This is a genomic window from Microbacterium trichothecenolyticum (genome assembly GCF_041938625.1).
GTDB lineage: Bacteria > Actinomycetota > Actinomycetes > Actinomycetales > Microbacteriaceae > Microbacterium > Microbacterium trichothecenolyticum_D.
Genome location: NZ_CP169427.1, coordinates 2,842,266 through 3,301,709 on the forward strand (window position 1 = coordinate 2,842,266; position 459,444 = coordinate 3,301,709).

Annotated in this window: 398 protein-coding genes, 6 tRNA genes, 2 pseudogenes and 1 riboswitch (2 of these 407 running past the window's edge); of the genes and pseudogenes, 185 read left to right on the top strand and 221 right to left on the bottom strand. The window is 69.8% G+C overall.

Features of this window, described 5'->3' with window-relative positions; translation table 11 throughout:
• A protein-coding gene (nhaA, locus tag ACEYYH_RS13295) for a Na+/H+ antiporter NhaA (protein ID WP_374974838.1) crosses the window boundary here: on the bottom strand, positions 1–99 show its beginning. It extends 1,062 nt beyond the left edge of the window; 99 of the gene's 1,161 nt are visible here — the first part of the coding sequence; it begins with the start codon at positions 97–99; the stop codon falls past the left edge of the window.
• A 174-nt stretch (positions 100–273) separates the two neighbouring features.
• Here nhaA and ACEYYH_RS13300 point away from each other — a divergent pair, with 174 nt between their 5' ends.
• Entirely contained in the window at positions 274–2,946 is a 2,673-nt protein-coding gene (locus ACEYYH_RS13300; RefSeq protein ID WP_374974839.1) for a phosphoenolpyruvate carboxylase, read from the top strand.
• A gap of 60 nt (positions 2,947–3,006) precedes the next feature.
• On the top strand, positions 3,007–3,177 hold the full coding sequence (locus tag ACEYYH_RS13305; protein ID WP_374974840.1) for a hypothetical protein: 171 nt from the start codon (positions 3,007–3,009) through the stop codon (positions 3,175–3,177).
• 66 nt (positions 3,178–3,243) lie between these two features.
• Here the strand turns inward: ACEYYH_RS13305 and ACEYYH_RS13310 are convergent, their stop codons facing one another.
• Entirely contained in the window at positions 3,244–3,843 is a 600-nt protein-coding gene (locus ACEYYH_RS13310; protein ID WP_374974841.1) for a gamma carbonic anhydrase family protein, read from the bottom strand.
• A gap of 165 nt (positions 3,844–4,008) precedes the next feature.
• On the bottom strand, positions 4,009–7,635 hold the full coding sequence (gene mfd / locus ACEYYH_RS13315; RefSeq protein ID WP_374974842.1) for a transcription-repair coupling factor: 3,627 nt from the start codon (positions 7,633–7,635) through the stop codon (positions 4,009–4,011).
• A gap of 90 nt (positions 7,636–7,725) precedes the next feature.
• Here mfd and ACEYYH_RS13320 point away from each other — a divergent pair, with 90 nt between their 5' ends.
• Positions 7,726–8,382 (top strand): hypothetical protein, encoded by a 657-nt coding sequence (locus ACEYYH_RS13320; protein ID WP_374974843.1) that lies wholly within the window; start codon positions 7,726–7,728, stop codon positions 8,380–8,382.
• A gap of 156 nt (positions 8,383–8,538) precedes the next feature.
• On the opposite strand, the gene pth is transcribed toward ACEYYH_RS13320, so the two are convergent.
• Both pth and ACEYYH_RS13330 read right to left on the bottom strand, forming a co-directional pair.
• Positions 8,539–9,123: an aminoacyl-tRNA hydrolase gene (pth, locus tag ACEYYH_RS13325; RefSeq protein ID WP_374974844.1), complete on the bottom strand. Its 585-nt coding sequence runs from the start codon at positions 9,121–9,123 to the stop codon at positions 8,539–8,541.
• 121 nt (positions 9,124–9,244) lie between these two features.
• Positions 9,245–9,880 carry a 50S ribosomal protein L25/general stress protein Ctc gene (locus tag ACEYYH_RS13330; RefSeq protein WP_374974845.1) on the bottom strand — a complete coding sequence of 212 codons (636 nt, stop codon included), beginning with the start codon at positions 9,878–9,880 and terminating at the stop codon, positions 9,245–9,247.
• Positions 9,881–10,160: 280 nt separating this feature from the next.
• Between ACEYYH_RS13330 and ACEYYH_RS13335 the strand changes: the two genes are divergently transcribed.
• Positions 10,161–10,283 carry a hypothetical protein gene (locus tag ACEYYH_RS13335; RefSeq protein WP_262927523.1) on the top strand — a complete coding sequence of 41 codons (123 nt, stop codon included), beginning with the start codon at positions 10,161–10,163 and terminating at the stop codon, positions 10,281–10,283.
• A gap of 24 nt (positions 10,284–10,307) precedes the next feature.
• Here the strand turns inward: ACEYYH_RS13335 and ACEYYH_RS13340 are convergent, their stop codons facing one another.
• A complete protein-coding gene (locus ACEYYH_RS13340; RefSeq protein ID WP_374974846.1) occupies positions 10,308–11,045 on the bottom strand; it encodes a FadR/GntR family transcriptional regulator in 738 nt (245 codons plus the stop codon).
• 150 nt (positions 11,046–11,195) lie between these two features.
• Here ACEYYH_RS13340 and ACEYYH_RS13345 point away from each other — a divergent pair, with 150 nt between their 5' ends.
• From ACEYYH_RS13345 to gndA, 3 genes are all read left to right on the top strand, one after another.
• Positions 11,196–12,599 (top strand): GntP family permease, encoded by a 1,404-nt coding sequence (locus ACEYYH_RS13345; RefSeq protein ID WP_374974847.1) that lies wholly within the window; start codon positions 11,196–11,198, stop codon positions 12,597–12,599.
• Positions 12,596–13,132, top strand: a complete 537-nt coding sequence (locus ACEYYH_RS13350) for a gluconokinase (RefSeq protein WP_374974848.1) — start codon at positions 12,596–12,598, stop codon at positions 13,130–13,132. Before ACEYYH_RS13345 ends, ACEYYH_RS13350 begins: the two co-directional genes overlap by 4 nt.
• Before the next feature lie 324 nt (positions 13,133–13,456).
• Entirely contained in the window at positions 13,457–14,917 is a 1,461-nt protein-coding gene (gene gndA, locus ACEYYH_RS13355) for an NADP-dependent phosphogluconate dehydrogenase (protein WP_374978224.1), read from the top strand.
• 94 nt (positions 14,918–15,011) lie between these two features.
• On the opposite strand, the gene ACEYYH_RS13360 is transcribed toward gndA, so the two are convergent.
• On the bottom strand, positions 15,012–16,355 hold the full coding sequence (locus tag ACEYYH_RS13360; protein ID WP_374974849.1) for an FAD-binding oxidoreductase: 1,344 nt from the start codon (positions 16,353–16,355) through the stop codon (positions 15,012–15,014).
• Positions 16,356–16,455: 100 nt separating this feature from the next.
• Here ACEYYH_RS13360 and ACEYYH_RS13365 point away from each other — a divergent pair, with 100 nt between their 5' ends.
• Positions 16,456–17,445 carry an SDR family oxidoreductase gene (locus tag ACEYYH_RS13365; protein WP_374974850.1) on the top strand — a complete coding sequence of 330 codons (990 nt, stop codon included), beginning with the start codon at positions 16,456–16,458 and terminating at the stop codon, positions 17,443–17,445.
• Between the two features lie 16 nt (positions 17,446–17,461).
• On the opposite strand, the gene ACEYYH_RS13370 is transcribed toward ACEYYH_RS13365, so the two are convergent.
• Together ACEYYH_RS13370 and ACEYYH_RS13375 are read right to left on the bottom strand one after the other, a co-directional pair.
• Positions 17,462–18,187, bottom strand: coding sequence for an ABC transporter ATP-binding protein (locus tag ACEYYH_RS13370; RefSeq protein ID WP_374978225.1), 726 nt, complete (start codon positions 18,185–18,187; stop codon positions 17,462–17,464).
• A 65-nt stretch (positions 18,188–18,252) separates the two neighbouring features.
• On the bottom strand, positions 18,253–19,728 hold the full coding sequence (locus tag ACEYYH_RS13375; protein ID WP_374974851.1) for an ABC transporter permease: 1,476 nt from the start codon (positions 19,726–19,728) through the stop codon (positions 18,253–18,255).
• Positions 19,729–19,899: 171 nt separating this feature from the next.
• Here ACEYYH_RS13375 and ACEYYH_RS13380 point away from each other — a divergent pair, with 171 nt between their 5' ends.
• Positions 19,900–20,628, top strand: a complete 729-nt coding sequence (locus ACEYYH_RS13380) for a response regulator transcription factor (protein WP_374974852.1) — start codon at positions 19,900–19,902, stop codon at positions 20,626–20,628.
• 239 nt (positions 20,629–20,867) lie between these two features.
• Positions 20,868–22,265: a sensor histidine kinase gene (locus tag ACEYYH_RS13385; RefSeq protein ID WP_374978226.1), complete on the top strand. Its 1,398-nt coding sequence runs from the start codon at positions 20,868–20,870 to the stop codon at positions 22,263–22,265.
• A gap of 116 nt (positions 22,266–22,381) precedes the next feature.
• On the opposite strand, the gene ACEYYH_RS13390 is transcribed toward ACEYYH_RS13385, so the two are convergent.
• The 8 genes from ACEYYH_RS13390 to ACEYYH_RS13425 form a co-directional block, all read right to left on the bottom strand.
• Positions 22,382–23,944 (bottom strand): FAD-dependent oxidoreductase, encoded by a 1,563-nt coding sequence (locus tag ACEYYH_RS13390; protein ID WP_374974853.1) that lies wholly within the window; start codon positions 23,942–23,944, stop codon positions 22,382–22,384.
• Positions 23,945–23,949: 5 nt separating this feature from the next.
• Entirely contained in the window at positions 23,950–24,504 is a 555-nt protein-coding gene (locus ACEYYH_RS13395; protein ID WP_374974854.1) for an MOSC domain-containing protein, read from the bottom strand.
• Positions 24,501–25,427, bottom strand: a complete 927-nt coding sequence (locus ACEYYH_RS13400; protein WP_374974855.1) for an FAD:protein FMN transferase — start codon at positions 25,425–25,427, stop codon at positions 24,501–24,503. Before ACEYYH_RS13400 ends, ACEYYH_RS13395 begins: the two co-directional genes overlap by 4 nt.
• A gap of 12 nt (positions 25,428–25,439) precedes the next feature.
• Entirely contained in the window at positions 25,440–25,934 is a 495-nt protein-coding gene (locus ACEYYH_RS13405) for an FMN-binding protein (protein WP_374974856.1), read from the bottom strand.
• A 77-nt stretch (positions 25,935–26,011) separates the two neighbouring features.
• A complete protein-coding gene (locus tag ACEYYH_RS13410) occupies positions 26,012–28,786 on the bottom strand; it encodes a cation-translocating P-type ATPase (protein ID WP_374974857.1) in 2,775 nt (924 codons plus the stop codon).
• Positions 28,787–28,841: 55 nt separating this feature from the next.
• Positions 28,842–29,876, bottom strand: coding sequence for a ribose-phosphate diphosphokinase (locus tag ACEYYH_RS13415; protein ID WP_374974858.1), 1,035 nt, complete (start codon positions 29,874–29,876; stop codon positions 28,842–28,844).
• Positions 29,851–31,323 (bottom strand): bifunctional UDP-N-acetylglucosamine diphosphorylase/glucosamine-1-phosphate N-acetyltransferase GlmU, encoded by a 1,473-nt coding sequence (gene glmU / locus ACEYYH_RS13420; RefSeq protein WP_374974859.1) that lies wholly within the window; start codon positions 31,321–31,323, stop codon positions 29,851–29,853. The genes ACEYYH_RS13415 and glmU overlap by 26 nt, the downstream gene beginning before the upstream one ends.
• 1 nt (position 31,324) lies before the next feature.
• A tRNA-Gln gene (locus ACEYYH_RS13425) sits at positions 31,325–31,396 on the bottom strand.
• A 99-nt stretch (positions 31,397–31,495) separates the two neighbouring features.
• Between ACEYYH_RS13425 and ACEYYH_RS13430 the strand changes: the two genes are divergently transcribed.
• On the top strand, positions 31,496–31,999 hold the full coding sequence (locus ACEYYH_RS13430) for a MarR family winged helix-turn-helix transcriptional regulator (RefSeq protein WP_363433678.1): 504 nt from the start codon (positions 31,496–31,498) through the stop codon (positions 31,997–31,999).
• Between the two features lie 7 nt (positions 32,000–32,006).
• Here ACEYYH_RS13430 and ACEYYH_RS13435 read toward each other — a convergent pair whose 3' ends face one another.
• Entirely contained in the window at positions 32,007–33,824 is a 1,818-nt protein-coding gene (locus tag ACEYYH_RS13435; RefSeq protein WP_374974860.1) for an ABC-F family ATP-binding cassette domain-containing protein, read from the bottom strand.
• 118 nt (positions 33,825–33,942) lie between these two features.
• Between ACEYYH_RS13435 and ACEYYH_RS13440 the strand changes: the two genes are divergently transcribed.
• The 4 genes from ACEYYH_RS13440 (at position 33,943) to ACEYYH_RS13455 (ending at position 38,892) form a co-directional block, all read left to right on the top strand.
• A complete protein-coding gene (locus ACEYYH_RS13440) occupies positions 33,943–35,628 on the top strand; it encodes an FAD-dependent oxidoreductase (protein WP_374974861.1) in 1,686 nt (561 codons plus the stop codon).
• On the top strand, positions 35,625–35,915 hold the full coding sequence (locus ACEYYH_RS13445; RefSeq protein ID WP_374974862.1) for a metal-sensitive transcriptional regulator: 291 nt from the start codon (positions 35,625–35,627) through the stop codon (positions 35,913–35,915). Before ACEYYH_RS13440 ends, ACEYYH_RS13445 begins: the two co-directional genes overlap by 4 nt.
• A 41-nt stretch (positions 35,916–35,956) precedes the next feature.
• Positions 35,957–36,118, top strand: a complete 162-nt coding sequence (locus tag ACEYYH_RS13450) for a hypothetical protein (protein ID WP_181911906.1) — start codon at positions 35,957–35,959, stop codon at positions 36,116–36,118.
• Positions 36,119–36,240: 122 nt separating this feature from the next.
• A complete protein-coding gene (locus tag ACEYYH_RS13455) occupies positions 36,241–38,892 on the top strand; it encodes an AMP-binding protein (protein ID WP_374974863.1) in 2,652 nt (883 codons plus the stop codon).
• Here ACEYYH_RS13455 and ACEYYH_RS13460 read toward each other — a convergent pair.
• From ACEYYH_RS13460 to ACEYYH_RS13485, 6 genes are all read right to left on the bottom strand, one after another.
• Positions 38,867–39,988, bottom strand: a complete 1,122-nt coding sequence (locus tag ACEYYH_RS13460) for an ABC transporter ATP-binding protein (protein WP_374974864.1) — start codon at positions 39,986–39,988, stop codon at positions 38,867–38,869. The two genes, ACEYYH_RS13455 and ACEYYH_RS13460, sit on opposite strands and share 26 nt — an antisense overlap.
• Complete coding sequence (locus ACEYYH_RS13465; protein WP_374974865.1) at positions 39,985–41,460, bottom strand: ABC transporter permease; 1,476 nt, start codon at positions 41,458–41,460, stop codon at positions 39,985–39,987. The genes ACEYYH_RS13460 and ACEYYH_RS13465 overlap by 4 nt, the downstream gene beginning before the upstream one ends.
• Positions 41,461–41,537: 77 nt before the next feature.
• Positions 41,538–42,590, bottom strand: a complete 1,053-nt coding sequence (locus ACEYYH_RS13470) for an iron ABC transporter substrate-binding protein (RefSeq protein WP_374974866.1) — start codon at positions 42,588–42,590, stop codon at positions 41,538–41,540.
• A 93-nt stretch (positions 42,591–42,683) separates the two neighbouring features.
• Positions 42,684–44,054, bottom strand: coding sequence for a GNAT family N-acetyltransferase (locus tag ACEYYH_RS13475; protein ID WP_374974867.1), 1,371 nt, complete (start codon positions 44,052–44,054; stop codon positions 42,684–42,686).
• Positions 44,055–44,117: 63 nt separating this feature from the next.
• A complete protein-coding gene (locus ACEYYH_RS13480; protein ID WP_116196535.1) occupies positions 44,118–45,044 on the bottom strand; it encodes a 4-(cytidine 5'-diphospho)-2-C-methyl-D-erythritol kinase in 927 nt (308 codons plus the stop codon).
• Positions 45,041–46,108: an aldo/keto reductase gene (locus ACEYYH_RS13485; protein ID WP_374974868.1), complete on the bottom strand. Its 1,068-nt coding sequence runs from the start codon at positions 46,106–46,108 to the stop codon at positions 45,041–45,043. Before ACEYYH_RS13485 ends, ACEYYH_RS13480 begins: the two co-directional genes overlap by 4 nt.
• A 174-nt stretch (positions 46,109–46,282) precedes the next feature.
• Between ACEYYH_RS13485 and ACEYYH_RS13490 the strand changes: the two genes are divergently transcribed.
• Positions 46,283–47,869, top strand: coding sequence for a stealth conserved region 3 domain-containing protein (locus ACEYYH_RS13490; protein WP_374974869.1), 1,587 nt, complete (start codon positions 46,283–46,285; stop codon positions 47,867–47,869).
• On the opposite strand, the gene ACEYYH_RS13495 is transcribed toward ACEYYH_RS13490, so the two are convergent.
• Entirely contained in the window at positions 47,817–48,737 is a 921-nt protein-coding gene (locus ACEYYH_RS13495) for a phosphodiesterase (protein ID WP_374974870.1), read from the bottom strand. The two genes, ACEYYH_RS13490 and ACEYYH_RS13495, sit on opposite strands and share 53 nt — an antisense overlap.
• 118 nt (positions 48,738–48,855) lie before the next feature.
• Positions 48,856–49,716, bottom strand: coding sequence for a 16S rRNA (adenine(1518)-N(6)/adenine(1519)-N(6))-dimethyltransferase RsmA (gene rsmA / locus ACEYYH_RS13500; protein ID WP_374974871.1), 861 nt, complete (start codon positions 49,714–49,716; stop codon positions 48,856–48,858).
• 91 nt (positions 49,717–49,807) lie between these two features.
• On the opposite strand from rsmA, the gene ACEYYH_RS13505 reads away from it, so the two are divergent.
• Both ACEYYH_RS13505 and ACEYYH_RS13510 read left to right on the top strand, forming a co-directional pair.
• Positions 49,808–51,271 carry a sugar porter family MFS transporter gene (locus tag ACEYYH_RS13505; protein ID WP_374974872.1) on the top strand — a complete coding sequence of 488 codons (1,464 nt, stop codon included), beginning with the start codon at positions 49,808–49,810 and terminating at the stop codon, positions 51,269–51,271.
• A 91-nt stretch (positions 51,272–51,362) separates the two neighbouring features.
• Positions 51,363–52,667 (top strand): MFS transporter, encoded by a 1,305-nt coding sequence (locus ACEYYH_RS13510; protein WP_374974873.1) that lies wholly within the window; start codon positions 51,363–51,365, stop codon positions 52,665–52,667.
• 152 nt (positions 52,668–52,819) lie between these two features.
• Here ACEYYH_RS13510 and ACEYYH_RS13515 read toward each other — a convergent pair whose 3' ends face one another.
• The 4 genes from ACEYYH_RS13515 to ACEYYH_RS13530 form a co-directional block, all read right to left on the bottom strand.
• Positions 52,820–53,332 (bottom strand): NUDIX domain-containing protein, encoded by a 513-nt coding sequence (locus tag ACEYYH_RS13515; RefSeq protein WP_374974874.1) that lies wholly within the window; start codon positions 53,330–53,332, stop codon positions 52,820–52,822.
• 19 nt (positions 53,333–53,351) lie between these two features.
• The gene (locus tag ACEYYH_RS13520) at positions 53,352–54,263 is read right to left on the bottom strand and encodes a TatD family hydrolase (protein WP_374974875.1); all 912 of its coding nucleotides are present in this window, start codon (positions 54,261–54,263) and stop codon (positions 53,352–53,354) included.
• The gene (gene metG / locus ACEYYH_RS13525) at positions 54,263–55,843 is read right to left on the bottom strand and encodes a methionine--tRNA ligase (RefSeq protein WP_374974876.1); all 1,581 of its coding nucleotides are present in this window, start codon (positions 55,841–55,843) and stop codon (positions 54,263–54,265) included. The genes ACEYYH_RS13520 and metG overlap by 1 nt, the downstream gene beginning before the upstream one ends.
• A gap of 102 nt (positions 55,844–55,945) precedes the next feature.
• On the bottom strand, positions 55,946–56,986 hold the full coding sequence (locus ACEYYH_RS13530; protein WP_374974877.1) for a LacI family DNA-binding transcriptional regulator: 1,041 nt from the start codon (positions 56,984–56,986) through the stop codon (positions 55,946–55,948).
• 175 nt (positions 56,987–57,161) lie between these two features.
• Between ACEYYH_RS13530 and ACEYYH_RS13535 the strand changes: the two genes are divergently transcribed.
• The 5 genes from ACEYYH_RS13535 to ACEYYH_RS13555 all read left to right on the top strand — a co-directional run bounded on the left by ACEYYH_RS13535 (position 57,162) and on the right by ACEYYH_RS13555 (position 65,917).
• Positions 57,162–59,180 (top strand): beta-galactosidase, encoded by a 2,019-nt coding sequence (locus tag ACEYYH_RS13535; RefSeq protein WP_374974878.1) that lies wholly within the window; start codon positions 57,162–57,164, stop codon positions 59,178–59,180.
• 41 nt (positions 59,181–59,221) lie between these two features.
• Positions 59,222–60,448 carry an extracellular solute-binding protein gene (locus ACEYYH_RS13540; protein ID WP_374974879.1) on the top strand — a complete coding sequence of 409 codons (1,227 nt, stop codon included), beginning with the start codon at positions 59,222–59,224 and terminating at the stop codon, positions 60,446–60,448.
• A 157-nt stretch (positions 60,449–60,605) separates the two neighbouring features.
• On the top strand, positions 60,606–62,225 hold the full coding sequence (locus ACEYYH_RS13545) for an ABC transporter permease subunit (protein ID WP_374974880.1): 1,620 nt from the start codon (positions 60,606–60,608) through the stop codon (positions 62,223–62,225).
• Positions 62,225–63,145: a sugar ABC transporter permease gene (locus tag ACEYYH_RS13550; protein WP_374974881.1), complete on the top strand. Its 921-nt coding sequence runs from the start codon at positions 62,225–62,227 to the stop codon at positions 63,143–63,145. Before ACEYYH_RS13545 ends, ACEYYH_RS13550 begins: the two co-directional genes overlap by 1 nt.
• 42 nt (positions 63,146–63,187) lie before the next feature.
• Positions 63,188–65,917 (top strand): glycosyl hydrolase 53 family protein, encoded by a 2,730-nt coding sequence (locus ACEYYH_RS13555; RefSeq protein WP_374974882.1) that lies wholly within the window; start codon positions 63,188–63,190, stop codon positions 65,915–65,917.
• Positions 65,918–65,933: 16 nt separating this feature from the next.
• Here the strand turns inward: ACEYYH_RS13555 and rsmI are convergent, their stop codons facing one another.
• The gene (rsmI, locus tag ACEYYH_RS13560) at positions 65,934–66,752 is read right to left on the bottom strand and encodes a 16S rRNA (cytidine(1402)-2'-O)-methyltransferase (RefSeq protein WP_374974883.1); all 819 of its coding nucleotides are present in this window, start codon (positions 66,750–66,752) and stop codon (positions 65,934–65,936) included.
• A gap of 23 nt (positions 66,753–66,775) precedes the next feature.
• On the opposite strand from rsmI, the gene ACEYYH_RS13565 reads away from it, so the two are divergent.
• The gene (locus ACEYYH_RS13565; RefSeq protein WP_374974884.1) at positions 66,776–68,371 is read left to right on the top strand and encodes a dolichyl-phosphate-mannose--protein mannosyltransferase; all 1,596 of its coding nucleotides are present in this window, start codon (positions 66,776–66,778) and stop codon (positions 68,369–68,371) included.
• A gap of 7 nt (positions 68,372–68,378) precedes the next feature.
• On the opposite strand, the gene ACEYYH_RS13570 is transcribed toward ACEYYH_RS13565, so the two are convergent.
• The 3 genes from ACEYYH_RS13570 to ACEYYH_RS13580 are packed head-to-tail and all read right to left on the bottom strand — an operon-like array spanning position 68,379 to position 71,617.
• Complete coding sequence (locus tag ACEYYH_RS13570) at positions 68,379–70,229, bottom strand: thioredoxin domain-containing protein (RefSeq protein ID WP_374974885.1); 1,851 nt, start codon at positions 70,227–70,229, stop codon at positions 68,379–68,381.
• A 28-nt stretch (positions 70,230–70,257) separates the two neighbouring features.
• The gene (locus ACEYYH_RS13575; protein ID WP_374974886.1) at positions 70,258–71,094 is read right to left on the bottom strand and encodes an aldo/keto reductase; all 837 of its coding nucleotides are present in this window, start codon (positions 71,092–71,094) and stop codon (positions 70,258–70,260) included.
• 10 nt (positions 71,095–71,104) lie between these two features.
• Positions 71,105–71,617, bottom strand: coding sequence for an ArsR/SmtB family transcription factor (locus tag ACEYYH_RS13580; protein WP_374974887.1), 513 nt, complete (start codon positions 71,615–71,617; stop codon positions 71,105–71,107).
• 672 nt (positions 71,618–72,289) lie between these two features.
• On the opposite strand from ACEYYH_RS13580, the gene hrpA reads away from it, so the two are divergent.
• Complete coding sequence (gene hrpA / locus ACEYYH_RS13585; protein WP_374974888.1) at positions 72,290–76,216, top strand: ATP-dependent RNA helicase HrpA; 3,927 nt, start codon at positions 72,290–72,292, stop codon at positions 76,214–76,216.
• Positions 76,217–76,245: 29 nt separating this feature from the next.
• Positions 76,246–77,187, top strand: a complete 942-nt coding sequence (locus ACEYYH_RS13590) for a zinc-binding alcohol dehydrogenase family protein (RefSeq protein WP_374974889.1) — start codon at positions 76,246–76,248, stop codon at positions 77,185–77,187.
• Positions 77,188–77,213: 26 nt separating this feature from the next.
• Here ACEYYH_RS13590 and ACEYYH_RS13595 read toward each other — a convergent pair whose 3' ends face one another.
• Positions 77,214–78,065 carry a sulfurtransferase gene (locus tag ACEYYH_RS13595; protein ID WP_374974890.1) on the bottom strand — a complete coding sequence of 284 codons (852 nt, stop codon included), beginning with the start codon at positions 78,063–78,065 and terminating at the stop codon, positions 77,214–77,216.
• A gap of 116 nt (positions 78,066–78,181) precedes the next feature.
• On the opposite strand from ACEYYH_RS13595, the gene ACEYYH_RS13600 reads away from it, so the two are divergent.
• From ACEYYH_RS13600 to ACEYYH_RS13645, 10 genes are all read left to right on the top strand, one after another.
• On the top strand, positions 78,182–79,552 hold the full coding sequence (locus ACEYYH_RS13600) for an O-acetylhomoserine aminocarboxypropyltransferase/cysteine synthase family protein (RefSeq protein WP_374974891.1): 1,371 nt from the start codon (positions 78,182–78,184) through the stop codon (positions 79,550–79,552).
• Between the two features lie 42 nt (positions 79,553–79,594).
• The gene (locus ACEYYH_RS13605; RefSeq protein WP_374974892.1) at positions 79,595–80,587 is read left to right on the top strand and encodes a Gfo/Idh/MocA family protein; all 993 of its coding nucleotides are present in this window, start codon (positions 79,595–79,597) and stop codon (positions 80,585–80,587) included.
• Between the two features lies 1 nt (position 80,588).
• Entirely contained in the window at positions 80,589–81,464 is an 876-nt protein-coding gene (locus ACEYYH_RS13610) for an NYN domain-containing protein (RefSeq protein ID WP_116196510.1), read from the top strand.
• 56 nt (positions 81,465–81,520) lie between these two features.
• The gene (locus ACEYYH_RS13615) at positions 81,521–82,723 is read left to right on the top strand and encodes an ROK family transcriptional regulator (RefSeq protein WP_181911903.1); all 1,203 of its coding nucleotides are present in this window, start codon (positions 81,521–81,523) and stop codon (positions 82,721–82,723) included.
• Between the two features lie 9 nt (positions 82,724–82,732).
• Positions 82,733–83,830, top strand: a complete 1,098-nt coding sequence (locus tag ACEYYH_RS13620) for a sugar ABC transporter substrate-binding protein (RefSeq protein WP_374974893.1) — start codon at positions 82,733–82,735, stop codon at positions 83,828–83,830.
• 57 nt (positions 83,831–83,887) lie between these two features.
• Positions 83,888–84,817, top strand: coding sequence for an ATP-binding cassette domain-containing protein (locus ACEYYH_RS13625; RefSeq protein WP_374974894.1), 930 nt, complete (start codon positions 83,888–83,890; stop codon positions 84,815–84,817).
• Positions 84,814–86,061 carry a sugar ABC transporter permease gene (locus ACEYYH_RS13630; RefSeq protein WP_374974895.1) on the top strand — a complete coding sequence of 416 codons (1,248 nt, stop codon included), beginning with the start codon at positions 84,814–84,816 and terminating at the stop codon, positions 86,059–86,061. Before ACEYYH_RS13625 ends, ACEYYH_RS13630 begins: the two co-directional genes overlap by 4 nt.
• Positions 86,062–86,359: 298 nt before the next feature.
• Positions 86,360–87,430 (top strand): sugar ABC transporter substrate-binding protein, encoded by a 1,071-nt coding sequence (locus tag ACEYYH_RS13635; RefSeq protein ID WP_374974896.1) that lies wholly within the window; start codon positions 86,360–86,362, stop codon positions 87,428–87,430.
• An 88-nt stretch (positions 87,431–87,518) separates the two neighbouring features.
• Positions 87,519–88,328: an ATP-binding cassette domain-containing protein gene (locus ACEYYH_RS13640; RefSeq protein WP_374974897.1), complete on the top strand. Its 810-nt coding sequence runs from the start codon at positions 87,519–87,521 to the stop codon at positions 88,326–88,328.
• The gene (locus tag ACEYYH_RS13645) at positions 88,325–89,599 is read left to right on the top strand and encodes a sugar ABC transporter permease (protein WP_374974898.1); all 1,275 of its coding nucleotides are present in this window, start codon (positions 88,325–88,327) and stop codon (positions 89,597–89,599) included. Before ACEYYH_RS13640 ends, ACEYYH_RS13645 begins: the two co-directional genes overlap by 4 nt.
• Before the next feature lie 57 nt (positions 89,600–89,656).
• On the opposite strand, the gene ACEYYH_RS13650 is transcribed toward ACEYYH_RS13645, so the two are convergent.
• From ACEYYH_RS13650 to ACEYYH_RS13660, 3 genes are read right to left on the bottom strand one after another with little or no spacing between them, the layout of a single operon-like run.
• Complete coding sequence (locus ACEYYH_RS13650; protein WP_374974899.1) at positions 89,657–90,364, bottom strand: NAD-dependent deacylase; 708 nt, start codon at positions 90,362–90,364, stop codon at positions 89,657–89,659.
• Positions 90,361–90,981 (bottom strand): hypothetical protein, encoded by a 621-nt coding sequence (locus ACEYYH_RS13655; RefSeq protein WP_374974900.1) that lies wholly within the window; start codon positions 90,979–90,981, stop codon positions 90,361–90,363. The genes ACEYYH_RS13650 and ACEYYH_RS13655 overlap by 4 nt, the downstream gene beginning before the upstream one ends.
• A gap of 60 nt (positions 90,982–91,041) precedes the next feature.
• Entirely contained in the window at positions 91,042–92,574 is a 1,533-nt protein-coding gene (locus ACEYYH_RS13660) for a CitMHS family transporter (RefSeq protein WP_374974901.1), read from the bottom strand.
• Between the two features lie 170 nt (positions 92,575–92,744).
• On the opposite strand from ACEYYH_RS13660, the gene ACEYYH_RS13665 reads away from it, so the two are divergent.
• Together ACEYYH_RS13665 and ACEYYH_RS13670 are read left to right on the top strand one after the other, a co-directional pair.
• Complete coding sequence (locus ACEYYH_RS13665) at positions 92,745–94,394, top strand: ATP-binding protein (RefSeq protein WP_374974902.1); 1,650 nt, start codon at positions 92,745–92,747, stop codon at positions 94,392–94,394.
• Positions 94,391–95,044 (top strand): response regulator, encoded by a 654-nt coding sequence (locus tag ACEYYH_RS13670; protein WP_374974903.1) that lies wholly within the window; start codon positions 94,391–94,393, stop codon positions 95,042–95,044. The genes ACEYYH_RS13665 and ACEYYH_RS13670 overlap by 4 nt, the downstream gene beginning before the upstream one ends.
• Before the next feature lie 53 nt (positions 95,045–95,097).
• On the opposite strand, the gene ACEYYH_RS13675 is transcribed toward ACEYYH_RS13670, so the two are convergent.
• The 5 genes from ACEYYH_RS13675 to ACEYYH_RS13695 form a co-directional block, all read right to left on the bottom strand.
• On the bottom strand, positions 95,098–96,705 hold the full coding sequence (locus ACEYYH_RS13675; RefSeq protein ID WP_374974904.1) for a PxKF domain-containing protein: 1,608 nt from the start codon (positions 96,703–96,705) through the stop codon (positions 95,098–95,100).
• A gap of 112 nt (positions 96,706–96,817) precedes the next feature.
• Positions 96,818–98,350, bottom strand: a complete 1,533-nt coding sequence (locus ACEYYH_RS13680; protein ID WP_374974905.1) for an ATP-dependent DNA ligase — start codon at positions 98,348–98,350, stop codon at positions 96,818–96,820.
• A 92-nt stretch (positions 98,351–98,442) separates the two neighbouring features.
• Positions 98,443–99,420 (bottom strand): epimerase, encoded by a 978-nt coding sequence (locus ACEYYH_RS13685; RefSeq protein ID WP_374974906.1) that lies wholly within the window; start codon positions 99,418–99,420, stop codon positions 98,443–98,445.
• Complete coding sequence (locus ACEYYH_RS13690; protein WP_374974907.1) at positions 99,417–100,181, bottom strand: LLM class flavin-dependent oxidoreductase; 765 nt, start codon at positions 100,179–100,181, stop codon at positions 99,417–99,419. Before ACEYYH_RS13690 ends, ACEYYH_RS13685 begins: the two co-directional genes overlap by 4 nt.
• On the bottom strand, positions 100,178–101,053 hold the full coding sequence (locus tag ACEYYH_RS13695; protein WP_374974908.1) for an LLM class flavin-dependent oxidoreductase: 876 nt from the start codon (positions 101,051–101,053) through the stop codon (positions 100,178–100,180). The genes ACEYYH_RS13690 and ACEYYH_RS13695 overlap by 4 nt, the downstream gene beginning before the upstream one ends.
• A gap of 113 nt (positions 101,054–101,166) precedes the next feature.
• Here ACEYYH_RS13695 and ACEYYH_RS13700 point away from each other — a divergent pair, with 113 nt between their 5' ends.
• Complete coding sequence (locus ACEYYH_RS13700) at positions 101,167–101,886, top strand: DUF72 domain-containing protein (protein ID WP_374974909.1); 720 nt, start codon at positions 101,167–101,169, stop codon at positions 101,884–101,886.
• Between the two features lie 109 nt (positions 101,887–101,995).
• Here the strand turns inward: ACEYYH_RS13700 and ACEYYH_RS13705 are convergent, their stop codons facing one another.
• Positions 101,996–104,554, bottom strand: coding sequence for an ATP-dependent Clp protease ATP-binding subunit (locus tag ACEYYH_RS13705; protein WP_374974910.1), 2,559 nt, complete (start codon positions 104,552–104,554; stop codon positions 101,996–101,998).
• A 169-nt stretch (positions 104,555–104,723) separates the two neighbouring features.
• On the opposite strand from ACEYYH_RS13705, the gene ACEYYH_RS13710 reads away from it, so the two are divergent.
• Positions 104,724–105,095, top strand: a complete 372-nt coding sequence (locus tag ACEYYH_RS13710; RefSeq protein WP_374974911.1) for a VOC family protein — start codon at positions 104,724–104,726, stop codon at positions 105,093–105,095.
• 83 nt (positions 105,096–105,178) lie between these two features.
• Here ACEYYH_RS13710 and ACEYYH_RS13715 read toward each other — a convergent pair whose 3' ends face one another.
• Positions 105,179–105,643, bottom strand: a complete 465-nt coding sequence (locus tag ACEYYH_RS13715; protein WP_374974912.1) for a DUF3817 domain-containing protein — start codon at positions 105,641–105,643, stop codon at positions 105,179–105,181.
• A 64-nt stretch (positions 105,644–105,707) separates the two neighbouring features.
• Entirely contained in the window at positions 105,708–106,127 is a 420-nt protein-coding gene (locus tag ACEYYH_RS13720; protein ID WP_374974913.1) for a MarR family winged helix-turn-helix transcriptional regulator, read from the bottom strand.
• An 89-nt stretch (positions 106,128–106,216) separates the two neighbouring features.
• Here ACEYYH_RS13720 and ACEYYH_RS13725 point away from each other — a divergent pair, with 89 nt between their 5' ends.
• Positions 106,217–107,320, top strand: a complete 1,104-nt coding sequence (locus ACEYYH_RS13725) for a class I SAM-dependent methyltransferase (RefSeq protein ID WP_374974914.1) — start codon at positions 106,217–106,219, stop codon at positions 107,318–107,320.
• Positions 107,321–107,333: 13 nt separating this feature from the next.
• Here the strand turns inward: ACEYYH_RS13725 and ACEYYH_RS13730 are convergent, their stop codons facing one another.
• Entirely contained in the window at positions 107,334–108,035 is a 702-nt protein-coding gene (locus ACEYYH_RS13730; protein ID WP_374974915.1) for a hypothetical protein, read from the bottom strand.
• 302 nt (positions 108,036–108,337) lie between these two features.
• Here ACEYYH_RS13730 and ACEYYH_RS13735 point away from each other — a divergent pair, with 302 nt between their 5' ends.
• Genes ACEYYH_RS13735 through ACEYYH_RS13835 form a run of 21 tightly spaced genes read left to right on the top strand, consistent with a single transcriptional unit; the run spans position 108,338 to position 135,296 of the window.
• Complete coding sequence (locus ACEYYH_RS13735; RefSeq protein ID WP_374974916.1) at positions 108,338–109,978, top strand: phage tail sheath family protein; 1,641 nt, start codon at positions 108,338–108,340, stop codon at positions 109,976–109,978.
• A gap of 17 nt (positions 109,979–109,995) precedes the next feature.
• Entirely contained in the window at positions 109,996–110,517 is a 522-nt protein-coding gene (locus ACEYYH_RS13740) for a phage tail protein (protein WP_374974917.1), read from the top strand.
• A gap of 9 nt (positions 110,518–110,526) precedes the next feature.
• Positions 110,527–111,267 (top strand): hypothetical protein, encoded by a 741-nt coding sequence (locus ACEYYH_RS13745; RefSeq protein ID WP_374974918.1) that lies wholly within the window; start codon positions 110,527–110,529, stop codon positions 111,265–111,267.
• Positions 111,264–111,959 (top strand): hypothetical protein, encoded by a 696-nt coding sequence (locus tag ACEYYH_RS13750; RefSeq protein WP_374974919.1) that lies wholly within the window; start codon positions 111,264–111,266, stop codon positions 111,957–111,959. Before ACEYYH_RS13745 ends, ACEYYH_RS13750 begins: the two co-directional genes overlap by 4 nt.
• Entirely contained in the window at positions 111,956–113,281 is a 1,326-nt protein-coding gene (locus tag ACEYYH_RS13755) for a DUF4255 domain-containing protein (protein ID WP_374974920.1), read from the top strand. The genes ACEYYH_RS13750 and ACEYYH_RS13755 overlap by 4 nt, the downstream gene beginning before the upstream one ends.
• Positions 113,278–115,143, top strand: a complete 1,866-nt coding sequence (locus ACEYYH_RS13760; RefSeq protein WP_374974921.1) for an ATP-binding protein — start codon at positions 113,278–113,280, stop codon at positions 115,141–115,143. Before ACEYYH_RS13755 ends, ACEYYH_RS13760 begins: the two co-directional genes overlap by 4 nt.
• Positions 115,140–115,397, top strand: a complete 258-nt coding sequence (locus ACEYYH_RS13765; RefSeq protein WP_374974922.1) for a hypothetical protein — start codon at positions 115,140–115,142, stop codon at positions 115,395–115,397. Before ACEYYH_RS13760 ends, ACEYYH_RS13765 begins: the two co-directional genes overlap by 4 nt.
• Positions 115,397–118,642, top strand: coding sequence for a DUF4157 domain-containing protein (locus tag ACEYYH_RS13770; RefSeq protein WP_374974923.1), 3,246 nt, complete (start codon positions 115,397–115,399; stop codon positions 118,640–118,642). The genes ACEYYH_RS13765 and ACEYYH_RS13770 overlap by 1 nt, the downstream gene beginning before the upstream one ends.
• Positions 118,639–119,139 (top strand): hypothetical protein, encoded by a 501-nt coding sequence (locus ACEYYH_RS13775; RefSeq protein ID WP_374974924.1) that lies wholly within the window; start codon positions 118,639–118,641, stop codon positions 119,137–119,139. Before ACEYYH_RS13770 ends, ACEYYH_RS13775 begins: the two co-directional genes overlap by 4 nt.
• Complete coding sequence (locus ACEYYH_RS13780; protein WP_374974925.1) at positions 119,136–120,821, top strand: DUF4157 domain-containing protein; 1,686 nt, start codon at positions 119,136–119,138, stop codon at positions 120,819–120,821. The genes ACEYYH_RS13775 and ACEYYH_RS13780 overlap by 4 nt, the downstream gene beginning before the upstream one ends.
• 10 nt (positions 120,822–120,831) lie before the next feature.
• The gene (locus ACEYYH_RS13785) at positions 120,832–121,476 is read left to right on the top strand and encodes a hypothetical protein (protein WP_374974926.1); all 645 of its coding nucleotides are present in this window, start codon (positions 120,832–120,834) and stop codon (positions 121,474–121,476) included.
• A 1-nt stretch (position 121,477) separates the two neighbouring features.
• A complete protein-coding gene (locus tag ACEYYH_RS13790) occupies positions 121,478–121,852 on the top strand; it encodes a hypothetical protein (protein WP_374974927.1) in 375 nt (124 codons plus the stop codon).
• Entirely contained in the window at positions 121,845–122,984 is a 1,140-nt protein-coding gene (locus ACEYYH_RS13795) for a hypothetical protein (RefSeq protein ID WP_374974928.1), read from the top strand. Before ACEYYH_RS13790 ends, ACEYYH_RS13795 begins: the two co-directional genes overlap by 8 nt.
• Positions 122,981–123,508: a phage baseplate assembly protein V gene (locus ACEYYH_RS13800; protein ID WP_374974929.1), complete on the top strand. Its 528-nt coding sequence runs from the start codon at positions 122,981–122,983 to the stop codon at positions 123,506–123,508. Before ACEYYH_RS13795 ends, ACEYYH_RS13800 begins: the two co-directional genes overlap by 4 nt.
• A gap of 16 nt (positions 123,509–123,524) precedes the next feature.
• Positions 123,525–123,842 carry a hypothetical protein gene (locus ACEYYH_RS13805; protein ID WP_374974930.1) on the top strand — a complete coding sequence of 106 codons (318 nt, stop codon included), beginning with the start codon at positions 123,525–123,527 and terminating at the stop codon, positions 123,840–123,842.
• Positions 123,839–124,213 (top strand): GPW/gp25 family protein, encoded by a 375-nt coding sequence (locus tag ACEYYH_RS13810; RefSeq protein WP_374974931.1) that lies wholly within the window; start codon positions 123,839–123,841, stop codon positions 124,211–124,213. The genes ACEYYH_RS13805 and ACEYYH_RS13810 overlap by 4 nt, the downstream gene beginning before the upstream one ends.
• Complete coding sequence (locus ACEYYH_RS13815) at positions 124,210–126,933, top strand: putative baseplate assembly protein (RefSeq protein ID WP_374974932.1); 2,724 nt, start codon at positions 124,210–124,212, stop codon at positions 126,931–126,933. The genes ACEYYH_RS13810 and ACEYYH_RS13815 overlap by 4 nt, the downstream gene beginning before the upstream one ends.
• Positions 126,930–129,479 (top strand): putative baseplate assembly protein, encoded by a 2,550-nt coding sequence (locus ACEYYH_RS13820; protein ID WP_374974933.1) that lies wholly within the window; start codon positions 126,930–126,932, stop codon positions 129,477–129,479. The genes ACEYYH_RS13815 and ACEYYH_RS13820 overlap by 4 nt, the downstream gene beginning before the upstream one ends.
• Entirely contained in the window at positions 129,476–131,653 is a 2,178-nt protein-coding gene (locus ACEYYH_RS13825; protein WP_374974934.1) for a hypothetical protein, read from the top strand. Before ACEYYH_RS13820 ends, ACEYYH_RS13825 begins: the two co-directional genes overlap by 4 nt.
• A gap of 21 nt (positions 131,654–131,674) precedes the next feature.
• A complete protein-coding gene (locus tag ACEYYH_RS13830; protein ID WP_374974935.1) occupies positions 131,675–134,893 on the top strand; it encodes a DUF6519 domain-containing protein in 3,219 nt (1,072 codons plus the stop codon).
• A gap of 13 nt (positions 134,894–134,906) precedes the next feature.
• Positions 134,907–135,296 (top strand): hypothetical protein, encoded by a 390-nt coding sequence (locus tag ACEYYH_RS13835; protein WP_374974936.1) that lies wholly within the window; start codon positions 134,907–134,909, stop codon positions 135,294–135,296.
• Between the two features lie 289 nt (positions 135,297–135,585).
• Here ACEYYH_RS13835 and ACEYYH_RS13840 read toward each other — a convergent pair whose 3' ends face one another.
• Genes ACEYYH_RS13840 through ACEYYH_RS13855 form a run of 4 tightly spaced genes read right to left on the bottom strand, consistent with a single transcriptional unit; the run spans position 135,586 to position 139,939 of the window.
• Entirely contained in the window at positions 135,586–136,803 is a 1,218-nt protein-coding gene (locus ACEYYH_RS13840) for a glycoside hydrolase family 1 protein (RefSeq protein ID WP_374974937.1), read from the bottom strand.
• Positions 136,804–136,843: 40 nt separating this feature from the next.
• Positions 136,844–137,737 carry a carbohydrate ABC transporter permease gene (locus tag ACEYYH_RS13845; protein WP_374974938.1) on the bottom strand — a complete coding sequence of 298 codons (894 nt, stop codon included), beginning with the start codon at positions 137,735–137,737 and terminating at the stop codon, positions 136,844–136,846.
• Position 137,738: 1 nt separating this feature from the next.
• Positions 137,739–138,659 carry a carbohydrate ABC transporter permease gene (locus ACEYYH_RS13850; RefSeq protein WP_374974939.1) on the bottom strand — a complete coding sequence of 307 codons (921 nt, stop codon included), beginning with the start codon at positions 138,657–138,659 and terminating at the stop codon, positions 137,739–137,741.
• Positions 138,656–139,939: an extracellular solute-binding protein gene (locus ACEYYH_RS13855; protein ID WP_374974940.1), complete on the bottom strand. Its 1,284-nt coding sequence runs from the start codon at positions 139,937–139,939 to the stop codon at positions 138,656–138,658. Before ACEYYH_RS13855 ends, ACEYYH_RS13850 begins: the two co-directional genes overlap by 4 nt.
• A gap of 163 nt (positions 139,940–140,102) precedes the next feature.
• Between ACEYYH_RS13855 and ACEYYH_RS13860 the strand changes: the two genes are divergently transcribed.
• Positions 140,103–141,101 carry a LacI family DNA-binding transcriptional regulator gene (locus ACEYYH_RS13860; RefSeq protein ID WP_374974941.1) on the top strand — a complete coding sequence of 333 codons (999 nt, stop codon included), beginning with the start codon at positions 140,103–140,105 and terminating at the stop codon, positions 141,099–141,101.
• Between the two features lie 68 nt (positions 141,102–141,169).
• Here ACEYYH_RS13860 and ACEYYH_RS13865 read toward each other — a convergent pair whose 3' ends face one another.
• From ACEYYH_RS13865 to ACEYYH_RS13920, 12 genes are all read right to left on the bottom strand, one after another.
• Positions 141,170–142,741 carry an amino acid permease gene (locus ACEYYH_RS13865; RefSeq protein WP_374974942.1) on the bottom strand — a complete coding sequence of 524 codons (1,572 nt, stop codon included), beginning with the start codon at positions 142,739–142,741 and terminating at the stop codon, positions 141,170–141,172.
• 58 nt (positions 142,742–142,799) lie between these two features.
• Positions 142,800–143,600 (bottom strand): FadR/GntR family transcriptional regulator, encoded by an 801-nt coding sequence (locus ACEYYH_RS13870; protein WP_374974943.1) that lies wholly within the window; start codon positions 143,598–143,600, stop codon positions 142,800–142,802.
• Positions 143,601–143,672: 72 nt separating this feature from the next.
• On the bottom strand, positions 143,673–144,686 hold the full coding sequence (locus ACEYYH_RS13875; RefSeq protein ID WP_374974944.1) for a LacI family DNA-binding transcriptional regulator: 1,014 nt from the start codon (positions 144,684–144,686) through the stop codon (positions 143,673–143,675).
• A 2-nt stretch (positions 144,687–144,688) separates the two neighbouring features.
• On the bottom strand, positions 144,689–145,594 hold the full coding sequence (locus ACEYYH_RS13880) for a carbohydrate ABC transporter permease (protein ID WP_374978227.1): 906 nt from the start codon (positions 145,592–145,594) through the stop codon (positions 144,689–144,691).
• Positions 145,595–145,602: 8 nt separating this feature from the next.
• Positions 145,603–146,484: a carbohydrate ABC transporter permease gene (locus ACEYYH_RS13885; RefSeq protein ID WP_374978228.1), complete on the bottom strand. Its 882-nt coding sequence runs from the start codon at positions 146,482–146,484 to the stop codon at positions 145,603–145,605.
• A gap of 73 nt (positions 146,485–146,557) precedes the next feature.
• Positions 146,558–147,895: an ABC transporter substrate-binding protein gene (locus tag ACEYYH_RS13890; protein ID WP_374974945.1), complete on the bottom strand. Its 1,338-nt coding sequence runs from the start codon at positions 147,893–147,895 to the stop codon at positions 146,558–146,560.
• Between the two features lie 54 nt (positions 147,896–147,949).
• On the bottom strand, positions 147,950–149,422 hold the full coding sequence (locus tag ACEYYH_RS13895; RefSeq protein WP_374974946.1) for a family 43 glycosylhydrolase: 1,473 nt from the start codon (positions 149,420–149,422) through the stop codon (positions 147,950–147,952).
• 174 nt (positions 149,423–149,596) lie between these two features.
• The gene (locus ACEYYH_RS13900) at positions 149,597–150,502 is read right to left on the bottom strand and encodes a carbohydrate kinase (protein WP_374974947.1); all 906 of its coding nucleotides are present in this window, start codon (positions 150,500–150,502) and stop codon (positions 149,597–149,599) included.
• Positions 150,499–150,804, bottom strand: coding sequence for a putative quinol monooxygenase (locus ACEYYH_RS13905; protein WP_374974948.1), 306 nt, complete (start codon positions 150,802–150,804; stop codon positions 150,499–150,501). Before ACEYYH_RS13905 ends, ACEYYH_RS13900 begins: the two co-directional genes overlap by 4 nt.
• A 61-nt stretch (positions 150,805–150,865) precedes the next feature.
• Entirely contained in the window at positions 150,866–151,666 is an 801-nt protein-coding gene (locus ACEYYH_RS13910) for an ATP-binding cassette domain-containing protein (protein WP_374974949.1), read from the bottom strand.
• Positions 151,663–152,697: an ABC transporter permease gene (locus ACEYYH_RS13915; protein ID WP_374974950.1), complete on the bottom strand. Its 1,035-nt coding sequence runs from the start codon at positions 152,695–152,697 to the stop codon at positions 151,663–151,665. The genes ACEYYH_RS13910 and ACEYYH_RS13915 overlap by 4 nt, the downstream gene beginning before the upstream one ends.
• Before the next feature lie 78 nt (positions 152,698–152,775).
• On the bottom strand, positions 152,776–153,888 hold the full coding sequence (locus ACEYYH_RS13920; RefSeq protein ID WP_374974951.1) for a substrate-binding domain-containing protein: 1,113 nt from the start codon (positions 153,886–153,888) through the stop codon (positions 152,776–152,778).
• 116 nt (positions 153,889–154,004) lie between these two features.
• Between ACEYYH_RS13920 and ACEYYH_RS13925 the strand changes: the two genes are divergently transcribed.
• Positions 154,005–155,072: a LacI family DNA-binding transcriptional regulator gene (locus ACEYYH_RS13925; protein ID WP_374974952.1), complete on the top strand. Its 1,068-nt coding sequence runs from the start codon at positions 154,005–154,007 to the stop codon at positions 155,070–155,072.
• Between the two features lie 243 nt (positions 155,073–155,315).
• Complete coding sequence (locus ACEYYH_RS13930) at positions 155,316–158,750, top strand: GH32 C-terminal domain-containing protein (RefSeq protein WP_374978229.1); 3,435 nt, start codon at positions 155,316–155,318, stop codon at positions 158,748–158,750.
• Positions 158,751–158,923: 173 nt separating this feature from the next.
• Here ACEYYH_RS13930 and ACEYYH_RS13935 read toward each other — a convergent pair whose 3' ends face one another.
• From ACEYYH_RS13935 to ACEYYH_RS13960, 6 genes are all read right to left on the bottom strand, one after another.
• Positions 158,924–159,970: a LacI family DNA-binding transcriptional regulator gene (locus ACEYYH_RS13935; protein WP_374974953.1), complete on the bottom strand. Its 1,047-nt coding sequence runs from the start codon at positions 159,968–159,970 to the stop codon at positions 158,924–158,926.
• A gap of 47 nt (positions 159,971–160,017) precedes the next feature.
• Positions 160,018–161,430, bottom strand: a complete 1,413-nt coding sequence (locus ACEYYH_RS13940) for a right-handed parallel beta-helix repeat-containing protein (protein WP_374974954.1) — start codon at positions 161,428–161,430, stop codon at positions 160,018–160,020.
• Positions 161,431–161,455: 25 nt separating this feature from the next.
• Complete coding sequence (locus ACEYYH_RS13945) at positions 161,456–162,292, bottom strand: carbohydrate ABC transporter permease (protein WP_374974955.1); 837 nt, start codon at positions 162,290–162,292, stop codon at positions 161,456–161,458.
• The gene (locus tag ACEYYH_RS13950; RefSeq protein ID WP_374978230.1) at positions 162,289–163,143 is read right to left on the bottom strand and encodes a carbohydrate ABC transporter permease; all 855 of its coding nucleotides are present in this window, start codon (positions 163,141–163,143) and stop codon (positions 162,289–162,291) included. The genes ACEYYH_RS13945 and ACEYYH_RS13950 overlap by 4 nt, the downstream gene beginning before the upstream one ends.
• A 179-nt stretch (positions 163,144–163,322) precedes the next feature.
• Complete coding sequence (locus ACEYYH_RS13955) at positions 163,323–164,720, bottom strand: ABC transporter substrate-binding protein (RefSeq protein WP_374974956.1); 1,398 nt, start codon at positions 164,718–164,720, stop codon at positions 163,323–163,325.
• A gap of 253 nt (positions 164,721–164,973) precedes the next feature.
• Positions 164,974–165,438 (bottom strand): MarR family winged helix-turn-helix transcriptional regulator, encoded by a 465-nt coding sequence (locus ACEYYH_RS13960; RefSeq protein ID WP_374974957.1) that lies wholly within the window; start codon positions 165,436–165,438, stop codon positions 164,974–164,976.
• A 116-nt stretch (positions 165,439–165,554) separates the two neighbouring features.
• On the opposite strand from ACEYYH_RS13960, the gene ACEYYH_RS13965 reads away from it, so the two are divergent.
• Positions 165,555–166,793: an MFS transporter gene (locus ACEYYH_RS13965; RefSeq protein WP_374974958.1), complete on the top strand. Its 1,239-nt coding sequence runs from the start codon at positions 165,555–165,557 to the stop codon at positions 166,791–166,793.
• A 40-nt stretch (positions 166,794–166,833) separates the two neighbouring features.
• The gene (locus tag ACEYYH_RS13970) at positions 166,834–167,253 is read left to right on the top strand and encodes a heme-binding protein (protein ID WP_374974959.1); all 420 of its coding nucleotides are present in this window, start codon (positions 166,834–166,836) and stop codon (positions 167,251–167,253) included.
• 420 nt (positions 167,254–167,673) lie between these two features.
• Here the strand turns inward: ACEYYH_RS13970 and ACEYYH_RS13975 are convergent, their stop codons facing one another.
• The gene (locus ACEYYH_RS13975) at positions 167,674–167,958 is read right to left on the bottom strand and encodes a hypothetical protein (protein ID WP_374974960.1); all 285 of its coding nucleotides are present in this window, start codon (positions 167,956–167,958) and stop codon (positions 167,674–167,676) included.
• A 157-nt stretch (positions 167,959–168,115) separates the two neighbouring features.
• Between ACEYYH_RS13975 and ACEYYH_RS13980 the strand changes: the two genes are divergently transcribed.
• Positions 168,116–169,495, top strand: a complete 1,380-nt coding sequence (locus ACEYYH_RS13980; protein WP_374974961.1) for an FAD-binding oxidoreductase — start codon at positions 168,116–168,118, stop codon at positions 169,493–169,495.
• On the top strand, positions 169,492–170,832 hold the full coding sequence (locus ACEYYH_RS13985) for a class I SAM-dependent methyltransferase (protein ID WP_374974962.1): 1,341 nt from the start codon (positions 169,492–169,494) through the stop codon (positions 170,830–170,832). Before ACEYYH_RS13980 ends, ACEYYH_RS13985 begins: the two co-directional genes overlap by 4 nt.
• Before the next feature lie 196 nt (positions 170,833–171,028).
• Here the strand turns inward: ACEYYH_RS13985 and nrdF are convergent, their stop codons facing one another.
• From nrdF to nrdH, 4 genes are read right to left on the bottom strand one after another with little or no spacing between them, the layout of a single operon-like run.
• Positions 171,029–172,003 (bottom strand): class 1b ribonucleoside-diphosphate reductase subunit beta, encoded by a 975-nt coding sequence (nrdF, locus tag ACEYYH_RS13990; protein ID WP_109210305.1) that lies wholly within the window; start codon positions 172,001–172,003, stop codon positions 171,029–171,031.
• Positions 172,004–172,058: 55 nt separating this feature from the next.
• A complete protein-coding gene (gene nrdE, locus ACEYYH_RS13995; RefSeq protein ID WP_374974963.1) occupies positions 172,059–174,212 on the bottom strand; it encodes a class 1b ribonucleoside-diphosphate reductase subunit alpha in 2,154 nt (717 codons plus the stop codon).
• Positions 174,197–174,643, bottom strand: coding sequence for a class Ib ribonucleoside-diphosphate reductase assembly flavoprotein NrdI (nrdI, locus tag ACEYYH_RS14000; protein ID WP_116196299.1), 447 nt, complete (start codon positions 174,641–174,643; stop codon positions 174,197–174,199). The genes nrdE and nrdI overlap by 16 nt, the downstream gene beginning before the upstream one ends.
• Before the next feature lies 1 nt (position 174,644).
• Complete coding sequence (gene nrdH / locus ACEYYH_RS14005; protein WP_116196298.1) at positions 174,645–174,878, bottom strand: glutaredoxin-like protein NrdH; 234 nt, start codon at positions 174,876–174,878, stop codon at positions 174,645–174,647.
• Between the two features lie 404 nt (positions 174,879–175,282).
• Here nrdH and ACEYYH_RS14010 point away from each other — a divergent pair, with 404 nt between their 5' ends.
• Complete coding sequence (locus tag ACEYYH_RS14010) at positions 175,283–176,491, top strand: MFS transporter (protein WP_374974964.1); 1,209 nt, start codon at positions 175,283–175,285, stop codon at positions 176,489–176,491.
• A 6-nt stretch (positions 176,492–176,497) separates the two neighbouring features.
• Here the strand turns inward: ACEYYH_RS14010 and ACEYYH_RS14015 are convergent, their stop codons facing one another.
• A complete protein-coding gene (locus tag ACEYYH_RS14015; RefSeq protein WP_374974965.1) occupies positions 176,498–176,902 on the bottom strand; it encodes a pilus assembly protein CpaE in 405 nt (134 codons plus the stop codon).
• 66 nt (positions 176,903–176,968) lie between these two features.
• On the opposite strand from ACEYYH_RS14015, the gene ACEYYH_RS14020 reads away from it, so the two are divergent.
• Entirely contained in the window at positions 176,969–177,727 is a 759-nt protein-coding gene (locus tag ACEYYH_RS14020) for an alpha/beta fold hydrolase (RefSeq protein WP_374974966.1), read from the top strand.
• Positions 177,728–177,748: 21 nt separating this feature from the next.
• Here ACEYYH_RS14020 and ACEYYH_RS14025 read toward each other — a convergent pair whose 3' ends face one another.
• Entirely contained in the window at positions 177,749–178,756 is a 1,008-nt protein-coding gene (locus tag ACEYYH_RS14025; protein WP_374974967.1) for a TIGR00341 family protein, read from the bottom strand.
• Here ACEYYH_RS14025 and ACEYYH_RS14030 point away from each other — a divergent pair.
• The 4 genes from ACEYYH_RS14030 to ACEYYH_RS14045 all read left to right on the top strand — a co-directional run bounded on the left by ACEYYH_RS14030 (position 178,755) and on the right by ACEYYH_RS14045 (position 182,305).
• The gene (locus ACEYYH_RS14030; protein ID WP_374974968.1) at positions 178,755–179,957 is read left to right on the top strand and encodes an acyl-CoA dehydrogenase family protein; all 1,203 of its coding nucleotides are present in this window, start codon (positions 178,755–178,757) and stop codon (positions 179,955–179,957) included. The two genes, ACEYYH_RS14025 and ACEYYH_RS14030, sit on opposite strands and share 2 nt — an antisense overlap.
• Positions 179,958–179,960: 3 nt before the next feature.
• On the top strand, positions 179,961–181,232 hold the full coding sequence (locus tag ACEYYH_RS14035; protein WP_374974969.1) for a DUF445 domain-containing protein: 1,272 nt from the start codon (positions 179,961–179,963) through the stop codon (positions 181,230–181,232).
• A gap of 75 nt (positions 181,233–181,307) precedes the next feature.
• On the top strand, positions 181,308–181,658 hold the full coding sequence (locus tag ACEYYH_RS14040) for a gamma-glutamylcyclotransferase family protein (RefSeq protein ID WP_374974970.1): 351 nt from the start codon (positions 181,308–181,310) through the stop codon (positions 181,656–181,658).
• A gap of 176 nt (positions 181,659–181,834) precedes the next feature.
• Positions 181,835–182,305 carry a histidine phosphatase family protein gene (locus ACEYYH_RS14045; protein WP_374974971.1) on the top strand — a complete coding sequence of 157 codons (471 nt, stop codon included), beginning with the start codon at positions 181,835–181,837 and terminating at the stop codon, positions 182,303–182,305.
• 106 nt (positions 182,306–182,411) lie between these two features.
• Here ACEYYH_RS14045 and hutI (ACEYYH_RS14050) read toward each other — a convergent pair whose 3' ends face one another.
• The 3 genes from hutI (ACEYYH_RS14050) to hutH form a co-directional block, all read right to left on the bottom strand.
• Entirely contained in the window at positions 182,412–183,668 is a 1,257-nt protein-coding gene (gene hutI / locus ACEYYH_RS14050) for an imidazolonepropionase (RefSeq protein WP_374974972.1), read from the bottom strand.
• Between the two features lie 12 nt (positions 183,669–183,680).
• A complete protein-coding gene (locus tag ACEYYH_RS14055; protein ID WP_374974973.1) occupies positions 183,681–185,414 on the bottom strand; it encodes a urocanate hydratase in 1,734 nt (577 codons plus the stop codon).
• A gap of 88 nt (positions 185,415–185,502) precedes the next feature.
• The gene (hutH, locus tag ACEYYH_RS14060; protein ID WP_374974974.1) at positions 185,503–187,104 is read right to left on the bottom strand and encodes a histidine ammonia-lyase; all 1,602 of its coding nucleotides are present in this window, start codon (positions 187,102–187,104) and stop codon (positions 185,503–185,505) included.
• 52 nt (positions 187,105–187,156) lie between these two features.
• On the opposite strand from hutH, the gene ACEYYH_RS14065 reads away from it, so the two are divergent.
• Complete coding sequence (locus tag ACEYYH_RS14065) at positions 187,157–187,942, top strand: IclR family transcriptional regulator (RefSeq protein ID WP_374978231.1); 786 nt, start codon at positions 187,157–187,159, stop codon at positions 187,940–187,942.
• A 93-nt stretch (positions 187,943–188,035) separates the two neighbouring features.
• On the opposite strand, the gene ACEYYH_RS14070 is transcribed toward ACEYYH_RS14065, so the two are convergent.
• Positions 188,036–188,512 carry a YbaK/EbsC family protein gene (locus tag ACEYYH_RS14070; RefSeq protein ID WP_374978232.1) on the bottom strand — a complete coding sequence of 159 codons (477 nt, stop codon included), beginning with the start codon at positions 188,510–188,512 and terminating at the stop codon, positions 188,036–188,038.
• 15 nt (positions 188,513–188,527) lie between these two features.
• On the bottom strand, positions 188,528–189,325 hold the full coding sequence (locus ACEYYH_RS14075; RefSeq protein WP_374974975.1) for a methyltransferase domain-containing protein: 798 nt from the start codon (positions 189,323–189,325) through the stop codon (positions 188,528–188,530).
• Between the two features lie 192 nt (positions 189,326–189,517).
• Here ACEYYH_RS14075 and ACEYYH_RS14080 point away from each other — a divergent pair, with 192 nt between their 5' ends.
• From ACEYYH_RS14080 to ACEYYH_RS14090, 3 genes are all read left to right on the top strand, one after another.
• Entirely contained in the window at positions 189,518–190,594 is a 1,077-nt protein-coding gene (locus tag ACEYYH_RS14080; RefSeq protein ID WP_374974976.1) for a Glu/Leu/Phe/Val dehydrogenase dimerization domain-containing protein, read from the top strand.
• Positions 190,595–190,771: 177 nt separating this feature from the next.
• Positions 190,772–192,364, top strand: a complete 1,593-nt coding sequence (locus tag ACEYYH_RS14085) for an AMP-binding protein (protein WP_374974977.1) — start codon at positions 190,772–190,774, stop codon at positions 192,362–192,364.
• A 79-nt stretch (positions 192,365–192,443) separates the two neighbouring features.
• The gene (locus ACEYYH_RS14090) at positions 192,444–193,256 is read left to right on the top strand and encodes a ZIP family metal transporter (protein WP_374974978.1); all 813 of its coding nucleotides are present in this window, start codon (positions 192,444–192,446) and stop codon (positions 193,254–193,256) included.
• A 91-nt stretch (positions 193,257–193,347) separates the two neighbouring features.
• Here the strand turns inward: ACEYYH_RS14090 and ACEYYH_RS14095 are convergent, their stop codons facing one another.
• Complete coding sequence (locus tag ACEYYH_RS14095) at positions 193,348–194,592, bottom strand: glutamyl-tRNA reductase (protein ID WP_374974979.1); 1,245 nt, start codon at positions 194,590–194,592, stop codon at positions 193,348–193,350.
• Positions 194,593–194,609: 17 nt separating this feature from the next.
• Here ACEYYH_RS14095 and hemE point away from each other — a divergent pair, with 17 nt between their 5' ends.
• Both hemE and ACEYYH_RS14105 read left to right on the top strand, forming a co-directional pair.
• The gene (hemE, locus tag ACEYYH_RS14100) at positions 194,610–195,668 is read left to right on the top strand and encodes a uroporphyrinogen decarboxylase (protein WP_374974980.1); all 1,059 of its coding nucleotides are present in this window, start codon (positions 194,610–194,612) and stop codon (positions 195,666–195,668) included.
• Positions 195,661–196,863: a protoporphyrinogen/coproporphyrinogen oxidase gene (locus ACEYYH_RS14105; RefSeq protein ID WP_374974981.1), complete on the top strand. Its 1,203-nt coding sequence runs from the start codon at positions 195,661–195,663 to the stop codon at positions 196,861–196,863. The genes hemE and ACEYYH_RS14105 overlap by 8 nt, the downstream gene beginning before the upstream one ends.
• A gap of 16 nt (positions 196,864–196,879) precedes the next feature.
• On the opposite strand, the gene hutI (ACEYYH_RS14110) is transcribed toward ACEYYH_RS14105, so the two are convergent.
• From hutI (ACEYYH_RS14110) to ACEYYH_RS14150, 9 genes are all read right to left on the bottom strand, one after another.
• On the bottom strand, positions 196,880–198,055 hold the full coding sequence (gene hutI, locus ACEYYH_RS14110; RefSeq protein ID WP_374974982.1) for an imidazolonepropionase: 1,176 nt from the start codon (positions 198,053–198,055) through the stop codon (positions 196,880–196,882).
• Complete coding sequence (locus tag ACEYYH_RS14115; RefSeq protein WP_374974983.1) at positions 198,052–199,359, bottom strand: formimidoylglutamate deiminase; 1,308 nt, start codon at positions 199,357–199,359, stop codon at positions 198,052–198,054. The genes hutI (ACEYYH_RS14110) and ACEYYH_RS14115 overlap by 4 nt, the downstream gene beginning before the upstream one ends.
• Complete coding sequence (locus ACEYYH_RS14120) at positions 199,356–200,555, bottom strand: allantoate amidohydrolase (RefSeq protein ID WP_374974984.1); 1,200 nt, start codon at positions 200,553–200,555, stop codon at positions 199,356–199,358. The genes ACEYYH_RS14115 and ACEYYH_RS14120 overlap by 4 nt, the downstream gene beginning before the upstream one ends.
• Entirely contained in the window at positions 200,552–202,204 is a 1,653-nt protein-coding gene (gene hutU / locus ACEYYH_RS14125) for a urocanate hydratase (protein WP_374974985.1), read from the bottom strand. Before hutU ends, ACEYYH_RS14120 begins: the two co-directional genes overlap by 4 nt.
• Positions 202,205–202,254: 50 nt before the next feature.
• Positions 202,255–203,169, bottom strand: a complete 915-nt coding sequence (locus ACEYYH_RS14130) for an ABC transporter substrate-binding protein (RefSeq protein ID WP_374974986.1) — start codon at positions 203,167–203,169, stop codon at positions 202,255–202,257.
• Between the two features lie 74 nt (positions 203,170–203,243).
• The gene (locus tag ACEYYH_RS14135) at positions 203,244–203,987 is read right to left on the bottom strand and encodes an ABC transporter permease (protein WP_374974987.1); all 744 of its coding nucleotides are present in this window, start codon (positions 203,985–203,987) and stop codon (positions 203,244–203,246) included.
• Positions 203,984–204,634 (bottom strand): ABC transporter permease, encoded by a 651-nt coding sequence (locus ACEYYH_RS14140; protein ID WP_374974988.1) that lies wholly within the window; start codon positions 204,632–204,634, stop codon positions 203,984–203,986. Before ACEYYH_RS14140 ends, ACEYYH_RS14135 begins: the two co-directional genes overlap by 4 nt.
• Positions 204,631–205,701 carry an ATP-binding cassette domain-containing protein gene (locus tag ACEYYH_RS14145; protein ID WP_374974989.1) on the bottom strand — a complete coding sequence of 357 codons (1,071 nt, stop codon included), beginning with the start codon at positions 205,699–205,701 and terminating at the stop codon, positions 204,631–204,633. Before ACEYYH_RS14145 ends, ACEYYH_RS14140 begins: the two co-directional genes overlap by 4 nt.
• Positions 205,702–205,710: 9 nt before the next feature.
• Positions 205,711–206,370, bottom strand: coding sequence for an IclR family transcriptional regulator (locus ACEYYH_RS14150; RefSeq protein ID WP_374974990.1), 660 nt, complete (start codon positions 206,368–206,370; stop codon positions 205,711–205,713).
• Between the two features lie 87 nt (positions 206,371–206,457).
• On the opposite strand from ACEYYH_RS14150, the gene ACEYYH_RS14155 reads away from it, so the two are divergent.
• The 7 genes from ACEYYH_RS14155 (at position 206,458) to ACEYYH_RS14185 (ending at position 213,548) form a co-directional block, all read left to right on the top strand.
• Complete coding sequence (locus tag ACEYYH_RS14155; RefSeq protein WP_374974991.1) at positions 206,458–207,966, top strand: aromatic amino acid lyase; 1,509 nt, start codon at positions 206,458–206,460, stop codon at positions 207,964–207,966.
• 3 nt (positions 207,967–207,969) lie between these two features.
• Positions 207,970–208,533 (top strand): HutD family protein, encoded by a 564-nt coding sequence (locus ACEYYH_RS14160; RefSeq protein ID WP_374974992.1) that lies wholly within the window; start codon positions 207,970–207,972, stop codon positions 208,531–208,533.
• 159 nt (positions 208,534–208,692) lie between these two features.
• Positions 208,693–209,376 (top strand): hydrogen peroxide-dependent heme synthase, encoded by a 684-nt coding sequence (gene hemQ, locus ACEYYH_RS14165; RefSeq protein WP_374974993.1) that lies wholly within the window; start codon positions 208,693–208,695, stop codon positions 209,374–209,376.
• Complete coding sequence (gene hemC / locus ACEYYH_RS14170) at positions 209,373–210,290, top strand: hydroxymethylbilane synthase (protein ID WP_374974994.1); 918 nt, start codon at positions 209,373–209,375, stop codon at positions 210,288–210,290. The genes hemQ and hemC overlap by 4 nt, the downstream gene beginning before the upstream one ends.
• A 53-nt stretch (positions 210,291–210,343) precedes the next feature.
• Complete coding sequence (gene hemB, locus ACEYYH_RS14175) at positions 210,344–211,270, top strand: porphobilinogen synthase (protein ID WP_374978233.1); 927 nt, start codon at positions 210,344–210,346, stop codon at positions 211,268–211,270.
• Entirely contained in the window at positions 211,267–212,601 is a 1,335-nt protein-coding gene (locus ACEYYH_RS14180; protein WP_374974995.1) for a glutamate-1-semialdehyde 2,1-aminomutase, read from the top strand. The genes hemB and ACEYYH_RS14180 overlap by 4 nt, the downstream gene beginning before the upstream one ends.
• A 32-nt stretch (positions 212,602–212,633) precedes the next feature.
• Complete coding sequence (locus tag ACEYYH_RS14185) at positions 212,634–213,548, top strand: O-acetyl-ADP-ribose deacetylase (RefSeq protein ID WP_374974996.1); 915 nt, start codon at positions 212,634–212,636, stop codon at positions 213,546–213,548.
• A gap of 48 nt (positions 213,549–213,596) precedes the next feature.
• Here the strand turns inward: ACEYYH_RS14185 and ACEYYH_RS14190 are convergent.
• From ACEYYH_RS14190 to galU, 4 genes are all read right to left on the bottom strand, one after another.
• Positions 213,597–213,669 (bottom strand) — tRNA-Ala (locus ACEYYH_RS14190).
• Between the two features lie 65 nt (positions 213,670–213,734).
• Positions 213,735–214,760: a large exoprotein gene (locus tag ACEYYH_RS14195; protein ID WP_116197071.1), complete on the bottom strand. Its 1,026-nt coding sequence runs from the start codon at positions 214,758–214,760 to the stop codon at positions 213,735–213,737.
• A 137-nt stretch (positions 214,761–214,897) separates the two neighbouring features.
• Positions 214,898–215,527: a GNAT family N-acetyltransferase gene (locus ACEYYH_RS14200; protein ID WP_374974997.1), complete on the bottom strand. Its 630-nt coding sequence runs from the start codon at positions 215,525–215,527 to the stop codon at positions 214,898–214,900.
• Between the two features lie 23 nt (positions 215,528–215,550).
• On the bottom strand, positions 215,551–216,438 hold the full coding sequence (galU, locus tag ACEYYH_RS14205; protein WP_374974998.1) for a UTP--glucose-1-phosphate uridylyltransferase GalU: 888 nt from the start codon (positions 216,436–216,438) through the stop codon (positions 215,551–215,553).
• Positions 216,439–216,518: 80 nt separating this feature from the next.
• Here galU and ACEYYH_RS14210 point away from each other — a divergent pair, with 80 nt between their 5' ends.
• Genes ACEYYH_RS14210 through mscL form a run of 3 tightly spaced genes read left to right on the top strand, consistent with a single transcriptional unit; the run spans position 216,519 to position 217,917 of the window.
• On the top strand, positions 216,519–217,115 hold the full coding sequence (locus ACEYYH_RS14210; protein WP_374974999.1) for a 5-formyltetrahydrofolate cyclo-ligase: 597 nt from the start codon (positions 216,519–216,521) through the stop codon (positions 217,113–217,115).
• Positions 217,116–217,134: 19 nt separating this feature from the next.
• Positions 217,135–217,434, top strand: coding sequence for an FmdB family zinc ribbon protein (locus tag ACEYYH_RS14215; protein WP_374975000.1), 300 nt, complete (start codon positions 217,135–217,137; stop codon positions 217,432–217,434).
• Between the two features lie 45 nt (positions 217,435–217,479).
• Positions 217,480–217,917, top strand: coding sequence for a large conductance mechanosensitive channel protein MscL (mscL, locus tag ACEYYH_RS14220; protein WP_374975001.1), 438 nt, complete (start codon positions 217,480–217,482; stop codon positions 217,915–217,917).
• Positions 217,918–217,923: 6 nt separating this feature from the next.
• Here mscL and ACEYYH_RS14225 read toward each other — a convergent pair whose 3' ends face one another.
• Together ACEYYH_RS14225 and ACEYYH_RS14230 are read right to left on the bottom strand one after the other, a co-directional pair.
• A complete protein-coding gene (locus tag ACEYYH_RS14225; RefSeq protein ID WP_374975002.1) occupies positions 217,924–218,142 on the bottom strand; it encodes a hypothetical protein in 219 nt (72 codons plus the stop codon).
• Positions 218,129–221,914, bottom strand: a complete 3,786-nt coding sequence (locus ACEYYH_RS14230) for an AAA family ATPase (protein ID WP_374975003.1) — start codon at positions 221,912–221,914, stop codon at positions 218,129–218,131. The genes ACEYYH_RS14225 and ACEYYH_RS14230 overlap by 14 nt, the downstream gene beginning before the upstream one ends.
• Before the next feature lie 175 nt (positions 221,915–222,089).
• Between ACEYYH_RS14230 and ACEYYH_RS14235 the strand changes: the two genes are divergently transcribed.
• The 3 genes from ACEYYH_RS14235 (at position 222,090) to ACEYYH_RS14245 (ending at position 224,330) form a co-directional block, all read left to right on the top strand.
• Complete coding sequence (locus tag ACEYYH_RS14235) at positions 222,090–222,689, top strand: methylated-DNA--[protein]-cysteine S-methyltransferase (protein WP_374975004.1); 600 nt, start codon at positions 222,090–222,092, stop codon at positions 222,687–222,689.
• Between the two features lie 228 nt (positions 222,690–222,917).
• Positions 222,918–223,799, top strand: coding sequence for a LuxR C-terminal-related transcriptional regulator (locus ACEYYH_RS14240; RefSeq protein ID WP_374978234.1), 882 nt, complete (start codon positions 222,918–222,920; stop codon positions 223,797–223,799).
• Between the two features lie 177 nt (positions 223,800–223,976).
• Positions 223,977–224,330, top strand: a complete 354-nt coding sequence (locus tag ACEYYH_RS14245) for an Lsr2 family protein (RefSeq protein ID WP_374975005.1) — start codon at positions 223,977–223,979, stop codon at positions 224,328–224,330.
• 44 nt (positions 224,331–224,374) lie between these two features.
• Here the strand turns inward: ACEYYH_RS14245 and pntB are convergent, their stop codons facing one another.
• On the bottom strand, positions 224,375–225,790 hold the full coding sequence (pntB, locus tag ACEYYH_RS14250; protein WP_374975006.1) for a Re/Si-specific NAD(P)(+) transhydrogenase subunit beta: 1,416 nt from the start codon (positions 225,788–225,790) through the stop codon (positions 224,375–224,377).
• Positions 225,787–227,352 carry a Re/Si-specific NAD(P)(+) transhydrogenase subunit alpha gene (locus ACEYYH_RS14255; protein ID WP_374975007.1) on the bottom strand — a complete coding sequence of 522 codons (1,566 nt, stop codon included), beginning with the start codon at positions 227,350–227,352 and terminating at the stop codon, positions 225,787–225,789. Before ACEYYH_RS14255 ends, pntB begins: the two co-directional genes overlap by 4 nt.
• A 280-nt stretch (positions 227,353–227,632) precedes the next feature.
• Between ACEYYH_RS14255 and ACEYYH_RS14260 the strand changes: the two genes are divergently transcribed.
• From ACEYYH_RS14260 to ACEYYH_RS14285, 6 genes are all read left to right on the top strand, one after another.
• Positions 227,633–228,625: a phosphodiester glycosidase family protein gene (locus ACEYYH_RS14260; protein WP_374975008.1), complete on the top strand. Its 993-nt coding sequence runs from the start codon at positions 227,633–227,635 to the stop codon at positions 228,623–228,625.
• 4 nt (positions 228,626–228,629) lie between these two features.
• On the top strand, positions 228,630–229,766 hold the full coding sequence (locus tag ACEYYH_RS14265; RefSeq protein ID WP_374975009.1) for a glycosyltransferase: 1,137 nt from the start codon (positions 228,630–228,632) through the stop codon (positions 229,764–229,766).
• On the top strand, positions 229,763–230,398 hold the full coding sequence (locus tag ACEYYH_RS14270; RefSeq protein WP_374975010.1) for a DUF4956 domain-containing protein: 636 nt from the start codon (positions 229,763–229,765) through the stop codon (positions 230,396–230,398). The genes ACEYYH_RS14265 and ACEYYH_RS14270 overlap by 4 nt, the downstream gene beginning before the upstream one ends.
• The gene (locus ACEYYH_RS14275; protein ID WP_374975011.1) at positions 230,395–231,252 is read left to right on the top strand and encodes a polyphosphate polymerase domain-containing protein; all 858 of its coding nucleotides are present in this window, start codon (positions 230,395–230,397) and stop codon (positions 231,250–231,252) included. The genes ACEYYH_RS14270 and ACEYYH_RS14275 overlap by 4 nt, the downstream gene beginning before the upstream one ends.
• Entirely contained in the window at positions 231,204–232,973 is a 1,770-nt protein-coding gene (locus ACEYYH_RS14280) for a carbohydrate-binding domain-containing protein (protein WP_374975012.1), read from the top strand. The genes ACEYYH_RS14275 and ACEYYH_RS14280 overlap by 49 nt, the downstream gene beginning before the upstream one ends.
• 154 nt (positions 232,974–233,127) lie before the next feature.
• Positions 233,128–233,409 carry a Fe-S cluster assembly protein HesB gene (locus ACEYYH_RS14285; RefSeq protein WP_374975013.1) on the top strand — a complete coding sequence of 94 codons (282 nt, stop codon included), beginning with the start codon at positions 233,128–233,130 and terminating at the stop codon, positions 233,407–233,409.
• 66 nt (positions 233,410–233,475) lie between these two features.
• Here ACEYYH_RS14285 and ACEYYH_RS14290 read toward each other — a convergent pair whose 3' ends face one another.
• The 3 genes from ACEYYH_RS14290 to ACEYYH_RS14300 form a co-directional block, all read right to left on the bottom strand.
• Positions 233,476–234,519, bottom strand: a complete 1,044-nt coding sequence (locus tag ACEYYH_RS14290; protein ID WP_374975014.1) for a glutathione synthetase — start codon at positions 234,517–234,519, stop codon at positions 233,476–233,478.
• A 75-nt stretch (positions 234,520–234,594) separates the two neighbouring features.
• Positions 234,595–235,809, bottom strand: coding sequence for a flavohemoglobin expression-modulating QEGLA motif protein (locus ACEYYH_RS14295; RefSeq protein ID WP_374975015.1), 1,215 nt, complete (start codon positions 235,807–235,809; stop codon positions 234,595–234,597).
• Positions 235,806–236,609: an N-formylglutamate amidohydrolase gene (locus ACEYYH_RS14300; RefSeq protein WP_374975016.1), complete on the bottom strand. Its 804-nt coding sequence runs from the start codon at positions 236,607–236,609 to the stop codon at positions 235,806–235,808. Before ACEYYH_RS14300 ends, ACEYYH_RS14295 begins: the two co-directional genes overlap by 4 nt.
• 134 nt (positions 236,610–236,743) lie before the next feature.
• Between ACEYYH_RS14300 and ACEYYH_RS14305 the strand changes: the two genes are divergently transcribed.
• Positions 236,744–236,815 (top strand) — tRNA-Arg (locus ACEYYH_RS14305).
• A 209-nt stretch (positions 236,816–237,024) separates the two neighbouring features.
• Here ACEYYH_RS14305 and ACEYYH_RS14310 read toward each other — a convergent pair.
• The 4 genes from ACEYYH_RS14310 to ACEYYH_RS14325 all read right to left on the bottom strand — a co-directional run bounded on the left by ACEYYH_RS14310 (position 237,025) and on the right by ACEYYH_RS14325 (position 242,711).
• Positions 237,025–238,155, bottom strand: coding sequence for a tyrosine-type recombinase/integrase (locus ACEYYH_RS14310; RefSeq protein WP_374975017.1), 1,131 nt, complete (start codon positions 238,153–238,155; stop codon positions 237,025–237,027).
• A 327-nt stretch (positions 238,156–238,482) separates the two neighbouring features.
• Positions 238,483–238,803 carry a hypothetical protein gene (locus ACEYYH_RS14315; RefSeq protein WP_374975018.1) on the bottom strand — a complete coding sequence of 107 codons (321 nt, stop codon included), beginning with the start codon at positions 238,801–238,803 and terminating at the stop codon, positions 238,483–238,485.
• A gap of 66 nt (positions 238,804–238,869) precedes the next feature.
• Positions 238,870–239,961, bottom strand: a complete 1,092-nt coding sequence (locus ACEYYH_RS14320; RefSeq protein WP_374975019.1) for a DNA cytosine methyltransferase — start codon at positions 239,959–239,961, stop codon at positions 238,870–238,872.
• Positions 239,962–240,107: 146 nt separating this feature from the next.
• A complete protein-coding gene (locus tag ACEYYH_RS14325; protein WP_374975020.1) occupies positions 240,108–242,711 on the bottom strand; it encodes a sigma-70 family RNA polymerase sigma factor in 2,604 nt (867 codons plus the stop codon).
• A gap of 163 nt (positions 242,712–242,874) precedes the next feature.
• Here ACEYYH_RS14325 and ACEYYH_RS14330 point away from each other — a divergent pair, with 163 nt between their 5' ends.
• The 4 genes from ACEYYH_RS14330 to ACEYYH_RS14345 all read left to right on the top strand — a co-directional run bounded on the left by ACEYYH_RS14330 (position 242,875) and on the right by ACEYYH_RS14345 (position 251,309).
• Positions 242,875–245,706, top strand: coding sequence for a DUF1156 domain-containing protein (locus ACEYYH_RS14330; RefSeq protein ID WP_374975021.1), 2,832 nt, complete (start codon positions 242,875–242,877; stop codon positions 245,704–245,706).
• On the top strand, positions 245,707–249,105 hold the full coding sequence (locus ACEYYH_RS14335; RefSeq protein WP_374975022.1) for a DUF499 domain-containing protein: 3,399 nt from the start codon (positions 245,707–245,709) through the stop codon (positions 249,103–249,105).
• Positions 249,105–250,631 (top strand): ATP-binding protein, encoded by a 1,527-nt coding sequence (locus ACEYYH_RS14340; RefSeq protein ID WP_374975023.1) that lies wholly within the window; start codon positions 249,105–249,107, stop codon positions 250,629–250,631. The genes ACEYYH_RS14335 and ACEYYH_RS14340 overlap by 1 nt, the downstream gene beginning before the upstream one ends.
• 216 nt (positions 250,632–250,847) lie before the next feature.
• Complete coding sequence (locus ACEYYH_RS14345; protein ID WP_374975024.1) at positions 250,848–251,309, top strand: very short patch repair endonuclease; 462 nt, start codon at positions 250,848–250,850, stop codon at positions 251,307–251,309.
• Here the strand turns inward: ACEYYH_RS14345 and ACEYYH_RS14350 are convergent.
• From ACEYYH_RS14350 to ACEYYH_RS14360, 3 genes are read right to left on the bottom strand one after another with little or no spacing between them, the layout of a single operon-like run.
• Positions 251,306–254,359 carry a Z1 domain-containing protein gene (locus tag ACEYYH_RS14350; protein ID WP_374975025.1) on the bottom strand — a complete coding sequence of 1,018 codons (3,054 nt, stop codon included), beginning with the start codon at positions 254,357–254,359 and terminating at the stop codon, positions 251,306–251,308. The two genes, ACEYYH_RS14345 and ACEYYH_RS14350, sit on opposite strands and share 4 nt — an antisense overlap.
• A complete protein-coding gene (locus ACEYYH_RS14355; protein WP_374975026.1) occupies positions 254,356–255,336 on the bottom strand; it encodes a PD-(D/E)XK motif protein in 981 nt (326 codons plus the stop codon). The genes ACEYYH_RS14350 and ACEYYH_RS14355 overlap by 4 nt, the downstream gene beginning before the upstream one ends.
• A gap of 34 nt (positions 255,337–255,370) precedes the next feature.
• Positions 255,371–256,648, bottom strand: a complete 1,278-nt coding sequence (locus tag ACEYYH_RS14360; protein WP_374975027.1) for a hypothetical protein — start codon at positions 256,646–256,648, stop codon at positions 255,371–255,373.
• A 347-nt stretch (positions 256,649–256,995) separates the two neighbouring features.
• Here ACEYYH_RS14360 and ACEYYH_RS14365 point away from each other — a divergent pair, with 347 nt between their 5' ends.
• Complete coding sequence (locus ACEYYH_RS14365) at positions 256,996–259,737, top strand: AAA family ATPase (protein ID WP_374975028.1); 2,742 nt, start codon at positions 256,996–256,998, stop codon at positions 259,735–259,737.
• 362 nt (positions 259,738–260,099) lie between these two features.
• On the opposite strand, the gene ACEYYH_RS14370 is transcribed toward ACEYYH_RS14365, so the two are convergent.
• Positions 260,100–260,288 carry a hypothetical protein gene (locus ACEYYH_RS14370; RefSeq protein WP_374975029.1) on the bottom strand — a complete coding sequence of 63 codons (189 nt, stop codon included), beginning with the start codon at positions 260,286–260,288 and terminating at the stop codon, positions 260,100–260,102.
• 140 nt (positions 260,289–260,428) lie between these two features.
• Positions 260,429–262,099, bottom strand: coding sequence for an AIPR family protein (locus tag ACEYYH_RS14375; protein WP_374975030.1), 1,671 nt, complete (start codon positions 262,097–262,099; stop codon positions 260,429–260,431).
• Between the two features lie 492 nt (positions 262,100–262,591).
• Between ACEYYH_RS14375 and ACEYYH_RS14380 the strand changes: the two genes are divergently transcribed.
• Positions 262,592–263,311, top strand: coding sequence for a hypothetical protein (locus ACEYYH_RS14380; protein ID WP_374975031.1), 720 nt, complete (start codon positions 262,592–262,594; stop codon positions 263,309–263,311).
• Positions 263,272–263,685, top strand: coding sequence for a hypothetical protein (locus ACEYYH_RS14385; RefSeq protein WP_374975032.1), 414 nt, complete (start codon positions 263,272–263,274; stop codon positions 263,683–263,685). The genes ACEYYH_RS14380 and ACEYYH_RS14385 overlap by 40 nt, the downstream gene beginning before the upstream one ends.
• A 335-nt stretch (positions 263,686–264,020) precedes the next feature.
• Here ACEYYH_RS14385 and ACEYYH_RS14390 read toward each other — a convergent pair whose 3' ends face one another.
• The 4 genes from ACEYYH_RS14390 to ACEYYH_RS14405 all read right to left on the bottom strand — a co-directional run bounded on the left by ACEYYH_RS14390 (position 264,021) and on the right by ACEYYH_RS14405 (position 266,727).
• Positions 264,021–265,103, bottom strand: coding sequence for an LPO_1073/Vpar_1526 family protein (locus tag ACEYYH_RS14390; RefSeq protein ID WP_374975033.1), 1,083 nt, complete (start codon positions 265,101–265,103; stop codon positions 264,021–264,023).
• Positions 265,100–265,354: a hypothetical protein gene (locus ACEYYH_RS14395; protein WP_374975034.1), complete on the bottom strand. Its 255-nt coding sequence runs from the start codon at positions 265,352–265,354 to the stop codon at positions 265,100–265,102. The genes ACEYYH_RS14390 and ACEYYH_RS14395 overlap by 4 nt, the downstream gene beginning before the upstream one ends.
• Before the next feature lie 89 nt (positions 265,355–265,443).
• Complete coding sequence (locus tag ACEYYH_RS14400) at positions 265,444–265,917, bottom strand: hypothetical protein (RefSeq protein WP_374975035.1); 474 nt, start codon at positions 265,915–265,917, stop codon at positions 265,444–265,446.
• Positions 265,918–266,547: 630 nt separating this feature from the next.
• Positions 266,548–266,727 carry a helix-turn-helix domain-containing protein gene (locus ACEYYH_RS14405; RefSeq protein ID WP_374975036.1) on the bottom strand — a complete coding sequence of 60 codons (180 nt, stop codon included), beginning with the start codon at positions 266,725–266,727 and terminating at the stop codon, positions 266,548–266,550.
• Positions 266,728–266,846: 119 nt separating this feature from the next.
• Between ACEYYH_RS14405 and ACEYYH_RS14410 the strand changes: the two genes are divergently transcribed.
• The 4 genes from ACEYYH_RS14410 to ACEYYH_RS14425 all read left to right on the top strand — a co-directional run bounded on the left by ACEYYH_RS14410 (position 266,847) and on the right by ACEYYH_RS14425 (position 271,567).
• Entirely contained in the window at positions 266,847–267,491 is a 645-nt protein-coding gene (locus ACEYYH_RS14410; protein ID WP_374975037.1) for a hypothetical protein, read from the top strand.
• A gap of 419 nt (positions 267,492–267,910) precedes the next feature.
• Positions 267,911–269,185: a hypothetical protein gene (locus ACEYYH_RS14415; RefSeq protein ID WP_374975038.1), complete on the top strand. Its 1,275-nt coding sequence runs from the start codon at positions 267,911–267,913 to the stop codon at positions 269,183–269,185.
• 1 nt (position 269,186) lies between these two features.
• A complete protein-coding gene (gene tatA / locus ACEYYH_RS14420) occupies positions 269,187–269,399 on the top strand; it encodes a twin-arginine translocase TatA/TatE family subunit (protein ID WP_374975039.1) in 213 nt (70 codons plus the stop codon).
• Between the two features lie 32 nt (positions 269,400–269,431).
• On the top strand, positions 269,432–271,567 hold the full coding sequence (locus ACEYYH_RS14425; RefSeq protein WP_374975040.1) for an alpha-L-fucosidase: 2,136 nt from the start codon (positions 269,432–269,434) through the stop codon (positions 271,565–271,567).
• 7 nt (positions 271,568–271,574) lie between these two features.
• On the opposite strand, the gene ACEYYH_RS14430 is transcribed toward ACEYYH_RS14425, so the two are convergent.
• From ACEYYH_RS14430 to ACEYYH_RS14460, 7 genes are all read right to left on the bottom strand, one after another.
• Positions 271,575–272,762 (bottom strand): mandelate racemase/muconate lactonizing enzyme family protein, encoded by a 1,188-nt coding sequence (locus tag ACEYYH_RS14430; protein WP_374975041.1) that lies wholly within the window; start codon positions 272,760–272,762, stop codon positions 271,575–271,577.
• Positions 272,759–273,388, bottom strand: coding sequence for a bifunctional 4-hydroxy-2-oxoglutarate aldolase/2-dehydro-3-deoxy-phosphogluconate aldolase (locus tag ACEYYH_RS14435; RefSeq protein ID WP_374975042.1), 630 nt, complete (start codon positions 273,386–273,388; stop codon positions 272,759–272,761). Before ACEYYH_RS14435 ends, ACEYYH_RS14430 begins: the two co-directional genes overlap by 4 nt.
• Positions 273,381–274,388 carry a sugar kinase gene (locus ACEYYH_RS14440; protein ID WP_374975043.1) on the bottom strand — a complete coding sequence of 336 codons (1,008 nt, stop codon included), beginning with the start codon at positions 274,386–274,388 and terminating at the stop codon, positions 273,381–273,383. The genes ACEYYH_RS14435 and ACEYYH_RS14440 overlap by 8 nt, the downstream gene beginning before the upstream one ends.
• Positions 274,378–275,271, bottom strand: a complete 894-nt coding sequence (locus ACEYYH_RS14445) for an SMP-30/gluconolactonase/LRE family protein (protein ID WP_374975044.1) — start codon at positions 275,269–275,271, stop codon at positions 274,378–274,380. The genes ACEYYH_RS14440 and ACEYYH_RS14445 overlap by 11 nt, the downstream gene beginning before the upstream one ends.
• Positions 275,255–276,157 (bottom strand): carbohydrate ABC transporter permease, encoded by a 903-nt coding sequence (locus tag ACEYYH_RS14450; RefSeq protein WP_374975045.1) that lies wholly within the window; start codon positions 276,155–276,157, stop codon positions 275,255–275,257. The genes ACEYYH_RS14445 and ACEYYH_RS14450 overlap by 17 nt, the downstream gene beginning before the upstream one ends.
• On the bottom strand, positions 276,154–277,002 hold the full coding sequence (locus ACEYYH_RS14455) for a carbohydrate ABC transporter permease (RefSeq protein ID WP_374975046.1): 849 nt from the start codon (positions 277,000–277,002) through the stop codon (positions 276,154–276,156). Before ACEYYH_RS14455 ends, ACEYYH_RS14450 begins: the two co-directional genes overlap by 4 nt.
• A 126-nt stretch (positions 277,003–277,128) precedes the next feature.
• The gene (locus tag ACEYYH_RS14460) at positions 277,129–278,562 is read right to left on the bottom strand and encodes an ABC transporter substrate-binding protein (protein ID WP_374975047.1); all 1,434 of its coding nucleotides are present in this window, start codon (positions 278,560–278,562) and stop codon (positions 277,129–277,131) included.
• A gap of 130 nt (positions 278,563–278,692) precedes the next feature.
• Here ACEYYH_RS14460 and ACEYYH_RS14465 point away from each other — a divergent pair, with 130 nt between their 5' ends.
• Both ACEYYH_RS14465 and ACEYYH_RS14470 read left to right on the top strand, forming a co-directional pair.
• Complete coding sequence (locus ACEYYH_RS14465; protein WP_374975048.1) at positions 278,693–279,625, top strand: dihydrodipicolinate synthase family protein; 933 nt, start codon at positions 278,693–278,695, stop codon at positions 279,623–279,625.
• Positions 279,622–280,368, top strand: coding sequence for an SDR family NAD(P)-dependent oxidoreductase (locus ACEYYH_RS14470; RefSeq protein WP_374975049.1), 747 nt, complete (start codon positions 279,622–279,624; stop codon positions 280,366–280,368). The genes ACEYYH_RS14465 and ACEYYH_RS14470 overlap by 4 nt, the downstream gene beginning before the upstream one ends.
• Here the strand turns inward: ACEYYH_RS14470 and ACEYYH_RS14475 are convergent.
• Positions 280,357–281,157 carry an IclR family transcriptional regulator gene (locus ACEYYH_RS14475; protein ID WP_374975050.1) on the bottom strand — a complete coding sequence of 267 codons (801 nt, stop codon included), beginning with the start codon at positions 281,155–281,157 and terminating at the stop codon, positions 280,357–280,359. The genes ACEYYH_RS14470 and ACEYYH_RS14475 overlap by 12 nt on opposite strands.
• Positions 281,158–281,301: 144 nt before the next feature.
• On the opposite strand from ACEYYH_RS14475, the gene ACEYYH_RS14480 reads away from it, so the two are divergent.
• The 5 genes and pseudogenes from ACEYYH_RS14480 to ACEYYH_RS14500 all read left to right on the top strand — a co-directional run bounded on the left by ACEYYH_RS14480 (position 281,302) and on the right by ACEYYH_RS14500 (position 287,660).
• A complete protein-coding gene (locus ACEYYH_RS14480; protein ID WP_374975051.1) occupies positions 281,302–281,919 on the top strand; it encodes an SGNH/GDSL hydrolase family protein in 618 nt (205 codons plus the stop codon).
• 115 nt (positions 281,920–282,034) lie between these two features.
• Entirely contained in the window at positions 282,035–286,042 is a 4,008-nt protein-coding gene (locus tag ACEYYH_RS14485; protein ID WP_374975052.1) for an NEW3 domain-containing protein, read from the top strand.
• A 650-nt stretch (positions 286,043–286,692) separates the two neighbouring features.
• A complete protein-coding gene (locus tag ACEYYH_RS14490) occupies positions 286,693–287,142 on the top strand; it encodes a hypothetical protein (RefSeq protein WP_374975053.1) in 450 nt (149 codons plus the stop codon).
• Positions 287,139–287,312 (top strand): annotated as a pseudogene (locus ACEYYH_RS14495) (DnaJ domain-containing protein); the annotation flags it as partial. The gene ACEYYH_RS14490 and the pseudogene ACEYYH_RS14495, both read left to right, overlap by 4 nt.
• Before the next feature lie 141 nt (positions 287,313–287,453).
• Positions 287,454–287,660 carry a hypothetical protein gene (locus ACEYYH_RS14500; protein ID WP_374978295.1) on the top strand — a complete coding sequence of 69 codons (207 nt, stop codon included), beginning with the start codon at positions 287,454–287,456 and terminating at the stop codon, positions 287,658–287,660.
• Positions 287,661–287,739: 79 nt separating this feature from the next.
• Here ACEYYH_RS14500 and ACEYYH_RS14505 read toward each other — a convergent pair whose 3' ends face one another.
• Together ACEYYH_RS14505 and adhP are read right to left on the bottom strand one after the other, a co-directional pair.
• Positions 287,740–289,710, bottom strand: coding sequence for an ABC1 kinase family protein (locus tag ACEYYH_RS14505; RefSeq protein ID WP_374975054.1), 1,971 nt, complete (start codon positions 289,708–289,710; stop codon positions 287,740–287,742).
• Between the two features lie 9 nt (positions 289,711–289,719).
• Positions 289,720–290,760: an alcohol dehydrogenase AdhP gene (gene adhP / locus ACEYYH_RS14510; RefSeq protein ID WP_374975055.1), complete on the bottom strand. Its 1,041-nt coding sequence runs from the start codon at positions 290,758–290,760 to the stop codon at positions 289,720–289,722.
• A 259-nt stretch (positions 290,761–291,019) separates the two neighbouring features.
• Here adhP and ACEYYH_RS14515 point away from each other — a divergent pair, with 259 nt between their 5' ends.
• From ACEYYH_RS14515 to ACEYYH_RS14525, 3 genes are all read left to right on the top strand, one after another.
• Positions 291,020–292,372 carry an MBL fold metallo-hydrolase RNA specificity domain-containing protein gene (locus ACEYYH_RS14515; protein WP_374978235.1) on the top strand — a complete coding sequence of 451 codons (1,353 nt, stop codon included), beginning with the start codon at positions 291,020–291,022 and terminating at the stop codon, positions 292,370–292,372.
• 125 nt (positions 292,373–292,497) lie between these two features.
• Positions 292,498–292,701, top strand: coding sequence for a hypothetical protein (locus ACEYYH_RS14520; protein ID WP_374975056.1), 204 nt, complete (start codon positions 292,498–292,500; stop codon positions 292,699–292,701).
• A complete protein-coding gene (locus tag ACEYYH_RS14525) occupies positions 292,698–293,672 on the top strand; it encodes a CPBP family intramembrane glutamic endopeptidase (RefSeq protein ID WP_374975057.1) in 975 nt (324 codons plus the stop codon). Before ACEYYH_RS14520 ends, ACEYYH_RS14525 begins: the two co-directional genes overlap by 4 nt.
• Before the next feature lie 21 nt (positions 293,673–293,693).
• Here the strand turns inward: ACEYYH_RS14525 and ppsA are convergent, their stop codons facing one another.
• A complete protein-coding gene (gene ppsA / locus ACEYYH_RS14530; protein WP_374975058.1) occupies positions 293,694–296,105 on the bottom strand; it encodes a phosphoenolpyruvate synthase in 2,412 nt (803 codons plus the stop codon).
• A gap of 139 nt (positions 296,106–296,244) precedes the next feature.
• Here ppsA and ACEYYH_RS14535 point away from each other — a divergent pair, with 139 nt between their 5' ends.
• The 3 genes and pseudogenes from ACEYYH_RS14535 to ACEYYH_RS14545 all read left to right on the top strand — a co-directional run bounded on the left by ACEYYH_RS14535 (position 296,245) and on the right by ACEYYH_RS14545 (position 298,033).
• Positions 296,245–296,724 carry a universal stress protein gene (locus tag ACEYYH_RS14535; protein ID WP_374975059.1) on the top strand — a complete coding sequence of 160 codons (480 nt, stop codon included), beginning with the start codon at positions 296,245–296,247 and terminating at the stop codon, positions 296,722–296,724.
• A gap of 199 nt (positions 296,725–296,923) precedes the next feature.
• Positions 296,924–297,295 (top strand): annotated as a pseudogene (locus ACEYYH_RS14540) (wax ester/triacylglycerol synthase domain-containing protein); the annotation flags it as partial.
• A gap of 75 nt (positions 297,296–297,370) precedes the next feature.
• Positions 297,371–298,033, top strand: a complete 663-nt coding sequence (locus tag ACEYYH_RS14545) for a WS/DGAT domain-containing protein (protein ID WP_374978236.1) — start codon at positions 297,371–297,373, stop codon at positions 298,031–298,033.
• Between the two features lie 27 nt (positions 298,034–298,060).
• Here ACEYYH_RS14545 and ACEYYH_RS14550 read toward each other — a convergent pair whose 3' ends face one another.
• Positions 298,061–298,831: an SDR family NAD(P)-dependent oxidoreductase gene (locus tag ACEYYH_RS14550; RefSeq protein WP_374975060.1), complete on the bottom strand. Its 771-nt coding sequence runs from the start codon at positions 298,829–298,831 to the stop codon at positions 298,061–298,063.
• 187 nt (positions 298,832–299,018) lie between these two features.
• Here ACEYYH_RS14550 and ACEYYH_RS14555 point away from each other — a divergent pair, with 187 nt between their 5' ends.
• Together ACEYYH_RS14555 and ACEYYH_RS14560 are read left to right on the top strand one after the other, a co-directional pair.
• Positions 299,019–299,423 carry a TM2 domain-containing protein gene (locus ACEYYH_RS14555; RefSeq protein WP_374975061.1) on the top strand — a complete coding sequence of 135 codons (405 nt, stop codon included), beginning with the start codon at positions 299,019–299,021 and terminating at the stop codon, positions 299,421–299,423.
• 100 nt (positions 299,424–299,523) lie between these two features.
• Positions 299,524–301,470, top strand: coding sequence for a heavy metal translocating P-type ATPase (locus ACEYYH_RS14560; protein WP_374975062.1), 1,947 nt, complete (start codon positions 299,524–299,526; stop codon positions 301,468–301,470).
• 27 nt (positions 301,471–301,497) lie between these two features.
• Here the strand turns inward: ACEYYH_RS14560 and ACEYYH_RS14565 are convergent, their stop codons facing one another.
• On the bottom strand, positions 301,498–301,923 hold the full coding sequence (locus ACEYYH_RS14565) for a pyridoxamine 5'-phosphate oxidase family protein (RefSeq protein WP_374975063.1): 426 nt from the start codon (positions 301,921–301,923) through the stop codon (positions 301,498–301,500).
• Between the two features lie 137 nt (positions 301,924–302,060).
• On the opposite strand from ACEYYH_RS14565, the gene ACEYYH_RS14570 reads away from it, so the two are divergent.
• Entirely contained in the window at positions 302,061–303,776 is a 1,716-nt protein-coding gene (locus ACEYYH_RS14570; protein WP_374978237.1) for a GAF domain-containing protein, read from the top strand.
• Positions 303,773–304,420, top strand: coding sequence for a response regulator (locus ACEYYH_RS14575; RefSeq protein ID WP_374975064.1), 648 nt, complete (start codon positions 303,773–303,775; stop codon positions 304,418–304,420). The genes ACEYYH_RS14570 and ACEYYH_RS14575 overlap by 4 nt, the downstream gene beginning before the upstream one ends.
• Positions 304,421–304,474: 54 nt before the next feature.
• Here the strand turns inward: ACEYYH_RS14575 and ACEYYH_RS14580 are convergent, their stop codons facing one another.
• Both ACEYYH_RS14580 and ACEYYH_RS14585 read right to left on the bottom strand, forming a co-directional pair.
• Positions 304,475–304,957: a hypothetical protein gene (locus tag ACEYYH_RS14580; protein ID WP_374975065.1), complete on the bottom strand. Its 483-nt coding sequence runs from the start codon at positions 304,955–304,957 to the stop codon at positions 304,475–304,477.
• Positions 304,958–304,960: 3 nt separating this feature from the next.
• Positions 304,961–305,809 (bottom strand): universal stress protein, encoded by an 849-nt coding sequence (locus ACEYYH_RS14585; protein WP_374975066.1) that lies wholly within the window; start codon positions 305,807–305,809, stop codon positions 304,961–304,963.
• Positions 305,810–306,023: 214 nt separating this feature from the next.
• Here ACEYYH_RS14585 and ACEYYH_RS14590 point away from each other — a divergent pair, with 214 nt between their 5' ends.
• Positions 306,024–306,587: a flavodoxin family protein gene (locus ACEYYH_RS14590; RefSeq protein ID WP_374975067.1), complete on the top strand. Its 564-nt coding sequence runs from the start codon at positions 306,024–306,026 to the stop codon at positions 306,585–306,587.
• On the opposite strand, the gene ACEYYH_RS14595 is transcribed toward ACEYYH_RS14590, so the two are convergent.
• On the bottom strand, positions 306,582–307,097 hold the full coding sequence (locus ACEYYH_RS14595; protein ID WP_374975068.1) for a universal stress protein: 516 nt from the start codon (positions 307,095–307,097) through the stop codon (positions 306,582–306,584). The genes ACEYYH_RS14590 and ACEYYH_RS14595 overlap by 6 nt on opposite strands.
• Before the next feature lie 146 nt (positions 307,098–307,243).
• Here ACEYYH_RS14595 and ACEYYH_RS14600 point away from each other — a divergent pair, with 146 nt between their 5' ends.
• A complete protein-coding gene (locus tag ACEYYH_RS14600; RefSeq protein WP_374975069.1) occupies positions 307,244–307,570 on the top strand; it encodes a hypothetical protein in 327 nt (108 codons plus the stop codon).
• 468 nt (positions 307,571–308,038) lie between these two features.
• Here ACEYYH_RS14600 and ACEYYH_RS14605 read toward each other — a convergent pair whose 3' ends face one another.
• On the bottom strand, positions 308,039–308,962 hold the full coding sequence (locus ACEYYH_RS14605) for a LysR family transcriptional regulator (RefSeq protein WP_374975070.1): 924 nt from the start codon (positions 308,960–308,962) through the stop codon (positions 308,039–308,041).
• Between the two features lie 59 nt (positions 308,963–309,021).
• Between ACEYYH_RS14605 and ACEYYH_RS14610 the strand changes: the two genes are divergently transcribed.
• Together ACEYYH_RS14610 and ACEYYH_RS14615 are read left to right on the top strand one after the other, a co-directional pair.
• Complete coding sequence (locus tag ACEYYH_RS14610; RefSeq protein WP_374975071.1) at positions 309,022–310,773, top strand: L-aspartate oxidase; 1,752 nt, start codon at positions 309,022–309,024, stop codon at positions 310,771–310,773.
• Between the two features lie 117 nt (positions 310,774–310,890).
• Positions 310,891–311,220 (top strand): hypothetical protein, encoded by a 330-nt coding sequence (locus ACEYYH_RS14615; RefSeq protein ID WP_374975072.1) that lies wholly within the window; start codon positions 310,891–310,893, stop codon positions 311,218–311,220.
• Positions 311,221–311,229: 9 nt separating this feature from the next.
• On the opposite strand, the gene ACEYYH_RS14620 is transcribed toward ACEYYH_RS14615, so the two are convergent.
• From ACEYYH_RS14620 to ACEYYH_RS14635, 4 genes are all read right to left on the bottom strand, one after another.
• Positions 311,230–314,646 (bottom strand): error-prone DNA polymerase, encoded by a 3,417-nt coding sequence (locus tag ACEYYH_RS14620; protein WP_374975073.1) that lies wholly within the window; start codon positions 314,644–314,646, stop codon positions 311,230–311,232.
• A gap of 12 nt (positions 314,647–314,658) precedes the next feature.
• Positions 314,659–316,368 carry a DNA polymerase Y family protein gene (locus ACEYYH_RS14625; RefSeq protein WP_374975074.1) on the bottom strand — a complete coding sequence of 570 codons (1,710 nt, stop codon included), beginning with the start codon at positions 316,366–316,368 and terminating at the stop codon, positions 314,659–314,661.
• Position 316,369: 1 nt separating this feature from the next.
• Complete coding sequence (locus ACEYYH_RS14630; RefSeq protein ID WP_374975075.1) at positions 316,370–317,173, bottom strand: hypothetical protein; 804 nt, start codon at positions 317,171–317,173, stop codon at positions 316,370–316,372.
• A gap of 70 nt (positions 317,174–317,243) precedes the next feature.
• Positions 317,244–318,143: an EamA family transporter gene (locus ACEYYH_RS14635; RefSeq protein ID WP_374975076.1), complete on the bottom strand. Its 900-nt coding sequence runs from the start codon at positions 318,141–318,143 to the stop codon at positions 317,244–317,246.
• A 40-nt stretch (positions 318,144–318,183) separates the two neighbouring features.
• On the opposite strand from ACEYYH_RS14635, the gene ACEYYH_RS14640 reads away from it, so the two are divergent.
• A complete protein-coding gene (locus ACEYYH_RS14640; protein WP_374975077.1) occupies positions 318,184–318,708 on the top strand; it encodes a MarR family winged helix-turn-helix transcriptional regulator in 525 nt (174 codons plus the stop codon).
• A gap of 26 nt (positions 318,709–318,734) precedes the next feature.
• Here ACEYYH_RS14640 and ACEYYH_RS14645 read toward each other — a convergent pair whose 3' ends face one another.
• The 4 genes from ACEYYH_RS14645 to ACEYYH_RS14660 all read right to left on the bottom strand — a co-directional run bounded on the left by ACEYYH_RS14645 (position 318,735) and on the right by ACEYYH_RS14660 (position 322,627).
• On the bottom strand, positions 318,735–319,232 hold the full coding sequence (locus ACEYYH_RS14645) for an HNH endonuclease (protein ID WP_220289569.1): 498 nt from the start codon (positions 319,230–319,232) through the stop codon (positions 318,735–318,737).
• Positions 319,233–319,597: 365 nt separating this feature from the next.
• Entirely contained in the window at positions 319,598–320,338 is a 741-nt protein-coding gene (locus ACEYYH_RS14650) for a M23 family metallopeptidase (RefSeq protein WP_374975078.1), read from the bottom strand.
• A 498-nt stretch (positions 320,339–320,836) separates the two neighbouring features.
• Entirely contained in the window at positions 320,837–321,538 is a 702-nt protein-coding gene (locus tag ACEYYH_RS14655; protein WP_116196185.1) for a metal-dependent transcriptional regulator, read from the bottom strand.
• A 315-nt stretch (positions 321,539–321,853) separates the two neighbouring features.
• Positions 321,854–322,627, bottom strand: coding sequence for an endonuclease domain-containing protein (locus tag ACEYYH_RS14660; RefSeq protein ID WP_374975079.1), 774 nt, complete (start codon positions 322,625–322,627; stop codon positions 321,854–321,856).
• 326 nt (positions 322,628–322,953) lie between these two features.
• On the opposite strand from ACEYYH_RS14660, the gene serC reads away from it, so the two are divergent.
• Positions 322,954–324,069, top strand: a complete 1,116-nt coding sequence (serC, locus tag ACEYYH_RS14665) for a phosphoserine transaminase (protein ID WP_374975080.1) — start codon at positions 322,954–322,956, stop codon at positions 324,067–324,069.
• Here the strand turns inward: serC and ACEYYH_RS14670 are convergent.
• Positions 324,045–324,719, bottom strand: coding sequence for a TetR/AcrR family transcriptional regulator (locus tag ACEYYH_RS14670; RefSeq protein WP_374975081.1), 675 nt, complete (start codon positions 324,717–324,719; stop codon positions 324,045–324,047). The genes serC and ACEYYH_RS14670 overlap by 25 nt on opposite strands.
• Before the next feature lie 202 nt (positions 324,720–324,921).
• On the opposite strand from ACEYYH_RS14670, the gene ACEYYH_RS14675 reads away from it, so the two are divergent.
• From ACEYYH_RS14675 to ACEYYH_RS14700, 6 genes are all read left to right on the top strand, one after another.
• Entirely contained in the window at positions 324,922–326,568 is a 1,647-nt protein-coding gene (locus tag ACEYYH_RS14675) for an ABC transporter substrate-binding protein (protein WP_374975082.1), read from the top strand.
• Between the two features lie 75 nt (positions 326,569–326,643).
• Complete coding sequence (locus ACEYYH_RS14680) at positions 326,644–327,468, top strand: ABC transporter ATP-binding protein (RefSeq protein WP_374975083.1); 825 nt, start codon at positions 326,644–326,646, stop codon at positions 327,466–327,468.
• Positions 327,465–328,274, top strand: coding sequence for an ABC transporter ATP-binding protein (locus ACEYYH_RS14685; RefSeq protein ID WP_374975084.1), 810 nt, complete (start codon positions 327,465–327,467; stop codon positions 328,272–328,274). Before ACEYYH_RS14680 ends, ACEYYH_RS14685 begins: the two co-directional genes overlap by 4 nt.
• On the top strand, positions 328,271–329,350 hold the full coding sequence (locus tag ACEYYH_RS14690) for an ABC transporter permease (RefSeq protein ID WP_116196179.1): 1,080 nt from the start codon (positions 328,271–328,273) through the stop codon (positions 329,348–329,350). The genes ACEYYH_RS14685 and ACEYYH_RS14690 overlap by 4 nt, the downstream gene beginning before the upstream one ends.
• Before the next feature lie 2 nt (positions 329,351–329,352).
• Positions 329,353–330,405 carry an ABC transporter permease gene (locus tag ACEYYH_RS14695; protein WP_374975085.1) on the top strand — a complete coding sequence of 351 codons (1,053 nt, stop codon included), beginning with the start codon at positions 329,353–329,355 and terminating at the stop codon, positions 330,403–330,405.
• Complete coding sequence (locus ACEYYH_RS14700; RefSeq protein WP_374975086.1) at positions 330,402–332,759, top strand: glycoside hydrolase family 3 N-terminal domain-containing protein; 2,358 nt, start codon at positions 330,402–330,404, stop codon at positions 332,757–332,759. Before ACEYYH_RS14695 ends, ACEYYH_RS14700 begins: the two co-directional genes overlap by 4 nt.
• A 70-nt stretch (positions 332,760–332,829) precedes the next feature.
• On the opposite strand, the gene ACEYYH_RS14705 is transcribed toward ACEYYH_RS14700, so the two are convergent.
• Both ACEYYH_RS14705 and ACEYYH_RS14710 read right to left on the bottom strand, forming a co-directional pair.
• Complete coding sequence (locus tag ACEYYH_RS14705) at positions 332,830–333,792, bottom strand: DUF3027 domain-containing protein (protein ID WP_374975087.1); 963 nt, start codon at positions 333,790–333,792, stop codon at positions 332,830–332,832.
• Positions 333,776–334,159 (bottom strand): cold-shock protein, encoded by a 384-nt coding sequence (locus tag ACEYYH_RS14710; protein WP_056369550.1) that lies wholly within the window; start codon positions 334,157–334,159, stop codon positions 333,776–333,778. The genes ACEYYH_RS14705 and ACEYYH_RS14710 overlap by 17 nt, the downstream gene beginning before the upstream one ends.
• Before the next feature lie 195 nt (positions 334,160–334,354).
• On the opposite strand from ACEYYH_RS14710, the gene ACEYYH_RS14715 reads away from it, so the two are divergent.
• Genes ACEYYH_RS14715 through ACEYYH_RS14725 form a run of 3 tightly spaced genes read left to right on the top strand, consistent with a single transcriptional unit; the run spans position 334,355 to position 338,054 of the window.
• Positions 334,355–334,618 (top strand): multidrug ABC transporter ATPase, encoded by a 264-nt coding sequence (locus tag ACEYYH_RS14715; RefSeq protein ID WP_116196176.1) that lies wholly within the window; start codon positions 334,355–334,357, stop codon positions 334,616–334,618.
• Between the two features lie 5 nt (positions 334,619–334,623).
• Entirely contained in the window at positions 334,624–336,351 is a 1,728-nt protein-coding gene (locus tag ACEYYH_RS14720; RefSeq protein WP_374975088.1) for a helicase-associated domain-containing protein, read from the top strand.
• 47 nt (positions 336,352–336,398) lie between these two features.
• On the top strand, positions 336,399–338,054 hold the full coding sequence (locus ACEYYH_RS14725) for a DNA repair helicase XPB (protein WP_374975089.1): 1,656 nt from the start codon (positions 336,399–336,401) through the stop codon (positions 338,052–338,054).
• Positions 338,055–338,111: 57 nt separating this feature from the next.
• On the opposite strand, the gene ACEYYH_RS14730 is transcribed toward ACEYYH_RS14725, so the two are convergent.
• Together ACEYYH_RS14730 and ACEYYH_RS14735 are read right to left on the bottom strand one after the other, a co-directional pair.
• Positions 338,112–339,998, bottom strand: a complete 1,887-nt coding sequence (locus tag ACEYYH_RS14730; protein ID WP_374975090.1) for a bifunctional metallophosphatase/5'-nucleotidase — start codon at positions 339,996–339,998, stop codon at positions 338,112–338,114.
• Positions 339,999–340,137: 139 nt separating this feature from the next.
• Complete coding sequence (locus tag ACEYYH_RS14735) at positions 340,138–341,010, bottom strand: alpha/beta fold hydrolase (protein WP_374975091.1); 873 nt, start codon at positions 341,008–341,010, stop codon at positions 340,138–340,140.
• A gap of 75 nt (positions 341,011–341,085) precedes the next feature.
• Here ACEYYH_RS14735 and ACEYYH_RS14740 point away from each other — a divergent pair, with 75 nt between their 5' ends.
• Positions 341,086–341,634, top strand: coding sequence for a TetR/AcrR family transcriptional regulator (locus ACEYYH_RS14740; protein ID WP_374975092.1), 549 nt, complete (start codon positions 341,086–341,088; stop codon positions 341,632–341,634).
• 18 nt (positions 341,635–341,652) lie between these two features.
• Here the strand turns inward: ACEYYH_RS14740 and ACEYYH_RS14745 are convergent, their stop codons facing one another.
• Genes ACEYYH_RS14745 through folE form a run of 4 tightly spaced genes read right to left on the bottom strand, consistent with a single transcriptional unit; the run spans position 341,653 to position 345,116 of the window.
• On the bottom strand, positions 341,653–342,360 hold the full coding sequence (locus tag ACEYYH_RS14745; protein WP_374975093.1) for a pyrimidine reductase family protein: 708 nt from the start codon (positions 342,358–342,360) through the stop codon (positions 341,653–341,655).
• Positions 342,360–343,268: a dihydropteroate synthase gene (gene folP, locus ACEYYH_RS14750; RefSeq protein WP_374975094.1), complete on the bottom strand. Its 909-nt coding sequence runs from the start codon at positions 343,266–343,268 to the stop codon at positions 342,360–342,362. The genes ACEYYH_RS14745 and folP overlap by 1 nt, the downstream gene beginning before the upstream one ends.
• Positions 343,265–344,485 carry an NAD(P)/FAD-dependent oxidoreductase gene (locus ACEYYH_RS14755; RefSeq protein ID WP_374975095.1) on the bottom strand — a complete coding sequence of 407 codons (1,221 nt, stop codon included), beginning with the start codon at positions 344,483–344,485 and terminating at the stop codon, positions 343,265–343,267. Before ACEYYH_RS14755 ends, folP begins: the two co-directional genes overlap by 4 nt.
• 28 nt (positions 344,486–344,513) lie before the next feature.
• Positions 344,514–345,116: a GTP cyclohydrolase I gene (gene folE / locus ACEYYH_RS14760; protein WP_374975096.1), complete on the bottom strand. Its 603-nt coding sequence runs from the start codon at positions 345,114–345,116 to the stop codon at positions 344,514–344,516.
• A 102-nt stretch (positions 345,117–345,218) separates the two neighbouring features.
• Here folE and ACEYYH_RS14765 point away from each other — a divergent pair, with 102 nt between their 5' ends.
• From ACEYYH_RS14765 to ACEYYH_RS14780, 4 genes are all read left to right on the top strand, one after another.
• Positions 345,219–345,908 carry a helix-turn-helix transcriptional regulator gene (locus ACEYYH_RS14765; RefSeq protein ID WP_374975097.1) on the top strand — a complete coding sequence of 230 codons (690 nt, stop codon included), beginning with the start codon at positions 345,219–345,221 and terminating at the stop codon, positions 345,906–345,908.
• A 63-nt stretch (positions 345,909–345,971) separates the two neighbouring features.
• Positions 345,972–346,664 carry a response regulator transcription factor gene (locus tag ACEYYH_RS14770; RefSeq protein WP_116196168.1) on the top strand — a complete coding sequence of 231 codons (693 nt, stop codon included), beginning with the start codon at positions 345,972–345,974 and terminating at the stop codon, positions 346,662–346,664.
• Between the two features lie 148 nt (positions 346,665–346,812).
• Positions 346,813–348,447 (top strand): sensor histidine kinase, encoded by a 1,635-nt coding sequence (locus tag ACEYYH_RS14775; RefSeq protein WP_374978238.1) that lies wholly within the window; start codon positions 346,813–346,815, stop codon positions 348,445–348,447.
• A 140-nt stretch (positions 348,448–348,587) separates the two neighbouring features.
• On the top strand, positions 348,588–348,875 hold the full coding sequence (locus tag ACEYYH_RS14780) for a WXG100 family type VII secretion target (RefSeq protein WP_116196166.1): 288 nt from the start codon (positions 348,588–348,590) through the stop codon (positions 348,873–348,875).
• A gap of 83 nt (positions 348,876–348,958) precedes the next feature.
• On the opposite strand, the gene groL is transcribed toward ACEYYH_RS14780, so the two are convergent.
• From groL to ACEYYH_RS14805, 5 genes are all read right to left on the bottom strand, one after another.
• Positions 348,959–350,578 carry a chaperonin GroEL gene (groL, locus tag ACEYYH_RS14785; RefSeq protein ID WP_374975098.1) on the bottom strand — a complete coding sequence of 540 codons (1,620 nt, stop codon included), beginning with the start codon at positions 350,576–350,578 and terminating at the stop codon, positions 348,959–348,961.
• Positions 350,579–350,767: 189 nt separating this feature from the next.
• Positions 350,768–350,968 carry a cold-shock protein gene (locus ACEYYH_RS14790; protein ID WP_045298154.1) on the bottom strand — a complete coding sequence of 67 codons (201 nt, stop codon included), beginning with the start codon at positions 350,966–350,968 and terminating at the stop codon, positions 350,768–350,770.
• 130 nt (positions 350,969–351,098) lie between these two features.
• On the bottom strand, positions 351,099–351,668 hold the full coding sequence (locus ACEYYH_RS14795; protein ID WP_374975099.1) for a LytR C-terminal domain-containing protein: 570 nt from the start codon (positions 351,666–351,668) through the stop codon (positions 351,099–351,101).
• A 68-nt stretch (positions 351,669–351,736) separates the two neighbouring features.
• Positions 351,737–351,985, bottom strand: a complete 249-nt coding sequence (locus tag ACEYYH_RS14800; protein ID WP_045298149.1) for a DUF3263 domain-containing protein — start codon at positions 351,983–351,985, stop codon at positions 351,737–351,739.
• A gap of 9 nt (positions 351,986–351,994) precedes the next feature.
• A complete protein-coding gene (locus ACEYYH_RS14805) occupies positions 351,995–353,017 on the bottom strand; it encodes a DUF2332 family protein (protein ID WP_374975100.1) in 1,023 nt (340 codons plus the stop codon).
• 133 nt (positions 353,018–353,150) lie between these two features.
• Between ACEYYH_RS14805 and msrB the strand changes: the two genes are divergently transcribed.
• Entirely contained in the window at positions 353,151–353,567 is a 417-nt protein-coding gene (gene msrB, locus ACEYYH_RS14810) for a peptide-methionine (R)-S-oxide reductase MsrB (protein WP_374975101.1), read from the top strand.
• Positions 353,567–354,112 (top strand): nitroreductase family protein, encoded by a 546-nt coding sequence (locus ACEYYH_RS14815; protein WP_374975102.1) that lies wholly within the window; start codon positions 353,567–353,569, stop codon positions 354,110–354,112. The genes msrB and ACEYYH_RS14815 overlap by 1 nt, the downstream gene beginning before the upstream one ends.
• Positions 354,113–354,133: 21 nt before the next feature.
• On the opposite strand, the gene pucL is transcribed toward ACEYYH_RS14815, so the two are convergent.
• The 10 genes from pucL to ACEYYH_RS14865 all read right to left on the bottom strand — a co-directional run bounded on the left by pucL (position 354,134) and on the right by ACEYYH_RS14865 (position 361,632).
• A complete protein-coding gene (gene pucL, locus ACEYYH_RS14820) occupies positions 354,134–355,033 on the bottom strand; it encodes a factor-independent urate hydroxylase (protein WP_374975103.1) in 900 nt (299 codons plus the stop codon).
• Position 355,034: 1 nt separating this feature from the next.
• Entirely contained in the window at positions 355,035–355,361 is a 327-nt protein-coding gene (uraH, locus tag ACEYYH_RS14825) for a hydroxyisourate hydrolase (RefSeq protein WP_374975104.1), read from the bottom strand.
• Positions 355,358–355,507 carry a 2-oxo-4-hydroxy-4-carboxy-5-ureidoimidazoline decarboxylase gene (locus ACEYYH_RS14830; RefSeq protein ID WP_374978239.1) on the bottom strand — a complete coding sequence of 50 codons (150 nt, stop codon included), beginning with the start codon at positions 355,505–355,507 and terminating at the stop codon, positions 355,358–355,360. The genes uraH and ACEYYH_RS14830 overlap by 4 nt, the downstream gene beginning before the upstream one ends.
• A 24-nt stretch (positions 355,508–355,531) precedes the next feature.
• Complete coding sequence (gene bcp / locus ACEYYH_RS14835; RefSeq protein WP_374975105.1) at positions 355,532–356,020, bottom strand: thioredoxin-dependent thiol peroxidase; 489 nt, start codon at positions 356,018–356,020, stop codon at positions 355,532–355,534.
• 41 nt (positions 356,021–356,061) lie between these two features.
• The gene (locus ACEYYH_RS14840) at positions 356,062–356,976 is read right to left on the bottom strand and encodes an HpcH/HpaI aldolase/citrate lyase family protein (RefSeq protein WP_374975106.1); all 915 of its coding nucleotides are present in this window, start codon (positions 356,974–356,976) and stop codon (positions 356,062–356,064) included.
• 360 nt (positions 356,977–357,336) lie between these two features.
• Positions 357,337–358,149 (bottom strand): bifunctional allantoicase/(S)-ureidoglycine aminohydrolase, encoded by an 813-nt coding sequence (locus ACEYYH_RS14845; RefSeq protein ID WP_374975107.1) that lies wholly within the window; start codon positions 358,147–358,149, stop codon positions 357,337–357,339.
• A complete protein-coding gene (locus tag ACEYYH_RS14850; RefSeq protein ID WP_374975108.1) occupies positions 358,146–359,420 on the bottom strand; it encodes an aldolase in 1,275 nt (424 codons plus the stop codon). The genes ACEYYH_RS14845 and ACEYYH_RS14850 overlap by 4 nt, the downstream gene beginning before the upstream one ends.
• Positions 359,421–359,551: 131 nt before the next feature.
• Entirely contained in the window at positions 359,552–360,499 is a 948-nt protein-coding gene (locus tag ACEYYH_RS14855; protein ID WP_374975109.1) for a DMT family transporter, read from the bottom strand.
• A 74-nt stretch (positions 360,500–360,573) separates the two neighbouring features.
• A tRNA-Thr gene (locus ACEYYH_RS14860) sits at positions 360,574–360,649 on the bottom strand.
• Between the two features lie 38 nt (positions 360,650–360,687).
• Positions 360,688–361,632, bottom strand: coding sequence for a DsbA family protein (locus ACEYYH_RS14865; RefSeq protein ID WP_374975110.1), 945 nt, complete (start codon positions 361,630–361,632; stop codon positions 360,688–360,690).
• 224 nt (positions 361,633–361,856) lie between these two features.
• Between ACEYYH_RS14865 and ACEYYH_RS14870 the strand changes: the two genes are divergently transcribed.
• On the top strand, positions 361,857–362,960 hold the full coding sequence (locus ACEYYH_RS14870) for an ABC transporter ATP-binding protein (protein ID WP_374975111.1): 1,104 nt from the start codon (positions 361,857–361,859) through the stop codon (positions 362,958–362,960).
• Between the two features lie 74 nt (positions 362,961–363,034).
• On the top strand, positions 363,035–364,342 hold the full coding sequence (locus ACEYYH_RS14875; RefSeq protein WP_374975112.1) for a DUF4032 domain-containing protein: 1,308 nt from the start codon (positions 363,035–363,037) through the stop codon (positions 364,340–364,342).
• 9 nt (positions 364,343–364,351) lie between these two features.
• On the opposite strand, the gene ACEYYH_RS14880 is transcribed toward ACEYYH_RS14875, so the two are convergent.
• The 3 genes from ACEYYH_RS14880 to cysS are packed head-to-tail and all read right to left on the bottom strand — an operon-like array spanning position 364,352 to position 367,524.
• Positions 364,352–364,993, bottom strand: a complete 642-nt coding sequence (locus ACEYYH_RS14880) for an NAD(P)-dependent oxidoreductase (RefSeq protein WP_374975113.1) — start codon at positions 364,991–364,993, stop codon at positions 364,352–364,354.
• Between the two features lie 60 nt (positions 364,994–365,053).
• Complete coding sequence (rlmB, locus tag ACEYYH_RS14885) at positions 365,054–366,049, bottom strand: 23S rRNA (guanosine(2251)-2'-O)-methyltransferase RlmB (RefSeq protein WP_374975114.1); 996 nt, start codon at positions 366,047–366,049, stop codon at positions 365,054–365,056.
• Positions 366,049–367,524 (bottom strand): cysteine--tRNA ligase, encoded by a 1,476-nt coding sequence (gene cysS / locus ACEYYH_RS14890; RefSeq protein WP_374975115.1) that lies wholly within the window; start codon positions 367,522–367,524, stop codon positions 366,049–366,051. The genes rlmB and cysS overlap by 1 nt, the downstream gene beginning before the upstream one ends.
• A 124-nt stretch (positions 367,525–367,648) precedes the next feature.
• Here cysS and ACEYYH_RS14895 point away from each other — a divergent pair, with 124 nt between their 5' ends.
• Entirely contained in the window at positions 367,649–368,578 is a 930-nt protein-coding gene (locus ACEYYH_RS14895; RefSeq protein ID WP_374975116.1) for a DMT family transporter, read from the top strand.
• Positions 368,579–368,634: 56 nt separating this feature from the next.
• Positions 368,635–369,102: a GNAT family N-acetyltransferase gene (locus ACEYYH_RS14900; protein ID WP_374975117.1), complete on the top strand. Its 468-nt coding sequence runs from the start codon at positions 368,635–368,637 to the stop codon at positions 369,100–369,102.
• A 96-nt stretch (positions 369,103–369,198) separates the two neighbouring features.
• Here the strand turns inward: ACEYYH_RS14900 and ispD are convergent, their stop codons facing one another.
• Positions 369,199–370,401 (bottom strand): 2-C-methyl-D-erythritol 4-phosphate cytidylyltransferase, encoded by a 1,203-nt coding sequence (gene ispD, locus ACEYYH_RS14905; RefSeq protein ID WP_374975118.1) that lies wholly within the window; start codon positions 370,399–370,401, stop codon positions 369,199–369,201.
• 106 nt (positions 370,402–370,507) lie between these two features.
• Positions 370,508–370,990, bottom strand: a complete 483-nt coding sequence (locus ACEYYH_RS14910; protein WP_045298114.1) for a CarD family transcriptional regulator — start codon at positions 370,988–370,990, stop codon at positions 370,508–370,510.
• 145 nt (positions 370,991–371,135) lie between these two features.
• Here ACEYYH_RS14910 and ACEYYH_RS14915 point away from each other — a divergent pair, with 145 nt between their 5' ends.
• A complete protein-coding gene (locus ACEYYH_RS14915) occupies positions 371,136–371,603 on the top strand; it encodes a DNA modification methylase (protein WP_116196146.1) in 468 nt (155 codons plus the stop codon).
• 67 nt (positions 371,604–371,670) lie between these two features.
• Here the strand turns inward: ACEYYH_RS14915 and ACEYYH_RS14920 are convergent, their stop codons facing one another.
• Positions 371,671–372,354, bottom strand: coding sequence for a response regulator transcription factor (locus ACEYYH_RS14920; protein WP_116196145.1), 684 nt, complete (start codon positions 372,352–372,354; stop codon positions 371,671–371,673).
• The gene (locus ACEYYH_RS14925) at positions 372,351–373,736 is read right to left on the bottom strand and encodes an ATP-binding protein (RefSeq protein ID WP_374975119.1); all 1,386 of its coding nucleotides are present in this window, start codon (positions 373,734–373,736) and stop codon (positions 372,351–372,353) included. The genes ACEYYH_RS14920 and ACEYYH_RS14925 overlap by 4 nt, the downstream gene beginning before the upstream one ends.
• Positions 373,737–373,901: 165 nt before the next feature.
• Between ACEYYH_RS14925 and phoU the strand changes: the two genes are divergently transcribed.
• Complete coding sequence (gene phoU, locus ACEYYH_RS14930; protein WP_374975120.1) at positions 373,902–374,582, top strand: phosphate signaling complex protein PhoU; 681 nt, start codon at positions 373,902–373,904, stop codon at positions 374,580–374,582.
• Positions 374,583–374,686: 104 nt separating this feature from the next.
• Here the strand turns inward: phoU and ACEYYH_RS14935 are convergent, their stop codons facing one another.
• Positions 374,687–375,436 carry a phosphoglyceromutase gene (locus ACEYYH_RS14935; protein ID WP_374975121.1) on the bottom strand — a complete coding sequence of 250 codons (750 nt, stop codon included), beginning with the start codon at positions 375,434–375,436 and terminating at the stop codon, positions 374,687–374,689.
• A gap of 69 nt (positions 375,437–375,505) precedes the next feature.
• Between ACEYYH_RS14935 and ACEYYH_RS14940 the strand changes: the two genes are divergently transcribed.
• Positions 375,506–376,324 (top strand): class I SAM-dependent methyltransferase, encoded by an 819-nt coding sequence (locus ACEYYH_RS14940; RefSeq protein WP_374975122.1) that lies wholly within the window; start codon positions 375,506–375,508, stop codon positions 376,322–376,324.
• Positions 376,325–376,342: 18 nt separating this feature from the next.
• Here ACEYYH_RS14940 and ACEYYH_RS14945 read toward each other — a convergent pair whose 3' ends face one another.
• The 4 genes from ACEYYH_RS14945 to ACEYYH_RS14960 form a co-directional block, all read right to left on the bottom strand.
• Positions 376,343–377,455, bottom strand: a complete 1,113-nt coding sequence (locus ACEYYH_RS14945) for an aromatic acid exporter family protein (RefSeq protein WP_374975123.1) — start codon at positions 377,453–377,455, stop codon at positions 376,343–376,345.
• 11 nt (positions 377,456–377,466) lie between these two features.
• Positions 377,467–378,573, bottom strand: a complete 1,107-nt coding sequence (locus ACEYYH_RS14950) for a YgfZ/GcvT domain-containing protein (protein WP_374975124.1) — start codon at positions 378,571–378,573, stop codon at positions 377,467–377,469.
• Between the two features lie 14 nt (positions 378,574–378,587).
• The gene (locus tag ACEYYH_RS14955) at positions 378,588–379,190 is read right to left on the bottom strand and encodes an FABP family protein (protein ID WP_374975125.1); all 603 of its coding nucleotides are present in this window, start codon (positions 379,188–379,190) and stop codon (positions 378,588–378,590) included.
• Between the two features lie 135 nt (positions 379,191–379,325).
• Positions 379,326–379,625, bottom strand: coding sequence for a hypothetical protein (locus ACEYYH_RS14960; protein ID WP_374975126.1), 300 nt, complete (start codon positions 379,623–379,625; stop codon positions 379,326–379,328).
• Positions 379,626–379,765: 140 nt separating this feature from the next.
• On the opposite strand from ACEYYH_RS14960, the gene ACEYYH_RS14965 reads away from it, so the two are divergent.
• The 4 genes from ACEYYH_RS14965 to ACEYYH_RS14980 all read left to right on the top strand — a co-directional run bounded on the left by ACEYYH_RS14965 (position 379,766) and on the right by ACEYYH_RS14980 (position 384,208).
• Positions 379,766–380,464, top strand: a complete 699-nt coding sequence (locus ACEYYH_RS14965; protein ID WP_374975127.1) for a DNA-binding response regulator — start codon at positions 379,766–379,768, stop codon at positions 380,462–380,464.
• Positions 380,465–380,553: 89 nt separating this feature from the next.
• Positions 380,554–382,719, top strand: coding sequence for an RNA degradosome polyphosphate kinase (locus ACEYYH_RS14970; RefSeq protein ID WP_374975128.1), 2,166 nt, complete (start codon positions 380,554–380,556; stop codon positions 382,717–382,719).
• Positions 382,716–383,654 carry an NUDIX domain-containing protein gene (locus ACEYYH_RS14975; protein WP_374975129.1) on the top strand — a complete coding sequence of 313 codons (939 nt, stop codon included), beginning with the start codon at positions 382,716–382,718 and terminating at the stop codon, positions 383,652–383,654. Before ACEYYH_RS14970 ends, ACEYYH_RS14975 begins: the two co-directional genes overlap by 4 nt.
• The gene (locus tag ACEYYH_RS14980) at positions 383,654–384,208 is read left to right on the top strand and encodes a chemotaxis protein CheY (RefSeq protein ID WP_374975130.1); all 555 of its coding nucleotides are present in this window, start codon (positions 383,654–383,656) and stop codon (positions 384,206–384,208) included. The genes ACEYYH_RS14975 and ACEYYH_RS14980 overlap by 1 nt, the downstream gene beginning before the upstream one ends.
• On the opposite strand, the gene ACEYYH_RS14985 is transcribed toward ACEYYH_RS14980, so the two are convergent.
• Genes ACEYYH_RS14985 through ACEYYH_RS14995 form a run of 3 tightly spaced genes read right to left on the bottom strand, consistent with a single transcriptional unit; the run spans position 384,171 to position 390,290 of the window.
• Positions 384,171–385,505: a M1 family metallopeptidase gene (locus ACEYYH_RS14985; RefSeq protein ID WP_374975131.1), complete on the bottom strand. Its 1,335-nt coding sequence runs from the start codon at positions 385,503–385,505 to the stop codon at positions 384,171–384,173. The genes ACEYYH_RS14980 and ACEYYH_RS14985 overlap by 38 nt on opposite strands.
• Positions 385,502–389,449 (bottom strand): Pls/PosA family non-ribosomal peptide synthetase, encoded by a 3,948-nt coding sequence (locus ACEYYH_RS14990; protein ID WP_374975132.1) that lies wholly within the window; start codon positions 389,447–389,449, stop codon positions 385,502–385,504. Before ACEYYH_RS14990 ends, ACEYYH_RS14985 begins: the two co-directional genes overlap by 4 nt.
• A 1-nt stretch (position 389,450) precedes the next feature.
• On the bottom strand, positions 389,451–390,290 hold the full coding sequence (locus ACEYYH_RS14995) for a hypothetical protein (RefSeq protein ID WP_374975133.1): 840 nt from the start codon (positions 390,288–390,290) through the stop codon (positions 389,451–389,453).
• A gap of 240 nt (positions 390,291–390,530) precedes the next feature.
• Here ACEYYH_RS14995 and pstS point away from each other — a divergent pair, with 240 nt between their 5' ends.
• From pstS to pstB, 4 genes are all read left to right on the top strand, one after another.
• Positions 390,531–391,643, top strand: a complete 1,113-nt coding sequence (pstS, locus tag ACEYYH_RS15000; protein WP_374975134.1) for a phosphate ABC transporter substrate-binding protein PstS — start codon at positions 390,531–390,533, stop codon at positions 391,641–391,643.
• Between the two features lie 74 nt (positions 391,644–391,717).
• Positions 391,718–392,662 (top strand): phosphate ABC transporter permease subunit PstC, encoded by a 945-nt coding sequence (pstC, locus tag ACEYYH_RS15005; protein ID WP_374975135.1) that lies wholly within the window; start codon positions 391,718–391,720, stop codon positions 392,660–392,662.
• Position 392,663: 1 nt separating this feature from the next.
• A complete protein-coding gene (gene pstA / locus ACEYYH_RS15010; RefSeq protein WP_374975136.1) occupies positions 392,664–393,773 on the top strand; it encodes a phosphate ABC transporter permease PstA in 1,110 nt (369 codons plus the stop codon).
• Positions 393,774–393,804: 31 nt separating this feature from the next.
• On the top strand, positions 393,805–394,584 hold the full coding sequence (pstB, locus tag ACEYYH_RS15015) for a phosphate ABC transporter ATP-binding protein PstB (protein ID WP_374975137.1): 780 nt from the start codon (positions 393,805–393,807) through the stop codon (positions 394,582–394,584).
• A gap of 57 nt (positions 394,585–394,641) precedes the next feature.
• On the opposite strand, the gene ACEYYH_RS15020 is transcribed toward pstB, so the two are convergent.
• The 7 genes from ACEYYH_RS15020 to ACEYYH_RS15050 form a co-directional block, all read right to left on the bottom strand.
• Positions 394,642–395,529, bottom strand: coding sequence for an aminodeoxychorismate lyase (locus ACEYYH_RS15020; protein WP_374975138.1), 888 nt, complete (start codon positions 395,527–395,529; stop codon positions 394,642–394,644).
• A 419-nt stretch (positions 395,530–395,948) separates the two neighbouring features.
• Complete coding sequence (locus tag ACEYYH_RS15025; RefSeq protein ID WP_374975139.1) at positions 395,949–396,587, bottom strand: DNA-directed RNA polymerase subunit beta; 639 nt, start codon at positions 396,585–396,587, stop codon at positions 395,949–395,951.
• A gap of 106 nt (positions 396,588–396,693) precedes the next feature.
• Complete coding sequence (locus ACEYYH_RS15030) at positions 396,694–397,101, bottom strand: VOC family protein (protein WP_374975140.1); 408 nt, start codon at positions 397,099–397,101, stop codon at positions 396,694–396,696.
• A gap of 59 nt (positions 397,102–397,160) precedes the next feature.
• Complete coding sequence (locus ACEYYH_RS15035; RefSeq protein ID WP_045298308.1) at positions 397,161–397,508, bottom strand: helix-turn-helix transcriptional regulator; 348 nt, start codon at positions 397,506–397,508, stop codon at positions 397,161–397,163.
• A 115-nt stretch (positions 397,509–397,623) separates the two neighbouring features.
• Complete coding sequence (locus ACEYYH_RS15040; protein ID WP_374978240.1) at positions 397,624–398,457, bottom strand: anti-sigma factor domain-containing protein; 834 nt, start codon at positions 398,455–398,457, stop codon at positions 397,624–397,626.
• Positions 398,457–399,059 carry an ECF RNA polymerase sigma factor SigK gene (gene sigK / locus ACEYYH_RS15045; protein ID WP_374975141.1) on the bottom strand — a complete coding sequence of 201 codons (603 nt, stop codon included), beginning with the start codon at positions 399,057–399,059 and terminating at the stop codon, positions 398,457–398,459. The genes ACEYYH_RS15040 and sigK overlap by 1 nt, the downstream gene beginning before the upstream one ends.
• Positions 399,060–399,092: 33 nt before the next feature.
• Positions 399,093–400,814 (bottom strand): cytochrome c biogenesis protein CcdA, encoded by a 1,722-nt coding sequence (locus ACEYYH_RS15050; RefSeq protein WP_374975142.1) that lies wholly within the window; start codon positions 400,812–400,814, stop codon positions 399,093–399,095.
• A 219-nt stretch (positions 400,815–401,033) separates the two neighbouring features.
• Between ACEYYH_RS15050 and ACEYYH_RS15055 the strand changes: the two genes are divergently transcribed.
• Both ACEYYH_RS15055 and ACEYYH_RS15060 read left to right on the top strand, forming a co-directional pair.
• A complete protein-coding gene (locus ACEYYH_RS15055) occupies positions 401,034–401,684 on the top strand; it encodes a fasciclin domain-containing protein (protein WP_374975143.1) in 651 nt (216 codons plus the stop codon).
• Between the two features lie 196 nt (positions 401,685–401,880).
• Positions 401,881–403,326, top strand: a complete 1,446-nt coding sequence (locus ACEYYH_RS15060) for a serine/threonine-protein kinase (RefSeq protein WP_374975144.1) — start codon at positions 401,881–401,883, stop codon at positions 403,324–403,326.
• Between the two features lie 6 nt (positions 403,327–403,332).
• On the opposite strand, the gene ACEYYH_RS15065 is transcribed toward ACEYYH_RS15060, so the two are convergent.
• The 6 genes from ACEYYH_RS15065 to ACEYYH_RS15090 form a co-directional block, all read right to left on the bottom strand.
• Positions 403,333–403,644 (bottom strand): hypothetical protein, encoded by a 312-nt coding sequence (locus ACEYYH_RS15065; RefSeq protein ID WP_374975145.1) that lies wholly within the window; start codon positions 403,642–403,644, stop codon positions 403,333–403,335.
• A gap of 600 nt (positions 403,645–404,244) precedes the next feature.
• Entirely contained in the window at positions 404,245–404,547 is a 303-nt protein-coding gene (locus ACEYYH_RS15070) for a hypothetical protein (protein ID WP_374975146.1), read from the bottom strand.
• On the bottom strand, positions 404,544–404,993 hold the full coding sequence (locus ACEYYH_RS15075) for a GNAT family N-acetyltransferase (RefSeq protein WP_374975147.1): 450 nt from the start codon (positions 404,991–404,993) through the stop codon (positions 404,544–404,546). The genes ACEYYH_RS15070 and ACEYYH_RS15075 overlap by 4 nt, the downstream gene beginning before the upstream one ends.
• A gap of 27 nt (positions 404,994–405,020) precedes the next feature.
• Positions 405,021–405,686: a DNA alkylation repair protein gene (locus ACEYYH_RS15080; protein WP_374975148.1), complete on the bottom strand. Its 666-nt coding sequence runs from the start codon at positions 405,684–405,686 to the stop codon at positions 405,021–405,023.
• On the bottom strand, positions 405,679–406,269 hold the full coding sequence (locus ACEYYH_RS15085; protein ID WP_374975149.1) for an isochorismatase family protein: 591 nt from the start codon (positions 406,267–406,269) through the stop codon (positions 405,679–405,681). The genes ACEYYH_RS15080 and ACEYYH_RS15085 overlap by 8 nt, the downstream gene beginning before the upstream one ends.
• Complete coding sequence (locus ACEYYH_RS15090; protein ID WP_374975150.1) at positions 406,266–408,647, bottom strand: MMPL family transporter; 2,382 nt, start codon at positions 408,645–408,647, stop codon at positions 406,266–406,268. Before ACEYYH_RS15090 ends, ACEYYH_RS15085 begins: the two co-directional genes overlap by 4 nt.
• 94 nt (positions 408,648–408,741) lie before the next feature.
• Between ACEYYH_RS15090 and ACEYYH_RS15095 the strand changes: the two genes are divergently transcribed.
• On the top strand, positions 408,742–409,698 hold the full coding sequence (locus tag ACEYYH_RS15095; protein ID WP_374975151.1) for an EamA family transporter: 957 nt from the start codon (positions 408,742–408,744) through the stop codon (positions 409,696–409,698).
• 28 nt (positions 409,699–409,726) lie between these two features.
• Here ACEYYH_RS15095 and ACEYYH_RS15100 read toward each other — a convergent pair whose 3' ends face one another.
• Positions 409,727–410,122, bottom strand: coding sequence for a hypothetical protein (locus ACEYYH_RS15100; RefSeq protein ID WP_374975152.1), 396 nt, complete (start codon positions 410,120–410,122; stop codon positions 409,727–409,729).
• Positions 410,123–410,180: 58 nt separating this feature from the next.
• Positions 410,181–410,253: transfer RNA gene (locus ACEYYH_RS15105), tRNA-Thr, on the bottom strand.
• A 258-nt stretch (positions 410,254–410,511) separates the two neighbouring features.
• Between ACEYYH_RS15105 and ACEYYH_RS15110 the strand changes: the two genes are divergently transcribed.
• The 3 genes from ACEYYH_RS15110 to ACEYYH_RS15120 all read left to right on the top strand — a co-directional run bounded on the left by ACEYYH_RS15110 (position 410,512) and on the right by ACEYYH_RS15120 (position 413,192).
• On the top strand, positions 410,512–411,414 hold the full coding sequence (locus ACEYYH_RS15110) for a MetQ/NlpA family ABC transporter substrate-binding protein (protein WP_374975153.1): 903 nt from the start codon (positions 410,512–410,514) through the stop codon (positions 411,412–411,414).
• 88 nt (positions 411,415–411,502) lie between these two features.
• Positions 411,503–412,540: a methionine ABC transporter ATP-binding protein gene (locus tag ACEYYH_RS15115; protein ID WP_374975154.1), complete on the top strand. Its 1,038-nt coding sequence runs from the start codon at positions 411,503–411,505 to the stop codon at positions 412,538–412,540.
• The gene (locus ACEYYH_RS15120) at positions 412,533–413,192 is read left to right on the top strand and encodes a methionine ABC transporter permease (RefSeq protein ID WP_220289706.1); all 660 of its coding nucleotides are present in this window, start codon (positions 412,533–412,535) and stop codon (positions 413,190–413,192) included. Before ACEYYH_RS15115 ends, ACEYYH_RS15120 begins: the two co-directional genes overlap by 8 nt.
• A 74-nt stretch (positions 413,193–413,266) precedes the next feature.
• Here ACEYYH_RS15120 and ACEYYH_RS15125 read toward each other — a convergent pair whose 3' ends face one another.
• The 9 genes from ACEYYH_RS15125 to ACEYYH_RS15165 form a co-directional block, all read right to left on the bottom strand.
• Complete coding sequence (locus tag ACEYYH_RS15125) at positions 413,267–414,826, bottom strand: alpha/beta hydrolase (protein ID WP_374975155.1); 1,560 nt, start codon at positions 414,824–414,826, stop codon at positions 413,267–413,269.
• Positions 414,823–416,007 carry a DNA polymerase III subunit delta' gene (locus ACEYYH_RS15130; protein ID WP_374975156.1) on the bottom strand — a complete coding sequence of 395 codons (1,185 nt, stop codon included), beginning with the start codon at positions 416,005–416,007 and terminating at the stop codon, positions 414,823–414,825. Before ACEYYH_RS15130 ends, ACEYYH_RS15125 begins: the two co-directional genes overlap by 4 nt.
• 57 nt (positions 416,008–416,064) lie before the next feature.
• On the bottom strand, positions 416,065–416,706 hold the full coding sequence (gene tmk, locus ACEYYH_RS15135) for a dTMP kinase (RefSeq protein WP_374975157.1): 642 nt from the start codon (positions 416,704–416,706) through the stop codon (positions 416,065–416,067).
• The gene (gene topA / locus ACEYYH_RS15140) at positions 416,703–419,420 is read right to left on the bottom strand and encodes a type I DNA topoisomerase (RefSeq protein WP_374975158.1); all 2,718 of its coding nucleotides are present in this window, start codon (positions 419,418–419,420) and stop codon (positions 416,703–416,705) included. The genes tmk and topA overlap by 4 nt, the downstream gene beginning before the upstream one ends.
• 67 nt (positions 419,421–419,487) lie before the next feature.
• Entirely contained in the window at positions 419,488–419,844 is a 357-nt protein-coding gene (locus tag ACEYYH_RS15145) for an Rv3654c family TadE-like protein (protein WP_374975159.1), read from the bottom strand.
• Between the two features lie 7 nt (positions 419,845–419,851).
• Complete coding sequence (locus tag ACEYYH_RS15150; RefSeq protein WP_374975160.1) at positions 419,852–420,184, bottom strand: TadE family type IV pilus minor pilin; 333 nt, start codon at positions 420,182–420,184, stop codon at positions 419,852–419,854.
• The gene (locus tag ACEYYH_RS15155; RefSeq protein ID WP_116196112.1) at positions 420,184–420,426 is read right to left on the bottom strand and encodes a DUF4244 domain-containing protein; all 243 of its coding nucleotides are present in this window, start codon (positions 420,424–420,426) and stop codon (positions 420,184–420,186) included. The genes ACEYYH_RS15150 and ACEYYH_RS15155 overlap by 1 nt, the downstream gene beginning before the upstream one ends.
• A gap of 110 nt (positions 420,427–420,536) precedes the next feature.
• Positions 420,537–421,628: a type II secretion system F family protein gene (locus ACEYYH_RS15160; protein ID WP_374975161.1), complete on the bottom strand. Its 1,092-nt coding sequence runs from the start codon at positions 421,626–421,628 to the stop codon at positions 420,537–420,539.
• The gene (locus ACEYYH_RS15165; RefSeq protein ID WP_374975162.1) at positions 421,613–422,812 is read right to left on the bottom strand and encodes a TadA family conjugal transfer-associated ATPase; all 1,200 of its coding nucleotides are present in this window, start codon (positions 422,810–422,812) and stop codon (positions 421,613–421,615) included. The genes ACEYYH_RS15160 and ACEYYH_RS15165 overlap by 16 nt, the downstream gene beginning before the upstream one ends.
• Positions 422,813–423,235: 423 nt before the next feature.
• Between ACEYYH_RS15165 and acs the strand changes: the two genes are divergently transcribed.
• A complete protein-coding gene (gene acs, locus ACEYYH_RS15170; RefSeq protein WP_374975163.1) occupies positions 423,236–425,227 on the top strand; it encodes an acetate--CoA ligase in 1,992 nt (663 codons plus the stop codon).
• A 122-nt stretch (positions 425,228–425,349) separates the two neighbouring features.
• Here the strand turns inward: acs and ACEYYH_RS15175 are convergent, their stop codons facing one another.
• Together ACEYYH_RS15175 and ACEYYH_RS15180 are read right to left on the bottom strand one after the other, a co-directional pair.
• Entirely contained in the window at positions 425,350–425,817 is a 468-nt protein-coding gene (locus ACEYYH_RS15175) for a RidA family protein (protein WP_374975164.1), read from the bottom strand.
• 2 nt (positions 425,818–425,819) lie between these two features.
• Complete coding sequence (locus ACEYYH_RS15180; RefSeq protein ID WP_374975165.1) at positions 425,820–426,035, bottom strand: hypothetical protein; 216 nt, start codon at positions 426,033–426,035, stop codon at positions 425,820–425,822.
• A gap of 109 nt (positions 426,036–426,144) precedes the next feature.
• Between ACEYYH_RS15180 and ACEYYH_RS15185 the strand changes: the two genes are divergently transcribed.
• The 6 genes from ACEYYH_RS15185 to ACEYYH_RS15210 all read left to right on the top strand — a co-directional run bounded on the left by ACEYYH_RS15185 (position 426,145) and on the right by ACEYYH_RS15210 (position 432,738).
• A complete protein-coding gene (locus tag ACEYYH_RS15185; RefSeq protein WP_374975166.1) occupies positions 426,145–428,958 on the top strand; it encodes a transglycosylase domain-containing protein in 2,814 nt (937 codons plus the stop codon).
• Positions 428,958–429,890: a metallophosphoesterase gene (locus tag ACEYYH_RS15190; RefSeq protein ID WP_374975167.1), complete on the top strand. Its 933-nt coding sequence runs from the start codon at positions 428,958–428,960 to the stop codon at positions 429,888–429,890. Before ACEYYH_RS15185 ends, ACEYYH_RS15190 begins: the two co-directional genes overlap by 1 nt.
• Before the next feature lie 108 nt (positions 429,891–429,998).
• On the top strand, positions 429,999–430,253 hold the full coding sequence (locus ACEYYH_RS15195; protein ID WP_374975168.1) for a hypothetical protein: 255 nt from the start codon (positions 429,999–430,001) through the stop codon (positions 430,251–430,253).
• Positions 430,250–431,815, top strand: coding sequence for a hypothetical protein (locus tag ACEYYH_RS15200; RefSeq protein ID WP_374975169.1), 1,566 nt, complete (start codon positions 430,250–430,252; stop codon positions 431,813–431,815). Before ACEYYH_RS15195 ends, ACEYYH_RS15200 begins: the two co-directional genes overlap by 4 nt.
• Positions 431,816–431,833: 18 nt before the next feature.
• Positions 431,834–431,907 (top strand) — tRNA-Pro (locus ACEYYH_RS15205).
• A gap of 54 nt (positions 431,908–431,961) precedes the next feature.
• On the top strand, positions 431,962–432,738 hold the full coding sequence (locus tag ACEYYH_RS15210) for an HAD-IIB family hydrolase (protein WP_374975170.1): 777 nt from the start codon (positions 431,962–431,964) through the stop codon (positions 432,736–432,738).
• A gap of 146 nt (positions 432,739–432,884) precedes the next feature.
• Here the strand turns inward: ACEYYH_RS15210 and ACEYYH_RS15215 are convergent, their stop codons facing one another.
• Positions 432,885–434,270, bottom strand: a complete 1,386-nt coding sequence (locus ACEYYH_RS15215; RefSeq protein WP_374975171.1) for an alpha-hydroxy-acid oxidizing protein — start codon at positions 434,268–434,270, stop codon at positions 432,885–432,887.
• An 18-nt stretch (positions 434,271–434,288) separates the two neighbouring features.
• Entirely contained in the window at positions 434,289–435,038 is a 750-nt protein-coding gene (locus ACEYYH_RS15220; protein ID WP_374975172.1) for a FadR/GntR family transcriptional regulator, read from the bottom strand.
• 136 nt (positions 435,039–435,174) lie between these two features.
• Between ACEYYH_RS15220 and ACEYYH_RS15225 the strand changes: the two genes are divergently transcribed.
• The gene (locus tag ACEYYH_RS15225) at positions 435,175–436,005 is read left to right on the top strand and encodes a DUF1295 domain-containing protein (protein WP_374975173.1); all 831 of its coding nucleotides are present in this window, start codon (positions 435,175–435,177) and stop codon (positions 436,003–436,005) included.
• Positions 436,006–436,029: 24 nt separating this feature from the next.
• Here the strand turns inward: ACEYYH_RS15225 and ACEYYH_RS15230 are convergent, their stop codons facing one another.
• The 5 genes from ACEYYH_RS15230 to ACEYYH_RS15250 all read right to left on the bottom strand — a co-directional run bounded on the left by ACEYYH_RS15230 (position 436,030) and on the right by ACEYYH_RS15250 (position 443,126).
• Positions 436,030–436,677 carry a thymidine kinase gene (locus tag ACEYYH_RS15230; protein WP_116196099.1) on the bottom strand — a complete coding sequence of 216 codons (648 nt, stop codon included), beginning with the start codon at positions 436,675–436,677 and terminating at the stop codon, positions 436,030–436,032.
• 65 nt (positions 436,678–436,742) lie between these two features.
• Positions 436,743–438,770, bottom strand: a complete 2,028-nt coding sequence (locus tag ACEYYH_RS15235; protein ID WP_374975174.1) for a DUF2207 domain-containing protein — start codon at positions 438,768–438,770, stop codon at positions 436,743–436,745.
• Positions 438,771–438,826: 56 nt separating this feature from the next.
• Positions 438,827–440,341 (bottom strand): malate:quinone oxidoreductase, encoded by a 1,515-nt coding sequence (locus tag ACEYYH_RS15240; RefSeq protein WP_374975175.1) that lies wholly within the window; start codon positions 440,339–440,341, stop codon positions 438,827–438,829.
• Between the two features lie 136 nt (positions 440,342–440,477).
• Positions 440,478–441,548, bottom strand: a complete 1,071-nt coding sequence (locus ACEYYH_RS15245; RefSeq protein WP_374975176.1) for an aspartate-semialdehyde dehydrogenase — start codon at positions 441,546–441,548, stop codon at positions 440,478–440,480.
• A gap of 291 nt (positions 441,549–441,839) precedes the next feature.
• Positions 441,840–443,126 carry an aspartate kinase gene (locus tag ACEYYH_RS15250; RefSeq protein WP_374975177.1) on the bottom strand — a complete coding sequence of 429 codons (1,287 nt, stop codon included), beginning with the start codon at positions 443,124–443,126 and terminating at the stop codon, positions 441,840–441,842.
• A 142-nt stretch (positions 443,127–443,268) separates the two neighbouring features.
• On the opposite strand from ACEYYH_RS15250, the gene ACEYYH_RS15255 reads away from it, so the two are divergent.
• Entirely contained in the window at positions 443,269–443,757 is a 489-nt protein-coding gene (locus tag ACEYYH_RS15255) for a hypothetical protein (protein WP_374975178.1), read from the top strand.
• Between the two features lie 3 nt (positions 443,758–443,760).
• On the opposite strand, the gene ACEYYH_RS15260 is transcribed toward ACEYYH_RS15255, so the two are convergent.
• From ACEYYH_RS15260 to ACEYYH_RS15270, 3 genes are all read right to left on the bottom strand, one after another.
• Positions 443,761–444,690, bottom strand: a complete 930-nt coding sequence (locus ACEYYH_RS15260; RefSeq protein ID WP_374975179.1) for a DMT family transporter — start codon at positions 444,688–444,690, stop codon at positions 443,761–443,763.
• A gap of 171 nt (positions 444,691–444,861) precedes the next feature.
• Entirely contained in the window at positions 444,862–445,455 is a 594-nt protein-coding gene (gene recR, locus ACEYYH_RS15265; protein WP_116196093.1) for a recombination mediator RecR, read from the bottom strand.
• Between the two features lie 3 nt (positions 445,456–445,458).
• Positions 445,459–447,738, bottom strand: coding sequence for a DNA polymerase III subunit gamma and tau (locus ACEYYH_RS15270; RefSeq protein ID WP_374975180.1), 2,280 nt, complete (start codon positions 447,736–447,738; stop codon positions 445,459–445,461).
• Between the two features lie 155 nt (positions 447,739–447,893).
• Positions 447,894–447,988: riboswitch (TPP riboswitch) on the top strand.
• On the opposite strand from ACEYYH_RS15270, the gene thiM reads away from it, so the two are divergent.
• The 3 genes from thiM to ACEYYH_RS15285 all read left to right on the top strand — a co-directional run bounded on the left by thiM (position 447,979) and on the right by ACEYYH_RS15285 (position 450,937).
• The gene (gene thiM / locus ACEYYH_RS15275; protein ID WP_374975181.1) at positions 447,979–448,797 is read left to right on the top strand and encodes a hydroxyethylthiazole kinase; all 819 of its coding nucleotides are present in this window, start codon (positions 447,979–447,981) and stop codon (positions 448,795–448,797) included. Its footprint overlaps the riboswitch before it by 10 nt.
• Entirely contained in the window at positions 448,794–449,465 is a 672-nt protein-coding gene (gene thiE / locus ACEYYH_RS15280; RefSeq protein WP_374975182.1) for a thiamine phosphate synthase, read from the top strand. The genes thiM and thiE overlap by 4 nt, the downstream gene beginning before the upstream one ends.
• A complete protein-coding gene (locus ACEYYH_RS15285; RefSeq protein WP_374975183.1) occupies positions 449,465–450,937 on the top strand; it encodes a bifunctional hydroxymethylpyrimidine kinase/phosphomethylpyrimidine kinase in 1,473 nt (490 codons plus the stop codon). The genes thiE and ACEYYH_RS15285 overlap by 1 nt, the downstream gene beginning before the upstream one ends.
• Positions 450,938–450,987: 50 nt before the next feature.
• Here the strand turns inward: ACEYYH_RS15285 and ACEYYH_RS15290 are convergent, their stop codons facing one another.
• Both ACEYYH_RS15290 and ACEYYH_RS15295 read right to left on the bottom strand, forming a co-directional pair.
• Positions 450,988–451,938 (bottom strand): asparaginase domain-containing protein, encoded by a 951-nt coding sequence (locus ACEYYH_RS15290; protein ID WP_374975184.1) that lies wholly within the window; start codon positions 451,936–451,938, stop codon positions 450,988–450,990.
• Entirely contained in the window at positions 451,935–453,470 is a 1,536-nt protein-coding gene (locus tag ACEYYH_RS15295) for an amino acid permease (protein WP_374975185.1), read from the bottom strand. Before ACEYYH_RS15295 ends, ACEYYH_RS15290 begins: the two co-directional genes overlap by 4 nt.
• Before the next feature lie 166 nt (positions 453,471–453,636).
• On the opposite strand from ACEYYH_RS15295, the gene ACEYYH_RS15300 reads away from it, so the two are divergent.
• Positions 453,637–455,043, top strand: coding sequence for an aspartate ammonia-lyase (locus ACEYYH_RS15300; RefSeq protein WP_374975186.1), 1,407 nt, complete (start codon positions 453,637–453,639; stop codon positions 455,041–455,043).
• On the opposite strand, the gene ACEYYH_RS15305 is transcribed toward ACEYYH_RS15300, so the two are convergent.
• From ACEYYH_RS15305 to ACEYYH_RS15320, 4 genes are all read right to left on the bottom strand, one after another.
• Entirely contained in the window at positions 455,000–455,719 is a 720-nt protein-coding gene (locus tag ACEYYH_RS15305) for a FadR/GntR family transcriptional regulator (protein WP_374975187.1), read from the bottom strand. The genes ACEYYH_RS15300 and ACEYYH_RS15305 overlap by 44 nt on opposite strands.
• Positions 455,720–455,788: 69 nt before the next feature.
• Positions 455,789–458,314 carry a glycoside hydrolase family 65 protein gene (locus tag ACEYYH_RS15310; RefSeq protein ID WP_374975188.1) on the bottom strand — a complete coding sequence of 842 codons (2,526 nt, stop codon included), beginning with the start codon at positions 458,312–458,314 and terminating at the stop codon, positions 455,789–455,791.
• Complete coding sequence (locus tag ACEYYH_RS15315) at positions 458,311–459,042, bottom strand: HAD family hydrolase (RefSeq protein WP_374975189.1); 732 nt, start codon at positions 459,040–459,042, stop codon at positions 458,311–458,313. Before ACEYYH_RS15315 ends, ACEYYH_RS15310 begins: the two co-directional genes overlap by 4 nt.
• A 99-nt stretch (positions 459,043–459,141) precedes the next feature.
• On the bottom strand, positions 459,142–459,444 hold the final stretch of the coding sequence (locus ACEYYH_RS15320) for an acetate/propionate family kinase (RefSeq protein WP_374975190.1). Its footprint extends 945 nt past the window's final position; the window shows 303 of its 1,248 coding nt (coding positions 946–1,248); its start codon lies beyond the right edge, outside the window; the stop codon is at positions 459,142–459,144.

The following is a 459,444-nucleotide window of genomic DNA, read 5'->3' on the forward strand; positions in this document are numbered from 1 at the left end:
GACGGCGGGTCCCCACGCCGAGTTGGCGACGAACAGGCCGAGACCGGCCGCGATCAACAGGATGATCGCCGGGAAGCGGGCGGAGCGGAGAAGCGACATCTGGCCTCCGTGAGGGGATCGCGGGTCGACGAGGACGTGCCGACCAGACTTCCCGGCGCTCCAGGGGCCAGTGTAGCGAGCAGATCGCCGGCGCTGCCGAGCGACTCCTTCGCCCGATCGTCACACAACGTCGACCGTCACTTCGGGGAAACACCGCGCCGTTAGCCTGGACAGATGCGTGAACTCACCCACACCGAAGCGATCGATCTCGTCGGGCGGTACGAGGCGGAGCAGGCGATCCCCGAGCAGATGCGCGGCGACGTCCGCATGCTCGGGACGCTCCTCGGTCAGGTGCTCAGGGAGAGCGGATCGCCGGGACTGTACGAGGATGTGGAGCGCCTGCGCACCGCCACGATCCAGGCGTACACCGACGAGACGCCCGAGGCCTTCGCCCGCGCCGCCGCCATCGCCGACTCCTTCACGATCGCCCGCGCCGACGAGGTCGCCCGGGCGTTCACCGCCTACTTCCATCTCGTGAACCTCGCCGAGGAGCACCAGCGCGTGCGCGTCCTGCGCGAGCGCGACGGACGCCCCGACCGCGAGCAGGCGACCGACTCGGTCGCCGCCGCCTTCGTGCGCCTGGCCGCCGAGGTCGGCGACGACACCGCGTTGGAGCGCCTGCAGAGCATGCGGTTCCACCCCGTCTTCACCGCGCACCCGACCGAAGCGCGCCGCCGGGCGGTCTCGACGAGCATCCGCCGTCTCGCCACCCTCCTCGAAGAGCACGACGCGTCGCTGCGCGGCGGCGCCGACGAGCGCCGCGCCGAGCGGCGGATGCTCGAGGAGATCGACACCCTCTGGCGCACCGCGCCGCTGCGGCCCGAGAAGCCGGCTCCGACCGACGAGGTGCGCGCCGTGATGGCCGTGTTCGACGACACGCTCTACACGGCGGTCCCCCACGTGTACCGCCGCGTCGACGACGCCCTGCAGGGCCCCGCCGCCGGCGGCCGCGCCCCCGTCGTGCGCCCGTTCGTGCGCGTCGGCTCGTGGGTCGGCGGCGACCGTGACGGTAACCCCTTCGTGACGGCATCCGTCACCCGCAAGGCCTCCGCGATCGCCAGCGAGCACGTCCTGATCGGCCTGGAGCGCACGACCAGCCGCATCGGGCGCACGATGACGCTCGATGCCTCGACCACGCCGCCGAGCGATGCCCTGCTCGCGCTGTGGCGGCGCCTCAAGGCCGCCGACGAGGACGCCGCCAAGGACATCGCCAAGCGCAGCCCCGACGAGCCGCACCGGCGCATCCTGCTGCTGATCGCGCGCAAGATCGAGGCGACGCGCGCGCGTGACGCCGACCTGGCCTACCGCGACCCCGAGCACCTGATCGCCGATCTGCGCGTCGTGCAGGACTCGCTCGTGCAGGCCGGCGCACCGCGCCAGGCCTACGGCCACCTGCAGCAGCTGCTGTGGCAGGTCGAGACCTACGGCTTCCACCTCACCGAGCTCGAGGTGCGCCAGCACTCGGCCGTGCACGCCAAGGTGCTCGCCGAGCTCGAGTCGGGCGCGCCGCGCAGCGAGCTCGCCGAAGAGGTGCTCGACGTCGTGCGCACGGTCGGGTTCCTGCAGGAGCGCTACGGCCCGCGCGCCGCCGGCCGCTACATCGTGTCGTTCACGCAGTCGGCCGACGACCTTGCGAACGTGCACAAGCTCGCCGCGTACGCGGTCGGGCCCGACGGCACACCCCCGGTGCTCGACGTCATCCCGCTGTTCGAGACGTTCGCCGACCTGCAGGCCGCGCCCCGCATCCTCGCCGAGATCGTCGAGCACCCCGAGTTCGCCGCGCGCCTGGAGGCCACCGGTCGACGTCTCGAGGTCATGCTCGGCTACTCGGACTCCTCGAAGGACGTCGGCCCCGTCGCCGCCAACCTCGCGCTGTACGAGGCACAGGCGAAGATCGCGGCCTGGGCCGAAGAGAACGGCATCGAGCTCACGCTCTTCCACGGCCGCGGCGGCGCGCTCGGCCGCGGTGGCGGGCCCGCGAACTCGGCGATCATGGCGCAGCCGCCGCACTCGGTCGACGGCCGCTTCAAGCTCACCGAGCAGGGCGAGGTCATCTTCGCCCGCTACGGCGACCCCGCCATCGCGATGCGCCACATCGACCAGGTCGCCGCGGCGATCCTGCTCGCCTCGTCGCCCTCGAACGAGGAGCGCAACCGCGCGGCGGCCGACCGGTACGCCGACGTCGCCGCGACCATGGACGCGGCATCCCGCGAACGCTTCTTCTCGCTCGTGAAGGCTCCCGGCTTCGCGCCGTGGTTCGCCCGGGTGACGCCGATGGAGGAGATCGGCCTCCTGGCCCTCGGCTCGCGTCCGGCGCGCCGCGGCCTGTCGGTCGAGTCCCTCGAAGACCTGCGCGCGATCCCGTGGGTGTTCGCGTGGACCCAGGCCCGCATCAACCTCGCGGGCTGGTTCGGCCTGGGCACGGCGCTCGAAGCCGTCGGCGACGAGGCGCTGCTGCAGCAGGCGTACCAGGAGTGGCCGCTCTTCCGTACGCTCATCGACAACGTCGCCATGAGCCTCGCCAAGACCGACGACCGAATCGCCCTGCACTACCTCGAGCTCGGAGACCGCGACGACCTCGCGACGCTCGTGCGCGACGAAATGCACCTCACGCGCGACTGGGTGATCCGCATCACCGGCGGCACCGAGCTGCTCGGCAACAAGCCGGTGCTGCAGCGGGCCGTCAAGATGCGCAGCCCCTATGTCGACGCCCTGTCGCTCCTCCAGCTGCGCGCGTTGCGGGCGCTGCGCGAAGCCCCTGAAGGCGCCCCGGTCGACCCCGATCTTCAGCGCCTGCTGCTGCTGTCGGTGTCGGGCGTCGCCGCCGGTCTGCAGAACACCGGCTGACCCGGACGCCGCCGCGCGTCGCAACCGGGATCGCCGAGAACCCGGCGTACCGTGGCGCCCATGGCACGGAACGTCGTCGCCGAAGTCTGTCCCTGGTGCGGCTCGCTCGATGTGCGGGCGAACGAACCGCGGTGGTTCCGGATCGAGTGGGAGCGTCGGGGCCATCTCGACGACGGCTGGGTCGACCACCTCGAGTTCTGCTGCCGCGATTGCGGCCTCGCCTGGGACTGACGCCGGAGATTGAGGGATGCTGCGGCCCGCAGCATCCGTCCTCCTCGTCGTCCGCGCGGGCGGACGTCAGTCCACCGGGCGGTCGGCGGCGTGGCGCGCGAGGCTGCGTCCGTAGCGCTCGGTGAGCTGCACCATGAGGTCGGGCGTCTCCCGGTCGAGGCCGAAGACGTAACCCGGGAAGTCGAGCTCGCGCTGCGCGGCCCAGATCTCTTCGTGGCGGTCGGGTGGCAGGATCTGCACTGGGTCGCCCACGGCGACCCAGCCGATCGGCACGGTCGACTCTGCGGGGAGCGTCGTGCGCAGGTGCACGACCGCGTTGATGCGCACCTCGCTGCGCGCGCCGATGTGCGCACCGTTGAAGACGCGCGTGCCGGTCGCGAGGAAGACCTCCTCCTCGACGACCGCGCCCGAGATGCTCGCCATCGGGCCGACGAGCACGTGGTCGGCGATGTGCACCGGGTTCGTCGCGGTGGCGCGGATGAGCGCGTTCTCCATCACGATGACGTTCGCGCCGAGGGTGATGGCGCCGCCTTCCGCCGTGATGACGGCGCCGTGGAGGATCTGGCAGTCGGCGCCGATCTCGACGTCCCCGCTGATCACCGCGGTCGCCGCGACGACCGCGTCCGGATGGATCCGGGGCTGTGCCCCGAGGTGCTCGAACCGCATCGTTGGTGCCTTCCGCCGTCGTGGATGGGGCCAGCGTAGCGCCGTCATACGTCCGGGCGACGCCGCCGGCCGTAGGTAGTGTGAAGGAGCGCCGCCCCCGCGCATCGCTCCACCTCTCCTGATCTCAACGATGCAGGAGTGTGGGCGGGGACGCCGGGGGACGCCTCAGGCGCCCGCTGCGGCCTGGGCCGCGGCATCCGGCTTCTTCTCGGGCCACAGCTGGTCGATGAGCTGCGCCACCCACGTGATGAGCTCGTCATCGCCGAGCGGCTCGCCGCCGGCCGATGGCAGCGGCACGACCATCGCCTCTCCCCCGGCGACGAGCTTCGCCTTGGGGTGCAGGCGCTGCAGGCGCACGCGCATCGAGTCCGGCAGGTTCGCCGGGGCGACCCGCAGGTTCGGACCCATCGCGACGACGTCCGCGAGACCGGCCTGGCCGGCGCGGCGCCGCAGGCGGGCGACCGCGAGCAGCCCTTCGACCTCCGACGGCGGCTCGCCGTAGCGGTCGGTGAGCTCCTCGATGACGAGATCGATCGCGTCGTCGTGCGCCGTGACGGATGCCGCGGCCGAGAGCTTCTGGTACGCCTCGAGGCGCAGCCGCTCGCTGTCGATGTACGACTCCGGGATGCGTGCCTGGACGGGCAGCTCGAGCCGGAGCTCGGTAGGCCCCTCGGTCTCTTCGCCGCGGAAGGTCGCGACCGCCTCGCCGATCATGCGGAGGTACAGGTCGAAGCCGACTCCGGCGATGTGGCCGGCCTGCTCGGCGCCGAGGAGATTGCCGGCGCCGCGGATCTCGAGGTCCTTGAGCGCCACCTGCATGCCCGATCCGAGGTCGTTGTTGACGGCGATCGTCTCGAGCCGGTCGGCGGCCGTCTCGCTGAGCGGCTTCATGTCGTCGTAGAGGAAGTACGCATAGGCGCGCTCGCGCGCACGGCCGACGCGCCCGCGCAACTGGTGCAGCTGACTCAGCCCGTACTTGTCGGCACGGTCGATGATGATCGTGTTGGCGTTGGAGATGTCGAGGCCGGTCTCGACGATCGTCGTGCACACGAGCACGTCGAAGCGCCGCTCCCAGAACGCGTCGACGACCTCCTCGAGCGCGTGCTCCCCCATCTGGCCGTGCGCGACGGCGATGCGGGCCTCGGGCACGAGCTCCGAGAGCTCGGCCGCGACGCGCTGGATCGACTGCACGCGGTTGTGCACGAAGAAGATCTGCCCCTCGCGCAGCAGCTCGCGGCGGATCGCCGCGGCGATCTGCTTGTCGTTGCGGGGGCCGACGTAGGACAGGATCGGATGCCTGTCTTCGGGCGGCGTCTGCAGCGTCGACATCTCGCGGATGCCGGTGACGGCCATCTCGAGGGTGCGCGGGATGGGCGTCGCGCTCATCGCCAGGATGTCGACGTTCGTCTTGAGCTTCTTGAGCTGATCCTTGTGCTCGACGCCGAAGCGCTGCTCCTCGTCGATGATCATGAGGCCGAGATCCTTGAAGAGCACCTTCTCGGTGAGGATGCGGTGGGTCCCGATCACCATGTCGACGGTGCCGTCGGCGAGGCCGTCGACGATCTCGCGCGCCTGCTTGTCGGTCTGGAACCGAGAGAGCGCCTTGACCTTGACCGGGAAGCCGGCGAAGCGCTCGGTGAACGTCTCGAGGTGCTGCTTGACCAGCAGCGTCGTCGGCACGAGCATCGCGACCTGCTTGCCGTCCTGGATCGCCTTGAATGCGGCGCGGACAGCCACCTCGGTCTTGCCGAACCCGACGTCGCCGGACAGGAGCCGATCCATCGGGATCGGCTTCTCCATGTCGGCCTTGATCTCGTCGATCGTCTGCAGCTGGTCGGGCGTCTCGGCGAACGGGAACGCCTCCTCGAGCTCGCGCTGCCACGGCGTGTCGGGTCCGAACGCGTGCCCCTTGGCCGCCATCCGCGCGGAGTAGAGCTTGACGAGCTCGACGGCGATGTCGCGCACCGCGCGGCGCGCCTTGCTCTTGGCCTGCGCCCAGTCGCTGCCGCCCATCTTCGACAGGCTGGGCGCCTCGCCGCCGACGTACCGCGACAGCAGGTCGAGCTGGTCGGTGGGCACGAACAGCTTGTCGCCGGGGTAGCCGCGCTTGGACGGCGCGTACTCCAGCACGAGGTACTCGCGCATGCTCTTGACCGCGTTGCGGCCGCCGCTGGAGACCTCGCGCTGCTGCAGCTCGACGAACTTGCCGATGCCGTGCGTCGCGTGCACGACGTAGTCGCCCGCAACGAGCTTGAGCGGGTCGACGACCGCCTTCCGGCGCGACGCGAGCTTCTTGACGACGCGCGTGTCGCCGCCGATCGTGCGGCCGTAGAACTCCGACTCGGTGAGCACCGCGAGCTTGGCGTCGGGCGCCTCGAACCCGCGCTCCAGCCCGCTGAGCACGACGTGCGCGATGCCGGGCTCCGGCGCGTGCATCACCTCGTCGACCTTCCGCGCCGCGATGCCTCGCTCGGCGAGGACGTCGCGCGCGCGTTCCACGAGACCGGCACCGGACGCCGCGACCACGACGCGCCAGCCGTCCGCGAGCAGCTCCCCGACATGCGCGGTCGCGCCCTCGACGTTGCCTTGGAAGGACGGCACCGCAGAACCCGGCACGCGGATCGCGGCAGCGGCCTCGAGCGCGACGTCGATGTCGTCGTCGATGAGGCCCTCGGCCGCGGCATCCGCGTGTCCGGAGTCGAAGGCGCTCAGCGTCCACCAGACGCCGCTGCGGTCACGGGCCGCCTCACGCAGCTGGGGCAGGGTCAGGAAGTCGCCCGCACCCAGGTCGATCGGCGTGCTCGCACCGGCGGTCGCCGCGCTCCATGCGGCGTCGAGGAACTCGCGGTTGGTCTCACCCAGCGTGATCGCGCGCGTCACGGCGCGCTCGGGGTCGACCAGCGCGACCGCCGCCCCTTCGGGCAGGTAGTCGACGAGCGTGACGAGGCCGTCGACGACGGCCGGCAGCAGCGACTCCATGCCCTCCACCGGGATGCCCGCGGACATCTTCTCGAGCATGCCCGCGAGTCCGGGGAATTCGTCCTTGAGCTGGCGGGCGCGGGCGCGCACCGCATCCGTCAGCAGCAGCTCGCGGCTCGGCAGGAGGGTGACCTCGCGCACCTCTCCCGGCAGCGAGCGCTGGTCGGCGACCGAGAACGCGCGCATCTCGTCGACCTCGTCGCCGAAGAACTCGACACGGTACGGGTGCGGCGCGGTGGGCGGGAAGACGTCGAGGATGCCGCCGCGCACAGCGAACTCGCCACGCCGCGACACCATGTCGACGCGGTGGTACGCGAGGTCGACGAGGCGTGTCGACACGTCGCCGAGGTCGTGGCCCCGGCCGCCCACGACGAGCTCGATCGGGTCGACCTCGGTGAGACCCGCGGCCAGGGGCTGGATCGCGCCGCGGACGGACGCCGTGATGACGAGCGGGGCGGCGGCGTCCCAGCGGGCGATGCGGGTGAGGATGTCGAGTCGCGCGCCGACCGTCTCGGCGCTCGGGCTCAGGCGCTCGTGCGGCAGTGTCTCCCACGCCGGGAAGTGCAACACCTCGGCGCCCGGCAGGAGGGCCCCCAGCGCGGGACCGAGCGACTCGGCCCGGCGCCCGGTCGGCGCGACGACCAGCACGATGGGCGGCTTGCCGGCGGCGCGCCGCCGATCGAGCAGAGCGGCGAGGAGCGGAGCGTCGAGTCCTTCGACGAGCGAGAAATCGGCATCGATGGATGCCGCGGCCAGCGCGTCCCGGAAAGGCTCAGCCTGTTCGAGGGCGCGCACGATCCCGGGAACTGTCACCGCACGAGTCTACGACGCAGGACCGACAGCGAGCTTCGCCGCCGACCGTCAGGTCGGGCTCGGGTGGGAACGGGCTCCTAGGATGAGGCTGTGAGCCGGCCCGACGCATCCCCCGCGCCCCAGAACCCGCCCGCCCCACCTGCGGCGTGGGCACCGCCCTCGGCGGCGCCGTTCGGGACACCGACGAGCGAGGGTCCCGCGCCGGGGCATCCGGGCGCCGCGGCGGGCATCCCGCCGGGGTGGTCCGCTCCCCCGGCCGGTGCGTACGCGCCCCCGCCCGGATACGCGCCGCCCGCGGGCTATCCCGTGGTCCCGGCCGCCGTCGGCGGTGCGGCGTATGGTGCGGCTGCACCCGCGAAGCGCAGCGGCGTGCTCGGGATGACAGCCCTCGTCCTCGCGCTCGTGGCGACGGTCGGTGCGAGCCTCGTCGGCGCGATCGCGAGCTTCAACATCGGGCTGGGCGCCGGCCGCGAGATCTCCTCGCGGGCGTTCACCGGGGATTTCGACTGGGGCGTGCTGACACCCGTGCGCGATTGGGTGCTGCTCGGCGAGGTCTCGTTCTGGGTCGGCACCGCGCTCGGCGTATGGGCGCTCATCCAGGGCATCGTGGCGATCGTCACGTCGCGCGGCCGCGGCGCCGGGATCGCCGCCGTCGTCATCGCCGCGCTCGGCCCGATCGCCTTCGGCGCCGTCGTGCAGGGCTTGCTCACCGCGGGCCTCGCCGCCGGGACCGGCATCGGCGGCTGACCCGCGCGGCGGCCGGGTCGCAGCATCCGTCCCTCCCGCTCCTCATTCGAGGACGTGAGCCGGGGTGCGGAGCGGAAACGGCGCGATCGGTCCGCATCTCGGCTCTCGACCTCGGGTGAGGATGCGGGAAGGCCCAGGTTGCCCTCGCGTGAGGCCTCAGACGCGGGGCGCGTGATGCTTCTGCTGGGTGGCGAGCAGACCCTCGGCGACGAGCTGCTCGACCGCGTCCGCGGCGTCGCCGAGGAGGATCGGGAGGTTCTTGCGCTCGGTGGCGCCGAACGGGTCGAGCACCCAGTCCGCCGCGTCCTGGCGACCGGGAGGACGCCCGATGCCCACGCGGACGCGCGGGAACTCCGGGGTGTCGAGGGCCTTCGCGACGTCCCGCACGCCGTTGTGGCCCCCGTGGCCGCCGCCGATCTTGAGCTTGATCGTGTCGAACGGGATGTCGAGCTCGTCGTGCACGACCACGACGTGGTCGGCGTCGATGCCGTAGAACTTCGCAAGCCCGGCGACCGGGCCGCCCGAGACGTTCATGAAGGTGTTGGGCTTGGCGAGGATGAGCTTCGGCCCGCCGGGACGCAGCCACGTCTCGACGACACGAGCGTTCGCCTTGTGCGCCTTGAACGATTCGCTGCGGCGGCCGGCGAGCTCGTCGACGACGAGCTGCCCCACGTTGTGCCGCGTGAGCTCGTAGCGCGGGCCGGGGTTGCCGAGTCCCACGATCAGCCACGTGTCTGCCATGTCATCCATCCTGCCCGAGCCCACACCGCGGCGGCGGCGCAGACCCCCTCGTGAAGCGCAGCGAGGGGGTGCGGAATCCGCACCCCCTCGCCGCACAGCGATCCGATCGCTCGGCGTCCGATTACTCGGCGGCGGCCTCCGCGGCCTCCTCCGACTGCTCGGCGGCGATCTCGGCGTCGGCCTCGGCGATCTCCTCCTCTGCGGCGATCGCCGCAGCGGGGACGGCGATGGCGACGACGAGCAGCTCGGGCTCGGCGGCCAGCGTCGCGCCCTTCGGGAGCTTGAGCTCGGCGGCGGTGATGTGGGTGCCCTCCTCGAGGCCCTCGACGTCGACCTCGATGTGCTCGGGGATGTGGGTGGCCTCGACCTCGAGCGCAACCGACGTGGCATCGAGGTTGACGATGGTGCCGGCGACGGGCTCGCCCAGGACGACGACGGGGACGTCGACCTGGATCTTCTCGCCCTTCTTCACCACGAGGAGGTCGATGTGCTCGATGATCTGGTGCACCGGGTCCTTCTGGACGTCCTTGACGAGCGTGAGCTGCGAGGTGCCGTCGAGGTCGAGCTCGAGCACCGCGTTGGCGCGGCGGATGAGGAGTGAGACCTGGTGGCCGGGCAGGGCGACGTGCACCGGGTCGGTGCCGTGGCCGTAGATGACGGCGGGGATCTTGCCGGCGGCGCGGAGGCGGCGGGCGAAGCCCTTGCCGAAGTTCTCGCGGACCTCGGCCTGGACCTTGGTGTCGGGCTCGGTCGACATGGTGTTCTCCTTGCGGGCACGGGGCCCTTGTCTGCGGCGGCGCGAAGCCGTTCCGAATCGGCCTGCGCGGTGGCGGGCCCGGGTATTGGGGATGTCTTCGACTCGAACGCGCACGCGTGAGGAAAGCCCGGGGGCCGGCATCACCGCGTCGATCACGGATGCCGCAGCTCGCCGAGACCGACGGGCGCGAGGCATCCCTCGCCGAAGTTCGGACAAGAGTCTACCAGCGCCCCCGCTACGATGAGGAACGCACCTGCTTCCCGCTCCCACGGAGGACCCCATGGACTACGGCTTCGCTAGCCACGCTCTTCTCTGGCTCATCGGCGCCATGGCCGCCGTCGGCGCCCTGGGCACGGTGCTCGCGTTCTGGAGCCTCGGCCGCCAGGGCTACCGCAAGGACTGAGAGCCCCCGCCCGGGTCTGGAGCGCTACCGCTCCCCCGGCACCTCGGCGAGGTCCTCTCCGACGGCCTCATCCATCGCGGCATCGGATTCGCTGACGATCCGCGTCATCGCCTCGAACGCCGCATCCGCTTCCCCGCTCGCGACCGCGAACGCGACATCGCGATGCCAGCGCACCGCGTCGGGGTTCGCCTCATGCGGCATGAGCGCGTGGCGCGTACGACCCTCGAGCACCGCCTGGACGACTCCGCCCAGCACCCCGAGCATCGGGTTTCCGGACGCGCTGAGCAGCGTGCGGTGGAACCGCACGTCGGCGTCGAGGTACTCGGCCTCCGCCGCCTGCTGGTCGTGACGCGCCATGCCCAGCGCGGCGGCCACGAGCGCCTGGCGCTGGGCATCGGTCGCGTTGGCCGCCGCCAGACGGGCAGCGAGCGGCTCGACCGCGCCACGCAGCTCGCTCAACTCATGCAGCTGCCGAGCGCGCCCGGGCCCGTCGAGCCGCCACGCGATGATCTCGGGGGCGTAGACGTTCCAGTGCTCCACCGGCAGCACCTCGATACCCGCCTTGCGTCGCACCTGCACCAACCCGAGTGATTCGAGGACTCTCACCGCTTCGCGCGCCGCGGAGCGGGAGGCACCCGAGGCTTCGGCCAGCTCGGTGGTCAGCAGGCGCGATCCGGCGGGATGCTCGCCGTGCACGATCGCGGCGCCGAGCCGCTCGACGAGGGCGTCGTGAACAGGGCTGCCGTGCGGCGTGTCGGCCATGGTCCGATTGTGCCGCACCGCACCCGTTTCATCCGACATTCACGCACCAGTCAGTTTTTAAGTCGTACATATTGACAGTCAACGGTGATCACGTCAGACTAAACAGCATCCTCGGGTCAAAGACTGACCCCGTTTCGATCAAGGACGCTCATGGATATCACCGGACTTCTCTCGCTCCCGGCGGCCCCCGCCGCCGAAGTGACACCCGTCGGCCCGCCGTGGCAGCTGCTCACCGCCGCCGTCATCGGCATAGCGATCATCGTGGTGCTGATCACCTGGCTGAAGGTGCACCCCTTCCTGGCCCTGATGATGGGTGCCATCGCGACCGGCATCATCGCCGGCTTCGAGCCCGGCAAGACGATCGTCAGCTTCACAACGGGCTTCGGCGCGACGATGGGCGGCGTCGGCATCCTCATCGCCCTGGGCGCGATCTACGGCAAGCTGCTGGCGGACTCCGGCGGCGCCGACCGCATCGTCGACACCCTCGTCGCCCGCGCCACGCCCCGCACCCTCCCCTGGATCATGGGCTTCATCGGCGCGATCATCGGCCTGCCGATGTTCTTCGAGGTCGGCCTCGTCCTGCTCGTGCCGGTCATCATCCTGGTCGCACGCCGCTCGGGCCTGCCGCTGATGAAGATCGCGATCCCCACGCTCGCGGGTCTGTCCGCGATGCACGGGCTCGTGCCGCCGCATCCCGGTCCGCTCGCGGCGATCGACATCCTGGGCGCCAACCTCGGCCTCACCCTCGCGCTCGGCGTGCTGGTCGCCATCCCCGCCGTGATCGTCGCGGGTCCCCTGTTCTCGGGTCTCGCCGCGCGGTGGGTGCGCGTTCCCGTGCCCGACCTGTTCGTCACCGCCGAGGACGAGGGCGAGCAGCAGACGCGGCGTCCGTCGTTCGCCGCCACGCTCGTGAGCATCCTCCTGCCGGTCGTGCTCATGCTCGCCCGCGCGATCGCCGACATCGTCGCCCCGGGCTCGACCGCACCCGCCAAGGCCGTCATCGACTTCCTCGGCACGCCCGCGATCGCCCTCCTCATCGCCGTGATCGTCGGCTTCTTCGTGCTCGGCGGCGGCGCCGGGTTCGACCGCGCCGAGATCGCGAAGTCGGTGGGTTCGTCGCTCGGCCCGATCGCCGGCATCCTGCTCATCGTCGGCGCGGGCGGCGGGTTCAAGCAGGTGCTCGTCGACACCGGCATCGGCGACGTGATCGCGAACCTCATCGCCGAGTCGGGACTGTCGATCCTCTTCCTCGCATGGCTGGTCGCTGCCGTCATCCGCGTCGCGACCGGCTCCGCCACCGTCGCGACGATCACCGCGGCCGGCATCCTGCAGCCTCTCACCGAGGGCCTCGACCCGGCGATGTCGGCACTGCTGGTACTCGCGATCGGCTCGGGATCGGTCTTCCTCTCCCATGTCAACGACGCGGGCTTCTGGCTCATCAAGGAGTACTTCGGTCTCAGCATCCCTCAGACGCTCAAGAGCTGGACGGTTCTCGAGTGCCTCATCTCGGTGGTCGGCCTGATCGGCGTGCTCATCATCGGAGTGTTCGTATGAGCCGGCAGAACGGGACACGGATGCTGTCGACCCCGCCGATCCTGGTGCTGATGGGCCCGTCCGGCACCGGCAAGTCCACCGTGGGGGCCATGCTCTCCGGCCGGCTGGGGTGGCCGTTCCAGGAGGGCGACGACCTCCACCCGGCCGCCAACGTCGACAAGATGCGGCGCGGTCACGCGCTGACCGACGAAGACCGGATCCCGTGGCTCGAGCTCGTCGCGGCGTGGATCGACGAGCGCCGCGCGGCGGGCGAGCCTGGGATCGTCACCTGCTCGGCACTCAAACGCAGCTATCGCGACATCCTCCGCCGCGACAACGTCACGTTCGTCAACTTCACGGGAGACGCCGCGGTCGTGCGCGACCGCATGATGCGGCGACAGGGGCACTTCATGCCCCCTGCGCTGCTCGACTCGCAGTTCGCCACGCTCGAGGCGCCCGGGCCCGACGAGCAGGCGATCGACGTCGACATCGCGCTGGCCCCCGAGGACCAGGCGGCGCTCGTCGCGTCGGCACTGCGCCTCGAAGGTTCGTGACGCTCGGCCGAGACCGACAACCCTCCCGGGCTAGGCTCGTCACGTCAGCCGCGAGCCGCGACACCCGGACCCGCTCACAACCGACCGCAGCGCCGCGTGAGCACTCGGCCATGCCGTGTAACACGGACGCGCCAGACTTTAGGCTGAAAAGACGACTTAACCCCAGGAGTGCGTGTGTCTTCCCACAATCCTTCAGCGACGGGCAACCCGAGCCAGACCAAGATCTCGACGGATCAGGACCAGGCGCCTGACGAGGCGACGCAGGCGCACGAGGCCGCACCGGCACCCGAGGACGTCGCCCGTCCGACCCCGGAGCCCGAGGGCCTGGAGGGCGTCGCCGCCGTCGCGACGGCGAACATCGGCGTGGTGGGCCTTGCGGTGATGGGATCGAACCTCGCCCGCAACCTCGCCTCGCGTGAGGGTAACACCGTCGCGGTGTACAACCGCAGCCGCTCCAAGACCGACGAGCTGACCGCCGCGCACCCGGAGGCCGAGTTCGTGCCGGCGTTCTCGTACGAGGAGTTCGCCGCGTCGCTGCAGAAGCCGCGCGCCGCGATCATCATGGTCAAGGCCGGCCGCCCCACCGACGCCGTCATCGACTCGCTGGTCGAGGTGTTCGAGCCGGGCGACATCATCGTCGACGGCGGCAACGCGCTGTTCACCGACACCATCCGCCGCGAGAAGGCCGTCCGCGAGACCGGCATCAACTTCGTCGGCGCCGGCATCTCCGGCGGCGAGGAGGGCGCGCTCAACGGCCCCTCGATCATGCCCGGCGGCTCTGACGAGTCGTGGGTCACCCTCGGCCCGATCCTCAAGTCCATCGCCGCGGTCGCCGAGGGCGAGCCGTGCGTCACGCACGTCGGCCACGACGGCGCCGGCCACTTCGTGAAGATGGTGCACAACGGCATCGAGTACGCCGACATGCAGCTCATCGCCGAGGCGTACGACCTGATCCGCCGCGGCACCGGCAAGAGCCCGGCCGAGATCGCCGAGGTCTTCGCCGAGTGGAACGGCGGCGAGCTCGAGTCGTACCTCATCGAGATCACCGCCGAGGTGCTCCGCCAGGTCGACGCCGCCACCGGGCAGCCGCTCGTGGACGTCATCCTCGACCAGGCCGGCGCCAAGGGCACCGGCGCCTGGACCGTGCAGACCGCGCTGTCGCTCGGTGTGCCCGTCTCGGGCATCGCCGAGGCCACCTTCGCCCGTTCGCTGTCGTCGCACCCCGAGCAGCGCGAGGTCTCGCGCGACCTCCCCGGCCCCGAGGAGGGCCTGAAGGTCGACGACGCCGACGCGTTCATCGAGGACGTGCGCCTGGCCCTCTACGCGTCGAAGATCGTCGCGTACTCGCAGGGCTTCGACGAGATCCGCGCCGGCGCCGCCGAGTACGACTGGACCATCGACCTCGGCGCCGTGTCGAAGATCTGGCGTGCCGGCTGCATCATCCGCGCCCAGTTCCTCAACCGCATCGCCGACGCCTACGACGCCCAGCCCGAGCTGCCCGTGCTGCTCACCGCGCCGTACTTCGTCGAGGCCCTCGGCCGCGCCCAGGGCGCGTGGCGCCGGATCGTGTCGGCCGCCGCGGGCGCCGGCATCCCCGCCCCCGCGTTCTCGTCGTCGCTGTCGTACTACGACGGCCTGCGTGCCGAGCGCCTGCCCGCCGCCCTCATCCAGGGCCAGCGCGACTTCTTCGGCGCCCACACGTACAAGCGCATCGACAAGGACGGCACCTTCCACACCCTGTGGTCGGGCGACCGCACCGAGATCGAAGCCGAAGACACCCACTGACGTTTCGAGCGAGCGTCTGAGGGCGGATCCCCATCACGGGGATCCGCCCTCGGCGTCTCAGCCCACGTCGTTGTCCCGCGGGATCGGCTCGGGATCAGCCGGCGTGGCCGTCCGGACCGGGCTTGACGTTGTGGTTGCGGCAGAACACGTTGCCGGGGTCCCACTCGCGCTTGACGGCCGCGAGGCGGGCCATGGTCGCCGGCGGGTACATCCGCTCGGCGAACGACGCCTCGGTCGAGACGGTGAAGTTGCCGTACACGCCCGAGCCCTTCGCCTCGATGGCATCCCACTCTTCGACGACCTGCGCCCGCATCGCGTCATCGAGCATGCCCGGGACGTCGAACGCGCCGGCCATCGCGAACCACGTCGCGTCGCGCGCGGGGAACGCCGAGTCCTCCTGCGAGACGTCGCCGTACGCCCCGCCCAGTGAGCGCAGGAAGGCGACGGATGCCGGGTGCTGCTCGCGGAACGACACGAGCCGCTCGATCGCGTCGTCATCGAGCACCGGCAGCAGCGTGTTGCCGCCGATGAACCCGGGCATCGGCTGCTCGGGGTCGAACTCGGGGGCTTCGAGCAGCACGTCGGGGTATTCCTGCACTCCGAACTCCCGTTCGGTGATCCCGGGTGCGCCCGCCAGCGGCGCCAGTGCGCGCCGCGCCGCGTCTTCGTCGGTGCCGATCCAGACCGCCGTGATCGAGGCGCCCGCCGGCGCGTTCGGGTCCATCGGGGGCACGTCCATGTACGTGATGGTGAGGTCGCGCGGAGCATCGGCCATCATCTCGCGCAGCACGTGGATGATCGGGCGGGCGTCACCGTCGACCCCGTACACCGCGTGCACAACGCCGTCGAGCCGATGGGCCTCGAAGTCGAACCGGGTCACGACGCCGAAGTTTCCGCCGCCGCCGCGGAGGGCCCACAGCAGCTCTGGGTGCGAGGCGTCCGTCGCCTCCACCACGTCGCCGCGCGCCGTGACGAGCTGCGCGCCCACGAGCTGGTCGGACGCGAGGCCCCACGCGCGCACCATCCAGCCGATGCCGCCGCCCAGGGTGAGGCCGCCGACGCCGACCGACGCGGTGTCGCCCGAGCTGATGCCCAGCCCGCGCTCGGCGAGGGCGTGGGCGACCGAGCCCCAGTGCGCGCCCCCGCCGACGCGCACCCGCGTGCCCTCGACCTCGATGTCGTCGAGGGCGGAGATGTCAAGCGTGAGGCCGCCGGGCACGCCGCCCCAGGCGCTGTGGCCACCGCAGCGGATCATGATATCGAGCCTCTCGGCCGAGGCATAGCGGAGTGCGCCGCGCACGTCGTCGACGGTGGCGGCGCGGATAACGGCGGCGGGCGAGCCGATGCCGGAGTGGAAGCGGCGGGCGGATTCCCATTCGGAATCGCCCGGACGGATGACGGTGCCGACGGAACCGGCGCTGAGGTCGTCGTTGCTCATGACGGCCACGCTAGGGGGCATCGCCGACATCGGCCAGGGTCCCCCGCCGTCAGCGACGCCACGCCGCGGCACGCCGGCGGACGGGCGTAGGCTCGCGAGGGTGACGAGCATCCTCTACATCGGCGGTACCGGAACCATCAGCGCGGCGTGCGTACGCCGCTCCGTCGCACGGGGGCACGACGTCGCGGTCCTGAACCGCGGCAGCGCCCGGCGCCCGCTCCCGCCGGAGGTGGAGCTCATCGAGGCCGACATCCGCGACCCCGCTGCCGTCGGGGCCGCGATCGGCGACCGTCGGTTCGACGTGGTCGCGGAGTTCCTCGCTTTCACGCCCGAGCACGTCGCGAGCGACCTCGATCTCTTCGAAGGCCGCACCGGCCAGTACGTCTTCATCAGCTCGGCGTCGGCGTACGAGAAGCCGCCGCGCCGCCTTCCCGTGACGGAGTCCACGCCCCTGCGCAACCCGTTCTGGCAGTACTCGCGCGACAAGATCGCCTGCGAAGACGTGCTTGTCGCCGCCCACCGCGAACGCGGTCTGCCGGTCACGATCATCCGTCCGTCGCACACCTACGACGAACGGCTGCTGCCCACCATGGGCCACTGGAACGACATCGCCCGCATGCGCGCGGGGCGCCCGGTGATCGTCCACGGCGATGGCACGAGCCTGTGGACGATCACGCACGCCGACGACTTCGCGGTCGCCTTCACGGGTCTGCTGGGCAACCCGGCCGCGATCGGCGAAGCCTTCACGATCACCGGTACGCACGCGCCCACGTGGAATCAGATCTACGGCTGGCTGGCCGACGCCGCGGGCGTCGCCTCCCCCGACTTGGTGCACGTGGCGTCCGACACCATCGCCGCATTCGATCCCGAGCTCGGTCCGGGCCTCATCGGCGACAAGTCCCACTCGATGGTGTTCGACGTGTCGAAGGTGACGCAGCTCGTCCCCGAGTTCCGCACCACGGTGACGTTCGACGAGGGCGCACGCCGCATCCTCGCGTATTACGACGCACACCCCGAGGCCCAGGAGATCGACGAGGGCCGCGACGCGGTGTTCGATCGCATCGCGGCCCATGCCCGCTCGGCGGGCTGATCGGCGGTGAGACCGATCAGCGCGTGATGTCGCGCACCGTGCCCTTGTCGAGGCGCAGGCGGCGGCGGGCGCGTCGCGCGACGGCCGAGTCGTGCGTCACGACGACGAGCGTGAGCCCCTCGTCGTTGAGCGCCTGGAGCACGGCAAGGATCTCGTCGCGCATGCTCTCGTCGAGGTTGCCGGTGGGCTCGTCGGCGAGGAGCACGCGCGGGCGCTTGACGATCGCGCGGGCGATCGCGACGCGCTGCTGCTGACCGCCCGACAGCTCGCCGGGACGGTGGTCGGCGCGCTCGGCGAGGCCGACGTGCGTGAGCGCCTCGGTGACGCGCGCGCTGCGTTCTTCCTTCGACAGCCCCAGCGGCTCGAGCGCCATATCGACGTTCTCGTGCGCGGTGAGCGTCGGAATGAGGTTGAAGCCCTGGAACACGAACCCGATCTCGTGCGCGCGGATGCGGCCGAGCTCACGGTTGTTCGCGGTCGCGATGTCGATCTCGCCGAGATGCACGGATCCGGTCGTGGGTCGGTCGAGCGCGCCCAGCAACTGCAGGAGCGTCGACTTGCCGCCGCCGGTCGGTCCCTGGATGGTGACGAAGTCGCCCGCGTCGACGGTGAGGTCGACCCCCGCGAGCGCCTTCACCACCCGGCCCTTCTGCGCGTAGGTGCGGGTGACGCCCTCGAGGCGGTACTGCGCCGGGGGCGCAGCATCCCCCGTCGATTGCGGCTCGGTGTCGATCATGGTCATGACGTGCTCTCCCGTCGGTGAGGTGGCTTCGGGCTCAGTGGGGGTGATGTCGGACATGAGAGGCCTCAGCCGACCGATCGGAGCGCCTCGGCGGGGCTCAGCCGAGCCGCGCGCCAGCCGCCGAACGCGCCGGCGACCAGGCCGCCGAGCACCGCGATGCCGACCGCAGCGACCACCACCCACAGGGTGATCGGGGCCGAGAGCACGATGTCGGTGCCCGCGGACGGCATGGCGTCGGCGAACGCACCGCCACCACCGCCCATCGGCCCGCCCTCGCCGGCGGGGCCGAAGGTCTGCGCCGTCGGCGCGGTCGAGATCGTCGGCGAGATGAGGTTGATCGTGAGGATGCCGCCGAGGCCGATGACGAGCCCCACCACACCGCCGATCGCGCCCTGCACGACCGACTCGCCGGCGACCTGGCCGACCACGCGGCCGTTCGACCAGCCGATGGCCTTGAGCGTGCCGAACTCACGGGTACGACGCGAGACGCCGGAGATCGTGAACAGCACCGCGAGCACCAGCGCGACGGCCAGCACGATGATCGAGAGCCACGTGCCCAGGTTGGTGATGAGCGATGAGGCGCTCGAGAGCGAGCCCGACACGCTCGAGGCGAGGTCCGCCTGCGAGCTCACCGTGGCATCGGGCAGCTCTTCCTGCAGCGCCGCCTGCACCGAGGCGATGGCGTCGGCAGACTCGGCTTGCACGTACACCGTGGAGACGACGTCGCCGGCGCCGGAGAGCTCCTGCGCGACATCCAGCGGGATGTATACATTGGAGGCCGTGTCGGCCTCGTCCGAGGTCGATGCGACGATTCCGACGACCTCGAAGTCCTGGCCGCCGACGTCGATGGTGTCGCCCACCGCGAGCTCCGCCGTCGAGGCGTAGGTCGCGTCGAGCACGGCGACGTACGCGCCCGCGTCGTTCGTCTCGAGACCTCGGCCGTCGGAGACCTCCACGGCCGACAGCGGGCCGACGGCGTCCGCCGACGGGTCGATTCCGAGAGCCGTGAACGAGTCGACGTCGAACGACCCGCCGCCGAAGCTGCCGCCTCCACCGCCCTCGCCCTGCTGCGGGGGCTGGCCCTGCGCGGTGCCGGAGTCGGTCGAGTCGTCCGGACGCTGCGGCAGCTCCCCGGAGAACGTGGAGTTCGTCAGGCTCAGCGCGCCGGATGCGGCCGAGACGCCCTCTACTCCGGCGACCGTGTCGACGGTCGCCGCGTCGAGCGTGCCGCGCATGAAGTCGGTCATGAGCCGCGACTGGCTCAGCTCGGTCGTGCCGTCGTCATTCGTCGATCCGCCGTCCTCGCCGAAGTCGAAGCGCGCGCCGCCGCCCTGGCCGGGTTCCGCCTGTGCCCCGGTGACCGTGAGGTCGGTGCCGACTCCGTACACGGACTCCAGCGCCTTCGCCTGCGCGGCGCTCACACCGGCGGCGAGGGAGTTCACGATCATCACGAGCGCGATCGCGATCGCGAGGCCGGCGGCCACGATGATCGTCTGCTTCTTGCGGCCGGCCAGCTCCCGCCGCAGATAGGTCATGTACATGGATCTCCTCTTGGCGGGCGAGTGCCGCCGTCGACAGGACGCTACGGACCGGCGTGATGCGCATCTCCAGCGCCGGCTATGAGTCGCTTATGACCGCGAGAAGGGCGACTCACAGCCGGCGCATAGCGGGCTCCATAGGAATCGCATAGGAAGGGCCTCACAATGGGACGCATGACCAACCCCGCCCCGGCCCTCCTGCGTCCCGACGGCTCGAACCTCCGCGTCCTCGTGGTCGACGACGAGCAGATGCTCACCGACCTGCTGTCGATGGCGCTGCGCATGGAGGGATGGGAGGTGCGCACCGCGGGCTCCGGCTTCGAGGCGCTCCAGTCGGCGCGCGAGTTCGAGCCCGACGCCATGGTGCTCGACATCATGATGCCCGACCTGGACGGCATGGCCGTGCTGCAGCGGCTGCGGCAGTCCGGCGACGATGTGCCGGTGCTGTTCCTCACCGCGAAGGACGCCGTGACCGACCGGGTCGCGGGGCTGACCGCCGGCGGCGATGACTACGTCACCAAGCCCTTCAGCCTCGAAGAGGTCGTGGCGCGGCTTCGCGGGCTCATGCGCCGCGCCGGCACCGCGCACGCCGCGGGGGCCGAGCCGATCCTCCGCGTCGGCGACCTCACCCTCAACGAGGACAGCCACGAGGTCGAGCGCGCGGGCGCCGAGATCGAGCTGACCGCCACCGAGTTCGAGCTGCTCCGCTACCTCATGCGCAACCAGCGCCGCGTGGTCTCGAAGGCGCAGATCCTCGACCGCGTCTGGAACTACGACTTCGGCGGCCGCTCGAGCGTCGTCGAGCTCTACATCTCGTATCTCCGCAAGAAGATCGACGCCGGCAACGATCCCCTCATCCACACCGTGCGCGGCGTCGGGTACATGATCAAGGCGCCGCAGTGACGTCCGACGGGAAGAAACCCACGACGGGGACGGGAACGGATGCCTCGGCCGGCGCGACCGCGCCGGTCGAGGCAGAGCCCGCGCGCCCCGACCCCGCAGAGAGCGCGCCCGCGCCGTCTGGCGAGGGCGCGGGGACGGTGTCCGCCGCCGAGGACCCGCACGAAACGCTCCCCCGCCGCGCGCCGTGGACGCTGCAGCGCCGGCTCATCGTGACGGTCGTGAGCATCACGTCGCTGATCATGGTGCTCGTCGGCGTCGCGACCAGCGCCATCCTGGGCACCGTCCTCGAAGACGGACTCGCGAGGGACCTGAAGTCGCAGGTCGCGCGGACGGCGAACGGCGTGCACAGCTACGTCATGGCCGGCATGACGGCGGAGGAGATCCTCGCCGAGCAGCCGCTGCCCCCGGGCACGCTGCTGGTGGTGGAGACGTCGCCGGAACCGCCCTCCGCCGCGTACATCGACGACGACAGCTCCGTGGTCGCCCTCACCGACGCCCAGATCGAGCAGCTCATCGAGAGCATCCCCGAGGAGGGTCCGCTCGTGGTGACGGTGGACGGCGTCGGCACGTTCCGGGTCGAGGGCGAACGCGTCGGTCCGTCGTCCATCGTCGTGGTGGGCCTCTCGCGCGACGACGTGGCATCGACGATCGGACGGATGCTGACGACCATCGGTCTCCTCACGGCGGGCGGTCTGCTCCTCCTCGCCGTCGCCACCGCGTGGACGATCCGCAGGGGCCTCGCCCCCCTGCGCGCGGTCGCCGACACCGCGGCGCGCGTGTCGGCGCTGCAGCTCGACCAGGGCGAGGTGTCGATCTCCGAGCGCGTCCCCGCGCGCGAGGCCGATCCGCGCACGGAGGTCGGCCGCGTGGGCGCCGCCCTCAACACGCTGCTCGACCATGTGGACGAGTCGCTCTCCGCGCGCCAGCGCAACGAGGAGCGCATGCGCAGCTTCGTCGCCGACGCCAGCCACGAGCTGAGAACGCCGCTCGCGTCGATCCGCGGGTACTCCGAGCTGTCGCTCACGGCGCTCAGCCGCGGTCAGAGCACGGCCCTGGAGACGACCGAGGCGTCGCTGGAGCGCATCCAGGCGCAGTCGCTGCGCATGACCTCGCTCGTCGAGGACCTCCTGCTGCTCGCGCGCCTCGACGAAGGCCAGGAGCTCGTCTACGGCACCGTCGACCTCACGCGTCTCGCGATCGACGCCGTCGGCGATGTCACGCCGACCGGACCCGACCACGAGTGGGTGCTCGAGGTGGGCGACGAGCCCGTCCTCATCGCCGGCGACACCGGGCGCCTGCACCAGGTCGCGGCGAACCTGCTCGCGAACGCCCGCACGCACACGCCGGCCGGTACGACGGTGACCGTCAGCGTCTCGCGCAACGGCAGCGATGCCATCCTCCGCGTGCACGACGACGGCCCCGGCGTCGATCCGTCCCTCAAGGGCGAGCTGTTCGAGCGCTTCTCCCGCGCCGACCGCTCGCGTGCCCGTCAGACCGGCGGCACCGGCCTCGGCCTCTCGATCGCCCGGGCCATCGTGGATGCCCACGGCGGCAGCATCCGTGTCACCAGCGAACCCGGCGACACGACCTTCGAGGTGCGCCTCCCAGCTCGGCCCGCGGACCCGGTGGCCTCCTGACGAGGCCCGCTCCCCGCGAAGGTGCAGCTGGTCGCCGAGAGGTAGGGAACCAACCGCCCTCTCGTCCGCCAGCTGCACTCTCGCGGGATTCCGACGCCGGCTGAGCGAGTGCCGGGTCAGTAGCCGCTGAAGGCGTCGGTCGTGATCGAGCGGGCCTTCTCGAGCGCGGGGGCGAGCTCGGCGATCAGACCCGCCGGGCCGGAGATGTACGCGTGGCGCGAGGCGATGTCGGGGACCATGCGCACGAGGCCGTCGGCGTCGAGGCGCACGCCCTGCGCCCACACCCAGTGGGCGGGGAGGTCGGCGGGCCGGTCGCGCGTGAAGACGACGACGCGGGCACCGGATGCCTCGATCTCGTCGCGGTACGCCAGCTCCGAGGAGTCCGACGCGACGTAGACCAGGACCACGTCGCGGTCGACGCCCTTCGCGGTCGCCTGGCCGAGCTGTGACACGAACGGCGTCACGCCGATGCCGGCCGCGACCATCAGGATCGGTGCCGCGTCGCGCTTGGGAAGCAGGAAATCGCCCCACACGCCGGTGATCGCGAGCTCGTCGCCCGGCTCCACCAGTGCGAGGGCCTTCTTGTACGAGCTCAGTGCCTGCGGAGTCTTTCCCTCCTTGAAGGCCACCTTCACGAACGGCAGGTCGGCGGGCGCCGACGCGATGCTGAACTCGCGGCGTGTGCCGCGCGCGTCAGGGTGGCGGTGGGGCACCTCGAGCTCGAGGTACTGGCCGGGCAGGAACGCGAGCCGGTCGTGCACGCGGAAGGTGAGCTCCTGGACGGTCGGAGTCGGCTCGGAGCGCGCGACCAGCGTGAGCCGCACCGCGGTGCGGACGGCGAATGCGAAGGCGACCAGGTTGCCGATGAGGAGCGCGCGCTCCTGCCCGAGGGTGATGTCGCCGATCGCGATCGGCCACCCCGCCAGCACGCCCACGACGCCCGCGACCACGAACTGCTGCCACCGGCGCGGCGGGAGAGTCAGGGGCTCGGAGAGCATGAACGCCCCGAGGAAGAGGAATGGCGACGACCAGAGCACCGGCCACAGGAGGTCGAGCGCCTCGATCTCGAGGCCCGCCTCCTGGTACTGCACCGAGGTGCGGACGACGGCGACCGCCACCGCGACCACGAGGAACACCAGGATCACCCGCACCTTCTCTGTGCGCACGAGCACGGCGAGGCCCAGCAGGATCACCGGCGCCGCGAGCGCGGGGGTGCCCACCCACCACGACGACGAACCGAGGTCGGGCCACGCGAGGCTGAGCAGGGTCAGGACCGTCGCGCCGACCGCCGCGGGGTTGAAGATGTGACGCCCGCGCCACGCCAGCACGTACTTCGACAGCGAGGCGACGGCGGCGGCGATCGCGATCCCGACGAGGGGAACCAGCTCGTACGTCGGCCGGAGCACGAACAGCAGGATGTGCGCCGTGATGAGCGAGGATTCGAGGCGCCAGGGAAGGTTCAGCACGCGCTGGGCGGCAGCATCCACCCCCACGCACACGGCCGAGAGCACGAGGAGCGTCGCGATCAGCTGCAACGGGTCCGGCCCGACGAGTCCGAAGAACGACAGCAGCACCGCCACGACGGCGAGCGCGGCGAGCGCGAAATAGGCGAGACGGTACATCGACATGCGGCCGAGCACCGCGAAGACGCGGTTCCAGAGGGCGGTGAGCGATCCCATGCGCGTCACACCGGCTGGAGGGGCTCGAAGCGACCCGCAGGCGGGAGGACACGGATGCTGTCGCCCGGGCGGACGACTCCACCCGTGAGCACGACGGACATGACGCCTGCCAGGCGCACGGTGGCGCCCCTGTCGTCGACGTGGACCAGTTCTTTCATGAGCCCTTCCGAGAGTCCGTTGATCTGCGCGCAGGGGTTGCGGAGCCCGGTGATCTCGATCACCGCGTCCTCGCCGAGCTCGATCCGTGTGCCGCGTGCGAGGTCGAGCAGATCGATGCCGGCCGTCGTGATGTTCTCTCCCAGCGCGCCCGGTGTCACCACGTGCCCGCGCGCCGCCACCTCGGCGAACAGCTCCGCGTGGATGAGGTGCACCTGCCGGAGGTTGGGCGTCGTCGGGTCCCGCCTGATGCGCGAGAGGTGCTGCACGGTGACGCCGGCGTGGCTGTCGCCCTCGACGCCGATCCCGGCGATCAGGGTGATGCTGTCGCGCGCCGGTTTGCTGAAGCGATGCGCGTCGTCGCGGGAGACGCCGACGACGTGTCCGGGGAGGGGCTCGGTCACCGTTCTAGGCTATTCGGTCGCGAAACCGGCGCGGTTCCGGGTCCGGCGGTCGTTCGCACGAACAGGTCGGCGCGGCAGCCGCGCGACCACTCGACGCGGCCGTCCGTGGTCATGCGCACCCACTCCACGCCCCAGTCGTGGGCGAGGCGCGGGCCGCCGTCGAAGAACAGGGCGGTCGCGATCGCGTCGGCCGTCATCGCGTCCGGCGCCATCGCCCACGTCGCGGCGATCGTCCTGACAGGCTGCCCGGTGCGCGCGTCGAGCACGTGATGCAGCGTCGCGCCCGCCGCCGACGGCCACGCGCGCCGGTTGATCGCCGACGCGCAGAGCGCCGCATCCGTCACCTCCCAGACGCCGACCGCGCGGTGCGAATCGAACGGATGCTCCAGCCCGATGCGCTGCGGACGCCCTCGCACGGCGAGGTCGCCGCCGGCGTCGACGGTGAGGTCCCCCGACTCGGTGAACGACAGGATGCCGAGCACGAGGTCGACCAGACGGCCCTTGCCGAGTGCGCCGACGTCGACCATCGCGGGTTCGGTGAGCGCGAGGCGTCCGCCCTGCCAGGTGAGCCGCTCGCGCCAATCGACGGGGGCGGCGACCGGGTCGGCGTCGTGGAACGAGTACCTCGCGTCATAGCCGAGCGCGTCGAGCGAGGCGCCGACGAGCGGGTTCACCGCTCCCCCGGTCGCGTCCGACACCCCGGCGAGGGCGTCGAGCATGGGTACGGCGTCCTCGGGGGCCGGGATCGATCCCCCGGTGCGCGCCAGAGCTGTCACGTCGGAGTCGTCACGGAACCGCGACCACGCCCGGTCGAACGCGTCGATCCTCGCCGTCACCTCGCGCCGCACCGCCCCGGGCACCGGTCGTTCGGTGACGATCTCCCACGTCGTGCCGATGGCGTCGAAGCGCCACGACGCCGGCACCGGGGTCACAGGCTAGCTCGCCGCTTCGGACTTGATCGCCTGAATGGCCTCGTTGAAGCCGTTGCTGGTGAGCGAGGACCCGGCGACCCGGCTGACCTGAATGTCGTCGATGTCCTCCCCGACGACGACGTCCGCGATGCCGCCGATGAACTGCCCCTGGTACTGCTCCGACTCGCGCTTCTGCGGGTCGCCGGTCACCTCGACGGCGGTGATGACGTCGTTCTCGAGGGTCACGGTGACGCTGATGGTCTCGACCGACTCGGGCGTCGCATACGAGCCCTCGGCCGTGTAGGTGCCGTCGGCGTACGAGCCGGTGCCGGTGTCGGTGCCCGTCGAGCCGGTGTCGGTCGAGCCCGTGTCGCTCGACGACGATCCGGTGTCCGTCGTGGTCGGCTCCTCGGCCTCGGAGGCGGTGGGCGCGCAGCCGGCGAGAAGGGCGATGCCGGCGACGGCGGTCAGGGCCGCGCCGGCGCGGACGGGGCGGGAAGCGAGTGCGGTGCGGATCATGATGGTCCTCCTGGCTCGGGTCGGGCTCGTGGGCGTCGACGCGGATTCTGCGTCGGATCGGATCCTTTCAAGCCCGCCTATGAGCCGCCTTTGAGCGACGCCGCAGAGCGCGATGAGACCCGCCGCGCACGAAGCACCGCCTTCAGCACCTCCACGGCGAGGAAGATGCCGATCGACACCACGATCGGGAGGATCCAGGATGCCGCGGACAGCGGTCGCGACTCGAACAGCACGTTCATGAACGGCACGTAGGTGTAGATCAGCTGCAGCACCACGAGCGCGATCGCCGACCACCACACCACGCGGTTGCCCCGCAGCACGTCGATCGTCAGGCTCGAGCGGGTCAGGAACCGGCAGTTGAAGAGGAACGCGAGCTGCCCGAACGCGAGCATGAGAACCGCCTCGGTGCGCGCCACCTCGATGTCGGCCCCGGTCGCCGCCACACCGTAGAAGACCCCCATCGCCGCGCCGCCGATGAGCAGCGAGACGATGAGGATGAAGCCGAGCTCGCCGCGGTTGATGATCGGCCCGCCGGTCGCGCGAGGCGGACGCCCCATGATGCCGCGCTCGGCGGGCTCGTACGCGAGGGCGAGCGAGAGCGTGACGGCGGTGACCATGTTCACCCACAGGACCTGCACGCTGGTGAGCGGCAGCGCCAGGCCGAACACGACCGCGACCAGGATCACGAGGGACTGCGCGCCGTTCGTCGGCAGCAGGAAGACGATCGACTTGCGCAGGTTGTCGTAGATGCGCCGGCCCTCGGCGATCGCGCTGCGGATCGTCGCGAAGTTGTCGTCGGCGAGCACGAACTCCGCCGCTTCCTTCGTCGCCTCCGTGCCCTTGATGCCCATCGCGATGCCGACGTCGGCGCGGGTGAGAGCCGGGGCGTCGTTGACGCCGTCCCCGGTCATCGCGACGACCTCACCGTGCGACTGCAGCGCGCGCACGATGCGGATCTTGTGCTCGGGGCTGGTGCGCGCGTACACGTCGACGTCGCGCACCACCTCGCGCAGCTGCTCCTGGCTGAGCGCCTCGAGCTCGGCACCCGTGAGCACCTCGGCGTCGGCGCCCGCGAGCCCCATCTCGTGGGCGATCGCCAGGGCGGTGCCGGCATGGTCGCCGGTGATCATCTTCACGCGGATGCCGGCGGTGTGGCAGTCGGCGATGGCCTCGATCGCCTCGGGCCGAGGCGGATCCACGATCCCCCACAGGCCGATGAACTCGAGGTCGACCACATCGTCGAGTGCGAACTCCTCGGTCGTCGGACGCACCGGCTTGCGCGCCGCCGCCAGGACCCGCAGGCCCTGTCCGCTGAGCGCGGCGACGGCCGCGTCCCAGCGGGCGAGGTCGAGCGGCTCCGACCCGTCGGCGCCGCGCTGCGTCAGCGAACGCTCGAGCAGGCGATCCGGAGCACCTTTGACGAGGATCGCCCGGGACACCTCGCCGGCCTCTCCCCCGGAGCGCGCGCCCTCGTTGAGCGTCGCCATGAGCTTGTTGGCGGAGTCGAAGGGGATGACGGCGACCCGGCGCCCGCCGGCGCTGCCGACCCCGCCCTTGATCGCGACGGCCTTGAGGGCCCCCTCGGTGGGCTCCCCGACGAGGCTCCACGTGCCGTCGTCGCCCTGCACGATGTGCGCGTCGTTGCACAGCGTCGCGATCGCGAGGATGGCGGCCAGATCGCCCCGGGGCGCAGCATCCGTCTCCACACCGCCTACCGGCACGATCGCGCCCTCCGGTGCGTAGCCGAGCCCGGTGACGTCGTAGGTCGCGAGCGGGGTGACGATGTGGCGCACCGTCATCTCGTTGCGGGTGAGCGTGCCCGTCTTGTCGGAGCACACCGTCGTGACCGAGCCCAGGGCCTCGACCGCGGGGAGCTTGCGCGTGATCGCGTTGTGGCGGGCCATCTGCTGCACGCCGATGGCGAGCGTGATCGTCACGAGTGCCGGCAGCCCCTCGGGGATCGCGGCGACGGCGAAGCCGATGGCGGCCGAGATCAGCTCGTCGAACGGCATCCCGTGCAGGAAGCGGCCGATCATCAGCATGATCGCGGCCATGCCGAGGATCACGACGGTGAGCACGCGGCCGAAGCCGTCGAGCTGGCGGGTGAGCGGCGTGGCCAGCGCGTCGGCCTCGTCGGCGAGGCTCTGGATGCGACCGAGCTCGGTCGTCGGCCCGGTCGCGGTGACGACGCCCCGGCCCTGCCCGGCGCTCACGATCGTGCCCGAGAACGCCATCGATCCGCGGTCGCCCACGCCCGCTTCTACGGCGACCGGATCGGTCGTCTTGGAAGACGGCACCGATTCCCCGGTGAGCGCGGCCTCGTCGATGCGCAACTGGTGCGCCTGCAGCAGTCGCAGGTCGGCCGGGACCTTGTCACCGGGCATGAGCCGCACCACATCGCCGGGTACGAGATCGGCGGCCGGCACCGTGACCCAGCCGCCGTCGCGCCGCGCGCTGGCGTCGGCCGACAGCATCCCGCGGATCCCCGCGAGCGCCTTCTCGGCCCGCCCCTCCTGCACGTAGCCGATGACCGCGTTGATGATGGCGACCACCATGATCACCCAGAAGTCGAGCCAGTCGCCCATGAGCGCCTTGATGACGGCGGCGCCCAGCAGGATGTAGATCAGGGTGTCGTTGAAGTGCGCCAGGAACCGCAGCCAGCCCGGCTTCCGCGCGGGTTCGGGCAGCCGGTTCGGGCCGGCGAGCTCGAGCCGTTCCACCGCCTCAGCGGTGCGCAGACCCCCGGCGTCCGCCTCGAGGTGCGCCAGCACGTCGTCGGCGGGGATCGCCCAGGGGCGCGCGACCGTCAGCCGCGCCTCGGTCAACGGTGCGGAGTCCAGCGGCTGCGACATCTTGCTCAGTCCTTCCGTCGCCGCCGCGGACCGGTGCATCGACCCGCTGCCGGCGTCAGGCTGCCCCGTCGAACATGCTGGTGACGGAGCCGTCCTCGAACACTTCGTGGATCGCACGTGCGAGCAGGGGTGCGATAGGCAGAATCGTAAGCGTCGAGAAGCGCTTCTCGGCGGGGATCGGCACCGTGTCGGTCACGACGACCTCGTCGACCGCCGGGCTCTGCAGGCGCTGGGCCGCAGGATCGCTGAAGATCGCGTGGGTCGCCGCGACGATGACCTTGACGGCGCCGTTCGCCTTGAGCGCCTCGGCGGCCTTGACGATGGTGCCACCCGTGTCGATCATGTCGTCGACCAGGAGGCAGACACGCCCGTCGACGGCGCCGACGATCTCGTTGACGGTGACCTGGTTCGCGACGTTCGGGTCGCGCCGCTTGTGGATGATCGCGAGCGGCGCACCCAGGCTGTCGGACCACTGGTCGGCGACGCGCACACGGCCGGTGTCGGGCGAGACGACGGTGAGGCGCTCACGATCCTCGGCGCTGAGCGTGTTCTCGAAGTACTCGAGCAGCACCGGCTTGGCGAAGAGGTGGTCGACGGGGCCGTCGAAGAAGCCCTGGATCTGCGCGGCGTGCAGGTCGACGCTCATGACGCGGTCCGCACCCGCGGTCTTGAAGAGGTCGGCGACGAGGCGGGCGCTGATCGGCTCGCGGCCGCGTCCCTTCTTGTCTTGCCGGGAGTACGGGAAGTACGGAGCGACGACGGTGATCCTCTTGGCCGACGCGCGCTTGGCGGCGTCGAGCATGATGAGGGTCTCCATCATCCACTCGTTGACCGGCGGGCCGAAGCTCTGGATGAGGAACAGGTCGCAGCCGCGGATCGAGACCTCGAAACGCGTCAGGATCTCGCCCGACGCGAACGTGCGGTACTCGGTCGGCACGAGCTCCGTGCTCAGCTGCGCAGCGACCTCGGCCGCGAGCTCGGGATGCGAGCTTCCTCGTGCGACCACGAGGCGCTTCTTCGTCTTTGCGACGAGTCCCGGGGCGATGTCGTTCGCCCGGTCGAGCTCAACGGTCTTCTTCTTGCGCGCCATCGTCCGCCTTCTGTGCGCTGCGGGCCCTGGCGGCGACATCCGCCGCTCCGGTACCCGGCCTGTTCTTCTCGACCCACCCCTCGACGTTGCGCTGAGGGGCGACGCTGAGAGCGAGGGCACCGGCGGGCACATCCTTGCGGATGACCGCCCCGGCCCCGGTCTTCGCGCCGTCTCCGATCCTAACGGGCGCCACGAAGACGTTGTGCGAGCCGGAGTGCACCTCGTCGCCGATCTCGGTGCGATGCTTCGCCAGGTCGTCGTAGTTCGCGGTGATCGCGCCGGCGCCGAGGTTGACGTGCTTGCCGATCGTGGTGTCGCCGATGTACGACAGGTGCGGCACCTTGCTGGCCTCGCCGATCGTCGAGTTCTTGGTCTCGACGAAGGTGCCGATCTTGCCCTTGTCGCCGAGGTACGTGCCCGGCCGCAGGTACGCGAAGGGACCCACGGTGGCCTTCGCGCCGATCACGGCGAGCGTCGCGTCGGTGCGGGTGACGGTGGCGTCCTCCCCCACTTCGCAAGTGACGAGGCTCGTGTCGGGGCCGACGACCGCACCGCGTGCGATGACGGTCGCGCGCAGGATGTGCGTGTTCGGCAGTACCGTGACGTCGGGCGCGAGCTTCGCGTCGACGTCGATCCACGTCGTCGCGGGGTCGATGACCGTGACACCCTCGAGCTGCCAGCGCCGCACGGTGCGCGCGTTGAGCACGCGAGCCGCCTCGGCGAGCTGCACGCGGTCGTTGACGCCGAGGGCGGCGGCGGCATCCGGAGCCGTCTGCGCCGCTACGAGGAGGCCGTCGCCGCGCAGCAGCGCGACGACGTCCGTCAGATACTTCTCGCCCTGCGCGTTCGCGGTGCCGACGAGCGCCAGCTCGGCGCGCAGCGCCTGGATCTGGAAGACGTACACCCCCGCGTTGATCTCGGTGACGGAGGCCTCGTCCGCGGTGGCGTCCTTCTGCTCGACGATGCGCGACACGGCGCCGTCGGCGTCGCGGATCACGCGGCCGTAGCCTGTGGCGTCGTCGAGCGCCGCGCTGAGCACGGTCGCGGCCACGGCGCGGTCGCGGTGCGTCCGCACGAGCGCCGCCAGGGTGTCAGCCTCGAGGAGCGGCACGTCGCCGCTCAGCACCAGCACGTCGCCCGCGAAGTCGCCGAGGGCGTCGAGCGCCACCTCCACCGCGCGGCCGGTGCCGGGGATCTCGTCCTGGTCGACGACGACCACGCCCGGCACGGCCTCCACCACCGCGTCGGCGACGAGGTCGCGCTCGTGGCGGACGACCACGACGACGCGCTCGGGCTGGAGCGCGATCGCGGTGTCGAGCACGTGCCCGACGAGCGGGCGCCCGCCGATGCGGTGCAGCACCTTGGGCACCGAGGACTTCATGCGGGTGCCCTGCCCTGCGGCCAGGACGATGACGGCCAGTGCGCTGTCGCGGGTCGTGTCGGTCATGCTCCGCCGCCAGGACTCGAACCTAGACCTCACAGCTCCAAAGGCTGTCGTGCTGCCATTACACCACGGCGGACCGCGGCGCTCCCGGGTGCCGGGCGCGCCCGTCAAGTCTGCCAGATGCCCCGTGCGCGCCTGTCCGCGTGCGGGATCATCCGCTCGGGATAATGGGGGCATGACGGCGCAGAGCGACGAGGTGGACCGCATCGTCGAGGCGTGGACCACCCAGCGCCCCGACCTCGACTTCTCACCCCTCGGCGTGCTGTCGCGCGTGGACCGGCTGTCGCGGCACCTCGACCGGGCCCGCCGCGACGCGTTCAAGCGCAGCGAGCTCGAGCCGTGGGAGTGGGATGTGCTGTCGGCGCTGCGTCGGGCGGGCGAACCGTTCCAACTGAGCCCGAAGCAGCTGCTGCAGCAGACCCTTGTCTCGAGCGGCACGATGACGAACCGCATCGACCGGCTCGTCGGCCGCCGACTGGTGCGCCGGGAATCCGATCCGGACGACGGCCGCAGCATCCTGGTCACCCTCACCGACGAGGGGAAGATCCGGGTGGATGCCGCGATCACGCGTCTCGTCGACGCCGAGGCGCTCCTGCTCGAGGGACTGTCGCGCGGCGACCGCGACCGGCTCGCCGCCCTGCTGCGCAAGCTCAGCCTCGGCTTCGACGCCGCCGACTGATCCCGGGTCAGCCGATCTGCTCGGTGAGCTCGAACCAGCGCTCCTCGACGCCGTCGCGCTCCTTCTCGAGCTCGCCGATGCGGGCCATCTCGGCGCCGAGGCCGACGTAGTCCGACTGGTCGTGGTCGGCGAGCGCCGTCTTCGCGGCGCCGATCTGGGTCTCGAGCTTCTCGAGGCGGCGCTCCAGCGACGCGACCTCCTTCTGCGCGGCGCGCAGCTCCTGCCCCGAGAGGGACGGCGTGGTGGAGGGAACGGATGCTGCGGCCGCAGCATCGGTCGCCTTCGACGTCGTCGTGGGCCCAGCCGACTTCTCGCGCTCGCGCAGGCGCAGGTACTCGTCGACGCCGCCGGGGAGGTGGCGAAGGTGGCCACCGAGGATCGCGTACTGCTGGTCCGTCACGCGCTCTATGAAGTACCGGTCGTGCGACACGACGAGGAGGGTGCCGGGCCACGAGTCGAGGAGGTCCTCGATCGCGGCGAGCATGTCGGTGTCGAGGTCGTTCGTCGGCTCGTCGAGGATGAGCACGTTGGGCTGCTCGAGGAGGATGAGCAGCAGCTGCAGGCGGCGCTTCTGGCCACCCGAGAGGTCCTTGACGGGCGTCGAGAGCTGCGCGCTCTGGAACCCCATGCTCTCCAGCAGCTGACCGGGGGTGAGCTCCTGCGCCTTGGAGCCGCTGCCGAACGTGTAGGTCGTCCGCAGCCGCGAGATGACGACGCGCACCGGGTCGCCGAGGTGCTCCTCGAGCTCGTCGAGGCGCTGCGTGAGCGTGGCGACCTTGACGGTCTTGCCGCGCTTCACGCGTCCGCCGGTGGGCTCGACGTCGCCCGCGACGAGGCCGAGCAGGGTCGACTTGCCGGCGCCGTTGACGCCGAGGATGCCGGTGCGCTCGCCCGGCGCGATGCGCCATTCCACGGGATGCAGCACCTCGCGCCCGTCGTACGACACCGACGCGTCGAGCAGGTCGACGACGTCCTTGCCCAGGCGCGAGACCGCGAGCGAGCGCAGCTCGGTGGCGTTGCGGATCTCGGGCACGTCGGCGATGAGGACGTTCGCGGCGTCGATGCGGAACTTCGGCTTCGACGTGCGCGCGGGCGCACCGCGGCGCAGCCACGCGAGCTCCTTGCGGGCGAGGTTCTGACGGCGCTGCTCGATGACGGCCGTCTGCCGGTCGCGCTCGACGCGCTGCAGGATGTACGCCGCGTAGCCGCCCTCGAACGGCTCGACGATGCGGTCGTGCACCTCCCACGTGGTGTTGCACACCTCGTCGAGGAACCACCGGTCGTGCGTGACGACGAGGAGCCCGCCCTGGTTCGCCGGCCACCGGCGCTTGATGTGCTCGGCGAGCCACGCGATCGCCTCGACGTCGAGGTGGTTCGTGGGCTCGTCGAGGAAGAGCACATCGTGATCGCCCACGAGCAGGGCCGCGAGCGACACCCGTCGGCGCTGGCCGCCGGAAAGACCTGCGACGGGACCGTCCCACGCGAGGTCGCCGAGGAGGCCCGCGATCACGTCGCGCGTGCGCGCGTCGCCCGCCCACTCGTGATCGGGACGGTCGCCCACGACGGCTGCACGGATCGTGAGGGCGTCGTCGAGGGTGTCGGCCTGGTCGAGCACGCCGACCCGCACGCCGCCGCGGACGGTGACACGCCCGCCGTCGGGCTGGAGCCTGCCGGCGAGCATCGCCAGCAGGCTCGACTTGCCGTCGCCGTTGCGACCGACGACGCCGATGCGGTCGCCCTCGTCGATGCCGAGCGACACCCGGTCGAAGACGACCTTGGTCGGGAACTCCAGGTGCAGGGCCTCGGCCCCCAGAAGATGTGCCATGTCCCCTCAAGGCTAGGCGACCGGCCAGGACCGCTCCTGACGATTTCGCTTTTGATACCCCCTGGGGTATCTTTGCGTCATCGGATTTATACCCCCTGGGGTATCGAGAGGAGATGCCATGCGGATTGTGATCGTCGGTGGAGTCGCCGCCGGGATGAGCGCGGCGGCACGCGCGCGCCGTCACGACGAATCGGCCGAGATCGTCGTGCTCGAACGCGGCGAGGAGGTGTCGTTCGCCAACTGCGGCCTGCCGTACCACGTCAGCGGCGAGATCGAGAAGGCGTCCTCGCTCCTCCTCCACACCCCCGCGTCGCTGCGCGCGGCGCTCAACCTCGACGTGCGCACGCGCCACGAGGTGCTCTCGCTGGACCCCGACGCACGCACCGTCACCGCGCAGTCGCCGGAAGGCCTCGTGACGCTGTCGTACGACGCGCTCGTGCTCGCGCCGGGTGCCGCGCCCGTGCGCCCGCCGATCCCCGGCATCGACTCGCCTCGCGTGCACACGCTGCGCACAGTGCCGGATGCCGTCACCTTGCGCGAGCGCGTCACCGGCGGCGATCGCCGCGCCGTGGTGCTGGGTGCGGGGTTCATCGGCATGGAGGCGGCGGAGGCGCTCCGCGCGGCCGGCCTGGAGGTCGACCTCGTCGAACGCGCCGACCATGTGCTGCCGCCCCTCGAGCGGGAGCTCGCGACCCTGGTGCGCGGCGAACTGGCCGGGCTCGGCATCCGTGTCCACGACGGGGTCGCCGCCACCCGCATCGAGAGCCGCGCTGACGCAGACACCGTGCACCTCGACGACGGCACGACGGTCGCCGCCGATCTCATCGTGCTGTCGGTGGGCGTCGCCCCTGACACCGGGTTCGCGCGGGACGCGGGCCTGGAGACCGCACGCGGCGCCATCCTCGTCGACGAGCGCGGTCGCACCTCCGCCCCCGGCGTGTGGGCCGCGGGCGATGCCACCACGAGCCCCACCGCCGTGACCGGCGCGGTCGCGCCCGTCGCCCTCGCCGGCCCGGCGAATCGCGCTGGCCGCCTTGTGGCCGACGACATCTTCGGCATCGCCGATGCGCGCCGGATCCCGGCTTCGTTCGGCACCGCGATCGTGCGCGTGGGTGCGCTGACCGCCGGGCTCACGGGCGCGAACCGCGCGGCCCTCGACGCCGCCGGCATCCCCTACCGCACGCTCCACCTGCACCCGAACCAGCACGCCGGCTACTTCCCCGGGGCCACCGCACTGCACCTCGTCGTCCACATCGGCGCCGAGGACGGGCGCCTCCTGGGCGCCCAGGCCGTCGGCGCGGACGGGGTCGACAAGCGGATCGACGTCATCGCCACCGCGATGCGCGCCGGGCTCGCGGCAACCGATCTCATCGATCTCGACCTCAGCTACGCGCCCCCGTACGGGCAGGCCAAGGACGCCGTCAACCTCGTCGGCATGGTCGCGGAGAACGTGCTCGCGGGACGCCTGAGACTGTGGCACGCAGCCGATCTCGAAGACGTCCGCGCCGACGCGCTCGTGCTCGACGTCCGGTCGGCGACCGAGTTCGCGACCGGACACATCCCTGGTTCGCTGAACATTCCGCATACCCAGCTGCGCCAGCGGCTCGACGAGGTGCGCGACGCCGCCGACGGCCGGCCGGTGCGCGTGCTGTGCGCGGCAGGCGTCCGCTCGAACATCGCCCACCGCATCCTCGCGAACAACGGGTTCGACTCGGCGTCGCTGTCGGGCGGCATCCAGACGCTCGAGCACTGGTACGGTGCCCGCATCGATCGGATCCTCACCCGCGAAGGAGCTCCCGCATGATGATCACCGGCACCCCCGAAGAGCAGGCCGCCACCCGGAAGCGGATCGCCAATCGGCTGAAGCGCGCGCACGGCCAGCTGGCCGGCGTCATCGCGGCGGTGGAGTCGGATGCCTCCTGCCGCGACGTCGTCACGCAGCTTGCCGCCGTCACCAGTGCGCTGGATCGCGCGGGCTTCGCCATCGTGTCGGCGGCGATGCGGGACTGCGTCGCCGACCCCGACGGCGCCGCAGAGGCCGAGGGCCTGACTGCCGACGAGCTCGAGAAGCTCTTCCTCGCGCTGGCCTGACGCCGGTCGCGGGATCATCCGAATCGAAAGGAACGACATCAATGTGCAGCAGAATCACGTGCACCACGTGCGGCAAGGCCACCTGGGCAGGATGCGGCCAGCACGTCGAGCAGGCGCTCGCCGGCGTGCCGCAGACGCAACGGTGCCAGGGACACGAGCCCGCGCCGCGGCGCGGCTTCTTCGCGGCGCTGCGCGGTCGCTGAGCGGGTGCCATCGGGCGTCACAGTTCGGGCGTCGGCAACCGGACAGGTTAGGCTAGGCATACCTTGCAGCAGCGCCGGCGACTCCCCTCGCGCCGGCGCGTCAGGAGAAAGCCCCCGCCTCTATGACCGCGACGGCGCCCGCCCTCGGCCTGTCCCTCCTCGGAGGAGACCCCGACCACACGGCGCTGATCGCCGACGGCACGCGGATCGACTACGCAGAACTGCGCGATCGGGTAAGACGGCGCAGGGACGAGCTCGGCGACGTGCGCCGTCTCGTGATGATCGCCGCGGGCAACGCCGTCGAGCCGATCGTCACCTACCTCGCCGCGCTCGAGGGCGGACACCCGGTGCTCTTGGTCTCCCGCGACGAGGACGAGGCCGCCCTCGCGCATCGTGCGTCGCTGATCGCGCGGTTCGACCCCGACGTCGTCGCGCACGACGGGACGGCCGGCTGGACGCTGGACGAACGCCGCCCCGGGAGCCGTCACGAGTTCCACCCCGACCTCGCCGTCCTCTCGAGCACGTCGGGCTCCACCGGCTCGCCGAAGCTCGTGCGGCTCTCGGCCGAGAACGTCCGCAGCAACGCGGCGGCGATCGCCGAGTACCTCCGGCTGAGCCCGGCTGAACGCGCCGCGACCACGCTGCCGCTGCAGTACTGCTACGGGCTGTCGGTGGTCAACAGTCACCTGCTGACCGGAGCGAGCCTGCTGCTCACCGAGCGCTCCGTCGCCGACGAGGAGTTCTGGAACCGGGCACGCACGCACGGCGTCACCTCGTTCGCCGGTGTCCCCTACACGTTCGAGCTGCTCGAGGCGCGAGGCTTCGACGGAGGCGACCTGCCGTCGCTTCGCTACCTCACCCAGGCGGGCGGGCGTATGACTCCCGACGCGGTGCGGCGCTTCGCACATCTCGGGCGCGAGCGTGGGTTCGAGCTGTTCGTGATGTACGGGCAGACCGAGGCGACGGCGCGCATGGCGTACCTCCCACCCGACCTCGCGATGACACATGCCGGCGCCATCGGTCGTCCCATCCCCGGCGGCGCGTTCCGGATCGACGCCGTCGACGGTGCCGAGTCGGGCGAACTGGTGTACGAGGGACCGAACGTCATGATGGGCTACGCCCACTCGCCCGAGGACTTCGCGCTCGGGCGCACCGTGGCCGAGCTCCGCACCGGCGACGTGGCCCGCCTGCGCACCGACGGGCTGTACGAGATCGTCGGCCGGTTGAACCGCTTCGTGAAGGTGTTCGGCCTGCGTCTCGACCTCGACCGCGTCGAGCACCTCCTCGCCGACGAGGGGATCGAGGTGCGCGCGGCGAGCGCCGACGAACGGCTGCTGGTGTTCGCGACGTCCGAACGCGCGGCCGCCCGTGCGCGCGAGCGCGCCGCCGCCCTCACGGGGGTGCCGGCGCGGATGATCGGTGCGTACGCGGTGACCGAGTTCCCCCGCACGTCCAACGGCAAGCGCGACTACGCGGCGCTGGTGCGCTTCGCCGACGTGCACGACCGCACCGCGACCAGGGCAGCGGCGGGCCGCGCTGCTGCGGCCACCGTCACCGCCGAGACCGTGCGCGACCTGTACGCGACGCTGCTCGGCGAGCCCGATGCGGGCCTCGACGACTCGTTCGCCGGGCTCGGCGGCGACTCCCTGAGCTACGTCGAGGTCTCGCTGCGCCTCGAGGACATGCTCGGCGCCCTCCCCCGGGACTGGCCGACGCGCACCCCGCGTGAACTGGCGGCATCGCCCTCGCAGACGCCTGTCCCGACAGCGGAGCCGGATGCCGCGTCCGCGCGTGGTGCGACGGCAACGGCCGTGCGCCCCTGGCGTCGCCGGCTCGCGTGGACACGCCTCGAAACGCCGGTCGTGCTGCGGGCGGCGGCGATCTTCCTCATCGTCGCGACCCACGCCGACCTCCTCGCCCTGAAGGGCGGGGCGCATCTGCTCCTCGCCGTCGCGGGCTACAACCTGGCCAGATTCCAGCTGGCGCCCATCGCGGGCGCTGCACGCCTGCGGCGCCTGGGGCGCAGCGCCGCCCAGCTGGCGGTACCGGCGGTGCTGTGGGTGGGCGCGGTGGCGCTGGTCACCGGCCAGTACGCGCCGACGACCGTCGCGCTCGTGAACAACCTCGTCCCCGGCGACGGTCGGTGGAACGAGCAGTGGCAGTTCTGGTTCCTCGAAGCGATGCTCTGGTCGTTCGCCGGTGCGGCCGCGCTCTTCACCGTGCGCCGCGTCGAGCGGATCGAGCGTCGGGCGCCGTTCGGGTTCGCGCTCGTCGTGCTCGCGGTCGCTCTCGCGGCCCGCTTCGCGATCGCCGGACCCAGCGCCGAGTACGTGGAGCGGTACTCCGCCCCGGTCATCCTTTGGCTCGTCGCGCTCGGATGGCTCGTGGCGCGCGCGGACACCACCGCGAGGAGGATCCTGGTCTCCGTGGTCGCCGTCGCGGCGACGTTCGGGTTCTTCGGCGAGCCGTGGCGCGAGGCGGTCGTCGCGGGCGGGATCCTCGCCCTCGTGTGGATCAGGGCGATCCCGCTCCCCCGCCTCGCGGTGCCGCTGGTGGTGACCGTGGCCGGGGCGTCGCTGTTCGTCTACCTCACGCACTGGCAGGTGTACCCGCCGTTCGAGCAGAGCGCGCCCTGGTTCGGGACGCTGCTGTCGTTCGTGGTCGGCGTGGTCGCGCACCGACTCTATGTCGGCGGGAGCGCCCGTGCCGCAGCCGGGTGGGCGCGGGTTCGCCGCGCCGCTGCGCCGCTCAGCGTGCGGCTGCGCCGCGCGTGACGACGCTCCCCGTCACGGCGGCGTCGCCCGACGCGGCGTAGAGCACGACGCCGCCCTCGACGATCACGCGCACGGCCGTCCCGGGCGCGAACGCCGCCGCACGGTGCTGGGGCACCCGGTACATGAACTCGGCCTCGAACTCCCCGGTGCCGACGCGGAGCCGCAGGTCGGCGGTCGACCCGGCGGGACGCAGCGCGACGACGGTGCCGTTGGCCACCGGAGCCAGCGTGGCCGCCGCCCCGTGCGCGGCGGCGGCCACGCGAACCTGCGCCGGGCGCACCATCGCCCGCACGCGCGACGCTCCGCCGGACAGGTCGTGCCGCACGGCCAGTCGGCCGAACCCGCACTCGACGCCGTCCGCGTCCGCGCGCGCCGGAACCACGAGCGCGTCGCCGAGGAACAGCGCGACGCTCGCATCGATCGGCGCGTCGTACACCGCCATCGGGTCGCCGGACTGCACGAGACGACCGCCGACGAGAACGCCGACCTGGTGGCCGAACGACAGGGCCTCGTGCTGATCGTGCGTCACGAGCACCGCGGTGACGCCGCTGCGCTCCAGCACGTCGACCACCGCGTCGCGCGTCGCCGACCGAAGGCCCGTGTCGAGCGCGCTGAACGGCTCGTCGAGCAGGATCACCCCGGGATTCTGGGCGAGCGCGCGAGCCAGAGCGACCCGCTGCTGCTGACCGCCCGACAGCTCGTGCGGCATGCGGGCGGCGAGATCCGGATGCAGGGACGCCAGCTCGAGCAGTTCGCGCACCCGGTCGGCACGGCCGGGTCCGCGCGGGAGCCCGAACGCGATGTTGCGGGCCACCGAGAGGTGCGGGAACAGTGCGCCGTCCTGCGCGACGTAGCCGATGCCGCGCCGGTGGGTGGGAACCGTCCTGCCGTCCCCCGACAGCTCGCGATCACCCAGCCTGATCACCCCGGCGTCGGGGTCGACGAACCCCGCGACCAGGCGCAACAGAGTCGTCTTGCCGCTTCCCGAGGCGCCGACGAGCGCCAGGCGCGTGCCGCGGGGAACCTCGAGCGACACGTCGCGCAGCACCTCGGTGCCGCCGTACGCCTTCGACACGCCCTCCAGCCGAAGAGTCATCTGAGGGTCCTCCCCGTCGCGTGCGTGAACATGAGGGCGACCGCCGGCACCGACAGGAGCACCAGCAGCACCGCGTACGGTGCGGCGGTCGGATAGTCGAGAGCGGATGCTGCAGACCAGAAGCTCGTCGCGACCGTCGAGGTGCCGGTCGGGGCGAGCAGCAGCGTCGCGGTCAGCTCGTTCGCCGCGCCGAGGGCGACGAGGGCCGCACCCGCGCCGATCGCGGGGAGCAGCAGCGGCACGGTGACCCGGAGCCGAGCGGCGGCGGGCGACACCGCGAGAGCGCGCGCGGCCTCCTCGAGCGACTCGGGCACCTGCGCGAGGCCGGCGCGCAGCGGCACGAGCGCCCGCGGCAGGAAGATCACCACGTAGGCGGCGACCACCGTGAACGCCGTCTGATAGAGCGACGGCGCGAAGGCGAGCGTGACAGCCACGAACGCGAGCGCGACGATGATCGCCGGGAGGCTGCTGGCGAGGTACGCGGCACCTTCGAGGAGCCGCGACAGCCGGCTCGGGTAGCGCACCGCGAGCCACGCGAACGGCAGGGCGACGGCGATCGTGCAGAGCGCGCCCGCGAGCGCCAGGCCCAGCGTCTGGAGCGCCGCGATGCCGACGTCGCCGAAGGCCGCAGCATCCGCCCTCGTGAGCCACCGGACCACGCTCGTCAACGGCACCACGAGCGCGCCCGTCAGCACGGCGGCGATCATCGCCAGCGCCGGCACGGTGAGCCTCCCGAGCCGGAGGACCTCAGCCGGATGCGGCGAACCGCCGCCGACGCGGGCGTAGTGGGCGCGGCCGCGGGCGGCCGACTCGGCGCCCAGGAGGATCAGGCACAGCACCGCGAGCACGAGGCCGAGTGCGGCCGCGTTGGGTCCGGCGAACATGCTCTGGTAGGCGACGACGATGGCCGTGGTGAACGTGTCGAAGCGCACGAAGGCGAACGCGCCGTACTCGGCCAGCAGGTGGAGCGCGACCACGAGCGCCCCGCCGAGCACCGCCAGTCGCAGCTGCGGCGCGACGACCCGGAAGAACACCGCCCACGAGCCCATTCCGAGCGAGCGGGCGGATTCCTCGAGCGCCGGGTCGAGACCTCTGATCGCGGCGAGAGCGGGCAGGTACACGAGCGGGAAGTACGCCAGCGTCGCGACCAGCACGGCCGCCCACAGCCCGTTCATGGACGGGATGGCGCTCGCCCAGCCGTAGCTCGCGACGAACGCCGGAATCGCGAGCGGTGCGGCAAGTGCGACCTTGAAGACCCCGCGACCGGGGAGCGTCGTGCGCTCGACCAGCCATGCGCCGCCCACACCGAGGACCACGGTCGCGGGTACGCCGATCACCACCAGCAGCACGGTGTTGACCAGCAGCTCGGCGACCTTCGGCCGGAAGACGAGGGCCGACAGTTCGTCCCACCCCATCGCGAACGCCGCCTGGACGACGTACCCGATCGGGATCAGCGCGCCGAGCGCGAGCACCGCGACGACGACGACGAGCCCGGCGGGCGGGCGCCTCTCGTTCGTCCCGCGCGCGGGTGTTCGCGTCTGGAGCTGGGTCAGAGGAGTCCGGCTTCCGTCATGAGTTCGATGACCGCCGGCCCGTTGAGGGTCGACGGGTCGATCACCGGCGCGTCGAGCTCCGCGAGCGGGGGCAGCTCGGCCTTGGCCGCCACGTCGGAGGCGACCGGATACTCGAAGCTGTACCCCTCGCCGAGGATCTTCTGCCCCTGCTCGCCCGCGATGAACGCGAGGAACTGCTGCGCCTCGTCGGCGTGGGGCGCGTTCTCCAGCACGCCGCCGCCCGAGACGCTGACGAAAGCGCCGGGGTCCTGGTTGCCGAAATAGTGCAGCGTGGTGTTCGCGCTGTCTTCGGCGGCGGCATCCTGATCGCGGAACCAGTAGTAGTGGTAGATGATGCCCACCGGCACCTCGCCGGCGTTGACCGCCTTCATCGTGACGATGTTGTTGCGGTACTCGACCGCGTTCTCGGCCATGCCCTCGAGCCAGTCGCGAGCGCCGTCCTCACCCTGGGTCGCGAGCACGGCCGACACGATCGCCTGGAAGTCGGCCTTCGCGGGCGCTGCGCCCCACTTGCCCTTCCACTCGGGGTCGGCGAGGTCGAGAAGGGATGCCGGGAGCTCGCTCTCCGAGATCAGCTCGGGGTTGTAGACCAGCACGGTCGAGCGTGCCGCGATCCCCGTCCAGAGGCCGGACGCCGGACGGAACTGCTCCGGCACCAGCGCCAGCGTCGACTCGTCCATCGGGGCGAAAAGGCCGGCATCCTCGACGAGCGACATCGCCGGCGAGTTCTCGGTGAGGAACACGTCGGCCTTGGACGCCGTCCCCTCCTGCACGAGCTGATTGGCCAGCTCGCTGTCGTCGCCGTTGCGGAGCACGACCTCGATGCCCGTCTCGGCCGTGAACGCGTCGGCCCACTCCTCGGTGAGCTGCTCGTGCTGGGCGTTGTAGACGACCAGGGCGTCCGGATCGGCGGCCGCGTCGTCACCGGCTCCGCCGCCGGCGCAGCCGGCGAGGGCGAGACCCGCGAGCAGGACCGGTGCGACGAGGAACGCGCGCAGGCGCGCGGAAGACGGGAGGCGTGAAGGCATGGGGAACCCCTCGGGAACAGACAGGTAAGGCTAGCCTAAAGCACCCGGCCTTCGTGTTTCATCCGGTTCCCTCCCCTGCGGCGGCCGGACCGCTCAGTACCAGATGCTCAGGCCCGGCGCCGTGTGCCAGCCCAGCACGCGGGTCGCCATGGCGAGGGCGTTCTCGGATGCCTCGGCCGCGGCATCCGTCACCGTCACGCGCCCTGCGGCAGCCAAGGTCGCGAGGGAGACGCCGCCGAGGTATGTGGCCGACAGCTCCGCCACGCCGAGGGTCACCGACACGCCGTCGACCACCTCGTCGCCGAGGCTGCGCACACGCCCGGCGCCGGACTCGTCGACCTCGAGGAGGTAGCGGCCCGCCGCGATGCCGAGCGGGTCGGACACGTCGAGCACCAGCGTGCCCGGGCCGCCGTAGCGGCGCGTCTCGAGGGCCGCGACGACGTCGAGGATCCGCACGTACTGGTGGTCGCGCACGCTGATCTTGACAGCGCGCTGGTCGGCGATCATCCACAGCAGCGGCTCGTCGACCGACAGCTCGCCCGCGTGCACTTCGGCGACGAGGTCGAGCTCGAGCAGGAACCGCCACAGCGCCGCGTACGCATCATCCGTCTCGGTCAGCAGGTAGTGGACGGCGACCGTCGCCTTGGTGAAGTCGTCGTGGTTCTCGCGCACCGCGTACACCACTGCACCGCGCACCTCGCCGTCGGCGTCGGTGTACTGCACCGCCCGCTTCTCGGCGGTCTTCTCGGCCGCCGGATTGGTCCCGGCGAACCCGTCCCAGTGACTGCCCGGGACGTCGATCTCACCTGCCCGGCGGTGCCGCACCCGCTCGTGCAGGGCCGGCATGAGCTCGCGCACGCGCTCACGGCTGATGAAGTCGATGCGCCCGGCGGGCTGTGGGCCGATCCATCCGGCGCGCTTCGTCTCGATCCGCCACGACGCGCCGGCCGCGGCGGGCGCGAACCCGTAGCGCCCGTAGAGCGGCGACTCGCTGACCGTGAGCATCGCCATCGGGATGCCGGCCGCGTGCGCCGCGCGCAGCTCTCCCTCGAGCATCGCCCGCGCGACGCCCTTGCGCCGGTGCGTCGGCGCGACGGTGACCGCCGAGATGGCGCACGACGGGATCATCGCCTCGCCGGGCACCGTGAGCTCGCCGAGCCACGACGCGATGGTGGCCACCGGCGCGTCCATCGGCGACTGCGGGTCGAAGACGCCCGTGAGCCGCCGGTAGCCGCTGCGCTCGCGCGACGCCGTGATCTGCTCCGCGGTGCGCTCGCCGTCCTGGAATCCGCGCGCGACGGACTGCAGCCAGCCGGCGTACTCGTCGCTGTCGACGGCGAGGCGCTGGTACTCCAGTCCGCTCGCGGCGAGACGCGCCGCGGATTCGCCGTCGACAGGCCCGGCGCGGAACGCGGCGCGCTCGGTCTCGCCGACGCGCCCGTAGGTCGTTTCGCGCGTGCTCATCTGATCTTCCTCTCTACGCCCCCGAGGGGCTCAGGGTGATGTGCGGCCGGCAGACGAGCCGCGTCAGGTGACCACGCGCGCGCCGGCGACCGGTCCGTGCACGTGGAGCGCCTCGTACCCGGCTGCCGACAGCGTGATCTGCAGTTCGAGCGCCGACTCGGGGTCGACCGTCAGGAACGCCAGCGTCGGCCCTGACCCCGACACCATCCCCGCCAGCGCGCCGGACTCCTCGCCGAGCTCGAGCACGTCACGCAGCTCGGGGCGCAGCGAGAGCGCCGCGATCTGCAGGTCGTTGCGCGTGTGCTCGGCGAGCGCGATCGGGTCGGCGGCCCGCAGCGCCTGGAGCACGCCGGGCGCGACCGCGGGCACGCGAGCGCCCGAGACGATGTCGGGCCGGGCGCGCAGCTCATCGAGATGCGTGTAGACCTCGGGGGTCGACAAGCCCGCGTCCGACGGCACCACGACCCAGTCGAAGCGTCCCTTCGCGAGCGCAGGGCTCAGCTGGTCGCCGCGCCCGGTGCCGACTGCCGTACCGCCCATCAGCGCGAAGGGCACGTCGGCACCGAGCCGGGAGGCGAGCTTGTGCAGCTCGGCCGTGCCGAGCTCGGCCCCCCAGAGCGCATCGCAGGCTACGAGGGCGGCCGCAGCATCCGCCGATCCACCGCCCATGCCCCCCGCGACCGGCACGTGCTTCACGATGTCGAGGTGCACGCCGCCCGTGTGACCGATGCGCTGGGCGACGAGCCGGGCCGCGCGCACCGCGAGATTGCGGTCGTCGGCCGGAACTCCGGACACGTCGACGGTCCCCGAGACGGCGACCGTGAACTCGTCGGAGGGCGAGGCCCACACGTCCTCGTACAGAGACACCGCCTGGTACGCCGACGCGACGTCGTGGTAACCGTCGTCGTGCACGCCGCCGACCTCGAAGAAGAGGTTGAGCTTGCCCGGCGCCCGCACGCGGACGCCCTCGGCGGCGAGGGCCTGACTCACCGGTTCGCCGATTCCGCCCAGAGGTCCACGTCGATGCCGTCCGACAGGGCGTCGATCCGCTCCTCCTCCTCGACGGTGAAGGCCGGACCCTCGAGCGCCTTGAGGTTCTCATCGAGCTGCGCCGGGCGCGACGCGCCGATGAGCGCGGAGGCCACCACGGGGTCCCGCAGCACCCACTGGATCGACATCTGGGCGAGGGTCTGCCCGCGCTCCTTCGCGATGACGTCGAGCGACCGCAGCGTCGACAGGCCCCTCTCGCTCAGCGAGCCGTTCGGCAGCGACCCGCGCTGCTGCGCCCGCTCGGCCGAGCCGTCGCCCAGGTACTTGTCGGTGAGCAGCCCCTGCGCCAGCGGCGTGAACGCGATCGCGCCCATCCCCTCCTGCTTCAGCACTCCGGTCAGGCCGTCCTCGACCCAGCGGTTCAGGATCGAGTAGGCCGGCTGGTGGATCACCAGCGGCGTGCCGAGCGAGCGGGCGACGGATGCTGCCACCGCCGTGCGCTCGGCGCTGTAGGACGAGATGCCGACGTAGAGGGCCTTGCCCTGGCGCACCAGGGTGTCGAGCGCTCCCACGGTCTCTTCGATCGGGACGTCGGGGTCGACGCGGTGCGAGTAGAAGATGTCGACGTAGTCCACACCCATCCGCTTCAGTGACTGCTCGGCGCTCGAGATCAGGTACTTGCGCGAGCCGCCGTTGCCGTACGGGCCGTGCCACATGTCGTAGCCGGCCTTGGACGAGAGGATGAGCTCGTCGCGGTACGGCGCGAAGTCCTCGCGCATCATGCGGCCGAAGTTCGTCTCGGCGGTGCCGTAGGGCGGACCGTAGTTGTTCGCCAGGTCGAAGTGGGTGATCCCGCGGTCGAAGGCGTGGCGCAGCAGCGCCCGCTGGTTGTCGAACGGGATGTTGTCGCCGAAGTTCCACCAGAGTCCGAGCGACACGGGCGGAAGCGTCAGCCCGGAGGTGCCGACCCGGCGGTAGTCCGCGCCGCTGTAACGGTCGGCGGCGGCGGTGTAGGGGCGGTGGAGGTCTCCTCCACGGGACAGGTAGCGCGCGTCTTCGGTCACCGGTCCAGGCTAGCGAGGTCGGCCATTGCGCGCAGGAGGAGTGCCAAGGCACATCGGCGCCCCCCGTGTCAAGGGTCTACGTCCGAAACGTCGTCGTAACGGACGCTCCCTATCGTGGCCACACCGGGGAACGCTCACATCCGAGCACCCCCCGACGGACGAAAGGAGGACCGCATGACCCTGCTGTCCGCACTGCCGCGCGCGACGGACCCGTGGAGCGTGCTCATCGAGCGAGGCGACGTGGTCGTCGATCGCGGCATCCTTCATCTCGTCCACGACGACGTCGCGCCGCACCAGGCCCGCGAGGCAGATCTGCTGCTCGTGGCCGATGCCCTCACCGAGGCGGGCGTCGAAACGCTCCTGGTGCGCCACGACCTGCGGGTGCCCGCCCTCGTCGTCGACGTCCGCGATCGCGAGGCCGCGCAGGCCGCCCTCGCCGCCGTCTGCACGCGCGAGCCGCTGTACCTGAAGGCCAAGGGCCGCGCACCGATCCTCGCGTGCGACGCGCCGCCCGTCGCCGACGCTCCCGCGGCCGTGCGCCTCTACCGTCCGCGCGTCACCGGCTCGGGCGCCCTCCGCTACGGTGCGGCGCTCGGTGTCCACGTGGAGTTCTGGAGCTTCGGCGCCGAGGTCGTCGAGGCTCCGCGGGACAACGCGCTGCTGCGCCGTCGAACGCCGGCGAACGACATCGCCTACACGACCGTCGAGCGCCACGGACGCACCTGGCGCACCATCGCCGGCATGTTCGACCTGCACCCGCTCGAGGTCGCCGACGACGTCGACATCGTGTTCTCGTGGGTCGACGGATCGTCGAGCGACTTCCAGCGTCAGCGCGCGGCGCAGCTCGCGGAGTACGTCGTCGGCGACGGCGACGACGGCCCGGCGCGCTACCGCCACGTCGACGAGCTGCGCTACGCGCTGCGCAGCGTCCACATGTACGCGCCGTGGGTGCGTCGCATCTACATCGCCACGGACTCCCCCGCGCCCGCGTGGCTGCTCGATCATCCGAAGGTGACGATCGTGCGCAGCGAGGAGTTCTTCGCCGATCCGTCGGTGCTGCCGACGCACAACTCGCACGCGGTCGAGGCGCAACTGCACCGCATCCCGGGCATCGCGGAGCACTTCCTCTACTCGAACGACGACATGTTCTTCGGGCGGGCGGTCGAGCCCGAGATGTTCTTCACCCCCGGCGGGGTCACGAAGTTCGTGGAGTGCGGGGTGCGCATCGGAGCCGGCGACCCCGCCCTCCATCGCAGTGGTCACGACAACGGTCTGAGGGTCAACCGCGCACTGCTCAAGGAGCGGTTCGGTCGCACCATCGTGCGCGACCTCGAGCACTGCGCGGCACCGCTGCGGCGGAGCGTGATGGCCGAGCTGGAGCAGGCGTTCCCCGACGACTTCGCCCGGACCGCGGCATCCCGCTTCCGCTCCGCGACCGACATCTCGGTGACCAACAGCCTCTATCACTACTACGCGCAGCTCACGGGGCGGGCCGTCGTCACGCGCGCCCCGCGTGTCCGCTATGTCCAGACGACGCTCGCGGCGGGACTGCGGCGCATGGAGCGTCTCGAGGAGCGCTGCGACGTGGACATGTTCTGTCTCAACGACGGCGGAGATTCCGAGGTGCCGGAGGAGCTCCGGGTGCGCGCCATCCGCGGCGCTCTGGAGCGCATGTTCCCGGTCCGGGCGCCCTGGGAGCGCGACGAGCTCAGCGCAGCACGGCGATCGGCTCGGTCGGCGCATCCTTCCGCACGCCGCTGAGGGGCGCGATGCCGGCCGAAAGGAGCCGGCGCTGCGCCTCTTCGGCATCGATGTGCTCGAGCGTGCGGGGCGCGTCGACCGGCACCACCGAATGCACGACGGTGTCGTCGTACACGTGCACGAGGTTGAACGCCTGCGCGCCGTCCTGCGGACGCGTGCCGCCGACGGGCACGGTGAGGTCCTGGGCGTAGCAGGTCGAGGACGCCACCGACACGGGAATCCCGGCGAACGTCGCGAACGTCGAGTAGTGCAGGTGCCCGGCGATGATCGCCCGCACGTCGGTGCCGCGCAGCACCGCGGCCAGCCGACGCTGGTCGCGCAGCTCGACGCTCGCCGCGAGCGGCAGCACGCTCGGCACGGGTGGGTGGTGCATCGCCAGGATCGTGCCGAGGGGCGCCGGCGTCGCGAGCTCGGCGGCCAGCCACGAGAGCTGCTCGTCGCGCAGCTCGCCGTGGTGGTGGCCGGGCACACTCGTGTCGAGCGTGATCACGCGGAGTCCGTCGAGCTCGTCGACCCGGTCGACGGGACGCGCGTCGGAGACCTCGTCGTACAGCCCCGCGCGGAACGCCCCGCGCTCATCGTGGTTGCCCATGACCCACAGCACACGCGTGCCGATGCGCTCGGCGAACGGTTCGACGAGCGCGCGCAGCGCGGCGTATGCGCCGGGCTCGCCGAGGTCGGCGAGGTCGCCGGTGACGACGATCGCGTCGGGGCGGATGCCGCTCGACTCGATGACGCCGATGGTCGCGGCGAGGTGGGCGGCCGCGTCGACGGAATCGAACAGGCGCGGCGTCGCCGGGGCGCGCAGGTGCGTGTCGCTCAGGTGCAGCAGGATGCGTTCAGGGGCCGGATACTCGGCGGTGCGCATGTCGGGTCACTCCGGTCCGCCGCGAGGCGAGGTGCCCTGGAACCGGGACGACGGACGATGGAATGTTACCGGCATGTTTCGTGCGCCAGCCGACGGCACGGTGAAGATCCGCTGAATTTCAGCTTTCGCGGACGCGTCCCACGGCCTCCGCGATGCGCACGTAGTCGTCGATCGAGAGGTCCTCGCCGCGAGCGGTGGGTGCGACCCCCGCGCTCTCCAGGACCACGGATGCTGCGGCCGCCGTGCCGCCCAGCACCCCGGCCGTCGCCTGCCGGAGCATCTTGCGCCGCTGCTGGAACGCGGCATCCACGATCGCGAACGTCCGCTTGCGCAGCTCCTCGTCGCCGCGGGGCTCGGCGGCCCGGTGGAAGCCGACGAGCACACTGTCGACGTTCGGGACCGGCCAGAACACCTGACGCGACACGGTGCCGGCGAGGCGCCACGGTCCGTACCACGCGGCCTTGACGCTCGGCGCGCCGTAGACCTTCGACCCGGGCGGCGCGGCAAGGCGCTCGCCCACCTCGGCCTGGACCATCACGACGCCGCGGTCGAGCGCCGGGAAGTGCTCGAGGAAGTGCAGCAGCACGGGCACGCTCACGTTGTAGGGCAGGTTCGCGACGAGCACCGTCGGGTCGCCGGGCAGCTCGGTGACGCGCAGCGCGTCGGCGTCGACGACCGTGAGCGCGCCGTCCGGAACGCCGTGGGCGGCCGCCGTGGCGGGCAGGCGCTCCGCCAGGCGGTGGTCGATCTCGACGGCGGTGACGGATGCCCCGGTCTCGAGGATCGCGAGGGTGAGCGACCCCAGACCCGGTCCCACCTCGACGACGCGATCGCCCGGCTGCACCTCGGCGACGTGCACGATCTTGCGGACGGTGTTGGCGTCGACGACGAAGTTCTGCCCGAGCTTCTTGGTCGGAGTCACGTCGAGTTCGGCGGCCAGCGCGCGGATCTCGGCCGCACCGAGGAGTGTCACGGGCATGCGCCCCACTGTACCGATGGTCGTCGCGGTCGCCCGTCCGGCCCCGCGCGCCCCCTGCCGCGGCGGCGACCCGAACGCTAGCGTGACCAGCATGAATTCGACCGGCTCGATCCCCGCAGACGCGTTCTCCCTCCGCAGTCCCTATGGGCGACGAGCGATCGGGCTCTCGGTCGCGGCCGCGGTCGGCGGATTCCTCTTCGGGTTCGACTCGTCGGTCATCAACGGCGCCGTCGACTCGATCTCGAAGGACTTCGCGCTCAACGACGTCATCACGGGATTCGTCGTCGCGATCGCGCTGCTCGGCTGCGCGGTCGGCGCGATCATCGCCGGCAACCTGTCCGACCGGTGGGGACGCCTGCGGGTCATGTTCCTCGGCGCCATCATGTTCTTCGTCAGCTCGATCGGCGCCGGCCTCGCCTTCTCGGCGTGGGACCTCGCCCTCTGGCGCGTCGTCGGCGGCCTGGGCATCGGCATCGCCTCTGTCGTCGCGCCGGCCTACATCGCCGAGATCGCTCCGCGCCAGATCCGCGGCGGACTCGCCTCGCTGCAGCAGCTCGCGATCACGATCGGCATCTTCGCGGCGCTCCTCTCGGACGCGCTGCTGGCCAATGCCGCAGGCGGCGCCGACAGCGTGCTGTGGCTCGGACTCGAGGCGTGGCGGTGGATGTTCCTCGTGGGCGTGATCCCGTCGGCGGTCTACGGCATCCTGTCGTTCACGGTGCCCGAGTCGCCGCGTTATCTGCTGTCGAAGGGCCGCGTCGACGAGGCCCGCGAGATCTTCGCGCGCCTGATGCCGCCCGCCGACCTCGACCAGACGATCCGCGAGCTGCAGAACGCCATCGAGACCGACCGCAAGAACGCCGGCGTCTCGATCCGTGGACCGGTGCTCGGGCTTCAGCGCATCGTCTGGGTCGGCATCATCCTGTCGGTGTTCCAGCAGTTCGTCGGCATCAACGTGATCTTCTACTACTCGACGAGCCTCTGGCAGTCCGTCGGGTTCGACGAGAGCGACTCCTTCACGATCAGCGTCGTGACCTCGATCACGAACGTGCTCGTCACCCTGATCGCGATCTTCCTGGTGGACCGCGTGGGCCGGAAGCCGATCCTCCTCACCGGATCCGTCATGATGACGCTGTCGCTCGGGCTCATGGCCATCTCGTTCCTGTTCTCGACGACAGACGCCGAGGGCGCCGTCGTGCTGCCTGCACCCTGGGGCCCCATCGCGCTCATCGCCGCGAACGTGTTCGTCGTCGGGTTCGGCGCGTCGTGGGGTCCGCTGGTGTGGGTGCTCCTCGGCGAGATCTTCCCGAGCCGCATCCGCGGCAAGGCGCTCGGCGTCGCCGCCGGTGCGCAGTGGATCGCCAATTTCCTCATCACGATCTCGTTCCCGGCGATGTCGGCCTGGTCGCTGCCCCTCACGTACGGCATGTACGCCGTGTTCGCGGCGCTGTCGTTCATCTACGTGGCCTGGCGCGTGCCCGAGACCAAGGGCATGGACATCGAGCAGACCGAGACGCTGTTCGTCCACCCGAAGGTCGCGCCGACCGCCCGGTGAGACGACAGTGAGCGGACGAGACGCCGGGTGAACCCCGGGGGTCTCGTCCCTCGGGTGTCGCCGGTCCGGCGCCCGCTCGTAGGATGGCGGGATGCCTTCGCTCGGGGAACTGATCGCACCACGTCGCCTCGGGACCGACTTCCGGTGGCTGCTCGCGTCGTCGTGGACGAGCAACCTCGGCGACGGCATCGCGCTCGCCGCCGCGCCGCTGCTGATCGCCTCGCTCACGTCGTCACCGGTCCTCGTCGCCGCCGGCGCCATGATGCAGTTCCTGCCGTGGCTCCTCTTCGGACTCCTCGCCGGTGCCGTCGCCGACCACCACGACCGGCGCCGGCTGGTGATGCTCGCCAACGGCCTGCGGGCGGTGATCGTGGCGGTGCTCGTGGCGTTCCTCGTCACGGGGCAGGCCACCGTGTGGCTGGTTCTGGCCGTGGCGTTCCTCTACGGCACCGCCGAGGTCTTCGCCGACTCGGCCGGCAGCACGCTGCTGCCGATGCTCGTGAGGCCCGCCGACCTCGGCATCGGCAACGCCCGCATGCAGGCCGGCTACCTCGTCGCCAACCAGCTCGCCGGGCCGCCGCTCGGCGCCTTCCTGTTCGCAGTGGGGTCGTTCTGGCCGTTCGTGCTGCAGGTGCTGTGCGTGGCGCTGGCGGTGCTGCTCATCTCCCGGATCGCGCGCACGCCGGTGCCCGAACATCCGGACTCCGGCCGCGGCACGAAGGCCCACGCCATCCGCGAGGGACTGCAGTGGCTGCGTCACAACCCACCGGTGCGCACGCTCGTCATCATCATCCTGGTCTTCAACGTCACGTGGGCGGCCCCCTGGGGTGTGCTCGTGCTCTACGCCACCGAGCACCTGGGCATGGGGCCCGTCGGCTACGGCGCCCTCACGACGGCGGCAGCGCTCGGCGGCATCATCGCGGTCTTCAGCTTCGGCCGGCTCGAGAAGCACGTGTCGTTCTCGACGCTCATGCGGGTCTGCCTGTCGCTGGAGGTCCTCATGCACCTCTCGTTCGCGCTCACCACGTCACCCGCGGTGGCCTTCGTCATCATGTTCGGCTTCGGCCTCTACGCGTTCGTGTGGGGCACGATCTCGACGACCGTGCGCCAGCGCCTCGTCCCCATGGAGCTGCAGGGGCGGATCGCCTCGGTGAACATGGTCGGCGTCTTCGGCGGCCTCGTGGTCGGGCAGTTCATCGGCGGTATCCTCGCCCAGCTCTTCGGCCTGACCGCGCCCTGGTGGTTCGCCTTCGCCGGCTCGCTCATCACGCTGCTGCTGGTGTGGCGCTCGATCTCGCACATCGCGGCCGCGAAGCCCGTGCTCGACGCGGATGAGGCGGCAGACGTCGCCGGCGAGGACGAGCCCGGCGCCGGCGGCAAGCCCCTCATCGACTGACCGTACCTCCGCGCGGCGCCGGTCGCACGCCCGTACGCGATTCGTCGAGACAAGGGATTCCCGCCGAGACCGGGGACGGCGCCCCCGGTTTCGGCGGGGATCCCCGGCTTCGGCAAGACGGACGGATGGATGCTGCGGCTCAGGACGCGTCGTTACGCCCGGACGAGTGCGCCCAGGCGTACGCCGAGCTGCTCGAGCCGCGGCGTCCACGGGCCCGCCATCTCGCCGGCCGCGCCGCGACGCATCGCCTCCGCGAGCGGCACCCACGCGCTCTCGCACACCTCGTCGGGGTCGAGTGCGAGGATCGGGTCGCCCGCCACCCGCGCGACGTAGAAGTCGAACAGCGCGGTCCGCTCGGGGAGGCGGCCGACCAGCCGCAGGTCCGAGGTGAGGACCCGCACGCCGGTCTCCTCCTGCAGCTCGCGCACGGCCGCCTGCCCGCTCGTCTCCCCCGTCAGGGCGCTGCCGGCCGGGAACTCCCACGTGAGACCCCAGTCCTTGGCCTCCGCCCGCCGGGTCAGCAGCACGAGCCCGTCGCCGCGCACCACGCACACCGACGCCACGATATGGAAGAGCCCCTCGGGGAACGTGGGATCGCCACGGCGGTGGGTCCGGCCGATGCGTGCGCCCGCAGCATCCGTGAGGTCCCACAGCTCGTCGTCCACCGCAGCCTCCCGCGTCAGCTCAGTCCTCGAACGCCCCGTAGACCTCGAGAGTGTTCGCCGCGATCTGCGCGCACAGCTCGTCGACATCGACGCCCAGCTCGGCCGCCATGTATCGCACTGTCACGGGAATCAGGTACGGCGCGTTGGGGCGACCGCGGTGCGGCGTCGGCGTGAGGAACGGGGCATCCGTCTCGACCAGGATCCGCTCGCGCGGGATCACCGCGAGCGCGTCGCGGAGGTTCTGCGCGTTGTTGAACGTCACGTTGCCGGCGAACGAGAGGTAGTACCCGCGCTCGCCCGCGATGCGGGCCATGTCGGCGTCGCCCGAGAAGCAGTGGAACACCGTGCGCTCGGGGGCGCCGACGCGCTCGAGAGTCTCGAGCACAGCCTCGTGCGCGTCGCGATCGTGGATCTGCATCGCGATGCCGTGCGTCTTCGCCAGGGCGATGTGGGCCTCGAAGCTCTCGAACTGCGCGGGCCGGCCGTCCTCGTCGGTGCGGAAGAAGTCCAGCCCGGTCTCGCCGATCGCTCGCACGCGCGGCTGCGCGGCCAGCTCGTCGATCACCGCGATGGCCTCGTCGAGGCGGCCGGCCGCCTTGTACGCGGGTGCCTCGTTCGGGTGGATGGCGACCGCCGCCAGCACGCGGGGATGGGATGCCGCCGCCCACGCCGACCACCGGCTCGAGTCGATGTCGCCACCGGCCTGCACCACGCCGACCACCCCGACGGAACCCGCACGAGAGAGCTGCTCGTCGAGCGACAGGCCGACGCCGTCCTCGATCTCGAGGTGGGCGTGGTTGTCGTACACCGGCACCGCGAGCGGCTCGGGGGCCGCCGGGTACGTGACGTCGCGCGACCCCTTCTCTCGGATGCGCACGTACTGCGACGGGTCGGAACCCGCGTCGGGATACGGAACCGGGGGTGTCGCCATCAGACCGACTGCTCGACGCGCGGGAACAGCGGCGCGAGGCCGTTCACCGAGGACCCCGGCTTCAGCACGCCCCAGGCCCCTGCCTCGCGGATCGGCTGGTCCTGCAGTCGGCCGATCGACTCGGCCGCGCCGAGCGCGATCCACAGCTTCTCGGTCGAGACCGGCATCACCGGCGACAGCAGCACCGCGAGGGCGCGCAGGCCCTCGGCGGCGGTGTAGAGCACCGTGCCGAGGCGTCCGCGCTGGGCGTCGTCCTTGGCGAGCGCCCATGGCTCGTTCTCGGTGATGTACAGGTTCAGCGCGTCGACGATCGTCCAGATCGCATGGATCGCCTCGTCGATGCGGAACCGCTCGATCGCGGCGTCGGCGTGGGCGGCAGCATCCGCCACCGTCTGCTGAATGTGCAGGTCGGCCTCGGTGTAGGCGCCCGCCGGGGGCACGACGCCCTCGTAGTACCGCTCGATCATCGCCGTGGTGCGCGACGCGAGGTTGCCGAAGCCGTTCGCGAGCTCGGCCTGGTAGCGGGCCGAGAGGTCCTCCCAGGAGAACGAGCCGTCCTGGCCGAACGCGATCGCCGACAGGAAGTAGAAGCGGTAGGCGTCCGAGCCGAACACGTCGGTGATCTCGGTCGGCGCGATGCCGGTGAGCTTCGACTTCGACATCTTCTCGCCGCCGACGAGCAGCCAGCCGTGCGCGAAGACGCCGCGCGGCACCTCGAGCCCGGCGGCCATCAGCATCGCCGGCCAGATGACCGCGTGGAAGCGCAGGATGTCTTTTCCGACGATGTGGTACGCCGGCCAGCGGCGCGCGAACTCCTCGGGGTCCTCGCCGTAGCCGATGGCCGTGGCGTAGTTGAGGAGCGCGTCGACCCACACGTAGATGACGTGCGACTCGTCCCACGGGAGCGGGATGCCCCAGTCGAACGCCGAGCGCGAGATCGACAGGTCCTTGAGTCCGTTCTTCACGAACGACACGACCTCGTTGCGCGCCGACTCGGGGCGCACGAAGTCGGGGACGCTCGAGTAGAGCTCCAACAGCTTGTCCTGGAACTCGCTGAGCTTGAAGAAGTAGTTCTTCTCCTGCAGCAGCTCGAGGGGCTTCGAGTGGATCACGCAGACCTTGAGGCCCTCGAACGCGCCGGTTCCGTCGACGATCTCGGACTCGGGCTTGAACTCCTCGCAGCCCACGCAGTACAGCGCCTCGTACTCGCCGGCGTAGATGTAGCCGCGGTCGTAGATCGCCTGCACGAACTGCTGGACGCGCTCCTCGTGGCGCTGCTGCGTCGTGCGGATGAAGTCGTCGTTGGCGACGTCGAGCGTCTTCAGCAGGGGGAACCACGCCTCGGTGACGAGCTTGTCGACCCACTCCTGCGGCGTCACGCCGTTCGCCGACGCGGCACGCATCATCTTCTGGCCGTGCTCGTCGGTGCCCGTCAGCATCCAGGTGTCGTCGCCCGCCTGGCGGTGCCAGCGCGCGAGGGTGTCGACCGCCACGGTGGTGTAGCCGTGGCCGATGTGGGGCACGTCGCTCGGATAGTAGATCGGCGTCGTGATGTAGAAGGACGAGGGGCCGGAAGTCACCCGACGAGTCTAGTCAGCGCGGACGCCCCGGCCGCCGCTGTGACCGGACGCCGCCGTCCGGACCTTCCGGGGTGCACGAACGTAACACTCGGGCGTGTCGGGTCAGGCGCTCTCGCGGATCACCAGCGTCGTCGGGAGGGTGATCGGCGCGGGGTGCGCGCCGCCGATCGCCTCGAGCAGCGTCGACACCATCTCGGTGCTCAGGCGCTCCCAGGGCTGACGCATCGTGGTGAGCGCGGGCTCATGCGTGGCGGCGAGACCGGAGTCGTCGAATCCGGCCACCGCGATGTCTTCGGGGACGCGCAGGCCCGCCTTGCGCAGGGTCGCGATCGCTCCGGCGGCCATCATGTCGCTGGCGGCGAAGACGGCGTCGATGTCGCGGGTGCGCTCGAGCAGACGCGCCATCGCGACGGCGCCGGACTCCTGGCTGTAATCCCCCTCCTCGACGAGGGCCGGGTCGAAGTCGTCGCCCATCTCCTCCTGAAAGCCGACGAGCCGGAACTTGCCGCCCGGCGTGTCGTGGGGTCCGGCGATCATCGCGATGCGCCGGTGCCCGCGCCCACGGAGGTAGCGGGTCATCTCGCGGGCCGAGCCGATCTCGTCCACCGAGACCGTCGGCACCTGGGCTTCATGACCGAGCGGGATGCCGCAGCACACCGTGGGCACGCCGGCTTCGAGCAGTTCGTCGACCAGCGGATCGGATTCGTGGGACGAGATGAGCAGGACGCCGTCGACGTGGCCGGCGCTCACGAAGTGGGCGACGTTGGCGCGCTCCGCCGGCGTGCCCGCGACGAGCAGCACCAGCGTCATCGCCCGCTGGGCGAGGGCCTCAGCGGCACCGCGCAGGAGGAGCGCGAACGTCGGGTCCTGGAAGAGCAGGTGCTGCGGCTCGGTCAGCAGGAACGCGAGCGAGCCCGCACGCCCGGTGGCGAGGCTGCGCGCCGCATGGTTCGCGGTGTAGCCGGTGCGCCGGATCGCCTCTTCGACGGCCACCCGGGCGTCGGGCGACACCCAGTGCCCGCCGTTGATCACCCGCGACACGGTGCCGCGCGACACGCCCGCGGCCGCAGCGACGTCGCGGATCGTCGGTTTGCGCCGCACGGACGTCGTCTCCTCCACGACGAGCGACTCTACCCCCGCCATGGCCCGGAACGTGCGACGACACGGTGCGGACTGTGACCGGTCACAGTTCCGTAACGGTTCCCGAGCGGAGCCTGCGCCGAAGCATCCGTCCAGGTAAGACTGTGACCGGTCACAGCCACCGACGTGACCGTCCCGCACTGCAGCACGACCCCTGCACCGACCCGATGGAGCGTCCATGACCTCGCCCGACCGCTGGCCCGAGATCCGGGGCATCGCCTACGGAGGCGACTACACCCCCGAGCAGTGGCCGCGAGAGGTGTGGCGCGAGGACGTCGGGCTCATGCGCGAGGCCGGCGTCAACCTGGTCAGCGTCGGCATCTTCGCGTGGGCCCTCCTCGAGACGAGCGAAGGCGTCTTCGACTTCGCGTGGCTCGACGAGCTGCTGGACCTGCTGCACGAGAACGGCATCTCGGCCGACCTCGGCACGCCCACCGCGTCTCCCCCGGCATGGTTCTTTGCGAACCACCCCGACGCCCGCGTCGTCTCGCGCGACGGCGTCACGATGGGCTTCGGTGCACGCGGCATGGCCTCGCACGCGTCGACCGCCTACCGCGAGGCGATCGTGCGCATCGCCTCCGCGCTCGCCGAGCGCTACGGCTCGCACCCCGCCGTCGTGATGTGGCACGTGCACAACGAGTACGGCGTGCCCGTCGGCGAGGATTACTCCGCGCAGTCGGTGCGTGCCTTCCGCGACTGGCTGCGCGAGAAGTACGGCACGCTCGACGCCCTCAACGCGGCGTGGGGCACGACGTTCTGGGGCCAGCGCTACGGCGAGTGGGAGCACATCGGAGCCCCGGCCGCGGCGCCGTCGGTCGTCAACCCGGCGCAGCGCCTCGACTTCGCGCGCTTCACCGACCACCAGCTGCGCGCCTGCTTCATCGCCGAGCGCGATGCGATCCGCGCCCACGCGTCGCAGCCGATCACCACGAACTTCATGGCGAACCAGAGCTGGACCACCGATCTCTGGGCATGGGCCCGCGAGGTCGACATCGTGTCGGACGACCACTACCTGTGGGCGGCCGACTGCGAGGGCGAGATCGGACTGGCGATCGCCGCGGACCTCTCCCGCTCGGTCGGCGGCGGCGCGCCGTGGATCCTCATGGAGCACTCCACGTCGGCCGTCAACTGGCAGCCGCGCAACGTGGCGAAGCGTCCGGGCGAGATGGCTCGCAACTCGCTGACCCACCTCGCGCGGGGCGCCGACGCCATCCTCTTCTTCCAGTGGCGCGCCTCACGCTCCGGCGCCGAGAAGTTCCACTCGGCGATGATCCCGCACGCCGGCACCTCCTCCCGCGTGTGGCGGGAGGTCGTCGAGCTCGGCGACGCGCTCGGGCGCCTCGACGAGGTGCGCGGTTCGCGCGTCGCCGCCGACGTCGCGATCCTGTGGGACTTCGAGTCGTTCTGGGCGCAGGACCTCGAGTGGCGCCCGTCGGTCGACGTGTCGCACGCCGAGCAGATCCGCGCGTTCTACGAGCGGCTCTGGCGCGACGGCATCACGGTCGACTTCGCCCTCCCCGGCCAGGACCTCTCCGGGTACAAGCTCGTGCTCGCCCCCGCGCAGTACCTGCTGAGCGCCGCGGACGCCGCGAACCTCACCCGCTACGTCGAGGACGGCGGCACGCTGGTGGTGTCGTTCTTCTCGGCCGTCGTCGACGAGAACGACGCCGTGCATCCAGGCGGCTTCGGCGCGCCGCTGCGCGATGCGCTCGGCGTCACCGTCGAGGAGTTCCTGCCGCTGCGCGAGGGCGCCCGTCACGCGGTGCGGTGGTCGGGTTCGGCATCGGCCACCCTCCACGCCGACGCGTGGCAGGAGGACCTCGTCCTGCACGGCGCGGAGGTAAAGGCGACCTACCTCGACGGCCCGGGCGCCGGCAACGCGGCGGTCACGCGTCATGCGCACGGCACCGGGCACGGCTGGTACATCAGCACCCGATTGGATGCTGCGAGCCTCGGCACCTTCATGACGGACGTGTACGCCGACGCCGGCGTCGCCCCCTCGGGTCACCCCGCAGGCCTCGAGGTCGTCGTGCGGCGCGGCGACGACGCGGACTACGCGATCGCGGTCAACCACCGCGACGACGATGCCCCGTTCGCGGCATCCGGTGTCGAGCTCCTCACCGGCGCGGTCATCGACGGCGACTTCCTCGTGCCCGCGGGCGGCGTCGCCGTCGTGCGCATCGCGCGCACCCCCTGACCCACCGAACCCTGCAACACCACATCACCGAAAGGGAAACCATGCGAAAGCAGATCGCACTCGGAGCGCTGGCGCTCACGGCAGCGGTCGTCCTCGCCGGCTGCGCCGGCGGAGGCTCGTCCGACAGCGGCGACGAGGCCGCGGACAGCAGCGCCGAGCTCGTCGTCTGGACCGACGAGGAGCGTCAGACGGCGGTCAAGGACGCCGCGAAGGCCTTCGAAGAGGAGACCGGCGCCACCGTCAAGATCGTCAAGAAGAACTTCGAGGACCTCCGCAACGACTTCATCGCGCAGGTGCCGACCGGCGAGGGCCCCGACATCACCGTCGGCGCGCACGACTGGCTCGGCGCACTCGCCGCCGGTGTCGTCGACACGATCGACCTCGGCGACAAGGCGTCGGAGTTCGAGAGCGTCGCCCTCGAGGCCATGACCTACGACGGCCAGCTGTACGCCCTCCCCTACTCGCTCGAGACCATCGCACTCGTGCAGAACGTCGACCTCGTCGGCGCCGAGGCTCCCGCGACGTGGGACGAGATGATCCAGAAGGGCGTGGCGTCCGGCGCCGAGCGTCCGTTCGTCATCAACACCGCAGGCGAGACCGGCGACGGCTACACGATGTACGGCTTCCAGACGTCGTTCGGCGCCCCGGTGTTCGTGCAGGACGCGTCGGGCTCGTACACGACGGACGTCGGCATGGGCGGCGCCGCGGGAGAGGCCTTCGCGACGTGGCTCGGCGCGAACGGCACCGCCGGCACCGGCTGCATCTCGACGACCGTCGACTACGACATCAACAACGAGCTGTTCAACAGCGGCCAGGCGCCCTACACGATCCAGGGCCCGTGGGCGATCAGCGCCTACACCGACGTCGCGAACATCGCCGTGAACCCGATCCCGTCGGCCGGCGGCGAGACGGCGGCGCCGTTCGTGGGCGTGCAGGGCTTCTACCTCAGCTCGCAGTCGAAGAACGCGCTGCTCGCGCAGGAGTTCCTCGTCAACTACCTCGGCACCGAAGAGGCGCAGCGCGCCCTCTACGAGGCCGACCCGCGCATCCCGGCGTGGTCGACGCTGGCGACCGAGGTCTCGTCCGACCCGATCATCGCGGGCTTCCTCGCGTCGGCCCAGAACGGCGTCCCGATGCCGAGCATCCCCGAGATGGGCTCGGTCTGGGACCTGTGGAACGCGGCGCAGTCGCAGATCATCAGCGGCGCCGACCCCGTGTCGACGTGGAACACGATGGTCCAGGACGTCCAGACCGCGGTCGAGGGGTGATCGCGGCCGCCTGAACCCGGTCACCGACTGGTGGCCGACCTGCTCCGGGAGGCGGGCGAGTGCCTCTCCCCGCCTCCCGGATCCCACCCTCTTCCCCGGATCGACCCGTCGATCCCCCTCACGCCCGGCGATGAGGCCCCGTGACAGGAGCAGACGCATGACGGTGGACGCACCCACCATCCCCCCGGCGCCGGCGCAGACGCCGCCGCGCGAATCGCACGCCCGCCGCTGGCGCGGCCCCGGCGGGGGCTTCCTCGCGAAGCTCGCCCTGATGGCCCTTGTCAACGCCTTCGGCGTGATGACCCTGCTGAGCGCCTTCCGCGTCGAGTCGTGGGTCGTGTTCTCGGCGACGCTCGTGCTGCTTCTCGCCGCCGACATCGTCTACTTCACCCGGCGGGCGCTGCCGCTGAAGTACCTGCTGCCGGGTCTGGTGTTCCTGCTCGTCTTCCAGGTCTTCATCTTCGGCTACACCGCGTACATCGCGTTCACGAACTACGGCACCGGCCACGCCGGCACCCAGGAGCAGGCGGTCGAGGCCGCGCTCATCCAGGGCGAGCGCCGCATCGAGGATTCCCCCACCTACGCGCTCTCGGTCGTCGAGCGCGCAGGCGGGCTCGGCTTCGCGATCGTGGACGAGAACGGCGACGTTCTCGTCGGCTCCGCCGAGCAGCCCCTCGAAGAGGCTCGTGACGCCGAGGTCGGCAGCACCGGCGCTCCGTCGGAGGTCTCCGGCTGGGACGTCGTGCCCCGCGCCACCGTCATCACCGACGCCGCCCTGCAGGAGCAGATCGCGGGCCTGCGGGTGCCCGTGTCCGAGGACCCCAACGACGGCTCGATCCGCACGCGCGACGGCTCTTCGGGCGCCGTCTACGAGTCGACTCTGGTGTGGGATGCTGCGTCCCAGACGATCACCGACTCCACGACGGGCACCGTGTACACCGCGAACGACAAGGGTTCGTTCGTCGCCGAGGACGGCTCGGCCCTCCCCACCGGCTGGTATGTCAATGTCGGCTTCGAGAATTTCTTCCGCCTGTTCACCGACCCGGCGCTCGCGCAGACGCTGCTGTCGGTCACGGTCTGGACGTTCGTGTTCGCGACGCTGTCGGTCGTCCTGCCGTTCGCACTCGGCCTCCTGCTCGCGCTGATCTACAACGACGCGCGACTGAAGGGCCGGCGGTTCCTCAGGACGTTGTACATCCTCCCGTACGCCTTCCCGGCGTTCATGTCGGCGCTGCTGTTCCGCGGCATGTTCAATGCCGAGTTCGGCGTGATCAACGACCTCTTCTTCTTCGGCGCGAACATCAACTGGCTCGGCGATCCGTGGCTCGCACGCGCCGCGGTCGTGTGGGTGAACCTGTGGCTCACGTACCCGTACTACTTCCTGGTGTGCACCGGGGCGCTGCAGGCCCTCCCGCAGGACACGCTCGAGGCGGCATCGCTCGACGGCGCGGGCCGTTCGCGCCAGCTGCGCTCGATCATCCTGCCGCTGGTGCTCGTGGCCACCGCACCGCTGCTGATCTCGTCGTTCGCGTTCAGCTTCAACAACTTCACCGTCATCTACATGTTCAACAACGGCGGGCCGGCGATCCCCGGCGCCCCGTACGCGCTCGGCGCCACCGACATCCTGATCTCCGCCATCTACGACATCTCCGGGGTGTCGGGCGGCGCAGCGGACTACGGCCTCGCCAGCGCCCTGTCGATCCTCGTGTTCGCCGTCGTCGGGGGCATCTCGGCGATCGCGTTCCGCCAGACCCGCAAGCTCGAGGAGTTCCAGTGATGTCCACCGCCACCGATGTCGCCGCGGGATCGACCATCCGCACTCCCGGCGTGCCGAGCGACCGCCGCTCGGCACGCCGGCGGCGCTGGCTGCTCGACGTCGGCTGGAAGTACCTGCTCGCCGTCGTCGTGGTCTTCTACGCGATCTTCCCGCTGGTGTACGTGCTGTCGGCGTCGCTCAACCCGAACGGCACGCTCGCCGCCAGCAACGCGCTGTTCAGCGTCATCGACCTGTCGAACTACGCGGCGCTCGGGGGGACGAGCTTCTGGATCTGGGCCGGCAACACCCTCCTGATCGGCGGCATCGCGTCGGTGGGCGCCGTGCTCATGGGCGCCGCAGCAGCATACGCGTTCTCGCGCTTCCGGTTCTCGGGCCGCCGCGCGGGTCTCACCGGCCTCCTCATCATCCAGATGTTCCCGCAGGCTCTCGCGTTCGTCGCGATCTTCCTGATGCTGCTGGGGCTCGGCGAAGTCGTGCCGGCGCTCGGCCTCAACTCCAAGATCGCGCTCATCTGCGTGTACCTCGGCGGCGCGCTCGGCGTGAACACGTTCCTCATGTACGGCTTCTTCAACACCGTGCCGATCGAGATCGACGAGTCCGCCAAGATCGACGGCGCCTCCCACGCGCAGATCTTCTGGCGCCTCATCTTCCCGCTGGTCACGCCCATCCTCGCGGTGGTCGCCCTCCTCGCCTTCATCGCGGCGTTCGGCGACTACATCATCGCCAAGATCGTCCTCGTCTCGGAGGAGAACTGGACCCTCGCGGTCGGCATGTACCAGTGGGTCTCGAACCAGCTCGCCTCCAACTGGGGTCTGTTCGCGGCGGGTGCCGTGATCGCCGCGATCCCCGTGCTCGTCCTGTTCCTGTCGCTGCAGCGCTACATCGTCGGCGGCCTCACCGCGGGGTCCGTCAAGGGCTGATCCCCAGCCCTCCCCGAAGATCAACGTCGATCGGAGAACACCGTGTCTCACCACCCCAGACCCGCGCGCCTCGCGGCGGTCGCAGCATCCCTCGCTTTGGCCATCACCGGCGTCGCGTCGGCACCCGCCGCCGCAGACGACGGGCCGGTCGAAGCCGGCATCACCGTGCCGAAGGTCGAGAATCTTCCCGCGGACTTCATCAGCGGGGTCGACGTGTCGTCGGCGATCGCGCTCGAGGAATCCGGTGTCGTGTTCCGCGACGCTGCCGGGCAGCCCGCCGACCTGTTCGACGTGCTCGCCGACGCCGGAGTCACCGACGTCCGCGTGCGGGTGTGGAACGACCCGTTCGACGCGGCCGGCAACGGCTACGGCGGCGGCGACAACGACGTGGCGCACGCCGTCGCGATCGGCAAGCGGGCGACGGATGCCGGACTCGGCGTCCTCGTCGACTTCCACTACTCCGACTTCTGGGCCGACCCCGCGAAGCAGCAGGCGCCGAAGGCGTGGGCGTCGATGACGGTGGCGCAGAAAGCCGTCGCGGTGACCGACTTCACGACGCAGGCGCTCGAGGAGCTCGAGGCCGCGGGCGTCGACGTGCAGATGGTGCAGGTCGGCAACGAGACGAACAATGCGGTGGCGGGCGTCAGCGGCTGGGACGGCATGGCGCAGATCTTCTCCGCCGGCTCTGCGGCGGTGCGGGCGGTCTTCCCCGGCGCCCTCGTCGCGGTGCACTTCACGAACCCCGAGACGAGCGGGCGCTTCGCCGGGTACGCCGCGAACCTCGCCTCCCGCGGAGTCGACTACGACGTGTTCGCGTCGAGCTACTACCCGTACTGGCACGGGTCGCTCGGAAACCTCACTTCCGTGCTGAAGAACGTCGCCGATGTGTACGGCAAGAAGGTCATGGTCGCCGAGACCTCGTGGGCGTACACGCTCGAGGACGGCGACGGCCACGGCAACGTCATCGACCTCCCTTCGGAGGCCACGCAGTACCCGGTGAGTGTGCAGGGGCAGGCGACGGCGGTGCGCGATGTCATCCAGGCGGTCGCGAACGTCGGCGCCGCGGGAATCGGCGTCTTCTACTGGGAGCCCGCCTGGCTGCCGGTCGGCCCGCCCTCGGCGCTCGATGCGAACAAGGCGCTGTGGGAGGCGCACGGCTCGGGCTGGGCCTCGAGCTACGCCGGCGAGTACGACCCGGACGACGCGGGCCGGTGGTACGGCGGCTCCGCGTGGGACAACCAGGCGCTCTTCGCGCACGACGGCACGCCGCTGGAGTCGCTCAGCGTGTTCGCGTACGCCCGCACCGGCGCCGTCGCGCCGCGCGAGGTCACCGCGGTGGCCCCCGTCGAGCTCGGCGTCACCGAGGGGGATGCCGTCACCCTGCCGTCGACCGTCACGGTGTCGTACAACGACGGCTCGTCCGAGACGCAGCCGGTCACGTGGTCCGACGCGGCGACATGGATCGACGGCCCCGGTACCTACGCGATCGGGGGCACGACCTCGGCGGGTCTCGCGGCGACCGCCACGGTCGTCGTCTCGCAGAAGAACCTGCTGCGCAGCCCCGGGTTCGAGGGTGACAACAGCGCGTGGACGAAGACCGGTACAGCGCTCACGATCGGCGCATGGGACGACCCGCACTCCGGCGCGCGGTCCGCGCACTTCTGGGCCTCGGGACCCTTCTCCTTCACGTTGACGCAGCGAGTGGACGCCGTCCCCGTCGGGTCGTACGTCGTGCGCGGCGCACTGCAGGGCGACGGAGAGGACGCCGCGAGCAGCGTGCGCCTGAGCGTCTCGAGCGGGTCGGCCGAGGCATCCGTCCCCTTCTCGATGGACGGCTGGCGTACCTGGTCGATGCCGACGACGGCGCCGATCGACGTGGCAGCCGGCGACAGCGTGACGGTCACCGTCACCGCGTCGCTCAACGGCGGAGCGTGGGGCACCATCGACGACCTCGAGCTGGTGCGGGCCGCACCGACCGGCGTCGACACCTCCACCCTCGCCGCGGACCTCGCCGCGGCCGAGGGGATCGACGGGTCGGCGTACACGGCGACGACCGCGGCGGCGCTGCAAGCGGCGATCGAGCGGGCGCACATCGTGCTGTCGGCGGATGCTCCGTCCGGCGCCGCCGTCGACGGCGCGGCGATCGCGCTCGCCGACGCCGTCGACGGGCTCGTCGTGCTCGACACCGCCGCGAAGGCACCGGGCCGCGGCATCCTGTCGCACGACAACGGCTGGGACACGGGCCTGAAGGACGGTTCGTACACCGTGCGAATGAACCTGTGGTGGGGCGAGAACGGCACGAAGCTGCGGGTGTTCGAGAACGGCGAGCGCATCGCCACGCTGGCGCTCGCGTACGGCGGCGTCGGCGAGCAGTCGGCCGAGATCCCGGTGACGGGCAGGAGGAACGGCGTCTATGTCTACACCGGCGAGCTCGTGAACTCGCGGGGCGCGACCGCCCTGGTGCCGGTGACGGTCACCGTGGCCGACGCCGCGCCGGGCACGCCCGTGCTGAGCCACGACAACAAGGACGGCGACGGCACCTACACGCTGACCGCCGACCTGTGGTGGGGCACGAATGCGACGACCTACCGCTTCTACGAGGGCGACACCCTCATGGGCGAGGGCGCGCTCGTCGCGTCGACGCCTGGCGCGCAGCGCGCAACGTTCTCCGTCACGACCGCCACGCGCGGCACGCACACCTACCGTGTCGTCTTCGCGAACGACGCCGGCGCGACCACGAGCAAGGACCTCGCGGTCACCGTGCGGAAGTGACGGCGGGGCGAAGGCGCTACCCGCGGACGGAGAGCGCGGCCTGATAGAGCTCGCGGCTGGAGTGTCCGGTGAGGCCGGACACTTCGGCCGCGGCCTCCTTCAGACGCGTGCCGCTGCGGACCAGCTCGAGCACCTGCGTGACGGCGTCGGGGAAGGCGACACCGCGTGCAGGCGCCCCCTCGACGACGATGACGAGCTCGCCCCGGACGCCGGGCTCGGCCCAGGCGGCGAGTTCGGCGAGTGTGCCACGCGCCACCTCTTCGTGGAGCTTCGTCAGCTCTCGGCACACGGCGCCACGACGATCCGCGCCGAACCCGGCGGCCATGTCGGCGAGCGTCGCCGCGACGCGCGACGGCGCCTCGAAGAACACCATGGTGCGCGGCTCGGAGCCGAGTGCGCGGAACGTCGCAGCTCGCTCCCCCGCCTTGCGCGGGACGAAGCCCTCGAACGTGAAACGGTCGGTCGGCAGTCCCGACACGGCGAGCGCGGTCACGACGGCGCTCGGACCGGGAATCGCCGTCACGTCGACGCCGGCCGCGGCGGCCGCCGCGACGAGACCGTAGCCGGGGTCGCTCACGGTCGGCATGCCGGCGTCGCTCAGCACGAGCACGTCCTGCTCGCGCGCGAGCTCCACGAGCTCGGGCGCCCGCTCCTTCTCGTTGTGGTCGTGCAGCGCGATGAGGCGCGGGCGGTTCGCGATGCCGAGGGCGGCCAGCAGCCGCTGCGTCGTGCGAGTGTCTTCGGCGGCGACGACGGTCGCCTCCTCGAGCGCCTCGACGAGACGCTTCGAGGCATCTCCCAGATTGCCGATCGGGGTCGCCGCGAGGATGATCACGCCCTCAGCCTAAACTTGACCGGGTGACGGATGCCCCGCGGCTCGAGGCCGGCCAGCCTGCCGCGCCGCTCCCCCCGGCACGACCGAGCCTCTACGACCGCTTCGCCCGCCGGCTGAGCGAGGACGCGCGCGCTCGGCGACTGTATGGATGGCTCGGTCCCGCGATCGTTCTGGTCATCGCGGCGGTCCTGCGTCTGTGGAACCTCGCCGCCGCGCACGACCTGATGAACCAGTTCGACGAGACCTACTACGTCAAGGACGCCTGGACACTGCTCAACCTCGGGTACGAGGCATCCTGGCCCTCCGGCGCCAACGACAGCTTCCTCTCGGGCGACGTGGACGTCTTCACCAACGACCCGTCGTTCGTCGTGCACCCACCCCTCGGCAAGTGGATCATCGCGCTCGGCATGGCGGTGCTCGGCCCCGAGTCCGGCTGGGGCTGGCGCATCACGACGGCGCTGCTCGGCGTCGCATGCGTACTCGTGCTCATGCTCATCGCGAAGCGCCTCACCCGCTCGACCACGTTCGCCGTCGTCGCGGGCCTGCTCATGGCCGTCGACGGGCTCGCGATCTCGATGAGCCGCATCGCGCTCCTCGACACGTCGCTGACGTTCTTCGTGCTGCTCGCCTTCCTCTTCGTGCTGCGCGACCGCGAGCGCACCATGACGCGCATCGCCGAGACCGTCGCCGCCCGCTACGACGGCGACGCGGCGCCGGGCGTGAAGCAGGTGCAGTGGGGCCCGGTGCTCTGGAACCGGCCGTGGGTCATCGCGGCGGGCGCCGCCCTCGGCGCCGCGAGCGCCGTGAAGTGGTCGGGCGCATGGGTGCTCGCCGGCCTCGGGGTCTATCTCGTGGTGACGGACGCGCTCGCCCGGCGCCGGGCGGGCGTCCTCTTCTGGCCGACGGATGCCGTGCGCCAGGGCCTCGCGACCTTCACGCTGTTCGTCCCGGTCGCTCTGGCGGTGTATCTCGCGTCCTGGACCGGCTGGCTCGTCACCGAACGCGGGTACGACCGCCAGGCGGGCGGCAATGCCCTCGAGAGCCTGTGGCTGTATCACGTCGCCATGTACACGTCGACGGCGGGGATCATGTCCGGGCATTCCTACGCGAGCCCGGCGTGGCAGTGGCCGCTGCTGTGGCGCCCCACGGGCGTCTACTACCACCACGACGCGTTGGGCGTGAACGGCTGCACCGCCCCGAGCGGCTGCGTCGACGTCATCTCGACGATGCCGAATCCGCTGATCTGGTACGCCGGCGTCGCGGCCGTGCTGTACCTCGCCTACCGCTTCGTCGTCGTGCGCGACTGGCGCTACGCGCTCGTGCTCACCGGGATCGCGGTCACCTACGTGCCGTGGCTGTTCCTCCCCCAGCGCACGATCTTCCAGTTCTACACGGTGCTCGTCCTGCCGTTCATGCTGCTCGCGCTGACGTTCGCCCTGAAAGACATCGCCGGACCGCCATCGGCGGACTCCTACCGCCGGCTCACGGGCCAGCGGCTCGTGCTCGTGTTCCTCGCCGTCGCGCTTGCACTGTCGGCGTTCTGGTACCCGATCATCTCCGCGATGACGGTGCCCTACGACTTCTGGCACCTGCACATGTGGCTGAACAGCTGGGTGTGACCGCGCCTCACGCCGTCAGGTCGGCGGCGTCGGTGACGGGGAGCCGGCACGCGAAGTCGCGGCAGTCGTAGGCGGTGGGGCGCCCGTCGCGCTGCCCCTTCTCGGCGAACAGCTCGAACCCCGCCTCGGCCCACGTGAGCGCCTGTTCCGGCGACACGATGCTCACGACATCGGCACGGATGCTGCGCGCCGCCGTCGCGAGCGCGCCTCGGGCGTCGTCCGTGACGACCACGACCTGCCGCGGAGGTTCGGCGATGCCCGCGGCGACCCGCAGGAGCGCGCCGTACGCGAGCGGCTGCGCAAGGGCGGCGGGAGCGTGGGCGGAGACCAGACGCTCGGCGGTCACCCGGTAGGTGTCACCCGCGCCCAGCACCCAGAGTGCCGCGGCCGCCTCCGCGACCGACGCAGCGCCAGACGGCTCGTCGGCGTCGGAGGCGGCGTCCGGTGCTCCGATCCCCTGCTGCGACAGCACCGGGTCTCCCCCGCCCGGAACCGCGACCCGGCCGTCGGCGCCGACGCAGGCGTCGACGAGGTCTCTGGCCCGCACGGCGTAGGCGACCTCGCCGGTGGCGACGGCGAGGGCGAGGAGGCCCGCGGCGAGTTGCCCGTGGTCCGCGAGCGTCGCATGGGCCCGCGACGCCACCTCGTCGAGCGAGGCGCGCAGCAGGCGTCCGTCCGCGGTGAGGTTGACGTCGAGCACGGCGTCGGCCGCCCACCGGGCCGCCTCGATCCAGGATGCCTCTGCCAGCCGCGCGCCCGCGCGCGCGAGTGCGCCGATCGCGAGGCCGTTCCAGCCGCTCACCACCTTGCCGTCGACGGCCGGAGGCGCGAGACCGGCCCGGTCCGCGGCATCCCGTGCGTAATAGCCGCCCTCGCTGCGAACGCCGTCGATCCACGACTCCGAGTCCTGTGCGGCGCCGAAGCCGCCGCCGGGCTGCTGCAGCACGTCCCGCAGGAAACCCGCGATGCCGCGAGCCACGTCTTCGCGGGACGGAACCGCGTCCATCGCGACGTCGAGCAGCTGCGCGTTGTCGGTCAGCATGCGCTCGTAGTGCGGCACCGTCCAGTCGGGTCGGGTCGCGTACCGGAAGAATCCGCCCTCCGCGGCGTCGCGGAGCGGCGACGCGGCCATCGCCGTGAGCGCACGGTCGGCGACCACGGATGCCTCGGCCGCCTGCTCGCGGACGACCCGCGTCTGCAGGAAGCGCAGCGCCGTCGCGACGGGGAACTTCGGGGCGCCCGCGGCGGGGTCGCCGAACCCGCCGTGACGCGGATCCTCCCGGTCCGAGAGCGCGTGGGCCGCATCGACCAGGTCGGCGGCGGACGGCGTCGTCGCCTCCGAGGCGGGCGAGGAGTCGCGGACCTCCGCGAGGGCCCGGGCGACAGCATCCGCCGTCTCGTCGATCTGATCGCGCCGCCCGGTCCAGGCCTCGTGGACGGCGGCGAGCACCTGCCGGAACGCGGGCATGCCCACACGGGGCTGCGGCGGGAAGTACGTGCCGGCGTAGAACGGCCGCCCCTCGGGCGTCGCGAACACGGTGAGCGGCCAGCCGAGGCTCGACGTGAACGCCGAAGCCGCCGCCATGTAGGCGGCGTCGACCTCAGGATGCTCCTCGCGGTCGACCTTGATCGACACGAACCCGGCATCGAGTTCGGCCGCCGTCGTCTCGTCTTCGAACGACTCCCGGGCCATCACGTGGCACCAGTGGCACGTCGAGTAGCCGATCGACACCATCACGGGCACGTCGCGGCGCCGCGCCTCGGCGAACGCCTCCTCGCCCCACGGAAACCACGCGACCGGATTGCCCGCGTGGGCTCTCAGGTACGGGCTCGTCGCTTCCGCGAGACGAGGGTTCACGGCATCCGCTCCCGCCGCTCGTGGGCGGTCAGTTGACCTCGTCGGGGTGCGCGCTGACGCGACCCGTGCCGTCGCCCGGCTCCATCGCGTCGATGGCGGCGATCTCGTCGGCGGTGAGTTCGAAGTCGAAGACGTCGAGGTTCTCCTCGAGCCGCTCGCGACGCACCGACTTCGGGAAGACGATGAAGCCCTTCTGCAGGTGCCAGCGCAGCACCGCCTGGGCCGGCGTCTTGCCGTGCGCCTTGGCCGCCGCGGCGACCGGCGCGGCGCCGAACAGGTCGTACTTGCCCTGGCCGAGCGGACCCCACGACTCGATCTTCACGTCGTGGGCGGCCGCCCAGTCGGTGATGTCGCGCTGCTGGTGGGCGGGGTGAAGTTCGATCTGGTTCACGGCCGGCATGACTCCCGTGGCCGACACGATCTTGTCGAGGTGCGCCACCAGGTGGTTCGAGACGCCGATGCTGCGCGTGAGACCCGCGCCGCGCAGCTCGATGAGCTTCTCCCACGCGTGCAGGTAGTTGTCGTGCGCGGGTGTCGGCCAATGCACCAGGTACAGGTCGACCTGCTCGAGCCCGAGCTTGGCGAGGCTCTCGGCGATCGCGGCGTTCGGCTCGTCGCCGTCGTGGCGGTCGTTCCAGAGCTTGGTGGTGATGTACAGCTCGTCGCGCGCGATGCCGCTCGCCGCGATGGCCGCGCCCACGCCCTCTTCGTTGCCGTAGATGGCGGCGGTGTCGATGTGGCGGTAGCCGACCTCCAGCGCCTCGGCGACGGCCCGCTCGGTGTCGGCCGGCGGCACCTTGAAGACGCCGTAGCCGAGCTGAGGAATCGTGTTGCCGTCGTTGAGGGTCACGCTGGGGACTGTCATGGTTCCCAGCCTAGAAGTCGAACTCGACCGCGGGGTCGTCCTGCGCGTGAGGTGGCGAATACGTGATCTCGATCGGCACGCGCAGCGGTGCGATGTCATCGGGGCTTCCGCAGGTCTGGAACGTGCGCTGCATACCCCTTCGGCCACGCCGGGGCGGCTTTCCCGGTCCGCGAAATGGAACCGGCGGGTAGGAAGGCAGAACTGCGAGCGGGTCGTACTTCTGGCCTGTATCGGGATTCCATCCGATCGCCCGGTTCAGTTTCGACCGTAGGTCTGCCACGGAAGCCTCGAGGCTCTCGAAGCCCCTGCGGTCGAGGCGGTACCACCGCCATTTCTCCTCCGCGCGCACGTCGACGTACCCCGCTTTGCGCAGCAGTCGCAAGTGCTTGGATACTGCGGTTCGGCTGATGCGGAACTCGACTCCCACCACATCTGCCAGCTGACCGGAAGTGTGCTCCCCACTGGCGAGGATCTCGATGAGGCGGCGCCGCACGGGTTCGGCCAGAGCTTCGAAGGGGTCCACGCATCGACGTTATGGTCGCCGCGGCCGAAGATCCTCGACGCGTGGTTGTTCTGTGGAAGGGATCCCGGTCGGCTGCGCCGGGGAGGAGTCTCCCGCCGTCACCTGCGCCACGAGCAATCGAAGAACCCGCGAACCCGGTGATCGCCCTGCGCGGGAGGTGAACATCTCCCTTTCAACTCGATGAACTTCCGGCTCACACGACACCACGGCGACGAATAGCCAGTGAACTTTCGGCTCACACGGGCCCAGAACCTCAACTGGCGCGCTTCGGAGGACCTCCGACGTACGTGCAGGGATACTGCGACCGGTCCTGCAACGTGCGGTCGGGCGCTCAACCCACAGCGGATGGCGGCCGCTACGACCCGGGTCCCGATTCATGTGAGCCGGAAGGTCGTCGTGGTTCGGAGGACGACCTACAGGCACGTGAGCCGATAGTTCATCGTGTTTCAACGTGGGCCTGCCAGTCGTGTGAGCCGGAAGTTCATCGTGTTTCAACGAGGCCTGCCAGTCGTGTGAGTCGGAGGTTCATCGTGGTCTCAAAGAGCCTGCCAGTCGTGTGAGCCGGAAGTTCATCGTCGTTTTCGGGAGGTTGCTGCCGGCGGTCCCCGGGACGACGTACAGCCCGGGTGGGGATCGCCCGGCGACCACCCGGACGGGATACGATCGAAGGCTATGTCCGCGCCCGAACCCGTCATCTCGTTTCCGCCGGAGCTCCCCGTCAGCGCCGCGCGCGATGAGATCGCGCGCGCCATCCGAGCCCACCAGGTGGTCATCGTCGCGGGCGCCACCGGTTCGGGCAAGACGACGCAGCTGCCGAAGATCGCGCTCGAGCTCGGACGCACGCGCATCGCGCACACCCAGCCGCGCCGGATCGCAGCACGCACGATCGCCGAGCGCATCGCGGAGGAGCTGCAGGTGCCGCTGGGCTCGACCGTCGGCTACAAGGTCCGCTTCACCGACAAGGTGTCGGACGACACGCGCATCGCGCTGATGACGGACGGGATCCTCCTCAACGAGATCCATCGCGATCGGCTCCTGCGCCGGTACGACATGGTCATCGTCGACGAGGCCCATGAGCGCTCACTCAACGTCGACTTCCTCCTCGGGTATCTGCGACGGATCCTGCCCAAGCGCCCCGATCTCAAGGTCGTCATCACGAGCGCGACGATCGACCCGGAGAGCTTCGCGAAGCACTTCGCGAAGCCCGACGGCACGCCGGCACCCATCATCGAGGTGTCGGGTCGCACGTATCCGGTCGAGATCCGCTACCGCCCGCCGGCGCGGCCCGCGAAGGGCGAGGACGAGTCCGACGACGTCGACGGCATCACCGCCGCCCTCCGCGAGCTCGACCGCGAATCCGCCGGCGACGTGCTCGTGTTCCTCCCGGGTGAGGCCGAGATCCGCGACGCCGCGGACGCCGTCCGCGGCATGTACGCGAAAGATGCCGCGCCCACCGAGGTGCTCCCCCTCTACGGGCGCCTCTCCGCGGCCGAGCAGCACCGGGTGTTCGAGCGGTCGCAGGTGCCCGGCATCCGTCGCCGTGTCATCCTCGCGACGAACGTCGCCGAGACCAGCCTCACGGTGCCGGGGATCCGGTACGTCGTCGACACCGGCACGGCGCGCATCTCGCGCTACAGCAACCGCAGCAAGGTGCAGCGCCTGCCGATCGAGGCGGTGTCGCAGGCCTCTGCGCAGCAGCGGTCGGGCCGCGCCGGCCGCACGAGCGACGGCATCGCGATCCGGCTGTACGCCGAGGATGACTTCGACACCCGGCCCGAGTTCACCGAGCCCGAGATCCTGCGCACCAGTCTGGCCTCGGTCATCCTGCAGATGCTGTCGCTGGGCTTCGGGGACATCTCGTCGTTCCCGTTCCTCACCCCGCCGGATTCGCGCGGTGTGAAGGCGGCACTCGACCTTCTCGTCGAGCTCGGGGCGGTCCGCATCGGGCGCGACCATCCGACACTCACCGACCTCGGCCGCGAGATCTCGCGGCTGCCGATCGACCCGCGGTTCGCCCGCATGCTCGTCGAAGCCCGTCGCACCGGCGTGCTGCGCGACGTGCTCGCGATCGTCGCGGGGATGTCGATCCAGGATGTGCGCGAGCGCCCCGAAGACCGCCGCGAAGAGGCCGACCGCCTGCACGCGCGGTTCACCGACCCGTCCAGCGACTTCCTCAGCCTGCTGAACCTCTGGAACCACCTGCAGGAGAAGCAGGCCGAGCTCGGCTCGAGCGCGTTCCGGCGCCTGTGCCGTGCCGAGCACCTCAACTACGTGCGGGTGCGCGAATGGGCCGACGTGCACCGTCAGCTCAGCGCGCTCGTGAACGCCCCGCGCAAAGCGGCGCCGGGCACTGCCGACCCCGACGAACTCCACAAGGCGATCCTGTCGGGGCTGCTCTCGCACCTCGGCATCATCGATGACCGCACCACGAGCACCGCGACGCGCGGCCGCCCCGGTTCCGACCGCGCCGATCAGCGTCGCGGCGCCGAGTACCTCGGCTCGCGCGGCACGCGTTTCGCGATCTTCCCGGGCTCCGGACTCAAGAAGAAGCGGCCGACCGCCGTCATGGCCGCCGAGGTCGTCGAGACCAGCCGCCTGTTCGCGCGCACCGTCGCGGCGATCGACCCGGCCTGGGCCGAACCGCTCGCGGGCGACCTCGCCAAGCGGTCGCTCAGCGAGCCGCATTGGTCGAAGGCGTCGGGAGCAGCGTCCGCCTACGAGAAGGTCACGCTGTTCGGGCTCGAGATCGTGCCGAAGCGCCGGGTGCAGCTCGCCCGGTTCGACCGGCCGTTCGCGCGCGAGCTCTTCCTGCGCCACGCGCTGGTGGAGGGCGAGTGGGACTCGTCGCATCTCGACAAGAAGCTCACGGCGTTCGAGCGCCGCAACCTCGAGCTGCGGCGACGCCTCGAGAAGATCGAGGAGCGCGAGCGCCGCCGCGACATCCTCGTCGGCGACGAGGCGGTCTTCCGCTTCTACGACGCCCGCATCCCGCGGGACGTCTTCGACGCGCGCTCCTTCGAGGCCTGGTGGAAGGATGCCTCGGCCCGCACGCCGCGCCTGCTCGACATGACCGAGGCCGACCTCGTCGACGAGGCGTCGCGCGGCGACGAGCGCGACTTCCCCGCGCGCTGGACGCAGGGCGACCAGGTGCTCTCGCTCGCCTACCGGTTCGAACCGGGCGCGGCCGACGACGGCGTGACGGCCGTCGTGCCGCTGGCGCTCCTCGCCCAGCTCCGGCCGGACGGCTTCGACTGGCAGGTGCCGGGGATGCGCGACGAGCTCATCACGGCGCTGCTCCGGTCGCTCCCGAAGGCGATCCGCCGGCACGTGGTGCCCGCCGCGGACTGGGCGGCGACCTTCGCCGCCGACCTCGCCGGTCACGGCCCGGAAGCCCACGACGGCCTGCCGCCGATGCCGCTCCGCGACGCCCTGGCGACGCGCATCCAGCGCGTCGCCGGCCAGCCGGTCACCGCCGCCGACTTCGAGATGGAGCGGGTGCCCGGTCACCTGCAGGTCTCGTTCCGCGCCGTCGACGAGCGCGGGCGCGCTGTCGGCTCCGACCGCGATCTCGCCGGGCTGCAGGCGCGGCTCGCCGACCGGGCGCGGGCGTCCGTGTCCCGTTCGCTCACGGCACCCGCCCCCGCGAGCGGACGCGGCCCCCGCCCGGGGAAGGGTCCCGCGCCCCGCCCCGGCAGCACGCCCGGCACCGCGCAGCAGCCCGAGTCGACGTTCGCCGAGCGCACCGGACTCACCGACTGGACGTTCGGCGACCTGCCGGACGTCGTCGACACGAAGGTCGCGGGCGGTGTCGTGCGCGGCTACCCCGCGATCGTCGACGAGGGCGCCTCGGTCGCGCTGCGCATCGAGACCACGCCGGAGGCAGCGGCCCGCGCGACGAAGGCCGGCGTTCGGCGACTCGTGCTGCTGTCGGTCGCATCGCCCTCGGCGTATGTGCTCGAACACCTGACGTCCGCCGAGAAGCTCGCGCTCGCAGCATCCCCGTATCCGTCCGCGAAGGCGCTCATCGAGGACGGCCGCGTGGCGGTGGCGGATGCCGTCATCGCGCGCACCGCTCCCGACGCCGCGGTGCGCACGCGCGCCGGCTTCGAGGCGGTGCGCGACGCGCTCTCGGCCGTGGTGGTCGACGAGCTGTTCCAGACCGTGTCGCTGACCGCCCGCATCCTCACCGCCGCCCGCGACGTGGAGCGCGCGATGCGCGGCGCGAACTCGCTGACGCTGCTCGGCGCGCTCAACGATGTGAAGGGCCAGCTCGCCGGCCTGGTGTTCCCCGGCTTCGTCTCGCGCACCGGCATCGCGCGGCTCGCCCAGCTGCCGCGGTACCTGCGCGGCGCGCTCGACCGCGTGCGCACCCTCACCGACAACCCCGGCCGCGATCGTCAGCGCATGACCGAGTTCGAGCGGGCCGCCACCGTGTTCGCCGAGGCGGGTGGCGTCATCCCGCCCGCTGATGACGCCCCGGGTCCGCTCGCCCACGCCCGGTGGCTCCTCGAGGAGTACCGTGTGAGCCTGTTCGCGCAGTCCCTCGGCACGGCCGAGCCCGTATCGCTGCAGCGGATCCAGAAAGCCTTGAGGGAATAGCCGCCTCGACGACAGGAGTTGCCCCCGTCATGACCACTGCGATCGCGTACACCGAGTTCGGGGACCCCGAGGTCCTTCACGAGATCCCCGTCCCCGAGCCGGTACCCGCTGCCGGTCAGCTCGCGATCCGCGTCACGGCGGCCGGCGTCAATCCGATCGACGCCAAGCTCCGCTCGGGCCGGCGGCCGTCGGCCGAGATCACCGACCCGCGACGCGTCGGCGCAGACGGCGCAGGGGTCGTGACCGGCGTCGGCGAAGGCGTCGACGGCTTCCGCGTCGGCGATCCCGTCGTCTTCGCGAGCACCATCGGTGCGTACGCGACCGACCTCACGGTGCCCGCCTCCCACGTGTTCCCGCGGCCGCCCGGGGTGAGCGCGGCCGAGGGCGCCGCGCTCGGCATCCCGGTGGGCACGGCGTATCAGGCGCTCCGCTCGCTCGCGGTGGGCCACGGCGACACCGTGCTCGTGCACGCCGGGTCGGGCGCGGTCGGCCAGGCACTCATCCAGTTCGCCGTGCTGTGGGGCGCGACCGTCGTCGCGACGTCGTCCGAGGGCCGCTTCGACCGCGTCCGCGAGCTCGGCGCGATCCCGGTCGCCTATGGTGCGGGGCTCGCCGATCGCGTGCGCGCGGTCGCTCCCCAGGGCGTGACCGTCGCCATCGACGCCGCCGGCACCGACGAGGCCCTCGACACCTCGCTCGAGCTGGTCGCCGACCGTCAGCGCATCGCGACGCTTGTACGGGGGCGGGATGCTGCGACCCTCGGCATTCGCGCCTTCTCGGGCGGCTCGCCCGAGCCTCTCACCGCGCAGCAGCAGGTGTGGCGCACCGAGGCCGTGCCGGTCGTGCTCGCGCTCATCGCCGCGGGGCGCTTCTCGGTCGAGCTCGGCCCGTCGTTCGCGCTCGCCGACGCCGCCGACGCGCATCGCGCGCTCGAGTCGGGCGTGGCAGGCAAGATCACGCTCGTCCCGTGACCCGGTCGGGCCGGTGACCGCGCCCGTCACACCGAGCCGGTGACCTCCGCAGGCGCCGAGCCGGTCGCGACCGGCCTGCCGGGCGTGTTCGACCACTGGCTCCACGAGCCGGGGTAGATCGTCAGCTCGAGCCCGGCGCGCTCTGCCGCGAAGACCGCCTGCGCGGCGGTGACGCCCGATCCGCAGTACGCCGCCGCGGTCACACCGTCGCCGACGCCGACCGTGGCGAACAGAGCGCGCAGGGTCGCAGCATCCCGGAATCGGTCGCCGTCCATGTACGCACCGGTCGGGAGGTTCACGGCGCCGGGGATGTGGCCCGCGATCGGGTCGATCGGCTCGACCTCGCCGCGGTAGCGCTCGGCGGCGCGCACATCGATGAGCACGCCCGACGCGGCGAGCGCGGCGGCCTCGTCGATCGAGAGCACGGGCTCGGCGATGGGGGCGAGCGTCACGGCGCCCGGTGCGGGGGTGACGGGTCCGGACTCGAGTGGCAGACCCGCCGCGGTCCAGGCGCCGAGGCCCCCGTCGAGGATGCGCACGTCGGCGATGCCGGAGCGGGTCAGCAGCCACCAGGCGCGGGAGGCGCCGAGGGCGCGATCGTCGTCGTACACGACCACGGTGTCGCCGTCGTCGATGCCCCAGCGGCGCGCGGCCGCCTGCAGCGCCCCGAGCGGCGGGAGCGGATGCCGCCCCTCGTCGGCCCGGCCGTGCTGCGAGAGTTCGGTCTCCATGTCGACGTACACGGCGCCCGGCACATGGCCCTCGAGGTGCTCTGCCGTGCCGTCCGGGCGGTCGAGCCGGTAGCGCACGTCGAGCACGCGCACCGGGGCCGACCGGAGGAGGTCGTCGAGTTCTGCAGGGGTGATCAGCTGCGCCACCCGACCCATTCTCGCGTGCCCGCGCGCTATCGGCTCCTGGGCGGCTCAGGGCCGCCGGCGCAACAGTTCGACACACGAAACACCGCCGCGGGCGCCTCGGCTCGACAATGGTGGGCATGCCTGAACAGACTCGTCCTGCCGCCCCTCGCTCGTTCGCGACGGCGCAGGTGCAGGCCGGGTTCGACTCCGGCATCGCGGAGAACACCGCCATCCCGTCCATCCACCAGTCGAACGGGTTCGAGTTCCGCTCGCTCGCCGAGGCACGCGACCTCTTCGCGCTGCGCAAGGACGGCAACATCTACAGCCGCGCGGCGAACCCGACGGTGCTCGTGTTCGAACGCCGCGTCGCCGAGCTCGAGGGCGGCATCGCCGCAGCGGGTGTGGCATCGGGCCAGGCGGCCGTGGCCGTGGCTCTGCTGGCTCTCGCGAAGCAGGGCGAGCACATCGTCGCCGCCCGGCAGCTGTACGGGGGCACCGTCGACCTGCTGCAGGACACCTTCGCCGACTGGGGCATCGAGGTGACGTTCGTCGACCAGGACGACCTCGACGCGTGGCGCGCCGCCGTGCGTCCGACCACGCGGGCACTCTTCGCCGAGTCGATCTCGAACCCGATCGCGCAGGTGCTCGACCTCGGTGCCGTCGCCGCCGTCGCCAAGGAGGCCGGCGTGCCCCTGGTGATCGACAACACCGTCGCGACGCCGTATCTGCAGCGCGCGAAGGACTTCGGCGCCGATATCGTCGTGCACTCCGCCACCAAGTTCCTCGGCGGCCACGGCACGTCCCTCGGCGGCGTTGTCGTCGACCTCGGCACCTTCGACTTCACCGCTCAGCCCGCGCGCTGGCCGCAGCTGACGCAGACGTACCCGCGTGTGCCGGACGGCAGCCTCGTCGAGCGCTTCGGCGAGACCGGGTCCCCATACATCGCGCTCGTCAAGACCAAGTACGTCCACGACCTCGGCCCGTCGCTCTCGGCCTTCAACGCCTTCCAGCTGCTGCAGGGCCTCGAGACGCTCGACCTGCGCATGGAGCGCCACACCGCGAGCGCGCTCACGGTCGCCCGGTTCCTCGAGTCCCACCCGGCCGTCTCGCGCGTGCACCACCCCGGCCTGGAGTCGAGCCCGTGGCATGCGCAGGCCGAGGCGTACCTCCCTCACGGGGTGAGCTCGGTGTTCGCGTTCGACCTCCCCGCGACGGGCGACCCCGAGGCGGACTTCCGGCTGGTCGAGGAGTTCATCTCACGCCTGCAGGTGATCCGCTTGGTCGCGAACATCGGCGACGCGCGCAGCCTCGTCGCGCACCCGTCGTCGATGACGCACAGTCACATGTCGCCGACGCAGCTCTCCGAGGCGCACATCGGCCCGACCACGGTGCGCCTGTCGATCGGCCTCGAGGACGCCCGCGACCTCGTCGACGACCTGGCCCGTGCTCTGGACCAGCTCGCCCTCACCGCCGACCGCGCAGACCTCGCGGAGAGCCTCGCCCGCTAGTCGTCCGGGCGCCGGCGGTATCGCGCCGCTAGCCTCGTGTTCATGACTTCGCCCTCCTCCCCCCGCTGGGGGATCCTCGGACCGGGCGGCATCGCCCGAGCCTTCACCACCGACCTGCGCACCGCGGGGCTCGACGTCGCCGCCGTGGGTTCGCGGCGCCGCGAGACCGCCGAGGCGTTCGCCGCCGACTTCGGGATCCCGCACGCCCACGGCTCGTACGAGGAGCTCGTCGCCGATCCCGACGTCGACATCGTCTACATCGCGACACCGCACCCGATGCACGCGGCGAACGCTCTGCTGGCACTCGAGGCGGGCAAGCACGTGCTGGTCGAGAAGGCGTTCACCCTCAACGCCGCAGAGGCCGCGGCGGTGCGCGACGCGGCGGCGGAGCGCGGTCTCCTCGCCATGGAGGCGATGTGGACGCGGTACCTTCCCCACATGGTGCGCATCCGCGAACTCGTGGAGGCGGGCGCCCTCGGCGAGGTCCGTGCCGTCACCGCCGACCACACGCAGCGCCTGCCCTCCGATCCCGAACACCGGATCAACGCGCTGGAGCTCGGCGGTGGCGCCCTCCTCGACCTCGGGATCTACCCCGTGTCCTTCGCGTGGGACATCCTCGGCGAGCCGCTCTCCATCGCCGCGGCGGCCCGCATCGGCGACGCGGGATCCGACACGGAGGTCGCGACGATCATGACGCACGCCTCTGGCGCCCTGTCGACCTCCCTCTCCGCTTCTCGCGGCGCCGGCCCCAACACCGCGACGATCATCGGCACCGAAGCCCGCATCGACATCGACAGCGTCTGGTACTCGGCCACGTCGTTCCGCCTCGTCGGCCCTGACGGCGCGGTGCGCGAGGAGTTCCGCTCCGACATCGAGGGCCGTGGCATGCAGTACCAGGCGCTCGCCGCCGAGCGGTACCTCGCCGAAGGCCGCACCGACTCGGACGTCCTGCCGATCGACGAGTCCGTCGCGATCATGGCCACCCTCGACGAGATCCGCGATCTCGTCGGCGTCCGCTACCCCGGTGAGGAGTGACATGCCCGACCTGCTGAGCCCGCGCGTCGCGGTGTACCTGGACTTCGACAACATCGTGATGTCGTGGTACGACCGCGTCCACGGCAAGAACTCCTACTCCCGCGACCGCCAGAAGATCGCGACGGATGCTGCGAACCCCGAGATCGCCGAGCGCCTCGCCGCCGCGACGATCGACGTCGGCGCCATCATCGACTACGCGACGTCGTTCGGCACGCTGGTGCTCACCCGGGCGTACGCGGACTGGTCGGCGCCCGTGAACGCCGAGTACCGGTCGCAGCTGGTGGCCCGCGCCGTCGATCTCGTGCAGCTCTTCCCCGCCGCGGCGTACGCGAAGAACGGCGCCGACATCCGCCTGGCGGTGGACGCCGTCGAAGACATGTTCCGCCTCCCCGACCTGACGCACGTCGTGATCGTCGCCGGCGACTCGGATTACGTGCCCCTCGCGCAGCGGTGCCGTCGCCTCGGGCGCTTCGTCGTCGGCGTCGGCGTGGCGGGCTCCACCGCCAAGTCCCTCGCCGCGGCGTGCGACCAGTTCGACTCGTACGACGCACTCCCGGGTGTCGCGGCTCCGTCGTCGGGGAAGAAGGACGCTGAGCCCCCGCGTGCGTCCGGCAGTCGGCGCGCCAGGAAGGCCGCGGTCGACCCGACCGAGTCGCTCCTCGAGCGCGCGCTGCGCCTGGAGAGCGACAAGGAAGGCGTGGAATGGCAGCACGCCTCGGCGGTGAAGAGCCTCATCAAGCGACTCGACCCGTCGTTCAGCGAGAAGGCCCTCGGCCACAAGAGCTTCTCGGAGTTCGTGAAAGCACACCCGGGCGTCGCCGAGGTCGACGAGTCGGGCAACATCGTCCTCATCCGCCTCGCCGCCGATCGGCGCTGACTTTCCGTGAACCCATAGCCGACCTGGGAAATCGGCTGTGGGATACAGTGTGACCTGTGGCACGCCGTCAAGCCCCCCCGGGCTCGCAGACCTCGCTCCGCGAGGCCAATCGCGCGCGCGTCATCGAGTCGCTGAAGCGCCACGGCCGGCTCACTCAGATCGAGCTCGCCGGCAGCACCGGCCTCTCACCCGCCACGGTCTCGAACATCGTCAAAGAGCTGACGGCGTCCGGCCTCCTGCACACGTCGTTCACGACGAGCAGCGGCCGTCGCGCGACCCTCGTGTCGCTCGCCCGCCGCCTCGGCCTCGTCGCGGGCGTGCACTACAGCTCTCGGCAGCTCCACATCGCGATCGCCGACACCGCGCGCACCATCGTGACGCAGTCCTCGCTGCCGCTCCCCCTCGACCACCGCCACGACTCCGAGCTCGACCGCCTCGCGCTGCTGCTCGGCGACATGATGGAGTCCCTCGGCGGGTCCATCTCCGACCTGCTCGGCGTGGGGCTCGCACTTCCCGCGCCCATCGATCCCCGCACCGGCATGGTCTCGACCCCGGGGCTGCTGCGGGGCTGGGAGAACGTCGACGTCGCCGAGAGCCTCGCGATCCGCATCGGCCGCCCCGTGCACGTCGACAGCGAGGCGAACCTCGGCGGGCTGGCCGAGGCCCGCGAGGGCAACGGACGCTCCGCCGCGTCGTCGGTCTTCATCCGCGTCGGGCACACCATCAGCGCCGGGCTCATCGTGAACGGGGACCTGTTCCGCGGCGTCAACGGCAAGGCCGGGCAGATCGGCCACGTGACGCTCGACGAGAACGGCCCCATCTGCCGCTGCAGCAATCGCGGATGCCTCGAGACCTACGCCGGCGGACCCGCGCTGCTGTCGCTCTTCCCGCCGAGCGAGGGCATGCACCGCCTCGGCGACCTGCTGCACGCCGCCGAAGCCGGCGACGGCGCGGCACGCCGTGTGATCGCCGACGCCGGCCGCCACATCGGAATCGCCGCCGCGAGCCTGTGCAACCTCTTCGACCCCGAGCTCATCGTCGTGGGCGGCGAACTCGGCCAGGCCGGCGAGATCCTCATGGCACCCATGCGTCACTCGCTCGAGCGCACCGCGCTCCCGTCCGCCGACGGCCTGCCCGAGATCGTGGGCGCTTCTTTCGGCGAGTGGGCCGAGACGCGCGGCGCCATCGCGATCGCCCTCGACCACGTCACGGTCGACGCCCAGCTTCCGACTGCACCGTCGCTGCCCATCACCGCATAGGCTCGTCCGATGCCCCGTACGCGACTGGATCGGCCGCGACGGCGCCCGAACGGGCGTCGCGCGGTGGCGGCAGCATCCGGTCTCCTCCTCGCGGCAGCGATGCTGCCGGCCTGCTCCGGCGCGCCGGCGCCGGGCGGGACCCCCTCCGACGACACGATCGCGCTGCTGCTGCCCGACGCGAAGACCGCGCGCTACGAGACGTTCGACCGCCCGATGTTCGAGGCCCGCGTCGCGGAGCTCGGCGACTACGACGTCCTCTACGCCAACGCCGATCAGGACGCCGCGAAACAACAGCAACAGGCGGAGTCCGCCCTGACGGCCGGTGCCGGCGTGCTCGTGCTCGACCCCGTCGACGCGAACGCCGCCGTCAGCATCGTGAGCGCCGCGAACGCGAAAGGCGTGCCCGTCATCTCGTACGACCGCCTCATCGCCGGCGGCGACCTGGCGTACTACATCTCGTTCGACAACGAGAAGGTCGGCGTGCTGCAGGCCACCGCGTTCGTGGAGGGCGTGCAGGCGGAGGACGAGGGCAGCGGCATCCTGATGGTCAACGGCTCCCCCACCGACAGCAACGCCGCACTGTTCAAGCAGGGCGCGCACAGCATCATCGACGACAGCGGCCTGCGGGTGCTCGCCGAGTACGACACGCCCGGCTGGAACCCCGAGAAGGCGCAGGAGTGGGTGTCGGGCCAGATCGCTCAGCACGGCGGCGCCATCGCGGGCGTCTACGCGGCGAACGACGCGACGGCGGGCGGCGCGATCGCGGCGCTGCGGGTCGCGAATGTCGATCCCCTGCCGATCGTGACGGGCCAGGACGCCGAGCTCTCGGCGATCCAGCGCATCCTGACGGGCGACCAGTACATGACCGTCTACAAGGCGATCAAGCCGCAGGCCGAGCTCGCGGCCGAGGTCGCGGTCAAGCTGCTGCACGGCGAGGAGGTCACGGCCCCGCTCGAGATCCAGGGCACGCCGGCCACGCTCTTGGATCCGGTCGCCGTGACGATCGACGACATCATGGACACCGTCGTCGCCGACGGGTTCTGGACCGTCGACGACATCTGCACCCCGGCGTACGCGGATGCGTGCGAAGCGGCGGGCATCGGGTAGGGTCCTGACTCTGACAGGGGTCGGCTGGGGATCGATGAGGACGAGGCGAGGATGTCGATGACGCACCCGCGGGCGGGACGCCCGCGCGAACGCGTGCTGACGATGCGCGGCATCGGCAAGCGCTTCGGCGCCGTCAAGGCGCTCACCGACGTCGACTTCTGGGTCAACGAGGGCGAGGTGGTCGCCCTCGTCGGCGACAACGGCGCCGGCAAGTCCACACTCGTCAAGGTGCTCGCGGGCGTGCATCCGCCCGACAGCGGGTCCATCGAGTTCGACGGCGAGCCCGTCGGCATCGACACGCCCGCCGACGCGCAGGAGCTCGGCATCGAGACGATCTTCCAGGACCTCGCCCTGTGCGACAACCTCGACGTCGTCGCCAACCTGTGGCTCGGTCGCGAGCTGCGCGACGGTGCGACGCTCGACGAGGTCGACATGGAGCAGCGCACCTGGACGCTGCTGCGCGAGCTGTCGGCGAAGATCCCGTCGGTGCGCGTGCCGGTCGCCTCGCTCTCCGGGGGCCAGCGCCAGACCGTCGCGATCGCGCGATCGCTCATCGGCGAGCCCCGCGTGGTGATCCTCGACGAGCCGACCGCGGCGCTGGGGGTCGCGCAGACCGCCGAGGTGCTGAACCTCATCGAGCGGCTGCGCGAACGCGGCCACGGCGTGATCCTCATCAGCCACAACATGGCCGATGTCATGGCCGTCGCCGACCGTGTCGTCGTGCTGCGCCTCGGCCGCAACAACGGCGTGTACAACGTCGCCGACGTCACGAGCGAGACCCTCATCGCCGCCATCACGGGCGCGGTCGATCACTCGGCTGCGCGGCGCGCATCGGAGCGGACGGATGCTGCGAACCCTCCGTCGCCCGTCGGCCCGCCGCCCGACGAGCCGCCGCTCGACGAGCACACCGCGGGCGGAACGGTCATCCGCATGCCCCGCGCAGGGTCGCGCCGCACCTCTCGTCCCCGCGGGGACGGGACCCGATGAGCCGCCACGGCGACGAGCGCCTCGCGGAGACCGCCGCGGAGGAACGGCTGCTGAGCGGCAGTGGCATCCGTCACGCCCTCGAGGCGTTCGTGGCGCGGGTGCGCGGCGGTGACCTGGGCGCTCTGCCTGTCGTGCTCGGGATCGCCGTCATCTGGACCGTCTTCCAGCTGCTGAACCCGGTGTTCCTCTCGAGCGAGAACCTCGTCAACCTCACGATGCAGTGCGCCGCGATCGGCACCATCGCCCTCGGCGTCGTGCTCGTGCTGCTCGTCGGCGAGATCGACCTCTCGGTCGGGTCGGTGTCGGGCCTCGCCGCGGCGGTGCTGGCCGTGACCTTCGTGCAGCTGCAGTGGAACCTCGTCCTCTCCCTCATCGCGGGGATCGCGATCGGCTGCCTGGTCGGTCTGCTCTACGGCTACCTCTACACGCGTTTCGGTCTTCCGAGCTTCGTCATCACGCTCGCGGGCCTGCTCGGGTTCCTCGGGCTGCAGCTGTGGGTGCTGGGCGAGACCGGATCGATCGCGATCCCGTTCGACTCGTGGCTCGTGCAGTTCGCGCAGCAGATGTTCCTGCCGGCGTGGGCGTCCTACGTCGTGGCGGTGCTCGCGGTGGCCGCCTTCGCGTGGTCGCTGGTCCGGCGGGCGCGGCGACGCGCAGCGGCGAACCTCGTGAGTCAGAGCTATGCCGAGATCGCCGTCCGCAGCGGTGTCATGCTCGCGTTCCTGCTCGTCGCCACGTGGTACCTGAACCTGCACCGGGGCGTCGGCGTGATGTTCCTGTTCTTCCTCGGACTCGTGGTCGCGATGAACTTCGCCCTCACCCGCACCCGCTGGGGGCGTGCGGTCTACGCGGTCGGCGGATCGGTCGAGGCCGCGAGACGTGCGGGGATCCGCGTGGACCGGATCTACCTGTCGGTCTTCGCGATGTGCTCCACCCTCGCCGCCGTGGGCGGCATCCTCGCCGCTGCGCGGCTCGCCTCGGCGAACCAGAGCTCGGGCACCGGCGACGTGAACCTCAACGCGATCGCGGCCGCCGTCATCGGCGGCACCAGCCTGTTCGGCGGACGCGGGTCCGCGTTCTCGGCACTCGTCGGCATCGTCGTGATCCAGTCGATCTCGTCGGGCCTGACGCTTCTCAACCTCGACTCCTCGGTGCAGTTCATGGTCACCGGCGTCGTGCTCGTGCTCGCGGTGATCGTCGATTCCCTCTCACGCCGCACCCGCGCGGCGACCGGTCGCGCCTGAACGCACGTCGGACTTCCCCTGGGTTCACTTGGCGAACGCTCCCAGGCGAGGTCCAGGATGACACCGAGCATTCCCTTGGCGAATTGACCGGTCTGGGGATGATTTTCGAGCACTCTGCATGGTAAGCGTTCTCTCAGACGCGGAAGCGGCACCACCCCTGGCGCATCTCTCTCGGCGTTGCCAAAGCGTTATGTTCAAGACTTGACGATAAGAATCGCTGTCATCGATGATCGCTTCAGCGCGATGAACACCAGGGACGATCCTGGGACTCGCTCGCTTCAACGACGAAAGGCGAATGATGAAGAAGTCTTCGATCCTCGCCGTGGGCGCCCTCACGGGCGCCGCCGCGGTGATGCTGGCCGGCTGTGCCGGCGGCGGTGGTGGATCCACCGAAGACGGCGGTGACGCCGAAAGCACGCGGGCGTGCGTGATCCTCCCCGACGCGGCGTCCTCGGCCCGCTGGGAGAACCTCGACCGCCGGTACCTGCAGGAAGGGCTCGAGGCCGCCGGCTTCGAGGCTGACATCCAGAACGCCCAGGACGATGTCGAAGCGTTCGCGACCATTGCGGACCAGCAGCTCACGCAGGGCTGCGGCGTCATGATGCTCGTCGACATCAACGGGGCGGCCGTAGCGGTCGCCGAGAGGGCGACGGCGGAAGGCATCCCGGTCATCGCGTACGACCGCTCTTTCGAGGGGTCCGACTACTACGTGTCGTTCGACAACGTCGAGGTCGGCCGGCTGCAGGGTCAGACGGTGCTGAACGGACTCGAGGCCGCGGGCAAGGACCCCGCCACCGCCACGGTCGTCTACATGGGTGGCGACCCGACGGACAACAACGCCGGTATGTTCAAGGAGGGCGCGGTGGAGGTCATGGAGGCGGCTGGAATCACGCCCGCCGCAGAGCCTCCCGGGGTGTGGGACGGCGCTCAGTCGCAGACCAACTTCGAGCAGGCGCTGACCAGCCTGAACGGCGTCGTCGACGGCGTGTGGGTCGCCAACGACACGAACGCCGCCGGTGTGATCAAGGTCCTCCAGGACAACAACCTGACCGGTGTGGCCGTCTCCGGACAGGACGCCGATGTCGCCGGCCTTCAGAACGTCCTCCTCGGCTGGCAGACAGCGACCGTGTGGAAGCCGATCGAAGAGCTCGCAACGCAGGCTGTCGACCTCGCGGTGGCGCTGCTGAACGGCGAGACGCCGGAGGCCGATGCGGAACTCGAGGACGGCACACCGTTCTTCCAGTCGACGCCCATCCTCGTCGGCCCGGAACAGGTCAAGGACGTCATTGCGTCGGGCCAGACGGCGTACGACGAGGTCTGCACCGCCGATGTGCTGGCCGCATGCGAGCAGTACGGAGTGACCGAGTAACTCAGTCGTCACCGCCAAGGGGCGTCGCGTCTTACGGCGCGGCGCCCCCGGTGCGACGATGACAACGGCAGATCTCAAGGAAGCGAGCATGTCAGATACCCTCACGGCGACGCAGCCGATCATCGAACTGATCGGCGTCAAGAAATCGTTCGGCCCGGTCAGCGTCCTCAAGGGCGTCGACCTCAAAGTCCATCCGGGGCGGGTCACGGCCCTCGTCGGCGATAACGGCGCCGGCAAGTCCACGCTCATCAAAGGCCTCGCCGGCGTACAGCCGTACGACGAAGGCGAAGTGCGCATAGACGGCGTGCACCGCGACCTTCACGCGCCGCGTGACGCCTCGTCCCTCGGCATCGAGGTCGTTTACCAGGATCTCGCCCTGGCCGACAACCTCGACATCGTGCAGAACATGTTCCTCGGGCGCGAAGAGACCGCGTACGGCACCTTCGACGAGGGGCGCATGGAGAAGGAGGCGTCCGACACCCTTCGGTCGCTCTCGGTACGCACCGTCCGCTCGGTGCGGCAGAAGGTATCCTCCCTCTCCGGCGGACAGCGGCAGACCGTGGCGATCGCCCGTGCGGTACTGAAGAAGGCACGCGTGGTGATCCTCGACGAGCCGACCGCGGCCCTGGGCGTTGCACAGACTGAGCAGGTGTTGAACCTCGTGAAGCGGCTCTCCGAGCAGGGCGTCGCCGTGATCCTCATCAGCCACAACCTGGCGGACGTGTTCGAGGTCGCCGACGACATCGCGGTCCTCTACCTGGGCCAGATGGTTGCGCAGATCGACACGAAGGACACGAACCGCGACGACGTCGTCGGCTACATCACCGGCACGAAGACGCTCGGCGGAATCTCGATCCTGAACACTGAGACGATTCGCACCGAAGGAGGCGCGCAATGACCGGCAACGCGACGACCCGGACGCAGGCAGCGCCCGATCCCGTGGCCAGCGACCTGATCGGAAGCGGTGTCGAAGGGGGTCTCCGCGACCAGGCAGCGGCGTGGTGGCAGCGTGTGCGCAGCGGCGACATGGGCGCCCTGCCCGCGGTCGGCGGACTCATCGTCCTCGGCATCCTGTTCTCGCTGCTGAGCGACTTCTTCCTCACCGAGCGGAACTTCGCGAACCTCCTCAACCAGGCCGCCACGCTCGTCGTGCTGGGTATGGCTCTCGTGTTCGTGCTCCTGCTCGGTGAGATCGACCTCTCGGCCGGCGTCACCGGCGGTGTCGGCATGGCGTTGTTCGTCGTGCTCTACACGGTGTGGGGACTGCCTTGGCCGCTCGCTCTGCTCATCGGCTTCGGTTTCGGCTTCCTCACCGGCGCGCTCATCGGTTTCTTCGTCGCCCGGATCGGCATCCCCTCATTCGTGGTCACGCTGGGTCTCTTCCTGGGCTTCCAGGGCCTCGCACTGACCATCATCGGAGCCGGTGGTCTCTACCGGATCGAAGTTCCCGAGCTCATCGCGTTGCAGCGTGCGAACCTCCCCACATGGGCCGGCTGGCTGCTGCTGGGCGTGATCCTCGCCATCTCGGCCGGGACGGCGTTCTGGGACCGCGCGCGGCGGCGGCGTGCGGGCGTGCCGAACCGTACGATCTCGCTCCTCTTCATCAAGCTCGCGGTCATCGCAATCATCGGAGGCACGGTGGTGTACGTGCTCAACCAGGACCGCGGCCAGTCCGTCGTCGAGGTCTCGGGCGTGCCTCTCGTGGTGCCCATCGTCCTGACCATCCTGTGGATCGGCACGTTCGTGCTCGACCGCACGAAGTTCGGCCGCTACATCTACGCGATCGGCGGAAACGCCGAAGCCGCGCGTCGCGCCGGCATCAAGGTCCGCTGGATCAAGTGGTGGGCGTTCGTGATCTGTTCGAGCCTCGCGGTGGCGTCGGCGCTGCTGAGCGTGTCGCGGGTGGGCTCGGTGGACGCCACCGTCGGCCGCGACATCGTGCTGTCGGGCGTGGCCGCGGCGGTCGTCGGCGGCGTCAGCCTGTTCGGCGGCAAGGGTCGCCTCATGCACGCCGCGATCGGCGCGTTGGTGATCGCCACGATCACCAACGGCCTAGGCCTGCTGAACCTTCCGGCGGGCATCAACTTGCTCGTCACCGGTGGCGTCCTGATCCTCGCAGCGACCGTGGACGCGCTGTCGCGGCTGCGGTCGGGCGGCGTCCGGACGTAGCGGACGAGTCACGACCGAAGGCGCCGGGCGGCAGCATCCGCCCGGCGCCTTCGTGTGTCATCCGCGCCGGGCGCGCTGCGCGATCGTCTCCTCCACCCAGGCCGGCACGAGCTCGCTCGCGAGACCGGCCCGCGCGTCGTCGAAGGGGACGGCGGGGTCGCTGGGCTCGAGGTTGAGCTCCACCGTGCGCGCCCCGAAGGCGGACGCGAGCGCGACGTAGCCCGCCGCCGGGTACACCGCCCCCGACGTGCCGATCGAGACGAACACGTCGCACGCGACGACCGCCTGCTCGATGCGGTCGAGCTCGTACGGCATCTCACCGAACCAGACCACGTCAGGGCGCAGCATCCGTTCTCCGCATTCCGGGCACGCGGGGCGGTCGATGAGGTCGGCGTCCCAATCGGGCCGGGATCCGCATGCGAGGCAGAGCGCGCGTCGCAGCTCGCCGTGCATGTGCACGAGGTTGCGGCTGCCGGCACGCTCGTGCAGGTCATCGACGTTCTGCGTGACGACGAGCAGGTCGTCGCCGATCGCCCCTTCGAGGCGGGCGAGCGCGCGATGGGCGGCATTCGGGACGACGGATGCCACCGCCCGGCGTCGCGCATCATAGAACGCCTGAACGAGATCGGGGTCGCGGTCGAACCCCTCCGGCGTCGCGACGTCGTCGATGACGTGCCCCTCCCAGAGGCCGTCAGCGCCGCGGAACGTGGGCACACCGCTCTCGGCCGAGATGCCGGCCCCGGTGAGCACGACGATCCGGGTCATCGCGCCGTGCCGGGCGCGACATGCGACAGCACGCGCTCCCAGACGTCGGCGAGGATCAGCCGCGCCTCGAGGTCGTCCGTCTTCGGCACCATCTCGACCCGCGCCGATGCCAGGTGATCCTTGAACCAGCTGGCCGCGCCCGACGCGGCGGTCGGATCGGCCTGGCCGTTCATGAGGAGCGTCTTGGCCGCGATGCGCTCGAGGAGCTCGGCGACCTCGCTCGCGCCGAGCTCGGACTCGGGCCGGGGAACGGCGACCAGTGCCAGCCGATCGACGCCGTCGCCGAGATGCGCCGCGATCATGATCGCGAGCTCGCCGGCCTCGCCCACTCCCACGAGTCCGATCGGACGCCCGTGCGCCTCCTCCGCGATGAACCGCGCGATGACGCTCGCGGTCGCCTCCGCCGGGGTCGCCCCGCGGTATGCCGCGGGATCGTCGATGTCGTCGACGGTGAGCCCCACCGCGACGATCCTCGCGTCGCGCCGTGCGGTGACATCCGGGCGAGGATCCGTCAGGGTCGAGACCCCCGAGCGGAGCAGGACGACCGTCCGCTCCGCACCGGGCGCCCCGAAGCTGCGGTTCTCGTACGAGGCGTCGGGGGCGGGTCCCTTGGTCATGGCGAAATCCTACGAGCCCGTCGTTGCGGGCTGGGTGTGGAGCGACCCAGAGCGCGCGGCTCAGGCCATGAGCGGGATCGCACCCACCAGCACACCGACCGCCAGCATCGCGAGCGACACGATCGTGGCACGCCACAGCACCTTCTTGTGGTGGTCGCCGAGGTTGACGCTCGCGAGCGACACCAGCAGCAGGATCGCCGGCACGAGCGGGCTCTGCAGGTGCACCGGCTGGCCGGTGATCGAGGCCCGCGCCATCTCGACCGGGGCGATGCCGAAGTGCTCGGCGCTCTGCGCGAGCACCGGGAGGATGCCGTAGTAGAACGCGTCGTTCGACATGAAGAACGTGAACGGGATGGAGAGGATGCCGGTGATCACGGCGAGGAACGGACCGAGGGAGGCGGGGATCACTGTCGTGATCCACGTGGCCATGGCGTCGACCATGCCGGTGCCGTTCAGGACGCCGACCAGCACACCGGCCGCGAGGACCATCGACACGACACCGACGATGCTCGGTGCGTGCGCGACGATCTCGTCCGCCTGGCCCTTGAGCTTCGGGAAGTTGACCACCAGCGCGATCGCGGCGCCGACCATGAAGACGTACGCGAGCGGGAAGACGTCGAGCACCAGCAGCACCATGACCGCGAGCGTGAGAGCCAGGTTGAACCAGATCAGCTTCGGCCGCAGCGTCGCGCGGTTGGGGTCGAGCATGGTGTCGGCCATCGCCGTGTCTTCCCGGTCGACGACCGCCGTCGCGGCGGGGACGCCGCCGCGGCCGCCCGCGAGGGTCACGATGTTTCCGGTGCGCAGCGTGGCACGGGCGCCCGGCTTCAAGTCGGAGCCGCGGAAGATGCGGGGGCCGGCCGGCGAGCCGCCGTCGCCGAGACGCGAGGTGTCGACGCTGCCGATGCGCTTGCGCTCCGAGAGACCGAGGAACCACGCGAAGGTCAGCGCGATCACGAGGCCGGCCGCGAGCGACGGCAGCATCGGCACGAAGATGTCGGTGGGCTGCAGTCCGAGCGCCGTCGCCGCGCGCACTGTCGGTCCGCCCCACGGCACGATGTTGAGCGTGCCGTTCATGAGGCCGGCGACGCACGTGAGCACGACAGGGCTCATGCCCAGGCGAAGGTAGATCGGCAGCATCGCCGACGTCGTGATGATGAAGGTCGTCGACCCGTCGCCGTCGAGCGACACCGCGCCGGCGAGGATCGCCGTTCCGAGCACGACCTTCGCCGGGTCGTCGCCGAGCAGCCGGGTGATCGCGCGGATGAGCGGGTCGAACAGCCCGACGTCGATCATGATGCCGAAGTACATGATCGCGAACATGAGCAGGGCCGCCGTGGGGGCCATGCTGCCGATGGCGTCGATGATCATGTCACCGAGGCCGAGTCCCGCGCCGGCGAACAGCCCGAACACGGTGGGCACGATGATGAGCGCGACCATCGGGGTGAGTCGCCGCGTCATGATGAGCGCCATGAAGACGAGCACCATCGTGAATCCGAGGGCGACCAGCACCCACTCAGGAGGGACGAAGGCCGTCGCGTAGGTGTCCTCGGCCGCGGCGGCCTGGAGGAGGAACGGTGCTGCCGCGTTCATGTCGACTCCTTCGTCGTAAGGTGCATCAGGTCTCACACCGGTCGCGGTGCGTTCGAGCGAGGTTAGGCGGGAGCCGGGCGCGACCGCGCGGTAAGTCGCATTCCCTCACGTTGTGCGCGTAGCGTGTGTTCTGCGCATTCTGCTCATGCGCGGCCGTCCCAGGAGGTGGCATGCGATTCGCGACACGTCTGCTGCTCGTGCAGCTGGCGACAGTCACCGCCGTCGTCGCCGTGTGCGCACTCGTCTTCGGATGGCTCGGCGTGCGTCAGCTGCGGGCCGAGTCTGAGACGGCAGCCCTCAACATCGCCCGCACCGTCGCCGAGGACCCCGACGTGAAGTCCGCGGTCGCCGCGTTCTCAGCGGACCCGGGAACTCCGGATGCTGCGGACCTCCGTGACGGTCCCCTGCAGCAGATCGCCACCGACGTCGCCGAGCGGACGGACGCGCTGTTCGTCGTCATCACCGATGATCACGGCATCCGTCTCGCCCACCCGAATGATGACCTGCTCGGCCAGGTCGTCTCGACGCCTTTCGCCGAGGTGCTCGACGGAAACGAGGTGATCGACTGGGAGGTCGGCACGCTCGGCGAGTCCGCGCGCGCGAAGGTGCCCATCTACACCGAGGACGGCGGCGCCGCGGTCGGAGAGGTCAGCGTCGGCTTCGAGCGCGCGAGCGTCTTCGACGACCTCCCCGCGCTCCTCACGACGATCGCCGCCGCGGCCCTCGGTGCCGTGGCGCTGGCAGCGTTCGCGACCCTGCTGGTGCGGCGGCGCTTCGAGCGCCTGACGCTCGGGCTCCAGCCAGAGGAGCTCATGGCGCTCGTGCAGAACCAGGCCGCGGTGCTCGAGGGCGTGGGCGACGGGGTGGTCGCACTGGATCCCGACGGTGTCATCCGCGTCTGCAACGAGGCGGCGGAGCGGATGCTGCGCCTCGATGATCCCGTCGGCCGCCGGTTCGACGCACTGGCGCTGCCGGACGACGTGGTACGCGCCGTGCGCGAGGGCGCGACTGCGGCGGAGGCCGTCGTCGGCGACCGCGTGCTCTACCTCGACACCCGCCCGGTGCGCCGCGACCACCGCGCACTGGGCGAGATCGTCGTGGTGCGCGACCGCACCGACGTCGAGGCCCTCGCCGGGCGGCTCGAGACCGTGCGCGCGATGACCGAGGCGCTGCGCGTGCAGCGGCACGAGTTCGCGAACCGCCTGCACGTCGCCTCGGGGCTGATCGACGCCGACCGCGTCGACGAAGCACGCGCGTTCCTCGCCGATCTCACCGAGCGCGGCGCGGTCGACTTCGCGGTCGCCGGGCTCGAGCGCGTGCCGGATGCGTTCCTCCAGTCGCTCGTCGGCGCGACGGGCGCGGCCGCCCGAGAACGCGGGGTGACGCTACGGGTCTCCGAGGACACCCTGCTGCTCAGCGAGGTCGCACTCCCGGAGGACGTCGCGGCGATCCTCGGCAACCTCGTGGGCAACGCGGTCACCGCCGCGGTCGCAGGGTTCGAGCCCCGCTGGGTCGAGGTCGCGCTGCTCGGCGACGGTGACGAACTCGTCGTCACCGTCGCCGATTCGGGTGGCGGCATCCAACCGATCGGGAGCGACCCGTTCGGGCGCGCCGGCTCTCGCGAAGACGACCCGGCCAGCAGCGATGAGGTGCACGGGCACGGCTTCGGTCTGCCGCTGTGCCGCGATCTCGCCCGTCGGCACGGCGGCGATGTCTGGTTGATCGACGCGGGCGGCGACGGCGCGGGGGCGGTGTTCGGGGCCCGACTTCCCGGCGCGCTGCGCCGCGACACCGTACAGCCTCGAGAGGAGAACGCATGACCCAACCCATCCGCGTGCTGGTCGTGGACGACGACTTCCGCGTAGCCGGACTGCACCGCGACGTCGTCGCATCCCGCGCCGGATTCACCGCGCTGGACTCCGTGCACTCGCTCGGTGTCGCGCGGCAGGCCGTGCGCACCCACGCCCCCGACCTGCTGCTCGTCGACGCGTTCCTCCCCGACGGCGACGGCGTCGAGTTCGTCGCCGCGGTCGACGTCGACGCGTTCGTGCTGTCGGCGGCGACGGATGCTGCGACCGTGCGTCGCGCGCTCCGCGCCGGTGCCCTCGCCTACCTGACGAAGCCGTTCGACGCCCGCATCCTCGCCGAGCGCCTCGACCGCTACGCGCGCATGCGCAACCTCCTCACCACCGACCGCCCGCTCGAGCAGGAGCAGATCGACCGCGCCCTGACGATCCTGCACGCCTCTGCGGATGCGACATCGGTGTCGCGCACCGCGACCGAGCAGGTGATCCTCGAGGGACTCGGCGATGGCGAGGCATCGGCGGCGGAAGTCGCCGAGCGCGTCGGGATCTCGCGCGCAACGGCGCAGCGCCATCTCGCCGCGCTGGCCTCGAGAGGGCAGGTCGAGGTGCGACTTCGCTATGGGTCGACCGGACGCCCCGAGCACCGCTACGCGGCCGTTCGATGAAGACGAAGGGCCCGGATCGCGGAGATCCGGGCCCCTGCCTGCTGGAAGCGGGTCTACTTCAGCTTGAAGTCGGCGGTGATGGTTGTGTAGCTGTCAGCCGCCAGCATGGTGACGCGGTAACAGCTGCCTGCACCGGACTTCGGCGTCTGCCAGTTCTGGATGAACTGGCCGGCCGTCGTGTCGTATCGGAGCACGGTCTGACCGGTGGTCACGAGCTCGATGTCGTCCGCCGGAGTGGACGCAGCCGGGCACACGATGCCCTTCACGGTGAATCCCTTCACCGCCGAGACGTTCGTGAGCTCGGACGATCCAGCGAACAACTCGAACTTGAGCGGCACCGTCGACCCCGCCTTCACCGTATTGAGCACGCCGCCCATGTCGACCGGCTGGAAGAACCCTTTCGACGTCCACGGGTCGACCGTGTAGGTGTACTCGCCGGGTTCGGTGGTCGAGACGTTATCCCGAGTGTCCGTCGCGGTCGCCGTCAGTTCGTGCGTGCCGACCGCCGTGCTGAACCCCGAGACCAGGCAAGCGACTTCGCCGTCGACCAGGTCGAATGCCGTGCAGCTCGGCTGCGGGATGACCTCGCCGAACACGTAGTGCCCACCGTTGACGGGCCCTGCGGTCCACGTGATTTCGGGCGGCGTCTTGTCGGTGATCTCCACGCTGAACGTGGACGATCCGGTGTTGCCCGCCGCATCAGTCGCGGAGCACGTGACAGTCGTGATGCCCACCTCGAAGCCGGTGCCGGACTCCGGGCTGCAGGCAGCGACGAGCCCGGAGGTTACTGCCTCCGTCACCGTCGGGCTCGCCCACGTGACACCTGTCGTGGGGCCGGTCGCCTCGCGGACGACATCCGGCAGATCCTCGACAACGGGATCCGTCGTGTCCTGCACGAGGACATCGAACGTCCCCGTGCTCTTGTTTCCTGCCGCATCCGTCGCCTCGCACGACACTGTGGTCGTACCGAGCGGGAACGTCGCACCCGACGCCGGCTGGCAGGTGACGAGCGGTGCCGCGGGTGCGGTCTCGTCGGTCGCCGTCGCCTCGTACGTCACCACGGCCCCTGCTGCACTGGTGGCCTCGACGGTCATGTTCTCGGGAAGATCAAGAATCGGCGCAATCTTGTCCGTCACGCTGACGCAGGTGACGCCGGCCGTCCAGTTGACCGTCACCGAAGAGTTGCCCTCGACCTTCTGCGTCGTGCTGCCGAACTTCTCGCCGGAGTAGGCGAAATGTACTTTCCCCTGTCCAGCCTCGGTCTTCGCCGGCAGTGTCACCTGTACGGCGACCGTGTCCGTCCCGATGCGGTTCTGCCTGTTCACAGACCAGGTGTCGTCAACGTCCAGGCTGGTGTCAGGCATCGACACCGTCATGCCCTGCTCGGCCGATGTGAACGACACCGTGACCTCGCCGCCGTCGGCGAACCGGTTCTGATCGCCGCCGTTGCCACGGGCGGCGAGCAGGACAGTGAAGGTCCTGCTTGTGTCGGTACAGGCGGCGCCGATATTCGCGGCTTGGCCGTCTGGCCCCGCGATCGGCACGACGCCGTCTCCGTCGACGATGATCTGGTCCGCCACAGCCGCTGAAGCCCCACCTGCAACGAGCAGGAGGGCGACCCCGGCTGCGGCGAGCGCGCGAAAAGCACTCGATCGCATCATGGATCGATCCCCATTTCTCCCCACCGGTCACGGCTTCCTTGCCGGACTCGGTCCCGAGCGTCATGTTAGGGGTGAAACGGTCTACATACCTATACCGCGAGGGAACCGCTGATCAACTCCTGAGCAGAGCGCGCAGCGACTCGATCGTGTCGGCTTCGTCCGGGCGCTTGTCAGGGCGATACCCCTTCACGCGCGCGAAGCGCAGCGCAACCCCGCCGGGATACCGAGACGACCGCTGCACGCCGTCGATCGCGATCTCGACCACGGTCTCAGCGCGCACGTGCACGGCGTACGACGAGCGGTGCGTCTCGATGGTCGGGAAGTGCTCGGTCTGCCACCGCAGCGTCGCGTCGGTGAGTCCTTTGAACGTCTTGCCCACCATCACGAATCCGCCCGGCTCGCCGAAGGCGCCCTCGGGGTCGCGCGCGCCCAGATGCAGGTTCGACAGCTGCCCGGTACGGCGGCCCGATCCCCATTCCACGGCGAGCACGACGAGGTCGTACGTGAGCACCGGCTTGACCTTGAGCCAGCTCTTGCCGCGTCGCCCTGCGGCGTAGCGCGCGTCCAGTGCCTTCACCATCACGCCTTCGTGCCCCGCCGCGAGCGCCTGGCGCGAGAACTCCTCGGCCTCAGCGGGGTCGTCGGTGACGACGCCCGGCATGCGCGCGTCGCCGACGGCACGGTCGAGCAGCTCGAGCCGCGTGGAGAGCGGCTCGTCGATCAGGTCGCGGCCGTCGAGATGCAGGATGTCGAAGAACCACGGCCGCAGCACTGTCGCCGCGGCATCGTCGCCCATCGACCCGAATCGCGACATGGTGTCTTGAAACGGCCGCGGGCCGCCGTCCTCGTCGAGCGAGAGCGTCTCGCCGTCGAGGATCACCCGCTCGGCAGGCAGGGCCCGCACTGCCTCGACCAGCTCCGGCACGCGGTGCGTGATGTCGGCGAGGCTCCGCGTGAAGACGCGCACGTCGTCGCCGTCGCGATGCACCTGGATGCGCGCACCATCGAGCTTGAATTCGACGGATGCTGCCACCCCGAGCGTCTCGAGCGCCTCTGCGGTCGAGCCCGCCGTCGCGGCGAGCATCGGCAGCACGCCGCGCCCCACCTCGAGTCCCACTGCGGCGAGTTCGTCGGGCGTGCCCGTGAGCGCGACCCACGCCGTCGCGCCGAGGTCACCCGACAGCATCGCCGCCCGGCGGACGACGGACGCCTCCCGCTCGGAGCCCTTCGCGATGGCGTCGAGGAGCACGCCCTCGAGGGCGCCGGTGCGCAGTTCGCCGATCATGACCCGCGCGAGGAAATCCCACTCCGCCGCGGTGGCGGCGGCCGCGAGCGCGTCGAGCTCGGCTCTTCGAGCGACCACCGAGCCGGCGCCGTCGGCCGCGGCCAGGCGGCTCAGCGATGCGTCGACATCGAGCAAGGTCAGCGTCGGTTCGTCCGCGTGCGTGACCTCGAGGCCTATGAGACTCCGCCAGCCGACCCCGAGTCGCCCCTGCCGCGGGTTGGCGGTGAGCAACCCGATAGCAGGAGCGATCTCGTCAGGCTCGAGCCCGCGCAGCAGCGCCGCGAGCACGGCAATCTTGGCCAATCGCGACGACGTCGCCGCCACCTCTCCCGTCGCGGTCACCAGCTCGTTCAGCAGCACACCGGCATTCTGGCACCGGCCCCCGACACGTGTCGCGGGCTTGCCGAGAGGTTCGCGCCGCGACGGCGCGACGACGTGCGATACGCCCGATCTCAGCGCGCGACCGTCCGCAGCGCGGATTCGAGATCGGTGTGCACGAACTCGTACCCGGACGACAGCAGCACGTGCGGAGAGACCCACCGGCTCTTGAGCACGAGCTCGGGTTCGGTGCGCAGCACCGCCATCGCCGGCTCGAGCATGAAGCGGTAGGCGGGAAGCCCGATCGGCTGCCCGACGACGCGTCGCAGCGTCGCCATCAGCGTGCGGTTGTCGCTCGGCACCGGAGCGGCGAGGTTCACGGGCCCGGCGATCTCGTGTCGGTCGCGCGCGAAGTGCACCGCGCCGACGACATCGTCGAGGTGGATCCAGCTGAATCGCTGCCGCCCGGCCGATCGATGCCAGGACGGCCGCCCGTTCCCGGTGGGATGCGCACCGATTCCGCGGTAGCGGCGGTGCGCCCACCACCACCCGTCGTACTGCGGGCCGCCGAGACCGAGTCGCGCAAGCCGGAGCAGCGTGCGCGTGGCGGGGCCGTCGCCGACGACGATGGCCATTCGCAGCGCGACCCGACGCGTCGCGGGCAGGTCGCCGGCGAAGAACTCGTCTTCCCAGCTCCGTGCGACATCGACGGAGAAGCCTTCACCGAGTTCGCCGTCGATCTCGGTCTGCGGCCGGTCCATCGCGTAGCGGTAGATGGTGCCGGTGCTCGCGTTGAGCCACACCGGGGGCGGGGTCGTGGCATCCGTCACCGCCTCACGCAGGATCCTCGTCGTCTCGACGCGCGATCGCAGGATCTCGTCGCGGTTCGCGTCGGTGTAACGGCAGTTGACCGACTTGCCGGCGAGGTTCACGAGCACCGCGGCACCCTCGACGAGGGCACGGATGCTGCTGCCGTCGTCCCACGTCGCGTCGGCGTCTGACCGGCCGATGGTGCGCACGTCATATCCCTCTTCGGTGAACGAGCGCACCAGCGCCTCGCCGACGAAACCCGAGGCGCCGGCGACCACCGCGACCGGTCGTGCGGCCGTCACGCGCTGGCCTCGGCGACGGCGTCGATGAAGCGGAGGTGTTCAGCGAGGCTTCCCGAGGCGGTGATGGCCCGCAGGACCACCTCGTCGGCGGCGGCACGATAGGCGGCGATCCGGTCACGGAGCACTGCGGGGCGGATGACCGTATTCGCCGCCTCGATACCCAGCCGCGCGAAATTCGCCGCGTAGGCGGGGTACCCGGCGTAGCGCCGCGCCTCCTCGTCGAGCACGGCGGTCGCGGCCGGGTCGGCCGCCGTCCGTACGTACAGCGCGACGTGCGCCGTGCTCGCGAGCTCGTGGGCGTGCCGAGCCTGGTCGGCTGCGATCTCGGGCGTGAGCCAGCTGAGCAGCAGTCCGTCGGACTCCGTGGCCCCCGCGCGCCTCATCTTCGGGCCGAGCGCGCCGACCACGACACGAGCCTCGGTGCGCGAGCGGAGGGCGGCGGCAGCATCCGTCACGCTGTCCACCGCCCCGGCACGGATCTGCCCCGAACCGATTCCGAGAACGAGGCGATCGGCGGGAAGTCTCGCGGCACCTCCGATGATCTCGTCGGGTGTGCGCCGGTCGATGGGCAGCACTCCCGTGGCGAGGACCAGCCGCTCCGTCTCAGCCGCGGCGGCGCCGAGTGCCTCCAGCGCGTCGTGCCCCGGGGTGTCGTTCACCCAGAGTGCGTGCATCCCTGCGGCCTCGGCGGCCGCGGCGACGCGCGCGGCGACCTCCGTGCCTGCTGCGGCCGCGACCCCGATCGAGAGCGCCGCCGTCATGCGGTACTCCCACGGACGATACGGGACACCTCAGCGGCCGCCCGGTAGAACTCGGCGATGTCGCCGCGCGACGAGGGCAGCAGCACCAGGTCGTCGACGCCGGCGTCGAAGAAGCGCTGCGCGCCTGCGGCGACCTCCGCGGGGTCGCCCCACAGTGCACGCTCCTCTGGTTCGGGCTTGTCGCCGACATCCGCGAGGGCGCGGGCTTCGGCATCCGCACCGAAGGCGGTCACGACATACGCGACGATGTCGTGGCCGTCGCCCCGCCCGGCTGCGGCACGGGCCTCGCGGATGGCGGCGGTCGCGATGGCGTACTCACCCGCGGTGTGCCCGCTGTCGAGGACCGTACCGTCGGCGACCTCACCGCTCAGCCGCAGCGTCTTCGGGCCTTCAGCTGCCGTGTACACCACGGGCGGCGTCACCGGCGGGTCGTTCAGGCGCACGTCGCGGAGCGTGACGTACCGGCCGTCGACACTCAGCTCGTCGCCGGCGAGGAGGCCTCGTAACGCCGGCACGTACTCGCGCATCAGAGTGAGCGGCGAGGCGACACGCGCGCCGACCTGCCCCATCCAGTCGAGCACGCCGTGGCCGACCCCCGGCAGCAGCCGGCCGGGGAAGAGTCTCTCGACCGTGGCGATCTCCATCGCGGTCGCGGCGACATTGCGCAGCGGCATGGGCGCGATGCCGATGCCGATCCGCAGCGCTTCGGTCCATGCGAGCGCCGCTCCCACGGTCGCGAAGGCGGACTGCCGGAAGCAGTCCTCCCAGATCCACAGCTCGGGCAGTCCCTCCGATTCAGCGGCGAGCACCGCGGCGCGGAACTCCTCGGGGGTGTGCGTGTACGGGTTGAAGATCGCACCGATGCGGGTCATGCACCCACTCTGTCAGCGCCCGACGACACGCGCACGTCGCCGTGGGCTAACGCGTACCTCGCCCCCGCGGAACCCCTTCGCCCCGGCCGCGCCTCGTCGACCACGGTGGAGCGATGGCGCGCATCGGAACATCCGGATGGGTCTACCCGCACTGGCGAGGCGTGCTCTACCACGGCCCGCAGAGCCGCTGGCTGGATGAATACCTCGCTGAGTTCGACGTCGTCGAGCTCAACGGCAGCTTCTACCGCTGGCCCGCGGATGCGCGCTTCGCCGCCTGGCGCGAGCGCCTGCCGGAAGGCTTCGAGATGGCGGTGAAGGCCCCCCGCGGTCTGACCCACGCTCGGCGGCTGCTCGAGCCGGAGGTGTGGATCGCGCGCGTGACCCGCGGACTCCACGAGCTCCGCGGGCGCCGTGGACCTCTTATCGTCCAGCTGCATCCGGGCCTGGAGCGCGACGACGCCCGGCTCGACTACTTCCTGTCCGCACTGCCGGACTGGACGCGGCCGGCCATCGAGTTCCGGCATCCGTCATGGACCGACGAGGCCGTCTTCTCGATCCTCGAGCGCCACGGCGCGGCTTACTGCATCATGAGCGGCGCCCACCTGCCGTGCATCCTGCGCGCCACGGCGCCGCTCGTCTACGTGCGTCTGCACGGCCCCGACCCCGAGCATCTCTACGGCGGCTCGTACTCCGACGACGACCTCGGCTTGTGGTCTGAGCGCATCCGTGAATGGGAGCGCGACGGCCACGAGGTGCACGCCTACTTCAACAACGACGGGGGCGGCAACGCGGTGCGCAACGCGCGCACATTGAAACGGATGCTGCCGTCCTGACGCCATGCGAAGGGCGCCGTGCACGGAGCACGGCGCCCTTGCCTCTCACCTGTCACGAAGCGCCGGCGTGACCGCCAGATCGTGACAGGTGAGCAGGGTCGAGACTCGATCAGGCAGCCACGGCGAAGGGCGAACCCGCCACCACGGACAGCGCGTCGGCCGCAGCATCCACGGTCACCGTCCCGCCGTCGGCGAGCGCACCCGTGACGAACAGGTCGGCGATGCGGTCGTCCACCTCGCGCTGGATGAGGCGGCGCAGCGGCCGGGCGCCGTACTCGGGTTCGTAGCCGTTGTCGGCGAGCCAGGCCACCGCGGAGTCGGTCACGACCAGCGACACCTCGCGCTTCGCGAGCCGCGCGTCGGACGCGCCCAGCAGCAGTCGCACGATGCTCTGCAGCTGCGGCTTCTCGAGCTTGCGGAACAGCACGATCTCGTCGATGCGGTTGAGGAACTCAGGCCGCATCGCCTCGCGCAGCTTGCCGAAGACGCGGTCCTGCAGGTCCTTCTCCGAACCGAAGCCGGTGGCCCCTCCCCCGTCGGCGAGGAAGCCGATCGCGCCACCGCGCGACGCGAGGAACTCCGAGCCGAGGTTCGAGGTCATCACGACCACCGTGTTGCGGAAGTCGACCGTGCGGCCCTGGCCGTCGGTGAGGCGACCGTCGTCGAGCACCTGCAGCAGCAGGTTGAACACGTCGGGGTGCGCCTTCTCGATCTCATCGAAGAGCACGATCGAGTACGGGTTGCGCCGCACACGCTCGGTGAGCTGCCCGGCCTCGTCGTAGCCGACGTATCCGGGAGGGGCGCCGACGAGGCGCGACACGGTGTGCCGCTCGCCGAACTCGCTCATGTCGAAGCGGATCACCGCCGTGTCGTCGTCGAAGAGCGATCCCGCGAGGGCCTTCGCCAGCTCCGTCTTGCCGACACCGGTCGGGCCGAGGAAGAGGAACGACCCCACCGGGCGATGCGCGTCGCCCATGCCCGTGCGATTGCGGCGCACGGCCTTGGCGACGGCGGTCACGGCGTCGTCCTGCCCGATCACGCGGTCGTGCAGTTCGTCCTCGAGCGACGCGAGGCGCTCGCGCTCGGTCTCGGTGAGGCGGTTCACCGGGATCCCGGTGGCCCGGCTGATCACCGCCGCGATCTCGGGCTCGTCGACGATGGCCTCGGTGCGCACCGCGGCGCCCGCGGCGGTGGCCCGCTCGAGGCGGTCCTGCACCTCGGCGATCTGGTCGCGGATCTGCGATGCCTCTTCGTAGTGCTCGGCCGACACCGCGGCGTTCTTGTCGGCCTCGAGGGTCGCGAGGCGCTCGATGAGCCCGCTCACATCCACCTTCGACCCCAGCCGCAGCCGCAGCCGCGCACCGGCCTGGTCGATCAGGTCGATCGCCTTGTCGGGCAGCACGCGCTCGGTCAGGTACCGGTCGCTGAGCTCGACAGCGGCGCGGAGGGCCTCATCGGTGTAGACGATGCCGTGGTGCTCCTCGTACGCGGGCTTGAGGCCGCGCAGGATGAGCACGGCGTCCTCGATCGTGGGCTCGCCCACGCGCACCGGCTGGAACCGGCGTTCGAGCGCGGGATCCTTCTCGATGACGCGGTACTCCTTCAGTGTCGTCGCACCCACGAGGTGCAGTTCCCCGCGGGCGAGGCGGGGCTTCAGGATGTTGCCCGCGTCCATGCCGCCGTCACCGGCGCCGCCCGCGCCGACGACCGTGTGCACCTCGTCGATGAACACGATGAGCTCGCCCCTGTGCGCGGCGATCTCGTCCATCGTCTTGGTCAGGCGCTCCTCGAAGTCGCCGCGGTAGCGGGTGCCGGCGAGCATCGCGGGCAGGTCGAGGGCGATCACGCGCTTGCCGAGCAGCTGCTCGGGCACGGAGCCGTCGACGATCGCCTGGGCGAGTCCTTCGACGATCGCGGTCTTTCCGACGCCGGCCTCACCGACGAGCACCGGGTTGTTCTTCGTGCGGCGGCTGAGGATCTCGATCGTCTGCTCGATCTCGTCGGCCCGCCCGATCACCGGGTCGAGTTCGCCGGCCACGGCGCGCGCCGTCAGGTCGGTGCCGTACGTGTCGAGTAGGGGGGTGTCGGATGCTGCGCCCTCAGGCCGCGCGTCGGCCTGAGTGGTCTCGCCCGGCGTCACCGTCTCGCGGGCGCCCTGCATGAGCGCCTCGGCCGTCACACCGGCGCGCGCCAGCACTTGGCCGGCGGGCGTGTCCTGCGCGAGCACGAGGGCGAAGAACAGGTGCTCGGGGTCGACGTACGTCGAGCCCGACGATCGGGCCACCTGGAACGCGTGGAACAGCGCCCGCTGCACGGACGAGGTCACCAGCGCCCCGTCGACGTCGGCGGCCGCCGTGGCGGCGGGAAGGCGCTCCTCGGTGGCGCGGGCGATCGCGTCGGCGTCCGCGCCGATGCGCTGGACGGCGTCGCGCGCCGGGGCCTCGGTCACGAGGATCCGCAGCACGTGGAGGGCGTCGAGCTCGTGCTGGCCGCGCTCCAATGCGTACTTGCCGGCGCGCTGCAGCAGCTCCTGCGTACGGGCGCCGAGGTACCGGCTGAGGTCGATCGAGCGCTCGGCGCGGGCGCGCTCGCCCGCGAGGTAGCGCGCCAGGAACTCGTCGAACGAGCTCGCGTCGTCGCCGGCCTGGGGGGTGAAGTCTTCGGGCATTCCATCTCCTGAAACTTGAGTGGAGGAGTGTCAAGTTTCGAACTTGACACAGGCATTGTCAAGTTCAACCCGAGTGATCCGCAGGTATTCCCCACCGGCGGATGTCGCACCCCGGGCGTAACGTCTTCGACCAGGGGACACCCCGCTTCACCAGACGAGAGGGAACACGATGGACTGGAAGATCGAGCTCATCCATGTGCCGGTGTCAGACGTGGACCGTTCGAAGGAGTTCTACGAGCGGATCGGCTTCCACGCCGATCACGACCAGACACCCGTCGAAGGGCTCCGCTTCGTGCAGATGACCCCGCCCGGCTCGGCCTGCTCCATCGCCTTCGGCACCGGACTCGGCAACACCCTCGAACCCGGCCAGCAGAACACCATCCAGGTCGTGGTGCCCGATGCCGACGAGGCGCTCGCCCATCTGCGCGCGCTCGATGTCGACGCCCAGGGCGTCGACGAGCAGGACTGGGGTCGTTTCGTGACGTTCGACGACCCCGACGGCAACACCTGGACGCTCCAGCAGCTGCCGGCGTGGCGCTGAGCCGCGGCATCCGCCACCCGTAACACCGACATGCGGCTCGGCCGCCTCGCTCACAGGAGCGAGGCGGCCGGGAACGGATGCCGTCAGTCGCGCCCGCCGGGCGGGCCGAGGATGAGGAGCACGACGAACAGCAGCACGACCGCGAGGGCGATCAGCGCGCCCAGCACCCAGGGCCGCCGCAGGAACCAGCGCATGAGCCGGTCGTACCAGGTGGCGTCGCGCGGGTCGTCGGTGGCCTCTAGCCGCCACGTGCCGGCGAGGCGGCCGCTGCGCTGGAGCCACAGCTCGGCGGGGATCGTGGCGTACGGGATGACGGCGCTCGCGAGTGCGAGCACGGTGGGCCCGACGCGCCAGCGGTTGTTGAGGGCGACGAGGATCACGGTCGCGCCGTACGACAGGAAGATGAAGCCGTGGATCCCGCCGCCGATCGTGACGCCGAGCGCCCAGTCGGTGGTGGCGCGGAGGATGAGACCGGTGATGAGGAGCGTCCACGAGATCGCCTCGAGGATCGCGAGCGCGCGGAACAGGGTATGCGGGTTGCGGAACACACCTTCAGCCTAACTGAAAGTGCTTCAGACTTTCTGAAGGTTTGCTGGCCGCTGTGGTCGGGGCCTACTCGGATGCGAGCCCGAACGGCCGCTCGTGCAATCCCTCCAGCGCCGTCGCGAGCGCCGGAGCGCCCGAGGCGAGTCCGGCATCGAGGGCCGCAAGCCGCTGCTCGGCCGCCTGCAGCACCTCGCTCCCCCGCTCGGTCACGCGCAGGTCGGAGGCCGCTCCCGCGTGCTTTGTCGCATCCGCGACGAGCCCGTCCGCGACGAGCGTCTGCACGGCAGTGTGCGCGGACTGCACCGTGATCTGCGAGCGCCGCGCGAGCTCACTGAACGAGATGCCCGGCGTCGCCTCGATGTGGGCGAGCAGTCCGTACTTGCGGGTCGTCAGCCCGAGGTCGCGCAGCTGCGCGCCGAGGTGCGCATCCCACACGGCGGCCACGGTCAGCAGCGAGATGACGGGACTGAACGCACGGTCTGGCACCGTTGAATGCTAGTCCCGCCGCCGCGGGAGGGCACGCATTCGCCGCCGTTCCGAGAACCGGACGCCGCCCACCCGGCTACCGTGGGACGGTGACCTTCTCGCTCGACGGCCTCCGCCGGTGGCCCGACGTCGAGGCCCCTGACCTCGTGGCGACGGATGCTGCGGACCGGCTGCTCCTCGACGCGTCCGCGTCCGCTCGGGCGGGCGCGGAAGACGGCGGACTCGTGGTGATCGGAGACGCCTACGGCGCGCTGACGCTGACCGCTGCCGCGGACGGCGGCCTGGGCATCCGTGTCCATCAGGACCCGCTCACCGGCGAGCGCGCTCTCGCGGCGAACGCCGGCCGCTTCGGACTCGGCGACGCCTTCGCCTCGCTGCCGCTGGCGTCCGAGCTGGTGCGCGGCGCGCGCGTCGTGCTGCTGCGGCTGCCCCGCTCGCTCGACGCGCTCCGCGACATCGTGGGACTGATCGCGGCGCACGCGGCGCCCGACGTCGTCGTGTTCGCGGGCGGTCGTGTGAAGCACATGACGCTCGCGATGAACGACGTGCTGCGTGAGAGCTTCGCCCGGCTCGACGTCACGCATGCCCGCCAGAAGTCCCGCGTGCTCGTCGCCCGCGAACCCCACCACGGCGGCGACCCCGTGCCGAGCCGGGCGACCCACGACGGGATCGTGGTCTGCGCCTACGGCGGCGCGTTCGCGGGGGCGTCGATCGACATCGGCACGCGGTTCCTGCTGGAGCATCTGCCCCCGCTCGACGACGGCACGGCGATCGACTTCGCGTGCGGGACCGGTGTGGTCGCGACGGCGCTGACCCTGCGGCATCCGTCGCTCCGCGTGCTCGCGTGCGACCAGTCGGCAGCCGCCGTCGCGTCCGCACGCGCGACCGCCGCGGCGAACGGCGTCGCGGAGCGTGTCGAGGTGGTCCGCGACGACATGCTGGGCGCACAGCCGGACGCGAGCGCGACCTTCATCGCGTTGAACCCGCCATTCCACTCGGGCTCCGCGGTGCACGAGGGCATCGCGCCGCGGATGTTCGCCGAGGCCGCCCGCGTCCTGCGACCCGGCGGCGAACTCTGGGCGGTGTGGAACTCCGGGTTGCGCTACAGGCCCGCGCTGGAGCGCACGGTCGGCCCGACGCGCCAGGTCGCGCGCAACGCCAAGTTCACCGTGACGGCATCCACCCGCGGCTGACGGGCGCTCGCGTCTACTCGCCCGCGTCCGGGGTCGGCTCTGGCTCGGTCGTCGGTCCGAACAGCACCCACACGCCGTCGCTGCACTCGTAGAACTGCACCGCCGCGGTGTCGATGAACACGTCGCCGTCGGCGGTGCACGTGTCGTCGTCGGGCGCCGACGTGCCGAGCACCACCTGGGTTCCCGGCGCACCGGGCGCACCGGTCGGGCCTTGAGCACCTTGCTCACCCTGCTCGCCCTGCTCGCCCTGCTCGCCCTGCTCGCCCTGGGCGCCCTGGGCGCCCGCCGGTCCCTGCTCGCCCGTGAGGTTCTCCGCCGCCGCCTCGCGGATGTTGCCCGCGACCGTCCATGCGCCGTCCTGGAAGAGGTACACGTCGGCGGTGAGGATGTCGATGTAGACGTCGCCGTCGTAGCCCTTGCCCTCCTCGGGCGCTCCGGAGCCCGCGCGCACCGCCGAACCGGCGGGCAGGATCTCGGCGAGGACATCCTCGTACTCCGGCGACACCGTGGCCGACGCCGACGGCTCAGGGGCCGGCGCGGGCGTCGCCGTGTCGACCGAGCGTGCGAGCCACGATCCGAGGAAGGCGGCGAAGAACGACAGCAGCACGAAGCCGAGGCCGAACCACACGAGCGTCCCGCGGGTCACCGCCGGCGCCGCGTGTGCGGCGGCGTGCGCGGGGGCGGGATCCGCGGTCGAATCCACGTCGTTGTCCACGGCAACTCCCTTCCACCGCACGCGTCGTGGACACCGGACTCCCACAGCCTCGGCGCAGTGACTCAACTGTAGGAACGCGCACGCTCCGTGTCACCTGTTCCGCGGGAAATCGTCCGTGCACGCCGGGCTCTTGACAGCCCTCACCGCGAGGGATTGACTCTCGAATCGAGGTCCTTGCATTTCGCACCGTGGCCGTCGAGGCCACGCCGACGACACCACCTGGGTGGGGTCGCCTCCCTCCCGCCGGCTTCGGGTACCGCCGCCGGGGCCCCAAGATCGATGCATCCTCCCTGGAGACAGCCATGCCGTCCCAACTGACCTATCCCGGCGTGTACATCGAGGAGGTGGCCAGCGGGGTCCGGACAATCGTCGGTGTCTCCACGTCGGTCACCGCCTTCGTGGGGCGAGCGCCCCGCGGACCGGTCGACAGACCCGTCGTGGTGACTAATTTCGGCGAGTTCGAGCGTGTGTTCGGCGGACTCTGGAAGCTCAGCAGGCTCGGCTTCTCCGTCCGCGACTTCTTCCTCAACGGCGGCGGCACGGCCGTCATCGTCCGCGTCGTGAACGACGCGGCCTCCGACGCCGACGATCCCGCGTCGTCCTCGGTCGACCTCGCCCTCGACACCGGTGCGGACCTCCTCACGCTGGAGGCGGTGGACGTCGGGCTGTGGGGCGACGGCCTGCGCGTGCGCATCGACCACGACACGCGTCCCGAGGACCCCGCCTTCGGCGACGAACCCGACACGCTGTTCAACCTCACGGTGCGCGACGGCGCGACGGGCGTCATCGAGGCGCACCGCAACGTCGTCCTCACGCCCGCCGACCATCCGCGGCTGCTGTCGCGGGTGCTCGAGAACGAGTCCGTCCTCGTCCGCACGGCCGGGACAGTGCCCGAAAGCAGCCGTCCCAAGGTGCACACCGGCACACCGGCGGCGGGCAAGACGATCTGGGACGACATCACCCCGACGCCGGGTGATCCCTCACAGGAGGCGAGCCAGCGGCTCGCCGGCGGGGACGACGGCGACGACCTCGTCGCGGCCGATGTGAAGGGGTCGCTCGGCGCCAAGTCGGGGATGTACGCGCTCGAGGATGCCGACATCTTCAACCTCCTCGTCATCCCTCCGTATCAGGGGGTCTCGCCCGATGGCCCGGGCGGGGAGGTCGAGGCCGATGTCGTCACCGAGGCGGCGATGTACGCAGAGGCGCGGCGCGCGTTCTACGTGATCGACGCGCCGCCGACGTGGGACACGGTGGGTGACGCGAAGTCCGGCCTCGCGGCGCTCGGAACGGTGAGCGCCAACGCTGCGGTGTACTTTCCGCGGCTGCGCCAGACCAACCCGCTCCGCGACAACCAGCTCGAGACGTTCGGAGCGTCGGGCGCGGTGGCCGGTGTGCTCGCGCGCACCGATGCCACCCGCGGCGTGTGGAAGGCCCCGGCCGGTCTCGAGGCCACACTCAACGGCGTGCCCGAGCTCTCCGTCCCGCTGAGCGACGGCGAGATCGGGCAGCTGAACCCGCTCGGCATCAACAGCCTGCGCGCATTCGCCGGTGCCGGCCGCGTCGTCTGGGGAGCGCGCACGCTGAAGGGCGCGGATTCGCTCGCCAACGAGTGGAAGTACATCCCGGTGCGGCGCACGGCGCTCTTCATCGAGGAGTCGCTCTTCCGCGGCACGCAGTGGGTCGTGTTCGAGCCCAACGACGAGCCGCTGTGGGCGCAGATCCGCCTCAACGTCGGCACGTTCATGAACGACCTCTTCCGGCAGGGCGCCTTCCAGGGCAGCACCCCGCGCGACGCGTACTTCGTCAAGTGCGACAAGGAGACGACCACGCAGTCCGACATCGACCGGGGCATCGTCAACATCCACGTCGGGTTCGCGCCGCTCAAGCCCGCGGAGTTCGTCGTCATCCGACTGCAGCAGATTGCCGGCGCGAGCGCCGTCTGAGCCGAAGGAATCGGGACATGGCACAGTTCAGCGTCAACGCCAGCAGGTTCGACCCGTACAAGAACTTCAAGTTCCGCGTGAAGTGGGACGGCAAGTACGTCGCGGGCGTCAGCAAGGTGAGCGGCCTCAAGCGCACCACGGAGGTCGTCGAGCACCGCGAGGGCGGCGACCCGTCCACCTCGCGCAAGTCGCCCGGCCGGGTGAAATTCGAGGCGATCACGCTGGAGCGGGGCGTCACGCACGACGTCGAGTTCGAGCAGTGGGCGAACAAGGTGTGGAACTTCGGGTCGGGGCTCGGCGCGGAGGTGTCGCTCAAGGACTTCCGCAAGGACCTCATCGTCGAGCTCTACAACGAGGCGGGCCAGCTCGTGATCGCGTACAAGGTGTTCCGGGCGTGGGTCTCGGAGTATCAGGCGCTCCCCGACCTCGACGCCAACGCCAATGCCGTCGCCATCCAGACGCTCAAGCTCGAGAACGAGGGCTGGGAGCGCGACTACACGGTCGTCGAGCCGTCCGAACCCGTCTTCGCCGAACCCTAGGAGCCGACGGTGGCCGCCGCCGCAGCCTCTCCGGTGCGGGCGCAGACGATCCTCGACCTCGCCGACGCGGCGCAGGGCGAGGCGCCGATCCTGCGCGCGCTGCGGGTCGCCGCGGCGGTCGGCGAAGACCCCGCGGCGCTGCGGGATGCGCCCCTCGGACGCCTGCACGCCGCCACCCTCGGCTTCCACACCGTGCTCGCGAGCCCGAGCCTCGAAGCGGTCGTGACGTGCCCGTCGTGCGCGTCGATCGTCGAGTTCGCCCTCGATGCCGACTCCCTGCGCGGCGTGAGCGGCGAGGCGACCTCGGGAGAACTGACGGTGCCGACGGATGGAGGCATCTGGCGGGTGCACTGGCGGGTTCCGACGGCGGGCGATCTCGCGGAGGTCGCCGGACGAACGGATGCTGCAGCCGCCCTCTTCGCGCGGTGCTGCGCTGTGACGGGCCCGGGTGGCGAAGGCACGGCCGACGCGCCGGCCGACGTGGTCGAGCGCATCGAGGCCACGCTCGCCGACGCGGACCCGCTCGCCGAGGTCACGGTCCGTCTCGAATGCCCGGAATGCAGCGCCGACGTCGACGCCGACGTCGACCCGATCGCCTTCGTCTGGCGCGAGGTCGAGTCGCGCGTCCAGCGCGTGCTGCGCGATGTCGACGCCCTCGCGCGGGCCTACGGCTGGACCGAGGCCGAGGTGCTCGCGCTCTCGGAGCAGCGCCGCGCCGCCTACCTCGAGATCGTGCGGGAGGGAGCATGAGCGGCTACCTCGCACGGCTCGCCGCTCGCGCGGGCGGAGCCCCGGCGGCCGCAGAGCCGCGCCTGCCGTCACGTTTCGAACCGGTGGACGGATCGACGGATGCTGCGTCCCCCGCGCCGGTGGCGACGCCTCCGGGAGCGCCGCCACCGGCGGCCCTGCGCGACGTGGAGCGCCCGGCCGATACCCCGGCATCGGTCGGGCGCGCCGACCTCGCTCGTGCCGAGGGCGACCGGATGACGGCTGCGCCTGCGGACCGACGCGATCACGGCAGGGACGCGCCGCGTGCCGAGTCCGCGGCCGTGACGCTTGCTCCGACTCCGACCGCCCTCGAGGCGTCTGCCGCCGTGCAGCCGGACGGTCCCGCCGTCGCGCATCCGCCCACGCCGGCTCTCTCCCCTGCCGCCCCGCGCGTCGCGCATCCGCCCACGCTGCCCATCTCGCCCGCCGCCCCGCGCGTCGAGGCGACGCCACCACGGCGGGCGCGACCGCCGGCCGTCACGGCGCCGGCGGTTGGCACGAGCGAGCGGGACGAGGCATCCGTCCCCTCGTCCGAGCCGGATGTCGTGCACGTCACGATCGGCCGCATCGAGGTGCGCGCCACCGTCGCGCCGCCCGCCCCCGCCCGCGGCGCGCGCCCGGCGCGCGACCCGGAGCGGTCGCTGCACGATTACCTCGCGGGCAGGCCACGATGAGCGGCCCCCTTGCGATCGGCGGTGTGAGCGCGGTGCTGCGCAACCTGCTCGACAACGGCATCGTGCAGGCTGGCCCCGCCGTGGGAACGGTGAAGGTGACCGCGCTGGCCCCCGACGCGATCAAGCTCAACGAGCCCGACACCGAGCCGAGTCTCAACCTGTTCCTGTACCGCGTGAGCCCCAACGCCGGCTGGCGTAACGCGGGTCTGCCGGGCTTCGACTCCGCAGGCACCCGTACGGCGAACCCGCCGCTGGCGCTCGACCTGCACTACCTCCTCACCGCCTACGGGACGGCGGACTTCGAGGCCGAGATCCTGCTCGGGTACGCGATGTCGATCCTCCACGACCAGCCGGTCCTCGATCGCCCGTCGATCCGGACGGCGCTGCAGGCCGGTGTCGTGAGCGGGAGCATCCTGCCGCCCGCGTACCAGGCGCTCGCGGCCGCGGACCTCGCCGATCAGGCGGCGGAGATCACGGTGACCACCGAGCCGATCGACTCGGAGGAGATGTCGCGGCTGTGGTCGGCCATCCAGGCGAACTACCGGCCGAGCGTGGGCTATCTGGTGACGGTGGTGCTGATCGAAGCGACCAAGCCCGTGCGCAGCGCACCGCCGGTGCTCACCCGCGGCGACCCGGCGGCGAACGGCGGCAGAGAGCCCGGCGCCTTCGTGCACCCCGACCTGCTGCCGCCCGTGCCGACGGTGTTCCGCGTCGTCCCGCCGTCGCCGCAGCCGGCAGCGACCCTCGGCGAGAGCGTGCGCGTCGAGGGCGCCCACCTGGACGGGACGGGGGTGGAGGTGCGCTTCTCGCACCCGACGCTCACCGACCCGATCATCGTGTCGGTGGGAGCCAACACGCGTCGCGACGTCGTGGAGGTTCCGCTCCCTCCGAGTCCCGGGGCCGATGCCGCGTGGCCCGCGGGCGTCTGGACCGTGCGGGTCTCGCTCACGCCGCCGACCGCGACGACGCCCCGCGAGACCAACACCGCGGCGATGCTCCTCGCCCCGGTCATCCGCTTCGGCGGCGCGACGGGCGCTGTTCGCGACGGTGCGACCGGCCACGTCACCGCGACGATCGAGGTGTCGCCCGACGTCCATCCCGGGCAGCGCGCGACGCTCGCCCTCGGCGGCGATCTCGCGCTCGCCGAGCCGCACGGAACCACCACCGACACGCTCGTGTTCGAGTACGGCGACGTCCCCGGCGGACCGCAGTGGGTGCGCCTCGCCGTCGACGGGGCCGAGAGCCGGCTCATCCTCCTGAGCCCGAAGATCCCACCCGATCCTCCCGCGTTCGATCCGGTGCAGAGGATCACGGTCCCATGAGCACCCCCGCCGCGTTCGACGAGCCGAGCCCGCTGCGTGATGCGCCGCGGGACCGGCTCGTGTCGGAGCTCGCGCGCATCGCAGCGCTGCTGCGCGGTGAAGACGCGCCGCGCACGAACGCTGACGACTCGCCGGTCGCCGACCTCGGCCGCCGGCTGGGACTGTCGGCGTTCGAGTGCGACGTCCTCATGCTCACGGCGGCCGTGGAACTCGACGCGCAGGCCGCGGCGGCCGTCGCGGCAGCGCAGGGCGGGACGCCGTCGCCGACCTTCGGGCTCGCGCTCGCCGTTCTGCCGGACGCGCACTGGGACGCGCTGTCACCCGATCGGCCGCTGCGCCGCCGGCGGCTCGTCAGGCTCGGTCCCGGCGACATCCTGGCGCTGCGCCCCCTCCGCATCGACGAAGCCGTGCTCCACCGGCTCACCGGCCTCGGGCCCGGCCACCTCGACGGGCTCGTCGCCGATCCTCTGCCGGGCGGGCTCACCGCGGCACAGACCGCCCTGGCCGACGAGCTCGCCGCGGCGGTGCGCGCGGTCGACGGCCGGGTGCTCGTGCGACTGGACGGAGCGGATGGGGACACCCGCACGGGCGTCGTCGCCCGGCTGGCGGCGGCGCTCGGAGGCGGCGTGCTCGCCGTGCGCGATGCCGCGGCAGCGGAGCGCGACGCGGCCGACACCGCTGCGGTGCTCGACCGCGAGGCGGTCCTCGACGGCCGCCTCATCGCCACGGACGATCCGAGACTCCTGGCGCTGCTGGAGGCCGAGGTCGTCGTCACCGACGGCCCCGGCGGCGTCGCCGGCCGCGTCACGCTCGCACGCACCGTGCCCCTGCCCACCGCGGTCGAGGAGGCGGCGCTGTGGCGCGCAGCCCTGGAACCGTCAGCCGTCGCCGACGCGGTCGTCGTCGCGGAGCGGGAGCTCTCGCAGCACTTCCGGCTGCCCGCCGGAGTCGTCGCCGCGATCGCAGCGGAATGGCTCGCCCTCCCCGACGGAGATGTCGCGACCCTGCGCCGTCTCGTGCGCGAGCGCTCGCGCACGGGCTTCGGTGCGCTCGCCCAGCGGATCGAACCGCGGGCGACGTGGGAGGACCTCGTGCTCCCCGAGGGGCAGCGCGAGCTGCTGCGCGAGATCGAGCGGCACGTGCGCCACCGTGCGACCGTGCTCGACGACTGGGGGTTCGCCAGTCGCTCGGACCGTGGGCTCGGCGTCACCGCGCTCTTCGCGGGTGAGAGCGGCACGGGCAAGACGATGGCGGCCGAGGTGCTCGCCGGCTCGCTCGGACTCGATCTCTACCGCATCGACCTCTCGGCGCTGGTGAGCAAGTACATCGGCGAGACCGAGAAGCACCTCTCGACGGTGTTCGACGCGGCCGAAGCGTCCGGCGCCGTGCTGCTCTTCGACGAGGCCGATGCGCTGTTCGGCAAGCGCAGCGACGTCAAGGACAGCCACGACCGCTACGCGAACCTCGAGGTCGCCTACCTGCTGCAGCGCATGGAGTCCTATCGCGGCCTCGCGATCCTGACGACGAACCTGCGCGGCAACGTCGACCGCGCGTTCCTGCGCCGCATCAGGTTCGTCGTGCAGTTCCCCTTCCCCGACGAAGCCTCACGCGGCGAGATCTGGCGGCGCGTGTTCCCGGAGGCCACGCCGCTCGAGGACGTCGAGCCGGCGGCGCTCGCCCGCATCCAGCTGAGTGGCGGCGCCATCCGGCAGATCGCGCTGTCCGCCGCCTTCGCGGCCGCCGACGAGGGCGTGGCCGTCGGCCCCGAGCACCTGCTGCGCGCCGCGACACGCGAGGCGGCGAAGTCCGAGCGCGCCCTCACGGCCGCAGAGACCGCGGCGCTCCGAGGCGGTGCGAGATGACCCGCATCGACATCGACATCGAGCGCCTGGTGCTCCGAGGCGTCCCGGCGGAGTTCGCCGAGGGCATCGGACCGCTCGTCGCGGAGCGGCTGAGCCAACTGGCGACCGCCGACCGGCGCGGCGACGACCCGCCCCACTGGGCCGCCGCGCCGCGCCGCGCACGCCCGGCGACAGATCTCGACACCCTCGCCGCGCAGGTGGCGCGCGACACGTGGGCGTCGACCCGCGCGCAGATCCGCGAGGGGGCGTCGTGATGAGCAGGACTCCCGCTCCCCCGGCGAAGGGCACGGACGCGGCGCCGCCCCGGCGCGTGTCGCACCGACATGACGCGACCGAGCGCCAGGCCGACCGGGCCGCCGATGTCGTCGCCCGCGGCGGCAGCGTGACCGGCTGGTCGTTCGCGAGCGTGCCGGCCGAGGCATCCGTCCACCGAGACGAGGACCAGCCGAAGAAGCTCGAAGACAAGCCGCGACCCCAAGGGGAGGCCTACAAGGAGGGCGTCGGCAAGGCGGTGGAGGCGGCCACCGAGACCGAGCTGCCCAGCGGCAAGAAGGTCCGCGAGGTCATCGAGGAGAGCCCGGTCCTCTCCGCCGCCGCCGCGAGCGGCCTCGCGCTCGCGGGCAAGGACGTTCCGCTGCCGCTCGGCTCGATCCCGGGGGTGAAGGATGTCGTGCCGCCGGGTCTCAGCGTCGGCGTCAGGGCGGAGGGCGTCCCCGGGCTGCTCGCGAGTGACCCGCGCCCCGGGGGCGGCGGCGTGGGCTTCAGCGATATCGGGCTGGGACTGACGCTCGGCTACACGGAACAGCTTCCGAAGGGCGGCAAGAAGCGACAGAGCGCGGCCGACAAGAAGAAGGCGGCGATCGCCGCCGACATCGCTCGGCTGAAGAGCGACCCGGTCATGAAGAGCGTTCAGGCCCAGCAGGACAAAGAGCTCAGCGACGCCGCGATCGCGTCGATCGTGGCTCGTTCGAGGTTCGCACCGGCCGGTCAGGTGCCGGGACTCCCGTTCCCACTGGTCCCGCCGCTCGGCACCACCGAGTCCGCGCCGCAGAAGAAGCCCGAGGACGCCGTGAAGGCGGAGGAGCAGAAGAAGCGCGAGGAGGTGCAGCGCGCACCGGCGTCGACGAATGAGGCACGGTCTGCGGAGGAGGTCGACACGACGGGGGTGGATGCTGCGACCCGAGGCGGCGGCCGGGCTCTGGAGCCGGGCCTCCGGCACTCGATGGAGGCGCGCTTCGGCTACGACTTCTCGTCGGTGCGGCTGCACGACGACCCGCAGGCGGCGAGCGCCGCCGCCGGCGTGGATGCGACGGCGTTCACCGTCGGCGAGCACATCGTGTTCGGATCGGGTCGCTTCGACCCGTCGAGCCCGGCGGGGCGTCACCTCATCGCCCACGAGCTCGCCCACGTCGTGCAGCAGCGCGGAGGCGCCGCCCCGCGGTCGACCGGTGCGCCGGCCCGCGTGCAGCGGCGCAGCTTCTGGCAGGACCTCGCGGTCTTCTTCGGCGCCGAGGGGACGTGGAGCGACGCCGAGCTCCTGGCGTACGTGAAGGCGATCACGAAGGCCGGATCGCACGACGGCTCGTACGACGCCGACAACAAGGCCCGCGCCGTCGTGCGCAAGTTCGCGGCGGGCAGCCCGGGGTGGGAGCTCACAGGGCAGCAGATGGGTCTGCTCATCGACGAGATGATCGACGGCCCCACCCTCGACGACGACGAGGACGCCATCCTCGAACTCGTCGAACTCGCGACGCCCGACGAGCTGCTGGTGGTGTTCCGCGAACCGGCGAAGCGCTACGCATCTCTCAACGACAACCTCCACGGCGCACAACAGGATCGCTTCGACGACTTCGTCGCCCGGCGCTTCGCGGGCGGAGGCAAGGCCCTCTCCGGGGGGACCCTCGAGGTGGTCGGCCCCGAGGTCCCCGCGGGATCGCCGTCGTTCGCCTTCGACGGAGCCCGGTTCGACGCGCGGTTCGAGGAGGACTACTACGGCGAGGATCCGGCATCCGTCGTCGCGCGGCTCTCTCCTTCGGATCGCACGAAGGCGCGCGACCACGTGCTGCGCACGACGCGTCCGCGGTGGCAGCGCGAGCTCGAAGGCGTCACCCGCGAACGCGTCGCCGCGACTGACGACGCCGAGCGTCGTCGGCTGGCGAAGAAGGAGCGCAAGCTCCAGCACCGCGTGCGCGCACTCGACCTGTTCATCGCCGACACGCTGCACCGTGATCTGCCGGCCTCGGCCGACGATGCGCTCGCCGGCACGTCGCCCGTGACCGGCGACGAGGCGAAGGCGGCACGCGAAGCGCTGACCCCGCCTCGCCCGGTGAAGCCGAAACCTCCCGCCACTCCCCCGGATCCCGCGACACCTCCGACCCCTGCGCCGACGACGGGGTCTTCCAAGCCGAAGAAGTCGGCCGCCGAGCGCCGCAAGGAAGAGGCCGCGCGACGCAAGGAGGAGGCTGCACGCGAGAAGGCCGAAGCCGAGGCGAAGGCGAAGGAGGAGGCCGAGCGCAAGGCGATGTTCGCGCCCGGCGGCAAGTACCGCACGCTCGTCGCGGCGGCACTCGCCGTGAAGATCGAGAAGGCTTACGAGAGCGCCCGCGCCGCGGGCACGGCGGCGAAGCCGTCCGAGATCGAGCGCATGGCGAAGCCGGCGAAGGACGCGACGGACGACGTCTTCGGCGCCTTCTACAACCCGGGTGCGCGGCCCGAGCTGACCTTCGGCGGCGACGGCAAGCCGCAGACCCTCTTCTCCTGGAACCACCGTCAGACCACCGCGGTCAAGGCCGCCGACCCCGCCGACCGCGTCGAGTGGGCGCTGCAGCAGATCCGCTACTACTTCCGGTCGAACGCCGCGTTCGACGCCATCAACGCCGAGTGCGACGCGCGGCCCGAGACGATCGGCGACAAGCGCAACGACGAGGCGCAGGCGCTCGAGGACGTCGCCCAGGCGGCGGTGGTCGACGGCGTCAGCGAGAAGTGGGAGGACGATCCCCAGACCACGGCCGACAAGCTCATCTACATCGACCGCAATTGGGGCGGAGCGCAGGTCGGAGGGCAGATCTACGTCGACATGTTCCAGACCGGCGACGTCGACGAAGACCGCGCCGCGCGGTGGGACATGTTCCAGACGCTCATCCACGAGTACGGGCACACTCTCGTGCACACGGACTACCGGCGGTACGCGGGGAAGCTGAAGGAGAAGTCGGAGCGGGAGTGGAACACCCTCATGGAGGGTGTCGACAGCCTCCTCACGGACGTCGTCTGGTCGAAGAGCGGTCGCCGCCTGCTCGCGCACCGGCCGACGCGTGAACTGGTCGAGGGGAAGTCGTGGGCGGCGCTGCCCCCGATCACCGTCAGCCCGCCGGGCGCCTACACCTCGATCACCGAGGCGCAGCGCCTCGTCGACGTCGTCGGCGCCGCCAACGTGTGGACCGCGTACTTCCTCGGCAAGGTCGACCGCATCGGCGCCGCGCCCGGGGGGAGGCGGCCATGACCGATCCCCTGACGCGGTTCCTCGACGCGGCCGACGTGTCGGAGTGGACGGGCCTGCCCGCCGATGCCGCGCAGACCCTCGGCATCGATGTCGACGCCGCGCCGACGTTCGACGGGCTGCTGGGTGAGCCACCGGCGGTGACGTCGTGGATCCCCCTGGCGACGCGGCGGTTCACGGACGGCCTGCGGGCATGGGTCCGCGACGGCCGGGTCGCCCTCGTCGAGGGCGTCATGCCCCTCGGCGACGACGGCGGGTTCCTCGGCATCCCCGAGCTCGGCGAACCCGACGCCACGTTCGACGTCGAGTTCGGCCCGCTGACGATTCCCGGCGGCGAGCGCGTCTACGCCGCGCGCGGACTCGCGGTCTGCGTCAACCCCCGCAGCGGCGTGCTGCTCGCGGTCCGCGGGTACGCGCCGACGACTCCCGACGACTATCGCCGGCACCTGCGCACCGTGCCCGTGCCGGAGCTGCGTCTGGCGGGCGGGGGTGTGCCGTGAGTCTCGCGCACGTCCACGCCCCTGCAACCGCGGCGGATCGCCCGAGCGGGGTGCACGCGGTCGGGCGTGCGGACGCGCCCGCCGAGCGCACGGCGGAACGATTCGCCGAGGCATCCATGGCCCCCGCCCTCCCCCTCTCGGGCTGGTCGTTCGCGGCAGTGCCCGCGCATGCGTCGCCCGCCCCGGCCGAGCTCGACGTGCGGCTCGACGGGGAGGGGCGCGCGCTCGACGCCGCGGAGCGCACGGCGGCGCCGGCCGGAGTCGACGCGGGTGATGTACGGGTGCACACGGATGCGGCCGCCGCCGACACCGCCGAGCGCGCGGGTGCGGAGGCACTCACGGTGGGCCGGCGCATCGCCTTCGCGCCCGGCCTCGAGGAGCGCGGGACAGAGGCGGGCCGCAGGAGGCTCTCGCACGAGCTCGCCCACGTCGCTCAGCACCGTGCCGGCGCCCCGGCGATCGTGCGCCGCCAGCCGAAGGCTCCTGTCACGCCGGCGACGACCCTGAACGGCCTTCCGGAGGCGGATCGCAAACGCATCACGGTCGTGACGGCGTTCGTGACCGTCCCGGGACTGGCCGACAAGTTCGGCAAGAGCGTCGCGAAGACCACAGTGCCGATGCCACCGAGCACCGGCCTCAGCGTCGACCCGTCGGCCGCGAGCGTCGACCAGCCAGGTCTGCGCAACGTCGCCGCGACGCTCACGACGACCCAGGGCGGTCTCGCCGATGTCGTGCTCGGGGAGAACACGACGATCACCCTCGCCCTCGACCTGTCGCCGTACGGCGGCATCGACGGCCTGTACCGGTTCACACGGCACGTGCCGCAGGGCGCGGGGGCGGCCGCGCGCGTCATCGTCGAACAGCTGGGGAAGGACAAGCCCCCCGTCGGGACCCAGGCCCCGGCGGCCACGGCGCCCGACCAGCCACCGCCGCCCGACCCCGTCGCACAGGCGATGACCGCCGCGAAGCTGCGCCACTCCTTCAGCGGCGCGCAGCTCGCGGCGTTGCGCGGGGCCGTCGCGCAGATCCCTGCGGCGCACCTCGCGAAGGTCTCGGGGCTCGCCTTCGTCGTCGGAACGGTGAACGCGTCGAATCCGAACGAACGCGGGAAGTACGACCGCCTGAGCCACACCATCACGATGGACGCGAGCGCATTCGGCGCCGACCAGGGCCGCTTCACCGAGGGCGCCGCCGCGAGCACCGACGCGGTGCGGGCCATCGTGCACGAGATCGGCCACGCGCTCGATGTGGTCGCGATCCGCGGCGCCGAGATCGGCGTGGCCAAGGCGGAGGAGGGGATCAAGGATCTCATCCGCCGCTATCCCGACGGCAAGGGCGGCTACACGTACTCGGGGCTGGAGGGCGACGAGCTCGCCGACGTGCGGGCCAAGGAGAAGGCGGCCGCTGACGCCGAGCCCGGTCTGCTCACGGCGCGGAGCATGACCGGGGGCTCGGTCGTGAAGTCCAAGGGGAACTTCACGGATGCCCCCGCGACCAAGCTCACGCAGTCCGCGTTCGGGCGGGCCGTCGCGAAGGACGGCTCCGCGGTCACGGGCTACGGCGGAAGCGCTCCGGGCGAGGCGTTCGCCGAGGCCTACTCGCTGTACATCACGAGTCCGTCCGTGCTGAAGGCGCTCCGCCCGGCCACCTCCGACTTCCTCGAGAAGAACCTGCCGAAGTGAGGACGCGGCCATGACTTCACCCCGGCTCATCAAGGGCGGCCTCGTGCAGGTCGATGTCAAGAGCGGGCGGACGCTGCGCACCATCGCGCTGCAGTACAACCCCGAGTCGCTCAGCCGCACGATGCAGGTGCAGGCAGCAGGCGAGTCGGGCGGAGACAAATCCCAGGCGCTGCGCATCAAGGGCGCCGCGGCCGAGACCATCAAGGTCGAGGCCGAGATCGACGCGACGGACCGGCTCGAGCACCCCGATCAGAACCGGACGGCGGCCGAGGCCGGCATCCATCCTGAGCTCGCAGCTCTCGAGCTGCTCGTGCAGCCCACCAGCGACGCTCTGCAGGGCAACGACTCCATCGCCCGCGGCGGCGCGCTCGAGGTGCTCGCCATCGAGACCCCTCTGCTGCTCTTCGTATGGGGGCCGAACCGCGTCGTGCCGGTGCGCATCACCGACCTCTCGATCACGGAGGACGCCTTCGACGCCCAGCTCAACCCGATCCGCGCGACGGTGTCGCTCGGGATGAGGGTGCTCACCGTCGATGACCTCGGGTTCGAGCACCGCGGCGGTCAGCTGTTCATGGCGCACCTCCGCTCCCGCGAGACGCTCGCCAAGAAGGCCGGCTCCGCGCCGCTGTCCACGCTGGGTGTGACGGAGACCTGACATGGTCGATCCGCTGCAGCAGCTGCTCTCCGCCGGCGTCGTGCCGCAGAACACCCTGCCGCCCACGAGCCGGTACGCCGACGTCGGCATCGCCCACCACATGCCGGAGGCAGTGCCTGGCGTCGAGCCCGTGCCCGTCGCGTTCCTGCGGCGCCGGCTCGTGCCGAAGCCCGAGCGCTTCAGCGCCCTGTACGAGGTGCGCTGCGTCGAGGGCGACCGGCGCGACCTCCTCGCGGCGCGGCACTACGGCGACCCGGAGCTGTGGTGGCGCCTCGCCGACGCCAACGGCGTCATCGACCCCACCGGCATGGCCGGCCCGCCCGGGCACGTGGTGCGCGTGACACTGCCCGTCGACATGAGGGGGGCCGATGGCTGAGCTGCCGCCGCAGCCGGTGCGGCTGCACCTCTACGCGGGGCCGGCGATCGCCGTGCCGGCTCCGCAGGCGCTCGTCGACGCACTGCGCGAGGTGACGATCGAGAGCGGCTCGGGCGATACCCAGAGCGGGTTCGAGCTCGTCTTCGACGTGCCCAAGAAGTCGCCGCTGTCCACCCTGTTCCTCCTCACCGGGGGCGTCTCGATCCCGCTCTTGCGGATCGTGCTCGCCGTGACCATCGGCGGGACGACGGAGGTGCTCGCCGACGGAGTGATGACCGACCACGAGTTCAGGACCGACGGGACGACCGCAACGCTGCGCGTCAGAGGCAAGGACCTCACGGCGGTCATGGACATCTTCGAGCTCGACGGCATCCCGTATCCCGCGATGCCGGTCGCGGTGCGCGCGCTCGCCGTCATCGCCAAGTACGCGGCGCTCGGCGTCGCTCCACTGGTCATCCCGGCGCTCGTCGAAGACCCGCCGATCCCCACCGAGAAGATCCCCCGCCACCAGGGCAGCGACTACGCGTACCTCAAGAACCTCGCGCACGAGGCGGGGTACGTCTTCTACATCGATCCCGGACCGGTGCCGGGTGTGAGCAAGGCGTACTGGGGACCGGAGGTGCGCATCGGAATCCCGCAGCGCGCGCTCGACGGCGGCCTCGACGGCCCGCACGACAACGTCACCGGGCTGAACTTCACGGTCGACAAAGAGGCGAAGGAGCTGCCGGTCGTGACCGTGCACGAGCCGTGGAGCAAGGCGCCGATCCCGATCCCCATCCCCGACATCAATCCGCTGCGGCCGATGCTGGGCGTCGTGCCTCCGCTGCCCCCGAAGCTCACGTTCCTCGCGGGCACCGCCAAGCTGAGCGCCCCCGCCGCGATCATGAAGGGCATCGCGTACGCGGGGCAGCACGACGACATGGTCACCGGCACGGGCCAGCTCGACGTGGCCCGCTACGGCGGAGTGCTCAGGTCGCGGGGGCTCGTCGGGGTGCGCGGTGCCGGCGAGGCCTTCAACGGTCTCTACTACGTCAGCAGCGTGACCCACAAGATCGCCCGCGGCAGCTACACGCAGTCGTTCACCCTGGCCCGCAACGCCCTTCTGTCCACCGTCCCGGAGGTGCCCGTATGAGCGACACAGAGACCGCCGTCGCCACCAAGAAGCTGTTCGGCAAATACCGGGGCACGTGCGTCAACAACATCGATCCGATGCAGATGGGGCGCATCCAGGTGCTCGTCCCGTCGATCGGCATACCGCCGAGCTCGTGGGCGATGCCGTGCCTGCCGGTCACGGGCACGCAGACCGGCGTCTTCACCGTCCCCGCCATCGGGGCGGGCGTGTGGGTCGAGTTCGAGGGCGGCGATCCCGACTACCCGGTGTGGGTCGGCGGGTTCTACTCCCCCGCCGATGTGCCGGCTGCGGCGCGCATCGTGCCGCCCGGGGTGTCGGGGCTGACCTTCCAGACGCTGCTGAGCAATTCGATCACCATCAGCGACACGCCCGGACCGAGCGGCGGCATCCTCATCAAGACGACGACCGGCGCGATGATCTCGGTCAGCGACGTCGGCATCACGATCAGCAACGGCAAGGGGGCCGTGATCTCGATGGTCGGTCCGACCGTCAGCATCAACGCGGGCGCCCTCACGGTGACGTAGGAGGAAGGAAGGAAGGATGCCGGGACCCGTGCTCACTCAGGCCTCATCCGTGCTGTGCGCGCACGGCGGGGTGGCGACGGCCGTGTCGCCTTTCCCGCGGGTGCTCGTCGCCGGCGCGCCCGTCGTGACGCTGGCGACGCAGTACGCGATCGCAGGATGCTCGCTCTCGACGTCGTCGGGCCCGTTCGACGTCAGCGGGCAGTGGGTCGCCGGGGCCATACGCGTGCTGGCGGGCGGCATGCCGGTCGCCGTGGCGACCGGGTCGTCGATCACCGTTGCGACCGGTGCGCCGCTGATTCCCGGCGCCGTGCAGCCGAGGGTGGTGGCGTCATGAGCGGCACCCTCGACTTCCCCTGGGCCGTCGACGGCACCGGCCGCACGGCGACGACCGGGCGTGACGAGCACGTGCGCGACCTCATCGAGCAGGTGCTGCTCACGTCTCCCGGCGAGCGCGTCATGCGGCCGGAGTTCGGCGCAGGCCTGCTCGCGCAGGTGTTCGCACCCGGCGGACCGGAGGCGGCCGCAGCATCCCAGTTCCTCATCCAGGCGTCCCTCGAGCGCGAACTGGCCGACGTCATCGCGATCGAGTCGGTCGAGGTCGAAGCCCAGGACGCAGCCCTCGTCGCGACGATCACGTACGTCGTACGCGCGACCGGATCGCACGAGGTGCAGACGTTCCGCACGCCGCCGGGGGTGTCGGCATGACCTGCTACACGTGCGGCGACCAGCGCCGGCTCATGGCGGTGAAGCTCGCGGGCCTCAGCAACGGCATCGAGTTCCTCGAGGTGCGCGACCACGACGAACCCGTCCACGCGCTGCGCCAGCGAACGCTCATCGTGCGCCTGCTGCTGCCGGTGCCGGCGGGCCTCGACCGCACGTGGATCGCGATCGAGGGCGGCGAGCGCATCCGCCCCGTCGGCGTCGAGTGGGCGAGGGCCGGGACCGACCTCGGGGGCGGCGAGCTCGCCTTCATCGACGGCTACGACGATCCGGCGACGTTGCTCGTCGTACGCACGGCGCGGTGGGGCGACTTCTCCCTCTACACGCTGCGTGTGCGCACGCCCGGCACCGTCGAGCCGCCCACCGGCTTCGACCCGCTGCTGGCCGCCGTGCCCTTCTCCTTCAAGGTCGAGTGCCCCAGCGACCTCGACTGCCTCCAGCCGTGCACATGCCCGGCGGGCGTGCACCACCCGCCGCCGATCGACTACCTCGCGAAGGACTACCAGGGCTTCCGCCGGGTCATGCTCGAGCGGATGGCGCTGCTCGCACCAGGATGGACGGAGCGGTCGTCGGCCGATATCGGCGTCATGCTCGTCGAACTGCTCGCGTACGCCGCCGACGAGCTGTCGTACCGGCAGGACGCGGTGGCCACCGAGGCGTATCTCGGCACCGCTCGCAGCCGCATCTCGCTGCGCCGCCACGCGCGCCTCGTCGACTACCGCGTGCACGACGGTGCGAGCGCCCGGGTGTGGGCGCGAGTTCTCGTGGGCGAGGGCGCCGTCGACGTCCCGCTCGCGGCGGGCACGCGGCTGCTGACGCGCGTGCCCGGGGTCGACGACCAGCGTCTCGAGGAAGCCACCCGCGACTACGGGCGGGTCATCGACGCACGGCCCGTCGAGTTCCAGACCGTGCACCACGCACTTCTCGACGACGATCTCACCGAACTGCGCTTCTGGACCTGGGGGCGCCTCGACGCCACCCTGAAGCCGGGCACGACGTCGGCCACCCTGCGTGGCGCCCACCCGAAGCTGCGCGCGGGCGAGGTGCTCGTGCTCGCCGAGACCGTCTCCCCCTCGACGCGGATCGCGGCGGATGCCGACCCCGGCCGCCGCTTCGCGGTGCGACTGCTCGAGGTGCGGACGGCGAAGGATCCCTCCGGCACCCTCTTCGACGGCGGCGAGGAGGACGTCACCGAGATCCGCTGGCACGAGGAGGACGCCCTCCCCGCCGCGCTGTGCATCGCGGTCGACGGGATCGAGACCGCGGCTGCATGGGGCAACATCGTGCTCGCCGACCACGGGGCGACCGTCGCCGGCGATGGTGGAGACGGCGAGCCCCTCGGAACGGTGCCGGTGTCGCGACTCGTGCGCGCGGCCGCCGACTGCGACGACGACGGCGAGCGCGTTCCCGCCCGATACCGCCCGTCCCTGAAGCAGCTCCCGCTCACGCGCACCGTCGTCCGTGATCGCGAGGTGCTCGCGACGGCTCCGCTCACCCCCGCGCTGGAGGCGGAACTGCAGGGCAGCGCCTCCAAGGACGAGCTGCAGGCCCTCTTCGCCGCCGCCGGCATCGCGCAGATCGGCGACGAGGCCGTCGTGCAGGGATCAGGGACGCTGCACTCCCTGAGCTTCGGCGGGCGCGCGTGGCTGCTGCGCACGAACGTCGCCGACAACACGCTCGAGGTGCTCGAGGAGTGGGGTTCGGCCTCCGCGGTCCGCGCCGGAGACCCGCGATCCGCGACGCCGGCCATCACGCTCACGGGCGAGGAGCCCAGCGGTGCCGCGCACGACTGGCACCCGAGCCCCGACCTCATCGCGAGCGACGGCGAGCACCACGCGTTCGTCGTCGAGCAGGAGCACGACGGCACCGTGCTGCTGCGCTTCGGCGACGACGAGCACGGCGCCCGGCCGCCGGAGGGGACCGCGTTCCGAGCGACCTACCGCGTCGGCAACGGCGCCGCGGGCAACATCGGGCGCGAGAGCCTCGCGTACCTCGTGGGCGCCGGGACCGACCTCGTCGGCGTGATCAACCCGCTGGCGGCGTTCGGGGGCGTCGATGCCGAGACCGGGGACGAGATCCGACGAGATGCCCCGGCGACCCTGTCGATCCAGGAGCGGGCCGTGACGACCTCCGACTACGCGGCCAAGGCGCAGCTGCATCCCGGTGTCGAGAAGGCCGAGGCGACGTTCCGCTGGACCGGATCGTGGCACACCGTGTTCGTCACCGCGGATCGCCGCGGCGGCCGGCCCGTCGACGCCGGGTTCGAGGGCGCCCTGCGCGCGCAGCTCGAGCGCTACCGGATGGCCGGCTATGACCTCGAGGTGGACGGCCCGACGTTCGTGCCGCTCGACGTCTCGCTGTTCGTATGCGTCGAGCGCGGCCACCGTCGTTCGGCGGTCGCGCGCGAGCTGCGGGCCGCGCTGTCCGATGCCGACCTGCCCGACGCGCGCGTGGGGCTGTTCCACCCCGACCGCCTCACGTTCGGCAGACCGGTCTACCTCTCGGCGATCCTCGCCGCCGCACACGCGGTGCCCGGGGTGGACTCCGTCGAGGTCCTGAGCTTCCAACGGCAGCACGAGCCCTGGTCGAGCGGCATCGAGTCGGGCATCCTCCCGATGGGGCGCCTCGAGATCGCGCGGCTCGACGACGATCCCGACTTCCCCGAGCGCGGGGTGCTCGCGCTGACGTACGGAGGCGGATCATGAGCACGCACCACTCCGCGTGCGGCTGCGCCGCGTGCCGGGCGGCCGCGGCGCCGCCGCTGCCGGTCGCCAACCGTCCTGGGCTCCGGTCCATCCGATACCGGTCGGGCACGCACGGGGACTTCCTCTCGGCCATGATCGCGGGGCTCTCGCGCGACACCAGCCCGCCGACCCAGCCGATCCCGCCGGCCACCGACGCGCCGCAGCCGCACGAGGCGCGGCCGGCGTTGCGGGGTCTGCGCACGCGGGACGCCGACGACGTCACGATCGCGCTGCTCGACGCGTTCGCCGTGACCGCCGACATCCTCACCTTCTACACGGAGCGCCTCGCGAATGAGGCGTACCTCGGCACCGCGACCGAGCGCACGTCGCTGCAGGAGCTCGGCGGTCTCGTCGCCTATCGCCTGGGGCGCGGTGCCGCCGCGGAGGCGACTCTGGCGTTCTCGCTCGAGAAGCCGCCGGCGCCCCTGCCTGAGTCGATGAAGGATCCCGGGATCGCGCCGCCCGCCGTGCCCACCGCGCTGTCGCTGCCCGTCGGGCTGCGGGTGCAGAGCGTGCCCGGACCCGACGAGCAGCCGCAGACGTTCGAGACCGTCGAGCAGATCGAAGCGCGACCCGAGTGGAATGCACTCCCCGTCGTGCCGACCCTCCCCTTCCCGCAGGTCGCGGCGCCGAGCGAGGCGTGGTTCGAAGGCACCACGCTGGGGCTCGCGCGCGGCGACGCCCTCCTGTTCACGGGGCCGGAACTCGGCACGGAGTGGGACCTTCGCACCCTCGATTCCGTCGAGGTCGTGGAGAAGGAGGGGGTGACGCACGTCACGTGGACGGGCGGGGTCGCGTCCACCATGCCCCCCTCGCTTCCGATCGGCGACCTGCGGGTGTTCGTGTTCCGCCGCCGGTTCGCCGTCTTCGCCCACAACGCGCCCGTGTGGGTGCTCGCCGACCCCGAGGCCGACCCGCCGTCGTACCTGAATCCCGACAGCGACGGCGACTTCGTCGCGGCGACGTCGTCGGGCGACACGACCTCGACCTTCCTCGACGGCGCCCACCCCGGGATCCCGATCGGGTCGTGGCTCGTCCTCGACGCCGCCGCGACGAACGGCCGCTTCCGCGTCGCGTCCGTGCGGGAGGCGTCCCGTGCGATCTGGGGCGTCTCGGGACGCACGACCGAACTCACGCTGACGGGCCCGGCGCTGGGCGTCGATGTCTCGCCGCGGGAGGTGACCGTGCTCGCCGTCCCGGAGCGGCTCGCGCTGGCCGGTGTCCCGGTGACGTCCGCGATCTCGGGCACGACGCTCCTCGTCGACGGGGACGCGAGTGAGATGGTCGCGGGACGCACCGTGATCCTGTCGGGGACGGATGCTGCCGGCACGGCGGTCAGCGAGCCGGTCGTGGTCCAATCCGCCGACGCCGTCGCCGGCGGCCGGACCCTGCTCACGCTCGCCGCCGCGCCCACGATCGCGCCGAAGCGCGCATCCGCCGTCGTCTTCGGCAACGCCGCCCGCGCGACGCACGGCGAGACCGTGACGCAGCTTCTCGGCTCGGGCGACGCCCGGGTGCCCTTCGCCGCCTACCGCGTGCAGCAGACGCCGCTCACCTTCGTGCGTGCCGAGACGCCGCGAGGCACCGCGTCGACCCTCGAGGTGCGCGTCGACGACGTGCGCTGGACCGAGGTGCCCACCACGGCCACGGCCGGTGCGAACGATCGCGTGTACGAGACCCGCGACGACCCGGACGGCGGCCTCAGCGTGGTGTTCGGCGACGGGACGCACGGCGCTCGGCCGTCGACGGGCTCGACGAACGTGCGCGCCCGCCACCGCAAGGGCGTCGGCGCCGCGGGCAATGTGCGCAAGGACCAGCTGGGCATCGCCCTCGACCGGCCCCTCGGGCTCAAGGGCGTGACGAACCCCGCGCCCGCCGTCGGCGGTGTCGAACCCGAGTCCGAGGGCGAGGCGCGGCGCGCCATCCCGATCCCCGTGCGCACGCTCGGGCGTACCGTGTCGCTCCTCGACTACGCCGACTTCTCACTGGCGTTCTCGGGCATCGGCAAGGCCCGCGCCGACGTGCTGCCGGCGCAGGGCGGACCACTCATCGTGGTGACGGTGACGGATGCTGCGGGCGCCGCGCCCCCCGCCCAGATCGTCGAGCGGCTCGAGCGCGAACTCGTGCGCTGGGGCGACCCGCTCGTGAAGGTGGCCGTCGTGCCCGTCCGGCCGGTGGACTTCCGGATCGCCCTCAAAGTCGACACCGATCCTGATCGCGAGCGCGGGAAGGTGCTCGCGTCGCTCGAGCGAACCCTGCGCGACACGTTCGGTGCGTCCGCCCGCGCGCCGGGCGATCCCGTTCACGCCTCCGAGATCGTCGCGGTCGCGGCATCCGTCGTCGGCGTCGTCGGTGTCGACCTCGACCAGTTCCACCGCGGCACCGCGCCGGGTCTCGCCAAGCGCCTGGTCGCGGCGTCCGCTGCACTCGCGGTGCCCGATCCTCTCGGCGCCGAGCTGCTCGCGCTCTCGCCCGTCCCGTTCCCGCCCCTTCAGGAGATGCCATGACCGAGCCCGAGGCCGGAACGGCCGCCTCGCACCTCTGGCAGCTGCTGCCGGCGGTGTACCGCCTTCGCGACGGCGAAGCGGGCGGCGTGCTCGCCGAGCTCCTCGACGTCTTCGGCGACCAGCTGGAGGTGCTCGCGGAGGAGCTGGCGCAGCTGTACGACGACCAGTTCGTCGAGACGGCCGCCCCGTGGGCGACGCCGTACGTCGGCGGTGTCGTCGGCTACCGGCCGATCCACGGCGTGGTTCCCGAGGTGGTCTCGCCGCGTGCCGAGGTCGCCAACACGGTCGCCTATCGCCGCCGCAAAGGCACCGCGGCGGTGATCGAGCAGCTCGCGCGCGACGTCACCGGCTGGCCGGCCCGCGTGTACGAGTCGTTCGAACGCGTGGCCACGACGCAGTACATGAACCACGTGCGTCCGCACGCGGCGACGAGTGCGGGCCTGCGCGACCACGAGGCCCTCCACCACGTGGTGCAGCAGGGCGCCGCGTTCGACGACCTCGCCCACACGGCGCACACCCGTCCCCTCGACTCGACCTGGCGCGAGCGACGGGGGCGCTACGGCATCGTGAAGGTGCCGATCTTCCTGTGGCGGACGCAGCCGGTGCTCATGGAGCGTTCGCCGCTCACCCCCGACCCCTCGGCCGATGGGCGCCGGTTCCGGTTCGATCCTCTCGGCGCCGACACGCGGCTGTTCAGCCAGCCGCGGATCGAGACCGACATCGCGCACCTCGCGGAGCCGCCCGACGTGCCGCAGCCGCTCACCGTCCGGTGGGCCGCCGACCATGCGCCCTCCGTCTACGGGCCGACGCTGTCCCGCGCGCGCCGATCGATCCTGCTCGAACGGCAGACGGGTGGCGGCGATCCAGCGGCGATCCCGCTCGCGGTGGTGCGGTTCGCCGATCTCGCCGACGTGCCGGGCGGCGGCGGCGCGTGGGCGCATGAGCCGGATGCGGGGGACGTGCACATCGACCCCGCGCTCGGCCGCGTCTGGTTCGGCGACGCCCTCGCCGCCGACGAACAGGTGCTCGCGACCTTCTCGATCGGCATGGCGGTCCCCGTCGGCGCGGGCAACCGCCGCCGCGGCGACGATCCGCTCCCCCTCCCCCGCCGCACGGTCTCGGCGGGTGGATCCCTGCAGGCCGAACTCGACCTCACGCAGGAGGCCGGCACCGTCCTCGTCGTCGACTCCGACCGCTACGCGCAGAGCGTCACGATCACGTCGCTCACGCCCGACCCGACGGCCGGTGATGACACGGCGGTGTGTCTCGCCGCCGACGCCGGCGCACGCCCCTCGCTCGAGCTCTCGTCGCCGCTGAGGCTCGACATGGCCGCGAAGAGCACGGTCGTCCTCGACGGCCTCCTCGTCTCGGGCGCCCCCGTCGTGCTGGACGAGGTCGACCCGCCCGACCGCGAGCGCCGCACGATCGTGATCCGCGACACGACGCTCGTGCCGGGAATCACCCGCACGACGGCCGGGGAACCGTCCACGCCCACTCGAGCGAGTCTGATCGTGCTCGACCCTTTCGCCTGCGTCCGGATCGAGCGCAGCGTCGTGGGTCCGATCGTCGCCGTCGAGGGCGCGTCGATCGAGATCGTCGACTCCGTCGTCGACGCGTCGTCGCGCAGGGGCGTGGCCGTCACGGGCCGCGACGGCGCGTCGCCGCGCACGGTGGCGGCCGTCGCCGACTGGGAGGCGGGCGACGGCACCGCGGCCGCCGGCGACCTCGACATCGTCGCGTCCACGGTGGTGGGCAGCATCCGTTGCCTCCGATTGGATGCCTCGAACTCGCTCCTGCTCGCGGCGACGGCCGAAGGGGATGCCCGGCCCCACCCGGTGCACGCCGAGCGCAAGCAGCAGGGCTGCGTGCGGTATTCGTTCGTGCCGGACGGGTCGCGCACGGGGCGTCGGTTCCAGTGCGCTCCGCGGCCCGACGACCCGCTCGCGGTGCAGCGCGCGTCGCGCGCGAGATTCGGTTCGATGCGGTACGGCGACCACGACTACCTGCGGCTGCACGAAGGAACGCACGATCGCGTCCGCCTCGGCGCCGACGACGAGGGCGAGATGGGTGTGACGCACCGCCTCTACGCGCCGCAGCGCGAGGCGAACCTGCGCATCCGCCTCGACGAGTACCTGCGGTTCGGCCTCGCGGCCGACCGCGTCTTCGCGACATGAATCCGGGAAGGGGACGAACTGATGGGTGCTGACCTCAGCGGCGTGCGGTTCGACGCACGCATGGATCACTCCGGCGTCGTGCTGCAGCAAGGTCGCCTGCTGCTCGACGGCGACTGGAACGAGCTCGTCGCCATCCTCGAACGGCGGCTGCGCGCCAACGTCGCCGACCTCGACGGCCCCGGCCCGCAGGCGGGCATCCAGGGCACGGCAGCGGTGTCGAAGGTGACGCCGGACGCCTTCAGGCTCGCGCTCGCGGGCGGGGATCTCGCGATCGGCCGAGGCCGGATGTACGTCGACGGCCTGCTCGCCGAGAACCACGGCGCCCAGCCCGACGACACCTTCGACCCGATCCTCGCCGAACCCGTGGGGCCCGACACCGTGACGTACGCGGGGCAGCCGTACCTGCCCGATCCGCCGGACCTCCCCGCCGACGGCACGCACCTCGTCTACCTCGACGTGTGGCCGCGCGAGGTCACGCACCTCGAGGATCCGGCGCTGATCGAGCCGGCGATCGGCGTCGACACCACGGCGCGCGCGCAGACGGTGTGGCAGGTCAAGCACGTCGCTGTACCGGCCGGTACGACCTGCGGGGCTCCCGACGACGACATCGCGGGGTGGACCGCGTTCACCGCGCCCTCCGGCGCCCGACTGACCGTCCAGGCGATCTCGGTCGTCGACGACGACCCGTGCGAACTGCCGCCGACCGGCGGCTATCGCGGGCTCGAGCACCAGACGTACCGGATCGAGATCCACGATCCGGGCGAGCCGGGGACGGCGTCGTTCAAGTGGTCCCGCGACAACGGATCCGTCGCGAGCGCCGTCGTCGAGGTGCTGGACGCCGGCGCCGCGGTGCGTCCGGCGTCGTTGGGCCGGGACGACGTGCTCGGCTTCCACGACGGGGACTGGGTCGAGATCGTCGACGACCATCGGGAGCTGCGCGGCGAGCCCGGCGAGCTGCGCCGGATCGAGGTGGACGACGCCGACGGCACGATCGCCTTCGCCGGGGCCGCGCTGCCCGCCGACCTGCAGCTGTCGATCGACGAAGCCGCCGAGCGCCACCTCCGCGTGCGCCGCTGGGACCAGGTGGGCGTCGTCAAGAACACGGCGGGCGGCACGGTCGTCGACCTCGACCAGGCCGCGGCGACCGGCGCGATCCCCGTCCCGGCCGCCGCGGCGGATCGGATCGTGCTCGAGCACGGGCTCGTCGTCGGGTTCTCCTCCGCCGGTGGGGCGTTCCGCACCGGCGATCACTGGATCGTGCCCGCACGCGCGGCCGACGCCTCAGGCGACGCCCCCGGCGTAGACCCGCTGCTCGACGCGGCGCCGCCGCTCGGCATCCATCACCACTATGTGCGACTCGGCATCCTCACCTCCGGGAGCGTCACCGACTGCCGCCCGAAGTGGCCGACGCCCGGCGAAGGCGGCTGCGACGACTGCGGCTGCGAGTGCACCGTGTGCGTGACGCCGGTGTCGCACGTCAGTGGCGAGCTCACCATCCAGGACGCGGTCGACAAGGTCATCGCCGCCGGTGGCGGCACGGTCTGCCTCGCGATCGGGCTGTATCCCCTCCGGGAACCGGTGCGGGTCGACGGCGCGGCGTCGCTGCGCATCCGCGGCCAGGGCGTCGGGTCCATCGTCGTCGCGTCCGCCTCGGACGGGTTCGTCGTCACCAAGAGCCGGTTCGTCACGATCGAAGACCTCGCGGTGCTCGCGGCGAACGACTCCGCGGTGGTGCTCGACACGACGGTCGCCGCGACGGTGCAGCGCGTGACGGCTCTCGTGCTCGCGCAGGAAGGACCCTCGCGGGCCGCCATCGCATTGGCCGGGACCGCCTTGCTCACGACTCTGCGCGACAACATCGTGGCCGCGCCGACGGGCATCGGCCACGCGGGCGTCGGGGCGGACGACCGCCGCCGCGTGCTGCTCGTCGCCGAATTCGCGGCGACCGACAACATCGTCGTCGGCCGCGACTTCGGGATGCGGCTCGACGGCACGACCGCATTCCTGCTCGCGAACCGCGTCGCCGACAACACCGTCGTCCGGGCGCGCGAGGGCGGGATCGTGACCACCGGATTCGTCTCCCCGAGCACCGTCATCCCCGGCAGCTCCGTCACGATCGCCGACAACACCGTGATCGTGGGCGGCACGGGCATCTCGGTCTCGGAGGGCGGCTTCGCGATCACCGGCAACCAGGTCGGTGCACCGCGCTCCGAGCAGCCGGCCCGCACCGACGGCATCGCGATCGTGCCGACACCCGCGGGCGAGCTGGTGCGCGACGTCGTGCGCATCGACGGCAACCGCGTCCGCGGGGTGGGCGGTCACGGCATCGTCGACTACGCCTCCGTGCAGACGCTCGAGGTGACGCGCAACCGCGTCGAGCTCGCCCAGCACGGCATCGTGGTCGACGAGAAGGCCGCCGTCGAGCTCGCCACCGTCTCGGGGAACACCGTCATCGACGTCGGCTCCCGCGACACCGACGAGGCGGTCGGGGTCTTCGCGATCCGCGTCGTCAACGCCGCGCGCGCCACCGTCGAGTCGAACACCGTACGCGGGGTCGGCACGGCACGCAGCATGGGCGGCGAGTCTGTCGGCATCGATGTCGTCGCCGCCGCGGAGTCACGCGTCGCGGGGAACACCGTGGAGCGCGTGGGTCCGGCAGACGGCGGCCGGGGCGAGATCGGCATCGCCGTGCGCGGCTTCGCCCGATCCCAGATCGAAGGCAACGCGTCGCGCCGCTACCCGGTGGATCCCGACTTCGATCCCAACGGGGGCCGCTTCATCGGGCTGCTCGTCGGCAGCGCCGACGAGCGCGACCTCGACTTCGGCCTCACGAAGGCGGGCGGCATCGTGACTGGTCTCGGCTCGTTGGTCTTCGGCGTCGCCGCCGCGGCGGCCGTCGGATCGGCCCGCATCGTCGCCCCGCTCGTGACCGTCGACGGGAACATCGTCGCCGGCGGGGCCGGCGACGCGCCGCCCGCGATGATCATCGGGCTGCGCGGCGACGCGATCGTCACCTCGAACCACGTGCGCGGCAACCGGGAGTTCGGCACAACCGCCCTCCGCCTGCGCGCCGAGACCGGCACCGTCGCGCAGAACCGGTTCTGGGGCGGCAGGGAGCCCACCGCGGACCTCTTCCTCTCGGGGGCCTCGGTCCTCGGCAACATCTCGACCGGCATCGTGTTCCTCAACGGCGCGCCCGTTCCCCCGCCGTGGGACGTCCTCAACGTCATCGGCATCTGAAAGAGGCGGCATCATGACCCCCACGTCCAAGCCCAAGCCCCCATCCAAGCCCCGACGGCGCCCGAAGGCAGACGCGACCCCGCGCGAGGATCGCGTCGCCGACGACGCGGCCGTGACCGCGCTGCTCGACGTGCTGACCGACGGCGTCGCCACACTGCCCGAAGCCCTCGAGCGAGGCGAGGAGGCCCGGCGCGCTCGCGCCGAGTCCGCCCGCGAACTGCTCGGCTCCCGCGAGCTGAGGGCGGCGGCCCGACGCGTACCCGAACTCGGCAGGAGCATCGAGACCGCTCGTGCAGAACTGGATCGCCAGGACACAGCCGCCGAACAGGCGCGGTCTGAGTTGCACGATGCGAGCAAGGAGTGGCTCACGGCGCTCAAGGCGCTGCGGAACCCGGGCGCATGACGCCGGGGTTGACCGGGGGGCCGACGCGAGAATGCCGGCGCCCCCGGTAGCCGCGAGCTCGGGACCCACGGCCGGGGTGCCGGACCGGGGCTCCGGCGCATCCCCCACTGAAGAGACACGCCCCTGGGGAATCTATTACGCGAGTTCCGACGTGTTTCGACGCGCGTTCCCCGATGTGCCGACGCCCGGTCGAGCGAAGGGCAGATCCGGGTCGGTTTCGGATACGAAGGGGAGGACGGATGCCGCGGCCCGCAGCATCCGCCCTCCCCTTCCGTCCGTCCGAATCCGCTCAGACCGACCGCAGCTCGGCGTGAGCCGTGGCGGGGATCTCGTTCCGTCGTGCCAGGCCGCCCAGCCAGCCGAGGCTCGGCTTCGGGGTGCGGGCGAACGTCTCGTGGTCGACGGCGATCAGCCCGAAGGTCGGCCGGAACGACCCCCACTCGTAGTTGTCGAGCAGCGACCAGTGCAGGTACCCGCGCACGTCGCACCCGTCGGCCATCGCCGCGGCCATGCCTGCCAGCGCACCCGTCGTGTAGTCGATGCGCCGGGCGTCGTCGGACGTCGCCATGCCGTTCTCGGTGACGATCATCGGGATGCCGCCCGTGACCTCGCGGGTGTGGCGCAGCGCGTGGCCGAGCGCCTCGGGGTAGTACTCCCAGCCCGTGAGCGTGCGCTCGGTGCCCTCGGGCCACGGCTGCGGGCCGTAGCCCAGCTCGTCGTCCGTCGGACCGATGATCGTCCGCAGGTACGACTGCACGCCGATGAAATCGTCGTTCCGCGATTGCTCGAGGAAGAAGTCCTCGCGCCAGTACTGCCACTCGTCGCGCTGCTTCTCCCATCCGGGCACCGCCTGGAACACCTGGTTCGCCACCGTCCAGCCCGAGCGGATGCCGCCGACCCCGCGCAGCACCTCGGTCGAGGCGTGGTGCGCGTCGGCGATGGCCTGGGCGACGAACGGCGACGGACCGGGGAAGTTGACGCCGTTCTCGGTGTCGATGCGCGCCTCGGTCTGGTTGACCATCATGTTCGGCTCGTTGATCGTGACCACGAGGTCCACGTCGTCGAGGATCGACGCCGCGATCTCGGTGAAGCGACGGAACCGGTCCGTGCTCTCTTCGGCATACCAGCCGCCCGAGTGATCCCACCAGCGCGGGAAGGTGAAGTGGTGGAGCGTCACGATCGGCTGCACGCCGTGGTCGCGGCACGTGTCGATCATGCGGCGGTAGTGCGCGAGCTGCGCCCGCGAGACCACGCCCTCCTCGGGCTCGATGCGCGACCACTCCAGCGAGAACCGATACGCGGTGAGCCCGGCGTCGGCCAGCAGCGCGATGTCCTCGGGATAGCGGTGGTACGAATCGCAGGCGTCACCCGAAGGCTCCGGGATCTGAGTGCCCGTGGCGTACTCGTTCTCCCAGTGTCCGGTGTTGACGTTGCCGCCCTCGATCTGGTGACCGGCGGTGGCCGCTCCCCAGATGAACCCCTCGGGTGCGGCGATGACACTGCTCATGAATGCTGATTCCTTTCTTGCGGAGGTGTCGGGATCGGGGTCACTTGATCCCCGTCAGGGCGATCCCCTGGATGAAGTGGCGCTGCATCGCGATGAACAGGATCAGCACCGGGATGATGATGAGGAATGACCCCGCCATCTGCAGCCCGTAGTCGGAGCCGTGCCCGCCGGCCTCCGCCGAGAAGAGCGCGAGCGACACCGGCAGGGTGTACATCGAGTCGTCTTGCGAGATGATCAGCGGCCACAGGAAGCTGTTCCACGACCCCATGAACGTGAAGATCGCGAGGGTCGCCAGCGGTGCCTTGCACAGTGGCAGCACGATCTGGAAGAACGTGCGGAACTCCCCCGCACCGTCGATCCGTGCTGCGTCGAGGAGTGAGTCGGGGATCTCCAGCATGAACTGCCGCATCAGGAACACGCCGAACGCGCCCACCATGCCCGGCAGGATCAGCCCCCAGTAGGTGTTGACCATGCCGAGGTTCGCCACCAGGACGAACTGCGGGATCAGCGTGACGATGCCGGGCACGAACAGCGTCGCCAGCACGACGACGATGATCACGTTCTTGCCGCGGAAGCTCATCTTCGCCAGTGCCCAGCCCACCATCGACGAGAACAGCAGCGTCGTGGCGACGGTCACGGCCGCGAGGAACACCGAGTTGAAGAACGGCCGGAGGATGTCGAACTCGAACAGCCACGCCCGGAAGTTATCGAGAGTCGGATGCTGCGGCCACCACGTGACCGGACGTGCCATGATCTCCGCCTTCGTCTTGAAGGCGCCGAGCACCATCCAGACGAACGGCAGGACTGTGGCGGCGAGGCCGATCGACAGAGCGACCAGCACAGCGAGGTTGCCCCACCGGATCGTTTTGCGCGGTGACCGCGTCGACGCGGTCTCGACCTCGGTCTCGGCGGGTCTCTGAAGGGTTGTCGTCATGTCAGGTCCTCTGACGGAAGAAGCGGAACTGGATGAGCGCGAGAATGCCGACGAGCGCGAACAGCACGTACGCCCCGGCGGCGCCGACCGAGTAGTTGCCGTACTTGAACTGGTTGTAGACCTGGAGCGCGATGGACGTGGTCGACTCCAGCGGGCCGCCGTTGGTCATGACGAACGGCTCGTCGAAGAACTGCATGTAGCCGGTGGTCACCAGGATCGTGTTCAGCAGGATCGTCGGCATCATCATCGGGATGGTGATGCGGAAGAACTTCTGCACGGCGTTGGCGCCATCGATCGACGCGGCCTCGTTGACGTCGGCGGGGATCCCCTGCAGACCCGCGAGGAAGATCACCATCGAAGCGCCGATGTTGCGCCAGATCGCCATGATGGTGATCGCCAGGAGCGCGGTGTTCGGATCGCTCAGCCAGTTGGGCCCCGTGATCCCGAACCAGCCGAGGATCGCGTTGATGGCGCCCGTGTCCTGGTACATGATGCGCCACACGACGGCCACGGCGACGATCGTCGTGATCACCGGCGTGTAATAGCCCACACGGAAGAACGTGGCGACCTTGCGGCTCACCGAGTTGAGCATCACCGCCAGCACGAGGGCGATGAACAGCGTCGCCGGCACGCCGATCACGACGAACATCAGCGTGTTGAACAGCGCGCGCTGGAACGACGGGTCGGTCAGCACCGCGACGAAGTTCTCGAACCCGACGAAGTTGACGTTGAACGGGTTGCGGATGTCCCGCGCCCGCAGGTCGGTGAACGCCATCGCCAGCGAGCTGACGAGCGGGATGAGCCCGAACACCCCAAACGTCAGGACGAAGGGCGCGACGAAGACCCAGGCGATCGCGGCGGAGCGCCGCCGCTGCGCGGCCAGGGAAGAGACCTTCCCCAGCCGCGCCGGAACGGTTGTCACCACCCGAAGCCGATCTCATCGGCCTGCGTCTGGATCTCCTTCGCCGCATCGGCACTCGTGATCTCACCGCGAGCGACCTGCTCGGAGTACTTGCTGATGAGGTCCGAGATCTGCGACCACGCCGGGTAGTTCGGCGTGGCGACCGTGTTCTGCAGCTGCTCGGTCAGCGTCTTGGTCACCGGGTTGTCCTGGATCGGCGCGTAGTCCCCGGCCGCGATGTTGGCCGGAAGCTCCCCCTGCAGGTCGTACCAGGCCTCCTGCTGCTCCTGCTCGCTCATCCACGACAGCAGCGACCATGCCGCCGATTTGTTGTCGGACGCCGAGAACACGCCGAGGTTGCCGCCGCCGATGTACTGGTCGTTGTTGCCGCCGGGGCCGGTCGGCGAGACGGTGTAGCCGACGGAGTCCATCGTGAAGCCCTCGGGCGCGGTGCCCTTCTCGATCTCCTCCTCGTAGATGTCGAGCATCCAGGGGCCTGAGATGAACATCGGCGTCCCGCCGTTCTCGAATGTCGCGTCGGTGTCGCCCATCGGCGCCTCGCCGCGCTGGAAGTAGCCGCCGTAGTAGTCGAGTGCCTCGACGAACTCGGGGGTGTCGATCGTCCACGCGTCGCCGTCAGTCATCGAACCACCGGCCTGGGCGTCGAACGGCACGATGACCTGCGCCGGCTGCTCGGTGGGCTTGGGCAGGCTGAAGCCGAAGGTTCCTCCAGGACGCGACGCGAAGGCCGCCGACATCGCCTGCGTCTCCTCCCACGTCGTGGGCGCCGACAGGCCGAGCTCGGCCGCGATGTCCGCGCGGTAGAAGAGGAAACGGGTCTCGACGTACCACGGCATCGCGTACAGGTCCGTCTCGCCGGTCACCGAGTCCACGGCGGCCGGGTAGAAGTCGTCGGTGTCGTAGACGCCGTCCGGCACGGCGTCGAACGCGCCCATTCCGATCACGGTCGCGGTCTGGTCGGAGCCGGTCATGATGATGTCCGGGCCCTTGCCGGCGGCCGTCGCGGTCTGCGCCTTCGTGATCACCTGGTCCCAGGGCACGTCCGTGATCTTGATGCTGACGTCCGGGTTGGCCTCCACCCAGTCCGCGGTGAGCTTCTCCAGGTTGTCGGCGTGCCCGCCGGCCGTCCAGATCTCCACGGCGCCCGAGGCCTTGCCCTCTCCCGCAGGGGCGACCGACGAACCCTCGGCGGTGCCGTCCGCGCTGCGGCCGCATCCGGACAGGACCAGGGCCGCACCCAACGCCATCGCCGTGATCGCCGTGACTCGCATCCCTTGCATGCTCACTCCTTCGTGTGTTTTCGATACGATAGCTCGAAATTTCGTGCCTCGGAGTGAGACTATAGGGCGACAGGACGGCGCAAGTCCAGCGAGAGCTGTAAAGTCGGTCAGCGATCGCTCGCGTTTGGCGCTAGCATTTTCGGAAAGTTGATCCGGAGGAACAATGGCAGTCCCACTCGCCCAGGTCGCGGCCGAGGCGAAAGTGTCCATCCCGACGGTGTCGAAGGTGCTCAATTCCCGGCCCGACGTGTCGCGCGCCACGCGAGACCGCGTCGCCGCGGTCCTCGAGCGCCACGGCTACGAGATCCGGATGCGGCCGAGGATGGCGACCGGATTCCTCGACATGCGGGTCGTCAACCTCGACCAGGCGTGGTCGGAGGCCGTCGTCCGAGGCGCCGCCGAGGCGGCGAAGGCGCACGGCAAGGACCTCGTCCTCGCCGTCGAACCCGACCCTGAGGATTGCGACGAGTGGGTTATGCACGCGCTGGAACGCGGCTCCGACGGACTGTTGAGCGTCGTCGCGGTACCGAGTCCCGAGGCGCGGCAGCAGCTGGCGGAGGCCGGCATCCCCCTGGTCGTCGTCGACCCGCTGCACCGGATGCCCGAGGGGACCTTCTCGATCGCGGCGACGAACTTCCAGGGCGCGTTCGACGCCGCACAGCATCTCCTCGAACTGGGCCACCGCCGCATCGCGACGATCACCGGTCCTCTGGATCAGGACAACGGCATCGCCCGGCTCGCCGGATTCCAGGCGGCGCTGCAGCAGGCGGGCGTTCCCGTGGACGACGACCTCATCATCCGCACCCACTACGGGATCGATCAGGGCTACGACGCCACGCGGATCCTCCTCACCCGCGGATCCCGCCCGACGGCGATCTTCGCCGCGAGCGACGACAGCGCGCTCGGCGCCATCCGCGCGCTCCGCGAGGCGGACTTGCGCATCCCCGACGACATGTCGGTGATCGGCTTCGACGATCTCCCCCACTCATCCTGGATCGACCCGCCGCTCACGACCATCCGCCAGCCGCTCGCGCAGATGGGCAGCGCCGCCGTCGACGTGATCGTCCGCGTGCGCGCCGGACGCCACCCGCATCCCGCGGCCCGCGCCGAGCTGTCCACCACGCTGGTGGTCCGGTCGTCCACCGCGCCGCTGCGCGGCTGACGTCGGTCGCAGGACGGAAGAGGAGGACGGTTGCTGCGGCCCGCAGCATCCGTCCTCCCTTCAGCTGCTCAGTCGCGCCGTCGCAGGGCATCCTCGGCAGGTCGCGTGGCGATGACGGGGTGGGTGCCGGTGTAGCCGTCGCGAGCGCGGGCGGCGGCCTGGATCTTGCCGCGTGCGGCGAACCACCCGACGATGAGAGCGGGGATCAGCACGACCAGGGACGCGAGCACCCAGCGCCCGGTTTCCGAGAACGCCATGGTGACGAGCACGAACGCGAGGAACGCCAGCGTCAGGTAGGACGTGAACGGCGCCCCGAAGAGCCGGAACGCAGGACGGACGACCTTCCCCTGCTTCGCCCACCGCTGCAGCTTCAGCTGACAGAGGATGATGGTCGCCCAGCCGCCGATGATCCCGAGCGCGGAGATCTCGAGGACGATCTCGAACGCCTGCGACGGCCACAGCGCGTTGATGCCGACGCCGGCGAGCGTGATCACCGCGGTGAGCAGGATGCCGCCGTAGGGCACGCCGTTCTTGCTCATGGCGGCGGTGAAGGCCGGCGCGGAGCCGTTGACCGACATGGACCGCAGGATGCGGCCGGTGGAGTACAGGCCCGCGTTCAGGCTCGACAGCGCGGCCGTGAGGACGACGAAGTTCATCACCGATCCCGCGATCGCTCCGGCTTCGGGCGACCCGATGTGGGAGAAGAACGTCACGAACGGCGACTGGCCCGCCTGGTACACGTCGAACGGCAACAGCAATGACAGCAGCAGGATCGATCCGACGTAGAAGATCGCGATCCGCAGCACGACGGTGTTGATCGCCTTCGGCATCACCTTCGCGGGATTCGCCGTCTCGCCGGCAGCGGTCCCGATCAGCTCGATGCCCGCGTAGGCGAACACCACCCCGGTGATCGCAAGGAGAGGCGCGATGAATCCCATCGGGAACAGACCGCCGTTCTCGGCGATCACGGTGAAACCGGTCGGGCCGACGTCGGTCGACCCGTTGAAGATGATGAAGCACGTGCCCACGATGAGGAAGATCACGAGCGCGGCGACCTTGATGAGCGCGAACCAGAACTCCATCTCGCCGAACAGCTTGACGCTCACGAGGTTCAGGGACAGCACCACGACCAGCGCGACCAGCGCGATCACCCATTGCGGGATCTGCTGCAGAGGTTCCCAGTACTGGGCCCAGAAGTTCACGTACAGAGCCGCGGCGGTGACATCGACGATCGAGGTCATCGCCCAATTGAGGAAGTACATCCAGCCCGCCCCGAAGGCGAGCTTCTCCCCATAGAACTCCCGCGCGTACGAGACGAACGACCCGGACGACGGCCGATGCAGGACCAGCTCGCCGAGGGCGCGGAGGATGAGGAAGGCGAAGAAGCCGCAGACGGCGTAGACCAGGATCAGGGCGGGACCGCTGGATGCGAGGCGACCGCCGGCGCCCATGAACAGGCCGGTGCCGATGGCGCCGCCGATCGCGATCATCTGGATCTGGCGGGGCCGCAGGGCCTTGTGGTAGCCGGCGTCCTCACTGGAGAAGTCCTGGACGGCTTCGGCGCGGTCACCCGTCAGCTCGCGATCGTTCTCGAGAGCGTCTTCGGGATCCATCTTGGCGACGGGGTGGTTGTCGGTCATGACATGTGCCTTTCGAAGGGTGGTGCACGAGGGGACCACTCGGCAAGGGGCGACTCCGTCAGCGCCGCTCGTCGAGCATCGTGATGCTGAGCAGAACCTCCTTCACCTGGTCGAGGTGGTAGCCCATGCTGTCCTCTGCCTCTTCCACCGATCCACGCGCGATCGCGGCGATGATCGCCCGGTGCTCGGCGTCGCTGTGGCGACGGCGGCCGGGCGTGAGGTTGATGACACTGGACTGCTGCGTGAGGGCCAACCGGATGCTCTCCAGGACGTCGGCGAACACAGGGTTCCCAGACGCGGATGCGATCGCCGCATGAAGCCGCGCGTCGAGATCGACCCACCGCTGGGGGTCCTCCTCCGCCTCCATCTGCTCCTGCAGCTCCTGCAACGCCGTAACCTGATCCTCGCTGCGACGCACCGCAGCAAGCGCCGCCGCCGCCACCTCGATGTGAGGGCGCGCCTCCATGAGGTGCCCGGCCGAGTAGCTGCCGAATCGCATGTCGCCGGCCGGTTCCGTGGCGGTGACGAAGGTGCCCCGCCCGGTTCTCGTCACCGTCAGCCCCCGCGTCTCCAGGATGCGAAGCACCTCACGGACTACCGCCCGCGAGACCCCGTACCGCGCAGCGAGCGCCTGTTCGGACGGCAGCCGATCCCCCACGCGCGCGATGCCCGCGGCGATGGCCTCACTGAGGTCGCGCAGCACGTAGTCCACCGCACCGACGCGGCCACCGGCGGGCGGCGCTGTCCAGCTGTCTGACAGGGGTTCCATGTCTCCATGCTGGCCATCCCCTGTTTCGGAGCCGTTTCGACCAGGCACAATTCGCGTGACGTCATCGTCCTGCTGACGGTCGGACTCCACGGCTGCGGCGACCGGTGCCGCTCGATCCCCCGTGTGGGTGCGCCTGCATCGCTCGGCGCGTGCCGCCGAGCGCTAGACGGACTGTCGCAGCACCGGCGGGCAGGTCACGAGGTAGGGTCCCGCGCCGTCCGCCTTCTCGAGTCCGAGGAGGACACGCACTGCGGTGGCACCGAGCTCATAGTGCGGCAGCGCCACCGTCGACAGCGGCGGGCGCAGGTGTGCGGCGATGACGTCCTGGTTGTCGAATCCCATGATGGCGATGTCATCCGGGATCCGGAGCCCGCGCTCCCGGAGGCCGTCGTACAGGCCCATCGCGACCCGGTCGTTGTGGCAGAACACCGCCGTGACCTGTGCGGCGACGACCGACCCGGTCGCCGCGTACCCGCCCTCCTGTTCAGGAGCGGCGAAGAGCGCCAACGCGGGGTCGTACGGCAGCCCGGCTGCCTCCAATGCGGCACGGTACCCGGCCAGCCGGCCGGTCTGGGCGGGTGAAGGGGTCGTGGTATTGATGAATGCGATGCGGCGATGACCGGCGGCGATCAGTTCCTCGGTGGCGACGCGTCCGCCCTGTTCCTCGTCGGGAACCACCGCGGGAAGGTCGCTGCCCGTCGCGAAGCAGTCGACAAGCACGGTGTCGGTCTGCTGCAGCGCCTGGGGCACGGTGATCTCGTGGTGATACCAGCTGGAGTAGAGCACGCCGTGGACCTGGTGCTCGAGCATCATGGCGATCGCTTCGTCCTCGGCGGCGCGATTCCCGTCCGTGTCCGCGACGAGGAGGACGTAGCCATGCCGCCACGCCTCGTTCTGCGCACCGTGGATGATCTGGCCGGCGAACGGGGTGGTCGCGATCGCGTCCGACACGAGACCGATGAACCGGGAGGTCCCCTGAGAGAGCGTCTTCGCCAACGCGTTCGGCCGGTAACCGAGCGCGGCCACGGCTTCCTGGACGCGCCGACGGGCGTCGTCGCCGATCCGCGCGCCGGGTTTGTCGTTGACGACGTGCGACACGGTGGCCACCGAGACCCCTGCCGCCTTGGCGACATCGCGCATCGTCACCGCGGACCCGGCCCTGCCGTGATCGGGCATCCTCACCCCTTCGTCGCTCCGCTCTCGAGTCCGTAGATCATCGCCTTGTTCAAGACCAGGAACACGAGCAGCAACGGAGTCACGGTGACGCAGACCGCAGCGAACGTCGCAGTCCAGTCGGTGTTCCCCATCGCTCCGATGTAGTTTTGCAGACCGAGCGGGATCGTCTTCAATCCGTCGGAGAGCACGAAGGTGTTCGCGAAGATGAAATCGTTCCAGATGAAGATGCTGTTCACGAGCACCACGGTGACGATGGTGTTCACCGACAGCGGCAAGGTGATGCGCGCGAAGATCCGGTAGGGGCCGGCGCCGTCGAGGGATGCCGCCTCATAGGTCTCTCGCGGAATGTACTTGTAGAACGACGAGAACAGGTACACCGCCATCGGGAGCGAGAACGCCGCGAGAGGGATGATCATCGACATGTGGGTGTCGAGCAGGCCGACCTGCGAGTAGTCGATGAACAGCGGCACCAGGGCGATCTGCACCGGCACGATGATGCCCAGCAGCAGTAGCGCCCTCACTGAGCTGCTGAAGCGGAAGCCCAGCACCTCCAGCGCATATGCCGCCATCATTCCTGCGATGACGATGAGGGCGCTGGCGCCCAGCGTGACGATCAGGCTGTTGAGGATGTTCATCCACAGGTTGCCCGTCCCGAACGCACGGGCGTAGTTGTCGAGGGTGAACGACTGAGGGAGCGCGAACGGATTCCCCGCGGCGAAGTCGGCCGCTGTCCGGAAGCTGGTCACGAACAGCCAGAGGAGCGGATAGACCTGCACGATGACGATGAGCACGATCGTCACGGTGAGCAGGGTCCGCTGCAGCCGCAGTCGCGGCGACTGCGAGGGTCGACGCCGAATCGGCGCGGGGGTCGGCCTGGGCGGCGCCGGCGGAGCGGGCGCATGGAGCATGGAAGCGGTCATGAGTCGTCCCTTCGGCGAAGGAGGAGGAAGATGATGCCGACGGCGACCAGGCATTCGACCACGATGAACACCGAGATCGCGCTGGCGTATCCGTAGTCGGTGTGCACGAAGGCGGTCTTGTACATGTAGGTCGTGAGCAGCTCGGATGCCTGACCCGGTCCTCCGTTGGTCAGCAGGTAGGGGATGTCGAAGCCGCGCAGCGCGAAGGTGGTGGCCATGATCGTCGTGGTGATCCACACGGGGCGGATGTACGGGAAGCGGATCCGCCAGAACACCTGCCACCACGAGGCGCCATCCAGTCGCGCCGCCTCCTCCAGCTCACGCGGGACCGCGAGCAGCGCCGCGTAGATGATCAGCATGTAGAGGCCGGTGAACCGCCATCCCTCGGGGATGGACACCGCGGCCAGCACGGTCTGCACGTTCGACAGCCATGCGGTCTGGAAGTTCTCCAGTCCGACCCACGCCAGCACCTGATTGAGCAGGCCCACGGGTTCGAGCGAGTAGATCCGCTGGAAGAGGAAAGCGATCGCGACAGTCGAGATGATCGCCGGCAGGAGATACATCGTCTTCACCAGTTCACGCGCGCGTGGCAGCGCCGTGAGAAGGCTCGCAACGATGAGCGCGCCGCCCAGCTGGAGGATGAGGCAGATCGCGAGGTAGCCGAGCGCGTTGCCGAACGCCGTCCAGAAGACGTCGTCGCGGGTGAACATCTTGACGTAGTTGTCGACGCCCACGAAGACCATGTCGGTGATGCCGTCCCAGCGGAACACGCTGAGGAACAACGACTGAATGATCGGAAGCAGCACCGCGACGCCGTAGAGCAGGAGCGGCGGAACGAGGAACACGAGCACGGACAGCGTGGATCGCCTCGGCAGCATCGAAGCCGAGAGCGAGCGCGACCGCCTCCGGGTCGGCCGCGACTGCGTCGCGGCCGACCCGAGCGCGATGGATTCAGCCATCAGCGTTCTCCGCCAATGTCGCGTCCATCGTCGCGATGAACTCGTCCGGTGTGATGTCACCCTGCACCAGCAGCGTCAGCTCCTGCTGCAGGCGGGTGTTCGTCGCCGGGTCGAGCTGGGTGTCCCATGGCATCGCGATGCGTGGGCCGACGCTGTCGGCCTGCTCGATCGCACGGGTGTACAACGGCGTCGCGTTGTCGGGGACGGTCGTCGCTGCGGTCGTGGTCGGAGACAGGGCACCGGTGGCCGCATACACCTCGGGGTACCGCTCGAGCGCGAAGGCGAGGAAGTCGCGCACCAGCGGGTCGTACGTCTGGGAGTTCACCGCCATGCCGATGCCCGAGGGCGTCACATACTCGTTGTCGTCGGTCACGGCGCCATCGATGGTCGGAAGGGTGAAGTAGTCGACCGTGTCGCGCACGCCCTCGTCCAGCGAGTCGGTCGCGAGGTTGCTCAGCTCCCACGTGCCGATGTTGTACACCGCCGCCTTCCCCGAGGTGAACAGCGCCTGCGCGTCGGCGTAGCCCGTCGACGAGAAGCCCTCCTGGAAGCAGCCGGCCCGGCCGAGCGAGGAGAGCCACTCGGCGGCGGCACGACCGGCCGGGTCGGCGAACGAGGCGTCCCCCGTCTTGAGCTGCTGGACGTACTCGGGCCCCGCCAGGCGGAACGGGTAGTAGGCCATGTACCGCTCGAGCGGCCACTGGTCCTGCCCGTCCAGAGCGATCGGGGTGATGCCCTTCGCGCGGAGCGCTTCGCACATCGCCGGGAAGTCGTCGAGCGTCGCGGGCACCGAGACGCCGGCCCGATCCAGCAGCTCGGCGTTGTACCAGAAGTACTCGAGCTGGAACTCGAACGGCACCATGTACAGCGAGCCGTCGTCGAAGCGCTGGTAGTTCAGCGCCGCCTCACGGTAGTCGTCGGCGAGGCCGAGATCCTCCAGGAGGGCGTCCACGTCCACCATCCGCCCCTGCTCGGCGAGCTTGCGTGCGAACGGTGTGGCGTCGGTGTCGAACAGCTCCGGCAGCTTGTTGGCAGCCGCGAGAGTCTCGTACTTCTGGATGTACGAGGGCCGATCGGGCGTCGTGATGAGGTTGAGTCCGAATCCGGGGTGGTCTTCGGCGTACTCGTCGGCGATCTGCTCCATGGCCGTGATGACGCCGCCATCGGCCGGCCGAGACAGCAGCCACGAGATCTCCCGGGGCACGACCTCGCCGTCCGGGTCGACGTCGGTGGGGTCGGAGGCGCCGGAGGTTCCGGAGCAGCCGGTGAGGATGAGGGCGGTTGCCGCGGCCGCGGCGATCATCGCCGCCCCGCGCGTGATGGTTGTCATCGTGGGAATCTCCTTTGATCGGGTACTGCAAGGGGTGGTGCGGGTGTCGGAGTGTCAGCGCGTGACCGCGAGCGCGTCCGCGTCGAGGTGCTCATCCCTTTCGGTCTCGGCGCGCGACAGCACCGAGAATTCGAGGAGAGTGGCGGTGCCTTCGCCGACGAACGCGCCCAGTCGACCGGTCCGGTGGTCGTAGAGGCGGGTGCTCAGCACCGTTGCGTCGTCGAGCGTCGCCACGCAGAGGTCGCCGTCGACGATGACGTCCAGGACGTGCTCACCTGCCGGGAGGCGGCACGGGCGTTCCAGTTCGATCGCGAACGGGACATCGCCCGAGATCTGCCACTGCTCCGTTCCGGTCGCTCGCCGGGGCCAACGATCGAAGACGAGGCGGCCGCGCGAAGGCTCGAGGCGAAGCACATACCCCTCGTCACCGTCGACGCCGGCACGCAGCAGCACTCCGCACTCGGTCGTGGCGTCGTCGATGTCGAAGCGGGCGCGCAGGCGGAACGCGGACGGGGCATCGACCGCCGTCAGCGCGTCGACGTAGCCCTCTGGCGCGGCCAGCACGGTGCCTGTCGGGATGCCGTGCCCGGGCTCCGAGAAAGTCTCCCTCAACTCAGTGGGGGGATGGAAGGCGAGCGTGCCGTCCCGACGCTGCTCGGCCTCGAGCACGGACATCGTCCCCGCCCATTGCCATGCACCGTCGTCGGCGCCGCCTTCGCGGGAGGCGATCCACCCGAAGAAGAAGCGGCGGTCGCCACGTGCCGCGGATTTCGCGGCATAGTATGCGCGGCCGTCGATCGTGTCGTGTTCGGGTACCAGCCAGGGCCCGTCCAGGCTGCGCGCCATCCGGTAGCGGGTGGTGAAGGCGTGGCTGAACTCCGAGTACACGAGGTACCACCAGTCACCCCACTGGAAGACCTCGGGGCATTCGTGAGCGAGGTACCTTCTCGGGTTCCAGAACGGCTCGGCGGGTTCCCAGGTCGAGAGGTCATGGGACGTGCATTGCGCGATGACACCGCGTCGGCGCGAGGGGCCGGTGGCGTGACGCGCGGTGATCAGCATCCGCCAGACGCTCGCCTGCTCGTCCCAGAACACGAACGGGTCCCGCCAGTCCCCCGTCTCGTAGCCGGCGGTCGCGCCGAACGTGTCGCCCGGATGCCGCTGCCAGGAGCGCATCCCGTCTGTGCTGGTTGCATGCATCACCAGTTGCAGGGGTCGTCCGTCCTGACCCCGCACGTCGGGGTTCTGCCCGGTGTAGAAGACGTGGTGCGTCCCGTCTTCGGCGCGCACGATGCTTCCGGTGTAGACGTTGAAGTCGGATGCCTCGTGCCCACCCGAGGCCAGAGCCACCTGCTCACCCCGGAACTCGGTCAGGTCGTCGGTCGCCACCCGATGCCACGGCATGCCCTCTTTCGGCGTGCGCCGCGACTCGTAGAGGTAGAAGAGGTGGAACACCCCCTCCTCCTGCCAGGGGATGACATCCCCGACCCACGCGCCTTCCGGCTGATAGAACCCTCGCTGGCTCATCGTCACCTACTCTGGTTAATCGGTTACGCAGAGCTTATCCGGCGTAGTGACCGATGGTCAAGCGGTTAACCACCGAATGTCTTGGCCTCAGTGCGAACGCAACGAGCGCCCCCGCTCGACGGCCGCGAGGGCGCTCATCCGAGGACCGGGCGTTCTCTCGAGGCCCGGCGGGGATCAGGAAGCCACGGAGAGCTCTACGGCCCAAGGGAGGTCGGCGCCCGGCCGGCTGACGGTGATCGCGGCGGCATCCACGGCTCGCACCGCGAGGTCCCGCAGCGTCTGCTCCGTGAGGTCACCGTCGTGCAGCGCCGGGTAGTCAGCCACGAGGGATGCCATGAAGGTATCTCCGGCGCCGATCGTGTCAGCGACGACGACACGGCGACCAGGTACCTCCACCACCCTTCCCTCTGCGGCGAGGACGGCGCCTCGCGCCCCGCGCGTGATGGCGACGAGCCGCGGGCCGAGGCGCCCGATCGTCGTCAGTACGCCGGTTTCGTCGAGTCCCGGGTACAGGAAGCCGGCGTCTTCGTCCGAGAGCTTCAGCACGGTGGACCGGCGTGCGAACTCCTCGAACCTCACTCGCGCTCGATCGAGATCGCCGACGAGAGCCGGGCGGATGTTCGGATCGAACGTCACGATCTCGGGGGCGAGCCGGTCGATCTGCTCCAGGACGACCTCATCGCCGGGCGGGAGGAAGGCTGCGACGGATCCCGCGTGGATGGTGCGCGGTCTCACCGGGAGACGCTCTCGCGACGCGGTCCAGTCGATGCTGAACTCGTAGCGCGCCGAGCCATCGTCGAGGATATGGGCGTGGGCCGTCGACGTCGGGCCTGCGCCGAACGACTCGGCCAGCACCCACACACCGGACCGTTCGAGGTGCCGGGTGATCGCACTCCCCCGTGGGTCGGTGCCCAGCCTGGTGAGCAGGGCCACCGCGATGCCCTGACGGCCGAGCCCGAGCGCCACGTTCGCGGGGCCACCCCCCGGCATCTCGACCGCCTCTTCTCCGGCGGTCGTGATGTCGACCAGGGACTCACCGATGACCAGCACGTCGACGTCGGTGGTCGTCGCGTCGATCAACGCCGTGCCTCGAGCGGGCGAAGGAAGCTGAGCTCGCTCGCGCCCCCGACGATGAGAGGGCCGAGCACGCCGTTGAATGCCGCACCCTTGTCGGCGCCGATGTGGGCATCGAACGCCGTCTGATCGCGGTACACCTCGAAGACGACGAACCGGTCCTCCGCCTCAGCGCGTGTGTAGACGTCGAACACGACGTTTCCGGACTCCTGGCGTACGGCTTCCGCGTATCCGCGGATCAGTCCCTCGACCTCGGCGCGGGCGCCGGGTCGTGCCGTGAACTCGGCGTAGAGCACGATCTGCTCCATGTCGTCTCTCCCTCCTGCTCTGCTCGGCCGGGGCTGGGTCGCTCCCCGGCCGAGCGAGGTCTCAGGCCTGTGCGGCTCCGGTCATGATGGCGACGGCGTCCGTCATCGAATGCGACTGCGGAGTGATCGTCGCAGCGCGCTTGCCGAGTCGCTGCACGTGGATCCGGTCGGCGACCTGGAAGACGTGCGGCATGTTGTGCGAGATCAGGATGACCGGCACGTTGTGCTCGCGCAGTCGCTGGATCAGCTCCAGGACCTGGTTGGACTCGCGTACGCCGAGCGCCGCGGTCGGTTCGTCGAGGATGACGACCTTCGAACCGAACGCGGCGGCGCGTGCGACCGCCACGGCTTGGCGCTGCCCCCCAGACAGGTTCTCGACCGCGACGGTCACGTCCTGAAGGGTCGAGATCCCGAGCTTCTGCACCTGCTCGCGTGCTTCCTTGCGCATGCCGGTCTTGTCCAGCGCACGGAAGACCGTTCCGGCCAGTCCGGGCTTGCGCCGCTCCCGCCCGAGGAAGAGGTTCGCGGCCACGTCGAGCGCCGGTGAAACCGCCAGGTTCTGATACACGGTCTCGATGCCTGCGGCACGGGCGTCCTGCGGGCGCTTGAAGTGCACCAGTTCACCGTCGAGCCGCAGTTCACCCTCGTCGGGGACGTAGGCGCCGGTCAGGCACTTGATGAGCGTCGACTTGCCGGCGCCGTTGTCGCCGATGACGGCGAGGACCTCGCCAGGGAACAGCTGCAGGCTCACCCCGTCGAGTCCGACGACCCGGCCGAAGGTCTTGACGAGTCGCTTGGCCTCGAGCACCGGGACACCTTGGGGTGTCGGGGTGGGCTCCACGGCGTCTTCGATGAGGCTCACTTGCGTACCTTCCTGATCCACTGGTCCACCGCGACGGCCACGATGACGAGGATGCCGATCGCGAGGGTCTGATAGAGGCCGTCGACGCCGGCGAGGAAGAGGCCGTTGCGGAAGACGCCGACGATGATCGCACCGAGCAGGGTGCCCCAGATGACACCGCGGCCGCCGAACAGGGACGTCCCACCGATCACGACGGCGGTGATCGAGTCGAGGTTGAGGTCGGCGCCTGCATTCGGGCTCGCGGCACCCGACCTGCCGATCTGGATCCAGGCCGCGACGGCGAGGACGGCGCCTGCCGCGATGTAGACGCCCATCAGCACGCGGCTCGTCGAGATGCCGGCGAGGCGTGCGGCCTCGGCATCGTCACCGACGGCGTAGACGTGACGTCCCCACGCGGTGCGGCCGAGGACGTAGGCGATCAGCACATAGAGCACGAGCATGATGATCACCCCGACGGTCAGGCGCACGTCGCCGATCGGGATGGGGGTCGCGGTCCACGTCAGCAGCTCGGGCATCTCGGCCTTGCGAACCGTCTGCCCACCGCTGTAAAGAAGCGTCAGTGCCACGAAGACATTGAGCGTGCCGAGTGTCGCGATGAACGGGGGAAGCTTCACCCGAGTGACGAGGAAGCCGTTCAGGGCTCCGGTCGCGAGAGCCGCCACGAGGCCGGCGAACAGCGCGAGGGGCGCCGGGAACCCGTTGTGGAACGCGGTCTGCGCCATCACCATGGAGGACAGGATCATCGCGGCACCGACCGAGAGGTCGATCCCCGCAGTGAGGATGATCAGGGTCTGGGCGATGGCTACGGTGCCGACGACCGACACCTGGTCGAGCACCAGCGAGAGATTCGCCGGCGCGAAGAACCGCGGGTTCACGCTGCCGAAGACGATGATCGCGATCACGAGCACGATCGCGGGGCTGATCGCCGGGTACTTGTGCAGCACGCCGCGGATGCGGTCGAGCGGGGTGCGACGGTCGAGGAATTCGGCCGCGAGGTCGAGGGTGGAGGTGGGCGGAGCTGGCTGGGTCACAGTGTCACTTCCGTGGGGGTGGGGAGGATGTTGCGACCGTCGCAGGGGTGACGGTCGCAGCATCCGTCATGGATCGGATTACTTCGTGCCCCAGCAGATCTCTGCGGCCTCGGTGGTGTCGATCGACTCGACGCCCTCGGCGGGCTGATCGGTGACGAGTGCGACGCCCGTGTTGAAGAAGTCGAGGCCTTCACTGGTCTCCGGGGCTTCGCCGGTCTCGACCAGCTCGACGATCGCTTCGACGCCGAGTTCCGCCATCTTCACCGGGTACTGCTGGCTCGTGGCGTCGATGATGCCGTCAGCGACCTGGCCGACACCGGCGCATCCGCCGTCGACGGACACGATCAGCACGTCGTCGCCACTCATGCCGGCGGCCTCCAGCGCCTGGTATGCACCGTAGGCGGCGGGCTCGTTGATCGTGTAGACGACGTTGATGTCGGGGTTCTTGGCGAGGAGGTTCTCCATCGCGGTGCGTCCACCGTCTTCGGCACCCTGCGACGCCTCGTTGCCGACGATGGTGTAGCTGCCGCCCTGGCCGCCCGTGTACGAGCCGGTCGGCTCCTCGTCGCCGTTCACCTCCGGATCGTTGAGCTCGATGCCCATGCCGTCGAGAAAGCCCTGGTCGCGGTTGTAGTCGACAGTCACGGCCTTGTCGTCGAACAGGTCGATGAGGCCGATGACCGCCTCGCCGCCGGCGAGGGTGGTAGCCGTCCACTGACCGATGTACTGACCGGCCAGGTAGTTGTCGGTGGCGAAGGTGATGTCGACGGCGTCCGCGGGATCGGGCACGGTGTCCAGCGCGATCACGAAGAGACCGGCATCGCGTGCCTTCTCGATCGCATCGAGCACCGCCGGACCGTTCGGGGTGATCAGGATGCCGGCGTCGCCCTTCGAGATGGCGGCCTCGATCGCCTGGATCTGGGTGTCTTCGTCGCCGTCCTCCTTGCCCGCGGCAAGAGTGAGGTTGACGCCGTTCTCCTCGGCTGCGACCTTCGCGCCGTCCTGCATCGCGATGAAGAAGGGGTTCGAGTTCGTCTTGACGATGAGAGAGACGCCGATCTCGTCGGAGCCGCCCTCGGTCGGGTTTGCGCCGCTCGTGCCGGCGCAGCCGGTGAGCGTCAGCGCTGCCGCGGCTGACATGGCGAACGCTGCGAACAGTGCGGTGCGTCCCTTGTGCATGTGGTTCTTCATTGAGTTCCTCTCGGCCGACGTTGCCAGGACTGACAACGATGTCAGAAGCGTTTGTATCGCAGCGCTCGGCTAGGGTCAACTGGAATCTTCAATTTCGTGATGGGACTGTGACACCGATGTCAATCGCTAACCCGGCTCGGGGCCAGAAGCCGCGCGCCACGATGAAGCAGGTCGCCGCACTGGCGGGCGTCGGCACCAAGACGGTCTCCAGAGTGGTCAACGACGAGCCGAATGTCGCGCCCGGGACGGCACAGCGCGTGTGGGACGCGGTCCGCGCGCTGGACTACCACGTCGACCTCCAGGCCGGCAGCCTCCGACGCACGGACGGACGCACACGCACGCTCGGCCTCCTCATCTCGAGCGTCGACAACCCGTTCGCCGGAGCGATCCACCGGGCCGTCGAGGATGCCGCGACGGAGCGCGGGGTAGCCGTCTTCGCTTCCAGCCTCGACGACGACGCGGACCGGGAGGAGCGTGCAGTGACCGCCTTCCTGCAGCGCCGAGTGGACGGCCTGATCCTGACCACCGCCGGGCGCCGGCAGAACTATGTCGCACAGCTGCAGGATCGCGGTATCCCCGTCGTCTACGTCGACCGCGAGCCCGCCGGTACGGAGGCGGATTCTGTCACCAGCGACAATCGAGCCGCTGCGCGGGCGGGGACCGAGTGGCTCATCTCCCACGGCCACCGCCGAATCGCCCTGCTCGCCGATCGCCGCGAGATTCCCACGGCTGCCGAGCGCGAGCGGGGATTCCTGGACGCCGCCAGGGACGCCGGGATCCCCACCGCACAGACCCCGGTCATCGCCGGCCTGCGAGATGCCGACGCCGCACACCGAGCACTCAGGGCGCTCCTCGAGTCGGATCAGCCGCCGACGGCGGTGTTCAGCGCCCAGAACCTCATCACCATCGGCGCGATCCACGCGCTGCGCGAAGCGGGAGCGGAGCACTCGGTCGCGCTGGTCGGCTTCGATGATGTGCCGCTGGCCGACCTCCTCGACCCTGGCATCACCGTGATCGCACAGGACCCGCAGGAGATCGGGCGTATCGCCGTGGCGCGCATCTTCGAGCGGCTGGAAGGCGACTCCTCCCCACCCCTCCACCACGTCGTGCCGACGAGCTTCGTCCCCCGCGGAAGCGGCGAGATCCCTCCCCCGTCGCAGCTGCCCGACGCTTCGAGCCGTTAGGCAGGCGCCACGCCGAAGCTGACGACGCGACGGAGCTCGTCGTTGCTTTGTCCAGCGGACAAGCCATAGCATCTCGCCCTGATGATCTGACATCGATGTCAGGCGAGTCGAAGAGACTCTGAGATCGCCAAGGAGGGCGAACAGCTGATGGTGAGAGCACGATGGATGTCACTACCTGGCGTGTCGCGGACCCCGAGGGCTTCGCGGCCTCGCGCCGTCGCGGCCGCGGGGCTGGCCGCGGGGATGATCGCGGCCGCGCTGGTGGGGTTGCCGCCCGCCGGCGCGGAGGAGATCGCGGTCGGCGCTGAGCCCCACCGCCCCGCTGTCCACTTCACGCCCGAACAGAACTGGATGAACGACCCGAACGGCATGGTGTACGTCGACGGCACGTACCACCTCTACTTCCAGCACAATCCGCAGGGGACTCGCTGGGGCAACATGAGCTGGGGCCACGCGACCTCGGACGATCTGCTCCACTGGGAGGAGCAGCCCCTGGCCATCCCGCAGACGTTCGACGACGACGGCCGTCCCATCGAGAGCATCTTCTCGGGATCCGTGGTCGTCGACGAAGACAACACCTCCGGTTTCGGCGACGGGACCCGGGCACCGCTCGTGGCGATCTACACGAGCGCCTACGAGCCGGCTCACCCCACTCGCGCGGGCAAGCAGGCGCAGTCGCTGGCGTACAGCACCGACGGCGGTTACACGTGGACGAAGTACGACGGGAACCCCGTCGTCGACCGGGACTCGGCGAACTTCCGCGACCCGAAGGTGTTCTGGTACGACGGCCCGGCCGGCAGCTACTGGGTGATGACCGCCGTCGAAGCGCTCGACCACAAGGTCGTCCTGTACAAGAGCCAGGACTTGAAGTCGTGGGAGCATCTCTCCGACTTCGGCCCCGCGAACTCGACCGGCGGCATCTGGGAGTGCCCCGATCTGTTCGAGCTGCCCGTCGACGGCGATCCCGACGACACGCGGTGGGTGATGGTGGTGAACCTCAACCCCGGCGCGGTGGCCGGAGGCAGCGGCGGCCAGTACTTCGTCGGCGACTTCGACGGCGTCACGTTCACGAGCGAGACCACGGAAGGCCCGCAGGCCCTGCCGGCGGGCGAGGTGTTCGCGGGCTTCGACGACGGCACGTACAACGGCTGGACGGTCGCCAATGAGCCCGGCAACTGGAGGGAGGGGCCGTGGGGGCCGACGCCTGCGACGGGGGCGCTGCCGGGACAGAACCCGGTGGCCGGCTACATCGGCGCGGGGCTCGTCAACGGGTTCAACGACGGCGACTGGCCGGTGGGCACGTTGGAGTCACCCGCGTTCACCGTCGAGAGCGACTACATCAACTTCCTCGTCGGCGGGGGGCGGCATCCGCACGTCTCCGGCGCGCAGCTGAGCAACGAGCCGCCCGCCGGTGCCACCGTGTTCGACTTCGAGCTGCCCGACGGACAGATCCTCGCCGACGCCGGCTGGGAGATCACCGGCGACTTCGCGACCGAGCCGTGGCGCAACCCGTCGACCGCCGGCGGTGATTACTACCTCGGCGCCAAGCGCCTGAACACGTGGGAGGGCGGTCCGCGCGGCGACGACAACGTGGGCACGTACACCTCGCCGGCCTTCGCGCTCGACGGAGACCACGTCTCGTTCCTCATCGGCGGCGGCAAGCGCACGGACGGGTCGCTCCAGGCCGAACTCGTGGTCGACGGTGCCGTGGTGCGCACGCAGACCGGCCCGGAGGCCGGGCAGCTCAACTGGCGTTCGTGGGATGTCGCGGAGTACCGCGGGCAGAACGCCCAGCTGCGCATCCGAGACGAAGCCACCGGCGGCTGGGGCCACCTGACGTTCGACCATGTGGTGGTCGGCGATGCGCCCGCGAAGCCACGTTCGGACGAGACATCCGTCAATCTGGTCGTCGACGGAGAGATCGTCCGCACTGCCACCGGCGCCGACAGCGAGACCCTCGACTGGGCGAGCTGGAACGTCAAGGAGTTCGAAGGGCGTGAGGCCTCGATCCGGGTGATCGACAACAACCGCTTCGGCTGGGGTCACATCCTGCTCGATCAGGTGATGATGGCAGATGCCGCGGCCCCGACCCGGCTGGAGAGCTACGACTGGCTCGACTGGGGCCGCGACTACTACGCGGCCGTGTCGTACTTCGGCACACCGTCGGGGTCGCGGATCATGCAGGGCTGGATGAACAACTGGGATTATGCCAACGACATCCCGACAAGCGCGTGGCGCAGCAGCATGTCGCTGCCCCGCGAGGTGACGCTCGTCTCGACACCGGCCGGGCCGCGCCTGACGCAGCGCGTGGTGCCGCAGCTGGCCGGCCAGCTCCAGACGACGGAGGCGACGTCGCTCACCTCGGTCGCTGTGGCCGGCGAGACCGACCTCGGTCTCGCGGGCGACGTCGTCAAGCTGGAGGTCGTGCTCCGTCCCGGTGACGCGGATCGGGCGGGCGTGCGCGTCTTCGGCGACGAGGACTCGGGCACCCTCATCGGGTACGACGCCGAGGCAGGACGCCTCTTCGTCGACCGGCGCGACTCGGGGAACACCGCGTTCCACCCGGCGTTCGCGTCGATCGAGGATGCGCCGCTGGATCTCGGCGCCGACGGCACCGTCGCCTTCGAGGTCTACCTCGACCGCGCCTCGGTGGAGCTGTTCGCCGATGACGGGCTGCTCACGATCACCGACCAGGTCTTCCCCGACGCGGGTGCCGACGCGATCACCGCGTGGTCGGAGGGAGGCGAAGCAACGATCGAGCGGATCACCGTCACGCCGATCACGCCCACCATGTGGCAGCAACCCGAGCCCGTCGCAGCACCTGCGGCCCCGGCATCCGTCATCGCCACCGCCGGCGGCGAAGGAGTCGAGGTCTCGTGGACGCCTCCGACCGACGACGGCGGTGCGCCGGTGACCGAGTACCGCGTCTATCAGGACGGCGTTGCCGAGCCGATCGCGACGACGCCGTCCGCCACGTATACCGTGAGTGACCTGATCCCCGGCTCGACCGTGCGGTTCGCCGCCACTGCGGTGAACACGGCCGGCGAGAGCGAGAAGTCGGAGTGGTCGGCGCCGGTGACGGTCCCGGACGGGGCGACCGCCGCGCCCGCTCGAGGCACGCTGTCGCACGACAACGGCTGGGACACCGGTCTTGCCGACGGCGACTACAACGTCACGATGAATCTGTACCACGGGCAGAACGGCTCGTCCTTCCGGCTGTTCGAGAACGGAGCGCTGGTCGCGACGGTTCCGCTCGCGTACGGAGGCACCGCCGCGCAGCAGGCGAAGGTTCCGATCACCGGAAAGCCCAACGGCGTCTACGTGTACACGGGCGAGCTGGTGAACACGAAGGGGGTCGCTGCCACGACCTCGGTGACCGTGAAGGTCACCCAGGCCAATCCGGGCAAGCCCGTGCTCTCGCACGACAACACCGACGGCGACGGCCGATTCACGCTCACCGCCAACATGTGGTGGGGCACGAACGCGACGTCGTACCGCTTCTACGAAGGGAGCACCGTGATCGCCGAGGGCAGCCTCGTCGCGGCGACGCCGGGCCCGCAGTCGGCGACGACCACTGTCGAAGGGGCGTCACTGGGCAAGCACACGTACCGAGTGGAGTTCATCAACGCGGCGGGGGCGACATCCAGCGCTCCGCTCACGGTCACCGTGAGGAAGTAGGCGGCCGACGGGCGGCGCGGCGCAACTCTCGCGGCGTGCCGCCCGCAGAGGTGGAGGGGCTCGAAAGCGGAGTCTGCGGGGCGCGATTCGAACCCCTCCACGTGGTGCGACGATGTCGTCGGTCGATGTCGCCACTCGACGGGGAGCGGCAGAGTCGTGGGCGGGCTGGCGGTCTACGCGGGGCGCTCCGGTCGCGGCGGGGCGACCGACTCGCGCTCCACCACGGGACAGGCCAACACGGTCGGATGCTCGGTGAGCAGGGTCTGCTCTTCTTTGCCGTGAATGAGATCGGCGAGGGTGGATACGGCCCAGGCCCCCATCTCGTAGTGCGGGAGGGAGACCGTGGTCAGCGTCGGGAACAGACTGTCGGGTATCGGCGCCTGGTCGTCGAAGCCGACGATGGAGAGGTCGGCGGGGATGACGAGTCCGCGCTCGCCGGCTGCCCGGTACGCGCCGACGGCCATTCGGTCGTTGTAGCAGAACACCGCGGTGGGAGCCCGGTCGAGCAGCTCCTGGCTGGCACGGTACCCGCCGCGCGCGTCCGCGGGGCCCGCGACCACGAGGTCATCGGTCGGCAGACCTGCCGCGTACATCCCGTCGAGGTAGCCGAGGAGGCGTCCTCGCGTGGCGGGGACGTCCTCGGCGCTCGCGGCGAATGCGATCCGCCGATGCCCCGCGCGCGCGAGCATCTCCACGACCGCGGCGGCGCCCGCACGTTCGTCCGGCAGCACTGCGGGGATGGCCCCCGCGGAATCTCGTGCACCGATCAGCGCGGCGGGCCGGGACCGCAGATTCTCCGGGGCGACGATCACGTCGTGATACACCGTGGCGTAGATGATGCCGTCGACCTGCCGGTCGAGGAAGGCCTGGATCTGGGCCGCGTCCACCTCCGGCGCCGGATTCAGCACGGAGTTGATGATGGCGAGGGTGAGGTTTCGCCGGCTGGCCTCTTCCTGAGCACCGAGGATGATGCGACCGGCGTGGGGGGTGGTCGCGATCTCCTCGGTGACCAGGCCGATCATGTCCGACGCCTGCGTCCGCAGCCCGCGAGCGAGGCGGTTCGGTCGGTAGCCCAGCTCCTCAGCGGCAGCGCGGACGCGCGCTGCGGTGTCTTCGCTGACCCGCGTATGCGGTGTGGCGTTGAGCACGTGGGAAACGGTGGTCTGTGAGACGCCCGCGTGTGCCGCGACGTCCCGGATGCCAGCGGTCTTCTCTGTCACTCGGCTCTCCGTCATCGTTGCTCTCTCACGTTCGTACCACCTTTCGGTCAACGACGGTCCACGCGACGGTCCCCCAGCGCCACTACGCCAGCGGGCAGCGGGGTGGACTCGGCGCGGACGCCGGCTCCGATCGCTGGGGTCGGCCGGAATGCGTTCGCCGCGAGATCGACGACGACCTCGTCATCGCGACCCGAATCGAGGATGGTGTTCCCGGTGGCCGTGGGATCGACCAGGACCGCGGTCACGGCGAGGCGTCGCGAGGCGTGAGTCGCGAGCAAGGCGTCGACCTGTGCCTCGAAGCACGAGTCGCTCGATGAGGTGGCGACGTCCAGCCCCACCACGTGGTTGCTCGCGATGTAGTTGTCGCGGCCGGCCACCAGCCGGATGATCACAGGGGCTACGCCTGCCGGCCGGACGCTCTCGGCGTCGATGACCTCGGAGAAGTGATTGCCGATGATCGAGTTGTCGCTGCCGTTGATCGCCAGGAGCCCGAAGAGGTCGTCCAGCCCGTTGTCCACCGCGAGGAATGGCGTCCAGGGCTCGTGATCGCGGAGGAAGTGGTTCGAGCCCACCAGATTCTCAGAACTGTTCGCGGCGAGGACCATCATCCCCGGGTAGAACGAGTGGAGGCGGTTGTTGGTCACGCTCGATCGGGTGACACCGTGAAGGTGCACGCTGCTCGCGCCGCGCGGAAAGACGTTGTTCGCGGTGATCAGAAGCCCGCCGTGGCTCTCGGCGTAGATCGAGTGACCATGGGGGCCGGCCCCGATGAGGTTGTCGGTGATCTTCGACGCCTGGCCCCAGCTGCGCAGTTCGATGCACGAACCGCATTCCGCGATGAAGTTGTCGTGGATCGAGAGTGCGTCCGCCTTATGGATCGTCAACGCATGCTCGAGGTAGACGAACCCCATGCCTGTGATCCGGAATGAGTCGTTGGCATCCCTGACATGGATGCCCGTCTTCCCGTTGGCGTACGAGTTCTCCGGGTTCTCTCCCGGTTGGTCGCCGACGAAATGCAGCCCGTCGATGCAGAAGCCTGCGAACTCGACTGAGCTGATTCTCGGGCTTCCGCTGCGTGCCACCAGGAATGCGGCGCCGGCGGATTCGTCCTGTGCGTCTGCGGCAGCGATGTCGACGAGGATGCGGCTGCCTCCGGGCCACAGCTCATGCAGCCCCGGCCATTCGCCTTCGGGGACGTTGAACCGGATGCTGGACGAGGTGAAGCCGTGCCCCGCGCCTTCGATCCGCAGGAAGCTGACGTCGATCAGCACCTGGGTGCGAAGTCGGTAGTCCCCGGGCGGGATGTGGATCACGGCGCCCGGCTTCCCCCCGTCCCCGATGTCGGGCGCTGATTGGCGGGCCTTGACGTCCGCGATGATGCTGTTGATCACCTCGCCGATGTCCTGGTGGGGATCGCCGTGAGGCCACGCCGTCACGTCGTAAGTGTTGTCACTCGACATTGATGTCCAATCGTGTCCCGACTTCTCAGCCCTTGACCGCGCCGAGGGTGAGCCCGGCGACGATCTGCCGCTGGAGGAGGAGCGTGAGCAGGATGACGGGGATCGAGTACACCGCCGCCAGCGCCGTCATCCCTCCCCAGTCCAGGCCGAACTGGCTCTGGAAGTTGGCGATCACGACCGGGGTGGTCTGCGCCCTGACGGAGGTGAGCAGGAGCGCGAACAGGAACTCGTTCCACGACGCGAGGAACGCGAAGATCGCGGTCACCGCGAGGCCGCCCGACACCACGGGCAGCACGACCCGCCACATCGCCTGGAGCCGGTTGCAGCCGTCGACCTCGGCCGCTTCGCTCAACTCGTCCGGGACGGCCTCGAAGAAGCTCGCCATGAGCCAGATGGAGAGGGGAAGCGAGATCGTGGTGTGCGCGAGCGCGAGCCCGAAAGAGGTGTCGGTCAATCCGAGGTTGCGCATCACCTCGATGAGGGGCGCCCCCACGGCGATGGTCGGCACCATCCGCGTGACCAGCGCCGCCACGATGAACACGCGTCCGCTGGGGGTGCGAAACCGAGTGATCGCGTAGGCGGCGGGCACGGCGAGCACCAGCGACAGCACGGTCGAGATGACCGCGGTGACCACGCTGTTGATGAGCGCGGCCGGCACTCCCTCGCGGGTGAGCGCGGGTACGTAGTTATCGAGGGTCCACGTCTCGGGCCACACCGATGGCGGCACGGCGATCGCGTCCAGCGGGGGCTTGAACGACGTCAGCAGCAGGTAGAGGAACGGGAACCCGTACAGGATGATGGCGGCGGCGAGCAGCACCCACAGCAGGATGCGGCTCTTGCCTCGGGTTTCGAGCGGATTCATCGTGTACTGCTTCCTGGACGCCAGATCAGCATGATCGCGGCGATGGCCACGGCCAGCATGACGATGAGATAGACCGTTCCCATGGCGCTGGCCAGCCCCGGATCCCCGAACCGGGTCATGGTGCGGTAGATGAGAAGGCTGAGCGTGGTGGTGCTGCCCTGAGGGCCGCCATCGGTCTGGATGAGGATGATGTCGAATGCCCGGGCCGCGTCGATTCCGCGCACGATCAGCGCGACCGCGATCACGGGTCGCAGCAGCGGGATGATGATGCTGAACAGGATCCGCGGGTACCGGGCGCCGTCGATGCGGGCAGCTTCGATCACATCGCCGGGGATGTTCTGCAGTCCGGCGAACAGGACGAGTGTGATGAACGAGGTGGTCAGCCAGATGTCGGGCAGCGCGACCGAGAACAGTGCGATGTTCGGGTCGCTCAGCCACTGGATCTGGTCAGGGCTGGAGAGGATGTGCGCCTCGTAGAGCAGCTGGTTGACGATGCCGAAGTTGTCGATGAGCAGGAATCGCCACAGCAGACCGGCGACCACCGGTGCGATCATCAGCGGGTACATGAACACGGTGCGGAACACGGCCGAGCGTCGGCCGAGGGCGGTGAACAGCAGCGCCACGGCGAGACCGAGGATGAACTCGGCAGTCACCACGAACACGGTGTACACGACCGTGCGGACGGATGCCGACTGGAACGCCTCCGACGCGAACGCCGTGGCGTAGTTCGCGAAGCCGACGAACGTCCGCGGCGCACCGGCGAACGGGGAGATCTCGAAGAAGCTGTCGTAGATGAATCGGATGAGGGGCCACAGCACGAAACCTGCGAGGAACAGGGCGGCCGGCGCCATGAGCAGGAGCGCGAATCGGCGGTCGCCGCTGTCCTTGCTGCGGTGCTTGCGCGGGTGCGGGCGTGAGCCCTGGCGCGGGGGTGCGCCGGGGTGCGCGGCCCGCGGGGGGACGGCCGGGGCCGCCCCACCGCGGGTTGAAGGAGCGAGAGTCTCCACGGAATGCCTTCTGAAGGGATCGTCTACTGGACGATCGACTCGATCTGGGACTTGGCGTCCGACAGGAGCTGCGCGGTGTCCGCTCCCGGCTCGACGGCCTTCTGGATCATCGGAACGAGCACGGAGTCGACGATCTCCTGCCACTGCGGGGTCGCGGGCCGAGGCAGCGACTGCGACGCCTCCAGCGTCATCACCAAGGCGGGATAGTTCTCGAAGCCGGCCTCGCCCTCCTTGCTCTCGAACGCGCTCTTGCGGGCGACCAGACCCAACGAGGTATCGGCGGCGAGGTCATTGTGCTCATACGCGAACGCGATGAAGTCCTTCGCCGCCTCCTGCTTGGCTCCCGACGCGGGAACAGACAGGTACCACGCGCCGGGCACTCCCGCCACGCCACCGGGGCCGCCGATCATCGGCGCGACGCCGATGGCGTCCTTCACGGCGGAATCCTCCGGCGTCTGCCGGTAGGCATGACCCCAGAATCGCATCATCGCGAGCTTGCCCTGGTAGAAGAGGTTCTGCGCTCCCGCCCAGTCCAGCTGCGCGGCGCCGGACGGAGCGTACGGGAGCAGGCTGACGTAGTAATCGAGCGCTTCCTTGTGCGCGGCGTCGTCGATCGTCACCTCGCCAGTGTCGGTGTCGAGCACCATGTTCTCTTCACCGGCCTGCGACACCGTGGCCAGCCACTCCGTCTCGACGGCACCCTTCACATCGGTGCCGTACAGATCGATCGCACCGTCGCCGTCAGTGTCGCGGGTGAAGAACTCCGCGATATCGCGGTATTGCTCCCACGTGGTCGGCGCGGTCAAGGGATAGCCGTACTTCGCTTCGAAGTCGGCCATATTCTTCGGGTCCTCGAAGAGGTCGGTGCGGTAGAAGAGAATCTCGGAGTTCGTCCAGACCGGCATGCCGACGAACGTGCCATCCACCTGCGACTCGCTCACCAGGCCGCCGAACAGGTCGGACTCGACGTCGTCGGTGAACAGGTCGTCCAGCGGCGCCAGCCCCGGCGCGAAGGCGGGAAGCCAGATCGCGTCCAGCGCGGCGATGTCGAAGGAGGGCTTTCCTGCCTGCAGTTCGGACGTGATCCGATCGTAGAGCCCCGCGTACGGAAGCTCCACGAGGGTGACCTCCGTCCCGGTCTCATCCTTGTACAGGTCGGCGATCGGCTGCAGTTCAGCCTTTCCGCCACCCTCGACCACGACGGTGAGCGCACCGGCGTCAGCGGCGGGTTCGCCACCACCGCCTCCGGCGCCGCACCCGCTCAGTGCGATGGCTGCGGTGGTCACGGCGGCCGCCGCAACCAGTCCCCGGCGGAAACGCGCGTCCGCCGACATGCGAAGCTTCATCACTTCGACTCCATTCATTGATGTACAGGAGGGGTGCAGACTCCGGTCGGACGCGATGCCAATACGATTTGCCAAAACGTCTTGGCACGACTTTAGCGGGCGCCACCGAGGCCGTCAAGAATTGGCCGTCATCCGATAGCGGGCCACGTGCGCCCGCTGCCGGCGACGGCGATCGCGAGATTGACGGTCGGCGCCGACAAGGGCGACGTCGACAGGGCGTCACGGCAGACCGCGTGTCCTCATACATCCCGCGGTGAGCGTTCCCGGGGGAACGCGGCACGAGTCCCGGGCGAGGTTTACCAGCTCAGCGCGAAAGCTGCGTCTCGCCTCACGCACCCGCCGCCGACAGCGCTGGCAGCGCGACGCCATGGAGCGCGTCCACGACGGGAGCGAGCTCTGGCCGGTCGGCGGCGTCAGTGAGCGCACGCTCGAGGGCCTCGTCGTGCACAGGCAGCGCCCGGTCATAGAGTGCGCGCCCGCTGGGAGTGAGCTCGGTATAGATGCCGCGGCGGTCGTCGGCGCACAGGATGCGCGTGAGCAGCCCCCTGTCTTCGAGGCGGGTGACCAGACGCGTGGTGGCGCTGGGGCTGAGCGCTGCAGCACGCGCGAGCTGCTGCATCCGCATGTGCCAGCCGTCCTGCCGACTGAGCGCGTCGAGGACCGTGAACTCCACCACGGACAGTTCGACCGCCGCGAGGCCGCGCTCCAGTTCCGACTCGATCAGTCCGTGCAGCGCCGCGAGCGTGCGCCACCCTTGCGCTCGCACCTCAACAGCGTCGTCGCCGATGCCCATGTGACACTCCTGAATAAATAGTTGCTTGCGCGGTGTATTTGCGTGTGCAATGATCTTCCTTGCTTGTGCATTATCCCGCGCTTGCAACTACCTTACCGTCTCACGAGGAGATTGTCATGCCTTTGGGTCTCGTGGCGCTGGCTATCGGCGCTTTCGGCATCGGGTTGACCGAGTTCGTCATCATGGGCTTGCTGCCCGAGGTCGCCGCCGATTTCGGCGTCTCCGAAGCAGCCGCCGGATGGCTGATCTCCGGCTACGCCCTCGCGGTGGTCGTCGGGGCGTTGGTGCTCACCGCGGCAACCACCCGACTGCCCCGCAAGCCCGTCCTGCTCGGCCTGATCGTGCTGTTCATCCTGGGGAACGTGCTCACCGCGATCGCCGAGGACTACAGCCTCGCGATGATCGGCCGCATCCTCGCCGCTCTGTGCCACGGCGCGTTCTTCGGGATCGGCTCCGTCGTCGCCGCAAGCATGGTGGCCCCGGACAAGAAGGCCGGCGCCATCGCGATCATGTTCACCGGACTCACCGCCGCCAACGTGCTCGGCGTCCCGTTCGGAACGTTCCTCGGCCAGCAGCTCGGTTGGCGCTCGACGTTCTGGGCGATCTCCGCGATCGGCGTCCTCGCGTTCATCGGCATCGCCGCCCTCGTGCCGACCCTTCACAGCCCGGAAGAGCGGATCAGCATCCGCGGCGAACTGCGAGCGTTCCGCTCCGGCCAGGTGTGGCTCTCGCTCCTCGTGACCGTCCTCGCCTATGGGGGCATGTTCGGCGCGTTCACCTACATCGCCTACACCCTGACGGAGGTCACCGGGTTCCCCACCACCGCGGTGCCCTGGCTGCTCGTCCTGTTCGGCGCCGGCCTCGTGGTCGGCAACTGGCTCGGCGGCAAGCTCGCCGATCGCTCCATCGACGCCACCCTGATCGGCTTCATCGCGGCACTCGTGGTGATCCTCGCCCTCTTTGCGCTGTCCGCGGGATCCCAGGCCGCCACCATCATCGCCCTGTTCCTGATGGGCGGATTCGGATTCGGCACCGTGCCCGGTCTGCAGAGCCGCATCATGATCTACGCCGGCCAAGCTCCCACCCTCGCCTCGGGCGCGAACATCGGCGCGTTCAACGTCGGCAACGCCATCGGCGCATGGGCAGGCGGCGTCGGCATCGCCGCGGGCCTCGGCTACACCTCCCCCATCTGGATCGGCGCCGTCATCACCGTCGCCGCCCTCGTCGTCATGATCATCGCGGCCGCAGCCGGACGCAGTACGCGAACGGATGCTGCAGCCGCTGGCGTTGCGGAGGGCTCGTCGACCGGCGCGAATACGTCGGAGAACGCGACCGCAGACTCCCCCGCCCGTTGAGCCGACCACTATCCAACACCGATCGAGAAGGAGAATCCCCATGACCACCACCATCAGCAAGCTCACGACCGCCGACGCCGACCGCCTCATCGCCGCCGCCCGGGACGCCGCCGAACGGGCCGGCGCAACCGTCAGCGTCACCGTCCTCGACGCCGGAGGCCACCTCCTCGCCTTCCGTCGCGACGACAACGCGGTGCTGATCTCCGGGGAAACCAGCATCCGCAAGGCTTACACGGCCCTTCAGCTCGACGCCGCCACTGCGGACGTCGTCGACGCGGTGAAGCCCGACGGACCATTCCACTCCCTGCAGACGGCGCTCGACCGACCGCTGCTGTTCATCGCCGGAGGGGTGCCGGTTCACCGTGACGGCCACCTCATCGGCGCGATCGGCGTCGGGGGCGGCGCCCCCGCCGACGACCACCGGTTCGCGACCGTCGCCGCGGCGACGATCGGGTCCTGAATGTGGAGCGATCAATTGCCCGTACTCCCGAGGAGGTCTTCGCCGACCACGCCACGCGGCTACGATCGGGCGACCTCAAGAGCGTTCTGCACACTCGGCTGAGTCGGCGCGCGCAGGGAAGTATGGGCTGCGTGAGTTCGCAAGGAGTAGCAGCCCCTCCTCGCTGCTGAACGCCGAGGTGGTTGCTCACAGTCAGGCGAAGGCTGCCGGGTTCCGCTGAAGCACTGCGGCGTGTCCGAGGGGACTGCCGCTATCGACCCATCGAGCGAGGGCTGCCGGGGCGAGCAAGGTTCTCGGCTGCGAGGGAGCGGCACCGATGACGCCTTCCAGTTGTTGAGAGAGGCCGTTCGGTTGGTGAGTCCATCTGAAGCCAGTCATGTGCTGCGGCGCACAACCAATTCACTGATTCGCTGCAGGAACTCATCTCCCGTCCGTGTCCAGCCCGGAATCAGCGCCGACGCCCACAAGGACGGCTGGATGAAGCCGCTCGCCGTACCGCTGAACGACCTGATCGATGTTCTCCCTGACGTCGGATTCATCCAGGCGAAGTTCCTCGACATCGACGAGAACCTCGTCGACGCCCAGGTGCCGTGGTCCGAGATCATCGAAACTCTCATCACCTATGGCTACACCGGGTGGGTCTCCAGCGAGTACGAAGGAGAGCGAACCGTGTATCGAGGCCAAGAGCAGGTGCGACGTCACCACGCTCTGATGAGATCGATCGAAACTGAGGTCCGATCGCGATAGAACGCGACCACCCCCGGGGGTGCGTCCGAGCGCGGCTCCGCTTGCGCGCTGTGAGACCAGACCTGCAGCGAGCGGGATCCATCACCTGAAACCCGCCGCAGACTAGCGTGGGGTCGTGTCCGCACCCGCGACCGACGCCCGCACCGCGCACGCCGCCGGCGTGCGGCGGCTGCTCGAGAGCTACTGGGCGCTGCCGCCGGACGCGCAGGTCCGGCTCGCCAAGCGCACCTCGAACCTGTTCCGCTCGCGTTCGGCAACTGCCGCCCCCGGCCTGGACACGTCGGGGTTGACGGGAGTCATCCGCGTCGATCCTGAGGGTCGCACGGCGGACGTCGCGGGCATGTGCACCTACGAGGATCTCGTCACCGCGACGCTGCCTCACGGGCTGGCACCCCTCGTCGTGCCGCAACTGAAGACGATCACGCTCGGCGGCGCGGTCACGGGCCTGGGCATCGAGTCGACGTCGTTCCGAAGCGGGCTGCCGCATGAGTCGGTGCTCGAGATGGATATCCTCTCCGGTGCGGGGAAGGTGATCACGGCATCCCCGAGCGAGCACGCCGACCTGTACCGGGCGTTCCCCAATTCGTACGGCACTCTCGGCTACGCGGTGCGACTGCGCATCGAACTCGAGACGGTTCAGCCGTTCGTGGCCCTTCGGCACGTGCGCTTTCACACGATCGACGATCTGATGGCGGCAATGGACCGCATCGTCGCAACGCGTCGGCTGGACGACGTGCCGGTGGACTATCTCGACGGCGTGGTGTTCAGCGCCGACGAGAGCTACCTGTGTGTCGGGACCCAGAGCTCCGCGCCCGGTCCGGTCAGCGACTATACCGGCCGACACATCTACTACCGGTCCATGCAGCACGACGACGCCGCGAGGGCTGACCGACTCATCATCCACAACTACCTCTGGCGGTGGGACACCGACTGGTTCTGGTGCTCGGCGGCGTTCGGGGCGCAGCATCCACTCGTCCGTCGCGTGTGGCCCCGACGCTACCTCAGCAGCGCCACGTACAGCAGGCTCATGCGGCTGGAACGCCGATTCGACATCGGGGATCGCCTGGAGAAGATGCGCGGGCGCCCCGCACGCGAGCGCGTGATCCAGGACATCGAAGTGCCGATCGCCCGGTGCGCCGAATTCGTCGACTGGTTCCTCGGGAACGTGCCGATCACGCCCATCTGGCTCTGTCCGCTGCGATTGCGCGACGAAGACGCGTGGCCGCTCTACCCGCTGCATCCAGCCGAGACCTACGTCAACGTCGGCTTATGGTCGACCGTGCCGGTCGGCGTCACCGAAGGCGAGACGAACCGGCTGATCGAGCGGAAGGTGGGCGAGCTCGACGGGCACAAATCGCTGTACTCCGACGTGTTTTATTCGCGGGAGGAGTTCGACTCGCTCTACGGCGGGGCCGACTATCGAGCGGTGAAAAGGCGGTACGACCCCGACGGGCGACTGCTCGACCTCTATCAGAAGGCTGTGCAACGACGATGACCACATCCGAGGAACGGACGGATGCCGCGGCCGATGGCGACGCGGACGGCACGGGCGACGCGGACTCCGGCAAGCTCTCGCTCGCCGAGGTGCTCGAGATCTTCACGGCGGGCCGGCTGCCGCTGCGCTTCACCGCGTATGACGGCAGCACGGCCGGACCTTCGGACGCGCCGTTCGCCCTTGACCTGAAGACACCCCGCGGCACGACCTATCTCATCACCGGGTTCGGCGATCTCGGGCTCGCGCGTGCCTACATCGCCGGCGATCTCGACATCCGAGGCGTGCACCCCGGCGACCCGTACGAGCTGCTCAAGACGCTCGAGAGCCTCGAGTTCACGCGACCATCGCCGCGGCTCATGGCCCGGATCGTCCGCTCGATCGGCGTGGAGCATCTGCGCCCGGTCGCGCCGCCGCCGCAGGAGGTGCCCCCGCGCTGGAGGCGCATCGCCGATGGCCTGCGGCACAGCAAGTCGCGCGATGCCGAGGCGATCCACCACCACTACGACGTCTCGAACATCTTCTACGAGTGGGTGCTCGGCCCGTCGATGACCTACACGTGCGCGTGCTATCCGCACCTCGACGCGTCGCTGGAGGAGGCACAGGAGAACAAATACCGGCTCGTGTTCGAGAAGCTGCGGCTGAAGCCGGGCGACAGGCTGCTCGACGTCGGCTGCGGCTGGGGCGGCATGGTGCACTACGCCGCTCGTCGGGGCGTCCACGCCCTCGGAGTGACGCTGTCGCACGAGCAGGCCGGGTGGGCGCAGCGCGCTATCGCCGACGAAGGGCTGGAGCACGCTGAGGTGCGGTACGGCGACTACCGTGACATCGCCGAGACCGGTTTCGACGCGGTGTCGTCGATCGGGCTGCTCGAGCACATCGGGGTGCGCAACTACCCGGCGTACTTCCGCTTCCTGCGCTCGCGGATACGCCCGGGAGGCCTGCTGCTCAACCACTGCATCACCCGCAGTGACAACAAGACCGAGCCCGCGGCGCGGGGGTTCATCGACCGCTACGTCTTCCCGGACGGCGAGCTGACCGGTTCGGGTCGCATCATCACCGAGGCACAGGATGCCGGGCTCGAAGTGCTGCACGAGGAGAACCTGCGCCCCCACTACGCCCTGACGCTCCGTGACTGGTGCGCGAACCTCGTCGAGCACTGGGACGAAGCGGTCGCCGAGATCGGACTGCCTGCCGCAAAGGTGTGGGGCCTCTACATGGCCGGATCCCGGCTCGCCTTCGAATCGGGCGGGATCGAGCTGCACCACGTTCTGGCCGTCAACTCCCGGGGGAGCAGCGACGATGCCGACCTTCCGCTGCGGCCGTGGTGGACGCCATAGCGGCGCGCGGCCGGCGTCGCGGCGGTTCTCATCTCGAGTCCGCCACGCTTCGTGCCGCGATTGTGCGGGCGGGTGAGCGTTCGCTGTCGCTACCGGGTCTGGTGTGAGAAGGCACGAAAAGAGGCCCGGACCCGCAGAATCCTGCGGGTCCGGGCCTCTCAGCCGCCCAATATAGGCGAGGCGTGATCTGGAACTTCTAGAAGTCCCAGTCCTCGTCCTCGGTGGCCTCGGCCTTGCCGATCACGTACGACGATCCCGACCCCGAGAAGAAGTCGTGGTTCTCGTCGGCATTAGGCGACAGGGCCGACAGGATCGCCGGGTTCACGTCGGTGACGGTCGAGGGGAACATCGCCTCGTAGCCGAGGTTCATGAGGGCCTTGTTGGCGTTGTAGTGCAGGAACTTCTTGACGTCCTCGGTGAGGCCGACGCCGTCGTAGAGGTCCTGCGTGTACTGCACCTCGTTGTCGTAGAGCTCGTAGAGCAGCGAGAAGGTGTAGTCCTTGATCTCGTCGCGCTTGGCCTGGTCGACCGTCTCGAGTCCGCGCTGGAACTTGTAGCCGATGTAGTACCCGTGCACGGCCTCGTCGCGGATGATCAGGCGGATGAGGTCGGCCGTGTTGGTGAGCTTCGCCCGCGATGACCAGTGCATCGGCAGGTAGAAGCCCGAGTAGAACAGGAACGACTCCAGCAGGGTCGAGGCGACCTTGCGCTTGAGGGGCTCGTCGCCGCGGTAGTACTCCATGACGATCTGAGCCTTCTTCTGAAGGTTCGGGTTCTCGACCGACCAGCGGAATGCCTCGTCGATCTCTTTCGTCGAGCACAGCGTCGAGAAGATCGACGAGTACGACTTCGCGTGCACCGACTCCATGAACGCGATGTTCGTGTAGACGGCCTCTTCATGCGGCGTGATCGCGTCGGGGATGAGCGACACCGCGCCCACCGTGCCCTGGATCGTGTCGAGGAGCGTGAGCCCCGTGAACACGCGCATCGTGAGGGTCTGCTCCTCAGGGGTGAGCGTGTTCCACGACTGGATGTCGTTCGACAGCGGCACCTTCTCGGGCAGCCAGAAGTTGTTCACGAGGCGGTTCCACACCTCGAGATCCTTATCGTCCTGGATGCGGTTCCAGTTGATGGCCTGGACGTGGTCCAGGAGCTGGAGCTTCTCGCTCATCTTTCCTTCTTCTCCGAAAACGTTTCGTCTCGCAAGCTCGCTCAACGACCGGGGGTCACAGCGTGCAGCTGACGCACTCGCTCATGTCGGTGCCCTCCAGCGCCATCTGGCGGAGGCGGATGTAGTAGATCGTCTTGATGCCCTTGCGCCAGGCGTAGATCTGGGCCTTGTTGATGTCGCGCGTGGTCGCGGTGTCCTTGAAGAACAGCGTGAGCGACAGCCCCTGATCGACGTGCTGGGTGGCGGCGGCGTACGTGTCGATGACCTTCTCGTAGCCGATCTCGTACGCGTCCTGGTAGTACTCCAGGTTGTCGTTCGTCATGAACGCCGCCGGGTAGTAGACGCGGCCGAGCTTGCCTTCCTTGCGGATCTCGATCTTCGCCGCGATCGGGTGGATCGACGACGTCGAGTTGTTGATGTACGAGATCGAGCCGGTCGGCGGCACCGCCTGCAGGTTCTGGTTGTAGATGCCGTGCTGCTGGATCGAGGCCTTCAGCGCGCGCCAGTCGTCCTGCGTCGGGATGTGGTGGCCGGCGAACATCTCGGCGACCTTGGCCGTCGCGGGCACCCACTCCTGCTCGATGTACTTGTCGAAGAACTCGCCCGACGCGTACGTCGAGTCGGCGAACCCGTCGAAGGTCTCGCCCCGCTCGATCGCGATCTTGTTCGACGCGGTGAGCGCGTGGAACAGCACCGAGTAGAAGTAGATGTTCGTGAAGTCGACACCCTCTTCCGACCCGTAGTAGACGTGCTCGCGGGCGAGGTAGCCGTGCAGGTTCATCTGCCCGAGGCCGATCGCGTGCGAGCGGTCGTTGCCGTCCTCGATCGAGCGGACCGAGCGGATGTGGCTCTGGTCGCTCACCGCGGTGAGGGCACGGATGCTCGTGTCCACCGTCTTCGCGAGGTCGCCGCCGTCCATCGCCAGGGCGATGTTGAGCGAGCCCAGGTTGCACGAGATGTCCTTGCCGATCTGGTCGTACGACAGGTCCTCGTTGAACGTGGTGGGCGTGTTGACCTGCAGGATCTCGGAGCACAGGTTGGACATGTTGATCCGGCCCTTGATCGGGTTGGCCTTGTTCACCGTGTCCTCGAACATGATGTACGGGTAGCCCGACTCGAACTGGATCTCCGCGAGGGTCTGGAAGAACTCGCGCGCGTTGATCTTCGTCTTCTTGATGCGCGGGTCGTCGACCATCTCGCGGTACTTCTCGGTGACCGAGATGTCGCCGAACGGCACGCCGTAGACACGCTCGACGTCGTACGGGGAGAAGAGGTACATGTCCTCGCCGTTCTTGGCCAGCTCGAACGTGATGTCGGGGACGACGACGCCCAGCGAGAGCGTCTTGATGCGGATCTTCTCGTCGGCGTTCTCACGCTTCGTGTCGAGGAACCGCATGATGTCGGGGTGGTGCGCGTTGAGGTACACCGCACCGGCGCCCTGACGCGCGCCGAGCTGGTTGGCGTACGAGAAGGAGTCTTCGAGGAGCTTCATCACGGGGATGATGCCGGAGGACTGGTTCTCGATCTGCTTGATCGGCGCACCCGACTCACGGATGTTCGACAGGAGCAGCGCCACGCCGCCGCCGCGCTTGGACAGCTGCAGGGCGGAGTTGATGCCGCGGGCGATCGACTCCATGTTGTCTTCGATGCGGAGCAGGAAGCACGAAACGAGCTCGCCGCGCTGCGCCTTGCCGGCGTTGAGGAACGTGGGGGTCGCGGGCTGGAAACGGCCTGAGATGATCTCTTCCACCAGGGCGGTGGCGAGCTTCTCGTCGCCGTCGGCCAGCGCGAGCGCGGTCATGACGACGCGGTCCTCGAAGCGCTCGAGGTAGCGCTTGCCGTCGAAGGTCTTCAGCGTGTAGCTGGTGTAGTACTTGAACGCCCCGAGGAACGTCTCGAAGCGGAACTTCTTCGAGTACGCGAGGTCGTTGAGCTTCTGGATGTACTCGAACGAGTACTTGTCGAGCACGGCGCCCTCGTAGTACTCCTTCTCGACCAGGTAGTCGAGACGCTCCTTGAGGGAGTGGAAGAACACCGTGTTCTGGTTCACGTGCTGCAGGAAGTACTCCCGCGCCGCACGCTTGTCGGCGTCGAACTGGATCTTGCCGTCGGCGTCGTAGAGGTTGAGCATCGCGTTGAGGGCGTGGTAGTCCATGCCCTCGAAGCGTGCCTGTGTCTTGAAGTCGGTCTGCGTCAGAGTTCCCACCATCGTTCCAATCCCGCGTTCACGCGTTCCACATCTTCAGGCGTGCCGAATACCTCTAGCCGGTACAAGTGCGGCACGTGACACTTACGGCTGATGATGTCGCCGGCGATGCAGAAGTGCTCGCCGAAGTTGGTGTTCCCTGCGGAGATGACCCCGCGGATGAGGCTGCGGTTGCGCTCGTCGTTGAGGAACCGGATGACCTGCTTCGGAACGGCGCCCTTCTCGACGCCCCTTCCCTGGCCTCCGCCATAAGTGGGTGTCACGAGGACGTACGGCTCGTCGACCACGAGCGCCGGATCCGTCGAATGAAGCGGGATCCGGACTGCTCGCGCGCCGAGCTTCTCGATGAAACGTGCCGTGTTGCCCGACACACTCGAGAAGTAGACCAGCAGTGGCGCGCTCGTCGCGACGCCTGGCGTCGCGAGAGCAGACATTTCAGGCCAGACGCGAGGCGAGCTCGTCGATCTTGTCGGGACGGAAGCCCGACCAGTGGTCCTCATCGGTGATGACGACCGGCGCCTGGAGGTAGCCCAGCGCCTTGACCTGCTCGAGGGCCGCAGGGTCCTCGGAGAGGTCGTGGATTTCGTACTCGATCCCCTTGGAGTCGAGCGCTCGATACGTCGCCGTGCACTGCACGCACGCGGGCTTCGTGTAAACCGTGATCGCCATGTCGATTCCGTCTCCTCAGTGCTTCCCCCGGTGGCATCCGGTGCTCTTTCCCGGTAGTCCCCCCACCGGGAGTCCAATACTACATATGGGTGCCGACATTCGATAGCACCACAAGGGCTAGTAGTTACATCAGTGTGATTTTCCACCGTTCTCCCCATGTACAACACAGGTTGTCCACGGATCCATCCACAGCCGCAATGGTCTGGAAAAGGCCGGGATCACGGGGCTTTCGAACGCCACGGCCGCATCCGTCCACAGGCGCGAACCTAGTCACGGCCTCCGACATCGGATTCGCCTGTGGAGAGTCCGCCCGGCGTGTCGCGGGCGTGTCGCACCCGGCCGTGCGCCGTGGCCGCGGACGCGGCGGTGCCAGGACATCCCCGGGCGTACCGTAACGTTGTCTGGTGGCCGGCTACCGGGAACTTCTGCGCACCCCCGGGGTGGCCCGTATCATCGCGGCGCAGCTGACCGCGCGCTTCCCCAACGGGATGATCAGCCTCGTGATCCTCCTGCACATCGAGGGGCTCACCGGCTCCTACGGTGCAGCGGGCGTCGTCCTCGCCGCGGTGTCGATCGGCCAGGCGCTCGCCGGCCCCGTCACCAGCCGCTGGATGGGTCGCTGGGGTATGCGCAGGGTGCTGACGCTCACGACCGTCGTGGCCGCAGCATCCCTCACGGCCATCGCGTTCCTCGTCGCCCCCGTCCCGGTCTACATCGTCCTCGGCTTCATCGCGGGTGCCGCGACGCCGCCCATCGTCGCGGCGGTCCGCACCATCTACGCCAAGATGGTCAACTCGACGCAGCTGACCGCGCTCTACTCGCTGGATGCCTCGCTGCAGGAGTTCATCTGGATCCTCGCCCCGGTGCTCATCACCTTCGTCGCGACGCAGGCGGGCACGGTCGTCGGCCTGATGCTGGTCGTGGTGATCCTGGTGGCGGGCGGCGCCTGGTTCATCCTCTCCCCCGAGGTCGGACGCGTCCGCATCCCGCGCAGCAAGCGGTCCTTCGGAAAGGTGCTCACCCGTCCGCCCATCCTCCTCGCGACGGTCATCGGCTTCCTTCTCATCGGCTCGTTCGCGGCCGTCGAGGCGAGCGTCGTGGCGACGTTCGACCACGGCGGACTCGAGGCGGGACTCGTGCTTGCGGTCTTCTCGATCGGCAGCCTCGCCGGCGGCCTCACCTTCGGACACCTGCCGATGGGGCGCTGGGCGATGGCACGGCGCCTGACGGTCGTGGCCATCGGACTCGCCCTCACCGCGCTGTGGGTCAACGTGTGGTGGATCGGCGCCACGCTGTTCCTGGCCGGCATCGGCATCGCGCCGGCCCTCGCCGTGCTGTCGGCCGTCACGACCGCGAGCGTCAAGTTCAGCGACACCGCCGAGGCGTTCGGGTGGGTGGGCACCGGCCAGCTCATCGGGGCCGCCGCCGGCTCGGCCGTCGCCGGCATCCTCATCGACGGTCCGGGCGGTGTGACGGCGGCGTACACGTCGGCGGCGGCGTTCTGCGCACTGGGACTCCTCGTCGCCATCGTGTTCGCGCGGGGCCTGCCCGACCTGCGCGTGCGCGGCGCGAGCCCGATCCCCGACACCGAGCCGGTGACGACGATCGGCTGAGCCCCGTCACCCCAGGCGGCGCAGCAGTTCCAGGAGGGCGAGGGCGTAGGCGTCGGCGGGCTCGGGGTGCTCGAACACCCGCCGCTCGCCGCCGACGACGATCTCGACCTCGTGATTGTCGGGCAGGCGCCGGAGCGTCCGGAAGGCGCCCCGGAGGAGCTCGCGCAGCTGGTGCTCGTACGGCAGCCACAGCGCGTCCTCGAGCGCGACGGAATCCAGCGCCCACTCGGTCGTGCCGTTGAACGCGAGGATGCGGCCGGTCGGGTACTCCCGCGGCTCGATGGTCATCTCGCTGACGGTGAAGACGTCGGCTTCGAACTCCGGCTCGTCGAGCTGGAAGCGGTCACCCGAACGCGGGTGCCACACGAGGCCTGCCTCGCGCAGCGCCAACGCCAGTTCCGTCGAGATCATGCCAACCTCCACTCCCATCCTGCCGCGTGCACGGGCGCACCGGGCCGCTCTCCTAGGCTGAAACGCATGCCCACGCCCGTCACCCTCCCCCGCCTGTCGTGGGGCGCCGCCGCTGCGGACCACCGCGCCCTCCTCATCCACGGTCTCGGTTCGAACGGAGCGCTGATGTGGCGCTACGGCACCGCTCTCGCGGAGACGGGATGGCGGACGGATGCCGTGGACCTCCGCGGACACGGCACCGCACCGCGCACGCTCGACTACACGCTGGCCGCCTACGCGGCGGACGTCTCGGCGACCCGGCCTGACGGCGACGGATCGTGGGACCTCGTGATCGGTCACTCGCTCGGGGGCGCAGCATCCGTCCTCGCCGCCGCAGGCGACCCGTCGTGGACCCGCCGTCTCGTCCTCATCGACCCCGCGATCGCGCTCACCGACCACGATCGCGACATCGTGCGCGACAGCCAGACCCGGTCGTTCGACGATCCGTCGCAGGCGGCCGTGCGCGCCGAGCACCCGCACTGGCACCCGCAGGACATCGAGCTGAAGGCCCTGTCGGCGCAACAGGCCAGCCGTTGGGCCGTGGAGCAGACGAGCGCGCAGAATGCGGAGTGGGACGTGACGGATGCTGCGCTCCGCATCGCCGTTCCGACCCACATCATCGCGTCCGACCCGGCGGTGTACTCGATCTTCCGCGGCAAGCCGGCCGAGGCCGCCGTCGCGCCGAACCCGCACTTCTCGGTCTCGGTGGTCGCCGACGCCGGCCACTCCCCGCACCGCGACCGGCCGGAGGCGACGATCAAGGCGCTGTTCGCCGCACTCGCCTGAGCCCACGACCGCGGCCGGCGCCTACTGGACCGTGATCTCGATGCCCTGACCGACGTCGATGACCACGCCGACGAACGACGGCAGCACGGTCGCGAGCGACTCTCGCAGGTCCTCCACCGGAGGGGTCTCACCATCGTCGGTCGTGATTTCGACCGTGGCGGTCGCGCCCGACCAGTCCACGCCGTACACCCGGGCGCCCTCGTCGGCGCTGAGCCAGTCCGTTGCGGCCTCCTGGATGCCGACCGACCAGCGCGCCAGGGCGACCGAGACGATGGAGTTCGCCGCGAGCGGGAGCGCGATGATGACGAGGAGCAGCGTCACGATGGTGTACGCCCGGCGTCGGTTCGCCACATGCGACGAGCCGGGATCGCGGGCGTACCCCGCCAGCGTGAAGACGATGCTGCCGGCGATCACGAGGGCGACGACGTTGGAGAGGAACAGCCACAACGCGCCGAGCGCGTCGCCCCACAGCCCCTGACCGGCGCACACGCCGACGACGCCGAGCGGCGGCACGAGCGAGATCGCGATCGCGACGCCGGGGAGGATGGCGCTCAGGTCCCTCCGGCACATTGCGAAGCCGCCCGCGAAGCCCGTGGCGAGCGCCGCCACGAGGTCCATGAAGCTCGGCGAGGTACGGCCCAGCACCTGCGAGTTGGTCTCGAGGCTCTCGGGCGTCGCGACGAACAGCGAGAACGCGAGGCCCAGCACGATCACGATCGCGAGCCCGAGCAGGACCCACAGGATCGACCGCACCACCAGGCTGAGGTGCCCGGTGACGATGCCGAGACCGATCGCGAGGATCGGGGTGCCGAGCGGCGCGATGATCATCGCGCCGATGACGGTCGCGGTGGAGTCGGTCAGCACGCCGGCGATCGCGATGATCCCCGCGAGCGTCAGCATGATGAGGAACCCGCTGCGTTTGCCGGCGCGGTCGCCGGAGCCGAGGTCGAGCGCCTCGGTCACCTCCGCCGCGGTCTGCCGCTGCGTCGGTGGGATGAGCGCCTGGAGCATCTCCGAGAGCGTCGCCATGCGCACATCATCGCGCAAGAATGGCGTGGTGGCGTCCTTCGAATCGAGTGAGATCCTGACCGACGAGCTGCTGGAGCGCTTCCGCGCCCGGGCGGCCGTGCACGACCGCGAGAACACCTTCCCCGACGACGACCTCGCCGACCTGAAGGATGCCGGCTACCTCGCGATCCTCGTGCCGGAAGAGCTCGGCGGATCCGGTCTGGGCCTCGCCGAGGCATCCGTCCTCCAGCAGCGACTGGCGGGAGCCGCTCCGGCAACAGCCCTCGCGATCAACATGCACCTGGTGTGGACGGGCGTCGCGAAGGTGCTCGCCGACCGCGGCATCGATGCGCTGCGGTTCGTGCAGGAAGGCGCGGCGGCCGGCGAGGTGTTCGCGTTCGGGATCAGCGAGGCGGGCAACGATCTGGTGCTCTTCGGGAGCGCGACGGATGCTGCGCCCCTCCCCGACGGCGGATACTCGTTCACCGGCACCAAGATCTTCACGTCGCTCGCGCCGGTGTGGACGCAGCTGGGGCTCCACGGACTCGACACCTCGTCGGAGGACGCGCCGCGCATGGTCTACGCGTTCGTGCCGCGCTCGGAGGTGCAGGCCGGCCGTGTCGTCGTGCGCGACGACTGGGACACCCTCGGCATGCGGGGCACGCAGTCGCGCACGACGGAGCTGCGCGACGCGGTGGCGCCGGCCGACCGGATCGTGCGGCGGCTCGCGCCGGGCCCGAACCCCGACCCGCTCGTGTTCGGCATCTTCAGCGTCTTCGAGATCCTCCTGGCGTCGGTGTACACCGGCATCGCCCGGCGCGCGCTCGAGGTCGCGGTCGCCGCCGCCGGCAAGCGCACCTCGAAGCGCACCGGCAAGGCGTACAGCGAGGATCCCGACATCCGTTGGCGCATCGCCGACATGGCGCTCGCCTACGACGCCCTGCCGCCGCAGATCGAAGCGCTCGCCCGCGACGTCGACGCCCTCGCCGACCACGGGCCGCTGTGGTTCTCGCTGCTCGCGGGCCTCAAGCACCGGGCCGTGACGGCCGCGAAGCAGGTCGTCGACGAGGCGGTGCTCGTCGCCGGCGGTTCCTCCTACTTCTCGGCCAGCGAGCTGAGCCGCCTGTACCGCGACGTGCTGGCCGGGCTCTTCCATCCCTCCGACCCGGAGTCCGCGCACGCGACCGTCGCGACAGCGTGGCTCGGGCCGCTCGAGGACTGACCAATGACACTGACCCGACCTCACCTCCTGAGCCCCGCCGACCAGGAGCGCCGCCGGGCGCTGCGGACGATGAAGGGCGTCGCGCTCGGCGCACTCGTCTTCATGGCGGTGCTCTTCGCCTTCTCGTTCGCGTTCCAGCAGGAGATCCCCGCGCTCGCCTACGTGCGCGCCGCCGCCGAGGGCGGCATGGTCGGCGCGCTCGCCGACTGGTTCGCGGTCACGGCCCTCTTCCGGCATCCTCTCGGCATCCCGATCCCGCACACCGCGATCATCCCGAGCCGCAAGGACGAGATCGGCCGCACCCTCGGCGAGTTCGTCGAGACCGAGTTCCTGCGAGCCGACGTCGTGCGCACCAAGCTCGACCAGACCGCGATCGCCGCCCGCCTCGGCGAGTGGCTGAGTGCGCCCGCGCATGCCGAGCGGGTCGCGGCCGAGGCATCCGTGATGGCCGGAAGCGTGCTGCGCGCGCTCAGCGACGACGATGTGCGCGACGTCATCGAGGAACTCGCTCGCGAACACCTCATCGCCCCGGAGTGGGGTCCGCCGCTGGGCGAATGGCTCGAGCGCATCATCGACGCGGGAGCCCACCACGGCGCGGTCGATCTCGCCGCCGACACCATCGCGGCCTGGCTCGCCGCCAACAAGGCAGCATTCACCGGCGTCGTCTCGCGCCGGCTGCCCGCGTGGGTGCCGTCGGTCGCGCACCGGTTCGTCGACGACACCGTCTACAACGAGGCCGTCAAGTTCGTCGCGGCGGTGCAGGCCGATCCGCAGCATCCGGCCCGTGTCGCCATCGATGGCTACCTCGGCCGCCTCGCCGGCAACCTGCAGCACGACCCCGCGACGATCGGGCGCTTCGAGGACGCGAAGCTCGCCGTGTTCGACAGCCCCCGCGTGCGCGAGCTCGCCGGCGAAGCGTGGACGACTGCGAAGACGGGGCTGCTGCGCTCGCTCGCCGACCCCGAGAGCGGGCTGCGTCGGCGGGGCGTCGAAGCGCTGGTCGAGATCGGCGAGCGTCTGACGACGGATGCTGCGCTCCAGCGCCGCGTGGACACCTGGGTCACCGATGCCGCCGTCTTCCTCGTCGACCGTTACCGCCACGACATCGCCTCGATTATCACCGACACCGTCGAGCGGTGGGACCCCGCCGAGACGACGGAGAAGATCGAGCTCATGGTCGGCCGCGACCTCCAGTACATCCGCCTCAACGGCACGATCGTCGGCGCCCTGGCGGGCCTCGCGATCTTCTCCGTCGCCCACGCGTTCCTGGGGTGACGCGCCGCGGCGAGCAAGTGTTAAGAGTGCGTGAAGTCCCGGCCGATCGACGTCGGCGAGGGCTAGCCTGATGCCGTGTCGACGGACGAGCCCACCCAGTTCCTCTTCAGCTACGGCACGCTGCAGAACGCCGACGTGCAGCTCGACACGTTCGGGCGCCTGCTCGAGAGCGAGCCCGACGCGCTGCCCGGGTACACGGTCGACTACGCCGAGATCGAGGACACCCGCGTCGTCGACCTGTCGGGCCTGACGGTGCACCCGATCGTGCGCGAGACCGGGAACCCGCTCGACAAAGTCGTGGGCAGGGCGCTGCTCGTGACCGAGGACGAGCTCGACGCGGCCGACGAGTACGAGGTGGCGCTCTACCGGCGCTGCGCGGTGGTGCTCGCGAGCGGGCGCTCCGCGTGGGTCTACGTCGCGGCGTGAGCGCCCGGTAACGTCGACACGTGACGCTTTCCCACGATCCCTCGTGGCCACGCGCCGGTGCGTGGCCTCCGCCCGAAGACGGGAGATGGGATGCCCCAATCAGGGCGCACCGTGCGCCTCGCGGCACTGTGCGTGCTCGAACTCCTCGCCGCCAAGGCCTCTGGAAAGGTGACCTCATGATCCGTCTCGCGTTGGTGCGGCACGCCAAGTCCGACTGGGGAAACCCCGGCCTCGACGACCACGACCGTCCGCTGAACGACCGCGGCATGCGCGACGCGCCCCGCATGGCGGCGCGGCTCGCGGCCACGGGGTTCCGCCCCGACGTGATCCTGTCGAGCACCGCTGTGCGGGCGCGGACGACCGCCGAGGCGTTCGCGGCCGAGCTGGGCGTCGCCGTCTCGCTCGACCCCGAGCTGTACGGCGCGCCGGCGAAGACCCTGCTCGCGGCGGCTGCCGCGACCCGCGCGGCGACGGTCATGGTCGTCGCACATGACCCCGGCATGAGTTCCCTCGCGGCGAGCCTGTCTCTCGACGACATCGACCACATGCCGACATGCTCGGTCGCCACGTTCATCTGGGCGCAGGACGATTGGGACGTCGCCAGCGCCGTCGACCCCGACAACTGGACGTTCGACACCCCACGCTGACACGGGGCGCGAGTCCTGCTCACCTGTCACGTTCTGCCGGGTCGACCGGCACTTCGTGACAGATGAACAGCGATGACGGATGCCGCGCCTCGGGGTTCGATGAGGGTCAGGCCGCTGCGCCGCCCGTCCACACGGTGTGCACGAGCGGCACGCCGGGCCGGTACGCGAGGTGCACGCGGGTCGGCGCGTCGAGCATCACGAGGTCGGCGCGCATCCCCGGGGCGAGCGCACCCACGTCATCGCGGCGCAGCGCCTGGGCGCCGCCGGCGGTCGCCGCCCACACCGCCTCGGCGGGAGTCATCCCCATCTCGCGCACCGCGAGCGCGATCATGAGCGGCATCGAGCTCGTGAAGCTCGACCCCGGGTTGCAGTCGCTCGCGAGCGCGACGGTGACGCCGGCGTCGATCAGGCGCCGCGCGTCGGGATACGGCTGGCGGGTCGAGAACTCGACGCCCGGCAGCAGCGTCGCGACGGTCGACGAGCCGGCGAGGGCCGCGACATCGGCGTCGGTCAGATACGTGCAGTGGTCGACGGATGCCGCGCCCAGCTCCACCGCGAGACGCGCACCCTCGCCCGGTCCGAGCTGGTTGCCGTGCACGCGCGGCGCGAGCCCGTGCGCGACGCCCGCCGCGAGGATACGCCGCGACTCCTTGGGGGTGAAGGCACCGCGCTCGCAGAACACGTCGATCCACCTGCTGTGCGGGGCGCAGGCGTGCAGCATCGCGTCGCAGACGAGGTCGACGTACTCCTCGCGCCGCTCACCGTATTCGGCAGGCACGACGTGAGCGCCGAGGAACGTGACCTCGGGGGTGACCTCGGCGGCGAGGCGCGCGAGCCGCTCCTCGTCGGCGACCGTGAGCCCGTACCCCGTCTTGATCTCGAACGTCGTCGTGCCCTGCGCGTGGAGCTCGGCGACGAAGCCCCGCAGGCGCGCGCGCAGCTCGTCGTCGCTCGCAGCGCGGGTCGCCGCGACGGTACGCCGTATGCCCCCTGCGGCATACGGCGTACCGGTCATGCGCGCCTCGAACTCGTCGGCGCGCTCGCCCCCGAACACGAGGTGCGTGTGGCTGTCGACGAACCCTGGGATGACCGCACGGCCCCCGGCGTCGACGACCTCGAACCCCTCCTCCCGCGAGGGTTCAACGGGTGGACGAGATGCGGGGTCGTTTCCTCTCTCTCGTCCACGAGAAGCACTCTCGCGGTGGAGGGCAGCGGCCGCATGCGCGGCGGAGGCGGGGCCGACCCAGGCGATCCGGTCGCCCACGATCAGCACCGCGGCGTCGTGCAGCGTGCCCAGAGGATCGCCGTCGGCGGCGGCGTTGGTCGTCAGCTCGCCGATGTTCGTGATGAGCGTCGCGGTCACAGCATCCGTCCGTCACTCACCGAGCATGGGAACGTTGAGGCCGCGCTCGACCGCCACCTCGCGCGCCCGGGCGTACCCGGCGTCGACGTGGCGCATGACGCCGGTGCCCGGGTCGTTCGTCAGCACGCGCTCGAGCTTCTCGGCGGCCAGCGGCGTGCCGTCGGCCACGGTCACCTGACCGGCATGGATGCTGCGGCCGATGCCGACGCCACCGCCGTGGTGGACCGACACCCACGCGGCACCCGACGCGGTGTTGAGGAGGGCGTTGAGGAGCGGCCAGTCGGCGATCGCGTCGGATCCGTCGGCCATGGACTCGGTCTCGCGGTACGGCGAGGCGACTGAGCCGGCGTCGAGGTGGTCGCGGCCGATCACGATGGGGCCCGACAGCTCGCCGGAGGCGACCATCTCGTTGAACTTCAGTCCGGCGAGGTGGCGCTCCTTGTAGCCGAGCCAGCAGATGCGGGCGGGGAGGCCTTCGAAGTGGACGGCGTCGCCGGCCTTGTCGAGCCAGCGCACGAGGCCGGCGTTGTCGGGGAACAGGGCCTTGACGGCCTCGTCGGTCTTGCGGATATCTTCGGGGTCGCCCGAGAGCGCGACCCAGCGGAAGGGTCCGCGGCCCTCCGCGAACTGCGGGCGGATGTACGCCGGCACGAAACCCGGGAACGCGAAGGCGCGGTCGAAGCCGCCGAGCTGTGCCTCGGCACGGATCGAATTGCCGTAGTCGAAGACCTCGGCCCCGGCATCCTGGAAGCCCACCATCGCCGCGACGTGCTTCGCCATCGAGCCGCGCGCGCGGGCCGTGAACCCTTCGGGATCACGGGCGGCCTCGGCCTTCCAGTCCTCGAACGCGATGCCCACCGGCAGGTACGCGAGCGGGTCGTGGGCGCTGGTCTGGTCGGTGACGATGTCGACCGTGAGATCGCCGGCGCGGTGACGCAGCAGCACGTCGCCGAACACCTCGGCGGCGTTGCCGACGACGCCGACCGAGAGCGCCTCACCGGCATCCTTCGCCGTGACGACCCGCGCGAGGGCGGCGTCCAGGTCGGTCGTGTACTCGTCGAGGTAGCCGTGCTCGACGCGGCGGGCGAGGCGCGACTCGTCGACGTCGACGATGAGCACCGCTCCTCCGTTGAGGGTCACGGCGAGCGGCTGCGCGCCGCCCATGCCACCGGCGCCACCGGTGAGCGTGAGGGTTCCGGCGAGGCTCGCGGTCGCAGCATCCGTCCCGCTGTTGTCCGCGAGGGAGCGCGCGACCGCGGCGAACGTCTCGTACGTGCCCTGCAGGATGCCCTGCGTGCCGATGTAGATCCACGAGCCCGCGGTCATCTGGCCGTACATGGTGAGGCCGAGCTCTTCGAGGCGGCGGAACTCGGGCCACGTCGCCCAGTCCCCCACGAGGTTCGAGTTCGCGATGAGCACGCGCGGCGCCCACTCGTGCGTGCGGAAGACGCCGACGGGCTTGCCCGACTGCACGAGCAGAGTCTCGTCGGGTTCGAGCTCGTCGAGCGTGCGGACGATGGCGTCGAACGCCTCCCAGCTGCGGGCCGCGCGCCCGGTGCCGCCGTAGACGACGAGGTCTTCGGGGTGCTCGGCCACCTCGGGGTCGAGGTTGTTCATGAGCATGCGCTTGGCGGCCTCGGCGCCCCAGCTCTTGGCGGTGCGCTCGGGGCCGCGCGGGGCGCGCACGGCGCCTTCGCCGACCCCGCGCGCGGTCGTTTCGGTCATCGATTCCGTCGAGGTGGTCATGTCAACGCTCCTTCGCGTGGTCGGGGCTTTGCCGGATCAGGAGATCTGGCGAAAACAGGTTCATCGGCGTGGCTTCGTCCTGCATGCGTCAGATCTCCTGATCTCGAGAAGAGGAGATCGTGGATGCCGCGCCGCCGAGTCCTGCCGCCGCCGCGACGGCGCCCGACTGCACGAGCACGGTCACGGCCTCCATCTCGGGCGACAGGTAGCGGTCGGGTCCAGGTCCGCCGGCAACGGTGCGCACGAGGTCGCGCACCGCGCCCGTGGCGGCTGCCGGTTCGAGCGGCGCCCGCAGATCGATGGCGCGCGAAGCGGTGAGCACCTCGATCGCGAGCACGCGCGAGAGCCCATCGATCGCACGGCGGAGCTTGCGCGCGGCGGCCCAGCCCATCGAGACGTGGTCCTCCTGCATCGCCGACGACGGGATCGAGTCGACGGATGCCGGCACCGCGAGTCGCTTGAGCTCGGAGACGATCCCCGCCGCGGCGTACTGGGCGATCATGAAGCCCGAGTCGACGCCGACTTCGTCGGCGAGGAACGGCGGCAGGCCGTTGCTGCGCGCGCGGTCGAGCGCGCGGTCGGTGCGGCGCTCCGAGATCGAGGCGACGTCGGCCACCGCGATCGCGAGGAAGTCGAGCACGTACGCGACCGGCGCGCCGTGGAAGTTGCCGTTGGACTCGACGCGGCCGTCGTCGGTGATGACGGGGTTGTCCACGGCCGCGGCGAGCTCCCGCGATGCGATGAGCAGAGCGTGCTCGGCCGTGTCGCGCGCGGCGCCGTGCACCTGTGGCGAGCACCGCAGCGAGTACGCGTCCTGCACGCGCGTGCAGACGGCGGGGTCGCGATGCGACGCCACGATCCCCGAGCCGGCGAGCACCGCCCGCAGGTTCGAGGCTGAGACCGCCTGGCCCACCTGCGGCCGGAGCGCCTGCAGGTCGGCGGCGAACACCGCGTCGGTGCCCAGCTGCGACTCGACCGACATGCCCGCGGCGACGTCCGCCGTGTCGAGCAGCACCGAGAGGTCGTGGAGCGCGAGCAGCAGCATCCCGAGCATGCCGTCGGTGCCGTTGATGAGCGCGAGGCCCTCTTTCTCGCGCAGTACGAGTGGGGCGACGGATGCTGCCGCCAGCGCCTCGGCCGCGTCGACCTCTTCGCCGCTCGCGGTGCGCACGCGCCCCTCGCCCATCGCGGCGAGCGCGACGTGCGACAGCGGAGCGAGGTCGCCGGAGCAGCCGAGCGAGCCGTACTCGCGCACGATGGGCGTGATGCCGGCATTGAGCATCGCTGCGTAGGTCTCGACCACGACCAGGCGCACGCCGGTGTGCCCGGTCGCCAGCGTCTGCAGGCGCAGCAGCATGAGCGCGCGGGTGACCTCGCGCTCGACCTCGGCGCCGGTACCTGCGGCATGCGAGCGGATCAGGCTCGCCTGCAGCTGCAGGCGGCGCTCGGGGGCGATGAAGGTGGTGGCGAGCGCGCCGAAGCCGGTCGAGATGCCGTAGTGCGGCTCGGGATCGTCGGCGAGGCCCTCGACCAGGGCGCGGGTCGCCGCAACGCGGGCGAGGGCCTCGGGGGCGAGCTCGACCAGCGCGCCGTGACGAGCGACGGCGACGACCTCGTCGGGACGCAGCGGAGCCGCGCCGACGGTGACGACGGCGACGTCGGTGGCAGAGGTGGGCGTGACGGCGGTCATGCTCCGATTCCACACCCCGGCCGTGGCGCCCGACAGCGGCTCGTGGCATCCTCTGTCTGTGATCCCAGACAGCTTGAGGCCCCAGGTCCCCGCGGCCGACCAGACGCTGCGGATCCTGACGTATCTCGCGCGCCAGCGAGGCCCGGTACCCGCGCGCACGATCGCGACCGCCCTGGGCATCCCGCGCTCGACGGTGTACCACCTGCTCGCCGCGCTGCAGGAGCACCAGTTCGTCGTGCACCTGCCCGAGGATCGCCGCTGGGGTCTCGGCATCGCCGCGTTCGAACTGGCCGGCGGGTACTCCCGGCAGGAGCCCCTCGCGAGACTCGGGCGCCCGGTGCTCGCCGACCTCGTCGACCGCACCGGCGAAAGCGCGCACCTGGCCGTGATGCACGGCCGCGATGTGCTCTACATCGTCGAGGAGCGGGCGCAGCGTCGGCCCGCGCTCGTGACGGACGTCGGGGTGCGTCTGCCGTCGCACCTCACCGCCACGGGCCGTGCGATGCTCGCGGCGCTGCCCCGCGAGCAGGTGCGGGCGTTGTTCCCGGATGCTGCATCCTTCGCCGACCGCACCGGCCGGGGTCCGCGACGCCCGGGCGAGCTGCGCGAGCTGCTCCGCGAGGTGCGCGAGCGGGGCTTCGCCACCGAGGACGGCGAGGTCACGCTCGGGCTGCGCTCGATCGGCGTGGTCGTCCGCGACCACGCCGGCTGGCCGGCCGCGGCGATCGCGGTGACCTGGCCCGAGGAGAGCGAGCGCACCCCCGACGACTTCGCGGCGGCCGCGGCCGCGGCCGCCGCCGAGCTGGAGCGCCGCATCGGCCGCGCTCGCCACGCTTGACCGACATGCGTTCGCGACGAGACCGCACGACAGCACCGACGTCGGCGGGGTAACCGTGCTGTCGTGCGGTCTCGCGGCGATATCGAGCCCCGGTCAGTCGACCTTCATCACGGTGCCGCCGGTGAGGCGCACCAGCTCGTCGTAGGTCATCGGGAACACGGTGTGCGGCGTGCCGCCCGCGGCCCAGATCTCGGGGTAGCCCGCGAGATCCTCGTCGACGATGGTGCGCAGCGGAGCCGGATGCCCCGTGGGAGCGACTCCGCCGATGGCCTGGCCGGTCGCCTCCCGCACCTGCTCGGGCGTCGCGCGCTGGATCTTGCCGTGCCCCAGACGCTCGGCGAGCGCCGCGGTGTCGACGCGGTGCGCGCCGCTCGTCATCACGAGGAGGGGTGCGCCGTCGCTGAAGAAGACGAGGCTGTTGGCGATCGCGCCGACCTCGACCCCCAGCGCTTCGGCGGCCAGTACCGCGGTGGAGGCGGCATCCGGAAGCACCACGATGTCGCCGGGGATGCCGGCGGCGCGGATCGCGTCGTGGACGAGGCGGCTGCGGGCGGGAAGCGAGGCGGGGATGGTCACGGGCTCAGCCTAACGACGCGGTCCGCGCGCGAGGATCTCGCCGTGGGGCATGAGGAGCCAGCCGTCGTCGGCAGCGGCCCACTCGCGCCAGCCGTCCGAGATGCGCTGCAGCAGCACGTCGTCGGCGCCCGTGGCGCGCGCCGAGTCGGCGAACGCCGACTGCAGTACGCGGTCGGCCCACATCCCGCCCCACCACGCGCGGTCCGGCTCGTCCTCGAAGAGCCACAGCGACGCGGTCGCGCGGATGTCGGTGAGCCCCGCCTCCTGCGCCCACGCCTTGAGGCGCCGTCCGGCGGCGGGCTCGCCCGCGACGCTGCGGTGCGTCGCGAGATAGAGCGCCAGCCACTCGTCGAGCGCCGGGATGAGCGGGTACCAGATCACGCCCTCGTAATCGACGTCGCGCGCCGCGACGAGTCCATCGTGCCCGGCCACGCGGCCGAGCTCGCGCAGCATGTCGACCGGACGATCGACATGCTGCAGCACCTGGTGCGCGTGCACGACGTCGAAGGCGCCGTCCTCGTAGGGCAGTGCGTAGGCGTCGCCCACCTCGAATGCGAGGTTCGGCGCCGCGTGGTCGGCCCTGGCCCCCGCGACGACGTCGGCCGAGGCATCCGTCCCCACCACACGAGCGGGTGCGACGCGGGCGGCGAGGTCCGCGGTGATCGTGCCGGGGCCGCTGCCCACATCCAGGATCGACACGCCGGGCCCGAGGTGCGGCAGCAGGTAGGCCGCGGAGTTCTCGGCGGTGCGCCAGCGGTGCGATCGCAGGACGCTCTCGTGGTGGCCGTGGGTGTAGGCGTCAGGCATTCGTCGATGCTACCGACGGCTCACACACTGCTGAGCCGTGCGAAGAACCCACCCCGAAGAGCGCGCATTCTGCGCCCTCGTCGCCGAAGCGGTTGAACAATTCGCCGAATCGGTGTGCAATGAGAACGGATGCCGCAACGCCGCGGCGTCCGCAGCGCACTGCCCACGAGGCCCGCCGAAGGAAGAACCGCGATGACGCACACCCTGCCCCTGCCCGATTTCGCACACGAGCGGGTGGAGGTGATCACCGGCCGCCGGAGCGGCCTGTTCATCGCCGTCGCGCTGCACTCGTCCGTGCTCGGCTCCGCCCTCGGCGGCGCGCGCTTGTGGACGTACCCGCACTGGAGCGACGCCCTCGGCGACGCGCTGCGACTGTCGGCCGCCATGACCCTCAAGAACGCCGCGGCCGGTCTCGACGCCGGCGGTGGCAAGTCCGTCATCGCCGTGCCTCCCGGCACCACGCTCGACACCGACCGTCGCCGCGCCGCGTTCCTCGACCTCGGCGACGCGGTCGAGTCGCTGCACGGCCTGTACCGCACCGCCGAAGACGTCGGCTCGACGACCGAAGACATGCTCGTCGTCAGCGAGCGCACCGAGCACGTCGTGGGCCTGCCCGACGCCGTCGGCGGCTCGGGCGAGCCCGCCGGCCCCACGAGCCTCGGCGTGTACGAGTCGCTGCGCGCGACGCTCGAGCGCGTCGCGGGCACGGCCGACGTCGAGGGCCGCCGCATCACGATCTCGGGCCTCGGCCAGGTGGGCAGCCGCCTCGCCGTGCGCCTGTCGGCCGAGGGCGCCCGCCTCACCGTGACCGACGTCAACCCCGCCAAGCGCGACCTCGCCACCGAACTCGGCGCGGAGTGGATCGCCCCGGGCGAGGAGCACCTCATCCCCGCGGACGTGTTCGTGCCGGCCGGCATCGGCGGGCTCCTCACGGACGAGGTCATCGACGCCCTCGACGCCAAGGCCGTGTGCGGCCCGGCGAACAACCCGCTCGCCGACCACAGCGGCGCCGCACGCCTCGCCGGTCGCGGCATCCTCTACGCCCCCGACTTCGTCGTCAACGCGGGCGGGGTCATCTACCTCGACCTCGAGGCGAAGCACCTCGGCACGCGCTCCGAGATCATGGAGCGCGTCGGCCAGATCGGCGACACCGTGCGCCGCATCTTCGACGAGGCCGAGTCGCGCGGCGTCACGCCGCTCGAGGCGGCCGAGGGACTCGCCGCCGAACGGCTGGCCGCCGGCGGCCGCCAGCCCGTGCTCGCGCACTGAACCGGCACGCGCCCGGCCACCGGAGAGGATGGCCGGGCGCGTTGCGCGCTGACACTGCGTTCCACGGTTCGCGGAATCGCGTACCACATTCCTCGATCCGGATGGCATGATGGTCGCACGGCCGGGCCGGTGGCCCGCCGACGACGACCGTCATGCCGCCCGATCGAAGGAGATCCGGTGTTCACCAGTCCCGAAGCAGATATCGAGATCCCCGAACTCGACGTCTACGACTACCTGTTCGCGAGCCTGAGCGACGAGGATCTGGGGCGCATCGCGCTCATCGATCCCGCGACCGGGGCCGAGACCACATACGGCGCGCTGCGCGCACAGATCGACCTGTTCGCGGGCGCACTGGCCGCGCGCGGCGTCGGGGTCGAGACGGTGGTCGGCCTGCTGTGCCCCAACGTCCCCGCGTTCGCGACGGTGTTCCACGGCATCCTGCGCGCCGGGGCCACGGTCACGACGGTCAACTCCCTGTACACCGCCGGCGAGATCGAGAAGCAGCTGCGCGATGCCGGAGCGACCTGGCTCGTCACCGTGAGTCCGCTCCTGCCCCAGGCGTCGACCGCCGCCGAGGCCGTCGGCATCCCTCACGAGCGTGTCATCGTGCTCGACGGCGCCTCCGGCCACCCGAACCTCCGGGCGCTGCTCGGCGAGGGCGCGCCCGCACCCGAGGTGTCGTTCGATCCCGCGACGCACGTCGCGGTGCTCCCCTACTCGTCGGGCACGACCGGCATCCCCAAGGGCGTCATGCTCACGCACCGCAATCTCGTGGCGAACGTCGCGCAGTGCCGCGTCGCGCTCGACCTCGCCGAGACCGATCGCGTGCTCGCGGTGCTGCCGTTCTTCCACATCTACGGCATGACCGTGCTGCTCAACCTCGCGCTGCGTCAGCGAGCGAGCCTCGTGACCATGCCGAAGTTCGACCTGGTCGAGTTCCTCACGAACATCCAGAAGTACCAGTGCACCTACCTGTACATCGCGCCGCCCATCGCCGTGGCGCTGGCGAAGCACCCGATCGTCGACCAGTTCGACATCTCGAGCGTGCACACGGTGTTCTCCGGCGCCGCTCCGCTCGACGGCGAGACCGCCGAGACCGCGGGCCGCCGCATCAACGCCCGCATGATGCAGGGGTACGGCATGAGCGAGCTGAGCCCCGTCTCGCACGCGATGCCGACAGGCCGCCACGACATCCCGGTGAGCTCGGTGGGCGTCATGCTGCCCAACACGCTCAACAAGATCATCGACACCGAGACGGGCGAGGAGATCACCGAGATCGGCCCCGACGGCGTCACGAAGCCCGGCGAGCTGTGGGTCAAGGGACCGAACGTCATGCTCGGCTATCTGAACCAACCGGAGGCGACCGCCGAGACACTCGACGACGAGGGCTTCCTGCACACCGGCGACATCGCGGTGTACCACGAGGGCGGTTACTTCTCGATCGTCGACCGGGTCAAGGAGCTCATCAAGTACAAGGGCTACCAGATCGCACCCGCAGAGCTCGAGGCGCTTCTCCTCGGCCATCCGAAGGTGATGGATGCTGCGGTCATCGGCGTGCTCGACGACGACAAGCAGGAGATCCCGAAGGCCTTCATCGTCGCCGCCCCCGACTCCGGACTCACCGAGGACGAGGTGATGGCGTTCGTCGCCGAGCACGTCGCGCCGCACAAGAAGGTGCGCCGTGTCGGGTTCATCGAGGCGATCCCGAAGTCCAGCTCCGGCAAGATCCTCCGCAAGGACCTGCGCGCCCGCGAGGCCGCCACGGTCTGAACTCCTTCACGCGAGAACGGATGCCTCGGCGAACGCGTTTCGCCGAGGCATCCGTTGTCTCCACCATTAGGTTGGCGCCATGGAAGGACTCTGGCTCGCAGCGCTGAGCGGCCTCATCGGCGGCGGCACGCTGCTGGTCGGGGCCGCGGTCGCGTGGTTCGTCGAGATCCCGCAGCGCGTCGTCGCCGGGATCATGGCCGTCGGCGCGGGCGTGCTGATCTCCACGCTGGCGTTCGAGCTCGTCGAGGAGGCTGCCGAGGACGGCGGATTGGTCCCGACGACCATCGGGTTCCTGGGCGGCGCGATCCTCTACATCGTCGCGGACCAGCTGATCTCGCGAAGCAGCAAGCAGCCCGCGGCTGTCTCCTCCCAGGTCGACACCGCCTCGGTCACCGAGTTCTCCGGCGGCGACGCGGTCTCGGCGAGCATCGTCGCCCGTCGCGCCGGGGCGGGGGCGGTAAGCGGAGCAGGGCTCGTGATCGCGGTCGGTGCGCTGATCGACGGCATCCCGGAGTCGATCGTCATGGGCCTGTCGGTGCTGCAGGGCGGGATCAGCATCCCCATCGTCGCGGCCATCGCCATCAGCAACTTCCCCGAGGGGCTCGGTTCGACCGCCGCCCTCAAACGCGGCGGCTCGAACGGGCGCTACATCGCGCTGCTCTGGAGCGGGATCGCGCTGATCACCGTCGTCGCGTCGGTGCTGGGCTACGTCGCCTTCCAGTCGGCGTCGCCGAGCCTGATCGCCCTCATCACCACGATCGCCGCCGGTGGCCTGCTCGCGATGGTGTGCAACACGATGATCCCCGAGGCCTTCGACGAGCAGCAGGCTCTGACCGGCTTGTGGGCGACGATCGGCTTCCTCGGCGCCTTCCTCCTGCACGAGCTCGCCTGACCTCTCCCGGATCGGCAGAGAAGCGGATGCTGCGCGCCACGGTGGCGGGAAGGCACAGGTCAGCCCCCGACGGGCTGCCCGAAAGCAGAGATCAGGCGGTGGCCCAGAGGTCGTCGTCCGCGGCGCCGGGCGCCTCGACCGACAGGCCGTGCAGCAGCTCGAGCGCGGCACGGGCCTCCTCGACGCGGCCCTCGACCGCCAGCTCGCGGATGCGCACCGACGGACGGTGCAGCAGCACGCCCGCGAGGTGACGCAGGGCGGCCTCGACGTCGTCGCCGGCGCCGCGTGCACGGGCTCGGGCGATCTCGTCATCGACGATCCGCAGCACGTCACCACGCAGAGCGGTGATCGCGGGGCCCGCCTCGCGGTCGGCGTGGAATTCGGTGGCCGCGTCGCCCACGATCGCGCGCGCGTCGGCATGCGCGCTGAACTCGGCGAGCGGGGCGTGCAGCCGGATGGTCTCGAGGTCGAGGAGCTCCACCGCCTCGACCGAGCCGACGGCAGGATCGACGTTGCGCGGGAGCCCGAGGTCGATCACGAGCACACGGTGCCCGGGCGTGAACGCGTCGGCGTGCACGACGGCGGCCGCGGTGCAGGTGATGACGACGTCGGCCGTGGCGACCTCGGCCGGGAAGTCCGATACCGGGATCAGCCCGTGCTGCGCGGCGAACGCCTCGGCCCGACCGGATGGGGAGAAGACGTGGATGTCGCCGGCGCCGCGGGCGCGCAGCGCCTCGACGGTGCGGACGGCATACTTTCCGGTGCCCACGACGACGATCTTCGCGGCCGCCCACTCGGCGACGCGGCTCGACGCCAGCTCGAGGGCGAGGCGCACGAGCGAGCGGTGCGCTCCCCGCAGCTGGGTGCGGTTGCGGACGCCCCGGCTGGTGTGGGTCGCCTTCTGGAACAGACGCTCCAGCTCGCTCGAGGTCATGCCGTCGGCGCGGGCGGCGTCGAGAGCGCGACGCACCTGACCCGAGATCTCGTCTTCGCCGACCGACATCGACTCGAGGCCGCTGGTGACCGCGAAGAGGTGGGCCGCAGCATCCGCCCCCTGATGCACCGCGACCGAGGCGCGCAACAGGTCGACCGCGACGCCGGATGCCTCGGCCATCGCCTCGATGACGGATTCGGCGGCGACAGCCTCGCCGCCCGTGAGCGGCTCGTCGATGTCGAGATAGGCCTCGAACCGGTTGCAGGTGGCGAGCACGACGGCGCCGGAGACGAAGATCTCGTCGTCCACGAGGGCACGCGTCGCTGTGGGCGCCCCCACAGAGAGACGCTCCAGGATGTCGAGGCTCGCGTTCCGATGGTTCGCGGTCAGACAGAGGAGCACAGACCTAATCTTAACGTGTGTCGTTGCATGACTCTCACCCTTCCGTCCTTCAGAGAAACGATCCCCCCGCGCTGATACGCGCGTATCGCGGCGAACGGCCGGCTCGCACGCCGGTCTGGTTCATGCGTCAGGCGGGTCGGTCGTTGCCCGAATACCGCGAGCTGCGGGTCGGCACCGACATGCTCGATGCCTGCCTGAACCCGGAGCTCGCCAGCGAGATCACGCTGCAGCCGGTGCGTCGGCACGGCGTCGACGCGGGCATCTTCTTCAGCGACATCGTGATCCCGGTGCGCCTGTCGGGCGTCGACGTGCGCATCGTCGCGGGCCGCGGTCCGGTGCTCGAGAGCCCCGTGCGGACCGCGGCGGATGTTGCCTCCCTGCCTCCGCTCGACCCCGCGGCGCTCGCTCCCATCCGGGATGCGGTCGCGCTCACGGTCGCCGAGCTCGGCACGACGCCGCTCATCGGCTTCGCCGGAGCCCCGTACACACTTGCCTCATATCTCGTCGAGGGCGGCCCGTCGAAGGAGCAGCTCAAGACGCGCGCACTCATGCACTCCGATCCCGAGACCTGGGCCGCGCTGCTGACGTGGTGCGCCGAGATCACGGGCGCCTTCCTCGCCGCGCAGATCGAGGCGGGCGCGTCGGCCGGCCAGCTCTTCGACTCGTGGGCGGGATCGCTCAGCCTCGCCGACTACACGAACCACGTCGCGCCGTTCTCGACCCGCGCTCTCGACGCCGTGCGCCACCTGGACGTGCCCCTCGTGCACTTCGGCGTCGGCACCGGCGAGCTGCTCGCCGCGATGCGCGACGTCGGCGTCGACACGGTCGGCGTCGACTGGCGCCTCCCGCTCGACGAGGCCGTGCGCCGGCTCGGACCCGGCGTCTCCGTGCAGGGCAACATCGACCCGGCTCTCCTGCGCGCGCCCTGGCCGGTCCTCGAGGCGCACATCGTCGCCGTGCTCGAGCGGGGCCGCGCCGCCCGCGGTCACGTCGTGAACCTCGGACACGGCGTCCCGCCCGACACCGACCCGACCGTGCTCACGCGCATCGTGGAGTTCGTGCACGCGAATGGCTGACTTCTCCGTCGTCGGCGGTGGCGTCGGGGGGCTCGTCGTCGCCCGCCGCCTCGCCGCCTCGGGGGCGTCGGTGACGGTGTTCGAGGCCTCCGATCACCTCGGCGGCACCATCGCGCAGCTCGACCTCGGCGGCCTCGCACTCGACGCCGGCGCCGAGAGCTTCGCCGTGCGCGGCGGTGCGGTCGAGGCGCTGCTCGCCGAACTCGGTCTCGCCGGCGACATCGTCGCGCCCGCCCCACGGCCCGCGTGGCTGCAGCCCGTGACGGGCGACGCGGTGCCGCTGCCGGCGACCGCGTTGCTGGGCATCCCGGCCGATCCACTGGCCGACGACGTCGTGCGCGTCGTGGGACTCGCCGCCGCTGGGCGAGCGGCTGACCTCGACGCCCGACCGGTCGGCGAGGTGCCCGCGACCCTCGGCGCGCTCGTGCGCGAGCGCCATGGCGCCGAGATGCTCGACCGGCTCGTCGCCCCCGTCGTTCACGGGGTGCACTCGCAGCACCCCGACGAGCTCCCGGTCGCGCGCGCTCATCCCGCGCTCGCGGACGCTGTCGTGAGCGCGGGTTCGCTCAGCGGAGCCGTCGCGCGCCTGCGCGCCGCCGCTCCCCCGGGTGCGGCGGTCGCAGGGATCCGCGGCGGTGTCAACCGCATCGTGCCCGCCCTCGCCGACGATCTCGAGCGCCTCGGCGGCGCCATCCGTCTCGGCACGCGCATCGACGACCTCGCCGCGCTCGAGGGCGCCGCGGTCGTCGCAGCCCCGGGTGTGGCCACCCCCGCTGCGCCGGGTCGTCGCATCGACCTCGTGACTCTCCTGGTGGAGCAGGACGAGTTGGATGCTGCGCCCCGCGGCACCGGACTGCTCGTGGCCGCGGGCGCCCCCGTGGCGGCCCGCGCGCTCACGCACGCGACCGCGAAGTGGGGGTGGCTCCGCGAAGCCGCCGGCGGGCGCCACGTGATCCGGCTCTCCTACGACGAGACGCCGGCCGATCCGGTCGCCGCAGCGGTCGCCGACGCGCAGACGCTGCTCGGCGTGCGGCTGCCGGTCGTGGTCGACGCGGCCCACGTGTTCTGGGTGCGGCCGGCCGCAGCATCCGTCCCCTCCGACGTGGTCGTGGTCGGCGAGACGGTTGCGGGGTCCGGCCTGGCCGGGATCGTCGCCCACGCCGAGCGGACCGCCGCTGAGCTCCTCTCCCGCTGACTGACCGGCCGCGGGGCTACCGACCGCCGGTGTGCACGCGTCGGCCGCTCTTCCACACCGCGGTCGTCAGCTCCATGCCGGGACGGTACGCGAAATGCGAGACCGACGGCGCGTCGATGACGTGCAGGTCCGCGCGGTGGCCGGGAATGATCGCGCCGATCGAACCTTCGCGCCCCAGCGCACGGGCGCCGCCCGCGGTCGCCGCCCACACGGCCTCCTCGATCGTGAGCCGCATCTGCAGCACGGCCGTCGCGACGCAGAACGCCATCGATGTCGTGTTCGACGTCCCCGGGTTGCCGTTGCTCGCGAGGGCGATCGTCGCACCCGCCGCGATGAGCGCGCGCGCGGGCGGGAACGGCTCGCGGGTGCTCAGGTCGCAGGCGGGCAGGAGCGTGGCGACGGTGTCCGACGCGCCGAGCGCCTCGATGTCTGCCACCGACAGGTGGTTGCAGTGATCGACGGATGCCGCGCCCAATTCGACGGCGAGGGCGACGCCGCCGCTCTCACCGAGCTGGTTGCCGTGCACCCGCAGCCCCAGACCGGCGGCACGGCCCGCCTCGAGCACCGCCCGGGACTGCGCGACATCGAAGGCGCCCCGCTCGCAGAAGACATCGATCCAGCCCACGAGAGGACGGACGGCGTCGAGCATCTCTCCGGTCACCATCGCGACGTAATCGCCGGCGTCGATTCCGGGCGGGACGACGTGCGCGCCGAGGAACGTCACATCGGGCGTGACCTCGGCCGCCAGGCGTGCGAGTCGCGTCTCCTGCTCGACATCCAGGCCGTAGCCGGTCTTGATCTCCATCCACGTCGTGCCATGTGCCAGGGCGACCTCCCGTCGCGCTGCGAGCCCCGCGCGCAGATCGTCGTCGGTCGCATCGGACGTCGCGCGGACCGTCGTACGGATGCCGCCGGCCCGGTACGGGTGACCCGCCATGCGGTACTCGAACTCCTCCGACCGATCGCCCGCGAAGATCAGGTGGGTGTGCGAGTCGACCCAGCCGGGGAGCATCGCGCGCCCGCCGAGATCGGTCCGCTCGTCGGCCGCGGGCGCGGCGCCCGCGGCACCGACCCACACGATCGTGTCGCCGTCGATCACCACGGCGGCATCCCGCAGGCGTCCGAGCAGCCCGTCGCGCTCCGGGTCGTTCGTCGTCAGCTCGGCGATGCCGGTGAGCAGGTGGGCTGTCATCTGGCCTCCTCGAAGAGAGTGTCGATCGACCGGCGCAGATCTTCGGCGATCGCATGCTCGTCGTGCACGACGAGCCTGCCGCCCACGACGACGCGCACGACGTCGGAAGCGGTGGCCGTGAGCGGCAGCTGCTCCAGTTCGCCGCCCGCCGTGCGGATCGACCGGTCATCCAGCTCGACGAGGTCCAGCGGTCCGCCCATCCGTGCCGGCGCGGGCAGTCCGAGCGACGCGTAGCCCGCATCCGACCCGATCCGCCACAGCGTGGACGGCTCGATGCGCCCGCGACGCAGCGACCGCAGCCGCTCACCGGCTTCGAGGCCGCGAAGCTCGAGAAGCGGGTCGACGACAGCGTTCTGATCCGAGCCCACGGCGAGGTGCGCACCGGCCGCGCGCAGTTCGACCGCAGGCCCGATGCCGTCGCCGAGATCGGCCTCCGTCGTCGGGCAGAACACCGCGGTCACCTTCGCTGCGCCCAGCAGCCGGATGTCGTCATCGGTGAGATGTGTCGCGTGGACCACCGACAGGCGGGGCGAGAGCACGCCCTCGGCTTCGAGCAGTCCGGTCGGTGTGAGGCCGTGCGCGGCGACGCAGTCGTCGTTCTCGGCGGGCTGCTCCGACAGGTGGATGTGAAGCGGGACGGATGCCGGAAGCCCGGCCGCTACGGCACCGAGCGCGTCCCGCGGAACGGCGCGGACGGAGTGCAGCGCGGCGCCGAGCGTCACGAGCGGCGACCGGTCGGCGAGTGCGTCCCGCAGCGCGTGCCAACGGTCGAGCCACGCGGCAGCGTTCGCGTCCCCGAAGCGCACCTGCTCGGGGGCGAGTCGGCGTCCGATGCCACCGGCGAGATAGACGGTGTCGAGCAAGACGAGACGGATGCCGGCAGCAGCCGCGGCGTCGGCCAGGGCGATCTCCATCGCATGATCGGCGTAGGCAGTGCCGTCCGGGGCGTGATGGACGTAGTGGAACTCACCCACGGTCGTCCACCCCGCGGCGACCATCTCGGAGAACACGGCGGTGGCGAACGTGCGGTAGCCGTCGGGCGTGAGGCGGCCGGCGGCGCGGTACATGAGCTCGCGCCAGGTCCAGAACGACCCCGACTCGTGCGTGCGTCCGCGCAGGGCCCGGTGGAAGGCGTGCGAATGCGCGTTCGCGAAGCCGGGCGCTGCGGCGTCGAGCGCGAGCACGTCGGGCGGGCACCCGTCCGAGGTCGATTCCGCGACGACAGTGCCCCGGTCGTCCGCCTCGAACAGCACCCCTCGCTCGAGGACGCCCGATCGGACGAGCCGGTCGACCCAGATCTTCATGCGAGCTCCTCGATCGTGCGAACGAGCGCACCCACCCCCGCCTCGATCGCCGCGTCGTCGGCCCCTTCGTCGGGGGCGTGCGAGACGCCCGACGGGTTGCGCACGAAGAGCATCGCGGTCGGCACGTGGGCGGCGAGGACGCCGGCGTCGTGGCCGGCGCCGGTCGGCAGCGTCGGCACTCCCCCGAGCGTCGCCGCGATACGGTCGCGCAGCTGAGGGTCGAACCTCACTTCGCCGCTGTAGGACTCCTCGACGACGGCCGACTCGCAGCCCTCGTCGGCTGCGGCGTCGGCGACGGCGGCCGCGACCTCGGCGACGATGTCGCGGGTGTCCTGCTCCGAGTCGGCGCGCACGTCGAGCCATGCCGAGACGCGCGAGGCGATGACGTTGGTGCCGCCGGGCACGGGTTCGAGGCGTCCGATCGTCGCGCGCGAGCCGAGGTGGCGCGCGGCCGCCTGTCGCGCGGCGAGGACCGCCGCCGCGGCGGGGAGCATGGGATCGCGGCGGTCGCCGATCGCGGTCGTGCCGGCATGGTTGCCCCGACCGCGCACATCGATGCGCCAGCGGCCGTGCTCGAGGATGGTGGAGCCCACCGCGACGGGCGCATCGAGGTCGATGAGGCCTTTGCCCTGCTCGACGTGGAGCTCGACGAAGACGCCGATGCGGGCGAGCGCGTCGGCGTCGGGGCCGAACTCCGGCAGCGCGGCATCGCGGGAGACGTCGCCGAAGCTGCGACCCTGGGCATCCGTCAGTCCCGCGGCGCGATCGGCGGAGATCGCACCCGACAGCAGACGCGACCCAAGGCAGGCGATGCCGAATCGCGAGCCCTCCTCTTCGGCGAATACGACGATCGCGAAGGGCTTCGTCGGCGTGAAGCCCGTCGCCTGGAGCTGTTCGACGGCCGCGAGGGCGCTGACCACCCCGAGCGGGCCGTCGTGCGCTCCACCCCCGGGGACGGAGTCCAGGTGGCTCCCGGTGACGAACGCGTCGGGGCCGGGCTCGCCCCACCATGCCCAGAGGTTGCCGTTGCGATCGGGCGATACCGCCAGCCCGAGGCGCAGCGCGCGCTCCACGAACCAGTCGCGGAGGGTGCGCTCGGCGTCGTCGAAGACATGCCGGGAGTATCCGCCGCGGCGCGGATCGCGCCCGACGTCCTCGATCTCGCGCAGCAGCGTCAGCGCTCCGGAGCCGGTCACACGCCCTCCTGCATCGGCACCCGCAGACCGCGTTCGCGCGCGACGTCGGCCGCGTGCTCGTAGCCGGCGTCGACGTGGCGCATGACGCCGGTCCCGGGGTCGTTGGTGAGCACGCGCTCGAGCTTCTGGGCCGCGAGGGGAGTGCCGTCGGCGACCGTCACCTGGCCGGCGTGGATCGACCGCCCGATGCCGACACCACCGCCATGGTGCAGCGACACCCAGCTCGCGCCGGAGGCGGTGTTGAGGAGCGCGTTCAGCAGCGGCCAGTCGGCGATCGCGTCGGATCCGTCCTTCATGGCCTCGGTCTCGCGGTAGGGCGACGCGACCGATCCGGAATCGAGGTGGTCGCGACCGATCGCGATGGGAGCCGAGAGCTCACCCGAGGCGACCATCTCGTTGAACTTGAGGCCGGCGAGATGGCGCTCCTTGTAGCCGAGCCAGCAGATGCGCGCCGGAAGCCCTTCGAAGTGGACCTTCTCGGCAGCCTGGGTGATCCAGCGCGCGAGCGCGGTGTCTTCGGGGAAGAGCTCGAGGATCGCTCGGTCTGTTGCGGCGATGTCTGCGGGATCGCCCGAGAGGGCCGCCCACCGAAACGGCCCGCGGCCTTCCTCGAACTGGGGACGGATGTAGGCGGGCACGAAGCCGGGAAAGGCGAACGCCCGGTCGAAGCCGCCCAGCTGCGCCTCGGCGCGGATCGAGTTGCCGTAGTCGAAGACGGCGGCACCGGCATCCTGGAATCCGACCATTGCGGCGACCTGCTTCGCCATGCTCCGCCGCGCGAGCTCGGTGAAGCCCTCAGGGTCGGCCGCGGCGGCGGCCTTCCACTCGTCGAAGCCGTACTCCTCGGGGAGGTAGGCGAGCGGGTCGTGCGCGCTCGTCTGGTCGGTGACGATGTCGATCGCGACACCGCGGGCGAGCAGATCGGCGAAGACCGTCGCCGCGTTGCCGACGATGCCGACCGACAGCGCCTCCCCGGCCCCCTTGGCGGCCAGCACACGCTCGATCGCGTTGTCGAGATCGGTCGAGTACTCGTCGAGGTAGCCGTGCTCGACGCGGCGCGCGAGACGGGACTCGTCGACGTCCACGATCAACACCGCGCCGCCGTTCATGGTGACGGCGAGGGGCTGCGCGCCGCCCATGCCCCCCGCGCCACCGGTGAGGGTGAGGGTGCCCGCGAGCGAGTCGCGTCCCAACGAACGCGCCACGGCGGCGAACGTCTCGTACGTGCCTTGCAGGATGCCCTGGGTTCCGATGTAGATCCAGGACCCCGCCGTCATCTGCCCGTACATCGTCAGGCCGAGCGCCTCGAGCCGGCGGAACTCCGGCCAGGTCGCCCAGTCGCCCACGAGGTTCGAGTTCGCGATCAGCACCCGCGGAGCCCACTCGTGCGTCCGGAAGACCCCCACGGGCTTTCCGGACTGCACGAGCAGCGTCTCGTCGTCCTCCAGCGACTCGAGGGTGCGCACGATCGCGTCGTACGCCTCCCAGGAGCGCGCGGCCCGGCCGGTCCCGCCGTAGACGACGAGGTCCTCGGGGTGCTCGGCCACCTCAGGATCGAGGTTGTTCATGAGCATGCGCATCGCCGCCTCGGTCTGCCAGCTCTTGGCGACGAGGGTGTTGCCGCGTGCGGCACGGATCTGACGGGACATGGGGTTCCTTCGTGTTGCTGGTCGATCTCAGGGGGTGTGCGGCGTGGGGCTCAGAGCCCGGCGGAGTCGAGCCACTCGCGGGCGATCTCGCTGAGGCTGGTTCCGTCTGCGGCTTTGCCGTTCATCTCGATCAGGGCCTCGGTCGTCAGCGCTGCGGATACGGCGTTGAGGGTCTCCTCGACGGTGTCGCTCGACTTCGCCGCACTGATGACCGGGACGACGTTCTCAGCGGCGAACAGCGACTTGTCGTCCTCGAGCGCGACCAGGTCGTTCGCGGTGATCGCGGGGTCGGTGCTGAACACGTCCGCAACCTGGATCTGCCCGTTCAGGAGCGATGTCATGGTGAGCGGTCCACCGGCGTCGAGGCTCAGGAACTCCTTGAACTCGAGACCGTAGACATCGCGCAGGCCCACGACACCGTTGACCCGCGTCTCCCACTCGGCAGGTCCGCCGAGGACGAGCTCGCCCGCGATCGGCTCGAGGTCGGAGATCGTCGAGAGGTCGTACTGCTCGGCGGTCGCGGAGGTGACCGCGAGGATGTCCTTGTCCTGCGCCTCCGAGATCTCGTACATCTCGATGCCGTCGGGCAGCTTCTCGGCGAGCTCGGCGACGACGTCCTCGCTCGTGGTCGCCGTCGACTCGGCGTCGAAGTGCTTGAGGAGCGCTCCCGAATACTCGGGGATGAGGTCGATCGACCCGTCCTGGAGCGCGGCGATGTAGACCTCGCGGCTGCCGATGTTGAACTGCTCCTTCACCTTCACCCCCGCGTCCTGCAGAGCGAGCGAGTAGATCGTGCCGATGAGCTGGCTCTCGGTGAAATCGGCGGAGCCGATGATGATCTCTTCGCCGGCGGACCCACCGGCGTCGCCGCCGGAGAGCGCTTGATCGCCGGTGGCGCAGCCTGCCAGGGCGAGCGCGGTGATGACGGAGGCGGCGGAGAAGGCCGCGAGGGAGAACTTTCGCATGTCAGTGCCTTTCGGGGCGAAGCGTGGTGCCGGGTGCGTGTTTTGAGGGGGGACGACCGGCCGGTCGGGTCGGGTCATCGTGCCGCGGTCAGGGTGGTGAGGGCGGCGGTTGCGGTATCGGTGGAGGACGGGCGGCGGCGGCGTGTGGAGCGTCGGAGACCCGGCGAGACCAGCACTCTGCCGAGCACGCTGAAGAGCAGCTCGAGGGCGAGGGCGAGCAGCGCGACCAGGAGGGCGCCGCCGGCCATCTCGGCGAAATCCGCCTGGGCGCGACCGTCGATGATGTAGCGGCCGAGGCCCTGCAGCCCCACGTAGGCGGCGACGGTCGCAGTCGAGACGACTTGCAGCGTCGAGCCGCGGACGCCGGAGAGCAGCAAGGGCAGTGCGCAGGGCATCTGCACGCGCCAGAGGATCTGCCGGCGGGTGTACCCCATGCCACGGGCCGCGTCGACGGCGGCCGCGTCGGCGGATTGGATGCCGGTATAGGTGCCCGTCAGGATCGAGGGGATGGCGAGCAGGACCAGCACGATGATCGTCGGCACGACGAACACCAGCTGTCCGGCGATCACCGGCGCGAGCACCAGGAACAGCAGCACCAGCAGACCCAGCGTGGGCAGGGCGCGCAGTGCGTTGGCGGCCCCTGCGACCAGGACTTCGCCCTTCCCCGTGTATCCGATGTAGATCCCGAGCGGAATCGCGATGATGCAGGCGATCAGCAGGGAGATCGCGGTATAGAGCAGGTGGTACGCGATCTGTACCGGGATGCCTTTCGGACCGGTCCAGTTCGCCGGGTCGAGCAGCCAGTCAAGAAGAGTCATGCGAGCACATCCTTCCGACGCCACGGGGTGCTGACCCGGCCGATCCAGATGAGGACCTGATCGAATACCACCGCGAGCAGGACGCACAGCAGGATCCCGAGGATCAGGGGGAGGAACAGTCGGAGCTGGAATCCCTGGGTGAACAGGGTGCCCAGCTGCGGGATTCCGATCAGCGCCGCCATCGTCACGATGCTGACGTTGGAGACGACCGCGACCCGGAGCCCCGCGATGATGACGGGGATCGCGACGGGGATCTCGACGAGGAGGAGACGCTGCCAGCCCCGGTACCCCATCGCCTCGGCCGCCGCGACCGTGTCGTGTGGCACCGAGCCGAGCCCGTCCGCCACCACACGCACGAGCAGCGCGACGGTGTACACCGTCAGGGCGATGACGATGTTGAGCGGATCGAGGATTCTCGTGCCGAGCAGCGCCGGCAGGAGGATGAACAGGGCCAGTGAGGGGATCGTGTAGAGGAGCCCCGCGGTGCCGACGATGACGACGCCGCCGCGGCGAGAGCGGTGCGCCCACCAGCCGAGCGGGATGGCGATGATCAGGCCGAGGATGGTCGGGATCAGCGTCAGCCAAATGTGGTTGACGAACAGTGTGCCGATCTGCCCGAGGTTGGCCCAGATCCAGTCGACGTTCACGCCGCTGCTCCCTGAGTTGCACGCAGGACGCCTTCGGCGCTGAGGACGCCGATGAATGCGCCGTCACCGTCGACGAGACCGACGGCGCCGTCGGGGCTTGCCAGCGCCGCGTCGAGAAGTTCGCGCGCGGTCGCCGACCGCTGGAGGAACCGTGACGTCTGGTGCAGGTTCGCCGTCGACGCGTTGGTCGCGGTGGCCCCGTCCGCCCAGCCGAGTGGGCGTCCGGAATCGTCGACCACGACCGTCCAGCCGCGGCCCTGGATGCTGTCGCCGAGCCTGACAGGAGTGTGACCGGCGATGGGTACGTCATCGGTCAGTCGCTCGAAGCCGAGTGCGCGGTATCCGCGTGCACTGCCGACGAAGTCCGAGACGAAGGTGTCGACGGGGTCGGTGAGCAGTTCCAGCGGTGTGCCGTACTGTGCCAGGATGCCGCCGGTGCGCAGCACTGCGACTCGGTCTCCGAGCTTGAGCGCCTCATCGATGTCGTGGGTGACCATCACGATCGTCTTGCCGATCTCGGCCTGCAGTCGCAGGAACTCGTCTTGCAGCTGCGCCCTCACGATCGGGTCCACGGCGCTGAATGGCTCGTCCATCAGCAGGAACGGGGGGTCGGTGGCGAGGGCACGGGCGACGCCGACCCGCTGCTGCTGTCCGCCCGACAACTGCCAGGGATAGCGGTCCGCGAATCGCTCGTCGAGGCCGACGACCTCGAGAAGCTCGAGCGCCCGCGACCGTGTCTTCCGCCGGTCGCCGCCGAGCAGCCGCGGCAGGGCCGCGACGTTGTCGACGACCGTCCGGTGCGGGAACAATCCAGCATGTTGGATGACGTAGCCGATCTTCCGTCGCAGGCTCACCCGGTCCACGCTCAGCACGTCCAGGCCGTCGAGGGTGATGGTGCCGCTGGTCGGATCGATCAGCCGGTTGATCATGCGCAGGGAAGTGGTCTTGCCGCATCCCGACGGTCCGACCAAGGCGAGCAGAGTGCCGGTCGGGACTTCGAAGTCGAGGCTGTCGACGGCTACGGTGCCGTCGTCGTAGACCTTGGAGACGCTCTCGAAACGGATCATGTGCTGCTCCTAAAGGACGGTTCCATCGGTGAGCCCGGCCGAGAGACGGCGGGCGGCTGCGGCCAGGAGGGCGCCGCATTGCTGAGCGGAGGCGTCGGACATGCGGTAGCTGGGAACGAGGATGCTGAGCGCAGCGACGATGCGACCGGCGGCGGTGATCGGGGACGCGATTGCCGTGACGTCGCGCTCGATGCCCCGTTCGACGACGACGAATCCGGCATCGGGGGTCTCACCCCGCAGCGCCAGGCCGGCTGCCGAGCCGTCGAGCGGGATGGTCCTGCCGACCCAGTTCGCGTGCCGCACCGAATGAGAACCCTCGACGATGCTGATGTACAGCGCGGATTCGGCGTGCCCATTCACGCTCAGGTACACGGACTCGCCGGTGGCTTCCTCGAGCCCGACCATCTCCTCGTGACACACGTCGATGATCGACTCGTGCCCGAGCGCCTGCGCGCCGAGCTGCATCAGACGGGACCCGGCACGGTAGTTTCCCGCGTCGTCGCGGCGGACGAATCCGCTCGCCTCGAGGGTGCGAAGCAAGCGCAGAGCGGTGCTCGGGGAGAGCTCGACCGCGCGGGACGCATCGGCGAGCGAGGTGCTTCCCTTCTCGCAGACGTTCGCGAGCAAGGACAGGGCGCGTTCCACGGTGCGGGTGGACTGTTCACTCATCGGGAGCCTCTCGGGTTGTCAACTCTGACGATAGGAACCGCGTATTTCCTCAGCCGGCACCAAGTGTTTCCAAACAGTAAAATACACATGCCACTACGTGAAATGAAGAGCTGGGCGAGATTTTCTGCCAGAGTGTGGTCCGTGAGCAGTTCCCCCTCCTTCGAGATCGTGACCATCGAGGCGTCCACGCCCGTGGCCCTTGCCGATCTGGTCGCCGTCGCCGACGGCGCACGTCTCGTCATCGGCGCGGGCGTGCCGGAAGCTCTCGAGGCAGCGGCGACCGCCGCGGCAGAGATCGCCGCCCGCACACCCACGTACGGACGCTCGACGGGCGTCGGCGCCAACCGCGACACCGCGGTGACCGAAGAGTCAGACCACGGCATCCGACTCGTGCGCAGTCACGCGACCGACGCCGGGGCCCCGCTTCCCGTACGCACCGTGCGCGCGATGATCGCGACCCGGCTCGCCCAACTGACTCGGGCCGGTGCCGGCATCGAACCGGCGATCGTCCCCGCCCTCGCGGAGGTCCTCGATCGCCCCCGGCTGCCGGAGATCGGGTCGATCGGATCGATCGGCACCGGGGATCTTGCCGCTCTCGCGGCACTCGCGCTGATCATGGCCGGGGAGCGCGGGCCGGCCCCGGCGACGCCCGTACGGTGGGGCGTGGAGAGCGCGTTGCCGTTTCTCAGCAGCAGCGCCCTCACGATCGGCCGCGCCGTTCTTGCCAGCGACGAGCTGAGGCGCCTCGACCGCGCGGGCCGGGTGGTGTTCGCCCTTGCGGCGACGGCGCTGCGAGCCAACCCGTCAGCGGTCTCGGATGCCGCCGCGGTCGCTTCCGCCGCGCCCTTCGTGCACGACGTGTCGGCGGAGGTTCGCGCCCTCCGGGGGTCCAGCGGCGAGCCGGCTCGGATCCAGGATCCTTTCGGGCTTCGGGTGTACCCGCTCACGCAAGGTGCACTGCTCACCGCCGTTTCCAGGCTGGATGCGCAACTGCTGCGACTTGTGAACACGGCCCAGGAGAACCCCGTCTTCGACGTGGCCGAGAGGATCGTGACCCACCACGGGTCGTTCTTCCAAGCGCAGCTTGCGATCGACCTGGACAGTACGGCGCTCGCCGTCGCGCAATCCGCGACCAACGTGCATGCCCTCCTGCGTCTGACGAACGAGCCCGTCTTCACGGGACTGCGTCCTTTCCTCGCGACGGGGCCGGCGGGCGCCTCGGGCCTGATGATGCTCGAGTACACAGCGGCCGCGGCTCTCGCCGAGATCCGCAACGCGGCCACCCCGGCCTCCCTCGGGACCATCGCGCTCTCGCGGGGCACGGAGGAGGACGCGAGCTTTGCCACTCAGGGCGCTGCACAGCTGGAGCGGGCCGTGACCTCGTACCGCATCGTGCTGGCCTGCGAGTCGCTGGCGGTGTCCCGGCTGCTCAGCCAGCTCGATCCGGACATGCCCGCAGCGCTCGACGACGCCGCCGGGATGGTACGTGCGCTGCAGCCTGATCAGGATGATCAGGAGCTGCATGGGCCGCTCGAGCAGGCGTCCGGTCTTCTCGATGAACTCGCGCGGCTGATCGAGCCGGGCGTCACCGGGTGACTCATGCCGGGGTACGTCATCATCGATCCGGAGGGGAAGCCTCGTACCCTGTGGGCGAACGGACGCGGCACCACGCGGGAGCTGGCACGCGACCCCCGCGGGGCGTGGCGGCTCAGCGTCGCCGACCTGCGCGACGCCGCTCCGTTCTCGGCGCTTCCCGGCACCGACCGGCTCTTCATCGTCCTCACGGGAACCGTTCGCCTGACGGTGAACGGCCGTGAGACGAGCCTCTCGGCGGGCGAGACATCAACATTTCTGGGCGAGGACTCCGTTGCCGCCGAAGCCAGCGGCCCCGCGCAAGCCGTGAATGCGATGGTCCTCCGCGACGAAGCCCGGATCGACGTGCGACGAGAAAAGGCTGTGAGAGAGATCGCGCCTCCGATCACTCAGGACGAGGTGGTGGTTCTGCTGGACGCCAACCGCACCGTCGACGACGTGCCGCTGTCTGCGGGCACAGCACTGGTACCCGACGGACGGCCGTCGGCGGGGGCCGCCGTGCCCGTGAGCGTGGTCGAGCCGTCGAGTGTGTGCCGGGTCCGATTTCACCGTCTCCGTCGTGACTGCTGACGTCTCGAGCAGCAGAGCCTGCTGCCGCACCGGCTCTCGTCGATGCCGGAGACCTGGCGTCGCGAGGGGTGAAGCGGCCCCTCCGGGCAGGAGGCGGCCCGCAGGGTGAGAAGGCCCGCTCCGGGCAGGAGGCGGCCCGCAGGGTGAAAAGATAGGACTATGACCGACGTCGCGGCGAACTCCCCCACTGAAACCCTCGGCTACACCCTGTGGGCCGTCTTCCGCCGCGACGCCTCCGCGCCCGCCCCCGCCGGCGACCTGAGCGCCGCGGTCGCCGAGGTCGAGGCATCCGGAGTCACCGTCCGCGGGTTCTACGACGTGTCGGGCCTGCGCGCCGACGCCGACATCATGATCTGGCTCACCGGGGTCGGCATCGCCCCCGAGGTGCTGCAGTCCGCCCTGCGCACGCTGCGCCGCAGCGAACCGCTCGCGAGCCTCATGCCGGTGTGGAACGCGATGGGCGTGCACCGCGACGCCGAGTTCACCGCCAGCCACCTGCCCGCGTTCATGCGCGACAAGGATCCCGAGTCGTGGCTCACGGTCTACCCGTTCGTGCGCTCGTACGACTGGTACATCCTCCCCGACGACGAGCGCCGCCAGATGCTCGCCGACCACGGCCGAAAGGGCGCCGCGCACCGCACCGTGCTGAGCAACACCGTTGCGAGCTTCGCCCTCGGCGACTACGAGTGGATCCTCGCGCTCGAGGCTCCGGAGCTCGTCGAGCTCGTCGACCTCATGCGCGATCTCCGCCAGACCGAGGCCCGTCGCCACGTGCGCGAAGAGGTGCCGTTCTACACCGGTCGCCGCATCGGCCTCGACGAGATCGCCGAGGTGCTGGCGTGACCACCCTGCGGATCGGCACGCGCGGCAGCACGCTCGCGCTGACGCAGACCGGCATGGTCGCCGACGACCTGGGCGACGCGTACGGCGTCACGACCGAGCTGGTCACGATCACGACCGACGGCGACCGCTCGAACGAGCCGCTCTCACGCGCCGGCGGCACCGGACTCTTCACCGGAGCGCTCCGAGACGCGCTGCTCGCCGACGAGTGCGATGTCATCGTCCACTCGCTCAAGGATCTCCCCACGGCCCCGCACGACCAGCTCGTCGTCGCGGCCATCCCCGCCCGTGAAGATCCGCGCGACGCCGTCATCGCACGCGACGGACTGACGCTCGACGAGCTCCCCGCCGGTGCCCGCGTCGGCACCGGCTCCCCCCGCCGCATGGCGCAGCTGCGCGCCCGCCGCCCCGATCTCGAGGTCGTCGACATCCGGGGCAACGTCGACACGCGCCTCGGCAAGGTGACGAGCGGGGAATTGGATGCCGTCATCCTCGCCGCCGCCGGGCTCACCCGCATCGGTCGCACCGACGTCGTGACCGAGTTCCTCGACCCCGACCGGTGGCCGACCGCTCCCGGGCAGGGTGCTCTCGCGGTCGAGGTGCGCCGCGGCGAGGAAGGTCTCGTCGATCGGCTCGACCACGCCGAGACCCGCGCCGCCGTCGAAGCGGAGCGCGAGGTGCTCGCCCTCCTCGAGGCCGGCTGCTCCGCCCCCGTCGGCGCGCGCGCCGTCGTCGACGCCGGGCTCCTCCTCCTCTCGGCGAGCGTCTACAGCCTCGACGGCACGACGATCCTCACGGCGTCGCACGCCACCGTGTGGCCCGAAGACGAGGGCGATCCGTCGCGCGAGGTCGCAGCATCCGTCGCCCGTGAACTGCTCGATGCCGGCGCCGCCGGCCTGACGGGAGAACGCCCGTGACGTACGGATACACCCCGGCCGACCGCCCCCGCCGCCTCCGCCAGACCCCCGCCATGCGGCGCCTCGTCGCCGAGACCCGCCTGCACCCCGCCGAGCTGATCCTGCCGGTGTTCGTGCGCGAGGGCTCGAGCGAGCCGGTGCCCATCTCGTCCATGCCGGGTGTCGTGCAGCATTCGACCGAGAGCCTGAAGAAGGCGGTGACGGATGCTGCGGCCGCCGGCATCGGCGGCATCATGCTGTTCGGCGTGCCCGAGCACAAGGACGCCGTCGGCTCCGGCGCGACGGATCCTGACGGCATCCTCAACCGCGCGACCCGCATCGCGGTCGCGGAGGCCGGCGACGCGCTCGTCGTGCAGACCGACCTCTGCCTCGACGAGTTCACCGACCACGGCCACTGCGGCGTGCTCGACGCCAACGGCTACGTCGACAACGACGCCACCCTGGAGCGCTACCGCGACATGGGCGTGGCGCAGGCGGAGTCCGGCTCGCAGCTGCTGGGCCTCTCGGGCATGATGGACGGCCAGGTCGCCGCCGTGCGCGACGCGCTCGACGGCTCGGGGTTCGGCAGCACGCCGATCCTCGCCTATGCGGCGAAGTACGCCTCGGCGTTCTACGGGCCGTTCCGCGAGGCGGTGCAGTCGTCGCTCGAGGGCGACCGCCGCACGTACCAGCAGGACCCCGCCAACCGCCGCGAGGGGGCGCGCGAGCTCGACCTCGACATCGCCGAGGGCGCCGACATCGTGATGGTGAAGCCCGCGATGAGCTACCTCGACGTGCTGGCGGATGCCGCGGCGACCAGCCCCGTGCCCGTCTGGGCGTACCAGGTGTCTGGCGAATACGCCATGATCGAGGCGGCGGCCGCCCACGGCTGGATCGATCGCCGCCGCGCGGTCGAGGAGTCGGTGGTGAGCATCCGCCGCGCCGGCGCCGACGCCGTGCTGACCTATTGGGCTCTCGAGCTTGCGGAGTGGATCCGATGACGACGAACGCACAGGAATTCGCCCGCGCGCGGGGGGCCATGCCGGGTGGCGTGAACTCACCGGTGCGCGCCTTCGGCTCGGTGCACGAGACGCCGCGCTTCTTCGTCGCGGCCTCGGGTCCCTACGTCACCGACGTCGAGGGCCGCGAGTACGTCGATCTGGTCGGCTCGTGGGGTCCCGCGATCCTCGGGCACGCCCACCCCGCCGTCGTGAAGGCGGTTCAGGATGCTGCGGCCCACGGTCTCGGCTTCGGCGCGAGCACGCCGGGCGAGACGGAGCTGGCCGAGCTGATCGCGGCTCGCGTTTCCCGCCCCTCCTCGGTCGGTGAGCCTGTCGAAACGCACCCGGTCGAGCGGGTGCGCCTCGTCTCCACGGGCACCGAGGCCACGATGACGGCGATCCGCCTCGCGCGGGGCGCGACCGGGCGCGACCTCATCGTGAAGTTCGCGGGCCACTACCACGGACACTCCGACGGCCTGCTGGCCGAGGCGGGCTCGGGCGTCGCCACGCTGGCGATGCCGGGATCGGCGGGCGTCCCCGCCCCGATCGCGGCGCAGACCCTCGTCATCGGCTACAACGACCTCGACGCGGTGCGCGAGGTGTTCGAGGCCCGCGGCGACGACATCGCCGCCGTCATCGTCGAGGCGGCGCCCGCCAACATGGGCATCGTGCCGCCGGCGCACGGCTTCAACGCCGCCCTCGCCGACATCGCCCACGAGCACGGTGCGCTGCTCATCCTCGACGAGGTGCTGACCGGCTTCCGCGTCGGCCCTGCCGGCTGGTACGGCATCGACCCGGTGCCGTTCTCACCCGACCTCATCACATTCGGCAAGGTCGTCGGCGGCGGGCTCCCCCTCGCCGCGATCGGCGGGCCGGCCGCGCTCATGGAGCTGCTCGCGCCGCTCGGGCCGGTTTACCAGGCCGGCACCCTGAGCGGGAACCCGCTCGCGGTCGCCGCCGGGCGCGCGACGCTCGATCACCTCGACGCCGCCGCCTACGCCCGCATCGACGCCGCCGCGGAGACGATCGCGGAGGCCGCAGCATCCGCTCTCTCCGAAGCGGGCGTCACGCACGTCGTTCAGCGCTCGGGCAACCTGTTCTCGATCCAGTTCGCGGCTGAGCCTCCGACGGACTACGACACGGTGAAGGCGCAGGAGGCGTTCCGCTACCCGCCGTTCTTCCGCGCGATGCTCGCCGAGGGCGTCTCGCTGCCGCCGTCGGTGTTCGAGGCCTGGTTCGTGTCGGCCGCGCACGACGACGCGGCGGTGGCGCGCATCGTCGACGCGCTCCCCATCGCCGCGCGTGCCGCAGCCGAGGCCGTCCCCGACTGACGCGGGGCCGGGCACCGGCGCATGATGGACGCATGACCACACTCGTCGCCGTCCACGGCGACATCACCGCCCAGACCACCGATGCGATCGTCAACGCCGCGAACAACGCGATGCGCGGCGGGGGCGGCGTCGACGGCGCGATCCACCGGGCCGGTGGTCCCGAGATCCTGCGCGCGTGCATCGAACGCTTCCCGGACGGACTCGGCACCGGTGACGCCGGGTGGACGACCGGGGGCAGACTCCCCGCGAAGTGGGTCGTCCATACGGTGGGCCCGAACCACGGCGCCGGCCAGCGCGACCGCGCCCTCCTCGAGTCGAGTTATCGGCGGTCGCTTCAGGTGGCCGACGAGGTCGGCGCGCGCAGCATCGCGTTCCCGCTCATCAGCGCCGGGGTGTACGCGTGGCCGCGACGAGAGGCGATCTCGGCCGCCATCGACACGATCGCAGCGACGCCCACCTCGGTCGAGGAGGTCCGCCTCGTCGCCTACGACGCGACGGCGCACCAGGAGATCTCGTCCGCGCTCGTGATGGCCACCTCGGTGCGGATCCTCCAGGGCGCCCGCGAACTGCACCGCCGCGGCTACCACCGGCTGCGGGTGAAGCCCTCGGTCGCACCGTCGGGCATGTACTGGCGGGTCGCGCTCGGCGACGCGGCCGATCCGGCGGCGGGGATCCACTACACGTCCGGGGCCGAGACCGAGTTCGCCGGCGGCCGGGTCGACGCCATGTCGACGCCGGGTGAGGTCGCCGACCTCATCCTCCGCGCCCTGCCCGGCCTCCGGGCGACGAATGACGCGCCCGCCTACGCCGCGTGGTTCGCGGGGCTCGTGGCGGCCGTCGAACCACAGCACGCGCTTCCCGTGTCGTCGGCCGACTACTTCGACGACACCGACGGCTGGGAGATCGGCTGGGGCAGCGGCCTGCGCTACCCCCACCCGCCCGAGTAAGACCCCCGAAAAGCAGAAGCCCCCCACAACGTGGGGGGCTTCTTTCGGTGGACCTGAGGGGAATCGAACCCCTGACCTCCTCGATGCGAACGAGGCGCGCTACCAACTGCGCTACAGGCCCGTGAACCTCGAAAACACTATCACGGTTCGAGTGTCGCTCCGAATCGACGGAGCCCCTCGAGAGGCCTACTCGCCGGCGGCGCGGCGGGTCAGCAGCTGCCGCACGTGCGCCTCGATCTCGGCGTCGTCGACGTACCCCATGCGGGCGTATTCCGACTCTGCGGAGGCCGTGCGCGCGGTCCGCGCGACGTCGATCGAGGGCGGCTGCTGCGCGGTCGCACGGGCCGCCATCGCCTCCTCGAGGGCGGCCTGCCGGAGCGCCGCACGCGCGGCCTCGGCATCCAGCACCGCGGCCGCACGCGAACCCGCCGATGCCGTGAGCGGGCGCGGGAGGTCGCGCGGCGCCCACTTGCGCTGCTCGCGCTCGAGCGCCACGTCCTGCACCTGCGCGATGCGGCGGGGCGCAGCATCCGTTGCCCGCGACACGGCGCGCGCAGCGACGCGGGAGAGGCGACGAAGGATGAGACCGGATGCTGCCACGAGGCCCACACCCGCCCACATCAACGTCTGCGCACCGGAGGTGATCGTCTCGTACACGCCCCACGCCGCGAGGCCGAGACCGATGACGCCCACGAACGTCGCTGCGAGCCGGAACCGGCGCCGGGCGCGCGCACGGCGCGCCGCCGGAAGGGAACGGAGGGCGGCGAGGTCGGAGCGGGCAGCGGCGGCTGCCTCTGCGCGCTCGGCACGGGCGCGCTCCAGATCCACACGCGCGGCGGCTTCAGCGGCGACACGGTCGATGCGGGCGCGCTCCACGCCGATGCGCGCGGCCGCCTCGGCAGCCTCGCGCTCGGCCTTGGCGATCTCGAGGTCGACGCGGGCGCCCTCGAGCGCCGCCTGCTCGCGCTCGGCCAGGGCGCGCTTCGCGAGCTTCTGCTGCGCGGCCGCGGTGCGGGCGTTGAGTTCGAGCCGCACCTCTTCGGGGGTCTCGCTCGTCTCGGCGAGTACACGGAGCGCCTGGTTCAGGCGCACGGCGTTTCGTTCCGCCGCATCGAACTGGCGCCGGCTGTGCCATGACGGGAGCAGGTAGACCAGCCACAGCGCCACGGCGACGAGAACGACGACTCCCCCACCCCACACCTGCCCGCCCATGCTCACCACGGTAGGCGACCGGACGGCGGTGTCCCCCGCATCCGTCCGCGTGTCACGGAAGACGGATTTCTGGCGTGGTCAGGCACGGCGATGCGCGGCCACCCGCCGCCGGGGGGCGGGATCGGCAACCGGACGACCTATGCGTGCATCCGGTCCGCGGGCGGGACGGTGGCCGCATCCTGCGGCACCCGACCCGAGATCCAGCGCTGCAGCACGCCCTCGGGCACGTCCTCGCGCACGAGCGCGAAGGCGTAGTGATCGCGCCAATCGCCGTCGATGTGGATGAAACGGCGACGCAGCCCCTCGTAGCGGAAGCCGAGCTTCTCGACCACGCGCAGGCTCGCGCGGTTCTCGGGGCGGATGCAGATCTCCATACGGTGCAGGCGCAGCTCCGAGAAGCAGATGTCGGTCGCGAGCGCCACCGCCGTCGGCGTGATGCCGCGCCCGGCGAACCGCTCGCTCACCCAGTACCCGATCGTCGCCGACGCCAGCGAGCCGCGCGCGATCCCCCACACGTTCAGCTGGCCGGCGACCTCACCATCGGACTCCATGACGAAGGGCACCCCGGCGCCGTCGCGGTACTGCTGGAGAAGCCGCCGGACGCCGACGCGCATGTCGAACGACACCGGCCCGTCGGGACTCGTCGCCTCCCACGGGCGCAGCCAGCCGCGATTGGAGAGCAGCTCGTTCTGCAGCACGCGCGCGTCGCGCTGACGGACGAGCCGGATCGCCACCGAGCCGTGCCTGCGGGGAGCCGACAGATCCACGAGACTCCCTCGATCGGGCGGCGTCAGAGGTTCGCCGCGAAATCCTTGAACCAGGGACGCAGCGCGGGACCGAGATCTTCGCGATCGGCCGCCAGCTGCACGATGGCCTTGATGTAGTCCACCCTATCGCCGGTGTCGTAGCGACGGCCACGGAAAACGACGCCGTAGACGCCGGGACCATCGGGGTCCGCCGCGAGCTCCTGGAGCGCGTCGGTGAGCTGGATCTCGCCGCCCTTGCCCGGCTCGGTGCGCTCGAGGATCTCGAACACGTTCGGCGAGAGAACATAGCGCCCGATCACGGCCAGGTTCGACGGTGCGTCCTCGGCCTTGGGCTTCTCGACGAGCCCGCTGACCTTCACGATGCCGTTGCCGTCGGTGGACTCCACCGAAGCGACGCCATAGAGGTTGATGTGCTCGGGGTCGACCTCCATGAGGGCGATGATCGCCGCTCCGGTGCGCTCGTGCTCCGCGATCATGATGGTGAGCAGCTCGTCGCGCTCGTCGATGAGGTCGTCACCGAGCATGACGGCGAACGACGAGTCGCCGACGTGGGCCTTCGCCCGCAGCACCGCGTGACCGAGCCCCTTGGGCTCGCCCTGACGCACGAAGTGGATGTCGGCGAGGTCGCTCGATTCGAGGACGCGGTGCAGCCGGTCCGTGTCGCCCTTGTCCTTCAGCTTCTCCTCCAGCTCGGGGACCGAGTCGAAGTGGTTCGAGATCGCGTTCTTGTTGCGCCCGATGATGACGAGGATGTCATCGATGCCGGCCTGCGCGGCCTCCTCGACCACGTACTGGATCGCCGGCTTGTCGACGACGGGAAGCATCTCCTTCGGCATCGCCTTCGTCGCGGGGAGGAAGCGGGTGCCGAGGCCCGCAGCGGGGATGACTGCCTTGATGGAGGTATGCGCCATGCTGAGAGTCTAGGTGGGGCGACCAGGCCTTCTCGTCCGAGCGGACGGTGTGCGATACTCCGCGCCGTACAATCGACACCATGTCCGACGCCATCGCCGATGCGAAGCGCGCCCTGCGCGCCGAGCTCCGCGAGCGACGCCAGCTCATCTCGCCGCAGGCACGCGAGGCCGCCGAGGCGGGTGTCCACGCCCAGCTCGACGCCCTCGTGGCCGAGCACGGCGCCCGCTCGATCTCGTGCTTCCTGTCGACCACGTCCGAGCCGGGCACCCGCTCCTTCGTGGCGGATGCCGTGGCCCGCGGCATCCGCGTCCTCCTTCCGGTGACACGGGCCGACGGCCTGCTCGACTGGGCGGTCGCCACCCCCGAGGGCGACATCGCCGAAGGCATGTACGGATTGCCCGAACCCGTCGGTGAGGTGCTCGGCCCGATCGCGGTCAACGACGTCGACCTCCTCGTGATCCCCGCAGCCGCCGTCGACCACACCGGGATGCGTCTCGGCTGGGGACGCGGCTTCTACGACAAGACCCTCGGGTCGATGGAGCGGTGCCCTCCCGTCTACGCGGTCGTCTTCGACTCGGAGTTCGTGGACGAGCTGCCGAGCGACGAACTCGACGAGCGCGTCACCGGCGTCGTGACCCCCACGCGCACCATCACCCTCGCGCCCACGCGGCGCTGACAGCCGAAACCGAGAGAACATGCCCACCTACGCCTACGCCTGCAAACAGTGCGGTCACCGCTTCGACGCCGTGCAGTCCTTCGCCGACCCGACCCTGACCGAGTGCCCGGAGTGCGGCGGGCCGCTCCGCAAGGAATACGGCTCGATCGGCGTGACCTTCAACGGCTCCGGCTTCTACCGCACCGACTCCCGCGCCGGCGCGAAGTCCTCCGGTTCGGGATCGAGCGGCGGAGCGGATGCCTCGGGTGGCGCGTCCTCGTCGACTTCGACATCATCGAAGGCCGAGGCGAAAGCCTCGCCCGCGTCGTCCGGAGCCTGATCCTCCGGCGCCCCAGACGCGGAACGACACACCCAGGGGGTACACGTGATCAAGGGCTTCAAGGAATTCATTCTCCGCGGCAACGTCATCGACCTGGCGGTCGCGGTCGTCATCGGCGCCGCGTTCACGGCGATCGTCAACGCCATCGTCAACGGGCTCATCAATCCCCTCATCGCGCTGGTGTTCAACGCCAGCAGCCTGGATGCCGTCGGCTGGACCGTCACCAACATCAACGGCGACGAGGTGTTCTTCGGGTTCGGCATGATCCTCGGCGCGATCATCAACTTCCTCGCCGTCGCTGTCGTGGTCTACTTCGTGTTCGTCTACCCGATGAACCACATCAAGGAACGCGCGGCGGCACGTGCCGGCGTCAGCCCAGCCGACGAAGAGCCGAAGCTTCCCACCGAGCAGGAACTGCTCGTTCAGATCCGCGACCTGCTCGACAAGCAGGGGAACCAGCCTCAGGCAACCGCGCGTTCCTGAGCAGCCTCAATAGTGCGGCGGAACGTCGCGCCGCAGGCGCTCATCGTTCGGACCGGCTGCATCGGATGCCGCGTTCCCCTGGCCCTCGCGGCCGGTCGGGGACGCGGCATCCGTCGTCTTGTCATCAGCCGGGATCGGCTCGGCCGTGGTCCCGGGCGCGGGCGTCAGCTTCGCGCGACGGGAGCCCTTGACGCGCTCGATCCGCTGCCGGTCACTCGATGACATCGAGGGGCTGGGTCTCGTTGTCGACCCGGGGAGCGTCGGGCGGCACGCCCAGCATCGCGGCGATGCGCTGCGCGACATCGGCGGGGTCGCGGTACAGGTCGAACGAGTGCACGCGCACGTAGTGCCACCCGAGGCGCCGCAGGATCTGCGGGCGCAGCCGCAGCGACTCGCGCAGCGACTCGCCGATCGTCTCGGGGTCGCTCTCGACCACGACCGCCTTGCCGTCGTACTGCGCGACGAGGGGCAGAAGGCCGCGGTAGTGCACGTCCACCGAGAGCCCCGCGCGGCGGAGCTCCCGCGCCAGGGCGCGCGTGAGCGGGTCGGCGAGGTCTTCGAGCCGCGCCTCGCGCGAGCGGGCGGCGATGCCGCCCAGGATCGACATGAGCGTCGCGGCGCCGTACTCGAGGCGCCCGTCGTCGAAGGCCGACGGGCGGATCGACGACACGATGACCATCGAGCGCCGCGCGCGGGTCATGCCGACGGTGAGCAGCCGCTCGCCGTCGGGCGACGACAGGTCGCCGAAGTCGCTCAGCACGCGGCCGTGCTTGGTGAGGCCGAAGCCGAGCGAGAAGATGACGCGGTCGCGGCTCTCGGCCACCGACTCCTCGAGGGTGAGCACGGCGAACGGCTCGGCGGTGTCGCGCGAGACGAAGTCGGCGACGTCGGAGCGTCCGGCGAAGGCGGCCTCGACCGCCGCGCGGATGCGCTCGGCGTGCCGCACGCTCGCGGTGACCACCATGAGCGACTCGGTGCCGCGGTTGACGGCGTGCTCGACGACGAGCGTCACGACGCGGGCGACCTCGGAGTCGGGGCTCTCGACGGCGCCCGTGATGGGGTCGGGCGTGCCGTGGCCTCCCTCGACGTAGTCGACGGCGAGACTGCCGCGCCCCAGGTACGACCCCGCCCACGGCAGGGACACGAGCTCGCCGCCGTAGAACGCGTCGTTCACGAGCGCGGCGAGGTCCTCGCCGCCGGCCCGGTAGCTGCGGGTGAGGGTCTCGACGGGCAGCAGCTCGGCGAGACGCTCGAACACGCTGGTGCTGTCGAACGGCACCTCATCGTCGTCGGCGGCGTCGGTGGACGCGCCGTTTCCGCTCGCCTGCGGCGGCGGCACGGCCGCCGACATCGCGGAGCCCGCCGAGACGCGGAACGGCGTCGGCTTCTGCGTCACCGGGTCGCCGAAGGCCACGACCTGACCCGCCCGGCGGAGCGCCGGTGAGGCCTCGGCGAGACACAGGGCGGCAGCATCCGCCACCACGACGACGTCGAACGCGATCGCCTCGGGGATGCGGGGCACCTCGTAGGGCGAGGCCAGCCACACCGGCGCCAGGGTGCGTGAGAGGGTGGGCGCCACCGCCGCGAGCTCGGCCGGGGTGATCGCGCCGCGCTTCAGCGCCTGCTTGAGCCCGTCGGCCTCGGAGCGGTGGTCGACGATCCCGATACGCCACTGGGTCGCGAGATGGGCGGCCAGGAGGGGACCGGATGCTGCAGCATGGGCTTCGTCGACGAGCCGGAAGTCGCGCTCAAGACGGTCGACGACAGCCGTGTTCGCACCGAGCACGGCGCGGTCGGTGCGCAGCAGCAGCTCGAGGGCGGACTGCCACCACGCGTACTCGAGCTCGGCCGCCACCTGGTCTTCGGGCACGTGCCGAACCGACAGCTCGAGCAGGAGGGGCTCAAGGCCCATCGCGGCGAGCTCGGAGCGCAGCGTCGCCCGCTCTTTGAGGTTGTCGAACACGTCGGAATCGGCGGCGAGTCCGGCGAGCGTGCGCACGAGCTGCTTCACCGGGAGCGTCGCGAGCCGGTCGGCGCCGGTGCGGCCGAGCACCGCATCGAGCTCGCCGAGTTCGGCCTCGACGCGCTGCCAGGCGACCTGCACGTCGCCAAGACCCAGGGGGACTTCGGGTGTGACGCCCACGTCGACGTACCGCTGCCACTCGGTGCGCTGCTGCTGGATGCGCACCAGCGCCTCGTACATGTCGGGAACGTGTACGCCGGGGCGCAGGTACTCGCGCGACAGTCGGCGCAGGCGCCGCCGGTTCGCGCCGTTCATCTCCGGCGCGTCGCGACGCGGCGCGTGCGCCTGGATGAGCTCGGCGAGCGGGCGCTCGAAGACCGTGAGGCTGAACTTGTCGAGCGAGTCGCGGATGCCGCGCAGCAGACGCAGGTACACGCCGAGCTCGGCGACGGTCTGGAACGGCCGCATGCGCGTCTGGGCGATGAGCTCGTAGCCGCGCTCCAGCAGGGTGGGCACATCGCTGCGATGCAGCTTGCCGGCGAGCGCGTGAGCGCCGCGGGCCTCCTCCACCGTCGCGAAGGTGACGCCGTACCAGGGCGAGTCGTCGGGTCCGAAACGGAACTCGCCGAGGCGGGCGGCCGCCGAGAGCTTGGCCGCGGCATCTTCCCGCGTCGTCGCGAGGCTCGCGAGCGCGTCCGCGTCGAAACGCGCCTGGGTCGTGGGGGCGACGCCCCGCTGGGCGAGTTCGGCGAGCTCGCGGAGGATATCGAGCACCGACACACCGAAATCGGCGTGCGTCGCGGTCACGGCGGAGCGGTAGTCCCTGAGGACGCCCCGCAACCGCACCAGTGCGTCGTCGATGTCGGAGACCTTGGGCGCTTCGGCCTTCTCGTTGCGGCCGATCGCGCGGATGAGGTCGCGCTGCAGGCGGTCGGGCGAGACCGCGAGGCCCGGCAGTCCAATGCCCGCGAGGCGATGCCGCACGCCGTCGAGCGTCGAGCGGCGCGCGCTCACCACCAGCACGCGCTTGCCGTCGCGCACGAGCGCGCCCACGGCGTTGATCACGGTCTGCGTGCCGCCGGTGCCGGGCAGGGTGTGGACGATGAGGGACTGACCGTCCGCGATGCGCGCGAGCACCCGCTCCTGCTCGGAGTCGGCGTCCAGCAGCAGCATGTCGGCCGCGGGGGCACGGTCGTCGGGGCTCGTCGGCACCGGTCCGTCGCGGCGGATCGTGAACGATTCGCGGTCGGCGACGTGACCGGCGAGCGCGTTCAGCACCCGGTGATCGAGATCGGACGCGTCCAGGGCCATGTCGCCGCCGACATCGGCGAAGGTCGACACGAGAAGGCGGGGCTTCACGGCGTAGCTGTCGATCGAGGCGGTCAGCGCGCGGATGTGGTCGATCACCGGCTGCGGCTTGAAGACACCGCCCTCGTACGCGAGAGCGGCGAGGCCGCCGGCATCGATCATGATGCCGAAGTGCGTGCGCATCGCACGGATCAGCTCGGGGTTGACGACGAACGTCCCGTGGAGCTTGAGCTCGAAGTCGCCGTGGTGGCGCCGGATCGCGAGCGGCCGGAGCAGCACGGGCGCGCTCCACGTGACCCCCGCGACGCGCCAGGTGGCGAGACCGACGGCGAGCCGCACTGTGTCGAGGCCGCGGGTGGTGCGCAGCTCCTGGTCCTTCGCGGTGATGCTCTGCGCGGCGAGGCGTGCGTTGCGCAGCGCCACCTCGTCGCGGAACAGATTCGACAGCAGCGTCGAGCGCCCGGTGATGAACTGCGGCAGGCTTCCGGGGTGCGCCTTCGTGATCTCGATCGCGGCGTCCTGGCCGTCCTCGAAGTGCAGGAGGGTCGACCTGCCGCCCAGAGCGGCGGACTGCAGCCGGAGCCGGTCGCGCTCGCTCTCGGCGACGTGCACGACCGTGACGTCGGGCTCGGCGAGACCCAGATCACCCGGGGTCACGTCGTACCCGCGCTCGGCGTCTCCTGAGCCCAACACGGCGCTGCGTTCTGCTCGCCACACACGTGCCACCCTAAAGGCGACGCGTGTCCGGCTCTTGCAATGGACCTGAGTTTCGCGGTATTGGACAGCGCGGGAAAGCGTGTTCGGAACGCCCCTTCCTCCCCCGTCGGCATCCGGAGCGAACTCTTCACAGATCGCCTCGGCGACCGGCCGCGGCGTCCGCGGCCCGCGCCAGGATGGTCGCATGAGCCCCGAGGATCCGCCCCGCTACCGCGTCCACCCGTCGCCCATCGGCGACATCCTGATCGTGACGACCGCCGACGGCATCGTGACCCTGCATCCGTTCGAGGGCCCCCTGCACGCCGACATCGAGCGCGTGGCCCGCCAGCTGCGCGCCCTCCCTGTCCCTGACGACGACACGGATGCTGCCACCCCCGGCTCCGGCACGGCCGAGGTCTTCGCGAGCGCGATCACGCAGCTCGACGAGTACTTCGACGGCGACCGGGAGCAGTTCGACCTGCCGCTGGACTGGCGGCTCGTTCGCGGCTTCACACGCGTGGCGCTCGAAGCGGTATGCGAGATCCCCTACGGCGAGACGGCGAGTTATGGGGAGGTGGCGATCGCGGCCGGCATCCCGCGCGCCGCGCGCGCCGTCGGCACCGCGTGCGCGACGACGCCCTTCTCCGTCGTGGTTCCCGTGCACCGCGTCGTCCGCGCCGACGGCTCGCTCGGCGAATACGGCGGGCGGCCCGAGGTGAAGCGGTTCCTGATCGACCTCGAACAGGGTCCGAGCATCCCGGCGGCGCCGACGGCGGCCGTAGGTGACGCGGCGACGGCGGGCTGAGGGCGCGGTCGATCGAGGCTGCGGGCGTGTAGGCCGCCTGCAGGCCGCGAGGCCCGCGCGGCTCGCCGCCGGGCCTCGCCATCCTCCCTCGGGAGCGGGGCCGACCGCCGGTGCGAGACCCCCGAGTGGTAAGGTCGACGCTACGAAAAGGGCGGCGAGGACGCCGTCAGCCGGAAGCAGGTAGCCGTGGGCGCGTCCCTCCCACATCGCGCACCGGCCCCCGACCACATGGGCGCGGGGGTCCGCATCGTCGTGGACGGCCTCGGCGGCGATCCCGGCGACGCACAGGCGCTCGACCACGCCGTGGCCGAGCTCGTGCGCCGCACCCGCTTCCCCGTCGCCTTCGGCGGCCTCGCGCTCGGCGAGGCGATCCACGTCACGTCCATCCACGGCGCCCGCACCCGCAACCTCGAGGGTCTCGTGGTGGAGGCCTCCCGCGGCCTCGGCGGGCGCGCGCTCGTCGAGAAGCGCCCGCGGCTCGCGCTCGACTACGGCTCTTCACGCAGCATCACGCACGACTACGATCGCGCCGTCCTCGGCGAGGGCATCGCGACCCTGTTCGCCGTCCCCGTGATGGTGGGCGGGCGCGCTCGCGGCGTCATCTACTGCGGGTCATGGGCCGAATCGCCGGTCGGCGACGTCGTCGCGCGTCCGGCGTTCGCCGTCGCGGAGGAGCTCTCCAGCGAACTGCGCATCCGCGACGAGGTGCAGCGGCGGCTGACCCTCTCCCCTGCACGCACCACCCCGGCCGCGATGCCGGCGGCGACGCGCGAGGAGCTGCGTGAGACGTACGCCGAGCTGCGCAGCATCGCGGCGATCATCGACGATCCCGCACTGCGCGCCCGGCTCGACCGCCTCGAGCAGCGGCTGGCCGCGCTCTCGCACGACGCGTCCGAGCCGCCGGTCCAGCTCGACGTGCGGCTGTCGCCGCGCGAGATCGACGTGCTCGCGTGCGCGGCGCTGGGCTCGACCAACGCCGAGATCGCGGCGACCCTCGACCTCAAAGAGGGCACGGTCAAGTCGTACTTGCAGGCGGCGATGGCGAAACTGGATGCCTCGACCCGCCACGCCGCGGTCGTCACCGCACGTCGCGCCGGCATCCTCCCCTGACCGGCGGCGCCGCGCACACGGCAGGATTTCCTCGCTCGTCGCGGCGAAACCCGGACAGTCACGTCCGAATTCCCGCCGCCCGAATTCTTTCCCTCGCCCCGAGTCTTCCGCCGCGGTTATCCACCGATCCGGAATTCATCAATAGGCGGCGGCGACAATTCGGCGTATTGTTCCCTCATGGCCCGCAGAATCGTTCACCAGCTCGTCGATGACATCGACGGAACCCTCTTGGAAGCCGGCGAAGGCGAGACCGTCCTGTTCTCGCTCGACGGCGTCGCGTACGAGATCGACCTCACCGACGAGAATGCCGCCGCGCTGCGCGGCGCTCTCGAGCGTTACACCAGCGCGGCGCGCGCCGTGTCGTCCGCCCGGGCGTCGTCCAGCGCCGCCTCTGCCGGGCGCAAGCGCCGTCGCAGCGGACAGCAGGATTACAGCGGCGTCCGCGAATGGGCGAAGCAGAACGGCTATCAGGTCTCCGAGCGGGGCCGGGTTCCGGCATCCGTCCTGGAAGCCTATGAGGCGGCGCACTGACGCACGCCGCCTCGCGGCCTTTCATCGACGATTCATCGTCGACGTCACGAGCGTGAGAGCTGGAAGAGAATCTCGTCGACTTTCTCTTTCGCGTCTCCGAAGAGCATCTGTGCGTTGTCGCGGTAGAAGAGCGGATTCTGCACGCCCGCATATCCGGACGCCATCGAACGCTTGAAGACGATCACGTTCTCGGCCTCCCACACGCGGAGCACCGGCATGCCCGCGATCGGGCTGCCGGGGTCCTCGGCGGCCGCCGGGTTGACGGTGTCGTTCGCCCCGATGACGAGCACCACGTCGACGCTCGACAGGTCGTCGTTGATCTCGTCCATCTCGAGCACGATGTCGTAGGGCACCTTCGCTTCAGCGAGGAGCACGTTCATGTGACCGGGAAGGCGTCCCGCGACGGGGTGGATGCCGAACCTCACGTCGACGCCGCGCTCGCGCAGCTTCTGCACGAGGTCGGCGACGCCATGCTGCGCCTGCGCGACGGCCATGCCGTAGCCGGGCGTGATGACGACGGTCGAGGCGCCGGCGAGCATGTCGGCGGCGCTCTCGGCGTCGATCTCGCGGTGCTCGCCGTACTCCTCGTCGCTCGCGCGCGGCGCCTCGATGCCGAAGCCGCCCGCGATCACCGACAGGAATGACCGGTTCATCGCCTTGCACATGATGTAGCTCAGGTACGCACCCGACGACCCGACGAGCGCGCCGGTGACGATGAGCAGGTCGTTGTTCAGCAGGAAGCCTGCCGCGGCGGCCGCCCAGCCCGAGTAGCTGTTGAGCATCGACACCACGACCGGCATGTCACCGCCGCCGATCGAGGCGACCAGGTGCCAGCCGAGGGCCAGAGCGAGCAGGGTCACGGCGACGAGGAGCCATAGCTCCGGGCTGATCACGTACCAGACCGTGAGGGCGAGGAACGCGACCAGCGCGCCGATGTTCAGAGCGTTCTTGCCGGGAAGCATGAGCGGCTTGGACGAGATCCGCGCCGACAGCTTGAGGAACGCGACGATCGACCCGGTGAAGGTCACGCCGCCGATGAAGACGCCGATGAAGACCTCGGCGTGGTGGATGTCGGCGAGCGCCCCGGTGAGGCCGGTGTCGTACAGCGCTCCGTTCCAGCCGACCAGCACCGCGGCCAGACCCACGAACGAGTGCAGCAGCGCGATGAGCTCCGGCATCCCGGTCATCTGGACGATCCGCGCCCGCCACAGCCCGATCGCGGCGCCGACGAGCACGGCGACGACGAGGAGAGTCAGCCCGAGCGCGCCCGATGGCTGGCCCCACGCCCCCGCCGCCACCAAGACCACCGTGGCGACCAGCGCGATGGCCATGCCGACGATGCCGAACACGACGCCACGGCGACTGGTCTCGTGCTTGCTGAGCCCCGCGAGGCTGAGGATGAACAGCAGCGCCGCGACGATGTAGGCGGCACCCGCGACCTGACCGGCGACCGCGATCATCGGGTCTCACCCTTCTGGAACATCGCGAGCATGCGCCGCGTCACGGCGAAGCCGCCGAAGATGTTGATGGAGGCGAGCAGCACCGCGACCGCGGCGAGGATCTGCACCGTCAGGTCGGGCACCGTGATCTGCACCATCGCGCCGACCACGATGATCCCCGAGATCGCGTTGGTGACGCTCATCAGCGGGGTGTGCAGCGCGTGCGCGACGTGGCCGATCACGTAGAACCCGACGACGATCGCGAGCGTCAGCACCAGGAAGTGCTGCGGCAGCGGCGGGGGCGCGAACGCGCAGATCGCGAAGAGCGCCGCGATGCCCCCGACGATGAGGCCGGTGCGCGCGGCAGTCGACATCGGCTTCCTCGCGGCGGTGCCGGCCGCCGCGCCTACGGGCGCAGCATCCGTCCGCGTCGTCGGCGCAGGTGCCGCAGAGACCTGCACCGGCGGCGGGGGCCAGGTGACCGCACCGTCCTGCACCACGGTGACCGTGCGCTGCACGACGTCGTCGAAGTCGAGGGCGAGTTCGCCGTCCTTGCCGGGGGTGAGGAGCTTCAGCAGGTTGACGAGGTTGGTGGCGAACAGCTGCGACGCCTGCTGCGGCAGCCGGCCGGGAAGATCCGTGTAGCCCAGGATCGTGACGCCGTTGTCGGTCACGATCTTCTCGCCCGCGACCGAGCCCTCGACGTTGCCGCCCTGACCCGCGGCCATGTCGACGATGACGCTGCCCGAACGCATCGAGGCCACATCCGCCGCCGTGATCAGGCGGGGGGCCGGGCGCCCAGGGATGAGCGCCGTCGTGATGATGATGTCGACGTCGGCCGCCTGCTCCGAGTAGATCTCAGCGGCGCGCCGGTCGTAGGCCTCGCTCGTCGCCTTCGCGTAGCCATCCGACGAGACCTGCTTCGCCTCCTCGGGGACGACGACCTCGAGGTACTCGCCGCCGATCGATGCCACCTGGTCCGCGACCTCCGGCCGCGGGTCGGTGGCCCGCACGATCGCGCCGAGGCTCGACGCCGCGCCGATCGCCGCAAGGCCAGCGACGCCTGCGCCGGCGACAAGCACCTTCGCCGGCGGCACCTTGCCGGCCGCCGTCACCTGGCCGGTGAAGAAGCGCCCGAACTCGTGCGCCGCCTCGACCACCGCGCGGTAGCCGGCGATGTTGGCCATCGAGCTCAGCACGTCCATCGACTGGGCGCGCGAGATGCGCGGCACCGCGTCCAGCGCGATCGCCGTGATCCCCCTCGTCGCGAGCGCCTCGACCAGATCCGGTCGCAGCGCCGGACTCAGCGTCGCGACGATCGTCGCGCCGTCGGCGAGCCGGTCGATCTCGGCCGGCGTCGGCGCGTTGACCTTGAGCACGATCGGCGACGCCCACGCCGTGGAGCTGTCGGCGATGGTCGCGCCCGCCTGCGCGAAGGCCGCGTCCGAGAACGACGAACCGGCACCTGCTCCGGCTTCGACGACGACCTCGTAGCCGAGAGCGATGAGTTTCGGGACGGTGGTCGGAGTCGCGGCAACCCGGGTCTCTCCGGGCGCTTCGGCGACGATGCCAATGCGGGTCATGCGTTCCTCTGGGTCGGGTGTCGCAGCATGCGCTGCGGCGCGCCCGCGAGACCTTTCTCGGCGCTCGCGGCGACGCCTCCACCATGTCAGACCGCGACGCAGATCCCGTGTGCATTGCGCCCCGACACGATGACAAGAATCACAGAATTTGCCGCCTGCGCACCACAATCCCCGTTCTTGCGCTCTCGCGTTGCGGTCTGGCGAAACGCACACGCTCGCGCCAGGCGGTTCATAGCGCACGGCGAAGGTCGTCGTAAGTGCGACGCATATCGATGGAGGCATGAACAAGAAGAGCAGCGCGAACAACGGCACCCGCACGCGCCGGGTGCGCAACGCCGTCATCGCCTCCGGTCTCGTCGTCGTGCTCTCGGGCGGCGCCGGCGCGGTGTGGGCGACCGACCGCTTCCTCGTCGAGCACGTCGAGATCGCCGACGTGTCGGAGTACGAGGCGCAGAACTCGACGGTCGACTCGACGACGGATTCGACGACGGATGCCGCGACCGACGCCACGGTCACCGACACCTCCTACTCGGACGGCGCCACGTCGATCACGATCTCCACCGTCACCGAGGGCTCCGGTTCCGACACCGTGACCTCCTACGTCGCCGACGTGACGCTGTCGGACGCGACCGCGCTCGCGAGCGCCTTCGCGAAGGACCAGTTCGGCGAGAACATCACCGAGCTCACCAGCCAGATCGCCGCCGACAACGGTGCGATCTTCGCGATCAACGGCGACTACTACGGCTTCCGTGACACCGGCATCGTGATCCGCAACGGCGTGGTGTTCCGCGACGAGCCGGCCCGCGAAGGACTCGTGTTCTACACCGATGGCCGTGTCGAGGTGTACGACGAGACGACGACGTCCGCGGAGGAACTGCTCGCCGACGGTGCGTGGAACACCCTGAGCTTCGGCCCTGCGATCGTGGAAGACGGCGCCGTGGTCGACGGCATCGAAAACGTCGAGGTCGACACCAACTTCGGCAACCACTCCATCCAGGGCGACCAGCCGCGAACGGCCGTCGGGGTGATCGACGAGAACCACCTCGTCTTCGTCGTCGTCGACGGCCGCCAGTCCGGCTACAGCGAGGGCGTCACCCTCAGCGAGCTCGCCGACATCATGCTCGCCCTCGGCGCGACCACCGCGTACAACCTCGACGGCGGCGGCTCGTCGACGATGTACTTCGACGGCGAGGTGATCAACTCGCCCTCCAACGGCGGCGAGCGCGGCACGAGCGACATCCTCTACATCGCCGACGCCTCCCCCGCGGAGTGACGCCGTGATCGTCCTCATCCCCGCCTTCGAGCCGGGGTCGCGCCTCGAACCGGTCGTCGCCGGCCTGTTCGCCGCGGACCCCGATGTCGAGGTGGTCGTCGTCGACGACGGGAGCGGCCCAGCCTTCACCGCGACGTTCGATCAGGTCGCGGCGCTCGGCGCGACGGTGCTGCGCCACGACGTGAACCTCGGCAAGGCGGCGGCTCTGCGCACCGGGTTCGACCACGCGATGTCGGCCCACCCCGGCGGCGACGTCGTCACCGCCGATGCCGACGGGCAGCACACCGTGCGCGACATCCTCCGCGTCGCCGACGCGCTCCGCGAGGACGCGGCCGACGGCGTCCCGATGCTCATCCTGGGCTGCCGGGCGTTCACCGGGAACGTTCCGCTGCGCTCGCGCGCCGGCAACGCCGTGGCTCGCGGGGTCTTCCGGCTCGCGGCGGGATGGGCGCTGAGCGACACGCAGACCGGACTGCGCGGCATCCCTTCGGAACGGCTCGCGTGGGTGCGCGAACAGCCGGGCGAGCGGTTCGCGTACGAGCAGAACGTCCTGCTGCGCTGCCGTCGTGACGGCGTCGCGACGCGTGAGGTGCCGATCGAGACGGTCTACCTCGATGACAACGCGTCCAGCCACTTCCGGCCCGTCGCGGACTCCCTGCGCGTCATGCTGCCCCTGGTGCTGTTCGCGGGGTCGTCGCTGCTGGCGTTCGCCGTCGACACCGTCATGCTCCTCGCGCTCACCGCGCTCACCGGCCTGCTCGTGCCGTCGATCGTGGCGGCGCGCGTCGTGAGCGCCTCGGTGAACTTCGCCGTCAACCGTCGCGTGGTCTTCCGAGCGGAGCAGAGGGGACGGATGCTGCGCCAAGCCGCTCGCTACGCCGTGCTGGCCGTTGCCCTCCTGGCGTCGAACATCGTGTGGCTCGATGCGCTCACGCGCTACGGCGTGCCGCTGGTCGTGGCCAAGATCGCGACCGAGGCGGTGCTGTTCGTGACGAGCTACGGCGTGCAGCGATCCTTCGTCTTCGGCACTCAGCGGGCCCGGGCCGAACTCGTAAGCCGCCCTGACGCCCGTCATAGCACCCCCATAGCGGCCGCGGCTCGAATGGATCAGAGCGAACACCCCATCGGGAGGAACCCATGACCACCAGCGCACTGATCCTCATCGGCATCGATCTGGCTGCCGCCCTCGTGCTGAGCCTCGGCCTCTACTACCGCCGGCACCACCGCCGCGACCTCGTCGTCGCGTTCCTGGGGGTGAACGTCGGGGTGATGTCCGTCGCCGCCGTGCTCGGCACCGCCGAAGTCGCTCTGGGGCTCGGTCTCGGCCTGTTCGGCGTGCTGTCGATCATCCGGCTGCGCTCGTCCGAGATCTCGCAGCGCGAGGTCGCGTACTACTTCGCGGCGCTCGCGATCGGGCTCGTGACCGGCCTTCCCCAGACCGACCCGTGGCCCGTCGCCGCACTCGTCGCGCTGATCCTCGCCGTGCTGTGGGGCGCCGATCACCCGGCGCTGCTCTCGCGATCGCGCCACCAGGTCGTCCGTCTCGACCGCGCCGTCGCCGACGAGCACGAGCTGCGGGCCGAGCTCGAGGAGCGCCTCGGCGGCATGGTCGCCTCGACCACCGTGCAGGAGCTCGACCTCGTCAACGACACGACGCTCGTCGATGTGCGCTATCGGGTGCCGCGAGGAGCGGCGCGTCCGGTCGCCGGCCGCGGCACCGCCGCCGGCGTGCCCGCGGCGAGCGCTGCCACCCTCGAGGGAGCGGCGCGATGACGCCCTTCGACCGCTTCGACCCGGTGTCGCTCGACGCGCTCGTGGCCGAGGCATCCCTCCTCACCCGCGTCGACAGGAAGTACGTCGTGCCGCGCGCAGGCCTCGAGCCCCTGCTCGGCACGCTCGACCCCGGCACGCGCGTGCTCGAGATGGACGGCGCCCGCGATTTCGCCTACGAGTCGGTGTACTTCGACACCCCCGACCTGCTGAGCTTCCGGATGGCGGCCCAGCTCCGCCGTCGGCGCTTCAAGCTACGCACGCGCAACTACCTCGACGCCGGTATGTCGTACCTCGAGATCAAGACGCGCGGCGCACGAGGCACGACCGTCAAGGACCGCGACGAGTACGACCCGCGCGCCCGCGACCGGCTCACCGACGACGCGCGCGACGACGTCGCCGACGCGTTCGCGACGATCGGAGTCGCCTCGGAGCGGGCCGAGGAGCTCGACGCGACGCTGCTGACCCGCTACCGGCGTGCCACCCTGCTCGCCGTCGACGGGGCCGGACGCGCCACCGTCGACACCGCGCTCGAGTGGATCGAACCCGACGGACGCGGCTTCGCCCTTCCCGACCTCGCGATCGTCGAGACGAAGTCGGGCGCCCGCCCGTCCGACGTCGATCGCGCACTCTGGCGGGCCGGTCACCGGCCCGCGACGGTCAGCAAGTACGCCACCGGTCTCGCGGCGCTCCACCCGGCACTCCCCCGCAACCGCTGGGCACGGCTGCTGCGCGGTCCGTTCGACCCGTCGCACCGCGCTGCGCCTGCGAGCCACCCGACCACCGCCACCCACAAGGAGGACGCATCATGCTCCGCAAGCCCCACCACCGCTCTGTCGAGCACCGTCGCCGCCTGATCCTCGCTGCCACGCCACTGGCCCTCGCCGCGGTCGTGCTCGCCGGCTGCGCGACGCAGACCGCCGCCTCGACGACCAGCTCGACCACCGACACCTCGACCACCGAGACGGCGGCGGTCGTCGACTCCGACCTCAGCGCCGCGGCCGTGCTCGCCGCAAACGCCGACGTCACCGTCGTCCAGGACGACGAATGGAACGAGACGGATGCTGCGGACATCACGCTGTCGGGCAGCACCGCGTCGAGCGACTCCGACGCGGTGACCGTCGACGGCTCCACCGTCACCATCACGGAGGCCGGCGTGTTCCGGCTGTCCGGCTCACTCGACGGCCAGGTGGTGGTCGCCGCTCCCGAGGACGCGCAGGTCGTGCTGATCCTCGACGACGCCGAGATCGCAGCATCCGATTCCCCCGCCATCACCGTGACCAGCGCGGACGACATCGCCATCTCGCTCGCGGCCGGCAGCGACAACAGCATCTCGGACGCGTCGTCGTACGCCGACGACGCCGACGCGAACGCCGCCGTCTACGCCGACGCCGACCTCACGATCTCGGGCACGGGGGCGTTGACGGTGTCGGGCAACGGCAACGACGGCATCACGAGCACCGACGACCTGGTGATCCTGTCGGCCGAGATCACGGTCGACGCGGTCGACGACGCGCTGCGGGGCAAGGACTCGCTCACCGTCGAAGGCGGCACGCTCGAGCTCACCGCCGGAGGCGACGCGCTCAAGAGCGATCAGGCCGACGACGCGACCCAGGGCTTCGTCGCGATCACCGGCGGCACCGTGACCGCCACGAGCGGCGACGATGCGATCGCCGCGGCGACGGACGCGGTCATCACGGGCGGCACGGTCTCGCTGACCGCGGGGACGGATGCCGCGACCTCGGACGATTCGCCCAAGGGCGTCACCGCGGGCGTCGTCGTCGCGATCGACGGCGGCGACGTCACGATCGAGGCCGTGGACGACGCCGTGCACTCCGACGGATCGATCGGGATCGGCGGCTGCACGGTGACGGTGTCGGCCGGGGACGACGGCATCCACGCCGAGCAGCGCGTCGAGATCCGCGACGGCACCGTGACCGTCGCCGAGTCGTACGAGGGCCTGGAAGCGACGGATGTCGCGATCTCGGGCGGGACCATCGACATCACGTCGAGTGACGACGGCATCAACGCTGCGAGCGGAACCGCGTCCGACGCTCAGGGCGGCGGCATGGGCGGAGGCGCCGGCGAGCAGGACACGGGCGAGACCCTCGCGATCTCGGGCGGCAGTGTGCGCGTCGCGGCGGTCGGCGACGGCCTCGACTCGAACGGCACGATCTCGATCACCGGCGGCACCACCGTCGTCAGCGGGCCGAGTTCGGCCGGCGGGCAGGGCGCGCTCGATGCCAACGGCGAGATCGCGATCGATGGCGGCGAGCTGCTCGTCGCCGGATCGGTACTGGTCACGCCCACCGGCTCGCAGCCGTGGGTCGCGGCGACCGCCAGCGGTTCGGCGGGTGACACCGTGGCGGTGACGGACGCCTCGGGCGCGGTGATCGCGAGCTTCGAGGCCGATCAGAGCTTCAGCGCCGTGTTCTACAGCGGGCCGACGGTCGTCGACGGCGGGTCGTACACGATCACCGTGAACGGCGTCACGGCGGCCACGGTGTCGGAGGGCGTGAACGTCTCCGGCGGCGGGATGGGCGGCGGCATCGGCGGGGGCGGCGGCCGTCGGCCATGATCCGGCGTTCCGGTCGCCGCTCGTGCCTGTTCGCGGGCGTCGGCCGAACGTGGGAACTCCCTCCGAATGCGTGCTCTGCGGCGCGTAGGGGTTGCATCCGCCGGCGGATCTCGGAATCGTGGCCGGTCCGGAACCGCAAACGGAAAGGAAAAGCATGCTCACGCTGACCCAGACCGCCGCCGAGGCCGTCAAAGAGATCGTCGCCCGAGTGCCTCTCGCCGAAGACGGGGGTGTACGCATCCGAGACGCGGGAGGCTCGTCCGGATTCGAGTTGAGTGTGGCGCCCGATCCCGGGCCCCACGACACCGTCGTGATCGAGAGCGGCGCCCGTGTCTTCCTCGACGAGACCGCCGCGATCGCTCTCGACGACCGCGTCCTCGATGCCGAGCGGGCGGACGACGGCTCTGTCCGCTTCGCCCTGGGAAACCAGGGCTGACCGCAGCGCTTCGAGGCCCCGGCATCCGTTATCGGATGTCGGGGCCTTCGTGTTGCCTGGCGACCGTCATGCCGTCGCGAGCTGGACGTTGAGCAGCTCGCCGCCGTAGTGCGCGCGCATGCCCGTCTTGCGCTCGAGGTCCTCGATGACCGCCGAGGCGAAGTCCACTCCGTACAGCGCGGCGCACGAGCCGAGGCCGCCGGGCGAGAACACATTGACCTCCATCAGCCTGTCGCCCGCGATGTCGAGCCCGACGAGGAACATGCCGTCGGTGAGGAGCTTCGGGCGTACGGCGTCCACGAGCTGCCGCATCTCGTCGGTGACCTTCACCGCCTCAGCCTTGCCTCCTGCCGACATGTTGGATCGCACTTCCTCCGCGTCGGGCCGACGACGAAACGCCGCGTGGACCCCGTCGACCTCGAGGGGGCGGCCGTTCATGACGAACATCCGTACGTCGCCCTCCTTGGCCGCGGGGAGATATTCCTGGGCCACCACGTACCCGTCGCGGGCGATCGCCTCGACGATCTGGGCGATGTTGCGCTCCCGCTTCAGATCCACGAGGAACACGCCCGAGCCGCCCGAACCCTGCAGTGGCTTGAGCACGGCACGCCCACCGAGCTCGTCGATGAACTCCCGCACGCGCTCCTCGTCGCGCGTGATCAGCGTGCGCGGCCGCACCACCTCGGGAAACTGCTGGAAGTACGCCTTCGACATCGCGTCCGCCAGAGAGCGCGGATCGTTGACGACGAGGACGCCGGCCTCCGCGGCCATCCGTCCGAACGCCAGCCCGGCCGTGCTCGCCCACGCGCTGTCGCCTGCCTCGGCCGCGGGATCGGCGCGGAGCATCAGCACGTCGAAGTCGTCGAGCTCCGTCCGCTCACGCGTCGCGGACTGCACGTCGTCCAGATAGCGGTCGAGCGACCGGTAGCGCTTGCCGCCCGTCGCAGTCGCGGTGATCGCCGAGAGCGATCCGTCGGGTTCGTAGCCGAAATCCCGAAGACCCATCAGGTACACGTCGTGCCCGCGTCCGACGGCGCTCATCGCGAGGCGCGTCGTCGAGTAGATGGGCTGCTCCGTGGCGATGTCGTTGACGACGAAACCGATTCTCATCTGGGCTCCTCGGGGATGGACGGGACGTGGGGCGGCAGAGTCTGTGCCTGCCCCGCCGGGATGGGCTTCATGGTCCTACGCATTGACCAGCGAGACCAGATCGTCGGCATGGGCGGCTGCGCGGAGCCGGTCGGCGGACTCGGGGTCCGACAGGTACCGCGGCGTGATGCGGGCGGGCGCAAGGAGGTCGCGTTCCGCGAGTTCCTGGACGAGGGGCAGGTCCTCGAGCGAGAACTTCCCGAGGAAGAGGAGGTCGAGGGCACCGCCGTGCGCCACGTGCTCCAGGAGTGCCAGCAGGCCCCGCAGATAGATGGCGTCCTTGGTGAAGCCGCCGGCGCGATAGACCCGCATGGCGACGCTGTAGGCGCTCCCGGCGGGCAGACCGTGACCGGTGAGCAGACGGTGGGTCTCGACGAACGTCGCCCCGCCCAACAGGGCGTGAACGGCGACGACCCGGGCCGCGAGCTGGCGCAGCCGGGACGCGGTGAGCCCACCGCACGCGATCTCCGCGAGCACCGCGAGACCCTCCTGGGTCTCGTCGTAGTGGGCGAGCCCTGCGCCGAGCATGCGGATGGGCTGTGCGAGGCCGTTCACGTGCGTCACCAGGTGCGTGCCCACCTCGTGCTGGAGCAGGGCGTTGACGCGGGCGCCGGCCACCGCCGCATTGTGCGAGATGAGGAGCGTGTCGCCCTCGACGAGCACGCCCGAGACGTCGTCGCGGATCTCGGCGTGCAGCTGGGCATCCGGATCGATCGACCGATAGTGGGCGATCTCCGCCTTCGCCGCGGCGAGGAACTCCTCAGCGCCCACCGAGTCGCGCTCCAGCCGCCCGTGCGGAAGCCGGCTGAGCAGATCGTCGGCGGTGTCCACGAGCGCGGGCAGCACCGGCCCGTACTGCGCGACCGACAGCTGCAGGAACTCCGACGTGTTCCGGGCGCGCAGCATCTCCACCCGCAGTGTCATCTCGCGCTGCCGGTTGCGCAGCAGCGCCGCCAGCGTGGTGTCGGTGACGGCGTCGAGCGGCAAGGCGGCCACCTGGGCATCGAGTACATCGGGGTCGACGTCCAGGGTCCGGTACTCGAAGACCGGGTCGGTCTCGGGGTCGGCGAGGAACCGCGCGCGGATGTCGTCCGCGTTCACCGGTGTCATCTCGAGGAGGAACCGCACCGAACCCGCGAGCGATGCCATCGCATGGTCGGCCGCCAGGTCGGCAGCCGAGAACGCGCCCGTCTCGATCACGTCGGTCTCGGGCCCGCCGGCGTCGGGCGCATGCGTCGCGTCTGCGGTCACGGTATCGCGACCTCGACAAGCGCCTCTTCGAGAGACGGGATGGTGGATGCTACGGCCCGGGCAAGCTCGTCGATCCGAGCTTGATCCGTCTCAGCCGTCCACTCGTCCATGAAGGTCTTCTTGAACTCCAGCGCGAGCACGATGGCTCGCTCCGGGTAGCGGCGGTGCGTCCACGCGGCGAGCTGCTGCCCGCGAAAGCGGACGTTCTCGCGCACATCGAGCGGCCCCGCCGACGTGCCGGCCCGAGCGAGCGAATCGATGAAGACGTCCGCCACGGATCCGAAGCGGTCTCGGTTGAGCGAGCCCGTGCCGACGTTCACCTCGGGATTCTCGGCCCAGGGCGCCGCCGCAGCGTCGGCGCCGTCGCGCCGGTGGTTGTAGGAGTGGATGTCGAACACCACGAACGGCCCGCGCTCGGCGACCACGTCGAGCCGCCGTCCGAGCTCGCTGTAGAAGGCGTCGTACACCTCGAGAGATCCTGCGGCGACGGCCGGGTCGAGGGGTGGATCACGGACGACCTCCAGCCCCCATGCTTCCTCCGCCGACCGGTAGACAGCCTTCTCGCGCGATCGGTTCAGGTCGACCTCGAAGCGGGAGCGGTGCACCACGACGCGAGCCGGGACGAGTGCGCCGATCTCATCGGTGTGCGGGTCTTCCTCCCGGAGCCGGTCCTCGTCAGGCAGGATCAGTTCGGCCGCCACATCCGCGCGGATGTCGTGCCCGTTGTGGATCGCGGTCGCGATGAACTGCCCGCTCCAGTCGCCGAGGAATTCGAACGCCGGGCGCTCCGTAGTGACCATCAGCCCATTGTTTTCCGGGGCGGCACGGGGCCTCAGGGGGTTGACAGGGCCCGGGAGCGCCCGTATCCCGCGCCGCATCGGTCTCGCGACGGTACACGGCAGAGTCGTCGTCGCTGGGTAGACTCGTCAGGCCAGCCTCTGTAGCTCAATGGAAGAGCAGTTCCGTCCTAAGGAAACGGTTGGGGGTTCGAGTCCCTCCAGGGGCACAGTCTCTTTTTGCCTCTGACCAGGAGTTTCTTCTGAGGTCAGACCACACAAGAGGCGTTTTTGCCCGCTTTTTGCCCGCATTCTGAAAATTTCGGCAGGCCGAAAAAGACGCCTTCAACGGCCTGCGCGCGACGTCTGGGAGCGCCAAAATGGAGCGTTTCGGGCGAAATCTGCCTTGTCGAAAAACTGAGCAATCTGCTCTCTGCGATCACTGGGGTCGGGCGTAGCGGGTCTGCGGACCCGAGGGCAGCGCCACGAGCGGCATCTGGTCGTTCAGTCGCGTCGCGACGGCATCCAGATCGTCGTCGAAGAGATCAGCGTAGGTGTCCAGCGTCATCGCCGCCGACGCATGACCGAGCATCCGCTGCACCGCCTTCACGTTCGCGCCCGAGCTGATCGCGAGCGACGCGGCGGTATGCCGGAGGTCGTGAGGAGTGAGTCGAGGGATCGATGGATCGAACTCCTGCGCACGCCGGGCCGCATTCGCGAACCATCCCTTGCTGCCCGAGTTGCGCATGTGATTGACCCCGTCGCCGAACAGCAGCCCTTCGGGCCCCTTGCCTGCGCACGCCTGCTCGATCATCGGCGCGAGACGCTCGGGGTACGGCACCGAGCGCTTCTCGTGCGTCTTCGGCGTGCCGACATGGATCTCGTACGCGATCATCACCGCGTTCTCCTCGATGACGAAGCGCCGGCGGAGGCGGTTCACGCTGCGCACGCGCAGTCCCGTCGCCTCACCCCAGCGGAGGCCGGTGTACGCCAACGTCAGGACGAGCGTCGGATACGCCGAGCACGCCGCCAGCGTCGCGACCTGGTCATGCGAGAGGTAGACGCGACGCTTGCCCGGCCCGTGCCGAGGAAGGTTGCGCACATGGCGGGCCGGATTGCTCGCGAGGCGGCGATCGTCAATGGCGACGTCGAGGATGCCGGCGAGGACTCCCAGTGCTCGAAGAACGACCGTGCGCGACTTCTGCGTCGCGAGGTCGGACACCCAATCCTGGACTTCCGAGCGCCGGATCGACGAGATCTCTCGGTCGGCCCACACCGGAGCGACGTGGTTCTTCCACGCCCGCTCGAGCGTCATGTAGTACGACGGCTTCGACATCGGCGGCTGCTTGGATCGCAGCCAGCTGTCGGCGAACATCCGCACCGGAACCCGCGACGAGGACGGGTCGATGTACTCGCCCTTCGACTTCGACACCGTGACCATGGAGAGGTAGAGCTTCGCTTCGCGCATCGTCGTAAAGCCGCGCTTCTCCGCCTCGGTGCGATCAGGCTTGCGATAGCGCACGCGGTAGCGCCGGCCCTTCGCCGATTCGTATGGGGTGATGCTGCCCATATCGACCTCCGCTCGTGCCGGATTCAGGGTCAGTATCGGGCCAGTGTCGGACACTGATGCGATGCCGTCAATGCGGCCGGTGGACATGTGGATGGATGACGCAAGACGTCGTCAACTGGCGTTGTGACGGAGGGGCGCCTCCCTCCGACGCCGAGAGTGTAGCGATCGTTCGCGTCTCCGTTCTCGCCGCTCACTCCTTGCAGACTCCGCGCTGGCGCGCTCCGCTTAGCAGCCGCTCGACGACGAGCACTGCGGCGCGCCCGAGCGCTAGGGACGCTGGTTGTCGGAGCCGACAGGCGGTGTTCGATCATCCAGGTCGGATGCCACTCACAGGCCGGGATGCTGGTGTTTCGTCTTGAGCTTCGGGCTGAGACCGATTTCGGTGAGATCCGCAGTCCGACCGAGCTCAGTCAGCTGCCAGGGTGCTCGGCGGTCACCATCGACGGCCTTCATGTAGCCATTGTTTCGAAGGTATTGGGCCGCCCAGCGGACGTCATACTGCCAGGTATAGAACAGGTCGCCTGACGCGCGTAGATCATGTTCGTGTATTTGCCATACGCGCTTCGTCACCTCGAGCACGGAGCCCGACCCGCCTAGCGATCGCAGTGCCTCGACCACGAAGTACCTGAACTCATCCCTTCCCACCATGCGAGCAGCATATAGACCTGTGCAGCCTCGTCCGTGAGCGCCCTCTGCCGAATTGGGTGGAGAACGCTAGAGAACGCTGGCGAGCTGCCGACCTATCGCGGCGCCCAGAGGGATGGGAACAGCGTTTCCGATCTGGCGTGCGATCGCCGTCCTCGAACCCACGAAGAGGTGGTCGGCGGGGAACCCCTGCAATACGGCTGCCTCATAATGCGTGATTGCACGGTTCTTCGTCGGATGCAGATAGCGGCCCTTTTCGGGCTTGAAGAACTCGGTGCGGATCGTCACAGAGGGACGGTCCGGGTACAGGCGACCCATCACGTCCGCAGAACCGGTCTTGTGCTTCCGCCAGCAGGGAGCAAGGTCCGCTTCCTTGATGTTGAACCGATTTCCGCCTTCGGGAATCGCTTCCATCCGTCTCTTCGAGAGGTCTGTGTAATCCCGGCTCCAGTGGAGTTCCCGCGTCGAGAAGGGACCCGCAAGTCGCTTGCCCGAGAACTCGATCGACTTCGTGCCGAGAATGTGATCGCGGTCTGGCTCTCCGGGGATCCCGAGGAACGCGTCCTGCACCCATCGATGCCTTGCAAGACTGTCTGATGGTTGCGATGCGTGCGTCGCCTCGGGAAACCCTGGGAAGGGCAACTTGCGGAGGTGTCCGATCAGTACCGCGCGTTTCCGCGCCTGCGGCGAGCCGAAGTCGGCGGAGTTCAGAACACGATGCTGGAAGGCGTACTCGTCCAGAAATCCGCCGGGTTCGGTCGCTTCGACGAACTGGTCGAACTGCTTTGACTTTTCGAACGCGGCGACGTTCTCGACGACAAAGTACTTGGGCTTCACTCGCTTGATCGTCTCGGCGTAGTGACGCCAGAGGCCGTTCCGAAGATCCTCTTCGTCTTGCTTGCCGAGAGTCGAGAAGCCTTGGCATGGTGGCCCACCGACTACTACATCAATGTTCTCCGGCATGGGTTGGGTATCGAGCCACTCTTCGATCCGTCCGGCGAAGACAATCCCGGGACCGAACGTCGCCTCGTATGACGCAGCAGCCGCTATGTCCATCTCAACGGCGGCCACGCTCGTGAATCGATTCGATCCTTCGCGGAAGCCTGCGGTCAGCCCTCCGGCGCCGGCGAAGAGATCGAGGACGCGGATGTTGCGGGGCACGTCACAGAATCCTAGCCGGCCGAGTCGTTGTCAGCTCCTTGCGACGCGACATCATGTCCGAGATCGGGGCCGGGATCAAGAGTGCGAACATAACTTCTATACTCACCGCGGCCTCCGACATCGGCCGCGGTGCGGGCGGGGGCGCCTCACAGGTATGCCCTGAGTGACTTCGCGAGTTCGGAGTCGCGCAGCGCGTCGAGTGTCTTCGCCTCGATCTGACGCGCGCGCTCACGCGTGACGCCAATCGATTCGCCGACAGCATCCAAGGTACGAGGAGCGTCCCCATCGATCCCGAATCGCAATCGAATAACGTTGGCCTCTCGGTCTCCGAGTGTGTCGAGGAGGGACTTGACCTGGAGTGGCAGCATCGCCCTCTCGAAGTGCTCCTCCTGTGTGAGGTCATTGGCATCAACCAGTTCGTCGGCGAGCGACACCCACTCGGTTTCGCCGTCCGCTGCTTCGATCAGTACTGGCCAGTCAAGCGAGTACGGAGCATCGAGATTGTTGATGACTGCGCGAACCGACGCAGGTGCTTCGTCCAGCGCCTCTGCGACGTCGTTGATCCGCTGTGCCGAAATGCCCGAGGTGTCCTTCCATGCCTTGATAAGGTCCGGGAGCTTCTCGGCGATATGGACGGGGAACCGGATGGTTCGCCCCTGGTCTGCAAGTGCACGGGTGATGGCCTGCCGGATCCACCACGTGGAGTACGTCGAGAACTTGGTGCCGTGGAATCTGTCGAACTTCTGGACCGCACGCAGCAACCCTGTGATTCCCTCCTGCACCAGGTCGGCGAGCTCGAGGCCCCGATTCTGATAACCCTTCGCGATATGGAGAACGAGGCGCAGATTAGAACCCACCATCCGATCGATGGCGCGCTCGCCGTTCCGCGCCAGCCATTGCAGGTCGAGGCCGTTGGCCGTGACTCGGTCCTCGTGTGCGAGCCATGCGATTCGCTCCGCGGCGAAGACACCGACCTCGATCTCATGTGCGAGCTCGACTTCTTCATGCGCGGAGAGCAGCGGAAAGTCCTTGGCCCGGCGAAGGAGATCCTTCAGAACATCGTCATCAATGTGGACGTCGGCGAGGGCGGGGTCTGCGAGCGGCTCGTAGGGGTCTCGCCCGGAGATGAAGATCGACTCGACGAGCACGAGCTCGTCGTCATCGCCCGCGCGACCTCGATCAGGATCATCGTCGGGCAAATCCTGGGCCGTGACTTCACGCGGTCCCCGCCCCGATTCCCGACTCACGTCTTCGACATGACCACGAATCGCGACCGATGCCAGCGCGGCGTGCACCACATCGAGACGTTGCCGTGTGTGGCCTGCAAGACGCTCCTTGCCGGCGTGTGCCTCCAGCAACAAGAAGATGCTCGTCTTGAGGAGCTCCAGCCGGGGCGGATCCGCCTCGAGCTCGACCCGATGCTGACTGTTCAGCCACACGAGCCCCGTCAGGGGCTCAAACGAGTACAGCTGTCGCGGAGCGAGCTCGACCCAGCCGAACGAAATCGCGGGGGCGTCGTCGCGGACGCCGAGCGTCTTCTCCACCAGGGACTCAAGCCCGCTCGGCGCACCCTCGCCCACCGCTGCAAACGGCTGTGCACGAAGCTCGCGCTGCTGCCCTCTTCGCCAGACCTCTCGGGCATCGTCGAAGTAGGCCTTCAGCGAGAATCCGTCGGTTCGCGCATGCTCGAGCGCCTGCATCGCGGACGGGCGGAGAACGACACCGCGTTTCTCAGCGTTCATCGCCACGGCGTCCAGCACGTCCGACGTGAGTTCGATCACCGCTCGGGCGAGCTGTGTGTCGACGCCCCCATCGGGATGCAGCTGCAGCCATCCACCGGTGTGCAGGAGGCGATCGTTCCGATAGACGAAGAGCCCCTGCCAAGCCACCCGAGGCCGGCCAAGCATCTTGACGTGCGGCCCCTCCACTGCAGGAGGGAGGATGTAGCACGTCAAGGTGAGCCGCCCGCCGCCGGCCAGCTCGGCATCGAGGGCCCTCGGATAGCCCGTCGAGCCCCATCGCTCGAACTCGAACGGGTCGATAGGTTTCACCACACGGGGCGCGCCGGAGTCGTTGCTGCTCTCGTCAAGTTCGTCGATCTCGATCCGGATGCGTTCGTCGGCGATCAACCTATGGAAGGTCAGCCCGAGCTCGTCGCGGAGCTGCACGATCATCGCCTCGAACCAGTTCCGACGTGCGTGATAGGTCGAGGCCTCTGAAACGCTCTCGAGGCCCGACCATTCCACGACGGTCCCTGAGTCGGCGTCGAGCCCGCGCTTCTGAAGCACGGACGCCGCCGCGCCGGCGTCAATCACCTGCGCACGGATCTGGGGGCCCGACTGTGCTCGATCGAGCCGCATTCCCGCGGCGGGTGAGAACCCCGTGGTCGAGAAGACAGTCAGGATGCGTGCCTGACTCAGCGAGGCCGCCTTCAGTCCTACTCGGAAGTGCCCTTGATCCGAGCCAGAATGCTCGCTCCCGCCTCCAAGGGTCATGGCGTGCTGGAGCTGCGCAATTGTCATGCCGCACCCGTCGTCGCGGATGCGAATCGAGCGGACAACGGCGTTCTGGGTCACGAAGCGGATGCTGACGCGGGTGGCGCCGGCGTCGAAGCTGTTGTCGATCAGATCGGCCAATGCGGAGGCGAGGGTATGCCCTCGTCCTATCGCGGCGAGGATCGACGCATCAGGCGCGAGAACGACAGTTCCTTCCCCCAGGTCGGCCTCATCGACGTCGATGCGGTCTGTCATGGCTGCGAGCCTAAACGCACTCCCGGGCATTGGGGGCGCCGTTTTGCGCACGTGGCCCGGCGGCACGAGGTCTGTCGGTTCCATGCGATAGAAAGGAGACGACTCTGGCCGGAGAGCGTCGAACGACGATGCCGCGGTGGGTCGAGGCACCATGGGGAGTGTTGTGGCCAAGAAGAAGTTGATCGAGGTCGCGCTGCCGCTCGAGGCCATCAATGCGCAGTCCGCGCGTGAGAAGTCGATCCGGCACGGGCACCCGTCGACGCTGCATCTGTGGTGGGCCCGACGCCCGCTAGCGACCGCCCGGGCGGTACTTTTTGCGCAGCTCGTCGACGATCCGTCGGAGCGTGCGGATGAGTTCCGGAGCGAGGCGGAGGATGCTGGACTGAGCGACGTCGACGCACATGTCGCTGCCCGGGTGGATGCCGAGCGCCAGCGTCTGTTCGATCTCATCACGCGCATGGTGGATTGGGACAACCTCGGCGACGAGGAGCTGTTCGACCAGGTGCGCGCCGAGATCCGCACATCCACCGACGGCAACCCGCCCGCGATCCTCGATCCGTTCGCGGGCGGAGGGACGATTCCGCTCGAGGCACAGCGGCTCGGTCTTGAGGCGCACGCGAGTGATCTCAACCCCGTCGCGGTGCTCATCAACAAGGCCCTGATCGAGATCCCGCCGAAGTTCGCCGGACGCGCGCCAGTGTTTCCGGGCGCCGAGGGCACACGCAACGCGTGGCCGAAGGCAACAGGCCTGGCCGAGGACGTCCGCCTATACGGCGAATGGATGCGCAGCGAGGCCGAACGCCGCATCGGGCACCTCTACCCGAAGGCGACGCTGCCCGACGGCACGACCGCGAACGTCATCGCCTGGATCTGGACCCGCACCGTCACCTGCCCTAACCCTGCGTGTGAGATCGAGATGCCGCTCGTACGATCGTGGTGGCTGGGCAAGAAAAAGGGCAAGGAGGCGTACGTCGTCCCCTCGGTCGTCGATGGTCGCGTGCACTACAGCATCGGCCGTGATCCGAAGAAGGCGCCCTCGAAGTCGGAAGACGGCACAGTCTCTGGAAGGAGCGGCGCGACATGCGTGTCATGTGGGAGCGCGGTGCCCGTGGCGCACATTCGCGCCGAGGGCGAAGCAGGTCGCCTCGGTGCTCACCTCATCGCAACCGTTGCGGAGGGAACTCGGGCGCGAATCTACGTCGCTCCGGATGACGACCAGCGGTCGGCTTCTTTGGTCGATCGGCCGAGCGACGTTCCGAGCGGTGCACTAGCGGAGAATCCTAGGTGGTTCTCCCCGCCTGCCTACGGCCTTACCCAGTTCTCGGATCTCTTCACGCACCGACAGCTGACGGCACTCACGACGTTCAGCGATCTCGTCGGCGTGGCGCGAGAGCGGGTCCTCCAAGATGCCCTCGCTGGCGAACGGCCCGAGGGTGGCCGCCTCGAACAGGGAGGGACGGATGCCTCAGCCTACGCCGACGCCGTCGCCACCTACCTGGGCTTCGTGGTTTCGCGTCTGACCGACTACACGTCGTCCATCACGACCTGGGCCAGCAACCCACAGATGGAGATCCTCCGGAACGTGTTCGCGCGTCAGGCGATTCCGATGGCCTGGGATTTCGCGGAAGGGAACCCTTTCGCGGCATCGTCCGGCGGCCTCGACATCATGATTCGCGCTGTCACCCGTGCGATCGAGAAGACGCCGGCCCAGACGGGGGCGATCGCAACGCAGGCCGACGCGTCCAGTCGAGACTACGCAGGGCTTCTCGTGTCGACAGATCCGCCGTATTACGACAACATCGGATACTCCGATCTCTCGGACTTCTTCTATGTTTGGCTCCGTCGATCGCTGCGCTCGATTCACCCCGACCTCCTGAGCACGATGCTGGTTCCGAAGGCGGAGGAGCTCGTTGCGAATCCCTATCGCCACGGAGGAAAGAGCGGAGCGCAGGATTTCTTCGAGTCCGGCTTCCGTCACGTGTTCTCTCAGGCGCGGCGCCGGGCGAGTGACAACTACCCGATCACCGTCTACTACGCCTTCAAACAGGCGGAGCTGGAGACGGACGGGCTCGCCTCCACGGGCTGGGAGACGCTGCTCAGCGGAATGATTTCCGAAGGGTGGATGATTACCGCGACGTGGCCCGTCCGCTCTGAGCGCGCTGGCCGCATGATCAGCATCGGCACGAACGCTCTCGCATCGTCCATCGTTCTTGCCCTTCGCCCTCGACCCGAGGGTGCGCCGATCACCGATCGCCGCGGTTTCCTTGCAGAGCTGAAGTCCACGCTTCCCGAAGCGCTGCGTAACCTGCAGCAGGGGAGCGTCGCGCCGGTCGACATGGCTCAGGCCGCGATCGGACCTGGAATGGCGACCTTTTCCAAGTACGCACGTGTGGTCGAGCCCTCGGGTGAACCGATGAGTGTGCGCGACGCGCTCCGCGCGATCAATGGGGTGCTGGATGAGGTGCTCTCGCAGCAGGAAGGCGACTTCGACGATGACACCCGATGGTGCGTCGCCTGGTTCGAGACACACGGCTTCGATGTCTCTCAGTACGGGGACGCCGAAACGCTCGCGAGCGCGAAAAACGCGTCCGTGGCGGGACTCGCGCGATCGGGGGTTATCTCGAGCGGCGGGGGCAAGGTCAAGCTCTTCACACCGGATGAGCTTCCGACCGATTACGACCCACGCAGTGACGACCGCATCTCGCTGTGGGAGGTCGTGCTCCACATGGCGCGCGCTCTGTCGGACTCTGGTCTCGACGCGGCCGGACGTATCCTCGCGGGCGCCGAGGAACGCGGCATCGACATGACTGCAGCCCATGAGCTCGCCTACCTGCTCTACGCCATCTCCGAGAAGCGCGGGCTCCCCCAGGCCGGCATCCTGTTCAACACGCTCGGCTCATCTTGGCCCGAGGTTCGTGCGACGGCGGCATCCGCAATCGATCGCCCCGTCACGTCGACCACGCCGACGCTCGATTTCGAGAACCTGGAGCCCTAAATGGCCGAGATCTCCAACCGAACACGGATCGACGAGGCACTTCTGCAGGTCGCTAAGGCGCTCGACCCGTTCATCGAGCGGACCGTCGCGGATCACGTGCCCGCTGGCCATGACTGGACAATTCTGCTTCGCGTTCGAGACGAGGCGGCAGGCAAACGAGGATTGGACTACTCCCGACTCGACCCGTCCGCCCAGCTCAAGATGATCAATGGTCGGTTCGGCGAACTGGGCTACCTGTTCGACGGCGTGCTCAGCCGTGCGGAGAAGAACTTTGCAGGCGAACTCGCGACCGTCCGCAATGACCTGTCGCACAACCTCAAGACCTTCAGCGCCGACGACACCTACCGCGCGCTGGACACGGCAGAACGCCTCCTGCGTGCCATCGGTGCTGCGAAGCCAGCCGATCAGGTGCGTCGTTCTCGACTCGACGTCCAGAGGCGCGCGTATGCCGAAGAGACGCGGCGTGATACGCGCGCAGGTGCGGGCATGCCGGCCCTCTCGTCGACCGAGCTTGCACCCTGGCGCGAGGTGCTGCAGCCGCATCCTGATATCGCCGCCAACGATTTCGCTCGCGCGGAATTCGCGGCGGACCTTCATCAGGTCGCAACAGGCGCCGAGGCATCCAGTGACTACAACGACCCCATCGAGTTCTTCCAACGCACGTTTCTGACCGAGGGGCTTAAGGCCCTGCTCGGCATCGCAGTTAAGCGCATCGCGGGCGATATGAACGCCGCGCCGGTCGTCAATCTGCAGACCGCGTTCGGGGGCGGCAAGACCCACTCGATGCTTGCAGTGTGGCACCTGTTCAGCGGCAGGTCGATCACCGACTTCCCGCAGAGCACGCAGGACGTGATCCGCGAGCTCGGCACCGACCCCGCGGTGATCCAGGGCGACGTGAAGCGGGTTGCGATCGTCGGCAATGAGCTCTCGCCGGGGCAATCCTGGACGAAGCCCGACGGGACCGAGGTCCGCACCGTCTGGGGCGAGATTGCTTGGCAGCTCGGCGGCGCAGCCGCGTACGCCCAGGTCGCCGAAGCCGACCGGACGGGCACCAATCCGGGCGCGGCGATCCGGAACGTGATCGCGGCCCACTCGCCCTCGGTGATCCTGATCGACGAGTGGGTCGCGTACGCCCGCGGGCTTTACGGGCAGGATTCGCTCGTCGGAGGCACGTTCGAGACGCAGTTCTCGTTCGCGCAGCAACTCACCGAAGCCGTTAAGTCGGTGCCAGGGGCGCTGTTGCTCGTGTCGATCCCGGCATCCGACATCCGCCGCGACGATGATGCTCCCGTCGCCTCCGATCTCGAGGTGGGCGGTGCCCACGGTCGCGCCGCGCTCGAGAAGTTACAGAACGTCGTAACCCGCATCGCGCAGCCGTGGACACCCGCGAGCAGCACGGAGTCGTTCGAGATCGTGCGGCGACGGCTGTTCCGGGAACCAAGTGCCGAGGCGCGCCGGCGGATTGATGCGACTGCGAAGACGTTCGTCGAGTACTACCGCAGAAGTGTCGGCGAACTCCCGGCCGAGACTCGCGAGCCCGCGTACGAATCGCGCATCCGGGACGCGTACCCGATCCATCCGGAGCTGTTCGACCGGCTCTACGGCGACTGGTCGACGCTCGAGAGGTTCCAACGCACGCGAGGCGTGCTGCGGCTTATGAGCGCGGTCGTCCACGCGCTGCACTCGGCGGGCGACGACTCGCCGCTCATCATGCCCGGCTCGATTCCGCTCGATTCGGCCGCCGTGCGCGACGAGCTCACGGGATACCTCGACGATGGCGATCGATGGAAGTCGGTCGTCGAGAGCGACATCGACGGCGCCAACGGTACCGCGATCCACATCGACAAGGAGAAACCGCTCTTCGGTAACCGAGCACTGACACGTCGGATCGCTCGCGCGACTTTCATCGGATCCGCCGCAACGCTGCGCTCGAGTCACAAGGGGATCGAACGCAAGCGCATGTTCCTCGGGGTCGCCATGCCCGGTGACACGATCGGGAACTTCGGCAGCGCGCTGCAGCTTCTGGGCGAGCGCGCCAACTACCTCTACGCCGAAGGCGACCGCCACTGGTTCGATCTGCAGGTCTCGCTCAACCGCACCGTGGCCGAGCGTGCGCAGTCGTACTCGGCCGCAGACGTCGAACGCTTCATCGTCGATCGTCTCGGGCGCCAGACGAAGAACCCCGCAATATTCGCCGATGTCGTCTATGCCCCGTCGGACTCCAGCGAAGTAGTCGAGTCCGACAAGGTGCGCCTCGTGATCGCTGGCCCCACCCACACGCACGATGGTAAGAGTTACGACTCCAAAGCCCACGCGTTTGCCCACTGCATCGCCTCGACCCGAGGAAACGCGCAGCGTCACGGCGTCAACACCGTCGTCGTGCTCGCGCCGGATCAGTCGCGTTGGATCGATCTCGAACAGGCGTCGCGGCAGTACCTCGCGTGGGAGGCAATCCACAACGAGCGCAAGATCCTCGATCTTACGCAGGGTCAGGTCGAGACGGCATCGCAGCGGATTACGGCGTTCAACAAGACGGTCGAGCAACGCATCCGCGAGACATGGATCTGGGGCATCCATCCGCAGCAGCCCGATGCAGGAGCGCCGTGGACGACGTCGCAGATCAAGGCCGACGGCGCCACGGAATCGGTAATCCTCACCGTCGGCGACCGCTTCGACAAGGCGGACGCCGTGATAACGCACTTCTCGATGCAGTCCATCGGGGTCGAGCTGCAGAACAGTCTGCGAAGCAGGTGGAACTCGGGTTCGATCCGCGTCGACGAGCTCTGGGACTATCACGTTCGATACCCGTACCTGGCACGCCTGCGCGACAAGCGAGTGCTGCTCGACGCGATCGCAGGAGCGATGACCGACCCGGCCTGGGAGCAGCTCGGTTTTGCTCTCGCCGACGGCTATGACGAAGCGACTGGTGACTTCGTGGGGCTACGGGTACCGATCGAAGACGCGGCGCCGGCGGCCATCTCGGACTCGATGCTCCTGGTGAGCCCACGACTCGCGGTGGCTCAGCGGGCGCGAGAGGTCGAGGACGCCGGTCGTGTCGTGGTGCCACCCACCGAGGTTGGAGGTGCTGGTCCAAGTCGGGGATCCGGGAGTTCGGACGGTTCGGGCCGAGTGTCGCGCCCTCCGGAGCCGACGGTCGTCAGGAACGCTCGTTATCGCGGCTCCATCGAGCTCAAGCCGGGCATCGACTTGCGTGCGCAGGCCGTCCAACTGGCCGAAGAGCTGCTGGAACACCTGCGGCGTGCAGAGCCTGACACTCTGGAGATCCGAGTCGATATCGACGCCAGCAAGTCGGACGGTTTCCCCGATTCGGTCGTACGTACGGTCAAGGAGAACGGGACGCAGCTCGGGTTGTACCCGAACACCTTCGAGGACATCTAATGGGTGAGCCGACGCACGTTACGCGGTTCCGCCAGGCGGCTCCGGACCCCTCGATCGCGAAGGCTGTCGGCCGTCATCACACCTTCGAGACCGCGATCGCGGACCTTATCGACAACAGCCTTGATGCCGGGGCATCACGGGTCCTCATCCGGTTCCTCGAGACGAGCGGAGCCATCACCGGCCTGCAGGTGATCGACGACGGCCGCGGAATGGACAGCGACCAGATCGATTCCGCCATGGAGTATGCGCGCAAGAGAGCGTACGGCGAGGGCGACCAGGGGCACTTCGGACTGGGGCTCAAGGCTGCATCGCTGAGCCAGGCGGACACACTGAACGTCTATACGCGCAAGTACGGCGCGCTCGCCGCAGGTCGTACGATCGGCGCGGCGGACCCGACCTTGATCGGAGATCTGGATCGTGACCACGTCACCGGCGTGCTTGAAGGAATCCGGGTCGACTTCCCGCTCCCCAACGGCACGGTGGTCGAGTGGGTGGGTCCACGGACATTCCTAAGCAGCCACGACCAGCGGGATCGTTCGCAGTGGCTCGATCAACGCGTGGCGGCACTTCGCACACATCTTGGGACCGTGTTCCACCGCCACATCGCATCGGGTCGGATCACGATCAACATCGACGTGTTCGACGAGTTCTACGGAGAGTCAGGTATTCCCCGGACAGTGAGCGCCTTGGACCCTTTCGGGTACGACCGGCTGCCCAACGATCGATTCCCGGCCGAGATCAGCTTCTCGATCGACGGTGTCGCGGGCGTTGCAGAGGCGCATGTCTGGCCGGCAGCGCAAGCCGGGCTACCGGAGTTCAGACTTGGAGGTCGCCCCGGCGGGCTCGCCCAAGGCTTCTACTTCTACCGTAACAACCGACTGCTGCAGATCGGCGGGTGGAACACCCTCACCATCGACCGTCCGGAGCTTGAGTACGTCCGAATCGCTGTGGATATCGACGGGCCGCTCGAACGGCACGTGACGATCAACCCTGAGAAAGCCGGCCTCGAGCTCGACGCCGACGCGAAGGCGGCGCTGCTCGGGGCGCGCCTGATTTCGGATGGGGCGTCACTTAGCTCGTTCCTCGCCGCGGCGGAGGCTCGTCGGCGCGATAGTCGAAAGTACGAGAAGCGCCCCGTCGAGCTAGTGAGACCTGGTCGGGGTTTGAGCGCCACGATGCGTGCGGCCTTCGACGAGTCAGTCGAAGGCGTCGACGTCGATCCAATCGACATCCGATGGCGGATCGACCCTACTGAGTCGCCGGTGCATATCGACCTCGTGAACCGCACGATCTGGCTCAATAGCGCCTACCGTACGCTCATCACAGGGGTCGACGGCGCCGATAACGAGGACGCGCCGCTCGTTAAGACACTCCTCGCGATCGTCTTTTCACGTTATTTCGAAGGTTCCTACCTCGGCTCTCGAGAGAAGGCAGAACTTCAATCATGGGACCAGCTATTGACTGCCGCAGTTCGCGAAGAAACCGCACGCCAGGAAAGAGCCCTGCGAGACAAGAGCGCGGAATGAACGAACGGGTCGCGCACCCGATTCGGCAATCCGGTCGAATCGAAGCACTTTAGACAGCAGATACCCAGCACAACGATTGTTGTGTCCACACAGAGCCTCACCCGGCCCTCAGCAGTCAACGCAGGTCAGACACCGCTGTCCCGTCGTTCGCAATCTCGCCAGTTGCGCCGATGAGCACGCCATAGCGCCTACGCTTGACGCAAGGAGCTGTTGTGGATGGATGCCAACAAATCAGAGCCGATTGCATCGTGGGCGAGTACTGCGGCCACACGGGCGTCGATGCGCTCGAACCGCGGTCGTGACACGGCTCCGGAGATGGCGATCCGTCGTCGCCTTCATGCTCTAGGCCTTCGCTACCGGGTGTCCGCACGGCCAATCCTGGGCATACGACGCACGGCCGACATCGTGTTTCCGCGGCTGAGGATTGCTGTTTTTATCGATGGTTGCTTCTGGCATGGATGCCCGGATCATTATCAGGCTCCCGTACGCAACGCAAGCTTTTGGGCAGACAAACGAGCGAGCAACCGCCTAAGGGACCTCGACACTAACGAGATTCTTATCGAGCATGGGTGGACACCGCTGCGCTTCTGGGAGCACGAAGTCAATATGGATCTCGAGCGCGTCGTCGGGGAGATTGTTAGTGCCGTACGTCCAGAATTAGCCCGAACAGAACGCTAGTCCGCGTCGACAATTGCGTCGTTCGGCATGTCTGCTCGACGTACCGAAAATCCAACACGCCCGCGCGGCGCGGACTTATACGGCATGGCGAGCGAGAATAGGGTGGCGACGCTCTCCGACGTCAACGGGTTCGGCCAGGCCCCCCGTTTCACACGCGCTGCTGCGGCTCGTCCGCTGCCATCATCGTTGCGTTCTCCGGGAAGTACTTCCGGGTCGATGGGGAACGTCAGCAGCAAAGCGCCCCGGGTTGAGGAGCTCAATCCGAGCGCAGAGTCACCCGCGGGGGCGTCAGGAGTGGGACTTTGCGTGATCACTTCGAGCGCGGCTCTGTGCCGGCGTTCGCTGCCTGGGAATCCGGGACGGTCTGGTCTCCGTCGCCGCTCCACCAACGACACTACGGTGCCGCTTACCTCGCGATGGTAGCTGGTGTCGAGCCAAGGGACGACTAGAGCCCAATCGACCAAGGTGCCTTCCTCACGAGCCTTTTCGATCATTCGAATGGTCGGAAGAAGTTGGTCACGTGAGAAGAGCTCGAATCTGGTGAGCGCTTCTAGAACCTCGTCCGTGCTTAGCAGTGTCGTACGGGCGTTATAGCGAGTGCGATTTACACCTGTGAACTCGACCGGAGCGGACAGGCGCTCAAGCCAGCCCTGCACAGCGGAGAAGTGCGTGCGATTTCGGGAACCGTCCTCGCGATAGGCGTGGGCGTTGAAATCCTTGACTACGCCGCCCTCCCCTTCGAAGCGGAGTTCGGCGTTGTACATTTTGTTCGCGCCGGTCGGCTTGAGCCACGGGAGCTGTTGGAAAACCAGTGGCGGTACGTGAATCGGGCGCACGACTGGCTTGCCGTCCTCCGTAAGCTCGGAGAACTTGCGGAGCTGGGCCCGAAACTCCTCCTCATCCTCAATGATCGACGTGAATGCACCATACAAGTCGTAGGTCTTACCGCGCCCGTCCACGACCTCGCGCCCAATGTAGAGGCGGACAAGATCCTTGAATCCCGGCCGATAGCCAAACCAGCGCCCCATCTGCATCATGGTGTCCGCGGCTGTGGCCCGTCGCCGGTAGTAGGTGACCGTAAGGCCCTCGACGGTGAAGCCGCGGCTGAGCTTTGCACCACCGATCATGATTCGCCAGTAGGGCCGCGTCTGAAAGTCCATCTGGTTATAGTCACTGTCACTCGTGCCGTTGACGATGACGACGGGATCTGAATCGACCGTGATGGCGTCAACTGTGGCCCCGATGTGCGGCTTAAGCGAATCGAACGAAGCTGGGATAGGTAGATCAGCCCATTCCTCGCGCGAGTCATGTACGGGTCGGAAGTCAGCCTCAAAGAGCGACCGGAGTCTCGCGAGCCCCGCCGGACTACTGTAGGAGGCTTCTGTCCACACGGAGCGGAATGTTGCGGCAAGCTGAGAATGCTCGACTGTGCGGGATGACTCGTGAACCAGCATGGTGTGGTGTCGGTAGGAGAATCTGCTGTCTTGGGCCTCACGCCACTTCTTGATCGCACCGCTCAAGACAAAGGCGTCCAGTGCAGCCAGAATCTCTGCCCGCTCGGCGAGCGGATCAGCGTCCCCGTCCGCTCGCAGGGCTCTCACAAATGCCGCTTCGTTCGAGATGCCCGGGTCCGCCTTGGCTTCGCCGTCGAGCTCGTCGAAGAGATCGTGGAAATCTCGGCCGCCCATGTACTCGCGTGAAGGCTCCAGACTCACGAGGAAGTCCTTCGGGAAGAGGTCCTCGGAATCGTCCGGGGAAATGAATACATTCGCGAATGGCGTTGCGGTATATCCGACGTACTGCGCACGAGGCATGACGCCAAGCATCTCCGCGATCAAGTTATTGATCGTGCTGCGCTTCCTCGCGTCCACCGCGAGCAGGCTTTTCGAACGAGGGTTCGCGGTGTTCACCGAAGCTTGATCGGCCTCATCGTCGATGATAAGCACAGGGATCTCTCGTCCGTCAGCACGAATGTTTCTGAGATCATGTAGCAAATTGCGCAGTGCCGTTGTGTTCTTCTTCATGACCGCGAGACGGACGTCAACAGAGTGGATGTTCTCGGAGTCAAACACGGATTTGGCAGGATTTCGGAGTTCGCCTGTTCGGCGGAAGTCGAGCACATCCCGGCCTAGACGAAGCTTGCGGTAGTCCTTGCCGACAGTGGTAAGACGCTTGATCGAAGGGACCTCTGGCGTCGAATGAACGTCGATGCCGTGCCTGAGAAACTTACCGTCACGCCAGTCGGAGTCGTTTGTCCCGATGTAGTCGATTTCGCGGATCGACTCTAGGTCGGTCCTGTCAGTGCCATCAAGGATGTTCTCTTCACCGACTAGCTCCATGTCGAGCCGTCGCTGTGTCTGGGCGCGGAGCAGTTCGATTGTTCCAGTGAGCACGATGATTAGCCGATAGCCTGCATCGATCGCTTTGGCAACAATCCCGGTGAAGTTAGCGGTCTTTCCGCTTTGCACGTGCCCGACGACAAGGCCCTTGGTCTGGTAACCCACTTCCGCGCTCGGGTCAGCAAGCCTGCTCACGATCTCATTCGTCGACCGATCGAGCGTGGCGATCGCTTCGGCGTCCCACCCCTTTCTTTCGAGCACACCGCGGTAGGAGCGCCAGTAGAAGTCGTGGCCAGCGCGGCGGTTGTCGTCGAACCAGGGCTCCCACTTCTCGGGATCCACGATCATCGTGTCCATCTTGGACGCGCTCGGGAACGCCTTATCCAGCTGCTTCCGCGCACCATCCGACAGTTCGAGGAGTTCGTAAATTCTCTTGCGGCGATCCGCGCTCCACTCGGCTGTCCCATCCGCCCACTCCGTGCCCGACTTCGCATCCCATGTCGCAAGCGCCAGGTGCATCGCCCGGCGAGTGAGGTCGTTGAGCTGGGGCACAGTTGTGAGCGTGATGATGTCGTCCTCGCTTACGGCGACATCGGAGCGGCGAAGCTTGAACTCGACGTAGTCGAGCAGCGGCTCGGGACCAGTGTCCCGCATCGCGTTCAGCGACTCTCGGACTCCGGTCTCTAGGGTCGGATTCGGGTCAGCGTTCACTCGCCCGCCTCGCAGAAGTCATGCATTGGGGCGGGTGCCGTCGCCAGAGGCAAATGGGTCACGTCGACACGGTACGCGATGCCTACGACGTGCGCGCGGTTCGGGACGACTGCGTCCAGAGCCTGTGACGTTATTGCCGGGAAGTCGCTGTCCACTGCATATGCTCGTGGGCGCGAGCGCAGCTGGAGCCGGGTGAGATATAGGTCCGCGTCGCCGTCTCGCCAGCCGAGTCCCTCGAGAGCGCTGTCGAAAGTACGGCGCGTTCGGAGGAGTTTGGAGCGCACGTCGGCGATAAGAGCAGGCAGGGTGAATGCCTCAGCGGCGGCTCCTGCCCGCGTGATCTGCACGGAAATTAGGTAGAGCGGTCGGCCTGGAACGGGCTCCAACTGGGTGTCCGAGCCGATCATGTGGATTCGTCCCTCTGAGCGCGTGGTTTTCACTTCCATATCGAACTTCGGCAAGCCAAAGTCATGCTCCTCCGCGAGTGGACCGATCCATGCCGTGATGGCCGCGTCCTCGCCCTCCGCGTCAATGAGGTGACCGAGAACGATCAGCTCCCCAACGAGCCCAGCTACAGCCTCGTCAGTCAACCGTTTTCGACTGGAGAGCAACTCTCTTAGGGAGTGAACCGACTCCGAAAACGCATGACGAAATGAGGCGCCAGATCGGAGCTGATCTGCGATCGACTCCACCAGCACGTACGCCTCGTAGCGCATATCGGACGCATCGATGACCAGCTCGTACATCTCACCGTCGTCCTCATCAACCCGCACAGTGTTCAGCGTTATCCGCTCGTACGCCGAAACCTCCGGCGCGCCGCCACGTGCGACAGTCAAGAGCTGAAGCTCTCCCCGTGCAGGGTCAATCACTAGGCGCGTAGGCGGCTCGTCCACAAGCGGAAACGCGGTTCGCACGCCAACGCGAAAGTACGCTTCGACCGCCTCAGGGTCGAGATGTCCCGGTGTTGGGCTGGTCATCGCGTGCTTCTCCGCTCACTCGGGCTAATAACCATCAACTGATGCTGATGTGATCCAGGAGCTCATCTCTGATCTGGTGACGCAGCCAGACCAGGAAGGTTCTATCCACCACAGCAAGACGCCTCGCAGTCGGATCGTAATCGAGGATCAAAGGACTCAAACCGAGACGCACTATTTGAAGCTCGGCTGTCGATCGGAGCGCCTGGTCGAGGCCATCAACGCTCAGCTCCCCCTGAGGGTGACTGTCTGCGATCTCTTGCCACACCTGCGCGTAGGAGAGACCGGCCCTCAGGACCTCGGATTCGGCGTTGATCACCGCGTACAGAAGCCACTTGTGAAGCTCCATCTCGGTTTCATCGAATCCCGCGGCGAACCTTGTCAGGAACCCATTGAATCGCGCTGAATCGCTGTCGACCACCTGCTTCACCAGGGCGCCAACATCTCCGGTCACGGTCCGCTCGGCTTGTTGGGTCTCAAACACTTCGTCCGCAATGCATGCGAGTCTGCATGTCTCTTGGACTATCCACACGCTCTCCAACGCTTGACTGACCAAAGTTGAGGAGAAGCGCTCATCGAACACGATCCCAAGAAGCTCACCGCCGCCGTGTATCACTCGCGCAAGGTGCTCCGAGTCCCACTTGTCGACGTTTATTGAGATGACCCGCCCGACGAGGTCTCCATTGAACTGAGTTAGTCGATTCTCGTCGAGCCATACCCCGACGATCACGAACGTGAAGTCCGACGACTCGTGGAACGCCTTCAGCGCGACTGCGAAGTCTTGCTGAGCGTCCTCTGGCAAGTAGTGAAAGTCATCGAGAACGATGAATTTCGGGGCGCCATTCGCCTGAAGCCCAGCGATGACGTCATTGACGTCAGCCGGGTCCAACTCGAGACTGCGCCCCTCAACCGTCAGACCCTCCTGGTGATCCATGTCAGTTCCGCCTCCGCCGCCTAGTTCTCCGACAAGCGGGAGCTTGATGCCAGCCTTGACCTCCGCGCGGATCTTGAAACCGCCGCCGGTGGTTCGTGTCGTCGTTCCCTCGACGACGTAGCCGGCTGCCTTCAGGATGGCCGTGTGTAGGTCGCCAAGGTTCCACCCGCGGCGGCAGATCACGAGTATGCGCTCAGGATCGGGCAGTATCTGCTTTCGCAGCGACGTCTTGCCCTGCTTTGAACTGCCATGCACGACCACGTGCTTGTTCTGTGCCAGCGCGTCCAAAAAGACAGCATCCACCTCCTCGCGTCGCACGTAGTTGGCCGGAATTCCGCGCGAGACACCGAACACGTCGTGGACGGAATAGAGCTCTGGCATGACATGAACCTAGCGGCCACCGCGATACCCGTCGAACTCGTTTGGCCTACACACCAGGATTCCACGTCTCGCGCGCCAGCCGCATCGAGCCCGAGCTCACTGTTCACCGACTTCGCCCACCGAGACCGCCCGACTTCCCGCAGGCGAGTACGACTCCCAACCGCTCCGACGCGCCCGACATCCTCAGACCCGAAAGGCCAGCAGTTTCCACACGCCAAGAGCGCAGAGGATGACAATGCACGCAGGCACCATAGGTGAGCGACGCCCTTTAGCAGCACTCCCCTACACATACCCGCACGCCCAGAAAATCCCTGGATAATCCGCAAAACGGACCCTATCCTGACGGCATGCGAGGAGGTCTCCAGCGATGGAAGCGAGGTGCCGAATCCCGAGGGGTCCGACAGGCGATCGGCTACGCGCTCGAGGGCACCTGCGATGCTCACCTGCAGCACTCCCCCGGCGTCAACGCGCTCGAAGGCTACAGTGCCGCCTCCGATTCGACCGTCTCGCGGTTCGTCGTGGCGAACGGCATCATCACCTCGGACGAGCTCACTGCCGGCGGCCTTCGCGTCTGGCTCACCGGACACGACCCGATCACCGGGGAAGAGCGCGGCCATCAGCGGCTGAGCCCCGACGCCGACCTGCTGCTCGACGGAACGCTCAACCACCCGAAGTCGTACAGCATCGCCGCGCTGCTGCATCCCGAACTCGCTGTCGAGTTCGAAGCGCTGCAGGACCGGCTGCGTGAACGCATCCTGCTCACGTGGCAGACGGAGCTCAACGCGCGGCGCGGGCACGGCGGGCTCATCCGCGAGGAGCTCACCCGCATCGAGGTTGTCGAGCTGCAGCATCGGCGGTCGCGCGCGCTCGACCCGCACATCCACCGGCACCTCTGGCTGAACATCAAGGTGCTCGGCGCGGACGGCATGTGGTCGAACCTCGACTCGCGCGTCGCGATGAAGCTGCACACCGTCGTCAACGCCGAGGGCGAGCTCGCCGCCCGCACCGATACCGCCTGGATCGCCGCGCTCGCCCGGCACGGATACACGCTCGACGAGACTGGCGAGATCGCCGAACTCGCCGGCGCCGTCCGGCCCGTCTCGCGTCGGTCGGCGCAAATCGAAGGCAACCGCGCGCGCCTGATCGCGGAGTGGTCGGCGACGCACGGAGGATCTGCGCCGAGCGTGGAGGTGCTGCAGCAGATCGATCGCCGCGCGTGGGCGGTGTCGCGTCCGAACAAGCCGACCGATCTCGATGAGGCGTCATGGGAGACCCGCGTCCGCGACGAGATCACAGCGATCGATCCGAGCCTGGTCACCCCGCGCGCACCCATTCAAGTCGCTGCGACCGATCCTCATGCCGTCGACCTGGATCTGCTCGCCGCACAGGCAGTCGTCGATGGGGACGAACGGTCCACCTCATGCGGCGGGAGATTCAGCATCTTCGACATCCGCGCGGGCGCAATCCGCGCGCTCTCACGCACGGGCGTCGTTGCCGAGCGCGACCGGCTCGATGGCGTGATCGCCGAGATCACGGAGCGCGCCACGCGTTCCGTTTATCGGCTCGTCGCGGATGATCCGCCGGCGCATGTCAAGGCGTTCATGGCGACCGAGACGGTACGCGCCAAGGTGCGTCTCGCCGGCCGCTTGGACGTGCTCGCCCGACCGGGGCGCTCCCTGCTGCCGGGCGAGTTGCACCGCTTCGCACCGAACGAGGATCTGTCGGCACTGGATGCGTCGCAAGGCGTTGCTGCGTGCGCCATCGCCGGCACGGACGGGCTCGTGACGGTGACCGGCCCCGCCGGCACCGGCAAGACGACGATGCTGCGCGCGGCGTTCGCGGCGCTCACGTCGCAACAGCGGCGGCTGCTCGTTGTTGCCCCCACACGGAAGGCGGCATCGGTGGCGTCTCGCGAGGTCGGGGCTGCGGCATCCAGTATTCATGCCCTGCTTTCGGACCACGGCTACCGATGGGGCACCGACGAGGCCGGCGCGAAGGTGTGGACCAGGCTTCGAGTGGGAGAAGCCGATCCCAGCACGGGCGCCGTATACGGCGGGCCAACCCAGTACGTGTTGCGTTCTCGCGATCGGATCGTCGTCGACGAAGCCGGCATGGTCGACCTGCAGACGGCGAACGTCCTCGTCGAGCTCGCGATCGAGCAGGGTGTCGGGCTGGCGTTCGTGGGTGACACCCATCAGGCGTTGCCGGTCGGACATGCGGGCGCGATGGGCTCTGCGATCCGGCACGCGAACGCTGCGGTCGAGCTCGACACGGTGCACCGGTTCCGCGATCCCGACTACGCCGCGCTCACGCTGCGGCTCCGGGATGCGAGTGATCGCGAGCGTGCGCTCGAGGTTGCGTGCGAGCTTGCCCAACAGGGTCACGTCCACCGGGTCGATCATCACGGCGCGGCGCGTGAGCGGATGATCGACGCGTACTTCGACTGGCACGCACGCGGCAAGAGGGTGACGCTCGTGTCTGGCACGAATGCTGAGGCGGATGCCATTAACGACGCCATCCAGCAGCGGCGAGTCGATCAGGGTGAGCTCGACGTCCGCGTCGCCGCGTGGGGAATCGGGCAGCAGCGCATCCTCGTCGGCGACACCGTCCAGACCCGCCGCAACGACCGGCTCATGGGAGTCGAGAATCGCGCGCAGTGGATCGTGCGCGGCATCCGCGATGAGTACCTGTCTCTTGTCTCCGTGAGCGACAGCGGCGAGGTAGCGCGTGTGTCCACCGAGTACGCCCGCGAGCACCTGCAGCTCGCCTACGCGTCCACCGTGCACGGTGTTCAGGGCGACACCGCCGATGCCTCGGTGGTCGGGCCGGACGTCGATGCCGCAGGGCTCTACGTAGGCCTCACACGCGGGCGGGTGCACAACGTCGCGATCGTCGTGGCGCGGACGGATGCCGCGGCCCGCAAGTGCCTCGCCGAGTCGATGCAGCGCGGCACTCCGGAGTTGACGATGCAGGATGCTGTGCGCGCGGCCCAGGCAGAGGTGCGTCGCGCGGCGAGGAACCGGGAGGCGGCGATGGCGACAGGGCCGGTGGTTGGAGCGCCGCACGCTGGGCGTGGGATGGGGATGTAGAACCCACCCACCCATTGCGATGGAGCGTCCGTCAACGCGCGAGGCAATCGTTCGCGAGAAGGACGAGTGTCATCAGATCGTTCCCGGGACGACCCTGCCCAATCTGTTCTTCGGAGTACTGGCGGTCGCGACCGGCATTGCGATCGTGATCAATCACCGGCCGCTTTTCGAATCGACGGTTCGGAACCTTCAGGCGGTGAATCGTTGATCGAGCAATGCGGTCGAGAGGTCTTCCTCGCCGTTCTGGGTCGGCGCCGTCTGCGTCACCTCTTTGATCATCGGGCTGCTAATGATCGCCGGCGCAGAGGTGTATCGTCCCACTCGCTGCGTAGAGGCCGCGAGCGGGCCCGCGAGCCAGTCCTCTACCCTTCGACCGTGAAGACCTCGTGGTGGCGGTCCTCGGCGCCCTCGATTCCGAGCTCGCTCGCGAAGACGATCGTCAGCACCGCCCTCCAGCGCGTCATCTGGCAACCGCATCCGGCTATGAGTTTGCCGTCGTCGTAGTCCAGCCCGCCAACGAGTAAGACCCTATCCTCGGCGACGTCGCACATGCCGAGAGCATCCGCGCTCGCAGGACTAAATCACCATACTGATGCGGAATCGCTCCGCGAATCCTTGCCACCATCAGCGTGGAGGCTCCCGAGTTATGTGGGAGATTCGAGTCAAGCCGCGGCTAAGTCGCAGACCGCCCTCACGGAGCCTTGGACGATTTCCTTCGACCGAGGAACTTCGATGCGAATGGCTTGCTCTTGGCCAGCCGATCGCGAGCCGACCCGGTCTTCTTCATCTCTTTCGCGAACGCTTTCCGAAGATCGCCAAGCGACGCTGCGACCTGCTCGGGCGTGATGACCTCTTCCACAGCACCGAGCGCTAGCACCTGCTCAGCCGCAGAAGGCGAGTATCCGAGTTTGCGTCGCACGATGTCGGCGGCAACCAGGAAGCGTGAGTCGTTCTTCTCGCTCGTCGTCATCCCTGCCGACGCTACAAGCAGAGCATCCACCAACTTCTGCGCACGGAACGCCCAGGGATAAATCTCAACCTTTACGTGTGGATTGAACACGATCGAATACTGTTTGTCGTCGCCAAGGTAGTCGCCGGGACGCGCCCGCGCATCGTCCGGTCGCCCAAGGGTGACCGCGAGCATGGCCTGCGTCAGAGCCCTCACCCCGACGATTTTGGCCCGAGGCTTGCCGATGTTCTTGTAGTAGTTGCGCCGTCTGTCGTAGAAGAGCCCGTCAGTAAGCATGTGCCGATCAATAAGCAGCTGCACCTCGTCAGTCGCTCGAAGGCTTTCCTCACGAACGGGTGTTTGGCGGTTCGTTGCGCGGATCACCCTGTTGATAGTCGCGGGATCGTCCGATTCGATGATTCGCACCAACACATTTCTCGCAAGCGCAGGATCATCAGCCTTCGCATCACGGAGTGAGTCGAAGATCGTCCGAGAGGTTTGCAGGCCATTGACGATCTGGACATCGTCCAACGCGAATGTCTTTCCCTGCGACGATGCCTTGGAACAGATGACCGTCACTCCGTTGTTCAACCACCAGAACTCGGGCGCCTCGCTGTCTGCTAGGCCCTGGCTGATTTCCCTGTTGACGCTCGCGCTCGAGCCCTCGTGATGCCGGACGTTCCCGTCGAAAAGGTAGTCGCGGTACGCGCCGGTACCCTCTTCGCGGACGAAGGCCAAGTAGTCCTTCAGGGTAACCAGGCAGACGTAGCTGCGTTCGCCGTCTTGCGTCTCATGGGCGAAGGACTCAACGACGCGAAGCTCCGAACCATAGTTCGGCGTCTGTTTCAGAGCGTCCCAAATCTCCTCCGCTCCAATCATCTGCGACGTGAAAGTGCCGATCTCCAGTTCGTTCTCGACGAGCTTGGCCAGCGACTTCGTCTTCGACTGCACGGCTTTCGCGATACTGGAGGCGTCTCCCAGCGTGACGTACGCGAAGTGGACGCTTGTTTCGGGGTGGTGCCGCCTCAACGCCACGAGCGCATTGCGGAACTCGAAGACCCGGTCGAGCACAATCGATGAATAGCCGTCATTCTCCAGATCAGCGCGGCTCTTCTGGAGATCGAGCAGATCTCCAATGCCGTCCGCAACGGTCACCAGTGTCCCCGATTTGAAGGACTTCTCTTCCTTCGCCTGGACGATCCACAGTGACAGTGATGCGCCTCGATACGCGGCGCCGGGAGTGAAGCCACTCTGGAGAACCTCGTGATCCTCGGTTACGAGTTCCTGGTTGAGGAATACATAGGCGGCGTCGATCCCACCGTCTCCCCCGCCATCAGTCAGCCCGGCCTCAACCTCCTCGGCCGATAGGTCCTGGTACTTGAGTACGACCTCGCTCGCCAGCGCGTCGAACACTCGACTCCTAGGTAACGATGGACTGGCGTCGGCAACCCGAGCGTCCATCTCTGCATTCACGACTGTCAGAAAGTTCGACACTGATGGCCTTTCAATCGATGAGGGTTCGCCCAGTATGTCGCCTCGCAGCTCGATCAGCTGAGGTGCAGCTGCAACGCCCCACCCTCGAGCTGGCGCCAGTGCCGTGGAGAACGCCCCTTCGAGCCTGCCGCTGTGCGGACATCGCCGCACTGCCGGCAGCCTCGTGTCTATTGACGCGGTGACCTACGAGACCTTCGGCTCGACGCCGCGCGCGCCCGAGATAGATTCGCGAGCCGAGGTGCAAAGACAGATTGAACCACACGACGCCGCGGTCACGCCGCCCATAGCCACCTGGTTGCCGGTCATCTAGAGCAAGGAGGCGGCAGACGTCGAGGACGCGACGCGCCAGTTGTTCGAGTTCAACCATTTCGCGCGGCGGAGGCTGGGCACCGGCAACCACGCCCACAGCCGATGACCGCGTTCCTGCTGCGAACCGACTCCGGCACCGTCGTCCAGGTTGCCCTGCGCGCTCGCCGACACGTGCAGAACCGAGCCACCGCGCTTGCCGCCATTTGGAACGCCATGAATGTCTTCGATGAGTCGAAGTCGACTTGTTATCTTGATCCGATGAGCACCTCTGACCTCGTCTGGCACTACACAAAGCAGGACGTGGTCGAGAAGATCATCACCAATCACGAGCTCTGGGCCGCCGACGTCGCCGGACTGAACGACGCAACCGAACTCAATCTTGGCAACAAGCGCGTCAAGCAGGCTTTCAAGGCGATGAGGAAGGGCTGGGATTACTACGACACCACCGCCCCGGAGATCGACTTCAAGGAGTTGAAGGAGTCGCTGGAGGGCGCTAGCGGCGATCTGTACCACGGCAGCGCGTTCGTCACCTGCTTCAGCCCTGAACCCGACGACACCGAGCAGTGGCAGAAGTATGCGCTGGCAACGGGCTTTGCGGTCGCGATCCCGCGCGGTGTCCACCTCCCTGTCGTCGGCACTCATCTCGCGCTTCCGCCTCGTGGGCCGTACATCGAAGAATTCCCGTCCGATGGCTCGACCTGGTCTACAACAAGCCCGAGCAACTCGAGCTCGCAACTCGAGCGATCTGGGAAATTCAGCACGGCGAGGATGAGGGAGCATATATGGATGCGCGCCACGACGCCGGCGACAACTTTGGAATGATCTTTCGCGACCGTGGAAGCAGCGCTTACGTCGACGCGGTCGCGGCGATCAAGAACAAGCACTTCTTCCGTGAGCGCGAGGTCCGCTACGCCGTCACTAAGCCCGACAATCCAGCGGCGATACATCCCAACCCTGCGGGCTCGTACACGCACGTCCGCATCACCGGAGCGAAGTCGGATCCGTTCTCAACCGACTGGTACAAACACGATCCCGACTACTACCAAGAGTCACCGAGCAACCTGCCGATCGTGAAGATTCGGGTCGGGCCCGGAAACCACTTCGCGTCGGAGCGAGCACGTCTTCGACCGCTTCTCGACGCCAACGGCTACTCCGCAGTGAAGATCCTGAAATCCAAGAGTCCGCTCAGGTCGTGACGTCGCGGCGGCTCCGAGGGAGACGACCGCCTGTCGGCGGGCGAAACTGTACGCTCGCGTTGATTATGGCGACACGCATCGTGTCCTGATTCACGAACATTTGCTCGGCTACTGGATGGAGATCAGGATTCCACCTCTGCAACCTCCGTCGACCGAACGTTGCGTCCCGAGGCGTCGCAAAGAGGCACCTGAGCCGACAGCGACGCCAAGCCAGTGGGCTGCGGGGTACCGGCGCGGCGGCCTGTGCGATCCGCGACGCCGTCCGACGTGCGCTTCGTCGGCAAATGGAAACTATGCGAGCTCAGGCGCGCCCGCGTGGGGGATCCGCGGATCGATCAGCTGTCCCGACGCTCAGGCTGCGGAAGCCGTCCGAGCAGGTCAAGTCGATGCATATTGGCACGCGCCAACGTACGTCCAACAACGGTGATTTGCAGGCCAGTTGGAATCGCATCCCACCACGACGAGATCACGGCAAGCGTAGGTCGAGATTTCACTCGATGAAGGAACTCGGGGACTATCGCCTGATCCAAGCTACCCAACCCAAAATCCCCCTGCGCTTCAGCAACCGCTGCTTCGACCGACTCCGGCGCGCGGCCTTCCAACTCCATGTTGAGCCGTGCGTAGCGATCGCAAGATGCGGCGATACGAACGTACCCGGGCTTAAGTTCGTGATCCATGACGGGCACACCCCACGCGGTGAAGTCGTGTCCGTCGTTTTCAAACAGCGCTGCGGAGGACCGCTGTGCTCCTGGTGCGACGTAACCATTCATCTTCATGGGGAAGTATTCGTCGAAAGGGCGAAGGGTGAACGTGCCGATCCTAAGTGCGTCGAGAATGTCAAGCTGCTCGATCCAGTCTGAGCCGCTTGGAAGATCGCCCGGAATGAGGTCGCTCATGAGGTGCTCAAGTTCGTCGAGACCTTCCTCAAGCGAAGCAATGTTTGGAGTCCAGAGTCGGACGCCCTCGACCGCTGTGAGCGCGCGAAGGGCTCCCTCGTCGATCTGGTCAACGATCTCCATCGCGCGGTCGATCGCGACCATGCGTGGACGGTCTCGAAGGCCCTCAGCGCGATCAGCAAGGAGCGCGGCCAGCATGTCATAGTCCGCTTCCCGCTCAGTTGCGGCGGCGCCGTTTTGAGCTTTTCGATACGAGCGGATGAAGGCGGGATCACCGAACGCACCAAGAGCACCCTGGGTCGCAAGCCTTGGGACCACGCGATCGTCCAGCTGTTCGAGGCGTTCCTCAATAACCGCGCGAGCCTCGATGGCAAACTCCTGCTTCAGGCGTTCGGCTTCATCGTGCATGATCGCTCGGACACGTTCCTCGCTGACGCCTTGGTGAATGACGATGTCGCCGGAGGAAGTCTGATACTGGTTCGCACCCTGACCGGCTTTCTGCGTCTGACCCCCAGGGCTCACAGCTTGTTGCCCTTGACGTCCCGGCCAGCCTGAATCTGCGTCGCGCGGTCACCGGCTCTCTGACGCTGCGTCGTCTTCTTGCGCATCACCTTATAGGTGACGGCCGTGCCGCCGGCTGCCCCGAGGACCAGGCCGAGCAGCATCGTCCCCAAACCGTCGAAGAGCCATTCCCACCACTCCATGAATCTGCCTTCCTGGTGGCCGCCCCAGACGCGGCTGTAGTCCAGACCATAGCGACGGGCGCCGACCAAATGTGACTCCTGGCGGAACACGAGCCGCGGAGCGGACCTCGTGGTTGCTGCTTGTTGGATCAATCGAGCGGCCGCACCCGGCCGAACACCTAACGCAGCCTGCTGAAGACCGCTTTTCCGCCGGCGAGAGCGAAGACCGTGAGAGCGCCGATGAGCGCGTACCTTGTTCCCGTGTTTGCCACAGCCTGGGCTGTGCGTTCACCCGCAGCACTATTCGCTCGTGCGAACTCAGCCTGCTTATCGGCCGTCTTGAGTGCCTCATCGATGAGATAAGCGCGCCGCTCTTCGCTGAGATCGTCTCGGCTCAGTTCCCCCTTCAATATCCGGCGCCCATCGGCGTATGCCTCGTGAACGAGCTTCGCTTCTTCCCCGCGGGCATCGATCGACCTCGATGAAACCTGCTCGGCGGCGTTCATCGCCTCCTCGAGGAATTTCTGCAGGCCGGGCACGGTGTCGATGAGTTTCTTGCGCACTTCGTCGGACATGTTTGGGATTTCTGTCCCTAGGGCATACATCTGCTCATCCGTGAGGTTGTCGAGCGACTCAACGCCCAGCTTCTTCATAACGGCGTCTTCACTGTCCAGACTCATCTCGTGGACCTCTTCCTGACTCGGCGTTTGTGCGCCACAGGCTACCGCGTGCCTGACGGCCAGGAGAGCTCGGGAGCAGAACGGACGGGCACGCAGAGTGCGCATCCGCTGGGCACGGAGAGCGCCGAGGCAGGTGGACCAGACTGCGAACTCGGCGCACTGAATCGGACCGAGAGCCGCGATCGTTGGCCCCAATCCGCCCTCTCACGCACTCGGGGATGACGCCCGGCAGAAATCCGATGGTTTGCGTAAGCAGTGACAGCAGCCACCAGCCCATTCGCGCACGGGTTGACCGCCTCACCGCAGTGCACCGCGCATAGCTGGATCGCCTCAAGCTCGACAGCACCTTCGTCACGAGCGGCGAACTTCACGAGGAGTCCTTCTCCGAGAACGGCCAGACTCGTCAGGAGCCCATTACTGTGACGAGCGACCTGTGGAATCCCGGGGCTAGTCGTCGATGGGCATGCGCGAGCCGAGTTGCGCGAAGGCGGCCCCGCCGCCTCGCATCGCCCGCAACGGAGTCCGAACAACACGAGACTTCGTCGGGTTCCCGATCGGCGCTATGCGGACCAACCACCTTCGCCTCATTCCGCCAATCGGTCGTCAAGCGTTGATCCCGAACACTCGCAGCAGAGGCACGCGGGGAATCATCCGGCGCGGGCCGAGCTGGACCGTGGGGATTGTCCCGCTCTCGATGCCGCGCTTGATCGTGCGGTAGTCGACGCCGACGAGCTTCGCGGCATCCTTCATCGTCAGTGCCAGAGAATCTTGTGACCGGTTCATAGTCCTGCCTTCCTGTGAGCCAGCAGTGTCACTCTCCCTTCGTCGCAAGATACCACACACGTGAGCCAAGATCGACAGTCTTCTTCGCAAATCGTCGGCGACCTGGAATAGTGGGCTTCATGACAGACGTCGAGGCGTACGACTTCAGCGACGAACGCATCGATCTCGGCAGTGGGGTGACGCTTCCGAAGTCATGGCGCGCGCGCGTGTCGGGTGAGCAGGACGTACCTGGCACGATCACCGTCCGCGTGGAGTGGGATGACAGGCTCGGACGCACCGCCGTCGTCTTCGCTGCCCTCGAGCGCGACGCGGAGGGCGTCGACATCACCAGCCAGATGCTGCGCGAGGTGCGAACGCACTGGATCATGACGAGGTCAGCTCTCGATGTCGTCACCGTCGACGTCGGCACTGAGGATGACGACAAGCTCGACCGCATACCGGTGCGCGATTTTCTCAGTCGCGTGCGGGCGCATGAGGAGCGCGAGCCCATGGAGTCTCTCCACGCCGCGATCTCCGTCTATCGCGTCGCGACAGCAATCAGCTATCCGCCGCTCAAGCTCGTCGCCGACACTCTCCAGATCAGCCAGAGCACCGCGACCCGCCTCATGAGTCGCGCGCGCGACTCGGGTCTGGCTCCAGAAGTCCGCATTCAGGAACCCCGGCGGGCGCCGGCGGTAGACCCGTACAACCCGGGCAGGCCATTTGATCCTGCGGCGCCGCACCAGGGGCCGACTCAGCCCGGAGGCCCGTCGATCGGACGCTGAGTAGCCCGGCATCGGCTTCTGCTTTCGCACCTCGGTTTCACTCAGGACTCCGGGTCCCCAGCGCTCGTTGGGGGTTGACTACGCCTCCCCCGCCAGCGCGAGCGACAGCTCGCTCATCGTGAACCTCGACGTCCTCACGTACCCGCCTCGGCTGCTCGGCATGGTGGTGCCATTCTGCTCGTCACGCTTGGGCGTTGAGGTTCAGCACACAGCTGCTCGGCGCGAGCAGGGGCCGCAAGCTGCTGCGTGGTTGCATCCCGCCAACGAGCCACGGCGTGCGGCGTGCGGCAGCAACGGCGCAGCCACCGGTCGAGATCATCTTTGTGATGCGTATCCTCATAATGTAGATTGTCTATGTTCATACTGCGATACAGATACATGAAGCGCGTATCGCATACTTGACTTCGCGAAGGAGCGCCATGACCGAGGCTGGCCCGTATAGCGGACTTTCCACATCCGAGGGAGCCTTCGAACGCGCCATGGAGCACGGTCGTGGCGTGCTCAGGCTCGCTCCAACATGGGTGCCGCGGGCCTTCTGCAGCCCCGGCCGCCGACTGCGACTCCATCCCGACGACTCCTTCCCCCTCGGCAAGGACCGCGGAGGCATCGATGAGCGTTGGCTTGCGAGCGCCATCCGCGCTGAGAACGGGCCTCTTACCGACGAGTTCGAGGGCTTGAGCCTCGTCGTCGACCCCGACGGAAAGGTGCTGCCGTTCGACGAGTTCATCGCGCACTTCCGGGCCGACGCGGTCGGTGGTCACTTCGCAACCCACGGGACATGGCCGATGTACGCAAAGTTCTTCGACAACGAATGGCCGCTCCCGTTCCACATCCACCATCGCGACGAACACGCAGCCCTGGTCGGCAAGCCGGGCAAACCGGAGGCCTACTACTTCCCACCGCAGATGAACGACCACGGCGGCCAGTTCCCGTACACGTTCTTCGGGTTGCACCCAGAGGTAACGCGTGAGCAGGTTCATTCCCGGCTCGAGCAGTTCCTCCGCGGGGGCGACAACCGGATCACCGAACTATCGAGGGCGTACCGCATCACGCTCGGTACGGGGTGGGACGTTCCCGCCGGCATCCTCCACGCCCCGGCGAGCGTCTGCACCTACGAGCCGCAGGCAGCCTGCGACGTGTTCGCGATGACGGAGTCGTGGTCGAACAACCGCGAGGTGCCAGACGAGCTGCTGTGGAAGGACGTCCCCGCCGATCGCGTCGGCGATCTCGATTTCGTCGTCGAACTCATCGACTGGGACCAGAACATCGATCCCGAGTTCTGGAGTCACCGATTCACTCCCCCGGTCGAGACGACCGCCAGCGCCGGCGACGGCGGCCGCACGTACATCGAGCGCTGGATCACCTACCGCTCACCCGCGTTCAGCGCCAAGGAGCTCACCGTCGCTCCTGGAGCGTCCGTCACCGTCGACGATCGGGATCCGCACGGACTCATCGCGGTCTCGGGTTACGGAACCGTCGGCGAACACGAGCTGAGCGCGGTCTCCAGCATCCGCTACGGGCAACTCTCCAGCGACGAGTTCTTCGTCACCGAAGCGGCACTCTCCAGCGGGGTGACGATCACGAATAGATCATCGACCGACGATCTCGTCGTTCTCAAGCACTTCGGTCCAGGCAACAGCGAGCTCTCGGAAGAGCCGGTCAGCCGGCTCAACCCAACCGATTTGGGCAAGTGACATGTGGCAGAACATCAACGGATGGCATGCACTCATCATCGTGGCCGTCATCATCCTCATCTTCGGCGCCTCTCGACTGCCCGCGCTCGCGCAGGGCCTCGGTCAGTCGCTTCGGATTTTCCGTGGCGCAACCCGTGAGAGCGACAGCGGCGAGAAGCAGTCCGAGTCGGGCAACACCAAGGGACTACCCCGCCCAGGAGAGAACGCGAAATGACTTCACCCCGCTACGAACGCACCCGGCGCCGCATGCTGCTCGACATGCACATCCCCGACTGGGACCCATCCTTCCTCTCAGCCTATGAACCCTCGGACTTGGCCGACCTGTATGCGGAGGCGAACGTCGACGGGGTGCTCTTCTATTGCAAGTCGCACCTCGGTCTGAGCTACTGGCCCACCCCCGTGGGGGGTGTGCACCCCGCCGCTGCGCAGCGCGATCTCGTCGGAGAAATGCTCGACGCGCTACGCCAGCGCGGCATCGCGCCGGCCGCGTACCACACGACGATCTTCGACAACTGGGCGATCGAGAACCACCCCGACTGGTCGGTCGTGCCCATCTCACGACGCGTGGGCGCCGACATGCCCTGGCACGGCCCGCGCTACGGCACCGCCTGCCCGAGCAATCCCGACTACCGTCAGTACGAACGTACCCAGATCGCGGCTCTGCTCGCCCGCTACGATTTCGACGCGCTGTGGCTCGATATGACGTTCTGGAACGCCGTCTGCATCTGCCCCTCGTGCGAGGCCCGGTATCGCGACGAACGCGGCGTCGACATCCCGCAAGACATCGACTGGCGGTCTCCCGAGTGGGCCGCATTCCAGTCCGCTCGCGAGCGGTGGCTCGAGGAGTTCATCGCCGAGCTCTACGCGGTGGCCCGCGAGGTGCGGCCCGCAATCGCGCTCACGCACAACTTCGGCGCGGCCACGCACGGATGGTACGCCGGGCTGCGCACCGACGCCAGCAACCTCGACAGCTTCGCTGCCGGCGACATCTATGGGGGCCGCGACGAGCAGCTCGTGGTGTCGAAGCTGTTCCAGCATCTGGGCGGGACGCAGCCGGCGGAATTCATGACCACCCGCACGCCGGATCTCGCGAACCACGTGGAACTCAAGAGCGAACAGCAGATGATGACCGAGGCACTCGCGACCATCATGCACAACGGCGCCTTCCTCTTCATCGACGCGATCGACCCACGTGGCAGCGTGAACCCAGGAGTTTACGAACGCGTAGGACGGGTATTCGACGAGATCCAGCGGTGGGAGCCGCAGCTCGGCGGCGAGCCCCTTGCCGATGTCGCCATCTATTACTCGGATGACGCGAGCGTCCTTCCGTCCGATTCCGGAGCCTCCGCGGCGACGACATTGTCGGCAGCACACGAAGATCCCACTCGCAAGAGCGATCTCCCCCATCTACGCGCTGTGACGGCTGCATCAGCGGCTCTCCAGCGAGCCCACATCCCCTTCACCGTCCTCACCCGCAGCTCACTGCTCGGCGACCTCGCGGACTTTCGAGTTCTCGTACTGCCCGATGTGGTCCGGATGGATGCCGCGGAGCGCGACGCCGTTCGCTCCTTCGCCGCCGCGGGCGGGGCGGTCTACGCGAGCGGCCGCACCTCGCTGATCGATACTGAGAGCGGCGGCGCGGACCATCTCCTCTTGGGGGATGTGTTCGGCGTCACGCTGCGGGGCACCGAGAACGGCGACGGCTTCTACCTGACCCCGCGGGACCCGATTCTGGCCGAGCAGGTCGCTCCCGAACATCACCTCGGACACGGGTTCCGTCCTGGATGGGTGGGCAGCGGATACGCCGACGCCGCATTGGGCCTGCCTCGAGTTTCGGCTGATGCGGACGCCACCGTCTACGCGACGCTCACTCTGCCCTACGCCTACCCTTCGTCGGGAAGCCTCCACGGTCACGACTTCGCGAGCATCCATTCCTCCCCGCCGTGGACAGAACTCGACGATGCGGCGGTGACGGCGCACGCTTTCGGCGCTGGACGGTCGATCTATTCGGTGGCACCGCTCGAGCGGGGCGGATCTCAGGTGGAGACTCGGGCGTTCATCGCGCTTGTCGAGCATCTACTGGGCGGCGAGCGCCGTCTTCGGGCTGCTGGGCATCCCGATATCTGGCTGACCATGTTCGCTCAGCCGGATCGGCGACGCATCGTCGTCAATGCGCTGGCGTACCGCACAGAGGAACCGGCCATGGCGCTCCCCCTCACCTTCGAGGTGCGGACGCCGGCCGGCACACAGGCGATCGCCGTCACCCGACTCAGCGACGACACGGCCGTGCAATGGCACGAGTCGGATGGTTCGGTGCACGTGGATGCCGGCGACCTGTATGTGTTCGAGATGTATGCCGTGGAGTACGCGACCGGCGGGTGATCGCTTCTCAGCCGCTGATCGCGATGTCGCGGATCGCGTCCTCGCGCAGCTCGATCCCGAGACCAGGGCCGTTCGGCACGTTGGCCTCAGCGGGCGAGACATCAAGAGGTGCGGTGATGAGCGAGTTCGCATTGCGCACCGCGGCGATCTGGTACTCGAAGGCCGGCATCAGCTGTGCCGTCGCGGCGACGTGCATCCCCGCAGCCAGCGCGGGTGCCAGAGCGATCGAATGGTGAGGCATCAGTTGGCGGCCTGATGCACTCGTCATGACAGCGATGTTCGCCGCTTCGGTGATCCCCGTGCGTCCGGTGTCGGGCTGGTAGATGGAGAGCGCATCACGAGACAGCCAGGATGCCACCTCGAATCTGTTCCGGAATGCCTCGCCGGCGGCAATCGGCAACGACGAGCGCGAGGACAGTCGCGCGAAATCATCCATCGCGTCCGGGGGCAGTGCCGACTCGAGGAACCACGCTCCTCGGTCAGCCAGACCGGCTGCCAGCGAGTGCGCCTCAGGCAGCGTGTAGACGCCATGGACGTCGACCGCGAACCGGCACCCGGGGGCCGCGCTGGACAGTCGCTCGAACGAGGCCAGGTCGGCTGCGACCCCATGCCCGAGGTGCAGCTTGAAGCTATGCGCTCCCTCCTCCGCGAGGGCACTGATCGTGCCGGCGCGCTCGTCGTCGTCTTCTCCCGCGATGCTGCTGACATACGTGGGAATCCGCTCGCGAAAGGCGCCTCCGAGCATGGCCGAGACGGACAGTCCATGCGTCTGGCCGACGAGATCCCACAGTGCGATGTCGATGGCGGCGATCGCGTCCGCATACAGACCGCCGAGGTGACCTCGTTCACGCATCGACTCCTGCATACGCGCCAGGTTGGCGCGTATCCGCCCCGCGTCCTGTCCGATCACCAGCGAAGCGACGCCATCGTTGATGGCGCCGGCTACGGCCCGCGCTCCGACCGGCGCCAGAGCCTCGCCCCAACCCACTGCCCCGTCCCGTGACTGAATACGCACCAGGAGCGTCTCCACAAGATCGGAGTAGAGAGTGCCGCGGCCGAAGATGGTGCGCAGAGTCGGTTCGCGCCGCGTCGGCTCGCCGTCCGATGTCAGCCTGATCAGAAAGGTCTCGACCCGGTCGACGATGATCGGCACGCCGAGCCGCGGATACAGGTTGAGTTCGTCGGTCTGGTTCATCGGATGTTCCGTCCTGTTTCGGGTCGAGATCGAGGTGAGAGCAAGTCGGTGAGCGCCGCCAGTTCTGCAGGGTCCTCCAGCGCCGCGCCGACGGCGACGGCGTCGGCGCCGGCGTCGAGGAAGGCGCGTGCGTTCTGCGACGACATGCCGCCGGTCGCCACCATGCCGATGCCCGGGAACGGTCCGCGCATGGCGCGGACCCACGAGGCTCCGAGCGCCGCGGCCGGAAAGACTTTTACCATCGAGCATCCCAGCCGTGCAGCCTGTTGGATGTCTGTTCCCGACCCCACACCCGGCAGATGCGTCATGCCCCACCGATGCGAGGCCTCGACCACGTCGGGATCGACGCCAGGGGCGACGGTGAATTGAGCGCCTGCGTCGCGTGCGCGTGCTGCGATGTCCGTCGTCACGACGGTGCCCGCGCCGACTGCCCGCCCGAGGTCTGCGCCCGCCTGCACGAGCAGCTCCAGCACCTCGGCATCCTGCTCGCTCTGCAGGGGCACTTCCACGAGACCGACGCCCGCTGTCCACGCTCTGCGCGCGATCGCTACCGCCCGGCCCGGTTCGATCCCGCGAAGGATGAGCATCAACGGGCTGTCTCGGAGTTCGGATCGGAGGTCAATCACCGCGTTCTCCAAACGACGCGGGACGTTGCGCGTACTCGGCCCATTCCTCGTCGGCCAGCACTGACAGGTGCCACAGCTCTTCGATCGGAGGTTGCGCCACGACGTCGGCGAACGTCAGAAGCACCCGAGCCGCAGCGAGGTGACCGACGCGCGCCGCAGTGCGAGGATCGGCGCCCTTCACAATTGCCGCAAGGTAGCCGCCCGCGAATGCATCGCCGGCGCCGACGGGCTCGACCACGTCCACCTGCAGCGACGGCACGAAGAGCCGCTGGCCTGTGGCGTACACGGTCACCCCGCGCGCGCCGTCTTTGACGACGAGCTGTGGCACGTCGGAGAGGAGCCGATGCACGGCGTCGGGCGTCGCTGTTCCCCACAGCGGCTCTGCTTCGTCGAGGCCGACGAAGCAGATGTCACTTGCGCGCGCGAGGCGCGCCATCTCGGAAGCGGCGGCTCGAGCGCTCCAGAGCCGGGGCCGGAAGTTCACGTCGAAGCTGCGCAGGCCGCCGTAGGAGTGAGACTGCAACAACCACTGGACGAGGGCCGCGCACGATGCGGACAACGCCGGAGTCACACCCGAGAGGTGGACCAGGGTCTTGTCGCCCACCCCGGCGAACATGGCGTCGGCGTCTGAGATCGACATGGCCGCGGCGGCAGACCCGCGACGATAGTAGGTCACAGCCGACCCCTGGGGTTGCGGGTCTTTCACCATCACACCGGTGGGGCGGGCGGGATCGGTGATCACCCGCGAGACGTCGACACTGCGCGCCGCCACAGATCGCCGGAGACGTTCGCCGAAGGCGTCGTCACCGACTCGGCTGGCCCAGGCTGCCCGTACTCCCAGCTGCGCGGCAGTGGACGCGACGTTCGATTCGGCGCCGGCCGGCTCCACCACGAAGCCGACCGCGGTGGCGGCGGTTTCACCGGCGAAGGGCACAACGGCTGCCATCGTCTCGCCGAGCGCGAGGATCGCTGGGCTCTCGTGGCCCGCGTCAACCGGCATCGGTGCTCCTCAGGTGCGCCAGCTGCTGCGGATCGGCACGCCAGGGCTGCGCGGGCGCGCCCGGGACGTCGACGTCGATCGCGAAGAATCCGCCATCCAGCGGGGTCGGTCGTTCCAGGCCGAGCCGTGCGGTCGAGATGACGAGCGTGTTCCCTGCCAGACACACCGCCGTCGGGCGCGTGGCGGCAACTTCGACGACACGTGTGAGACTCCCCTGGGCGTCGAAGTGGCGCACTTCACCGGCATCCCAGACGGCGACCCACACGCCGTTCTCGTTGTCGACCGCCAGTCCGTCCGGGTTGCCGCCTTCGACACGCGCGAGCGTACGCCGATTGATCAGTTCGCCATTCTCCACATCGAACACCTCCAAGGCACGGCGCGGCAGCGTGTCGATGTAGTACATGCGAGTGCCGTCCGGAGTGAAGCCGAGCCCGTTGGAGACGGTGACCTGCTCTAGGCGCTTGCGGACGGCGAGATCTGACTCCACGGTGAAGAGGGCTGCATCGGGGACGCGTGAGTGGCTCTGTGTGCCTGCCCACAGCGTCCCGCTGAGGTCGCAGGCCCCGTCGTTGAACTGCGTGCCGGCATCCGCGATCTCCTCCTGAAGCACGCGCACGTGCCCGGTCTCGGAAACATGGACGATGCCACGTTCCCTCGCGCAGATCCACCCATCACCGTCGTTCTGCAAGGGGGCTGCGAACCCGACCGACCCTCCGACGTGTACTTTGCGTTCGACAGCGATCTCGCCGGCGGAGAAGTGGCCCATGTACAAGTCGCCGGCGCCCATGTCGACCCAGAGCAGGCGATCTCCGCGAGCGTCCCAGCGTGGCGACTCCGCCTGCCGGAGCACGGGGCCGCGCACAGGCTCAGCTCTTAACCGCACCCGCGATTCCTTCGATGAAGTAGCGCTGGAGGAAGAGGAACACTACGACCACGGGAAGCACGCTGATCGTCGCCGCCGCGGCCAACCCGGTCCAATCGGACGTATTGGTTCCGAAGAACCCGTACATCCCGACGCCCAGCGTACGCAGCATCGGATTGCCGAGCGTGAAGATCAGCGGGATGAAGAACGCGTTCCAGGCGAAGACGAAGTTCAGCAGCACAACGGTGCCCGTGACCGGCTTCGCCAGAGGCAGGACGACGGAGAAGAAGGTGCGGAAGTAACCCGCTCCGTCGACCTGGGCTGCCTCAGTCAGTTCCTTCGGGATCTGGGAGAAGAAGCCGACGTACAACAGCACGGGAACGACCAACGACGGCCCGGCCTGCGCGAGTGCTGCTCCGAGCAGTCCATTGCCCAGTCCGAGCCAGTTCACCAGAACGAAGGTCGGGATGATGGTGTACCCGCTCGGGATGAACATCGAGACGGCGAGCACGATGAGGATCACCTTGCGTCCCTTGAGCGTCGGGCGGCTCAGCGCCCAGCCTGCGGGGGCGGCGACCAGCACGACCAGGACGACCACGGTGATCGAGAAGACGACCGTGTTCCAGGTGTACTCGCCGAATCGCCCCACGGTCCAGGCTCGGACGAAGTTGTCGAGCGTGAACTCTTCGGGGATGAGGCTGGCACCGTTGCGGTACATGTCGTTCTGGGTCTTGAATCCCGTGGAGACCATCCAGAGGAACGGATACACCCAGGCGAACGCAAGCGGCAGCAACAGCACGTGCCACAGCTGAATGCGCCACCGTCGACGCGATCGACGTTTCGGTGGTGCCGATGGAGGGGTGGGCGATGCCGGCGAGGTCTGCGGCCGATCCAGGAGTGCGGTCATGACAATTCCCTCTTGCGTCGGAGCCGGACGGTGAGCGCCTGGCCGGCCGCGATGATCAGGGTGAGGAGCCCGAACACGACGCCGGCAGCCGAGGCGAAGCCATAGCGGGACGCGGTGATCTCGGGGTTGAACGCGATGCGGTAGATGTAGGTCGGTACGACGTCGGTGGAGAAGACAGGCCCGCCTTCCGTCATCACCTGCACGATGTCGAACGTGTTCAGGCTGCGCTGGAACACCAGCAGCAGCACCACGATGGCCATCGGTGCGAGGACCGGAAGCTTGACGTAGAACAGCTGCTGCCGCCCGTTGGCGCCGTCCAGTCGCGCCGCCTCCCCCAGCTCGGGTGGCACCGTCTGCAACGCAGCGAGCCAATAGATGAGGGTGATGCCGAAGCCCTTCCAGATATCGGCCGCGATGACTGTCGGGAGTGCACTGGAGGGAGAGCCGAGGAAGTTGATCCGCGGCAGACCGAGCGACGTGAGCAGCTGGTTGACGACCCCGCTCGCGGGATCGAGCAGCACCGCGATCACGATCCCGACGACCGCTGTCGTCGCCACGACGGGCAGGAAGAAGGCGAGACGGTAGACATTGCGTCCGCGCAGGAACGCGCTGTCGAGGAGGATGGCCAGCAAGAGCGCAAGCGGAGCTTCGATGAACAAAGCTGCGGCGGAGAAGGCCAGCGAATGCCAGAACGCGTTCCAGAACGCGGGGTCCTGAAGGACCTCTTGGAAGTTGCCGAGCCCGACCCAGTCGGTGAGCGGACCGATGCCGTCCCAGTCGAAGAACGCATAGACATAGCTCGCGACGATCGGCCATACGGTGAACCCGCCGAACAGCAGCGCCAAGGGGAGCAGAAGCAGGTACCCCTGCCAGCTGCCGGACGGGAGTCGACGCCGTCGTGAGCGCCGTCCTGCTGGGCGCCCGACCGACACGGTCGGGCGCCCAGCAGTGGTGGAACCTGTCACCACGTTCTAGCCGCCGTAATTCTCGAGGGGATCCCAGTCGGGGAACGAGATGTCGTCGCGCGAAGCTCCCTCGACCTGGTCGACAGCGGTGTTGATCTGGTCGTCCAGCGAGGCGGCGATCGGACCGAACGGCTGATTCTGGATGATGGCCGCAGCGGCAGCGGCCACGGGGTTGAGCCCCGTCTGACCCGCGAGCGCGTTGAAGATCGCGGCCCCACCCTCGCTCAGCAGCGCCGGATTCGGAGCGGAACGCACCGTCTCATCTGCGATATCGACGATGGCAGTCTGATCTTCCGTCGTCTTGCCACGCCACGCGCTCTCGATCGCGGTCAAGGTGCCGAACTTCTCGTAGTACGCGGACTGGAACTCCTCCGAGCCGAGGCAGGACATCACCTGCCACGCGCCATCGGGGTTCTTGCTCTCGCTGGACATGCTCCAATGCGGGTTGAACGTCGACAGCTGCGCGTTGTACGCCTGACGACCGGAGTCGGGTACCGGGGGCGCCGCGATACCCAGGTCGAGGTCGGGGTTCAGTTGCCGGATCTGCGCGACGTGCCAGGGTGCGGTGACGTACATCGCGAGACGACCGGCCGCCATTTCCTGGAAGCCCTTCGTCCCGTCCCAGCTCTCCCAGCCGGGTTCGAGCACGCCATCAGCCTGCATCGCGGTCAGGGTGTCGACGAAACCGACGAAGTCTTCGTCGGAAACGTTCGCCTCCCCGGTCGTCAAGTCAAGCCCGTTCGTGACGATCGTCGCCGGCGCGCCCGTGGGGACCGTGTAGTTGATTACCGACGCCGTGCCCGTCGTGGGGGCGAACCCGTAAGTCGTGCCGGCGTTGTCCGCGCTGACCTTGCGGGCGATCTCGTCGAGATCGCTCCAGGTCTCCGGCGGGCCATCGAAGCCCGAGGCCGACAGGACGTCCTTGTTATACAGAAGGACGGACACGTAGGACCAACCGCCCCACGTCAGCGGAATGCTGACCAGCTCATCATCGCGATACAGACCCGACAGGACCGGATCGGACAACGTGCCTTCGGGGAACGCGGCGATGAAGTCCTCGTCCGCGTAGTCCGTGAGCGAGGCAACCCATCCCTTCTGATAGAACCGGTCGAGAGCCGCCTGACCCTGGGCCTGGAAGACGTCCGGACCGTCGCCCTGCTGGAACATGAGCTCGACCGCGTTCAGCTGCTGGTCCGCCGGGTTCTCGATGATGTTGACCTTGAGGCCTGGGTTCTCGTCCTCGCAGCGGTCCATCTGCTCACGGTAGAGGTCGCTGGCTCCCGTCGGGTCGGGCACGATCGCCAGCGTCACCTCGCCGCCTCCCTCAGATGTCTGCGGTGACGGCGCGCCGACGAGCGAACATGCGCTCAGCGAGAACGCTCCCCCCGCGACGAGCGCAACGGCAAGCGCGCGTCGCGCCCCTCTTGTGCTGTTGGGCATGGACAACTCCTTCATTGGTTGCTGTCGTAGGTCAGCTTCTCATGCTGAACTATGGTTAGAGTATCTACAATATGGAGATCGTTCGCAACCTGTGGCGGTCATGAACCGAATATGGGTCGAGGAGGACCACATGAGCACACATCATCTAGCAGGCGTCGTACCGGTGCTCGCGACCCCCTTCAATGAGGATGGAAGCGTCGACTACGTGAGCCTGCGACGCCTGGTCGAATGGGAAATCGCGGCTGGCGCGACCGCCCTGGCTGTCTTCGGGCTGGCCAGCGAGGCGTTTGCTCTCTCCACTACGGAGAGGGAACGGATCCTTGGCGAAACGGTTGCGGTCGCCAGCGACCACGGCATACCCGTTATCGCCGGGATCACACCGACCTCGCTCCCATCCGCGCGCGAGCGGCTGGCCGAGGCTGCGTCAGGGGGAGCAGACGTCGTCATGGTCATGCCACCGCATCTCATCAAGCCTTCTGCGGCGCAGATCGTCGACTTCTTCGGCGATCTCGCCGCGGATGCGCGGGCCGTTGAAGTGGACGTGATGATTCAGGATGCGCCGGGCGCGACAGGGGTCGTGATGGACGTTGCGACGCTCGCGCAATGCGCATCCTTCGACGCGATCCGGTCGATCAAGGTAGAGGCGCCGCCCACCGCCCCCAAGATCCAGACGCTCGAGCGGCTCCTGCACGGAGGCGGAGTCCAGTTGCTGGGTGGGCAGAATGCACAGTTCATGCTCGAGGAACTCGCATCCGGCGCGATCGGCACGATGCCCGCGTGCGAGTTCACCGACCTTCTCGTCCCGGTGTTCGACGATTGGCAGGCGGGTCGCACCGACGCCGCGAGGGACGGATTCGCGGCCTTGATGCCCTTGATCGTGTGGGGCCTGCAGCCGGGCCTAGGCTGGGCCGTGCACAAGGAGGTCCTCATGGCGCGCGGAATCATCGACTGCGCGGCCGTTCGCTCCCCCGCCACGCCCCTCCCGTCCTTCAGCCGCGCGCTCCTCGAGCCGGTGCTCGATCGCCTCAGCATCGGCCGCTCGTCGGTCGCCGTGACATCATGACGCCACTCGGCGCGTTGGTCACCGGCGCAACGTCCTCTCTCGGACGGGCGGTCACCACAACACTCACTGGAATGGGCTTCGCGGTCGTCGAGACTTCGCTCGACACTCCCCCGTCGCCTGGGCCGACGCACCTCACCGCAGATCTCAGCCTGGGAAGCGCTGCAGAGCAGGTCGTGGATCGGGCGACCGATCTGGTCGGCCCGCTTTACGCAGTGGTGTGCATCGCCGGTCGGATGCCGGTGGGGCGCATCGAGGATGCGACCGACGCTGACCTTGACGCGGCGATGCGCGGTTCGTTCGCGACATTCTTCAACGTGACTCGCGCCGCGGTGACGCAGATGCCACCCGGTGGCAGCATCGTGGCGGTCTCATCGGTCAACGCCACGCTCGCTGCGCCCGGTGTCGCCGCCTATGCAGCGTCGAAAGGGGCTGTCGACGCACTCGTTCGGCAGGTTGCGCTTGACCAGGCAAGTCGAGGAATACGCGTGAACGCTGTCGCGCCGGGGCTGATCGACGACGGACGAGTGCCCGGTGCCGGCGCAGGCTACCCGCGCGGTACGGCAGTGACGACCGACGAAGTTGCGGCGGCGATCGGGTTCCTCGCGTCGCCGTCGGCGAGCGGCATCACCGGAGCGGTCTTGCCGGTGGACGCCGGTCTGAGCATCACGTCTCCGGTGAGCTTCCTTCGCCAGGATCTCGCAGAGCGACTCCACCCTAGCGACCGACCCCGATCAGGAACGTGATGCAATGAATCCCAGGTCGGATGAGATCTGGTCAGCGCGTTCGATAGCGCGCATGGCGAGGGATTCTGCCCGCTCGGGGAGCCGAATTGCCGACATGGGCCCCGATATCGAGAGCGCCGCGACCACTGACCCCGAGCGGTCGCGGATCGGCGCCGCCACGCATGCGCGTCTCAGCGCCAGCTCCTCATTCTCGACCGCATAGCCTCGGGTGCGCACCGTCGTGAGCTCGGCTGAGAGGCTGGCCACATCGGTGATCGTGTTCACCGTATAGGCGGGCAACGGCCCCGGCCCCAACAGCTCTCGAAGACCTGCATCCGGCAGATCGGACAGCAGGGCCTTCCCCAGCCCCGTCGCGTGCAGCGGACCGCCCTGACCGATCATGGTCGCGGAGCGGGGAGCCTCCGACCCCTCGAAGTGTGCGAGGTAGAACAGCCTGGTGCCGCGACGTTCCGCAAGATTCACACCGAGACCAAGCTCGCAGGCGAGCGACTGCGCCACCTGCCGGCCGGCCTGATGGGCCGGCGACTGGTTGAGCGCCACCGCCGCCAGCGTGACCACTTGGGGCCCTGCCGTGTACAGACCGGATCGTTCGTCTACGCTGATGAATCCAAGTCCGAGCATCGCACCAACCAGGCGCGAGACAGTCGACTGGCCCAACCCCGTCATCTCGACAATCTCCGAGATGCGCAATTGCGGTCGCTCCTGCGAGAACGAGGACAGCACCGCCAGGGCCCGCTCGACGCTCTGCGTGCCGGTCGCAGCTTCCTTGCTCGCAGCCACCGTTGCCATGCGACCTCCTGCGGATCTCTGGAGCTCCGCGTGATGCATCGGAGCATTGTCGGTCTTGTCTATCACTGTCTGGGCGGTGCGCCCAGTTCTCCTTGCATTCTATACCTACAATGTGGTTCTGCTCATCACATTAGGAATGGATTCATGGCACACAACCTCGTATTCACTGGCGACAGCATCACCGACTCCGGTCGCCGCGACAGCTCTCCCCCGCTAGGGCACGGATACGTGGCACTCATCGCCGACCAATTGCAGTCCGCCGCTCCGGCGTGGTCGATCATCAACACCGGAATCGCCGGCAACCGGACGCTCGACCTTCGAGAGCGCTGGCTCCCCGATATCGAGGCCGTCTCACCCGACGTTCTCAGCATCTTGATCGGCATCAACGACGTGTGGCGCCGCTTCAGCGACGACGACCCGACTGACGTCACCGACTTCGAGGCCACCTACCGCACGCTGCTCACGCAAGCGGTCGCCAGCGGAAGCCCCGCCCTCGTCCTCTGCGAGCCGTTCCTCCTCCCCGTGAGCGACGACCAGCAGGCGTGGTTCAGCGATCTGAACCCGAAGCGCGGCGTGGTCCGCGCACTTGCCTCGGAGTTCGGGGCGCGATTTCTCCCCCTGCAGGAGCTATTGAGTGACGACGCCGGAAAGTACGGAACGAATGCACTCACCACCGACGGCGTCCACCTCACCCCGATGGGTCATCGGCTGCTCGCCGACCACTGGATGCACGCATCGCTTGCCCTGCTCAGCGGACACTGAAAGCACAGCCCGGGCGCTCGTGGGGGCACCTACGCCCCCCGCGATCGCCCAGATTTTGCATTCGAGACACGTCGTAAGGGTTGACAACTTGTAGTAAGCATGTTCAATCTACATTATGACCAATGAGGCTCAGCATCGCGGTACGGGCGGCCCGCACTTCACCCGCCGCACCATGATCGGCATGATGATCGCCACGGGCGTTCTTCCGCACGTCCTCGGTGGGAGCAGCCAGCCGGCTCGTGCTCTCACCGAGGATGACCCGTTCGTCGCGAGCGATGCGCTTCGCCGGCTGGAGAAGCCTGACCTGGCCTTCGAACAGGTCGCCCAGCTCACAGGCCCGCGACATCGCGTCACGTTCTATTCGGCGACATGGGACGGCGGCGCCGCGTACGTACGGGATCTGGAGACCTGGACGGGCTCGGGCTGGCTGACGGTGTCAGGCACGGACGAACGGTTCGACGAGCAGTGGGTCGTGCTCACCAGCGCCGAGGCGGCATCGCCCGACTACTACTACGCAGCCGCTGCCCCACACTGGGTCGCCATGCAGACGATCAGCCAAGTTTCTTCGTCAGTGGTCGAATTGACTTCGACGGACGGCGCCGACTACTCCCTCGTGGCCCGCTGGGTGCTCGACGGCGACTACGTCGAGGTGCAGTACGAACTGACCGCGCTGCACACACAGCACTACATCGTCGGATACCAGTCGCACCCGATCGTCGACGAGTCCGACGTAGACGAGGTTCTGTGCGGAGCGCTCCAGCACGCTCGCACGATCAAGAGCACCACATCGCTCGGCGCCTGGGAGCTCTTCGCGCCGATGGCGCTGACCGAACGCACCATCTCCGGTCAGCAGGTCACTGTCGGCGTCTACATTCCGGGTGACGTGCTGGCGTTCGAGCACGACCGGGCTCTGGGCAGCGACCGCCAGCCGTTCGGGATGAGCCTGCGCAATGACACGGGCAGCGTGCAGCCTGTGGTGTACGCGCCCCAGGCTGGTCTGCGGTCGGCCATGACCGCCAACACGTCGGTCGCGTACGCGTTCGGCGTGGCCGCCGCAACGGGCAGCCTGTACGACACGTACGTCGCCCTCTGCCGGGATCAATACCAGTTGAGCGCATATCGCGAGAACGTCTACGACACGTCGTTGACCGCCGCGATCCACAACATGATGTCGCTCGCTGCGATCGACCCGGCAGGCGATGACAGCGCCACGTACGTGCCGTCATACTCGGGCTGGTGGAGCCGCGCGAAGGGCTTCATCGACTTGGAGAACAACCTGTCGGTGCGTGCCGCCACCGCCGGAGCCCTGCTCTCGGCGTTCTACCTCACCGGCACCGCCGCCGATCTGAGCTTCTACGTCAAGCGCGCCCGGCCGATGCTGGAGTATCAGATCTCGCGCCGTGCCGTCGGATCGACCCCTGTTCCAGGCTCACCGATCTACGGCGACACCAGCATCTACACGCACGCACTCGGCAGCTACGTCCATGACGCGAGCGTCCTCGTTCCGATGTGGCAACTCACGAAGGGGCAGAGCGGTGGCCTCCACCGAGCGGCGAAGGATCTCATCGTGACCCGACCCGCCTACCAGCCGGACTACCGCAGCCCGTGGAGCACTGCGATGCAGGCGTGGGCGTTGAGCGGGGACCCCGCCCGCCTCGCCGAAGCAACGACCATCGCGCGGCGATACGCGCGTGATCAGATCGACACCCCTTACACCACCAACGTGACGGAACTCCAATTCGCCTTCAATTACTCGAAGACCTGGCTCGAGATGTTCGCGCTCTTCGAGGCGACGGGTGAGCAGGACCTTCTCGACGCGGCCTACACCGAAGTCAAGCGGTTCATCACCCAGACCACGGTCCGTCCCGTACCGAGCGGCACCATTTCGGTGCCTCCCGGGGCACCCAATCTCGAGCACATCGATGCGTGGGGCGCCGCAGCCGACCCTTCCTATCCCCACTCGACCGTGGCGACCGAGACTGTGCCGAAGTGGGTGGTCTCGAACTCGGGCCTCACCTTCGAGCAGCTCGTCACGTTCAAGCTCGGCGACAGCACCAGCGATGGCGGAGGCGGCTACGTCCTCAACCCCATGTGGGCTCCGGCACTGCTGCGCCTCGCGCACCACACCGAGGACGAGTTCCTTCGTGACATGGCGAGGAACATGGTCGTCGGCCGCTTCACCAATTACCCCGGCTACTACAACAAGCAGTACATCGCCCGGCCGAGCGCGCCTGACTACGCGCTCACCGGCCCGGCCGCCCTGTCGGCGATCTACTACCACCACATCCCCGGTCAGATCGAGCTCGCGATCGATTACCTGCTCTCCGAGGCATACGTCCGCTCGGGCGGGGAGGTCTCGTTCCCCGGCTACTTCGAGAGCACATTCGTCTACTTCCGGGTGCGGCTCTACGGCGCGGAACCCGGCACCTTCTACGGCGAGACCGGCGTGTGGCCACATCTTCCCGAAGGAATCATCGAGGTCGACGACCCCCAGATCAACTGGGTCACCGGCGTCAGCGATACCGACTTCTACGTTGCGCTCGCGAACATGTCGGCTTCTTCGGTGACGACGACGATCTCGTTCGACGAGGCACTGACGGCCATCAGCGCGTCCGGGAGCTACAGCGCCGAAGTCATCGACGAGAGCGGGACGCGCACGCCGACGACAGTGACGTCGGGTGCGATCACAATCACCGTCCCGGCCGGCGGCCTGCGATCGATCATCGTCCGCGGCGCCGGGGTACCCGCACCCTGGCACTGGACCCCTACCGCCATCGACCGCTCCGCAGTGAGCTACACGCTCGACGACGCGGATCCGTCAGGTCCCCTCGGCATGACCAAGGCACTGCTCATCGTCCGCCCGGACCGCGTCGGTATGGATGCTTACGTGCAGACGGATTCGCAGGATGCCGCAACAATGACGTTTTCGATCAACGGCGGGGCGAGCCAGACCACGCCCGCCAAGCCCTATCCGTACGAGTGGACGATTCCACTCACCAACCTCACGGACTCGTTCACATTTCAGGTGAACACGGCGACCACGTCGTCTCCCCAACGAACCCTCCGACTCCCACCCTCCATCACCTCCGTCACCCCAGCAGGCCAGACCTACTCCGGAGAGATCGCCGCCCCCGGCAGCACCACGCCCGGCGACACATTCCAGGTGCGGGCCCGGGTCCGCTCGACCAGCGCGACGGCTCGCACCGGCGTCACCCTAGGACTCACGGTGCCCACCGGCTGGACCGTGACCAATGCTTCCGGGCCGACGACCCTGCCAGCGGGTGGATCGATCGACTGGACATTCGACGTCACGGCCTCCGCAGCCGCAACGATCGGCAATGCACAGATCTCGGGAGCGGCAACATGGACCGGCGGCTCCGCCGGGCTCACCGCCACGTCGGTTGAAGTGCTGCAACCGATCATCGTGACCGCCGTCTCTGCAAGTCCATCTCGGGTCAAGCCTGGGGAATCAACCACGATCACGGTCGCTGTACTCAACCGTGGGCCCGTGTCTCTCAGCAAGGCGATCGCGTTCGCGGCACCGTCCGGTTGGAGCCTCGCGTCGGCCAGTGCGACGCCCACGGTCTCCGCCCGATCCGAGCAGGAGATCACGGTGGTGGCGACCGCCGGCCTTGGTCTCACTCCCGACACGACGTATGCACTGACGGCGACGCCGAGCGGCGGCACCGCATCCTCCGTGAGTGTGCAGGTCGACCATCCGCTCGCCACGGTCATCACGGCCGATACCCCCTACCCGGGCTACTTCGAACTCGGACGGTGGATCTCCAGCGGGCTTCCCGGGTTCGAGAAGACGATCTCCCGCTACAGCGCACCCGGTGTGACCGGAGGCTCTGTTCGATGGACTCCGGACCTGCCCACGAGCGGCTCCTACGAAGTCTTCGTCTGGTACCCCGCCAACTCGGCCTCGACGACAGCTGCCTCTTACGTCGTGCATCACGCGAGTGGCGACACGACGGTGTCCGTCAATCAAGCGGTCAACGGCGGAACGTGGGTGAGCCTCGGCTCTTACTCATTCGGCGCAGGCTCCGCCGGCCATCTTCGGTTGGAGGTCACGAACACCTCATTCCACCGTGTCAGCGCCGCGAGGTTCCTCAAGCTGTGATCCGCCTCTTGGGAACCTGCCGTGTCCGCCCCCCATCTTCGATCCGTAACCGTTGGCGCTTGGCGCCCACTCCAGGCGACCGACGTCAGATCCTGTCCAAGAGCACAATGCTCAGCAAGAGCGCGATACGCCTATCGCTGTTTAGCAATGTGCTCACTTAGCTTGCGTCGCCCTGCGGCCCGATTTCGACGCTCGCCGAGCCCTCCCCTCGGGCGCCCGCGATCGCTGATATTCCGGGGATTCTTGCCCGCATTTTGACCGCAAACGGTTTGCCGCAACCTGCTTTCAGCGGTCGCTGAATGTCGTCCCGCTCCTCGAAGATCCGCGTAATTCCGCGGTTCTCGCACCTTTGTGTCGGATTGAGCATTATGCTCAGTCGTGTTCGAGTCCCTCCAGGGGCATCGCGGTTGCTTCTGTCTCCGCGGTTTGCTTCGGTACTCGGCGTCCTGAACGGGCGGTCGCCCCGTGAGCTGGTCCTCAAGACCGCCGCCGCGCACGCAAGGACCAACGACCCTACTTCACGCGGATGGCCGCTCCAGACTGTGTGGCAGCGCACGGGCACTCCCGTCCGCGGCCAGTTCGTCCTCGAGAGGGGGGTTGACGCCACGTTGGGGATCTTCTCTCGACGGGTCCGACTACCGGAGACTCCCGTGGACTTCCGGGTGCCGGTCGGATGGCCGACGCCCGCCGACTGGTGGGTGCGTGAGAACCTGTTCTGGCAGCCCCCGCCGGGCTGGACTCCCCGGGCGGGCTTGGCACCACCATCGAAGGGGTGGCGCTATTGGACGCCGAATCCCGGCTGGCGGAAGGCGACCGCGCCGGCATATCGGTTCATCCGCCACTGGGCGCGAGCAGCGGTCCTGTTGGGCGTGCCCTGCCTCATCCTTGCCGTGGTCTCCCTCGTCGTGGATATACCGCTCGTCGCCCAGGTCGTCGGGTGGGCGTTCGGCACCCTGGCCACGGGGTGCGTTGTCGTCTACGGGATTCTGCGGCGGCGCATCACGCGCGGAGTGCTGGACGAGGCGGCGTCGCTCGCGGCGCAGGAGCGCCGAGAGCGGATGGTCCACGAGTACCAGCGTTATCGGCGGGCAGTCGGATGACCCTCGAAGAAGCACGAAGGTGCCTCGGTTTGCAGCGCGGCGCAACAGTCGACGAGATCCGCCAAGCGTTCCGCCGGCGCGCGCGGATGGTGCATCCCGACCGGCATCCGCGTGCCGCTCCGGATGAGCTCAGGTTCCTCGAGGGAGAGTTCAACAGAGCACGAGAGGCCCGCGACATCCTCGTGCGAGTCGCCCGCGACCCGCGCGACACCGCATCCTTCGAATCGGTTCCGCGGCCGGCACCTGCCGCGAGCCGACCGGCCCCAGTCCGCACGTCTGCTCCGCAACCGGGCGCGCGCACTCGTCGCCCGGTGCCGGAGCCCGCACCGCACGCGCACCCGGTTCCCGTCACGATGCGATTCGACGAGTTCGTTGCGTGGTGGGATGCCGCCGGCTTCGGCCCCGGTCATCGGTCGCCGTTCAAGGCCGCATGGAGCCGCATCGCCGCCTGGGCTGCGGTCGGCGGTTCCGTGATCGCGATCGCCGGTGCCCTCGTGTGGGAGACGATCGGACTCTGAAGCCGCTCGAATGACGTGTCAGCCGCATCCGCGCGCGTGCTCGCCCGCGGGAGCGAAATGGCGGAACAGGCGGACGGTGTCAGCGATGTGCACGGCTTCGGAAAGACCACGCGAGGCTCCTCAGCAGCAGAAGGAGACCTCCGAGCCCGAGCACGCTGCCGAGGAAGGAGAAGGCCGGAACGTCATCCGTCAGCAAGGGTCCGTTGTCACTCACGCCGAGCAGCACACCGGCGATGACCAGGCTGACACCGACCACCGTGATGGTGACGCGTGAGATGATCCCGTCGATCCAAGACCTCTCTCGGGTCGTGTCGAACATCCGGACCCTCACGGCGAGGGTGCCCTCGTCCAGTTCGCGGGAGATGCTCTCCATCCTCGTGCTGAGGCGCCGCAGCCTCTCGACGAACAGCACGCCCTGCACCTGCGCGTTCCTGATCACTTCTCGCACGGAGAGTTGCTGAGACGCCGCGTTCACGCCGATCGCCACGCCCCGTGCGGTCAGGTCGTAGTCCGGCATCAGAAGCCTCAATGTGCCGTCGAGTGACCCGAGGGTCCGAAGCACGAGCAGCAGCGAGGGAGGGATGGCCAATCGGTGCCGACGCAGCACATCCACCAGCAGTCGGAAGATGTCCTCGTTGGCGCGACTGTTGCGAACTCTGGTGATCACGACGCCGATGTCCCGCTGGAGCGCCGCCTTGTTCAGAGATTCTCCGTACTGGCACATCAGCAGGACCAGGGCCGTCGCGCTGGCGTCGTCCTCGTTCGCGATCGCGACGAAAAGAGGCAGGAGCAGACGGCGAAGGCTCTTCTCCACGATTCCGATCGCGCCGAAGTCCACCAGCGCGACGTCGTGCGAATCGTCATCTCCCCGAGGATCGGTGAGGATCAGGTTTCCCGCGTGCAGGTCGGCATGGAAGACACCGCGGACGAAGATCTGGTCGAACACCGCGGTGACGATGTCGTCGGCGATCGAGGATGCCTCGTCCTCGGCCAGCTCGGCGCGCTCAAGGTGACTGAAGGGTGTGCCGAATATGCGCTCTTGGACGAGCATGCGCTCGGTAGAGAGCGCCGCGAAGGACGTCGGAATGCGAAGCGCTGACGAGGACTGGGCCGTTGCGGTCCGCAGCAGCTCGACGTTGTCGAGCTCGATGCGATAGTCCAGCTCGTCGCGGAGAGTGCGCGCGAACTCATCGACGAGCGCAACGGCACCGTACTCCTTCGCCCAGTCGGTGCGGCGTTCCATGTCGAGTGCAAGACGGTGAAGGATGTCGAGATCCGTGACGACCTGTCGACGTGCGAGAGGCCGCTGGATCTTGACGATGACGTCCTCACCGCTCTTCAGACGTGCCGCGTGCACTTGGGCGACCGACGCCGCTGCCAGAGGCTCCGTGTCGATGTCGCTGAAGACGTCGCCGATCGGCGCGCCCAGTTCCGTGCCGATCACCTCCTCTGCCGCCTCCCACGCGATGGGCGTCGAATCCATCTGCAGGGTGGCCAAGGCATCGACGAGGTCGCGGGGAAGAACATCATCGCGTGCGGACAGCATCTGTCCGAGCTTGATGAATGTCACTCCCGCCTCGTTCGCCGCGGCGACGATGGCGGCAGGTAGATCGTGGGATGCTGCGTCCTGGCGTCCGAACAGAGCCAACCCGTGACGCGACGCGATCGACAGGATCTGCGCGTAACGCCGTGCTCGATCCCGCCGGCGGAACGCCTCGCGGATCGTGGTGACCGGGTTGCGCCCGCTTCGGGACGGCCAGGCGAACTCCAGCGTCACGACGCACACCACGACGGCGGCAAAGAGCCAGCCGAGCGTGAGGGCGAAGAATGCCAGCGCAATGGGAGTGTCGGCGACGACGCGATCGTCTTCGACGACGCCTGCAGCCCGCAACGACCAGCTCACCAACGGCAGCGCCAAGAGGAAGACGATCAGCGCCGTGGCCCCGGCGCGGAGCCAGCTCACCGAGGAATCGAGAAGGCGCCGTGACGCCCAGGCCGCGAGGAGCGCGAAACCGATGGCGAGGACCGCGAAGGTGAGCCAGATCGGCATGTCTGGCGGTCAGCCGGTCGGCCGCACGATGTCCGCCGTGTGATAGGTGAACACCAGCCGAGCGGGAACGGTGCCGGCGAGCACCTCGTCGACGGAGTCGTTGACCTGGTCGAGATCGCGCGTCTGAGTGATCACGCGGGTGCGACCGGCGGCGTGGAGGTCGAAGACCTCGACGAGGTCCTGGCGGGTGCCGACGATGGACCCGATCACGCTGATGCCTTTGAGGACCGTGTCGAACACGGGCAGCGTGATGGTGCCATCCGCGGGCAGCGACACCAGCACGAGCCGGCCGCCGCGGTTGAGCGCCTCGAAGGACTGACGGAAGACGGCCGGCGCCACCGCAAGGACGACCGCGACGTCTGCTCCCCCCAGGTCACGGATCGCCTCGGCGGGGTCCGTGGTCCCCGCGTTCACGACGTGATCGGCGCCGAGCTCGGACGCGAGCGCGAGCTTCTCCTCGGTCACGTCCACCGCGATGACCTTCGCGCCCACCAGCCGGGCGTACTGCACGGCCAGGTGCCCGAGTCCGCCGACGCCGAAGACCGCGACGGTCTCCCCCGGAACGACCCTCGCGTTCTTGATCGCCGCGTACGTCGTCACTCCCGCACATGTCAGAGGAGCAGCATCCAACGGGGTCACCCCGTCCGGTACCGGCACCGCGTACTTGGCGTCTGCCAGCATGTACTCCGCGTAGCCGCCGTCGACGGCGTAGCCGTTGTTGTACTGCTGCTCGCAGAGGTTCTCGCGCCCGTCGATGCAGTAGCGGCACTCCCCGCACGCGTGGCCGAGCCACGGCATCGCGACGCGCTGCCCGACGGTGCGGCTGGTGACGCCGTCACCCAACTGCTCGACGATGCCGACACCCTCATGACCGGGCACGAGGGGCAAGCCGGGCTTGACCGGCCAATCGCCGCGCATCGCATGGATGTCGGTGTGGCACAGCCCGCAGGCCTCCAGCCGAACGAGCACCTGGCCGGGGCCGGGTTGCGGGATCGGGCGCTCTTCGACTTCGGCAGGTGCGCCGAAGGATCGGACGACTGCTGTTCGCATGGGTCTCTCCTCACGGGATGGGTACGACACCAGCCTCGCCCGCCGGTCAGGCAGCGGGAGGGTCGAAGGTCCCGAGCGGTCGATCACAGCGGGATCGTCGTGAAAGGTCCCTGGCCGCGCCGTGCGACAGGACGTCGGGACCTTCGTCCTGGGCTGCAGGTCGGCCACCGCATAACGTTCCGAGCGGACAGAGAAGGGACCCCGAGGAGGATGATCCGTGATCGACCACTCATCGCGGAGTGCGGGGAAACGCGCGCACCTGCGCTTCCTGGGCGCCGCAGACACGGTCACCGGTTCCCGGTACCTCATCACCGTCGGAGAACGGCACGTGCTCGTCGATTGCGGGCTGTTTCAGGGATACAAGGTGCTGCGCGATCGCAATCGTGCGCCCTTCCCGGTTCCGCCTCGCACGATTGATGCCGTCGTGGTGTCGCACGCCCACCTCGACCATTCCGGGTACCTGCCGGCGCTGGTGCGGGACGGCTTCCGAGGTCGCATCTACGCCACGGAGGGCACCACCGAGTTGTGTCGCATCATGTTGCCCGACAGTGCACACCTGCTCGAGGAGGAAGCGCGACATGCGGCCAATGGCAAGTGGTCGAAGCATCCCGATCCCGAACCGCTGTACAGTCTCGCCGATGCGTCGGCCGCGCTGGAACGATTCCAGCCGGTCTCGTTCGGTGCCGCCGCGGTTGTCGCCGATGGCATGGAGATGGAGTTCGTGCCGGCCGGCCACATCCTGGGTGCGGCGCAAGTGCGGTTGCGGATTCACGATCGGACGATCCACTTCACCGGCGACCTCGGCCGGCCCGACGACCCGCTGATGCAGCCCCCCGCGCCACTCGAGGCCGCCGACGTCCTCGTGACCGAGTCGACGTACGGAGACCGGCGACACGATCCCGAGAATCCGGAACGGGCCCTGGGCGAGATCATCCGACGGGTCGCCGCGCGCGGTGGGGTGGTGCTTATTCCGGCCTTCGCGGTGGGTCGAACGGAAACCGTGCTGCTGCACCTCTCACGACTTCGAGACCATGGAGCGATCCCGCACCTGCCCATCTTCATCAACAGCCCGATGGCGGCCAGCGCCGTCGACGTCTATCGACGTCACCCTTCGGAGCACCGGCTCGAACTCGATGAGTTGGACCGCATGTACCGACTCCCCGAGGTCGTCGCCAGTGTCGACGACTCGAAGCTGCTCAACCTGCGCGGCGGTCCGATGGTGATCATCTCGGCAAGCGGCATGCTCGCGGGCGGCCGGATCCTGCATCACGTGGCCGCGTATGGCTCACACCGCGACAACGCCATCGTGCTGACCGGGTTCCAGGCCGGCGGCACACGCGGAGCGGCACTGGTCCGAGGGGAGCGGACGCTCCGCATCTTCGGGAGGGACGTCCCCATCCGTGCGGAGGTGCACAACCTCGACTCGATGTCGGCGCACGCCGACGCGAACGATCTGATCGAGTGGATGAAGTCCTGCCCTGTCTCGCCCCGCGCGGTCTATGTCACACACGGTGAGCCGACTGCGGCTGACACCCTGCGGGCGAGAATCCGTCACGAGGTGGGCTGGCCCGCGCGAGTACCGGAGCATCTCGAGTCCGTCGATATCCCCTAGATGCAGCGCCGGACCGCGGCGCACATAGGCACTCGGCCGCCCGCCCGCATCGGCACGCCACGGGACGTTCGACCCAACCGGCCGCAGCTCCCGAGACGATTCTGCTGGCAACGGAGGGGGCGAGCATGACGGAGAACCGGCGTACCACTCAGATCGTGGAGAGCACGGGCCAGTCGGCCGTGTTCTTCCTCCTGGCATACATCGGCGCCGCGATCTACTTCGTGTCGCAATCCGACGGGTCGTTCTGGGGCATCCTTCTCGGCATCTTCCAGGGCTTCGTATGGCCGGTGTACGTGACGTACCACGTGCTCGATCTGCTGGCGGTGTGACCCCCTTGCCTGCGGAGGGGACGGCGGCCGGACCGACCGATGGCCGGCACGCCGACATCGGCACGAGAGATCCGCACCCTTGGGACACCCCCGCCGGCGCGTCCGCCGCCGCTGGCGTCGCGTGGATCGCGGTCTTGTCGCTCAGCGCCGTGCCTGCGATCAGCAGCCAGGAGTTGTTCGGCGCGATTCCGCCTTGGCTGCTCCCCGCACAGATCGGCATCGTGCTCGCACTTCTCACCGCAGCGTTGATCGTGCGTGGCCTGCGGCGCCTGTGGCGCTACAGTCTCATCGCGGGCGCGCTCATCCTCCTTCCTGCGGCCGGGCGGCTGTTCAGCTTCGACCTCCCTGCGCTCCAGTCGATGCTGGGCTCCACCCCCTTCGACACGCGCATGCAGGCTGAGCAGACGGGCAGGTTCGCCGTCACTCTCGGCATGATCGTCGTGCTCCTGGCGATCGGATTGAGACCGACCGACTTCTTCCTGACACCCGGCAGGCTGACGGCACCGATCCGCCCTGTTCCCATGCTCGGCTTTCCCAAACCCGACTCGTGGCGGCGCTTCGGTCTGATCTGGGGCTTCGGCGTCGCCTCCGCACTCGCCATCGCTCAGTTCCTGGTGATGAGGCCGGAGCTGTCCTCGCTGCCGTCGCTGCTGCCCATGGCGCCGTCCATCCTCATCTACGCGGCGCTGAATGCCTTCAACGAGGAGATGACGTATCGGGCGCCGATGCTCGCAACCCTCGAGCCGGCCGTCGGCGGCCGCCACGCCCTGTGGCTGGCGGCGGTCTACTTCGGAGTCGCGCACTACTTCGGCATCCCCGGCGGCCTTCTCGGCGCGACGCTCTCCATCTTCATGGGCTGGCTGCTCAGCAAGGCGATGCTCGAGACCCGAGGACTCTTCTGGGCGTGGTGGATCCACTTCCTGAGCGACGTCGTGATCTTCTCCTTCATCGCGCTCACGCTGATCGGATGACGGATGCCGCGTCCCGGCCTCTCACGCGGGTGCGAGGTCGGCGGTCACGCCGGACGGGGCATCCATCCGCTCCGCGAGTCGCAGCCAGGTCTCCACAACGGTGTCGGGATTCAGCGAGATCGACTGGATGCCCTGGTCCACCAACCAGTCGGCGAGGTCCGGGTGATCGGAGGGTCCCTGGCCGCAGATGCCGACGTACTTGCCGCGCCTGTTGCAGGCGTCGATCGCCCACCGCAGCACCTCCAGCACGGCCGGGTCACGCTCGTCGAACTCCCCCGCGACGAGGTCCGAGTCCCGGTCGATGCCGAGCACCAGCTGGGTCATGTCGTTGGACCCGATGGAGAAGCCGTCGAAGTGATCGAGGAATCGGTCGGCGAGGATGGCGTTCGAGGGGATCTCGCACATCATCAGCACTCGGAGGCCGTTCCGTCCGCGCTGGAGGCCATGCGTGCCGAGCTCCGCGACGACGGCTTCCGCCTCGGCGACGGTCCGCACGAACGGCACCATGATCTCGAGGTTCGTCAGTCCCATCTCGTCGCGCACATAGCGCAACGCCTCACACTCCCAGGCGAAGCACTCCTGGAACTCGGGCGTGATGTAGCGCGACGCGCCGCGCCAGCCGAGCATCGGGTTCTCTTCGCGCGGCTCGTAGCGATCACCGCCGAGGAGGTGGGCGTACTCGTTCGACTTGAAGTCGCTGGTGCGCACGATCACCGGTTCCGGGTCAAACGCCGCGGCGATCATGGCCACTCCCTCCACGACCCGCCGGATGAAGAACTCGCGGGGCGACGGGTACGCGGCGATCCGGGCGGTCACCTCCGCCCGGAGGTGATCTGGCAGCGCGTCCAGTTCGAGCAGCGCACGGGGATGGATGCCGATCTGATGGCCCACGATGAACTCGAGCCGCGCGAGACCGACTCCCTGATTCGGCAGAGCGGCGAACGTGAACGCCTGGTCTGGCGTGCCGACGTTCATCATCAGTCGCACCGGAGGCTGCGGCATCCGTCCAATGGGAATCTCATCCTGACTGAAGCCGAGCCGACCGGCGTAGACACGGCCATCGTCTCCTTCGGCGCAGCACACCGTCACGTCGCTGTCGGCGGGGAGGCGGCTGGTGGCGTTTCCCGTGCCCACGACGGCTGGGATTCCGAGCTCTCGCGCGATGATGGCCGCGTGGCACGTGCGGCCACCGCGGTCCGTCACGATCGCGGATGCCCTTTTCATCACCGGCTCCCAGTCGGGATCGGTCATCTCGGCGACCAGGACATCTCCCGCGCGCACCTGGTCCATCTCGGCGATCGAGCGCACCACACGCACCATCCCGGCACCGATCCGCTGACCGATCGCCCTGCCGTGGAGCAGGACCGGGCCGCGCTCGCGCAGGACGTACCGCGTGACCGCATGACCCCGGGCACGTGAGGCCACGGTCTCGGGCCGCGCCTGCAGGATGTACAGCCGCCCGTCGACACCGTCCCGGGCCCATTCGATGTCCATCGGACGCCCGTAGTGCGCTTCGATGATCAGCGCACAACGGGCAAGCTCCTGGACTTCGCCGTCAGTGATGCTGAACACCCGGCGGTCGCTCACCGGCACCTCGGTCATGACCGTGCTCGTCCCGACCCCATGGCCAGACGCGAATCGCAAGGCGACGGCCTTCTCCCCGATGTGCCGGCTCAGGATCGCGGGCCGTCCCGCCCGCAACCCCGGCTTGTACACCGTGAATTCGTCGGGACTCACCTCACCCTGGACGACCGCCTCACCGAGGCCATAGGCACTCGTGATGAGGACCGCCCGATCGAATCCGGACTCGGTGTCGATCGTGAACATCACGCCCGAGCAGCCGACATCGGAGCGCACCATCCGCTGCACAGCCGCCGACAGCGCCACGTCGCTGTGGGCGAATCCCTGATGCACCCGATACGCAATGGCGCGGTCGTTGTACAGAGACGCGAAGACTTCACGGATCGCGGCGAGGACGTTGTCGACGCCGGCGATGTGAAGATACGTCTCCTGCTGCCCGGCGAACGATGCATCCGGCAGGTCCTCCGCCGTCGCCGACGACCGCACGGCCCAGGTCGCACCGGCACCGTCGGCATCCGCTGCGACGAGATCAGCGAACGCGGCACGGATGTCGGACTCGAGGTCCTGCGGCAGCGGCTGCTCCTCGATCCAGCGTCGGATCGTCGAGCCCGCACGCGCGAGCGCGTGGACATCAGAGACGTCCAGAGTCGAAAGGACGTCGCCGATGCGACCGGCCAGACCGCCGGCGTTCAAGAAAGCACGATAGGCATCCGCCGTCGTCGCGAATCCACCCGGGACACGGAGTCCCTCATCACTCAGCTGCGAGATCATCTCACCCAGCGAAGCGTTCTTCCCGCCGACCTGAGACAGATCCGCCATGGTGATTCGTTCCAGCGAAACGATGTTGGTCATGCGACGACACTCCGCCGCCGGCTCGTCCGGTGGCGGGCCGAAGGTCCCGTCGACGGCGCCGGTGCTCTCGCGCCCCGCCGAGCGTCGCCGAAGGACTTTGTACCCGCCATGTGACGGTCGCGGGCGAGACGATGGCGGCATGTCTGAACCGCAGACCGATGTCGACACTTCCCCCGCGCCGCTTCCGTGGGCGACGCCGGGGATTCTCGTCGGAGTGGACGGTTCGGAGCCCTCCCGCGCCGCGCTGAAGTACGCGGTGGAGATGGCCCCGAAGCTCGCACTCCCCGTCCACGCTCTCGCCGCCTGGAGCAGCCCGACCCCGATGTGGGGAGACGCGTACATCTTCTACGGCGAATCCGACGACGACTTCGAGAACGACGCGCGGAAGCTGGCCGAGGGCGAGGCTCTTCGGCTGTTTCCCGCCGGGGTGCCCGAATGGCTGACGGCAGGTGCCCGGCGGGGAAATGCCGCGCGGACGCTCATCGAGGCATCCCGGGACGCCGCGATGCTGGTCGTCGGCAACCGCGGACGTGGCGGCTTCGCGGGGCTGCTCCTCGGTTCCGTGAGTGGGGCGTGTGCCGCACACGCGCACTGCCCGGTTCTGGTCGTTCGTACGTGACGCGCGACCTCGGCGAGCGGACCGGCCCGACGGGAAGGCCAGGCGGGCGGAGATGAGGGGGTCAGCGAAAGTCGCGTCGAAGCTCCGGCCCGTGGACGAGGCGAACCTGGTCTTGGATCGACCCGGCCAGGTGAACGTCTTCCTCGCCGCTGGGCGGCTGTCCCCAGGCGGCTTCGTCGGGCCGCGCGGCGAGATCGACATGATCGGGCTTCGTTCTCACCTCGCGCCGAAGATCTCCCAGCTTCCGGCGTTGAGGCAGGTGCCCGTGGGCGGGCGAAGGCACCGTTGGGAAGCACGAGATCCAGACCTGACCCACCACGTCCGCCTCCAAGCGCCGTTGGCTGAAGGTGACCTCGAGCGCCGATGCGGTGGTTTGATGACGGAGCGGATGCCGCGGGAACGACCGTTGTGGGAGCTGCTCATCGCGCGAAGAACGAGCAGCGACGGCGCCGCGTTCATCCTCCGCATTCACCATGCCATTGCCGACGGCATCGCGGCCGCCGATATCGTTCGCCGGCTCCTCGATTCGGGTCCCGCCACGGAGCACGCTCGGCCGTTTGCCTACCAGCCCACGGTGTCCGAGGCCCGCACTCGCGCCCTCCTGACACACGCCACGTCTGCGACGCGCCGCACAATCGCTACCCTCGTGGCGCGCGGGATTCCCGACACCGTGCTGCTCGGCCCTCGGAGCGCCCATCATGGCGTGTCGTTCGTGGACGTCGACCTCGTGGGCGTCGCGGCTCACGCGCACCGGCGCGGCGCGTCTGTGAACGACTCCCTGTTGGCGGCCGCTGCCGGCGGCTATCGCGCCGCACTGATCGCGGCAGGCGAGGAGGTGCCTCCTGAACTGCCGGTGTCGGTGCCGGTCGCCCTGCCTCGCCGGAACGAGGCGAACGCCGTGGGAGTCATGCTCGTTCGACTGCCACTTGCTGCGTCGGTGGACGATCGGCTCGAGGGAATCGCCGCCCAGACCAGGACCGCGAAGATCGCCGCACGAGCCCAGGGAACCCTCGAGCTGATGCGGGGCCCAGTGGGGGCGCACCTCATGAATCGCCTGGCGAAACACCAGCACCTCGTGGGGGGCTTCGTCACCAACGTCCCCGGTCCCGCGGAACCGCTGGCGTTGGCAGGTGCCCCGATGACGCACCTCTGGCCCGTCGCGGTGCTCGCCGCCAACGTGCGAATCGGAGTCGCGGCGGTGTCGTACGCGGGACGTCTGTCTTGCGGCATCCACGTCGACTCGGAGTTCATCGACCGCGCCGCGGTCGCCACCGCATTCCGCCGAGACCTCGCCCTCCTGTCGCGGTAGCGGGAGACGGTCTGGCAATGCCAGGGCTCACACGGCCGCCCAACCGCCGTCAACGGGAAGAATCGCGCCCGAGACGTTCGATGCGTCGTCGCTGAGCAGCCAGGTGATCGCGGCAGCCAACTGCTCCGGCTGCGCGATCGGCGGGATGTTGGTCTGAAAGAAGGGCCCGAGACGCTGGCCAGCCCACTCCGAGTGGAAGGGCGCCTCGATGTTGGTGGCGACCGGACCCGGCGCGACCGCATTGCAGCGGATTCCTTTCGGCGTGTAGAAGAACGCCGTACTGAGGGTGAATCCGTTCACCGCGTGCTTGGAGGTCGTATACGGCGTACCGGCGGCGGAGCCGCGCTGGCCCGCCTCCGAGCCGACGTTGACGATGGATCCGGCGCCGGCAGGCAGCATCCGTCCGAGTACTGCGCGGGTCAGTTTCATCATGGCGGTCACATTGACCGCGATGACGCGATCCCACGTGGCATCCGTGACCTCGGCGGACGGCTCGAACCCGTCCATGATGCCCGCGACGTTCGCCAGTCCGTCGATGCGGTCGCCCGCCGCCGCCATCACCTCGATGATGACGGTGTCGTCGCAGAGGTCGCCGGTGACGCACGCGACGTCCGCGCCCAGGTCGGCGACGAGCGCCTGCAGGCGCTCCTCTGAGATGTCGACAGCGATGACGCGGCCGCCCTCGGCGGAGATGCGATGAGCGGTGGCGCGTCCGATTCCCGATCCTGCGCCCGTGACGACAATGGTGCGGCCCGCGAAGCGGCCCTCGTTCGTGTTCATCGCAACCTTTCCGATCATGTCCACTCAACGCCGCTCGGAGACCACGGCGATGGGTCGAAGGTCCCGAGGCACTGGACCGCGTGCCGGTTGCCCGAGCTGCGCGGACTCACACGGCCTGCGGTGGGAGGGGACCGAGAGCCCGTGGGACTTTCGACCTGGGCGCATTTCGGCTGCACCCCCATCGTGAGAGGGGAAGGAGGCTGAAATGTCCAGTGACACCGCCCCACCAGAGGCCCCCATGAGTACCGGTCGCACACCGTCGTCCCCGCTGTCGGAGAAGTCCTTCATCGCCACGTGGATGTTCTCCTGGTTGCTGGGCTTCCTCGGCGTGGACCGCTTCTATCTGGGAAAGATCGGAACCGGGATCGTCAAACTGCTGACGCTGGGTGGGCTCGGCATCTGGTGGCTCATCGACCTGATCCTGACGCTCGCAGGCGTGCAACGAGACAAGGACGGGCGACTGCTGCCGGACTTCGAGGAGCACAAGATGATCGCCTGGATCATCACCGCTGCGGGCTTCGGACTCTGGCTCATCACCGCCGCGGTCTCCCGCGTCTTCGTGTATATGCCCGGAGGCTGGCCGATGATGCCCTGGTGGCAGGGGCAGTGATCTGCACCGCGTTGCAGAGCTCGACGAGCCGCTCGGATCGCACCGCTCCGGGCTGGTGCGGATCGCCGGACATGAGGCTGGGAGACGGGATGCTGACGACGTGGTGCTGATTCGCGCAATCCGGCGATACCCCGTGATCACCGCCTCCGCGGCCGTGCTCGTCGTGGTGCTGATCCTGCAGTTCTCCGGCGAGCCGACCGCGGCTCGTTGGCTGGCCACCGCGTACGTCGGAGTGTTCATCGCGTGGACGATCGTCGGGATGGTGCGAGATGTGCTTCGCGGGCACGTCGGGCTCGACATCCTCGCGGTGGTCGCGATGGTCGCTGCAGTCGCGGTCGGCGAGTACATCGCCGCACTGATCGTGGTGCTCATGCTCTCGGGCGGGGAAGCCCTGGAGGATTTCGCCGGTCGGCGGGCGAGACGCGACTTGACGGCGTTGCTGGACCGGTCGCCACGGATCGCGCACGTGATCCACCCGGATCCGGGCGGCGCCGACGAGGTGTCGGATCTTCCCGTGGACGACGTCGTCGTCGGCGATGTCCTGCTGGTGCGTCCCTCGGAGATCGTGCCGGTCGACGGGATCCTCCTCACTGCCGACGGAGCATTCGACGAATCGTCCCTCACCGGCGAGAGCATGCCGGTCACCCGGGAGGCGGGAAGCGAGGTGCTGTCGGGGGCGATCAACGGAACGCGTGCGGTGCGGATTCAGGCGATGCGTCTCAGTGGCGACAGCCAGTACCAGCAGATCGTGGCCCTGGTGCGCGGAGCGCAGGAGTCCCGCGCGCCGGTCGTTCGCCTCGCCGATCGCTTCGCGATCCCCTTCACCGCCGTCTCCCTTGTGCTGGCCGGAACAGCGTGGGCCATCTCGGGCGACCCCACACGGTTCGCCGAAGTTCTGGTCCTCGCCACTCCGTGTCCCCTGCTCATCGCCGCGCCTGTGGCGTTCCTCGGTGGACTATCACGGGCGGCGAAGGCGGGCGTGATCATCAAGAGCGGTGCCGTCATCGAGCAACTGGCACGTGTGCGGGCGATCGCGTTCGACAAGACCGGAACGCTCACGCAGGGGCGGCCGGATCTCGTCGCCGTCCATGCTGCGGAGGGCTTCGATGCCGCCGAAGTGCTGCAACTCGCTGCGTCCGCGGAGCAGTATTCGTCCCATGTCCTGGCCGAAAGCGTTCGGCGAGCCGCTGTGGACCGCGGCCTCGAGCTCCTGACGTCGAATGATGCGTCCGAAGTGGCGACGAACGGCGTCGAGGCTGTCTTCGACGGCCGGCGAGTCGCAGTCGGGAAGCCCTCCTTCATCGCCGCACGTGCGCCGGACACGATCGCCGCCGTGCTTTCGCCTGGCGAGGCGGCAGCGTACGTCGCCGTAGACGGGCGATTCGCGGGTACTCTCGTCCTCGCCGACGACCCACGGCCCGAATCCTCCCGGGTCGTCGCATGGCTCAGCCAGAACGGCATCGAGCGAATCACGATGCTCACCGGCGACGGATCCGCGACGGCCGACTCGATCGCGCTTCAGGTGGGCATCGATGAAGTCCACGCGGAGATTCTTCCGTCCGACAAGGTGCAGTTGGCGCGCGAGCTGAGCCCGCGCCCCGTGATGATGGTCGGCGATGGCGTCAACGACGCACCGGTGCTGGCCGCATCCGATGTGGGAGTCGCCATGGGCGCAAAGGGCGCGACCGCAGCCGGAGACGCCGCAGATGTCGTGATCCTCGTGGACTCCCTGGCGAAGATCGTCGACGCGATCTCGATCGGCCGGCACACGCTCCAGGTAGCGCTCGCAGCGATCTGGATCGGCATCGGGCTCAGCCTCGGCCTGATGCTCGTCGCGATGACCGGCCTCATCCCCGCCGTCGCTGGTGCGCTCATTCAGGAACTCGTCGACCTCGCCACTATTCTCTACGCGCTGCGCGCGCTGGGCGGGCCTCTCCCGCAGGCCGCGGCCAGCGCAGGAACGGTCGAGACGGCGCACAGCTCGCGGCGTGCGGACTCGATGAGCCGCTGGTCCAAGAGCCGCCGCGCCGATCACCCGGTCGGATGATCGGGCGGATCGATTCGTCACCCGGTGTCATCCGTCCGTGGCGTCGGCGCGGAGGAATCTCCGCCCGGTCACGATATCGGCGGTGAGCTTGACGACGTATGGCTTCTCCTGAGGCGACCCGGTCGCCAATCGCCGAACCCCACTGCGCTCGATCTCTGCTTCGTCGCGCACCCTCGTCGCCGTCCCGCGGATGAGGACGCTCCACCGGGTCACGCCGTCATCACCGTCCGCTTCGAATGCCGCGATCGGATTGCTGGTGATGTGGAACAGCTTGTTGTCGAACGCGGTGCGGAAGTACACCGCACCGTCGAAGGCGACGAAGTTGATGGGGAGCATCTCCGGCGGCCTGTCACGGTCGGGCAATCCCAGCCGGCCCAGTTGCTCACCCTCGAGGAGCATCCAGCACTCGTCGGGACTGAGCCTGCCGAGAGCCGGCGGCGTCGAGGTGGACATCACGGACTCCTTCCTTCACCGAGATCACAGCACCCGGACGATGCGTGCGCAGGACCGAAAGTCCCGTGGACCTGGTGACGAGGAGGACGACGTCGTACTGTGGCCTCGGCGCCGAGGGGAGGGCGATCGTGGCTGAGATGGAACAGTTGTCTTTCCCGGATGGACCGCGCCTCGAGCTCGACGAGGCTCTCGCGACCCTTGTCGTTCAGGCCGAGCGAGTCCGCACCACTCAGGGAAGGCTGCGAGCGCTCCTCAACGCCACGCAAGCGGTCGTCGAGGAAAGCGATCTGCCGTCGGTGTTGCGCCGGATCGCGCAGGCGGCGACGACGCTCGTGGACGCTCAATACGGAGCACTCGGTGTCATCGCGCCCGAGCGCGATGCGCTCGAGGAGTTCATCTACGTCGGGCTCACGCCGAAGGAAGCAGACGAGATCGGAGACCTGCCCACGGGGCACGGGCTGCTGGGGGCGCTCATCGCCGATCCCCGCCCGATCCGACTCCCGAACATCTCCGCGGACGCCCGCGCGGCCGGCTTTCCCGACCATCACCCTCACATGGAGTCGTTCCTCGGCGTTCCCGTGCGCGTCCGTGGAGAGGTCTTCGGCAACCTCTATCTCACCAACCGTCGCGACGGACTCTTCACCGAAGAGGACGAGCGTCTTGTCGAAGCGCTGGCGACCACCGCGGGATTCGCCGTCGAGAACGCGCGTCTGCTCGACCAAGCGCGGACACGCGAGCGGTGGATGAGCGCTGCCGCCGGACTGTCCGCGGCGCTGTTGTCTTCCTCCACCACGACCGCGTTCGATCTCATCGCCAGTCGCATCTTCGAGCTGCCCGATGTCGACAAGGTCGTCGTGCTGCTCAGGGACGATGCCCGCCACGAGCTCCAAGTCGCTGCTGCACGCGGGAGCGACGAGTCCGAGCTGCGCGGCGCGGTCATCGATCCCGAGTCGACCTGTGCCGGCGAGCTCGGCGCCGCCGGCAACACGACCGCCCACACGCGGGCACTCTCACCGGTACCGGATCCGGTAAGGGTGATGGTCGACGGTGTCGCGGGGCCGGTGGTGGCCGCTCCCCTTCGTACCGGCGGGCGTTTCTGGGGAGTCCTGTGCACCGGTCGAGCCCCGGACCGACCGCGATTCACGACGACCGAGATCGACAGCATCGCCGATGTCGCTTCGCGAGCCACGATCGCGCTGGAGCTCGCCCATGCCCGAGAAGAGGCGCAGCGTTCACTGCTCGCCGACGAGCGGCGCCGCATCGCACGAGACCTGCACGACCACGTGATCCAGCAGCTCTTCGGCACGGGACTCACGCTGCAGGCCGTCGCCGGCGGTCTGCCTCCCGGGCAGGACGCCGACAGGCTGAGCGAGTCCATCGACCAGCTCGATGACGCGATCTCGCAGATCCGTACGGTGGTGTTCGCCCTCTCGCATCGCGATGAGAGCTCGCTCCGCCATCGGGTGATCGACGTGGTGGCGGATCAGTCCGCGGCCCGCCGAAGGCCACCGGCGATCAGATTCAGCGGTCCGGTGGATCACGCGATCACAGGGCTACTGAGCGACGAGGTGGTCGGAGTCGTGCGCGAACTCCTCAGCAACGCGGTGCGTCACTCCATGGCAGACCACATCTCGGTGGAGGTCGCCCTGGTGGAGGACTCCGTGGTCGTTCTCGTGGAAGACGACGGGGTGGGGATGGCCGACGCCGGACGGCGAAGCGGCCTTCAGAACCTCACGGAACGGGCGGCGGCCAGGGGCGGCGCATTCACCGTGGACTCGGTCTCCGGCGCGACATCCGCCCGATGGACGGTTCCGGTACACGACAGCGTCTCGCCGAGGGGAGAGATGCAATGATCAGCGTGTTCCTCGTCGACGACCATGAGATCGTGCGGCGCGGGCTTGCCGACCTCGTACGCTCCCAGTCGGATCTGCAGGTCGTGGGCGAAGCGAGCACGGTGCGACAGGCCGTCGGCCGCATCGAGGCGACCATGCCGGATGTCGCTGTGCTCGACGTGCGCCTCCCCGACGGCAACGGGATCGATCTCTGTCGTGACATCCGATCGCGCATGCCTACCGTCGCGTGTCTCATTCTGACGGCGTACGACGACGACTCCGCGGTGAGCGCGTCCGTCCTCGCCGGCGCCGCGGGCTACATCCTGAAAGACGTCGGCGGACCACGCCTGGTCGACGCGATCCGGTCCGTCGCCCGAGGACGGTCACTGATGAACGACTCCGTGGTACGACGGGCGACGGAACAGCTCCGGCAGCGGGCCGGCGATGACGCCGATCCTCGGCTGGGCTCCCTCGGACTGCGCGAACGGCAGATCCTTCGCCTGATCGCCGACGGGCTCACCAATCGTCAGATCGGCGACGAACTCGGCATCGCAGAGAAGACGGTCAAGAACTATGTGTCGTCGTTGCTGAGCAAGCTCGGCTTGGAGCGCCGCACGCAGGCCGCGGTCTTCGAACTCGAGCACCGCGGCGACCGGCCGAACTGAGTTGTTCGTGAGACGTCGAAGGTCGCAGAGATCGCGTGTCCGTCTGCTGCAGACTCATTCGTGCGAGTGGGATGAGCGCTGTCCGCGCAGTGATACGAACGTCGTTCGATGCAGTCGCGTGACCGGTTCGAGGACCCCCAGGCGGACCATGGTCACCCCCAGCTCGACCAGCCCGACCGTGAAGTACAGCGCCTGGAGGAAGCTGAACGGGATGAACACCATCTGCACTCCGATCCAGATGACACAGGCGAACCCTCCCGCGGCGGCAACCGCGTTGTCCCACGAGGAGTCGGAGATCGTGACCACGAACGCGGCGGCGTGGACACCGGCCAAGAGCACGAGGAGGAGAAGCCCCGGCACCAGGTAGGACGTGAACGGGGAGCCGTCGAGATAGTCGAGCGGTGGCACGAGCAACGATGACCACCCCGGATTCACGCTGCCGAGGATCAGGACCACCCCGCCGGCGCAGGCGGTCACAGCCACGAACGCCTGCAGGACCAGCAACGCGATGCGGCCGATGCGATCGATACGAGTCATGGGTCAGCCCTCCGTCAGCCTCGAGAGAAGCGCTCGGTCCCGAGGCACGACGGCAACCGGGCATTCCGCCTGCCAGAGCACGCCCTCCGCGACCGAGCCCAGCAGACTGCCCGCCAGCAGACCCCGGTGATTCGTGCCGATGACGAGCATCGAACTGCGCGGCGCGAACCTCAGCAGCGCCGCCGGCCGGCTGTCGCGCACAAGCTCACCTTCGACACTCACCGTGGGGTAGCGTTCCGCAATCCAATCGACGGCGGCGTCCAGCGTCGCACGGTGCCCCGCCACCACATCCTCAGGGGTCACCACGAGCGCGGTCGCTCCCGAGAACGCGGGAGTCGGCATCAGCCAGGCATGCACGAGCCGGATCGATGCTTCGACCTCATCCGCCTCCCGCGCGGCGAACGCGAGGGCGACGTCGGAGGAATCGTCATCGGCGATGCCCACGGTGATCGGATCCCCGATATCCGCCCACCCGGCGGGCACCATGACGACCGGCACGTGAGAATGGGCGCTGACCCGCAGGGGCATCGCGCCCGCGATGGCCGCGCGAATCGGATGCCCAGGGTTGATCCCCATGACGAGCAGATCCGCTTCCGTCGCAAACCCCGTCAGCGCATCCGTGACCGCGCCCTCCAGGCGGTGGAGTTCGACTCCGACACCCGGCGCCCGCTCTCGAAGAAAGGCCTCCGCATCCGAGAGCTGATCGAGCGCCGCGCGGCGATCCGACACGAACTGCGACACGACGTTCACCACACCGACCTTCGCCACCTCGCGAGCCGCCCGATCAGCCACCCAAGACAGTGCCGAGACGGATGCCGGGCTGCCGTCGTAGCCGAGAACGATGCGTTCCATCAGTGACTCCTTTTCCGGTCCGGCCTGTACAGCCTTTTCCGAGACGGTAGGCCTGGTCGATGCGGCGGCAGCGGGTCGAAGGTCCTGTCGCGCAGGGCACGTCTGGCGGGACCTTCGACCCGATGATCGCGCCGGCGATCAGGTCGCCTAGGAGCACGGGAGACGGGATGACTCGTCGCTCGTCACGACATCCGCATCCGAGAAAGGGACGACAATGGACACTCCAGTGGACGGCACCACTCACGTCGCCATCGTGTACGAGTCGATGTTCGGCAACACTCGCGGCATCGCGGAGGCGATCGCCGACGGCATCCGTCCACACTGCGCCGTGACAGTCGTTCCCATCGGCCGGGTCGACGAACTGGCCGGCGAGATCGACACGCTCGTCATCGGCGCACCAACGCATGCGCACAGTCTGAGTCGCCCTGAGTCACGAGCCGAGGCCGTCGCCTGGGCGCGCAACGAGCAGAAGCACCTGCAGCTCGACGACGACTGGAGTGAGCACGGTATCCGCGAGTGGCTCGCTCACACGCCCAGCCCCGCCCGACGATTCGCCGCTTTCGACACTCGCGTCGACATGCCACGCATCTTCACCGGCTCCGCCGCCGCGGCGATCGACCGCCGGCTCACGAAGGCAGGATGCGAGCGACTGGCCGATCCGATGAGCTTCCTGGTCGACCGAGCCAGCAGGCTGGTCGACGGCGAGATCCAACGTGCACGCGGCTGGGGCGAAGAACTCGGCGTGCGGATCGCATCTCAACGCCCGCATCAGCTATGAGCCCGGGGCGGCCGCCGGTCTCGACATCCGATGACCTGGCACGACGACCACGGGACAGAGGGCATGCGGAACGCAGACCGCGCTCACGGATCCGAGAAGCAGCCCAAGGAAGCCACCGTGACCACGACGTCCGAGCACCAGCATCGCCGCGTGGGCGGAGTTCGCAAGAAGTACGAAGGCCGGGTGTCCGCGCTGTGATCCGAACGTGAACCACGACGGCTCCCCGTCGGGGAACAGCGTCCGGCGAGTCGCCGCGATGACCTTCTTCGCATCCTCTTGGTCCCGTGACAGCACCTCGTCGCTCAGGTAATCGTCCTTGAGCTTCGACACGGGGTCCCAGACGACCAGCGCATGAACAGGGACATCCATTTTCGGCGCCAGGTCCAGGGCGAATCGGAGCGCATCGAGAGAATCCTGCGACCCGTCCAACCCGACGAGGATGCCCGGACGCTCCCAGGGCAGCGCTCGCTCCGCCTCCGCGGCCGCTTCTTCAAGTCCGATCTCATTCATGACCTTCACCTCGTTCGGCCGTCCCGTGCCGGATGGGTCTTCAGCGATCACATTCTCGCCGGCAAGGAAATGCCCACTCGGGACGAACGTCCTATCGGCCGCCACGGAGCGACCGCAATCGCGGCGCCACGTGCTGTGATGGAGAGGTGACCACGCCCGACAACGCGCTCTCGCTCACCATCATCGGAACCCCCGACTTCGGCAGCGAGGTGCTGAAGGCGCTGTACCGCATCACGGGACGCTCCACCGTCGAGCTGCGCCGCGCGATCCGCGGCGGCGAGCCCGTCTACACCGCGGGGCTGTTCGGCAACGACCACATCCAGGTCGTGCCCCGGCTCGAGAAGACGGTGGAACTCCTCGAGCGTCTCGGCGTCCCGTTCACCGTCCACGAGTGGGTCGACGGCGAGCGCGAGCAGATCTCGATCGAGGTCATGCGGCAGATCATCGAGTCGGCCGAAGGCGAATACCGCTGACGCCGAGCGCAGATCGCCCGGCTTCGTGCGCGCGTGGCTCGGAGAGCGCGGGAGCTGACCCGCTAGGGTAGCAGCAGGCCAGGTCCCACACCTTTCGGCAGCGTCGCATAGGCATCCCCAGTGCCGAGCCCTCCCCCCAAATGGGCGCGCGATGCTCGCGGGACAGGCTGAGGTCCCTCGGACGCTACAGGCTCTAGCTGCAACGTCCGAGGGACCGTCCTTGCGCGGGGGGAGCGCAGGGGAAATCAGCGGCCCAGCCCCAGAGATCCCCAGACCGGACGCCCGCGTGATCATCTCCCAGGATCACGGCGAGCCGCCCGTGGCTCACCCTATCGCGCCCACGCTGCGGGGGACAGCATCCAGCGACACCCGATCGCGACGCACGTTTCCGGTCCCCGGTCTGCCGCCAGGCCGCACGGATCACGGATGCCGCGGCCCGCAGCATCCGTCACGATCCAGGTCTTGCGATCAGGCGAGCCGCATGGTCGCCTGCAGCCCTGTGGCGAGCGCGGCGGCGGTGCGCACGATCGTCTGCTGCATCACCTCGACGGCGGTCGTCGGAGCCATGTCGGTGACGCGCGCGACACTGATGGTGCGCGTCAGGGTCGGGTCCGAAAGGCGTACCGACCGTAGGCCCGAGCGCTCGATGAGCACCATCGCAGGCACGATCGCGACGCCGATCCCCCGCTCCACGAAGCGCAGCACCGCGTCCATCTCGGCCCCTTCGATGACCGTGTGCGGCGTGAGTCCCGCCGCCGCGAACGCGGCATCGGTCGTGGCGCGCAGGTCGTAGGTCGAGCTGAAGACGACCTGCGGCAGCGCGGCCACGTCGTCGAGGCCGATACTCCGCCGTGTGGTGAGCGGCGGTGCGCTGCTGGAGGAGATGACGACGAGCTCTTCGACGAGCAGCGGCGTGACGGTGAATCTCTCGGCGGATGCCGCGTCCGACGTCGTGATCAGCGCGAGGTCGAGCTCGCCCCCGCCCAGATCGTCGAGCAGACCGTGCGACCCGCGCTCGGTGATGTGCAGCTCGATTCCGGGGTGCGCGGCGTGGAACACGCTCAGCACTTCGGCGACGAGGCTGATGCAGAGCGTCGGCGTGGCGCCGAGCCGGACGCGCCCGCGCCGGAGACCGGCCAGCTCGTCCAGTTCGCGGCGAACGGATGCTGCGTCAGCAAGCATCCGGCGGGCAAGAGGCAGCAGCGACTCGCCCGCGACGGTCAGCGTGCTGCCTGCGCGAGCGCGGTGGAACAGCTCCGCTCCGAGGCTCTGCTCGAGCGTCGAGATCTGGCGGCTCAGCGAAGGCTGGGCGAGGTGGAGATGCTCGGCGGCGCGGGTGAAGTTGCCCAACTGGGCCACGGTGACGAACGCGCGCAGCTGTTCGAGATTCATTCGAATAGCTTATTGCTATCGACATGAGCATTAATATGCATTGGAGTAATCGATGCGCAATGCCTAGCGTGTCTGACGTGATCCCTGCAGAACGCCAGCTCTCCACCACCGTCCTCGTGATCGGCACCGGCGGTTCCGGTCTTCGCGCGGCCATCGAACTCGCCGAAGCCGGCGTCGACGTCGTCGCCCTGGGCAAGCGCCCGAAGTCGGACGCCCACACCTCGCTCGCCGCCGGCGGCATCAACGCCGCACTCGGCACCATGGACGCCGACGACAGCTGGCAGCAGCATGCGGCCGACACGCTGAAGGAGAGCTACCTGCTCGCCAACCCGCACACCGTCGAGATCGTCACGTCGGGCGCAGCGCGCGGGATCGAAGACCTCGAGAGATACGGCATGCCGTTCGCGCGAGAGGACGACGGCCGCATCTCGCAGCGCTTCTTCGGCGCCCACACGTACCGTCGCACCGCCTTCGCAGGCGACTACACGGGTCTCGAGATCCAGCGCACGCTGATCAATCGGGCCGCACAGCTGCAGGTGCCGATCCTCGACACCGTCTATGTGACGCGCATCCTCGTGAACGAGCACGGCGCGGTGTTCGGTGCCTACGGTTTCGACCTCGAAGACGGCACGCGCTATCTCATCCACGCCGACGCGGTGATCCTCGCCGCCGGCGGGCACAACCGCATCTGGCGGCGCACGTCGTCGCGGCGCGACGAGAACACCGGCGATTCGTTCCGCCTCGCGGTGGAGGCTGGCGCGCGGCTGCGCGATCCGGAGCTCGTGCAGTTCCACCCGAGCGGCATCATCGAGCCCGAGAGCGCGGCGGGCACCCTCATCTCGGAGGCGGCGCGCGGCGAGGGCGGCATTCTGCGCAACGGCCTCGGCGAGCGCTTCATGCACAAGTACGACCCCGAGCGCCTCGAACTGTCGACCCGCGACCGCGTCGCCCTGGCCTGCTACACCGAGATCAAGGAGGGCCGCGGCACCCCGAACGGCGGCGTCTGGCTCGACGTCTCGCACCTCCCGCGCGAGACGATCATGACGCGCCTCCCCCGCGTCTATCAGACGATGCTCGAGTTGCAGATGCTCGACATCACGCGGCAGCCGATCGAGATCGCACCCACGGCGCACTACTCGATGGGCGGGGTCTGGGTGCGCTCGTCGGACCACTCGACCGACGTGCCCGGGCTCTACGCCATCGGCGAGGCGTCCTCGGGGCTGCACGGAGCCAACCGCCTCGGCGGCAACTCGCTCATCGAGCTTCTGGTGTTCGGCCGCATCGTCGGGCAGGCCGCCGCCGCGTACTCGGCCGCGCTGCCCGCGCAGACGCGCTCCGCCTCGGCCGTCGCGACCGCCCGCGCCGAGATCGACGACCTGCTCGCAGCATCCGGCACCGAGAACGTCCGCGCGCTCCAGCGGGCGATCCGCGACACGATGACCGAACACGCCGGCGTCGTGCGCGACGAGCAGGGGCTTCTCGCCGGCCTCGCCGAGCTCGACGCGATCGAGGCGCGGATGGCCGACATCGGCGTGCATCCCGACATCGCGGGCTTCCACGATCTCGCGCACGCGTTCGACCTGAAGTCGGCGGCACTGGCCGCACGGGCGACGCTGGAAGCCGCGCTCGAGCGGCGAGAGACCCGCGGATGCCACAACCGGAGCGACTACCCCGACATCGATCCCGAGCTGCAGGTCAACCTCGTGTGGTCCCCCTCGACCGGTGTCGTGCGGGAGCAGATCCCGCCGATCCCCGCCGACATCGCCGCGCTCATGCGCGAAGTGTCGGTCGTCGGAAAGCTGGTCGAGTAGACGGCGCGATTCCCCGGTGCACCTGGGCGGCCGGATCGGCTCGTCCGGGGTGTACTCCGTTCGGCGGGAGGCTGCAACCCCCGCGAGCGATCGTGGGTCTGCGAGTAGAAAGGGCACGTGAAAAGGGTCAGCTACGCGGGAAGCGAGTTCGTGACAGGGGACGACATCGCCGCCGCGCTGCTCGGCTGCGGCCAGGCACTGGCCGAGGCCGGCGAGGCGGAGGCGGTGACGGTTCCGACGAGGGAGCGGGATGGATCGGTGGGCGAGGTGACGGTGCTCATCGGTCCCGCGAGCCAGATGGTCGCGCGTGACGCCCACGACGACAATGAGGAGCTCGTCGATGAGGCGGCGATCGAGCGGATGAAGTCGATCCAACGACGTCTGCATCCGATCGCGGCCGTCGACCCCGCCCCGTCGACCGAGGTCGACTGGGAAGACGAGATCTGACCGGCACCCTCATCGGAAGTCCCTCGCCCGATGCTGCACGCCGACGCGGAGGTCTTCGAACGCGTCGGCGATGAGGTTCGTCACGCCCTCCGCCGAGCGCTCGAGCATGCCCCGCGCGATGAGCGCCGGGGAGTCGCGCACGATGCGGCGGTAGCGGTTCCAGACGCCGAGCGAGCACACGATGTTGACGAGACCATGTTCGTCTTCGAGGTTGAGGAACGTGATTCCGGATGCTGTCGCCGGGCGCTGCCGGTGGGTCACGAGGCCCGCGACCTCGACGCGGCGGCCGACCTCGTGGCTGCGCAGCTCGCGAGACGTCAGGACGCCGCGCGCGTCGAGCCCGGAGCGGTAGTGGCTGATCGGGTGGTCGTCGGTCGAGATGCCCGTCGCCCATAGGTCGGCGGCGAGGCGCTCGTAGCTGGTGGGATCGGCGAACAGTGGGGGCTGCACCGCGATGAGCGAGTCCGGCAGGAACTCGGGGCGGTCCTGCGCCGCCGCCCCGGCGAGCCAGATCGCCTCGCGTCTGCTGAGCCCGAGACACTCGAACGCCCCCGCCGTGGCGAGCGCCTCGACCTGCACCGCGGTGATGCTGGTGCGCCGCACGAGATCGCGGAGGTCGCGGAACAGCCCGCCCGTCTCGCGCGCGGCGATGATGCGCTGCGCGACGGTCGCGCCGATCCCCTTCACTCCGGCGAGCCCCAGCCGCACCGCGAACCTCCCGTCGCGGCGGTGGGCGGCGGATTCGTCGGGTGCGTCGATGTCGAAGGTGCCGACCGGCGGCTGCTTCCGCTCGGCGCACGAGGCGAGGCCGGTCGGCCCTTCGACCTCGGTCGCTGAGCCTGTCGAAGCGCCGTCGACCGCTTCGAGCACGGCCTCGACGCCCGAGAGATGCAGGTCGGGGCGGCGCACCTCGACGCCGTGGTGGCGCGCATCGCCCACGAGCGTCGCGGGTGAGTAGAAGCCCATCGGCTGCGCCCGCAGCAGCCCCGCGAGGAACGCCGCCGGATAGTGCAGCTTGATCCACGAGCTGGCGTACACGAGCAACGCGAACGACAGCGAGTGCGACTCGGCGAAGCCGAAGTTCGCGAAGGCCTGGATCTTGGCGTAGATCGCGTCGGCCTCTTCGCCCACCAGATCGTTCTCGGCCATCCCGGCGTACAGCTTCTTCTTCAACGAGTCGATGCGCTCGATCCCCCGTTTGGACCCCATGGCCCGTCGCAGCAGGTCGGCGTCCTCACCGGTGAGCCCCCCGACGGCCATGCCCATCTGCATGAGCTGCTCCTGGAACACCGGGATCCCCATCGTGCGCTCGAGCACCGGCACCAGCTTGGGGTGGGGGTAGGTCACCTTCTCCTGCCCGAGCTTGCGCTTGACGAACGGATGCACCGCACCGCCCTGGATCGGCCCGGGACGGATGAGCGCGATCTCGATCACGAGGTCGTAGAACCGGCGCGGCTGCAGGCGCGGGAGAAGCCCCATCTGCGCGCGCGACTCGACTTGGAACACCCCGATCGAGTCGGCGCGGCACAGCATGTCGTAGACCGCCTTCTCCTCCTTCGGGAGGGTCGACAGCTCCCAGTCCTCCCCCGTCGACGTGCGGATCATGTCGAAGCAGTACTGCAGGGCGGCCAGCATCCCAAGGCCCAGCAGGTCGAACTTCACGAGGCCCATCCAGGCGGAATCATCCTTGTCCCACTGGATCACCGTGCGATTCTCCATGCGGGCGTGCTCGATCGGCACGACCTCGCCCACCGGACGATCGGTGAGCACCATGCCCCCGGAGTGGATGCCGAGGTGCCGCGGCGCCTTGAGCAGCTCGGAGGCGAACTCGAGCACCTGGTCGGGGATGTCGTGGCCGGCGCCGGTCTCGAGGAGGGCTCCCCAGCCTTCGATCTGCTTCGACCAGGCGTCCTGCTGACCCGGCGAATGGCCCAGTGCCTTCGCCATGTCGCGCACGGCGTTCTTGGGCCGGTACTGGATGACGTTCGCGACCTGTGCCGCGCGGTCGCGCCCGTACTCCCGGTACACCCACTGGATGACCTCTTCACGGCGGTCGGAGTCGAAATCGACGTCGATGTCGGGCTCCTCCTCACGCAGGCTCGACAGGAACCGCTCGAACGGCAGGTCGTACGCGATCGCGTCGACGGCGGTGATGTCGAGCAGGTAGCAGATGGCGCTGTTGGCGGCGGACCCGCGCCCCTGACAGAGGATGCCCTGACTCCGGGCGAACTGGACGATGCCGTGGACGATCAGGAAGTAGCCCGGGAAGTCCTTCATCTCGATGACCCCGAGCTCCTTCTCGATGCGCGCCCGGTCGTCCTCCGTGAGGTCGGGGTACTTGCGCGGCACCGCCTCCCAGACCAGGTGCCGCAGCCACGACATCGGCGTATGCCCGTCGGGAACCTTCTGCTTCGGGAGCGCCGGCTTCGCCTTGCGCAACGGGAAGGCGAGCTCGTCGGCGAGCGTCACGGTGCGGGCGACGGCATCCGGGAACCGCACGAACCGCTCCGCCATCTCGGCCCCCGACCGCAGGTGCGCACCGGCGTGTGCGGGCAGCCAGCCATCGAGCTCGTCGAGACCGCGGTTCGCGCGCACGGCGGCGACCGCCGCGGCGAGCAGCTGCCGCTTCGGCACGGCGTAGTGGACGTTGTTGGTCGCGAGCAGCGGAAGGCCCCGCTCCCGCGCGAGCCCGACGAGCACGTCGTTGTCGCGGGTGTCGAGCGGATTGCCGTGGTCGATGAGCTCGACGTGCACGTTGTCCTTCCCGAACAGCGTCACAAGGCGGTCGAGTTCGCCGGCCGCCGCGTCGGAGCTCTCGGCGAGCGCGCGGCGTACGGCGCCCTTGCGGCATCCGGTGAGCACCGCCCACTCCCCTGCCGCCTGCGCGGCGAGTTCGTCGAGGTCGTAGACCGGCCGGCCCTTCTCGGCGCCCTGCAGCTGCGCGTGGGTGATCGCGCCCGCCAGCCGGTGATACCCCTCCTCGCCTCGGGCGAGCACCAGCAGGTGCGCCCCGACCGGATCGGCCTCGCCGTTCTGCGGCTTCGGCAGCTCGAGCGACAGCTCGGCGCCGAACACCGTCTTGAGCTGGAGCGCCTCGGCGGCCTCGGCGAACCGTACGATGCCGTAGAACCCGTCGTGGTCGGTGACGGCGAGGGCGTGCAGCCCCAGCCGCTCCGCCTCTTCGGCGAGCTCCTCGGGCGAGGAGGCTCCGTCGAGGAACGAGTACGACGAGTGCGCGTGCAGCTCGGCATACGGGATCGCATCGGCCGGGCGCTCGATCTCGGGCGCGACGTACGGCCCCCGCTTGTGCGACCACGCGGGGCTGTCGCCGCCGTCGGCGCCGACCGGCGGCGCATCGGGCCGGCGACGACCGCTCAGCACGCGCTCCATCTCGGACCACGGCACGCCCGGGTTGTTGAAGCCCATCAGCCCCGCCCCCTAGTCATAGGTCGCCTCCGCCGTCCAGGCGTCGCCCTCGCACACCAGCAGCCACGCGGACCCGTCGGCGTCGACGACCTGGAACCGATGCGCACGGCGCGAGCGCGCAGCATCCCATCCGCGCTCCACCACCGGCCACGGTCCCGCCCACGCCTCGATCGCGCGCCGGCGACCGCTTTCGATGAAGAGCGCGGGCACGGCCGACACGTTGCCCCGCTCATCGACGTCGACGAGCTCTCCGCCGAGTGCCCGCACGTCGACCGGCACCGGATCGGCGAACACCGTCGTGGGCAGCGGGTCGGGCAGGCTGCCCGGCCAGGGTCGCGCACGCTGCGCCGCGAGGCCGCCGGCACCGGTCGCCTTTCGATCGCGTTCGTCCTTGTCGCCCCACGGCACGAGCACCTGGCGCTCGGCCAGCCACCTCCCGCCGCCGATCGCGGGAGTCAGCACGCCGCGGTGCCCGAGCATCGCCTGCACACGCGACAGCGCGTGATGCACCCGCTCTTCGGGTCCGCCGCCGAACAGCGCGGGAGCGTGATGGGATGCCGCATCCACCGCCTCCGGCGAGATCCGCACGAGCGTGACCCCGCTGCGGAGCCCACCCCCGGCAGCGTCGCCCGCCCCCACGTCTTCCGCGAGTTGCCACCGCACCCGATCGACCACCGCCGCGGCGTCGAACGAGCCCGGATGCAGCCACACCCTCTCGCTGCGCTCCCCACGGTCTCCGACGAGTTCGACCCGCAGCTCGGTGCAGACGAGGTCCACCGCGCCGAGACCCGTGACGAAGTCGTCGGCGGTGACGCGCATGGCGAACGCCACCTGGTCGGCGATCTCGAGAGGAGGCTCGAACGCGACCTCGCGCTGCAGCTCGGGCGGCGGCGTCCGCGGCTGCACCGGTCGCGAGTCGCGCCCCGCCGCGAGCGCGTGGAGCCGGACGCCCCGTTCGCCGAACCGCTCGCGCACGCGATCGGTCGGCATCTCGGCGAACCCGCCGAGGGTCTGCACGCCCAGCCGGGCGAGCAGACCCACGAGATCCGTCGCCTCTTTCGCACCCGCCGCACCGGCGCCGAGCATCGCGGACGCGTCGAGCACCGAGACCGACAGCGGTGCGAGGAAGCCTGCAGCACCGCCCGCGGGCACGGCGAAGACCGGATCGGCGGCGCTCGTGCCGCCCCGCGCCGCCTGCTCCGCGGTGAACGGGCCGTCGGCGATGCCGACCCGCACCCCATCGAGCCCGGCGTCGCGCAGGGTGCCGATCAGCATGCGGGCGGCCTCGATCTCGCCGCCGTAGTACCGCGCCGGACCACGGGCGCGCAGCGCGCACAGCCCCGGCCGCACCAGCTGCACGCCGGGCGCCTTCTCTTCGATCAGCGACACGATCGGAGCGAACGCGCGGTGATCGCGGGCGGCGTCCGCGGTGACCAGCGTCAGCCCGGGGCACCGCGCCTGGGCATCGCGCCGGCGCTGCCCGCGGCGAACCCCCTCCGCGCGCGCGGACGCCGAGCACGCGACCACGAGGTTGCGCTCCACGACGGCGACCGGGGGCTTCGCCTCGACCCTCCCCAGCGCCGCAGGCGGCCGGGCGCCCGGCCGCTCGCCGACCTCGTCCTCCGGCTCCGCCGCAGCCGCACCCGCCTCCCGCTCGAGGGCCGTGACCGGCCAGTCGGGGAACCACAGCACGAGGCTCCGCACCGGCGTGCCCGTCGGCATGTCACCCCACCGCCCTGATCAGCTGCGGGAAGGACTCCGCGGATTCCGCAGGCAGCGCCTCGACGGGGCGCATGCGCTCGGGTGCCGCGGAGACGTGCCCCGCAGCATCCGGAAGCATCACGCGAGCGCGTCGCGACCGTGGCCAGCGCCGACTGGACGACGTGAGCGTCACCTCCCGCCCGGAGAGGTACCCGTGTCCGCGACCGACACCCTCCCACGTCGGCTCGCCCACCTCGATCACGGCCTCGGCCTGCGGCCAGGGCCCTTGCACGAGCAGCACTGCGCCGCGATCGCGCAGCCGTGCCGCCAGGCGGGAGATCTCGCCGTCGGCCGCCCGCCCCGAAGGGCGCACCGCGACCACCGGCAGCACCTCGGCGACGGTCGAGGTCACCGCGAGCCAGCGTGCGCCCGGATCGGGGATGAGCACGAGCCTCGACAGATCGACCCCCAGGCCCTCGGCCGCCTCGGCGCCGAGCCGCGGCATGCCGATCACACCGCACCACGACCCTGCCTGCGACGGCTGGGCCAAGAGCGCCAGCAGCACCGACGTCGACCGCGGCAGGGAGTAGGCGGACCCCGGACGCAGACCGCCCCCGGGAAGCAGCGAGGCGAGTGCGGGATGCACCGGAAGCACCGGCGCATCGAGACGACGGCCCTGCACGCGCTCGACCTGAGCCCGCAGCTGCGCGACGGTGCCCGGTGACGACGCACCCATCGACGACGCACCCCGAGAAGACGTGCCCGTCGGCGCCTGGCCGACGGCCTCGTGCACGTGCTGTGCCGTGAGCTGCACGATCGCCCTCATTCCCACATGCTAGAACAGATGTTCTATTCATTCAACCGCTGGGCACGAGCGTAGTACGGGGTTCCGACAGTTATGTTCGAGACTGCACGACCCACGGCGCTGCACCCAGGCGCGGAGCCTGCCGCCCAGGAGCCGCACCCAGCACGATCCCGACGAGTACGAGGCCGACCCCGACGACCTGCGGCACCCCGAACGCCTCCCCCGCGACGGCCACGCCGAGCACGACGCCGGTGACCGGATTGAGCAGTCCGACCACCCCGACCACCCCGGGCGACAGGCGCCGCAGCCCCGCGAACCACGCGACGTACGCGAGCGCCGTGGCGATGAGCGTGAGGTACGCGAAGCCGAGCGCCGACGGCGCGGTGAGCGCCGGCGGCGCCCCTTCGACGAGCAGCGCCGCCGGAAGCAGCACGATCGATCCGGCGACGAGCTGCCACGCCGTCATCGACAGCGCGGGGACGCCCGAGCCCCACCTCGCCGTGAGCACGAACCCGATCGACGACGCCACCATCGCGCCGAGCGATGCGGCGACGCCCCACGGATCGGCGCCCTCCGCATCGAAGCCCAGCGTCACCGCCACGCCGACGAGACCCACGGCCGCTCCCACGACGGCGGCCAGTCGAGGCCGACGATGCAGCAGCAGCCACGCGAACAGCAGCATGCACGCAGCGGAGGCCGACATCAGCGTCGCGGCGAGGCTCGACGGCAGCCGCTGCCCGGCGACGTACACGAGCACGAAGAAGCCACCCACATTCAGCGTGCCGAGCACGAGAGAGCGCCACCACCACGACCCGCGCGGAAGACGGCGCGCGAGGAGCAGAGCGATGAGCCCGGCCGGCACCGCTCGCAGCACGCCGCCCCACAGTGGGGAGTCCGCCGGCAGCAGGCTGCGCGTGACGACATAGCCGCTCCCCCACGCGATCGGGGCGATCGCCGTCACCAGAATCCACGTCCATCGCTTATCTTCCACGGAAGATACTTTATCTTACCAGGAAGATAAGATGGGTCGCATGACCGCTGACGACCGCCCCCTACGCGACGAACCGCTCGATCGCGTCGCCGAGATCCAAGAGGAGTGGCGCCGCGAGCGCCCCGACCTCGATCCCTCACCCCAGGGAGTCATCGGACGCCTGCACCTCGTCGCGCTCGAACTCACCGATCGACTCGTCGCGGTCTATGGCGAGTTCGGCCTCAGCGAAGGCGAGTTCGACGTGCTCGCCACGCTCCGCCGCGCGGGCGAGCCCTTCGAGCGCGCCGCCGGCGAACTCGCCGACCACACCCTCGTCACCACCGGCGGACTCACCAAGCGCGTCGACCGCCTCGCCGCCCGAGGGCTCGTCCAGCGGCGGGTCGAGGCATCCGACGCCCGAAAGCGCCTGGTGCGACTCACCCCGGAGGGCCGGGACCTCATCGACCGCGCCATCGCCGCGCATCTCGCGAACGAGCGCCGTCTCCTGGACGAGCTCGGGACGACGGATGCCGCGTCCCTCGAGCCGATCCTCACCCGCTGGCTCCGCGTGCTCGACGAGCGCTGACGCTCACTCCGCACACGACCGGGGCGTCACGCCGCGAGGGCGAGATACGGCTCCCACCGTGGGTCGGTGCGCTCGGTGCCGCGGACCGTCCACTGCGCGCCGCGCGGCGGGTGCGGCGTGAACCGCAGCTCCCAGTGCATCTCCTGCGGCGTGCGATCGCTCTTGATGTTGTTGCAGCGCAGGCAGCACGCGACGAGGTTCTCCCACGAGTCGGCGCCGCCGCGCGAACGCGGCAGCACGTGGTCGATCGTCGACGCGGCCTTGCCGCAGTAGGCGCAGTGGTGGTTGTCGCGACGCAGCACGCCCCGCCGGGTCACCGGCACATGGCGACCGCCCGGCACCCGCACGTAGCGGGTCAGGATGATCACGGCCGGCCGTTCGTACGATCGTCGGGTTCCCCATACCGGATCGGTTTCGGTGTGTTCCACCACGGTGGCCTTCTCGTTCATCACGAGCACGAGCGCCCGCTTGAACGACACGACCGCGAGGGGCTCGTAGCCCGCGTTCAGCACCAGAGTGCGCATTGATCATCCTCTCGAATGGCCGGGACGGCTTCTCGGTTATTCGACTTGCGCGACGATCAAGGGCGCAGGGGCATGAAAAAAGGCGCTGTCTACAGACAGCGCCTTGGCGCCACGGCAGTGCCGCGGCATCCGCTCGTGCAATGCCGAAGGACGAGGCGTCCAAGCGCATCCATGGTTCGGATGCGTGGTGTGCAGCCCATCGGCTCCCTCCGCTCTCTCAGCGTCGAGTCCCAGGGTAACCCACTGCGACACGCCCGAGGCGCGCGACGATTGAACGATCGGTGGCGTGTCGGGTAACGAAAAAGCGAACGGATGCCTCGACCCGAGGCATCCGTTCGCTTCTGCGATTGCAGAGGATGGGCGTATCAGCCCGCGTTGGCCTGCAGCCATGCCCACGGGTCGACGACCGAGCCGTTGATGTGGACTTCGAAGTGCAGGTGGCACGCAGTCGAGCTGCCGGTGCTGCCGACGAGGCCGATGAGCTGGCCCGCCGAGACCGACTGGCCGACCGACACCTGGCGGCTGCCGTACGTCATGTGACCGTAGAGCGTGTTGACCTGCTGACCGCCGATCACGTGGTCGATCGAGATGCCGACGCCGTAGCCGCCGTAGCTCTCCTGCGAGACCTTGACCACGCCCGCCGCCGCCGCGTAGATGGGCGTGCCGCACGACGACAGGAGGTCGACACCCTGGTGGTAGCCCGAGTCCCAGAGGCCGCGGCCCTTGGTGAAGTTGAGGATCGGCCAGCGCACCTCGCCGGTTCCGGGCGACGTGAGCTGGATGTTCGTGGGGACCGTGGAGCGCGACTTCGCAGCCGATGCGGCAGCCGCCGCGATCTGGCGCGCACGCTCGGCGGCGGCCTCTTCGGCCTTCTTCTTCTCGATCTCTTCCGCGGTGGTGGCCGCGTAGCTCTCGCGCGACAGCTCGCTGGCGTTCGCGTCGGATGCTGCGACGAACGTCTGCGCGTCGTCGACGGCCATCTGCTGGATCGTCTTGGAATCCTCCGCCACGGCGGTGGCACCGGCGGCGAACGCCGGGATCGCGACAGTGGCGACCAGACCGCCCACCATCGCCAGCACCACGAGACTGCGCAGCGGCTTCACCACGCGGTCTCTTGTCGACGAACTCGGCGATGCGGCGGGACGGGTCTCCGCCCTGGCCGTGGTCGGCTTCGCGGGCGCGGCGGCGCGAGAGCGTCGCACGGGGGTCTTCCGATTGCGCGCACGACGGTTCTGGTCCGCCGTGGCGTGCTCGGGCACGTTCGCGTGCGACTCGGTCTCTTCAGCCAAACTGGTCCTCCGGCGCCTCTGCGCCGGGGCGCCTGGCTCGTCAGCACTCGATGTCGGGGCACGATGTGCGGGCTTCACCACATGTGGACGACGAGCCGTTGAGGCAATCCACGCGGGGTCCTGTCGGCGGGCTTCTGGCCTGGTGGACGGTTCGAGGCTACCCGAAGGTCACGTTTATGTCACGTTCCGCGCCTGGCAATCTCCGCACAGTGCCTCGGCGGAGTTCGCGGAATGCGGCGGACCGGGCGTCGCCGAACGGCTTTCGACGCCCGGGAACAGCGTCGGGTCCGTCCCATTCAGCGGAACGCGCCGACCTCAGCGGACGTCGTCGACGAGGAAGATGTGCGACGCGATCTCGACCGGGAGCTCCAGTCCCTCGTCGCTGCCCTGCATCTGCACGAGCACGTAGCCCTCGTTGTAGCGGTAGTCGCCGACGGCCCCCGGGACGACGCCCGCACCCTTCAGCTGCTGCAGCAGTTCGGGGTCGACCTGCGCGGGCTCGGCGAGGCGGCGCACGGTGCCGGTGATCGGCTCGCCCGCGTCGTTGAGCCGGCGCACCAGGCCCACGACGCCCTGCTCGAAGCCCTTGGTCGGCAGGTCGCCGAGCTGGTCGAGACCGGGGATCGGGTTGCCGTAGGGCGACTCGGTGGGGTGGCCGAGGAGCTCGACGAGGCGGCGCTCGACCTGCTCGCTCATCACGTGCTCCCAGCGGCACGCCTCTTCGTGGACGTAGGCCCAGTCCAGGCCGATGACGTCGGACAGCAGGCGCTCGGCGAGCCGGTGCTTGCGCATGACGTCGACGGCCTTCTGCCGGCCGGCGTCGGTGAGCTCGAGGGTGCGGTCCTCGGAGACGACGACGAGACCGTCGCGCTCCATGCGGCCGATCGTCTGCGACACCGTCGGGCCCGAGTGACCCAGACGCTCCGAGATGCGCGCCCGCAGCGGCACGATGTTCTCCTCCTCGAGCTCGAGGATCGTGCGCAGGTACATCTCAGTGGTGTCGATCAGATCGGTCATCGCGGTGTCCTCAGGTGTCTCAAGGGGCTGAGGACAGCCTATCCTCTGCTCCCGACGCCGAGGCCGGGCCACTCGTGGGTCGCAGACGCGGCATCGCGCCGATTCGGGATGGCCGCCGCACCTGCGGTGCGCAGGCCCGCAGCACGTGCGTCACGCGGGGCCGCAGCATCCGTCCGCTCCCGTTCCCACTCCGCACAGCTCAACAGGTCAACCGGGGTTCTGCATGATCCGCCGGCGCGCCCTCGTCCTGTGGAAGCCCGGTGACCTGTCGAACAGGGGGACGGATGCCGCCACACCCGGCATCCTCGCGCAGACTCAGGATTCCCGGTCCAGGCCCTGCGCCACTGCGCGCATCACCAGGTCCTGCACTTCGTGCCAGCGCTCGATCACCTGGACGTAGGTCACTCGGATGACGTGGTAGCCGAGAAGCATCAGCGCCGCGTCGTGGGCGACGTCCTCGGCGCGCTGCGCGCCGACGTGGTGCCCTCCGTCGATCTGCACGACCAGACGGTCGCCGATGAGGAAGTCGGCTCGATGCCCCCGAATCCAGATCTGATACCTGATCGGAAGCGAAAGCCACCGCAGACGCGTGCGGAAGATCGACTCGAGCCCGGAGTCCGCGAAAGGAGTCGTCTCCTCCAGCAGCCGGCGCACGGACTCGACCAAAGGCAGGCGTGCGAGCTCCCCCTTCTCGACGAGTCGAAGGTTGAGGGCGGACTCCCACACGGCGAGCGCGCTCTCATGCGGTTGGCATCGCGCGACGATGAGGAGCGTGTTCAGGATGCTGTCCTCCAGCGTTCCCGGAACTCGCGGCTCGACCGGCCGACCCCAGTGCACGGTCGCCTTCTGGTTCTTCAGCTTCAGCCGCGATGCGCTGGGCGGCGCACCGACGTGCGGACCGTCCTCGGCGAGGACCCACAGCCCCAAGCGCTTCGCCCGCGTGATGCACGTGAGCACGACGCCCGCACGTGCGGCTGCCATGAGGTGGGGATCGGCGTCCGGAATGGCCACCCACCCCCGCCGTGGCCTGGTGACGAGGCCCGAGGCCATCGCGCACTCGATCGTGTAGCCGCTGATCCCAGACGTCATGAGCGCCGACCTGAGCGCGACGCCCCCATGTGCCTGCAACTCTGTCATGAGATCCGTCATCCCCGAATGATCGCGGCTCCGCCACGTGAGGCACCGCGGTACTCGGCACGATCACGAGAACTCGCGTGCGCAGCATCCGTCCGTCCCCCTGTGGAGGAGGCTCGACAGGTCAACCGGGGTTCTGCAGGTGCGGGTGGCGGATTACATCCTGTGCAAGCCCGGTTGACCTGTCGAAGAGGTGGATGCTGCGGAGGAACACACTGGCGCGGGTGTCACGACGTGTCACGCGGGCGGGGCGGCGGTGCGCGCGTCTCTAGAATCGACGCATGGCACACGTCCTCCTGCCCCGTGAGATCCTGCCCGCCGACGGACGCTTCGGCTGCGGCCCGTCGAAGATCGCGCCCGCGCATATCGAAGCGCTCGCGGGCCCCGGATCGGCGCTGCTCGGGACCTCGCACCGCCAGGCGCCGGTCAAGGACCTCGTCGGCCAGGTGCGCGCCGAGCTCGGCCAGCTGTTCCGCCTGCCGCACGGATACGAGGTCATCCTCGGCAACGGCGGGTCGACCGCATTCTGGGATGCCGCCGCCTTCGGCCTGATCGAGAAGCGCAGCCAGAACCTCGTGTTCGGCGAGTTCGGCGGCAAGTTCGCCGCCGCGGCGAAGACCCCGTGGCTCGAGGCCCCCGACGTCCGCAAGGCCGAGCCGGGCACCCGCACCGTCGCCGAGGCCGTCGAGGGTGTCGACGTGTACGCATGGACGCACAACGAGACCTCGACCGGTGTCGCGACGCCGATCACGCGTGTGCACGGCGACGACGGCGCCCTGACCGTCATCGACGCGACCAGCGCCGCAGGTGGCATCGACTTCTCGGTGCACGAGGCCGATGTGTACTACTTCGCACCGCAGAAGAACCTCGGCTCGGACGGCGGACTGTGGTTCGCCCTCGTGTCGCCGGCCGCGATCGAGCGCATCGAGCGCGTCGCGGCGTCGGGTCGCTACATCCCCGAGTTCCTGAGCCTGAAGAATGCGCTCGACAACTCGCGACTCAACCAGACCCTCAACACGCCGGCGCTGGCGACGCTGTTCCTCCTCGACAAGCAGCTCGACTGGATCCTCTCGTCGGGCGGCCTGCAGTGGGCCGACGGCCGCACGCGCGAGTCGTCGCAGGCGCTGTACGACTGGGCCGAGGCATCCACCTTCGCGACCCCGTTCGTGGCCGACGCGGCGGACCGCTCCCCCGTCGTCGTCACGATCGACTTCGACGAGTCGGTGGATGCTGCGGCCGTGGCGAAGAGCCTCCGCGCCAACGGCATCGTCGACACCGAGCCGTATCGCAAGCTCGGCCGCAACCAGCTGCGCATCGCGACGTTCGTGTCGATCGACCCGGAGGACGTGCGTCAGCTCATCCGCTGCATCGACTACACAGTCGAAGGACTGGGCTGAGCCTCTTCGTCGGCCCCGTCCGCGAGCGGTGACGGGGTCGGCGACAGCACGGCCGACACGAGCGCCTCGATGGCGAACTCCGACGCGCGTGCGAGGTCGACGGCGGTGGGGTCGAGCAGCCACTGCACCTGCAGCCCGTCCATCACAGCGAGGATGCTCGTCGACGCGTTCGCGATCGTCTCGGGCGCCGTGATGCCGCGCTCGGCGCACACCACCTCGAAGGCGTGGGCGACCTCCGATCGCAGCGTCCTGTACCGCTTCTCGAAGAAGTCGCGACCTGGGTGGTCGTCGGTGACCGACTCGGCCGAGAGCACCACGTACGCCTGCACGATGCCCGCGCGGTGCGCGTTGACGAACGCCGTGCGGACGAGGTGGCGGAACAGCGGCATGCCGTCGGGGATGTGCTGCTCCTCCAGATCTGCGACGTCGGTCTCGTCCCGGTGCTGGAGGACTTCGATCAGCAGCTGGTCCTTCGAGCCGAAGTGATGCAGGATCCCGGCGTGTGTCATGCCGACCTGGTCGGCGATCTCCTGGAGCGTGCCCCCGGCGAACCCCTTGCTGCCGAAGATCTCGACCGCGGCGTCGAGGATGTCGCGCCTGCGGGCGAGGGTCTCGGGCCGCGAACGCGGCTGGCGACGCTGTGCGGTCATCGTTGCACGCCCCCTTCTTCTTCGGCGTCTCGGATGCGTCATCGCCGGCGCGTGCGAGTCTACGCACAGCCTGCCCGTGCGCTCCGGGACACCATACTTGCAGAAGTTACTTACTTGATTGTAAGTTGATGCGGCAATCACCCTGACGCCGTCGTCATCCCCCCGGGAGACACGATGTCGTGCTCACACACAAGGAGAAGCAATGAGGCTCAGAACATCCCTCGCCGCCGTCGGCGTCGCCGCGGCGCTGGTGCTCACCGGCTGCGCCGGCAGCGGCGGCGAAGACTCCGGCGGAGCGGCGCTCACCATCGCCAAGCCCGACGGCGCGATCACCACCGAGTCGAACAACCCCTACCTCGGCGACTCGTCGGCCTCGAAGTACGGCTACGGCAAGGTCATCTTCGAGTCCCTCGCCCTGGTCAACCCGACCGGTGACCTGGGCACCACCCCCTGGCTCGCCGAGTCCGTGGAGTGGAACGACGACTACACGCAGCTCACCGCCGTCGCGCGCAGCGGCGTCACCTGGAGCGATGGCGAGGACTTCACGGCCGACGACATCGCCTTCTCGTACAACCAGGTCCTCGACGGCAAGCTCAACGACACCAACGCGCTCGATCTCAAGAGCGTCGCCGTCGACGGCGACACCGTCACCATCGACTTCAACAGCTCGAAGTACACCCAGCAGGCACGCGTGCTCCACTTCCAGATCGTGCCTGAGCACATCTGGAAGGACATCGAGGACCCGAACACCGACCCGGTCACCGGCGAAGGCCAGGTCGTCGGCACCGGTCCGTACACGCTCGACTCGTGGACGACCGAGTCGGTCACCCTCGCCGCGAACCCCGACTACTGGGGCGGCGAGCTGGCGGTGCCCGAGCTGCACTACGTCTCGTACGGCGACAACGCGGCCCTGACGACCGCCCTCGCGACCGGCGAGGCCGACTGGGCGCAGGCGTTCATCCCGCAGATCGAGGACAGCTACCTGTCGGCCGACCCCGACAACAAGTTCCTGGCGTCGCCCACGGCGGGTGCCGGCACGCTGTTCATGAACCTGCAGACCAAGCCCTTCGACGACCCGGCCCTGCGTCAGGCGCTCGCCTGGACGATCGACCGTCAGGCCTACGTCGACATCGCGCGTGAAGGTGCGAGCGAGGCGATCTGGAGCGTGACCGGTCTCGGGTCGCTCCTCGAGGACGAGATCATCCCCGAGTACGCCGGCCAGAACTACGAGGTCGACATCGACAAGGCGCGTCAGATCCTGACGGACGCCGGCTACACCTGGGAGGGCGAGAACCTCGTCGACCCCGACGGCGAGGCCGTCACGTTCTCGATCTCGGTCCCCGCGGGCTGGAGCGACTGGAACACCGAGCAGGCGCTCATCGCCGAGGAGCTCAAGGAGGGCCTCGGCATCGAGGTCAAGGTCGACCAGCCGGACTGGGGCGGCTGGGATGCCGCACGCCAGGAGGGCACGTTCCAGGCGATCATCCACTGGCTCGAGGACACCGGCAACGCGTACGGCCTGTACACGTCGGCGATGGACCCGAAGTGGATCGTCGACGGCAAGGCGGCCTTCAACTTCGGACGCTTCGACGACCCCGCCGTCACCGAGGCGCTGAACACCTACGCGAACGCATCGTCGGACGCCGACCGTGACGCCGCCATCGCGGTGATCGAGAAGGCGTTCGTCGAGAACGTCCCCGTCATTCCGCTGGGCGCGCACCCGCTCCTGGGCGAGTTCAACACGCGCAACTACGTCGGATGGCCGTCGGAGGACGACCAGTACGCTTCGGCGGACCCGACGCAGCCGGCGATCGTGCAGATCCTGACCAAGCTGCAGCCCGCCGAATGACACACCGCGGCGGGGCGGATGCGCACGCATCCGCCCCGCCCGCACGTCACCCCTCACGAAAGCGAACCAGCACCGATGAGAGATTCGCTGCTCTCCGTCCACGACTTCTCGATCGTCTACGACGTCGATCCCCCCGTGAAGGCGGTCACGAACGTCACCCTCGAACTCCAGCGCGGTGAGATCCTCGGGCTCGCCGGCGAGAGCGGGTGCGGCAAGACCACCCTCGCCTACGGCGTCCAGCGCCTCCTCAAGCCCCCGGCCGTGATCACGAGCGGCTCGGTCGTCTTCCACGACGCGAACGGCGAGGACGTCGACATCAACGCCCTCGAGGCCGAGGAGATGCGGCGGTTCCGCTGGGACAAGATCTCGATGGTCTTCCAGGGAGCGATGAACTCGCTGAACCCGGTCGCCACGATCGGATCCCAGCTGGAGGACGTCTTCGAGGTCCACCGCCCCGACATGTCCCGCCGCCAGCGTCGCGCAGCCGTCGTCGAACTCCTCGAGATCGTCAAGGTCGGCTCGCAGCGCTACCGCTCATACCCGCACGAGCTATCGGGCGGCATGCGCCAGCGCGTCATGATCGCCATGGCGCTCGCCCTGCGACCGCAGCTCATGGTGATGGACGAGCCGACGACCGCTCTCGACGTGCTCGTGCAGCGCGAGATCCTCCGCCAGATCTCCCACCTGCGCCACGAGTTCGGCTTCTCGGTCATCTTCATCACCCACGACCTGCCGCTGCTCCTGGAGATCAGCGACCGGATCGCGATCATGCGCGAGGGGGAGATCGTCGAGCTCGGCACCGCCGAGCAGGTCTGGACCGCTCCGCAGGACGAGTACACGCGGACGCTCCTGGCCTCGTTCCCCAGACTCACCGGATCCAGAGGGGTGGTCCACCGATGACCGTCCTCGAATTCGACGCCGTCACCAAGGTGTACTCCGTGCGCGGCGCCGGCCAGATGAAGGCGCTCGACGACGTGAGCTTCACGCTCCGCTCGGGCCAGACGATCGGCCTCGTCGGCCAGTCCGGCAGCGGCAAGTCGACCATCGCCAAGATCCTGACGCAGCTCGAGTCGCCGACGAGCGGCGAGGTCCGCCTCGACGGTCAGCCGATCCCCCGTCGCGGCAAGGGACTGCGCGCCTACCGCCAGCAGCTGCGCATGGTCTTCCAGGACCCGTTCGCGTCGCTGAACCCGTACCACACCATCCGCTACGCCATCCAGCGGCCGCTCGAGCTCGACAAGGTCGTGCCGAAGGACCAGCTGGACGAGGAGGTGCGCCGTCTGCTCGGCCGCGTCCGCCTCGACGCCGACGCCGTCATCGACCGCCGGCCGCACGAGCTATCGGGCGGCCAGCGCCAGCGCGTCGCGATCGCCCGAGCCCTGGCATCCCGGCCGAAGCTGCTCGTGGCCGACGAGCCCGTCTCGATGCTCGATGTCTCGATCCGCCTGGGGGTGCTCAACCTGCTCGCAGACCTGCAGCGTGAACACGGCCTGGGCGTGCTGTACATCACGCACGACCTGGCCACCGCCCGCCACTTCAGCGACGAGATCCTCGTGCTCAACCAGGGGCGCGTCGTCGAGCGCGGTCCGGCGGACGACGTCATCCTGCGCCCCCAGAACCCGTACACCCAAGAGCTGCGAGCGGCGTCCCCCGATCCCGACTCCTATTTCGCGCACGCAGCCGGCATCCTCGGAGGTGAGAAGTGAGCGCCGTCGCCCCCCAGGTGCCGACCCCGGACTTCGATGCGATCGAGGCGGGCACGACCGCGACCGGCGCCGTCAAGGGCCGCGCGCGCATCCCGTGGCGCTTCCTCGGCAACCGCGCGCTGTTCTACCTGTTCACGCTGTGGGCGGCCATCACGATCAACTTCTTCCTGCCGCGCCTGATGAAGGGCGACGCGGTCGACGCGTACCTCGCGCGCAACCGGAACGTCAGCCCCGAGGCGGCCGACGCGCTGCGCGCCCTGCTCGGTCTCGACACCGACGCCTCGCTCTGGGAGCAGTACGTCGACTACTGGGCGCACCTCCTGCGCGGCGACCTCGGCATCTCGCTGCTGCACGGCATGCGGCCGGTGACCGAGGTGGTCGGCCAGTCGCTGATCTGGACCGTCGCCCTCGTGGGCTTCGCGACCCTCATCGCATTCGCCGTCGGCACGATCGGGGGCGCGATCGTCGGCTGGCGCCGCGGCAGCCGGCTCGACGTCCTCATCCCGATCACCACGTTCTTCAGCACGATCCCCTACTTCTGGCTGGGCCTCCTGGCGATCTCGGTGTTCTCCGTCGCGCTCGGGTGGTTCCCGATCGGCAAGGCCTACGGCGTGGGGGTCTCGCCGGAGTGGTCGTGGGAGTTCATCGGCGACGTGATCCACCACGGCTTCCTTCCCGCCGCGACGATCGTGATCGCCTCCCTCGGCGGCTGGATGCTGGGCATGCGCAACATGATGCTCACGGTGCTCGACGAGGACTACGTCACCGTCGCGCAGGCCAAGGGCATGCCGAACGACCGCGTGCTCTGGCGCTATGCCGCGCGCAACGCCGTGCTCCCCCAGATCCAGAGCTTCGCACTGGCGCTCGGCTTCATCGTCGGCGGCACGATCGTGATGGAGGTGGTGTTCAGCTACCCCGGCGTCGGCAAGCTCCTGCTCGACGCCACCAACGCGAAGGACTACGCCCTCATGCAGGGGGTGTTCCTCGTGATCACGATCTCGGTGCTCCTGGCGAACCTCCTCGCGGACGTCGCCTACGCGTTCCTCGACCCGCGCACGCGCCAGACGGAGGCCTGAGCATGAACACGATCGCAAACGACACGACGGCGCAGCGTCCGGCGAGCACGCCGGCGACCGCCACCGTCCTCACACCCGCCGCCCCCGCCAAGGCGCCCAAGAAGCCGAGCTTCTGGTCGAAGCTGGGCGCCGCGTTCGCGATGTTCCGCAACAAGAAGTCGATCACCGGCCTGTCGATCCTCGGGTTCTTCGTGCTCGTCGCGATCTTCGCCGATGTGCTCGCACCGTACTCCCCCACGAAGGTCGACAACACCGCGCGCTTCCAGCCGCCATCGGCGGAGCACTGGCTGGGCACGACGCACATCGGCGAGGACGTGCTGAGCCAGGTCATCCACGGCACGCGCGGCGTCATCGTGGTGGGCTTCCTCGCGGCGATCATCGCAACGGTCATCGCGATCATCGTCGGTGTGCTCTCGGGCTACCTGCGCGGGTGGCGCAGCGAGGGCCTGTCGGCTCTCACGAACGTCTTCCTCGTGATCCCCGGCATCCCGCTGATCATCATCGTGGCGTCGATGTTCGAGGACCCGCCCCTCATCCTCGTCGCGGGAGTGCTGGGCCTGATCGGCTGGGCGTGGGGCGCGCGCGTGCTGCGCGCCCAGACGATGTCGCTGCGCAGCCGCGACTTCGTGCAGGCCGCCAAGGCCAACGGCGAACCGCTGCGGCGGATCATCACGGTCGAGATGCTCCCGAACCTCATGGCGCTCATCGCCGCGAGCTTCGTGGGCACCGTGACGGCGGCGATCATCGGCCTCACGACCCTGTCGTACATCGGCATCATCCCGGTGACGACGTACAACTGGGGCACGATCCTCAACTGGGCGAGCGCGCAAGGTGCGTTCCGGCAGGGCCAGTGGTGGTGGTTCCTGCCTCCAGGGCTGTGCATCGCCGCGATCGGCGTGGCCCTGTCGCTCATCAACTTCGGCATCGACGAGTACGTCAACCCGCGCCTGCGGTCCGCCGGCGAGCGCGCCCGCGCCATGAAGAAGAAGGGCATGAACGTGAACGACACCGTCACGGTCGTGCGCACGAACACGAACACCCAGGAGACCCCGTGACCGCCGCCCCTCATCACGACGAAGGGCGCCCGGCCTACCTCGACGTCACGCTTCCGGTCGCCGACCGCATCGCCGACCTGCTCGGCCGCATGACGGTCGAGGAGAAGATCGGCCAGATGCTGCAGCTCGACGCGCGCGACGACCTCGAGGACCAGGTGGTGCGCATGCACGCCGGCTCGATCCTGCACGCGTCGCCCGAGAAGGTGCTGCGCGCTCGCGAGCTGACGCTGGGCACGCGGCTGCAGATCCCGCTGCTCGTCGGCGAGGACTGCATCCACGGCCACTCCTTCTGGGAGGGCGCCACGATCTACCCGACCCAGCTCGGCATGGCCGCGACCTGGGACGCCGGTCTCGCCGAGCGCGTCGCCCGTGCGACCGCCGTCGAGGTCTCGGCGACCGGCATCCACTGGACCTTCTCGCCCGTGCTGTGCATCACGAGAGACCTCCGCTGGGGCCGCGTCGACGAGACGTTCGGCGAGGACCCCTTCCTCATCGGCGAGCTGGCCTCGGCGATGGTGCGCGGCTACCAGGGGGGCGGCCTCGACGACCCCACCGCGATCCTCGCGACGGCCAAGCACTTCGCCGGGTACTCCGAGACGCAGGGCGGGCGCGACGCGAGCGAGGCCGACATCTCGCGCCGCAAGCTTCGCTCGTGGTTCCTGCCGCCGTTCGAGCGGGTGGCGAAGGAAGGATGCCGCACCTTCATGCTCGGCTACCAGACCACGGACGGGGTGCCGATCACGGTCAACGACTGGCTGCTGAACGACGTGCTGCGCGGCGAGTGGGGCTACACCGGCACCCTCATCACCGACTGGGACAACGTCGGACGCATGGTGTGGGAGCAGAAGGTGCAGCCCGACTACGCCCACGCCGCGGCGGCCGCCGTGCTCGCGGGCAACGACATGATCATGACGACGCCCGGGTTCTTCCAGGGCGCCCAGGACGCGCTCGCGCAGGGTCTCATGACCGAAGAGGCGCTCGATCGCGCCGTCACGCGCATCCTGCTCCTCAAGTTCGAGTTCGGCCTCTTCGAGGACCCGCGCCTGCCCGACCGCGAGCGCATCGCCGCGGCCGTCGGCTCCGCAGACCACACAGCGCTCAACCTCGAGGTCGCGCGCCGTTCGCTGGTGCTGCTGCGCAATGACGGCACGCTGCCGCTCGCGGGCGGACTCACCGCGGATGCGTCCGGACGGGCGGTGGCGGCAGCATCCGTGTCCCGTCGCATCGCCGTGGTCGGCCCGCTCGCCGACGACGCGCAGACGCAGCTGGGCGACTGGGCCGGATCGTCCGGCCAGGTCGACTGGATCCCCGACGGCCACCCGCGCGGGATGATCACGACGGTACTGGACGGGCTGCGCGCCCACTCCCCCGCGGACTGGGAGATCACCCACGCGCGCGGCGCCGACATCCTCACCCTCGAAGAGGACCCGGAGGGCGCGTTCTTCCCCGACGGGCAGCCCCGCCCGCAGGTGGTCGTGCCGAGCGCACCCGACGCGGATCTCATCGCCGAGGCGGTGGCCGCCGCCGACGGCGCGGACTATGTCGTCGCCGTGGTGGGCGATCGCATCGAGCTGGTCGGCGAGGGCCGCTCGACCGCGACGCTCGAACTCGTGGGCGGGCAGCTCACGCTGCTCGAGGCGCTGGCGGCGACCGGCACCCCCCTCGTGGTGGTGCTGCTCGCGTCGAAGCCGCACGTGCTCCCGAAGAGCGTGACGGATGCTGCGGCCCTGGTGTGGGCGGCGAACCCCGGCATGCGCGGGGGCCAGGCCGTGGCCGAGCTGCTCCTCGGCCTGATCGAGCCGAGCGGCCGCCTGCCGCTCTCGTTCGCCCGCCACGCCGGCCAGCTGCCGATCTACTACAACCAGATCCGCGGCCAGCACGGCGACCGCTACGCCGACCTCACGCAGACCCCCGCCTTCGCGTTCGGCGAGGGCCTGTCATATACGACGGTCGAGTACTCGGACCTGCGCATCGTCGAATCCGAGGTGGGCCGGGACGACACCGTGCGCGCCCTCGTCGAGCTGCGCAACACGGGCGACCGGCCCGCGCACGAGATCGTCCAGGTGTACGTGCGCGACAGCGTCACCTCGGTCAGCTGGGCCGACAAGGAGCTCAAGGCCTACCGCCACGTCGACCTGCAGCCCGGAGAGGCGGCGACGGTCGAGCTCTCGCTGCCCGTCGCGGAGTGCACGATCGTGGATGCTGCGGGCCGCCGCCTCGTCGAAGCAGGCGAGTTCGAGCTGCTCGTGGGGCCGTCATCCCGCGGCGACGTGCTGCTGAGTGCTCGCTTCCACGTCGCTGACGCGGCGGCACGGCCGGCGGCGCCTGCCGAACACGCGGTCGAGCGCCACTGAGAACGCGAAAGGGTGGATCCCACCGCGCTGCGGGCGGCGGGATCCACCCTTTCGTCATGTCCGGAGGAGGTCAGGCCCCTTCGGGGTCGGAGTCGTCCTCGTCGTCGTCGGAGTCGTCCTCGTCGTCGTCTTCCTCGGAGTCCTCGAAGTCGTCGTCCTCGTCAGAGTCGTCGTCCGAGTCGTCGTCGAAGTCGTCCTGGTCGGAGTCGTCCTCGTCGTCATCCTCGTCGAAGTCGTCCTCGTCGGAGTCATCGTGCTGGTCCGACTCGTCATCGTCCTCGTCAGAGTCCTCGTCGTCGTCCTCGGCCGCGGCATCGGCGAGCTCGTCGATGTCGACGCCGTCGACGTCCCCCGCGTGGAGGATGGGCGAGCCGTCCTCGTCGAAGTCGGACGCATCGAGGTCGTCGACGTCCTCGAGCTCCTCGTGGTCGTCATCCTCGTCTTCGTCGGCGTGCGCGGCCTCCGCCAGGGCGGCCTGCGCGGCGTGGTAGTCGGCGAGGCGCACCGCCCAAGGCACCCAGTCGGGCGCGAGCAGCGCGCCGTCACCAGGAAGGAGCTCGACCTCGAGCACGGTGGGCTCGGCGTCTTCGACGCGCGCGAGGCTGACGGTCCAGAACCAGCCGGGGTAGCCCGCGAGGCGATTCCCGAAGCGCAGCGAGACGACGCCGTCGGCCTCGACGCGGTAGCCCGCGGGGTCGCCGATCGTGGCTTCGGGCGTGATCTCACGGAGCGCGGCGAGCGCCAGGTCATGCGCCGCCAGCAGCTGCGGATCGGGATCGACGGGCACGACGACCTCTGCGACCTCCTCGACGTCGTCGACGTCGGCCGTCTCCGCGCTCCCCGAACCCTCGTCGACGCCCTCGACGGGCGCGCCGTCGGTCGCTTGCTCGGCTTCGACCTCGAACTCGACCTCGACGGGCGGTGCCTCGTCCGAAGCGGTGGCGGCAGCATCCGTCACGGATTCGTCCGAAGGAGCGCCGCCGTCGATGACGACGTCGACGACAGGGTCGGTCGGATCAGGCGTCGAGTTCATCGGCGACCTTGCGCAGGACCGCGGCGACCTTCTTGGCGTGCGCGCCGCTCGGGTAGCGGCCGTGACGGAGGTCTCCGCCGATGCCGTCCAGGAGCTTCACGAGGTCCTCGATGATGATCGCCATGTCGTCGGCGGGCTTGCGGGAGCGCTTGGCGAGGCTCACCGGAGCCTCGAGCACGCGCACCGAGAGGGCCTGCGGACCACGCTTGCCGTCGGCGATGCCGTACTCCAGGCGCGTCCCCGCCTTGGGCGCGGGCGTGCCGGGCGGAAGGGCAGTGGCGTGCAGGAAGACGTCCTGGCCGTCTTCGGAGGAGATGAAACCGAACCCCTTCTCCTCGTCGTAGAACCTGACCTTGCCGGTGGGCATCGAAACCTCGCTGGATCGGCGCCCGCGAGGTGCCGCGGGCGAAACAGAGCATGACAAAAGCGGGGTCTTCCAACCCCGTCTCCCAGCCTAATGGCTCGGTGTCCGCAGGGACCCCATGGCGCAGCATCCGTCATCCGCGATCTTGAGCGCGCGCGTGGGACCGCGGCGAGGACGCCAGCGAGTAGGCTGGTGCGGATGAGCACCAACCCCTCCGGCGACGTTCCCGTCCGCCGCATCGACCGCATCCTGGCCTTCATGTCGCTGGGCCTGCTCGTGCTCTCGATCGTGAGCTTCTTCGCGATCATGATCGCCTCGGCCTCCGGTGCCGACATGAGCACCGGCATCTGGCCGATCATCGGCGTGCTGGTGTACATCGCCCCCATCGTCGCGTTCGCGCTGCTGCTCGCGGTCCTCATCATGAGCTTCGTGCGGAGGGCCCGGGCGAACCGAGGGGGCTGACCCGGTTGGTCTCCGACGCGCGCGCCCTGGCGACGCGGCTCGCCGAGCTCGGTGACGCCGCGCTGGCCTCGACGCTCGCCGCGCGCGGCGTCTCACCCCAGGCCGGCTGGCACGACTTCTTCGACGCCGCCGAGGGCCTGCTCGAGCCCGGGTCCGTCGACCGGGCGCTGACGCGCCTCGACCGGGACGACCTCTTCGCCCTCGCCTCCCGCGACGCCGGCGTCGACGGCGAACCCGCACGCCTCGTCCTCACGGACGCCGACGGCACGCCGTACGCCGCCGTCGCCGAGCGGGTGGCCGCCGCGGCCGCCGCCGCGCCGCAGGCCTTCGCCGCCCCGCCCGCACCCGTCGAGCCGGCCCCCGCCGACGCCCGCGCCGCCGCCGCCGCCGCGGAGCGCGCGTTCACCACGGCCGGCTCGCTCGCCGACGTCCTGCTCCTCTGCTCGCACGCGCCGCTCGCGCGCACCGGCGCGGGCCCGGTGAGCGCCGTGGATCGTCGGCGGCTGATGGATGCCGGCGCCCTCGAGTTCGCCGACGACCTCGAGGATCTGCTCGCCGCGGCGGCGGGTGCCGGCCTCGCAACCGCGCACGAACGCGAGTGGGCTGTCACCGACGCCGGCGAGCGGTGGCTGAAGGCTCCGACCGCGGAGCGGTGGGAGGCGATCGCCGAGGGTTTCCGGGCGAGCCTTCCTCGCGGGCTGCGCACGTCGTCGCGCGGCTTCCTGACACCGGACTCCTGGCCGGGCATGTACCCGCTCGACCCCGAGTGGCCCGCCCGAACGGAGCGGCTCCATCGCATCGGCGTGCACTGGGGGCTGTTCGCCTCCGACCGCTCCCCTGCCGAGTTCCCCTGGACGGCGGCCCTTCGGGCGGGAGAGCGAGCGGATGCCGCGAGCATGGCGCCGTACCTCCCGCACGAGATCGACCGCGTGTACCTGCAGGCCGATCTCACCGCGATCGCGCCGGGCCCGCTCGCGCCCGCCCTCGACCTGCGTCTGCGCTCGATCGCGCTGCGGGAATCGCGCGCCCAGGCGTCGACCTACCGCTTCACGGCGGAGTCGATCGGCGCCGGCATGACCGAGGGCGAGACGGCCGAGTCGATCCGCGCGTTCCTCGCCAGCCTGTCGCTCACCGGCATCCCGCAGCCGCTGGCGTACCTCATCGAGAGCACGGCAGCCCGGCACGGCCTGGTGCGCGTACGCGCCGACGACGCCACGGGTCGCACTCGCGTCGAGAGCCCCGACGCGGGTCTTCTCGACGCGATCACCGTCGACCAGGCGCTGCGGCCGCTCGGGCTCCTCGTGCTCGAAGGCGACGACGCGCTCTCGTCGCGCGTGGCCCGCGACGCGGTCTACTGGACCCTCGCCGACGCGCGCTACCCGGTCATCGCCCTCGACGCCCGCGGCGTGCCCGAATCGATTCACCGCCGGACGACGGCGACGGCGTCCGAGCCGACCGCCACCCCGCAGGAGGCGTACGCGCGCCTCATCGGGGCGCTGCGCGGTGGGCACGGCACCGACGGCGATTCCGGCTGGCTCGAGCGCGAGCTGGAGCAGGCGGTGCGCGCCCGTGCCGAGATCGTGGTGGTCGTGCGCATGCCGGACGGCTCCGAACGCTCGTTCACCCTCGAGGCCGCCGGCCTCGGCGGCGGCCGCCTGCGCGGCCGCGACCGCGCCGCCGACATCGAGCGCACACTGCCCGTGTCGAGCATCGTGAGCGTCCGCGCGGCCTGAGGCCGCAGCATCCACCCTCCCTCTGCACGCCGGTAGACTGGTCCGTTATGGCTGACGGCCCCCTCATCGTCCAGAGCGACCGCACTGTGCTCCTCGAAGTCGCGCACCCCGATGCCGAGAGCGCGCGGCACGAGCTCGCGATCTTCGCTGAGCTCGAGCGCGCGCCCGAGCACATCCACACGTACCGCATCACGCGGCTCGGACTGTGGAACGCGCGCGCCGCGGGGCACGACGCTGAAGACATGCTCGCGACCCTCGACCGCTGGTCGCGCTTCCCCGTGCCGCCGTCGGTGTCGATCGACATCGCCGAGACGGTGGGGCGGTACGGCCGCCTCGTCATCGAGCGCAACAGCGTCGAGAAGGGCGGCGACGGCGAGTTGGTCCTTCGATCGACGGATGCTGCGGTCCTCGCCGAGGTGTCGAAGAACAAGCGCATCCAGCCGCTGCTGATCGGGCACCCCTCCCCCGACTCGTACGTCATCGACGCGTGGGCGCGGGGTCAGATCAAGCAGGAGCTGCTGAAGATCGGCTGGCCCGCCGAGGACCTCGCGGGCTACACGCCGGGCACCCCGCACCCCATCGACCTCGCCGAGGACGGCTGGCACCTGCGGCCGTACCAGCGTCAGGCCGTCGACATCTTCACGCAGGGCGGTTCCGGCGTCGTGGTGCTGCCCTGTGGCGCGGGCAAGACGCTCGTGGGCGCGGCCGCGATGGCCGACACCAAGACCACGACGCTCATCCTCGTGACGAACACCGTGAGCGCCCGCCAGTGGCGCGACGAGCTCCTCAAGCGCACCTCGCTCACGCCTGAGGAGATCGGCGAATACTCGGGTCAGACCAAGGAGATCAAGCCGGTCACGATCGCGACGTACCAGATCCTCACCGCGAAGCGGAAGGGAGAGTACGCGCACCTCGCTCTGCTCGATGCGCTCGACTGGGGTCTCATCGTCTACGACGAGGTCCACCTGCTCCCCGCGCCCGTCTTCAAGCTGACGGCCGACCTGCAGGCACGACGCCGGCTCGGCCTCACCGCCACCCTCGTGCGCGAGGACGGCCGCGAGGGCGACGTGTTCAGCCTCATCGGCCCCAAGCGGTTCGACGCGCCGTGGAAGGAGATCGAGGCCCAGGGCTTCATCTCCCCCGCCGTCTGCTACGAGGTCCGCGTCGACCTGCCCGCCGGCGACCGGCTCGAGTACGCGGCGGCGGCCGACGACGAGCGCTACCGCCTCGCAGCGACGGCGCCGGCGAAGATCGGCGTCGTGCGCCAGCTCGTCGAGCGGCACGAGGGCGAGCGGATCCTGATCATCGGCCAGTACCTCGACCAGATCGACGTGCTCTCCGAGGCGCTGAACGCGCCCAAGATCACCGGCCAGACGCCGGTCGACGAGCGCGAGGAGCTGTACCAGGCGTTCCGCGTCGGCGAGATCTCGGTGCTCGTGGTGTCGAAGGTCGCGAACTTCTCGATCGACCTGCCCGAGGCATCCGTTGCGATCCAGGTGTCGGGGTCGTTCGGTTCGCGCCAGGAGGAGGCACAGCGCCTCGGACGCCTGCTGCGGCCGAAGCAGTCCAACCACACCGCGAGCTTCTACACGCTCATCGCCCGCGACACCGTCGACCAGGACTTCGCGCAGAACCGCCAGCGGTTCCTCGCCGAGCAGGGCTACGCGTACACGATCCTCGACGCGCACTCCCTCGCGGCCTGATTCCCGCACGACGGAAGCCCGGCGCTGGGCCAGCGCCGGGCTTCCGTGTGCTCGGGTTTACGGCGCCCCGATGATGCGGTCGAGCGGTCCCGGCGTGTACGGGCTGTTCGCCGTCAGGTATGCGGAGAACGCATCGATGTCGAGCCCGCCGTAGTACACGTTCCCCGCCTCGAGGAACGTCGGGAAGCCATCCCCGCCGCCGGCGAGGAAGTTGTTCGTCACAACACGGTAGGTCGTCGTGTCGACGAGCGGCTGCCCGTCGAGCGTGACGGTCCCGAGCGTGGTGCCCGAATAGGTGTACGAGAAGCCGTCGCTCACCTGAAGGATCTTTCGGGCCGTGCCCGCGTTCGCCCCGCTCCACTGCTGGTTCAGCAGCTGCTTGATCTGCGCGCCGGTGAGGTCGAGCGAGACCAGGTAGTTGTTGAACGGCTGCACGGTGAACGCTTCAGCGAACGTGATCGCGCCGTCCGGTTCGCCGTACGGCGATGTGGGCGACGAGAAGGGCAGATCCGCGCGGATCCCGCCCGGGTTCATCAGGGCGATGACGGGGGCGGAGTACGGTCCGACCACGCTCGGATCAGCCAGTTGCGCATCGGCGATCAGGTCGCCCAGCGGGGACTCTCCCGCGACGTTCTGGGTCCTCGTCACGGTCGTGGAGATCTGGCCGACGATCTCGCTCGCGATGGGTGCGACGAGCGCCTGGTACTTGGCGATCAGTGCCGTCTCCGTCGGATCCTTGGGCACGTTGCGCGTGACCAGCATGTTCGAACTCATCACCGACGTGCGCACGATGTCCTGCGTGCGCTTGTCGTACGTGAGGTTCGTGTCGGTGTACAGGCGACCGAAGGAGGAGGCGGATGTGACCAGTCGATCCTGGCCCGCCGGGTCCTTGATGTTGCAGATGTACGGCGCGTGCGTGTGCCCCGAAACGATCAGGTCGATCGCGGGGTCGAGGTTCTGCGCGATCGGGATGATCGGGCTGTCCGCTGCGATCTCGGCGCCGTTGCCGCACGCCGCGTTGTAGGCAGCGCTCGACGGAGGCGTGCCGCCCTGGTGGATCAGCACGACGATCGCGTTCACGCCCTTCGCCTTGAGCACCGGGACGAGCGCGTTGGCCGTCTCGACCTCGTCCTTGAATTCCAGACCGGCGACGCCCGACGCCGTCACGATGTCGGGTGTCTCCTCGAGCGTCATGCCGATGAAGCCGATCTTGGCGCCCTTGATGTTCTTGATCGCGTAGGCGGGGAGGATCGTGTCGTTCGTGCCCTCGTACACCACGTTCGCGGCGAGGTAGTCGAAGTCGGCGCCGTCGAAGGAGCCATCCGGGCAGGAGTTCTGGTTGTCCGCGCCGTCGCCGTCGTCCAGGCATCCGCCGTCCGCCATGCGCTGCAGCTCGACATAGCCCTCGTCGAACTCATGGTTGCCGACGGCCGAGACGTCGAGCTTGAGGGCGTTCAGCGCCTCGATCGACGGCTCGTCGTGGAAGGCGCCCGAGAGCAGCGGCGAGGCGCCGATGAGATCGCCGGCAGCGACGGTGAGCGAGTACCGGTGACCCTCGCGCGCCTGCGCCAGGTGGGTTGCGAGGTACTCGACGCCGCCGACCCCGGGAGGGGTGAGGCCGTCGGTGGTGCCACCGCCCGGGAGGTTGAGGCGGCCGCTCGAGCCGGTCGGCGGCTCGAGGTTGCCGTGGAAGTCGTTGAACGACAGCAGCTGGATGTCGATCGTCGGTCCGTTCGGCGTGTTGCCGCCGTTGTTCGGCCCGGTCGGCGGTGCCGCCGACGCGGCCCCGGACCCGACCAGGGCGAGCGCGACGGCGGCGGCGGTGATGACCGCGCCTCCCGCAAGCCGAACCGTCGATGTCTTGCGCATGTGCACAGAACCCTCCCGTTTTCTGGCGGGCGGCTGTGCCCACCGAGATGCACGCGTCCTCGTGGGCGCGATCACGAGAAACCTAATACAGGCCCTGCGGAAGCGACAGGGGCGGTTCACGAACTTCACCAAGCCGCAACGGACGATGATCGGCGGCTCCCGCGCCGACGGCGCAGCCGCAACAGACGGATCCTGCAGTACCCGGGCAGGGCGCTCAGGCCAGCACGAAGTCGGCCACCCGCAGGGCGACCTGCTCCGGATTGTCATCGACGAGGTAGTGCGCACCGCCGGGTACGAACTCGACCCGCGTGTGCGGCGCGTCTTCGGGCCTCAGCGCCATGGCGTCCTTGGGCAGCAGCGCATCGTCGGCGCCGAACAGCACCAGCGTCGGGGTGTGCAGTGTCCGCCCGCGATACGCACCCCGCATGATCTTCATGAAGGCCGGCAGGATCAATCCGCGGTAGAGCTTCGAGGCCGCGCGCGCCCGGGCAGGGTCCCGCAGCGTCGTGACGTACGCCTCGACATCCGCGGCGTCCATCGGCCGTCGCTCGAACCCGCGGAGCAGCCAGCGAGCGAGCCGCTGGCGTCCGCCCGAGAGTAGCCGTGGTCCGATTCCCGGGGTGGCGATCACCCATTGGAACCACAGGTGGGGCATCGCCTTGGCCATCCCCGCGATGAGCGCGGGAGTCATGTCGAAGTACGGGGCCGGGACGGCGATGGCGACGTATCGGCGCACTCGATCGGGGTGGGCGAGGCACAGGTCGAATCCGACGAGCGCACCCCAGTCGTGCGCCACCAGGTTCACCCTCTCGATCCCCAACTCGTCGAGGAGGGCGATCACGTCGCGGACGACCGTGGGTGCGTCGTAACCCGACGGCGGTGCCTCTGAGCTTCCCGCGCCGCGAAGATCCAGCGCGATGACATGCGCCCTGTCCGCCAGGCTCGCCATCACCCTCGCCCACTCGCGGGAGCTCTCCGGGAAGCCGTGCAGGAAGAGCACCGGCTCGCCCGCACCGGCTTCGATCACGTGCATCCGCAGTCCGTTCGCGGTGACCGTCCGCGAGCGGAGCTCGGTGACATCAGTCATGATCCGGACCATACTACGTTCATAGTGCCGAAGTCACTACTTCTGTAGTTCGAAGCGTTCACCTACTGTCGAGCTATGGCATCCACGCGCGATCGAGCACTGGACGCCGCGCTCGCGCTCGTGGGCGAGCAGGGCATCCGGGCGTTGACGCACGCCCGGGTCGACGATCGCGCGGGCCTGCCGAAGGGATCGACATCGAACTGGTTCCGTACTCGCGATGCGCTTGTCGGCGGTGTCACCGCGTGGCTCGCGGAGACCGAGCGGGCCGAGCTGTCCGGATCCGCGGCACCGCTCATCGAGACCCCCGAGCAGCTCGTCGAGGCACTCAGCGCGGTGATCGCGCTGCAGACGGGGCCACGCGCGTCGCGGACGAGAGCACGGTACGCGCTGTTCCTCGAAGGCGCGGGCGACCCCGAGTTGCTCGGGCCGCTACTGGCCCAGCGCCGGCTGTTCGTGGAGTGGACGATCGCCCTTCTCGCGCGGATCGGAGCGCGCTCGCCCGAGGATGCTGCCCGCACGCTGATGGCGGCGAGCGACGGGCTCGCGCTGCATCGGGTGACCGTGGACCCGGATGCTGAGATCCGGCCGGTCATCGAGCGCGCCGTCCGCGCGTGCCTGGACTGAGCGATCGCACCGCCCGCGTCAGGATGCGGCGTAGCGGAGGAACACGAAGCCCTCGTCGTCGGTCACGACACCCGCGAGCTCGAAGCGGCGGTCCGCCTCGGCCGCGCCCTGCACGATCCGACCGGCGTCTCCCCCGACGAACCGGGGCGCCAGCGTGACGCAGACCTCGTCGACGAGATCGGCCTCCAGCAGCGCACCGAAGAGGTGCGGGCCTCCCTCGCAGAGCACCTGCGTCCAGCCCCGCCGCGCGAACCCATCCAGCATGGCCGCGAGGTCGACATCGTCCTCGCCGCAGGCCATCACCGTGGCCGCCGATTCGAAGCGCCCACCGGCGACGGCGGCCGCAGCATCCGTCGTCACGATCACGGGCTTGCGCACCGCGTCGGTGAGGAACGCGTCGGCCGGATCGAGGTGCAGGCCGCCGCTGACCACGGCGAGCGCGGGCTGGTCGTCGAGCCCGCGGGCGCGGCGCCACTCGACGTCGCCGTGATCGACCTTCAGCCCGCCGTAGCCCTCGGCGCGCACGGTTCCGGCCCCGACGAGCACGACGTCCGCCATCGCGCGCAGCACCTGCATGAGCTCGCGGTCGGTGTCGCCGCCGAGCGCGCCGCTCTGGCCCCCGAGCGTGACCGCGCCGTCGGCGCTCGAGACGAAGTTCATGCGCACGCGCGTGCCGTCGCGGCCGTGCAGCGCGTAGGCGACGAAGAGCTCGCCGCGGGTGGGCATCAGTCGTTCCCCTCGGGTCGGGTGTTGTGCCGCTCGTACGCCGGATCCCGCCAGCCGAGGATCGCCTCCACCATGCGCATCGCGTCGACCGTCTCGCGCACGTTGTGCGCACGCACGATGCGCGCGCCGTTCAGGACGCAGAACACGGCGGCGGCGAGCGAGCCGGGCAGGCGGTCGCCCTTCTCGCGATCGAGCGTCTCGCCCACGAAGTCCTTGTTCGACAGCGCCACCAGCAACGGGGCGCCGAGCCCGGCGAGTTCGCCCAGCCGTCGGGTGAGCTCGAGGGTCTGCCGCGTGTTCTTGTTCAGGTCGTGCCCGGGATCGAGCACGATGCGCGTGTCGGGGATGCCGTGCTCCCGCGCCCGCTCGCGCCGCGCCACCAGGAACTCGGCGATGTCGCCGATCACGTCGTCATAGGACGGGAGCGGATGCTGCGTCCGCGGCGCCGCGAGACTGTGGGCGATGACCACCCCGGCGCCGCCGTGCGCCACCACGTCGGCCATCGCCGGATCGTGCAGGCCCGTCGTGTCGTTGATGATCGCGGCGCCCGCCTCGATCGCCGCCCGCGCGACATCGGGGTGGAACGTGTCGACACTCACGCGCGCGACGGGTGCGAGTTCGCGCACGACGGGCACGACGCGCGCGATCTCCTCGGCGACCGGCACGGTCGGCCCCGGGGCGAACTTCACGCCGCCGACGTCCACGATCTCGGCGCCGGCCTCGACGGCGGCGAACCCCGCGGCGACGGCCGCGTCGAGCGCGAACGTCGCGCCCCGGTCGTAGAACGAGTCGGGCGTGCGGTTCACGATCGCCATGACCGCGATGTGCCGCGAAAGATCGAGCGCACCACCCGGCAGGTCGAGCACCGGGGCGGAGAGGGCCGAGGCGGTCTCGGGAGCGAGCGTCACGGCAGCAGATCCTCCAGGGGCGCGTCCACGTCGCGGAGCCGATCCGGATCGATCCGCGCTCCCGAGCGGATGAGGTCCTGCACCTTGTCGTTCACGTCCCACACATTGACGTTCATGCCGGCGACGATACGGCCGTCGTCGGTCCAGAAGGCGATGAACTCGCGCGCGTCGAGGTCGCCGCGCACCACGATCTCGGCATCCGCCATCAGCGGCGCGTACCCCGAGAGCTCCATGCCCAGGTCGTACTGGTCGGTGTAGAAGTACGGGATGTCGTCGAAGGATGCCGGCTTCCCGAGCATCGACTTCGCCACGACCTTGCCCGCGTTCAGCGCATTCGCCCAGTGCTCGTTGCGCAGATGCCGCTGCACCACGGGGTGGTACGCGTTCGCGACGTCACCCGCCGCGTACACGTCGGGCGCGCTGGTGCGCAGCGCCTCGTCGGTGAGGACGCCGTTCAGGATGTCGAGCCCCGCCTCTTCGGCCAGCGCGGTGTTCGGCGACGCTCCGACGCCGACGAGCACGAGATCAGCGGGAACCGTCTCGCCGTCGACCACGACCCCATCGGCGCGGTCGTCGCCGACGATCCGCTCCACGCCGACGGACGTGCGGAGGTCGACCCCGTGCTCGAGGTGGAGCCCCCGGAACACCTCCCCCATCTGGGTGCCGAGCGCCATCGCCAGCGGCACGGCATCGCGCTCGAGGATCGCGACCTCGTTGCCGAAGCCGCGGGCCGTGGCGGCGACCTCCATGCCGATCCAGCCCGCGCCGATCACCACGAGCCTCTTGCCACCTTCGCGCAGCTGCGCGGCAAGCTCATCGGAGTCGTCGAGACGCCGCAGCGTCGAGACTGCGGCCAGGTCGTGTCCGGGGAGCGCGATCATGCGCGGCGTGGCGCCCGTGGCGAGCAGCACCGCGTCGTACGTCAGGCGCTCGCCGTCGTCCAGCTCCACCGCGTGCGCGGCGGGCTCGAGCGAGGTGACCGCGACACCGGTGACGAGCCGGATGCCGTGCTCGTCATACCACTCGGCGGGGTGCAGGATGACGGCGTCCAGCCCCTCGCCGCCCGCGAGATACCCCTTCGACAGCGGAGGCCGCTGGTAGGGCGGATGCGCCTCGGCGGCGACGACGGTGATGTCGCCCTCGAACCCCTCGTCCCGCAGTGCCTCGGCGGCTGTTCCGCCGGCGAGGCCTCCCCCGATGATCAGCATGTGGCTCATGGCGACTCCTCTCGTCTCTGTCGGGGCATCACACGGGGCGCGCTCCGATGACTCGTGCCTGCAGCGCGAGGTCGGTGGCGAGCACTCCCCGGAACGCCGTGGTCGTGGTGAGGGCGCTCTCGGTGCGCACGCCCCGCGCCGACATGCACAGATGCTCGGCCTCGACCACGACGGCGACGCCCCGCGGCTCCAGCGCTGTCTCGAGCGTGCGCGCGATCTGCGCGGTCAGAGCCTCCTGCACCTGGAGCCCGCGAGCGTGGTGAGCGACGACGCGAGCGAGCTTCGAGAGGCCGACGATCCGCTCGCCGGGGACGTACCCGACCGTGGCTGTACCCCGAAAAGTCAAGAGGTGATGGCGGCACAGCGATACGAACGGGATACCGCGCACCACGACCGGCTCGTCGTACGCATCCTCGTTCGCGAACGTCGTCATCTCGAACGGCTCCGGCGTGATCATCTCGATGAAGGCGTCCGCGACGCGACGCGGCGTCTCGATCAGATCACCCTCGTCGGGATCGAACCCGAGTGCCGCGAGCAGGTCGGCGACCGCGACCATCGCCGCGTCGCGATCGATCGGGGCTTCGTCGGACAGAGCGTGCAACGCCGTCGCGTGCGCCGGGGACGACATCATCGCCACTCCTTCCGGTTGAGCGCGATCGGCTCGCCTGGCCCCGACGCTAGATCGCTCCGATTCTTTTGTCAAGGTTCCTGCTTTTAGAGGTAGACTCGCGCCGTGAGCACCCTCACCCCCAACCGCGCCGAGGCGGTCGCGGCACTCGCCGACCCGCAGCGCCGCGAGCTGTACCGCCTCGCGACCGAGCGGCCGATCGGCCGTGACGAGGCGGCCGCCGCGCTCGGAATGCCGCGGAGCACGGCAGCGGTGAACCTCGATCGATTGGCGGATGCCGGACTCCTGACGGTCTCGTACGAACGGCGTTCGGGTCGCACCGGGCCCGGCGCCGGCCGCCCGGCGAAGCTCTACCGCGCAGCCGACGCCGAGCTCGCCGCCACCATCCCGGAGCGGCACTACGAACTTGCCGGCGAATTGCTCGCCGCCGCGGCGGAGAAGGCCGACGAGCGCGGGGTGCCGGTGCGCGACGCGCTCGACGCGGAAGCCTTCGCCTCCGGAGCCGCGATCGGTGCCGGATGCGCCGATCTCGAAGAGGCGCTCACGCTGTGCGGCTACGCGCCCCGCGCGAAGGACGCGGCCGCCCAGGGCGGCACAGGGGACGCGGCATCCGTGGATCTCGTGCTCGAGAACTGCCCGTTCCACGCACTCGCCACCCGGCACACCGCCCTCATCTGCGGCGCGAACCTCGAGCTCGTGAGAGGGCTCGCGACCGCGACCGACGACGCGCGGACGCCCGTTCTCGCGCCCGCTGCGGGCCGCTGCTGCGTCGAGATCCGCCAGGGCGGCGGGTGACGGATTCCGGCAGAGTCGCCGGATATCCAGGCACCGCATCGGTTCCGCCGACATAATGAGGGCATGACCGCACCGCGCATCCTCGTCGTGGACGACGAACCGAACATTCGCGACCTGCTGATCACGAGCCTGCGATTCGCCGGGTTCCAGGTACGGGCCGTCTCCAACGGCGCCCAGACGATCTCGGCGGTGCTCGAGGAGGAGCCGGACCTGATCATCCTCGACGTGATGCTGCCCGACATGAACGGGTTCAGCGTCACCAAGCGCCTCCGCGGCGCCGGCTACACCGCTCCGATCCTCTTCCTCACCGCGAAGGACGAGACCGAAGACAAGATCACCGGCCTCAACGCCGGCGGCGACGACTACGTCACCAAGCCCTTCAGCCTCGACGAGATCGTCGCCCGCATCCAGGCGATCCTGCGCCGCACCATGCAGGCCGACGAAGAGTCGATGATCCGCGCGGGCGAGATCACGATGGACCAGGACACCCACGACGTGCAGGTGGGTGACGCGTCGATCGATCTCAGCCCCACCGAGTTCAAGCTCCTGCGCTACCTCATGCTCAACCCCAACCGCGTGCTGTCGAAGGCGCAGATCCTCGACCACGTGTGGGAGTACGACTTCAACGGCGACGCCGGCATCGTCGAGAGCTACATCTCCTACCTGCGCCGCAAGATCGACCCGCACTCGTCCGAGCCGCTCATCCAGACCAAGCGCGGCTTCGGCTACATGCTGAAGGCCGGCAAGACCGCATAACGCGGGAGCGAGCGAGGGGGACGATCTGGCGCACAAGCCCGACGCGATCACCCGGTGGTGGCGCGGAACGAGTCTGCGCGCGAAGGTCACCGGGGTCACCGTCGCGCTCCTCGGGATCGGGCTCATCGCCGCCGGCGTCGGCACGGCGCTGTTCCTGCGCAACTCACTGATCGACGGCGTCGAGACCCAGCTGCTCGCCGTGGCGCGCACCGAGGCGGGCGCACCCCTTCTCGACTTCTCGTCGGTGGACGGCCGGCTCAAGGTGTCGCCGAAGGAGAATCCGGCCGGCGTCGACTACTTCGTCGCCGTATACGACCCCGCCGTGCCAGAGGACAATCTCCTCGAGGTCGCCGGCGGACGCGGTGGACCGGCGCCCGACGTGCCGTCCACTCTCACCGCCGAGACCGCGGTCACCGAAGACGGCAACATCATCCAGCGGACCTCGGAGGACGGCGAAGCGGAGTTCCTGTCGACGGTGTCGATCCAGCAGTCCGAAGACACCGGCATCCTCTATCCCCAGATGGTGGCGGTCCCTCTGGCCCCAGTCAACCGCACCATCGCGCAGTACATCGGCATCTACTCGATCCTCGCCCTCGTGGTGCTGATCGCGGGCGCCGTGGCCACTCGGTTCCTCGTCACCCTGACGTTCCGCAGCCTCGGCCAGGTCGAGTCCACCGCCGACGCCATCGCCGGCGGCGACTTCAGCCTGCGCATGACCGACATCGAGCCGACGACGACCGAGGTCGGCCGTCTCAAGACCGCGATCAACGCGATGCTCGACCGCGTCGACGCGGCCCTCTCGCAGCGCGACTCGACGGTTCGCCAGATGCGCCGGTTCGTCGGCGACGCGAGCCACGAGCTGCGCACCCCGCTGGTCACCGTCCGCGGCTACGCCGAGCTGTATCGCATGGGTGCCATCCGCGGCGACGAGGACGTGGCGCAGTCCATGGAGCGCATCGAGAAGGAGGCGATCCGGATGGGGGTCCTCGTGGAGGACCTCCTCGCGCTCGCCCGTCTCGACGAGCGTCGCGACGTCGTGATCGGCCCCGTCGACCTGCGGCCCATCGCCCGCGACGCCGCCCTCGACGTACGCGCCGCCTCGCCGATGCGCCCGGTCACCGTCATCGACACCACGATCGACGAGCCCGCGCTCCCGCCGGCGGACGAAGCATCCGTCCCGCCCGAGACCAAGCGCCGCGGCAACACGCCGTCCGCGATCTCGCGCGCCGGCGCGACGCTGTCGCTGCTGCGACGGCGCCCGAAGCCGGTGCCCGCGGCGGGGGCCGCCGCCAGCACGGCGCTCCCGACGATCCTTCCCGACGCGGAGCCGCAGCCTCCCGCCGATGGACTCCCGCCGGTAGTGCTCGGCGACGAGAACCGCATCCGCCAGGTCGTCACCAACCTGCTCGGCAACGCGCGGCGCTATTCGTCGGAGGACTCCCCCGTCGAACTGCGTGTCGGCGTGGACGTGCGCACTCGCTCGGGGTGGATCGAGGTGATCGACCACGGCGAGGGCGTGCCCGACCAGATCAAGGACAAGATCTTCCAGCGCTTCTGGCGGGCCGACACCTCGCGCACACGCGAGACGGGCGGGTCGGGACTCGGCCTGTCGATCGTGGCGTCGATCGTCGAGGCGCTGCACGGATCCGTCGACGTGGTCGACACGCCCGGCGGCGGTGCCACCTTCCGCGTGGCGTTCCCGCTCGCCGACGCCCGTGACGCCGCCGAGCACCTCGATCTCGCGACCCAGCCGATGGCGAGGCTCACCGACGCTTCCGAGTGAGCGCCTCCTCCCCAGCCGCCGTTGCTGCGGCATCGTTCACAACTGACGACGGATGCTGCGACCCCGCGGCGTCGGACGCCTAGCGTGGCTTCACCGCGGGTTCGGCATCCGGCCGCCGCACGTTGATTCAGGAGCCCCGAATGGCCGTCTTCACCGTCGACAGCGACACCATCCTCACCTCGACCGCCACGGTGCGCGGGACGATCGACCGGCTGCAGGCCGAGTCGAACGCGATGCTCGCGCAGCTCACCCAGCTGCAGTCCTCGTGGACCGGATCGGCCTCGGCCGCGTTCGCGGGGGTCGTCGAGCAGTGGCGCGCGACGCAGCGTCAGGTCGAGGAATCGCTGGCGAGCATCAACGCCTCGCTCGCGGCCGCCGGCCGTCAGTACGCCGACACGGAGCTCGCCACCACGAGCCTGTTCCGCTGAGCCCCCCACCGCGGAACGCAGAACGGCCCCTCCGCGAGGAGGGGCCGTTCTGTGAACGCGTTACGCGGTCGTGGATCTCTGGATCAGAAGTCCATGCCACCGGTCGGGTCGCCGACGGGAGCGGCGGCCTTCTCCGGCTTGTCGGCGACGACGGCCTCGGTCGTGAGGAAGAGGCCGGCGATCGACGCGGCGTTCTGCAGCGCCGAACGGGTCACCTTGGCGGGGTCGATGATGCCCTGCGCGAACAGGTCACCGTACTCGCCCGTGGCGGCGTTGAGGCCGTGGCCGAGCGGGAGCTCCGAGACCTTGTTCGCGACGACGCCCGGCTCGAGACCGGCGTTGAGGGCGATCTGCTTCAGCGGAGCCTCGATCGCGACGCGCACGATGTTGGCACCGGTCGCCTCGTCACCCGAGAGCTCGAGCCCGTCGAGAGCCTTGCGGCCCGACTGGATGAGCGCGACGCCACCACCGGCGACGATGCCCTCCTCGACGGCCGCCTTCGCGTTGCGGACGGCGTCCTCGATGCGGTGCTTGCGCTCCTTGAGCTCGACCTCGGTGGCCGCGCCCGCCTTGATGACGGCGACGCCGCCGGCGAGCTTGGCGAGACGCTCCTGGAGCTTCTCGCGGTCGTAGTCGCTGTCGGTGTTGTCGATCTCGCGGCGGATCTGGGTCACGCGACCCTCGATCTGCGACGCCTCGCCGGCGCCCTCGACGATCGTGGTCTCGTCCTTGGTGACGATGACCTTGCGCGCACGGCCGAGCAGGTCGAGGGTGGCGTTCTCGAGCTTGAGACCGACCTCCTCGGTGATGACCTGGCCGCCCGTGAGGATCGCGATGTCCTGCAGCTGCGCCTTGCGACGGTCGCCGAAGCCGGGGGCCTTGACGGCGACCGACTTGAAGATGCCGCGGATCTTGTTGAGCACGAGCGTCGCGAGAGCCTCGCCCTCGACGTCCTCGGCGATGATGACGAGCTCCTTGCCGTCCTGGATCACCTTGTCGACGACGGGCAGAAGGTCCTTGATGTTCGAGATCTTCTGGTTCGCGATGAGGATGTACGGGTCCTCGAAGACGGCCTCCTGGCGCTCCGGGTCCGTGACGAAGTAGGGGTTGATGTAACCCTTGTCGAAGCGCATGCCCTCGGTGAGCTCGAGCTCGGTGCCGAAGGTCTGCGACTCCTCGACGGTGACGACGCCTTCCTTGCCCACCTTGTCGATGGCCTCGGCGATGAGCTGGCCGATCTCGGGGTCAGCAGCCGAGATCGACGCGGTCGCGGCGATCTGGTCCTTGGACTCGACCTCCTTGGCCGACTCGAGCAGCTCGGCGGTGATGGCCGCGACAGCCTTCTCGATGCCCTTCTTGAGCGAGATGGGGTCGGCGCCGGCCGCGACGTTGCGCAGGCCCTCGCGCACGAGCGCCTGGGCGAGAACCGTGGCGGTGGTGGTGCCGTCACCGGCGACGTCGTCGGTCTTCTTGGCGACCTCCTTGACGAGCTCCGCGCCGATCTTCTCGTACGGGTCGTCCAGCTCGATCTCCTTGGCGATGGAGACACCGTCGTTCGTGATCGTGGGGGCGCCCCACTTCTTCTCGAGCACGACGTTGCGACCGCGCGGGCCGAGCGTCACCTTGACGGCGTCGGCCAGGATGTTGAGGCCGCGCTCGAGGCCGCGACGGGCCTCCTCGTCGAAAGCGATGATCTTTGCCATGTGTGTGTCGTCCCTCCGGAACGTTGGCTTTGGGTATTAGCACTCAACAAACGCGAGTGCTAAATCATTCTGGCACTCGACCCTATCGAGTGCAAGCCGCGGAGACGGATGCTGAAACGCAAGGAGACGGGACGCCTTTCGGCATCCCGTCTCCGGTGTCGGTTCAGCGTCGGGCGCTGAGCCGGGCGTTCAGACGACGCGCACGGACTCGGCCTGCGGCCCCTTCTGGCCGGAGCCGACCGTGAACTCCACGGTCTGCCCCTCCTCCAGCACGCGGAAGCCCGACATGTCGATGTTCGAGTAGTGGACGAAGACGTCCTGGCCGTCGGCGACGGTGATGAAGCCGAATCCCTTCTCGGCGTTGAACCATTTGACGGTGCCCTGGGTCATGCGAATCTCCTGTTGCCGGCGGTGCAGGGCTTCATCGTATGCAGGCGAAAACGCGGGTCCCGGCCGTTTCGTCACTTGTTGACACGCAGGCATACAAGTATTTACCGGCGCGAAACACGCGATCGGCGTGTCAGGGCGTAGGCGCCGGCGTCTGCCCCGCGGCGGTGCGGTCGAGGCCGATCACGACCGTGAGCTGCGGCACACCCTCCGTGGTCGCGGGGTACGCCTCGCTCTGCTCGATCTCGGCGCCGCCGATGACTCCGGCGAGGCCCGCGGCAGCCGCCTCGTCGGCGGGATCCACGTAGAACACGGTGGTCGTCGGGAAGTCCTGCGAGCCCGCCTCGCCCGCGGTCACCTTGTCGTCGGCCCAGCCGGCACCCACGACGACATCCTTCATCTGCGTCGCGAGTCCCTGCTCGGGGGTCGCGTTGAGGATCATGACGTCGTAGTTCACGTCGACCACGGGTGTCACCTGGGGGACGGGCTCGACGGTCGGGGTGGGCGTGGGGACCAGCTCGATGCGGCCCGACGCCAGCAAGGTGCCGAAGATGCCGACGACGATGAGCACGACCGTGGCGAGCGCCGCCCACAGCAGCACGACCCAGCCGCGCATGCGCGGGTTCTCGGCCCGGTGGGCGCCGACGCGGTCCGTCTCCGGCACATCGTCGAAACGATCCCGGGGGAAACTGGTGGTCGGCACCCGACGATGTTACCCGTCGAACCCTGGGCGCCCCGCGCGGGCCCGCCCGCGTGGCGCGGAGCGGGAGGTCAGCGTGCGTCGGCGGCGCGCCCGGCGCGCTCGTGCAGACGCGCCTCACGCAGCCGGCGCAGGCGCTTCACGAGCATGGGGTCGTGCTCCTGCGCGTCGGTGGTGTCGATGAGGCGACCGAGCAGCTGGTAGTACCGCGCCGGCGACAGCCCCAGATCGGAGCGGATCGCCTCCTCCTTGGCCCCCGCGTGACGGCGCCACTCTGCCTCGAAGTCGAGGATGGCACGGTCGCGATCGGTCAAGGGCACGCGTCCACGCTAGCCCGCGGCATCCGTTCCTCCCGTGCGCGACGCGCGCCAGTGCACGAACGAGCCGAGCGGGTCCACCGCGGCGAGCGCCGCGCCGTCGCGGCCGAGCACGAAGCCGTCCCACGAGGAGACGTCGACGGGCGGATGCCACCGGTGGTGCTGGGCCGGCGGGTCGATGGTGACCCACACCGCGTCGAGGGTGCGCACGGTATCGAGAAGGCGCTCGCGACCCGTCCACGGGATGTGCGGCAGCACGCCCGGCGTCGTGACCACGAGCGTCGCGCCGGCGGGCGCGAGCGCGGCGGCGGCGCGCAGCACCCCCGGGTCGGACGCGTCGCCGGCGATCAGGTGCGGCGGGTCCACGGCTGCGATGTCGAGGGCGGCGGCGATCCGCTCCGTCCTTCCGCTCTCCCCGGGCCATACGAGGCTCGTGAGGAACCGCCGGTCGCCCGCGTCCGCGGCATCCAGCGGCTCGAGGTCGATCCCGGCGCGCCACACGACCTCCGGCAGCCGCAGCGGCGGTTCGCCGGTGACGTCGCACTCCAGCACGACGGTCGAGGCGCCGCCTCCGGGGTCCAGCGTCACGACGCCGTCGCTCCCCCGGTAGCGGTACGAATAGCGGTCGGGGTACAGGCACAGCCCGCCACTCGCCCCGAGCTCGAGCAGCGCGATCGGGCCGTTGATCGTCGCGAGAGCGGGGAGCAGAGCCGCGCATCGCTGCGGCTCGTTGGTCTGCAGACGGCGGACGGATGCCTCGGCCACGACCTCGTCGGCATGCTCGACGAGCCACGCCGCCCAGGCCGGGAACGCACTCTCGGGCGCACCGAGCATGCGGGTGACCGCGAACACGAGCGGCGGCTGCCGCCGCGTGGCGGGGATGCGCGCGAGGATCGCGGCGAGCTCCCGATCGGCGGCGACCCCGTCCGCCCACTCGGCGTAGAGCGCGGAACGGCCGGGCGCCTCGTCGCGTGCGAAGCGGGCGTAGCGCTCGACGACCGCGTCGGTCTCCTTTCCCCCCGTCTGATTCACCACCCCGCCATCCTCCCGCACCCGCGCCGCTGTCCATTCCCGCGAGACGACGGTGAAGCCGACGGCGACCCGCCCCACCGCACCGGCCGCTGGGGTTGAATGGAGGGTGGCCGTCGTGCGCGGCCGAGGAGGAACCATGACCTACGCCGTCGACAAGAGCGACGCCCAGTGGCGCGAAGACCTGACCGCCGACCAGTACGCCGTCCTGCGCCAGGCGGGCACCGAGCGGCCGTGGACGGGCGAGCTGCTCGACGAGAGCCGCGCCGGCCTCTACACGTGCGCGGCCTGCGGTGCCGAGCTGTTCCAGAGCGGCACGAAGTTCGACTCCCACTGCGGCTGGCCGAGCTTTTACGAGTCGATCCGCCCGGAGGCGGTCGAGCTCATCGAGGACGACAGCCACGGCATGGTGCGCACCGAGGTGCGGTGCGCGAACTGCGGCTCGCACCTGGGCCACGTGTTCCCCGACGGCTTCGGCACGCCGACCGGCGACCGCTACTGCATGAACTCGATCTCGCTGCAGTTCACGCCCGACGACCAGGCGGGAGCGGCGTGATGTCCGGCGCACTCGACGCCGCGCTCGCACGGCGGTCGTGGTCGAAGGTCACCGATGAGGCGCCGACGCACGAGGAACTCCTCGACTTCGTCGCCGCCGCCGGGCGCGTCGCCGACCACAAGTCGCTGCACCCGTGGCGGCTCATCGAGCTGCGCGGCGCCGACCGCCGGCGTCTGGGCAAGGCGCTCAACAAGGCCGAAGGTCATAAGGGCTCGTCGTCCAAGCCGATGCGCGCGCCGCTGATCATCGCGGTGGTGGCGAGCTACAGCAAGACGCACAAGGTGCCGCGGTGGGAGCAGGAGGCCGTCGCCTCCGGCGTCGCGCACCTCCTGAGCCTGGTGCTCGACGAGGCCGGCTGGGGCGTCTTCTGGCGCACCGCCGGCGAGAACACCCGGTCGAAGGTCGTGGCGAAGGCCCACGGCCTCAAGAAGAACGAAGAGCTCCTCGGCTGGCTGTACGTCGGCGGCAAGCCGAAGCGCTCGCGTCCGACGCGCCGCAAGGGCGTCGACGCCACCCGCTTCGTCAGCCGCATGCCGAAGGGCTGACACGCGGGCCGGGACGCGGCCTCAGCAGAAGCCGGCGATCCCGTTCCACGCCGGGTGGTCCCCGGTGACGCCCTCGCGCAGCACCGCCGCCTCGATCAGTCCGTACGGGCGATCGGCGGCGTAGAACACCTCGTCGGGGTTGTCGAGCCCGAACGGCGTGAGGTCGACCGCGAAGTGGTGCAGGTTCGGCATCGAGAAGCGGATCTCGTCGATCTCGGCGAACGCCTCGAGCACGCGCCGGCCCATCTCGTAGAGCGTCTGCTGCAGGGCCAGCGAGTGGGTCTCGGCGAACGCCTCGAGGAGCAGGCGCCGGACGTCGGCGAACGCCTCGTCGAAGTCGATGTCGAGGCTGCGATAGCGCCACCTCGCCGTCACCGAGGTCGCCAGGATGCGGTCATCCGTCTCAGCCAGCGTCGTGTAGCGGTCGCGCACGAACCCGCGGAACTCCGAGCCCGTCGACTTCAGCACCGCGAGGTCGCGCAGCCCCGAGATGACCGTCGCCTCGGCGCCGACGAACGTGACCACGGCCGTGCGGACCTCGGTGCCGCCCCGCACGAACGAGTGGTCGTGCCCCTTGCCGTCCACGGGGATGCGGCTCCAGGGGTACTGCTCGACCTCCCAGCGTCCGCCGGTGACCCACGCGAACTCGCCGGTGAAATGGCGCCCCAGCCGCAGCAGGAACTCCTCGGGCGCGCCGACGCCGTCGCGGGCGAAGGCGAACACCGTGTTCTTCTGCGTGTCGGTGGCGACGATGCGGGCGTTGTCGCCCTCGATGTGGGCCGCCGTGAAGTCACCACGAAGCTGCGACGTCACGGCGAGGTCGGTGATCGAGTGCCGCAGGCCGTCGCGGTCGACCCGGACGAGCCGCACCTCGGCCTTGCCGTACTGGTTCGCGCCGAGCACGATGCCAGGCTCGGTCATGTCAGTTCCCCCGGTAGGTGGAGTACGCGAACGGGCTGAGCAGCAGCGGCACGTGGTAGTGCTGGCCGCCGTCGGCGACGGCGAAGTCGATCGACACGACCGGGTAGAACGTGGCGCGCCCCGTCTGGGCGAAGTACTCTCCGGTCGCGAACGTGAGCCCATATGTGCCGGGCTCGAGGCGCTCCGGGCCGAGATCCGAGATCCGGCCCGCCTCGTCGGTGACGCCGGACGCGATCTCGATGCCGTCGTCTCCGGTGAGCACCACGCCGACGCCGCGCGCAGGGCCTCCGAGCGCAGCATCCAACACGTGCGTCGTGATCTGGCTCATGAACCGATGATCCCTTCCCGTCGGAGGAGGGCGATCTGCCGCAGCTGCTCCGCGACGACCGCGATCTCCTGTTGCTCAGTGTGGGCCAGTCGTGCGCTCAGCGCATCGAGGATCTCGTCGGCGCTGCGGGCTGCCGCCCGGATCAGGAAGACGCGCGAGGTCCGGTGGGCTCAGGCGGCGAGCTGGGCGCGGAGGCGGTCGACGTGACCGTTGGGGTCGACCCGGTACTCGGCGGACTGCACCGTGCCCTCGGCATCCAGCACGAAGGTCGAGCGGATGAGGCCGACGCGCTCCTCGCCGCCCACGACCTTCGTTCCCCACACACCCCACGCCTCGGCGACGGCGTGGTCCTCGTCCGAGAGGAGCGGGAACTGCAGCTGCTCGGCCTCGGCCCACTCGGCGAGACGCTCGACCGAGTCGGGCGAGACGCCGACGACGGCGACCCCCGCCGCCTGCAGCGACGCGAGGTTGTCGCGGAAATCGCACGCCTCGGTCGTGCAGCCGGGCGTGAAGGCGGCCGGGTAGAAGTACACGACGAGGCGGCGGCCCGCGAAGTCCTCGGGCCGCACCACCGTGCCGGTGGAGTCGGGCAGCGCGAAGCCGGGGTTCGCGTCGCCGGCCTGAAGCTGCGTGCTGGTCTGCGGGGTGTGGTCGGCCATGTCGTGCGTCCCTTCGATGGTTCGTCGCTCTGCGGCGCCGGTCACGAGGTGGGGTGCACCCCGAACGCGAGCGCCAGCTTCTCGATCTTCTGCGCCCGGCCGAGCCGGGGCAAGTCGCTGCCGTCACGGACCACGCGGCCACGGCCCTCGAAGTCGGCGAGGAAGTCCAGGGCCCACAGCACCTCGCTCGGCGTGGGGCAGATGACCTCGTTGATGACGGGAGCCTGCTCGGCGGCGAGACAGAGCTTTCCGGTCATGCCCATCGACACCGTGATCGCGGAGTGCTCGCGCAGCGTCGGCATGCTGTTGCCCACGGTGGGGCCGTCGATCGGGCCCGGCAGGTTGCCCACGCGGCTCGCGACGACCATGCGCGCACGCGGGTAGGCCATCGCCTCGGCATCCGCGCTCATGCCGGTGTCGCGGCGGAAGTCGCCGCTGCCGAACGCGAGGCGGAAGGCACCGCGGGCGCGCGCGATGTGGGCGGCGTCCTCCATGCCCAGCGCCGACTCGACGAGCGCCACCACGGGCACGTTGCCGCCGAGGCGGTCGAACGAGCTCGTCACCTGGTCGGCCGACTCGGTCTTGGCGAGCATGATGCCGAGGAGCGACGGGATGCCCGCGAGGGCCGCGAGGTCGTCGGCCCAGAACGGGCTGAGCGCGTCGTTGACGCGCACCCACGCGCGACCGCCGCCGCGGAGCCAGTCGGTGACGTCCTGCCGGGCCTGCGGCTTGTTGCTCGGGTCGACGGCATCCTCGATGTCGAGCACGACCGCGTCTGCCCGCGACGCCGCCATGTCGTCGAACGACGCGGGCCGGGTACCCGGAACGAGCAGCCACGAGCGTGCGATCGACGGGTCCACCGCGCGATGGCGCGCCGGACGCGTGGTGATCAGCGACCGCAGGTCGTCCTCTGCCTCCAGGACTTCCGCGCCGCTGCCATAGGGATCTGCCGACATCTCACTCTTCTTCCGTATCGTCACGTCTCACCCGGCCGGAGGGCGGCCGGTGTCGGCGCTCAGGCCGCGTCTCGACGCAGCAGGCGACCGCGGGGCTCGGCGGAGTCGACCCGTTCACCCCGCAGGAAGGTCTCGCGGACGACGCCCGACAGGGCCCGGCCGTCGTACGGCGAGAGGGGAATCTTGTGGTGCAGACGGGCGACGTCGACGACGAACCCGGCGTCGGGTGCGAAACACCGACAGGTCGGCGTCGAAGCCGAGCGCGATCCTGCCCTTGCGGGCGAGGCCTGTGAGGGCCGCCGGACGCGCCGACATCCATTCCACCACCTTCTCCATTCAGATGCCTCTTCGTTGCGGGTGTCAGGTGAGCCGGATCTGGCGGTTGACGTCCTTGTACAGCAGGTAGCGGAAGGGCTCGGGGCCGCCGGCGTAGCAGGCCTGCGGGCAGAAGGCCCGGAGCAGCATGTAGTCGCCGGCCTCGCACTCCACCCAGTCGTCGTTGAGCCGGTACACCGCCTTGCCCTGCAGCACGTAGAGGCCGTGCTCCATGACGTGCGTCTCGGCGAACGGGATCGACCCGCCGGGCTGGAAGGTCGCGATGTTGACGTGCATGTCGTGCGAGAGATCGCCGGGATCGACGAAGCGGGTCGTCGCCCACGCGCCGTCGGTGTCGGGCATGGCCCGCGGTTCGACGTCCTGATCCCTCGTCACGAACGACGTCGGCACTGCCACGCCGTCGATCCGCTCGTACGCTTTGCGGATCCAGTGGAAGCTCGTCGGCCCGTCGCCGTCGTTGGCGAGCGACCACCTCGCACCCGGTGCGAGGAACGCGTACCCGCCCGGCTCGAGCACGTGGCGCTCCGCCCCGAGCGTGAGCGTGAGCGCGCCTGCCGTGACGAAGATCACTCCCTCGACGCCGCCCTCGGACTCTGGTGTCGTGGCGCCCCCACCGGGCGCGATCTCGACGATCAGCTGGGCGAACGTCGTCGCGGACCCCGGGATCGGGCGCGCGAGGATCCAGGACCGCGTGTTCGTGAAGCCGGGGAGGTTGCTCGTCACGATGTCGCGCAGCACGCCCTTCGGGATGAACGTGTACGCCTGCTTCACGATGGCCCGGTCGGTGAGGAGTGCGGTCTGCGGCGGGAGTCCGCCCCGCGGCGTGTAGTAGCTCATGCGCGCTCCTCGGTGGCGTGCGTCGCATGCGCGAGCGCGGCGAGCGCCGCGAGGTCGAGGCCCGCGCCCTGCGTCAGGTCGCGCTCGGTGATCGCCGCGCAGGCGACGCCGCGGACCAGGAACGCCGCGAGCGCGCGGGCGGTCGCGGGCTCGTCGAGCACCCCGCCCGGCACGCGATCGACGTAGGCGCGCAGGCGCGCGGCGGCCGGCGCGAATCCTTCGCGATAGAAGCGGACGTTGGCGACGAAGCGCGGCACGAGCTGCGCCGGGTGCAGATCCCAGCCCTGGAAGAACCCGCGCGCCAGCGACCGACGCGTGAGCCGCGCGCTGAGGAGCCAGGCCGCGCGCACGGCGTCCGCATCGCCGACCGGCAGGATGTTCGTCGACCCATCCGACAGCCGCACGCCGGTCTGCGCCGCCGCCAGCTGCATCACGTTCTTGGCGTGGTCCGCCGCCGGGTGGTCCAGCGACTGGTGCCCCGGGGCGATGCCGAGCGCGGCGCTGTAGTCGTAGGTGCCGTAGTGCAGCCCACTCACCCGGCCCTCGGCGGCGTGGATCGCACGGGGCAGCGGCGAGGTCCCGTCGGCGCCGAGCACGATCTGCGGGGTCTCGACCTGCAGCTCGAACCGTAGCCGTCCCGCGGCGAGCCCGTGGTGCTGCTCGAGGAGGTCGCACAGCCGCGCCATCGCCTCGACCTGCGCCACCGTGGTCACCTTCGGCAGCGTGAGCATGAGACCGTCCGGCAGATCGCCGGCTTCGAGCATCGTCGCCAAGAAGAGATCGAGAGAACGGATGCTGCGCCCGCGCGTCGGCCGCTCCAATCCCTTGATGCGGATCCCGAAGAAGGGTGGCGCCTCGCCGCCCGCGACGGCCTCGACCAGCCGCCCCGCCGCGCGACGGACGTCCGCGTCCTCGGCCTGGTCGCCGCGATCGCCGTAGCCGTCCTCGAAGTCGAGGCGGAGGTCTTCGATCGGCTCCGACGCGAGCTTCGCCGCGACGAGGGCAGCGACGTCGTCGGCGAACTCCTCGGGCACGCCGAGGTCTCGCGCGACGGCATCCATGCCACCGTGGGCGGCGACCGCGTCGAGCGCGGCAGCGCCCCACTCGGCCGTGAGCGCCGGGGTGTACCGGTCGGCGGGCACATAGACCGTGTGCACGGGCTGCCGGGTGACGTCATCGCCCGGGTAGCGTCGGGCGAGGAGCCGATCAGCCGGCTCCAGGAAGTGGTCGATGTGCGCGAGGTCGTCCGGCGTCAGCGCGGGTCCTGTCATCGCAGGCTCGTCCGGCCGGGCGCCGTCGTGGGCGCGCGACGGGAGGGTGCGGTGCGGCGGTGACCCCTTCGGCACGGTCTCAGCATGCCACCCTGCGGTGCGACACGGGGTGCGGAGACCGCGAGCCGTCGTCAGTGGCCGCGGCGCGGCATCCGTCTCCACGGCACGGCCGCGACGACCACCGACAGGATCGCGAGCGTCGACATGATGAGGGAGGCGCCGAGCGTCGGCGCCTCCTCGGTCGGCCAGATCGCGTCGATCAGCACCGAGGTGACGACCTGGCCGACGACCGTGCCGAGACCGAGGAGCAGTACGCCGGTGTAGGGCACGAGCGCGGCCGCGAGGAAGATGTACGTCACGCCGATCACGCCACCGAGGTACAGCCACGGGTCGGACGGGAAGGACGTCGGCGGGCCGGCCACCGCGGTGTGGATGAGCTCGGCGACGCCGAGCACCGCCGTGCCGCCGATGAAGTTCACGAGGGTCGCCGTCAGCGGCGTGCCGACGCGCTGGCGCAGCCGGCCGTTGACCGCGGACTGCCACGCGATCCCGGCGCCGACGAGGAAGGGCAGGACGAGGAGCACCGGCGGGGCATGCGCGCCGCCCGCGAGCGATACGCCCGCGGCCAGCACCGCGAGCGCTCCGCCGACGAGGCGCGCGGGCGTGACCGCGACGATCCCAGCCGGGCCGATTCCGGCGCGGTCCAGCAGCAGGCCGCTCACCGCCTGGCCCGCGACCACGCCCACCGTGAACAACGCCACGCCGATGATGCCGACCGCGAGCGACTGGGTGGCGACCGAAAGCGCACCGGCGACCCCGCCGCACAGCATCCAGAGAGGGATGCTGCGCGCCTTGAGCCCGGTGACCAGCGCGCCGAATCCGCGCCGCCCCTGCGGGATCGCCGCCGACAGCAGGACGACCACGATGAGACCCGAGCCGAACGAGATCACGGCCGCGGCGAACCCGTCGCCGATCCGGACGCCGAGCTGGCCGTTGATCCGCGCCTGCACAGCGGTGAGGACGCCGATGAGCGCCGCGCCGCCGAGTCCGATCCAGACGGGCAGGCGGCGTGCGGTCACCCGATCCATCCTCTCCTGCCCATCGGGCTGGAGAGGGCCGCCGGGCGCGGTCCCCGCGGCGAGTCCCGGGAAGCTGGAGCCGACTACGGGACTTGAACCCGTAACCCCCGTATTACAAGTACGGTGCGCTACCAATTGCGCCAAGTCGGCAGAGCGCCCAGTCTAGCGGCGCTCGCGCGTGGCACCCGTCAAGGGGACGGCGTAGGCGTGGGCGTGGGCGTCGGCGTGCCCTTGAAGTACGCGTCGCTCGCCACGGTCAGGACGAACTGCGCGAACTCCTTGGGGTCGTCGAGCTTGCCGACGTACTGCGTGCCGTTGACCAGCACCATCGGGGTGCCGGTCAGGGCCACGCCGTCCGTGTCGGGGAGCTCCTTCAGCGCCTGCTCGGTCGCCGACTTCGCCCACGACGCGTACGACTGGTCCTCGATGCACGCGCGCACGACCTTGGGGCTGTCGAGCCCGGTCGCCTGCGCGAGCGTCGCCAGCTCATCATCGGTGAGTCCGTCGGAGTCGACTTCCGGCTGCTGGCGCAGCAGCGCGTCGTTGAACGCGAAGAAGTAGTCAGGCGCGTGCTGGGCGACGCAGGCGGCGGCGCCGGCGGCGCGGAGGGAGTACTTCGTGCCGTTCGACTTCGCGGTGAGCATGGCGACCGGGTAGTACGCCAGGGTCGCGGCGCCGTTGTCGACCCACGTGGACAGCTGCTTCATGTTCGCGAGCTGGAACTCGCGCGAGCCCGTCGAGAGGTAGTCCACGTACACGCGGATGTCGACCGCCGGCGCCTCCGTCGGTGTCGCGGTGGGGGTCGGCTCGGTCTCGGGGGCCGTGCTCGCCTCGCCGTCGACGAGGCCGCCGACGCCGGGGTCGTCGGCGACGCCGGCTCCGGTCACGTCGGTCACGACGAACCCGCCGTCGACGCCCTTCGCCGGGCTCATCGTCGGCTTCGACGCGCTCGACGAGACGGTCCAGGTCACCACGACGGCGATGACGGCCACGAACGCGACCGCGACGGCGACGAGCGACGTCCGTCGGATCAGGCGCGCTCGCGACTGGCGCGCCTTCACCTGCTGCGCCTTCTCACGCACGGCGTCGCGGCGCTCGCTGGGCGCGGCGTTCGGTGACTCGTCGCTCGACATGGAACCTCTCGGGGCGAAAGTGGGCCGGTCATCCGGCGGGGCCAGGCGGGAAAGCGGCCGTCCACGATGCTAGTCAGCCACCCTGGGAAATGCCCAGACGCAAGCTCCGCGCGCGCCGTGTCATACTGTTCCTTGCGCCCGATGGCGGGCGTGCGGGTAAAGCCCCCGCTCATTCCTCACTACGGATCGTCCGGCACGTACCTGCCGGTGAAGGAGAAGAGAACATGGCGTCCGTCACGTTTGACAACGCAACTCGTCTGTACCCCGGGGGCACTCGCCCCGCTGTGGACAAGCTCAACCTCGAGGTCGGTGACGGGGAGTTCCTCGTTCTCGTCGGCCCGTCGGGTTGTGGAAAGTCCACGTCGCTGCGCATGCTGGCCGGCCTCGAAGAGGTCAACTCGGGCCGCATCCTGATCGGCGACCGCGACGTCACCGACGTCCCCCCGAAGGACCGCGACATCGCGATGGTCTTCCAGAACTACGCGCTGTACCCGCACATGACGGTCGCCGAGAACATGGGCTTCGCGCTCAAGATCGCCGGCGTCGGCAAGGAGGAGCGCGCCGCGCGCGTCCTCGAGGCCGCCAAGCTCCTCGACCTCGAGCAGTACCTCACCCGCAAGCCGAAGGCCCTCTCGGGCGGTCAGCGTCAGCGCGTCGCGATGGGCCGCGCGATCGTCCGCCAGCCCCAGGTCTTCCTCATGGACGAGCCGCTGTCGAACCTCGACGCGAAGCTCCGCGTCCAGACCCGCACCCAGATCGCGTCGCTGCAGCGCCGCCTCGGCGTCACCACGGTCTACGTCACGCATGACCAGACCGAGGCCCTCACCATGGGCGACCGCATCGCGGTCCTCAAGGACGGCCTCCTCCAGCAGGTCGGCACGCCGCGCGACCTGTACGAGAAGCCGAACAACGTGTTCGTCGCCGGCTTCATCGGCTCGCCGGCCATGAACCTCTTCCCGGCCCACATCGCGGAAGGCGGCGTGCAGTTCGGTGACACGGTCGTGGGCGTCGAGGCCGACACGCTCGGCAAGGCGCACGGCTCCGAGGTCACCATCGGCGTCCGTCCGGAGGACATCCAGGTCGCTCCCGCCGACGGCAAGGGCCTCGAGGTCGTCGTCGACCTCGTCGAGGAGCTCGGCGCCGACGGCTACCTCTACGGTCACGCCGACGTCGCCGGCAAGCGCACCGACATCGTCGCCCGCGTCGACGGCCGCCGTCACCCGATCGCTGGCGACAAGGTCATGCTCGCGCCGGTGCCCGGACACGTCCACGTGTTCGACATCGAGTCGGGCGAGCGCCTGACCGACAAGGCGATCGCCGCGGCGTAAACGCTGATTCGTTCGCGACGGCGCGGGTGGGAGAATCTTCCCCCCGCGCCGTCGCTCGTTTCCCAGGAGGGTATGTGCCTGACGCCCTGAGCATCACCGCCTCGAGCGTCGATCCGGGACTGCTGACGCTGCCGTGGTCGACGCCGCTCGGCGACTGGCCGTCGAGCCACATCGTCTTCCTGCCGAAGGGCATCTCGCGCCACCTGGTGCGGTTCGCCAACCTCTCGGGTCGCGTGGTCGCCATCAAAGAGACCACGCAGGCCATGGCACAGCGCGAGTACGACATGCTCGGCAACCTCGCCCGCCTGGATGTGCCGTGCGTCGAGCGCGTCGCCGTGATCGCCGGGAGGACGGATGCTGCGGGCGAGGCGCTTCCCGCGGCTCTGGTGACCGCGCACCTGAAGTTCTCACTCCCCTACCGCGCCCTGTTCACGCAGGTGCTGCGCCCCGACACGGCCACCCGGCTCGTGGATGCGCTCGCCCTGCTCCTGGTGCGCCTCCACAACGTGGGCTTCTTCTGGGGCGACGTCTCGCTGTCGAATACGCTGTTCCGCCGCGACGCGGGCGCCTTCGCCGCCTACCTCGTCGACGCAGAGACCGGAGAGCTGCACGAGAGCGGCCTGACGCCGGGTCAGCGTGCGCATGACCTCGACGTCGCCCGCACCAACATCGCCGGCGAGATCATGGACCTCGAAGCCGGCGGGCGCCTCGAGGGCGGCGTCGACGCGATCGCGATCGCGGACGGCATCGTGTCGTCGTACCACTCGCTGTGGGCCGCCCTCACCGACGAGGAGACGTTCCGCGCCGACGAGGCGTACCGGCTCACCGAACGCGTGCAGCGGCTGAACGACCTCGGGTTCGACATCGGCGAGATGTCGATCCAGACGACGGCGGACGGCACTCGCGTGTCGATCCAGCCGAAGGTCGTCGACTCCGGCCACCATCAGCGGCGCCTGCTGCGCCTCACGGGGCTCGACGTCGAGGAGAACCAGGCGCGACGCCTGCTCAACGACCTCGACGAGTTCCGCGTGCGCATCTCCCGTCTCGGAGACGACGAGGAGATGGTCGCGCACGAGTGGCTGACCCGTGTCTTCGAGCCGGTCGTCAAGGCGATCCCGTGGGACCTGCGCTCGAAGCTCGAGCCCGCCGAGGTGTTCCACCAGCTGCTCGAGCACCGCTGGTACCTGTCGCAGGCCAAGGGCAAATCGGCGCCCCTCGCCGAGTCGCTGACGAGCTACATCGACAACGTGCTCCGACACCGCCGCGACGAGGCGACGCTGATGGGGCCGCCCACCGAGACCGTGTCGCTGTCCGTCATCACGTCGCCGAACCCCGTCATCGACGACGAGGAGGACGAGATCGACTGGCGCGACCTGGTCTGACCTGGAGCGTCAGTAACCGACGGTGAACCGCTTGCGGGGGTGCTGCGGGTTCTCGATCTCGTCGACGACAGCCACGGCGAGGTCCTCGCCGGAGATGTACGACTCCCCCTCGGCGTCGGTGACGATCACGTCGCCGCCGGTGCGGTACTCGCCGGTGCGCTCCCCCGGGTTGTAGGCCCCGAAGCCGCCGGCCGGGTGGATATAGAACCAGTCCAGGGACTCGGGACCCTCCTTGAGGTCCTCGAGGACGCCGATCGCCTCGAGCGCCTCCGCCTTGTAGTCCTCGGAGAAGGAGGGCAGGTCGACGACCCGCTCGCCGCCCTCCGTCACGAGGCTGCCGCCGGCGCCGCCGATCACGCCGAGGCGCACACCGTCGGGAAGAAGGCTCGCCAGCGCTGCGATGTTCGGACGCACCAGGCCCTGCATCTCGCCGCGCGGAGCGACCGCCGAGACGACGACGTCGACGCCCTCGATCTGGGCGAGCAGATCGGGGACATCGGTGAGCGACCCCTCGATGTACATCGCCCCGGCATGGCGCTCGGCGGGGATGCGCCGCGCGATCGACAGGACGCTGTGCCCCCGGCTCACCGCCTCGCCGACGATGTGACGGCCGGCGTATCCCGAGCCTCCGATGACGGCGATGCGTGCCATGTGCTGCCTTTCGACGTAGGGTCTCGCCGGCGTGCGCCGGCTCTGCAAGATGGGGCGGACTCAGGCGGGACGGGCGGCGCCCCGGATCGTCGAGACCTGGTACAGGGCGACGGATGCCGCGATCCCGGCGTTGAGCGATTCGGTGGCCGACGAGATCGGGATCGACACGATCTGGTCGCAGGTCTCGGTGACCAGGCGCGAGAGGCCCTTGCCTTCAGAGCCCACCACGATCACGACGGGACGGTCGGCGAGCTCCAGCTCCGGAAGCGAGACGTCTCCGCCGCCATCGAGGCCGAGCACGAACACGCCCTGCTTCTTGAAGTCCTTGAGCATCGCGGTGAGGTTCGAGGCGAGGGCGACCGGCACGCGCGCGGCCGCGCCCGCACTCGTCTTCCACGCGGCCGAGTTGACGCTGGCCGAGCGGCGTTGCGGCACGATGACCGCCTGCCCGCCGAAGGCGGCGGTGGAGCGGAGGATCGCGCCCAGGTTGCGCGGGTCGGTGATGCCGTCGAGCGCGACGAACAGCGGGGTCTGCCCCGAGTCGATGACCTGCTCGAGCAGGTCCTGCGGGTGGCCGTACTCGTACGGCGGCACCTTGAGCGCGACACCCTGGTGCACGCCGTCGAACCCGGCCATGCGGTCGAGCTCGGGGCGGGTCACCTCGAGCACGGGGATGTCGCGGTGCGTGGCGATGGCCAGCATCTCCTTGACGCGGTCGTCCATCTCGACGCGCTGCGCGATGTAGAAAGCGGTCGCGGGGATCTTGGCGCGCAGCGCCTCGAGCACCGAGTTGCGGCCGGTGACCGTCTCGGTGTCGTCGTCCTTCTTCGCGGGGCGCGACGAGCGCGGAGCCGGCTGGCCCGGCTTGCCCTTGCCGCCGGCGGCCGCGTACCGCTCAGCGGCGGCCTTGCGCTTGCCGGCGGGGTGCCACGCGCGGTCCTCCGCCTTGGGTGTGGGCCCGCGACCCTCGAGGGACCGCTTGTTCTTTCCGCCGGTGCCCTTGGTGGGACCCTTCTTGCTGCTCTTGCTGGCGCCGGGGCGTCCTGGCTTGGCCATCAGTTCTCCTTCATGCGGGCCGCGGCCCGTCCGTTGCTCTCCGCCGGGCGAGAAGAGTCGGCGACACTCCAGTGCGTCCCGTCGGGACCGTCTTCGAGGGCGATGCCGGCCGCCGCGATCGCGTCGCGGATGCGGTCGGCTGCCGCCCAGTCCTTCGCCGCGCGCGCATCGGCGCGCTGGGCGATCATCGTCTTGACCAGTGCGTCGAGAGCGGATGCCTCGGCCGAGGCGTCGGTCGACCGCCAGTGCGGGTCGAGGGGGTCGATGCCGAGCACGCCCGCCATGACGGCGACGTCGGCGAACGCCCGAAGCGCCGCGTCGCGGTCGCCCGCGTCGAGTGCGGAGTTGCCGTCACGCACGGTCTCGTGCAGCACCGCGAGCGCCTGGGGCACGCCGAGGTCGTCGTCCAGTGCTGCGGCGAACGCGGCGGGGACTGCAGCATCCACTCGTACGTCCTCCGTGGTGCGCAGCATCCGGATCGCGCGCTCGAGGAAGGTGCGGATGCGCTCGAGCGCCGCCTCGGCCTCGTCGAACGTCGACGGGGTGATGTCGAGGCTGGACCGGTAGTGCGCCGCGGCGAGCGCGTAGCGCACCACGAGGGGGTCGCGCTCGCGGAGCAGGTCCTCGGCGAGGACGAAGTTGAAGAGCGACTTCGACATCTTCTGCGCGCCGACGGTCACGAGGCCGTTGTGCACCCAGTACCGTGCGAAGCCGTCGCCGGCCGCCGTGGACTGCGCCAGCTCGTTCTCGTGGTGGGGGAAGCGCAGGTCGAGCCCGCCACCGTGGATGTCGAACTCCGCGCCGAGGTAGCGGCGCGCCATCGCGGAGCACTCGATGTGCCAGCCCGGGCGGCCCGCGCCCCACGGCGAAGCCCAGGTCGCCGATGCCGGCTCGTCGGCTTTCGCGCCCTTCCAGAGGGCGAAGTCGCGGGGGTCGCGCTTGCCACGCGGATCGGCGTCCGCGGCCGGCTCCATCGCGTCGATCGACTGGTTCGTGAGCGACCCGTAGTCGGACCACGACCGGACGTCGAAGTAGACGTCGCCCGCAGCATCCGTGTCCCGGGCCGCGGCATAGGCATGACCCGCCTCGACGAGCCGCTGGATGAGCTCCTGCATCTGCGGGATCGACGCCGTCGCCCGCGGCTCGTAGGTCGGCGGGAGGATGCCGATCGCGGTGTACGCGCGGGTGAACTCGAGCTCCATGCGGTACGCGAGCGCCCACCAGGGCTCGCCATCCGTGGCGTTCGCGAGCACCTTGTCGTCGATGTCGGTGACATTGCGCACGAAGGTGACGCGGCCGTAGCGGTGGGTGAGCCAGCGGCGCAGGATGTCGAAGCTCAGCGCACCGCGCAGGTGCCCGATGTGGGGACCGGACTGCACCGTCGGACCGCATACGTAGATCGTGACGTTTCCGGGGTCGAGGGGCACGAAATCGCGCAGGGTCTGCGCCTTGGTGTCGTACAGCTGAACCGTCACCGCACCAGCCTACCGGCGGGCACCACGGCGACCCCTGAGAGACCTGTGGGGGCACGCGGGCGGAAGGCACCGATTCGGATAGGGGCATGCCGGCGGAGCGCGCCGACTCGGGTATAAACAGTGGGTGCATGCGCTCGCCGTCCTCGCCGCCGCGCTGCTGTTCGGCACGACCGGCACCTCGCAGGCGCTCGGCCCCGACGGCACCACTCCCCTGTCGATCGGCGTGATGCGCATGGTGATCGGCGGCACCGGTCTGGCGATCATCGCCTTCTCGCTCGCCGCGCGCCACGCCCGGCACCGGCCGGCGGGCACGGTCCGCCCGCGATGGGGCCTGCGTCCCGTCCTGCTCATGGTCCTGACGGGCGCGTGCCTCGCGCTGTACCAGCCCCTGTTCTTCCTCGGCACCGAGCGCAATGGCGTCGCGGTCGGGACTGTCGTCGCCCTCGGCTCCGCACCGATCCTCGCGGGTCTTCTGGAGTGGGCGCTGACACGTCGGATGCCGACACTCACGTGGATGGGCGCGACCGCCCTCGCGACGATCGGTGTGGTGCTGCTCGGCTTGGGCGGCGCGGCGGGCGCGGGCGGCGGAACGGATCCGCTGGGGCTGCTCGGATCCATCGGCGCGGGCGCCTCGTTCGCGGTGATCGCCAACGCCCAGCGTCGGCTGCTCGACGACGGCTGGGATCCCTTCACCGTCGTCGGCGCCATGGGTGCGAGCTCGGCGATGATCTGCGCGTTCGCGCTGCCCTTCGTCGACGTGGCCTGGCTCGGCACGACGTCGGGCGTGGTGATGACGCTCTGGCTGGGACTCGCGACCGTCTCGATCGCGTACGTGCTGTTCACCTGGGGGCTCAGCGGACTCACCGCGGCCGCGGCGGCGACCCTCACCCTCGGCGAACCGCTGACGGCGAGTGTGCTCGGCATCGTCGTGCTCGGCGAGCGGCTGTCGGCGCTCGCGATCGTCGGACTCGTCGTCCTCGCCGCGGGGCTCGCGCTCCTCGCGTGGGGGTCCCGCGCCCCGCGCGACCCCGCTCCCTACGCCGTCGAGGCGTGAGGCCCCCGGCGGCGGGAAACACGGTGGAAACCGGCGCCTGGCACACTGGGCGCGACATGCAGCGCACCATCGAGATCCGCACCGACGACCTGACCGGCGAAGCCACCCGGCGCCTCATCGCCCTCCACCTCGAGGGGATGCACGACACGTCTCCTCCCGAGAGCGTGCATGCCCTCGACATCGATGCGCTGCGGCATCCGTCCCTGTCGGTCTGGACGGCCTGGATCGACGGCGAGCTCGCGGGCGTGGGCGCGCTGAAAGCACTCGACGCCGACCGGGGCGAGATCAAGTCGATGCGCGCGGACGACCGGTTCCGCGGCGCCGGCGTCGGCCGCGCGCTGCTGCGCCACATCGTCGAGGCCGCCCGGCACCGGGGCATGTCGAGCCTGTGGCTCGAGACCGGCACCACGGAGGACTTCGTCCCCGCCCAGCGCCTCTACGAGAGCGAGGGCTTCGTGTACTGCGGCCCCTTCGGGGACTACGCCCTCGACCCGTTCTCGGTCTTCATGACCCGCACTCTCTGACCCGCTTCCTGAATCAGTTCACTTGCGCTGCATGCGCCGATTGCTCCTTCTGACGAGCGCAAGTGAAGCGAGAGGACGGCGAGGCGACGAGGGCCGTCAGGCCGGGACGACGAGGGCGACCGCGAAAGCTGACACGCCCTCACCCTGCCCGGTGAAGCCGAGGCCATCGGTGGTCGTCGCCGACACCGACACCGCCGCACCGCCGAGCGCGGCCGAGAGCGCCCGCTCAGCTTCGGTACGGCGCGCGGCGAAGCGCGGACGATTGGCCTGAACCTGCACCGACACGTTGCCGACGCGCCAGCCCGCTTCTCCGAGGAGCGCGACGGTGCGCGTGAGGAACGCGTCGGCATGCGCGCCGGCGTACTCGGGGTGTTCGGTGCCGAAGTGCGTGCCGATGTCGCCGAGACCCGCAGCGGCGAGCAGCGCGTCGACGATCGCGTGGGCGACGGCGTCCCCGTCGGAGTGTCCCGACAGCGGGGCCTCGCCCGGCCACTCGAGCCCCGCGAGCCACAGCGTGCCCGCGCCGCCGAACGCGTGGACGTCGGTGCCGACGCCGACGCGCGGGAGCGCAGGACCGCTGCCGAGGTGCGCCGCGGCGTGTGGCACGGGCTCGGCGATCAGGTGGCGGGCACGGTCGAGGTCTGCGGCGGTGGTGATCTTGAAGGCGAGCGGATGCCCCGGCACGGCCACGACCGCATGCCCGGCCTCCGCGACCAGGGCGGCGTCGTCCGTGAAGTCCTCGACGGCGGCGTCATATGCCGCGTCGAGCACATCTCGCCCGAAGCCCTGTGGCGTCTGTGCGGCGGCGAGCTCGGCACGATCGACCGCGGCGACGACCTCGTCGCCCGCCACGCGCTTGATGGTGTCGATCACCGGCAGCACGGGGATCGCGCCTGCCGCGCCGCCGTCGATCGCGTCGATGACGCGCTCGAAGACCTCGGGCGGGGTGAGTGCGCGCGCCGCATCGTGGACCAGCACGACCTCGACATCGGCCCACAGTGCCGCCAGACCGGCGGCCACCGAGGCCTGCCGGGTGTCGCCGCCCGCGACCACCGACACCAGGTCGCGACGCTCCCCCGCGGTAGCCAGCGCCTCGCTCAGGGCGTCGCCCTCGCGCCCGACGGGTGCGACGATCACGACCTGCGAGAGCGGGGCGGCGAACACACCCTCCAGGGCGTGCCGCAGGATGCTGCTCCCGTCGATGCCGACGAATGCCTTCGGCTCTCCGGCCCCCAGGCGGGTGCCGGATCCGGCGGCCACGACGATGACGCCGACGCGCGGCACGGGAGTGATGCTCACCCGTTCACGCTATCGCGATCGCCGGGGGGCGCCGCGCACGGCCGGTCCCTGCGGAATCGGGCGCACACAGCAGAACGGCGCCCCGTAGGGCGCCGTTCCAGGAGTCTCAGCTCGCGAGGACCTCGTCGAGAAGGACGCTCGCCTTCTCCTCGTCGGTCTTCTCGGCCAGGGCGAGCTCGGAGATCAGGATCTGCTTCGCCTTGGCGAGCATGCGCTTCTCTCCGGCCGACAGGCCGCGGTCCTGATCGCGGCGCCAGAGGTCGCGCACGACCTCGCTGACCTTGATGACGTCACCGGAGGCGAGCTTCTCGAGGTTCGCCTTGTAGCGGCGCGACCAGTTGGTCGGCTCCTCCGTGAAGGGAGCACGCAGCACCTCGAAGACCTTGTCGAGGCCCTCCTTGCCGATGACGTCTCGGACGCCGACCAGGTCGACGTTCTCTGCGGGGACTTCGATGATGAGATCACCCTGCGTGACGTTGAGCTTCAGGTACTTCTTCGTCTCGCCCTTGATGATCCGGTCTTTGACCTCGATGATCGTAGCCGCCCCGTGGTGGGGGTAGACGACCGTCTCGCCAACCTCAAAAAGCATGGAGTTATGTCCTTTCGGCAACCTCCAGGATACCACAGGCGAAATACGCTAAGGTTCTCCGCCCTCCGGCCGAAGCGGTGCTCCGCGCGGTCCATCGCGAGCCCCTAGAATGCTGAAGAACCGTCATCCGTCTTATGGAGGATCCGTGAATCGCCGCCTCATCGCGTCGCTGGCCATCGGGGGCGCACTCGTCCTCACGACGACCGGGTGCAGCATGATCTCGCCGCAGGCGACCACGATCCCCTACTCGGCCGCGGAGGGCACCAACGTCCACGAGGCCGGCCCCATCGAGGTGCGCAACGCCCAGATCGTCGCGAACGAGGACGGCTCCGAGGGCAACTTCGTCGCCGCCCTCATCAACCAGACCGAGGACTCGCACACGCTGAACATCGAGTTCGGCGAGAGCGGCCCCACCCTGACCGTGCGGGTGCCGGCGAACACGACCGTGAGCCTCGGCTCCGACGAGGACGAGCCGCTGCTCGTCGAGGACCTCGACGCCCTCCCCGGCACCGACGTCACCACGTTCTTCCAGTCCGGCGACTCCGAGGGCGCACTGGCCTCCGTGCCCGTGCTGGACGGCACTCTGGACTACCTCGCGCCGCTCGCTCCCTGAGCGGGCTCGCACAGACACGGAAGAGGGCGCCCCACCAAGGGACGCCCTCTTCCGTGTCTGTGGTGCGTCAGCCCTCGAAGCGATAGCCGAGCCCGCGCACGGTCACCAGCATCTCGGGCGAGCCCGGGTTCTTCTCGATGCGGGAGCGGATGCGCTTGATGTGGACGTCCAGCGTCTTCGTGTCGCCGAAGTAGTCACTCCCCCACACGCGGTCGATGAGCTGGCCGCGCGTGAGCACGCGGCCGGCGTTACGCATGAGCACCTCGAGCAGCTCGAATTCCTTGAGAGGCATGTTGATCTCCCCGCCTTCGACCGCGACGGTGTGACGGTCGATGTCGAGGACGACCCGGCCGCCCTCCAGCACCCGATCCTCGAGGTCGGCGTCGATCTGCGAGAACCGGCGCAGCACCGCGCGCATGCGCGCGAGCAGCTCACGGGCGGAGTACGGCTTGGTGACGTAGTCGTCCGCGCCGAGCTCGAGGCCCACCACGATGTCGACCTCGGAGTCCTTCGCGGTGAGCATGATGATGGGAACGGCGGAGTTGATCCGGATCTGGCGGCACACCTCCGTGCCCGGCATCCCGGGCAGCATGAGGTCGAGCAGCACGATGTCGGCGCCGCGCTCGCGGAAGGCGGTCAGGGCGGTCGGGCCGTCCTCGGCGATCTCGACCTCGTAGCCTTCGCGGCGAAGGAGGTAAGCGAGCGGGTCGGCGAGGTCTGGCTCGTCCTCGACGATCAGGACGCGGGTCATGCGGGGTCTCCATTCGCGACGGATGCGGGGTTCTTGCCGCCGGCAGGACCGGCGGGAGTCTGTGAGGCGGCGGACTTGGCGGCCCGTGCGGGAGTGTGCTTCGTTGTCGGCGCGCTCTTCGGGGCCGGGGCGGGGTCGACCGCCGACAGGGCAGGCGCTGCGACGGACGCGGCCTCGGCAGCCGGCACGTCAGCGGCGACCGGCCGCTTCTTCTTGCGCCCGCGCTTGGGCGCCGGCTCGAGGGCGGGCGCGTCGATCTGAGGCAGGCGGATGGTGAAGGTCGATCCGCGGCCGGGACGCGACCACAGGCGCACCTCGCCGCCGTGGCGCTGCACCGCATGCTTGACGATCGACAGTCCCAGGCCGCTGCCACCGGTGCGGCGTGCCCGTGCGGGGTCGGATCGGTAGAAGCGCTCGAAGACCCGGTCCTGCTCCCCTTCGGCGATCCCGATGCCGCGATCGGTCACGGCGATCTCGACGATGCGATCGACTGCCTTGATGCCGACGCCGACGCTCGAGCCCCGCGGTGAGTAGGCGATCGCGTTCGCGATGAGGTTGCCGACGGCTTCGCTCAGCACCTGCGCGTCGCCGTGGACGTACAGTCCCCGCGCTCCACCCCGCATCACCTCGACGCCGGCCGAGTCCGCCTGGATCGCGTGCGCATCGAGCGCGGACGCGACGACCTCGTCGATCGACACATCCTGCCGCGGGAGCTCGTCCGCAGCCTGCAGCCGCGACAGATTCATGATGCGCGACGTCAGCAGCGCGAGCCGGTTCGCCTCGGCCTGCAGCCGCGTCGCGAAGATCCGCACCTGCGGCGGGTCGTCGGCGGCCGACTCGATCGCCTCGGCGAGCAGACTCACGGCACCGACGGGTGTCTTCAGCTCGTGGCTCGTGTTCGCCACGAAGTCGCGCCGCATCTCCTCCACCCGTTCGCGCTCCGAGATGTCGCGCAGCACGAGGAGGGTGAGCCGGGGCGAGATGCGCGACGCGCGCACGGCCACGAGGCGCGGCTCAGCCGGCGGGGCGCCGCGGCGCAGTCGCATCGTCTCGGTGGCGCTCGACTCGGTGGACTCCGCGTCGCCGGTGCGCACGCGGCGCGCGAGAGTGCGCAGCTCGTCGGTGGGCAGTGTGCCGCCCTCGAGCAGCTCGAACGCCGCCGCCGCGGAAGATGCCGCGAGGACGGTGAACGATGCGTCGACGACGACCGCCGGGTCGTCCATGCCGTGGAGGACTCCGCGCACGCCGTCCGGGATCTCGACCGATGTCTGCGCGTGCGCACGGTCGCGTGCCCGCATCGACGCGACGACGACGGCGGAGATCGAACCGCCGATGATGATCCCCGCGAGGAGGGCGAGCAGCGCGAGCTGCGTCGTGTCCATGCCACCAGCGTAGGGGCACGCCCGACGCGATGACGGACGGTCACGGAGCCCCGGGCGCCCATGCCGGGTACTGTTCACCACGGGGGCACCGTCCGTTAACCTTCCCTGGCGACAATCGGCCGGGCGCGGGCGCAAGCCCTCCCAGACCATGAAAGGTGCGTCGGAATGCGCGAAGTCTTCCACCAGTCCCTCGAGGACGTGCAGGGGCGTCTCGTCGAGATCGCCGAGCTCGTCACGATCGCCATCGACAAGGCGACGCGCGCGTTCGGCACGAGCGACGTGGCCCTCGCGGAGGAGGTCATCGAGGCCGACGCCGTCATCGACGAGAAGGCCGTCGCGCTCGACGAGCTCGCGATCGAGATCCTCGCCCGCCAGCAGCCGGTCGCGCGCGACCTCCGCATCGTCGTCAGTGCACTGCGCATGAGCGCATCGCTCGAGCGCATGGGCGACATCGCCGAGCACATCGCCCAGCTCACCCGCATGCGCTTCCCCGAGCGGGCCATCCCCAAGGGCCTCAAGTCCACGTTCCTCAAGATGGGCGAGCTCGATGTCGAGGCCGCGCGCCAGCTCACCGAGCTGCTGCGCACGCAGGACGGCGACCTCATCGATGAGATCCGTAACGCCGACGACAACCTCGACGAGCTGCACGTCTCGGTGTTCGAGAAGGTGCTCAGCGACAGCTGGCAGGGCGATCCGTCCGCCACCGTCGACGCCACGCTCGCCAGCCGCTACCACGAGCGCTTCGGCGACCATGCGGTGTCGGTGGCGAAGAAGGTCGCCTACCTCTCCACCGGAGACTGGACCTCGAGCACCGACACGATCGACGTCGTCACCCCGTCTCTGTAAAGCCCGTCACGCGGCCTGCAGCTGGGGGCTGCCGCTGCGAAGACGAAGAAAAGGAAGAGCGGATGCCTCGTGGGGAGGCATCCGCTCTTCCGTCGTCTGCGAGATCAGGCCTTGCCCTGGTTCGCGACCGCGGCGGCGCCGGCGGCGGCGGCCTCGGGGTCGAGATACTCGCCCGGGCCGAGGGGCTCCAGGTTCTCGTCGAGGCGGTAGACCAGCGGGATGCCCGTGGGGATGTTGAGCTCGGAGATGTCGGCGTCGCTGATGCCGTCCAGGTGCTTCACGAGGCCGCGCAGCGAGTTGCCGTGCGCCGTCACGAGCACGGTCTTGCCGGCCTTGAGGTCGGGGACGATGTCGCTGTGCCAGTACGGCAGCATGCGGTCGATGACGATCTTGAGCGACTCGGTGTCGGGAACCTCGCCGTCGATGCCCACGTAGCGCGGGTCGCCGACCTGGCTGTACGGGTCGTCGGCGGGAAGCGGGGGCGGCGGCACATCGAACGAGCGACGCCACAGCATGAACTGCTCGTCGCCGAATTCTGCGAGCGTCTGCGCCTTGTCTTTGCCCTGCAGGGCGCCGTAGTGGCGCTCGTTCAGGCGCCACGAGCGCTTCACGGGGATCCAGAGGCGGTCGGCGGCGTCGAGCGCGATGTCGGCGGTCTGGATGGCGCGGCTGAGCACCGAGGTGTGCAGCACGTCGGGGAGGATGCCGGACTCGGCGAGCAGCTCGCCGCCGCGCTGGGCTTCGGCCTTGCCCTGCTCGGTGAGGCGGACGTCGACCCAGCCCGTGAACTGGTTGGTCTTGTTCCACTCGCTCTGGCCGTGTCGGAGGAGGATCAGCGTGTAGGGCGCGGTCATGCGCCCCATGATATCCGCGCCGGGTGTCGCCCCCGGATGCTGTGACGGCACGGCTGGCATCATGGAGGCATGGCGCGGGGACCGGTCGGGCAGATCACGCGCGGCACCACCGGCACCAATCGGCTGCGGCGCGTGGACCGCTGGATCGCGCGGCACCCCGCGCTCCGCCGCGCGGCGGACCCGCTCGTGGTCGACCTCGGCTACGGCGCGAGCGGCGTGACGGCGCTGGAGCTGTACGCGCGCCTGGTCCGCGCACGGCCCGACGTCGAGGTGCTGGGCCTCGAGATCGATCCCGCGCGCGTCTCGCGGGCGCGGGCTCAGCTCGAGCAGGTGCGCGCCGGCGCCACGTCGTTCGCCTCCGACGCCCGCGTCTCGTTCGCGCGCGGCGGATTCGAGGTACCCGTCCCGGGCGCGCGCCGACCCGCGGTCGTCCGGGCGTTCAACGTGCTGCGGCAGTACGACGAGTCGGAGGTCGCAGCGGCGTGGGCGACGATGTGCGCGCGCCTTGCACCCGACGGACTTCTCGTCGAGGGCACGTGCGACGAGATCGGCCGCATCGCGACGTGGGCCGCGATCGGCCCCGACGCCGCGCCGCGCACCCTCACGGTGTCGCTGCGACTGGCGGGGCTGCAGCATCCGTCCATCGCCGCGGAGCGGCTCCCGAAGGCCCTCATCCACCGCAACGTCCCCGGGGAGCGGGTGCACATGTTCCTCACGGCCCTCGACACGGAGTGGGAGCGGGCGGCGAGTGTGTCCCCCTTCGGTCCGGTGCATCGATGGCGCACGGCACTGTCGGCGCTGGCCGCCGCCGGCTGGCCGATCCTCGAACGGTCGCGGTGGCGCCTCGGCGAGGTCACCGTGCCGTGGGATGCCGTGTCCCCGAGCTGAGTCGCGCCGCTCGGTCGGTCACACGCGAGGCAGCACGGCACGCGCTTCGGCCGACGGCATGCCGGTCGCGGTGAGGAGGTCGACCGCGAACGGCCGCATCGCCGTGATGAGGTTCTGCTCGCCCTGCGACCCGTCCGGGAGGATCTGCGCCGGATCCAGCCGCACGGCGACCGCGCGCACCGCTTCGCGGGCGGCGGGCTGCAGCGAGATGTCGTCGAGGCTCTCGCCCACCAGCTCGGCGGCGCGCATGAGCTCGGCGAGCACCTCGGCCGGGACCGGACGCCGCTGGCCGTCGTCGCACAGGTAGACCGCGCGACGCGCGACGACACGGAGGTTGCGGGTGGCGAAGTCCATCGCCTGCAGCACCGCGTGGTGGCGGCGCAGCTCGGCGCGCTGCGGGCGCAGCCACGGCGAGAAGGCGGCGACGGCGAGGCCGGAGTCCAGCGAGGCGCGCCACTCGTCGATGCGCGGGGCGATCGCCCGCGCCTTCTCGAGACCCCGGGCGGCGCGCAGCGCATCGCCCCGTCGCAGCGCCTGCACGATCGTGCGTGCCGCGGCGTCCGCCGCCGCGAACACGGCGTGGCCGTCGCGCGCCTCCTCCCGGCGGGGATTTCGCGGGATCAGTGCGGTCACCGCGAGGGCGGCGACGCCGCCCACGGCGCCGTCGATGAGCCGGGAGAACGGCTCGGTCGCCGGCAGCGACATCACGATGCACGCCTGGACGCCCGCCATGATCGCGAACGGCGGGTACGGAGAGAGGAATCGGGCGACCAGCAGGGTCACGCCGAGGGCAAGCGCCAGCTGCCACCACCCCGGGCCGACGAGCACCACGAAGCCCTCGGCGACGAGGATGCCGACCAGCATCCCGACGACCGTCTCGAGCACGCGCCGGGGGCGCGCGTCACGCACGAGGCCGAGGCTGGTGATCGTCACGGTGGCCGCGAGCAGCGGCGCCGGATGCCCGAGGACGTAGTGTGCGAACGCCCACGCGGCGGTCGCCGCGACCGTGATCTGCACGATCGCGAGCGCCGAGCCGCGCACGCGTGACAGCTGCGGGCGCAGATCCAGCCGGGCGCGCCAGCCCGTGGGCACCACCTGGGTGATCGCGGCGGTGTCGCCGTCGCCGCTCACCGCCGGATCCTCTACTGGGCCGCCGCGCGGCGCGACAGGCGCGTGATGCGCGGCACGTTCGCCGTGGCGCCGGCATCCGGCGGCACGACGACCTCCTGCGCCGCCGCGACCGGGCCGTCGGCGGTGTCGACCGTGAGCGCCGCGTCGACCGGGGTCGTGCGACGGACGACCGCGAGTGCGATCGGACCTTCTTCGTAGTGCAGCGCCGCGGAGGTCACGATGCCGACCTCGGTGTCGCCGAGGCGCACGGCCGCACCGTGTTCGGGGAGCACGCTGCCGGAACCGTCCAGCTGCAGCGCGACGAGGCGCCGCGGCGGGTGCCCGAGGTTGTGCACCTTGGCGATCGTCTCCTGCCCGCGGTAGCAGCCCTTATCGAGGTGGACCGCGGTGCGCAGCCAGTCCAGCTCGTGCGGCAGCGCGCGCTCGTCGACGTCCGTGGTCCATCGCGGGCGCCACGCGGCGACGCGCAGCGCGTCGGCCGCCACGAGACCGGCGAGTTCGAGCTCGCCCCGGGCCGCAGCATCCGCGATCCGCTGCTCCTCGTCACGCGTGACGATCGCCTCGGCCCAGTCGCGATCCGCACCCGGGTGGGGGTCGACCGGCGCGTAGGCGTGACCGCCCGGCGTGACCGACGGCCACGGGTCACGCCACACCAGGGGCACCCCGGCGGGAGTCGCGGGCGAGATGCGCTCGAGCGCCGCGGCCGTGCCGCCGATCACCGCATTCTCGTCGTCCGCGATGCGCGGGTCGACGCGCAGGCGGAACCGCATCTTGCGCAGCCAGCCGAACAGTCCCTCGACGTCGGCGCGATCGGCGATGAGCCAGGTGGTCTCACCGTCATCGAGGACGGATGCCGCGTGCTCGACGTGTCCTTGCGGGTCGAGGATCAGGAACTCGGTGCCGACGCCGGGGGCAAGACGCGTCAGGGCCTGCGACGAGAGCGAGTCGAGCCAGGTGAGGCGGTCTTCGCCCGGGACCGCGATGACGGCACGGTCGGCGCGGGACACGAGAGCCGCGCCCGCGGCGAGCCGGCGCTGCTCGACGAGCGGGTTGCCGAGGTGCTGCAGACCGCCGTCGTCGACGACGGCACCGGGTAGGGAAGCGAACGGGGTCGCCATCACTGCACTTCCGTTCATTCCGCTCGGGCGAGGCGGGCGGACGCGTGCGCGCCGAGCTCGAAGCCGAGGGCCGCGATGTCCCACGCCCACAGCAGGTGGTTGTCGACGAGCCCGTACATGCGCGTCGCCGCCGCGTACGACTTCGCGCCGGCGGGCCGCACGACGGCGTCCGTCGCGATGTCGATCCGGGGGCCCTTGATCTGGCCGAGGTAGAGCTCGCTGACGCCGTCGGCGTGCACGAGGGCCGCCTCGAGGTCGAAGCCCCCGTCGGCGTTGCGCAGCTGCTCGATGTCGTCGGTCGTGCGGGCGACCGGAGCGGCGAGCGCGGGAAGAAGACCCGGGCCGGCATCGGCGTCGGTGGCCGTCAGCGCGAGGCGCCAGTAGCCGAGCTCGGCCACCAGGCGGGTGCGCTTCTCGGGATCGTCGGCGTCATGCAGCCAGGCGTCGGCCGAGTAGTTCAGGTAGTCGCCGCCGTCATGGCTGAAGCTGACGCGGTGCGTGAACTCGCCCGTGTAGGTGTGGTCGCCGTAGTCGATGACGCCGGTGCCCTCCCACACTCCGATGAGCCACGACAGCGGGACGAGCTCCGCCGGAAGGTCGGTCGGGATGTCGAGCACGACCGGGCCTGTCAGCGCTGGCCGCGGTAGAGGTTCTTGACGACGACGGCGGAGACGAAGACGATCGCCAGAGACGCCAGACCGAGCAGGCCCACGAAGAACAGTTCGAGCGCGACGGTATCCATATGAGGGAGTCTAGCCGGGAACGAGAGCGGCCAGACCGAACCCCAGGCTGATGACGCCCATCACGAGGGCAGCACCCAGGACACTCGCCGCCACGCGCTCGGTGAATCCCTGCGACCGACCCGACCAGAGCTGGATCGCGAACCCCGCGATGAGGCATCCGCCCAATCCGACGCCCAGCCACGCGGCGCGCCACTCTGGCGCCGCCAACACGCCGACGACGATCGCGATCAGCGCCGCCAGCACCCAGACGGCGACGATGCCGCCGATGGTGCGGCGAGGGGCGAGTTCAGGCACGGCCACGCGTCCCATCATCGCGCATGGACCCGCGCGGCGCACCGCCGCGACGCGGGCGGCGGCGTGTCGGCGGACGACATGCGCATCGAGCGCCCCTCGCCCACGCCCTACACTGGGGTTCGCGGCGCACCCCCCTGCGCCGGGAAGGCGATCCATTGGCACAGCTCCTGGTTCTCAGTTCCACACACGGAGGCGGCCCTGTCCTGCCCTCGCTCGAACTGCTGAGCCACCGCGTGCGCCTGATCCCCGCCGAACCCGCTCAGCTCGTCAACGCGCCGAGCGCCGACGTCATCTTCGTCGACGCCCGCGTCGACCTCGTCGGCGCGAAGTCGCTGTGCAAGATCCTCAACACCACGGGCCTCGACGCACCCCTGCTGCTCATCGTGACCGAGGGCGGCCTGACCGCCGTGTCGCCGGACTGGGGCGTCGACGACGTCATCCTCTTCACCGCCGGCCCCGCCGAGGTGGACGCCCGCATCCGCCTCGCCGTCGGCCGCCAGTCGGCCGAGCAGGTCTCGACGCGCATCCAGACCTCGGGCATCACGATCGACGAGTCGTCGTACTCGGCCAAGGTGCACGGGCGTCCGCTCGACCTCACCTACAAGGAGTTCCAGCTCCTCCACTTCTTCGCGACGCACCCCTCGCGCGTCTTCACCCGCGAGCAGCTGCTCAGCGAGGTGTGGGGCTACGACTACTTCGGCGGCACGCGCACGGTCGACGTGCACGTGCGGCGCCTGCGCGCGAAGCTCGGCGACATGGAGCAGCTCATCGGCACCGTGCGCAACGTGGGCTACCGCTTCAACGTCTACGAGGACGAGCCCGAGCCCGCCTCCCGCGAGCGCACCGACGCCTGACCGGCGGGGCCCGTCGGGCGCACTCCGCTCGTTCACGCGCGCGACACTTCGTTCACACTCTCGTCACGTCACCCTGCAATGATGAAGGGATGATCGAACCCGAGGTGCTCGACGCCGGCCTGGGCGATGCGGACGACGACGACTTCGACCTCTCGGAGGTCTTCGACTCGCAGCTTCCCGACCACCGCTACCTGGATCGCGAGCTGAGCTGGCTCGCCTTCAACCAGCGTGTGCTCGAGCTCGCCGAGGATCCGAACCTCCCCACGCTCGAGCGGGCGAACTTCCTGGCGATCTTCGCCAGCAACCTCGACGAGTTCTTCATGGTCCGCGTCGCCGGCCTCAAGCGCCGCATCGTCACCGGCCTCGCGCTCCCGACGAACGTGGGCCGCTCCCCCGCCGACGTGCTCGCCGACATCTCCGCCGACGCCCACAAGCTGCAGCTGCGCCACGCCGAGGCGTGGACCTCGCTCGTCAAGCCGGCGATGGCGGCGGCCGGCATCCAGGTCGTCTCGTACGAGTCGCTGGACCGGAGCGAGCGCGAGGCGCTGTACGACTACTTCCAGGCGCAGGTGTTCCCGGTGCTCATGCCGCTCGCGGTCGACCCGGCGCACCCGTTCCCGTACATCTCGGGCCTCTCGCTCAACCTCGCGATCCGCATCCGCAGCGCCCGAACCGGGCGCCAGGAGTTCGCGCGTCTCAAGGTTCCGCCGATGCTCCCGCGCTTCGTCGAGCTGCCGCCCGCCGACGGCGCGGTGCGTTACCTGCCGCTCGAAGACCTCATCTCCAACCACCTCGACGACCTCTTCCCCGGCATGGAGGTGCTGGACCACCACGCCTTCCGCCTCACCCGCAACGAGGACGTCGTGATCGAGGAGGACGAGACCGAGAACCTCATCCAGGCGCTCGAGGCCGAGCTGCTGCGGCGCCGCTTCGGCCCGCCGATCCGCCTCGAGATCACCGACGACATGGACGACGTGACGCTCGACCTCCTCATCAAGGAGCTCGACATCACCCAGCAGGAGGTCTACCGGCTCCCCGGCCCGCTCGACCTGCGCGGCCTGTTCGACCTGTCGCGCATCGACCGTCCCGATCTGCACTACAAGGCGCACCTGCCGACGACGGCGCTGGCGTTCCAGCCGGGCGACAACAACGAGCGACCCGACATCTTCGCCTCGATCCGCAAGGGAGACGTGCTCGTGCACCACCCCTACGAGTCGTTCGCGACGAGCGTGCAGGCGTTCCTCGAGCAGGCCGCGAAGGATCCGCACGTCCTCGCCATCAAGCAGACGCTGTACCGCACGTCGGGCGACAGCCCCATCGTCGAGGCGCTGATCGACGCCGCCGAGGCGGGCAAGCAGGTCCTCGCACTCGTCGAGATCAAGGCGCGCTTCGACGAGGCGAACAACATCGTCTGGGCGCGCAAGCTCGAGAAGGCCGGCGTCCACGTCGTCTACGGCCTGGTCGGCCTCAAGACCCACTGCAAGCTCGCCCTCGTGATCCGCGAGGAGAACGGGGTGCTGCGCAGCTACAGCCACGTCGGCACGGGCAACTACAACCCCAAGACGAGCCGCATCTACGAGGACTTCGGCCTCTTCACCGCCGACGACCAGGTGGGCCGCGACCTCACGCGCCTGTTCAACGAGCTGAGCGGCTACGCGATCGAGAAGAAGTTCAAGCGCCTGCTCGTCGCGCCGCTGCACCTGCGCAAAGGCCTCCTCCGCCTCATCGACAAAGAACGCCGCAACGCGCTGGCCGGAAAGCCCGCGAGCGTTCGCATCAAGGTCAACTCGATGGTCGACGAGCAGATCATCGACTCCCTGTACCGGGCGAGCCAGGCCGGGGTGAAGGTGGAGGTCTGCGTCCGCGGCATCTGCTCGCTCAAGCCGGGTGTCGCGGGCATGAGCGAGAACATCACGGTGCGCTCGATCCTGGGCCGCTACCTCGAGCACTCGCGCATCTTCGCCTTCCACAACGACGGCGACCCCGTCGTGTACATCGGCAGCGCCGACATGATGCACCGCAACCTCGACCGCCGCGTCGAGGCGCTGGTGCGGGTGGTCGCGCCCGCCCACGTGAAGGAGCTCAACGACCTCTTCACGCTGTCGATGAGCGACTCGACGAGCTCGTGGCACCTCGGCCCCGACGGGGAATGGGTGAGGCACAGCGCGGACGAGGAGGGCAAGCCGCTCCTCGATCTGCAGGACCGCACGATGGTCAATGTGCAGCGCCGCCGGCGGGCGCGGGCGGTGCGATGACCGAGACGGCCGTCTACGCGGCCGGGGGCGTCGTCTGGCGTGTCGTCGACGACAAGCTGCGCGTGCTCCTGATCCACCGCACGAAGTACCGGGACGTCACCCTTCCCAAGGGCAAGGTCGACCCCGGCGAGATGCTCGCCGAGACGGCGGTGCGCGAGATCCACGAAGAGACCGGCATCCGCGTCTCGCTCGGCGTGCCCGTCGGGGTGTCGCGCTACCACCTTCCGAGCAAGCGCATCAAGATCGTCCATTACTGGGCCGCAGAGGCGACGGATGCCGCGATCCGCGGTTCTGCGTTCGTGCCGAACAAAGAGATCGCGGCGATCGAGTGGGTCTCGCCGAAGAAGGCGCTGAAGCGGCTCAGCTACCCCGTCGACACCGAGATCCTGGAGAACTTCATCCGGCTCGTCGACGAGGGCGTGCTGCGGACGTTCCCCATCGTCGCGCTGCGGCACGCCAAGGCGGTCGCCCGTGAGGAATGGAAGGGGAAGGATGCTGCGCGCCCCCTCGCCGCGCGCGGCCGCAGGCAGGCCGCCTCCATCGTCGGCCCCCTCCGCGCCTTCGGCGTCCGGCGGATCGTGTCGAGTCCGGCCGCCCGCTGCGTGAAGACCGTCGCGCCGCTGTCAGCCGCTATCGGGCGCGAGATCGACACGAACAAGCTCATCAGCCAGGACGCGTGGGAGGACGGCACGTCCGATGCGCGCACGGTGATCGGCGAGCGGGTGCGCGCACGCAAGCCCGCCGTGCTGTGCAGCCACGGGCCGGTGCTTCCCGACATCCTGAGCGAGCTCGCCCTGGCGACCGGGACGCTTCGGGGCTCCTATCTCGGCAGCGCGTCGGCCCTGGAGCCCGCCGCGTTCTCCGTGGTGCACCTGTCGGTCGAGAACCCGGGCTCGGGCATCGTCACGATCGAGACCCACGAGCCGAAGGTGTGATGGCGCCTGCCGCGTCGATCGTCGACATCGCGTGGGCCGCGGTGCCGCCCGGCTCACCCCGGCGCGATCACGCATGGCGGCTGCTGGCGGAGCTGCTGCCCGCCGGCGCCGATCTCGAGAATCCGTGCCCGCGCTGCGGCGGACCGCACGGCCCGGTGGTCGTCGCCCGCGCCCCGTTCGTCGCGAGCGTCACGTATGCGGGCGGGTACGCGATCGCGGCCGTGGCGGCGACCCGGGACGCGGCGGCCCTCGGCATCGACGCCGAGCCCGAGCTCGACGCGCGCCGCGACGCGGCAGGCATGACGGGGGTGCTCGGCGACGGTGACGCCACCGTCAGGGACTGGGTCCGCGTCGAGGCGACGCTGAAGGCCGACGGCCGGGGCCTGCGGGTCGAGCCCGCGACGGTCGACGTCGTGCCGGCGGCGGATGGATGGACGGCGGCCGTTCCCGACGGCGACGTCTACACCGGGTGGGACGTGCCCGGCCCGCCCGGCATCCTCGTGAGCGTGGCGGTGCTCAGTCGCGAGAGCCCGGGGGCCTCGCCCACCGCTTGACCGCGGGTGGCGGCAGCCGCGCGGGCAGCGGCGGGAGCGCCGCGGTGTCGAGCCAGTCCCGGAGCAGGGCGGCCGCCGCCGCGCCCGCGACCCGCGCGACGCAGTCGCGGAAGGCCTCGGTGCTGGCCAGCGCATGCCGGTGCTCGCGCACCCACGTGTGCAGCAGGTCCGCGAACACGTCGGCGCCGACCCTGCGGCGCAGCGCCTCGAGCGTCAGCGCGCCGCGCTTGTAGACCCGGTCGTCGAACATGAGCGCGGGGCCCGGGTCCGAGATGACGAGGTCCTGCGGCAGCGCCTGGAGGCGCGCGTGGTGCTCGTCGGCGAGGGTCGCGATATCGGGGCCGCCGGACGCCTCCGACCACAGCCACTCCGCGTAGCAGGCGAAGCCCTCGTTCAGCCAGATGTCGCGCCACCGCTCGACGCCGACGCTGTTGCCGAACCACTGGTGGGCGATCTCGTGGGGCACCAGGCGCGCGGCGTCGGGCTCGAAGTGGTTCGCGCCGAACACGACGAGCCCCTGCGCCTCGAGGGGGATCTCCAGGGGATCGGCGGTGACGACGACGGTGCAGCCCTCCTGCGGGTACGGTCCGAACGCCTCCTCGAAGCAGTCGAGGATGCGCGGCACGTCCGAGAACCACCGCCGGGCGGCGGTCACCAGCGGCGCCGGAGCCATCAGCCGCACCGGCCCGAGCGCGCTCTCGCGGTAGGGACCGATGTGGACGGCGGCGAGGTACGTCGCCGTCGGCACCTCCGACACGAACTCCCAGCGTGTGAGCCCGCCGAGGCGCACGGGCGGATGCGGCACGCCGGTCGCGGCGACCGTGTACTCGGGATCGGTCGTGATCGCGATGCGGAACCTGGCCCGATCGTCGGGGCGGTCGTTGCAGGGGAACCACGTCGGCGCGCCGACGGGCTGCGAGGCGACGAGCACGCCGTCCTCCAGCTCCTCCCACCCGATCATGCCCCACCGGGAGCGCCGTGGCCGCGGCGCCCCCGCGTAGCGCACCTCGATGGAGAACTCCTCGCCCACCTCCAGCGCCTGCGGCGGCGTGACGCGCAGGCCCGCAGCATCCTGTGTGAACTTCGTCCGCGCGTCGCCGTCCACCCGCACCCGTGACGCGCGCAGGCCGATGAGGTCGAGCCGCACCGAGCGGGTCCGCTGGGTCGCGACCGCGTTGACGAGCGCGGTGCCCTCGAGCCGGTTCGTGTGGACGCGGTAGCGCAGATCGAGGTCGTACGAGACGACATCGAAAGAGTCGTCGCCGCTGCGCGGCGTGTACGGATCCGGGCCGATCACGACGTCGACTGGTACGCGCGCACCTTCACCGCGCGCCACGGTCCGATCGGATTGCCGCTCCAGCGGGAGCCGACCGGCACGCTCTCGCCCCGCATCACGAGCGACGCGGGTCCGACGGTCGCGTGGGCGCCGATCGAGGCGGCAGGAAGGATCACGCTGTGGGGCCCGAGCGTTGCACCGGGTTCGAGTTCGACGGTGTCCATGCTCATGATTCGATCATGGAACAGGTGCGTCTGCACGACGCACCCCCGGTTCACCGTGGATGCCTCGCCGAGCGTCACGAGGTCGGGCTCGGGCAGCCAATAGCTCTCGCACCACACGCCCCGCCCGATGCGGGCGCCGAGGCTGCGCAGCCACACCGCGAGCGCCGGTGTACCGGCGGCCGCCCGCGCGAACCAGGGCGCCGCCAGCATCTCGGTGAACGTGTCCGACACCTCGGTGCGCCACACGAAGCTCGACCACAGCGGCTGCTCCCCCGCGCGGATCGGTCCGACGAACAGCCACTTCGCGACGGTCGAGATGCCGGCGGCGAGCGCACCCGCGGCCAGGAGCACCACGCCCGACAGCAGCAGGGTGATCCACGGGCCGACGGTCTCGACGAGAGCGGCCAGCGCGAACAGCACCAGGAGACCGAGGGCGCAGGTGACGACGACGGGGATGAACCGGCAGATCTCCCACAGCGACCGTGCGACGCGCAGCGACGTCGGCGGATCGTAGGTGCGGCTCGCATCGCTCTCGTTCGGCTGCCGGCGCAGGCGCGTGGCCGGCGAGCCGAGCCACGACGAGCCCGCCTTCGCCTTGACAGGCGCGGCCGAGAGCACCGCGACGAGGCCGTCCTTCGGCACAGTGTGCCCGGGCGACGCCATACCGGAGTTGCCGAGGAACGCGCGCTTGCCGATGCGCACCTCGCCGAGCCGCAGCCATCCGCCGCGCATCTCGTAGGACGCGACCATCGTGTCGTCCGCGAGGAACGCACCGTCTTCGATGCGCGTCATCGCCGGGATGAGGAGGACGGTGGATGCCTCGACGTCGTGTCCGACCCTCGCCCCGAGCAGACGCAGCCAGACCGGGGTGAACAGGCTCGAGTAGAGCGGGAACAGGACCGTGCGGGCCGAGTCGAGCAGGCGCTCGGTGGACCACGCCTGCCACCCGATGCGACTGCGCACGGCGTGGGTGCCCTCGTGGAGCCCGATCGCGGCGAGGCGGACGCCCAGCACGACCGCGCCGGCGTAGACGAGGCCGGTCACGAGCACCGCGGGCACGAGCCAGACGAGCGCCGCGCCGAGGGCACTCGTGAGGTCGGGGGCGCCGCGCATGCCGATCGCGAGCACCACCCCTCCCGCCGCGAAGCTCACGATGGGGAGGAGGCCGAGGGCCACGGCCGAGGCCGCGTAGGCCCACAGCCACCGGCGCGCGGCGTGCGGACGCTCGGTGGGCCACCCCTCGCTCGTGCCGCCGACGCGCACGGCGGGTGAGCCCGCCCACGACTGGTTCGCCCGCACACGGCCGAAGACGGCAGAGCCCGGCGCGATCTCAGCGCGCTGGCCGATCCGCGTGCCGGGCGCGAGGGTGCTGCGCGTGCCGACGGTGGCGTCGGCGCCGATGCGCACCTCGCCGATGCGCACGAGGTCGCCGTCGATCCAGTAGCCGCTGAGGTCGACCTCGGGCTCGATGGACGCGCGATCGCCGACCTTCAGCATCCCGGTGATCGGCGGAAGCGTATGCATGTCGACATCCGTGCCGATGCGGGCGCCCAGGGCGCGCGCGTAGTACGACACCCACGGCGCGCCGGCCAGACCCACCGCGTCGACCTGGTCGGAGATCTGCTCGGCGAGCCAGAGCCTGAGGTGCACCGATCCGCCGCGCGGATAGTCGCCGGGACGCAGCCCCGCGAGGAGCAGTCGAGCAGATGCCGCGGCGATCGCCATGCGGCCGAACGGCGTCGCGAAGATCACCAGGCCGACGATGAGCAGCCACCACGGCGCCGAGGGCAGCGCCTCGAATCCGGGGAACAGCTGCAGGATCGCCCCCGCGGTCAGGAGATAGAGGAGCCATCGGACGCCGGAGAGGATGAACAGCGGAGCGCCCAGGAGCGACTGCACCCATTGCGTGGTGCGGGGCGTGGGCTCCGGCATCCGGAAGTCCCCCGCCTCCTCGCGTGAGAGGAACGGCTGGAGAGCCTTGGCCATCGCCCCGAGGCGTGGCACGTCGTAGATGTCGGCGACCGAGAAGTCGGGGACGCGCGCGCGGATGCGCGAGACGAGCTGCGCGGCGGCGAGCGAGCCGCCGCCGAGGTCGAAGAAGTCGGCCTTGCGGTCCGGCACCGGAAGTCCGAGTACCGCCTGCCACTGGTCGGCGAGCCACGCCTCGTCGGGGCTCAGATCGGCGCGCGGGCTGTCGAGGTCGGGCAGCGGCCACGGCAGTGCGGCGCGGTCGACCTTGCCCGAGGTGCGCACCGGGAGGTCCGGCACGACGGCGAGCAGCGGCATCACGCCGGCGGCGAGACGCTCGGCCAGGTGCGCGCGGGCTGCGGCACGGTCGAGTTCACCGTCGACCACGAGATAACCCACGAGGACGGGGACTCCCGCGTCGCTCGTGCGCACAGCCGCGCTCGCGGCGGTCACCCCGGGAAGCTCCTGCAATGCGTTCTCGACCTCGCCGAGCTCGATGCGACGCCCGCCGACCTTGACCTGGTCGTCGGCACGGCCCTGGAAGAGGAGCCCCTCCGGCTCGTAGCGGACGAGGTCGCCGGAGCGGTAGGCGCGCTCCCAGCCGAGGGTCGGCATCGGCGCGTACTTCTCGAGGTCTTTGACCGGATCGAGGTAACGGGCCAGGCCCACGCCGCCGATGATGAGTTCGCCCAGACCGCCGGGCTCTACCTGCCGGTCGTCGCCGTCGACCACGGCCAGCGCCCAGCCGTCGAGCGGGAGGCCGATGCGCACCGGGCCTTCGCCGTCGAGGAGCGCCGCGCATGCGACGACGGTGGCCTCGGTCGGACCGTACGTGTTCCAGACCTCGCGGCCGTCGGCGACGAGTCGCGCGACGAGTTCGGGCGGACAGGCCTCGCCGCCGAAGATGAGCAGGCGCACGTTCTCGATCGCGTCGGCCGGCCACATCGCGGCGAGCGTCGGCACGGTCGAGACGACGGTGATCGCCTGGCGGATGAGCCACGGCGCCAGGTCCTCGCCCGAACGCACCAGCGAGCGCGGCGCCGGCACGAGGCACGCGCCGTGCCGCCACGCGAGCCACATCTCCTCGCAGGAGGCATCGAACGCGACCGACAGGCCCGCCAGCACACGGTCGCCCGGCCCGAGCGGCGCGCCCTGGAGGAAGAGGCGCGCTTCGGCGTCGACGAATGCGGCGGCGGAGCGGTGCGACACCGCCACGCCTTTGGGAACCCCCGTCGACCCCGAGGTGAAGATGATCCACGCGTCGTCGTCGATCGTCGGCGGCGGCACCGTGACGATCGCGTGCGTGCTCGGATGCGGCGCCGCGCCGCCGAACAAGGCCGCGGGCTCCTGCCCGTCCGCGGCCGCCGCGGGGACGTAGGCGCCGCCGTCGCCGATGACGCCGTGGACGTGCGCCTCCCCGAACACGAGCTGCGCCCGCTCGTCGGAGTCGTCGGCGTCGACCGGGACGTACGCCGCACCCGCGGCGATGATCCCGAGGATCGAGATGTAGAGCTCCTTCGAGCCCGACGGCATCCGCACCCCGACGCGGTCGCCCCGGCGGACACCCGCCTCGTGCAGCAGCGCGGCGGTGCGCGCGACGCGCGCCATCAGCTCGCGATAGCTGAGCGCTCCCGAACCGTCGTCGAGAGCAGATGCCTCGGGCGTGCGCTCCACCGTGGCGCGGAGGATGTCAAGCAGCGTGCGCGGCTCCGGTGCCGCGTCGGAGCGACTCAGCGGTGCCGGCACGGCCGGCGGCGAATCGATCGAGATCACGTCAGGACAGCAGGGTGATCAGCTCGGCCTTGGTGAGCCGCGAGTACCCGGTCCGGCCACCGGCGCGTGCGCGCTCGCGCAGCTGCGCCACGGTCAGCGTGTTCAGATCGGAGGGAACGGATGCTGCGGCAGCAGCGGTCGGCCTGCTCGCAGGCGTCTTCGCACGCGGCGCGCGGGTGGGCGTCGTGGTGCGGGGTGCGCGGGGCTTCGGCGCCGGAGCGGCGGGGGCCTCTTCTGCCGCCGATGCCTCTTCTCCGGCCGGAACTTCTTCTCCGGCGGGAGCTTCCGCGACGACGGGAGCCTCGGCGGGCGCATTCTCGACCTCGGTCGCCGCGGCCGCGGGCTCCGGCACTGCGGTGGCGTCAGCATCCGTCTCCGCCTCTGCGGAGGTGAGCTCGGCCTCGAGCACGCGATCGGCCTCGAGCGCCTCCTGCTCGGCCTGGGCGGCAGCGCGCTCTGCCTTCGCGGCCGCCTTCCTCAGCGCCTTGGCCTCGGCGGCACGCGCCTGGGCTTCCGCCGCGGCCTTCGCGGCCTCGGCGGCGGCACGCTCGGCCTGTGCGCGCAGACGCGCCTTCTTCTCGGCCTTCGCGACGGCGGCGCGGGTGGCCTTGCGCACGCGCTCTTCGGCGCGGTGCGCCTTCTTCGCGACCTTGCGCGGCTTCTTGCGGATGGCCTTCTTCGAGACGTCGACATCGTCGACGGTCTCGGCCGCGACCTCGCGCAGCTTCTTGGCGCTCTTGCCCGGGAGGGTCTTCGCGAGGCGGCGGGCCTTCTTGGCTGCCGACTCCGCGTCTTCGATCGCGCCGAGCGCCTTGCGCTGTGCTTTGGTGGTCTTGCTCATGCGACGAACCTTAGCGCCCGCTGGTGAACGACCGGCGGTCCGCTTCGCGGAATTCCGGGGGTGCCAGGGCTCCGTGTGTCAATGCCGACGCATGGATGGCGGCATCCCGTTCACCTTCCGTTCACCCGCACAGCGCAGTCTCTTAAGAGTCCGAGCCTACGTTTCAGAGCGAACCCCGCACCGGGTTCGAACCCGAAGGCCGTTCCGGCCTGTTTCCCTGACACGTGAAGGATTCACACAGTGAAGATCTCTCGCATCGCCCAGGTGGGCGCTGTCGCCGCAGTCGCGGCTCTCGCTCTCGCCGGCTGCGCCTCGAACGAGACCCCCGGCGGCACGACCGACGAGACCACGGCCGCGTCGGACCTCTCCGGCGAGATCTCGGGCGGCGGCTCGTCGGCGCAGGAGGTCGCGGTTCAGGCCTGGACCGCCGGCTTCCAGACGGCCAACCCCGACGTCACGATCAACTACGACCCGTCCGGCTCGGGCGCGGGCCGCGAGTCCTTCCAGGCGGGCGCCTTCCCGTTCGCGGGCTCCGACCGTGCGTTCAAGATCGAGGAGATCGAGGCCGGCCCGTTCGACTCGTGCGTCGACGGCTCGGGCATCATCGAGCTCCCGACCTACATCTCGCCGATCGCGATCATCTTCAACGTCGAGGGCGTGGACTCGCTCAACCTCGACGCCGCCACCGCCGCGGGCCTGTTCGCCGGCACCATCACGAACTGGAACGACCCGGCGATCGCCGCGCTCAACCCCGACGCGACCCTCCCCGACCTGGCCGTGACCCCGGTGCACCGCGCCGACGACTCGGGCACCACCGAGAACTTCACCGACTACCTCTTCCAGGCCGCCGGTGACGTGTGGACCTACGAGCCCGACGGCGTGTGGCCGCTCTCCAGCGGTGAGGCCGCGCAGGGCACCTCGGGTGTCGTCTCGGCCGTCGCGGGCGGCAACGGCACCATCGGCTACGCCGACGCGTCGCGCGCCGCCGAGGAGGGGCTGTCGACCGCCGCCATCCAGGTGGGCGACGAGTTCGTCGAGTACTCGCCCGAGGCCGCTGCCGCGATCGTCGACGAGTCGCCCCTCGAGGACGGCCGTGGCGAGGGCGACCTCGCGATCGAGCTGCACCGCACCTCGGATGCCGAGGGTGTGTACCCGATCGTCCTCGTCAGCTACATGATCGCGTGCCAGGAGTACGCCGACGCGGCCGTCGCGCCGATCGTCAAGGGCTACCTGACGTACGTGGCCAGCGCCGAGGGCCAGGACGCTGCCGCCGCCTCCGCCGGCAACGCGCCGATCTCGGACGCGCTGCGCGAGCAGGTCAACGCCGCGATCGACCTGATCGTCGTCGAGTAAGACCCCGATACCCGGCCCGGTCGCACGACGACCGGGCCGGGTGTCACCCTGAGACCCGAATCCAGAAGGACACCATGACCACGACGACCGCCCCCGCGACGGGCAAGGTCAAGCAGCGGCCAGGCGACCGCTGGTTCTCGGGAACCGCGCTCGGCGCCGGCGTGATGATCCTCGTCACGCTCGCCGCCGTCGCGATCTTCCTCATCATCCAGTCGATCCCCGGCCTCACGGCTACCAGCGAGACCGCCAGCATCCTCTCGGGGAACTTCTGGGAGTACGTGTGGCCGCTCGCGTTCGGCACCGTGTGGGCGTCGTTCCTGGCGCTCCTGATGGCCGTGCCGCTCGCGGTGTCGGTCGCCCTCTTCATCTCGCACTACGCACCGCGCCGCCTCGCGCAGAGCCTCGGCTATGTCGTCGACCTGCTGGCCGCGGTGCCCTCCGTCGTCTTCGGCCTGTGGGGCATCCTCGTGCTCGCCCCCGCCGTCCAGCCGGTGTACGCCTGGCTCAACGCGAACATGGGCTGGTTCCCCCTCTTCAGCGGCAGCGTCTCGAGCACCGGCCGCACGATCTTCACCGCCGCGATCGTCCTCGCTGTCATGGTCGTCCCGATCATCACCGCCATCTGCCGCGAGATCTTCCTCCAGACGCCGGTCCTCCACGAGGAGGCGGCGCTCGCCCTCGGCGCGACGCGCTGGGAGATGGTCCGCATGGCCGTGTTCCCCTTCGGCCGCAGCGGCATCGTCTCGGCCTCGATGCTCGGCCTCGGCCGTGCGCTCGGCGAGACCATGGCGGTCGCCATGGTGCTCTCGGTCGCCAACGTGGTCACCTTCCAGCTCTTCACCTCGGAGAACCCGGGCACGATCCCCGCCAACATCGCGCTGACGTTCCCCGAGGCCTACGGCCTCAACATCAACGTCCTCATCGCGACGGGCCTCATCCTCTTCATCGTCACCTTCGCGGTCAACGCCATCGCCCGATGGATCGTCAGCCGCCGCAAGGAATTCTCGGGAGCGAACTGACATGACCGTGACGACCGCTCCTCCTCAGCCGCCGCAGACGGCTGCACCGGTGCGCGAGACGCCCCGCCTGACCAGCGGCCACCTGCCCGTCTGGGCGCCCTGGGCCATCCTCATCGGCAGCCTCGTGGCCAGCGCCATGCTGTTCGCGATCGTCGCCATGGGATCCGGCGACGGCTTCAGCCTGGCCGGCTGGGCCGTCGTGGCCGGCTTGCTGTACCTGGTGCTCGTCACAGTCATCTCGTCGCTCGTCGAGGGCCGCCGCAAGGGCGTCGACCGTCTCGTGACCGGTGTCGTGACGATCGCGTTCCTCATCGCAATGGTCCCGCTCGTGTCGGTGGCCATCACCGTCGTCGTCAACGGCGTCGCGGGCCTGTCCGCCGAGTTCTTCAGCTCCTCGATGCGCAACGTCGTCGGCGAGGGCGGCGGCGCGCTGCACGCGATCGTCGGCACCGTGCTGATCACGCTCGCGGCGGCCGTCATCTCGATCCCGATCGGCATCTTCACCGCCATCTACCTCGTCGAGTACGGGCGCGGCGGTCGCCTCAGCCGCGGCATCACCTTCCTCGTCGACGTCATGACGGGCATCCCGTCGATCGTGGCCGGTCTGTTCGCGTACGCGGTCTTCGCCCTGATCTTCGGTCCCGGCATCCGCATGGGCATCATGGGCTCCATCGCCCTGTCGGTGCTGATGATCCCGGTGGTCGTCCGCTCCACCGAGGAGATGCTGCGTCTCGTACCGAACGAGCTGCGCGAGGCGTCGTACGCGCTCGGCGTGCCGAAGTGGCGCACGATCTCGAAGGTCGTGCTGCCCACCTCGATCGCAGGCATCACGACGGGCGTCATGCTCTCGATCTCCCGCGTGATCGGCGAGACCGCACCGCTGCTCCTCACCGCCGGCGTCGCGACCTCGATGAACTACAACCTGTTCGAGGGCCGCATGATGACGCTCCCGGTGTTCGCGTACTCGCAGTACATGAACCAGGGCATCCCCGCGCAGGCCTACATCGACCGCGCGTGGGCCGCCGCGTTCATCCTCATCGTCCTCGTGATGCTCCTCAACCTGATCGCGCGCATCGTCGCGAAGGTCTTCTCGCCGAAGCTCGGCCGCTGAGCATCCACACCCGAAAGAACTGACAGGAATCATGTCCAAGAGCATCGAAGTCAACGACCTCAACGTCTACTACAGCGACTTCCTGGCCGTCGAGGGCGTCTCGCTCGACATCGAGCCGCGCAGCGTCACCGCTTTCATCGGCCCCTCGGGCTGCGGCAAGTCGACGTTCCTGCGCACCCTCAACCGCATGCACGAAGTCATCCCCGGCGCGCGCGTCGAGGGCGAGGTGCTGCTCGACGGCGACAACCTCTACGGCGCCAACGTCGACCCCGTGCTCGTGCGCCGTCAGGTCGGCATGGTCTTCCAGCGCCCCAACCCGTTCCCGACGATGTCCATCAAGGAGAACGTGCTGGCGGGCGTGAAGCTCAACAACAAGAAGATGTCGAAGTCGGACTCCGACGCGCTCGTCGAGAAGTCGCTGAAGGGCGCCAACCTCTGGAACGAGGTCAAGGACCGCCTCGACAAGCCCGGCTCGGGCCTGTCGGGCGGTCAGCAGCAGCGTCTGTGCATCGCGCGCGCGATCGCCGTCTCGCCCGAGGTCATCCTGATGGACGAGCCGTGCTCAGCCCTCGACCCGATCTCGACGTACGCCATCGAGGAGCTGATCGGCGAGCTGAAGAACGACTACACGGTCGTCATCGTCACGCACAACATGCAGCAGGCCTCGCGTGTGAGCGACAAGACGGCGTTCTTCAACATCGCCGGCACCGGCAAGCCCGGCAAGCTCATCGAGTACAACGAGACGAAGACGATCTTCACGACGCCGTCCGTCCAGGCCACCGAGGACTACGTCTCGGGCCGCTTCGGTTGATCGCACCCGCTCGGAACGATGCCCCTCGCCACGCGGCGGGGGGCTTCGTCGTTGCGATCAGTCGCGCGGGCTCAGCAGATACCGATTGAAGGATGCGGTGAGCTCCGCGTCGACGGGCACCTCGACGCCGTCGATCGCCGTGATCGGAGCCGCGAGCCGGACGCTCGACACCAGCCACGCGGCATCCGCTTCGCCCAATGCGCTCGTAGGAACGACCTCGTAGCGTGTCTCGTGCCCGTGCTCTTCGAGGTGGGAGAACAGGCTCAGCTGCGTCGTGCCGTGGAGGATGCCGCCGTTGGGCGCCGGCGTGACGAAGCGCCCGTCGATGCGGAGGATCAGCGATGCCGTGGGCGCCTCGAGCACGAAGCCGTCGGACGTCACGAAGATCGCGTCGTCGGCGCCGCGGCCCTTCGCCTCGCGGATCGCGGCCATGTTGACGGCGTACGAGAGGGTCTTGGCGCCGAGGAGCAGCCACGGCGCCCGCGCCGGGGTGTCGATGCCGTACCCGCGGTCGAGCGTGACGACCCGGATGCCCTTCTCACGCGCGGCCGAGTTGTCGGCGGCGGCCGTCGCCGTCACCCATGCGGTGGGCGCGGGGCCGTGCTCGACCCCACGACTGAGGATGAGCTTGATGACGCCTTCGCCCTCGCTCGGCGCGTGCTGGGCGGCGATGACGACGGCCTGACGCCACTGCTCGAGGTTCGGGGCCGGGAGGTCGCAGATCCGCGCGGAGTGCGCGAGTCGCTCGAGGTGCGCCTCGGTCTCCTGCGCGTGGCCGTCGACGACGCCGATCGACTCGAAGATGCCGTCGCCGCGCTGCGTGCTCAGCTCGCCCACGCTCAGCGCCGGGGCGGACGGATCGATCACGCGGAACGAGTCGGAGAAGTCCGGACGGGGATCATCGGATGCCGCGGGCTCGATCACGAGCGCGAAACGCAAGGCCATGCCCCGAGCTTAGGCGCTCGGGAATGCCACGCCCGCGGACTCGGTTACACTGGATCGGCCGGGCCGCAGTAACCCCGGGCTCCAAAATTTGCCGCTTCGAGCGGCGCCGCGCCGAGAGGCGTTCTGCGGCCCGGCACTCTCATGCCCGGCGCCGATTTTGGCGAGTCGCCGAAGTCGCGAGCGATCGCCGTGCATTCCGGCGAGTCGCCAGAACCCGCGCCCCGTCGCCGCGAAACCATATTCTGGCGAGTCGCCAGAAGACCGAGCGATCGCCTCACATTCTGGCGAGTCGCCAAAACCTGCCTTCGTCCGCCGCGAAAGTACACTCTGGCGAGTCGCCAAAGTACCGCGCGATCGCCGCGCATTCTGGCGAGTCGCCAAAATCGCCGCCGGGTCGGAGGCTCGGGGACCGAGGTATGTCAGGTGAGGGAGTCGCGGCGCCAGAGAGCCGCGCAGGCCGTGAGGTCGGCGGCGTAGTCCGAGAGGCGCAGGGCACGCGTGGTGAACGCGGAGGCACGCTCGGGCTCGGTCGCCTCGTAGTCGTCCGCGACATGCGTGGCGCCCGACGCCTGCACGCGGCAGAAGGCCGCCGCGCGATCGAGGGCGACGGCGAAGTCGCCCTCGAAGAGTCCGCGCAGGATGGTGTCGACCAACGCGACGAGCTCGTCCGGCCCGGCCGGCGACGGTGCGCCGGCCACCACGTCGTCGGCGGAGGGGAGCTCGGCACGGCCGCGCTCGTAGAGGAGCGCGGCCGTGCGCGGGTCGTCGTGGATCATGAGCTGCACGAGGTACAGCCGCCACAGCGCGCCGGGAAGCGTCTTCGCGGGCGACCGCGACCACAGCTCGGCGAGGTCGTCGATGCCGTGCTCGTCGGTGAAGGCGACGAGCCGGTCCACGACGGAACCGTCGGGGTCGGCCCGCACGCGGGCGAGCAGGGCGTGCGCGGTCGTGTGCGCGACACGGGAGACCTCGGCCGGGTCGTCCGCGGCGAACACCCGGTCGAAGAGTTCGGCCGGCCGGCGGACGGGCTTGTGGAACTCCCTGGACGAATCGCTCATTCCGTCCAGGCTACTCGCCGCCGCGAGCACAGGCTCGCGCTCGGGCTCGCGCTCGGACCTGCGCCTCATCGCAGCCACCCACGGCAGGCACATGACCCCGACCCGCTCAGACCTGGTTGATGCGGATGTGGTTGCCCGCCGGGTCGCGGAATGCCGCGTCGCGCGGACCCCAGCCCTGCTCCTTGGGCTCCTGCAGCACCTCGGCGCCGAAGGCGCGCAGCCTCTCGAACGTGGCGTCGAGGTCGGAGGTGGTGAACACATAGGGTCCGGGGCCGGAGCCCTTCACCACGAGACGCTGCAGCGCGTCGCCGTCCTCGGGCGAGCGGCCCGCGGTCGGGTCCGACACGACGAGGGACAGTCCGGGCTGACCGGGGAACCCGAAGCTCACCCAGCGGTGACCGTCGTACGCGACGTCGTTGACGACTTCGAGGCCGAGTCCGTCGCGGTAGAAGGGGATGGCGGCGTCGACGTCGTCGACGGTGATGGGGCTGTATGCCAGGGCGATGTTCGTCATGGCTGCCACGCTACGGCGGCGGCGCGACGGGCGCTTCTCCGATCCTGCTCGGTTGTTGATCAGGCGTACCGGGTCGGGCGCGTGAGGATCTTCGCGACGCACAGCGGCATCGCCTCGGCGGCGTCATGCGGCCGCGAACGGTACGAGCTCGGCGTCTCTCCGACGATCTCGGTGAACGTCGAGCTGAACGAGCCCAGGGAGGTCGCACCGACCGCGGTGCAGGCATCCGTCACCGACATGCCTTCGCGCAGCAGGGCCATGGCGCGTTCGATGCGCCGTGTCATCAGGTACGCGTACGGGGTCTCGCCGTACGCGGCCTTGAACTCGCGCGAGAAGTGCGCGGGCGACATGAGAGCCTTGGTCGCCATCGTGGGCACGTCGAGCGGCTGCGCGTAGTCGCGGTCCATGAGGTCGCGCGCGCGGCGCAGGTGCGCGAGGGTCTGGGTCGACTGCGTCGTCTGGGTCTTCTGGGGGGCGGATGCCACGGCCTCACGCTACCGGGATCGGCGACGTCGCAGGGCGTCAGGCGGTCGGGATCGCCACGATCGGGTCGCTCGACGGCTCCCCCGTCGGCGAGCCGCCCTGGGGCTCGACCGTGACCGCGATCACGTCGCCGGGCTCCACCGCGCCCTCCAGCAGCGCCGTGGTCGTCCCGTCCGTCGGCTCGAACACTCCGGCCGGAACCGCGGTTCCTTCGCGCACGAACCAGAGCTCGAAGCTCTCGTCGTCGGCGATCTGCGGCAGCCCCTGCGAAACGAGCACGACCTTCCCGACCGACTCCGACCAGTGCGCCGTCGCCGAGCCGCCGTCGGCGATGTCGACGGTCGCCGACTGGGCATCCGGGGCATCCTCGATCTGCTGCAACGCGACCACCTCGGCCGGACGGTTCATGTACTCGTTGATCTGCACGGCCCCGAGGCCCAGCGCGACGAGCAGCACCATCGAGGCGGCGAGCGTCAGGATGCCGCGGGTCCAGCGGCGCCGCGACACCGCCTGGATCACGGCCGTCGGCGGGGGCGGTTCGACCGCGGAACGTTCGCCGGATCGGTCGGGGGCGGGCACCGGGGCGGGCGTCCAGCGGTCCACGGGCTCGGCGGTGGCGGCCACCGCGGCATCCATCGCCGGCAGCTGCGGGGTCGTCGCCACGCGCGACAGCAGTGTCGAGCGCAGCGTCAGCGGAGGCACGGCATCGGAGACGGTGTCGGCGAGCGCCGCGGCGGTGGCAGCATCCGTCTCGATCCAGTGCTCCCATTCGGGGTGCTCCCGGCGGGCGGCGTCGAAGGCTGCGCGGTCGGCGGGCGACAGCGCGTTCAGGGCAGCGCCGGCGGCGAGCTCGGCGAACTCCTTCTCGTCCATCACGCGGTCACCCCCATCTCTGCCCTCAGGCGGGACAGGCCGTCCCGCATCCTCGTCTTGATCGTCCCCAGAGGCGCCCCGACCAGGGCTGCGATCTCGCTCTGACTGTAACCCCCGTAATACGCGAGGGTCAGCGCCTCCCGCTGCGCATCGGGGAGCGCCGACAGCGCTGCCGCCACCTTCTCGCCTTCGATGCGCAGCTCGGCCTGCTCGGAGACCCCGTCGTGGGCGACGTCGAGGTCCCGGAATCCTGCGCGCACGTCACGATCACTCGACGCCTGCGACGACCTCACCCGGTCGACCGCCCGGCGGTGCGCGATCGTGAGCACCCACGATCTTCCCTGACCTCTGTTCGGAGCGAACCGCGCAGCGGATTGCCACACTTCGAGGAAGACCTCCTGCAGCACCTCCTCGCTCTGCGCCCGGTCGACGAGCACGCGCAGGATCAGACCGAAGACGCGCGGCGAGAGCATGTCGTACACGCGGGCGAATGCTGTCTGGTCGCCACCGGCGACACGCTGCAGCAGCGACCCGATGTGGTCCACGGGTTCGGTGCCGTCTTCGGGCACGTCGATTCCGTCGATCACCATGTCCACCAGCATGCCTTACGCACCTCCCCCCGACCCGCCGTGGCCTCAGCCGAACGTGAACGAGTAAACTTCGACCCCCGGCGACACCTCGACGGCGAGCACGTGGGGTTCTCCGTCGCCCGCATCCTCCGCGACGGCGTACGAGCGAGGCGTCCCCGAGGCGGTCACGGTGGTCTCGCGCCCATCGTCGAGCCGCACGCGCACCTCCCCCTCGCCGGCGAGCACCATGCGCACCTCCTCGGCATGGAAGCGGAGACGGATGCTGCCGCCGTCGTCGCCCGACGGCGTGGCGTACTGCGACTCGATGCGCCATGAGCCGTCCAGCGCGAACGAGTCTTCGGGCTGTGCCGCCGGGAGGGCGTAGTCGCCCTCACCCGCACGATAGGCGCCGTCGCCGCCGTAATTCACGTCCTTGGAGGAGCCCAGGAACGTCTCACGCGTCCGGGTGCCGGCGTCGGGCGTCTCGTCGGCGACCTCGGTGGGGTCGGGCAGCGCGACCTCAGGGTCGGCGTCGGCGAGCAGTTCACGGATGAGCTTCTCGGTCGCGGCGTAGTTCCCCTCGCCGAACGCGATGTGGCGCACCGTACCCTCCGCGTCGATCAGGTAATGCGCCGGCCAGTAGCGGTTGCGGTAGTTCGTCCAGGTCGAGAGGCTGTTGTCGAGCGCGACCGGATAGGTGATCCCGAAGTCTCGGGCACCCGCCGCGACGTTGCCCGCGTCCTTCTCGAAGGCGTACTCGGGCGAGTGGACGCCGATCACGCGCAGACCCGCATCGCGGTAGGCGGCGTCCCACGCGACGACGTGTGGAATGCTTCGTTGGCAGTTGATGCACGAGTACGCCCAGAAGTCGATCAGCACGACCTCGCCTCTCAGGTCGTCCAGATCGACCGCGTCACCGTTCGGCGTGTTGAGCCACGCCTCGATGCCACGGATGCTCGGGGCGGTTCCGCACGACTCGAGCTCTGCCGCGCCGTTCGTGCACCGGTCGAGGTCCTTGTTCTCGTCGGTGACGAGGCCGCCGAGATCGAGCGCGCGCCGCGCGTCGGGGCTGTCGGTCAGATCGCGCTGAATCCCCGCGGTGTAGTCGGGCACGAGCCGCTGCAGCAGCTGCGGAACGTTGAACACGAGACCGACGGCGAGCGCGAGCATCGCGATCCCTGCGGCGATGCGCAGCCCGCGCTCGCGCGTGCGGAACGCGCGGATGCGTTCGACGAGGCCGCGACCCGCGAGCGCGAAAAAGAGCAGCGGCACGGCGACGCCGACCGCGAACGAGACCGTGAGCACGACCGTGCCGGCGTCGATCCGCCCCGTCGACCCCGCGACGATGATCGCGGCGAGAACCGGTCCGGCGCACGGCACGAACACGGTGCCGAGGGCGAGCCCGACGCCGTATCCGCTCCCCCGGTTCTGCACCTCGGTGCGACGCGCGAGCTTCTGGAACGGCTTCTCGAGCACCTGCTCGAACCGCGGGACGAGAAGGCCGACGCCGATCAGCACAAGCACCGCGATGCCTGCCCACCGGAGCACGTCCTGCGGCAGACCGAGCGCACCCAGCAGCAGCGAGCCGAGCAGCGTCACGAGCGTGAAGCTCGTGATCAGCCCCGCGATCACGAGGTACGGGCGCCAGCGCGACGCAGGCTTCGCGTCCCCGTCCATCCGCGCCGACTGCGCTCCGCCGGTGAGGAAGATGACCGGCAGCACCGGCAGGATGCACGGCGAGATCCCCGTGATGAGTCCGCCCAGCAGACCGATGATGACGAGCTCCATGCGTCCCCCTCGTGCGTCGAGGGTTGTTCGCGCCCACTCCGCATTCGGATTGCGGACACCGGAAACGGATGCTGCGGCACCGGGCCGCAGCATCCGTTCCGCCCGATCTGCAATCCGAACGGGCGACCCCTCCGAACAGTCCGTGTAGCCGCTCCCGCGGCACGCTCCCCGCACCGGGGACACAGACCGCGGTCCCAGGACCGCGTAGAGGAGGAAGACATGTCTCGCATCACCCGGAAGCGCGTGTCGGCAGGGCTGATGCTCGCCGTCGCCGCGACCTTCGCGCTCTCCGCCTGTTCGATGGGTGGAACGACCGCAGAACCCACGACACCCTCCGTGGAGACTAGCGAGGAGCCGATGACGGCCGATCCCGCCGCGGACCTCGTCGGCCCCGGCTGCGCCGCCTACGCCGAGGCCGTGCCGGACGGCGACGGCTCGATCGAGGGCATGTCGGCGGACCCGGTCGCGGTCGCAGCATCCAACAATCCGATGCTCACGACGCTCACCGCCGCGGTGAGCGGACAGCTCAACCCCGAGGTCGACCTCGTCGACACGCTGAACGGCGACGAGTTCACCGTGTTCGCGCCCGTGGACGACGCGTTCGCCGCGCTCGATCCCGCCACCCTCGAGTCGCTGAAGACCGATACCGCGACGCTGACGTCGATCCTCACGTACCACGTGGTGCCGGGCCGGATCGAGCCGGCCGACATCGCGGGCACCCACACGACAGTGCAGGGTGCCGACCTCGAGGTCACCGGCGAGGGCGACATGTGGATGGTGAACGACGCCACCGTGATCTGCGGCGGCGTGCAGACCGCCAATGCGACGGTGTACCTCATCGACGCGGTCCTGATGCCTCCGGCACAGTGACCGAGAGCCGGCTTGGGCCGGCTTGCACGGGGGGACGAGGCCGCCGGCGCCGTGGGGAGCGCCGGCGACCTCGTTGCACGCGCTTGCACGTGGGCGGGGCCCCGTCAAGCCCTCGGTTCGCCAGGGGCATCGTCCGTACCGTAGATGCAGGCCCGGTGCGGCGCCGGAGGGGTACGAGCATCGGGTGGGAGGACATGTGACTGACCTGCTCGCGTCCGGAGAGCTCTCCACCGGCGAGCTCCTCGACGATCGGTACCTGCTCCGCGAACGCATCGGCGAGGGCGGCATGGCCCGCGTCTACCGCGCCGACGACCTGCATCTGCAGCGTGCGGTCGCAGTGAAAGTCTTCCGTGAGCCCACCGACGCCATCGGATCCGTCGAGCGCGCGCTGTCGGAGACGACGCTGCTCGCCTCTCTCAGCCATCACTCCCTCGTCACCGTCTTCGATGCCCGCGTCGGCACGGATGAGACGAGCTATCTGGTCATGGAGCTCGTCGACGGCATCACGCTGCGCGACCTTATCGCACGAGGACCCGTCGATCCCCGCGTGGTCGCCTCCATCGCGATCGACATCGCCGAAGGGCTGCACGTCGCGCACGATCACGGGGTCGTGCACCGTGACATCAAGCCCTCGAACGTGCTGCTGTGGTCTTCGCCGCGGCCCGGATGGGAGTGGCGCGCGAAGCTGGCGGACTTCGGCATCGCCTATCTGATGGATTCGGCCCGCGTGACGACACCGGGCGTGATCGTGGGCACGATGGCATACGTCGCGCCGGAGCAGGCGCGAGGAGTCGCGCCTTCGCCGCCCGCCGACATCTATGCGTTCGGCCTGCTCCTCATCGAGGCGCTGACCGGTGAACGCCCGTTCGGCGAGGCCGAGGGCATCGGCACGGTGATGGCGCGGCTTTCGGCGGCGCCCGAGATCCCGGAGTCCCTCCACCCGTCGTGGCAGGGGCTGCTGCGCGGGATGACGGCGATCCGCCCCGCGGACCGGCCCACCGCGCTCGAGGTCGTCACCGCCGCGTCACGCCTGGCCGCGATGGAGAACACCCTCGCGCGGGAGAAGGCCGACCCGTCGACCGCTCCGGTCGCGACTCCCGTTGCGACGCCTGTCACCGCCCCTACCCAGGTCTTCTCCCCCGCGCTGCCGACGCCGGCGCCACAGGGCACGGGCGGGAGCGGGAGCGGAGCCCTTCGCCGCGACGCCCGCATGGCCGCCGCCGCTGTGGGAGCCACGACGGTGATGGACACCGGTGCATCCCTCGTGCCGTCGGACGAGGACGAGCGGGTCCGCCCGACCCGTCGTGCGCTGGTGATCGGGATCGTCATCGCGGCGCTGCTCGCCGTCTTGCTCGCTCTCGGTACCCTGTGGCTGTCGAACGTCTGGTCGGCTGAGCCCGAGCCGGCACCCACGTCACCCGTGGTGGAGGAGCAGGATTCGCCCGCACCGGCCGAGGAAGCTCCGGCCGAGGAGGTACCCGTGACTGTGCCCGATGAGCAGGCCCCGTCGGAGGACGTGCCGCCGGCCGAGACCGGCTCGGGCGGGAGCGACAACAGCGGTCCCGGCAACAACAACGGCAACGGCAACGGCAACGGCCCCGGAAGCAACAGCGGCAAAGGCAACGGGAACCGCAACGGCTGATTCGCGCTAGCAGTCCGCCTGGCGCATCGCATCCGACCGCCAGTTCGGCCCGCAACGTTCGAGAGTCGCGATCGCGTGGCAGTTGCGACACCTGACATCGCATTTGGCGATCTCCTCCACGATCTTCGCCAGGCTGAAGCCCTCCTTCACCATCGCCATCACGTCTTTGCGCTTTTGAGTCCCCGGCCTGTGATCGAAGTCGAGCACGCGAAGATCCGCGGCTCCGCAGTCGACGCAGGAATGCCCCCGCAGATACCGCACAAGGAACGCCTTCGATTCGATCCGGCGCTGGGCCGTGCGCTCGACGATGGTTCGCACATGGCGTTCTCGATTGCGCGCGTAGTAGGCGCGGGACGCCTCTCGGTTACACTCGCGACAAACCTCTTGAAGTCCATCCGGACGCGACGACTTGCGATTGAACTCGCCGAGCGGCTTCCATCGTCGGCACGTGCCGCAGAGTTTTCCCATGTCGGCAGCCCTTCCCTGATTCCCGGTCCCGTGCTGAGCGTAAAGCTGGGCACCGACGTCCTGCGCAGCCGCGTTGCGTTGCTAGGGTGGAGACGCCCCTATAGCTCAGTTGGTTAGAGCAACGGACTTCAACACAATAAATGGAGCGCCGGCGCAGAAATGCGTCGGATGACCGCCGCTATATGCTGGGACGCCCTGAGAGCCCGAGGTACTCGCCGGAGACGGCAGTGACAATCCTCTGGGATTGGGTAATCAGCAGGTAACCGCAAGGGAACCTCAGAGACTACACGCGGCGCACCTGACCGGCACGGCCGAAGGTGAAGATATAGTCCAGACTGCAAGCCGGAAACGGTGGCTGGGGAAACTCAGTGCAGCAGGTTAATCCGTGGGTCCAGGGTTCGAGTCCCTGTGGGGGCACCACACCGTGATCCGGCACGCCATCCCGCGCGCTCAGCGGGCGATCGAGGCCGCGACGACCCAGAGGGCGATGCTGAGCACGAGGGCGATCAGCGGGTACCAGAACGCGCGATGCTTCCGCGACAGCGCCACGATGCCGGCGACCGCGCCGACCACTGCGAGGGCCAGCGGCAGGTAGCCGCCGAGCACGATCGCGACCGTGTTGTCATGGTTGCCGATCGCCCACACGAGCGAGACGAAGAAGAGCACCACCGCGGCGCCGACCGAGAATCCGATCAGCAGCAGCGTGGCGACGAGGTCGCCGATGCTCCGCTCGGTCGGGGCTGCGGCGCTCATCGCCCCAGCGCGATCTCGTAGTGAACGAACCCGGTGTGCGTCGCGACGCGGTCGTAGAGCGCCCGCGCGGTGGCGTTGGTCTCCTGCGTGAGCCAGTACACCTTCGCCGCGTCGTGCTCCCGTGCCCAGTCGGTCACGTGGGCGATGAGCGCGCGCCCGGCACCGGTACCCCTGGTGTCAGGCGCGACGAAGAGATCCTCGAGGTAGACGTACGGCGCCGCCGACCACGTGGCAGCGTGCGTGAGCCAGTGCACGAAACCGATGGCACGGCCGCCGTCACCCGTGGCGACCGCCCCGTGAATCGGGAACTGCGGATCGAGGAGGCGGTTCCACGTCAGGGCGGTCTGCTCGTCCGACACCTCGGACTCGTAGAACTCGATGTAGCCGTGCCAGAGCGGAAGCCAGGCGTCTCGGTCGGCGGGGGCGAGGGGACGGATCTCGGTCACGAACCCGACAGTAGCGGGTCGCCCGCCTCAGGCGAGGGCGACGCGGGCCGTGCGCCGCGCGTGCGCACTGAGGTCGTCGCCGCGTCGTGCGACGAACTCCTCCAGCCGGGCAGGGTCGACCCGCCCGATCTCACGGAGCGCGACGCCCACGTTCGTCTGCACCAGGTGCTCCGGGTCGTCCGCGAGGATCTCGCAGAGCGCGAGAGGGTCATCGAGGTCGCCCGCACGGATGATCGAGAACGCCGCGGTGATCGCCGTGCGGCGATGCCAGCGGTCGTCGGAACGCGCGAGCTCGAACAGCACGTCGCGCCGGCGGTCCAGCAGGTACAGCCCGACCACGCGCGGTGCGGATCGGTCGATGAAGTCCCACGTGTCCATGCGGTCGAGCCGCCGCATCCACAGCTCGTACAGCGCCGCACGGTCGACGCCCTTCGTTCGCGCCTGGAAGTCGAGGATCGACACCGCCACCATGCGCATCTCGTACCCGTCGGAGTCGAGCAGCCGGTCGACCTCGGCGAGCGGCATCCGTGCATTCGCCTTCGCGATGTCGAACACGGTGCCCATGCGCACGCCGATCACCTGGGTGCGCGGGTCGGTCATGCGCCGCTCGATCTTGGCGCGTTCGTCGACGGATGCTGCGCTCTCGAGCGCCGCACGGACACCCTCGGCGGTCAGCGCCCCGCGCTCAGTCACCGCCCTCGAGCCCGGATGGTCGCAGTTCGGCGCCTGCGTGCGCGAGCTCGGCGAGCGCGGCATCGCTGGACTCGGCCGCGACCCCGGCGATGAGGTCGGTGAGGATGCGGACGTGGCGGCCGTGCTCGATGGCGTCGAGGGCCGACGCGCGCACGCAGTAGTCGGTGGCGATGCCGGCGATGTCGACGTCGACCACGCCGTGCTCCTCGAGGAGGTGCGCGACGGTGACGCCGTCATCGGTGGTGCCTTCGAACAGCGAGTACGCGGGCTTTCCCTGCCCCTTCTTGACGTGGTGGGTCACCGCCGTCGTGTCGAGGCCGGGGTCGTACTCGGCGCCCTCGGTGCCGCTGACACAGTGGACCGGCCACGTGTCGACGAAGTCGGGCTCCGGGTGGAAGTGCCCGCCGTTGTCGCCTTCGGCGTGGTGCCAGTCGCGCGAGGCGACGATCAGGGCGTACTCCTCGGCGTGCGTGACGAGGAACTCCGAGATGCGCTGCGCGACGGCGTCCCCGCCCTCAACGGCGAGCGCACCTCCCTCGGTGAAGTCGTTCTGGACGTCGACGATGAACAGCGCCTTGCTCATGGTTCGAGAGTACGCCTGTACTCCTCCCGGGTGAGGGGGTGCCCGTCGCCGGCGACGAGCCCGGGGGCGATGTCCACCGGGAGCGGCTCGTCGTGAGCCGCAACTCCGCCCGATTGCGCCGTGGGTGCTGCTGCAGTGGGCGTGTCGGGCGGGGCCGGCGCGTTCGAGGCGGAGTTGCTGCCCGGCGCAGCGCCGGTATCACGCCGCCACAGCTTCGAGGGCCACCAGATCGCCTTGCCGATGTCGTAAGAGAGCGCCGGCACCAGCAGCGACCGCACGATGAACGTGTCGAGCAGCACGCCGAAGGCCACGATGAACGCGATCTGCACGAGGAACAGGATCGGGATCACGCCGAGCGCCGCGAAAGTGGCGGCGAGCACGAGTCCGGCCGACGTGATCACCCCGCCCGTGGCGACGAGGCCGCGGAGGATGCCCGGTCTCGTGCCGTGGACGAGCGACTCCTCGCGCACGCGCGACATCAGGAAGATGTTGTAGTCGACGCCGAGCGCCACGAGGAACACGAACCCGAACAGCGGGACCGAAGGGTCGGCTCCGGGGAAGCCGAACACCTCGTTGAAGACGAGCGCGCTCACACCGAGCGCCGTCGCGAAGGACAGGATGACCGTGAGGATGAGCAGCACCGGCGCGAGCAGGGACCGGAGCAACAGCATCAGGATCACGAGGATCACCGCCAGGATCACCGGGATGATGACGGTGCGATCACGGATCGACGTGTCGTTGGTGTCGATGTCGGTCGCGGTCTCGCCGCCGACGATCGCGGTCCCCGCGCCGAGCGTATCGTCGAGGTCGGCGCGGAGCTCACGCACGGTGTCTTCCGCCGCGACGGAGTCGGCAGCATCCGTGAGCGTGCCGATCACGAGCACGTCGCCCTCCGAGACGGTCGGCTCGGGTACGGGCGTACCCGGCGGGCCGACGGCTGTGAACACGGGCTCGCCGTCCTCGACCTCCACCGCTGCCTGTCCGGTGGGCGAATCCTCCGAGGCGACCGCCACCGAATCGACGCCGTCGGATGCCGCCAGCACCTCGGCGGTGTCGGCGAGGTCCTCTTCGGGCGCGATGACGTAGACGGGCGAGCCGGAGCCCGCCGGGAAATGCTCGGCGAGCACGTCCTGACCGTCGCGAGCCTCGGACGCGCCGAGCACGAGATCGCTCGTGGGCACGCCGTCGGCCTTCAGCTGTGTGATGCCGACGGCACCGGCGAGCAGCACGATGGTGCACGCGATCCACACGATGCGCGCGTTCCGCGCGACGAAGCGCGCCTGCCGCGGCCAGAAGCCCCTGACCGGCTGAGTGAGATCGTCGGGGATCATCGCGAGCGGCTGCTTCGGGATGAAGGGCCAGAACGCTGCGCGGCCGCACAGGGCGAGCAGCGCCGGCAGGAACGTCAGCGCCGACAGCATCGAGAAGGCGATGCCGATGGACGCGATCGGCCCCAGCGCACGGTTGGTCGCGAGGTCCGACAGCAGGAGGCAGAGGAGGCCGGCGATCACCGTGCCGCCGGAGGCCAGGATCGGCTCGAACGATCCACGCCACGCCGCGGTCGTGGCATCCCACTTCCTCATGCCGCTCGCGATGGACTCCCGGAAGCGGGCGACATACAGCAGCGCGTAGTCGGTGGCCGCGCCGATCACGAGGATGAAGAGGATGCCCTGCACCTGGCCGTTGAGCACCACGATGCCCGCGTACGCGAGCCACCACACCGTGAGGAGCGCCACGCAGAGAGCGAAGACGGAGGTGAGCAGAACGAGGATCGGCAGCAGCGGCGAGCGGTAGACGATCACGAGGATGAGGAAGACGGCGATCAGCGCCACGCCGAGCAGCAGGCCGTCGATGCCGCGGAATCCTTCGACCAGGTCGGCGGTGAAGCCGGCAGGGCCGGCGACCCAGCCTTCGAGCCCGGATGGCAGGTCCTCGGCGACGAGCGAGCGGATCTCCTCGACGGTCGGCCCCACCTCGCCCGCGGCGTCGATCGGCACGAAGATCTGCACAGCCTCGCCGTCGTCGGATGGGATGGGCGGCGACACGTCCTCCTGCACGCCCTCGACCTCGGCGATGTCGTCGGCGAGCGTCTGCACGTCGGCGATGTCGTCCTCCGACAGTTCGCCGTCGCCCGTAACGACAACCACCGCGGGGATGCTGTCGCCGCCGAGGAAGTCCGCGAGCCGCTCGTTGACCTGGGTGGCGTCGGCGCTCTCGGGCAGGAACGAGGAGCGGTCGTTGCTCGACACCTCGTCGACCTTGCCGAAGTACGGACCGCCGATGGATCCGACAGTCAGCCAGATGAGGACCAGGAGGGCGGGAATGCCGATCCGCAGCCAGCCCGAGGGGCGACGGGTCGCGTGGTGAGGCGAGGTCATATCGCTAGCTTATCTAGCGAATTGACTTCTCTTCGACACTTGACATGCGGTCCTCGGAGGGATTCGCTGCTGCACACTCCTATGCTGAGTCGCGATGCTCTCCGCCGTCATCGCCCTGGTGGGTGCCATCGTGTACGGCTCCGCGGACTTCCTGGGCGGCCTCGCCGCCCGGCGGCTGCGATCGATCGTCGTGACGGCGGTCGCCGCACTCTCGGGACTCGCGGCGCTGCTCGTCGCGCAGCCGCTGTTCAGTGGAGCGTGGACGGCACCCGACGTGGCGTGGGGCGTGCTCGGCGGCGTGGTCAGCGTGGTCGCGATCGCGCTCTTGTACGCCTGCCTCGCGATCGGCCCGATGAGCATCCTGTCGCCGCTGACCGCCGTGGTCTCCGCCGTCGGGCCGATGCTGTGGGGGCTGCTCGTGAACGGCGATGCGCTCGCACCGATCGGGTACGCCGGACTCGGCGTGGCGCTCGTCGCGGTCGTGCTGGTGGGCTTCATCCCCGGCGAGAAGATCGTCCGGCCGAGCGCCCGGGGCCTCGCCATGGCGGTCGGGGCAGGCCTCGCGATCGGCGCGTTCCTCGTCGTGCTCGATCAGACCTCCGATGACAGCGGACTGGTGCCGCTGGTGACGAGCCGCGCGACGAGCGGGGTGGTCACGTGCGCGATCGTCGGTGCGCTCGCCCTGGCCGCCGTGCACCGCGGCGAGCGTGCGCGCTCGGTGTTCGCCGTCGCAGGGCTCCCGCTCGGCGCGACGCCCAGCGGGCACGCCGACCTGGAGCACGCGACCACGGGGGTCGGGAGCGTCATCGCGACCACGCGTGAGGCATGGTGGCTGGCGATCGCGTGCGGAATCACGGATGCCGCCGCGAACGCTCTGGCGCTGTTCGCGCTGCGCACGGGCGACCTCGCGGTGGTGTCGGCGCTCACCGCGCTCTACCCCGCCGGCACGATCCTGCTGGCGGCGATCGTGCTGCGCGAACGGGTCGCGGCGGTGCAGTGGGTAGGCCTCGGCCTCGCCCTCGTCGCGGGCGGGATGCTGGCCGTCGCGTAGGGTCTGGCGCGCCCGTCGCGCGGTGGGGTCAGCCGCGCACGAAGAGCATCACGAGCGACGTGACCAGCGCCACCACACCGAGCGCGAGCATCCCGATCGCGAGGCGCGCGACCGCGCGCACGGCGGGAGAACCCTGGGTCAGCCGCATCCGATTCCGCGACCCGCGGCGCACGAAGATGTCGGCCATGTCGGCGTCGCCGATGTGGTGATCCTGCTCGTGCGTGAGGTGCGCCTCGCCGACGCCGCCGTCCTCGTCGAACCAGCGGACGAGCCGGCCGTCGGGGCCGTTCTCGACGACGGCGCGCACCGGCAGCCAGGTGCCGTCGAAGAGGTACATGATCAGGGCGACGCCCGCGAGGAGCGCACCCACGCCGAACCCGATCCACGAGAAGATCTCGGCGAGCGCGTCGACCGCCTGAGACACCGCATCACCGTCCTTCGGATACGGAAAACGGCCGCTGTCCGCGGCCGTTCCGATTCTGAGCCACCTAAGGGAATCGAACCCTTGACCTAATCATTACGAGTGATTCGCTCTGCCGACTGAGCTAAGGTGGCGGGCCTCGCTTGCGCGACGCACAAGCAACGATCTTACAGGGTCTCGAGGGCGCTCGCGAACCACCGCGGGCAAGGCATCCGTCCCGGACCCGATCCCACTCTGCGGCGGACTCGGTGTCGACGTGTTACGGCCAGGTTTCGGGATGCCCGGAGAGCCCACGTAGGTTCGATCCCGGTCCGCGACGAAGCGTGCGCGGTCCGTGGATCGTGCGCGCGGTCACAAGCCCGAGACGGGCCTCGATCCACAGGAGCACTCACATGTCCACGTCCAAGAAGCTCACCGCAGCGGCGGCACTCGCGCTTCCTCTCGCCCTCCTCCTCGCCGGCTGCGCCGGGACCGGAACGGATGCTGCCGCCGGCGCCTCCGACGAGAACGAGGTCGTCCGCATCGGCGTCGTCGACTCCGGCGACCCGTACTGGGAGACTTACAAGGAGGCCGCGGCGGACGAGGGCATCGAGGTCGAGCTCGTCAACTTCAGCGAGTACACGCAGCCGAACCCCGCCCTCTCGGCGGGCGAGCTGGACCTCAACCAGTTCCAGCACATCATCTACCTCGCGACCTACAACGTGCAGAGCGACGACGACCTGCAGCCGATCGGCGCCACGGCGATCTACCCGCTCGGCCTGTACTCGTCGCAGTACGAGTCCGCCGACGACATCCCCGACGGTTCCACGGTCGCCGTCCCCAACGACGAGTCGAACCAGGCGCGCGGCCTTCTGGTGCTGCAGTCGGCGGGTCTGATCGAGCTCAAGGACGGCGGCTCGGTCTTCTCGACCGTCGCCGACGTGCTGCCCGAGTCGAAGGTCAAGGTCGAGGCGCTCGACGCCGCGTTCACCGCGACCTCGCTTCCCGACGTCGCCGCGGCGATCGTGAACAACGACTTCCTCGCCGACGCGGGCCTCACCCCCGAGGACGCCATCGCCACCGATGACCCGACTGATCCCACCGCGTTCCCGTACATCAACATCTTCGCGGCCAAGGCTGAGGACGCCGACAACCCGACCTACCTCAAGCTCGTCGAGATCTACCAGAACACGCAGGATGTCCTGGACGGCGTCGTCGAGGCGTCGGGCGGCACCGCGGTGCTCGTGAAGACCCCGGTGGACGAGCTCGTCACGTCGCTCACCGACGTCGAGGACGATATCCGCGCCAACTCCTAACGCCCGCCACACCGCGGCATTCGCCTGTGCGGCCCGTCGGCGCCTTGTGCGCGCGGGCCGCACACGCGCGTTCCGCTGAGGAGCACCCATGACCCTCATCCGCCTGACCGGCGTGACAAAGACCTTCCCGCCGCCCACCAAGGACGCCGCACCCGTCGCCGCGGTCGACGACGTGTCGCTCGACGTCGCCGCCGGCGAGGTGTGCGGCATCATCGGCTACTCCGGCGCCGGCAAGAGCACCGTGCTGCGGCTGGTGAACGCGCTGGAGACGCCGACCGCCGGCACTGTCGAGATCGACGGCCGCGACATCACGCGCCTGCGCGAGCGCGAACTGCGCGAACTGCGGGGCGACATCGGCATGATCTTCCAGCAATTCAACCTCTTCGACTCCCGCACGGTCGCGAAGAACGTCGCGTATCCGCTCGAGGTCGCCCGCCGTCCGCGCGCCGAGATCGCCGCGCGCATCGACGAACTGCTGCGCTTCGTCGGGCTCGCCGACAAGGCGAAGAGCTATCCCGAGCAGCTGTCGGGCGGTCAGAAGCAGCGTGTGGGCATCGCCCGCGCCCTCGCGACCAACCCGCGCATCCTCCTGGCGGACGAGGCGACGAGCGCCCTCGACCCCGACACGACGCAGGAGGTGCTCGCGCTCCTGAAGCGCATCAACGAGGAGCTCGGCGTGACCATCCTCGTCATCACGCACGAGATGGACGTCATCCGCACGCTCGCCGACCGCGTCGTCGTGATGGAGAACGGCCGCATCATCGAGAGCGGCGCTGTGTTCGACGTCCTGTCGGCGCCGCAGCACGCCGCCACACGTCGGTTCGTCGCGAGCATCATCGAGGACGTCCCGGCCGGCGACCAGCTGCGCACCCTGCGCGACCGGCACCCCGGGCGCATCGTGACGTTCACGATCCGCGACGGCGACGTCACGCAGGCCGACGTCTTCGCGGCACTCTCGTCGCACGGCGTGCGCTTCGAGCTCGTGCACGGCGGCATCAACGACATCGGCGGCCGCGTGTTCGGGCATCTCACTCTGGCCCTGACCGGAGAGACGGATGCGGTGCAGCAGGCCATCGACGCGGCCTCGGCGTTCGCGGCGCTCATCGAGGAGGACGCGCGTGGATAGACTCGTCGACCTTCTCCCGGAGCTGTGGGCCGCAACGGCCGAGACGCTGTACGTGGTGTCGCTGAGCCTCGTCTTCGGTGGCATCGCCGGACTCTTCGTCGGCCTCGCCCTGTACGCGACCCGGCCCGGGAGCCTGTTCCCCAACCGGTTCCTGTTCGGCACGATCAACGTCATCGTGAACTTCTTCCGGCCGATCCCCTTCGTGATCCTCCTCGCCGCCGTGCAGCCGATCGCCCGCAGCCTCGGCATCCCCGGCATCGGCCCCGAGTTCGGGATCTTCGCGATCACCATCGCGTCACTGTTCGCGATCAGCCGCATCGTCGAGCAGAACCTGCTCACGGTCCGGCCGGGAGTGATCGAGGCCGCCCGCGCCACGGGCGCGAGCCGCTCGCGGATCCTCCTGCGCCTGCTCCCCCGCGAGGCGCTCGGCCCGCTCATCCTCGGCTACACGTTCATCGTCGTCGCCCTCGTCGACATGACTGCGATCGCCGGTGCCGTCGCGGCGGGTGGACTCGGCGAGTTCGCGATCGTGTACGGGTTCAAGCAGTTCAACCCGGCCGTGACCTGGGCCGCGGTGCTCGTGATCATCGTGATCGTGCAGCTCGTGCAGTTCCTCGGCAATGCGCTCGCCCGCCGCGTGCTGCGCCGCTGACGCCCGCACCCCGGATGACGGAAGGCGGATGCCGCGACCCGAGGTCGCAGCATCCGCCTTCTGTCATCGGCGGCTCACTCGCAGCGCAGGCCGTCCTCCGGGGGCGTGCCGTCGAGCAGGTAGGTCTCGATCGCGGAGTCGACGCACGAGTTGCCCTTGTTGTAGCCGGTGTGGCCCTCGCCGACGCGCGTCACCAGGACGCCGGATGAGAGCTGATCGGCCAGCGACACCGACCACTCGTAGGGGGTCGCGGGGTCGTTCGTCGTGCCGACCACGACGATCGGCGCCGCGCCTTGGGCGGTGATGGGCTCGCGCACGCCGGTGGGCGGATACGGCCAGACCTCGCACGGGTCGGGACCCTGCCAGTACGGCGCCACCGTCGGCGCTTCGGCCTCGAGGAGCGCCGTCGCGTCGGCCTCCTCCTGCTCGGTCGCATCGACCGGGTAGTCCATGCAGTTGTAGGCGCGGAAGGCCTCGGTCTGATTGTCGAGGTACGCGCCGTCCTGACGGTTGTTGTAGAAGTCGGCGAGCTGGAACGCGACGTCGGCATTGCCCTGCAGAACGTCGGTGAGGGCCATCGTGAGGTAGTCCCAGCTGTCCTGGGAGTACAGGGCGGCGACGATCGCGGTCATCAGGGAGTCCGCGCCGAGCATGCGGCCGTCGGCGTTCGGGATGGGGTCCCGGTCGACGCTCGCCAGGAGCGCGCCCAGGTCTGCCATGGCCTCGTCGACCGTGCCGCGGAAGGGGCACTCGTCGTCCGTCAGGCAGTCCGCCATGTACGCGCGCAACGCCGACTCGAACCCGACGCCCTGGGTGATGCCGACATCCAGCCCGGAGATCGACGGGTCGATCGCACCGTCGAGCACGAGACGCCCCACCTTGTCGGGGAAAAGCTTGGCGTAGGTCGCTCCGAGGAAGGTGCCGTAGGAATAGCCGAGGTAGTTCAGCTGCGTATCGCCGAGCACCGCTCGGATGAGATCGATGTCACGGGCGGCGTTCTCCGTCGTGATGTACGGCAGGATGCCGTCGCTGTTCTCGTCGCAGGCCGCGCCGAAGTCCTGGTGCCGTTCGAGAAGCTCGTCGGTCCAGGCATCCGTTCCCCGAGGGTTCTCCGGGATGTCGTAGAGATAGGCGTCCATGTCGCCCGCGTCGTAGCAGGTCACCGACGTCGACTCGCCCACGCCGCGCGGATCGAAGCCGATGACATCGAACTGCTGCCGCACGGGGTCGCTGACCGCGAACGACACCGAGTCCCGGATGAGGGCGACGCCGCTCGCGCCCGGCCCGCCCGGGTTGGTCAGCAGGGATCCGATGGGCTCGGTGGTGCCCTCGGCGCGGCTGCGGATCACCGACAGCTCGATGTCGCCCTTCGACGGATCGGTCCAGTCCAGGGGCGCCGTCACCGTGGTGCAGTCGAACGTCTCGTTGCAGACGGACCAATCGAGCGTCTGCTCGTAATAGGGCAGCAGGTTCTCGGCGACGCCGTCGGTATCGGCCGCCTTGCTCGACGTCGGCCGGGGCGACGCGTCGGGGATCATCCCCGACAGACAGCCACTCAGGACCACGGATGCTGCGACCAGGCCGGCGACGACGGCGAAGGCGCGACGAAGTCGGCGGGGTCGGGTCGGGTTCACGGGATCCTTCCGCTCGCGACGGTGACGAGCATGCTTTCGAGCGCCAGTGCGGGCGCGGCGTTGAGTTCGAGGTTCTCGCGCGTGACGCCGATGCGGTCGACGACCGTCAGCGTTCGCTCGGGCGTCCACGCGGTGGCGAGGGCGCGCAGCTCGGGCTCGAGCTCGCGGTTGATGAGGTCGGTGTCGCGCCCGAACTGCAGCAGCAGCACGTCGCGGAACATCGACTCGAGGTCGGTGAGCACGCGATCGATGCCGTCGCGCAGGCTGCGCGTGGCACGGCGCTTCTGCTCGTCTTCGAGGGCCGAGAGCTGCGACCGCACGGCGGGCGGGATCGCGCCGCCCTCGGCGATGCCGAGCGTGCGCAGGAGCCCCGCGCGCTCGGCCTCGTCGCGCTCCGCAGTGAGTGCCTTCGCGTCGTCGGTGGCGGCGGCGACGATCGCGCCGGCGACCTCGACCGCGTCGCCCACGCCGCGCACCGCGAGCACGCCGCGCAGCGTGGCGTCGCGGCGAGTGCGGGCCGCAGCATCCGTCGCGAGCCTCTGGGCCATGCCGATGTGACGCTGCGCGTGCCGCGCGGACTGCTCGGCGATCGCGGGGTCGACGCCGCTGCGTCGAACGATGAGGTCGGCGACGTCGGCGACGTCGGGCTCTCGCAGTCGCAGCGTGCGCACGCGCGAGCGGATCGTCGGCAGCAGGTCGGCGTCGCTGGGCGCGCACAGCACCCAGACGGTGCGCTCGGGCGGCTCTTCGAGGGCCTTCAGCAGCACGTTCGAGGTGCGCTCGGCCATGCGGTCGGCGTCTTCCATGACGATGACCCGGTACCGCCCGAGCGAGGGCGCGAAGTACGACCGCTCGACGAGTGCCCGGGCGTCCTTGATGGAGATGATGACGCCCTCGGTGCGCAGGGCCGTGAGGTCAGGGTGGGTGCCGGCGAGCACCTGGTGCATCGTGCGCTCATCACCGGGCTCGGCGATGAGCGCCGCCGCGAAGGCGTGGGCGAGAGTCGACCGGCCGGAGCCGGGCGGCCCGGTGATGAGCCACGCGTGGGTCATCGACGCGGGATCGGATGCTGCTTCCCTGAGCGCCGCGACGGCGTCAGGCTGCCCCCACACGTCGTCCCAGGGGAACGCCTGGTCGTCCGCCGCGGGAGACGCCCCAGCGACAGCGGCGACCGACTCCATGCCGACCAGCCTAGCCACCGAGTCGGACACCGGCTGTGCGCAGGCCGAGCGTTCGCCTCATGCGAGAAGCGGCTCCACGCGTGCCCGCACCGCGGCGGCGAGCTCGTCCGGCGGACGCGCCGCATCCAGCACGAGGAAGCGGTCGGGCTCGGCGGCGGCGAGCGCGAGGAACTCCTCCCGCACCCGGGCGTGGAAGTGCTCCTGCTCGGCCTCGAGGCGGTCGAACGGCTTGTCGTCGGCGTCGAGGCGCAAGCGGGCCGATGCGGGATCGAGGTCGAGGAGCACCGTGACGTCCGGGAGCAGGCCTCCGGTCGCCCACAGCGACAGCTCGCGCACCTCGTCGCGCCCGAGGACGCGCCCGGCGCCCTGGTACGCGACGGACGAGTCGAGGTAGCGGTCCTGGATGACGACCTCGCCACGAGCGAGCGCGGGGCGGACGAGCGTCTCGATGTGGTGCGCCCGGTCCGCGGCGTAGAGCAGGGCCTCCGCGCGGGGGGCGACCTCGCCGCGGTGGTGGAGGACGATGTCACGGATGAGCACGCCCACTTCGGTGCCGCCGGGCTCGCGCGTGCGCACGACGGTGCGTCCGGCATCCGTCAGCCAGGCGTCGAGGAGCGCCGCCTGCGTCGTCTTTCCGACGCCGTCGCCGCCCTCGAACGTGACGAAGAGTCCACGGGCGGTGTCGCCGGCCGCCGTCACTTCTTCGCCGCGGGCTTGCGCGTCGTCGTCGTGCGGCGTGCCGGGCGCTTGGCCGGGCCCTTCGCACGCTTGTCGGCGAGCAGCTGCACCGCGCGCTCGAACGTGACCTCCATCGCGTCCTCGCCGCGCGGGATGGTCGCGTTCGTCTCTCCGTCGGTGACGTACGGGCCGAAGCGGCCGTCCTTCAGTTTGATCGCCTTCCCGCTGGTGGGGTCGGCCTCGAACTCCTTGAGCGCCGACGACGCGCCGCGGGCGCCGTACTTCGGCTGCGCGTAGATCGCCAGCGCCTCATCGAGGGTGATGTCGAAGATCTGCTGCTCGCTCTGCAGCGTGCGCGAATCGGTGCCCTTCTTGAGGTAGGGCCCGTATCGGCCGTTCTGGGCCGTGATCGGGGATTCCGTCTCCGGATCGACGCCGACCGTGCGAGGGAGGTCGAGGAGCTTCAGCGCCGTGTCGAGATCGATCGTGTCGACCGACATCGACTTGAAGAGCGAGGCCGTGCGCGGCTTCGGCGCGGCCTCCTTCTTCGCTCCGCGCTTCTTCGGCGCAGGCTCCGGCTCGACGGCCACGACCTCGCCGGTCTCCTCGTCGACCTCTTCCGCCGCGGGCGGGTCGTTCTCCTGCACGTACGGGCCGAAGCGGCCGTCCTTCACGACGACGAGCTTGCCGTTGGCGGGGTTCTCCCCCAGCACTCGGTCGCCCGCCACCGGGGCGTCGATGAGCTCCTGTGCGCGCGCCGGGGTCAGTTCGTCGGGCGCGAGATCCTCGGGGATGTTGACGCGGCGGGGCTCGGCCTCCGGCTTCTCCTTGTCAGGCACCTCGAGGTACGGGCCGTACTTGCCGAACCGCAGCGTGGCGACGTCGCCGATCGGAGTCGAGTTGAGCGCGCGCGCGTCGATCTCGCCGAGGTTGTCCACGATGTTGCGCAGGCCCACGTGGTCGGTTCCCCCGAAGTAGAAGTCCTGCAGCCAGTCCTGGCGCTTCTGCTCGCCGCGGGCGATCGCGTCGAGGTCGTCCTCGAGCGCGGCCGTGAAGTCGTAGTCGACGAGGTCGGCGAAGTGCTGCTCGAGCAGCCTCACCACGCTGAACGCGAGCCAGCTCGGGATGAGCGCCTGGCCGCGCTTGGTGACGTAGCCGCGGCCCAGGATCACGTCGATGATGCTCGCGAACGTCGAGGGGCGACCGATGCCCTTCTCCTCGAGCGCCTTGACGAGGCTCGCTTCGGTGTAGCGGGGCTTCGGGCTGGTCGCGTGGCCCTTCGGCTCGACGTCGCGCAGGCGCAGCACGTCACCCACGGCCATCGCGGGCAGCGACTGGTCGTCGCTCTTGTCGCTGTCGCCGCGCTTCTCGTCCCGGCCCTCTTCGTAGGCCTCGAGGAAGCCCTTGAAGGTGTAGACGGTTCCGGATGCCGTGAACTCGGCGCGGCGGCCGGCCGCCGAGACCTCGAGGGTCACGGTGGTGGTCTCGTACTTCGCGTCCGACATCTGGCTGGCCATCGTGCGCTTCCAGATGAGGTCGTACAGGCGCAGCTCGTCGCGGTCGAGCTGGCCCGACACTTCCGACGGCGTGCGGAACGTCTCGCCCGACGGGCGGATGGCCTCGTGCGCCTCCTGCGCGTTCTTGCTGTTGTTGCGGTAGCTGCGGGGGTTCGGCGGCACCGACTTGTCGCCGTACATCGCGACGGCCTGCTCGCGCGCGGCCTGCACGGCCTGCGTCGACAGCGCCGTGGAGTCGGTGCGCATATAGGTGATGTACCCCTTCTCGTAGAGGCGCTGTGCGACGCCCATGGCGTGCTTCGCGCTCATCGAGAGCTTGCGACCGGCCTCCTGCTGGAGGGTCGAGGTCGTGAAAGGGGGCTTGGGGCTGCGGGTTCCGGGCTTGGACTCGAGAGCGGTGACGGATGCCTCGGCCGCCGCCTCGATCGCGGCAGCGAGTTCGCGCACCTGCGCCTCGTCGAGGACGAGCACCGCCTTCTTGAGCTCACCGCGGTCGTCGAAGTCGGTGCCGCGGGCGAGCACCGCGCCGTCGACGCGGGCGAGGCGGGTCGAGAACGACTCGTCGATCCCCTGCGGGCGGTTCGGTGCGGCGAGCGCTTCGATGTCCCAGTAGGACGCCGACACGAACGCCATGCGCTCGCGCTCGCGGTCGACGACGAGTCGTGTCGCCGCCGACTGCACACGGCCGGCGGACGTGCCCTGCTGCACCTTGTACCAGAGCACGGGGCTGACGTCCCAGCCGTACAGGCGGTCGAGTATGCGGCGGGTCTCCTGCGCGTCGACGAGCGCGAGGTCGAGCTCACGCGTGTTGCCGACGGCGGCCTGGATGGCGTCCTTGGTGATCTCGTGGAACACCATGCGCTTGACGGGGACCTTCGGCTTGAGCGTCTGCAGCAGGTGCCACGCGATGGCTTCGCCCTCGCGGTCTTCATCGGTGGCGAGCAGCAGCTCGTCCGCCCCCTTCAGCGCGCGCTTGAGCTCGGCGACCGTCTTCTTGCCGCGCTCGCTCTCGACGTAATAGGGGTCGAAGCCGTTGTCGATGTCGATCGAGTACTTCCCATAGGCCTGCTTCTTATCGGCCGGGATGTCGCGCTTGTCCGCCAGGTCGCGGATGTGCCCGACCGAGCTGAGCACCTCGTAGCCATCGCCGAGGTACCCCTGGATCGACTTCATCTTCGTCGGTGACTCGACGATGACGAGCTTCTTGCCTTCTGCCAACGGGGGCGTCCTTTCTTCGACGCAAACCATACACGCCACTTCTCGGTGCAAGGGCTGTGAGACGTGATCACGGCGGCGGCCCCGCCCGTGCGGAGGCCCGCGCGGGGACCGGCCCGAGGCTGATAGAGACGGTGACCGTCGCGATCAGCTCGTCGAGCTCGCAGGCCTCGAGGATGGCGCCGAAAGTGCCCGCGACCTCGGCAGCACGTTCGCAGGGAGCGCCGGGAACCGCGCCGGATGCCGCGTCCGCCGCGGCGAGCGCGCCGGCGTCCGCCGCGGAGGCCAATCGCTGGCTCGCGACCGCAGCAGCGCCGGCGCCCGCGAGCCCCACCGCGAGCACGGCTGCGGCCGAGAGGATCCCGACCGCCGCCATTGTCCCCGCCATCAGCCCGGCCCGCTCGCCGGTGGAGCGACGACGTCGCACGACACGATCACAGCCCGCCCGCCAGGGCGCAGCCGGACGCGGTGACCCGTAATCCGAACAGCGCCGGCGCCGAGGCCGACACGCACACGAGATCCCCTCGGGAGCTGAGGTCGACGGATGCCTCCTCCACCGTCGTGGCGACGGCCTCGCGCACGCGCTCCTCGGGCTCGCCGCGTGCGCTCAGCCGCGCGGCATCCGCCACTGCGTCCTGCAGCCGCACCTGTCGCGACGCCCCGGCGAGCGCTCCCACGCCGAGGACCAGCACGAGGACGACAGCCGGGAGCGCGACCGCGAACTCGGCGACGACCGCACCGCGGTCGTCGCCCAGCCGCGGGCGCATCACGCCACCGTGAGCGCGCGTCGTACGAGATCGGTCAGGATGGTGCGCACCTCGTCGGACCGCATGATGACGACGAGCAGGCCGGCGAAGGCGACGGCGGCCATCGTCGCGATGGCATACTCGGCCGTCGCGGCTCCGGTGTCGTCGGCCCAGGTGCGGTCGCCCTCGCGCGGTGCGAAGAGGCGCTCGGCCCGGCGGCGTGTGAGAAGGGGCACGACTCGGTCGGTTGGGGACAGGGACATGGGGTTCTCCGTTCGATGGATTCGTGGTGTCGGGCACGGTCTGGGGCGCGGGCAAGGGATGGCCGATGCGGTCGCGGCGTGGCGGGCGCGCGGGTCGCGAGCAGTGTCCGTCACAGCGAGACCGACGCCGTCGACATGACGCTGAGCAGCATGGGCGCGACGCCGAGGAGGAGGAAGGCCGGCAGCGTGCACACCCCCAGCGGAAGGAGCAGTCGCGACGAGAGGCGCGCGGCACGCAGGCGGGCGTCGACACGGGCGCGATGCCGGGCGTGAGCGGCAGAAGCCCGCAGCAGTTCGACGGCGGGCACGCCCGCTGTCCGCGACAGCGCGAGCACGGCGTCCACGTCGTCCGATCCGCCGGTTCCTTTCTCTTCTGCGCCCGGTGCGGCACCGTCAGCGGTCGCCGAGGCGGGTGCGGCGTCGGCATCCTTGCCGGCGCCCTCCCTGGGCGCCCCCACTCGACGCGCCTCGCGCACGACCGTTCGCGCCCGATCGATGGAGACTCCGCCGCTCAGCGCGATGGCGATCAATTCCGCATCCAAACCCGGCGCATGCTCCGACGTCGCGGCCGTGCGCACGAGCCGCTTCGTCCAACGATGGGCGGCCAGGATGAGCACCGCGCCGCCCGCGAGACAGGCCAGACCGAGCGGGTTCGCGAACAGAATGCCGAACGTGTCGAACCCCAGCGCTGCGCCCAGTCCCACCGCGACGAGCGGAAGCCAGCCCATGAGCCGGGCCGTTCCCGCGGGCTCGGCGAGGGCCACCCGCACGTCGTCGGCCGCTTCCTGCGCGTCGCGCAGCGCGGCGGCGAGCCCGCGCAGGCACTGGGCGAGCGGCGCGCCGACGGTCAGCGCGACCTGGCACGCGACGCCGACCTCGCGCCAGGCGCCCGCCCCCGCGGTCGCGACCGCCTCGGGCAGCGGCATCCCCCGCCCGAGCGCCGTGGCGACGTGCTGAGCAGCCGGGTCCCCGGCGCGGGCGAGATGCTCCCACGCGCGAGCCGGCGCGACCCCCGCCTGCAGCAGCACCGCGAGCCGCAGCACGGTCTCGGCGACGTCGGCCGCCGATACCGGGGTCCGCGCCGACTCCCGGAACCGGGACCCCCGGCTCCGGGTCGATCCCGGCGCCCGGGAGGACGACGAAGCCCCGGTCTGCCGCCGGACGCTCCCTGCGCTCGCGCCCCGCGTCAGCGAGAGTCCCATCGCTCCTCCTCGATCGCGAGACGCCCGTCGCCATCGACGACCGGGCGACCGGCCCCGGCGATGCGGCGCGAGCCGTCCGCGCCCCGCTCCACGTGCACGACGAGTCCGATCGCGCTGGCCGCCTGGCGAGCGAGCGCGCGGTCGTCGAGTCCGGCGGGTGCGCCGAGCGCCTCGAGCCGGGCCGGCACGTCGTGCAGTCCGTTCGCGTGCACGGTGCCGGCGCCGCCGTCGTGGCCGGTGTTCAGCGCCGACAGCAGCTCGCGCACCTCGTCGCCGCGGCACTCGCCGACGACCAGCCGGTCGGGCCGCATCCGCAGCGCCTCTCTCACCAGTCGTGCGAGCCCCACCCCGCCGCTGCCCTCGATGTTGGGCTGACGCGCCTCGAGGCGTACGTGGTGCGGGTGCGCGACGCGCAGCTCCGCGACGTCCTCGATCGTGACGATCCGCTCGTGCGCCGGCGCCGCAGCGAGGAGTGCCGCGAGCAGCGTCGTCTTGCCGGCGCCGGCGGCGCCGGAGACGAGCAGGTTCGTTCGACGCGCGATCGCCTCGTCCAGCCGGCGGCGCGCGGCCCGGTCGAACATGCCGGTCTGCTGAAGGTCGTCGAGCGTCGCCGCGCCGAGGCGCGGCACGCGGATCGACAGGACCGTGCCCTCCGGTGCGATCGGCGGAAGGACGGCGTGCACGCGGATGCCGCCCTCGAGACGCACGTCGACGCACGGTGATGCGTCATCGATGTGCCTGCCGCCGAGCCCGATGATTGCAACGGCCAGATCGCGCACCTCGTCCGCCGTGGCGCGCCACTCGCGGGCCGGTCGGACTCCGGCGCCGCGATCCACGAACAGTCCCGCCGCACCGTTGACGAACAGGTCCGTGACCTGCGGATCGTCGAGGTAGGCCGCGAACGGCGCGAGGACCGGATGCCGCTCGGCAGACGCCCGCGCGGGCACGCGCCCCCTCACCGGTTCCGGCGGCGCGACCTCGGCAGCGTCGATCCGACGCGGCACCCATGCTCCGACGGATTCCGCCGTCGGAGCGGGCGCACCGGTCGGCGCAACGGCCTCCGCCCGCGGCACGGGCACCGTCGGCGCCACGGACCCGGGTCGGGCCGCAGCATCCCATCGATCCCTCGCGCTGCGCGCGCCCACTGCCCCGGAGCGGGGACGGACGACGAACGGTGCGGACATGCTCCGACGCTACGAAGATACGGTCGCCGCCTACCGCGAACCGAGGTCATCGGTGGAGAGCTCGGCCAAGACGGCCGCTGGGGAGGAGCCGCCGCACGCGCACGGCCGCGAAACCGCTCCCAATAAATAGAGGCGGCATCCCATGGGGGGAATGGGATGCCGCCAAGCGCGGCCCCGAATTCGGGGGGTGACGTCGGGTGCCGCAATGCCAGAATCGATGTTCGGCCATCGGTCAGCATATGCGAGGTAAGGGTCCTCACAAAACGAAAAGGAGAGGATTCTCACTGATATATCGGTCGGGATCGATGTATAGGGCGCCCCCTACTATCGGGGGTAGTCGGTTCCGGCGGCGGTGGGTACATTTCCTCGCAGACTCGCCGACACCCCTCGGCCTCGACCCAGCCCGCAAAGGAGCGCGCTCCCATGAGCGAACAGACCCCTGTCACGCAAGCCAGCAGCCAGATCGACCACCTGCTGAACGAGGACCGGCGCTTCGCGCCCACGGCCGAGTTCGCCGACAACGCGATCGCGACCGCCGAGCTGTATGAAGCGGCGAAGGCCGACCGCCTCGGCTTCTGGGCCGACCAGGCCCGTGACCTCCACTGGCACAAGCCCTTCACAGAGGTGCTCGACTGGTCGAACCCGCCGTTCGCGCAGTGGTTCGCCGACGGCGAGCTCAACGTGGCGTACAACTGCCTCGACCGGCACGTCGAGGCAGGCAACGGCGACCGCGTCGCGCTGCTGTGGGAGGGCGAGCCCGGCGACGAGCGCCGCGTCACCTACGCCGAGCTCACCGACGAGGTGAAGCGGCTCGCGAACGTGCTCGAGGGTCTCGGCATCGGCCAAGGCGACCGCGTCGCGATCTACCTGCCGATGATCCCCGAGGCCGTGGCCTCGATGCTCGCTGTCGCGCGCATCGGCGCCGTCCACTCCGTCGTGTTCGGCGGCTTCTCGGCCGACAGCCTGCGCGCCCGCATCGACGACGCCGGCGCCAAGCTCGTCATCACCGCCGACGGCGGCTACCGCAAGGGCAAGGTCTCGCCGCTCAAGCCCGCCGTGGACCTCGCCCTGGGCGACCGCGGCACCGGCGTGCAGGAGACCGTCGAGCACGTGCTCGTCGTCAAGCGCGGCGAGAACGAGGTCGACTGGGCCGAGGGTCGCGATCTGTGGTGGCACGATGTCGTTCCCGCGGCGTCCGCCGAACACGAGGCGCAGGCCTTCCCCGCCGAGAACCCGCTGTTCATCCTCTACACGTCGGGCACCACCGGAAAGCCCAAGGGCATCCTCCACACCTCGGGCGGCTACCTCACACAGTCCGCGTTCACGAACAAGGTGGTCCACGACCTGCACCCCGAGACCGACGTGTACTGGTGCACCGCCGACATCGGGTGGATCACCGGCCACAGCTACGTCACGTACGGCCCGCTCGCCAACGGCGCGACGCAGGTGCTCTACGAGGGCACGCCGGATGCGCCGCACCCGGGGCGCTGGTGGGAGATCGTGCAGAAGTACGGCGTGACGGTGCTCTACACCGCGCCGACGGCGATCCGCTCGTTCATGAAGCTCGGCCGCGCCATCCCGAAGCAGTTCGATCTGTCGTCGCTCCGCCTCCTCGGCTCGGTGGGCGAGCCCATCAACCCCGAGGCGTGGATGTGGTACCGCAAGATCATCGGCGGCAAGACCGCGCCGATCGTCGACACGTGGTGGCAGACCGAGACCGGTTCGATCATGGTGTCGGCTCTCCCTGGCGTCACCGAGACCAAGCCCGGCTCGGCCCAGGTGCCCCTTCCCGGCATCTCGATCGATGTCGTCGACGAGGACGGCACGCACGTCGGCAACGGCAACGGCGGCCTCCTCGTCATCACCGAGCCGTGGCCGTCGATGCTCCGCGGCATCTGGGGCGACCCGGAGCGCTTCGTCGAGACCTACTGGGAGAAGTTCGAGAGGCAGGGCTACTACTTCGCCGGCGACGGCGCGCGCCTCGACGACGACGGAGACGTGTGGCTGCTCGGCCGCGTCGACGACGTGATGAACGTGTCGGGCCATCGCCTGTCGACCACCGAGATCGAGTCGGCGCTGGTCGGCAACGAGGCCGTCGCCGAGGCGGCGGTCGTCGGCGCCTCCGACGAGACCACGGGCCAGGCCGTCGTCGCGTTCGTCATCATCAAGCAGTCGTACCTGTCGGCCCACTCCCCCGACGGCCTCGCGCAGAGCCTGCGCCTGTGGGTCGGCGAGCAGATCGGCCCGATCGCGCGCCCCCGCGACGTCTACATCGTGGGCGAGCTGCCCAAGACCCGCTCCGGCAAGATCATGCGCCGACTGCTGCGCGACGTCGCCGAGGGTCGCGAGGTCGGCGACACGACGACCCTCGCCGACACCGCCGTCATGTCGGTGATCTCCGCACAGGTCAAGTAACCAAGAGCCCCCGCTCGTTGAGCGAAGGGCGCTCAGGCGCCCGAAGTCGAAACGCCCCGGGCCTTGCGCAAAGTCCGGGGCGTTTCGACTCGCTTCGCTCGCTCAACGAGCGGCGAGGACGATCACGCGTACGAGAAGACGACCTCGACTTCGACGGGGGCGTCCAGCGGCAGCACCGGGACGCCGACGGCCGAGCGGGCGTGCTTGCCGGCGTCGCCGAAGACCTCGCCGAGCAGTTCGCTCGCGCCGTTGATGACACCGGGCTGGCCGGTGAATTCGGGAACGGAGGCGACGAACCCGGTGACCTTGAGGACGCCGGTGAGGCGGTCCACGCCGCCGACGGCTGCGGCCGCGGCCGCGACGGCGTTGAGGGCGCTCTGGCGCGCGTACGACTTCGCGTCTGAGGCAGGCACGAGTCCGTGCCCCTCGCCGACCTTGCCGGTCGCGGGCAGAGCACCCGAGATCATCGGCAGCTGGCCGGCGGTGTAGACGAGGTCGCCGTGCGCCTTCGCGGGCACGTACGCCGCGACGGGCGGGACGACATCGGGAAGATCGATGCCGAGTTCGGCGAGGCGCTCACTGACGCGCATGCTCAGGCCTCCTCGAACTGCTTGGCGGCCTGGGCCGCGGCATCCAGTCCCACGTTCTGCTGGCCACCCCCGGACGGGCGCTTGAAGTAGGCGACGAGGCCGCCCTCGGGACCCTGCACGATCTGCACGAGCTCCCAGCCCTGCTTGCCCCAATTGTTGAGGATCGCTGCGGTGTTGTGGATCAGAAGGGGCGTGGTGAGGTACTCCCACGTCGTCATCGCGACTCCTCGAGTGTGCGGAAAGGACGGCTGGTGAAGGCTGGGAAACACCCCGGCCAGCTGAGCGTCGCTGATGGATCGCCCAGGTATCTCCCTTACGATCAACCCTATGCCTGATACCAAACGCACGGCCACCGGTGTGCTCGGCGGACTCGCCGGGCTCGTCGGCCTCAGTGCCGCAGCCGGTGTCCTCATTGCGGCGACCGTCACCCCCGCGGTCGCGATCACGAGCACCGCGGCAGAGCGCGCGATCACGATGTTCGACAACCTCCCGAGCTCGCTCGAGATCGACAAGCTCATGCTCCCGAGCAACTTCTACTACACCGATCCGGCCACGGGGCAGCCGTCGCTCATGACGCAGTTCCTCGAGCAGGACCGCACACCGGTCAACTTCGACCAGATCAATCCCGTCATGTACGACGCACTTCTGTCGAGTGAAGACCCGCGCTACTACCAGCACGGCGGCATCGACCTCATCGGCACCACGCGCGCGCTCCTGTCCAACGCCGGCGGAGCCAGCGAGACACAGGGTGGGTCGTCGATCAGCCAGCAGTATGTGAAGAACGTGCTGATCCAGAAGTGCGAGCAGAACGCCGAAGCCGAGTACGAGACGGACGAGGCTGGCGAGATCGTCACCGACGAGGCGACCGGCCTCCCGGTCGTGAAAGTCAGCCGCGAACAGGCCCTCCTGAACTGCTGGAGCGATGCGACCACGGCTGAGGGTGCCGAGGGCTACACGCGCAAGCTGCAGGAGATGCGCTACGCCATCTCTCTGGAGCAGAAGTACTCGAAGAACGACATCCTGCTCGGGTATCTCAACATTGCCAACTTCGGCGGCATCACGTACGGCATCGAAGCCGCCGCCCGCCGTTACTTCAACACCACCGCAGCCAACCTCACGGTGGCGCAGGCCGCGACTCTCGCCGGCATGGTGCAGAACCCGAACAGCTACCGCATCGACCGGGCGGGCGGCTCCATCTTCGGCTCGGACGGCGCGACCTTCAACAAAGCGCCAGACGGCGCCATCGATGAAGGGGCGAACCTCGCCTCTCTCGATGCACTCGTGGCGTCCGGCGACATCACCGAAGAGCAGAAGTTCGCCGCAGCGGACGGCTACACCTCGACGAAGGTTCGTCAGCTCTACGTCCTGAACCGCATGCTTGACGACGGCAAGATCACCCGGGAACAGTACGTCGAGGCAGCGATCTGGCCGATCACGCCAAGCATCGTCGAGCCCAAGACCGGTTGCGCGAACGCGGGCGGAGCCGCCTACTTCTGCCAGTACGTCAAGTACGTCATCCTGAACGACCCCGCGTTCGGCGAGAGCCGGGAGGATCGCCAGGACACGCTGCAGCGCGGCGGCCTCAACGTCTACACAACGCTCGACCCGCGGGTGCAGATGCCGGCGGAGCAGGCGATGGCCGCGAACGCGCCGACCAGCGCCGAAATGCCAACTTCCCCGGACTACACGCCGGGCCGCTTCGGCTCGGCCACGGTGAGCGTGGAAGCGACCACCGGTCGCGTTCTCGCGATGGCGCAGAACACCAAGTTCAGCGAGGACGCCGCGCACGCCGACGACTGGAACTACTCGGCCCAGGTCTACGCGGGCGATACGGCGTTCGGCAACTCGCGAGGTTTCAATGCCGGATCGACCTTCAAGCTCTTCACGCTCATCGACTGGCTAGAGAAGGGTCACTCGGTCAACGAGACGCTCAACGGCTCCACGCGGGTGTTCAAGCGGATGAAGACCTGTACCGCCGATTGGGTCAACACCACGAACACGGTCGTGAACAACTTCAACAAGCAGCGCGGATACGTCGGCAACCCGATGCAGTTCACACGCGACTCGCTCAACACCGGCTACTTCGCCATGGCCGAGAAGCTCAATCTCTGCGACATAGGCAATGTTGCGACCAGGATGGGCGTCATCGACACCTTCAACAACAAGCCCGCCGAGCTGACCACGCTGACCTCGGTCATCGGAATCACGGCGGTGTCGCCCCTGGCCATGGCCGAGGCCTACGCGACCGTCGCCAACAACGGTGTCTACTGCCAGCCGCAGGTGATCGACCGGGTGACTGACGCCGACGGCAACGAGCTTCCCAAGCCGGAGCGCGCGTGCAACCAGGTGATCGAGCCTCGAGTCGCCGCCACCGCCGCGTACGCGCTTCAGGGCGTGATGAACGGGGGTACCGGTGCGGCCGGAAGTCCGCGTGATGGCGTTCCTCTGATCGGCAAGACGGGGACGCACGAGTCGATCCAGTCGTGGCTCGTAACCTCGAGCACCAAGGTTGCCACGGCGACGTGGGCAGGCAACGTCGATGGCGGTGGCGACATCTTCAAGACGTGGCACAACGGCAACAAGCTCTCCGATATCCGATATCGGATCACCAGGGCGGTTCAGGGCGCCGCGAACGACGCATACGGTGGCGACCGATTCGCAGCCCCCGACTCGGAGCTCACGAAGCAGGTACTCACAGATCTGCCGAACGTCGTCGGCAAGTCGGTCGACGAGGCCACCAAGATCCTGACCGATGCGGGCTTCACCGTCGAGGTCGGCGGCCCGGTCGACTCCGACCAGCCGGCGGGCGTGGTGGCCGCACAGAACCCCGGTCCGGGCAAGGTCGCGGGCGGCAGCACCGTCACGATCAACCCCAGCAACGGCGAGGGCGTCACCGTGCCCGACGTGTCGGGTCGCACCCTCGAAGACGCGAAGAAGGCGCTGCGCAGCGCCGGCTTCGGCAACGTCGGCGACGGCACCTGCACGGTCGATGCGAGTCTCGGCGCGCAGACCAAGTCGGGCGCGACGAACCCGGCGGCCGGCTCTGTGGTGAACCGCAACGTATCGATCGCCGTCGACTACTCCGCCGCGATCTGCGGCGCAGGCGGCGGCCGCGGTCCCGGCACCGGCGGCAACGGCTAGTGCCGTCTCCCGCGGCTCGCACCGCCCTCACCGTGCTCGGCACGGTGGGGGCGGTCGGCGCGGGCGCGGCGATCTGGGGCGTCGGCATCGAGCGCTACCTCTTCACGGTCCGCTTCCATGAGGTCCCCGTGCTTCCGGCCGGGGCCCCGCCGATCCGTGTGCTCCACCTCTCGGACGCGCATATGGCCCCGTGGCAGCACCGCAAGCAGGAGTGGATCGCCGCACTCGCAGAGCTGCAGCCCGACCTGGTCGTCAACACCGGCGACAACCTGGGCCACTTCAACGGCCTCGAGGGACTGCGCCGCGCGTTCGATCCGCTGCGCGATGTGCCCGGCGTGTTCGTCCACGGCTCGAACGACCACGCGGCGCCCTCGCCGCGCAACCCGTTCCGCTACTTCACCGGTCCCTCGAAGGTGAAGCACACCGCCGAACCTCTCGACACCGAGGGCCTCGACGACTACCTCACCCGCGAACTCGGCTGGGTCGACCTCAACAACAAGGTCGGATCGCTGGATGCTGCGGGCCTGCGCATCGCCGCCTTCGGGGTGAGCGACGCCCATCGGCACTGGGACCGCCTCGAGGCGCTCCCCGAGCCCCTGGCCGCGCTCCGTGCCGAGGAGTCCGCCGACCTCTCGATCGGCGTGACCCACGCACCTTATCGGCGAGTGCTGGACGACTTCGTCGACCTGGGCGCCGACGCGATCTTCGGAGGCCACACGCACGGCGGGCAGGTCCGCGTCCCCGGCTTCGGCGCGCTCGTCGCGAACTGCGACATCCCGCTGCGTCAGGCCCGCGGCTTGAGCGCGTGGAAGCACGACGGGCGGTCGGTGCCGCTCAACGTCAGCGCCGGCCTGGGCCACTCGATCTACGCCCCGGTGCGCTTCGCCTGCCGCCCCGAGGCCTCGCTCCTCACCCTCGTTCCGACGGCGTAGCGCCGGCGGGCCGCGCACGGTTCCTCCCCAACTGCTCTCGGCGATCGGTCGTGCACAGTTTCGGCTGCGGGCCCGCGCCGGCGGGCGCGTGGCACCGATCCTCGATGCATGGCTGCTCCCCGTTCCCATCGACCTGCCGACGACCTGTTCCGGAACACACTTGTCACCACGAGGGCCGTTCACGGCATCGGGTTGCCCGTGCGCCTGAGACTGCTCGCGCTGCTGACCGCCCTCGTGATCGCGGCCGCCTGTGCACCATTCGCCCCGGTGGCGACCGACGACGCCGATCGTGGCGACACGCACCCGTCTCGCGGATTCGGCCGCCACGCCCCGTTCGTGCCTCTCCTCGAGGACGCGGAGTGAGCATGCCCGCCGTCGACTCCCCCACAACTCGGATCCGGCTCGTGCTCCGCGGGCGCGTCTTGCGCCTGCCCGCGTACCTGTTGCTCATCGTCCTCTCCGTGATCATCGTCTCGCTGAACATCGCCCACCCGTCCCGCGCCGACGCCGCCGAGCGCGGCGCAGGGTTCGGCACCTGGGCGCCGATCTCCGCCTACGGCTGGCACGGCTCGATGCTGGTCGGCGGCGTTCACACCTACTGCATCACCCCGGGAGCGCCGGCCCCGACCGGGCAGAGCACCGACCACGGAATCAGCGGATCAGCCGCCGGCCTCTCACCCCAGCAGCTCGCCGGGATCAACCTCCTCGTGACGACGTACGGCCAGACGGACGACCCCGTCCAGGCCGCCGCAGTCGCGTGGGCCGTGAAGGCGATCGCGAACCGGCAGGAGACCCTTCAGGCCTTCGGCTACCGCGGCGACTCGCTCGCCGGGGCGATCCACTGGACGATGTCGGCGCTCTCACCACAGCATGACCGCGCCGTCCAGGAGCGTGCCGTCGCGTACTACGACGAAGCCACACGCGCCGTGCCGGGTGTGGCGACGGCGAGCGGAGGCCTGGTCTTCACCACGGATGCTGCGGACCACCGCTCCGGGACGGTCCGGGTCGACACGACCCACCCGGCGACCGGCACCATCACGCTGACGAATGCGGTCTTCGCGGAGTCGGGCTCACCGACGCTCGAGAACGCCTCATCCGGCTCGACGTACGCCCTCCGCACCGCCCCACCTGCCGAGGGACGCCCGTACTCCGTGAGCGGGACCGGCCGCTTCGATGCCGGCCTCGCCGCCGCGGTGCGTCACTACACGACGCCCGGCGGGCAGGAGACGGCCGGTCCCGCCGGGCGCGTGCAGTTCGACGTGTCGGGGGCGGACGCCTCCCCGCGCATCCCCCCGTTCTCCCCCGCCATCTCGACGCAGGTCGCAGCGAACGAGGCGCACGGCGGTCCGTATGTCGATGCGGTCACTTTCATCGTCGACGACGGGTCGTGGCCGCGTGCCGACGACGGCTCCTACCTGCCGGTGACTGCGAGTGCCGTCGTGTACCGCACCGACGCCGAGCCTGTCGCCGGTGCGGCTGTTCCCGGCGACGAGGCGATCGTCGGCACGCTCCAGCTCACGACCGACACTGTCAAGGGTCCGACTGCGCCGTACACCGTCACGTCCGCGTGGGAGATGACAGGCCCGGGGTACTACACCGCCGTCTGGAGCGTTCGTGCGGCCGATCAGCTCCCTGCCGTGGCAGCCCACACCGGCGCCGACTTCGTCTGGACCGAGCGATTCGGCGAGCCCTCGCAGGTCGCCGTGATCGCGCCGCCTCCGCCGGCACCGACGCCCGCGCCCACCCCGGCTGCCGAAGCGCCGCCGGCTCCGGACGAGCCACGCCTCGCGGAGCTGGCCGCGAGCGGGACGGATGCTGCTGCCCTCCGCATGCCGGCCGCCATCGCGATCGCGCTCATCAGCCTCGGCGCCGCGATCATCGCCTCGAGACGGCCGTGGTCAGCAGCACCCCTGACGATCGGTTAGACTCGGAGGGTTGCAAAACGGGGTGTGGCGCAGCTTGGTAGCGCGCTTCGTTCGGGACGAAGAGGCCGCAGGTTCAAATCCTGTCACCCCGACAGCAGAGAGGCTCCGCCGCAAGGCGGAGCCTTTCGCATGAAAGGACGGACACCATGGTCGACAGCACCCCGCCCCTTCTCGTCGCGTTCGATCTCGACGACACGCTCGCCCCTTCCAAGAGCCAGATCGACCCACGCATGGGCGAGCTGCTGATCGCCCTGGCCGAGCGCGTCGAGGTGGCGATCATCTCCGGCGGCCAGCTCACGCAGTTCACGACGCAGGTGGTCGACCGTCTTCCCGAGGCCTCCGCAGACGCTCTCGCACGTCTGCACCTGCTCCCCACCTGCGGCACGCAGTACTACCGGCTCGCCGAGGACGAGGTCGTCACGGTCTACAAGCGCTCACTCACGGACGATCAGAAGTCCCGCGCGCTCTCGGCCGTGGAAGGCGAGGCGCGCCGTCTCGGACTCTGGGAGTCCGAGACGTGGGGCGACATCCTCGAGGACCGCGGGTCCCAGATCACCTTCTCGGCGCTCGGTCAGCAGGCTCCGGTTGCGGCGAAGATGGCGTGGGATCCCACGGGCGAGAAGAAGAACACCCTGCGCGCCGCCGTCGCGGCGCTGTTGCCCGATCTCGAGGTGCGCTCCGGTGGCTCGACCTCGGTCGACATCACCGAGCGGGGCATCGACAAGGCCTACGGCATGCGCCAGCTGGCCGAGCAGACCGGCATCTCCCTCGACGACATGCTGTTCGTCGGCGACCGCCTCGACTCCGACGGCAACGACTACCCTGTCCTCGCGATGGGTGTGCGCTGCCAGGCCGTCGACGGCTGGGAGGACACGGTCGTCTACCTCGAGCAGCTCATCCCCACACTTCCCGTCCGCGTCTAACGCAGCCTCCGTTCACCTGTCACAGCCTGCCGTTCGTCGCGGCGCTTCGTGACAGGTGAGCATCGATGTTCGGGCCGACCGGAGTGCTCGCCTGTCACGATCTGCCGCGGTCCGCGGCACATCGTGACAGGTGAGCAGCTCGGTGATCAGGCCTTCGCGCGCGGCCCGGTGCTCTTCGCGGCCGGGGCCTTTGCGGGACGGGATGCTGCGGCATCCGTCTTCGCGGTGCTCGACGCCGTCGTGGCACGAGCGGCACGCGGGCGCGGCGCCGACACGGCCGCCTCGGCAGCGGGTGCGGACACCACCACCGGAACCAGCCGCTGCAGCTGCGTGACGTGGCGCGGCTCGAGCTCGGCGATGGACGAGACGCCCAGGAGCTTCATCGTGCGCTCGATCTCGCTGCGCAGGATCGCGATGGTGCGGTCGACGCCCTGGCGTCCGCCGGCCATCAGGCCGTACAGGTACGCGCGGCCGATCAGCGTGAACTTGGCACCGAGCGCGATGGAGGCGACGATGTCGGCGCCGTTCATGATGCCGGTGTCGACCATGACCGTGGCGTCCTTGCCGACCTCGCGCACCACCTCGGGGAGGAGGCGGAACGGGATGGGGGCGCGGTCGAGCTGACGGCCGCCGTGGTTCGACAGGATGATGCCGTCGACGCCCGCGTCGATGAGGCGCTTCGAGTCGGCGACGTTCTGCACGCCCTTGATCACGATCTTGCCCGGCCAGATCTCGCGGATGATCGCGAGGTCGTCGTAGCTGATGGTCGGGTCCATGGCCGAGTTGAGCAGCTCGCCCACCGTGCCGCCCGTCGTCGACAGCGACGCGAACTCGAGCTTCGGCGTGGTGAGGAAGTCGTACCACCACCACGGGCGCGGGATCGCGTTGACGATGGTGCCGAGCGTCAGCTGCGGCGGGATCGAGAAGCCGTTGCGCTTGTCGCGCAGGCGCGCACCCGCGACCGGAGTGTCGACCGTGAACTGCAGCGTGTCGAAGCCGGCCTCGGCGGCGCGACGGGCCAGGGCGTACGAGATCTCGCGATCGCGCATGACGTACAGCTGGAACCAGTTGCGCCCGTTCGGGTTCGCTGCCTTGACGCCCTCGATCGACGTCGTGCCGAGCGTCGAGAGCGTGAACGGGATGCCGGCGGCCCCGGCCGCGCCGGCGCCGGCGACCTCGCCCTCGGTCTGCATGAGGCGCGTGAAACCGGTCGGTGCGATGCCGAACGGCATCGCCGACGGGCCGCCGAGGATCTCGGTCGACATGTCGACGTTCTCGGCGGGACGCAGCACGTCGGGGTGGAACTCGATGTCCTCGAACGCCTGACGGGCGCGTGAGAGTGACAGCTCGCCCTCGGCCGCGCCGTCGGTGTAATCGAAGGCGGCCTTCGGTGTGCGGCGCTTCGCGATGTCGCGCAGGTCGTAGATCGTGAGCGCGGACTCGAGGCGGCGCTTCTTGCCGTCGAGCTCGGGCTTCTTGAACTGCATGAGCTCGAGGAGCTCCTTGGGGTTGGGGAACTGGCGGGTGACCATGAATACCTCTCCGATGGGTCAGATCTGCGTGCGTGCGGCGGTCGAGCGGGCGAGACCCGCCGCTGCGTAGTAGCCGACGATGTGGTCGTGGACGAGGGTGCGGGCGAGCGCAGGGTCGCCCGCGTCGACGGCCGCGAGGATCGCGTGGTGCTCATCGCGCAGGCGGTCGGCGGCAGCATCCCAGTCCGCGATGCCTGCCGCGCCCGCCTGCACATACGACTCGATCGCGGTGCGCAGGCCCGCCATCATCGCGGCGATGACGACGTTGCCGGAGGCCTCGGCGAGGGCGAGGTGCAGCTGGGCGTCGAGGGCGAGGAATTCGGGCGCGGTGAGGTCGTCGGCGTCCATCGCGTCGAGTACCTCGCGCGCCTGGGCCGTCGAGCGCGCCGGGTCGGCGGCGAGGGCGTCGACGACGGCCGACTCGAGCACGAGCCGCGTGGCGACGACGTCGTCGAACGGGAACCCCTGTGCCGCGACCTGCAGCCGCAGCAGCGCCGACATGCCGCCCTGTGGGGTCGCGATGATGATGGCCCCGGAGGTCGGCCCCGACCCGGTGCCCGTGCGGATGAGCCCCATCACCTCGAGCACCCGCAGCGCCTCGCGGACGCTGGAGCGCCCCACACCGAGAGTGGCGGCGAGCTCACGCTCGGGGGCGAGACGGTCTCCGGGCTTGAGGGTGCCGTCGAGCAGGTCCGTCTCGATCTTCTCGAGCACGACGCGCCACGCGCGGGCGGGCGCGAGCGCGGGCGGAGTCGGGGTGCCTGCCACGGATCTCCTCGTCCATGTCGGATCCGGCGCCCTCTTCAGTGAAGGGCACGGTGTGGTCTGACCACGATAGCCTGTGGTCGGACCACAGACAACCCGTGTGACTCCACGTGTCCGCGCGGACCACTACGCTGACCCCATGGACCCCCTCCTGCTCGTCCTCATCGTCGCGGGCGTCGCGGCCGCGTTCTGCTGGATCACCTCGCTCGTCACGAACGAGACGTCCTGGATCGATCGGCTCTGGTCGATCGTCCCCGTGGTCTACGTCTGGATCTTCGCCGCCGCCGCGCTGATCGCGGGCGTCGACGCGTCACGGCTCGTCGTGATGGCACTCCTGGTCACGGCGTGGGGTGCACGGCTCACCTTCAACTTCGCGCGCAAGGGCGGCTACACCGGCATGGAGGACTATCGGTGGGCCATCCTGCGCGGCCGAATGACACGCTGGCAGTTCCAGCTGTTCAACCTCTTCTTCATCGTGCTCTTCCAGAGCGCGCTGCTCGTGCTCATCTCGCTTCCGGCATACATCGCGTGGCAGCATCCGGTGCCGTTCACCGGATGGGATGCCGCGTTCGCGGTGCTGTTCGCCGCGTTCCTGGTCGGCGAGACCGTCGCGGATCAGCAGCAGTGGGCGTTCCACCAGGCCAAGAAGTCCGCCGGCGGCACGCTCGAACCGGGCTTCGTCACGACCGGGCTCTTCGCACACAGCCGGCACCCGAACTTCTTCTTCGAGCAGGCGCAGTGGTGGGCGTTCTACGCACTCGGCGCGGCGGCGCTCGTCGCCGACGGCGGCAGCTGGCTGAACTGGACGATCGCCGGCGCAGCGCTGCTGACGGTCCTGTTCATCGGTTCCACGGTGTTCACCGAGTCGATCTCCGCCTCGAAGTACCCGGCCTACCGGGAGTACCAGCGCACGACGTCGATGCTGGTCCCGCTTCCCCGCCGGCGCAGACGCGCTCCCGAGACGGTCTGACCCGCGGCCGCCGCGCCGGAGCCGTCACTCCAGACGGCCGCCCGACGCGCGCAGGTAGTCCTCGGCGCACAGCGACTCGTACGTGACACGGTCGGCGGTGAGCTCGTCGATCGCGACCTGATCCCCGTCGAAGACGAACCGGCCGCCGACGAGGCGGGCGTTGAACAGCGCCTTGCGACCGCAGCGGCAGATCGTCTTGAGCTCCTCGAGGCTGTGGGCGAGCTCGAGCAGCCTCGCCGAACCGGGGAACGCCTGGGTCTGGAAGTCGGTGCGGATGCCGTAGGCGAGCACCGGCACGCCGTCGAACACGACGATGCGCAGCAGGTCGTCGACCTGCTCGCGGGTGAGGAACTGCGCCTCGTCGATCAGCAGGCAGGCGACGTCGACCTCGTGCTCGTCGGACTCGGGAACGAGGGTGTCGGCCGCTTCGGCCTTGACGCGGGCGCGGTGCTCCGCGAACAGCGCGCGGATGTCGTCGTTCGGACGGACCAGGAAATCGACGGTGCGCTTCACACCGAGGCGGCTGTCGATCTGGTCGGCGCCCTTGGTGTCGATGGCGGGCTTCGCGAGCAGCACGTGCTGCCCGCGCTCCTCGTAGTTGTACGCGGCCTGCAGGAGCGACGTCGACTTGCCGGAGTTCATCGCCCCGTAGCGGAAGTAGAGCTTGGCCACGGATCGAGCGTAGTCGGTGACGGCCGCCGCACCCTTCGTGCCGGCGCGGCCGCGCCCACAGTGCGTCAGCGCCCGCCGAAGCCTCCCCCGCCGCCTCCACCGCCCGAGAAACCTCCGCCCGACGATCCGCCCGAGGACGACCAGCTCGAACTCGAGGACGAGCTCGACGACGATCCGGGCCGCGACACCGGCGTCGCGGCGAGGCGCCCGATCGACGACGACGCGTCGGACAGCGAGCGCGAGGTCACCGCGTCGAACAGCGCGAGCTGGGATGCCACCTCGACCGCTCCCGTCGCGCGGATGACGTTCACCCATTCGCGTTCCATGCCGAACAGCACCGCGTAAGGCAGCAGCCGCTCGTAGAGGTTCACGACCGACGCCCCGGGAGCGCCCGGCGCGTCGCCGTACGGACGGCGCCCCGCCGACACGAGGTCGGCCGTCTGCGGCGACTGCGCGGCGCGCAGACGGTCCTCTTCGGCCAGCCGCAGGTACTCGCGGATGCCCTCCAGATACGTCTTGTGCATGCCGCCGGCGAGCGTCAGCACCGACTTCGGGAGGGAGAAGAACGGCAGCCCGATGAACGCGAAGAAGGCGCTGCCCAGCGCCGCGAAGTAGATCAGGTTCCCGAGGGATCCGAGCGGGTCGAGCACCATGAACGCGCCGTCGGCGAAGAAGATCAGGAGCATCGCCAGCGGCAGCCCGGCGAACTGCAGGAAGCCGCGCACACGCGTGATCCGGTCCGGGAGCTTGCTGCGATATCCGCGCTGCACCGTGAACTCGTCGATTCGCCGCACGTAGGTCACGGCCCGTGACGGCGGCTTGCGGGCGAACGCGCCGAGGTCGACGTCAGCGCCGGCTTCAGCCTTGCGTCCGAACAGCGTGTCGACGATGCGGCGCTCGTCGCTGTCGAGCCCGGCGGTGTCCCGCAGCACGACCTCGAAGTCGTCGGCGTCCTTCCGGTCCCCCGCGGCACGGATCTCCACGGCGTCCTTCACCGCGAGATCGACGACGTGTGCCGCCAGCGCCCGCTCCGGAATATCGAGCACACCGGCCGACAGCGTCAGCGACTCGTCGTCGGGCGGCGTGTACTGCACGATCACCGGCGAGCGGTCGGGATTCCGGCGCGCGACGGCCTTCACCACGAGAACGAACACCAGGCCGCCGATGCCCGACAGCAGCGCAAGCGCCGGGAGGACCCAGAGCCACCACGGGTACGGAGGCGACGGAGGCGGGCTCGGTGCCGCGAAGGTGCCCTGCTCGAAGCCCAGTGCCACCGTCACGTTCTCGTACGGGCCGATCCCCTCATCCTCCGCCGTGAACATCACTGCGCTCGTCGCTGTCGAGCCGACGGCGCGCGCCCATGACTGGACGGCATCGGGGAGCGACTCCGGTTCCGGCGCACGTTCGATCGCGCACTGCGCGGTCGATCCGTACGGCCCGGTGTAGCAGAACGCGCGCCCGTCGATCAGGCCGGCCGCAGCATCCGTCGCCACATGCACGTCGGCGGTCACGACGTCGAAGGGCTGCGCATGATCGGTGCCGACGGTGTCCCAGAAGAACTCGTCGGCGGCGGTGTCTTCGTAGCGCAATACCACGTCGCTCATCTCGTACGTGATGACGTAGGTCTGCGCGCCATGCACAAAGGAGTCGTCACCGGTGAGCACGTAGATCCAGTCGCCGTCGCGCTCGGTCCACCACGGGATCGCCGCGCCGCCCGCGCCGGTCACCGTGTAGACGACGGTGCCGAGGTCGATGCCGCTGTCGACGACGGGCAGCGCCCGCACCATGCCCTTGTTCTGGTCGACCTCGGGGAAGCGTGCCACGATCGTCTCGGTCGTGAGCAGGCGGCTGCGCTCGCCCGTCCCGCTGACGAGCCAGTAGTCGGCCTGGAACGAATCGAACGTGAAATCGTCGACGGATGCTGACGCCACCGCGTTCAGGACCGCCGGGCGCTCGCTCCCCCGCGCAGCGATCGCCGCGGGCGCAGCGGAGACACTTGCGACGCCGAGCGTGATTGCGCCCGCGACGACGAGCGCGACAAGCACCCCGGCGGCGATCCCCCAGCGACGCCACCCGCGCCGTGACACCGACATGCACCCACCCTAGGGGCGGACGTCCCGCACGCCCAGGATCGAGCGCGCGCGGCGGATCAGGCGGTGAGCGCCAGCGTCTCGGCGGTCTCGTCGAGCGACTGGCGCGCGACCGCAGGACGCGCGTTCAGCGTTTCGCCGTAGCTCGGGATGAGCTCGCGCAGCCGCGGCTCCCATGCCTCGATGCGGTCGGGGAAGCAGGTCTTCAGAAGGCCCAGCATGATCGAGACCGCGGTCGACGCGCCCGGCGAGGCGCCGAGCAGGCCGGCGATGGTGCCGTCTGCGCCGGTGACGACCTCGGTGCCGAACTGCAGCACGCCGCCCTTCTGGGGGTCCTTCTTCATGACCTGCGCGCGCTGACCGGCCTGGATGATCTCCCAGTCCTCGTCCTTCGCGGTGGGCATGAAGGTGCGGAGGCTGTCGACCTTCTTCTTGTGGTTCTTCAGCAGCTCGCCGACGAGGTACGTGATGAGGCTCGGGTTGTCCCACGCGACCTTGAGCATCGGGCCGAGGTTTCCAGGGCGCACCTGGCCGACGATGTCGAACCACGAGCCGGTCTTGAGGAACTTCGGGCTGAACGTCGCGAACGGGCCGAACAGGAGCGACGCCTCGCCGTCGACGACGCGCGTGTCGAGGTGCGGCACCGACATCGGCGGCGCGCCGACAGAGGCTTGCGAGTACACCTTGGCCTTGTGCTGCGCCACCACGGCGGGGTTCGTCGTCTTGAGGAACTGCCCACCGATGGGGAACACGCCGTAGCCCGAGATCTCGGGGATGCCTGAGCGCTGCAGCAGCTTGAGCGCCCAGCCACCGGCGCCCACGAAGACGAACTTCACCCGGATCTCACCGGGGGTGCGCCCGATCGTGCGGCGGTACTTCACGCTCCACGTGCCGTCGGCGAGGCGCTTGAGCCCCCGGACCTCGGTGTTGGTGCGCACGTCGGCGCCGTTCTCGGCCAGCCGGTCGACCAGCTGCCGGGTGAGGGCGCCGAAGTCGACGTCCGTGCCGGCCGGAACACGCGTGGCTGCGAACGGCTCGCCCTTGCGGCGCTTCTGCATGAGCAGCGGTGCCCACTGGTTGATGACGCGGGAGTCCTCGCTGTACTCGATGCCGGCGAACAGGGGCTCGTCCTTGAGGGCCTCGTAGCGCTTCTTGAGGTAGGCGACATCCTTCTCGCCGCGCACGAACGTCATGTGCGGCGCGGAGTTGATGAACGTCGACGGAGCGTCGAGCACGCCGGCCTCGACCAGCGACGACCACAGCTGCCGGCTCTGCTGGAACTGCTCGTTGATCGAGATGGCCTTCGCGGGATCGACCGAGCCGTCCTTGCCCTCGGGCATGTAGTTCAGCTCGCACAGGGCCGCGTGGCCGGTACCGGCGTTGTTCCAGGCGTTCGAACTCTCCAAGGCGACGTCGCTCAGTCGCTCGAACACGGCGATCTTCAGGTCGGGCTGCAGCTCCTGCAGCAGCGTGCCCAGCGTGGCGCTCATGATCCCGCCGCCGATCAGCAGCACGTCGACGGTCTCGACGTGGGAGTTGTGGTCGGCGTGGTTCTCAGCGGGCGTTGCGGTCACCAGACGATTCTAGTTCCGCGCGAAAGCACCCCTGACCCTGCCCGGGCTCTCCCGCCGAAAGTCCTGCGTTTCTTGCCGAAACGACAAGCGGACGGATGCTGCGGCCCGCAGCATCCGTCCGCTCTCGAGTCGTGCGTCAGGCGGTGACGCCGAGGTTCGCGGCGACGACCTCCGCGATCTGGACGGCGTTGAGCGCCGCGCCCTTGCGGAGGTTGTCGTTGGAGATGAAGAGCACGAGGCCCTTGCCCTCGGGCGCCGACTGGTCGGCGCGGATGCGGCCGACGTAGCTCGGGTCGTTGCCGGCCGCCTGCAGCGGCGTCGGGACCTCTTCGACGACGACGCCGGGTGCCGACGCGAGGATCTCGTACGCGCGCTCGGGCGTGATGTCACGCGAGAACTCCGCGTGGATCGACAGCGAGTGGCCGGTGAAGACGGGCACGCGGACGCACGTGCCCGCGACGCGGAGGCCGGGCAGCTCGAGGATCTTGCGGCTCTCGTTGCGGAGCTTCTTCTCCTCGTCGGTCTCGTTGAGGCCGTCGTCGACGAGGTTGCCGGCGAGCGGGATCACGTCGAACGCGATCGGCGCGACGTACTTCTCAGGCTGCGGGAAGTCCACCGCCGAGCCGTCGTGGACGAGATCGAGCGTGTTGCCCTGCGCGAGGACGCCCTCGACCTGGCCGAGGAGCTCCTGCGCGCCGGCGAGCCCGGAGCCCGACACGGCCTGATAGGTCGAGACGATGAGGCGCTCGAGACCGGCCTCGGCGTCGAGCGGCTTCAGCACCGGCATCGCGGCCATCGTTGTGCAGTTGGGGTTCGCGATGATGCCCTTGGGCGGGTTCGCGATGGCGTGAGGGTTGACCTCGCTGACGACGAGCGGCACCTCGGGGTCCATGCGCCACGCGCTGGAGTTGTCGATCACGATCGCGCCGGCCTCGGCGAACCGGGGTGCGTGCGCGCGGCTGCCGGTGGCGCCGGCGGAGAACAGGGCGACGTCGATGCCAGACGGGTCGGCGGTCGCGACGTCCTCGATGATCACGGTCTCGCCGCCGAACTCGACGGCGGTGCCGGCCGAGCGTGCCGTCGCGAACAGACGCAGCTCACGGATCGGGAAGTTCCGCTCGGCGAGAATCTCGCGCATGACCGTCCCGACCTGGCCGGTGGCGCCGACGACGGCGACGGAGAGTCCTGAATCGGAGATGCGGGTCATGGTGGTTCCTCAGCGTGGAGCGCGCGTGGAGCAGCGTGGAGCGGACGCGCGGGCACCGTCGATCGCGCGGGGTTTGGGCGATTCTACCGGCCACGGCCGGACAGGATCGCGGGTGTTACCTATGCGGGCGGACAGCGTGCGTGCGATTCCTGCCGTTCGCCGGCCCGTCGGCGAGATCAGGAGATCTGGCGGACGCAGGACGTTTCGCGCGGAATCCTCCTGCCTCAGCCAGATCTCCTGATCTGGGAGACGGATGCTGCGGGCCGCAGCATCCGACCCGTCAGACGTGGGTCAGCGGCCGGTGCCGGCGTAGACGGTCGCCTCGATGTCGCCGTCCAACCCGTAGGCGGTGTGGACGACGCGGGCGGCCTCGGCGAGGTCGTCGCCGCGCACCACGACCGAGATGCGGATCTCGGAGGTCGAGATCATCTCGATGTTGATGCCCGCGACGCTCAGCGCCTCGAAGAGGGTCGCCGAGACGCCCGAGTGCGTGCGCATGCCCGCGCCGACGACCGAGAGCTTGCCGATCTGGTCGTCGTGGACCAGGTTCTCGAACCCGATCTCGGCCTGGTCGGCGGCAAGCGCCTTCAGCGCGATCGCGGCATCGGTCTTGGGGAGCGTGAACGAGATGTCGGTGCGGCCCGTGGTCGCTGCCGACACGTTCTGCACGATCATGTCGACGTTGGCGCCGGACTTCGCGACGACCTTGAAGATCTCGGCGGCCTTGCCGGGCACGTCGGGAACGCCGATGATCGTGATCTTGGCCTGGCCGAGGTCGGTGGCGACGCCGGCGACGATGGGCTCTTCCATCTCTTCTCCCTTTTCGCCCGCGGGAATGTTCATCCCGGGGCCGAGCACATAGGTCCCCACGCCCGAGCTGAACGTGGAGCGGGCGTGGATGAGCACGCGGTGACGGCGTGCGTATTCGACGGCGCGGATGTACAGCACCTTCGCGCCGTTGGCGGCGAGCTCCAGCATCTCCTCCGCCGAGACCACATTCAGCTTCTTCGCCTTGGGCACGACGCGGGGGTCGGCCGTGAAGATGCCGTCGACGTCGCTGTAGATCTCGCAGACGTCAGCCTCGAGCGCGGCTGCCAGCGCCACCGCCGTGGTGTCGGAGCCGCCGCGGCCGAGCGTCGTGATGTCGCGGGTGTCGCGGTTGAAGCCCTGGAAGCCGGCGACGATGACGATCGCGCCCTCGTCGAGGGCTTCGCGCAGGCGGATCGGCGTCACGTCGACGATCCGCGCCGAGCCGTGGTCGGCAGTGGTGATCATGCCGGCCTGGCTGCCGGTGAACGAGCGCGCCTCGAAGCCCATCGAGTGGATCGCCATCGCGAGGAGCGCCATCGAGATGCGCTCGCCGCTCGACAGCAGCATGTCGAGTTCGCGGGGCGCCGGAATCGGGGCGACCTGACCCGCGAGGTCGAGAAGCTCGTCGGTCGTGTCGCCCATCGCGCTGACCGCGACGACGACGTCGTGACCGGCACGACGAGTGTCGACGATGCGCTTCGCGACGCGCTTGATGCTCTCGGCATCAGCGACCGACGATCCGCCGTACTTCTGGACGATCAGCGCCACATCGAACTCCACGCGTTTGTCTGAGGACGGGCGAGAACGGATGCCGCGTCCCGCGGTCTCCTGTCACCCAAGGGTCCATCTTACGGACGCGCTCATGCGACCCCAGCCATGTGTCGGGCGGCGGCGCCAGTAGCATCCGAGCATGGAGCAGATCGAGACGTGGTCGGAGTTCAACGTGGCCATGGTCGGGGCGACGGCGGCGCTCGCAGGTCTCGTGATCGTCGCCGCGAGCGTCAACATCGGCGACATCATCAAGGAGTCGTCGCTCACCGCCCGCCTCGCCGCGGGCATCTCGGGGCTGGTGGTCGCGCTCGTCGGCTGCGCGATCGGGCTGATTCCGGCTGTCGGGCCGGTGCCGTACGGGGTCGCGATGATCGTCTTCGCGCTCGGCGCCGGCGTGTTCCAGGTGCAGGCGACACGCAGGATCTTCGAGAACCGGCATCCCGCCAACCGGATGCGCTGGCTCAAGTCGGCGGTGGGCTTCCTCGCGCCGCTCGCGTATCTGATCGGCGGCGCACTTCTCGCGGCCGGCCAGCCCCACGGTCTTGCGTGGTTCGCCGTCGGATCGATCGTCGCGATCGTCGCCGCGCTGTTGATGTCGTGGATCGTGCTCGTCGAGGTGCTGCGCTGACGCTCACCCTGTGGAGATCGGCAGGTCGGCGTCCTCGGGCTTGCGGGCGCGGAGGGTGCCGCCGGTGGCCGCGAGCCAGCAACCCAGGATGACCAGCGGGAACCCGATCAACAGGCCCGGGGTCAGCGGCTCACCCAGGATCATCGTGCCCAGGACGATCGCGACGACCGGGTTGACATAGGTGAACAGCGGCGCCCGCACCGGACCTACACGGGCGATCAGTGCGAAGAAGACGATGAACGCGAGCGCCGTGCAGAGCACGGCGAGAGCGATGAGCGAGACGGTGCTCTCGACGGTCGGCACCTGGTGCTGGGTCAGGAAGGCGATCGGCGTGTAGAAGATGCCGACCGCGAAAAGGGCGAGCGTGATGGACCCGAGGGCGGGCACATCCCGCAGCTTGGTCGCGATGACGAACGGCGCGATCGCGTAGAGGAGCGCGACGAGCAGCACTTCCCCGACGGCGATCAGACCGCCGCCGCCCTCGACGGCGAGCCCAGGACCGGCGACGATCACGAATACCCCCGCGAAGCCGATGAACAGTCCGATCGCTCGCGCCGGGCTGAGCACGGAGCGGTCGCCCCCGCCGAACGCGATCAGCGCGGCGAACAGCGGCACCGTGGCGACGAGCAGGCCGGTGAGCCCGGAGGGCAGGGTCTGCTCCGCATGGCCGAGCAGCAGGAAGGGCCCCGCCATCTCGATGCCGCCGAACAGCAGCACCCAGCCGATCTTCGCGAATGCGGGGCGCAGCGCCTTCTGACGCAGCGCGAACGGGAGCAGCAGGAGGGCGCCGAGGAGCGTGCGGCCGGCCACCACCGCGGCCGGCGAGTAGGACTCCACGGCCACGCTGATGAACAGGTAGGGCACTCCCCACAGCAGCGCCATCGCGCCGAACAGCAGCCACGCGCGCGTGTCGAATCGCTGCGAGCGGTTCATGGGGCATCTCCCAACGGTGGGGTGGTAGGCCAGCAGCGGCGCTGCCCGACGGTCGTCATCGTCTCAGGTTCTGCGATCGCCGGCGCTGAGCGCGAGGTGGCCGACCGCCAATCTACGACGGACTTCCGACATCCTGGGCGGACCAGGGCGTCGAGTCACCCGCGGATGGAGTCAGACGGAGCGTCGACCCTCGAACGCGCGGCCGAGGGTGACCTCGTCGGCGTACTCGAGGTCGCCGCCGACCGGAAGGCCCGAGGCGAGGCGGGTGACCGTGATCTCGAGGGTGTGCAGCAGGCGGCTCAGGTAGGTCGCCGTCGCCTCGCCCTCGAGGTTGGGGTTGGTGGCCAGGATGACCTCCTGCACCGTGCCGTCGGCGAGTCGCTGCATGAGCTGCGTGATGCGCAGGTCGTCGGGGCCGATGCCGGCGATCGGGCTGATCGCGCCGCCGAGGACGTGGTACAGCCCGCGGAATTCGCGCGTGCGCTCGATGGCGGCCACGTCCTTCGCGTCCTCCACGACGCAGATGAGCGTCTGGTTGCGACGGGGGTCCCGGCAGATGGAGCAGCGATCCTGCTCGGAGACGTTGCCGCACACCTCGCAGAAGCGCACCCGCTCGCGCACCTCGCTGAGGAGCTCGGCGAGGTGCGACACATCGAAGTTCGGCGTCTGCAGGATGTGGAACGCGATGCGCTGGGCCGACTTCGGCCCGATCCCGGGAAGGCGGCCGAATTCGTCGATGAGGTCTTGGACGATGCCGTCGTACATGGGCTAGCTGAACCTCGTCGGGGGCTCGTAGGGCTCCTCGCGCACGAACGTGGCGCCGAGCACCTGGCGCACCACCGCCTCGCCGTAGCGCTGGACGCCGCCGCTGCGCGTCGTGACCACGGGGGTCAGGGGCGGGGCGACCGTGGGCGGCACCGGGAGGTCCGGCACAGCATCCGCGTCGTCCGTGTCATCGTCGTCGTCGCGCTCGAACGGCGGAGCGATCTCGGTGCGCGGCAGGACCTGGCCCTCGCGCGGTGGCGCGAGCGTCGCGACCCGCGCGGTCGCTGCCTCCGCGTCTTCGGGCTCGTCGTCGACCGCGAACTGCGCGGGCGTCTCGGCGGGGAACGCGGCCGGTCCCGGGTCGGGCGGCGGGGCGTCGTCGTCGGACGGGATGGGCGCGACCGCCCAGTCGGTCACGGCGACTGCGGAGGCGGGAGCCGAGGCCGGGGCGTTCGCTCGGGGCGCGGCCGGGGCCGACGCACGCGCTGAAGCGGGGGCCGACCCACGCGGATCCGCCGGGGCCGACGCACGGGGCGCCGCAGCCTGTGAGGGGCCCGACGCGCTCGGCGCCGCGGCGGTGGTGCGTGCCGCCGCCGGAGCCTCGGGAGCGCCGGCCTGGCGCGAAGTCTCGCGCCCGGGACCGGTCGGAGAACTCGCGGGCATTCCCGCTCCTCCTGCGCCGCCCGGCTCTGCTGGCCCGACGCCGCCCCCTGAAGCGCCCGCGGGGTCGTGGCGGGCGATGTACTTCACACGGATGCCGAGCACAGCCAGGATCGCCTGGCGCAGGTCTTCGCTGGGTCCCTTGCCGGCGGCGAGCTGCTTGAACTTCGCGACGTCGCTCTGGCTCGCGAACGCCAGCGTGAGCACGTCGTCGTCGAGCGCCACGGTGCGGGCGCCGGAGGCGAGCATCCAGGACGAGCGGCTCACGTTCTCGAGCTGCGAGAGCACCTGCGGCCATGCCTGCTGCAGGCGATCGAGCGTGACGGGGCCGGAGGGAACAGGAGGTGCCGCCACGGGCGCGGGCTCGGCGGGTCGCGCGCCCGGAACCGGCGCGGCACCGGGCGTGGGCGCCGCGGTCGCACTCCCCGCCGGTGGAGCGGCGGTGGGCGCCACCACCGGCGCCGCCGCGGGTGCCGCGACCGGCGCAGCGGCAGCGACCGGCGCGGCCGCAGGTGCGGCCCCTGCCCCACGGGCCAGCACGCGCGCGACCATCAGCTCGAGCTGCAGGCGCGGTGACGTGGCACCGGTCATGTCGTCGAGCGTCGCGATGACGAGGTCGGCGATATGCGACAGCCTCGATGGGCCGAACGCGCCGGCCTGACGCTGCATGCGCGCGAGGTCGTCGGCGGAGACGCCGCGCAGCACCGCCGCCGCGCCCTGGCCGGTCGCCGACACGACGATGAGGTCGCGCAGACGCTCGAGCAGGTCGTCGACGAAGCGGCGCGGGTCTTGCCCGGTCTGCACCACGCGGTCGACGGCGGCGAAGGCCGCTGACGCGTCGGACGCGGCGAAGGCGTCGATCACCTCGTCGAGGAGTTCGGCATGCGTGTAGCCGAGCAATGCGACGGCACGGGCGTAGGTGACCTTCGCGTCTTCGGAGCCGGCGATGAGCTGATCGAGCAGCGACAGCGTGTCTCGGGGCGACCCGCCGCCGGCGCGGACGACGAGCGGCAGCACACCCTGCTCGACGTCGACGCCCTCCTGCGCGCAGAGCTGCTCGACGTACTCGAGCATCGCCGCCGGGGGCACGAGACGGAACGGGTAGTGGTGCGTGCGCGAGCGGATGGTGCCGATGACCTTCTCGGGCTCGGTCGTCGCGAAGATGAACTTGACGTGGTCGGGCGGCTCTTCGACGAGCTTCAGCAGGGCGTTGAAGCCCTGCGGGGTGACCATGTGCGCCTCGTCGAGGATGAAGATCTTGAAGCGGTCGCGGGCCGGCGCGAACACCGCGCGCTCGCGCAGATCACGGGCGTCGTCGACACCGTTGTGGCTCGCCGCGTCGATCTCGACGACGTCGAGTGAACCGCCGCCGCCGCGGCCGAGCTCGACGCAGCTGTCGCATGTGCCGCACGGCGTGTCGGTCGGACCCTTCGCGCAGTTGAGGCAGCGCGCGAGAATGCGGGCGGACGTGGTCTTTCCGCACCCGCGAGGACCCGAGAACAGATACGCATGACCGACCCGGTCGCCGCGCAGCGCGGTCATGAGCGGCTCGGTGACCTGCGACTGCCCGATCATCTCGCCGAACGACTCGGGCCGGTAGCGGCGGTACAGGGCGGTGGTCACTCCCCCAGCCTACGGCGTGGCGCCGACACTTCGGCAGGCTCAGCGCATCGCACCGCGACCGCGCGTCGACAGGGTCCGTGCCCGAACCACGAGGCGCACGCGGGACGACGCCGACACACGGCGGCGCCCCGCCGAGATCGCCTGCTAGATTGCTCCGCAGTGACACGGGGTGCCCGCACGGCGGGCTGAGAACACACCCGTCGAACCTGATCTCGATCATGCGAGCGAAGGGATGTCGCGATGAACGCGCGCACCGAAGCACACCTGTCCGCCCTCTCCCCTGCCGCAGCGCTGACGGCGCTGCGGCAGGCCTCGCCGCTGGTGCAGTGCATCACGAACGCGGTCGTGACGAACTACACCGCGAACGCGCTCCTGGCGGTCGGCGCCGCCCCCGCGATGTGCGACATCCCCGGCGAGGCCGGCCTCTTCGCCGGTGTCGCCGACGGGGTGCTCGTGAACCTCGGCACGCCCACCGCCGAGCAGCGCGACGCCGCCCGCGAAGCGGTGCGTGCCGGCACGCCGTGGGTGCTCGACCCCGTCGCCGTCGGCGTTCTCCCGGTGCGCACGGCCCTCGCCGCCGAACTGCTCGAGCACCGTCCCGCCATCGTCCGCGGCAACGCCTCCGAGATCCTCGCCGTCGCCGGTGAGGGCGGCGGCGGTCGCGGAGTCGACGCGACGGATCGAACGGATGCTGCGGCCGGCGCCGCGCGATCGCTGGCGCTGCGCACCGGCGGCGTGGTGGCCGTGTCGGGACCGGTCGATCTCGTCACCGACGGCGAGCGGGTCGTTCGGATCGCGGGCGGGGACGCGCTCCTCACCCGGGTCACCGGGGGCGGCTGCTCGCTCGGCGCGGTGATGGCCGCGCTCGTCGGCGTATGTGCTCCGTTCGAGGCGGCGGTCGCGGCATCCGTCCTCTATGCGGTCGCCTCGGAACGCGCCGCCACCCGCGCAGAGGGACCGGGCTCGTTCGCCGTCGCGTTCCTGGACGCACTCGACGCTGTGGCCGCGGACCCTCCCGCGCTCGACGCGCGCGTCGGCGACACCCTGGCGCTCCGATGACCGGGCAGGGGGCACGCCTCGCCCTCCACCTCGTCACCGACGACCGCCTGCCGTTCGACCGGCTGCTCGGGGTGGTCGACGCCGCGGCGGGCGCGGGCGTCGACGTCGTGCAGCTGCGGGCGAAGTCGGTGACCGCTCGTGAACTCATCCGGCAGGCGACGGCGCTGTCGGAGGTCATCGACCGCCGGTGCCTCCTCCTCGTCAACGACCGTGTCGACGTGGCCGTGGCGGCGCGGGATGCCGGCGCCCGCGTCGACGGCGTCCACCTCGGCCAGGGCGACCTGCCGCCCGAGACCGCGCGGCGCCTGCTCGGTGCGCACGCCGTGATCGGCTGGACCGCGAACTCCGCGGAGCACCGGGCTGCGGCATCCGCGCCCCGCAACGGCACGATCGACTACCTCGGCGTCGGCGTGATCCGCCCGACGTCGACGAAGCCCGACCATCCGCCGGCGCTCGGCATGGACGGCTTCGCTGCCTTCGCGGCGGGCACGGACTTGCCGTGCGTCGCGATCGGCGGCGTGGTTGAGTCGGACATCGCGGCGCTCCGCGACGCCGGGGCGGCCGGAATCGCCGTCGTGTCGGCGATCTGCGGGGCGAACGACCCCGCCGCTGCGGCGCGCGCGCTGCGCAACGCCGCCGATGCCCCCTCCCTCGAGGGGGTCGCGTGATGACCGACACCCGGGCTGTGTCCGCGCCGACCGCGGTTCGCGCGACGGCGATCCCGCGTGTGCTCAGCATCGCGGGCACCGACCCGACCGGCGGCGCGGGGGTGCAGGCCGACCTGAAATCGATCGGCGCGCTCGGCGGCTACGGCATGGCCGTGGTCACCGCGCTCGTGGCGCAGAACACGCGCGGCGTGCGCGAGGTGCACGTCCCGCCGACCGCGTTCCTCGCCGCGCAGCTCGACGCCGTGTCGGACGACGTCGAGATCGACGCGGTGAAGATCGGGATGCTGCAGTCCGACGAGATCATCGGCACCGTGCGCGCATGGCTCGGCCGGGTGCGCCCGCCGATCGTCGTGCTCGACCCGGTCATGGTCGCAACGAGCGGCGATCGGCTGCTGGACCCCGCGGCCGAGGAGGCGCTGCGCGAGCTCGCCGGCGAGGTCGATCTCATCACGCCGAATCTCGCGGAACTCGCCGTCCTCGCCGGACGGGCTCGTGCGACCACGTGGGCGCAGGCCCTCGACGACGCGCGGACCCTCGCACGTGAGACCGGCACGACGGTGCTGCTGAAGGGCGGACACCTCGAGGGCGCTGACTGCCCCGACGCCATCGTCGCAGCGGATGGCACGGTGCACGAAGTCGCGGGCGCGCGCGTCGGGACCCGCAACACCCACGGCACCGGCTGCTCGCTGTCGTCCGCGATGGCGACGCTGCGCGCGGGAGGCTCATCGTGGCCGGACGCGCTGGAGCGCGCGAAGGCGTGGCTCACCGGAGCGCTGGCGCACGCGGATGCGCTGCGGGTCGGCGAGGGGAACGGTCCGGTAGACCACTTCCACGAGCACCGGGTCGCAGCATCCGTCCCCGCGGTGACGTGGTCGACAGGCGTGTGGGATGCCGCGGCCGCCGTGCGCGCCGACGTGGACGACCTCGAGTTCGTGCGCGGGCTCGGCGACGGCACGCTGTCGCGCGAGACGTTCCGGCGCTACCTGGCGCAGGACGCGATCTACCTCGGCGAGTACTCCCGCGTGCTCGCGAAGGCCAGCGCGCTCGCGCCCACGCCGGACGAGCAGACGTTCTGGGCGCGGGCGGCCGAATCGTCGATCGTCGAGGAGCGCCGGCTGCACGAGTCGCACCTCGGCTCGGCGACGGTGGCCCCCGCGCCGCAGAACCTCGCGTACACGAACCATCTGCACGCGTCGGCCCGCTCGTACGGCGAGCTCGTGGCGGCGCTGCTGCCGTGCTTCTGGCTGTACACCGACCTCGGCATCCGTCTTGCCGCCCGGCGCCATGCCGCGCACCCGTACGACGACTGGCTGGCGATGTACGGAGACGCCGCGTTCGCCGCGGCCACCGCCCGCGCGACCGAGATCGCGGACGCCGCGGCGCTCGAGGCCGGGCCGCTCGAGCGCGCGCGGATGGACGCGGCCTTCGCCCGGTCGATGGAGCACGAGAGGGAGTTCTTCGCGCGAGCGTGACGCCGACGCCGAGCGGATCCGACGTCCGACCGTGATACCCCGGGCGAGGGTCAGCCGAACGCGGCCCAGAGCTCGGCACTCGTCGCGCGCCGCGCGACGAGTGCCGCGAGCAGGATCCGCGCCTGCCCCGGCCGCAGCGTCGTCGAGTGCACCGCGCCGGCGGCTCTGAGGTCGCTGCCGCCGCCACCGCCGCCATAGGTGGGCGCCAGCGCGCCCTGCGGCACCCGGCTGGACACCACGACGGGGATGCCGTCGGCGACGCACTCGCGGACGGCGGCGACGACGGCGGCCGTGGAGTTTCCCGACCCGAGCGCCTGCAGCACGATGCCGTCGGCGCCGGCGGCAGCGCTTGCGCGGATGTGAAGGGCGTCGGCGCCTGGAGGGAGGGCCACCATGTCGATCCGGACGCCATCGACGCGAGCCGTCTCTCTCGGAGTCGTCGCACCTGCCGGCCCCGCCGACCGGAACGCATCCATGCTGTCGGCGCTGAACTTGTACGCGCCCCAGGGCGCCAGCTGTCGTCCGCCGAAGAGCACCACGACGGCGTCTCCGTCGTTCCGGCGCGGGAGTTGGCCGGCCGATGTCTCGGCGGCGAGCCGGACGGCCGCCTCGATGTTGGCCGGTCCGTCGGAATCGGGATGATCGGCGGTGAACTGGGCTCCGGTGACGACGATGCGCCGGTCGGCGTCGCCGTGCTGCAGTGCGAGGAGGAGGGCCGTCTCCTCCAGCGAGTCGGTGCCGTGCAGCACCACGATCCCGCGCGTCTCGGGATCGGCCAGCACCTCCCCCACCGCGTCGCTGATGCGCTGCATGTGCGCGAGCGTCAGCGTCGCCGAGTCCTGCGCCATGACGTCGACCACTCGTACCGGCGCGCCCGGTTCGATTCCGGTGAGCAGGCCGCCGCCGCTGACGACCGGCCTGCTCGCTCCGTCGCCGACCCGGCGGCTGGCGATGGTGCCGCCCGTCGCGATGACGACGACGCTGCTCGCCGCACCCGTCACCGTTCTCCGTCCTGAGCGCCGCCCGCGTCGGCGATCGGCTGCTGCGTCGCGCCTGCCTGCTCTCGGAGCCGGACGGCGGCGAGGGTCCCGGTCCGCTCGGCGGCGAGGCGCCGGATGCGATCGCGCAGAAGGAACCAGCCTCCGATGAGCGCCGGCACGATCAGCACGAGCGACGAGACCGTGGAGGTGCCGATCGGGTAGTCCAGTGCCATGAGCACGATGACCGTCGCGAGGAAGCCGAGGGTCACGTATCCCGTGTAGGGGGCCCCGGGCATGCGGAACGCGGGCCGATCGATCGTCCCCTTGCGAGCCAGCGACTGCAGCTTCAGCTGGCACAGGATGATCACCGCCCAGGCGCTGATGATGCCGAGGGCCGACACGTTGAGCGCGATCTCGAACGCCTGGGACGGGACGAACGCGTTGAGCGCGACACCCATCGCGGTGACCACCGCCGTGACGGCGATGCCCACGTAGGGCACACCGGCGCGGTTCATGCGCGCCAGCGGGGCGGGTGCGGATCCGGAGACGGCCATGGAATGCAGGATGCGGCCGGTCGAGTAGAGACCCGCGTTGAGGGAGGAGAGCACCGCCGTGAGCACGACGAGGTTCATGATGACGTCGGCGCCCTGAACTCCGATCGACCCGAAGAACGTCACGAACGGGCTCTCGCCTGCCTTGTAGGCGGTGTACGGCATCAGCAGAGTGAACAGGAGCACGGAGCCGACATAGAACACCGCCAGGCGGAACACCACCGCGCGGATGGCACGGGGCATCACCTTCCGGGCGTGCTCCGTCTCGCCGGCGGCGGTTCCCACGAGTTCGATCGACGCGTAGGCGAACACGACGCCCTGCACCACGATGAGCGCCGGCAGGAGCCCGTTGGGGAACATGCCTCCGTTGTCGGCGATGAGGTGCAGCCCCGGGCTCTGCCCGTTCACAGGTGTGCCCGTCACGACGAAGAAGACGCCCACCGCGAGGAATGCGACGAGCGCCAGCACCTTGATCAGCGCGAACCAGAACTCCAGCTCACCGAACACCTTGACGGAGAGCAGGTTCATGCCGAGAACGAAGACGAGGGCCACGAGGGCGAACACCCACTGGTCGATCGGCTGCAGCCACGGCACGTACTGCTTGAAGAAATTCATGTAGAGCGCGACCGCGGTCACGTCCGCGACCGACGTCATGGCCCAGTTGAGCCAGTACATCCAGCCCGCGGCGTACGCCATCTTCTCGCCGTAGAACTCCCGGGCGTACGACACGAACGAGCCGGTCGTGGGGCGATGGACGATGAGCTCGCCGAGGGCGCGCATCACCAGGAAGGCGAAGAACGCGCATACCGCATAGACGAGGACGAGAGCCGGACCGGCGATCGCCAGGCGGCCGCCGGCACCCATGAACAGCCCGGTGCCGATGGCGCCCCCGATGGCGATCATCTGGATCTGGCGCGGGCGCAGCGCCTTGTGGAATCCGGCTTCCTCATCTTGCACGACCGTCGGCCGGTCGGTCTGCGTCTTCGTCGACGTCATCGCCATGCGCTCCTGCTCCTTTCGCGTCGCAGGCCGCTCTGCCCGCGAAACTGACTGCCTGCCTGTCAGACAGCTTCGCCATTGAAGCACGGCGATTCCCGGAAAATCAACAAGACATCCCCAGAATCTGTCTGATAGATTGACCGCCAGGTGGCCACTCGAAGGAGAGAACATGCCCGCAACCCGCACCGAACACGACCTTCTGGGCGACAAGGAGGTACCCGCCGATGCGTATTGGGGAGTCCACACCGAACGCGCTCGCGAGAACTTCCCGATCACCGGTGTGCCCGTCGGGCGATACCCGTTCCTCGTCCGCGGCCTCGCCTTCGTCAAGGAGGCGGCCGCCCTGGCCAACTTCGATCTCGGCCTGCTGGACGAGCGCAGGGCGACCGCGATCTCCACGGCATGCCGCGAACTGCGTGCCGGCGCGCTCCACGACCAGTTCATTGTCGATCTCATCCAGGGCGGCGCGGGCACGTCGACCAACATGAACGCGAACGAGGTCATCGCGAACCGCGCGCTCGAGATCCTCGGCAGCGACAAGGGGGACTATGCGCGCGTCCACCCGAACGACCATGTGAACCTCAGCCAGTCGACCAACGACGTCTACCCGACGGCTGCCGACGTCGCGTTCGTCGAGGCTGCCGCGGAGTTGCGCGCCGCCATGGTGGAGCTGGAACAGGCGTTCGCCGCGAAGGCCGAGGAGTTCGAGGGCGTGGTCAAGATGGGCCGCACGCAGCTGCAGGACGCGGTTCCGATGACCCTCGGGCAGGAGTTCCGTGCGTTCGCGGTGATGCTCGGCGAGGACCGCGCGCGACTCGACGAGTCTGCGGCGCTGCTCTACGAGATCAATCTCGGGGCCACGGCGATCGGCACAGGGCTCAACGCGCCGCCTCGCTACGCCGAGACGGCGTGCGCGCACCTCGCCGAGCTCACCGGCCGCCCCTTCACCACCGCGCACGATCTGGTCGAGGCGACACAGGATCCCGGCGCGTTCGTGCATCTGTCAGGCGTGCTCAAACGCATCGCGATCAAGCTGTCCAAGACGTGCAACGACCTGCGGCTGCTGTCGTCAGGCCCGCGCGCCGGGCTCGGCGAGATCACGCTGCCGCCCCGGCAGGCGGGGTCGAGCATCATGCCTGGCAAGGTGAATCCGGTGATCCCCGAGATGGTGAGCCAGGTCGCCTACACGGTGATCGCCGATGATCTGGCCGTGACCCTCGCGGCCGAGTCGGGGCAGCTGCAGCTCAACGCCTTCGAACCGGTGATCGTGCGCGCACTGGCGCAGAGCTTCACTCATCTGACCGCCGCATGCCGCACCCTCGCGTCGGCATGTGTGGCGGGCATCGAGGCGCACCCCGAGGTGATGGCCGCGCGGGTGGAGAACTCGATCGGCCTGGCCACCGCACTCAATCCCCTCCTCGGCTACCGGGCGACGACGGAGGTCGCCCGCGAGGCACTGGTGACGGGGCGCACGGTGCCGGACGTCGTCCGCCGCCGAGGCCTGCTCACCGACGCCCAGCTCGACGAGGCGCTCAGTCTGCAGCGCCTGGTGCCCCGCCCGCCGACAGCGGCGTGATCACCCGCTCCACCTCGTTGAGGTGCGCACGCATCGCTTCGCGAGCCTCGATCGCCGAACCCACCGCGATCGCCTCGGCGATGCGTCGATGCTCCCGGCTGGAGGCCTCGCGTCGCTGAGCCACGAGGTTGACGATCTGCGACTGATGCGTGAGCGCGTCGCGGATATCGGCGAGGGTCTTGGCGAACACCGCATTGCCGGATGCCTCGGCCACCAGCGCGTGGAACCGGGAGTCCAGTCGCACCCATTCGTCGGGGTCGTCGCTGGCGTCCATCTCGGCGCACAGGCGCGCCAGTTCGGCACGCTGCTGCTCGGAGCGCCGCTCGGCCGCGAAGCCGGCGGCGGGGACCTCGACATGGGGGCGTGCCTCGACGAGGTCGCGCGACGAGAAGTCGCCGAACGTCGTCGAAGGGTTGAGGCGGTCGGCGATCACGTACGTGCCGCTACCGGTCCGGGTGCGGGTGAGCCCCAGCGCCTGCAGCGATCGCAGCGCTTCGCGCACGAGGGGTCGACTGACGCCGTACCGCTCCGACAGCACCGCCTCGGCAGGGAGCCGCGTGCCGACGGGGATCGCGCCGGAGGAGATCGCCTCCCGCAGGTCGGTCAGCACCGCGTCCGCCACACTGGTCCGAGGCACGGCGTCGGCGCGCGGCATCCACCTGACTCCATCGCTCATGTGTCCACTGTCGAAGCAGGGCGTGAAGTTGTCAAACCGCCAGTCCGATTCGGGCAAGGGCTTCTGCTGTCAGGCGTCTGCCCCGTGCTCGACGTCGGCGGCGCCCACGATGATCGGGATCGTCGAGGTGACGGTGGGCACCGAGGCCGACAGCAGTGAGCCGTCCTCGCGGCGCGCGTCGCCGAGCTCGCGCAGCGACGGCCGCCCCGGGATGACCGGTCCCTGCCCGTCGAGCGGTGCCACGACCTCCTCGCCCGCACCGACCACGTAGCCCACCCCCCGCACGCTGAAGCCGACGGGGTCGCCCTCTGTCGCGCGCACGCGGAGTTCGCCACGGGTGACTGTGACGACGAGGCGCGTGCCGTGCCAGTGCAGCACGAACTCGAGGGACGGCCACGAGGCGGGAAGCCGCGGGTCGAACGACAGCTCGCCGAAGTGATCGCGCATGCCGCCGAACCCGGAGACCAGCGCGGTCCACACGCCACCGGCCGACGCCACGTGCACACCGTCGGCGGCGTTGTGGTGCAGGTCTCCGAGGTCGACGAAGATCGACTGCCGGAAGTACTCCAGCGCGAGGTCCTGGTAGCCGACCTCGGCGGCGAGGATCGCCTGCACGACCGCCGACAGCGTCGAGTCGCCCGTGGTCAGCGGGTCGTAGTACTCGAAGTCGGCGAGCTTGTCCTCGTCGGAGAAGTGATTGCCCTGCAGGAACAGGGCGAGCACGACGTCGGCCTGCTTGAGCACCTGGTACCGGTAGATCACCAGCGGGTGGAAGTGCAGCAGCAGGGGCCGCTTGTCGGGCGGCGTGTTCTCGAGGTCCCAGATCTCGCGCTCGAGGAACACGTGGTCCTGCGGATGGATGCCGAGGGTCGGGCTGAACGGGATGTGCATGGCCTCGGCGGCCCGCTCCCACGCCTCGGGCTCGCCCGGCTCGAGGGCGAGGCGGTCGACCATCTGCCGGTAGACCTCGCCGTCGGCCTCTGCCATCTCCCGGATGGTGCGCGCGGCGAAGCGGAGGTTGAACCGCGCCATGACGTTCGTGAAGAGGTTGTCGTTGACGACGGTCGTGTACTCGTCGGGGCCGGTCACGCCGTGGATGTGGAACGTGTCGCCCTCGCCGTCGAGCACCCCGTCGCTCGAACGCCAGAAGCCGAGCGTCGCCCACAGGCGCGCCGTCTCGACGGCGATGTCGACGCCCTCGCGGAAGAGGAATTCGTTGTCACCCGTCGCACGCACGTACTTCGCGAGGGCGAAGCTGACGTCGGCGTTGATGTGGTACTGCGCAGTGCCTGCGGCGTAGTAGGCGGATGCCTCTTCCCCGTTGATCGTGCGCCACGGGAAGAGCGCACCGGCCTCGTTGAGCTGGAAGGCCCGGCGCCGCGCGGCGGGAAGCATCAGGTACCGCATGCGCAGCGCGTTGCGCGCCCAGAGCGGCGTCGTGTAGGCGAGGAACGGCAGCACGTAGATCTCGGTGTCCCAGAAGTAGTGTCCGGAGTACCCCGAGCCCGTCATGCCCTTCGCGGGCACGCCCTGCCCGTCGGCGCGCGCTGACGCCTGGGCGAGCTGGAACAGGCACCAGCGGGTCGCCTGCTGCAGGTCGTCGTGGCCGCCGATGCGCACGTCCGAGCGCTCCCAGAACGCGTCGAGCCACTCGCGCTGCTGGGCGCGGATCGCGTCGACGCTCTCGCCCAGGGCGCGGTCGAGGGTGCGGCGGCAGCGGTCGACGAGCTCGCGCGCGGGCACGCCGCGCGAGGTGTGGTAGCTCACGAGCTTCGTGACGCGGATCGGCACGCCGGCCTTCGCGTTCACGCGGAACACGTTCTTCGCGATGTCGGGCTCGATGAGCGTGCGCGAGGTGTACTCGTTCGCCGTCTCGACGAGGTGGTCGGCGACGACGGCGATCGTCATGCCCGAGTCGGTGACGCGGTACGACAGGGCCGAGCGCAGCTTGTCCTGCCAGTACTCCTGCGGCTGCAGCACCCGCTCGTGCAGCTTCTCGGTCTTGCGCGGGTCGAAGCCGGCCCTGCGCGGAGCCGTGGGCGTGCCGCCGTAGACGTCCTCGCCGTCCTGGCGGTTGAGGATCTGGCAGCTCACCGTCACGGGCGCGTCGGCATTGAGCACCGTGACGTCAACCGTCATGACGGCCAGGTGCTTCTCTTCGAACGACACCAGTCGCTCGAACTCGATCCGCACCTCCTTGCCCGACGGCGTCACCCACAGGATGTGGCGGCGCAGCACGCCGTCGCGCATGTCGAGCGTCCGCTCGTACTCGCGGACGTCGGCGACGTCGAGCGACAGCGGCTCGTCGTCGACGTAGACGCGCATCACCTTCGCGTCGGGAGCGTTGATGATCGTCTGGCCGACCTCGGCGAACCCGTACGCCTGCTCGGCGTGGCGGATCGGGAACGTCTCGTGGAACCCGTTGATGAAGGTGCCGTGCTCATGCGCGTGACGCCCTTCGGGCTGATTGCCGCGCAGACCCAGATAGCCGTTGCCCACGGCGAACAGCGTCTCGGTAACGCCGGTGTCGGCGAGGTCGAACGACGTCTCGACGAGCCGCCACGGGTCGATGGGGAACCGGTCGCGATCGATCATCGTGCGAACTCCTCCAGATCGGTGACCACGACGTGGGCGCCCGCGTCGACGAGGTCCTGCGCCCCGACGCCCCGGTCGACGCCCACCACGAGCGCGAAGCCGCCGGCGGCCGCCGAGCGGACGCCGCTGATGGCGTCTTCGACCGCGGCGCTGCGTGCAGGGTCGACCCCCAGCATCCGCGCCGCCTCGACGAACACGTCCGGAGCAGGCTTCGAGGCGAGGTGGTCGCGTTCGGCGATGACGCCGTCCATCACGACCGCGAAGCGATCCCGGATGCCGGCTGCCGCCAGCACCTCCTCCGCGTTCTTGGAGCTCGACACCACCGCGACGGGCGTGCCGGCTTCCGCGAGCACGTCGAGCAGGCGCATCGACCCCGGATACGGAGCGATGCCCTCGGCACGCAGCACGCGCTCGAAGACGGCGTTCTTGCGGTTGCCGATGCCGCACACGGTGTCGGCGGTCACCGGGTCGGACGGGTGGCCCCACGGCACCTCGACATCGCGCGAGCGCAGCAGGCTCGCCACGCCGTCGTACCGCTTCTTGCCGTCGAGATGATCGAAGTAATCGCGCTCCGTGTACGGCGGGGTGATGTCCCACGCCGCGAAGAGCTCCTCGAACATCGTCTGCCACGCGTGCATGTGCACTTCGGCGGTGGGGGTCAGCACGCCGTCCAGATCGAACAGCACGGCGTCGTAAGCGGCCAGATCGGGCAGGGCGTCGTCAGCCACAGAACCTCCGGGAACGGGAGCGGTACGGATGCTCGGCACGGCGTCGGGCCGTCCAGCAAGCGTAATGCGGGCGGGTGTCCGGTCGACACCCCGTGACGGTCAATCCCTGGCGACGCTCAGGGTCTGACGCGCGATCTCGAGCTCCTCGTCGGTGGGCACGACGAGCACGGTCACGGTCGAGGCATCCGTCGAGATGATCCGGATGCCGCGTTCGGCGCTCTCGTTGCGCGCGGGATCGATCTCGACGCCCGCGAAGCCGAGCGTCTCGAGCGCTCCGGCCCGCACCTGGGGCGCGTTCTCGCCCACCCCGGCCGTGAACGAGATGACGTCGGCGCCGCCCAGCTGCGCGAGGTAGGCGCCGGCATAGGCGCGCAGCCGGTGCACGTACACCTCGAACGCCAG

Bases quoted from the DNA above. Each gene is read 5' to 3' on its own strand.
- bcp (WP_374975105.1), bottom strand. From the start codon at position 356,020: ATGGCCGACCACACCCCGCAGACCAGCACGCAGCTTCAGGCCGGCGAC.
- ACEYYH_RS13635 (WP_374974896.1), top strand. From the start codon at position 86,360: ATGAAGAAGTCTTCGATCCTCGCCGTGGGCGCCCTCACGGGCGCCGCC.
- sigK (WP_374975141.1), bottom strand. From the start codon at position 399,059: ATGCTGGTGGACATGGTGATCGACGGAATCGACGTGCCCGAAGACGGC.
- ACEYYH_RS13620 (WP_374974893.1), top strand. From the start codon at position 82,733: ATGCCCCGTACGCGACTGGATCGGCCGCGACGGCGCCCGAACGGGCGT.
- ACEYYH_RS13520 (WP_374974875.1), bottom strand. From the start codon at position 54,263: ATGGCGACACCCCCGGTTCCGTATCCCGACGCGGGTTCCGACCCGTCG.
- ACEYYH_RS13940 (WP_374974954.1), bottom strand. From the start codon at position 161,430: ATGTCGAGTGACAACACTTACGACGTGACGGCGTGGCCTCACGGCGAT.
- ACEYYH_RS13700 (WP_374974909.1), top strand. From the start codon at position 101,167: ATGGCGCGCATCGGAACATCCGGATGGGTCTACCCGCACTGGCGAGGC.
- ACEYYH_RS14815 (WP_374975102.1), top strand. From the start codon at position 353,567: ATGTCCGGCGCACTCGACGCCGCGCTCGCACGGCGGTCGTGGTCGAAG.
- ACEYYH_RS14345 (WP_374975024.1), top strand. From the start codon at position 250,848: ATGGATGCCAACAAATCAGAGCCGATTGCATCGTGGGCGAGTACTGCG.
- ACEYYH_RS14565 (WP_374975063.1), bottom strand. From the start codon at position 301,923: ATGTCCACCTCGACGCCGCCGGCTCTCGGCAGGCTCAGTCCCGACGAG.
- ACEYYH_RS14850 (WP_374975108.1), bottom strand. From the start codon at position 359,420: ATGACAGGACCCGCGCTGACGCCGGACGACCTCGCGCACATCGACCAC.
- rsmA (WP_374974871.1), bottom strand. From the start codon at position 49,716: ATGCCCGTGACACTCCTCGGTGCGGCCGAGATCCGCGCGCTGGCCGCC.
- ACEYYH_RS14535 (WP_374975059.1), top strand. From the start codon at position 296,245: ATGTCTGAACCGCAGACCGATGTCGACACTTCCCCCGCGCCGCTTCCG.
- ACEYYH_RS14105 (WP_374974981.1), top strand. From the start codon at position 195,661: ATGGCTGACTTCTCCGTCGTCGGCGGTGGCGTCGGGGGGCTCGTCGTC.
- ACEYYH_RS13750 (WP_374974919.1), top strand. From the start codon at position 111,264: ATGAGCGGCTACCTCGCACGGCTCGCCGCTCGCGCGGGCGGAGCCCCG.
- ACEYYH_RS13760 (WP_374974921.1), top strand. From the start codon at position 113,278: ATGAGCACCCCCGCCGCGTTCGACGAGCCGAGCCCGCTGCGTGATGCG.
- ACEYYH_RS13810 (WP_374974931.1), top strand. From the start codon at position 123,839: ATGAGCGGCACCCTCGACTTCCCCTGGGCCGTCGACGGCACCGGCCGC.
- ACEYYH_RS13405 (WP_374974856.1), bottom strand. From the start codon at position 25,934: ATGATCCGCACCGCACTCGCTTCCCGCCCCGTCCGCGCCGGCGCGGCC.
- ACEYYH_RS14980 (WP_374975130.1), top strand. From the start codon at position 383,654: ATGGCGCCTGCCGCGTCGATCGTCGACATCGCGTGGGCCGCGGTGCCG.
- ACEYYH_RS13630 (WP_374974895.1), top strand. From the start codon at position 84,814: ATGAGCCGCCACGGCGACGAGCGCCTCGCGGAGACCGCCGCGGAGGAA.
- ACEYYH_RS14315 (WP_374975018.1), bottom strand. From the start codon at position 238,803: ATGGTGGGAAGGGATGAGTTCAGGTACTTCGTGGTCGAGGCACTGCGA.
- ACEYYH_RS14015 (WP_374974965.1), bottom strand. From the start codon at position 176,902: ATGATCTCGACGGAACTGGCGTTGGCGCTGCGCGAGGCAGGCCTCGTG.
- ACEYYH_RS14280 (WP_374975012.1), top strand. From the start codon at position 231,204: ATGCTCCGCAAGCCCCACCACCGCTCTGTCGAGCACCGTCGCCGCCTG.
- ACEYYH_RS14145 (WP_374974989.1), bottom strand. From the start codon at position 205,701: ATGATCCGTTTCGAGAGCGTCTCCAAGGTCTACGACGACGGCACCGTA.
- ACEYYH_RS13835 (WP_374974936.1), top strand. From the start codon at position 134,907: ATGACCCCCACGTCCAAGCCCAAGCCCCCATCCAAGCCCCGACGGCGC.
- ACEYYH_RS13300 (WP_374974839.1), top strand. From the start codon at position 274: ATGCGTGAACTCACCCACACCGAAGCGATCGATCTCGTCGGGCGGTAC.
- hrpA (WP_374974888.1), top strand. From the start codon at position 72,290: ATGTCCGCGCCCGAACCCGTCATCTCGTTTCCGCCGGAGCTCCCCGTC.
- uraH (WP_374975104.1), bottom strand. From the start codon at position 355,361: ATGAGCCAGATCACGACGCACGTGTTGGATGCTGCGCTCGGAGGCCCT.
- pntB (WP_374975006.1), bottom strand. From the start codon at position 225,790: ATGATCGCGGTCGCCGGTCAGGTCGCGGGTGCCGCCTACATCGTCGCG.
- ACEYYH_RS14575 (WP_374975064.1), top strand. From the start codon at position 303,773: ATGATCAGCGTGTTCCTCGTCGACGACCATGAGATCGTGCGGCGCGGG.
- ACEYYH_RS13825 (WP_374974934.1), top strand. From the start codon at position 129,476: ATGACCGAGCCCGAGGCCGGAACGGCCGCCTCGCACCTCTGGCAGCTG.
- ACEYYH_RS14460 (WP_374975047.1), bottom strand. From the start codon at position 278,562: ATGCCCAACAGCACAAGAGGGGCGCGACGCGCGCTTGCCGTTGCGCTC.
- ACEYYH_RS14910 (WP_045298114.1), bottom strand. From the start codon at position 370,990: ATGCTTTTTGAGGTTGGCGAGACGGTCGTCTACCCCCACCACGGGGCG.
- ACEYYH_RS14130 (WP_374974986.1), bottom strand. From the start codon at position 203,169: ATGCGAAAGTTCTCCCTCGCGGCCTTCTCCGCCGCCTCCGTCATCACC.
- ACEYYH_RS14380 (WP_374975031.1), top strand. From the start codon at position 262,592: ATGACCGCGTTCCTGCTGCGAACCGACTCCGGCACCGTCGTCCAGGTT.
- ACEYYH_RS14685 (WP_374975084.1), top strand. From the start codon at position 327,465: ATGACCGTCCTCGAATTCGACGCCGTCACCAAGGTGTACTCCGTGCGC.
- ACEYYH_RS13795 (WP_374974928.1), top strand. From the start codon at position 121,845: ATGGCTGAGCTGCCGCCGCAGCCGGTGCGGCTGCACCTCTACGCGGGG.
- ACEYYH_RS15130 (WP_374975156.1), bottom strand. From the start codon at position 416,007: ATGGAGTCGGTCGCCGCTGTCGCTGGGGCGTCTCCCGCGGCGGACGAC.
- ACEYYH_RS15245 (WP_374975176.1), bottom strand. From the start codon at position 441,548: ATGACCCGCATCTCCGATTCAGGACTCTCCGTCGCCGTCGTCGGCGCC.
- ACEYYH_RS15160 (WP_374975161.1), bottom strand. From the start codon at position 421,628: ATGGGACTCTCGCTGACGCGGGGCGCGAGCGCAGGGAGCGTCCGGCGG.
- ACEYYH_RS13735 (WP_374974916.1), top strand. From the start codon at position 108,338: ATGCCGTCCCAACTGACCTATCCCGGCGTGTACATCGAGGAGGTGGCC.
- ACEYYH_RS13905 (WP_374974948.1), bottom strand. From the start codon at position 150,804: ATGGAGCAGATCGTGCTCTACGCCGAGTTCACGGCACGACCCGGCGCC.
- ACEYYH_RS14405 (WP_374975036.1), bottom strand. From the start codon at position 266,727: ATGAACCGGTCACAAGATTCTCTGGCACTGACGATGAAGGATGCCGCG.
- ACEYYH_RS14310 (WP_374975017.1), bottom strand. From the start codon at position 238,155: ATGGGCAGCATCACCCCATACGAATCGGCGAAGGGCCGGCGCTACCGC.
- thiE (WP_374975182.1), top strand. From the start codon at position 448,794: ATGACCGGGCAGGGGGCACGCCTCGCCCTCCACCTCGTCACCGACGAC.
- ACEYYH_RS14275 (WP_374975011.1), top strand. From the start codon at position 230,395: ATGACGCCCTTCGACCGCTTCGACCCGGTGTCGCTCGACGCGCTCGTG.
- ACEYYH_RS15300 (WP_374975186.1), top strand. From the start codon at position 453,637: ATGCCCGCAACCCGCACCGAACACGACCTTCTGGGCGACAAGGAGGTA.
- ACEYYH_RS14840 (WP_374975106.1), bottom strand. From the start codon at position 356,976: ATGTCGGCAGATCCCTATGGCAGCGGCGCGGAAGTCCTGGAGGCAGAG.
- phoU (WP_374975120.1), top strand. From the start codon at position 373,902: ATGCGCGAAGTCTTCCACCAGTCCCTCGAGGACGTGCAGGGGCGTCTC.
- thiM (WP_374975181.1), top strand. From the start codon at position 447,979: ATGAACGCGCGCACCGAAGCACACCTGTCCGCCCTCTCCCCTGCCGCA.
- ACEYYH_RS13610 (WP_116196510.1), top strand. From the start codon at position 80,589: ATGCCCGACCTGCTGAGCCCGCGCGTCGCGGTGTACCTGGACTTCGAC.
- ACEYYH_RS13375 (WP_374974851.1), bottom strand. From the start codon at position 19,728: ATGTACATGACCTATCTGCGGCGGGAGCTGGCCGGCCGCAAGAAGCAG.
- ACEYYH_RS13765 (WP_374974922.1), top strand. From the start codon at position 115,140: ATGACCCGCATCGACATCGACATCGAGCGCCTGGTGCTCCGAGGCGTC.
- ACEYYH_RS14410 (WP_374975037.1), top strand. From the start codon at position 266,847: ATGACAGACGTCGAGGCGTACGACTTCAGCGACGAACGCATCGATCTC.
- ACEYYH_RS13665 (WP_374974902.1), top strand. From the start codon at position 92,745: ATGCGATTCGCGACACGTCTGCTGCTCGTGCAGCTGGCGACAGTCACC.
- ACEYYH_RS14245 (WP_374975005.1), top strand. From the start codon at position 223,977: ATGGCCCGCAGAATCGTTCACCAGCTCGTCGATGACATCGACGGAACC.
- ACEYYH_RS13985 (WP_374974962.1), top strand. From the start codon at position 169,492: ATGACCACATCCGAGGAACGGACGGATGCCGCGGCCGATGGCGACGCG.
- ACEYYH_RS14505 (WP_374975054.1), bottom strand. From the start codon at position 289,710: ATGCCGATCTGGCTCACCTTCGCGGTCCTCGCCATCGGTTTCGCGCTC.
- ACEYYH_RS14745 (WP_374975093.1), bottom strand. From the start codon at position 342,360: ATGCCCACCCGCGGCGAGCTCTTCGTCGCCTACGCGCTGCACGGCCGC.
- ACEYYH_RS15030 (WP_374975140.1), bottom strand. From the start codon at position 397,101: ATGACGAACATCGCCCTGGCATACAGCCCCATCACCGTCGACGACGTC.
- ACEYYH_RS15310 (WP_374975188.1), bottom strand. From the start codon at position 458,314: ATGATCGATCGCGACCGGTTCCCCATCGACCCGTGGCGGCTCGTCGAG.
- glmU (WP_374974859.1), bottom strand. From the start codon at position 31,323: ATGACCGACACGACCCGCGACAGCGCACTGGCCGTCATCGTCCTGGCC.
- ACEYYH_RS13885 (WP_374978228.1), bottom strand. From the start codon at position 146,484: ATGCTGCCGAGGCGATCCACGCTGTCCGTGCTCGTGTTCCTCGTTCCG.
- ACEYYH_RS15040 (WP_374978240.1), bottom strand. From the start codon at position 398,457: ATGGACGAGAAGGAGTTCGCCGAGCTCGCCGCCGGCGCTGCCCTGAAC.
- ACEYYH_RS14475 (WP_374975050.1), bottom strand. From the start codon at position 281,157: ATGGCAACGGTGGCTGCGAGCAAGGAAGCTGCGACCGGCACGCAGAGC.
- hutH (WP_374974974.1), bottom strand. From the start codon at position 187,104: ATGACCGCCGTCACGCCCACCTCTGCCACCGACGTCGCCGTCGTCACC.
- ACEYYH_RS13820 (WP_374974933.1), top strand. From the start codon at position 126,930: ATGAGCACGCACCACTCCGCGTGCGGCTGCGCCGCGTGCCGGGCGGCC.
- ACEYYH_RS15255 (WP_374975178.1), top strand. From the start codon at position 443,269: ATGGAGCAGATCGAGACGTGGTCGGAGTTCAACGTGGCCATGGTCGGG.
- ACEYYH_RS14480 (WP_374975051.1), top strand. From the start codon at position 281,302: ATGGCACACAACCTCGTATTCACTGGCGACAGCATCACCGACTCCGGT.
- ACEYYH_RS15110 (WP_374975153.1), top strand. From the start codon at position 410,512: ATGTCCACGTCCAAGAAGCTCACCGCAGCGGCGGCACTCGCGCTTCCT.
- ACEYYH_RS13450 (WP_181911906.1), top strand. From the start codon at position 35,957: ATGTGCAGCAGAATCACGTGCACCACGTGCGGCAAGGCCACCTGGGCA.
- ACEYYH_RS14520 (WP_374975056.1), top strand. From the start codon at position 292,498: ATGACGGAGAACCGGCGTACCACTCAGATCGTGGAGAGCACGGGCCAG.
- ACEYYH_RS13790 (WP_374974927.1), top strand. From the start codon at position 121,478: ATGGTCGATCCGCTGCAGCAGCTGCTCTCCGCCGGCGTCGTGCCGCAG.
- ACEYYH_RS13415 (WP_374974858.1), bottom strand. From the start codon at position 29,876: ATGGCGCGCAAGAAGAAGACCGTTGAGCTCGACCGGGCGAACGACATC.
- ACEYYH_RS14160 (WP_374974992.1), top strand. From the start codon at position 207,970: ATGCCGGGGTACGTCATCATCGATCCGGAGGGGAAGCCTCGTACCCTG.
- ACEYYH_RS14135 (WP_374974987.1), bottom strand. From the start codon at position 203,987: ATGACTCTTCTTGACTGGCTGCTCGACCCGGCGAACTGGACCGGTCCG.
- ACEYYH_RS14655 (WP_116196185.1), bottom strand. From the start codon at position 321,538: ATGACCGATCTGATCGACACCACTGAGATGTACCTGCGCACGATCCTC.
- ACEYYH_RS14240 (WP_374978234.1), top strand. From the start codon at position 222,918: ATGGGCGCGGGGGTCCGCATCGTCGTGGACGGCCTCGGCGGCGATCCC.
- ACEYYH_RS13625 (WP_374974894.1), top strand. From the start codon at position 83,888: ATGACGCACCCGCGGGCGGGACGCCCGCGCGAACGCGTGCTGACGATG.
- hemB (WP_374978233.1), top strand. From the start codon at position 210,344: ATGCGGCGCCTCGTCGCCGAGACCCGCCTGCACCCCGCCGAGCTGATC.
- ACEYYH_RS14790 (WP_045298154.1), bottom strand. From the start codon at position 350,968: ATGACCCAGGGCACCGTCAAATGGTTCAACGCCGAGAAGGGATTCGGC.
- ACEYYH_RS14780 (WP_116196166.1), top strand. From the start codon at position 348,588: ATGGCCGTCTTCACCGTCGACAGCGACACCATCCTCACCTCGACCGCC.
- folE (WP_374975096.1), bottom strand. From the start codon at position 345,116: ATGATGTCGTCCCCGGCGCACGCGACGGCGTTGCACGCTCTGTCCGAC.
- ACEYYH_RS13575 (WP_374974886.1), bottom strand. From the start codon at position 71,094: ATGACAGTCCCCAGCGTGACCCTCAACGACGGCAACACGATTCCTCAG.
- ACEYYH_RS14960 (WP_374975126.1), bottom strand. From the start codon at position 379,625: ATGGGACGCGTGGCCGTGCCTGAACTCGCCCCTCGCCGCACCATCGGC.
- ACEYYH_RS14260 (WP_374975008.1), top strand. From the start codon at position 227,633: ATGAACAAGAAGAGCAGCGCGAACAACGGCACCCGCACGCGCCGGGTG.
- ACEYYH_RS14645 (WP_220289569.1), bottom strand. From the start codon at position 319,232: ATGCGCACTCTGGTGCTGAACGCGGGCTACGAGCCCCTCGCGGTCGTG.
- ACEYYH_RS14440 (WP_374975043.1), bottom strand. From the start codon at position 274,388: ATGCCGGTTGACGCGGGCCACGAGAGCCCAGCGATCCTCGCGCTCGGC.
- ACEYYH_RS14680 (WP_374975083.1), top strand. From the start codon at position 326,644: ATGAGAGATTCGCTGCTCTCCGTCCACGACTTCTCGATCGTCTACGAC.
- ACEYYH_RS13655 (WP_374974900.1), bottom strand. From the start codon at position 90,981: ATGACCAAGGGACCCGCCCCCGACGCCTCGTACGAGAACCGCAGCTTC.
- ACEYYH_RS13600 (WP_374974891.1), top strand. From the start codon at position 78,182: ATGCCTGAACAGACTCGTCCTGCCGCCCCTCGCTCGTTCGCGACGGCG.
- hemQ (WP_374974993.1), top strand. From the start codon at position 208,693: ATGACCGACGTCGCGGCGAACTCCCCCACTGAAACCCTCGGCTACACC.
- ACEYYH_RS14550 (WP_374975060.1), bottom strand. From the start codon at position 298,831: ATGATCGGAAAGGTTGCGATGAACACGAACGAGGGCCGCTTCGCGGGC.
- ACEYYH_RS14870 (WP_374975111.1), top strand. From the start codon at position 361,857: ATGGCGTCCGTCACGTTTGACAACGCAACTCGTCTGTACCCCGGGGGC.
- ACEYYH_RS15090 (WP_374975150.1), bottom strand. From the start codon at position 408,647: ATGACCTCGCCTCACCACGCGACCCGTCGCCCCTCGGGCTGGCTGCGG.
- ACEYYH_RS13455 (WP_374974863.1), top strand. From the start codon at position 36,241: ATGACCGCGACGGCGCCCGCCCTCGGCCTGTCCCTCCTCGGAGGAGAC.
- ACEYYH_RS14415 (WP_374975038.1), top strand. From the start codon at position 267,911: ATGACCGAGGCTGGCCCGTATAGCGGACTTTCCACATCCGAGGGAGCC.
- ACEYYH_RS14045 (WP_374974971.1), top strand. From the start codon at position 181,835: ATGATCCGTCTCGCGTTGGTGCGGCACGCCAAGTCCGACTGGGGAAAC.
- ACEYYH_RS15305 (WP_374975187.1), bottom strand. From the start codon at position 455,719: ATGAGCGATGGAGTCAGGTGGATGCCGCGCGCCGACGCCGTGCCTCGG.
- ACEYYH_RS13805 (WP_374974930.1), top strand. From the start codon at position 123,525: ATGCCGGGACCCGTGCTCACTCAGGCCTCATCCGTGCTGTGCGCGCAC.
- ACEYYH_RS13670 (WP_374974903.1), top strand. From the start codon at position 94,391: ATGACCCAACCCATCCGCGTGCTGGTCGTGGACGACGACTTCCGCGTA.
- ACEYYH_RS14715 (WP_116196176.1), top strand. From the start codon at position 334,355: ATGAGCACCAACCCCTCCGGCGACGTTCCCGTCCGCCGCATCGACCGC.
- ACEYYH_RS14845 (WP_374975107.1), bottom strand. From the start codon at position 358,149: ATGAGCTACTACACGCCGCGGGGCGGACTCCCGCCGCAGACCGCACTC.
- ACEYYH_RS13475 (WP_374974867.1), bottom strand. From the start codon at position 44,054: ATGAGCACGCGCGAAACGACCTACGGGCGCGTCGGCGAGACCGAGCGC.
- ACEYYH_RS14485 (WP_374975052.1), top strand. From the start codon at position 282,035: ATGACCAATGAGGCTCAGCATCGCGGTACGGGCGGCCCGCACTTCACC.
- pstC (WP_374975135.1), top strand. From the start codon at position 391,718: ATGACCACGACGACCGCCCCCGCGACGGGCAAGGTCAAGCAGCGGCCA.
- ACEYYH_RS14215 (WP_374975000.1), top strand. From the start codon at position 217,135: ATGCCCACCTACGCCTACGCCTGCAAACAGTGCGGTCACCGCTTCGAC.
- ACEYYH_RS13550 (WP_374974881.1), top strand. From the start codon at position 62,225: ATGTCCACCGCCACCGATGTCGCCGCGGGATCGACCATCCGCACTCCC.
- ACEYYH_RS13535 (WP_374974878.1), top strand. From the start codon at position 57,162: ATGACCTCGCCCGACCGCTGGCCCGAGATCCGGGGCATCGCCTACGGA.
- ACEYYH_RS14880 (WP_374975113.1), bottom strand. From the start codon at position 364,993: ATGGCACGCATCGCCGTCATCGGAGGCTCGGGATACGCCGGCCGTCAC.
- ACEYYH_RS14970 (WP_374975128.1), top strand. From the start codon at position 380,554: ATGATCGAACCCGAGGTGCTCGACGCCGGCCTGGGCGATGCGGACGAC.
- recR (WP_116196093.1), bottom strand. From the start codon at position 445,455: ATGTACGACGGCATCGTCCAAGACCTCATCGACGAATTCGGCCGCCTT.
- ACEYYH_RS13385 (WP_374978226.1), top strand. From the start codon at position 20,868: ATGGTGCTCGTCGGCGTCGCGACCAGCGCCATCCTGGGCACCGTCCTC.
- ACEYYH_RS13800 (WP_374974929.1), top strand. From the start codon at position 122,981: ATGAGCGACACAGAGACCGCCGTCGCCACCAAGAAGCTGTTCGGCAAA.
- ACEYYH_RS14150 (WP_374974990.1), bottom strand. From the start codon at position 206,370: ATGAGTGAACAGTCCACCCGCACCGTGGAACGCGCCCTGTCCTTGCTC.
- ACEYYH_RS13435 (WP_374974860.1), bottom strand. From the start codon at position 33,824: ATGGCACATCTTCTGGGGGCCGAGGCCCTGCACCTGGAGTTCCCGACC.
- ACEYYH_RS14450 (WP_374975045.1), bottom strand. From the start codon at position 276,157: ATGACCGCACTCCTGGATCGGCCGCAGACCTCGCCGGCATCGCCCACC.
- ACEYYH_RS14355 (WP_374975026.1), bottom strand. From the start codon at position 255,336: ATGACCAGCCCAACACCGGGACATCTCGACCCTGAGGCGGTCGAAGCG.
- ACEYYH_RS13845 (WP_374974938.1), bottom strand. From the start codon at position 137,737: ATGACGACAACCCTTCAGAGACCCGCCGAGACCGAGGTCGAGACCGCG.
- ACEYYH_RS13815 (WP_374974932.1), top strand. From the start codon at position 124,210: ATGACCTGCTACACGTGCGGCGACCAGCGCCGGCTCATGGCGGTGAAG.
- ACEYYH_RS13945 (WP_374974955.1), bottom strand. From the start codon at position 162,292: ATGAATCCGCTCGAAACCCGAGGCAAGAGCCGCATCCTGCTGTGGGTG.
- ACEYYH_RS14360 (WP_374975027.1), bottom strand. From the start codon at position 256,648: ATGCCAGAGCTCTATTCCGTCCACGACGTGTTCGGTGTCTCGCGCGGA.
- ACEYYH_RS14770 (WP_116196168.1), top strand. From the start codon at position 345,972: ATGACCGCACCGCGCATCCTCGTCGTGGACGACGAACCGAACATTCGC.
- ACEYYH_RS14735 (WP_374975091.1), bottom strand. From the start codon at position 341,010: ATGACTGATGTCACCGAGCTCCGCTCGCGGACGGTCACCGCGAACGGA.
- ACEYYH_RS15020 (WP_374975138.1), bottom strand. From the start codon at position 395,529: ATGGCCTTGCGTTTCGCGCTCGTGATCGAGCCCGCGGCATCCGATGAT.
- ACEYYH_RS14025 (WP_374974967.1), bottom strand. From the start codon at position 178,756: ATGGCGACGCTCTCGGAGATGCTCCAGGCGCTCATCCCACCGACGCAG.
- ACEYYH_RS13380 (WP_374974852.1), top strand. From the start codon at position 19,900: ATGACCAACCCCGCCCCGGCCCTCCTGCGTCCCGACGGCTCGAACCTC.
- ACEYYH_RS13305 (WP_374974840.1), top strand. From the start codon at position 3,007: ATGGCACGGAACGTCGTCGCCGAAGTCTGTCCCTGGTGCGGCTCGCTC.
- ACEYYH_RS14610 (WP_374975071.1), top strand. From the start codon at position 309,022: ATGCCTAGCGTGTCTGACGTGATCCCTGCAGAACGCCAGCTCTCCACC.
- ACEYYH_RS13390 (WP_374974853.1), bottom strand. From the start codon at position 23,944: ATGGGATCGCTCACCGCCCTCTGGAACCGCGTCTTCGCGGTGCTCGGC.
- ACEYYH_RS14115 (WP_374974983.1), bottom strand. From the start codon at position 199,359: ATGAAGATCTGGGTCGACCGGCTCGTCCGATCGGGCGTCCTCGAGCGA.
- tatA (WP_374975039.1), top strand. From the start codon at position 269,187: ATGTGGCAGAACATCAACGGATGGCATGCACTCATCATCGTGGCCGTC.
- ACEYYH_RS14935 (WP_374975121.1), bottom strand. From the start codon at position 375,436: ATGACCGCGCCCTACACGCTGATCCTCCTCCGACACGGCCAGAGCGAG.
- ACEYYH_RS15295 (WP_374975185.1), bottom strand. From the start codon at position 453,470: ATGGCGATGACGTCGACGAAGACGCAGACCGACCGGCCGACGGTCGTG.
- ACEYYH_RS13875 (WP_374974944.1), bottom strand. From the start codon at position 144,686: ATGCCCGATCACGGCAGGGCCGGGTCCGCGGTGACGATGCGCGATGTC.
- ACEYYH_RS13505 (WP_374974872.1), top strand. From the start codon at position 49,808: ATGAATTCGACCGGCTCGATCCCCGCAGACGCGTTCTCCCTCCGCAGT.
- ACEYYH_RS13640 (WP_374974897.1), top strand. From the start codon at position 87,519: ATGTCAGATACCCTCACGGCGACGCAGCCGATCATCGAACTGATCGGC.
- ACEYYH_RS14865 (WP_374975110.1), bottom strand. From the start codon at position 361,632: ATGTCGAGCGACGAGTCACCGAACGCCGCGCCCAGCGAGCGCCGCGAC.
- ACEYYH_RS15175 (WP_374975164.1), bottom strand. From the start codon at position 425,817: ATGCGCGTCAGTGAGCGCCTCGCCGAACTCGGCATCGATCTTCCCGAT.
- ACEYYH_RS14605 (WP_374975070.1), bottom strand. From the start codon at position 308,962: ATGAATCTCGAACAGCTGCGCGCGTTCGTCACCGTGGCCCAGTTGGGC.
- nrdE (WP_374974963.1), bottom strand. From the start codon at position 174,212: ATGGTGGGAACTCTGACGCAGACCGACTTCAAGACACAGGCACGCTTC.
- serC (WP_374975080.1), top strand. From the start codon at position 322,954: ATGGCACACGTCCTCCTGCCCCGTGAGATCCTGCCCGCCGACGGACGC.
- ACEYYH_RS14340 (WP_374975023.1), top strand. From the start codon at position 249,105: ATGGGTGAGCCGACGCACGTTACGCGGTTCCGCCAGGCGGCTCCGGAC.
- ACEYYH_RS13360 (WP_374974849.1), bottom strand. From the start codon at position 16,355: ATGAGCAACGACGACCTCAGCGCCGGTTCCGTCGGCACCGTCATCCGT.
- ACEYYH_RS14580 (WP_374975065.1), bottom strand. From the start codon at position 304,957: ATGACTCGTATCGATCGCATCGGCCGCATCGCGTTGCTGGTCCTGCAG.
- ACEYYH_RS14740 (WP_374975092.1), top strand. From the start codon at position 341,086: ATGGCATCCACGCGCGATCGAGCACTGGACGCCGCGCTCGCGCTCGTG.
- ACEYYH_RS14325 (WP_374975020.1), bottom strand. From the start codon at position 242,711: ATGACAGACCGCATCGACGTCGATGAGGCCGACCTGGGGGAAGGAACT.
- ACEYYH_RS15195 (WP_374975168.1), top strand. From the start codon at position 429,999: ATGGCTGCTCCCCGTTCCCATCGACCTGCCGACGACCTGTTCCGGAAC.
- ACEYYH_RS13865 (WP_374974942.1), bottom strand. From the start codon at position 142,741: ATGACCGACAACCACCCCGTCGCCAAGATGGATCCCGAAGACGCTCTC.
- ACEYYH_RS15070 (WP_374975146.1), bottom strand. From the start codon at position 404,547: ATGAGCGCCGCAGCCCCGACCGAGCGGAGCATCGGCGACCTCGTCGCC.
- nrdF (WP_109210305.1), bottom strand. From the start codon at position 172,003: ATGAGCGAGAAGCTCCAGCTCCTGGACCACGTCCAGGCCATCAACTGG.
- ACEYYH_RS14660 (WP_374975079.1), bottom strand. From the start codon at position 322,627: ATGACGTCTGGGATCAGCGGCTACACGATCGAGTGCGCGATGGCCTCG.
- ACEYYH_RS14385 (WP_374975032.1), top strand. From the start codon at position 263,272: ATGGATGCGCGCCACGACGCCGGCGACAACTTTGGAATGATCTTTCGC.
- ACEYYH_RS14270 (WP_374975010.1), top strand. From the start codon at position 229,763: ATGACCACCAGCGCACTGATCCTCATCGGCATCGATCTGGCTGCCGCC.
- ACEYYH_RS14300 (WP_374975016.1), bottom strand. From the start codon at position 236,609: ATGGTCACTACGGAGCGCCCGGCGTTCGAATTCCTCGGCGACTGGAGC.
- ACEYYH_RS13340 (WP_374974846.1), bottom strand. From the start codon at position 11,045: ATGGCCGACACGCCGCACGGCAGCCCTGTTCACGACGCCCTCGTCGAG.
- ACEYYH_RS15095 (WP_374975151.1), top strand. From the start codon at position 408,742: ATGCTCTCCGCCGTCATCGCCCTGGTGGGTGCCATCGTGTACGGCTCC.
- ACEYYH_RS14055 (WP_374974973.1), bottom strand. From the start codon at position 185,414: ATGACCACCTCGACGGAATCGATGACCGAAACGACCGCGCGCGGGGTC.
- ACEYYH_RS14290 (WP_374975014.1), bottom strand. From the start codon at position 234,519: ATGAGAATCGGTTTCGTCGTCAACGACATCGCCACGGAGCAGCCCATC.
- ACEYYH_RS13775 (WP_374974924.1), top strand. From the start codon at position 118,639: ATGACCGATCCCCTGACGCGGTTCCTCGACGCGGCCGACGTGTCGGAG.
- ACEYYH_RS15025 (WP_374975139.1), bottom strand. From the start codon at position 396,587: ATGAGCGATTCGTCCAGGGAGTTCCACAAGCCCGTCCGCCGGCCGGCC.
- ACEYYH_RS15055 (WP_374975143.1), top strand. From the start codon at position 401,034: ATGTCTCGCATCACCCGGAAGCGCGTGTCGGCAGGGCTGATGCTCGCC.
- ACEYYH_RS15260 (WP_374975179.1), bottom strand. From the start codon at position 444,690: ATGAACCGCTCGCAGCGATTCGACACGCGCGCGTGGCTGCTGTTCGGC.
- pstA (WP_374975136.1), top strand. From the start codon at position 392,664: ATGACCGTGACGACCGCTCCTCCTCAGCCGCCGCAGACGGCTGCACCG.
- ACEYYH_RS14590 (WP_374975067.1), top strand. From the start codon at position 306,024: ATGGACACTCCAGTGGACGGCACCACTCACGTCGCCATCGTGTACGAG.
- ACEYYH_RS13310 (WP_374974841.1), bottom strand. From the start codon at position 3,843: ATGCGGTTCGAGCACCTCGGGGCACAGCCCCGGATCCATCCGGACGCG.
- ACEYYH_RS13490 (WP_374974869.1), top strand. From the start codon at position 46,283: ATGACCCTGCTGTCCGCACTGCCGCGCGCGACGGACCCGTGGAGCGTG.
- ACEYYH_RS15050 (WP_374975142.1), bottom strand. From the start codon at position 400,814: ATGGAGCTCGTCATCATCGGTCTGCTGGGCGGACTCATCACGGGGATC.
- ACEYYH_RS14725 (WP_374975089.1), top strand. From the start codon at position 336,399: ATGGCTGACGGCCCCCTCATCGTCCAGAGCGACCGCACTGTGCTCCTC.
- ACEYYH_RS14210 (WP_374974999.1), top strand. From the start codon at position 216,519: ATGTCCGACGCCATCGCCGATGCGAAGCGCGCCCTGCGCGCCGAGCTC.
- ACEYYH_RS15180 (WP_374975165.1), bottom strand. From the start codon at position 426,035: ATGACGACGTGGGAGTACCTCACCACGCCCCTTCTGATCCACAACACC.
- ACEYYH_RS14620 (WP_374975073.1), bottom strand. From the start codon at position 314,646: ATGGGCTTCAACAACCCGGGCGTGCCGTGGTCCGAGATGGAGCGCGTG.
- ACEYYH_RS13740 (WP_374974917.1), top strand. From the start codon at position 109,996: ATGGCACAGTTCAGCGTCAACGCCAGCAGGTTCGACCCGTACAAGAAC.
- ACEYYH_RS14630 (WP_374975075.1), bottom strand. From the start codon at position 317,173: ATGAGGGCGATCGTGCAGCTCACGGCACAGCACGTGCACGAGGCCGTC.
- ACEYYH_RS14285 (WP_374975013.1), top strand. From the start codon at position 233,128: ATGCTCACGCTGACCCAGACCGCCGCCGAGGCCGTCAAAGAGATCGTC.
- ACEYYH_RS14975 (WP_374975129.1), top strand. From the start codon at position 382,716: ATGACCGAGACGGCCGTCTACGCGGCCGGGGGCGTCGTCTGGCGTGTC.
- ACEYYH_RS13330 (WP_374974845.1), bottom strand. From the start codon at position 9,880: ATGTCGACCGAGCCCGACACCAAGGTCCAGGCCGAGGTCCGCGAGAAC.
- ACEYYH_RS14335 (WP_374975022.1), top strand. From the start codon at position 245,707: ATGGCCGAGATCTCCAACCGAACACGGATCGACGAGGCACTTCTGCAG.
- ACEYYH_RS14020 (WP_374974966.1), top strand. From the start codon at position 176,969: ATGCCCACGCCCGTCACCCTCCCCCGCCTGTCGTGGGGCGCCGCCGCT.
- ACEYYH_RS14030 (WP_374974968.1), top strand. From the start codon at position 178,755: ATGCGCACATCATCGCGCAAGAATGGCGTGGTGGCGTCCTTCGAATCG.
- rlmB (WP_374975114.1), bottom strand. From the start codon at position 366,049: ATGGCCAAGCCAGGACGCCCCGGCGCCAGCAAGAGCAGCAAGAAGGGT.
- ACEYYH_RS13970 (WP_374974959.1), top strand. From the start codon at position 166,834: ATGACCACCACCATCAGCAAGCTCACGACCGCCGACGCCGACCGCCTC.
- groL (WP_374975098.1), bottom strand. From the start codon at position 350,578: ATGGCAAAGATCATCGCTTTCGACGAGGAGGCCCGTCGCGGCCTCGAG.
- ACEYYH_RS14185 (WP_374974996.1), top strand. From the start codon at position 212,634: ATGACCACACTCGTCGCCGTCCACGGCGACATCACCGCCCAGACCACC.
- ACEYYH_RS13695 (WP_374974908.1), bottom strand. From the start codon at position 101,053: ATGACCCGCATCGGTGCGATCTTCAACCCGTACACGCACACCCCCGAG.
- ACEYYH_RS14625 (WP_374975074.1), bottom strand. From the start codon at position 316,368: ATGCCGACGGGCACGCCGGTGCGGAGCCTCGTGCTGTGGTTCCCCGAC.
- ACEYYH_RS13470 (WP_374974866.1), bottom strand. From the start codon at position 42,590: ATGCCTTCACGCCTCCCGTCTTCCGCGCGCCTGCGCGCGTTCCTCGTC.
- ACEYYH_RS15285 (WP_374975183.1), top strand. From the start codon at position 449,465: ATGACCGACACCCGGGCTGTGTCCGCGCCGACCGCGGTTCGCGCGACG.
- ACEYYH_RS13960 (WP_374974957.1), bottom strand. From the start codon at position 165,438: ATGGGCATCGGCGACGACGCTGTTGAGGTGCGAGCGCAAGGGTGGCGC.
- ACEYYH_RS15225 (WP_374975173.1), top strand. From the start codon at position 435,175: ATGGACCCCCTCCTGCTCGTCCTCATCGTCGCGGGCGTCGCGGCCGCG.
- galU (WP_374974998.1), bottom strand. From the start codon at position 216,438: ATGGCGCATACCTCCATCAAGGCAGTCATCCCCGCTGCGGGCCTCGGC.
- ACEYYH_RS15085 (WP_374975149.1), bottom strand. From the start codon at position 406,269: ATGAGCAAGGCGCTGTTCATCGTCGACGTCCAGAACGACTTCACCGAG.
- ACEYYH_RS13445 (WP_374974862.1), top strand. From the start codon at position 35,625: ATGATGATCACCGGCACCCCCGAAGAGCAGGCCGCCACCCGGAAGCGG.
- ACEYYH_RS14675 (WP_374975082.1), top strand. From the start codon at position 324,922: ATGAGGCTCAGAACATCCCTCGCCGCCGTCGGCGTCGCCGCGGCGCTG.
- ACEYYH_RS14180 (WP_374974995.1), top strand. From the start codon at position 211,267: ATGACGACGAACGCACAGGAATTCGCCCGCGCGCGGGGGGCCATGCCG.
- ACEYYH_RS14035 (WP_374974969.1), top strand. From the start codon at position 179,961: ATGACACTGACCCGACCTCACCTCCTGAGCCCCGCCGACCAGGAGCGC.
- ACEYYH_RS13755 (WP_374974920.1), top strand. From the start codon at position 111,956: ATGAGCGGCCCCCTTGCGATCGGCGGTGTGAGCGCGGTGCTGCGCAAC.
- ACEYYH_RS13770 (WP_374974923.1), top strand. From the start codon at position 115,397: ATGAGCAGGACTCCCGCTCCCCCGGCGAAGGGCACGGACGCGGCGCCG.
- ACEYYH_RS13370 (WP_374978225.1), bottom strand. From the start codon at position 18,187: ATGACCATGATCGACACCGAGCCGCAATCGACGGGGGATGCTGCGCCC.
- ACEYYH_RS13930 (WP_374978229.1), top strand. From the start codon at position 155,316: ATGATCGCGGCCGCGCTGGTGGGGTTGCCGCCCGCCGGCGCGGAGGAG.
- ACEYYH_RS15185 (WP_374975166.1), top strand. From the start codon at position 426,145: ATGCCTGATACCAAACGCACGGCCACCGGTGTGCTCGGCGGACTCGCC.
- ACEYYH_RS14195 (WP_116197071.1), bottom strand. From the start codon at position 214,760: ATGGGCGGGCAGGTGTGGGGTGGGGGAGTCGTCGTTCTCGTCGCCGTG.
- ACEYYH_RS14155 (WP_374974991.1), top strand. From the start codon at position 206,458: ATGCCACTACGTGAAATGAAGAGCTGGGCGAGATTTTCTGCCAGAGTG.
- ACEYYH_RS15235 (WP_374975174.1), bottom strand. From the start codon at position 438,770: ATGTCGGTGTCACGGCGCGGGTGGCGTCGCTGGGGGATCGCCGCCGGG.
- ACEYYH_RS13660 (WP_374974901.1), bottom strand. From the start codon at position 92,574: ATGAACGCGGCAGCACCGTTCCTCCTCCAGGCCGCCGCGGCCGAGGAC.
- ACEYYH_RS13860 (WP_374974941.1), top strand. From the start codon at position 140,103: ATGGCAGTCCCACTCGCCCAGGTCGCGGCCGAGGCGAAAGTGTCCATC.
- nrdH (WP_116196298.1), bottom strand. From the start codon at position 174,878: ATGGCGATCACGGTTTACACGAAGCCCGCGTGCGTGCAGTGCACGGCG.
- ACEYYH_RS13460 (WP_374974864.1), bottom strand. From the start codon at position 39,988: ATGACTCTTCGGCTGGAGGGCGTGTCGAAGGCGTACGGCGGCACCGAG.
- hutU (WP_374974985.1), bottom strand. From the start codon at position 202,204: ATGTCCCGTCAGATCCGTGCCGCACGCGGCAACACCCTCGTCGCCAAG.
- ACEYYH_RS14400 (WP_374975035.1), bottom strand. From the start codon at position 265,917: ATGAAGAAGCTGGGCGTTGAGTCGCTCGACAACCTCACGGATGAGCAG.
- ACEYYH_RS13650 (WP_374974899.1), bottom strand. From the start codon at position 90,364: ATGACCCGGATCGTCGTGCTCACCGGGGCCGGCATCTCGGCCGAGAGC.
- ACEYYH_RS14425 (WP_374975040.1), top strand. From the start codon at position 269,432: ATGCTGCTCGACATGCACATCCCCGACTGGGACCCATCCTTCCTCTCA.
- ACEYYH_RS14080 (WP_374974976.1), top strand. From the start codon at position 189,518: ATGACGCACACCCTGCCCCTGCCCGATTTCGCACACGAGCGGGTGGAG.
- ACEYYH_RS14695 (WP_374975085.1), top strand. From the start codon at position 329,353: ATGAACACGATCGCAAACGACACGACGGCGCAGCGTCCGGCGAGCACG.
- ACEYYH_RS14465 (WP_374975048.1), top strand. From the start codon at position 278,693: ATGAGCACACATCATCTAGCAGGCGTCGTACCGGTGCTCGCGACCCCC.
- ACEYYH_RS15215 (WP_374975171.1), bottom strand. From the start codon at position 434,270: ATGGTCACCCGCCAGTTCCCCAACCCCAAGGAGCTCCTCGAGCTCATG.
- ACEYYH_RS14940 (WP_374975122.1), top strand. From the start codon at position 375,506: ATGGCGCGGGGACCGGTCGGGCAGATCACGCGCGGCACCACCGGCACC.
- ACEYYH_RS14555 (WP_374975061.1), top strand. From the start codon at position 299,019: ATGTCCAGTGACACCGCCCCACCAGAGGCCCCCATGAGTACCGGTCGC.
- ACEYYH_RS14370 (WP_374975029.1), bottom strand. From the start codon at position 260,288: ATGTGCGACGTCGCCGAGGATAGGGTCTTACTCGTTGGCGGGCTGGAC.
- ACEYYH_RS13605 (WP_374974892.1), top strand. From the start codon at position 79,595: ATGACTTCGCCCTCCTCCCCCCGCTGGGGGATCCTCGGACCGGGCGGC.
- adhP (WP_374975055.1), bottom strand. From the start codon at position 290,760: ATGCGAACAGCAGTCGTCCGATCCTTCGGCGCACCTGCCGAAGTCGAA.
- ACEYYH_RS13950 (WP_374978230.1), bottom strand. From the start codon at position 163,143: ATGGCGCCGGCCGCCCTGTTCCTCGCAGGTTTCGTGCTGTGGCCCCTC.
- ACEYYH_RS14225 (WP_374975002.1), bottom strand. From the start codon at position 218,142: ATGTCATCGAGTGACCGGCAGCGGATCGAGCGCGTCAAGGGCTCCCGT.
- ACEYYH_RS13645 (WP_374974898.1), top strand. From the start codon at position 88,325: ATGACCGGCAACGCGACGACCCGGACGCAGGCAGCGCCCGATCCCGTG.
- ACEYYH_RS15115 (WP_374975154.1), top strand. From the start codon at position 411,503: ATGACCCTCATCCGCCTGACCGGCGTGACAAAGACCTTCCCGCCGCCC.
- ACEYYH_RS14705 (WP_374975087.1), bottom strand. From the start codon at position 333,792: ATGAACTCGACGCCTGATCCGACCGACCCTGTCGTCGACGTCGTCATC.
- ACEYYH_RS13925 (WP_374974952.1), top strand. From the start codon at position 154,005: ATGTCAATCGCTAACCCGGCTCGGGGCCAGAAGCCGCGCGCCACGATG.
- ACEYYH_RS13410 (WP_374974857.1), bottom strand. From the start codon at position 28,786: ATGTCGCAGCCGCTGGACTCCGCACCGTTGACCGAGGCGCGGCTGACG.
- ACEYYH_RS13430 (WP_363433678.1), top strand. From the start codon at position 31,496: ATGACGGCGCAGAGCGACGAGGTGGACCGCATCGTCGAGGCGTGGACC.
- ACEYYH_RS13440 (WP_374974861.1), top strand. From the start codon at position 33,943: ATGCGGATTGTGATCGTCGGTGGAGTCGCCGCCGGGATGAGCGCGGCG.
- ACEYYH_RS14075 (WP_374974975.1), bottom strand. From the start codon at position 189,325: ATGCCTGACGCCTACACCCACGGCCACCACGAGAGCGTCCTGCGATCG.
- ACEYYH_RS13590 (WP_374974889.1), top strand. From the start codon at position 76,246: ATGACCACTGCGATCGCGTACACCGAGTTCGGGGACCCCGAGGTCCTT.
- ACEYYH_RS14950 (WP_374975124.1), bottom strand. From the start codon at position 378,573: ATGGCGACCCCGTTCGCTTCCCTACCCGGTGCCGTCGTCGACGACGGC.
- ACEYYH_RS15165 (WP_374975162.1), bottom strand. From the start codon at position 422,812: ATGTCCGCACCGTTCGTCGTCCGTCCCCGCTCCGGGGCAGTGGGCGCG.
- ACEYYH_RS14255 (WP_374975007.1), bottom strand. From the start codon at position 227,352: ATGACCCGCATTGGCATCGTCGCCGAAGCGCCCGGAGAGACCCGGGTT.
- pucL (WP_374975103.1), bottom strand. From the start codon at position 355,033: ATGACCGAGCCTGGCATCGTGCTCGGCGCGAACCAGTACGGCAAGGCC.
- acs (WP_374975163.1), top strand. From the start codon at position 423,236: ATGAGCGAACAGACCCCTGTCACGCAAGCCAGCAGCCAGATCGACCAC.
- ACEYYH_RS14995 (WP_374975133.1), bottom strand. From the start codon at position 390,290: ATGAGCAAGACCACCAAAGCACAGCGCAAGGCGCTCGGCGCGATCGAA.
- ACEYYH_RS14365 (WP_374975028.1), top strand. From the start codon at position 256,996: ATGCGAGGAGGTCTCCAGCGATGGAAGCGAGGTGCCGAATCCCGAGGG.
- ACEYYH_RS13890 (WP_374974945.1), bottom strand. From the start codon at position 147,895: ATGACAACCATCACGCGCGGGGCGGCGATGATCGCCGCGGCCGCGGCA.
- msrB (WP_374975101.1), top strand. From the start codon at position 353,151: ATGACCTACGCCGTCGACAAGAGCGACGCCCAGTGGCGCGAAGACCTG.
- ACEYYH_RS14090 (WP_374974978.1), top strand. From the start codon at position 192,444: ATGGAAGGACTCTGGCTCGCAGCGCTGAGCGGCCTCATCGGCGGCGGC.
- ACEYYH_RS13705 (WP_374974910.1), bottom strand. From the start codon at position 104,554: ATGCCCGAAGACTTCACCCCCCAGGCCGGCGACGACGCGAGCTCGTTC.
- ACEYYH_RS13345 (WP_374974847.1), top strand. From the start codon at position 11,196: ATGGATATCACCGGACTTCTCTCGCTCCCGGCGGCCCCCGCCGCCGAA.
- ACEYYH_RS14670 (WP_374975081.1), bottom strand. From the start codon at position 324,719: ATGACCGCACAGCGTCGCCAGCCGCGTTCGCGGCCCGAGACCCTCGCC.
- ACEYYH_RS13495 (WP_374974870.1), bottom strand. From the start codon at position 48,737: ATGCGCACCGCCGAGTATCCGGCCCCTGAACGCATCCTGCTGCACCTG.
- ACEYYH_RS14640 (WP_374975077.1), top strand. From the start codon at position 318,184: ATGACCGCTGACGACCGCCCCCTACGCGACGAACCGCTCGATCGCGTC.
- ACEYYH_RS15210 (WP_374975170.1), top strand. From the start codon at position 431,962: ATGGTCGACAGCACCCCGCCCCTTCTCGTCGCGTTCGATCTCGACGAC.
- ACEYYH_RS13690 (WP_374974907.1), bottom strand. From the start codon at position 100,181: ATGACGGCGGCGCTCTCGATCGGGGTCGCGGCCGCAGCAGGCACGGAG.
- ACEYYH_RS14710 (WP_056369550.1), bottom strand. From the start codon at position 334,159: ATGCCCACCGGCAAGGTCAGGTTCTACGACGAGGAGAAGGGGTTCGGT.
- ACEYYH_RS14900 (WP_374975117.1), top strand. From the start codon at position 368,635: ATGCAGCGCACCATCGAGATCCGCACCGACGACCTGACCGGCGAAGCC.
- ACEYYH_RS15150 (WP_374975160.1), bottom strand. From the start codon at position 420,184: ATGCGCCCGCGGCTGGGCGACGACCGCGGTGCGGTCGTCGCCGAGTTC.
- ACEYYH_RS13855 (WP_374974940.1), bottom strand. From the start codon at position 139,939: ATGCAAGGGATGCGAGTCACGGCGATCACGGCGATGGCGTTGGGTGCG.
- ACEYYH_RS14755 (WP_374975095.1), bottom strand. From the start codon at position 344,485: ATGAGCCACATGCTGATCATCGGGGGAGGCCTCGCCGGCGGAACAGCC.
- ACEYYH_RS13545 (WP_374974880.1), top strand. From the start codon at position 60,606: ATGACGGTGGACGCACCCACCATCCCCCCGGCGCCGGCGCAGACGCCG.
- ACEYYH_RS14925 (WP_374975119.1), bottom strand. From the start codon at position 373,736: ATGGACACGACGCAGCTCGCGCTGCTCGCCCTCCTCGCGGGGATCATC.
- ACEYYH_RS13675 (WP_374974904.1), bottom strand. From the start codon at position 96,705: ATGATGCGATCGAGTGCTTTTCGCGCGCTCGCCGCAGCCGGGGTCGCC.
- nrdI (WP_116196299.1), bottom strand. From the start codon at position 174,643: ATGTCTGCTCTCGCGACGCCAGGCGTCGCGACGAGCGCGCCACTGCTG.
- ACEYYH_RS14570 (WP_374978237.1), top strand. From the start codon at position 302,061: ATGGAACAGTTGTCTTTCCCGGATGGACCGCGCCTCGAGCTCGACGAG.
- ACEYYH_RS15035 (WP_045298308.1), bottom strand. From the start codon at position 397,508: ATGGACCGCGACTACGCGCAGCCGCTCGACGTGCCCACGATGGCGACC.
- ACEYYH_RS13335 (WP_262927523.1), top strand. From the start codon at position 10,161: ATGGACTACGGCTTCGCTAGCCACGCTCTTCTCTGGCTCATCGGCGCC.
- ACEYYH_RS13785 (WP_374974926.1), top strand. From the start codon at position 120,832: ATGACTTCACCCCGGCTCATCAAGGGCGGCCTCGTGCAGGTCGATGTC.
- ACEYYH_RS13880 (WP_374978227.1), bottom strand. From the start codon at position 145,594: ATGCTCCATGCGCCCGCTCCGCCGGCGCCGCCCAGGCCGACCCCCGCG.
- ACEYYH_RS14430 (WP_374975041.1), bottom strand. From the start codon at position 272,762: ATGAACCAGACCGACGAACTCAACCTGTATCCGCGGCTCGGCGTGCCG.
- ACEYYH_RS14595 (WP_374975068.1), bottom strand. From the start codon at position 307,097: ATGAATGAGATCGGACTTGAAGAAGCGGCCGCGGAGGCGGAGCGAGCG.
- ACEYYH_RS13710 (WP_374974911.1), top strand. From the start codon at position 104,724: ATGGACTGGAAGATCGAGCTCATCCATGTGCCGGTGTCAGACGTGGAC.
- ACEYYH_RS15155 (WP_116196112.1), bottom strand. From the start codon at position 420,426: ATGTCCCTGTCCCCAACCGACCGAGTCGTGCCCCTTCTCACACGCCGC.
- hutI (WP_374974982.1), bottom strand. From the start codon at position 198,055: ATGACAGCCCACCTGCTCACCGGCATCGCCGAGCTGACGACGAACGAC.
- ACEYYH_RS13510 (WP_374974873.1), top strand. From the start codon at position 51,363: ATGCCTTCGCTCGGGGAACTGATCGCACCACGTCGCCTCGGGACCGAC.
- ACEYYH_RS13895 (WP_374974946.1), bottom strand. From the start codon at position 149,422: ATGAGCCAGCGAGGGTTCTATCAGCCGGAAGGCGCGTGGGTCGGGGAT.
- ACEYYH_RS14920 (WP_116196145.1), bottom strand. From the start codon at position 372,354: ATGACCCGCGTCCTGATCGTCGAGGACGAGCCAGACCTCGCCGACCCG.
- ACEYYH_RS13530 (WP_374974877.1), bottom strand. From the start codon at position 56,986: ATGGCGGGGGTAGAGTCGCTCGTCGTGGAGGAGACGACGTCCGTGCGG.
- ACEYYH_RS14470 (WP_374975049.1), top strand. From the start codon at position 279,622: ATGACGCCACTCGGCGCGTTGGTCACCGGCGCAACGTCCTCTCTCGGA.
- ACEYYH_RS13350 (WP_374974848.1), top strand. From the start codon at position 12,596: ATGAGCCGGCAGAACGGGACACGGATGCTGTCGACCCCGCCGATCCTG.
- ACEYYH_RS14585 (WP_374975066.1), bottom strand. From the start codon at position 305,809: ATGGAACGCATCGTTCTCGGCTACGACGGCAGCCCGGCATCCGTCTCG.
- pth (WP_374974844.1), bottom strand. From the start codon at position 9,123: ATGGCAGACACGTGGCTGATCGTGGGACTCGGCAACCCCGGCCCGCGC.
- ACEYYH_RS13540 (WP_374974879.1), top strand. From the start codon at position 59,222: ATGCGAAAGCAGATCGCACTCGGAGCGCTGGCGCTCACGGCAGCGGTC.
- ACEYYH_RS14235 (WP_374975004.1), top strand. From the start codon at position 222,090: ATGAGCCCCGAGGATCCGCCCCGCTACCGCGTCCACCCGTCGCCCATC.
- ACEYYH_RS13830 (WP_374974935.1), top strand. From the start codon at position 131,675: ATGGGTGCTGACCTCAGCGGCGTGCGGTTCGACGCACGCATGGATCAC.
- ACEYYH_RS13920 (WP_374974951.1), bottom strand. From the start codon at position 153,888: ATGAAGAACCACATGCACAAGGGACGCACCGCACTGTTCGCAGCGTTC.
- ACEYYH_RS13840 (WP_374974937.1), bottom strand. From the start codon at position 136,803: ATGAGCAGTGTCATCGCCGCACCCGAGGGGTTCATCTGGGGAGCGGCC.
- ACEYYH_RS13965 (WP_374974958.1), top strand. From the start codon at position 165,555: ATGCCTTTGGGTCTCGTGGCGCTGGCTATCGGCGCTTTCGGCATCGGG.
- ppsA (WP_374975058.1), bottom strand. From the start codon at position 296,105: ATGACCAACATCGTTTCGCTGGAACGAATCACCATGGCGGATCTGTCT.
- pstB (WP_374975137.1), top strand. From the start codon at position 393,805: ATGTCCAAGAGCATCGAAGTCAACGACCTCAACGTCTACTACAGCGAC.